The organism is Allonocardiopsis opalescens, from assembly GCF_003002095.1.
GTDB classification, from domain to species: Bacteria; Actinomycetota; Actinomycetes; order Streptosporangiales; family Streptosporangiaceae; genus Allonocardiopsis; species Allonocardiopsis opalescens.
Genome location: NZ_PVZC01000006.1, coordinates 171,372 through 539,263 on the forward strand (window position 1 = coordinate 171,372; position 367,892 = coordinate 539,263).

The 367,892-nt window shown below is 74.3% G+C and carries 303 protein-coding genes, 1 tRNA gene, 1 pseudogene and 2 riboswitches (1 of these 307 only partly in view); of the genes and pseudogenes, 138 read left to right on the forward strand and 167 right to left on the reverse strand.

The features are described from left to right. Together CLV72_RS33695 and CLV72_RS20405 are read left to right on the forward strand one after the other, a co-directional pair. Window positions 1-972 carry the 3' portion of a helix-turn-helix transcriptional regulator gene (locus tag CLV72_RS33695; RefSeq protein ID WP_106248877.1) on the forward strand. Its footprint begins 1,974 nt before the window's first position, so only the last 972 of its 2,946 coding nucleotides appear in the window; its start codon lies beyond the left edge, outside the window; the stop codon is at window positions 970-972. Between the two features lie 62 nt (window positions 973-1,034). Continuing rightward, window positions 1,035-1,415: a hypothetical protein gene (locus CLV72_RS20405; RefSeq protein WP_146159502.1), complete on the forward strand. Its 381-nt coding sequence runs from the start codon at window positions 1,035-1,037 to the stop codon at window positions 1,413-1,415. 94 nt (window positions 1,416-1,509) lie between these two features. Here CLV72_RS20405 and tuf read toward each other — a convergent pair whose 3' ends face one another. After that, window positions 1,510-2,679 (reverse strand): elongation factor Tu, encoded by a 1,170-nt coding sequence (gene tuf, locus CLV72_RS20410; RefSeq protein ID WP_106248881.1) that lies wholly within the window; start codon window positions 2,677-2,679, stop codon window positions 1,510-1,512. Window positions 2,680-2,994: 315 nt separating this feature from the next. Beyond that, the gene (galT, locus tag CLV72_RS20415; protein WP_106248884.1) at window positions 2,995-4,077 is read right to left on the reverse strand and encodes a galactose-1-phosphate uridylyltransferase; all 1,083 of its coding nucleotides are present in this window, start codon (window positions 4,075-4,077) and stop codon (window positions 2,995-2,997) included. A 432-nt stretch (window positions 4,078-4,509) separates the two neighbouring features. On the opposite strand from galT, the gene CLV72_RS20420 reads away from it, so the two are divergent. The 3 genes from CLV72_RS20420 to CLV72_RS20435 all read left to right on the forward strand — a co-directional run bounded on the left by CLV72_RS20420 (window position 4,510) and on the right by CLV72_RS20435 (window position 10,026). Then, the gene (locus CLV72_RS20420; RefSeq protein ID WP_106248886.1) at window positions 4,510-6,951 is read left to right on the forward strand and encodes a PQQ-dependent sugar dehydrogenase; all 2,442 of its coding nucleotides are present in this window, start codon (window positions 4,510-4,512) and stop codon (window positions 6,949-6,951) included. A 14-nt stretch (window positions 6,952-6,965) separates the two neighbouring features. Next, window positions 6,966-8,297: a ThuA domain-containing protein gene (locus CLV72_RS33825; protein WP_106248888.1), complete on the forward strand. Its 1,332-nt coding sequence runs from the start codon at window positions 6,966-6,968 to the stop codon at window positions 8,295-8,297. A gap of 487 nt (window positions 8,298-8,784) precedes the next feature. Continuing rightward, the gene (locus tag CLV72_RS20435; protein ID WP_106248890.1) at window positions 8,785-10,026 is read left to right on the forward strand and encodes an MFS transporter; all 1,242 of its coding nucleotides are present in this window, start codon (window positions 8,785-8,787) and stop codon (window positions 10,024-10,026) included. Here the strand turns inward: CLV72_RS20435 and CLV72_RS20440 are convergent. Then, window positions 9,986-11,347, reverse strand: a complete 1,362-nt coding sequence (locus tag CLV72_RS20440; protein ID WP_106248893.1) for a glutamine synthetase family protein — start codon at window positions 11,345-11,347, stop codon at window positions 9,986-9,988. The two genes, CLV72_RS20435 and CLV72_RS20440, sit on opposite strands and share 41 nt — an antisense overlap. Before the next feature lie 306 nt (window positions 11,348-11,653). Between CLV72_RS20440 and CLV72_RS20445 the strand changes: the two genes are divergently transcribed. The 12 genes from CLV72_RS20445 (at window position 11,654) to CLV72_RS31825 (ending at window position 26,839) form a co-directional block, all read left to right on the forward strand. Further along, window positions 11,654-12,874, forward strand: a complete 1,221-nt coding sequence (locus CLV72_RS20445; RefSeq protein ID WP_106248896.1) for a glycosyltransferase family protein — start codon at window positions 11,654-11,656, stop codon at window positions 12,872-12,874. Continuing rightward, window positions 12,861-14,174 (forward strand): glycosyltransferase, encoded by a 1,314-nt coding sequence (locus CLV72_RS20450; protein WP_106248899.1) that lies wholly within the window; start codon window positions 12,861-12,863, stop codon window positions 14,172-14,174. The genes CLV72_RS20445 and CLV72_RS20450 overlap by 14 nt, the downstream gene beginning before the upstream one ends. 86 nt (window positions 14,175-14,260) lie before the next feature. Continuing rightward, a complete protein-coding gene (locus tag CLV72_RS20455) occupies window positions 14,261-15,427 on the forward strand; it encodes a glycosyltransferase family 4 protein (RefSeq protein WP_106248902.1) in 1,167 nt (388 codons plus the stop codon). Between the two features lie 316 nt (window positions 15,428-15,743). After that, a complete protein-coding gene (locus CLV72_RS20460) occupies window positions 15,744-17,549 on the forward strand; it encodes an ABC transporter ATP-binding protein (protein ID WP_106248905.1) in 1,806 nt (601 codons plus the stop codon). Next, on the forward strand, window positions 17,533-18,783 hold the full coding sequence (locus CLV72_RS20465) for a phosphotransferase (protein WP_106248908.1): 1,251 nt from the start codon (window positions 17,533-17,535) through the stop codon (window positions 18,781-18,783). The genes CLV72_RS20460 and CLV72_RS20465 overlap by 17 nt, the downstream gene beginning before the upstream one ends. A 494-nt stretch (window positions 18,784-19,277) precedes the next feature. After that, complete coding sequence (locus CLV72_RS20470; protein ID WP_106248910.1) at window positions 19,278-20,393, forward strand: phosphotransferase; 1,116 nt, start codon at window positions 19,278-19,280, stop codon at window positions 20,391-20,393. Between the two features lie 126 nt (window positions 20,394-20,519). Beyond that, window positions 20,520-21,548: a class I SAM-dependent methyltransferase gene (locus CLV72_RS20475; protein ID WP_106248913.1), complete on the forward strand. Its 1,029-nt coding sequence runs from the start codon at window positions 20,520-20,522 to the stop codon at window positions 21,546-21,548. Between the two features lie 66 nt (window positions 21,549-21,614). Then, window positions 21,615-23,372, forward strand: a complete 1,758-nt coding sequence (locus tag CLV72_RS20480) for an NAD+ synthase (protein WP_106248916.1) — start codon at window positions 21,615-21,617, stop codon at window positions 23,370-23,372. A 324-nt stretch (window positions 23,373-23,696) separates the two neighbouring features. Next, window positions 23,697-24,614, forward strand: a complete 918-nt coding sequence (panB, locus tag CLV72_RS20485) for a 3-methyl-2-oxobutanoate hydroxymethyltransferase (protein WP_106248919.1) — start codon at window positions 23,697-23,699, stop codon at window positions 24,612-24,614. Between the two features lie 180 nt (window positions 24,615-24,794). Further along, window positions 24,795-25,829, forward strand: coding sequence for an LLM class F420-dependent oxidoreductase (locus CLV72_RS20490; protein WP_106248922.1), 1,035 nt, complete (start codon window positions 24,795-24,797; stop codon window positions 25,827-25,829). A 43-nt stretch (window positions 25,830-25,872) separates the two neighbouring features. After that, window positions 25,873-26,184, forward strand: coding sequence for a hypothetical protein (locus CLV72_RS20495; RefSeq protein ID WP_211302991.1), 312 nt, complete (start codon window positions 25,873-25,875; stop codon window positions 26,182-26,184). A 7-nt stretch (window positions 26,185-26,191) separates the two neighbouring features. After that, the gene (locus CLV72_RS31825; protein WP_146159503.1) at window positions 26,192-26,839 is read left to right on the forward strand and encodes a hypothetical protein; all 648 of its coding nucleotides are present in this window, start codon (window positions 26,192-26,194) and stop codon (window positions 26,837-26,839) included. Here CLV72_RS31825 and CLV72_RS20505 read toward each other — a convergent pair. Beyond that, window positions 26,836-27,585, reverse strand: a complete 750-nt coding sequence (locus CLV72_RS20505; RefSeq protein WP_211303021.1) for a helical backbone metal receptor — start codon at window positions 27,583-27,585, stop codon at window positions 26,836-26,838. The two genes, CLV72_RS31825 and CLV72_RS20505, sit on opposite strands and share 4 nt — an antisense overlap. Before the next feature lie 290 nt (window positions 27,586-27,875). Beyond that, a complete protein-coding gene (gene npdG, locus CLV72_RS20510; RefSeq protein WP_106248929.1) occupies window positions 27,876-28,562 on the reverse strand; it encodes an NADPH-dependent F420 reductase in 687 nt (228 codons plus the stop codon). Between the two features lie 357 nt (window positions 28,563-28,919). Between npdG and CLV72_RS20515 the strand changes: the two genes are divergently transcribed. After that, window positions 28,920-29,654 carry a Clp protease N-terminal domain-containing protein gene (locus CLV72_RS20515; RefSeq protein ID WP_106248931.1) on the forward strand — a complete coding sequence of 245 codons (735 nt, stop codon included), beginning with the start codon at window positions 28,920-28,922 and terminating at the stop codon, window positions 29,652-29,654. An 11-nt stretch (window positions 29,655-29,665) separates the two neighbouring features. Continuing rightward, on the forward strand, window positions 29,666-30,274 hold the full coding sequence (locus CLV72_RS20520) for a hypothetical protein (protein ID WP_106248933.1): 609 nt from the start codon (window positions 29,666-29,668) through the stop codon (window positions 30,272-30,274). 18 nt (window positions 30,275-30,292) lie between these two features. Here the strand turns inward: CLV72_RS20520 and CLV72_RS20525 are convergent, their stop codons facing one another. After that, window positions 30,293-30,499: a hypothetical protein gene (locus tag CLV72_RS20525; RefSeq protein ID WP_106248936.1), complete on the reverse strand. Its 207-nt coding sequence runs from the start codon at window positions 30,497-30,499 to the stop codon at window positions 30,293-30,295. 76 nt (window positions 30,500-30,575) lie between these two features. On the opposite strand from CLV72_RS20525, the gene map reads away from it, so the two are divergent. The 4 genes from map to CLV72_RS20545 all read left to right on the forward strand — a co-directional run bounded on the left by map (window position 30,576) and on the right by CLV72_RS20545 (window position 33,566). Next, a complete protein-coding gene (gene map / locus CLV72_RS20530; protein ID WP_106248939.1) occupies window positions 30,576-31,424 on the forward strand; it encodes a type I methionyl aminopeptidase in 849 nt (282 codons plus the stop codon). 137 nt (window positions 31,425-31,561) lie between these two features. Then, window positions 31,562-32,281 carry a metal-dependent hydrolase gene (locus tag CLV72_RS20535; RefSeq protein ID WP_342755678.1) on the forward strand — a complete coding sequence of 240 codons (720 nt, stop codon included), beginning with the start codon at window positions 31,562-31,564 and terminating at the stop codon, window positions 32,279-32,281. 27 nt (window positions 32,282-32,308) lie between these two features. Then, window positions 32,309-32,968 (forward strand): O-methyltransferase, encoded by a 660-nt coding sequence (locus CLV72_RS20540; protein WP_106248944.1) that lies wholly within the window; start codon window positions 32,309-32,311, stop codon window positions 32,966-32,968. A gap of 88 nt (window positions 32,969-33,056) precedes the next feature. Then, the gene (locus CLV72_RS20545) at window positions 33,057-33,566 is read left to right on the forward strand and encodes an SLOG cluster 4 domain-containing protein (RefSeq protein WP_106248947.1); all 510 of its coding nucleotides are present in this window, start codon (window positions 33,057-33,059) and stop codon (window positions 33,564-33,566) included. A 252-nt stretch (window positions 33,567-33,818) separates the two neighbouring features. Here CLV72_RS20545 and CLV72_RS20550 read toward each other — a convergent pair whose 3' ends face one another. Beyond that, on the reverse strand, window positions 33,819-34,145 hold the full coding sequence (locus tag CLV72_RS20550) for a DUF6247 family protein (protein ID WP_106248949.1): 327 nt from the start codon (window positions 34,143-34,145) through the stop codon (window positions 33,819-33,821). A 374-nt stretch (window positions 34,146-34,519) separates the two neighbouring features. Here CLV72_RS20550 and CLV72_RS20555 point away from each other — a divergent pair, with 374 nt between their 5' ends. The 3 genes from CLV72_RS20555 (at window position 34,520) to CLV72_RS20565 (ending at window position 39,003) form a co-directional block, all read left to right on the forward strand. Next, the gene (locus CLV72_RS20555) at window positions 34,520-34,744 is read left to right on the forward strand and encodes a hypothetical protein (protein WP_106248952.1); all 225 of its coding nucleotides are present in this window, start codon (window positions 34,520-34,522) and stop codon (window positions 34,742-34,744) included. A gap of 123 nt (window positions 34,745-34,867) precedes the next feature. Next, window positions 34,868-36,019, forward strand: a complete 1,152-nt coding sequence (locus CLV72_RS20560) for an exonuclease SbcCD subunit D (protein WP_106248954.1) — start codon at window positions 34,868-34,870, stop codon at window positions 36,017-36,019. Beyond that, a complete protein-coding gene (locus tag CLV72_RS20565) occupies window positions 36,019-39,003 on the forward strand; it encodes an AAA family ATPase (protein ID WP_106248956.1) in 2,985 nt (994 codons plus the stop codon). The genes CLV72_RS20560 and CLV72_RS20565 overlap by 1 nt, the downstream gene beginning before the upstream one ends. A 68-nt stretch (window positions 39,004-39,071) precedes the next feature. Here the strand turns inward: CLV72_RS20565 and CLV72_RS20570 are convergent, their stop codons facing one another. The 7 genes from CLV72_RS20570 to CLV72_RS20595 form a co-directional block, all read right to left on the reverse strand. Beyond that, window positions 39,072-39,830, reverse strand: coding sequence for an LPXTG cell wall anchor domain-containing protein (locus tag CLV72_RS20570; protein WP_211302992.1), 759 nt, complete (start codon window positions 39,828-39,830; stop codon window positions 39,072-39,074). Window positions 39,831-40,073: 243 nt separating this feature from the next. Continuing rightward, window positions 40,074-40,607, reverse strand: coding sequence for an LPXTG cell wall anchor domain-containing protein (locus CLV72_RS20575; protein ID WP_106248962.1), 534 nt, complete (start codon window positions 40,605-40,607; stop codon window positions 40,074-40,076). 190 nt (window positions 40,608-40,797) lie between these two features. Continuing rightward, complete coding sequence (locus CLV72_RS20580; RefSeq protein WP_425428091.1) at window positions 40,798-42,846, reverse strand: bifunctional copper resistance protein CopD/cytochrome c oxidase assembly protein; 2,049 nt, start codon at window positions 42,844-42,846, stop codon at window positions 40,798-40,800. Between the two features lies 1 nt (window position 42,847). Next, on the reverse strand, window positions 42,848-43,015 hold the full coding sequence (locus CLV72_RS32330; protein ID WP_170141052.1) for a hypothetical protein: 168 nt from the start codon (window positions 43,013-43,015) through the stop codon (window positions 42,848-42,850). 64 nt (window positions 43,016-43,079) lie between these two features. Further along, window positions 43,080-44,804, reverse strand: a complete 1,725-nt coding sequence (locus CLV72_RS20585; protein ID WP_106248964.1) for a glycosyltransferase family 2 protein — start codon at window positions 44,802-44,804, stop codon at window positions 43,080-43,082. A 54-nt stretch (window positions 44,805-44,858) separates the two neighbouring features. After that, window positions 44,859-46,805: a glycosyltransferase gene (locus CLV72_RS20590; protein WP_106248966.1), complete on the reverse strand. Its 1,947-nt coding sequence runs from the start codon at window positions 46,803-46,805 to the stop codon at window positions 44,859-44,861. Next, window positions 46,802-48,901, reverse strand: coding sequence for a glycosyltransferase (locus tag CLV72_RS20595; RefSeq protein ID WP_106248968.1), 2,100 nt, complete (start codon window positions 48,899-48,901; stop codon window positions 46,802-46,804). Before CLV72_RS20595 ends, CLV72_RS20590 begins: the two co-directional genes overlap by 4 nt. Before the next feature lie 369 nt (window positions 48,902-49,270). Here CLV72_RS20595 and CLV72_RS20600 point away from each other — a divergent pair, with 369 nt between their 5' ends. Together CLV72_RS20600 and ald are read left to right on the forward strand one after the other, a co-directional pair. Then, window positions 49,271-50,596: an amidohydrolase family protein gene (locus CLV72_RS20600; RefSeq protein WP_211302993.1), complete on the forward strand. Its 1,326-nt coding sequence runs from the start codon at window positions 49,271-49,273 to the stop codon at window positions 50,594-50,596. A gap of 171 nt (window positions 50,597-50,767) precedes the next feature. After that, window positions 50,768-51,883: an alanine dehydrogenase gene (gene ald, locus CLV72_RS20605; RefSeq protein ID WP_106248970.1), complete on the forward strand. Its 1,116-nt coding sequence runs from the start codon at window positions 50,768-50,770 to the stop codon at window positions 51,881-51,883. 10 nt (window positions 51,884-51,893) lie between these two features. On the opposite strand, the gene CLV72_RS20610 is transcribed toward ald, so the two are convergent. Continuing rightward, window positions 51,894-52,643 (reverse strand): DUF2310 family Zn-ribbon-containing protein, encoded by a 750-nt coding sequence (locus CLV72_RS20610; protein ID WP_170141053.1) that lies wholly within the window; start codon window positions 52,641-52,643, stop codon window positions 51,894-51,896. 149 nt (window positions 52,644-52,792) lie between these two features. Here CLV72_RS20610 and CLV72_RS20615 point away from each other — a divergent pair, with 149 nt between their 5' ends. Then, window positions 52,793-53,947 (forward strand): enolase C-terminal domain-like protein, encoded by a 1,155-nt coding sequence (locus tag CLV72_RS20615; RefSeq protein WP_245930331.1) that lies wholly within the window; start codon window positions 52,793-52,795, stop codon window positions 53,945-53,947. A 20-nt stretch (window positions 53,948-53,967) separates the two neighbouring features. On the opposite strand, the gene CLV72_RS20620 is transcribed toward CLV72_RS20615, so the two are convergent. After that, window positions 53,968-54,258: a hypothetical protein gene (locus CLV72_RS20620; protein WP_106248974.1), complete on the reverse strand. Its 291-nt coding sequence runs from the start codon at window positions 54,256-54,258 to the stop codon at window positions 53,968-53,970. Window positions 54,259-54,637: 379 nt separating this feature from the next. On the opposite strand from CLV72_RS20620, the gene CLV72_RS20625 reads away from it, so the two are divergent. Together CLV72_RS20625 and CLV72_RS20630 are read left to right on the forward strand one after the other, a co-directional pair. Then, window positions 54,638-58,126 (forward strand): phosphodiester glycosidase family protein, encoded by a 3,489-nt coding sequence (locus tag CLV72_RS20625; RefSeq protein ID WP_211302994.1) that lies wholly within the window; start codon window positions 54,638-54,640, stop codon window positions 58,124-58,126. 101 nt (window positions 58,127-58,227) lie between these two features. After that, on the forward strand, window positions 58,228-58,965 hold the full coding sequence (locus tag CLV72_RS20630; protein WP_106248976.1) for a phosphotransferase: 738 nt from the start codon (window positions 58,228-58,230) through the stop codon (window positions 58,963-58,965). A gap of 294 nt (window positions 58,966-59,259) precedes the next feature. Here CLV72_RS20630 and CLV72_RS20640 read toward each other — a convergent pair whose 3' ends face one another. The 3 genes from CLV72_RS20640 to CLV72_RS20650 form a co-directional block, all read right to left on the reverse strand. Beyond that, entirely contained in the window at window positions 59,260-60,108 is an 849-nt protein-coding gene (locus CLV72_RS20640) for a methionyl-tRNA formyltransferase (RefSeq protein ID WP_106248978.1), read from the reverse strand. 68 nt (window positions 60,109-60,176) lie between these two features. Further along, window positions 60,177-60,704 carry a DUF6879 family protein gene (locus CLV72_RS20645; RefSeq protein WP_106248981.1) on the reverse strand — a complete coding sequence of 176 codons (528 nt, stop codon included), beginning with the start codon at window positions 60,702-60,704 and terminating at the stop codon, window positions 60,177-60,179. Further along, window positions 60,691-60,906, reverse strand: a complete 216-nt coding sequence (locus CLV72_RS20650) for a hypothetical protein (RefSeq protein ID WP_245930332.1) — start codon at window positions 60,904-60,906, stop codon at window positions 60,691-60,693. Before CLV72_RS20650 ends, CLV72_RS20645 begins: the two co-directional genes overlap by 14 nt. Window positions 60,907-61,290: 384 nt before the next feature. Between CLV72_RS20650 and CLV72_RS20655 the strand changes: the two genes are divergently transcribed. From CLV72_RS20655 to CLV72_RS20665, 3 genes are read left to right on the forward strand one after another with little or no spacing between them, the layout of a single operon-like run. After that, entirely contained in the window at window positions 61,291-63,600 is a 2,310-nt protein-coding gene (locus CLV72_RS20655) for an ATP-binding protein (RefSeq protein ID WP_211302995.1), read from the forward strand. 35 nt (window positions 63,601-63,635) lie between these two features. Beyond that, complete coding sequence (locus CLV72_RS20660; protein ID WP_106248987.1) at window positions 63,636-63,815, forward strand: hypothetical protein; 180 nt, start codon at window positions 63,636-63,638, stop codon at window positions 63,813-63,815. Between the two features lie 10 nt (window positions 63,816-63,825). Next, the gene (locus tag CLV72_RS20665) at window positions 63,826-64,740 is read left to right on the forward strand and encodes a DUF1206 domain-containing protein (RefSeq protein ID WP_106248990.1); all 915 of its coding nucleotides are present in this window, start codon (window positions 63,826-63,828) and stop codon (window positions 64,738-64,740) included. Between the two features lie 78 nt (window positions 64,741-64,818). Here the strand turns inward: CLV72_RS20665 and CLV72_RS20670 are convergent, their stop codons facing one another. The 4 genes from CLV72_RS20670 to CLV72_RS20685 form a co-directional block, all read right to left on the reverse strand. Further along, complete coding sequence (locus CLV72_RS20670; protein ID WP_146159504.1) at window positions 64,819-65,670, reverse strand: tetratricopeptide repeat protein; 852 nt, start codon at window positions 65,668-65,670, stop codon at window positions 64,819-64,821. A 217-nt stretch (window positions 65,671-65,887) separates the two neighbouring features. Beyond that, window positions 65,888-68,827 (reverse strand): penicillin acylase family protein, encoded by a 2,940-nt coding sequence (locus tag CLV72_RS20675; protein ID WP_211302996.1) that lies wholly within the window; start codon window positions 68,825-68,827, stop codon window positions 65,888-65,890. Window positions 68,828-69,058: 231 nt separating this feature from the next. Continuing rightward, a complete protein-coding gene (locus CLV72_RS20680) occupies window positions 69,059-69,652 on the reverse strand; it encodes a hypothetical protein (protein WP_106248994.1) in 594 nt (197 codons plus the stop codon). Window positions 69,653-69,737: 85 nt separating this feature from the next. Next, on the reverse strand, window positions 69,738-70,922 hold the full coding sequence (locus tag CLV72_RS20685) for a hypothetical protein (RefSeq protein WP_106248997.1): 1,185 nt from the start codon (window positions 70,920-70,922) through the stop codon (window positions 69,738-69,740). 347 nt (window positions 70,923-71,269) lie between these two features. On the opposite strand from CLV72_RS20685, the gene CLV72_RS20690 reads away from it, so the two are divergent. Next, a complete protein-coding gene (locus tag CLV72_RS20690; RefSeq protein ID WP_106249000.1) occupies window positions 71,270-71,557 on the forward strand; it encodes a metal-sensitive transcriptional regulator in 288 nt (95 codons plus the stop codon). Here the strand turns inward: CLV72_RS20690 and CLV72_RS20695 are convergent. The 5 genes from CLV72_RS20695 to CLV72_RS20715 form a co-directional block, all read right to left on the reverse strand. Further along, window positions 71,547-71,993, reverse strand: a complete 447-nt coding sequence (locus tag CLV72_RS20695; RefSeq protein ID WP_146159506.1) for a hypothetical protein — start codon at window positions 71,991-71,993, stop codon at window positions 71,547-71,549. The genes CLV72_RS20690 and CLV72_RS20695 overlap by 11 nt on opposite strands. Before the next feature lie 62 nt (window positions 71,994-72,055). Continuing rightward, a complete protein-coding gene (locus tag CLV72_RS20700) occupies window positions 72,056-72,736 on the reverse strand; it encodes an NAD(P)H-dependent oxidoreductase (protein ID WP_106249005.1) in 681 nt (226 codons plus the stop codon). 30 nt (window positions 72,737-72,766) lie between these two features. Beyond that, entirely contained in the window at window positions 72,767-73,099 is a 333-nt protein-coding gene (locus tag CLV72_RS20705; RefSeq protein ID WP_245930333.1) for an ArsR/SmtB family transcription factor, read from the reverse strand. A 109-nt stretch (window positions 73,100-73,208) separates the two neighbouring features. Further along, complete coding sequence (locus CLV72_RS20710) at window positions 73,209-74,129, reverse strand: hypothetical protein (protein WP_106249008.1); 921 nt, start codon at window positions 74,127-74,129, stop codon at window positions 73,209-73,211. A gap of 120 nt (window positions 74,130-74,249) precedes the next feature. After that, the gene (locus CLV72_RS20715; protein ID WP_106249011.1) at window positions 74,250-74,837 is read right to left on the reverse strand and encodes an SACE_7040 family transcriptional regulator; all 588 of its coding nucleotides are present in this window, start codon (window positions 74,835-74,837) and stop codon (window positions 74,250-74,252) included. An 81-nt stretch (window positions 74,838-74,918) separates the two neighbouring features. On the opposite strand from CLV72_RS20715, the gene CLV72_RS20720 reads away from it, so the two are divergent. From CLV72_RS20720 to CLV72_RS20730, 3 genes are all read left to right on the forward strand, one after another. Continuing rightward, complete coding sequence (locus tag CLV72_RS20720; protein WP_106249014.1) at window positions 74,919-76,535, forward strand: carboxyl transferase domain-containing protein; 1,617 nt, start codon at window positions 74,919-74,921, stop codon at window positions 76,533-76,535. Between the two features lie 268 nt (window positions 76,536-76,803). After that, the gene (locus CLV72_RS20725; RefSeq protein ID WP_106249016.1) at window positions 76,804-78,867 is read left to right on the forward strand and encodes an acetyl/propionyl/methylcrotonyl-CoA carboxylase subunit alpha; all 2,064 of its coding nucleotides are present in this window, start codon (window positions 76,804-76,806) and stop codon (window positions 78,865-78,867) included. Between the two features lie 5 nt (window positions 78,868-78,872). After that, entirely contained in the window at window positions 78,873-80,057 is a 1,185-nt protein-coding gene (locus CLV72_RS20730) for an acyl-CoA dehydrogenase family protein (protein ID WP_106249596.1), read from the forward strand. Window positions 80,058-80,129: 72 nt separating this feature from the next. Here CLV72_RS20730 and CLV72_RS20735 read toward each other — a convergent pair whose 3' ends face one another. The 4 genes from CLV72_RS20735 to CLV72_RS20750 form a co-directional block, all read right to left on the reverse strand. Further along, window positions 80,130-80,687 (reverse strand): GTP-binding protein, encoded by a 558-nt coding sequence (locus CLV72_RS20735; RefSeq protein WP_106249018.1) that lies wholly within the window; start codon window positions 80,685-80,687, stop codon window positions 80,130-80,132. 28 nt (window positions 80,688-80,715) lie between these two features. Continuing rightward, complete coding sequence (locus CLV72_RS20740) at window positions 80,716-81,168, reverse strand: DUF742 domain-containing protein (protein ID WP_106249020.1); 453 nt, start codon at window positions 81,166-81,168, stop codon at window positions 80,716-80,718. A 176-nt stretch (window positions 81,169-81,344) separates the two neighbouring features. Beyond that, entirely contained in the window at window positions 81,345-81,731 is a 387-nt protein-coding gene (locus tag CLV72_RS20745) for a roadblock/LC7 domain-containing protein (RefSeq protein WP_106249023.1), read from the reverse strand. A gap of 129 nt (window positions 81,732-81,860) precedes the next feature. Then, a complete protein-coding gene (locus CLV72_RS20750) occupies window positions 81,861-85,193 on the reverse strand; it encodes a sensor histidine kinase (RefSeq protein WP_170141054.1) in 3,333 nt (1,110 codons plus the stop codon). Window positions 85,194-85,758: 565 nt separating this feature from the next. Here CLV72_RS20750 and CLV72_RS20755 point away from each other — a divergent pair. The 6 genes from CLV72_RS20755 to CLV72_RS20780 all read left to right on the forward strand — a co-directional run bounded on the left by CLV72_RS20755 (window position 85,759) and on the right by CLV72_RS20780 (window position 91,787). After that, window positions 85,759-86,532 carry an ABC transporter permease gene (locus CLV72_RS20755; protein WP_106249027.1) on the forward strand — a complete coding sequence of 258 codons (774 nt, stop codon included), beginning with the start codon at window positions 85,759-85,761 and terminating at the stop codon, window positions 86,530-86,532. Continuing rightward, entirely contained in the window at window positions 86,529-87,413 is an 885-nt protein-coding gene (locus CLV72_RS20760; protein WP_106249029.1) for an ABC transporter permease, read from the forward strand. The genes CLV72_RS20755 and CLV72_RS20760 overlap by 4 nt, the downstream gene beginning before the upstream one ends. A gap of 83 nt (window positions 87,414-87,496) precedes the next feature. Beyond that, window positions 87,497-88,264 carry an ABC transporter ATP-binding protein gene (locus tag CLV72_RS20765; RefSeq protein ID WP_106249031.1) on the forward strand — a complete coding sequence of 256 codons (768 nt, stop codon included), beginning with the start codon at window positions 87,497-87,499 and terminating at the stop codon, window positions 88,262-88,264. Window positions 88,265-88,430: 166 nt separating this feature from the next. Beyond that, the gene (locus CLV72_RS20770) at window positions 88,431-89,633 is read left to right on the forward strand and encodes a M15 family metallopeptidase (protein ID WP_245930334.1); all 1,203 of its coding nucleotides are present in this window, start codon (window positions 88,431-88,433) and stop codon (window positions 89,631-89,633) included. A 35-nt stretch (window positions 89,634-89,668) separates the two neighbouring features. Then, the gene (locus CLV72_RS20775; RefSeq protein ID WP_106249034.1) at window positions 89,669-90,448 is read left to right on the forward strand and encodes a fumarylacetoacetate hydrolase family protein; all 780 of its coding nucleotides are present in this window, start codon (window positions 89,669-89,671) and stop codon (window positions 90,446-90,448) included. A gap of 319 nt (window positions 90,449-90,767) precedes the next feature. Beyond that, window positions 90,768-91,787, forward strand: coding sequence for an ABC transporter substrate-binding protein (locus CLV72_RS20780; protein WP_170141055.1), 1,020 nt, complete (start codon window positions 90,768-90,770; stop codon window positions 91,785-91,787). 81 nt (window positions 91,788-91,868) lie between these two features. Here CLV72_RS20780 and CLV72_RS20785 read toward each other — a convergent pair whose 3' ends face one another. From CLV72_RS20785 to CLV72_RS20830, 10 genes are all read right to left on the reverse strand, one after another. Further along, window positions 91,869-92,888 carry a LacI family DNA-binding transcriptional regulator gene (locus tag CLV72_RS20785; protein ID WP_106249039.1) on the reverse strand — a complete coding sequence of 340 codons (1,020 nt, stop codon included), beginning with the start codon at window positions 92,886-92,888 and terminating at the stop codon, window positions 91,869-91,871. Window positions 92,889-92,986: 98 nt separating this feature from the next. Next, window positions 92,987-94,420: a glycoside hydrolase family 1 protein gene (locus CLV72_RS20790; protein ID WP_106249041.1), complete on the reverse strand. Its 1,434-nt coding sequence runs from the start codon at window positions 94,418-94,420 to the stop codon at window positions 92,987-92,989. 26 nt (window positions 94,421-94,446) lie between these two features. Beyond that, window positions 94,447-95,400: a carbohydrate ABC transporter permease gene (locus tag CLV72_RS20795; protein ID WP_425428093.1), complete on the reverse strand. Its 954-nt coding sequence runs from the start codon at window positions 95,398-95,400 to the stop codon at window positions 94,447-94,449. 13 nt (window positions 95,401-95,413) lie between these two features. Beyond that, a complete protein-coding gene (locus CLV72_RS20800) occupies window positions 95,414-96,289 on the reverse strand; it encodes a carbohydrate ABC transporter permease (RefSeq protein WP_245930335.1) in 876 nt (291 codons plus the stop codon). 240 nt (window positions 96,290-96,529) lie between these two features. Then, entirely contained in the window at window positions 96,530-97,840 is a 1,311-nt protein-coding gene (locus tag CLV72_RS20805) for an ABC transporter substrate-binding protein (RefSeq protein WP_106249603.1), read from the reverse strand. 148 nt (window positions 97,841-97,988) lie between these two features. Further along, on the reverse strand, window positions 97,989-99,830 hold the full coding sequence (locus CLV72_RS20810) for an ABC transporter ATP-binding protein (protein ID WP_106249048.1): 1,842 nt from the start codon (window positions 99,828-99,830) through the stop codon (window positions 97,989-97,991). After that, the gene (locus tag CLV72_RS20815; RefSeq protein ID WP_106249051.1) at window positions 99,827-101,542 is read right to left on the reverse strand and encodes an ABC transporter transmembrane domain-containing protein; all 1,716 of its coding nucleotides are present in this window, start codon (window positions 101,540-101,542) and stop codon (window positions 99,827-99,829) included. The genes CLV72_RS20810 and CLV72_RS20815 overlap by 4 nt, the downstream gene beginning before the upstream one ends. A 117-nt stretch (window positions 101,543-101,659) precedes the next feature. Continuing rightward, window positions 101,660-102,553, reverse strand: a complete 894-nt coding sequence (locus tag CLV72_RS33830) for a MetQ/NlpA family ABC transporter substrate-binding protein (protein ID WP_342755679.1) — start codon at window positions 102,551-102,553, stop codon at window positions 101,660-101,662. Window positions 102,554-102,621: 68 nt separating this feature from the next. Beyond that, entirely contained in the window at window positions 102,622-103,296 is a 675-nt protein-coding gene (locus CLV72_RS20825) for a methionine ABC transporter permease (RefSeq protein ID WP_106249054.1), read from the reverse strand. Continuing rightward, window positions 103,296-104,309 (reverse strand): methionine ABC transporter ATP-binding protein, encoded by a 1,014-nt coding sequence (locus CLV72_RS20830; protein WP_106249057.1) that lies wholly within the window; start codon window positions 104,307-104,309, stop codon window positions 103,296-103,298. Before CLV72_RS20830 ends, CLV72_RS20825 begins: the two co-directional genes overlap by 1 nt. Window positions 104,310-104,689: 380 nt before the next feature. Between CLV72_RS20830 and CLV72_RS20835 the strand changes: the two genes are divergently transcribed. Beyond that, window positions 104,690-106,081 (forward strand): alpha/beta hydrolase family protein, encoded by a 1,392-nt coding sequence (locus CLV72_RS20835; protein ID WP_211302997.1) that lies wholly within the window; start codon window positions 104,690-104,692, stop codon window positions 106,079-106,081. A gap of 74 nt (window positions 106,082-106,155) precedes the next feature. Here the strand turns inward: CLV72_RS20835 and CLV72_RS20840 are convergent, their stop codons facing one another. Beyond that, entirely contained in the window at window positions 106,156-107,523 is a 1,368-nt protein-coding gene (locus CLV72_RS20840) for a Bcr/CflA family multidrug efflux MFS transporter (RefSeq protein WP_106249061.1), read from the reverse strand. 512 nt (window positions 107,524-108,035) lie between these two features. Between CLV72_RS20840 and CLV72_RS20845 the strand changes: the two genes are divergently transcribed. Beyond that, the gene (locus tag CLV72_RS20845) at window positions 108,036-108,971 is read left to right on the forward strand and encodes a coiled-coil domain-containing protein (RefSeq protein WP_106249064.1); all 936 of its coding nucleotides are present in this window, start codon (window positions 108,036-108,038) and stop codon (window positions 108,969-108,971) included. Between the two features lie 2 nt (window positions 108,972-108,973). Here the strand turns inward: CLV72_RS20845 and CLV72_RS20850 are convergent, their stop codons facing one another. Further along, the gene (locus CLV72_RS20850; protein ID WP_211302998.1) at window positions 108,974-109,621 is read right to left on the reverse strand and encodes a winged helix-turn-helix transcriptional regulator; all 648 of its coding nucleotides are present in this window, start codon (window positions 109,619-109,621) and stop codon (window positions 108,974-108,976) included. Window positions 109,622-109,692: 71 nt separating this feature from the next. On the opposite strand from CLV72_RS20850, the gene CLV72_RS20855 reads away from it, so the two are divergent. Continuing rightward, window positions 109,693-110,496, forward strand: coding sequence for an alpha/beta fold hydrolase (locus CLV72_RS20855; RefSeq protein ID WP_106249067.1), 804 nt, complete (start codon window positions 109,693-109,695; stop codon window positions 110,494-110,496). A gap of 28 nt (window positions 110,497-110,524) precedes the next feature. On the opposite strand, the gene CLV72_RS20860 is transcribed toward CLV72_RS20855, so the two are convergent. The 3 genes from CLV72_RS20860 to CLV72_RS20870 form a co-directional block, all read right to left on the reverse strand. Beyond that, window positions 110,525-111,646, reverse strand: coding sequence for a quinone-dependent dihydroorotate dehydrogenase (locus CLV72_RS20860; RefSeq protein ID WP_211302999.1), 1,122 nt, complete (start codon window positions 111,644-111,646; stop codon window positions 110,525-110,527). Between the two features lie 166 nt (window positions 111,647-111,812). Beyond that, entirely contained in the window at window positions 111,813-114,905 is a 3,093-nt protein-coding gene (locus CLV72_RS20865; RefSeq protein WP_245930368.1) for a terpene synthase family protein, read from the reverse strand. Window positions 114,906-115,369: 464 nt separating this feature from the next. Next, on the reverse strand, window positions 115,370-117,148 hold the full coding sequence (locus CLV72_RS20870; protein ID WP_106249073.1) for an ABC-ATPase domain-containing protein: 1,779 nt from the start codon (window positions 117,146-117,148) through the stop codon (window positions 115,370-115,372). Between the two features lie 471 nt (window positions 117,149-117,619). On the opposite strand from CLV72_RS20870, the gene CLV72_RS31830 reads away from it, so the two are divergent. Then, entirely contained in the window at window positions 117,620-118,216 is a 597-nt protein-coding gene (locus CLV72_RS31830; protein WP_146159507.1) for a hypothetical protein, read from the forward strand. 4 nt (window positions 118,217-118,220) lie between these two features. On the opposite strand, the gene CLV72_RS20880 is transcribed toward CLV72_RS31830, so the two are convergent. Together CLV72_RS20880 and CLV72_RS20885 are read right to left on the reverse strand one after the other, a co-directional pair. Beyond that, window positions 118,221-118,709 carry a glutathione peroxidase gene (locus tag CLV72_RS20880; RefSeq protein WP_106249076.1) on the reverse strand — a complete coding sequence of 163 codons (489 nt, stop codon included), beginning with the start codon at window positions 118,707-118,709 and terminating at the stop codon, window positions 118,221-118,223. Window positions 118,710-118,774: 65 nt separating this feature from the next. Further along, window positions 118,775-119,380 carry a DUF4352 domain-containing protein gene (locus CLV72_RS20885; protein ID WP_106249079.1) on the reverse strand — a complete coding sequence of 202 codons (606 nt, stop codon included), beginning with the start codon at window positions 119,378-119,380 and terminating at the stop codon, window positions 118,775-118,777. A 378-nt stretch (window positions 119,381-119,758) separates the two neighbouring features. Here CLV72_RS20885 and CLV72_RS20890 point away from each other — a divergent pair, with 378 nt between their 5' ends. Then, window positions 119,759-120,754 carry a hypothetical protein gene (locus CLV72_RS20890; protein WP_106249081.1) on the forward strand — a complete coding sequence of 332 codons (996 nt, stop codon included), beginning with the start codon at window positions 119,759-119,761 and terminating at the stop codon, window positions 120,752-120,754. A 61-nt stretch (window positions 120,755-120,815) separates the two neighbouring features. On the opposite strand, the gene CLV72_RS20895 is transcribed toward CLV72_RS20890, so the two are convergent. Beyond that, complete coding sequence (locus CLV72_RS20895) at window positions 120,816-121,613, reverse strand: ion transporter (RefSeq protein ID WP_106249083.1); 798 nt, start codon at window positions 121,611-121,613, stop codon at window positions 120,816-120,818. Window positions 121,614-121,999: 386 nt separating this feature from the next. On the opposite strand from CLV72_RS20895, the gene CLV72_RS20900 reads away from it, so the two are divergent. Continuing rightward, window positions 122,000-123,052 carry a LacI family DNA-binding transcriptional regulator gene (locus CLV72_RS20900; RefSeq protein ID WP_106249607.1) on the forward strand — a complete coding sequence of 351 codons (1,053 nt, stop codon included), beginning with the start codon at window positions 122,000-122,002 and terminating at the stop codon, window positions 123,050-123,052. A gap of 64 nt (window positions 123,053-123,116) precedes the next feature. Here the strand turns inward: CLV72_RS20900 and CLV72_RS20905 are convergent, their stop codons facing one another. Continuing rightward, a complete protein-coding gene (locus CLV72_RS20905; RefSeq protein WP_106249086.1) occupies window positions 123,117-124,100 on the reverse strand; it encodes a glycoside hydrolase family 11 protein in 984 nt (327 codons plus the stop codon). 487 nt (window positions 124,101-124,587) lie between these two features. Here CLV72_RS20905 and CLV72_RS20910 point away from each other — a divergent pair, with 487 nt between their 5' ends. Then, window positions 124,588-125,616: a carbohydrate kinase family protein gene (locus CLV72_RS20910; protein WP_106249088.1), complete on the forward strand. Its 1,029-nt coding sequence runs from the start codon at window positions 124,588-124,590 to the stop codon at window positions 125,614-125,616. A gap of 73 nt (window positions 125,617-125,689) precedes the next feature. Here the strand turns inward: CLV72_RS20910 and CLV72_RS20915 are convergent, their stop codons facing one another. The 3 genes from CLV72_RS20915 to CLV72_RS20925 form a co-directional block, all read right to left on the reverse strand. After that, on the reverse strand, window positions 125,690-126,550 hold the full coding sequence (locus CLV72_RS20915) for a carbohydrate ABC transporter permease (RefSeq protein ID WP_106249090.1): 861 nt from the start codon (window positions 126,548-126,550) through the stop codon (window positions 125,690-125,692). Then, complete coding sequence (locus tag CLV72_RS20920) at window positions 126,547-127,437, reverse strand: carbohydrate ABC transporter permease (RefSeq protein ID WP_106249092.1); 891 nt, start codon at window positions 127,435-127,437, stop codon at window positions 126,547-126,549. The genes CLV72_RS20915 and CLV72_RS20920 overlap by 4 nt, the downstream gene beginning before the upstream one ends. Window positions 127,438-127,570: 133 nt before the next feature. Further along, window positions 127,571-128,827 carry an ABC transporter substrate-binding protein gene (locus tag CLV72_RS20925; RefSeq protein ID WP_106249095.1) on the reverse strand — a complete coding sequence of 419 codons (1,257 nt, stop codon included), beginning with the start codon at window positions 128,825-128,827 and terminating at the stop codon, window positions 127,571-127,573. Window positions 128,828-129,224: 397 nt separating this feature from the next. Here CLV72_RS20925 and CLV72_RS20930 point away from each other — a divergent pair, with 397 nt between their 5' ends. Beyond that, entirely contained in the window at window positions 129,225-130,151 is a 927-nt protein-coding gene (locus CLV72_RS20930) for a glycerophosphodiester phosphodiesterase (RefSeq protein WP_106249097.1), read from the forward strand. Between the two features lie 84 nt (window positions 130,152-130,235). Here the strand turns inward: CLV72_RS20930 and CLV72_RS20935 are convergent, their stop codons facing one another. After that, window positions 130,236-130,889 carry a DUF1707 SHOCT-like domain-containing protein gene (locus CLV72_RS20935; protein WP_106249099.1) on the reverse strand — a complete coding sequence of 218 codons (654 nt, stop codon included), beginning with the start codon at window positions 130,887-130,889 and terminating at the stop codon, window positions 130,236-130,238. Window positions 130,890-131,073: 184 nt separating this feature from the next. Here CLV72_RS20935 and CLV72_RS20940 point away from each other — a divergent pair, with 184 nt between their 5' ends. Next, a complete protein-coding gene (locus CLV72_RS20940; RefSeq protein ID WP_106249101.1) occupies window positions 131,074-131,790 on the forward strand; it encodes a carbonic anhydrase in 717 nt (238 codons plus the stop codon). Between the two features lie 72 nt (window positions 131,791-131,862). Here the strand turns inward: CLV72_RS20940 and CLV72_RS20945 are convergent, their stop codons facing one another. Next, a complete protein-coding gene (locus CLV72_RS20945) occupies window positions 131,863-132,774 on the reverse strand; it encodes a cation diffusion facilitator family transporter (protein WP_106249104.1) in 912 nt (303 codons plus the stop codon). A gap of 128 nt (window positions 132,775-132,902) precedes the next feature. Between CLV72_RS20945 and cmtR the strand changes: the two are divergent. Next, window positions 132,903-133,223, forward strand: a pseudogene (gene cmtR, locus CLV72_RS20950) (Cd(II)/Pb(II)-sensing metalloregulatory transcriptional regulator CmtR); the annotation flags it as partial. A 106-nt stretch (window positions 133,224-133,329) separates the two neighbouring features. On the opposite strand, the gene CLV72_RS20955 reads toward cmtR, so the two are convergent. After that, window positions 133,330-133,986: a PaaI family thioesterase gene (locus CLV72_RS20955; protein ID WP_106249109.1), complete on the reverse strand. Its 657-nt coding sequence runs from the start codon at window positions 133,984-133,986 to the stop codon at window positions 133,330-133,332. A gap of 132 nt (window positions 133,987-134,118) precedes the next feature. Then, on the reverse strand, window positions 134,119-135,039 hold the full coding sequence (locus CLV72_RS20960) for a proteasome assembly chaperone family protein (RefSeq protein WP_106249111.1): 921 nt from the start codon (window positions 135,037-135,039) through the stop codon (window positions 134,119-134,121). 146 nt (window positions 135,040-135,185) lie between these two features. Here CLV72_RS20960 and CLV72_RS20965 point away from each other — a divergent pair, with 146 nt between their 5' ends. The 3 genes from CLV72_RS20965 (at window position 135,186) to CLV72_RS20975 (ending at window position 139,260) form a co-directional block, all read left to right on the forward strand. Then, complete coding sequence (locus CLV72_RS20965; RefSeq protein ID WP_245930337.1) at window positions 135,186-135,911, forward strand: response regulator transcription factor; 726 nt, start codon at window positions 135,186-135,188, stop codon at window positions 135,909-135,911. After that, window positions 135,908-137,383 (forward strand): sensor histidine kinase, encoded by a 1,476-nt coding sequence (locus tag CLV72_RS20970; protein WP_106249115.1) that lies wholly within the window; start codon window positions 135,908-135,910, stop codon window positions 137,381-137,383. The genes CLV72_RS20965 and CLV72_RS20970 overlap by 4 nt, the downstream gene beginning before the upstream one ends. 182 nt (window positions 137,384-137,565) lie before the next feature. Beyond that, the gene (locus tag CLV72_RS20975; protein WP_106249118.1) at window positions 137,566-139,260 is read left to right on the forward strand and encodes a S1C family serine protease; all 1,695 of its coding nucleotides are present in this window, start codon (window positions 137,566-137,568) and stop codon (window positions 139,258-139,260) included. Between the two features lie 318 nt (window positions 139,261-139,578). Here CLV72_RS20975 and metE read toward each other — a convergent pair whose 3' ends face one another. Then, window positions 139,579-141,876: a 5-methyltetrahydropteroyltriglutamate--homocysteine S-methyltransferase gene (gene metE, locus CLV72_RS20980; RefSeq protein ID WP_106249121.1), complete on the reverse strand. Its 2,298-nt coding sequence runs from the start codon at window positions 141,874-141,876 to the stop codon at window positions 139,579-139,581. Window positions 141,877-142,022: 146 nt separating this feature from the next. Next, window positions 142,023-142,203: riboswitch (cobalamin riboswitch) on the reverse strand. Between the two features lie 201 nt (window positions 142,204-142,404). Here metE and lepB point away from each other — a divergent pair. Continuing rightward, window positions 142,405-143,373, forward strand: coding sequence for a signal peptidase I (gene lepB, locus CLV72_RS20985; protein ID WP_106249124.1), 969 nt, complete (start codon window positions 142,405-142,407; stop codon window positions 143,371-143,373). A gap of 58 nt (window positions 143,374-143,431) precedes the next feature. On the opposite strand, the gene CLV72_RS20990 is transcribed toward lepB, so the two are convergent. Continuing rightward, window positions 143,432-145,900 carry an alkaline phosphatase family protein gene (locus CLV72_RS20990; protein ID WP_146159508.1) on the reverse strand — a complete coding sequence of 823 codons (2,469 nt, stop codon included), beginning with the start codon at window positions 145,898-145,900 and terminating at the stop codon, window positions 143,432-143,434. A 275-nt stretch (window positions 145,901-146,175) separates the two neighbouring features. Next, complete coding sequence (locus tag CLV72_RS20995; RefSeq protein ID WP_106249609.1) at window positions 146,176-146,454, reverse strand: DUF6504 family protein; 279 nt, start codon at window positions 146,452-146,454, stop codon at window positions 146,176-146,178. 195 nt (window positions 146,455-146,649) lie between these two features. Here CLV72_RS20995 and CLV72_RS21000 point away from each other — a divergent pair, with 195 nt between their 5' ends. From CLV72_RS21000 to CLV72_RS21010, 3 genes are all read left to right on the forward strand, one after another. Beyond that, the gene (locus CLV72_RS21000; RefSeq protein WP_170141057.1) at window positions 146,650-147,351 is read left to right on the forward strand and encodes a TetR family transcriptional regulator; all 702 of its coding nucleotides are present in this window, start codon (window positions 146,650-146,652) and stop codon (window positions 147,349-147,351) included. A 44-nt stretch (window positions 147,352-147,395) separates the two neighbouring features. Continuing rightward, the gene (locus tag CLV72_RS21005) at window positions 147,396-149,396 is read left to right on the forward strand and encodes a serine/threonine-protein kinase (protein WP_245930338.1); all 2,001 of its coding nucleotides are present in this window, start codon (window positions 147,396-147,398) and stop codon (window positions 149,394-149,396) included. Between the two features lie 61 nt (window positions 149,397-149,457). Further along, on the forward strand, window positions 149,458-150,429 hold the full coding sequence (locus CLV72_RS21010) for a quinone oxidoreductase family protein (protein ID WP_106249131.1): 972 nt from the start codon (window positions 149,458-149,460) through the stop codon (window positions 150,427-150,429). Window positions 150,430-150,448: 19 nt separating this feature from the next. On the opposite strand, the gene CLV72_RS21015 is transcribed toward CLV72_RS21010, so the two are convergent. Together CLV72_RS21015 and CLV72_RS21020 are read right to left on the reverse strand one after the other, a co-directional pair. Next, window positions 150,449-151,609, reverse strand: coding sequence for an SPFH domain-containing protein (locus tag CLV72_RS21015; RefSeq protein ID WP_106249134.1), 1,161 nt, complete (start codon window positions 151,607-151,609; stop codon window positions 150,449-150,451). A 49-nt stretch (window positions 151,610-151,658) separates the two neighbouring features. Then, on the reverse strand, window positions 151,659-152,102 hold the full coding sequence (locus CLV72_RS21020) for an NfeD family protein (RefSeq protein WP_106249137.1): 444 nt from the start codon (window positions 152,100-152,102) through the stop codon (window positions 151,659-151,661). 225 nt (window positions 152,103-152,327) lie between these two features. On the opposite strand from CLV72_RS21020, the gene CLV72_RS21025 reads away from it, so the two are divergent. Beyond that, window positions 152,328-152,942 carry a hypothetical protein gene (locus CLV72_RS21025; RefSeq protein ID WP_106249140.1) on the forward strand — a complete coding sequence of 205 codons (615 nt, stop codon included), beginning with the start codon at window positions 152,328-152,330 and terminating at the stop codon, window positions 152,940-152,942. 32 nt (window positions 152,943-152,974) lie between these two features. Here the strand turns inward: CLV72_RS21025 and CLV72_RS21030 are convergent, their stop codons facing one another. Further along, complete coding sequence (locus tag CLV72_RS21030; protein ID WP_106249143.1) at window positions 152,975-153,385, reverse strand: hypothetical protein; 411 nt, start codon at window positions 153,383-153,385, stop codon at window positions 152,975-152,977. 202 nt (window positions 153,386-153,587) lie between these two features. Further along, a tRNA-Arg gene (locus tag CLV72_RS21035) sits at window positions 153,588-153,660 on the reverse strand. 643 nt (window positions 153,661-154,303) lie between these two features. Here CLV72_RS21035 and CLV72_RS33700 point away from each other — a divergent pair. Together CLV72_RS33700 and CLV72_RS21045 are read left to right on the forward strand one after the other, a co-directional pair. Beyond that, window positions 154,304-154,837, forward strand: coding sequence for a DUF4240 domain-containing protein (locus CLV72_RS33700; RefSeq protein ID WP_170141058.1), 534 nt, complete (start codon window positions 154,304-154,306; stop codon window positions 154,835-154,837). 591 nt (window positions 154,838-155,428) lie between these two features. Continuing rightward, window positions 155,429-157,009, forward strand: a complete 1,581-nt coding sequence (locus tag CLV72_RS21045) for an FAD-binding oxidoreductase (RefSeq protein WP_245930339.1) — start codon at window positions 155,429-155,431, stop codon at window positions 157,007-157,009. A gap of 48 nt (window positions 157,010-157,057) precedes the next feature. On the opposite strand, the gene CLV72_RS21050 is transcribed toward CLV72_RS21045, so the two are convergent. Then, window positions 157,058-158,155, reverse strand: a complete 1,098-nt coding sequence (locus tag CLV72_RS21050) for a tartrate dehydrogenase (RefSeq protein WP_106249148.1) — start codon at window positions 158,153-158,155, stop codon at window positions 157,058-157,060. Window positions 158,156-158,279: 124 nt separating this feature from the next. Next, entirely contained in the window at window positions 158,280-159,185 is a 906-nt protein-coding gene (locus CLV72_RS21055) for a LysR family transcriptional regulator (protein WP_106249151.1), read from the reverse strand. Between the two features lie 107 nt (window positions 159,186-159,292). Between CLV72_RS21055 and CLV72_RS21060 the strand changes: the two genes are divergently transcribed. Next, window positions 159,293-160,165: an SAM-dependent methyltransferase gene (locus CLV72_RS21060; protein WP_245930340.1), complete on the forward strand. Its 873-nt coding sequence runs from the start codon at window positions 159,293-159,295 to the stop codon at window positions 160,163-160,165. Between the two features lie 14 nt (window positions 160,166-160,179). Here CLV72_RS21060 and CLV72_RS21065 read toward each other — a convergent pair whose 3' ends face one another. After that, window positions 160,180-161,442, reverse strand: coding sequence for a YcaO-like family protein (locus CLV72_RS21065; protein WP_146159509.1), 1,263 nt, complete (start codon window positions 161,440-161,442; stop codon window positions 160,180-160,182). After that, complete coding sequence (locus CLV72_RS21070) at window positions 161,439-162,425, reverse strand: hypothetical protein (RefSeq protein ID WP_106249156.1); 987 nt, start codon at window positions 162,423-162,425, stop codon at window positions 161,439-161,441. The genes CLV72_RS21065 and CLV72_RS21070 overlap by 4 nt, the downstream gene beginning before the upstream one ends. Window positions 162,426-163,091: 666 nt before the next feature. Between CLV72_RS21070 and CLV72_RS21075 the strand changes: the two genes are divergently transcribed. After that, window positions 163,092-163,796 (forward strand): SOS response-associated peptidase, encoded by a 705-nt coding sequence (locus tag CLV72_RS21075; protein ID WP_106249158.1) that lies wholly within the window; start codon window positions 163,092-163,094, stop codon window positions 163,794-163,796. Window positions 163,797-163,830: 34 nt separating this feature from the next. Here the strand turns inward: CLV72_RS21075 and CLV72_RS21080 are convergent, their stop codons facing one another. Continuing rightward, window positions 163,831-164,286: a carboxymuconolactone decarboxylase family protein gene (locus tag CLV72_RS21080; RefSeq protein ID WP_106249161.1), complete on the reverse strand. Its 456-nt coding sequence runs from the start codon at window positions 164,284-164,286 to the stop codon at window positions 163,831-163,833. 164 nt (window positions 164,287-164,450) lie between these two features. On the opposite strand from CLV72_RS21080, the gene CLV72_RS21085 reads away from it, so the two are divergent. After that, window positions 164,451-165,737, forward strand: coding sequence for a hypothetical protein (locus tag CLV72_RS21085; protein ID WP_211303001.1), 1,287 nt, complete (start codon window positions 164,451-164,453; stop codon window positions 165,735-165,737). A 90-nt stretch (window positions 165,738-165,827) separates the two neighbouring features. Here CLV72_RS21085 and CLV72_RS21090 read toward each other — a convergent pair whose 3' ends face one another. The 3 genes from CLV72_RS21090 to tcuA all read right to left on the reverse strand — a co-directional run bounded on the left by CLV72_RS21090 (window position 165,828) and on the right by tcuA (window position 170,902). Beyond that, window positions 165,828-168,545, reverse strand: a complete 2,718-nt coding sequence (locus tag CLV72_RS21090; protein WP_106249167.1) for a sugar-binding protein — start codon at window positions 168,543-168,545, stop codon at window positions 165,828-165,830. Between the two features lie 109 nt (window positions 168,546-168,654). After that, window positions 168,655-169,332 (reverse strand): GntR family transcriptional regulator, encoded by a 678-nt coding sequence (locus CLV72_RS21095; protein WP_106249170.1) that lies wholly within the window; start codon window positions 169,330-169,332, stop codon window positions 168,655-168,657. Between the two features lie 61 nt (window positions 169,333-169,393). After that, a complete protein-coding gene (gene tcuA, locus CLV72_RS21100) occupies window positions 169,394-170,902 on the reverse strand; it encodes an FAD-dependent tricarballylate dehydrogenase TcuA (RefSeq protein WP_211303002.1) in 1,509 nt (502 codons plus the stop codon). 136 nt (window positions 170,903-171,038) lie between these two features. On the opposite strand from tcuA, the gene CLV72_RS21105 reads away from it, so the two are divergent. The 3 genes from CLV72_RS21105 (at window position 171,039) to CLV72_RS21115 (ending at window position 174,258) form a co-directional block, all read left to right on the forward strand. Continuing rightward, a complete protein-coding gene (locus tag CLV72_RS21105; protein ID WP_211303003.1) occupies window positions 171,039-172,085 on the forward strand; it encodes a tripartite tricarboxylate transporter substrate binding protein in 1,047 nt (348 codons plus the stop codon). Between the two features lie 63 nt (window positions 172,086-172,148). Next, a complete protein-coding gene (locus CLV72_RS21110) occupies window positions 172,149-172,709 on the forward strand; it encodes a tripartite tricarboxylate transporter TctB family protein (protein ID WP_170141059.1) in 561 nt (186 codons plus the stop codon). Window position 172,710: 1 nt separating this feature from the next. Further along, window positions 172,711-174,258, forward strand: coding sequence for a tripartite tricarboxylate transporter permease (locus tag CLV72_RS21115; RefSeq protein WP_106249175.1), 1,548 nt, complete (start codon window positions 172,711-172,713; stop codon window positions 174,256-174,258). A 44-nt stretch (window positions 174,259-174,302) separates the two neighbouring features. Here CLV72_RS21115 and CLV72_RS21120 read toward each other — a convergent pair whose 3' ends face one another. The 15 genes from CLV72_RS21120 to CLV72_RS21190 all read right to left on the reverse strand — a co-directional run bounded on the left by CLV72_RS21120 (window position 174,303) and on the right by CLV72_RS21190 (window position 189,065). Beyond that, a complete protein-coding gene (locus CLV72_RS21120; RefSeq protein WP_106249178.1) occupies window positions 174,303-174,995 on the reverse strand; it encodes an HAD family hydrolase in 693 nt (230 codons plus the stop codon). Between the two features lie 35 nt (window positions 174,996-175,030). Next, window positions 175,031-175,975 carry a phosphotriesterase family protein gene (locus CLV72_RS21125; protein ID WP_106249180.1) on the reverse strand — a complete coding sequence of 315 codons (945 nt, stop codon included), beginning with the start codon at window positions 175,973-175,975 and terminating at the stop codon, window positions 175,031-175,033. Further along, window positions 175,972-176,880, reverse strand: a complete 909-nt coding sequence (locus CLV72_RS21130) for a shikimate dehydrogenase family protein (protein ID WP_106249182.1) — start codon at window positions 176,878-176,880, stop codon at window positions 175,972-175,974. Before CLV72_RS21130 ends, CLV72_RS21125 begins: the two co-directional genes overlap by 4 nt. After that, entirely contained in the window at window positions 176,873-177,532 is a 660-nt protein-coding gene (locus CLV72_RS21135; RefSeq protein ID WP_106249185.1) for a bifunctional 4-hydroxy-2-oxoglutarate aldolase/2-dehydro-3-deoxy-phosphogluconate aldolase, read from the reverse strand. The genes CLV72_RS21130 and CLV72_RS21135 overlap by 8 nt, the downstream gene beginning before the upstream one ends. Further along, window positions 177,529-178,539, reverse strand: coding sequence for an NAD(P)-dependent oxidoreductase (locus tag CLV72_RS21140; RefSeq protein ID WP_106249187.1), 1,011 nt, complete (start codon window positions 178,537-178,539; stop codon window positions 177,529-177,531). The genes CLV72_RS21135 and CLV72_RS21140 overlap by 4 nt, the downstream gene beginning before the upstream one ends. Next, window positions 178,536-180,023 carry a xylulokinase gene (gene xylB / locus CLV72_RS21145; RefSeq protein WP_106249189.1) on the reverse strand — a complete coding sequence of 496 codons (1,488 nt, stop codon included), beginning with the start codon at window positions 180,021-180,023 and terminating at the stop codon, window positions 178,536-178,538. Before xylB ends, CLV72_RS21140 begins: the two co-directional genes overlap by 4 nt. A 22-nt stretch (window positions 180,024-180,045) precedes the next feature. Then, complete coding sequence (locus CLV72_RS21150) at window positions 180,046-180,630, reverse strand: glucose-6-phosphate isomerase family protein (RefSeq protein ID WP_106249192.1); 585 nt, start codon at window positions 180,628-180,630, stop codon at window positions 180,046-180,048. Between the two features lie 74 nt (window positions 180,631-180,704). Then, window positions 180,705-181,796, reverse strand: coding sequence for an ABC transporter permease (locus CLV72_RS21155; RefSeq protein ID WP_211303004.1), 1,092 nt, complete (start codon window positions 181,794-181,796; stop codon window positions 180,705-180,707). A gap of 2 nt (window positions 181,797-181,798) precedes the next feature. Continuing rightward, a complete protein-coding gene (locus CLV72_RS21160) occupies window positions 181,799-183,373 on the reverse strand; it encodes a sugar ABC transporter ATP-binding protein (RefSeq protein WP_211303005.1) in 1,575 nt (524 codons plus the stop codon). Continuing rightward, window positions 183,370-184,398 carry an ABC transporter substrate-binding protein gene (locus CLV72_RS21165; RefSeq protein ID WP_106249627.1) on the reverse strand — a complete coding sequence of 343 codons (1,029 nt, stop codon included), beginning with the start codon at window positions 184,396-184,398 and terminating at the stop codon, window positions 183,370-183,372. Before CLV72_RS21165 ends, CLV72_RS21160 begins: the two co-directional genes overlap by 4 nt. Window positions 184,399-184,708: 310 nt before the next feature. Next, window positions 184,709-185,488 carry a GntR family transcriptional regulator gene (locus CLV72_RS21170; RefSeq protein ID WP_106249194.1) on the reverse strand — a complete coding sequence of 260 codons (780 nt, stop codon included), beginning with the start codon at window positions 185,486-185,488 and terminating at the stop codon, window positions 184,709-184,711. A gap of 50 nt (window positions 185,489-185,538) precedes the next feature. Then, entirely contained in the window at window positions 185,539-185,880 is a 342-nt protein-coding gene (locus CLV72_RS21175; RefSeq protein ID WP_106249197.1) for a hypothetical protein, read from the reverse strand. Between the two features lie 7 nt (window positions 185,881-185,887). Beyond that, window positions 185,888-186,727 carry a hypothetical protein gene (locus CLV72_RS21180; protein WP_146159510.1) on the reverse strand — a complete coding sequence of 280 codons (840 nt, stop codon included), beginning with the start codon at window positions 186,725-186,727 and terminating at the stop codon, window positions 185,888-185,890. Window positions 186,728-186,912: 185 nt separating this feature from the next. Beyond that, window positions 186,913-187,941: an ABC transporter ATP-binding protein gene (locus tag CLV72_RS21185; protein WP_342755681.1), complete on the reverse strand. Its 1,029-nt coding sequence runs from the start codon at window positions 187,939-187,941 to the stop codon at window positions 186,913-186,915. A gap of 77 nt (window positions 187,942-188,018) precedes the next feature. Beyond that, the gene (locus CLV72_RS21190; RefSeq protein WP_245930341.1) at window positions 188,019-189,065 is read right to left on the reverse strand and encodes an ABC transporter ATP-binding protein; all 1,047 of its coding nucleotides are present in this window, start codon (window positions 189,063-189,065) and stop codon (window positions 188,019-188,021) included. Window positions 189,066-189,375: 310 nt separating this feature from the next. Here CLV72_RS21190 and CLV72_RS21195 point away from each other — a divergent pair, with 310 nt between their 5' ends. The 8 genes from CLV72_RS21195 to CLV72_RS21230 all read left to right on the forward strand — a co-directional run bounded on the left by CLV72_RS21195 (window position 189,376) and on the right by CLV72_RS21230 (window position 199,577). After that, window positions 189,376-190,584 (forward strand): dipeptidase, encoded by a 1,209-nt coding sequence (locus CLV72_RS21195; RefSeq protein ID WP_106249206.1) that lies wholly within the window; start codon window positions 189,376-189,378, stop codon window positions 190,582-190,584. Then, window positions 190,584-192,158, forward strand: coding sequence for an ABC transporter substrate-binding protein (locus CLV72_RS21200; RefSeq protein ID WP_211303007.1), 1,575 nt, complete (start codon window positions 190,584-190,586; stop codon window positions 192,156-192,158). The genes CLV72_RS21195 and CLV72_RS21200 overlap by 1 nt, the downstream gene beginning before the upstream one ends. A 216-nt stretch (window positions 192,159-192,374) precedes the next feature. After that, window positions 192,375-193,340, forward strand: coding sequence for an ABC transporter permease (locus CLV72_RS21205; RefSeq protein ID WP_245930342.1), 966 nt, complete (start codon window positions 192,375-192,377; stop codon window positions 193,338-193,340). Further along, complete coding sequence (locus CLV72_RS21210; RefSeq protein WP_106249208.1) at window positions 193,337-194,212, forward strand: ABC transporter permease; 876 nt, start codon at window positions 193,337-193,339, stop codon at window positions 194,210-194,212. Before CLV72_RS21205 ends, CLV72_RS21210 begins: the two co-directional genes overlap by 4 nt. 2 nt (window positions 194,213-194,214) lie before the next feature. Continuing rightward, a complete protein-coding gene (locus tag CLV72_RS21215) occupies window positions 194,215-195,414 on the forward strand; it encodes a M24 family metallopeptidase (RefSeq protein WP_106249210.1) in 1,200 nt (399 codons plus the stop codon). A 53-nt stretch (window positions 195,415-195,467) separates the two neighbouring features. Further along, window positions 195,468-196,322 (forward strand): alpha/beta fold hydrolase, encoded by an 855-nt coding sequence (locus CLV72_RS21220; protein ID WP_106249213.1) that lies wholly within the window; start codon window positions 195,468-195,470, stop codon window positions 196,320-196,322. 8 nt (window positions 196,323-196,330) lie between these two features. Beyond that, window positions 196,331-197,356, forward strand: a complete 1,026-nt coding sequence (locus CLV72_RS21225) for an Lrp/AsnC family transcriptional regulator (RefSeq protein WP_170141060.1) — start codon at window positions 196,331-196,333, stop codon at window positions 197,354-197,356. A gap of 226 nt (window positions 197,357-197,582) precedes the next feature. Continuing rightward, window positions 197,583-199,577, forward strand: coding sequence for an APC family permease (locus CLV72_RS21230; protein ID WP_106249218.1), 1,995 nt, complete (start codon window positions 197,583-197,585; stop codon window positions 199,575-199,577). Window positions 199,578-199,718: 141 nt separating this feature from the next. Here the strand turns inward: CLV72_RS21230 and CLV72_RS21235 are convergent, their stop codons facing one another. The 4 genes from CLV72_RS21235 to CLV72_RS21250 form a co-directional block, all read right to left on the reverse strand. Continuing rightward, window positions 199,719-202,382, reverse strand: coding sequence for a S8 family serine peptidase (locus CLV72_RS21235; RefSeq protein WP_106249221.1), 2,664 nt, complete (start codon window positions 202,380-202,382; stop codon window positions 199,719-199,721). A gap of 265 nt (window positions 202,383-202,647) precedes the next feature. Further along, window positions 202,648-204,057 carry a Si-specific NAD(P)(+) transhydrogenase gene (sthA, locus tag CLV72_RS21240; protein ID WP_106249637.1) on the reverse strand — a complete coding sequence of 470 codons (1,410 nt, stop codon included), beginning with the start codon at window positions 204,055-204,057 and terminating at the stop codon, window positions 202,648-202,650. Window positions 204,058-204,312: 255 nt separating this feature from the next. After that, window positions 204,313-207,252, reverse strand: coding sequence for an FAD-binding and (Fe-S)-binding domain-containing protein (locus CLV72_RS21245; protein ID WP_106249223.1), 2,940 nt, complete (start codon window positions 207,250-207,252; stop codon window positions 204,313-204,315). Between the two features lie 13 nt (window positions 207,253-207,265). Then, entirely contained in the window at window positions 207,266-208,432 is a 1,167-nt protein-coding gene (locus tag CLV72_RS21250) for a pyridoxal-phosphate-dependent aminotransferase family protein (RefSeq protein WP_106249226.1), read from the reverse strand. A 450-nt stretch (window positions 208,433-208,882) separates the two neighbouring features. On the opposite strand from CLV72_RS21250, the gene CLV72_RS21255 reads away from it, so the two are divergent. Continuing rightward, window positions 208,883-210,379, forward strand: a complete 1,497-nt coding sequence (locus CLV72_RS21255; protein ID WP_106249229.1) for an SLC13 family permease — start codon at window positions 208,883-208,885, stop codon at window positions 210,377-210,379. A gap of 68 nt (window positions 210,380-210,447) precedes the next feature. Here the strand turns inward: CLV72_RS21255 and CLV72_RS21260 are convergent, their stop codons facing one another. The 4 genes from CLV72_RS21260 to CLV72_RS21275 form a co-directional block, all read right to left on the reverse strand. Next, window positions 210,448-211,272 carry an enoyl-CoA hydratase/isomerase family protein gene (locus CLV72_RS21260; RefSeq protein WP_106249232.1) on the reverse strand — a complete coding sequence of 275 codons (825 nt, stop codon included), beginning with the start codon at window positions 211,270-211,272 and terminating at the stop codon, window positions 210,448-210,450. Beyond that, on the reverse strand, window positions 211,269-212,501 hold the full coding sequence (locus tag CLV72_RS21265; RefSeq protein ID WP_106249234.1) for a CaiB/BaiF CoA transferase family protein: 1,233 nt from the start codon (window positions 212,499-212,501) through the stop codon (window positions 211,269-211,271). Before CLV72_RS21265 ends, CLV72_RS21260 begins: the two co-directional genes overlap by 4 nt. Window positions 212,502-212,642: 141 nt before the next feature. Continuing rightward, window positions 212,643-213,521 (reverse strand): Fpg/Nei family DNA glycosylase, encoded by an 879-nt coding sequence (locus tag CLV72_RS21270; RefSeq protein WP_106249237.1) that lies wholly within the window; start codon window positions 213,519-213,521, stop codon window positions 212,643-212,645. A 232-nt stretch (window positions 213,522-213,753) separates the two neighbouring features. Next, a complete protein-coding gene (locus CLV72_RS21275) occupies window positions 213,754-214,008 on the reverse strand; it encodes a hypothetical protein (RefSeq protein ID WP_146159511.1) in 255 nt (84 codons plus the stop codon). Between the two features lie 292 nt (window positions 214,009-214,300). Between CLV72_RS21275 and CLV72_RS21280 the strand changes: the two genes are divergently transcribed. Next, complete coding sequence (locus CLV72_RS21280) at window positions 214,301-214,933, forward strand: hypothetical protein (RefSeq protein ID WP_106249243.1); 633 nt, start codon at window positions 214,301-214,303, stop codon at window positions 214,931-214,933. A 176-nt stretch (window positions 214,934-215,109) separates the two neighbouring features. Then, complete coding sequence (locus CLV72_RS21285) at window positions 215,110-217,722, forward strand: glycoside hydrolase family 9 protein (RefSeq protein WP_106249245.1); 2,613 nt, start codon at window positions 215,110-215,112, stop codon at window positions 217,720-217,722. A 96-nt stretch (window positions 217,723-217,818) separates the two neighbouring features. Here CLV72_RS21285 and CLV72_RS21290 read toward each other — a convergent pair whose 3' ends face one another. Beyond that, entirely contained in the window at window positions 217,819-218,268 is a 450-nt protein-coding gene (locus CLV72_RS21290; RefSeq protein WP_170141061.1) for an ANTAR domain-containing protein, read from the reverse strand. A 289-nt stretch (window positions 218,269-218,557) separates the two neighbouring features. On the opposite strand from CLV72_RS21290, the gene CLV72_RS21295 reads away from it, so the two are divergent. Beyond that, window positions 218,558-219,232, forward strand: a complete 675-nt coding sequence (locus CLV72_RS21295) for a TetR/AcrR family transcriptional regulator (RefSeq protein WP_170141062.1) — start codon at window positions 218,558-218,560, stop codon at window positions 219,230-219,232. 62 nt (window positions 219,233-219,294) lie between these two features. Next, window positions 219,295-220,506 carry a cytochrome P450 family protein gene (locus tag CLV72_RS21300; protein WP_106249254.1) on the forward strand — a complete coding sequence of 404 codons (1,212 nt, stop codon included), beginning with the start codon at window positions 219,295-219,297 and terminating at the stop codon, window positions 220,504-220,506. Between the two features lie 50 nt (window positions 220,507-220,556). On the opposite strand, the gene CLV72_RS21305 is transcribed toward CLV72_RS21300, so the two are convergent. Together CLV72_RS21305 and CLV72_RS21310 are read right to left on the reverse strand one after the other, a co-directional pair. Continuing rightward, window positions 220,557-222,392: a hypothetical protein gene (locus CLV72_RS21305; RefSeq protein WP_245930344.1), complete on the reverse strand. Its 1,836-nt coding sequence runs from the start codon at window positions 222,390-222,392 to the stop codon at window positions 220,557-220,559. Between the two features lie 202 nt (window positions 222,393-222,594). Beyond that, window positions 222,595-223,815, reverse strand: coding sequence for an FAD-dependent monooxygenase (locus CLV72_RS21310; RefSeq protein WP_106249260.1), 1,221 nt, complete (start codon window positions 223,813-223,815; stop codon window positions 222,595-222,597). A gap of 214 nt (window positions 223,816-224,029) precedes the next feature. Between CLV72_RS21310 and CLV72_RS21315 the strand changes: the two genes are divergently transcribed. Then, window positions 224,030-224,467: a MarR family winged helix-turn-helix transcriptional regulator gene (locus CLV72_RS21315; RefSeq protein ID WP_170141063.1), complete on the forward strand. Its 438-nt coding sequence runs from the start codon at window positions 224,030-224,032 to the stop codon at window positions 224,465-224,467. 100 nt (window positions 224,468-224,567) lie between these two features. On the opposite strand, the gene CLV72_RS21320 is transcribed toward CLV72_RS21315, so the two are convergent. Continuing rightward, a complete protein-coding gene (locus tag CLV72_RS21320; RefSeq protein WP_106249266.1) occupies window positions 224,568-225,326 on the reverse strand; it encodes an IclR family transcriptional regulator in 759 nt (252 codons plus the stop codon). A 108-nt stretch (window positions 225,327-225,434) separates the two neighbouring features. On the opposite strand from CLV72_RS21320, the gene CLV72_RS21325 reads away from it, so the two are divergent. The 6 genes from CLV72_RS21325 (at window position 225,435) to CLV72_RS21350 (ending at window position 230,946) form a co-directional block, all read left to right on the forward strand. Then, the gene (locus CLV72_RS21325; protein WP_245930345.1) at window positions 225,435-226,529 is read left to right on the forward strand and encodes a cupin domain-containing protein; all 1,095 of its coding nucleotides are present in this window, start codon (window positions 225,435-225,437) and stop codon (window positions 226,527-226,529) included. Next, entirely contained in the window at window positions 226,526-227,362 is an 837-nt protein-coding gene (locus CLV72_RS21330; RefSeq protein ID WP_106249269.1) for a fumarylacetoacetate hydrolase family protein, read from the forward strand. Before CLV72_RS21325 ends, CLV72_RS21330 begins: the two co-directional genes overlap by 4 nt. Further along, a complete protein-coding gene (locus tag CLV72_RS21335; RefSeq protein ID WP_170141064.1) occupies window positions 227,359-228,099 on the forward strand; it encodes a maleylpyruvate isomerase family mycothiol-dependent enzyme in 741 nt (246 codons plus the stop codon). Before CLV72_RS21330 ends, CLV72_RS21335 begins: the two co-directional genes overlap by 4 nt. A gap of 63 nt (window positions 228,100-228,162) precedes the next feature. After that, complete coding sequence (locus tag CLV72_RS21340; RefSeq protein ID WP_106249274.1) at window positions 228,163-229,896, forward strand: GMC oxidoreductase; 1,734 nt, start codon at window positions 228,163-228,165, stop codon at window positions 229,894-229,896. Window positions 229,897-230,054: 158 nt separating this feature from the next. Then, a complete protein-coding gene (locus CLV72_RS21345) occupies window positions 230,055-230,534 on the forward strand; it encodes a winged helix-turn-helix domain-containing protein (RefSeq protein WP_106249276.1) in 480 nt (159 codons plus the stop codon). Window positions 230,535-230,595: 61 nt separating this feature from the next. Further along, on the forward strand, window positions 230,596-230,946 hold the full coding sequence (locus tag CLV72_RS21350) for a glyoxalase superfamily protein (protein WP_245930346.1): 351 nt from the start codon (window positions 230,596-230,598) through the stop codon (window positions 230,944-230,946). Window positions 230,947-231,145: 199 nt separating this feature from the next. On the opposite strand, the gene CLV72_RS21355 is transcribed toward CLV72_RS21350, so the two are convergent. Continuing rightward, a complete protein-coding gene (locus tag CLV72_RS21355) occupies window positions 231,146-231,766 on the reverse strand; it encodes an SRPBCC family protein (protein WP_106249279.1) in 621 nt (206 codons plus the stop codon). A gap of 864 nt (window positions 231,767-232,630) precedes the next feature. Then, window positions 232,631-234,283, reverse strand: a complete 1,653-nt coding sequence (locus CLV72_RS32905) for a serine/threonine-protein kinase (RefSeq protein ID WP_211303009.1) — start codon at window positions 234,281-234,283, stop codon at window positions 232,631-232,633. Window positions 234,284-234,497: 214 nt separating this feature from the next. Here CLV72_RS32905 and CLV72_RS21365 point away from each other — a divergent pair, with 214 nt between their 5' ends. The 3 genes from CLV72_RS21365 (at window position 234,498) to CLV72_RS21375 (ending at window position 238,531) form a co-directional block, all read left to right on the forward strand. After that, entirely contained in the window at window positions 234,498-235,268 is a 771-nt protein-coding gene (locus CLV72_RS21365; RefSeq protein WP_106249282.1) for a MerR family transcriptional regulator, read from the forward strand. 882 nt (window positions 235,269-236,150) lie between these two features. After that, a complete protein-coding gene (locus CLV72_RS21370; protein ID WP_106249284.1) occupies window positions 236,151-237,629 on the forward strand; it encodes an acyl-CoA thioester hydrolase/BAAT C-terminal domain-containing protein in 1,479 nt (492 codons plus the stop codon). Next, the gene (locus CLV72_RS21375; RefSeq protein WP_106249286.1) at window positions 237,626-238,531 is read left to right on the forward strand and encodes a hypothetical protein; all 906 of its coding nucleotides are present in this window, start codon (window positions 237,626-237,628) and stop codon (window positions 238,529-238,531) included. The genes CLV72_RS21370 and CLV72_RS21375 overlap by 4 nt, the downstream gene beginning before the upstream one ends. Window positions 238,532-239,051: 520 nt before the next feature. On the opposite strand, the gene CLV72_RS21380 is transcribed toward CLV72_RS21375, so the two are convergent. The 3 genes from CLV72_RS21380 to CLV72_RS21390 are packed head-to-tail and all read right to left on the reverse strand — an operon-like array spanning window position 239,052 to window position 243,790. After that, a complete protein-coding gene (locus tag CLV72_RS21380) occupies window positions 239,052-239,555 on the reverse strand; it encodes a cytidine/deoxycytidylate deaminase family protein (RefSeq protein WP_106249289.1) in 504 nt (167 codons plus the stop codon). Next, on the reverse strand, window positions 239,509-240,198 hold the full coding sequence (locus CLV72_RS21385) for a RibD family protein (RefSeq protein ID WP_106249292.1): 690 nt from the start codon (window positions 240,196-240,198) through the stop codon (window positions 239,509-239,511). Before CLV72_RS21385 ends, CLV72_RS21380 begins: the two co-directional genes overlap by 47 nt. Continuing rightward, window positions 240,104-243,790: an AfsR/SARP family transcriptional regulator gene (locus tag CLV72_RS21390; RefSeq protein ID WP_106249294.1), complete on the reverse strand. Its 3,687-nt coding sequence runs from the start codon at window positions 243,788-243,790 to the stop codon at window positions 240,104-240,106. The genes CLV72_RS21385 and CLV72_RS21390 overlap by 95 nt, the downstream gene beginning before the upstream one ends. A gap of 521 nt (window positions 243,791-244,311) precedes the next feature. Here CLV72_RS21390 and CLV72_RS21395 point away from each other — a divergent pair. Together CLV72_RS21395 and ligD are read left to right on the forward strand one after the other, a co-directional pair. Then, complete coding sequence (locus CLV72_RS21395; protein WP_106249296.1) at window positions 244,312-244,515, forward strand: DUF2795 domain-containing protein; 204 nt, start codon at window positions 244,312-244,314, stop codon at window positions 244,513-244,515. A gap of 49 nt (window positions 244,516-244,564) precedes the next feature. Continuing rightward, on the forward strand, window positions 244,565-246,262 hold the full coding sequence (gene ligD / locus CLV72_RS32910; protein ID WP_211303010.1) for a non-homologous end-joining DNA ligase: 1,698 nt from the start codon (window positions 244,565-244,567) through the stop codon (window positions 246,260-246,262). A 61-nt stretch (window positions 246,263-246,323) separates the two neighbouring features. Here the strand turns inward: ligD and CLV72_RS21405 are convergent, their stop codons facing one another. Then, window positions 246,324-246,884: a hypothetical protein gene (locus CLV72_RS21405; protein WP_106249300.1), complete on the reverse strand. Its 561-nt coding sequence runs from the start codon at window positions 246,882-246,884 to the stop codon at window positions 246,324-246,326. A gap of 617 nt (window positions 246,885-247,501) precedes the next feature. On the opposite strand from CLV72_RS21405, the gene CLV72_RS21410 reads away from it, so the two are divergent. Beyond that, window positions 247,502-247,942, forward strand: a complete 441-nt coding sequence (locus CLV72_RS21410) for a DUF5709 domain-containing protein (protein WP_146159513.1) — start codon at window positions 247,502-247,504, stop codon at window positions 247,940-247,942. Window positions 247,943-248,008: 66 nt separating this feature from the next. Here CLV72_RS21410 and CLV72_RS21415 read toward each other — a convergent pair whose 3' ends face one another. Then, window positions 248,009-248,857 (reverse strand): SDR family oxidoreductase, encoded by an 849-nt coding sequence (locus tag CLV72_RS21415; RefSeq protein WP_106249306.1) that lies wholly within the window; start codon window positions 248,855-248,857, stop codon window positions 248,009-248,011. A gap of 373 nt (window positions 248,858-249,230) precedes the next feature. On the opposite strand from CLV72_RS21415, the gene CLV72_RS21420 reads away from it, so the two are divergent. Together CLV72_RS21420 and CLV72_RS21425 are read left to right on the forward strand one after the other, a co-directional pair. After that, window positions 249,231-251,552 carry a HelD family protein gene (locus CLV72_RS21420; protein WP_245930372.1) on the forward strand — a complete coding sequence of 774 codons (2,322 nt, stop codon included), beginning with the start codon at window positions 249,231-249,233 and terminating at the stop codon, window positions 251,550-251,552. Further along, complete coding sequence (locus tag CLV72_RS21425) at window positions 251,539-252,321, forward strand: SDR family oxidoreductase (RefSeq protein ID WP_245930348.1); 783 nt, start codon at window positions 251,539-251,541, stop codon at window positions 252,319-252,321. Before CLV72_RS21420 ends, CLV72_RS21425 begins: the two co-directional genes overlap by 14 nt. Window positions 252,322-252,375: 54 nt before the next feature. Here the strand turns inward: CLV72_RS21425 and CLV72_RS21430 are convergent, their stop codons facing one another. From CLV72_RS21430 to CLV72_RS21450, 5 genes are all read right to left on the reverse strand, one after another. Then, a complete protein-coding gene (locus CLV72_RS21430) occupies window positions 252,376-253,032 on the reverse strand; it encodes an MBL fold metallo-hydrolase (RefSeq protein ID WP_106249310.1) in 657 nt (218 codons plus the stop codon). Between the two features lie 83 nt (window positions 253,033-253,115). Then, window positions 253,116-253,967: a sulfurtransferase gene (locus tag CLV72_RS21435; RefSeq protein ID WP_106249312.1), complete on the reverse strand. Its 852-nt coding sequence runs from the start codon at window positions 253,965-253,967 to the stop codon at window positions 253,116-253,118. A gap of 59 nt (window positions 253,968-254,026) precedes the next feature. Then, window positions 254,027-254,494, reverse strand: coding sequence for a peroxiredoxin (locus tag CLV72_RS21440; RefSeq protein ID WP_106249314.1), 468 nt, complete (start codon window positions 254,492-254,494; stop codon window positions 254,027-254,029). A 47-nt stretch (window positions 254,495-254,541) separates the two neighbouring features. Further along, window positions 254,542-255,690 (reverse strand): alkaline phosphatase family protein, encoded by a 1,149-nt coding sequence (locus CLV72_RS21445; protein ID WP_106249316.1) that lies wholly within the window; start codon window positions 255,688-255,690, stop codon window positions 254,542-254,544. A gap of 40 nt (window positions 255,691-255,730) precedes the next feature. Next, window positions 255,731-256,309 (reverse strand): DUF5998 family protein, encoded by a 579-nt coding sequence (locus tag CLV72_RS21450; protein ID WP_106249319.1) that lies wholly within the window; start codon window positions 256,307-256,309, stop codon window positions 255,731-255,733. 169 nt (window positions 256,310-256,478) lie between these two features. Here CLV72_RS21450 and CLV72_RS21455 point away from each other — a divergent pair, with 169 nt between their 5' ends. Then, complete coding sequence (locus CLV72_RS21455) at window positions 256,479-256,700, forward strand: hypothetical protein (protein ID WP_106249321.1); 222 nt, start codon at window positions 256,479-256,481, stop codon at window positions 256,698-256,700. An 85-nt stretch (window positions 256,701-256,785) separates the two neighbouring features. On the opposite strand, the gene CLV72_RS21460 is transcribed toward CLV72_RS21455, so the two are convergent. Next, window positions 256,786-257,208 carry a VOC family protein gene (locus CLV72_RS21460; protein ID WP_106249323.1) on the reverse strand — a complete coding sequence of 141 codons (423 nt, stop codon included), beginning with the start codon at window positions 257,206-257,208 and terminating at the stop codon, window positions 256,786-256,788. Between the two features lie 87 nt (window positions 257,209-257,295). Between CLV72_RS21460 and CLV72_RS21465 the strand changes: the two genes are divergently transcribed. Continuing rightward, complete coding sequence (locus CLV72_RS21465; RefSeq protein ID WP_245930349.1) at window positions 257,296-257,871, forward strand: TetR/AcrR family transcriptional regulator; 576 nt, start codon at window positions 257,296-257,298, stop codon at window positions 257,869-257,871. An 18-nt stretch (window positions 257,872-257,889) separates the two neighbouring features. Here the strand turns inward: CLV72_RS21465 and CLV72_RS21470 are convergent, their stop codons facing one another. After that, complete coding sequence (locus tag CLV72_RS21470) at window positions 257,890-260,538, reverse strand: bifunctional acetate--CoA ligase family protein/GNAT family N-acetyltransferase (protein WP_106249326.1); 2,649 nt, start codon at window positions 260,536-260,538, stop codon at window positions 257,890-257,892. Window positions 260,539-260,747: 209 nt separating this feature from the next. Between CLV72_RS21470 and CLV72_RS21475 the strand changes: the two genes are divergently transcribed. Next, window positions 260,748-261,641, forward strand: coding sequence for a carbohydrate kinase family protein (locus tag CLV72_RS21475; protein ID WP_211303011.1), 894 nt, complete (start codon window positions 260,748-260,750; stop codon window positions 261,639-261,641). Window positions 261,642-261,677: 36 nt separating this feature from the next. Here the strand turns inward: CLV72_RS21475 and CLV72_RS21480 are convergent, their stop codons facing one another. The 9 genes from CLV72_RS21480 to mbhE form a co-directional block, all read right to left on the reverse strand. Next, entirely contained in the window at window positions 261,678-262,547 is an 870-nt protein-coding gene (locus CLV72_RS21480) for a PP2C family protein-serine/threonine phosphatase (protein ID WP_211303012.1), read from the reverse strand. Window positions 262,548-262,647: 100 nt separating this feature from the next. Beyond that, window positions 262,648-264,825: a RecQ family ATP-dependent DNA helicase gene (locus CLV72_RS21485; RefSeq protein WP_106249328.1), complete on the reverse strand. Its 2,178-nt coding sequence runs from the start codon at window positions 264,823-264,825 to the stop codon at window positions 262,648-262,650. A 71-nt stretch (window positions 264,826-264,896) separates the two neighbouring features. After that, window positions 264,897-265,283, reverse strand: a complete 387-nt coding sequence (gene mnhG, locus CLV72_RS21490) for a monovalent cation/H(+) antiporter subunit G (protein WP_106249330.1) — start codon at window positions 265,281-265,283, stop codon at window positions 264,897-264,899. Continuing rightward, on the reverse strand, window positions 265,270-265,542 hold the full coding sequence (locus tag CLV72_RS21495) for an MrpF/PhaF family protein (RefSeq protein WP_106249332.1): 273 nt from the start codon (window positions 265,540-265,542) through the stop codon (window positions 265,270-265,272). The genes mnhG and CLV72_RS21495 overlap by 14 nt, the downstream gene beginning before the upstream one ends. A gap of 2 nt (window positions 265,543-265,544) precedes the next feature. Beyond that, on the reverse strand, window positions 265,545-266,219 hold the full coding sequence (locus tag CLV72_RS21500) for a Na+/H+ antiporter subunit E (protein WP_245930350.1): 675 nt from the start codon (window positions 266,217-266,219) through the stop codon (window positions 265,545-265,547). After that, a complete protein-coding gene (locus CLV72_RS21505) occupies window positions 266,216-267,775 on the reverse strand; it encodes a Na+/H+ antiporter subunit D (protein WP_106249334.1) in 1,560 nt (519 codons plus the stop codon). Before CLV72_RS21505 ends, CLV72_RS21500 begins: the two co-directional genes overlap by 4 nt. 46 nt (window positions 267,776-267,821) lie before the next feature. Continuing rightward, window positions 267,822-268,199, reverse strand: coding sequence for an NADH-quinone oxidoreductase subunit K (locus CLV72_RS21510; protein ID WP_106249336.1), 378 nt, complete (start codon window positions 268,197-268,199; stop codon window positions 267,822-267,824). Continuing rightward, the gene (locus CLV72_RS21515; RefSeq protein ID WP_106249658.1) at window positions 268,196-268,765 is read right to left on the reverse strand and encodes an MnhB domain-containing protein; all 570 of its coding nucleotides are present in this window, start codon (window positions 268,763-268,765) and stop codon (window positions 268,196-268,198) included. The genes CLV72_RS21510 and CLV72_RS21515 overlap by 4 nt, the downstream gene beginning before the upstream one ends. Continuing rightward, window positions 268,752-271,199 carry a hydrogen gas-evolving membrane-bound hydrogenase subunit E gene (mbhE, locus tag CLV72_RS21520; RefSeq protein WP_245930351.1) on the reverse strand — a complete coding sequence of 816 codons (2,448 nt, stop codon included), beginning with the start codon at window positions 271,197-271,199 and terminating at the stop codon, window positions 268,752-268,754. The genes CLV72_RS21515 and mbhE overlap by 14 nt, the downstream gene beginning before the upstream one ends. A gap of 347 nt (window positions 271,200-271,546) precedes the next feature. Between mbhE and CLV72_RS21525 the strand changes: the two genes are divergently transcribed. The 5 genes from CLV72_RS21525 to CLV72_RS31835 all read left to right on the forward strand — a co-directional run bounded on the left by CLV72_RS21525 (window position 271,547) and on the right by CLV72_RS31835 (window position 277,306). Next, window positions 271,547-274,036 (forward strand): DNA gyrase/topoisomerase IV subunit A, encoded by a 2,490-nt coding sequence (locus tag CLV72_RS21525; protein WP_106249660.1) that lies wholly within the window; start codon window positions 271,547-271,549, stop codon window positions 274,034-274,036. Between the two features lie 108 nt (window positions 274,037-274,144). Then, a complete protein-coding gene (locus CLV72_RS21530) occupies window positions 274,145-274,471 on the forward strand; it encodes a tetratricopeptide repeat protein (protein ID WP_106249340.1) in 327 nt (108 codons plus the stop codon). Between the two features lie 183 nt (window positions 274,472-274,654). Continuing rightward, a complete protein-coding gene (locus CLV72_RS21535; protein WP_106249342.1) occupies window positions 274,655-275,497 on the forward strand; it encodes an SAM-dependent methyltransferase in 843 nt (280 codons plus the stop codon). Window positions 275,498-275,582: 85 nt separating this feature from the next. Continuing rightward, window positions 275,583-276,701, forward strand: a complete 1,119-nt coding sequence (cds1, locus tag CLV72_RS21540; RefSeq protein ID WP_106249345.1) for an L-cysteine desulfhydrase Cds1 — start codon at window positions 275,583-275,585, stop codon at window positions 276,699-276,701. A gap of 116 nt (window positions 276,702-276,817) precedes the next feature. After that, entirely contained in the window at window positions 276,818-277,306 is a 489-nt protein-coding gene (locus CLV72_RS31835) for a hypothetical protein (RefSeq protein ID WP_146159514.1), read from the forward strand. A 2-nt stretch (window positions 277,307-277,308) separates the two neighbouring features. On the opposite strand, the gene CLV72_RS21550 is transcribed toward CLV72_RS31835, so the two are convergent. After that, complete coding sequence (locus CLV72_RS21550; RefSeq protein ID WP_106249348.1) at window positions 277,309-279,402, reverse strand: DNA gyrase/topoisomerase IV subunit B; 2,094 nt, start codon at window positions 279,400-279,402, stop codon at window positions 277,309-277,311. Window positions 279,403-279,693: 291 nt separating this feature from the next. On the opposite strand from CLV72_RS21550, the gene CLV72_RS33405 reads away from it, so the two are divergent. After that, the gene (locus CLV72_RS33405; RefSeq protein WP_106249351.1) at window positions 279,694-279,924 is read left to right on the forward strand and encodes a DUF7455 domain-containing protein; all 231 of its coding nucleotides are present in this window, start codon (window positions 279,694-279,696) and stop codon (window positions 279,922-279,924) included. On the opposite strand, the gene CLV72_RS21560 is transcribed toward CLV72_RS33405, so the two are convergent. Next, window positions 279,921-280,715, reverse strand: coding sequence for a GNAT family N-acetyltransferase (locus CLV72_RS21560; RefSeq protein WP_106249354.1), 795 nt, complete (start codon window positions 280,713-280,715; stop codon window positions 279,921-279,923). The two genes, CLV72_RS33405 and CLV72_RS21560, sit on opposite strands and share 4 nt — an antisense overlap. A 67-nt stretch (window positions 280,716-280,782) precedes the next feature. On the opposite strand from CLV72_RS21560, the gene yaaA reads away from it, so the two are divergent. Beyond that, window positions 280,783-281,571, forward strand: a complete 789-nt coding sequence (gene yaaA / locus CLV72_RS21565; protein WP_106249356.1) for a peroxide stress protein YaaA — start codon at window positions 280,783-280,785, stop codon at window positions 281,569-281,571. A gap of 9 nt (window positions 281,572-281,580) precedes the next feature. On the opposite strand, the gene CLV72_RS21570 is transcribed toward yaaA, so the two are convergent. From CLV72_RS21570 to CLV72_RS21590, 5 genes are all read right to left on the reverse strand, one after another. After that, window positions 281,581-282,600, reverse strand: a complete 1,020-nt coding sequence (locus tag CLV72_RS21570; protein ID WP_106249358.1) for a hypothetical protein — start codon at window positions 282,598-282,600, stop codon at window positions 281,581-281,583. A gap of 108 nt (window positions 282,601-282,708) precedes the next feature. After that, window positions 282,709-283,209: a YfbM family protein gene (locus CLV72_RS21575; protein ID WP_106249361.1), complete on the reverse strand. Its 501-nt coding sequence runs from the start codon at window positions 283,207-283,209 to the stop codon at window positions 282,709-282,711. A 22-nt stretch (window positions 283,210-283,231) separates the two neighbouring features. Continuing rightward, window positions 283,232-284,215, reverse strand: coding sequence for a hypothetical protein (locus tag CLV72_RS21580; protein ID WP_146159515.1), 984 nt, complete (start codon window positions 284,213-284,215; stop codon window positions 283,232-283,234). Window positions 284,216-284,248: 33 nt separating this feature from the next. Beyond that, window positions 284,249-285,907, reverse strand: coding sequence for an RNA polymerase sigma factor (locus CLV72_RS21585; protein WP_245930373.1), 1,659 nt, complete (start codon window positions 285,905-285,907; stop codon window positions 284,249-284,251). Window positions 285,908-286,216: 309 nt separating this feature from the next. Next, on the reverse strand, window positions 286,217-288,298 hold the full coding sequence (locus tag CLV72_RS21590; protein ID WP_106249369.1) for a SpoIIE family protein phosphatase: 2,082 nt from the start codon (window positions 288,296-288,298) through the stop codon (window positions 286,217-286,219). Between the two features lie 729 nt (window positions 288,299-289,027). On the opposite strand from CLV72_RS21590, the gene CLV72_RS21595 reads away from it, so the two are divergent. Together CLV72_RS21595 and CLV72_RS21600 are read left to right on the forward strand one after the other, a co-directional pair. Continuing rightward, window positions 289,028-289,300 (forward strand): hypothetical protein, encoded by a 273-nt coding sequence (locus tag CLV72_RS21595; protein ID WP_245930352.1) that lies wholly within the window; start codon window positions 289,028-289,030, stop codon window positions 289,298-289,300. A 96-nt stretch (window positions 289,301-289,396) separates the two neighbouring features. Beyond that, complete coding sequence (locus tag CLV72_RS21600) at window positions 289,397-291,043, forward strand: hypothetical protein (protein WP_342755682.1); 1,647 nt, start codon at window positions 289,397-289,399, stop codon at window positions 291,041-291,043. A 19-nt stretch (window positions 291,044-291,062) separates the two neighbouring features. On the opposite strand, the gene CLV72_RS21605 is transcribed toward CLV72_RS21600, so the two are convergent. The 4 genes from CLV72_RS21605 to CLV72_RS21620 form a co-directional block, all read right to left on the reverse strand. Continuing rightward, on the reverse strand, window positions 291,063-292,073 hold the full coding sequence (locus CLV72_RS21605; RefSeq protein WP_170141066.1) for a helix-turn-helix transcriptional regulator: 1,011 nt from the start codon (window positions 292,071-292,073) through the stop codon (window positions 291,063-291,065). A 193-nt stretch (window positions 292,074-292,266) separates the two neighbouring features. After that, window positions 292,267-293,007 carry a nucleotidyltransferase family protein gene (locus tag CLV72_RS21610; protein WP_106249374.1) on the reverse strand — a complete coding sequence of 247 codons (741 nt, stop codon included), beginning with the start codon at window positions 293,005-293,007 and terminating at the stop codon, window positions 292,267-292,269. 73 nt (window positions 293,008-293,080) lie between these two features. Then, window positions 293,081-295,519, reverse strand: coding sequence for an AAA family ATPase (locus CLV72_RS21615; RefSeq protein ID WP_106249376.1), 2,439 nt, complete (start codon window positions 295,517-295,519; stop codon window positions 293,081-293,083). A gap of 144 nt (window positions 295,520-295,663) precedes the next feature. Beyond that, window positions 295,664-296,362, reverse strand: a complete 699-nt coding sequence (locus CLV72_RS21620; RefSeq protein WP_425428096.1) for a ribonuclease HII — start codon at window positions 296,360-296,362, stop codon at window positions 295,664-295,666. Window positions 296,363-296,478: 116 nt separating this feature from the next. Here CLV72_RS21620 and CLV72_RS21625 point away from each other — a divergent pair, with 116 nt between their 5' ends. From CLV72_RS21625 to CLV72_RS21635, 3 genes are read left to right on the forward strand one after another with little or no spacing between them, the layout of a single operon-like run. Further along, window positions 296,479-297,078, forward strand: coding sequence for a Maf family protein (locus CLV72_RS21625; protein ID WP_106249378.1), 600 nt, complete (start codon window positions 296,479-296,481; stop codon window positions 297,076-297,078). A 34-nt stretch (window positions 297,079-297,112) separates the two neighbouring features. Next, the gene (locus tag CLV72_RS21630) at window positions 297,113-298,267 is read left to right on the forward strand and encodes a magnesium and cobalt transport protein CorA (protein WP_211303013.1); all 1,155 of its coding nucleotides are present in this window, start codon (window positions 297,113-297,115) and stop codon (window positions 298,265-298,267) included. Next, window positions 298,264-301,236, forward strand: a complete 2,973-nt coding sequence (locus CLV72_RS21635; protein WP_245930353.1) for a DEAD/DEAH box helicase family protein — start codon at window positions 298,264-298,266, stop codon at window positions 301,234-301,236. The genes CLV72_RS21630 and CLV72_RS21635 overlap by 4 nt, the downstream gene beginning before the upstream one ends. A 28-nt stretch (window positions 301,237-301,264) precedes the next feature. Here the strand turns inward: CLV72_RS21635 and CLV72_RS21640 are convergent, their stop codons facing one another. The 6 genes from CLV72_RS21640 to CLV72_RS31840 form a co-directional block, all read right to left on the reverse strand. After that, window positions 301,265-301,666, reverse strand: coding sequence for a nuclear transport factor 2 family protein (locus CLV72_RS21640; protein WP_106249380.1), 402 nt, complete (start codon window positions 301,664-301,666; stop codon window positions 301,265-301,267). Between the two features lie 239 nt (window positions 301,667-301,905). Continuing rightward, window positions 301,906-302,343, reverse strand: coding sequence for a CBS domain-containing protein (locus CLV72_RS21645; protein WP_106249382.1), 438 nt, complete (start codon window positions 302,341-302,343; stop codon window positions 301,906-301,908). Between the two features lie 107 nt (window positions 302,344-302,450). After that, window positions 302,451-303,368: an RNA polymerase sigma-70 factor gene (locus CLV72_RS21650; RefSeq protein WP_106249384.1), complete on the reverse strand. Its 918-nt coding sequence runs from the start codon at window positions 303,366-303,368 to the stop codon at window positions 302,451-302,453. A gap of 101 nt (window positions 303,369-303,469) precedes the next feature. Next, window positions 303,470-306,346: a vitamin B12-dependent ribonucleotide reductase gene (locus CLV72_RS21655; RefSeq protein ID WP_106249387.1), complete on the reverse strand. Its 2,877-nt coding sequence runs from the start codon at window positions 306,344-306,346 to the stop codon at window positions 303,470-303,472. Between the two features lie 123 nt (window positions 306,347-306,469). Continuing rightward, window positions 306,470-306,937: a transcriptional regulator NrdR gene (gene nrdR, locus CLV72_RS21660; protein ID WP_106249389.1), complete on the reverse strand. Its 468-nt coding sequence runs from the start codon at window positions 306,935-306,937 to the stop codon at window positions 306,470-306,472. Between the two features lie 242 nt (window positions 306,938-307,179). Continuing rightward, a complete protein-coding gene (locus CLV72_RS31840) occupies window positions 307,180-307,650 on the reverse strand; it encodes a LysM peptidoglycan-binding domain-containing protein (protein ID WP_146159517.1) in 471 nt (156 codons plus the stop codon). Between the two features lie 426 nt (window positions 307,651-308,076). Between CLV72_RS31840 and lexA the strand changes: the two genes are divergently transcribed. Together lexA and CLV72_RS21675 are read left to right on the forward strand one after the other, a co-directional pair. Beyond that, on the forward strand, window positions 308,077-308,799 hold the full coding sequence (lexA, locus tag CLV72_RS21670; protein ID WP_245930374.1) for a transcriptional repressor LexA: 723 nt from the start codon (window positions 308,077-308,079) through the stop codon (window positions 308,797-308,799). 332 nt (window positions 308,800-309,131) lie between these two features. Further along, on the forward strand, window positions 309,132-311,789 hold the full coding sequence (locus CLV72_RS21675; protein ID WP_106249398.1) for a DUF4135 domain-containing protein: 2,658 nt from the start codon (window positions 309,132-309,134) through the stop codon (window positions 311,787-311,789). A 31-nt stretch (window positions 311,790-311,820) separates the two neighbouring features. On the opposite strand, the gene leuS is transcribed toward CLV72_RS21675, so the two are convergent. Further along, entirely contained in the window at window positions 311,821-314,322 is a 2,502-nt protein-coding gene (leuS, locus tag CLV72_RS21680; protein WP_106249400.1) for a leucine--tRNA ligase, read from the reverse strand. A gap of 371 nt (window positions 314,323-314,693) precedes the next feature. Between leuS and CLV72_RS21685 the strand changes: the two genes are divergently transcribed. The 3 genes from CLV72_RS21685 (at window position 314,694) to CLV72_RS21695 (ending at window position 317,768) form a co-directional block, all read left to right on the forward strand. Then, window positions 314,694-315,533, forward strand: coding sequence for a M23 family metallopeptidase (locus tag CLV72_RS21685; protein WP_106249402.1), 840 nt, complete (start codon window positions 314,694-314,696; stop codon window positions 315,531-315,533). A gap of 188 nt (window positions 315,534-315,721) precedes the next feature. Beyond that, window positions 315,722-316,144: a DUF6406 domain-containing protein gene (locus CLV72_RS21690; protein WP_106249404.1), complete on the forward strand. Its 423-nt coding sequence runs from the start codon at window positions 315,722-315,724 to the stop codon at window positions 316,142-316,144. A 76-nt stretch (window positions 316,145-316,220) separates the two neighbouring features. After that, window positions 316,221-317,768 (forward strand): long-chain-fatty-acid--CoA ligase, encoded by a 1,548-nt coding sequence (locus CLV72_RS21695; protein ID WP_106249406.1) that lies wholly within the window; start codon window positions 316,221-316,223, stop codon window positions 317,766-317,768. 71 nt (window positions 317,769-317,839) lie between these two features. Here the strand turns inward: CLV72_RS21695 and ggt are convergent, their stop codons facing one another. The 4 genes from ggt to CLV72_RS21715 form a co-directional block, all read right to left on the reverse strand. Continuing rightward, on the reverse strand, window positions 317,840-319,645 hold the full coding sequence (gene ggt / locus CLV72_RS21700) for a gamma-glutamyltransferase (protein WP_245930354.1): 1,806 nt from the start codon (window positions 319,643-319,645) through the stop codon (window positions 317,840-317,842). Between the two features lie 132 nt (window positions 319,646-319,777). Beyond that, window positions 319,778-320,299, reverse strand: a complete 522-nt coding sequence (locus CLV72_RS21705) for a hypothetical protein (RefSeq protein WP_106249409.1) — start codon at window positions 320,297-320,299, stop codon at window positions 319,778-319,780. 118 nt (window positions 320,300-320,417) lie between these two features. Next, window positions 320,418-321,692 carry an SAM-dependent methyltransferase gene (locus CLV72_RS21710; protein WP_106249678.1) on the reverse strand — a complete coding sequence of 425 codons (1,275 nt, stop codon included), beginning with the start codon at window positions 321,690-321,692 and terminating at the stop codon, window positions 320,418-320,420. Between the two features lie 91 nt (window positions 321,693-321,783). After that, entirely contained in the window at window positions 321,784-323,139 is a 1,356-nt protein-coding gene (locus CLV72_RS21715; RefSeq protein ID WP_211303029.1) for an FAD-binding oxidoreductase, read from the reverse strand. Between the two features lie 461 nt (window positions 323,140-323,600). On the opposite strand from CLV72_RS21715, the gene CLV72_RS21720 reads away from it, so the two are divergent. Further along, window positions 323,601-324,398 (forward strand): glutamate racemase, encoded by a 798-nt coding sequence (locus CLV72_RS21720; RefSeq protein ID WP_106249414.1) that lies wholly within the window; start codon window positions 323,601-323,603, stop codon window positions 324,396-324,398. Between the two features lie 19 nt (window positions 324,399-324,417). Here the strand turns inward: CLV72_RS21720 and CLV72_RS21725 are convergent, their stop codons facing one another. From CLV72_RS21725 to CLV72_RS21735, 3 genes are all read right to left on the reverse strand, one after another. Next, window positions 324,418-325,251 carry a hypothetical protein gene (locus tag CLV72_RS21725; RefSeq protein WP_106249417.1) on the reverse strand — a complete coding sequence of 278 codons (834 nt, stop codon included), beginning with the start codon at window positions 325,249-325,251 and terminating at the stop codon, window positions 324,418-324,420. 72 nt (window positions 325,252-325,323) lie between these two features. Continuing rightward, window positions 325,324-325,671 carry a peptidase inhibitor family I36 protein gene (locus CLV72_RS21730; RefSeq protein ID WP_106249420.1) on the reverse strand — a complete coding sequence of 116 codons (348 nt, stop codon included), beginning with the start codon at window positions 325,669-325,671 and terminating at the stop codon, window positions 325,324-325,326. A gap of 389 nt (window positions 325,672-326,060) precedes the next feature. Continuing rightward, window positions 326,061-327,362: an aminotransferase class V-fold PLP-dependent enzyme gene (locus CLV72_RS21735; protein WP_106249422.1), complete on the reverse strand. Its 1,302-nt coding sequence runs from the start codon at window positions 327,360-327,362 to the stop codon at window positions 326,061-326,063. A 49-nt stretch (window positions 327,363-327,411) separates the two neighbouring features. Beyond that, a riboswitch (SAM riboswitch) is annotated at window positions 327,412-327,536 on the reverse strand. 219 nt (window positions 327,537-327,755) lie between these two features. Between CLV72_RS21735 and CLV72_RS21740 the strand changes: the two genes are divergently transcribed. Then, the gene (locus tag CLV72_RS21740) at window positions 327,756-329,156 is read left to right on the forward strand and encodes a GntP family permease (protein WP_106249425.1); all 1,401 of its coding nucleotides are present in this window, start codon (window positions 327,756-327,758) and stop codon (window positions 329,154-329,156) included. Window positions 329,157-329,207: 51 nt separating this feature from the next. Here the strand turns inward: CLV72_RS21740 and CLV72_RS21745 are convergent, their stop codons facing one another. From CLV72_RS21745 to CLV72_RS21755, 3 genes are all read right to left on the reverse strand, one after another. After that, the gene (locus CLV72_RS21745; protein WP_106249427.1) at window positions 329,208-330,341 is read right to left on the reverse strand and encodes a zinc-binding dehydrogenase; all 1,134 of its coding nucleotides are present in this window, start codon (window positions 330,339-330,341) and stop codon (window positions 329,208-329,210) included. Then, complete coding sequence (locus tag CLV72_RS21750; protein ID WP_106249429.1) at window positions 330,338-330,763, reverse strand: acyl-CoA thioesterase; 426 nt, start codon at window positions 330,761-330,763, stop codon at window positions 330,338-330,340. Before CLV72_RS21750 ends, CLV72_RS21745 begins: the two co-directional genes overlap by 4 nt. A gap of 68 nt (window positions 330,764-330,831) precedes the next feature. Continuing rightward, complete coding sequence (locus CLV72_RS21755; protein WP_106249432.1) at window positions 330,832-331,608, reverse strand: FadR/GntR family transcriptional regulator; 777 nt, start codon at window positions 331,606-331,608, stop codon at window positions 330,832-330,834. A gap of 143 nt (window positions 331,609-331,751) precedes the next feature. Here CLV72_RS21755 and CLV72_RS21760 point away from each other — a divergent pair, with 143 nt between their 5' ends. Beyond that, window positions 331,752-332,297 (forward strand): gluconokinase, encoded by a 546-nt coding sequence (locus CLV72_RS21760; RefSeq protein ID WP_106249435.1) that lies wholly within the window; start codon window positions 331,752-331,754, stop codon window positions 332,295-332,297. Between the two features lie 27 nt (window positions 332,298-332,324). On the opposite strand, the gene CLV72_RS21765 is transcribed toward CLV72_RS21760, so the two are convergent. Then, window positions 332,325-333,290, reverse strand: a complete 966-nt coding sequence (locus tag CLV72_RS21765; protein ID WP_106249474.1) for an LLM class F420-dependent oxidoreductase — start codon at window positions 333,288-333,290, stop codon at window positions 332,325-332,327. A 137-nt stretch (window positions 333,291-333,427) separates the two neighbouring features. Between CLV72_RS21765 and CLV72_RS21770 the strand changes: the two genes are divergently transcribed. Then, on the forward strand, window positions 333,428-334,366 hold the full coding sequence (locus CLV72_RS21770) for an NADP-dependent oxidoreductase (protein WP_245930355.1): 939 nt from the start codon (window positions 333,428-333,430) through the stop codon (window positions 334,364-334,366). A 71-nt stretch (window positions 334,367-334,437) separates the two neighbouring features. On the opposite strand, the gene CLV72_RS21775 is transcribed toward CLV72_RS21770, so the two are convergent. Genes CLV72_RS21775 through CLV72_RS21795 form a run of 5 tightly spaced genes read right to left on the reverse strand, consistent with a single transcriptional unit; the run spans window position 334,438 to window position 340,332 of the window. Beyond that, window positions 334,438-335,967, reverse strand: coding sequence for a long-chain-fatty-acid--CoA ligase (locus CLV72_RS21775; protein WP_106249479.1), 1,530 nt, complete (start codon window positions 335,965-335,967; stop codon window positions 334,438-334,440). A 59-nt stretch (window positions 335,968-336,026) separates the two neighbouring features. Beyond that, window positions 336,027-337,196, reverse strand: coding sequence for an acyl-CoA dehydrogenase family protein (locus CLV72_RS21780; RefSeq protein WP_106249481.1), 1,170 nt, complete (start codon window positions 337,194-337,196; stop codon window positions 336,027-336,029). A 6-nt stretch (window positions 337,197-337,202) separates the two neighbouring features. Continuing rightward, a complete protein-coding gene (locus CLV72_RS21785; protein ID WP_106249483.1) occupies window positions 337,203-338,015 on the reverse strand; it encodes an SDR family oxidoreductase in 813 nt (270 codons plus the stop codon). After that, on the reverse strand, window positions 338,012-339,253 hold the full coding sequence (locus CLV72_RS21790) for an acyl-CoA dehydrogenase family protein (RefSeq protein WP_106249486.1): 1,242 nt from the start codon (window positions 339,251-339,253) through the stop codon (window positions 338,012-338,014). Before CLV72_RS21790 ends, CLV72_RS21785 begins: the two co-directional genes overlap by 4 nt. Before the next feature lie 35 nt (window positions 339,254-339,288). Further along, complete coding sequence (locus CLV72_RS21795) at window positions 339,289-340,332, reverse strand: phosphotransferase family protein (protein WP_106249681.1); 1,044 nt, start codon at window positions 340,330-340,332, stop codon at window positions 339,289-339,291. Between the two features lie 103 nt (window positions 340,333-340,435). Between CLV72_RS21795 and CLV72_RS21800 the strand changes: the two genes are divergently transcribed. From CLV72_RS21800 to CLV72_RS21840, 9 genes are all read left to right on the forward strand, one after another. Then, window positions 340,436-341,098, forward strand: a complete 663-nt coding sequence (locus tag CLV72_RS21800) for a TetR/AcrR family transcriptional regulator (protein ID WP_106249488.1) — start codon at window positions 340,436-340,438, stop codon at window positions 341,096-341,098. Window positions 341,099-341,343: 245 nt separating this feature from the next. Next, window positions 341,344-342,120 carry an ABC transporter ATP-binding protein gene (locus CLV72_RS21805; protein WP_106249490.1) on the forward strand — a complete coding sequence of 259 codons (777 nt, stop codon included), beginning with the start codon at window positions 341,344-341,346 and terminating at the stop codon, window positions 342,118-342,120. Beyond that, a complete protein-coding gene (locus CLV72_RS21810; RefSeq protein WP_106249492.1) occupies window positions 342,117-342,851 on the forward strand; it encodes an ABC transporter ATP-binding protein in 735 nt (244 codons plus the stop codon). Before CLV72_RS21805 ends, CLV72_RS21810 begins: the two co-directional genes overlap by 4 nt. 34 nt (window positions 342,852-342,885) lie before the next feature. After that, a complete protein-coding gene (locus CLV72_RS21815; protein ID WP_106249494.1) occupies window positions 342,886-343,737 on the forward strand; it encodes a branched-chain amino acid ABC transporter permease in 852 nt (283 codons plus the stop codon). 44 nt (window positions 343,738-343,781) lie between these two features. Next, window positions 343,782-344,852: a branched-chain amino acid ABC transporter permease gene (locus CLV72_RS21820; protein WP_245930356.1), complete on the forward strand. Its 1,071-nt coding sequence runs from the start codon at window positions 343,782-343,784 to the stop codon at window positions 344,850-344,852. An 82-nt stretch (window positions 344,853-344,934) separates the two neighbouring features. Beyond that, on the forward strand, window positions 344,935-346,248 hold the full coding sequence (locus CLV72_RS21825; protein WP_106249496.1) for an ABC transporter substrate-binding protein: 1,314 nt from the start codon (window positions 344,935-344,937) through the stop codon (window positions 346,246-346,248). Window positions 346,249-346,442: 194 nt separating this feature from the next. Beyond that, window positions 346,443-347,231, forward strand: a complete 789-nt coding sequence (locus CLV72_RS21830) for an SDR family oxidoreductase (protein ID WP_106249499.1) — start codon at window positions 346,443-346,445, stop codon at window positions 347,229-347,231. A 193-nt stretch (window positions 347,232-347,424) separates the two neighbouring features. After that, window positions 347,425-348,519: a hypothetical protein gene (locus CLV72_RS21835; RefSeq protein WP_106249501.1), complete on the forward strand. Its 1,095-nt coding sequence runs from the start codon at window positions 347,425-347,427 to the stop codon at window positions 348,517-348,519. Between the two features lie 26 nt (window positions 348,520-348,545). Further along, the gene (locus CLV72_RS21840) at window positions 348,546-349,256 is read left to right on the forward strand and encodes a hypothetical protein (protein WP_146159518.1); all 711 of its coding nucleotides are present in this window, start codon (window positions 348,546-348,548) and stop codon (window positions 349,254-349,256) included. 11 nt (window positions 349,257-349,267) lie between these two features. Here the strand turns inward: CLV72_RS21840 and CLV72_RS21845 are convergent, their stop codons facing one another. Then, entirely contained in the window at window positions 349,268-351,637 is a 2,370-nt protein-coding gene (locus tag CLV72_RS21845) for a hypothetical protein (RefSeq protein WP_106249506.1), read from the reverse strand. 247 nt (window positions 351,638-351,884) lie between these two features. Here CLV72_RS21845 and CLV72_RS21850 point away from each other — a divergent pair, with 247 nt between their 5' ends. The 3 genes from CLV72_RS21850 (at window position 351,885) to CLV72_RS21860 (ending at window position 354,253) form a co-directional block, all read left to right on the forward strand. Then, complete coding sequence (locus CLV72_RS21850; protein WP_106249508.1) at window positions 351,885-352,232, forward strand: hypothetical protein; 348 nt, start codon at window positions 351,885-351,887, stop codon at window positions 352,230-352,232. Further along, complete coding sequence (locus tag CLV72_RS21855; protein WP_342755683.1) at window positions 352,229-353,467, forward strand: AI-2E family transporter; 1,239 nt, start codon at window positions 352,229-352,231, stop codon at window positions 353,465-353,467. Before CLV72_RS21850 ends, CLV72_RS21855 begins: the two co-directional genes overlap by 4 nt. A 261-nt stretch (window positions 353,468-353,728) precedes the next feature. Beyond that, window positions 353,729-354,253: a DUF6315 family protein gene (locus CLV72_RS21860; protein ID WP_106249510.1), complete on the forward strand. Its 525-nt coding sequence runs from the start codon at window positions 353,729-353,731 to the stop codon at window positions 354,251-354,253. A gap of 4 nt (window positions 354,254-354,257) precedes the next feature. Here the strand turns inward: CLV72_RS21860 and CLV72_RS21865 are convergent, their stop codons facing one another. Both CLV72_RS21865 and CLV72_RS21870 read right to left on the reverse strand, forming a co-directional pair. Continuing rightward, window positions 354,258-354,647, reverse strand: a complete 390-nt coding sequence (locus CLV72_RS21865) for a RidA family protein (RefSeq protein WP_342755684.1) — start codon at window positions 354,645-354,647, stop codon at window positions 354,258-354,260. A 115-nt stretch (window positions 354,648-354,762) separates the two neighbouring features. Further along, window positions 354,763-356,814, reverse strand: coding sequence for an ATP-dependent DNA helicase (locus CLV72_RS21870; RefSeq protein WP_425428097.1), 2,052 nt, complete (start codon window positions 356,812-356,814; stop codon window positions 354,763-354,765). 179 nt (window positions 356,815-356,993) lie between these two features. On the opposite strand from CLV72_RS21870, the gene CLV72_RS21875 reads away from it, so the two are divergent. Continuing rightward, a complete protein-coding gene (locus tag CLV72_RS21875) occupies window positions 356,994-357,425 on the forward strand; it encodes an organic hydroperoxide resistance protein (RefSeq protein ID WP_106249515.1) in 432 nt (143 codons plus the stop codon). A gap of 82 nt (window positions 357,426-357,507) precedes the next feature. Here the strand turns inward: CLV72_RS21875 and CLV72_RS21880 are convergent, their stop codons facing one another. The 7 genes from CLV72_RS21880 to CLV72_RS21910 form a co-directional block, all read right to left on the reverse strand. Beyond that, complete coding sequence (locus CLV72_RS21880) at window positions 357,508-358,284, reverse strand: alpha/beta fold hydrolase (protein ID WP_170141067.1); 777 nt, start codon at window positions 358,282-358,284, stop codon at window positions 357,508-357,510. A 137-nt stretch (window positions 358,285-358,421) separates the two neighbouring features. After that, entirely contained in the window at window positions 358,422-359,432 is a 1,011-nt protein-coding gene (locus tag CLV72_RS21885) for a sugar phosphate isomerase/epimerase family protein (protein ID WP_106249519.1), read from the reverse strand. 99 nt (window positions 359,433-359,531) lie between these two features. Then, on the reverse strand, window positions 359,532-360,725 hold the full coding sequence (locus CLV72_RS21890) for a Gfo/Idh/MocA family protein (RefSeq protein ID WP_245930357.1): 1,194 nt from the start codon (window positions 360,723-360,725) through the stop codon (window positions 359,532-359,534). 71 nt (window positions 360,726-360,796) lie between these two features. Continuing rightward, the gene (locus CLV72_RS21895) at window positions 360,797-361,861 is read right to left on the reverse strand and encodes a substrate-binding domain-containing protein (protein ID WP_106249521.1); all 1,065 of its coding nucleotides are present in this window, start codon (window positions 361,859-361,861) and stop codon (window positions 360,797-360,799) included. Window positions 361,862-361,960: 99 nt separating this feature from the next. Continuing rightward, window positions 361,961-363,064, reverse strand: coding sequence for an ABC transporter permease (locus CLV72_RS21900; RefSeq protein WP_106249524.1), 1,104 nt, complete (start codon window positions 363,062-363,064; stop codon window positions 361,961-361,963). A gap of 24 nt (window positions 363,065-363,088) precedes the next feature. Next, on the reverse strand, window positions 363,089-364,636 hold the full coding sequence (locus CLV72_RS21905) for a sugar ABC transporter ATP-binding protein (RefSeq protein WP_245930358.1): 1,548 nt from the start codon (window positions 364,634-364,636) through the stop codon (window positions 363,089-363,091). 198 nt (window positions 364,637-364,834) lie between these two features. Further along, window positions 364,835-365,626 (reverse strand): DUF427 domain-containing protein, encoded by a 792-nt coding sequence (locus CLV72_RS21910; RefSeq protein WP_106249529.1) that lies wholly within the window; start codon window positions 365,624-365,626, stop codon window positions 364,835-364,837. A 332-nt stretch (window positions 365,627-365,958) separates the two neighbouring features. Here CLV72_RS21910 and CLV72_RS21915 point away from each other — a divergent pair, with 332 nt between their 5' ends. The 3 genes from CLV72_RS21915 to CLV72_RS31845 all read left to right on the forward strand — a co-directional run. Beyond that, window positions 365,959-367,242 carry a DUF418 domain-containing protein gene (locus tag CLV72_RS21915; RefSeq protein ID WP_106249531.1) on the forward strand — a complete coding sequence of 428 codons (1,284 nt, stop codon included), beginning with the start codon at window positions 365,959-365,961 and terminating at the stop codon, window positions 367,240-367,242. A gap of 95 nt (window positions 367,243-367,337) precedes the next feature. Then, complete coding sequence (locus CLV72_RS21920) at window positions 367,338-367,529, forward strand: hypothetical protein (protein ID WP_106249534.1); 192 nt, start codon at window positions 367,338-367,340, stop codon at window positions 367,527-367,529. A gap of 268 nt (window positions 367,530-367,797) precedes the next feature. Continuing rightward, window positions 367,798-367,892 (forward strand): Hsp70 family protein (locus CLV72_RS31845; RefSeq protein ID WP_146159520.1); only part of this gene is annotated, 95 nt, incomplete at its 3' end.

The window sequence follows — 367,892 nt, forward strand, 5'->3', positions numbered from 1 at the left end:
CTGCTGGGCCAGTACGACCGGTGCAGGACCGCGGTCGAGGAGACGCTGCGCTGGCAGCCCGCCCGCGCCACCCAGCTGCAGCTGCGCCTGTTCCGGGGCCGGGCCGCGCTGCTGCAGGGCGACACCGCCGCCGCCCGCGCCGACCTCGACGCCTACCTCGCCGCTCCGGGGCGGCGCGACACCTACAGCCAGGAGGAGGGCCCGGCCGCGGTCCTGGAGATCGGGGTGCTGCTCGCCGAGGGGCGGCCGGGCGAGGCCGTCGGCGCCGCGCTGGCCGCGCTGGGCGACGGCACGGCGCTGCGCTGCGACATCTACGGCTGGCAGCTGCTCGGCGCGACCGCCGTGCTGCTGACCGACCCGCGGGCCGCGGCCGAGGCCGGACCCGAGCGGATGGCGGCGCTGGCCGCCGCCGTGCGGGCCGCCGTCGCCGAGATGAACGACATCTACCCGGCGCAGCAGGCGCACCGCGCCGCCGTCGGCCAGCTGCTGCGCGAGTACGAGGGCGCCGCCTCCGCCGCCGCGGCCTGGTCGGCGGTCGCCGAGCGGTGGGCGGGCCTCGAACAGCCCTACGAGCGTGCCGAGGCGCTGCTGCGCGCGGCCGAGGCCGCGGCGGAGGCCGGCGAGCGCGCGGCGGCCGGCCGGCTGGTGCGCGCCGCGGCCGAGGCGGCCGCCCCGCTGCCCGCCCCGCCGCTGCGCGCCCGCGTGCAGGCCCTCGCCGCACGCATCGGCGAGCCGCTCGACACCGCCGCGCCCGTGCCGAGCGCCCCCGGGCTCACCCCGCGCGAGACCGAGGTGCTGCGGCTGCTGGCCCGCGGCCGCTCCAACCGCGAGATCGCCGGAGAGCTGTTCATCTCCGCCAAGACCGCCAGCGTCCACGTCTCCAACATCCTCGGCAAGCTGGGCGTCCCCAACCGGGGCGCGGCGGCGGCCGAGGCCTTCCGGCTGGGCCTGGTGGCGCCCGAGCGGGTCTGAGCCGGGGCCGGGTCGGGCCAGGAGCGGTCCGGAGCGTCTGGGGCCGTCGTACGGTGGCGAGCATGAGACGACGCCATCGGCTCCTGGCTCTGGCCGCCGCCGTCGCGCTGTGCGCGGGAGCGCTGTGGTGGGGGGACCGGGAGCTGGCACGGTGGGAGCAGGAACGGCCCCGCCGAGCGCAGGTCCGGACGGAGCCGCCGCAGCTGCGTGCCATGGTGGCGGAGCACAATCCCCGCAGTACCGATACCGATGCCGACTGGCGGCGGCACCGCAGCATCGTCATCGCCGACTGGTGCGATGAGCCGTACGGCGAGGAGCACCATTCGGCCCCTGACGATGCTTTCTGGGGCATCGGCACGGAGGACTGGATTGCAAACACCCGGCTCGTCATCGCCGTCTACTGCCCGGCGCGGCTGGACGAGTTCGACGCGCTGGCGGACTGACGGCCCGCGCGCATGCCGAGCGGGCGGCCGCCGGCGCCTGGAGCCGACCGGGCCCGTGGCCGCAAGCGACCACGGGCCCGGCGGCGCACCGCTTTCAGGCGGGCGCGGCCGTGACGGTGCCGGCGCCGACGGTGCGGCCGCCCTCGCGCACGGCGAAGCCGAGGCCCGGCTCCACCGCGATGGCGCGGCCCAGCTCGACGGTCACCTCGACCGTGTCGCCCGGCATCGCCAGTTCGCCGGGCAGCCGCATCCGCCCGGACACGCTGGTGGTGCGCAGGTAGAACTGCGGCTGGTAGCCCGAGGCGACCGGGGTGGCCCGGCCGCCCTCCTCGGCCGTGAGCAGGTACACCCGGGCGGTGAAGCGGTGGTGCGCCGTCTGGGTGCCGGGCGCGGCCAGCACCTGCCCGCGCCGCACCTGCTCGCGCCGGACGCCGCGCAGCAGCAGCGCGGCGTTGTCGCCCGCCTCGCCCCGCTCCATCGTCCGGCCGAAGGTCTCCACCCCGGTGACGACCGCGCTGAACCCGTCGTCGAAGCCGACGGCCTGCACGGTGTCGCCGACCGCGACCGTGCCCCGCTCGATCGCGCCGGTGACCACGGTGCCCCGCCCCGGCACGGTGAGCACGCTCTCCACCGGGAGGAGGAACGGCGCGCCGGTGTAGCGCTCGGGTACCGGCACGTGCTCGTCCACCGCGCGCAGCAGCCGCTCGACGGCGGCGGTCCACTCAGGGTCGCCCGCCAGCGCCCGCAGCCCGGAGACCCGGACGATGGGCGCGCCGGGGTAGCCGTGCTCGGCCAGCAGCTCGGCCGTCTCCAGCTCCACCAGCTCCAGCAGCTCGGGGTCGGCGCCGTCGGCCTTGTTCAGCGCGACCACCACGTGCGCGACGCCCACCCGGCGGGCCAGCAGCACGTGCTCGCGGGTCTGCGGCATGACGCCGTCGCGCGCCGACACGACCAGGATGGCGCCGTCGAGCTGCGCCGCTCCGGTGATCATGTTCCTCACGTAGTCGGCGTGGCCCGGCATGTCCACATGGGCGTAGTGGCGGGTGGCGGTCTCGTACTCGACGTGCGAGATGTTGATGGTGATCCCCCGCGACGCCTCCTCGGGAGTGCGGTCGATCCGCTCGAAGGGCACGTAGGACGCGCCGCCGTGCTCGCTGAGGACTTTGGTGATGGCGGCGGTCAGGGTCGTCTTCCCGTGGTCGACGTGTCCCATCGTGCCGATGTTGAGGTGCGGTTTGGTCCGCACGTAGGCCTGCTTGGCCATGGCTGTTCCCTGTTCCGGTGAGGGCCGTCTCCGGTGACCCGCGCGTGCTGCCGACCTCCGCCCGCCGGGTCACCTGGACGCACGGGGGGAGGTCAGCGCTCGACGCCGTCGAAGGGAGCGGCGGCACGCGGCGGCACGCCCGCGGGGGCGGGCGGTGTCGGGACGGCGTGCCGGAACATGCGGCCAATGATGGAGCGGCGGGCGGCGGCGGCGCAACGGATTTTCCGGGCGCCGCCGGCGGCCGGCCGCGCGCACAGCGCACGGCCTGCCGACGAGCGGCGATCGATCGATGTCGACCGGAACGGACCGGGCCCGCTAGCCCCCCGCCGCGCGCAGCCGCTCGGCGGCCCGCTCGGGGGCGACGTCGTTGATGAAGACGCCCGCGCCGGACTCGGTGGCGGCGAGGTACTTGAGCTTGTCGGGGGCGCGGCGCAGGGTGAAGACCTGGACGCGCAGGTGGGCGAGGTCGCGGTCCGCGCGCACCGGCGCCTGGAGGAAGCAGGCGATGTAGGGGGCGGGCGGCTCGCCGCCGAACAGGCGCTCGAAGCGGCCGAGCACGTCGGCGTACAGCTCCATCAGCACGGCCAGCTCGGCCTCGCCGAGGGCGGCGAGGTCGGGCAGGTGGCGGCGGGGCTGGATCACCACCTCGTAGGGCCAGCGGGCGGCGGTGGGGACGAAGGCGATGAAGTCGCCCGCCGCCGCGACGACGCGCTCGCCCGCCTTCTCCTCGGCCGCGCCCAGTTCGCAGAAGAGGCAGCCGCCGCTGCGGTGCCGGTGGCGGCGGGCCGACTCCAGCGCGCGGGCGATCCGCGGCGGCACGAAGGGGAAGGCGTAGATCTGACCGTGCGGGTGCGGCAGGGTCGCCCCGATCTCGCGGCCCCGGTTCTCGAAGCACAGCACGTACTCAACGCCCGGCTGCCGTCCCAGCTCCTCGGTGCGGTCCACCAGGGCGCGGCCGATGGTGGCGCGGCGGCGCGGCGCCAGGGTGGAGAAGGCGGCGTCGTGGTCGTCGGTGAAGCAGACGACCTCGCAGCGGCCGGTGCCGGGCCGCAGGCCGGCGGGGCCGTCCGGCGGCGCGGGCACCGGTGCGCCGACCAGCGAGGGGAAGCGGTTCTCGAAGGCGACGGCGTGGTACCCGGCGGCCGGGATCTCGGAGTCGGGGCCGCCCGGGCACAGCGGGCAGGCGTCGGCGGCGGGCAGGTTGGTGCGGCCCTGGCGGTGCGCGGCCACCACCACCCACTCGTCGAGCACCGGGTCGTAGCGCAGCTGCGAGGCGGTGCGGGCGGGCTCCAGCCGCCGGGGGTCGGGCCGGGACCGGTCCAGTCCCGGCAGGTCGTCGAAGTAGATGAGCTCGCGCCCGTCCGCCAGCCGGATGGCCGTGCGCCGCCCGTCCGCCACCGCGGCCCCCGTTTCTGTGTACGCGACAGAAGGTTCGATCGATTGCGATCATATGCGGTCCGTTCTGATCTGGTCACCACCGGGGCCGCTCCCGGCCGGACACGAGGGCGGGCGGCCGCCGGGAAGCTCCGACCACGGCGAACGCCCGCGGGCCCGGGCGGTCCGCGGCGGCCGGCCGCGCCCACCGCCGCGTGACGGCTCGGAAACAGAACCGCGATCCGGCCTTTACACGGACGGGCGGCACGGATAAGAATCCTTCACGTCAGTGCCGCTCCGCGCGTGCCCGGTGACGCTCCGTCCCGCGCCCGCCCGCCCCGGCACCCACAACTGAACACCGGAGCGCGTTTTCCTCTGCCGGCACATTGGGAGCGCAGCAGAAGATCAGTCTTGATCTGCACCGATTCCCTAGTCCCGCTCACGAAGGAAAAAGTGATGTCACGACGCGCACCCCGGGCCCGGCTCGGCCTGCTTGGGGCCGTGCTGCTCGCGCTGACGGCCGCCGCGGCGCCGAGCGCGTACGCCCACCCCGGGCACGACCACGGCGACGCAGCCGCCCCCCTCGCGCCCCCGGAGGACTTCCAGCAGGTCACCCTCGCCATCGGCGAGCCCGAGATGGGCGAGCCGATGGGGCTGGACATCCTCCCCGACGGCACCGCCGTGCACACCTCCCGCGACGGCACGGTCCGCCTCACCGACTCCGACGGCACCACCACGGTGGCCGGGGTGATCCCCGTCTACACCCACGACGAAGAGGGCCTGCAGGGCGTCGCCGTCGACCCCGACTTCGCCGCCAACCGGCACATCTTCCTGTACTACGCGCCCCCGCTGGACACCCCGCCCGGCGACGCGCCCGCCGGCGGCGGCGACTTCGCCGCCTGGGAGGGCGTGAACCGGCTCTCCCGGTTCACGCTCTCGGAGTCGGGCCGGCTGGACATGGGCAGCGAGGTCACGGTGCTGGAGGTCCCCGCCGACCGGGGCATCTGCTGCCACGCCGGCGGCGACATGGACTTCGACGCCGAGGGCAACCTCTACCTGTCCACCGGCGACGACACCAACCCGTTCGAGTCCGACGGGTACACCCCGATCGACGAGCGCGCCGACCGCAACCCCGCCTTCGACGCGCAGCGCACCTCGGGCAACACCAACGACCTGCGCGGCAAGATCCTGCGGATCACCGTCAACGACGACGGCTCGTACTCCATCCCCGAGGGCAACCTCTTCGCCCCCGGCACGGCGGACACCCGCCCGGAGATCTACGCGATGGGCTTCCGCAACCCCTTCCGCATCAGCGTCGACCAGGAGACCGGCGTGGTCTACGTCGGCGACTACGGCCCGGACGCGGGCGCGGCCAACCCTGACCGAGGGCCCGCCGGCCAGGTGGAGTTCGCCCGCGTGGACGCCCCCGGCAACTACGGCTGGCCGTACTGCACCGGCAGCAACACCGCGGAGGAGACCTACGTCGACTACGACTTCGCCACCCAGACCTCCGGCTCCCGCTTCGACTGCGCCGCCCCCGTCAACGACTCGCCGCGCAACACCGGCCTGACGCAGCTGCCCCCGGCCGAGCCGGCCTGGATCCCCTACAACGGCGGATCGGTGCCCGAGTTCGGCAACGGCAGCGAGTCGCCGATGGGCGGCCCCGTCTACCACTTCGACCCGGAGCTGGACTCGGCGGTGAAGTTCCCCGAGGAGTACGACGGCCAGGTCTTCCTCGCCGAGTACGGCCGCCGCTGGATCCGCAGCGTCACCGTGAACGGCGACGGCTCGGCCGGTACCATCGCCGAGTTCCCGTGGGCCGGCACCCAGCCGATGGACCTCGCCTTCGGGCCCGAGGGCGCCCTGTACGTGCTGGACTACGGCACCGGCTACTTCAACGGGGACCACAACTCGGCCCTGTACCGGATCGAGTACGCCCCCGACGGCCAGCGCCCGAACGCGGTCGCCTCGGCCGACGTGACCTCGGGCCAGGCGCCGCTGGAGGTCCGGTTCTCCTCCGAGGGCACCTCCGACCCCGACAGCACCGAACTGGCCTACGCCTGGGACTTCGGGGACGGCGGCACCTCCACCGAGCCGAACCCCAGCCACACCTACACCGCCGACGGCGACTACACCGCCACCCTGACCGTCACCGACGAGGCCGGACTCACCGGCACCGCCAGCGTGCCGATCACGGTCGGCAACACCGCGCCGCAGGTCGAGGTGGTGCTGCCCGCCGAGGGCCAGCTCTTCGAGTTCGGCGACGAGGTGGCCTTCGAGATCGAGGTGACCGACCCCGAGGACGGCGAGATCGACTGCTCCCAGGTGACGGTCAGCTACATCCTCGGCCACGACAGCCACGGCCACGGCCTCGCCGAGACCAGCGGCTGCTCCGGCACCATCCAGACGCCCGTCGACGGCGAGCACGACCCGAACGCCAACATCTTCGGGATCATCGACGCCGAGTACACCGACGCCGGCGGCCTGAGCGGCTCCGGGCAGAACATCCTGCAGCCCCGGCACCGCCAGGGCGAGCACTTCGGCGACGCCTCCGGGGTACAGGTCGTACAGCACACCAACGCCGAGGGCGCCGCGACCGTCGGCCACATCGAGAACGGCGACTGGATCGCCTTCGAGCCCTACCTGCTGGCCGACGCCGCGTCCTTCACCGCCCGGGTCGCCTCGGCGGGGACGGGCGGCACCATCGAGGTCCGCGCCGGGGCACCCGACGGCCCCCTGCTCGGCTCGGTGGAGGCGCCGGTCACCGGAGACTGGGAGACCTTCACCGAGGTCACCACATCCCTGAGCGGCGGGCCGGCCGAGACGACCAGCCTCTACCTGGTCTTCACCGGCGGCGCCGGCGCCCTGTTCGACGTCGACTCCTTCACCATCGAATAGAGAGGAGGTCCGCAATGCGCAGACAGACCCGGCCCGGCCTGCGGGCCGCGGTGGCGCTGGCCGCCTCGGCGGCGCTGATCGCCCCCGCGACCGCCGTCGCCGACGAGCCGGCCGACTTCGACGTGCTGGTGTTCTCCCGCACCACCGGATTCCGGCACGACTCCATCCCCACCGGCATCGCCACCCTCACCGAGCTCGGCGCGGCCAACGGCTTCACCGTCACCGCGACCGAGGACCCGACGGCCTTCAGCGCCGAGAACCTGGCCCAGTACGAGGCGGTGGTGTTCCTCAGCACCACCGGCGACGTGCTGGACGCGAACCAGCAGGACGTGTTCGAGGAGTACGTCCGGGCGGGCGGCGGGTACGTGGGCGTGCACGCCGCGGCCGACACCGAGTACGACTGGCCCTTCTACGGCGAGCTGGTCGGCGCGTACTTCGCCTCCCACCCCCACATCCAGCAGGCGACGGTGGACGTCGAGGACCAGGCGCACCCGTCGACCGCGCACCTGGACGCGGAGTGGGTGCGCACGGACGAGTGGTACGACTACCGCACCAACCCGCGCGGCAGCGTGCACGTGCTGGCCACGCTGGACGAGTCCACCTACCAGGGCGGCCGGATGGGCGATGACCACCCGATCGCCTGGTGCCAGCCGGTCGACGCCGGCCGGTCCTTCTACACCGGCGGCGGCCACACCACCGAGTCCTACGCCGAGCCCGACTTCCAGGCGCACCTGGTCGGCGGGATCCGGTGGGCGGCGGGCGCGGTGCCCGGCGACTGCGGGGAGGGCCCGCAGCAGCCGGGCGAGTACCGCTCCCTGTTCGACGGCAGCTCCACCGAGGGCTGGAGCCAGGCGGGCCCCGGCGAGTTCGTGCTGGCCGACGGCGTGCTGACCACGACCGGCGGCATGGGCATGCTCTGGTACGAGGCCCAGCAGTTCGGCTCCTACTCGCTGATGCTGGACTGGCGGGTGGCCGGGGACGACAACTCCGGCGTCTTCGTCGGCTTCCCGCCCAGCGACGACCCCTGGTCGGCGGTGAACAACGGCTACGAGATCCAGATCGACGCCACCGACGCCGACGACCGCACCACCGGGGCCGTCTACGGCTTCCAGTCGGCCGACCTGGCCGCCCGCGACGCGGCGCTGAACCCGCCCGGCGAGTGGAACACCTTCGAACTGCTGGTGGAGGGCGAGCGGCTGAGGATCTACCTCAACGACGTGCTCATCAACGACTTCACCAACACCGACCCCGCCCGCAGCCTGACCGACGGCCACATCGGCCTGCAGAACCACGGCGAGGGCGACGACGTCTCCTTCCGCGACATCAGGATCATGGAACTCGGCTAGCCGGGCGACCGATCCCTTCCCGAGCCCCCGCCGGCACGCGCCCCCGCCGGCGGGGGCTCACCCGTGCCCGCGGGCGCCGCCGCCCGGGCCGCCGGAAAGTCGATGGCCACAGCGGCACGAAACGGGCATCATGGGTGCCATGGAGCAGCCGGACGCCGACTGGGTCGCCATCGCCGACTACGAGAACCAGCCGGGCGCGCCCCGGCCGATGGCGATGGCGCGCGCTTGACTGCGCGACCGCGGCATCGACTGGACGCCCTTCGGCCCCGCCGACGTCCGGGCCGAGCTCAGCTGCGGCATCGACGCTGACAGCGGCCGCTGGCGCGGCCGCTGCACCCTCAGCGTCCGCGCCGGCGCGCTGCGCCGGCTCGGCCTCCACCCCGACCAGCCGCTCTCCCGGGTCCACGCGCCCTCGCCGCCCGAGTGGTGGCACGCCGCCGCCGAGCGCGCGGCCGCCGACCCCCGCCCCGACCCACGCTAGGCGCCCATGGACCCCGACCGACCCGCCGCCGCGACGGGTTCCGGCACACCGCCCGCACCGTCCGCCGCCGCCGCGGTGGCGGCCCTCGCCGCACTCGCGGTCTCCACCTTCTGCTACGTCACCAGCGAGAGCCTGCCCATCGGGCTGCTGGCCCCGATCGCCGCCGACCTCGAGGTGTCACTGCCGCAGGTCGGCCTGCTGGTGAGCGGGTACGGCCTGACCGTGGCGGTGGTGTCGGTGCCGCTGACCCAGGCCACCCGCCGGGTGCCGCGCCGGCTGCTGCTGTCGGGGGTGCTGGCGCTGTTCGCCGCCGCCACGCTGGTGTCGGCGCTGGCCGCCTCCTACCCGGTGCTGCTGGCGGCGCGGCTGGTCAGCGCGCTGACGCACGGGGTGTTCTGGTCGGTGGTCGCGGTGACCGCCGCCGGGCTGTTCGCGCCCCGGCTGCGCGGCCGGGTGGTCTCGGTGGTGTTCGCGGGCAGCTCGCTGGCGGGCGTGCTCGGCGTGCCGGCCGGGACCTGGCTGGGCCAGCAGGCCGGCTGGCGGGCGGCCTTCGTGGCGCTGAGCGTGCTGGTGGTGGCGATGCTGGCGGTCTTCGCCTCGACCATGCCCAGCGGCCCGGCGGGGGTGGGGCACGCCGCGCGCGGGCGGGCGCCGGACGTGCGCCGCTACGTGCTGCTGCTGGTGGCGACGGCGCTGATGATCACCGGCGTCTTCACCGCGTACACCTACACCACCGACTTCCTGACCTCGGTGCCCGGCTTCCCCGCCTCGGCCATCAGCGCGCTGCTGCTGGTCAACGGGGTGGCCGGTGTGGTGGGGGTGGCGGTCGCGGGGGCGGCCACCGAGCGCAGCCCCCGCTGGGCGCTGCTGGCGGCGGCCGGCACGATGGCGGCCGCGCAGCTCGGGCTGTACGCGTTGGGGGAGTCGCGCCCGGCCGCGGTGGCGCTGCTGGCGCTGTCGAGCTTCTCGATCGGCCTGCTCGCCGCCGCGCTGCAGGTGCGGGTGCTGGACGTGGCGCCCGGCAGCGCCGACCTGGCGTCGGCGGGCACGTCGTCGGCCTTCAACCTGGGGATCGGCCTGGGCGCGCTGCTCGGCGGGCTGCTGCTGCCCGCGCTCGGGGTGCGGAGCACGGCGCTGGTGGGCGGCCTGCTGGTGGCCGCCGCGCTGGCCGTGCTCCTCACCGAGCCGCTGCTGGCGCCGGCGCGCCCTACAGGACCGGCAGGTACCGGTTCAGCTCGTAGGGGGTGACCTGGCGCCGGTAGTCCTCCCACTCGGCGCGCTTGTTGCGCAGGAAGAACTCGTAGACGTGCTCGCCGAGGGTCTCGGCCACGAACTCGCTGCGCTCCATCGCCCGGATGGCCTCGTCGAGGCTCTGCGGCAGCGGGGCGATGCCCAGCGCGCGGCGCTCGGCGTCGGTGAGCGCCCAGACGTCGTCCTCGGCGCCGGGGGGCAGCTCGTAGCCGTCCTCGATGCCCTTGAGCCCGGCGGCCAGGATCACCGCGAAGGCCAGGTAGGGGTTGCAGGCGCTGTCGAGCGAGCGGAACTCGATCCGGCTGGAGTTGTCCTTGGTGGGCTTGTACATCGGCACCCGAACCAGCGCGGAGCGGTTGTTGTGGCCCCAGCAGATGTAGGCGGGCGCCTCGCCGCCCGCCCCGGCGGTGGCGGCGGCGGCGTCCCACAGCCGCTTGTAGGAGTTCACCCACTGGTTGCAGACCGCGGTGATCTCGGCGGCGTGGTGCAGCAGCCCGGCGATGAAGCTCCGGCCGACCTTGGAGAGCTGGAACTGCGAGCCCGCCTCGTAGAAGGCGTTGCGGTCGCCCTCGAACAGCGACATGTGGGTGTGCATACCGGAGCCGGGGTACTCGGTGAAGGGCTTGGGCATGAACGAGGCGTAGATGTCGTGCTCGAGCGCCACCTCCTTCATCACCAGCCGGAAGGTCATGATGTTGTCGGCGGTGGTGAGGGCGTCGGCGTAGCGGAGGTCGATCTCCTGCTGGCCGGGGGCGCCCTCGTGGTGGCTGAACTCCACCGAGATGCCCATGTTCTCCAGCATCATGATCGCGTCGCGCCGGAAGTCGTAGGAGGCGCTGTGCGGGGTGTGGTCGAAGTAGCCGCCGGAGTCGACGGGCTCGGGGAACTGCCCGTAGGCGGGCGGGTTCTTCATCAGGAAGAACTCCACCTCGGGGTGGGTGTAGAAGGTGAAGCCGAGGTCTGACGCCCTGCCCAGCACCCGCTTGAGCACGAAGCGGGGGTCGGCGTAGCTGGGGGTGCCGTCGGGCATCAGGATGTCGCAGAACATCCGCGCGGTGCCGGGCACCTGGCTGCGCCAGGGCAGCACCTGGAAGGTGGAGGGGTCGGGGCGGGCCAGCATGTCGGCCTCGTACACCCGGGCGAAGCCCTCGATGGCGGACCCGTCGAAGCCGATGCCCTCGCCGAACGCGCCCTCCAGCTCGGCCGGCGCGATGGCCACCGACTTGAGGTAGCCCAGTACGTCGGTGAACCACAGCCTTACGAACCGGATGTCACGTTCCTCCAGCGTGCGGAGCACGAACTCCTGCTGTCGGTCCACGCCTGGCCACCTCCTGGTCGATGTCACGTCGGACTACACCGTACGTGCTCCTTGACTGCCCTCATTGTGCCCGATCACCGTTTCCCCGGCGTGAACCCCGCGTGGCCCCGGGGACACCGGACCGCGCACGCGCCGTCGCGGGCCGGTCGCAGCCGGTGAATAGCGATGCCTTGGGCCGCTCTTAACGTCGCCTTAGGCCGGTCCGGGCGAGAGTTCTTCTCGCGACGGAGGCCCACTCCGGAGCGGACACCACGAGCACCGCGGACGCCCCCGCCCCGCGGCGGCACCTGCCCGGAGGAGACCCCGATGCCTGACACCACGGACCGCGCCCGGCCGCACCGGCCGAGGGTGGCCCTGTACTCCCACGACGCGCAGGGCCTCGGGCACACCCGGCGCAACCTGGCGCTGGCGGGGGCGCTGAGCCGGCTGTCCCCCCGGCCGGACACGCTGCTGCTGAGCGGGGCGCCCGAGGCGGCGGCCTTCCGCCGCCCGCCAGGCTGCGACCTGGTGAGCCTGCCGGGGCTGCTCAAGGACGTGCGGGGCGGCTACCAGGCGCGGGCGCTGTCGGCCAGCCTGGTCGAGCTGGTCGGACTGCGGGCCGCCATCCTTTGCTCCACCCTGCGCGCCTTCGCCCCCGACCTGCTGGTGGTGGACAAGCACCCCAGGGGCGTGTTCGGCGAGCTGGAGCCGGCCCTGCGCGAGCTGGCGGCCCAGGGGCGCACCCGGGTGGTGCTCGGCCTGCGCGACGTGCTCGACGACCCGTCCGTCGCCGCGGCCGAGTGGGCCGGCGAGCGCGGTTCGCAGGCGCTGCGCTGCTACTACGACGAGGTCTGGGCCTACGGCGACCCGGAGGTCAGCGACCCCGTCGCCGACCTCGGCCTCCCCGCCGACCTGGCCGCGATCAGCCGGCACACCGGCTACCTGTCGCACGGCCGCTTCGACGGCGGCGCCGCGCAGGGCGCCCCGCACCCGGCGCCGTACGTGCTCGGCCTGGCCGGGGGCGGCGGCGACGGGGTGCGGCTGGCGGAGTCCTTCGTCCGCGCCCCGCTGCCCGAGGGGATGCGGGCGGTGTTCGTAACCGGCCCGCAGATGCCGGCGGCGGACCGGGCCCGGCTGGCCGCCCACGCCGCCGAGCGGCCCGGCGTCACGGTGCGCGGCTTCGTCGACGACCCCGGCCGCTGGCTGTCGCACGCCTCGGCCGTGGTCGCCATGGGCGGCTACAACACCGTCTGCGAGGCGCTGGCCACCGCGGCGCCGCTGCTGGTGGTGCCCAGAGTGCGGCCGCGCGGCGAGCAGCTGCTGCGGGCCCGCCGGATGGCGGCCGCCGGACTGCTCGACCTGCTGCACCCTGACCGGCTGTCCCCCGCCCGGATCGGCCGCTGGCTGGCCGGTGCCGCGGTCCGCGAGCCGGCCCCGCGCACCGGGGTGGACCTGGACGGCCTGCACCGAATCCCCGGACTCGCCACCGACCTGATCACCGCGCCGCGGCGCCGTACCGCACCGGAGAGCCACCATGTCGCCGTCTGAGACCACCGCCGCCCGGGCCGGCTGGAGCGCCGCCGCCCCCGCCCGCCGGTCGCCCGCCGGCTCCGGGCACCGGATCGGCTACGTGCTCAAGATGTTCCCGCGCTTCTCCGAGACCTTCGTCGTGTCGGAGATCCTGGCCCGGCAGGCCCGGGGCACCGAGATCGAGGTCTTCTCGCTGCGGCTGCCCAACGACGGCCGCTTCCACGCCGAGCTGGCCGAGGTGACGGCGCCCGTCAGCTACCTGCCGCACCGCCGGGCCCGTCCCGAGGACTGCTGGCGGCTGCTGCGCGCGGCGCACGGCGCACTGCCCCGGCTCACCGGGACGCTGCCCGACCTGCTCGCCGCCGAGCCCGACGACGGCCTGCAGGCCGTCGAGCTGGCGCTGGCGGTGCGCGAGCGCGGCATCACCCACCTGCACGCGCACTTCGGCTCGGTGGCCACCACGGTGGCCCGGCTGGCCTCACTGCTCACGGGGGTGCCCTACTCGTTCACCGCGCACGCCAAGGACCTGTTCCACGAGTCGGTGGACCCCAAGGACCTGCGCGCCAAGCTGGCCGGCGCGCAGCACACGGTCGCCGTCAGCGACTACAACCGCGCCCACCTGGAGCGGAGCTTCGGCGCCGCCGCGAGCCGGGTGCACCGGGTCTACAACGGACTGCGGCTGGCCGACTTCGACTACACCGAGCCCACCGGCCGCCCGCCGCTGATCGCGGGGGTCGGGCGGCTGGTGGAGAAGAAGGGCTTCGAGGTGCTGGTGGACGCGTGCGCGCTGCTGGCCGCCGAGGGCGTGGAGTTCGACTGCGTGATCGCCGGGGCGGGGCCGCTGGAGGCGGCGCTGCGCGAGCGGATCGACGCACGCGGCCTCGGCGGCGCGGTCCGGCTGGCCGGGCCGCTGCCCGCCGACCGGGTGCGCGCGCTGATGCGGGGCGCCGCCGCGCTGGCCGCGCCGTGCGTGGTCGGCTCCGACGGCAATGCCGACGGGCTGCCCACCGTGCTGCTGGAGGCGATGGCGCTGGGCACCCCGTGCGTGTCCACCGACGTGACCGGCATCCCCGAGGCGGTCCGGCACGGCGAGACCGGGCTGTCGGTGCCCCAGCACGACCCGGCCGCGCTGGCCGCCGCGCTGCGCACCCTGCTGGCCGACCGGGCCGCCGCAGTGCGGCTGGCCCGCGCCGCCCGCGCGCACGTGGAGCGGAACTTCGACGGCGCCGCGCAGGCGCGCGCGCTCGACGCCCTGCTCCCGCCCGTCCCCGCCGCCGCACCGCCCGCCCCGGCCCTGGCGGCCGTGCCGGCCGGCTGACCGAAGCGAGACGGCGGGCCCGCGGACCCGTCCGACGGCACCCGCCCCACCACCGAAGCCGCCCCATCCACCTGCGAGGGATTCACATGCGCATCGCCTACGTCTGCACCGATCCCGGCGTCCCCGTCTTCGGCGCCAAGGGCGCGTCCGTCCACGTCCAGGAGGTGCTGCGCGTGCTCGTGGGGCGCGGCGCCGAGGTGGAGCTGTTCTGCGTCCGCACCGGCGGCGCCGGGCCCGGGGACCTGGCCGGGGTGCGGGTGCACGAGCTGCCGCTGGAGCCGTCCCGCGACCCGGTGACGCGCGAACTGGCCGCGATGCGGGCCGACGCCGCGCTCGCGCGGGCCGTGGCGGCCCGGGGCGGCTTCGACCTGGTGTACGAGCGCTACGCCCTGTGGGGCCGGTCGGCGATGCCGCTGGCGCGGGCGATGGGGGTGCCGGGCGTGCTGGAGGTGAACGCGCCGCTGGTGGAGGAGCAGGAGCGCTACCGGGGACTGGTGCACCGCAGCGCGGCGGTGGAGTCGGCGCGGACCGCGCTGGGCGCGGCCGCCGCCGTGGTCGCCGTTTCGGACCCGGTGGCGGCCTGGGCGCGCGGGCACGGCGCCCGGGCGGTCCACGTGGTGCCCAACGGCGTGGACGTGGCGCGGGTGCGCCCGGCGCCGGCCGAGCCCGCGGGGCCGTTCACCGTCGGCTTCGTCGGCACCGTGAAGCGCTGGCACGGCCTGGACACCCTGCTGGACGCCTTCCGGCTGCTGTGCGAGAGCGGCCCGGCGCGGCTGCTGATCGTCGGGGACGGCCCCGAGGCCGGGCGGCTGGCCGAGCGGGCGGCGGCGCTCGGGCTTGCGGCGCGCACGGAGCTGACCGGGGCGCTGCCGCCGTCGCAGGTGCCGGCGCTGCTGCACCGCATGCACGCGGCGGTGGCGCCGTACCCGCCGGCCGACTCGGCGCTGGGCAGCTACTTCTCGCCGCTGAAGATCTATGAGTACCTGGCCGCCGGCCTGCCGGTGGTGGCCACCGAGGTCGGCCAGGCCGCCCAGATCATCACGCACGGCACCGACGGCCTGCTCAGCCCGCCCGGCGACGCCGAGGCCCTGGCCGGCGCGCTGGCCCGGCTGCGGGCCGACGCGCCGCTGCGCGCCCGGCTGGGCGCCGCCGCCCGCCGCACCGCCGTACGGCGGCACGGCTGGGACCGCACCGTCGACCGCAGCCTCGCCGCCGCGGGCCTGCGGCTGGGCCGCCGGGTGCGCGCGGCATGAGCGGCGCCCACCCGGCCGGCCCGGCCGCGGGCCCGCGGCCGGGCCTCACCCCGCCGCCGCTCACCCCGCCTGCCACCGGCCCCGTCGTCCGAGGGCCCCAGCCCATACCCCCGCCCTCCCTGGGGGACACCCCTGCTTCCATCCTCGCGCCCTGGCTTGTGCGGCGTGAGGGGCGGACGGCGGTTGTGGACGGTCTGGCCGGATCGTGCCAGGGCTGTGGACGGCGAGGGGATCCCGACGGGATCCACCGGCCGACGAACCGATCCGACGCCCGGCCGACCCCCTCGGCCGGCCCCCGCACCCCAGGGAGCAGCTGATGGCCAAGAAGTCCGGCGCCTCGGCGCCCGAGCAGCTGCGCGAAGCGCTGCCCGGGCTGCGCCGCACCCTCGGATACCTCCGACCGCACATGCGCGACCAGCGGCTGCTGATCGGCGGCGGCTTCGTCGCCCTCTTCGCCGAGGTGGCCTTCCGGCTGCTGGAGCCCTGGCCGCTCAAGTTCGTCATCGACACGGTCGTCGCCCCCGCCGCCGCGGGGCAGCCCGGCGTCGTGCGCGTGCTGCTGCTGTGCGCGGGCGCGCTGATCGCCGTCGCCGCGCTGCGCGCCCTGTCCGCCTACCTGATGACGGTCGCCTTCGCGCTGGTCGGCAACCGGGTGATGACCCGGGTCCGCGCCCAGCTGTTCGGGCACCTCAACCGCCTCTCGCTGCGCTACCACCGCGGCTCGCGCCTCGGCGACCTGATCTCGCGGCTCACCGGCGACGTGGGCCGCCTCCAGGAGGTCGCCGTCACCGCCGCGCTGCCGCTGGTCGGCAACGTCGTCACCCTGGTCGGCATGAGCGTGGTCATGCTGGTGCTCGACTGGCGGCTCGCGGTCTTCACCTTCGTCGCCTTCCCCGTGTTCATCTGGTTCGGCTCCCGCGACTCCCGCCGGATCAACACCGCCGCGCGCCGCCAGCGCAAGCGCGAAGGCGAGCTGGCGGGCAGCGCCGCGGAGTCCCTGGGCGCGATCACGGTGGTGCAGGCGTACGGGCTGGAGCCGCTGCTGCAGCGGCGCTTCGACGCGAGCAACGACCAGACCCTCACCGAGGGCGTCCGCACCACCCGCCTCTCGGCGGGCCTGGAGCGCCGCACCGACCTGCTGGTGGGCGTCGCCACCGCCGTCGTCATCCTGGCCGGAGGCTACGCCGCGCTGCTCGGCCAGCTCACACCGGGCGAGCTGGTGGTGTTCGTCAGCTACCTCAAGGGCGCCTTCAAGCCGATGCGCGACATGGCCAAGTACACCGGGCGCATCGCCAAGGCGGCGGCCAGCGGCGAGCGGATCGTGGACGTGCTGCGCACCGAGCCCGACATCACCGACCGCCCCGGCGCCACGCCCGCGATGCCCTGGCAGGGCGACATCCGCTTCGAGAACGTCAGCGCGGGCCACACCGAGGACCGCCTCGCGCTGCGCGACGTCAACGTGCACATCCCGGCCCGGGCCCGCGTCGGCATCGTCGGCCCCTCCGGCTCGGGCAAGTCCACCCTGGCGGCGCTGCTGCCCCGGCTGATCGACCCGGCGCACGGCCGGGTGGTCGTCGACGGGCGCGACGTGCGCGACCTGACCCTGGACTCGGTGCGCTCCCAGATCGCGATCGTGCTGCAGGAGTCGGTGCTCTTCGCCACCTCGGTGCGCGACAACATCCGCTCCGGCCGCCCCGGCGCCACCGACGAGGAGGTCGAGTGGGCGGCCCGCGCCGCGAACGCGCACGACTTCATCCTCCGGCTGCCCGAGGGCTACGACACCGTCCTCGGCGAGCGCGGCGCCACCCTGTCCGGCGGCCAGCGGCAGCGGATCGCGATCGCGCGGGCCATCGTCCGCCAAGCGTCCATCGTGGTGCTGGACGAGGCGACGACCGGGCTGGACCCCACCACCGAGCGCGAGGTCACCGCCGCGCTGGCCGAGCTGACCCGCGACCGCACCACGCTGGTCATCTCGCACGACCTCGACGCGGTCGCCGACTGCGACATGGTGCTGAGCGTCTACGGCGGCCGGGTCAGGACGCTGACGCCCGCCGAACTGGCCGAGGCCACGGCCACCACCGCCGTGATCACCCGAGGGGGACTCCATGCTCACCGCAGCTGACGCCGAACTGGCCCGCCGCGAGACCCGCGTCACCGCCTTCGGGCTGGTGCTCGACCCCGCCGCGCTGCGCGACCGGCTGGCCGCGCGGCTGCCCGAGGCGCCGCGCGCGGTGCGGGTGGACTACCTGCGGTACAAGCCGGGCACCAGCGTGCTGGCCGGGCTGGTGCTGGACACCGGCGCCGGCCCGGTGCGCGCCTACGCCAAGGCGTTCACCCCCGAGGGGGCGCCCGAAAAGCTCGCCAAGCACCGCGGCCTCGCCGCGCGGGCGGCCGCCGGCGCGGGCGGCGGCGACGTGTCCGCCGACTGGCACAGCGTGGTGGATGAGCCCGCGCACCTGGTGGTGGGCACCGCCCGCGCGGACCGCCGGCTGCCGGGCGTCGGGCAGCTGGCGGAGCGGCCCGGGCGCGCCACCGGGCCGGACGCGAGCGTGCGCACGCTGCGGTACAAGCCCGAGCGGCGCTGGGTGGGGGTGCTGGGGCACGAGCGTCCGGCGCGGCTGCTCAAGGCGCACCCGCCGGCGCGGGCGGCGGCGGCGCTGGCCGGGCACCGGGCGCTGGCGGCGGCCGGGCTGCCGGTTCCGGCGGCCGAGCGGGTGCACCCGCAGCGCTGCCGGGGGCTGCTGTCGCTGGCGTGGGTGCACGGCACCGCGCTGGACGCCGCGCCCGCCGACGAGCGGGTGCTGGCCGAGGTGGGGGCGCTGCTGGCCCGGGTGCACGCCGTCGCCCCGGCGCTCGCGGCGGGCCGCGAGGCGGCCCCGGCCCGGCCCGGCCTCGACGCGGCGGCCGCCGCCGTCGGCGTGCTGCTGCCCGGTCTGGCGGCCGAGGCGCGGGCGGTGGCCAGGACCGCGGCGGCCCGGTTGGCGGACCGGCCCCGGACGGTGGTGCACGGCGACTTCTCCGCCGACCAGGTGATGGTGGCGGCCGACGGCGTCTGGCTCACCGACCTGGACCAGGTGCGCATCGACGACCCGCTCGCCGACCTCGGCGGCTACCTGGCCGCCGAGATCGCCGACGGCCGGGTGCCGCCCGGCACCGACCCGTATGACGCGCTCGCCCCGCTGCTGGCCGGATACCGCCCGTGCGGCGCCCGGCTCGACCGCCGCGCCCTGGCGGCCCACACCGCCGCCGCCCTCCTGCGCCGCACCGCCGAGCCCTTCCGCCACCGCCACCCCGACTGGCCCGTCCGCGCCGCCACCCTCCTGACGGCAGCCCGCGACCTGCTGGAACAGCCATGAAGCCGCGTCCGCCCGACGCACTCGCATCCCGCGGCCCTGCTCCCGGCGGCCCCGCTCCCACCCTGCCCTGCCAGGCCCCGACCCGATCCCCCTCCCGCCCGGGGGGCGACCCCACATCCACTATCCCGCGCCGGAGCGCCTCCGGGCGCGGGCTCGCTGCCGGCTGTGGACGACGGGGCGCGGGGACGGGCCCGCTGTGGATGAACGGGGGGTCCGCTTTGACAGCGGTCGCGCGGCCGTCCGCCCGGCGCCGCCGGGCACGGCGCCCGGACCGCGCGGCCGACCGGGGCACCTGGACGGGACCGCCGGGCAGGGCAGCCGGTGACCGGCCGCGCGGCGACCGTCCCACCGCCTGGCGCCGAACCCGCGCGATCACTCCTGCCGCCCATCGCGACGATTCCGCCCGAACACCCGGACTCCGACGATGGCTCCTGCCGGCCGTCGCGACGATTCCGCCCCGAACACCCCGCCCCCGCACCCGGAGGTCTGACACCATGACCCACCCACCGACCGACGCACCCGCCACCGCCCCGCCCCCCTGGACGGCCGCCGGGCCGCGGGCCGGGCTGCGGCTGGGGCGGGCCTGGCCGCGGTCGGAGCGGCATGTGCTGCTGGAGTGGCGGCGGCCGGACGGGGGGACCGTGGCGGGCCAGTGGTTCGCCGACCGCGCCGAACTGCTCGACGCGCTCGGCGCGACCGGCGGCGCGGCCAGCGCCGACACGAGCGCCGGGGTGCTGCTGCAGCCGGGGGGCGCGGACCGGCGGCTGCGGCGGCTGGCCGAGCTGGCGCGCACCGGTGAGCTGCTGGTGCACCGGCCCGAGCGGCGCGCGGTGCTGCGCACCGCCGGCGGGTACCTGAAGGCGGTGCGGCCGAGCCGCCTCGCCGACCTGCTGGCCCGCACGGAACGCGCCGCCGGCCACGCGGCCGGGTTCACCGTGCCCGTCCGCCTCGGCCACGACGAGCGGCTGGGCACCGCGCTGTTCTCGACCGTCCCCGGCCGCACCCTGTTCGCGCTGGGCGCCGACCCGGCCACCGCGCCCGGCGACCTGGCCCGCGCCTGGCTGCGGGCCGGCCGGGCGCTGGCCGCGCTGCACGCGGCGCCCGCCGAGGGGCTGCCCGCGCACACCGCGGCCGACGAGCACGCCGTCGCGCTGCGCTGGGCCGGGCACGCCTGGCGGTTCGGGCTGCTCCCCCGCCCCGACCCGGCGTCGCTGCCGGCCGCACCCGAGCCGGGCCCCGTCCGGCTGATCCACCGCGACCTGCACGACAAGCAGCTGCTCACCGGCGACGCCGCCGCGCCCGGCCTGGTCGACCTGGACACCCTGGCCGCCGGAGACCCCGCGCTGGACGTGGCCAACCTGCTGGTGCACCTGGAGCTGCGCGCCGCGCAGGGTCTGCTGACCGGCGGCCGCGCCGAACTCGCCCGCACCGCCTTCCTCGGCGGCCTGGCCCCCGACGAGGCCACCCTGGCCAGGGCCGGCGGCTACGCCGCCGCCACCCGGCTGAGGCTGGCGGCGGTGTACGCCTTCCGGCCGCGCTGGTGCGCGCTGGCCCGCCGCCTGCAGGCCGAGGCACTGCGGCCGATGGGCGGAGGCGGCGCACCGGCGTAGGATCGGAACACGCCGAATAGCGCCACCGGGGCGGGCCCTGCGCGTTAGGCTGCCGATCGGCCGTACAGCGGACATACCGCCCCGCCGGCCGCCCCCGCTCGTCCCGCCTCCCGCTTCGGAGTGGTCATGCTGGCACACCTGTCCCGCCGGGACGTCATCCTCATCGGCGCGCTGCTGGCGCTGGGCGCGGTAACGGCCGCGTGGGCGGCGTTCGGCGAGGGCAGTCCGGCGCTGGCGGCGGTGCTGCTGCTGCAGGGGGTGGTGCTGGCCGGGATCGTGCTGGTGCGCCGCGACGTGATCCGGGCCGTGAACGGCAACCGCGAGCTGGGCCGCTCCCTGGCCCGGCTCGACACCGCGCTGGCCTCGGTGGCCAAGCACGTCAAGGCCGACCGCGGCGCCGAGGAACGGCGGATGCTGCGCGAACTGGACACCGCGCAGCGCGAGGGCTTCGAGCGGATCGGCCAGGCCGTCGACACCCTCACCGTCCGGCACCGCACCGGCCTGAACCAGATCTCGGCCGACACCTGGTCGCTGCTGAACCTGCTGCGCGTGGTCGACGTGCACCACGAGATCCCGGCGCCCGGCGGCTGGGCCGCCACCCCGCAGACCCTGCTGGCGATCGTGTCGGAGGTGATGACCCGCCCCGGGGCGCCGCTGGTGGTGGAGTGCGGCAGCGGCACCTCCACCGTGTGGCTGGCCACCGCGCTGCGGCAGAAGGGCGCGGGCCGGGTGATCGCGCTCGACCACGACGAGCACTTCGCCGCGCAGACCCGCGAGCGGCTGCTGCGGGCCGGGCTGGCCGACTGGGCTGAGGTGCGCCACGCCCCGCTGCGCGAGCTGTCGCTGGAGGGCTCCACCGCGCCCTGGTACGACCCCGCCGCGCTGGAGGGCATCTCCGGCGTCGACGTGCTGTTCGTGGACGGCCCTCCGCAGGCGACCGGCGAGCAGGCCCGCTACCCCGCCTACGAGATGCTGGCCGAGGCGCTGAACGACGGCGCCACCGTGGTGCTCGACGACGTCGACCGCGCCGAGGAGAAGCGGGTGGCCGAGCGCTGGCAGAAGCTGCGCCCCGCCGGGCGCTCGCTGGAGCCGCTGCGCCGCCTCGACCGCGCCCAGCTCTTCGCCGTCCACCGCGCCGCCGCCCCCGCCCGCTAGCGGCCCGCCGCGCCGGGCGGCCCCTCGCCCGCCGGGCCGCTCAGCGGCTTTCGTAGAGTGATCCACGTGCCTCGCTTGCGAATCGCTCTCGCCCAGACCAACTCCTGCGTCGGCGACATCACCGGCAACGCGGACCTGATCGCGCAGTGGTCCCGCCGGGCCGCCGACGCGGGCGCCGACCTGGTCGCCTTCCCGGAGATGGCGCTCACCGGCTACCCCGTCGAGGACCTGGCGCTGCGCGAGTCCTTCGTGGACGCGTCCCTGGCGGCGCTGGAGTCCACCGCGTCCCGGCTGGCCACCGACGGCCTCGGCGGGCTGCCGGTCGTCGTGGGCTACCTGGACCGCGAGCCCGGTGCGGTGCCCCGGGTCGGCCGCCCGGCGGGCGCCCCGCAGGACGCCGTCGCGGTGCTGTACGGCGGCCGGGTCGCGGTCCGCTCGGCAAAGCACCACCTCCCCAACTACGGCGTGTTCGACGAGTTCCGCTACTTCGTTCCTGGCGACCGGTTGCCGGTGCTGCGGCTGCGCGGCGTCGACATCGCCGTCGCCGTCTGCGAGGACCTGTGGCAGGAGGGCGGCCCGGTGGCGGTCGCCCGCCAGGTGGGCGCCGGGCTGCTGCTCACCGTGAACGCCTCCCCGTACGAGCGCGACAAGGACGACGTCCGGCTCGAACTGTGCGCGCGCCGCGCCGTCGAGGCGGGCGCGGCGCTGGCCTACGTGAACATGGTCGGCGGCCAGGACGAACTCGTCTTCGACGGCGACTCCCTGGTGGTGGACGCCGCCGGGAAGCTGCTGGCGCGGGGGCCGCAGTTCACCGAGGACCTGCTGGTCACCGACGTGGAGCTGCCCGAGGCGGCGGCCGAGCCGCCCGGCCCCGGCCCCTACGACGCCGCCGACGGCACCCGCATCCGGGTGGAGCACGTCGTCCTGTCGCAGGACCCGGCACCCGAGCGGGCGCCGCTGCCCGCGCGGATCGCCGAGCCGATGGAGTCGGCGGCCGAGATCTACGCCGCGCTGGTCACCGGCACCCGCGACTACGTGCGCAAGAACGGCTTCCGCTCGGTGATCCTGAACCTGTCCGGCGGAATCGACTCCGCGCTGGTCGCCACGATCGCCTCCGACGCCGTCGGGCCCGAGCGGGTGTACACCCTGCTGCTGCCCAGCCGCTACTCCAGCGACCACTCCGTGCAGGACGCCGAGGAGCTGGTGAAGCGGCAGGGGCTGCACGCGCAGCTGATCCCGATCGCCGACATCGTCGGCGCCTTCGAGGACCGCATCGACATCGACGGCCTGGCCGCCGAGAACCTCCAGGCGCGCATCCGGGGCATGCTGGTGATGAGCCTGTCCAACCAGCACGGCCATCTGGTGCTCACCACCGGCAACAAGAGCGAGCTGGCCACCGGCTACTCCACCCTCTACGGCGACTCCGCGGGCGGCTTCGCCCCGATCAAGGACGTGCCCAAGACGGTGGTGTGGGAGCTGTCGCGGTGGCGCAACGCGCAGGCCGAGGCGCGCGGCGAGGTGCCGCCGATCCCGGAGAACTCCATCACCAAGCCGCCCAGCGCCGAGCTGCGGCCCGGCCAGGTCGACACCGACTCGCTGCCCGCCTACGACATCCTGGACGCGCTGCTGCACGACTACGTCGAGCGGGACCTCGGCCGCGACGCGCTCGTCGCGGCGGGGCACGACCCCGCCTTGGTCGACCGGGTGATCCGCCTGGTCGACCGGGCCGAGTACAAGCGGCGCCAGTACCCGCCCGGCCCCAAGGTGACCGGCCGCAACTTCGGCCGCGACCGGCGCCTCCCCATCACCAGCCGCTGGTCCTGACCGCGGCGCCGAGCCGCGGCGCCGGCCGGCCGGCGGCGAGCGGTGCCGGTTCGGCCGAGGCGCGTCCGGTCGCGGTGGGCGCCGGTACCCGCGCCCGGTGGGCCGCTGGTGCGCCGAGCGGCGCCACCCGCACCTCGCCGGGCGCGGACCGCCTTCGAGCGGCGGCTCGCGCCGCATGACCGCGACGCCCGCGCGCCGCCCGGCGCGGCGGAGCGGACCGAACCCCCCGCGCGCACGAACGCCGCTTTCGCATGCGATTATCCTGAATCACACGACCGTTTCCCCGGAGACGCCCGCGCGGCGCTTCGAGGCGAGGAGGTTCCCATGTCGGCTTCGACAGCCGTGTCCGCGAACGTGCCCGGGTCCGGACCCGCGGCCGCGTCCACCCCTTCCACCACCCCGTCCGGCGCGCAGCAGCCCGGCAGCCTGTACGGCGGCGGCAGCCGCCGACGGGTCACCGTGCGCGACATCGCCGCCGCCAAGGAGCGCGGCGAGCGCTGGCCGATGCTCACCGCCTATGACGCGCTGACCGCGCGGGTCTTCGACGACGCCGGCATCCCCGTGCTGCTGGTCGGCGACTCCGCCGCGATGGTCGTCTACGGCTATGACTCCACCCTGCCCGTCACCGTCGACGACCTGCTGCCGCTGACGGCGGCGGTGTCGCGCGCCACCACCCGCGCGATGGTGGTCGCCGACCTCCCCTTCGCCTCCTACCAGGAGGGGCCCGAGCAGGCGCTGCGCTCGGCCGCCCGGTTCATGAAGGAGGGCGGCGCGCACGCCGTCAAGCTGGAGGGCGGCCGCCGGGTCGCTCCGCAGGTCGAGGCGCTGGTCGCGGCGGGGGTTCCCGTCATGGGCCACGTCGGGCTGACCCCGCAGTCGGTGAACACCATCGGCGGCTACCGGGTGCAGGGCCGCGGCCACGAGGCGGGCGAGGCGCTGCTGGCCGACGCCAAGGAGCTGGAGCACGCCGGGGCCTTCTCGGTCGTGCTGGAGTGCGTGCCCTCCGAGGTGGGGCGGCGCGTCACCGAGGCGCTGGGCATCGCCACCATCGGCATCGGCGCCGGGCCCGACTGCGACGCCCAGGTGCTGGTCTGGCAGGACATGGCCGGGCTGAGCCCGCGCACCGCCAAGTTCGTCAAGCGGTACGCGGACCTGGCCGACACCCTCACCGGCGCCGCGCACGCCTTCGCCGCCGAGGTCGCGGGCGGCGCTTTCCCGGCCGCCGAGCACTCGTACTCGTGATGCCCCGTCCCTGACGGACGCGCGAGCGCCCGCCGCCCCCGCGGGGTGGCGGGCGCTCCGCCGTCTGGGGGCCGCCGCGTCGGCTCCGGATCCGGCGGTGCGGGCGGCACCGCGAAGTGACCGAGCGGTAACATCGGCGGGAGCGCGCCCGGCGCGACCCCCCGACGAACGGAGCGGCCGATGCGGCTGTCGATGCCCCTGCAGTACGCGGGCGAGCCCAAGAAGGCGGCGGAGCAGGTCATCACCCTGGAGAAGGCGGGCCTTGACACCGTCTGGGTGGCGGAGGCGTACAGCTACGACAGCCCCACCTTCATGGGCTACCTGGCCGCCAGGACCGAGCGGGTCCAGATCGGCTCGGCCATCCTGCCGATCTACAGCCGCACCCCCGCGCTGATCGCGCAGACCGCCGCGGGCCTGGACTACCTGTCCGACGGCCGCGCCATCCTCGGCCTGGGCGCCAGCGGTCCGCAGGTGATCGAGGGCTGGCACGGCGTGCCCTACGACCGCCCGCTGGCCCGCACCCGCGAGATCATCGGGATCTGCCGCCAGGTCTGGCGGCGCGAGGGACCGCTGACCAACGAGGGCATCTACCCGCTGCCGCTGCCGCCCGAGCGCGGCACCGGCCTCGGCAAGCCGCTCAAGCTGATCAATCACCCGGTCCGGCCCGACATCCCCGTCTTCGTCGCCGCGCTGGGCGCCAAGAACGTGGAGCTCACCGCCGAACTCGCCGACGGCTGGCTGCCGATCCTGTTCGCTCCGGAGAAGGCCGGCGGGGTGTGGGGCGAGCCGCTGCGCGCCGGAGCGGCCAAGCGGGACGCCGCGCTCGGCCCGCTGCAGATCTCGGCGGGCGGCCTGCTCGCCGTCGGCGAGGGCGAGGACACCAAGCGCCTGCTCGACTTCGCCCGCCCGTTCGTCGCCCTGTACGTGGGCGGCATGGGCGCCAAGGGCAAGAACTTCTACCACAGCCTGGCCTGCCGCTACGGCTACCAGCGCGAGGCCGACCTCATCCAGGAGCTCTACCTGTCGGGCCGCAAGGACGAGGCGGCCGCCGCCGTCCCCCTCGAACTCCTCGAACTCACCAACCTCGTCGGCCCCGAGTCCTACGTCCGCGAGCGCATCGCCGCCTACCGCGAGGCGGGCGTCACCACGCTCGATATCACCCCGGTCACCGACGACCCGGTCGGGCTGGTGGAGAAGGTGCGGGGGTGGCTGTGACGCGGCGTCCCGGCCGGGACCGGCGGGCATACTGAGAGACCTGGTGCCGCGCTCCCACGCCGAGAACCGCCCGTACGTCGTGCCGGGAAGCCTGCGGGAACTCACCGGCCCGGTCTCGGACGTCGAGCTGCCCAACCGCCTGGACCGGGCGCCGGACCTCCGATACGACCTCGCCGTCCCCGAGCAGCGCAATGCCATGTACGAGCGGGTAATCAGGGAGAGCGGAACGGTACGGGATCTGCGCAGGTACATCAATTCGGAAACTCTGGTGCGGATATGGCCCGAGCTGGTCCTCCCCCGGCAGGTACGCCGCCTTTGGGAGTTCCAGTTAGCAGAGCCGAGGGCCGTGGTCTGATCGCCAGATGCGCCCCCTGCACGAGCGCCTGATCGGAATCGGCCTCGCCAGTACCGCGGAGTTCGGCTTCGCCTTGGCGGGAGGATACGCCGTGCAGCGGCACGGCATCGTCGACCGCCCGAGCGCCGACGTCGACCTGTTCACCTCTCGCGACCGCCCGGACATATCGACGGCCGTCGACCGCGCGATCCTCGCCTTCCGCGCCGCCGGGCTCGGCGCGGTCAGCGGAGCGAGCATTTCGCCCGGGCCGAGATCACCGATCCGGCGGACGGTGAGCGGACAAAGGTCGGATTCGCACGCGACTTCCGCGTCCACCCACCGGTACTCCTCGAATTGTGTCCGGTCATCCATCCGGAGGATGCGGCGTCGGGCAAGATGGGCGCGCTGCGGGGGCGTGCGGAGGCCGCGCGACTTCATCGACGTGGCGGCGATCCTCGACCGCACCCAGCTCGCGGAGAGCGACCTGATCCGGCTCGTCACCGAGCGCGATCCGGGCTTCCACCTCGGCATCTTCGCGGAGATGCTGCACTCCATGTCGCGCCTGGAAGATGCCGACTTCACCCGCTACGGCCTCGCCGTCGGCGAGGTGACCGCCCTCCGGCGGCGCTTCGCCGACTGGCGGGCGGAGATCCTGAAAGGGCTGCCCGCCGCCTAGCGCGCCGCCGCCAGCTGTTCCGGCAACACCCGCCGCGCCTCCGTCAGCGACGGGCCGTACCAGGTGAGGTGCCGGCCGCTGAGGAGGGCGGACGGCAGGGCCGGAAAGGCGTCGGGGCCGTCGTCGGCGGAGAAGGCGTAGGGCTCGTCGGGGAGGACGACCAGGTCGGCGCCGACGGCGTTCAGCTCGGTGAGCGGCACCTTGGGGTAGCGGTCGGCCGCGTCGCCGTAGGCGTTGGCGATGCCGAGGCGGGCCAGCAGATCGCCGGCGAAGGTGTCGCGGCCCAGCACCATCCAGGGACGGCGCCAGATCGGCACCACCGCGCGCACGGTGGGGGGCGGCGCCGCGTCCAGCACGTCGGCCCAGGCGTCGCGGGCCTCGGCCAGCCAGGGCGGGGAGTCCAGGCCGCAGGCGGCCAGCATCCGGCGCAGGCCGGTGAGTGCCTGCGGCAGCGTGCGCACGGCGGTCACCCACACCGCGACGCCCGCCGCGCGCAGCGCGGCGAGGTCGGCTTCGCGGTTCTCCTCCTCATTGGCCAGCACCAGGTCGGGCCGGAGCGCGACCACCCGCGCCACGTCGGGGTTCTTGGTGCCGCGCACCCGCGCCAAGTCGAGCCCCGGCGGGTGCGAGCACCAGTCGGTCGCCCCGACGAGCAGGCCGGGCGCGGTCGCCGCCACGGCCTCGGTGAGCGACGGCACCAGCGACACCACCCGGCCGACCCGCCCGGCGTCGCCGGGCACCGGCAGGCCGAGGTCGTCGACGCGCTCCGCCGCACCACCCGAGGCGGACGGCGGCGGACCGGCGGCGCGACCGTCCTCCGGTGCACCTTCAGCGCCCCGAGCGCAAGCCCCGGCGCCATGGCTGTGCATGGACCGTCCCTCGACCAGACGGTTCTGCACAGATTCCCGGCCCGCCCTTCCCCGGGGTCTTGACAACCGCCAGGCTGACGGCGCGGCTTCACGCTTGTCGGGGTGGTTCGCCCCCTGGTCGGGCGGGGCCCCGGTGGGGGCTGGGACGGGGACGGGCGGTGCGGGGGTCACACGTCGGTGATGCGGAGGCCGGCGTGGGCCTTGTAGCGGCGGTTGACCGCGATCAGGTTGGCGGTGAGCGCCTCCACCTGGTGCGCGTTGCGCAGCCGGCCGCCGTAGACGCCGCGGAAGCCGGGGATGCGGCCGGCCAGGGCGCGCACGGTGTCGGTGGCCTCGCGGTCGTCGCCGAGGACGAGCACGTCCAGGTCGACGCGGTCGACCTCGGGGTCGAGCAGCAGCACCGAGGAGACGTGGTGGAAGGCGCCGACCACCCGGCTGTCGGGCAGCACGGCCGCGGCCTGCTGGGCGGCGCTGCCCTCGGGCACCGGCAGCGCGAAGGGGCCCTGCTTGTCGAAGCCGAGCGGGTTCACGCAGTCGATCACGATCTTGCCGGCCAGCGGGCCGGCCAGTGAGGCCAGCAGCTCGCGGTGGCCCTCCCAGGGCACCGCGACGACGACGACATCGGCCTCGGCCGCGACGGCCGCGTTCTCCATGCCGCGCACGGGGAGCCGGGAGCCGAGTTCGGCGGCCGCGGCGCGGGCGCGCTCGGCGTCGCGCGAGCCGATGAGGACCCAGTGCCCGGCGATCGCGAACCGGCGGGCGAGCCCGCGCCCCTGGTCGCCGGTGCCGCCCAGGATCCCGATGGACATCCCGGTCACGTCGGGCACGTCATGAGGTGACTTCTGCTCTGCCATGACCCGATCCTGCCAGTCCGGCGCGCGTCCGCGCAGCGGCACCCCGTACCGGCGCGTGTGCCGGTCGGCACACCGGCCCGCGCACGGCCCCGGCCGCGCCCGTCGGCACACCGACGGGCTGCCGCGTCATGCTGAGCGTTCCCTTCTCCGAGCACACGGACGAGCGGGTCGGAGCCGAACCCGTACGGCCGCCGTCGCGGTCGGCCGCACCGAGGCGGGCGGCGGCGCGCCCTTTCGCACGGACATGCGAGCACGGAACCGCAAACCACGGCCGCACAGACCGCCGCGAACGCGAGAGCCGGAACGAACGTCAACCCGGCGTTGACGCAAGCCATATCGTCAACATAAAGTTGACGCATGACGAAACCTCACCCCGTCCGCCTGGACGACCTCATCCGGTACGTCAAGACCGAGAACCCCGGCGACGACCCGCTTCAGCGGCTCTCCGGCGCCGTGCAGGTGTCGGCGCACGTCGGGGAGGTGGCCGACCACCTCATCGGGCACTTCGTCGACCAGGCGCGCCGGGCCGGCGCCTCGTGGACCGACATCGGCCGGCACATGGGCGTGTCCAAGCAGGCGGCGCAGCAGCGCTTCGTGCCGAAGCAGACCGAGGACCCGGTCACGAGCGGCAAGCGGTTCTCCCGGCTGACCTCCCGGGCGCGCACGGCGATCGCGCGGGCGCACGAGGAGGCGCGCCGCCACGGCCACGCCGTCGTGGACACCGGGCACGTCCTGCTCGCGCTGCTGGACGACCCCGAGTCCATCGCCTGCCTGGCGGTGGTCCGGCTCGGCGCCGACCTGGGCCGCGCCAGGGAGGCGGCGGCCGAGGTGCTCGGGCCGCCCGCCGAACCGGGTTCGCCGGAGCAGATCCCGCTCGGGTCGGCCGCCACCAAGGTGCTCGAACTGGCGGTGCGCGAGGCGCTGCGGCTCGGCCACGACCACGTCGGCAGCGAACACATCCTGCTCGGCCTGCTCCGCGACGAGCGGTCGGCCGGCGCCCGCGCGCTCGTCGGCCTCGGCATCACCCGCAAGCGCGCCGAGGAGGCGATCATGTCGCTGCTGTCGGCAGCCGACCGGCCGAAGCAGGGCTGACCGGCCCGTCGATGGGGCACCATGGTGGCGTGGAGATCAGTCAGGTCGAGTCGCTGCGCGCCGTCCTCGCCACCACCGGCTGGATCCAGCGCACCGAGGAGTTCGCCGACGCGCTGCGCACCACCCGCGAACCGGGCGGGCTGCTGCTCTTCGGCACCCCCGTCGAGGAGCCCTGGCACCTCGCCGCCCACCTGGACGACGAGAGCCGCTACGCCGGCCTCCCCCAGCTGCGGCCCACCCTGGTGCGGTGGCGGCCGCCTCCGGACGCTCCCCCGCACCTGAGCGTGGGGCTCGACCGGCTGGGCGAGGTCCGGCGGGGCGAGACCCTGTTCGTCGTGTCGCCCGAACCGGTCGCGCCGGTCCCGCTGCTCGAACGGGTGGACGACGCGCGGCGCTCGGGCGCCACCGTGCTCGCCCTGGACCAGGGCGACACCGAACTGCACTCGCTGGCCCACGAAGCGCTCGGCGTGGTGCCCGAGGCGGCGCCGGTCAGCTTCGACGCCGCCCAGCACCTCGTCAGCTACGCGGCCGGCGGGGAGCGGCCCAAGGGCCGGCGGGGGCTGCGCGACTACCTGTCGGCCTTCCTCGACGTGGTCAGCGGACCGCACGTCGCCCGCTGAGCGGCCCGGCGGCGACGCTCAGTCGGCCTGCTCGCGGCGCTCGGCGCGGTCCCACTCCTCATTGCGCTGGGCGGCGGTGTTCAGCGCGTTCGCCGCCTCCGCCTCGGTGGCGTAGGGGCCCATCCGCCACTTGTCCGCGCAGCCGGGGCCGCGCTCCACCCGCATGTGCTTCAGGCAGTACCACCAGTCGTAGTCGCCGCTGCGTACCCCGGGCGCCTCAGCCATCGGGCCTCCTCCGTCGCGTTCGGCGGGCCGCGCCCGCGCCCGGCCCGTTTCGGCATCATGCCCGTAAACTCGGACCATGACCACGACGCTTCGCCCCGGCCGGATCTCCCCACGGCGGACGGTGCCGGCCTCGATCCCGCGCCCTGAGTACGTCGGCAAGGAGCGGCCCACCCTGGGCGAGCCCGACGTCAAGACGCCTGAGCAGATCGAGCGGATGCGGGCGGCCGGGAAGCTGGCGGCGCAGGCGCTGCGCGAGGTGGGCGCGCACGTCGCCCCCGGCGTCACCACCGACGAACTCGACCGCGTCGGCCACGAGTTCCTGTGCGACCACGGCGCCTACCCGTCCACGCTCGGCTACCGGGGCTACCCCAAGTCGCTGTGCACCTCGCTGAACGAGGTCATCTGCCACGGCATCCCCGACGACACCGTCATCGCCGACGGCGACATCGTGAACATCGACATCACCGCCTACATCGGCGGCGTGCACGGCGACACCAACGCCACCTTCCTGGCCGGCGAGGTCCCCGAGGAGTCGCGGCAGCTGGTGGAGCGCACCCACGAGGCGATGATGCGCGGCATCCGCGCCGCCCGGCCCGGCCGCGCCATCAACGTGATCGGCCGGGTGATCGAGTCCTACGCCCGCCGCTTCGGCTACGGCGTCGTCCGCGACTTCACCGGCCACGGCATCGGCACCACCTTCCACTCGGGCCTGGTCATCCCGCACTACGACGACCCGCGCGCCACCACCGTGATCGAGCCGGGCATGACCTTCACGATCGAGCCGATGCTCACCCTGGGCGGTATCGACTACGACCTGTGGGACGACGGCTGGACGGCGGTCACCAAGGACCGCAGCCGCACCGCGCAGTGGGAGCACACCATCCTGGTCACCGACTCCGGCACCGAGATCCTGACCCTCCCCTGAGCCCGCCCCGGGCGGGAGCAAGCGGCCGCAAGCGCCCAACTCGACAAAAAGCCGCCAAGCGCTAGGGTTTCGCTCGTGCCGAACCCCTCAGCCGGCTGCTCCGCCGGTCATGCCGCCCTGTCCGGAGCCGCCCCGTGATGGGCTACGCGCACGCGCTGAGCGGCTGCGCGGCCTGGCTGGCCATGGGGCCCGCCTTCGCCGCCACCGGCCGTCCGCTGGGCCCCGGCGATGTGATCGCGGGTGCGCTGGTCTGCGCCGGGGCGGCGCTGGTGCCCGACCTCGACCACCCCAGCTCCACCATCGCCAAGACCTACGGCGTGGTCAGCCAGGCGATGTCGCGGGTCATCGAGAAGGCGGCGGGCGGGCACCGCCAGGGCACCCACTCGCTGCTGTTCGCGCTGCTGGTCGGGATCGGCTGCCAGCTGCTGCAGATCGCCTCGGAGCTGGCGCTCCAGGTCTTCCTCTTCCTGCTGCTGGGCATCGCGCTGCGCGGCATCGGCTTCCACGTGCCCAAGCACGGCATCATCTCCGGCGTGATGAACGCCGCCAGCACGGTGGTGGTGCTGGTGCTGCTGAACCTCGCCGTCACCGACTACAGCTGGGTGGGCGCGGCCGTCACACTGGGCATCCTGATGCACTTCCTCGGCGACGCCGTCACGCATATGGGCATCCCGCTGTTCTGGCCGCTGAAGACCCGCTCGGAGTTCCCGTTCGGCTTCAAGACCGACGGCAAGGTCGAGCGTTTCGTGGTCACCCCGCTGCTGATCGTGACCATCCTGGTCCTGGGCTACCTCCAGCTGCCGATCCTGCCCGACGTGCCCGGTCTGCCGTCCTCCGGCGAGGTGCAGCAGACCTGACCGGGGCGGGCTGGCTAGAGTGATCGCGTGACGAGATCCAGTGAGCAGCTCTCCGACGACTTGCAGCGCTACGTGGTCGCGCACAGCGTGCCCGAGGACGAGGTGCTGCGGGAGCTGGCGGCCGAGACCGCCGACCGCTTCCCCGAGTTCCAGGGCATGCAGATCGGCGCCGAGCAGGGCGTGTTCATGACCCAGCTGACCCGCGCCCTGGGCGCCGCCCGGGTGGTCGAGGTCGGCACCTTCACCGGTTACTCCTCGATCTGCCTGGCCCGCGGGCTGGCCGAGGGCGGCGGCCTGCTCTGCCTGGACATCAACGACGAGTGGACCGCCGTCGCCCGCCGCTACTGGGCGCGGGCCGGCCTGGCCGAGCAAATCACCCTCGAACTCGGCCCGGCGCTGGACTCCCTGCGCGCGCTGCCCGAGGAGACCGCCTTCGACCTCGCCTTCATCGACGCCGACAAGACCGGCTACATCGGCTACTGGGAGGAGCTGGTGCCCCGGGTCCGCAGCAACGGCGTCATCCTGGTCGACAACACCCTCTCGCACGGCCGGGTGGTCGACGACACCCAGCGCGGCGCGAACGTGCAGGCCATCCGCGACTTCAACGACCACGCCTCCGCCGACGAGCGCACCGAGGCGGTGCTGCTGCCGATCGGCGACGGCCTCACCTTCGCCCGCAAGAAGTAGCCTGTCCATCACCGTGCGTGTTCGCGGTCCGCGCCGCCGCTGATTCGATTACGGTTGGGATGCGGAGCGGTACAGGAGGTGGAGCGGTATGCCCATCCAAGTCGCCGTCTGCGGTCCCAGCGACGCCGGCGCCGAACTCTCCCGGCAGGCCCACGAGGTGGGGCGGCTGCTCGCCCAGCGCTCCGCGGTCGTCATCTGCGGCGGATACTCCGGAGTGATGGGCGCGGTCGCGGCCGGCGCCCGCTCGGCCGGCGGCATGGTGATCGGCGTGCTCTCCGGCGCCGACCGCTCGGGAGCCGCCCCCGGCCTGTCGGCGGTGCTCCCCACCGGCATGGGCCAGGCGCGCAACAACATCATCGTCAACGCCGCCGACGCGGTCATCGTGATCGGCTCGTCCTGGGGCAGCGTGTCGGAACTGGCCCTGGCCAAGCGGCGCGGCGGCATCCCGGTCGTCCAGCTCGGCGGCTGGCGCATCTACGACGCCGACGGCCGCCCCGTCGAGGGCATCGGCCACGCCGACGACCCCGAGGACGCCGTCCGCCAGGCCCTCGGCTCCCCCGTGCACCTGCCCGCCACCGGGCCCAACGGCCTCCGTTAGCCGGACCCAGAGCACGCGCGGCACCACCACCCTGGCCTGGTCCTCCAGGATCAGGTAGCCCGCCATGCCCTCGCGGTCGTCACCGAAGCCGTGCACGCGCATGCCAGTGTCCGGACGGCGTCGGTTGTAGGCGTCGCCGCTCCATGGCGCGAGTTCCAGGACGGTGATGAGCGAAGCGAAGGATTGCAGAGCCTTGCCCGGAAGCGCCGTGATCTCCTCGACCGCAAGATCTTCGAATTCTACGGAATACACTCAGGCGCCCAGCTGCGACCTGAGTTCGCTCCACGACCGCGTCGGCACGTGCTCCCCGCGCTGGAGGCGCTCGGCGGTGGCCGGCATGGCGCGGTGGCCCGCGGCGTCGGTGGATGAGGACCAGGCGACGCGCCACCAGCGTTCAACGAAGGCAGTGAGCGGTGTCAGGTCCAGCGACTCCGTGGCTTCGACCATGATCGCGCGGAACTCCTGGTCGAAGGCTCCGACCTCTTCAGGAAGGAGCGCGGCACGGATCGCTCGGAGATTACGCTCGGGCACACGCCGAGCGGCGCCTTCGTCATGAGTCTCGCGCGCGTGTGCGTTCATACGTCGGCCACTTCGTTCCACCGCTGCGTAGTCCGTGGCCCGAGTGTATTGCGGTCGTGGTGGTCCAGCGCTCCTTCAGGGCTGACGTTCTCGCATCCGCCGATCGCCGTGTCGATGCGTCGCCCCAGACAGAGGTTGGTCCCGGGGACCCGCCAGAACCCCCGGGACCGTCCGTCCCTCATCCTTGACCGCAAAGCTATCACCGAAAACGACTTCTTTAGCCGTAAAACGCTGTCCGCATCCGGACAGCGTGATTCCGCTCGGCTCGGGATGCCGTGCTGAATCCGGATGGGGACACTTCAACCGAGGCACTGCGGATGGCGGGTGGGCGGGCCGGCCGGAGGTAGCGCGGCCGTTCTTACCGTCCGCCGGACGTGGACTACGACAGCTATATCGATCCCATCCAGCCTGGTGAAGGCAGGGGCCAGGTCGTCTTCTTCCAGGAGGACCCCTGGCCCTGGAACATCTGGCCCTTCACGATCGGGGCCGAACGCTGCACCGACCATGACACCTGCATGTACGCGGTGACGGCGGACGGGCGGGAGTTCACCTACGGGCCGCCGCTGTGCGAGGACGAGACCTGGATGGTCTCCGACTGACGGAGGGCGGGAGCGGCCGACGGGCGCCCGCCGCGTCACACCGGTCCGGGAGGCCGCGCCGGGCCGCGGGTGTGCGCCCGGACACCACGCCGCGCGGGCGCCACTCCGGTAGCTTGGGACCTCATGCGCCTGCTGCACACCTCCGACTGGCATCTGGGCCGGTCGCTGCACCGCGAGGATCTGCTGTCCGCCCAGGGCGCCTTCGTCGACCACCTGGTGGAGACGGTGCGCGCCGAGCGCGTCGACCTGGTGGCGGTCTCCGGCGACCTCTACGACCGGGCCCTGCCGCCCGTCGACGCGGTGAGCCTGTGCGACGAGGCGCTGGCGCGGCTGCGCGACACCGGCGCGCGGGTGGTGGTGATCAGCGGCAACCACGACTCCGCGCGGCGGCTCGGCTTCGGCGCGGCGCTGATGGACGCCGCGGGCGTGCACCTGCGCACCGAGCCCGACGCCGTCGGCACCCCGGTGCTCGCCGAGGACGCCCACGGGCCGGTCGCCTGCTACGGCATCCCCTACCTGGAGCCCGAACTGCTCCGGCAGCCGTGGGAGCTGCCCGAGCGCGGCCACACCGCGGCGCTGACCGCCGCCATGGACCGCGTCCGCGCCGACCTCGCCCGCCGCCCGGCCGGCACCCGCTCGGTGGTGCTGGCGCACGCCTTCGTCAGCGGCGGCGAGCCCTCCGACAGCGAGCGCGACATCAGCGTGGGCGGGGCGTCCTCGGTCCCGGCCGGGGTCTTCGCCGGAGCCGACTACACCGCGCTGGGCCACCTGCACGGCCGCCAGCGGATGGCCGACGCGGTGCGCTACTCCGGCTCGCCGCTGGCCTACTCCTTCTCCGAGGTGGACCAGGTGAAGGGCTGCTGGCTGGTGGAGCTGGACGCTTCGGGCCTGGCGGGCGCCGAGTTCGTCCCCGCCCCGGTCCCCCGGCGGCTGGCCCGGCTGCGCGGCCGGCTGGCCGAGCTGCTCGCCGACCCGGCGCACGCCCCGCACGAGGCCCACTGGCTCCAGGTCACCCTCACCGACCCCGTCCGCCCGCGTGCGCCGATGGAGCGGCTGCGCGCCCGCTTCCCGCACACCCTGCTGCTGGACTTCGCCCCCGAGGGCGGCGGCCCGGCCGACGACCGCAGCTGGACCGACCGCGTGCGCGGCCGCTCCGAGACGGACCTGGCACTGGACTTCGTCGCCTGGGCCCGCGAGACCGAGGCTGACGACGCCGAGGCCGCGCTGGTCCGCACCGCCTTCGAGGACCTGCGCGCCAAGGAGGCGAACCGCTGATGCGGCTGCACCGGCTCACCGTCACGGCCTTCGGGCCCTTCGCCGGCACCGAGCAGGTCGACTTCGACGCGCTGTCGGACGCCGGGCTGTTCCTGATCCACGGCCAGACCGGCGCCGGGAAGACCTCCGTGCTGGACGCCGTCTGCTTCGCACTGTACGGGCGGGTGCCGGGGCTGCGCGACCAGGCCAAGACCCTGCGCAGCAACCACGCCCCGCCCGACCGCGCCCCCGAGGCGGTGCTGGAGGCGACGGTGCGCGGCCGGCGGCTGCGCGTCACCCGCTCCCCCGCCTGGGAGCGGCCCAAGCGGCGCGGCGAGGGCACCACCACCGAGCAGGCCCGGGTGGTGGTCGAGGAGAGGCTGCCCGGCGGCTGGAGCGCGCTGACCACCCGGCTGGACGAGGCCGGGCAGCTGATCGACCACCTGGTGGGCCTCTCCCTGGACCAGTTCTGCCAGGTGGCGCTGCTCCCGCAGGGCGAGTTCGCCCGCTTCCTGCGCTCGGGCGCCGAGGAGCGGCGCCGCGCGCTGGAGAAGATCTTCGCCACCCAGGTGTTCACCCGCGCCGAGGACTGGCTGGCCGAGCACGCCCGCGTCCGGCGCCGGGCGGTCGAGCGGGCCGAGGACGACGTGCGCTCCACCGTGCGCGCCGTCGCCGAGCAGGCCGCCGCCGACCATGCGAGCGCGCCCGAGGAGCTGGCGGAGCTGCACCCGTGGTCGCGCGGACTGGCCAAAGCCGTCCGGGAGGCGGCCCTGGACGCCGCGTCGGCGGCCGAGCGCGCCGATGCCGAGCGGACGCGGGCCCGCGCCGCGCTGGCCGAAGGGGAGCGGCTGCTCGGCCTGCGCAGCCGGCACGCCGAGGCCGCGCGGCGCCGGGCCGAACTGGCCGCCGACGACGGCCGCGCGCTGCTGGACGAGCGGCTGCGGGCGGCCGAGCGCGCCGCCGGGGTGGTGCCGCTGCTGCGGGCCGCCGACGACCGCGGCGCCCGGCTGGAGAAGTCGCGGCTGACCGCGCGGGACCGGCTCGACCTGGTGCGCGGCCTGCTCGCCGAGCCCCCGCCCGCCAACGCTCCCCCGTCCGAGGGAGCCCTGGCCGAGGCCGAGCGGGTCCGCCGCGACGAGGCGGCCCGGCTGGAGCAGCTGCGCGGCGAGGCCGAGCGGCTGGAGGAGGTCACCGCCGAGCTGTCCGGCCTGACCGCCGATATCACCGGCCGCGAGGCCGACCGCGGCGAGGCGCTGCGGCTGCTGGCCGAGCTGCCCGCCGAGCGCGACCGGCTCCGCGCCGAGCTGGCGGCCGCCCGCGCGGCGGCCGAGGCCGCCCCCGCCGCCCGGGCCGAGCACGACGCCGCCGAGCGGCGCCGGGCCGGCGCGGTGCGGGCCGAGCGGCTCGCCGCCGAGCTGGCCGAGGCCGAGACGGCGGAGCGTGCCGCCACCGACCGCGCGCAGGAGCTGCGCGACGCGCTCCTAGACGTCCGGCAGCGCCGCCTGGACGGGATGGCGGCCGAGCTGGCCGGCGCGCTCGCCGCCGGGGCGCCCTGCCCGGTCTGCGGCTCCGCCGAGCACCCCGCACCCGCCCGCCCCCGCGACGGCGCGCCCGACGCCGCCGCCGAGCGGGCGGCCACCGAGCGCTACGAGGCGGCCGACACCGAGCGCCGCCGGGCCGAGAACCGGACGGTGCGGCTGCGCGAGCAGCACGCCGCCGCCCGAGCCGAGGCCGAGGGGCGCGAGCCCGCGGCGGCCGCCGAGGAACTGCGCCTGCGGGTCGAGCAGCTGCGTGCGGCGGCGCGGGGCGCCGACGACGCGGCCCGGCTGGAACGGCGGCTGGCCGAGCTGGACGGCGAACTGGACGCGGCCCGCGAGGCCGACCGCGCGGCCGAGGCGGCCGCCACCCGGCTGCGCGCCCGCCATGCCCACCTGGCCGCCGAGGCGGAGCGGCTGCGTGCCCGGCTGGACGCCGCCAGGGGCGCCGACCCCACCCTGAGCGCCCGCGTCGACCGGCTCGGCCAGGAGGCCGAGCTGATCGCCGCGGCGCTGGCCGCCGTGCGCGACTGGGCGGCCGACGAGCGCGAGGCCGAGGGGGCGCTGGCCGCCGCCCGGGCCGGGGCCCGCGCCGCCGGCTTCGAGGACCTGCCGGCGGCGCGCGCCGCCGCCCTGTCCGACGCCGAGCGCGGCGAGCTGGGCCGGCGCGCCCGCGCGCACGACGACGAGCTGGCCGCCGTCACCGCCGAACTGGAGCTGCCCGAGCTGATCGCGGCCGCCGCGGCCGAACCGCCCGACCCGGCCGCGCTGCGGAGCGCCGCCGAAACGGCCGAGAGCGGCTACCGGCGAATCGACAGGGACGCGGTCCGGCTGGTCGCGAGCGCCGACCGGCTGGACGAGCTGGCCGACGAGCTGGCGGCCCGGCTGGACCGCTGGCGGCCGCTGGCCCGCGCGCACGCGGTGGCCGACGGGCTGGCCCGGCTGGCGGCCGGTACCTCGGGCGACAACCAGCGGCACATGCGGCTGTCGGCCTACGTGCTGGCCGCCCGGCTCGAACAGGTGGTCGCGGCGGCCAACGAGCGGCTGGGGCACATGTCGGGCGGCCGTTACGCCTTCCGGCACAGCCTGGGCCGCGCGGCCGGCGACCGCAGCCGCTCCGGCGGCGGGCTCGGCCTGCTGGTCTCCGACGCCTGGACCGGCCACGACCGCGACCCGGCCACCCTGTCGGGCGGGGAGACCTTCATCTGCTCGCTGGCGCTGGCGCTCGGGCTGGGCGATGTGGCGGCGGCCGAGGCGGGCGGCACCGAGATCGCCACCCTCTTCGTGGACGAGGGCTTCGGCAGCCTGGACGAGGCGACGCTGGACGAGGTGATGGACGTGCTCGACGGCCTGCGCGACGGCGGCCGGGCCGTCGGCATCGTCAGCCACGTGCCCGACCTGCGCGGCCGGATCACCACGCAGCTGCACATCCGCAAGGGCGCGCGGGGCTCCACCGTGCGCGCCGGCTGAGCGGGCGGCCCCGGACGCGGCAGGGCCCCGCCGCGGTGCGGCGGGGCCCTGCGCACGGCGCGGACCGATCAGGCCTCGGCCGATCCGTCGCCCAGGTCGACCTGGCGGCGGCGGGTGGACGCCAGCAGCGCCCCACCGGCCAGCGCGGCGGCGGTGCCCACGAGCGCGATCGTGCTCGCGGCGTCGCCGCCGGTGACCGGCAGCACCTCCGCGTCGTCGTCGCCGTCGTCGCCACCGGTGTCGTCGCCGTCGTCGTCGCCACCGTCGGCCGGGGGCTCACCGGGCTCCCGCGGCGGCACCGGGTCGTCGGGGTCGTCCGGGTCCTCGGGCTCCTCAGGCGGGTCCGTGGGGTCCGGGGCCGGCGGGTCGGTGGGGTCCGGCGGGTCGGTCGGGTCCGGCGGATCCGTGGGGTCCGGCGGATCGGTCGGGTCCGGCGGGTCGGTCGGGTCCGGCGGATCCGTGGGGTCCGGCGGGTCAGTCGGGTCCGGCGGGTCGGTCGGGTCCGGCGGATCCGTGGGATCCGGCGGGTCGGTCGGCTCCGGCCCCGGGTCGACGATGTCGTTCAGACCGTCGCTCACCCCGCCGACGACCTCACCGAGGCCGTCGGTGACACCGCCGACCACGTCGGTGATCGGGCCGCTCTGCGGCTGCGGCGCCGGCGCGGCGGCCGCGACCGGCTCCACCCGGGCGATCTGCTCGGAGACCGCGTTCACCTCGGCCTCGGACGCTTCCTCGTAGCCGGCGTCGGACACGGTGTCCGCCGAGGCCGCTCCCGCGGCGAACGGGGCGAGCCCGATCGCGAGCGCCGGAACGATCGGGAACAGCAAACGCCGCCTCATCGACCGCTTCCGGCCATCTTCGTTCTGCGCACCACTGTTCTGTTCAGGCATCCCCTCTACCGTTCTGCAGTTGCCGATGATGCCCGGCTCCAGCTGGATCGGTGACCGAGCACCGGGTGAAACGTCAATCCAGCGCGGGCTACTGATACCACAGCCGGTAAATGATCGCCACGCACGGAACAGGTGCGCGAACTTGACATATCGAGGCGTTATCAAGCCGTGTCGCGCCCGCTACCGGTGCGGGCGCCACCGGGACAGGAGCATCAGCCCGCCGCCCGCCACCACCGCGACCCCGACGGCGGCCAGCAGCCAGCCGAGCGACGCGCCCGTGCGCGGCAGCTCGCCCTCCGGTGGAGCGGGTCGCTCCGAGGGACCGCGCGAGGGCTCGGCCGGCGGCTCCGAAGGGGTCGGGGACGGCCCGCGCGAGGGCTCGGCCGGCGGGCTGGACGGCTCGGGCGTCGGCGTGCGCGAGGGCAGTTCGTAGGGGGGCGACGAGGGCCGCTCGTACGGCGGCTCCTCCGACGGCTTGTCCGGCTCGGTGGGCGGCCCGTAGGGCGGGACGTCCGGCTCGCTCTCCTCGGGCGCGGGCCTGTCGGGCTCCGACGGCAGCGGCCCCGAGGGCTCGCCGTACCCGGGCGGCGTGGCATAGGCCGGTCCGCCGTCGTAGCCGTAGTCGTCCGCCGCGAGGGGCGCGGCTCCCGCCCCGATGCCCATCGCCGCCAGGCCGATGGCGGCCGCCGCCACCGCCGCGGCGCGACGCGCCATGCGCTCCGGCGTCCGACGTCCGCGCTGTGTCCTGGTCCTGTCCACACCCACCGGAATTCCCCGTTCGCTGACGAGCGGACTCACCGTCCGCTCACTGTGTGAAGTCGATCAACTACTAAACGAGGTCAACGGTAGCAAGGTAACGGCCCGGAAGGGCCTGGGATCGCCGAGCCGGGCGGTGGACCTCCGGTTATTCGCGCCGCTGCCCGCCCTGCGCCCGGCGGTCGAGTTCGGCCAGGTAGGCGTTGTAGGCGTCCAGATCGGAGTCGCCGCCCGCGCCGCCGCGGGCGGCGTGGCGCTCCCGGCGCCGCTCGGTGCGCTCGTCGTCGCGGATCCACTGCACGAAGAGCGCGGCCAGCACGATCAGGTTCGGGACCTCGCCGAAGGACCAGGCGATGCCGCCGCCCGCGTTCTGGTCCTCCAGCACCGTGGGCCCCCACGGCCGTTCCACCAGCGCGTACCACTCCGGTGCGATCGGCCCGCTCAGGCTCATCAGCGCCATGCCGAAGAAGGCGTGGAAGGCCATCGTGACGAACAGCAGCAGGATGCGCAGCAGGTGCGGGATCGAGCGCGGCGCGGGGTCGACCCCGATGATCAGCCAGAAGAACAGCGCGCCCACCAGCAGGAAGTGCACGCTCATGTAGAGGTGCCCCAGGTGGTTGTTCATCAGGTAGCCGAACAGCGGGGTGAAGTACAGCGCGAAGGTGCTGCCGACGAACAGGGCGGTGGCCACCAGCGGATGGCTGAGCACCGCGAAGAAGCGGCTGTGCAGCGCCAGCACCAGCCACTCGCGCGGACCGCGGTCGCCGCGCCGCTCGGCCGGGCGCAGCGCGCGCAGCGCCAGGGTGACCGGGGCGCCCAGCACCAGGAAGATCGGGGTGACCATGTTCAGCGTCATGTGCTGCACCATGTGCACGCTGAACATGATCGGGGCGTAGCTGGCCACACCGGTGAGGTTCACCGCCACGACGGTGAGGAGCCCGATCGCCCAGGAGACGGTGCGGCCCAGCGGCCAGCGGTCGCCCCGGCGGCGCAGCCGCAGCAGTGCCGCCGCGTACAGGCCGCCGAGCACCGCCACGAGCAGGATGAAGAAGAGGTCGGGCCGCCACAGGGTGAGCAGCGTCTGCGCGCTGACCGGCGGCGGCATCGAGAAGCCCAGCACCTCGCGTACGGGGTCGACGGTGCCCTCGCGCGGCGGCGGCGGCGCGGTGCGCGCCAGCGCCACCGCGAGCCCGATGACGGCCGACATCAGCACCACCTCGCCGCCGGCCAGCCGCAGGAAGGCGTGCCTGCGGCCCTCGGCCAGCGCGGGCAGGGTGACCGTGCGGTGCCGCCAGCCCAGGTAGCCCAGCACGGCGAAGCCGATGGTCTTGGCCACCATGAGCAGCCCGTACGGGGTGGTGAACAGCTGCCCCACGTCGCTGAGCCGGGCCAGCGCGCTGGCCGCGCCGCTGACCGCGACCCCGATGTAGGCCCACAGCGCGACCCTGCTGTAGCGGTGGGCCGCCGTGGAGAGTTCGGCGCCGCCGCGCAGGGCGTACCAGACCACCGCGCACAGCCCGCCCGCCCACACCGAGATGGTCAGCACGTGCAGCGCCAGCCCGGTGGTGGCGAGTTCGTGGTTGCCGGCGGCCGCGGCGTGGCCGGTGAGCGGCGGCGGCAGCAGCGCGACCAGCGCCGTGGCGAGCAGCGCCAGCGCGGCGGGCGCGCCGGTGGCGGTGCGGCCGAACAGCGCGACGGCGGTGACCAGCAGGATGACCAGCATCAGCGCGACGCCCTGGTCGACCTGGCCCGCGTAGCTGGTGATCTGGTCGCCCACCAGTTCGGTGACGGGGTAGCCGAAGATCTCCGAGAGCTGGAAGACCAGGGTGGCGGCGGCGGCCACCCCCCACAGCAGCGCCGTCCACGACGCGGCCCGCACCAGGCCCTCGGCCTCGGTGCTCAGCCGGCCCTTGGCCGAGGGCAGCCCGACGGAGGCGAGCAGCAGCAGGCCGACCGTGAGCACGGCGGCCACGTCCATGACGTGCCGGCTGACCGGCAGCCCCCACCGGGTGAGCGCCCCCGCGTCGGGCAGGCCGGGGATGACGCGGGCGGTGACGCTGCCGCCCAGTACCAGGCCGAGCAGGAGCGCGACGGCACCCGCGGCCAGCGCGGCCGCCGCGATGAACGGCAGCGCGCCGGGGTCGCGGCCGCCGTCGGCGCGTCCCGGGGCGCTCTCCTTGCTCAGGCTGTCAGTCACGTCACTCCTCAGGGGGACCGGGCTCGCCGCGCGGCCCGGCCCAGCGGCGGATCACCAGCACCGCGGCGAGCACGCCCACGGCCATGCCGACGACCGCCCACAGCCAGGCGGGATCGACCTCGGGCAGCGGGACCGGCCAGGCGCCGGGGGACGGCGAGCGCGGTGTCACGCCCTAAGGGTAATGACGGTTCCGGGAACGGGGACACCGGTCCCGGCCGGGCGTCAGTGCGGACTCACCTCCGGGTGAGGGCCCGGAAGCGGCGGCGCAGCCCGCCGGGCACCATCGCCCTGCCCCACGACGGCGTGCGCCGCGCCAGGCCGAGCGCGATGCGGCGGCCATGCAGTACCCACTGGGCCCGCGTCCAGGCGCGCAGCCGGTCGGAGCGGGTGGGCGCGTAGCCCGCGCGGTAGTCCAGCCGCAGCTGGGCCTGGCGCGCGGCCAGGCGGTGCCGTTCGGCGACGCCGCGCCAGTGGGCGGCCTTGCCCTGCCAGTCGGTCAGCTCCTTCTTGCGGCCGGTGACCTCGGCGGCCGGCTGGAAGGCCCACTCGGTGCCGTCGAGCAGGAAGTCGTCGAACAGCTCGGCCACCACGTCGTCGAGGTCCTCGCCCTCATCGCGCACCCGCTCGGCGCGGGCGAAGGACATCGAGCGCTCGAAGCGGGCGGTGGCCGGCGGGCGGCCGTCGCCCGACGCCATGGACAGCTGCACCAGGCCGAGGTCGCGCTGGTCGGCCAGCCGGATCAGCCGCTGCAGCGCCCCCGAGGTGGGTACCCAGCCGGCCGGGACCACGAAGCGGTACGGCACGGCCCGGTCGCGGCCCGGGTCGGCTTCGACCAGGCGGACGCGCTGGTCGGTGCGGTAGTTCTCCCGCAGCAGCCGCAGGTCGAACTGGGGGTCCTGGAGCGGGTCGCCGCGGCGGTCCGACAGCTCCGACCACGGGCCCACCAGGCTGACCCGCACGTCGGTGACGGCGCCGCCCAGCAGGCCGTCGACGGTGGCGATGACGTCGGCGGCGTCCGCGCCCGCCGCGTGCACCACCGCGTCGATCCCGGGCACCTGCCACTGCCGGCCGGCCGCGCCGCGCCGCCAGCGCGGCTGCGGCACCCGCTGGTTCACCAGCGGCTCGCGGTAGCGCTTGCCGGTCTCCCTGTTCTGCTGCATCTGGGTGAGGCCGAGGTGCCAGCTGCTGGCCCGGGGGTCCAGTTCGGGGATGAACACCGCGCCGGTCTGCGCCAGCCGGTAGCCGAACTCGCTGTCGCCGCCCAGCAGCAGCGCGCGGTCCATGCCGCCGGCCTCGTGGTAGAGCTCGCGGCGCAGCGAGCCGGTGGCGCCGACGTAGACGTGGTAGGAGCGGTGCCCGGAGGTGCGCAGGGCGTCGGAGCGCTCGATGTGCTCGTCCACCCAGTGCGCCTGGCTCTCGGCGAGGTCGAACAGCGCGGCCGCGGCGCCGTCGGCGACCGCCTTGGCGGCCTCCTCGGGGGTGGGGCGGCCCTCGGTGTAGGGCACCATCCGCTTGTGGCCGAGCACCACCAGGTGGTCGGCGAGGTGGTGCCAGCGGGCCTGCGCCTCGACGTGCTCGCGGAAGACGAGCATGTCGGAGTCCAGCCGCAGCACGATGTCGCCCTCGGCGGCGAGCACGCCGCAGTGGAAGGCGTGCCCGGAGCCCCACTTGCCGTCGTCGCTGGTGATCAGCCGGGTGCGCTCGGGCTTGATCTCCGGCAGCCGCAGCGGGGGCTCGCTGTTGTCGTCGACGACGATCACGTCGAGCAGCTCGGCCGGGTAGCTCTGCGAGGCGAGCGAGGCGAGGGTCACGTCGAGTTTGTGCTGGGCGCCGTAGGCGGGGATCACCACGCTGACGCTGAGCGTGGGCGTCCACGCGCCCAGCTCGGCGGGCTGGAGCGACCCGTAGTCGTTGTGCCGGATGCGCGGCTGACGCCCGCCCTGACCGCTGCTGTCCACTGTCGTGTGTCCTTCGCTCCGTGTGCTCCGGTGTTCGGTGTGGTCGCGCGGGCCTCAGCGCGCCTGGGCGCGCCGGGCGGCCGGCGGGAGGTCGGCGGGGTCCGGCTCCAGCAGCGCGCTCGGCCGGAAGCCGCGCCACTGCCGGGTGCTGCCGCGCAGGAAGTGGGTGTCCTCCGCCGCCCAGGTGTGGCCGTCGGCCGAGCGCCGCAGCACGTAGCCGAGGCCGTGGGTGCGGTACTCGCGCCCGCCGGCCTGGCGGGTGCCGAGCAGGAACTGGCTGTCGACGGCGCGCGGCAGCGGCCGGAAGCCGCCGACGGCGCCGAAGACCTCACGGTCGAACAGCAGGGAGCCGCCCGCGACGTGGGCGTCGGGCCGCTCGGCGGCGTTGCGCCGCCAGACGGTGCGGTCCAGCTCCGTCAGGTAGACGAACTCGTTGCGGCAGCCGACCACCTCGGCGCCGGAGTACAGCCGGGCCAGCGCCATGTCGGCGAGGTGCTCGGGGCCGTACCAGTCGTCGTCGTCCATCTTGGCCAGCAGCGAGCCGCTCGCCCGGGCGGCGGCGGCGTTGAGGGCGGCGCCGTACACGGTGCCGGCGTCCTGCTCGACCACGGTGACCGGGGTGGGGTGCGCGGCGACCGCGGCGGCGACCTCGGGGAGGTCCGCGCCGAAGCCGTGCAGGCCGAGCACCACCTCGGCGTCGACGTGGCGCTGCCGGGCGATCTGGCGCAGCCCGAAGCCGACCATGTCGGGGCGGCGGGTGCACAGCAGCACCGACACCACCGGCGGCTTGGGCACCGGGACGCCCGCCTCGGCGGCCAGCTGCCGCCAGCGGGCGTGGCTGCCGTGCCGGCGCAGCGCGGCGCGGCGCAGCCGGACGCTGTGCTCGTCGCGGTGCAGCGCGTCGGCGAGGTCGACCTCGGTGACGGAGGTGAGCAGCGGGGTGAGCTCGGGGCCGAGCAGGGCGGCGGCCCAGCCGGGCACCGGGTCGGTGATCAGCGGCACCCCGGCGGCGGCCAGCGCGACGACGGTGCGGGCGTAGCCGGCCGAGGGCTCGTGCCAGCCGAGCCGGATGCCGCGCAGGTTGCGCAGCCGGGCGATGTCGGCCCCGGCGAGCTGCCCGGAGCTGGGGAGGCGGCCGACGTAGCGGTCGTTGCGCACCACCCGCCACTCGTTGCGCTCCACCCGCAGCTCGGCCATGCCCGCCTCGGGCACCGGGCCGAAGCCGATCGGGTTCACGGCGCGCTCGTCGATCGGCGCCAGCGCCTCGGGGCGGGCGGCCGACAGCGCGTCGGCCTCGCGGTCGAGCACCGGCACGGTGGGGTCGATCCACTCGGGGTGGCCGCCGTCGGAGACGCGCAGCGCGACGTCGGACTTGACGGTGACCCGGCGGATCGGCACCGGCCCCTCGGCGCGGACCTCGACCGCGCGGGTGTCGCCGGGCCGCCAGGCCGCTCCGGCCGAGCCGGCGAAGGCGGCCAGCGGCGGAGGGCTGAAGGTGCGCGGGCCGACGCCGGCCACCGAGCGCACCACGAAGCGCAGCACCTCGTTGGCGCGGATCAGCGCGTCGAAGTGGGCGGCGAGGAGCCAGCCGGAGCCGGGCAGCCGGGTGACCGACAGTTCGTGGAGGTCGCCCCACTCGTACATGCCGGGCGAGGAGGGCACCGGCGCGGCGGCGTCGGCGGGGTGCTCCACGACGCAGATGACCGTGCGCAGCGACTTGGGCAGCAGGGTGCCCAGCGGCGCGACGCGGCGCAGGTCGGTGGCGGTGCGGGCGAAGACCACCACGGTGCCGGTCTGGTTGGGGATGACGCGGCCGGGCGAGGCGAGCACCCGGTCCAGCGGCACCTTGTCCAGGTTCATCATGGTGACCGAGCGGCCGCCGGTCCTGGGGACCGAGGTGAAGCCGGTGTGCCCGACCCACACGCGCCCGGGTCCGGCCGCCCGGAGGGCGGCGCGCAGCGCGGGCTGGGTGCCGGGCTTGATCGGTGCGGGAGTGGTCATCGCGGTACCGCCGTCTTCGCGGGCGTGCCGTCGGGGGCGGGGTGGCCGCCCGGGACGGTGTCGGGGAGCGGGACCGTCACCGTGGGCACGGGACGGTCGGCCTCGGCGGGCTCCAGCAGCGTGCTGGGGTGGAAGCCCTGCCAGCGCCAGGTGTCGCCCTCCAGGAAGAAGGCGTTGTCCTCGGACCAGGTGTGGCCGTCGCCGCGGCGGCGCAGCACGTAGCCGAGGCCGTGGCTGCGGTAGATGCGGCCGCCGGTGTCCAGTACGCCCAGCAGCAGCTGGGTGTCGATGGAGCGCGGGATGGGGCGGAAGCCGCCGATGGTCTCCAGCACGCTGCGGTCCAGCATCATGGTGCCGCCCGCGATGTGCCGGCTCAGCTTCTCGTTGCCGCGCCGGCGCCAGACGGTGAGGTCGTGCTCCTCCAGGTAGACGAAGTCCTGGCCGCAGCCGACCACGTCGGCGCCGGAGTAGTCGCGGGCCATCGCCATGTCGGCGAGGTGCTCGGGGCCGTACCAGTCGTCGTCGTCCATCTTGGCGATCAGCGGGCCCGCGGCCCGGCGGACCGCGCCGTTGAGCGCCATGCCGAAGATGGTGGTGCTGTCCTCCTCGATGACGGTCAGCGGCCGCTCGAAGCCGCGCAGCGCGGCGGCGACCTCGGGGATGTCGGCGGTGAAGCCGTGCAGGGTGAGCACCAGTTCCAGTTCGATCTCGCGCTGCCGGGCGACCTGGCGCAGCGCGAAGCCGACCATGTCGGGGCGGCGCGTGCACAAGATGACCGAGACGGGCGGCGGCGCGGGCACCGGCACCCCCGCCAGCACGCCCAGCTGCCGCCAGCGGGCGCGGGTGCCGTGGGTGCGGACGGCGGCGCGGCGCAGCCGCACGCTGTGCTCCTCGCGGCGGAGGTCGTCGCGCAGGGTCTCGGCGGTGGCGGTCTCCAGCAGCTCGGCCAGGGCGGGGCCGAGCAGCCGGCGGGCGGCGGCCGGGACGGGCGCGGAGTACAGCGGGATGCCCGCGACGGCGAGGCCGGCCACCGCGCGCACCATCGCGACCGGCTCGGCGCCGGTCCAGCGGACCTCGACGGCGCGCACCAGCCGGAGCCTGGCGGTGTCGCGGTTGGTGACGGCGCCGGAGTCGCGCAGCCGCAGCGGCGGGCCGTCGGGCGGGGTGACCACGAGCCCGTTGGCGCCGGCGGCGAGGGTGGCGAACACGTCGCGCACGCCGAAGCGCCAGCCGAGGGCGTTCACGCTCAGCTCGTCCACGGGCGGCACCGACTCGGGCCCGGCCAGGTCGGCGTCGCCGGCGGTGCCGAGGCCGGCGCGGTCGGCCACGGGCACCGGCGTCTCGGCCGGTGCGGGGCCCTCGGCGCCCACGCGCAGCACGACGTCGGCGGCCGGGGTGACGCCCAGTACGGGCAGCGGCCCGGCCAGTGGCATCGGCACCGCGCCGGGGTCGCCGGGGCGCCACTCGGCGACCGAGCTGCCGGCCAGCGCGGCCAGCGGGCGCGGGGCGGGCGGCATCCGCCGCCAGGTGACCTGGCGGGCCGCGATCGCCAGCACCCGCCCGGCCGGGACGGGCTCGGCGAGCCAGACGTCGAGCACCCAGCCGCCCTCGGCGCGGCGCAGCTTCAGCTCGCTGAGGCGCGGCAGCTGGCCCAGCTCGGCCGAGAGGGCGATGCCGTGGGACTCCGGCGCGTCCTCGACGCAGACCAGGACGTGGACGGCGTCGGGCAGCAGCGCGCTCAGCGAGGCGGCGCGGCGCAGGTCGGTGGCGGTGCGCGCGATGATGAGCACGGAGTCGACGGTGCCGGGCGGGTCGGGCACGTCGGCCGGTTCGGCCGGCTCGGGGCCCTCGTCGGGCAGCAGGTCCTCCGGCGCCACGTCCACCCGCGGGCCGGATTCGGCGGGCTCCTCCTCGGCCGGGACGGCGCGCAGGGCGAGTTCGGCGTCGACGTCGACGGCGTCGAGGTCGACCACCCGCTCGAAGGCGGCGGGGTCGACGGCGGCGCCGAGGCCGGCCCACCCGTCCACTCCGGCGAACCCGAGCCAGCTGCGGCCGGACGGCGGTTCACGCAGGACGCGTGCGCTCAGCCCGCCCATGCCGTACCCATGCGGTCGAGCGTCACTGGCACCTCCAGCGGAATGCGGTGGAAAAGGGCGGAACCCGGCCGGGCCAGCGCTCAGGCTAATGCCGCCCATCGGCTCCCACGCAGGGATCGCCGCCACCAGAACTGAACATCAGGTTAACGCGGCGAATCCGGCGAGAGCGGGCGCGCACGGACTCCACAGTCGCGCTGCGGCGATCGTACGCCATGCCCCGACCCGTCCGGGCCCAACGGCCATCCCCGGCTGTTCCCGGCATCTGCGGCATAGGGCGCATTCCGGCGGTCGGCCGCGGCGGGCGGGGTGTGCGTGCGAGCATCGCGACCGGGGTGCGCCGCCGGGCGGACCCGTGGGGAGGCGGGCGCTGTGGACGGGTTCGAGCTGGTGCTGCGGGCGCGGCGGGTGGTGGTGGCCGACGAGGTGCGGCCGGCGGCGGTGGCGGTGCGGGACGGGCGGATCGCCGGGGTGTTCGCGCGGGACTCGGCGGTGCCGGTGGCGCCCGGCGGGAGGGACGTGGACCTCGGCGCGGTGGCGCTGCTGCCGGGCGCGGTCGACGCCGATGTGCGGCCGGGCGGCGCGGACGGCCTGGCGCGGGCCGCGGCCGCCGCCGCCGACGCCGGGGTGACGACGCTGCTGGCGCTGCCGGGGCCCGGCGGCGCGGCCGAGGCGGCCGAGCGGGCCCGCGGTGAGCTCCGGGTGGACGTCGGCTGGTGCGCGGCCGTCACCCCCGATGCGGCACGGGCGGACCGGCTAACCGAGTTGCGCGCGGCCGGGGCGGCCGGCTTCGTGGCGCACCTGGCCGATCTCGGCGACGGCGTGCCGCCGCTGGACGACCGCGCGCTGCGCGCCGCGCTCCGGGCCTGCGGCGCGCTCGCGGGGCCGGCGGGCCGGGGCGCGGCCGCGCCGCTGCTGGTGCACGCCGAGGAGCCCTCGGAGCTGGCCGCGCCCGACGGTCCGGGCTTCTCCGCCTACGCGCGCTCGCGCCCGCCGCGCGCCGAGCGGCGGGCGATCGAGCGGGTGGTCGCGGCGGTGCGCGGCTCGGGCGGGCGGGCGCACCTGCTGCGCGTGTCGGCCGCCGACTGCGCCGGCCTGCTGGCCGCCGCCGTCGCCGCGGGCGTGCGGATCAGCGCGCAGACCAGCGCGCACCACCTGTGCTTCCCGGCCGAGAACGTGCCCGAGCGCGCGACGGCCTTCGCGACCGCACCGCCGATCCGCCCCGACGCCGCCCGGCAGGCGCTGTGGCGGGCACTGTTCGACGGGGTGCTGACCGGCGTGTCGGCCGGGCACGCCCCGGCGCCGCCGGGTGCGCGCACCGACGACTTCCGCACGTCGTGGCGGGGGGTCGCCTCCCTCCCCTACCTGCTGCCCTCGGTGTGGACGGCGGCGCGGCGGCGCGGCGGCACGCTGCCCTCGCTGGCGCGGTGGCTGGCCGCCGAGCCCGCCGCCGCCCTGGGCCTGGCCGACCGGGGCCGCATCGCGGTGGGGCTCCGCGCCGACCTGGTCGCCTTCGACCCCGAGGCGCCCGCCCCGCCGGTGCCGGCGGGCGGCGATCCGTCGCCCTACGCGGGCCACCCGCTGATCGGCGCCGTCCTGGCCACCTGGCTGGCGGGCCACCGCGCCGACACCGCCTCCGGCGGCCCGCCGCGCGGCCGCCTGCTCACCGCCGACCGCGCGGCCGCCCCGGCACACTGACCGCCATACCGTCGATTCTGCGGCTGCGCCACTCGAAATGATCAGATCTTGCCGATTGTCGGCAAGGTCACCGGATCCCTTCCACGGGCCGACTGGCGCCGACCGGTTCCAGGACGCACAGTGGAGTCAGGGTGCGGCCGGAGTCCGGCCGCCGGCATCAAGGAGGATGCTGTGAAGGTCGGGGTACCTCGCGAGGTCAAGAACAACGAGTACCGGGTGGCGATCACACCGGCGGGCGTGCACGAACTCACCCGGCACGGCCACGAGGTGGTCGTGGAGCGCGAGGCGGGCACCGGCTCCGCCATCCCCGACGCCGACTTCGCCGCCGCCGGCGCCCGGGTGGCCGGCAGCGCCGACGAGGTGTGGGGCGAGGCCGAACTCGTCCTCAAGGTCAAGGAGCCGGTGGCCGAGGAGTTCCACCGGATGCGCCCGGGCCAGACCCTCTTCACCTACCTGCACCTCGCCGCCTCGCCGGAGTGCACCCGCGCGCTGCTGGAGCGGCGCGTCACCGGCATCGCGTACGAGACCGTGCAGCTGCCCGACGGCACCCTGCCGCTGCTGGCCCCCATGTCTGAGGTGGCCGGGCGGCTGGCCGCGCAGGTGGGCGCGCAGACCCTGATGAGCGTCAACGGCGGGCGCGGCGTGCTGATGGGCGGGGTGCCGGGCGTCTACCCGGCCAAGGTCACCGTGATCGGGGCGGGCGTGTCGGGCCTGAACGCGACCGAGATCGCGGTCGGGATGGGCGCCGACGTCACCCTGCTCGACCTCAGCGTCGCCAAGCTGCGCGCCGCCGACGCCCAGTACCACGGGCGGCTGAAGACCATCGTCTCCAACCGCTACGAACTGGAGCGCGCCGTCCTGGACGCCGACCTGGTGATCGGCGCCGTGCTGGTGCCGGGCGCCCGCGCGCCCAAGCTGGTCACCAACGACATGGTCGCCCGGATGAAGCCCGGCTCGGTGCTGGTGGACATCTCCATCGACCAGGGCGGCTGCTTCGAGGACTCCCGCCCCACCACCCACGCCGAGCCCACCTTCCGGGTGCACGGCTCCGTCTTCTACTGCGTGGCCAATATGCCCGGCGCCGTCCCGCACACCTCCACCTACGCCCTGACCAAGGACACGCTGGCCTACGCCATCGCCCTGGCCGACCGGGGCTGGCGCACCGCCCTCGCCGAGGACCACAGCCTCGCCCAGGGCCTCAACACCCACGACGGCGCCGTCGTCAACGCCGCCGTCGCCGACGCCCACGGCCTGCCGCACCAGAAGCTGGAGAACGTGCTGAGCTGAGCGGGGGCCGCTAGGCCGCCGCCAGCCCGCAGCCGTCGCAGCGGTGCCCGCACACGCCCCAGGGCAGATCGAGGCGCCACGGGCGGCCGCACGAGGGGCAGGCGTCGGGGGCGGCCGGCTCCTCGCCGCCGGGGCGGTGCAGGTAGTAGTAGACCGGGCGGCCCAGGTGCGGGGCGGCGGCCAGGGCGGCGCACAGCTCGCGGCCGGACGCGCTGAGGTCGCTGCCGGCCGCCACCAGTTCGTGCAGGGCGGCGGCTTCCAGCGCGCCGCTCTCGATCCACAGCCGGTCGCAGGCGCGGTACTGCTGCTGCCAGTCCAGCACGCGGGAGCGGATCAGGTCGCCGGGGCCGGCCGGTATCCGGTACAGCGGCACGGTGCCGGAGCAGTCGGCGCAGCGCAGCGGGCTGTCGCGGTCCACGAAGGTGGTGTACAGCAGGTAGGCCGACGGAGTCTCGCAGCCGCACTCCGGTTCGCCGTGCGGGTCGGCGCCCAGCAGGCGCACCCGGGGCGCGCCGTGGCCGGCGGCCGCCAGTTCGGCCAGGGCGGCGCGCACGTAGGGGCCGTGGTGCTCCGGGTCGAGCGCGTCGGCGGCGGGCAGGCTGAGGTAGGCGTGCAGGGCCTGCTCGTCGGCGACGACCGGTGGAGCGGAGTCCAGCACCTGGCCGTTCTGGTGCAGGGCGCCCAGCAGCCGGGGCAGCGCGTGGTCGGCTTCGGCGGTGGGCCGGTCGGGAAGGGCCAGGATCAGGCGGGCGGTGTGCACGCCTCCAGTGTCGCGCCCCGGCCCCGGTACCGCCATCGCGATCGCGGACCGGGCGTGCCGGGCCTCACGCACCGCGCCGAGCCGGTACCGGCCGGTACAGGGGATACAGTCGAGGGAGCCATCCGATCGCACTCTCCGACAGGAGCAGCGTGTCCCGAGCCCAGCCGCAGCCCGTCGCGACGCACCGGATCACCGGACTCGAAGCGTTCCGGCTCCGGCTGCCGCTCACCCGCCGGGCCGAGCGCGAGGGGCGGAGCCGGCCCTTCCTGGAGCACATCCTGGTGCGGGTCGAAGACGCCCTGGGCAGCGTCGGCTGGGGCGAGATCACCCCCGTCACCGACATCTCGCAGGGCGCCGACACGCTCGACACCTGCTGGCGGCAGCTGCGCGAGGTGCTGGCGCCCGCGCTGCTGGACCACGACTGGACGCGTCCCGAGGAGGCCGGCGCGGCCTGGGCGCGGGTCAAGGGCGGCCAGGTCGCGCGGGCCGGGCTGGACATGGCCTGCTGGGACCTCTGGAGCCGGGCCAGGGGCCGGCCGCTGTCGCACGCGCTCGGCGGCACCCGCACCGCCGTGGCCACCGGCGTCACCCTGGCCGCGCAGTCCTCGGTGGAGCAGCTGGTGGAGCTGGTGAACCGGCAGGTGTCGCGCGGCTACCGCAGCGTCACCCTCACGATCGGCCCGGGCCGCGACATCGAGCCGGTGCGCGCGGTGCGCTCCACCTACCCGCACCTGGCCGTGCAGGCCGACGCTCGCGGCGGCTACCCGGAGACGCCCGAGTCGCTTGCCGCGCTGCGCGCCCTGGACGACTACGGCCTCGAACAGCTGCGCCAGCCCTTCGCGCCCGGCGCGCTGGTCGCGCACGCCCGCCTCCAGCGGCGGCTGCGCACCCCCGTCGGCCTGGACCTGTCGGTCACCGGCACCGACCAGCTCGACACCGCCATCGAACTGGAGGCGGCCCGCGCCGTCACCCTGCGGGTGCCGCTGCTGGGCGGGCTGACCGCCGCCCGCCGCGCCCACGACCGCGCGGTGGACGCCGGCTGGCTGGTGTGGTGCGGCGGCGGCCGCGAGTTCGGCGTGGGGCGGGCCGCCAATGTCGCCCTGGCCGGGCTGCCCGGCGTCAGCCTGCTCAACGAGCCGGCCGGCGCCGACCGCAACGGCACCGGGGAGCACGGCGACATCGTCGAACCCCCGGTCCGCGCCGACGACGGCGTGGTCGCGGTGCCGCTGGCCCAGCCGGGCCTCGGCCACGAGGTGGACGAGGCCCGCGTCCGCGCCCTCGCCGGCGCCGTCTGGCGGGCGTAGCCGGGACCGGCCGCCGCGCCTCAGTCGATGCGGACGCTCGTGCCGAACTCGAAGACGCCGCTCTCGCCGGGCTCCACCACGCCCACCTGTTCACCGGTGCAGTCCGGGCCGGAGTAGACGACGGCCCGGGTATCGGCGTCGTTCTGGACGCTCATCGGCCACAAACTCGCCGTGTAGCAGCCACTGGGATTCTCGAAGCGCTGGAAGCCCACGGTGAGGGTCCCCTGGGCGGCCTGGGCGGGTGCGGCCGACGCCACCGGCAGGGCGGTGGCCAGGGCGAGGCAGCCGAGGGCGGTCGCGGTACGGCGCATGGGTGTGCTCCTTCACGGGGTCGGGTGGCGACGATTCGCCGACACTCACTGTTCCCGCTCAACTACTTTCCGTAAACAATGCTGGTGGAGTCGGTCGCGGACCAGGCGCCCCGTCGCGCCGCTCCAGCGGCCCGCGTGCGGCCGGGGCCGGGCGTCCCGCGGGTGCGGCGGCCCCGGCCGAGGTCCCGCCCCGGCCCCGCCATGCGCCGCGTCGCCGGATGACCACGAACGGTGACCCCGTGACCAGGGCGTACGTCGGCGGGGTTGGAATGGTGCCACGGTGTGGCCATGTCTTCGTCGCCGTCGGGACACATTGCGGACGGCGGCGGCGTGTTTGACTTCCGATGGTTTCCGTCCACACGATCTCCGGAGGTCAAGGGTGCCCGCCCTCGATTCGTCCCCAAGCCCGACACCACCGCCGCGCAGAGCCGGCGGCGCCCGCCGCGGCCGCGCCGCCTGGCGCGCGCTGGCCGCGCCGCTGAGCCTGGCCGTCGTACTCGGCCTGGCCGGCACCGGCTACGCGGACCCGGCGCCGTCCGCCGGCGCCGACCCGGTCGCCGCCTCGGCCCCGGCCGCGGCGGCCGCGTCGTCGGGCGGCCCGGCCGCCGTCCCTCTAACGGCCGGCGCCTCGGCGGCCGAGCGGATCGACACCCGCAGCTGGGAGCGCCCGGTGGCGCCCGGGGTGGAGCTGGCGCAGGCCGACAGCTACGACCCGCGCGGCTGGCAGCGCATCACCTCGCTCAGCCTCGACCTGGACGGCGGCGCGCGGGTGGAGTACCTCTCCCCCGGCAGCGTGGCCGAGACCGAGGTCATCTCGGCGCAGGCCGACCGGGTCGGCGCCGTCGCGGCGATCAACGGCGACTTCTTCGACATCAACAACTCCGGCGCCCCGCTGGGCGCCGCGGTGGCCGACGGCGAGATCATCAAGTCGCCCACCCCCGACTGGCCGCGCGCGGTCACGGTGGACGCCGAGGGCGTCGGCCGGGTGCAGGACATCCTGTTCGACGGCACCGTCACCCTCCCCGGCGGCGAGCTGGCGCTGGACCAGCTGAACAGCCCGCAGCTGCGCAGCGGCGGCGTCGCCGCCTTCACCTCGCTGTGGGGCGAGTACCCGCGCTCGCGCGCGGTGCAGGGCGCCGCCCAGGTCACCGAGGTGGTCGTGGTCGACGGCGTGGTCACCGAGGTGCGCGACGCGGCGGGCGAGGGCCCGATCGGCGCCGACACCACCGTGCTGGTCGGCCGGGAGGCCGGGGCGGCGCGGCTGGCCGAGCTGGCGCCCGGCGACCCCGTCGCGGTCGACTACGAGCTGGCCGGGCTGGAGGGCGCCGCGCTGGACACCGCGATCGGCGGCCGCCAGCTGCTGGTCGAGGACGGCCGGGTGCGCGAGGTCAACGACGTGACGCCTGAGCCGCGCACCGCCGTCGGCTTCTCCGAGGACGGCACGGACATGTACCTGGTCACCGCCGACGGGCGGCAGGCCAACAGCCGCGGCGCCACCCTGCGCGAGATGGGCGAGCGCCTGCGCGAACTGGGCGCGCACGTCGGCCTGGAACTGGACGGCGGCGGCTCCTCCACCCTGGCGGCGCGGCTGCCCGGCGGTGACAGCGTGCAGGTGGAGAACGACCCCGGCTCCGAGACGGAGCGGCCGGTCCCCAACGGCCTCGCGGTCTTCGCCGCCGAGGGCAGCGGCCGCCTGGACGGGGTCTGGGTGGACACCGCGATCGACGCGACCGCCGCCCCCGGCGCCGGCCCGGTGGCCGGCGGCCGCCCCGACCGGGTCTTCACCGGCCTGACCCGCTCCCTGGTGGCCACCGGCCACGACGAGGCGTACGGGCCGGTCGAGGGCGACCCGGCGATCCGCTGGAACGCACGCGGCTCCGGCTCGGTCCGCGACGGCGTGTTCCAGGGGCGCCGCCCGGGCGAGGCGACCGTCACGGCCCGCGCCGGGTCGGCGCAGGGCTCCATCGAGCTCGAGGTGCTGGGCGAGCCGGTCCGGGCCGCCGCCACCGAGTCGCACGTCGCCCTGTCGGGCGCCGGAGCCACCGGGTCCTTCGGCGTCGTGGGCTTCGACGAGCACGGCTACACCGCGCCGATCGAGCCCGCCGACGTGCGCCTGGACTTCGATCCCGCACTGGTGGACGTCCAGCCGGGTGCCGACGGCTCGTTCACGGTGAGCGCCGTCGCCGAGTCCGGCAGCGGCACGGTCACCGCCGAGGTCGCCGGGCTGAGCACCAGCCTCGCCGTCACGGTCGGCGTCGAGGAGCGCGTGCTGGCCGACTTCTCCGACGCCGCCGCGTGGACCGCGGGCTCGGCGCGCGGCACCGCCCAGGTCGCCCCGGCGCCGGGCCGCGAGGGCGGCGAGGGCCTGCGGCTGTCCTACGACTTCACCCAGTCCACCGCGACCCGCACCGCCTACGCCATCCCGCCCGCGCCGCTCGCCGTCGACGGCCAGGCGCGCGCGCTGAGCATCTGGGTGGACGGCCGCGGCCGGGGCGAGTGGACCGCGTTCACCGTCATCGACGCCACCGGCCGCTCGCACTCCCTGTACGGGCCCTACATCACCTGGCAGGGCTGGCAGGAGCTGACCATCCCGGTGCCCGACGCGCTGCCGCAGCCGATCCGCGTCAGCCGCTTCTACACGATCGAGCTGGGCGCCGACCGCCAGTACAGGGCCGAGGTCGCGCTGGACGACATCAGCGTGCAGGTCGCGCCGACCGCCCAGATTCCGCCGTCCACCCCGGTGGCCGACGACGTGATCATCACCGACGGCACGGTGGAGGGCGCCGAGTGGCGCTTCGCGGTGATGTCCGACGCCCAGTTCGTGGCGCGCAACCCCGACTCGGAGTTCGTGCAGCGGGCCAGGCGCACCCTCCAGGAGGTGCGGGCCGCCGATCCCGACTTCCTGATCATCAACGGCGACTTCGTGGACGAGGCGTCCGACGCCGACTTCCAGCTGGCCGCCCGGATCCTGGCCGAGGAGCTGGAGGGCGAACTCCCCTACCACTACGTGCCGGGCAACCACGAGGTCATGGGCGGCGACATCGCCAACTTCCGCCGCCACTTCGGTGAGACGACCAGCACCTTCGACCACGAGGGCACCCGCTTCATCACGCTCGACACCTCGCGCGGCACTCTGCTGGGCGGCGGCTTCGAGCAGATCCGGCTGCTGCGCGAGCAGCTGGACGCGGCCGCGCAGGACCCGTCGGTCGGCTCCGTCGTGCTGACCCAGCACCACCCGCCGCGCGACCCGAGCCCGGCCGCGGGCTCGCAGCTCGCCGACCGCCGGGAGGCGGCGATGATCGAGGCGTGGCTGGCGGAGTTCCAGGAGGAGACCGGCAAGGGCGCCCTGTTCGTCGGCGCCCACGTCGGCCGCTTCCACGCCGCCGGCGTCGACGGCGTCCCGTACGTCATCAACGGCAACTCGGGCAAGGCGCCGTCGGCCGACGCCGACAACGGCGGCTTCAGCGGCTGGTCCCTGGTCGGCGTCGACCCGGTCACCGCCGCCGAGGCCGAGGCGGCCCGCGCCGACGCCTACGACGGCGGCCCCGACTGGGTCGGCGTCGAGTTCCGCCCGCACGTGGAGGACCTCGTCCTCGACACCCCGGACACCCTGGCCGCCGGCGAGTCCGCCACCGCGGGCGCCTCGGTCGTCCAGGAGGGCCGCCACGTGCCCGTCCGGTACCCGGTCTCGGCCGACTGGACCGGCACGGGCCTGCACATCGGCACCCCCGGCGGGCACCGCCCGAGCCACATCGCGAGCTTCGACCCGGCCACCGGCACCCTCACGGCGCTGCGCCCGGGCACCGTCGAGATCGCGGTCACCGTCAACGGCGCCACCCGCACGGCGACGGTGGAGGTGGCGCAGTAGCGGGAACGGTGCGCGCCCCCGGCCGGTGGCCGGGGGCGCGTCCGTCCGCTCCATCCGCTGCGGTTTTTCCGGTCGCAGCGGCCATCGGGCAGAGTGGGACCGTGTCAGAGCCGAGCTTGCCCGGGGGTTTCGTCAGCACCGTCGTCCGCGTCGGCGACACGGTGCGCCGTCCCGCGACCGCGCGGACGGCGTTCGTGCGCGAACTGCTGGATCTGCTGGAAGCGGGCGGCTGGCACGGCGCCCCGCGGTTCCTCGGTATGGACGATCAGGGCCGCGAGGTCCTCGACTACCTCGACGGCCATGTGGCCTGGGAGGCGCAGCAGCCCGCCGCCGTCTCGTCGGACGAGAGCCTGGCGGCGGTCGCCCGCCTGGTGCGCGAGTTCCACGGGCTGACCGCCGGAACCCCGCTCGCCGGAGACCAAGAGGTCGTCTGCCACAACGACCTGTCGCCGAAGAACACCGTCTACCGCCCGCTCGGCGGCGAACTGCGCCCCGTCGCCTTCATCGACTGGGACACCGCCGCGCCGGGCGCACGCGTCCACGACATCGCCCACGTCTGCTGGCAGTACCTCGGCCTGGGCCCCTCGCTCCCCGACACCGCCGCCGCGGCCCGGCGCATCCGCCTGATCGCCGACGCCTACGGCCTCACCGACCGCCGAGCCCTCGTCCCCACGATCCTGTGGTGGCAGGACCGCTGCCACCGCGGCATCGACGCCGGCGCCGACGCGGGCGACCCCGCGATGGCCCGCCTCCGCGCCGCCGGCGTGGTCACGGAGGTGCGAAGCGCCTACCAGTGGGTCACCGACCACCGCGACACGCTGGAACACGCCTTGCGCTGAACGCGCGGCGACACCGCGCCGGGCGGCATGGACGTTTTCGCGCATCGCCCGGTGGCCCTGGGAGGCGCGGAGTAGCGTGATCGGCGTTCTGCCGCCGTCGCGAAGGTGCCGCTCGTATGGGTCGGATGGTGCGGACCGCCGAGACCGCGAGTCCCGCTGACTACTGGGATCGGTACGGCCGAGGGCTCGCTGAGGAGAGTCCGGAGGAAGCGCTCAAGGAGGCCTTCGCATGGTGTCGGTATCCAGGTCACGGGCCGGGCGATGAACTGCTCGGCGAGCCGGCTTCGGCGCCGGTCACAGTTGTTCGGACTCAACGATCCACAGCGGACGCCCGTCGCCGCAGACCACCTTCTGGCCGTGAGCGGGTGTCAGGCTCGTTCGGATCACGTGTACGCGGTCCTTGCCCACGTCGGCGACCGGATCCCGGGGCGAGCGCATGAAACGATGCGTCCTCACCTGGTTGTGGATCTCTTTCGCGCTATTGGACCAGTCGATCGTTGAGAAATCGTCGTCCATGAAGCCCGCATAGGTGGCGGCGCTGTGGTCCTGTGGCGTGCCGGGGTCGCGCACTGCCGCGAGTGCGAGGGACTCGCGCAGCAGACGGTAGACGATCGGCAATGCTACAGCGCAGTAGCCGTCCCAAGTGATGTCGTCTTCAAGGGGTATGCCGTCCTGCTGCGCGAGGATGTTCCCGGTGTCGAAGTCGTCGTCCATCCAGTGCACGGTCACGCCGCCGGTCGGGTCGCCATTGCGGATCGCCCACAGCAGCGGTGCCGGGCCGCGGTACTTCGGCAGCACCGAGACGTGGACGTTCATCGCGCCGAAGTTCGGGAGAAGCCGCACCGCTCGGGGAAGCTTCCACGGGAACCCGAAGACGATCAGCAGGTCGACGCGGTAGTTCTCGATGGCGGCGGCGAGACCTGCCATGCTTTCGGGAAGTATCAGGTCCATTCCCGGTGGAACGGCTTCGAGGATGGCTGCGGTCGTCTCACCTGCTTCGGTGAGGTTCGGGCCACCCGGCCGAAGCGAACGACCGTAGAAATACACCACCGGAGGATGGCCGGCGTCCGTGCATGCGGCCTGGATCGTGTCGAACTCTGCCGGGCCGGAAGAGATCACGCCGACCCTCATGCTGTCCGACATGTTCGGCCCTCGTTCAGCGCGGATGTCCTGCCTGCTGTCGTCCGCATCGGCAGTAGTGCGCACATGGCTCAGACCAGCGTGTACTCGCTATGAGGGACGGCCAGCGCCCAGACCGACTCGAACGCGTCGGCGCACAGCTTGGCCACTTCCGGATCGGTGGTCAGTTCGTTGCCGATCCAGCCACCGTCTCCGGTGAAGTGGTTGAACAGCACGGTCGCGCCATCGAAGATCCAGAAGTCGTTTCCGGGTAGGGCCAGTCCGGAAGCGCGGGTGCGGGGCAGCCAGCGGACGTCCTCCCCCGCAGCGATGTTCAGCGGCGTGCCCTCGTGCTCGAACCGGATGTAGTCGGTGACCGGTTCGGAGACGATGCGGGCCCGGCGCAAGCGCACCCCGCGAGTTGAGGTCTTCCTCATCAGGTCCAGCCAGCTCGCCCAGCTCTCTGCGGCCTCCGCAGGTCCCCACCGTCCAGCCCGCCACTCCTCGAAGTCGGCCGCCTCCTCCTGGACCGCGTAGGTGTCGCGCATCTCCAGATGGCAGGCCGACTCCCGGCAGGCGCCGAACAGCCGGGCCCACCCATTCGCGTCAAGCGACTCCATCAGCACCGGCTCCTGGCAGGTAGTCGAACAGGGACTCGGGGACCCGCACAACCGTCTCCCCCGCGGGAATATTCATCTGCGCCAGGTCGGCCGGTTCGCTGACCACATAGCCCTGCACGATGAAGTCGCCGCTCTCCTCGTCCCGGTACAAACGGGGCGATCCGCCCTGCGCCGTTGCACCACCGATGAACACAATCCTCATGACCATCCCTACTGAGTCCCAGTGGAACAACCCGACATTCCTTGAAAACAATGAACGAAGTACGTGCCGTCCCGCCAGTCGACGATCTTCGCAATCACCTGCTTATACAAGATCGTCATTGGCGATGACCATGCGACTCGCACGCCGCAGACCACGCCAGATTTCGGACAGGTTATGCTAGGCAATCCCTGAGTTCAAGACCCGTACGACAGTGGACCGGCTCAGCCGACCTTGATTATCACGCAGATGGGCAGGGTGAGGCATGTGAGAAATAGACCACATGGAGAGGAAAGCGATCCGGCGGCCGGATCTTATCAGTGGAGCCGATCCGATTTCTCAGGCTCAGCAGAAAACGTGGTCCAGGCCCGAGAGGTCCGCGGAGACGTGCACTTCCACGCGGCGACCGCTCCGGCACCGCGCCCGGCCCAACTTCCCGGGGACGTAGGAGGCTTCGTCAACCGGGCCAGAGAACTGCGAGAACTCGACGACGCCCTCGGAGTCGTCACCGCAGGTCCCGCCGCCGAGACCGCCGCACCGCCGGTGGCGGTCATCGTCGGCACGGCAGGAGTCGGCAAGACGGCTCTCGCTGTTCGGTGGGCGAACAGGATGAAGGAGCAATTTCCGGACGGACAGCTCTACGTAAATATGCATGGGTACGATCCTGGGACACCAGTTGCCGCCAAAGATGTGCTTGCCCGTTTCCTTCGCGCCCTTGATCTTCCAGTGGACCGAATCCCCGCCGGGGAAGAGGCGCGTGCGGAGCTGTTCCGTACGTTTGTGGCGCGACGACGTATTCTTGTGCTCCTGGACAACGCGGTGACGGCCGGACAGATCCGGCCGCTCCTGCCAGGATCGTCGAGTTGCCCGGTGATCATTACGAGTCGCACCAGGATGTCTGGTCTGGTCGCGCGTGAGGGAGCGTTTCGCGTGAGTGTAGGGACTCTTTCCGAAGCCGAGTCCGTCCATCTGCTCCGCACCGTCATGTCCGGGTATCGCAGCAGCGAGGACGATGAAGAACTGGCCGAGCTGGCGCGCCTGTGCGCTCGGCTTCCTCTAGCACTGCGGATCGTCGCCGAACGCGCCGTCGTCCGTCCGCGGATGCCGCTGCGCGCGCTCATCGCGGAGTTGCGCGACGAGTCCGGCCTCTGGGACGCCCTGTCCACTGAGGACGCGGAGGAAGCGGACGCGGTCCGAACCGTGTTCGCCTGGTCCTACCGTGCGCTCAGCCCGCAGGCGGCGCGTGTGTTCAGGCTCCTGGGACTGCACCCGGGGCCGGAGATCGGCGTTGAGGCGGCCGCAGCTCTCACCGCCATGGCCACGTCCGAGGCACGCCGCCAACTCGACACCTTGGCCGGAGCGCACCTGTTAGAGGAGTGCGGCCACGACCGTTACCAGTTCCACGATCTCCTGAGAGCCTATGCCGTCGACCAGAGCCGCAGCGAGGATTCGGAGGCGGAGCGCCGCACCGCCCGGAGTCGCGTCTTCGGCTGGTACCTGCACGGTGCGTCCGCGGCCGCTCGATCGGCGTCGAGCGGCTACACACCGCCGGTCGAACCGGAACCGCTGCCCGCCGGTGTGATGGCCGCGGCCTTCGAGGACAGAAAGGCCGCGATCGCCTGGTACGAGACCGAACGGGACAATCTGAGCTCCGTGACCCGAGCCGCGCATGCCGCGGGAATGGAGCGGATCGCCTGGCAGATCCCTGCGGTCCTCACCATGATCATTGCGGATCGGGAGCCGGCCGACGCCTGGCTGCCGACCCAGCGGACGGCTCTGGAAGCGGCACGCCGGGCCGGTGACCGATATGGCGAGGCCATCACGCACGACAACCTGGGTATCGCCTACCGGCATCTGTTCCGCCTCTTGCAGGCCGAAGAGCACTTCACCGCTGCACAGACCGCATTTCGTGAGCTGGGCGACACGTTCGGGGACGCCCGGGCGACCAACGGCCTGGGCGTCTGCCATATGTTCGCGCACCGTGTCGAACGGGCCGCGAGGTGTTTCGAAGAGGCTCTGGCTTTGGTGAAGGAGCTGGGCGACCAGGCGTACACCGGCTATTTCACCCGCAATCTGGGCTGGGCGCTGCTGGAAGCCGAGCGGCTCGATCGGGCCGAAGCCTTGTTGCGACAGGCCGCCGAACTGCTCCGTGCGGTGAACGAGCCCCTGGAAGTGGCCGAGGCGCTGACCCTGCTGGCGGCGGTCCTGTGGCGGTCCCGCCGTTTCGGGGAGGCACAGGAGACCGCCGAGCGCGCATTGGCGATCGCCGGTGATTTCGATGGCACTCTGTTCCAGGCGCTCGCGCTGCTCGAACTGGGACGCATCGCGCTCGCACGGGACGACGGCGCTGAGGCCCTGCCGCACCTACAGCAGGCCGCGATCCTATTTCAGCAGGTCGGACGCCCTGATCTGCAGGCCGCCGCCTGGGATACGACCGGTGAGGCGTACCTGCTGCTCGGACGCACCGGCGAAGCCGTCGAGTTCAGTCGGCAGGCGTCCACTGCGCATCGCGGCAGAGGGGATCAGTGGGCACTCGCGATCTCGCTGTCGAACCTCGCCAAAGCACTGGCTGGAACTGGAGACCTCCGCGAGGCACGCAACCAGCAGCGCGAGGCGGTGCGGCTGCTCGCCGATTTCCCCGATCCCTCGGCCATGAGACGGCGAGCCGAACTCCAGGAGGACTCCGGTGGCGACTGAGAGGCGGGGCGGCGTCCAGCCCAAGGGACCTCGGAGTGCCCGTCGAGGAACTGCCGGCGCGGCACGAGGCGGGCAAGACCTACTTCGGGATCTGCCGCGGTATGGGCGTGGACGACGGCTCGATCCGCAGCCGGGTGGTGGCGGCCCGAGCCCGCCGGGTCGCCGGACGTGACCGGGCGGAACCGGGCACCGTTTGCGAAAAGCCCCAGGGGTAGACACAAGGCCATGGCAGCGACGACGAGCGGTAGCAGCGCGGGCGACCGGCAGAGTACGGCCGAGCAGGCCAAGGACCAGGCCAAGGACGCCGGTCGGCAGGCCAAGGAGGCCGGGCGGGAGGCCAGGGAGGCTGGGCGGGAGGCGTCGCGCAGCCGGTACTTCGAGGTCGCGGCGCGGGTGGGGCTGGCCGGGCGGGGGCTGCTGTTCCTGATGGTCGGGCTGATCGCGGTGCAGATCGCGGCGGGCGGGGGGTCGGGGCAGGAGGCGGAGACGTCCGGGGCGCTGCGGGCGGTCGCGGCCACGCCCGGCGGGGTCGTCGCGCTGGCCGCGGTCGCGGTCGGGCTGCTCGCGCTGACGCTGTGGCAGCTGGCCGCCGTCGTCTTCGGCGACCGCGACGACGCGCACCGGACCACCCAGCGGATCGCCGCGGGCGGGCGGCTGGTCGTGTACGCGGCGCTGTGCGTGACGGTCGTGGGCTTCCTGCTGGGCTCGGGCGGCGGCTCGCAGGACCAGGGCTCCGAGGCGGCCACCGCCCAGCTGATGGCGCTGCCCTTCGGGCAGCTGCTGGTGGGCGCCGCGGGCCTGGCCCTGATCGGCACCGGGTTCTTCTTCGGCTACCAGGGCGTGCGCGCGACCTTCACCAAGGACCTGCGGACGGGCGCCATGTCGCCGCCGGTGCGCGCGGCCGTGGTGTGGCTGGGCCGGATCGGGCACTGCGCCAAGGGTGTGGTGGCCATCGCGGCCGGGGTCCTGGTCGTGCAGGCGGCGATCACCTTCGATCCCGAGCGCGCCGAGGGCGTGGACGGCTCCCTGCGCGCCCTCGCCGCCGCCCCGTTCGGCCCGTGGGTGCTGGGCGGCACCGCGGCCGGGCTGGCGGTCTTCGGCGTCTTCTGCTTCTGCGAGGCGTACTGGGCGCGGCGCTGAGCGGTCCGGCCGCGCCCGGGCCGGGTACGCCGACCGGAACCCGGGGCGTCCCGCACACGCCGGTGAGCGCACCCGGCCTCACGCCGGTCGCGCGTACCCCTTCTGCACCAGGTAGCCGCCCCACTCCGACGCCTCGTCCTGGCGGCCGGTCTCCAGCAGGAGCTGCATCAGCAGGGTCATCGCCTCGACGTCCTCGGCGCGGGCGGCCTCGCGCAGCCAGTGCTCGGCTTCGGGGAGGCGGCCGGTCTCCTTGAGGAGGCGGCCGAGGTTGCGCTTGGCGGCGTCGTTGCCGGCCTGGGCGGCGTGGCGGAGCAGGCGTTCGGCCTCGGGGTACTCGCGGCGGTCCAGCAGGTCGCGGGCGAGGGCGTTCATGGCGGGGACGTGGCCGGACTGGGCGGCGCGCTGGAGGTAGGGCCGGGCCTCCGGGTAGCGGTTCTGGCCGTTGAGGAGGACGGTGAGGTTCCAGGAGGCGCCGGTGTGGCCGGTGTCGGCGCTGCGGCGCAGCCACTGCTCGGCCGCGCCGGGGTCGCGCTCGGCGAGGTCGTTGCCGATGTTGAACATGGCGTCGGGGTGGCCGCGCTCGGCGGCCCAGTGGTACCACTGGCCGCCCTCGTCGGCCCGGCCGGTCTCGCGCAGCAGGCTGCCGAGGTTGAACATGGCCTCGACGTCGCCGTTCCCGGCGGCCGTGCGCAGCCACTGCTCGGCCTCCTGGTGGCGCTGGGCCATGGCCAGGAAGACGCCGTAGTGGGTCATCGCCTTGGGGTAGCCGGTGTTGGCGGCGTGGTGGTACCACTGCTCGGCCTCTGCCGCGCGCTGGGTCTGGCCCAGCAGGATGGCGACCTGGAGGGCGGCCTCGGGGTCGCCGGCCGCCGCGGCCTGCCGGAACCAGTGCTCCGCCTCGGCCAGCCGACCGGCCCGCTTGAGCTGCATCCCGGGACTGTCCACCGCAGGCGTCCGCCTTCCGCACCGTAGTCTCGTGGCCGAGTTGTGCCCCGTGGCGCTCATGGTCACGCGGGGCGGGCCTGCACAAGGATACGGGCGCCGCCGCACCGCTTGCGGCGCTTTGGCGCACCGGCGGAGGCGCACGGCGGCGGGGCGGGCGGCCCGTCCTGCACCGCCCGCCCCGCCGGGTGCCGCGCGTCCTTGCTCAGCCGCCCGGCGGCGGGTCGGTCCTGCGGGCGGGGAACTGGTGGACGGCCTGGTAGGTGGGCCGGTTCTGCCAGGCGATCCTCGGCTGGGTGATGCCGCCGAGGGTGGAGTGCACGATGCTGTCGGCGCACAGCTGGTCGCCCGAATCACACTCGGCGTCGCCCGGATAGGTCGTCTCCCAGGGCTCGGCCGCCGCCTGGGCCAGGGTCTCCAGCAGCACCGCGCGGCACTGCGCGAGCTCTCCGCCGCCGCAGTAGGCGGTGCCGAAGCCGCCCTGGACCTCCTCGCCGAGCACGGCGCGCAGGTCCTTGTCGACGTAGCCCCACCAGCCGTACTGGAAGGCCGAGCCGCGGTGCGGCTGCGACTGGTTGGGGCTGCCGCCCGAGCCGCCCCCGCCGTTCTGGCCGCCCGACGGCGTCTCGTTGATCTGCACCAGCCGGGTCAGCTGCTCGTAGAGCGGGGTGCCGAGCCCGGGTTCGAACTGGGCCCGCACCAGCAGCGGCCACCAGGCGTCCAGGGTGTGGATCGCCTCCGCGTGCACGTACTCGCCGGCGCCCAGCTCCGGCTCGCGGCGCAGCGAGCCGTCCTCGTGCCAGGCGCGCAGCTCCGCGACGGCGGCCGCCAGCTCGGGGTCGTCCACGGGCGCGCTGTCGATGACCCGCAGCAGCTCGGGCAGCACCTGCTCGGCGCGCAGGTCGGCCACGCCGGCCTCCATCATGGTCTGCACCAGGGAGGCGCGGGTGAACGCGTGGCCCTCGGCGATCAGCGCGCTGATGCGCCCGTCGAGCAGGTCGCCGCGGTGCACGGCGCCCATCCCCCAGCCCGAGGTGTAGCCCGCGGCCTGCCGGTTGTTCCAGTTGGAGATGTAGTCCTGGTTGACCACTTGGGGCCGCTCGGCGAAGGGGTGGTAGCGGGCGCCGTTGTCGGCCGGGTTCCAGTCCTGCCACTGGTAGGCGGGTTCGGACCAGATCGGCAGGTTGGGGTCGGTGCCCTGCGCCCGCACCGGGTTCGCGCCGGAGTTGAAGAAGGCGATGTCGTCGGTGTCGGTGTAGAACCAGTTGAAGGCGTAGCCGACGTCGAAGGCGGCCCGCTGGAAGTCGGCGGCCGAGGTGATGGCCGCGGGCTCGTTGAACTGCTGGAAGCCGATGATCGAGTCGACCTCGCGCAGGTAGGTGGAGCGGCGCGTCACGTAGGCGACGGGGGTGCCGTCGACGGTCGCGAAGCTCTCCACCAGCCCGTAGGGGGTGCGCAGCGACAGCAGCCGGTAGGAGCCGGCCGGGGTCTGGTCGGCCACGGTCGGCGTCCAGCTGTTGTCCACCGACAGCTCCTCGAACGGGACGCAGTCCTCGCCATCGAGGTAGTGCCGCGACTCGGTGGTGGGCGCGGAGCCGTCGGGCTCGCACAGCCGCAGCGCGAAGGTGTCGGTGATGTCCTGCGAGGCGCTGGTGGGGCTCCAGGCGTAGTCGGGGCCGCGGCCGATCTGCACGTAGAAGCTGAGCCCGGGGAAGGACGCGCCGCGCGCGCTGATACCGGGGCCCTGCAGCTCCTGCACCATCAGCAGCTGCGGCGAGAAGTAGCCGGTCTGCGGCCCGGCCACCATGATCGGGTCGCCGCTGGCGGTGTGCTCGCCGGCCACCAGCAGCGCGTTGGACATGCCGTCGGGGTCGCTGATCAGGTCGCCCGGCAGCACGCCGTCGTTGAACAGGCCGCGGACGTGCTCCAGATTCTCCTCGACCTCGCCGGGCGCGACCAGGTCCTCGGCGCCGCCGGGCGTCGCGGTGGGCGCGGGCTCGGTGGCGGTGCCCTCCGACTGCGGCACGGGCTCGGCCGACGCGCCGCTCGCGGCGGCGCCGGAGGCGTCGCGGACGAGTTCGTGCGGCACCACCGAGCCGGGGTCGGCGAGCGCGACGCCGACGGGGTCCTCGGGGCTCTGCGCGTACGGGAACTCGCCCTCGTGCACGGTGAGGACCGACTCGGGGTCGTTCTGGGCCCGCCACGCCTCGTATAGCCGCTCGCCCTCCTGGGCGCCGTAGCGCTCCTGGAAGGCCAGCAGCGCCAGCCCGGACGCGACCTCGCCGCCACCGCCGCCGCCGAACAGCAGGCCGACCACCGAGGCGATGCCGACGACGTCGGTCGGGGTGAAGTGCTCGATGGTGCCGCGCTGGGTGATGGCGTCCATGTGCCCGGTGAGCACGTACTCACCGGGGTAGTCGCGGTCGGCGCGCGCCTCGTCGATGTAGGCGTTCATGCCCGCGACGTAGTCCTCCACGTCGGCCAGGGCCTGGGCGCCGCGCGGCCCCGAGGCGGCGACGCGGTCGATCTGCGCCTGGAGGTCGGCCTCGGTGTAGGGGGCGCCCCGCCACAGGCTCTGCTCCAGCGCCTGGTTGGACGGGGCGCCGCCGGCGAAGCTGGTCAGTTCGCCGCGGCCGAGGCGGCGGAAGACGTCGATCAGGAAGAGGCGGTCGCCGGCCGCGGCGTAGCCGGCGCCGAACATGGTGCCCTCGCGGGTGGTGCCGGTGATGTGCGGCACCCCGGTGGCGCGGTCGCGGACGATCTCCACGTCCGCGCGCGGGCGGACCCGGCTCTCGACCTGGCCGGCGGGCACGCCGAAGGAGGCGTCGTTGAAGAAGTCGTCCAGCTGGGCGTCGGTCAGCCCGGTGTAGGAGTGCAGCAGCCGGTCGTAGGGCACCATCTGGTCGCCCGCGTGCCGGGGCATGGTGCCGAAGACCTGATGGGCCAGGATGTCGACCAGGGTGGCGTTGCCGTTCTGGCCGGGCGGCAGGATGTCGGCGCACTGGTCGCCGCAGTAGTCGACGGCGGCCTGGACGGGGGCGGGCGGCTCGGCGGCGGCCGGCGCGGCCGCCGAGGCCGCCGGCGGGAACGCGATCACCGGTACGGCGGCCAGCGCCGCCGCCCGGACACGGAGGGGACGGGTCACGGTGCACCTCTTCGCGGGAGGCGGGACCAAGCGGGTTACCGACACGTAAACAGACTCGGTTCGGTCGCGAAAGATCCTCACGTTGCCGGCCGGCCCCGCACCGTCGCCCTCTACGCACGGCGACGGTGCCGTCACCCTGGACCACCAGCGGCGGGACCGGCCGGCGGACGCCGTCAAGGGCGCCCGTCTGGCCGGACCCGGCCATCGTCGGGGCGCTCGGGTGCGGTGCGCTCAGGCGCGCAGGCCGAGCCTGCGCAGCTGGAGTTCTGCCAGCCGCCGGATCACCTCGGGGTCGCCGTCGCGCCAGGCGCCCGCCGGGTCGTCGCTGACCTTCCTGAGCTGGCGCAGCGGCCGCTCGGTGAGCGCGCGCAGCGCCAGCAGCTCCACGCCGTCGCGGCGCAGGCCGTGCGCGGCCGACGCCTTCCTGATCCACAGCACCCGCAGCGGCAGCCACACCGCGAGCACCAGCAGGATGGGCAGCAGCGCGGTGGTCAGCCCCAGCGCCAGCGCCACGTCCGCGACGGTGTCCTGGAACTGCCGCCCGGCCTCGGCGACCGAGCCGCCCGCCTCGCCCGCGCCGGTGAAGGGCGCGCTCAGGGACTCCCCCGCGAACGGGATCTCGGCCGCTCCGGCGGCGGCGTCGTTCATCATCGCGGAGAAGTCGCCGCCGGCCGCCTCCAGGGTGCGCCCGGGCTCGGCCAGGCGCAGCACGATCCGGTGCATCTCGGTCCCGGCCCAGGCCCAGGCGGCGATCCAGGCGACGGCGAGCGCGTCGGCGAGGAACTGGGCGGCGAAGCGGCCGCCGCTTTCGGCATAGAGCTTCATCGGGCCTCCGGGGGGTGAGGGTCGCTGACTCTTTGCCCCGGAACGCCCGCGCTCATCCCCGTGCGGACGGGTGGACCCCGGCCGCTCAGGGCACCGGTTCGGCCCCGGTCTCCTCGGCGCCGTCGGGCGCGGCGCGCCTCCGCGCCAGCACCATGGCGGTGGCCCCGCCGACGACCAGGGTGGCGGCCAGCGCGATCAGCCCGGCCACCTCCACCCCGGTGACCGAAAGCTCCCCGGCGGGCTCGGCGGGCGCGGCGGCGGGCGGCGGCGAGGAGGGCGGCGCGGGCTCCCGGCTGGACGGGGCCGGGCTCGGCGCGGGTACGGCGGGCTCGGGCGGGGCCGTGGTGGCGGGGGCGTCGGCGGCGGCCGGCGCCGGCTCGCCGCAGTCGACGGCGACCTCGCCCAGCACCAGCCGCAGGATCGGGGCGCTGCCCAGCAGCTCGCCCGCGCCGTCGTAGGCGCGCCCGGCGAGGGTGATGTCGATGAGCGCCCGCGCGGTGGCGCCGGCCGTCTCGCGCACCTCGCGCACCTGCGCCTCGAACTCCACCGTGGCGGTGGCGCGGCCCGCGCGGGGCAGCACCGGCACTTCGGCGGGCAGCTCCCAGTACGCGGTGTCGCCGACCTCGACCGCCTGCCCGAAGACGCTGATGTGCTCGGCGGAAACCTCCGCCTCGGCGGTGCGGACGCCGGGCAGCACGCCCTCCTGCCCGGGGGGCTCGCCGCCCCGGCACGCGGCCATGGACCGCAGGCCCTCCACCCGGATGCTGCGCGGTTCGGCGGGCACGGCGGTGTCGGTGCCGCCCGCGCCCACCAGGCCGCGCACCAGCTCCGACGGCGCCTCGGCCGCGGCGCCGAACACCTCGCCCAGCCGCAGTTCGAGGAGCTCGGCGCCGGTGCGCGCGGTGATGCGGGGCGGCTCGTCCTCGGGCCAGGAGATCGAGCCCTGCGCGGCGGTGGTGTCGGCGAAGCGGCCGATCGGCTCTGGGACGGAGGGGGCGGCGGCGCCGGGACCGCCCGCGGCGTGCTCGCCGGGGGCGGTGGCGGCCAGCTCGGCCAGGCTCGCGGTGCTCGGCGCGGTGGCGATGGCGCCCGCCGGGAACTCCAGGGTGACCGGGACGGCGCGGGCGGAGGGCTCGCCGGACGCGGGTGTGACCGCGGCGGCGAGCGGTGCCGGCAGCGCTGCCCCGGCGACCGCGAGCGCGACCGCGAGCGCGGCCCGCACGCCGCGTGAGCGGCGCGCGATGCGGTTCAGCGGGGAGAACGGCACCATCCACCTCGGGGTCGAACGGTCGGAGCGGCGGGACGGAGCCGTCCGGGAGGCGCCGGACCGCGAGCGCGGCAGCGGCGGTCGGTGTGACGGGTGGCCGCGTGACCCGTCGCCGTCGACGTGCCGGACGGCGCCGCGGGTCATCACGGAGGACGATCGGACCGTCACGCCACGTTGCGTGCGGCAGCCATAGTCTAACCGGACCGGTCCACGTCAAGCCCCGCACCGGCCAATAACGACCTGGTCGCGTTATCGCCGCTCGGAGGTGACGGCCATCCGTCCGACCGGTCCGGGAATATACCTGGTGGGGGTATTGTAGTGCGGAGGAGCCGGACCGAGGGAGCGAGCGAGTGGCGACGTACGGATACCACGACAACAAGCAGCAGCACCTCGCGCGGCTGCGGCGCGTCGAAGGCCAGATCCGCGGCCTGCAGCGCATGGTCGACGAGGACGCCTACTGCATCGACATCCTCACCCAGGTCTCCGCCGCCACCAAGGCCCTCCAGGCGGTCGCCCTCGGCCTGCTCGACGAGCACCTCAAGCACTGCGTCGCCGACGCCATGGCCGGCGGCGGCGCCGAGGCCGAGGCCAAGGTGCAGGAGGCGTCCGCCGCCATCGCCCGCCTGGTCAAATCCTGACGCCCGCGGTCCGGCGCGGCCCGGCCAGGGCCCAGGCCGCGCCCGCCAGCGCGCAGCCCGCCCCCGCCAGCTGCGCGTACAGGCCGGGTCCGAGGCGCCAGGCCGCGTAGGCCGGGGTGTACTCCAGGTCCGCCAGGTAGAGCAGTACGAGCAGCAGCACGAGCGCGCCCGGGACGAGCGCGTATCCGGTCAGCCTCGGGCGGCGCAGCGCCAGCGCCAGCACCGGGAAGGCCGCGAGCGCCGCCACCGCCGCCAACCCGGCGGCCCACTCCCCCGCCGACAGCGGCCACCCGCCGGCGGCCACCCACGCCATGCCCTCCGGCCGGTAGGCGTGCGCCTCGGCGTCGGCCAGCGGCAGGCCGGCCAGCGTCAGCACCGCCCCGGCCAGCACCAGGGCGGCACTCCCGCGCGCCCGCGACATCCCGTTCCGCACCACACGACACAGCCTAGGTGCCGCACATCCCGGGACGGCCGGAGGCGGGCTCATCGGCGCCGGGTTCAGCGAGCGGTGAGCTCCGGGTCCGCCGCGACGAGTGCGACGGCCCGCCTGACCGCGTCCAGCGCGCTCGCCCTCTCCGGAGCGGTCATCCGGGCCGGCCCATAGGTGACCACGGGGTCCAGGACCTGGTAGCCGACGAACTCCAGCATGCCGCGGTGGATGTGGAACAGGAACTCGGCCATCGGCCCGAAGGCGCCGCCGGGCCGGAACGACTCGCTGGACCCGCCGGTGGTGACCAGCAGCATCGCCCGCCTCCCGGCCAGCGCCGCCTCGTCGAACAGTCCGTGGTCCCCGCCGAAGACCCCACCCATCACGAAGACCCGGTCGACCCATCCCTTGAGGATGGCGGGCAGCGAGAACCACCACATCGGGAACGACAGCACGAGCAGGTCGGCGGCGAGCAGCCGATCGAGATGGGCTCTGACGGCCGCGTCGAGCGTCCCGTCCCCCGCCGCGCGGAGCTGCTCGGCCTGCGGCTTGAAGGGGCCGTCCAGCGGTCCGAACTCGTCGCGGTCGAGGACCGGGGCCCATCCCTCCGTGTAGAGGTCCAGCACGTCGACCCGGTACCCGGCGTCGCGCAGGGCCTGGGCGGCGGCGGCCATCTGGGCGGCGCTGAACGAGTGCGGCTCCAGGTGGGCGTGGACGATCAGAGCGGTGGGGGCGGTATCGGGGGTCGACATGGATCATATCGACATATCGCGATCCAACAATTAGAGAGTGGTGCCGATCACCTGCGCCACCTGCGCCAGCCGCTCTTCGTCGCGTCGGTAGTGGGTCCACTTGCCCACCCGGGTGGGGCGCACGAGGCCCGCCCGTTCGAGCGTGGCCAGGTAGCTGGAGACGGTCGACTGGGCGAGTCCGGACTTCGCCTGGATGTGGGTGACGCACACACCGACCGACTGCCGGTCCGCGATCGGCTCGTACGCGCCGAAGTGCGCGTCGGGGTCCTTCAGCCACCGCATGATCTGCAGACGGGCGGGGTTGCCGAGAGCCTTGAACACCTCGATCAGGTCATCCGGCCCCGGTGCTGCCGTCGCGGCCACCAGCCACCCCTCTCGCCAGGTTCCGACACATCACGATATCTCGATGCAGGGGCGGGGGGCCGCCGCGGCCGAGCGCCTCCGGCGTCGCATCCGCACCGCCCGGGACGGGTCAGCCCTTCCGGTGCCAGCGGCCGACGATGGCGGCGAGGACGCCGGTCAGCGGGCCGGCGACGGTGAACAGGGTGCCGGCGTAGGTGAGGGCCTGGCCCACGACCGTGCCGTCCGTGGCGCTGCCGTACCGCGCGCCGTACCAGCACAGCACGGCGGTGGCCAGCGCGAACGGGATCGCGGGCAGCACCAGCCACAGCCGGCGGCTCAGCGCCGCCAGCGCCGCCCAGAACACGGTGAGGGCGGACTGGGCCGACAGCAGGACCGGCTGGAGCGCGAGGAGCACGATGCCGCCCGCCGAGAGGTCGTCGGGCAGCGCCTCGGTGCTCGACACCGCCGCCGACGGCAGCAGCACGGAGGTCATCAGCAGCGCGGTGCCCAGGGCGGCCACCGCCGTGGCGACCACCGCGAGCAGCGCGGCCCAGGCACCGGGCGGCCGCCACCGGGGCGACCGGGGCGTCACGACCGCCGCGGCGGCTCCCAGCACGATGACCAGCGCGCCGAAGCCGTGCAGCACGAAGCCCGGGCCGAAGGCGGTGGTCTCGCCTCCGTTCACCACCTGGACCCACAGGAACGGGGCGTGGCCCAGCCACGGGAGGACGAGCAGCGGCAGCCCGCCGATCAGGGACCAGCCCGCGAAGCCGTCGCGGCGGGCGGTGTAGGCGAGCAGCGGACCGGTCAGGCAGAGCGCGAGCAGCGCCAGCACGGTGACGAGGTCGCCGCTGCCGCGCCCGAACGGCCCCCAGGCGGCCTGGTCCGGGTACTGCCCGCCCAGGTAGGGCAGGAACAGGCTCACCACCACCAGCACGACGCCGATCATCACCACGGCCGACCCGGGCGCGCGGAACACGCGGTGCGCCGCGGCGCCCGGCTGGGTGGGCACCGAGCCCGGCGGCACGCCGGTGGGCGGTCCGGGGTTCATGGCTCCTCCTCGCGTCGGCCGTCGCTGTGCTGATTCTTCCCGCAGCGGCGGAGCGCTCCGGCCCCGGGGGGCTGTCCGGCTGTGGCCGCGACGGCGCGCGGCGCCCGCCCGCCCGGCCGCTCACCCGGCCAGCAGGGCGGCCCTGGCCATCGCGGCGAGCATGGCGCGCATCTCCTCGCCGGGCAGGCCGCCGGCGCTGTGCGGGGTGGAGTTCAGCAGCCCGAGGGCGGCGTGGACGGCGGCGCGCAGCCGGGCCTCGCCGGCCTCGGGGCGCAGCCGGCTGAGCACGGCCACCCACTGCTCGACGTAGCGGCGCTGCAGCCGCCGGATCTGGCGGCGCTCGGGCTCGGGAACGTTGCCCAGCTCGCGGTCGTGCACCGTGATCAGGGCGGGGCGGCCGAGCGCGAAGGCGATGTGGCCGTCGATCAGCGCGGCGAGGGCCTGTTCCGGGCCCTCGGCGGCGGCCACCCGGCGCTCGCCCTCCGAGCGCAGCCGCTCGCTGATGTCCAGCAGCATCTGCGCCAGCACCGCCTCCTTGCCGCGGAAGTGGCGGTAGAGCGCGGGTCCGCTGACGCCGATGGCGCGGCCGATGTCGTCGATCGCCACGCCGTGGAAGCCGCGCTGGGCGAACAGGACGGCCGCCGCCTCCAGGATCTCGGTCCGCCGGCCGCGGCGCGCCGGCCCCTGGACCGGCACAGGGTCGCCCATGCGGGGATTGTAGACGAGCTGGTTAACAGGCACTAACATTCGCCTTGTTAGCGAGCGTTAACGAACGGGCAGGTCCACGCGATGAGCGCACCCACCCTCCCGCACCCTCCGCTCGACCCCGGGGGCGACCGGTTCGAGCGCAATGCCGAGTCGAACACCGCGCTCGCCGCCGAGCTGCGGGAGCGGCTGGCCGCGGCGGCGCTCGGCGGCCCCGAGCGGGCCAGGCGCCGCCACGTCGAGCGGGGCAAGCTGCTGCCCAGGCAGCGCGTCGACGCGCTGCTCGACCCCGGTTCGCCCTTCCTGGAGCTGTCGCCGCTGGCCGCGTACGGACTCTACGACGGCGAGGCGCCGGCCGCCGGGATCATCACGGGGGTCGGGCGGGTCGCCGGGCGCGAGTGCGTGGTGGTCGCCAACGACGCCACCGTGAAGGGCGGCACGTACTACCCGCTCACCGTCAAGAAGCACCTGCGGGCGCAGGAGGTGGCGCTGCACAACCGGCTGCCCTGCCTGTACCTGGTGGACTCCGGCGGCGCCTTCCTGCCCCGCCAGGACGAGGTCTTCCCCGACCGCGAGCACTTCGGCCGGATCTTCTACAACCAGGCGACGATGTCGGCGCGCGGCATCCCGCAGCTGTCGGCCGTGCTCGGCTCATGCACGGCCGGGGGCGCCTACGTGCCCGCGATGAGCGACGAGACCGTCATCGTGGCGAACCAGGGCACCATCTTCCTGGGCGGCCCGCCGCTGGTGAAGGCGGCGACGGGCGCCGTGGTCAGCCCCGAGGAGTTGGGCGGCGGCGCGCTGCACGCCCGCACCTCTGGGGTGGTCGACCACCTCGCCGACGACGACGCGCACGCGCTGCGCATCCTGCGCGAGATCGTGGCCACCCTCGGGCCGCGCCCGCAGGCGCCGTGGCCGGTGCGGGCGGCCGAGCCGCCGGCCGCCGACCCCGAGGAGCTGTACGGGATCGTGCCGGCCGACACCCGCACCCCCTACGACGTGCGCCAGGTGATCGCGCGGATCGTCGACGGCAGCCGCTTCACCGAGTTCAAGGCCGAGTACGGCGCCACCCTGGTCACCGGCTTCGCGCACGTCCACGGCCACCCGGTGGGGATCATCGCCAACAACGGCGTGCTGTTCGGGGAGTCGGCGCTCAAGGGCGCGCACTTCATCGAGCTGTGCGACCGCCGCTCGGTGCCGCTGGTCTTCCTGCAGAACATCTCCGGCTTCATGGTGGGCGCCGACTACGAGGCGGCCGGGATCGCCAAGCACGGCGCGAAGATGGTCACCGCAGTGGCCTGCGCGCGGGTGCCGAAGTTCACCGTGGTCATCGGCGGCTCCTTCGGCGCCGGGAACTACAGCATGTGCGGCCGGGCCTACTCCCCCCGCTTCCTGTGGATGTGGCCCAACGCCCGCATCTCGGTGATGGGCGGCGAGCAGGCGGCGTCGGTGCTGGCCACCGTGCGCCGCGACGGCGTCGAGGCGCGCGGCGAGGAGTGGTCGGCCGAGGACGAGGAGCGGTTCAAGGCGCCGATCCGGGAACAGTACGAGCAGCAGGGCAGCCCGTACTACTCCACCGCCCGGCTCTGGGACGACGGCGTCATCGACCCGCGCGACACCCGCACCGTGCTCGCCCTGGGCCTGGCCGCCGCCGCCAACGCCCCGCTCGACCCCGTCAACTACGGCGTCTTCCGGATGTGAGCCCCATGCCCGACACCCCATCCCCCTCCCGCCCAGGGGGGCGACCCCACATCCAGTATCCCGCGCCGAGGCGCGCCGGGGCGAGCCCCGATCGCGGGGCTGTGGACGGCGGCGCCGGCGCGCGCCGGCCTGTGGACGAATCGCGGGCGGGGGCGGCCGCGGCCCCGGTGCGGGTGTATGGTGCCCGGCCCGCCGTCGGCCGGCCGGGCGCGCCGGGGGCCGACGGGCCGCGCGCCGCCGCCCGCAGCGCTGGACGGGAGGTCCGGGCGTGAGCTCTTTCCCCTTCGACACGGTGCTGGTCGCCAACCGGGGCGAGATCGCGGTGCGAGTGATCCGCACCCTGCGCGCGCTGGGGCTGCGCTCCGTCGCCGTGTACAGCGCGGCCGACGCGCAGGCGCGCCATGTCCGCGAGGCGGACGCGGCCGTGGCGATCGGACCGGCCGCGGCGGCGCGCAGCTATCTGGACGCCGAGGCGATCCTGCGCGCGGCCGCCGCCTCGGGGGCGCAGGCGGTGCACCCGGGCTACGGCTTCCTGTCCGAGAACGCCGACTTCGCCCGCGCCTGCGCCAAGGACGGCCTGGTGTTCATCGGACCGCCGCCCGCCGCGATCGAGGCGATGGGCGACAAGGTGCGCGCCAAGCGCACCGCCGCCGGCGCCGGGGTGCCGGTGCTGCCCGGCTTCGCCGAGGAGCCGGGGCGGCCGCTGGACGGCGCCGCGCTGGCCGAGCGGGCCGCCGAGGTCGGCTACCCGCTGCTGGTGAAGCCCTCGGCCGGGGGCGGCGGCAAGGGCATGCAGGTCGTGCGCGGGCCCGGTGAGCTGGACGGGGCGGTCGCCACCGCCCGCCGCACCGCGCTGGCCGCCTTCGGCGACGCCACCCTGCTGGTCGAGCGGTACCTGGAGCGGCCCCGGCACATCGAGGTGCAGGTCTTCGCCGACGCGCACGGCGAGGTGGTGCACCTGGGCGAGCGGGAGTGCAGCCTCCAGCGGCGGCACCAGAAGATCATCGAGGAGGCGCCCTCACCGCTGCTGGACGCCGCCGCCCGCGCCGCGATGGGCGCGCACGCGGTGGCGGCCGCCCGCGCCTGCGGCTACGTCGGCGCGGGCACGGTGGAGTTCATCGTCCCCGGCGGCGGTGGCGCGGACGAGTACTTCTTCCTGGAGATGAACACCCGCCTCCAGGTCGAGCACCCCGTCACCGAGCTGGTCACCGGCCTGGACCTGGTCGAGCTGCAGCTGCGCGTCGCGGCCGGGGAGCCGCTGCCGCCCGGCCTGGCCGACCGCGCCCCGCACGGCCACGCCGTGGAGGCCCGCCTGTACGCCGAGGACCCCGACCGCGGCTTCCTGCCCTCGGGCGGTCCGGTGCTGCGCTGGCGCGAGCCGCACGCCCCGCACGTGCGCACCGACGCGGGCATCGACGAAGGCGCCCAGGTGACCAGCGACTACGACCCCATGCTGGCCAAGGTCGTCGCCTGGGGCTCCGACCGCGCCACCGCGCTGCGCCGGCTGGACGCCGCCCTGGCCGAGACGGTGCTGCTCGGCCTGGCCACCAACCTCGGCTTCCTGCGCTCCCTGCTGGCCGACCCCGACGTGCGCGCCGGCGCGCTCGACACCGGCCTGGTGGAGCGGCGGCTCGCCGGCACGCGGGCCCGCGGCCAGGACGCTGCCGCCGTGCCTGATGACGTGCTGCTGGCCGCCGCCCTCGAACGGCAGCTCGCGCTGGAGCCGCCGCCCGGCGCCGCCGACCGCTTCGCGGTCCCCGACGGCTGGCGCCTCGGCGCGCCGCACCCCACCCGGTGGCGCTTCCGGCTCGCCGACGGGCGGACCGCCGAGGTGGAGCTGACCGGCCGCGCCGCCGGCGCGAGCGCCGCCGTGCAGGGCGCCGGCCCGCGCCGCGCCGCCGCCCGCCACGAGGGTGACGAGCTGCTGGTCGAGGCCGACGGCGCCACCACCCGCTACGCCCGCGCCCACCACGGCTCCACCCTGTGGATCGGCCGCGACGGGCTGGCCTGGCCGCTGGCCGAGCAGGAGCCGCTGGAGCGCGCCGCCGGACCCGGCGCCGCCGCCGACGGCCGGCTGCGCAGCCCGATGCCCGGCACCGTGCTGGAGGTTCGCGCCCGGCCCGGCGAGCGCGTCGCCGCCGGGCAGGTCCTGGTCGTGGTGGAGGCGATGAAGATGGAGCACGCCGTCACCGCGCCGATCGGCGGCGTACTGGCCGAGGTGCACGCCGTGCCGGGGCGGCAGGTCGCCCTGGACGCCGTGCTGGCCCTGGTGGAGCCCGAGGAACCCGAGCCCGGACCGGCCGCGCCGGCCGGCCCAGCGGATCAGGAGTGAGCACCATGTCCGACGCACCCGGCTACGGCCTGGCCGACGAGCACGAGTCGCTGCGCCGCGCCGTGCGCGAGTTCGCCCGCGCCGAGGTGGCGCCGGTGATCGGCGACTACTACGAGCGCGCCGCCTTCCCCTACGACATCGTCGCCAAGATGGGCGCGATGGGCCTGTTCGGCCTGCCCTTCCCCGAGGAGTACGGCGGGATGGGCGGCGACTACTTCGCGCTCTGCCTGGCCCTGGAGGAGCTGGCGCGGGTCGACTCCTCGGTGGCGATCACCCTGGAGGCCGGGGTCTCGCTGGGCGCGATGCCGGTCTACCGCTTCGGCACCGAGGAGCAGCGCGGCCGCTGGCTGCCCGACCTGTGCGCCGGCACCCGGCTGGGGGCCTTCGGACTGACCGAGCCGGGCGGCGGCACCGACGCGGGCGCCACCCGCACCACGGCGCGGCTCGACGGCGGCCAGTGGGTGATCGACGGCACCAAGGTGTTCATCACCAACTCCGGCACCGACATCACTGCGCTGGTCACGGTGACCGCGGTGACCGGCCGCGGTCCCGAGGGCCGCCCGGAGATCTCGGCCATCGTGGTGCCCTCGGGCACCCCGGGCTTCACCGTCGGCCAGAAGTACTCCAAGGTCGGCTGGAGCGCCTCGGACACCAATGAACTGGTCTTCGCCGACTGCCGGGTGCCCGCGGACCACCTGCTCGGCGAGCGCGGCCGCGGCTACGCGCAGTTCCTGCGCACCCTGGACGAGGGCCGCGTCGCGATCGCCGCGCTGTCGGTGGGGCTGGCGCAGGGCTGCGTGGACGAGTGCCTGCGCTACTCCGCCGAGCGGACCGCCTTCGGCCGTGCCATCGGCGGCTACCAGGCCATCCAGTTCAAGATCGCCGATATGGAGGCGCGGGCGCACACCGCCCGGCTGGCCTACTACGACGCCGCCGCCCGGATGCTGGCCGGGCTGCCGTTCAAGAAGGAGGCGGCCATCGCCAAGCTGGTGGCCTCCAACGCGGCGATGGACAACGCCAGGGACGCCACCCAGGTCTTCGGCGGCTACGGCTTCATGAACGAGTTCCCGGTGGGGCGCTTCTACCGCGACGCCAAGATCCTGGAGATCGGCGAGGGAACCTCCGAGGTGCAGCGGATGCTGATCGCGCGGGAGCTGGGTGTGGGCCCCGAGGGCTCCCGCGCGTCCTGAGCGCTCCGTCGGCCGGGCCCGCCGGCGGGCGGGCCGCCGGACGGCGTCCGCCCGCCGCGGCGGGCGGACGGGTCAGCGCATCACGTGGGCGCTGCGGTTCACCGTCATGGCGTGCTGGACCAGGGTGATCAGCGCCGCCTTGGTGGACTCCCGGTTGCGGGCGTCGCACTGGATGATGGGGATGTGCTGGTCGAGGGTGAGCGCGTCCCTGACCTCGTCGACGGAGTGCGGGTACTGGTTGTCGAAGCCGTTCACCGCGATCACGAAGGGCAGCATGGCCTCTTCGAAGTAGTCGATCGCCGGGAAGCAGTCGGCCAGCCGGCGGGTGTCGACCAGCACCACCGCGCCGATCGCGCCCTTGACGAGGTCGTCCCACATGAACCAGAAGCGGTGCTGGCCGGGGGTGCCGAACAGGTAGAGGATCAGCTCGGCGTCGAGGGAGACCCGGCCGAAGTCCATCGCCACGGTGGTGGTGGTCTTGTCCGGGGTCTTGCCGAGGTCGTCCACGCCCGCGCTCGCGCTGGTCATCACGGCTTCGGTCGTCAGCGGCATGATCTCGGAGACCGACCCGACGAATGTGGTCTTGCCCACGCCGAAGCCGCCGGCAACGACGATCTTCACCGAAGTCATCGTGCCGCCCCCGGGATCGGGAGCATGGCTAGAGCTTGCGAAGTCCACTGAGCACCCTTTCGAGCAGGTTGAGGTCGGGGCGACCCTGGTCGAGCGCCGGCTGGCGGACCTGGACCAGGCGCCGGTCCGCCATGTCTCCGATGAGGACCCGGGCCACCCCCAGCGGGATGCGCAGCAGCGCCGAGACCTCGGCCACGGAGCGCCACTCACGGCACAGTTCGCTGATGGCGCGCCACTCGGGGGTCTGGGCCGGACCGGTCACCGGTGGTGCGTCCAAGGACGACACCAGGGTTTCCAGGGCGAGCTCCGAGGTGGGACGCGTCCGTCCGCCGGTGACGGCGTACGGGCGGACCAGCGAGCTCGGCGCCTCGCCCGCGTAGGGGTTCTCCTCGGGCCTGGCGCCGCGCTGCGACGCTCCGTCGCCCGGAGGCAGCGGGTCGAAGAGCGGATCATAGCCCGCGTTTCTGCCCTGCGTTGGCATGACGTACTCCTCGTCAAAGGCCCGGGTCGGGGAAGACGGTGAACCGTTCGCGTATGGGGGCGGGGGCGCCGACGGCTCGAAGGCCGCGGGCGGGAAGCGGGCAGAGTAACGGGACGGCCGTGAGTCTCCGCCGCTGCGCTGTGCCATCGGACGCCTCCTGGTGGGTGTGACCGTACCTAGCGTACGGAGGGCGTGAGCGCCCTGCCCGCACGATCGACCAGCAGGGTCATCTCGTAGGCCACCAGGCCCATGTCGCAGTCGGCCATGGCGAGGACGGCCAGGCACGAACCGTCGCTGATCGCCATGATCAGCAGCAGGCCGTGCTCCATCTCGACCACCGTCTGGTTGACGGCTCCGCCGTCGAAGACGCGGGCGGCGCCCTGGGTGAGGCTGGCCAGACCGGAGGCGATGGCGGCGAGCTGGTCGGCGCGGTCCTTGGGGAATCCGGTCGACGCCACCAGAGGAAGGCCGTCGGAGGAGACCACGATCGCGTGCGCGACACCGGGCACTCGCTCGGCGAAACTGGTGATCAGCCAGTTCAAGTCATTCAACGGCTGGCCCATCGCAGTACCTGTCCTTTGCGTCTCCGGCGGTCGAGCGGCTGCGACCACCAGGTGTCGGGATTTGTGACTCTATTCCGGTTCAATGTCTAAGGGTAGGGATACCGTTTGACGTTTCGTCGCGCCACCCCATCACTGAACCCTCTTGATGGGCGTGGTGATGTCGCCGTTGCCGGACTGCGGGCCGCGTCGGCCGCCACCGGGGCGCGGGCCCTCGCCCGGACCGCCCTGCTGGCCGGCCTCGGCGCGGCCCTGGCGCAGGCCCTGCTGGAAGCTGGCGATCCGGCTGCGGACGCGCTCGGCGGAGCGGGCGCTCAGCGAGGGCTGGACGGGCGCGACCGTGGGCGCGGCGCCGGGCACCAGGTTGGCCCGGGGCACCCGCTTGGGCAGGCCGGAGTCGGTGGTGCCGGAGCTGGTGGGCTTGGCGGCCACTCGCGCCTTCTCCCAGCCCTGGTCGGCAGGCGAGGGGCGCCAGGCCGGCGGGGGCTCCACCGGCTCCTGGGCCCGGGGACGGCGCTCGGGGCGGGCCGGCGGGGCGGCGGCGGGCGGCTCGGGGGCCGGTGCCTCCGGCCGCTCGGTCCGCTCGGGGCGGGTGAAGCCGCCGGTCTGCGGCCGGGAGAAGCCGCCCGTCTCGGTGGAGGCGGCCGGGTCGGCGGCCAGCGGCTGCCAGCCGCCGTCGGTGCTGTCGGCGGCCGGCTCGGGGCGCTGCGACATCACCGGCGGCTGCACGGTGCGGCGGCTGAACCAGTCGGACTCGATCGAGTCGAAGATCGGCAGCCGGTCGGAGCTGGAGTCGCGGGAGGACGGGGGCGGCGGCACGACGGTGGGGGGCGGCGCCTCCCACGCGTTGCGGCTGGGCTGGCGGGTGGAGCCGGCGGTGTGCCGGTACTCGGGGACCGCCGGGCGCTCGGGCTCGCGCAGAGGTTCGGGCTCGGGCTCGGGCCGCCAGGGCTCGGGGCTAGCGGCGGCCGGGGGCTCGACGGGCTCGGGCGGCTTGGGCGCCGCGAACTCGTCCTCCTCGGCGCGGCGCTGCGCGGCGGCCAGCTCCCAGGGCGCCGGGGTCTCCTGCTGCGCGCGCTCGTTCTCCATCCGGCGCAGCCAGGTGCCGGTGTCCTCGACCGGGGAGTCCCCGGTCTGCGGCTCGGCGGGCTGCGCGGCGTCGGGGCCGCCGAAGGCCGACGAGGGGCCGAAGGCGGAGAAGGGCTCGGCCGCGGGCTCGGCGGCCGGGGGCGGCGGGGTGTGGGCGGTGGGCAGGGCCGGGCGCTCGGCGCTGGGCAGCTCGCGCTCGGGCTGCCTGGCCGCCTGGCCGCCGTCGCGCCCGCGGGCGGTGGGGTCGGAGACGGGCGGGCTGGCGGCGAAGGCGGCGGTCGCCTCGGCGAAGGTGTCGGGGATGACCGAGGGCGGCTTGGAGCCGCTCTCGCGCTCCTGCACCAGCAGCTCTTCGGGGACCAGCACCAGCGCGCTGATGCCGCCGGTGGCGGAGCTGCGCAGCTGGACGTGGACGCGGTGGCGCTGGGCCAGGCGGCCGACCACGAACAGGCCCATGCGGCGGGAGACGGCGACGTCGATCTCGGGCGGGTTGGCCAGCCGCTCGTTGGCCTCCTCCAGCTCCTCGGCGGCCATGCCGATGCCCTCGTCGCTGACCTCCAGCATGCAGCCGCCGTTGGCGAGGGTGCGGCCGGACACCGCGACCCGGGTGTCGTGGGAGGAGAAGGCGGTGGCGTTCTCCACCAGCTCCGCGACCAGGTGCACGAGGTCGTTGACGACCCGGCCGGCCACGGCGAGGCCGGGCTGGGCGGTGACGTCGACGCGCTCGTACTGCTCGACCTCCGACAGCGAGGCGCGCAGCACGTCGATCAGCGAGATCGGGGTGTTCCAGCGGCGCGCGCTCTCGTGGCCGGACAAGACCAGCAGGTTCTCGTTGTTCCTGCGCATGCGGGTGGCGAGGTGGTCGAGCTTGAACAGGCTGCCCAGGCGGTCGGGGTCGTCCTCGCCCTGCTCCAGGCCGTCGATCAGCCGCAGCTGCCGCTCCACCAGGGTCTGGCTGCGGCGGGAGAGGTTCACGAACATCGCGTTGACGTTGCTGCGCAGCGCGGCCTCGTCGCCGGCCAGCCGGAGCGCCACCTGGTGGACCTCGTCGAAGGAGCGCGCCACCTCGCCGATCTCGTCGGTGGAGTGCACGTCGATCGGTTCGACGGAGGGGACCGAGGCGGCGTCGCCGCTGAGGCGCAGCTCCTGGATCTCGTCGGGCAGCCGCTTCTGGGCGACGTCGAGGGCGCCGGAGCGCAGCCGGCGCAGCGGGCGCACCATGGAGCGGGCCACGACGGTGGTGACGACCAGGACCAGGGCCAGCAGGCCGACGATGATCGCCGCCTCGACGGCCAGGCGGGCCTGCGCCTCGCCGCGCAGGGTCTGGGCGCGGTTGAAGATCTGGTCGCCCAGCTGGTCCTCGACGCTGTAGTACATGGCGCCGATCTCGGCCATGTCGGTGACCCACTGGCTGACGCCGGAGACGTCGGAGGCGCTGCGGAAGGGCTGGTCGTCGCGGACCAGGCCGAGGACGCGCTCGCGCACGGTGGCGGCGCGGTCCAGGGTGCCGCCGGTGACGGTGTCGTCGAACAGCTCGCGCTGGTCCAGGGAGGCGCTGGCGCGGAAGGCGACCAGCTCGCTGCCGTGCTGGGAGACCGCGTCGACGATCGAGTTGACCTCGTTGTTGCTCAGCTCGCCGGAGACGAGGCCGGCCAGCAGGATCGCGCCCTCGTGCCCCTGCTGCTCACGGGCGCGGGCCAGGGCGTTCAGCGCCCGGACGCTCTGCGCGATCTCGGAGTCGTTGGTGGTCTGCGCGATGTCCTCGGTGAGCGCCAGCACGCTGTCGATGACGTCGGAGTAGCGGTTGGTGGCCGGCAGCGCGGGCATCCGGGTGTCGACCGTGTAGGCGCGCAGCGCGGGCAGCTGGTTCAGCCAGCTGGTGACGGCCCGCATGTTCTGCCGGGTCAGCGCGGAGAACTCCGCGCCGTTGTCGGTCTCGGCGATCTGCACCTGGAGCTCGTTGGCCGCGGTCAGCACCTCGGTCTGCTGCGCGGTCAGCTCCTCGCGGACCCCGGCGTCGCGGTTCTGCGGGTTCGCTGAGGTGGAGACGTACTGGACGACCAGGTTGCGCTCCTGGGCCAGTTCGTCGGCGAGCCAGACCGAGGTGCGCCCGATCTCGGCGAGCTGCTGGACCCGGTCGTAGTTGTTGAAGTCGTTCAGCGAGGAGGACGCGCGAAGGCCCCCGAGCACGACCGCGACCAGGGTGGGGATGATGATCAGCGCCAGGAGTCTGGAGCGGACCCGCCAGTTCTGCAGCTTGAAACGCGACCAACCCGCCCGGTCCTGGGAGGAGGAGGCGGAGAAGCCCGGGAGCACGGCCGGGACGGGCGGCCGCTTGGCCGCCTCGTTCTGGCCGGTGGTCGATGGTGTGGGCACGGACCTTCGCAACCTCTCGTCTGAACGGGTCCGGAATCGCCAACGCTCTTCAAGCCACGGCCCGTGGGTCGCCGCGGTCTGATGTCGTTCGCTTCAGCACTCGATCGCTGCACGGTAGCGTAGCTCTCACAGCAGGGCGAAGCGTACCGAATCCGCCAAGCGGATCAAGGCGCGCGGAGTTTCCCAAATCACCCTACACACCATGGAGTGGCCAAACCCGCTGCGCTAGGCTTCCGTCGCCATCGGCAAAAGTCCTCGTCCGCAAGCGAATCGTCGCGGCGGACCCGACGGCGGCGGGCGATCCGGTGGCGTCGTGCGACACTTCGGACTCCGGTCGCCGCACCGGCCCGATCAGGTGCCGCCCGGCCGAAAAGCCGTATCGGGCCGTCCCCCCGGACGCTTCGGCCGGACCGCTCCGCTCCATCCAGCCGCATATCCCCTGACATCCCCCGAATTTCGTTTTTGAACGGGAGCGTTCGGTGAATCCCTACACCGTACCGATACCGATCGTCTCGATCCCGGCCGCGCGGTGCGCCGCCGTCCGCCGCGGCACCGGGGGGCGCGGATGAACCGGCGACTGGTCCGCGGGGCCTGCGGCGTGGCCGGCTTCCTGGTGCTCGCGGAGGTGGCGAGCCGGACCGGCCTGGTCGATCCCGACCACATCCCCCCGGTGAGCACCGTCCTGCTGCGCGCCGTGCAGCTCGCCGCCGACGTCGAGTTCCTGGGGCACGTCGGCACCACCCTCACCGCCTGGGCGCTCGGCCTGGCGGTGGCCATCGCGGTGGCGGTGCCGCTCGGCCTGCTGATCGGCTCGCTGCCGTGGGTGGACAAGGCCACGCAGCCGCTGGTGGAGTTCCTGCGGCCGATCCCCTCGGTCGCGCTGATCCCGCTGGCGATCATGCTGCTGCCCGACACCCTCCAGATGAAGACCTCGGTCATCGTCTACGCCTCGATGTGGCCGATCCTCATCAACACCGTCTACGCGCTGCGCGATGTGGACCCGGTGGCCAAGGAGACGCTGCGCAGCTTCGGCTTCAACCCCTTCGCGGTGCTGTGGCGGGTCTCGCTGCCGAGCGCGGCGCCGTTCATCGCCACCGGCGTGCGGGTGGCGGCGGCCACCGCGCTGGTGCTGACGGTGAGCGCGGAGATAATCGCCGGCCGCGGCGGCGGCATCGGCTTCTACACGATGCTGGTGCGCAGCGGCGGCATCAACACCGACCTGCTGCTCGGCGCGATCGTGTGGGCCGGGGTGATCGGAATTCTCATCAACTTCCTGCTGGTGCGGATGGAGCGACGTGTGTTCCGCTGGCACTCGGCACGCGCGGAGGTGGGCGCATGAGCACGAGTACGGCGACCCGGCCGGCGGCTCCGGCCGAGGACGGCGACCCGGCCGGGGGCGGCTCCCCCGGCGGGGCGGCCCGGGTGGGTCGCGCCGTCCTGGCGGTGCTGAGCCGGTCCTGGCTGGTGGTGCTGGTCCTGGTGGCGTGGGAGGCGGTGACGGTCGCCGTCGACGACCACTTCTTCCCGCCGCCGTCGCAGATCGCGGTCCGCATGTACGAGCTGTGGTTCTCCGGCCCGGCCTCGTCGGCCTTCCTCACCCAGGAGGCGCTGGACCACTTCGTGCCCGGAATCGGCAGGCTGCTGCTGGGCTGGGCGCTGGCCGCCGTGGTGGGGGTGGTGCTCGGCGTGGCGCTGGGCCGCAGCGAGCTGCTGCACGACCTGCTCGACCCGCTGCTCCAGTTCTTCCGGGCGATCCCGCCGCCCGCGCTGCTGCCGGTCTTCCTCATCCTGTTCAGCATCGGCCCGCGGATGCAGCTGGCCACGATCGTCTTCGGCATCATCTGGCCGATCCTGCTGAACACGATGGACGGCGCCAGGAGCGTGGACCGGCTGCACCTGGACACCGCGCGGGTCTTCGGCCTGTCGGCGCCGCGCCGCCTGGTCCGGATCATCCTGCCCTCGGCGGCGCCGAAGATCTTCGCCGGGCTGCGGATCAGCCTGGCGATGGCGCTCATCCTGATGGTCATCTCCGAGCTGGTCGGCGCCACCAACGGCATCGGCTACCTGATGCAGACCGCCCAGTTCGGCTTCGACTACCAGGCCGTCTGGGGCGCGGTCATCGTGCTGGGCGTGCTCGGCAACGTACTGAACCTCCTGTTCACGCTGGTCGAGCGGCAGGTGCTCGGCTGGCAGCACGGCGCCAGGCAGCTGAACTCCTGACGCGCCCGCGCGGGCCGGGGGGCGCCCCGGCCCGCACCTCCCCCGCTCCCCTGGCCCGCCCGCCCCTTCCCCGAAGGAACGCCATGCTGGAAATCGTCAAACTGGGACACGTCTACGGCACCGGCCCCACCGCCCACCAGGCCATCGCCGACATCAACCTGGAGGTCGCCCAGGGCGAGCTCGTCAGCCTGGTCGGCCCCTCGGGCTGCGGCAAGTCCACCCTGCTGCGCTGCGTCGCCGGGCTGATCCAGCCCACCGAGGGCGAGGTGCGGCTGGACGGCACCCCCATCAGCGGGGTGCCCGACAACCTCGCCGTGGTCTTCCAGGACTACAGCCGCTCGCTGTACCCGTGGCTGTCGGTGCGCGACAACGTCGCGCTGCCGCTGAGCCGCAAGGGCGCCGGCCGGGCCGAGGCGCGGGAGGCGTCGGAGCGCGCGCTGGGCGAGGTCGGGCTGGCCGGGGCGGGCGAGAAGTACCCCTGGCAGCTGTCGGGCGGTATGCAGCAGCGCGTCTCCATCGCGCGGGCGCTCGCCTACACCCCGTCGCTGCTGCTGCTGGACGAGCCCTTCGGCGCGCTGGACGCGCAGACCCGCGAGGACCTGGAGGACCTGGTCCTGCGGCTGCGCACCGAGCACACCATGACGATCCTGCTCATCACGCACGACATCGACGAGAGCGTTTACGTCGGCGACCGCGTCGTGGTGCTCGGCCGCAACCCCGGCCACATCGTCGCGGACCTTCCGGTGGTGCTGGAGGGCCCGCGGGAGCAGATCTCCACCCGCGCCACCCCGGAGTTCGTCGCGCTGCGGGCGCAGGTCGCCCAGTTGGTGCGGGAGCAGATCAACTCCTGATCTTGCCGGGCCCACCGTCCCCGACCGGCCGTTGTCACTTTCGGTAGACACGCGCGCCAATACCGTGACATTCGGTTACTGCGTGGCATCCTCGCAGGTGACGGCACGGTTACCGGGGGGTGCGCACGTGCGTGGGCGAAACCGTTGCGGAGGGCGGCAAAGGCGGGTGGGGCGGGCCGCGGCGGCCGTGCTGGTGGGCGGGGCGGTGCTGATGCCGGCCTACGCCTGGGCCGAGCCGCCCAGTGAGTCCGAGATCGCGCAGAGCCGGCGGGAGGCCCGCGAGCGGGCCGAGGACGTCGGGGCGGTGCGCGCGGAGCTGGCGCGGGTCAGGGCGCGCCTGGACCGGCTGCAGGAGGAGGCCCAGCAGGCCCTCGCCGCCTACGGCAGGGAGCGGACCGAGCTGGAGCGGGCCCAGCGCGAGCAGGAGTCGGCGCAGGAGCGGGCCGAGCAGGCCGCCCGGCGGCTGGAGGAGTCGCGCTCGGAGGTCGCCCGCTACGCCGTCGCCGCCTACAAGGGCGCCGATCTCGGCCTGGTGTCGGCCTTGGCCGGCGGCCCGCAGGCGGCGCTGGACCGCGCCGCGACCCTGGACCACCTGTCCGGGCGCCGCTCCGACCAGATGGACCGGCTCACCGCCGTCGACGTGGTGGCCGAGACGCTGCACGGCATGGCCGAGGACGCCCGCGAAGAGCAGGAGCGGGCCGCGGCCGAGGCCGGGCGCGCGGCCGAGGCGGCCGAGGACGCCGTGGCGCGCCAGGAGCACGAGGTCGGCGAGGTCGCCGCCGAGCAGACCAGGCTCGAAGCCCTGCTGGCCGACTCGCGGCGCGACACCGAGGAGCTGGAGCGTGAGCGCCAGGAGGCGCTGGCGCAGGCCGAGCAGGCCGCCCAGGCCGCCCACGCGGACGCGGCCGGGCCGGCGGAGCCGGCCGGGGACGGCGGCGGGCCGGTGGTGGCGGAGGGCTGCCACGACCGCCCCACCGGGCTCGGCGGCTACGCCAACGGCCAGATCCCCACCTCGGTGCTCTGCCCGCTGCCGCAGGCCGGGGAGTACCTGCGCGCCGACGCGGCCGCCGCCTTCATCCGGCTCGACGGCGCCTTCCGCGAGCGCTTCGGCCGCCCGATCTGCGTCACCGACTCCTACCGGCCCTACGCCGAGCAGCAGCACCTGTACGCCGTGATGCCGCCGGGCATGGCGGCGGCGCCGGGCACCAGCACGCACGGCCTGGGCGTCGCCGTGGACCTGTGCGGCGGGATCGAGCGGCTGGGCACGCCCGAGCACGCCTGGATGCTGGCCACCGCGCCGAGCTTCGGCTGGGACAACCCGCCGTGGGCGCGCGGCGGCTTCGAGCCGTGGCACTGGGAGTACGGCTGACCCGAACCGGCCCCGGGGCGCGCTAACGTCGGGCTATGCGCTGGGTCAGCTACCTCTCCCCGAGCGACGGCCGCACCCGGGCCGGTCTCCTCGGCGACGACGAGTACGTCTACGGCCTGGCCGAGCCGCGCCGGCTCACCGACCTGCTCGGCGACGACGGCGCGCTGATGCGCTCGGCGGCCCGCCGCGCCCAGGCCGAGCCCGCCGACCTCATCTTCGGCTTCGAGGCGCGGCTGCGCGCGCCGGTGCCCGACCCGCCGCGGATCCGCTGCGCCGCGCCGGAGGCGGCGCCGGGGGTCCCACCCGCCGTGCTGCGCCCCTCGGCGGTGCACGGCCCCGACGACGGCTACGCGCACGAACTGGAGCCGGGTGCGCACCCGCTGCCCGGGCTCGCGGTGGCGGCCGTGGTGGGCCGCGCCGCGCAGGACGTGACCGCCGAGGAGGCGGCGGCGGTCGTGGCCGGATACCTCATCATGCTGGTCTGGCGCGACCTCGCCCGCCCGGAGCGGGCGCCCACCGTCGTGCTGGGGCCCGCGCTGGTCACCCCCGACGAACTTGCCGGGGCCGCGGCGGGCGGCGAGATCGCGACGGTGAGCGTCAACGACGCCGAACTGGCGCGCTTCGGCGGCCCGCCGCCCTGGCTGCGGCTGCCCGCGCTGGTGGCCGCGGCCGCCGCCGACGGCGGCGTGCTCCCCGGCGAGGTGGTCGGCGATCCGCTACGCGGGGCGCCGGTGGACTGGCCCCGGCTGGCGCCGGGCGACGAGGTGCGCACGGACGTGGCCGGGCTCGGCGAGATCAGCGTGTCATTGCGCTGAAGCCGTTTTTTCGCGCTACCGAAATGTGATCGTGACCGAGCGTCCACCTGTACTCCACCCGCGTCCCGCACGAGTGTGCAACCGCGCTGAGCTGGGCAGACATCAGGGAACCAGACATTCGCCCCACACGGCCCACCCGGGCAGCAAAGCCGGATTTCATTGCTTCTCCCCGAAGGGATTGCGCTAGGCTGCCCGAATTGATGGCAGGTAACGTCACCGACGCACAACATCGCGCGCCTTCCCCCGCTCGGCGACAATCCCTGTCCATCCCCTGTTCATGGGTTCGGCCACTCAGCGTCTCAGTGCACCAAGGACATCAATGAAATCCCCTGGCTCCACTCAGCTCCGGCTGTTCGCCCTGCTCGCCACGGCATCCCTCGCCCTGACCGCCTGCGGGTCCGGAGAGACCCCCGCGGAAACCGGGTCCGGCGAACTCGAGGTCACCGAAATCGCGGTCGGCGCGATCCCCATCGTCGACGCCGGCGCCGTCCACGTCGCGGTGGCCAACGGCTACTTCGAGGAGGAAGGGCTCACGGTCACCGTCGAGCCCATCGAGGGCGGCGCCGCCGGCCTCCCCGCGCTGCTCAACGGCACCTACCAGGTGATCCACGGCAACAACGTCTCCAGCATCAACGCGATCACCTCCGGAGCGGGCGAGATCGTCTGGCTGGCCGAGATGTTCCAGGCCGGTCCCGACACCTTCCCGATCATGGTCGCCGAGGACTCCGAGATGGACGCCGTCGAGGACCTCGAAGGCGCCACCATCGCGGTGAACACCCTGGAGAACATCGGCACCCTGGCCGTCGAGGCGACCCTGCGCACCGCCGGCCTGACCGCCGAGGACGTCGAGTTCGTCGCGGTCCCGTTCCCGGAGATGCCCGCCGCGCTCGACAGCGGCGACGTCGACGCCGCCTGGATCACCGAGCCCTTCGTCACCCAGGCCCACGCCGAACTGGGCGCGCGCATCCTGGCCGACTCCATGTCCGGCCCCACCGCCGACTTCCCGATCGCCGGCTGGATGGCCACCCAGGAGTGGGTGGAGGAGAACCCCAACTCCGCCGCCGCCTTCCAGCGCGCCATCCTGCGCGGCCAGCAGGCCGCGGCCGAGGACCGCAACGCGGTCGAGTCGCTGCTCCCCGAGTACGCGGGCATCGAGCCCGAGACCGCCGCGGCCATCACCTTCGGCACCTTCCCGACCACCATGGAGGCCGAGCGCATCCAGCGGGTCGCCGACCTGATGTTCGAACTCGGTTACCTGGAGGAGGAGTTCGTGGTCGACCCCTACCTGCTGGCCCCGCCCGAGGGCGCCGAGCCCTCCGCCTCGGCCAGCCCCGAGTAGCGGACCCGGTCGCCGGATGAGACGGCGGTGCCCGGGACGCCTGAGGCGTCCCGGGCACCGCCGTCCGGCTTTCGCACCGCCTCAGGCCGAGGCCCGCACCACCAGGTGGGTGTCGAGCAGCACCTCGATCTTCTCCCGCTCGCCGTGCACCCGGTCGACCAGCAGCCGGGCCATCTCCGAGCCCATCAGCTCGATCGGCTGGTGCACGGTCGTCAGCGGCGGCTCGGCGTGCAGGGCGAGGTCGGAGTCGTCGAAGCCGACCACCGCCACGTCGTCGGGCACCCTGCGGCCCCGGTCGCGCAGCACCCGGATCGCCGCCATCGCCATCGGGTCGGAGGCGGCGAAGACGGCGTCCAGCTCCGGTTCGGTCTCCAGCAGCTGGCGCATGCCGTCCAGCGCGCTGGCGTAGCTGTAGTCGCCGGTGGCCACCAGGTCCGCCGGGAGGTCGGCCTCCTCCAGCACCGCCTGGTAGCCGCGCAGCCGCTCCAGGCCGCTGAGCATGTCGAGCGCACCGGTGATCGTGGCGATCCGGCGCCGGCCGGTGCCGATCAGGTGCTGCACGGCCGAGCGCGCCCCGCCGTTGTTGTCGACGTCGACCTGGCTGAGCGTGCCGGGCTCGATGTCGATCAGCTGGCCGCCGAGCACGCACGGCACCCCGGCCGCCTCCAGCCGCTGCGGCAGCCGGTCGCTGCGGTGCAGCGACAGCAGCATCGCCCCGGCGACGTGCTGGGCGGTCAGGTAGTTCTCCATCCGGGCCAGCTCCGCCGAGGAGGAGGCCAGCATCAGCAGCAGCTGGAGGTCGGCGGCGGCCAGCGTGGCCGAGATGCCCCGCACGATGCCGGCGTAGAAGGGCTCCGCGAACAGCCGCTCGCCCGACTGCGACACCACCAGCGCCACGGTGTCGGACTGGCGGGTGACCAGGGTCCGCGCGGCCCTGTTCGGTACATAGCCGAGGTCATCGATCGCCTTCAGCACCGCGGTGCGCGCCCGCTCGCTGACCCGAGGCGACCCGTTGATGACCCGGGACACGGTGCCGCGGCCCACCCCTGCGCGTACCGCGACCTCTTCCAGGGTCGGCGGCCGCCCTTGCCGCGTCGTCATGTCGGTCCGTCCTTCCGTTCCAGGGCACGGGTCCGTGCCCGGCGCGCGTGCGCCGCCGCGGGTAGCGGACCGCGGCGGCGCACACCTTCGTCGGCTTGCTATCGAGCGGGAACCTCACCGCTGCGCGCCACCGAGCCGTACCAGCGTCCGCTGTCCTTGACGATTCTCTCCTGAGTGCCGTAGTCGACGTAGACGATGCCGAAGCGCTGCGAGTAACCCCACGCCCACTCGTAGTTGTCAAGCAGCGACCAGGCGAAGTACCCCTTGAGCGGTACCCCGTCCTCGATCGCCCGATGCGCCGCGAGCAGGTGGCTGCGGATGTAGTCGAGCCGTTCGGGGTCGTGCACCTCCCCGTCGGGGGTCACCGTGTCCGCGTAGGCCGCGCCGTTCTCCGTAACGTACAGCTCCACACCGGGGTAGTCCGCCGCGAGCCGGGTCAGCAGCGCGTACAGCCCGTTGGCGTCGACCTCCCAGCCCATCCGGGTGCGCGGGTAGCCGCTGCGCACGAAGGACACGTGCTCGCTGCCCACCCAGGAGGTCGCCGTCGCGCCGGGCACGCCCGGCTCGCTGAAGGTGCCCGGCTCCAGGCCCTCGGTGCTGCCGGCGACCCGGTCGTGGTTGTAGAAGTTCACCCCGAGCAGGTCCAGCGGCGCGGAGATCGCGGCGAGGTCGCCCTCGTGCACGAAGCCGAAGTCGGTCACCTGGGCCAGGTCCTCGCGGACGTCCTCAGGGTAGGCGCCGCGGAACAGCGGGTCGAGGAAGATGCGGTTGCGCAGGCCGTCGATGCGCCGCGCGGCGTCCACATCGGCCTCGCGGTCGCTGTAGGGCCGGATGTCGGACGGGTTCAGCACGATGCCCATCAGCTGCTCGCCGCCGTGCTGGGCCTGCTGCTCGCGCATGGCGGCGATGGCCAGGCCGTGGCCGAGCAGCAGGTGGTGCACGGCGGCGATCGAGGCGGCCGGCTCGGTGCGGCCCGGGGCGTGCTGCCCCTCGGCGTAGCCGAGGAAGGCCGAGCACCACGGCTCGTTCAGGGTGTTCCAGTGCCGCACCCGGTCACCGAGGGCGCCGTGCACCACCGCCGCGTACTCGGCGAAGCGGTAGGCGGTGTCGCGGTTGGGCCAGCCTCCGTCGTCCTCGAGCGGCTGGGGCAGGTCCCAGTGGTAGAGCGTCGGCCACGGGGTGATCCCCGCCTCAAGCAGCTCGTCCACCAGCCGCCGGTAGAAGTCCAGGCCGACGGGGTTGATGCGGCCCTTGCCGTCGGGCTGCACCCGGGGCCAGGCGACGGAGAAGCGGTACGCGCCGATGCCCAGCTCCTTCATCAGCGCGATGTCGTCGCGGTAGAGGTGGTAGTGGTCGGTGGCCGGTTCGCCGGAGTCGCCGTTGAGGACGCGCCCCGGGGTGGCGGCGAAGGTGTCCCAGATGCACGGGCCGCGGCCGTCCTCCTTCGTCGCCCCCTCGATCTGGTAGGACGCGGTGGCGGCGCCCCACACGAAGTCCGCGGGGAAGGAGACGGCGTCGACCGCGGACGCCATGGTCTGAGACTGTGGCACTTGGGCTGTCACGCTTTGATCGCACCTTCCATGATGCCGCCGATGAGCTGGCGGCCGAAAATGATGAAGACGATGATCAGCGGCACGGTCGCGAAGGTGGCGCCGGTGAACATCAGGGCGTAGTCGTTGAAGTAGGCGTTGGCGAGCTGCCGGATGGACATCTGGACCGTGGGGTTCTCCGCGGTGAGCACCGCCAGCGGCCAGATGAAGTCGTTCCAGCTCTGCATGAAGCTGAGCAGGGCCAGCACCACCATCGCCGGGCGCAGCGCGGGCAGCACTACGCTCCAGTAGATGCGGAAGGTGGAGCAGCCGTCGACGCGCGCCGCCTCGATCAGCTCGTCCGGGATGGCCTGCAGGGCGTACTGGCGCATCATGAAGACGCCGAAGCCGGTCACCATGAACGGCACGATGATGGCCTGGAGCTGGTTCACCCAGCCGAGCTGGTTCATCACGATGTACATCGGGATGAGGCCCATCTGCACCGGCACCGACATGGTCAGGATGATCAGCACCAGCACCGCGTTGCGGCCGCGGAACGGCAGCTTGGCCAGCGCGAAGCCGGCCAGCGAGCAGAACAGGATCATGCTGAAGGCCACCACGGTGGCCGCGACCAGCGAGTTGATCAGCCCCAGGGTGAAGTTGGCCTCCGGGTTGGCGAAGAGCCGCCCGGTGTTCTCCACGAAGTTCGCGCCCGGGAAGATGGGCGGCGGCCGCATCGCGATCACGTCGTTGCCGCGGGTGGCGACCACGAACATCCAGTAGATCGGGAAGGCCGACAGCAGGGCGGTGAAGATCAGCGCGAAGTAGGTCAGCGGTGTCGCGTCGCGCATCGTGCTGAGCCGGCGTGCGGCGCGGCCCATCGGGCCGCGGCGCCGCCGGTCGCGCTGCGAGCGGCGGGGTGCGCCCGGCCGGTCCGGCCGCGGGCGCGCGGTGGTTCCGGGTACGCCCGGAATGGTCGCCATGGGTCTCCCTCCCTCACACGGCCGAGCGGATGCGCTGGACGAACAGGACGTTGATCAGCGAGAACAGGATGATCACCACGAAGATGATCCAGGCGACGGCCGAGCCGTAGCCGTAGTCCTGCCTGCCGAAGGCCTCGGAGAACATGTACATCGCGATGGTCTGGAACTCCGCCTGGCTGCCGCCGTCGTAGTCGCCGCCGCCGAACATGACGGGCTCGGTGAACAGCTGCATGCCGCCGATGGTCGAGATGATCACCGTGAAGAGGATGGTCGGCTGGAGCATCGGGATGGTGATCTGCCAGAACTGGCGCATCCGCGACGCGCCGTCGATGGCCGCCGCCTCGTACAGGTCCTTCGGGATCGCCTGCATCGCCGCCAGGTAGATCAGCGTGTTGTAGCCGATCCAGCGCCAGTCGACCATGATCGACACCGCGGACCAGGAGGCCAGCCGGCCCGACTGCCAGTTCACCGGCGGCAGCCCGACCAGTTCGATGACGTAGTTGATCAGGCCGTAGTCCCGGCCGAACAGCTGCCCGAAGACCAGCGCGGTGGCGGCGACGGAGGTGACGTAGGGGAAGATCACGCTCACCCGGAAGAAGCCGCGGAACCGGATGCGCCGGTTCAGCAGGTCGGCCAGCAGCAGCGCGATCAGCAGCTGGGGCACGGTGGCCAGCACGAACATGCCGAGCGTGTTGAACAGCGCGTTGTAGAAGCGCGTGTCCTCGAACAGCAGGTAGGCGTAGTTGTCCAGGCCGACGAAGGCCTCCTGGCCGCCGAGCAGCGTCCAGTCGTGCAGGGAGATCCACAGCGTGTAGATCACCGGGAACAGGCCGAAGATCGCGAACAGCACGAAGAACGGCGCGACGTACAGGTACGGCGAGTAGCGCATGTCGGCTTTGGTGAGCCGCACGCGCCAGCCCGCGGACCCGTCGCGCGCCTTGGAGCTCGTCCTGGTGCGATGTGAGGGGCGTGGCCGCTCGTGGGTCTCGCCCGGTGTCGGGGGACCGGTCGTTCTCATGCGGTAACTCCGTTGTGTGGACGGTGGAATGCGGGCGGACGGACGCCCCGATCACGCACTGCCGCGCAGTGCCGTGATCGGGGCGCCGTTACCGGAGGGGGCCGACGGGCCTCAGCGGGCTTCCGCCTCTGCCTCGGCGACGGCCTGCTCCCAGGCCTCGTCGGGAGTCAGGTCCCCGTTCTCCACCGCCCGCAGCTGGTTCTGGATCGCGGTCCGGACCGGGACCTCCAGGGTGCCCAGGTAGACGGGCTCGAGCTCCAGCGCGGTGGTCCCGTAGATCTCACCGACCGGCGCGTCGCTGAAGTACTCGTTGGTGTACTCCAGCACCTCGGGGCTCTGCAGCGCCTCAGGCGAGGTCGGCAGCGTGTTGGCCTCCTGGAAGGCCGAGATGTGCCCCTCGGGGCTGGTCAGGAACTGCGCCAGCGCGGCCGCCTCTTCGGGGTGCTCGCTCTGCGCGGGCACGCCGAGCCACGAGCCGCCCCAGTTGCCGCCGCCGCCGGGCACGGTCGCGGCCACGTCCCACGAGCCGGCCAGGTCCTCGCCGGCGCCGTCCTGGATCTGGCCGAGCATCCACGCCGGGCAGGTGGTGACGGCGAAGGCGCTCTGCTGGAGGCCGGCCGTCCAGTCCTCGGTGAACTCCTCCAGGTTCGCGGAGATGCCCGCCTCGCCGATCGCGACGGCCTGGTCGAAGGCCTGCCGGATGACCGGGTTGGTCTCGACGACCAGCTCGCCGCTGGGGTCGAAGTGGGTGTAGCCGCCCTGCTGGCCGCCCAGCTGGTTCACGATGGTGGAGTACGGGATCGTGGTGTTGTCCACGAAGGCCGCGTCGGAGTTCTCCACGAACTCCTCGCCCATCGCGATGAAGTCGTCCCAGGTCGCCCACTGCTCGCCGACCTCTTCGCGGTCGGTCGGCAGGCCGGCCGCCTCGAACAGGTCCGCCCGGTAGCACATCGCCAGGCCGCCCATGTCGGTGCCCAGGCCCACCAGGTAGTCGCCCTCCTGGGTGAGCGCGCGCTCCCACTTCCAGGACAGGAAGTTGCCCTGGAGCTCGCCCGCGCCGTGGTCGAGGAGGTTCACGAACTGCTCGTTCGCGGCCATGATCTGCTCGATCTGGCCCTCCTCGATCGCGACCACGTCGCCGGCGCCCGATCCGGCGGCGAGGTTCTGCAGCAGCTGGGGACCGTAGTCCTCAAGGCGCTGGGTGTTGCGCTCCTCGACCGTGATTCCCGGGTTCTCCTCCATGTACTGCTGAATGAGCGCGTCGTACCCGAAGTTGCCGAATGTCTCGACGACGAGGGTGATCTCGCCGCTCTCGCCTTCTTCGCCCGCGCCACCGCCGCACGCGGTAACCGCAGCCAGCACGCCGGCCAGCCCCGCCGCGAGCGCTATGGTGCGCGCGCGACGGCGTCCAATGGTCGCCATCATCAGATTCGATCCCTCTCATGACCATGTCGCTGAAGCCGCGTCCCCGACCCCGATTCATGGGAGCGCTCCCACCATCGTGGCGCCGCTCACAGGTCCGCGTCAATCCCCGGTCATGGCGGCGAAATCCAACCGTTACCGCCGGGACTCAGTCCCGACCGTGCCATGACCTCCACAAAGCGGCATAGGAGCCGTCGCGGGCGACAAGTTCTTCGTGGCCGCCCAATTCGGTGATCCGGCCCCCTTCGACCACCGCGACGCGGTCGGCGTCGTGCGCGGTGTGCAGCCGGTGCGCGATCGCGATCACGGTTCGGCCGCGCAGCACGGCGGCGAGCGAGCGCTCCAACTGCCGGGCGGCGCGCGGGTCGAGCAGCGAGGTCGCCTCGTCCAGGATGAGGGTGTGCGGGTCGGCCAGCACCAGCCGGGCCAGCGCCAGCTGCTGCGCCTGCGCCGGGCTGAGCGAGCGGCCGCCCGAGCCGACCGCGGTGTCCAGCCCCTCAGGCAGCTCGCGCACCCAGCCGGCCGCCTCCACCGCCTCCAGCGCGGCCCAGACCGCGGCGTCGTCGGCGTCGCCCGCGCGGACCATGGCGACGTTGTCGCGGAGGCTGGTGCGGAAGACGTGGTGCTCCTGGCTGACCAGCGCGATCCGCGAGCGCAGCTCCTCGGGCGGCCAGGAGCCCAGCTCGCGGCCGTCCAGGGTGATGGCGCCCTCGCGCGGGGTGTGGATGCCGGCCAGCAGCCGGCCCAGGGTGGACTTGCCCGCGCCGCTGGGCCCGACGACCGCCAGCCGCTCGCCCGGACGCACGTCCAGGTCGATGCCGTGCAGCACGTCGGCGCCGGCCCGGTAGCCGAAGCGCAGCCCGCGCACGCGCAGCTCGCCGCCCCGGGCGGCGGCGTCGGCCGGGGCGGCCTCGGCGCTTTCGGCGGCCGGGGCGGCGGGGGCGTCGTCGACGGCGGCCACGCCCAGCAGCCGGCGCAGCGCGGCGGCGCCGACCTGGAGGGTGTCGATCTGGGAGACGAAGCGGTCCAGCGGCTCGATCACCTGCTGGAAGTACAGCGTGGCGGCCACGGCCTGCCCGAGGGTGAGCACGTCGGCGAAGTACAGCCAGCCGCCGCCGAGCAGCGCGGCCACGGTCGGGATGACGTAGCCGATCTCCAGCGCCGGGAACCACAGGCTGCGCAGCCACAGGGTGTAGCGCTCGGCGGTGTAGGAGCCGGCGATGTCGGCGTCGGTGCGCTCGCGGCGCAGCCGGACGCGGCCGAGCGCGACCACCGTCCTGGCCCCCTCGACCGTGTCGGCCAGGCCCTGGGTGAGGGTGGAGTAGGCGGCCATCTCGCGCTGGTAGCCGGTGCCGGCCCGCCGCAGGTACCAGCGGGTCGACAGCACCAGCAGCGGCGCCGCGGGCAGCACGGCCAGCAGCAGCACCGGGTGCACCAGCGCGATGGCGCCGAGGGTGAACACGAGCGTGACACCGGCGATCACCGTGTCGGGCGCGGCGAAGCGCACGGCGCGGGCGAGCTGGTCGAGGTCGCGGGAGGTGCGCGAGACGAGGTCGCCGGTGCCGGCCCGCTCCACCACGGCCAGCGGCAGCCGCAGCACCCGGGAGACGAAGTCCTCGCGCAGTTCGGCGAGCACCCGCTCCCCCAGCCGCGCGGAGGCGGCCACCGCGGCGTAGGTGATGGCGGCGTGCAGCACGACGGCGCCGGCCACCAGCGCGACCAGCAGGTCGGCCCGGGCCGGCGCCATTCCGCCGGCCAGGCCGTCGACCACCAGCCCGACCAGGTACGGCACGCAGAGTCCCGCCACGGTGGCGGCGCCGTGCACCGAGACGACGCGGGCCAGCCGCGCCCGGTGCCGGCGCACGATGCGGCGCGTCTCGGCCAGCATCCGGGCGCGGTCGGCGACCGGCAGCGCCCGCGCGGGCGCGGCGGGCGCCGACGGTGCCGGGGCGGGATCGTCGGCCCGCTCGGCGACGGAGAGGTCGGTCATGACGGCTCGGCTCCACGGGTGACGGTGCGGGCGTACTCGGGTTCGGTGCGCAGCAGCTCGCCGTGGCGGCCGCTCGCGCGGGCGCGGCCGCCGGAGACGAAGACGACCCGGTCGGCGCGGGCGAGCAGCAGCGGGCTGGTGGTGAGCACCACGGTGGTGCGCCCGGCGCGGGCGCGGCCCAGCCGCTCGGCCACCGCCGCCTCGGTGTGCGCGTCGACGGCCGAGGCGGGCTCCACCAGCACCAGCACCTCGGGGTCGGCCAGCAGCGCCCGGGCCAGCCGCAGCCGCTGCTGCTGGCCGCCGGAGAACTCGCGGCCGCGGTCGGTGACGGCGCCGTCCAGGCCGGCCGGTAGGGCGGCCACGATGTCGTCGGCGCAGGCGGCGTGCACGGCGGCGCGCACCCGGGCCTCCCCCTCGGGGCCGGCGGCGCCGGGGTCCAGCTCGGTGCGCAGGGTGCCGGGGAAGAGCCAGGCGTCGTTGTCGGCGACCAGGATGCGGCGGCGCAGCTCGGCCTCTGACAGCTCGGCGAGGTCGGTGCCGCCGTAGTCGACGCGGCCGGGCTCGTAGCCGCCCAGCCGCTCGGCCAGCCTGAGCATGTCGTCGGGGTCGGTGCCGGCCACCGCGGTGACCACGCCGGGCTCGATCCGGACGCCGCTGCCGGCGTCGTACAGCGCGGCCGGGCCGCTCGGCCCGGGTGCGGGCCGCCGCGGCTCGGTCCGGTCGGGCGGCAGCGCCAGGATGCGCACCACCCGTCCGGCCGCGACCCGGGCCGCGACGTAGCGGCGGACCATGTCGGTGAGGAAGTGCACCGGGATGGCGAGATAGCCGGCGTAGCCGTAGAAGGCGACCAGCTGCCCGGGGGTGATCTCGCCGGCCAGCGCCAGCCGGGCGCCGAGCCAGATGACGGCGACGGTCAGCAGCCCCGGCAGCAGGGTGCCCACCGCCTGGAGCAGCGCCTCGGACCGGCCCACCCGCTCCCCGGCCGCGCGCACGGCCTGGGACTCCTCGCGGTAGCGGGCGCCGAACAGCGACTCGCCGCCGACGCCGCGCAGCACCCGCAGGCCCGACACGATGTCGACGGCGCGGGAGCTGAGCTTGGACTGGAGTTCGCGCTGGCCGTGCTGGCGGCGCTGGAGCGGGCGCATCAGCGGCCCGATGCCGAGCATCATCAGCGGCACGCCGATGACCACCAGCAGCCCGAAGGGCGGCGACACGTACAGCAGCCAGCCGCCGACGGCCGCCACGACCACGGCGGAGGAGACGGCGTAGCCGGTGTGCTCGGCCAGTTCGCCGATCTCGTCGATGTCGTGCGCGCCCACCGCGACGACCTCGCCCGAGGGGATGCGGCGGGTGAGGGCGGCGCCGAGCCGGGCGGCGCGGTCGGCCACCACCTGCGCGGAGCGGTAGGTGGCGGCGCACCAGTTGAAGACGGAGGCGCGGTGCGCGACCACGCCGAGCACGGCCTGGACGCAGCCGACCGCCATCAGCAGGCCGGCCCAGCCGGCCAGCGCGGGCGGCTCGCCGCGGGTGAGCCCGGCGTCGACGGCGGCGCCGACCACGGCGGGCAGCACCGCCTGCGCCCCCTGCCACAGGGTCATCGCCACGGTGGCGAAAGCGATCGAGCCCGCCTGGGTGCCCAGCACCCACCGCAGGTACCCGGCGGGTCCGCGGTGGTCAGGGGTTCCGGGGTCGGTCACCGGCAAGTCGCGCACAAGTCCTGGACACTAACCGGACGTAGCCGGCCGGACCACCGATTTTTCCGGTGGGCGCGGACGTGCGGCCGCCCCCGGCGCGGTTGCCGCGGCCGGGGGCGGCGGGGTTCCGCGAGCTCAGCCGCCGTACACGTACAGGCCGAGCGGTTCGACGTGCACGTCGGTCAGGTACTGGAAGTCCTCGCCCTCGCCCTGCCCGGCCAGGAACTCCGCCAGGTAGGGGCGGTGCTGGAAGAAGTTGGCGTCCAGTTCGCCGTCGGCCAGCTGGAGGTTGGGCTGCACGTAGTCGCTGAACTCGATGATCTCCAGGTCGAGTCCGGCGTCGGCGGCCAGCTCCGAGTCGACGTAGCCGAGGATCTCGCCGTGCGGCACCGGGCTCACGCCGACCCGCAGCGGCTCGCCCGGGTCGTCCAGCGGCTGCACGTCGGCGGCCGGCCCCGTCGGGGTGAACGCGGGCACCACCGAGCCGTTGGTGTAGGTCTCGGCGATGAAGTCGTGCACCTCCTGGGTGTTGAGCAGGGCGCCCAGCTGCTCCACCCGCGGGTCGTCGGCGTTCTCGCCCTGGGCCACCAGGCCGTTGGCGTAGGGGTTGTCCTCGCCGGACTCCAGCACGATGGCGTCCTCGGCCGGGTTGAGGCCGGCCTCGATGGCGTAGTTGCCGTTGACGATCGCGGCGTCGAAGTCCTGCAGCGAGCGGGGCAGCTGGGCCGCCTCCAGCGGGACGAACTGGATGCCGCGCGGGTTCTCGGCGATGTCCTGCTCGGTGACGCTGCCCTCGACCTCGGGGTCGAGGGTGATCAGCCCCTCCCCGGCCAGCAGCTGCAGCGAGCGGCCCAGGTTGGCGGGGTCGTTGGGCACGCCGATCTGGGCGCCGTCGGGCAGCTCGTCCACGCTGGTGACCGGGCCGGCCGACTCGCCGCCGCCGTCCACGGGATCGCCCGGGGCGCCGCAGGCCGCGAGCAGGGCGAGCACGGCGATTCCCCCGGTCACGGCGCCTGGATACGTACGCACGGTGTTCTCCTTGTCTCGATGGTGTCGCCCGGGCGGGGTCGCCGCCCGGACCGTGGTGTCCGGCCGCCTCAGCGGTGGGAGAGCCGGCGCGCCGCCAGGTCGCCGAGCGACTGCAGCAGCTGGACGACGACGACCAGCAGCACGACGCACAGCAGCAGCACGAGTTCGTCGAAGCGCTGGTAGCCGAAGCGGATCGCGACGTCGCCGAGGCCGCCGCCGCCGATGGCCCCGGCCATGGCCGAGTACGACACCAGCGCGACGACGGTGACGGTCAGCCCGGCGATCAGCCCGGGCAGCGCCTCGGGCAGCAGCACCTTGGCCACGATCGTGCCGCGCCCGGCGCCCATGGCCTCGGCCGCCTCGATGACGTCGCGGCCGACCTCGCGCAGCGAGGTCTCGACCAGCCGGGCGTAGAACGGGATGGCGCCCAGGGTGAGCGGCACGATGGCGGCGGTGGGGCCGATGGTGGTGCCGGTGATGAAGCGGGTGAAGGTCAGCACCGCCACCATCAGCACGATGAACGGCACCGAGCGGCCGATGTTGACGATCGCGCCGAGCACCGCCCGCAGCCAGGGCGCCGGCAGCAGCCGGCCGCGCTCGGTGGCGTAGAGCAGCACGCCGAGCGGCAGCCCGAACAGCGCGGTGAACAGGGTGGACCAGCCGACCATGTACAGGGTGGCGTAGGTGCCGTCGAAGAGCAGCGGGCCGAGCTCGTCCCAGCGTTCGGCCAGTTCGGTGAGCATCAGGCACCCTCTCCGGTGGGCTCGGCGCCGTCGGCGGCGAGCGGGTCGCCGGCGGTCCGCACGGCCAGGCCGCGGGCGCGCAGGTACTCCAGCGCCTCGGCGGTGCGCTCGCCGGTGAGCTGTACCTTCAGCCGCCCGTACGGCGCGCCGGCCACGGTCTCGACCGTACCGGCCAGGATGTTGACGTCCACGTCGAACTCGCGGGTGAGCGCCGACAAGACCGGTTCGGTGGCGCGTTCGGCGTAGCTCAGGGTGACCACCCCGGGCAGGTCGACGGTGGGCAGCGGGAAGAGCGCGTCGGCGAGCCGGGAGTCGGGGGCGGCCAGCAGCTCGGGCAGCGGCCCGGACTCCAGGAAGCGGCCGTCGTGCATGACGGCGGCGGAGTCGCAGACCCGCTTGATCACGCCCATCTCGTGGGTGATCAGCAGGACGGTGAGGCCCAGTTCGCGGTTGAGCCGGCGCAGCAGGTCGAGGATGGACCCGGTGGTCTCGGGGTCCAGCGCGGAGGTCGCCTCGTCAGAGAGCAGCACCTTGGGGCCGGCGGCCAGCGCGCGGGCGATGCCCACCCGCTGCTTCTGCCCGCCGGACAGCTGCGCCGGGTAGGAGCCGCCGCGGTCGCCCAGCCCCACCACGTCGAGCAGTTCGGCCACCCTGCGGGCGCGCTGCGCGCGGGGGGTGCCCATGACCTCCAGCGGGAAGGCGACATTGCCCGCCACCGTGCGCGAGGACAGCAGCGCGAAGTGCTGGTGGATCATGCCGATGCCGCGCCGGGCCCGGCGCAGCGCGGCGCCGCGCAGGGCCGTCATGTCCTGGCCGTCGACGCGCACCGAGCCGGAGGTGGGGCGCTCCAGCAGGTTGACGCAGCGCAGCAGGGTGCTCTTGCCGGCGCCGCTGCGGCCGAGGATGCCGAAGACCTGCCCCTGCGGCACGTGCAGGTCGACGCCGTCGAGGGCCTGGACGGTCCGGCCGCGGCCCAGGTCGTAGACCTTGGTCAGGTTCTGGACGTCGATCAAGGGCTCCCTTTCGCGGACGTGCCGCGCCACCGGCGGCAGGTATGGGTCCACGCGTGCAACGGCGCGCCGCCGCACGATATTGCCGCGGCCGGTGAGATGTCGACCACCCGGCGTCGCGCACCGCCGCCGCGCCGCCCCGCCCCTCTGCGCACTCCCGACATTCCCTACTTTTCCGATATTCCTTGCTGAGAACTCGGCCATCTTAGCGCGGTGGCGAGGGCTTCCGGCCCGCGCGGCGCACCGTTACCGGACGGGCCTTGGGCGGCGGCCCGGCGGCCGGTAGCGTGGCGGTCCACCACGGTGACGAACGGAGTACCCGCATGCCCGAAGCGCTACGAAGATCCTCTGGCACCGGACCGGCGGGGAGGCTCCGCCGCGCGGTGCTCCCCGCCGCCGTGGCCCTCGGCCTGCTGGCCGGGGCCGCCCCCGCCGCAGCCGAGCCCGAGCCCGACCCGGTGGACGAGCTGGCCGCCGCCTTCGAGGCGCTCCCCGGCCTCACCGTGGTCTCGGCCGAGCCGGCGCCCGGCGGAGCGCACATCTTCCTGACGCTGAGCTTCACCCAGCGGGTCGACCACACCGACCCCTCGGCGGGCACCTTCGAACAGCGCCTCACCGTGCTGCACCGCGGCTTCGACCGGCCCACCGTGCTGCACACCACCGGGTACGGGCTGGTGGAGCGGCCGTTCCGCGACGAGCCGACCGTCATGCTCGACGGCAACCAGGTGCACACCGAGCAGCGCTTCTTCAGCCCCTCGCGCCCCGACCCGGCCGACTGGTCCGATCTGGACATCTGGCAGGCCGCCACCGACCACCACCGCATCGTGGCCGCGATCGACGACCTGTACGAGGGCGCGTGGATCTCCACCGGCGCCTCCAAGGGCGGCATGACCTCGGTCTACCACCGCCGCTTCTACCCCGGCGACGTCGACGGCACGGTCGCCTATGTGGCGCCCAACGACGTGCACGACCGGCACGACGCCGCCTACCTGGACTTCTTCGAGACCGTCGGCACCGATCCCGCCTGCCAGGAGTCGCTGGCGGCGCTGCAGCACGAGGCGCTGGAGCGCCGCGGCGAGCTGCTGGAGCGCTACGAGGCGGCGGCCGCGGCCGAGGGCTGGACCTTCACCCAGACCCTGGGCAGCGCCGACCGGGCGCTGGAGATGCTGATCCTGGACACGCCGTGGGCCTTCTGGCAGTACCAGGAGGAGTCGGCCTGCGCCGCGGTGCCGGCCGCGGACGCGTCCACCGACGAGATCTACGCCTTCCTGGACGAGATCTCCGGCTTCGCCTTCTACACCGACCAGGGCACGATCCCCTACATCCCGTACTACTACCAGGCGGGCACCCAGCTGGGTTCGCCGTCGGTGCCGACCGGGCACGTCGAGGAGCTGCTGCGCTACCCCGGGCTGTTCGGCCCGCGCTCCTACGTGCCGCGCGAGATCCCGATGCGCTTCGACCACCGGGCCATGCCCGACATCGACCGCTGGGTGCGCACCCAGGGCAGTGAGCTGCTCTTCGTCAACGGCGAGTTCGACCCCTGGGCCGCGGAGCCGTTCCGGCTCGGCCACCGCACCCGCGACTCGCTCAGCCTGGAGGTGCCCCGCGGCAACCACGGCGCCGACATCGCGCAGCTGCCCGCCGCCGACCGCGAGCGCGCCGGCGAGGCGCTGCTGCGCTGGGCCGGACTCGACGGCGTGGCGGCGCTGAGCACTCCGGCGCCGGCCATTCCCGAGCTGGACGAGGTCGAGATCGACCGGGGGCCGACCCGCTGACCCCGCCCGCACGGCGAAAGGACGCCGGCGCCCCCCTTGGGGCGCCGGCGTCCTCGTGTGTCCGTGCGGCGGCGTCAGCGCGCGGTCGGCTCGGCCGCCACCGCCTGCGCGACCTCCAGCTCGGGCTCGGCGACGGGGGCCACCGCGGCGGCCGTGTCGGCGACCTTCGCGGTGCGCTTGGCCGAGCCCAGCATGAAGGCGGTCACCGCGGCGACCGTGCCGAGGGCCATCACCGCGCTCATGCTGACCATGGTCGGCGTGCCCTGGGCGCTGAACACGCCACCCAGCGCGCCGATCGTGCCGCCCAGGCCGAACTGGAGCGAGCCCATCAGCGCCGAGGCGCTGCCCGCGACGCTGGGCCGCTGGCTGGTGATGGCCAGCGTGGTCGCGTTGGTGAACACGAAGCCCTGCGCGAAGACCGAGACGAACAGCAGCGCGATGGCCAGCCACAGCGGCGGGGTGCCGAACAGGCTGGCCAGCAGCAGCCCGCCGGTGCCGGCCACCGCCACGACCAGGCCGAACATCAGCAGCCGCTCGGTGGAGACCCGGCCGATCAGGAAGCCGTTGATCTGGGTGGCCGCCACCAGGCCGATGGAGTTCAGCCCGAACAGCAGGCTGAAGGTCTGCGGGCTGACCCCGTAGACGGCGTCGGAGATGAACGGGAAGGACGAGATGTAGGCGAACATCACCGAGAAGCCGAGGCTCAGCGCCAGCGTAAAGCCCATGAAGCGCCGGTCGCGCAGCAGGCCGCCGAAGTTGCGCGCCAGGGTGCCGGCCCGCGCCGGGCTGCGCTGCTCGGCCGGCAGGCTCTCCGGCATGCCGAACAGGATGGCGGCGAAGCTCACCGCGCCCGCCGCGCCGAGCACGACGAAGCTCAGGTGCCAGGAGCCGACCAGCAGCAGCTGGCCGCCGAGCACCGGGGCGAGGATCGGGGCGAGGCCGACCACCAGCATCAGCCGGGAGAAGAACCGGGCCGCGTCGTCGCCCTCGAAGAGGTCGCGCACGATCGCCCGCGAGATGACCGCGCCGGCCGCGCCGGCCAGGCCCTGGACGAAGCGCAGCGCGATGAAGGCCTCCACCGTCGGCACGATGACGATCAGGAAGGAGGTGAGGGTGAACGCGGCCACCCCGATGAGCAGCGGCCGGCGGCGCCCCCAGGCGTCGCTCATCGGGCCGATGATGATCTGCCCGACCGCGAGCCCGATCATGATCGCGGTGAGGGTCAGCTGGATCTGCGACTCCGGCGCGCCGAGGTCGGCGGCGATCTGCGGGAACGCGGGGAGGTAGAGGTCGACGGAGAGCGGGCCGGTGGCGGCCAGCGCTCCCAGTACCAGGACGAGCAGCAGAACCGACTTCTTCGGGCGCCGAGCCGCGGTGGTCTCGGCAGGTCTGGAAGGTTCTTCTGGCACGCTCGACTCCTTGATGATCGTTCTGGACACCATGACTCCAACGCGGGCGCCGCCGTTGGTAATCCTGTCATCCGACCTATTTTTCGGCCGTTCACTCCGGCGTCCACCGGGCTCCTGAGGCACATATCCGCCCTCCCGACCTGGCCGGACCACGCCGGGCACAGCTCACCGCGGCACGGATCGCCAGGTTCCGCCGATGTCGGTCAAGGGGCTGCGCTACTCTGAGCGGCCAGCGGCGTGACTGCCGGTGGGGCCGTGCCCGGACCCGGCCGGGCGCCCCCGTGACCGGGGCCGCCAGGGCCGGCCGCCGTGGCCGCCGCTCCCCGCCGCCGTCGCGCCGCCCGCCGTGCGGGCCATCAGGTCGGGCACCAGCCTACTGAGCGGCCCTGTCGGCTGTACAACGGTTTTGCCGCGGCCGCCGGTACTGCGTGAGGACGAGGACCCGGCGGCGGCCGATTGGCAATGCCCGGCCCGGTCTCCTAGAGTGCACGAGGTTTCGAGTGCCCCCATCCGAATCCGACCAGCCGCCGAGGAGTACGACGAGAGTGGATTCGTCCACGCCGGACCCCGGCTCCCCCGCCCCGCGCCGCCGCACCCGCCGCGTCAGCGCCCTGGCCGCCGTCGTCGCCGCCGGGCTCGTGCTCCCCTCGGCCACCGCGGGCCACGCGGATCCGGAGTCCACCGACGACATGCTGGCCGATATCGAGGAGCTGGAGGAGCAGTACGACGGCGAGCTGTACGAGCTGCGCACGCTCCGCGACAACGCCGAGGCGGCCCAGGAGCGCGCCGATGAGGCGCAGCAGGAGCTGGAGACCGCCCGCGAGGAGGTCACCCAGCTGGCCGTCTCCAGCTACCAGGACGGCTCGCTCGACCCCGTCGCGACCCTGTTCCTGGAGGACGACCCCCAGGACATCCTGGACCGCGCCTCGATCGTGAACTACCTCACCGAGACGAACGCCGCGCAGCTGGACGAGCTGGAGCTGCTGGCCGAGCGGGCGGCGGAGTCGGAGGAGGCGGCGGCGGCCGAGGTCGAGGCGATGCAGGCGGAGGTCGACGAGCTGGAGGAGAACCTCGGCGCCGTCCAGGCCCGCGTCGCCGAGCTCAGCGACCACACCATGCGCCCGCCCGACAACATCACCCTGCGCATGGAGATGGTGCGCGACGCCATCACCGAGGAGTTCGGCACCGGCAACGGCGTCGGCTGCTACCGGCCCAACGGCGGCTGGGTGGTGGGCGAGCACCCGCTGGGCCGCGCCTGCGACTGGATGGTCAGCTCCGGCTACCCCAGCGCCGAGCAGCAGGCCCGCGGCGACGCCATCGCCCAGTGGGCCATCGACAACGCCGACCGCCTCGGCATCATGTACATCATCTGGCGGCAGCGCATCTGGGACACCCGCACCGGCGGCGGCTGGTCCATGATGTCCGACCGCGGCAGCATCACCGAGAACCACTACGACCACGTGCACGTGTCGGTGTTCTGAGCTCAGGCGCCGCGGCGGTCGTCGAAGGCCGCGAGGAAGCGCCGCAGCAGCGCGGTGTCGCCTTCGGCCGACGCGTCCCCCGAGCGGACCGCGTCATCGAGTCCGCGCCCGTCGAACACCAGGTCCTGGACCACGCGCACGGTGGTGGTGAGGACCGCGTCGGCGGCGGCCTCGCGCCGCTCGGCGGCGAGCCCGCCGCCGTCCACGGCGAGCCGGAAGGCGTCACCGGGCAGGCGGAGCTGAACGGCTGCGCGCAGGCCGGCCGCCGCGGACGGGTCGAAGGTGGTGCGCAGGGCGACGATCAGGGCGTCCGGGCTGAGTTCGGCGGCCGAGTCCGGACCGGGCGGCAGCGGGCTCCCCCAGCGCCCGAGCGCCAGCAGGACCGGTTCGAGGGCGCGGCCCCGGTCCGTCAGCCGGTAGACCAGCCCGGCCGCCGGCGGCAGCGTGCGGCGCCGGGTCAGCACACCGGACTCCTCCAGCTCGCGCAGCCGCTGGGTCAGCACGTTCTGGCTCATACCGGGCAGTCCGCGATGCAGGTCGGCGAAGCGCTTCGGACCGAACAGCAGCTCCCGCACGACCAGCAGGGCCCACCGCTCCCCGACCACGTCGAGGGCGCGGGCGATACCGCACAGATCCCGGTAGCTCCTCATGGCCCGATGGTACTTCTCCACTGACACTGGTTACTCCTACATTAGGAGAACCATTAGTCAGGGAGACTCCTATGCCCCATGTGACCTCGGCCGACGGCACGCCCATCGGCTACGACCGGCTCAGCGGCGACGGCCCCGCCCTGGTGCTCGTCAGCGGCGGACTGGACGACGGCACCGAGAACATCCCACTGGGCGAACAGCTGGCCGGCGACTTCGCCGTCGTCACCTACCGGCGCCGCGGCAGGGGCGACAGCGGCGACACCGCCCCCTACGCCGTGCGGCGGGAGATCGAGGACCTCGCCGCGGTCATCGACGCCGCCGGCGGCCGGGCGCACCTGTTCGGCGCCTCCTCCGGCGGCGCGCTCGCCCTGGAGGCGGCCGCCGCCGGACTTCCCGTCGACCGGATCGCCGTCCACGAGGTCCCGTACCTGCTCGGGGACGAGATGCTCGCCGCCTGGCGCGCCTACCGGGCCGAACTGGACGCCGCGCTCGACGCCGGCGACCGCGACCGGGCGCTGCGCCTGTTCATGCGGCTGGCCGGCTCGTCCGACGACGACATCGCCGCCGCCGAGACCGCCCCGGTCTGGCCGGCCCTGCGGGCCCTCGCGCCGACGCTGCGCTACGACGCCGCCTGCCTCGGCGACGGGCCGCCCCCCGCGGACCGGCTGGCCGCGGTGCGCCGGCCGGTGCTGCTGACCACCGGGGTGACCATCGATCCGCACTCCGCCGGCCTCCCCGTCGACTTCTTCGGCGCCGCCGCCGACGCGGCCGCCGCCCAGCTGCCCGACGGCCGGCGGAGCACCGTCGAAGTGCCGGGCCACGTCCCCGACCCGGCCCGGCTCGGCCCCGTCCTGACCGCCTTCTACACCGGCTGAACGCCTCAGCGACCGCCGCCGGGGCCGGTCAGCGGTCCTCGGTGCCGCCCGGTGCCGCCTCGCCGACCACACCGGCCAGGGTGGCGTGGCCGCTGCCGCGGAGCAGGGCGCGCAGGCCGCGGTTCATCCGGTGCGGCCACAGCGGGCCGCCGTAGACGAAGGCGGTGTACGCCTGCACCAGGGTGGCACCGGCGCGGATGCGCTCCCAGGCGTCCTGCGGGGTCTCGATGCCGCCCGCGGCGACCAGCACCAGCCGGTCGCCGGCCCGGGCCCGCAGCCGCCGCAGCACCTCCAGCGCGCGCTCGCGCACCGGGGGCCCGGACAGCCCGCCCGCGCCCGCCCGCGCCACCTCGTCATCCGGGGTGGCGAGGCCGTCGCGGGCGATGGTGGTGTTGGTGGCGATGACGCCGTCCAGGCCGAGTTCGACGGCGAGGTCGGCGACGGCGTCGATGTCGTCGTCGGCGAGGTCCGGGGCGATCTTCACCAGCAGCGGCAGGCGCGGCCGCCCGGTCGCCTCGCACGCCTCGGCGGCGGCGTCGCGCACGGCGGTGAGCAGCGGGCGCAGCCGCCGCACCGACTGGAGGTCGCGCAGGCCGGGGGTGTTGGGCGAGCTGACGTTCACCACCAGGTAGTCGGCGACCGGGGCCAGCATGCGCGCACTGGCGACGTAGTCGGCGACCGCCTCGCCGTCGGTGGCGAGCTTCGTCTTGCCGATATTGGCGCCGACCACCGGCCACTGCGCGGTCCGCGCCCGCAGCCGGGCGGCGGCCGCCCGCGAACCCCGGTTGTTGAAGCCCATCCGGTTCACCAGCGCGCGGTCGGCCGCCAGCCGGAACAGCCGCGGCCGCGGGTTGCCCGGCTGGGCGTGCGCGGTGACCGTGCCGATCTCGACATGGCCGAAGCCGAGGGCGCCCAGCGCGTCCGGGCCCTCCGCGTCCTTGTCGAAGCCGGCCGCCAGGCCGAGCGGGCTGGGGAAGGTGCGGCCGAGCGCCCGCACCCGCAGCACCGGGCTGGGCCCGAGCCAGAACCGCAGCACCCGCCGGAAGCCGGGCACCAGGGCCGGCAGCCGCAGCGCGGCGAAGGCGGCACGGTGGGCGGCCTCGGCGGGCACACGCCGCAGCACATGGCGGAAGAGCAGCCGGTACATCACATCCCGTCACGCTAGCAGCCCGCTGACCGGGAGCGGAGCCCGGCCGGTCACCGCCCCCGGCACCACGGCCCGGCGCCCCGGCGGCGCCGGTCGGCCCCGCACCTGGCCGATCCGGCGCCGCCGCCGAAGGGGGCGCCGTCCTGTCGGGTCTTCGCGTTCCGCGCGCCTAGCCGGCGCGCCTCCCCAGGTCGGCCAGGGCCGCCGCGCCCGTGCCCAGGCCGAGGGGCCGCCCGGAGAAGGCGGCGGGCGCGGCCGCCCCCGTGGTCTGGGCGGGCACCGGCACCCCGCCCGGGTCCGGCGCGCTCACCGGGACCGCGGGCACGGCCGGGCCGGGCGGCTCGGCAGCGGCGGCGGGCACCGACGGGACCGCCGGACCGGGGGGCGCCGCGACCGCCACGGGGACGGAGGGCACCGGCGGCCCGGGCGGCGCCGGAGCGGCCGGCGGCGGCGCCGACGCGAGCTCCGCCCCGGCCGGACCGGAGGCCGCCCGGGCGCCGGGCAGCGCCGACGCCCCGGCGCGCACCTCGAAGGGCCGCCGCGCCAGGACGGCGGGCGGTGCCGCTGCCGCCGTCTCGGCGGGCACCGGAGTGCCGCCCGGGTCCGGCGCCGCGGCCGGAACCGAGGGTACGGGCGGCGCCGCGGGCGCGGAAGCGGCCGGGGCCGCTCCCTTCCGCTCACCACGCGTCCGCTCCGCGGAGGTCTCGGCGGGCACCGGCACCCCGCCCGGGTCGGGCACGCTCACCGGGACCGCGGGCACGGCCGGGCCGGGCGGCTCGGCAGCGGCGGCGGGCACCGACGGGACCGGCGGGCCGGCGGGCGCGGGCACCGCGGCCGGAACCGAGGGCACCGGCGGGCCGGGCGGCTCGGCCGGACCGGACGCCGAGGGAGCCGGGTCGGCGGACCGGGCCGGTACCCGGGCGCCGGGCAGTGCGGAGGCGGTGGGCGCCGACAGGGTGGCGGCCGCCGGCAGGACCGCCGTCAGTACCGGGGCGGACTTGTCCGAGGCGGACTCGTCCGGGACGGCCCGCGTGGCGGCGGGAGCGGCGCCGGGAAGCGCGGCGGGGGTGCCGGGTTGCCGCCAGGGCACCGTGGGGATCGCCGGCACCAGGAAGGTCCGGGCGCGGTCGCGCTGCTCGGGCTCGGTGTAGCGGCTGACGGCGCGGTGCCACTGGAGGATGCCGGACATCCAGTCCTTGAGCTCGTCGGCATGGCGGCTCAGCGCGCCGCGGGCCGCGGGGTCGAGGTCCAGGTCCTCGAAGAGATCGGGGAGGCCGTTGGCGAGGATGTGCTCGAACTGCCGCATCCGGGCGGCCATCAGGTCGGCGACCACGTCGGCGGCGGCCCGGCGGTCGACGCCCAGGTAGTTCTCCACGACAAGGACCATGTTGTGGAGCTCGCCCTCGAACTGCACCTCCTTCTGGTAAGAGAACAGGTCGTTGGTGAAGATGGCGTAGTCCTGGGCCGAGCTCTCCAGTTCGCGGACGACCCGGTTGCCGAAGACCTCCTCGGGCACCTCGTTGGCGCGCGCCAGCTTGGCCAGGCTCATCGTCATGTCGGAGCCGAAGGTCTTGCGCCGCATCTCGATGTAGTCGACGGGGTCGGGCACCCGGTGCATGGCCTGGTTGTCCAGCTCCCACAGCCAGCTCGCGGTCATGTCCTCCACGGCCAGCCGGAAGCGGGCGCGGTCGCGCCGGTTCATCGGGCCCGCGGTGCGCCGCCAGAGGTCGGCCAGGCCGCGCTCGATCGGCCCGTACGGCTCGGGCGCGGGCTCGCCGTCCAGCGGCATGAACAGCGACAGCCGCCGGTTGCAGGCGCGGGCGGCGGCGAGGTCGCGCCGCGCGCCGTAGACGATCGGGAAGTAGTCGTCGCCGTAGGTTCCCCAGGCCAGCCAGTCGGCCGAGAGCTTCAGCTCCTCCGGCCCGGCGTCGGGGTGGATCATCGCCCCGCAGTAGGCGACGTCGTTGGCGCGGAAGCGGTCCTCGTTCCAGACGCCGCCGAACTCCACGCCCGGGATGGAGTCGAACATGCCCATCTCGCGGGCCCAGCCGACGGCGTAGCGGCGCACGGCGTCCAGGTGCGGGCTGGTGCGCACCGGGAAGGGCATGTACAGCTCGGGCAGTTCGAGCGGCCCGGTCTGCCGGTACAGCGGCTGGATGCGCTGCCTGGTGCGGCGGCGCAGGCCCGGGCCGAAGGACAGCCCGGCGGTGCCGAGCCCCGTCGGGCCGCCGAGAGCGGACGCGCCCGGCCCGCCGCGTACAGCGTTGTCGTTCATGTACCGGTTGGACCTGGCGTGCCACTCGTGCCCGCCGGCCTGCCAGTCCTGGAGGCCCTTGATGTAGGCGGCCACGCCGAGCTGCCGGTCGGGCGGCACCCCGTGCTCGGCGAAGAGCTCCGCCACCTCCAGCAGGGCGGTGTCCTCGAACTGGAGCAGCCGCGAGGTGAGGAGGTCGTTCACCATGTCGGCCGCCTCCTGCACCGAGCAGCCGAAGAAGCGCTCGAAGACCAGGACGGCATTGGAGTTCTCGCCCTCCTGCTGCACCTCGCGCTGGTAGGAGAAGAGGTCGTTGCGGAGGTGGACGGCGTCGGCGAAGGTGTCGGAGAGCACCCGCATCGGCCGGGTGGCCGCGATGGCGTCGGGCACCTCGGCGCCCACCGCGCACTCCACCAGGTTGGCCGACCACGGCGCCCCGCCCACCATGCGGCGCATCTGGATGTACTCGATCGGGTTGGCCACCCGCTCGCGGTCGATGTTGTCAAGCTCCCACATGGACTCGACCATCAGGTTGTAGGTGCTGGTGGTGAAGCGTCCGCGCCAGCCGTCCGACATCATCGGCACGGTGCGCCGCCAGAGGTCGTCGAGCCCGCGCTCGGCCGGGTTGCGGGGCTCGGGCGCCTCCCGGTCCCCGGCCGTCATGAACAGCTCCAGCCGGTCCAGGTACTCCCGCGCGCCCCGGTGGTCGCGGGTGTACTTGAAGCTCTCCAGGAAGTCGTCGTCGAAGAAGAACACCCACACGTACCAGTCGGTGATCAGGTCGAGCATGGGGCCGTCGCAGTCGGGATGGGTGTAGGCGCACATCAGCGCGTAGTCCATTCCCGCCAGCGCCGCCTCGTCCCAGACCGTGCCGCCGCCGTGCTTGGGCGCGTCGAGCATGCCCATCTCCCTGGCCCACTCCATGCTGTGCGCGCGGGCGCGGTCCAGGTTGGGATTGAGCCGGGCCGGATACGGCAGATAGAAATCGGGCAGGGTGAACGCGTCCACGGGCATGCCTACTCTCGTCGGCCGACCGAAAGCTGAGTACATTCGGCATGCTAACCATCACCAGCGGTCACATGACAGCCCTTTGCGCAATTCTGCGGAATCGTAGTCGGAATGGCCGACATCCCGGCGTTCCGGTGGTCTGCGCCCAATAGCGTCGACACTCCGGCGAGCGCCCGCCCGCGACGCGCCGCCGCAGCGTCCGATCCAGGTCAGCGCGCCACGGCGCACCGCGCGAACCGGCATTGCGCCGGACCGGGCCCGCGGCCGAATTCCGCGGATCCGCTGCCGCGGAATTCGGCCGGAACGACTTCGGACGAAAAGTCCACTCCATCCGGCAGTCCCGGCCGATCGACGGACTTACCCTCCTTGTCGGCACACAGGACGATTGCCCGGAAAAGGCGGGAATTCCGGAACGGGCGCGAGGACGCGAAAGTCCGGAAACGCCTGGAAATGGCCGGCGGCGCTCAGCGCGACTGCCGCGCCACCCGCAGGGTGCGCAGCCGGTTCAGGGCGGCCGCGGTGTCGTGCCGGCGGGGCGGCGCGAAGTCGCCCAGGTAGCCGTCGTCCAGCGCGTCGGGCCCCTCGGCGAGTTCGGCGTCGAGCAGGTCGAGGGCGGCGGCCAGGGTGCGGTGGCCGTCGAGGTGGCCGCGGCGCACCAGCGCGGTGAGCGCCAGGCCGAGTCCGGGCACCTGGCTGGGGTCGACCAGCTGTTCGAGCGCGCGCAGGTCGATCTCGGTCTCGCCGAAGACGAGCGCGTCGGTGCCGCGCCCCTTGATCCGGCGGCGCCCGCGCGCCTGGGCCGATATCGATCCGGGGTCGGGGGCGCGGTGGGCGACGGCGGGGAAGGGCGCGTCGTCGCGCGGCGCGGCCAGCGCGCGGGCGGCGGCGGTGACGTCGTGGGGGCGGTAGGCGTCGAGCAGCACCACCTGGTCGGCGACGTCGAAGTAGTCGCCGCTGGCGCCCATGACCAGCACGCAGGACACGCCGTGGGAGCGGCGCAGCGGCCGGACCAGGTCGACGAACGGGGTCAGCGGCTCGCGGTCGGGGGCGACCAGCGCCTGCATGCGGGCGTCGCGGATCATCAGGTTGGTGGCGGTGGTGTCCTCGTCCACCAGCAGCACCCGGGCCCCGGCCTCGACCGCCTCCACGATCGCGGCGGCCTGGGAGGTGGAGCCCGAGGCGTTGTCGGTGCGGAAGTCGCGGGTGTCGGCGCCGCTGGGCAGCTCGCCGACGAAGGCCGAGATGTCGGTCCGCTCCACCCGCCGCCCCTCCTCGGCGCGGATCTTCACCGCGTCGGCGCGGGTGACCACCAGCTCGCGGCCGTCGCCGGGGACGTGGTCGTAGACGCCGCGCTCCAGGGCGTGCAGCAGGGTGGACTTGCCGTGGAATCCGCCGCCGACGATCAGGGTGATGCCCTCGGGCACCCCCATGCCGGCGACCCGGCCCCGGTGCGGAAGCTCGAGTTCGACCCGCAGCGGCTCCGGCGCCGCGAAGGGCACCGCTCCCGGGCCGGTCAGCGGGAGGTCGCTGACGCCGCTGCGGCGCGGCAGCACCGAGCCGTCGGCCACGAAGGCGACCAGCCCGCGCTCGGCCAGCTGCTCGCGGGCGGCCACGCTGTCGGAGACGGTGTCGGCGAAGGCCCGCACCTCCTCGGCGGGCAGCGCCTGCGCGCGCAGCGAGGACGCGACCGCGGCCGGCAGCAGCTCGCACAGCTGGCGGGCGGCCTCGCGCCCGGCGATCCGGCGGCCGTGGCCGGGCAGCTCCACCGCGAACCGCAGCCGTACCGCGCCCTCGCGCACCGCGCACGCGCTGCGCGCCAGCACCTCCTGGCCGCCGGCGTCCACCCGGAAGCGGCTGCCGGCCAGCGCCTCGGCCGCGCGGCGGGCCAGCAGGTCGGCCAGCGCCCTGGCCCGCACCGGATCGCGCCACAGCCCGGCGTCGAAGCCGGCGACGGAGGCCGGCACCTCGAGGCTGAGGCGGCTCGGCGGGGCGTAGGGGTCGGCCTGGACGTGCTCGACCGCCAGCTCGAAGCCGTCGAAGCGCCACCGCCCGGTGAGCGAGCGGTACCGGCCGTAGCCGCTGCCGTCCATGCCCAGCAGCGCGGCGCGCAGCCGCTCGGCGTCACCGCCGCCCTGCGCCCGGCCGGACGCCGAGGGCGCACCGAGGTCCTCGCCGCGCTCCACCGGCCCTCCGCTCCACCGCCTGGGCCCGCCGCGCCCGTACCCGCCGCGCTCCCCCCGCATCACGTGCCCCCCTCCCGCAGACCCGCACCGCCTCGATGCCGGCGCGTCAAACGCTAGTGCGCCACACGGTGCGCCCCGACCACACCCAAGCGAACCCACCACAACCCCAGCCGCACAAAACAAAAAAATCCCGGAAAAAACCACCCGCGCCGCAGGCGCGTCTGCAGGACTCGCCGCGCCGAAGGGCGCCTCCCGCGCCCGAAGGGCGACAGAGCAGGGGTCTACGCGTCTGCAGGACTCGCCGCGCCGAAGGGCGCCTCCCGCGCCCGAAGGGCGACAGAGCAGGGGTCTACGCGTCTGCAGGACTCGCCGCGCCGAAGGGCGCCTCCCGCGCCCGAAGGGCGACAGAGCAGGGGTCTACGCGTCTGCAGGACTCGCCGCGCCGAAGGGCGCCTCCCGCGCCCGAAGGGCGGCAGAGCAGGGGTCTACGCGCCCGGAAGGGCGGTAGAGCGGGTGTCTACCATCGACGCCATGACCGCGAATCCCGATCCGGCCGGCGCCCCGGGCTCCGGTGAGGTGCCCGAGGACGTGCGGCGGCTGCTGCTGCGCGTGGTGAAGAACTCCGACGCGCGCCTGGAGGACGAGGTGCGGGCCTGGGCCGAGGAGGTCGGTCCCGAGCAGGCGGCCGACCGGCTGGCCGCCTTCGTGGAGCTGGCGGACCTCAGCCCGATCCGGCAGCTGGCCTTCCAGGCGCTCACCTTCGTCGGCGAGCCGGGGGGGGCGGCCGTCCAGCGGCTGCGGGAGCACCCGTTCACCGGGCCGTTCGCCACGGCCTGGCTGATCCAGCACGGCCACCTCCCCGACGACGCGCTCGGCCCCTCCGACGAACTGCTGGCGATCGCGGAGAGCCTGGCCGCCATGGCCGCGATCGACGCGGCGAACGTGGTGGCCGGGCTGCGCACCACCGGCGACGGCGGCCGCCAGCACGAGGTGGTGGCGCAGCTGTGGCGGGTGCCGCACCCGGGCGTGGCCGACGTGCTCGACGCGGTGTCGCGGGCGCACCCGGACAAGGGGCTCGCCAAGGAGGCGCGCCGGTCCCTGCACAAGCTGCGCTCCAGCCGGGGCTGAGCCGCTACTCCACCAGCGCCTGCTCGATCGCGTCGATCAGGTCGGGGTCGTCGGGTTCGACACGGGGCCGGAAGCGGGCGAAGGGGCGGCCGTCCGGGCCGACCAGGAACTTCTCGAAGTTCCACTGCACATCGCCGGCCTGGCCGTCGGCGTCTGGGGTGGTGGTGAGCGCCTCGAAGACGGGGTGCCGGCCGGGCCCGTTGACGTCGAGCTTCTCCAGCAGCGGGAAGGTGACGTCGTAGCGGGTCGAGCAGAACTCCTGGATCTCCTCGGCCGTGCCCGGTTCCTGGCCCATGAACTGGTTGCAGGGCGCGCCGACGACGGTGAGGCCCTGCTCGCGGTAGCGGCGGTGCAGCTTCTCCAGTCCTTCGTACTGCGGGGTGAGGCCGCAGCGGGAGGCGACGTTGACGATCAGCAGCAGCGGGCCGCCCAGCCCGCCGAGGGTGGTGGGGGTTCCGGCCAGGGTGCGGACCGGGATGGAGAGCATGCTCATGGGGGTCCTTCGCGCGCTGCGCCGGCCGGCCTCCGGCGCCCGCGCCGCGGCGCTGTCCGACAGGGTCAGTGCGCGAGCCGCACCTGGACGCCTGGAGTGTCCGCCGACGCCCGCAGCTCGATCGACCGGGCGTTGACATCGTAGGCAATCTCGAAGACCAACACGCCGTCGCGGCTCTCCCCCGGCGGCACGGCGTCGAACAGGCCGCCGTGGTCGGCCGCCAGGGACAGCCGGGTGTCGCCTGGGTGGCGTCCGCCGCCGGCGGCCACCAGCGTCTGGAACTCGGCCACGGGCCGGTAGGCCCGCGTCCCGGTGTTGGCGATCTCCAGGTAGACGAGCACGCACGTGCCCTCGATGTCGTCGATGACGGGGTCCAGCGGCCCGCAGCCGTACTCCACCCCGGTGACGGTGGCCACCAGCGGTCCGGTCCGCACCGCCTCGCCGAATCCGGGCGCGGAGGCCCGTCCGGCGCCTCCGCCCGCGCGGTCGGCGCCGTCGCCGTCCTGGCGGGCGTGGGCGTGCGGCCGCTCCGTCCCGCCGGGCGAGGCGGACGCCGCCGCCACCGCGGCGGCTCCGGCGCGCGCCAGGTCGCCGTAGACGTAGCCCACGCAGCCGGCCGCGAGGACGCCCACGGCGGACAGCGCGAGCAGGAAGACCGTCCAGGACAGCACGCCGTGCCGCCTCGGGTACCGCGGCTCGCCGCGGACGCGCTCGACCCGGTCGCCGGCCGGTTCCCCACCGCCCCCATCCCCCACAGCACCCATTGAGACCCGGGCGCGGGGGCGGGAACAGTCGTGAAAGCGCCAGAAAGACCTAACCTGGCCATCAATGCAGTGAGATGGTCCCCTGTGCCGGCCGTGCGCGCTGTAGTTTTCCTTCCGTTATCTACGTCGTGCAGCATGGCTGCGTAGAGCGAGCAGGCTTGCGAGCGTGCCGCCGCACCGACCCCGGCCCGTCCCCTTGGCCCCGTCGGGCGCACGGCCGCTTACCGCCGGATCCGGCCGTGCACCCGCGTTGGTCCGCACGGCCGGGGTGATGCGAGGGGAACCATGGCGAACAATGGTCCATACGGGGATCACTCCGGCTACCCGCCCGGGGGCGACGGCGGTCAGCCGCCGTACCCCGGCCACGGCTCCAGCGGCCCGCAGCCGCCCTACGGGGGCGGACCCGGCCCCTACGGCAGCGGCCCCCAGCCGACCCACCCCCACCACGGCGGGCCGGAGTTCTACCAGCCGGGCGCGCCCGGCGGCCCCGGCTTCGGCGGCCCGCCGCCGCCCGGCTCGGGCTACCCGTCGGAGAGCGTCGGCTACCCGGCGCCGCAGCGCAGCAACACCGGCCTGTTCATCGGGCTCGGCGTCGGCGGCCTCGTGCTGGCGCTGGTGGTCATCTTCACGGCGGTGGTGCTGTTCCGCGGCGGCGAGCCGGCGCCCGCGCCCGTCGGCGGGGAGACCCAGGCGCAGCCGGGCCCCGAGACCCCCGAGGCGCCCCAGCCCTCCGGCGAGACCGGCGGCGAGCAGCCGGAGGGCACCCCCAACGAGCTGCCCTCCGAGCCCTGCGAGGGGGTGAGCGAGGCCACGCGGGAGGCCAACAACCTGGCCGGGGCCTCGCAGACACAGAACATCTCCGACAGCCAGTCGTACTGCACCTTCTCCTCCTACGAGGGCGGCATCTACACGCTGGACATCACCTACCAGCTGCCGTACTCCATCTCCAACGACGCCGAGGCGGCGGCCCAGGACCTCTTCACCACCACCCGCCAGTCCGAGACCCGCGCCGACAGCATCGACAACCGCGAGATCGCCACCGACGAGGACCTGTCCGGGCTGGGCGACCAGGCGGCCTACATCGCCTACTCGACCCCCGACTACATCCTCACCCAGGGCGTCGGCGTGGTCATCGTCCGCCAGGGCACCATCGTGATGACGATCGAGTACGCGGGCGCCGTCGACGTCGGCGAGTACGGCTACGAGCAGGAGCCCATCGACCTCGCCGAGGTCGAGGTGGTCCAGGACATGGCCGAAGAGGCGATCCAGCTCATCTCCTGAGCTCCCGGCCGCTCGTGCGGGGCGCCGCGCGGCGCCCCGCCGGCCGCGCGGGCGGTGCGCGTCACACCCGGTGCCGCTCCGCGCGCAGCGCGGCGACCTCGGCGCGCAGTTCGCGCAGCTCGGCCAGGACGGCCTGCTCGGCGGGGGCGCCCGGCGACGGGCGCCCGGGCTGCTCCTCGTCGCCCTCGTGCTCCAGCGCGTTGACGGCGACGGCGATGAACAGGTTCAGCGCGACGAAGGTCGAGACGAGGATGTAGCCGACGAAGAAGGTCCAGGCCAGCGGCTGCCGCTCCATGATCGGCCTGGCGATCTCGCCCCAGCCGTCGCCCGTCATGATCTGGAAGAGGGTGAACAGCGAGCTCCACAGATCGCCGAAGTACTCGGGCGAGGTGCGGTGGAACAGCCGGGTGGCCATCACCCCGGCCACGTACAGCAGCAGGCTCAGCAGCAGCGCGATCGAGGCCATGCCGGGCAGCGCGGCCAGCAGGCCGGACACGACCTTGCGCAGCGACGGGATGACCGACAGCAGCCGGAGCACGCGCAGCACCCGCAGCACCCGGAAGACCGCGAACGGGCCGGAGCTGGGCAGCAGCGCGATGCCGACGATCACGATGTCGAACCAGGACCACGGGTCGCGGAAGAAGCGCCGGCCGTGGGCGTAGATCCGCAGTGCGATCTCGATCACGAACACCGTCAGCAGCAGCATGTCGAAGGCGTGCAGCACCCCGCCGTGCCGCGCCATGATCTCGGGCGAGGTCTCCAGGCCGAGGATGACGGCGTTCAGCAGGATGAGCGTGATGACCGCCTGCTGGAACCGCGGGCCGTCCGTGACCGCCCTGACTCGTTCCCGAAGCGTCACTGCGAAGCCCTTCCAGGGTCGGCGGCGGTGTGCGTCACGATGGCGCCGGCCGGGGCGCGACCCGGGCGGAGCCGCGCCCGAGTCGGGCGATTCCGCAGCTTAGCGGCGTGTTAAGGACCGATCACGCGAATCGCCGCAAGATCGGCAGACCACGTCCGGCCGCACCGGGGAGCGTTCGCGCCGCCGGCGCGCCGACCCCGGGGATCTTGCGTCCATTTCCGGACAAGGCAGCAGGAAACCCGCTCCCATGTGGGCAGACGCGCTGCGGCGGCATTGTCGCGGGGCCGGGGCGCCGTCATGATGGCCTCGGACGTGTCCTTGCCAGGAAGGTGCCGCGCGCAGTGATCGAATCCCCGCCCGCCGGTCGCGGAACCGCGCGCCCGACCATGAAGGACGTGGCCCGCGCGGCAGGGGTCGGGCTCAAGACGGTGTCGCGCGTGGTCAACGGCGAGCCGGGCGTGAACGAGCCGACGGCCCGCCGGGTGCGGTCGGCCATCGAGCAGCTGGGCTACCGCCGCAACGACAGCGCCCGGCTGCTGCGCAGCGGGCAGACCGCGAGCATCGGGCTGGTGATCGAGGACGTCGCCGACCCGTTCTACTCGGTGGTCACCCGCGCGGTGGAGGAGGTGGCCGCCCGCAACGACCTGCTGGTCTTCACCGGCTCCTCCGACGAGCGGCCCGAACGCGAGCGCCGGCTCGGCATGGCCTTCTGCGCGCGGCGGGTCGAGGGGCTGATCATCGTCCCGGCGGCCGGCGCCCGGCACGAGTACCTGGCGCCGGAGCTGGCGGCCGGGGTGGCGGCCGTGTTCCTGGACCGCCCGGCCGTGGGGCTGGCCGCCGACACGGTGCTGTCGGCCAACCGCGAGGGGGCGCGCACGGGTGTCGCGCACCTGATCGCGCACGGCCACCGCAGGATCGCCTGCCTGGGCGACGTGGCGGAGATCCACACCGCCGAGCAGCGGCGGCAGGGGTACCGCGACGCGCTGGCCGCCGCCGGGATCGGCCACGACCCGGCGCTGGAGGTGATGCAGGCGCCGCGGATCGAGGCGCTGGCCGCCGCGCTGCGGCGGCTGGCGGCGCTGCCCGAACCGCCCACGGCCCTGTTCACCGGCAACAACGTCACCACCGCGCACGCCCTGCGGGCCCTGGCCGCCGACGCCCCCGGCCACCCGCTCGCGCTGGTCGGCTTCGACGACTTCCCCTTCGCCGACCTGCTCACCCCGGCCGTCACCGTCGTCGCCCAGGACCCCGCCCGGCTCGGCCGCACCGCCGCCGAGCTGCTGCTGCGCCGCCTGGGCCGGGCCGACGGCGTCGACCCGGCCCAGGCCGACCCGCTCATCGCGGCCGAGCTGGGCGCGGACCCGGTCCGCGTCGAGCTGCCCACCCGGCTGGTCCCGCGGGGATCGGGCGAGATCCCGCCGCCGCCCGGCACCCGGTAGCGGCGGCCGAGGCGGCGCGGCGGGCCGCCGCGCCGCCGGTTGCGGTGGCCGCGCCGGAGCCGGGTCAGCCCGCGCTGCAGGAGACGGTGGGCCAGGTCGAGTTGCCGTTGCGCTGGATCGTCACGCCCCAGTTGTTGCCGTTGCCGTTGGGCCGGGCGGTCAGCACCTGGGAGCTGGGATAGCTGGCGCTGATGTTCCACGACGCCATGATCCGCGAGGGCGAGGGCACGTTCATCGTCACGGTCCAGTTGCTCGAACCGCTGACCGCGACGTTGAGGTTGTACCGGTCGCTCCACTGCTCGCCCGCGGACAGCGTCGCGGTGCAGCCGCCGCCGGTGGGCGGCGGGGTGGTGCCGCCGGAGCCCACGGTGATGTTGGAGCTGCCGCTGCTCTGGTAGCCCTCGGTCGCCATGATCATGTAGTCGTGGCTGCCCAGGTTCATCCCGCGGCTCGCCCAGGCGTCGAAGTGGTTGCCCGAGGTGATGGTGCCGCCGGTCCGCCTGGACTGCCGGACGCTCCAGTACTGGTCGAAGGTCCGGGTGCCCTCGATGGACGGGGCGTTGTAGCGCGTCGTCCGGTAGATGTCGTAGGTGCCGCCGTCGCTGGTGACCGTGCCCATGAAGGTGCCGGTGGGCCGGTAGGTGCCCCAGTTGTCGACGATGTAGTACTCCACGAGCGGGTTCCTGGTCCACCCGTAGAGCGTCAGGTAGGAGTTGCCGGACGGGTTGAAGCTGCCGGAGTAGGTGACGGTCCTGCGCCCGCCGGTGCTCCAGCCCTTGCCGGCGACGAAGTTGCCGGTGTTGCGCCACGAGGTGCTGTAGCTGCCGCCGGAGCCCAGCTCCATGGAGACCGTGCCCTGGCTGTCGGTCCAGAACGAGTAGAAGTAGCCGTTGTTGGTGCCGGTCTGGTTGGTGGTGACGGCCGCGTTGGCGGTGCCGTGCGGCGCCGTCATGGCCGCGACCATCACCAGGACCGCGCAGGCGCGGGCGATGATCAGGCGGGTGCGGCCGCGGCCGCGCCCGCCGGGGCGTCGGGATGCGTCGTTCATGGGCGTGCTGCCTCCTTGTGAAGGCCGACGGGGTTCCGGACGGCGTCGGGCGGGCCGGCGCGGACCGCCGGCGGCCTGGGGGAAGGCCGCCGCGCGCCGGCGTCGCTCGACGCGGCGGAGTACGGACGGCCGCCGTGCGGGCGGCGGCCGGGGACCGGGTCGTGCGGTCGACCCGGATCGGCGGTGGCGAGATCCGCCGATGCCGTTAGTTTTGGTCGACCCCTGCCACTTGTCAATACTTTTCCGGAAAAGCTACGGAAACCGCAGACTTGCCCCGATTCGCCGGAAAAGATGTTGATGCTGATCAATGCCGTACCGCGCTCGGCGACCCCACGACCGAAGCGCACCGCGCCGCCCGGAATGATCGATTGGCGACTCGCCATTACCGAAAACTTTCGGACCACTTCCGGATCTCCGGCGCCCGCGCGGCCGGCGACGCGCCGCGCCCGGGCTGGCGCGGACGGCGCCGGGCCGGGACCATGGGGGCGTGATCGTGGTTGTCGGAGAGGCGCTGATCGACCTCATCGGATCGGCACCGGCGGACGCCGGTGCGCCCCGCTCCGGCCGCGGGGCGGCCCCGCCCGACCCCGTGTACCGGGCCGTGTGCGGCGGAGCGCCCGCGAACACGGCGGTGGCGCTGGCCCGGCTGGGGGTGCCCGCCGCCCTGCTCGGCCGGATCGGCGCCGACACCTTCGGGCAGCGGTTGCGGGCGCACCTGGAGCGCAACGGCGTGCGGCCCGAGCTCCTGGTCGCCGCCGCCGAGCCGACCACCCTGGCGATCGCCACCCTCGACGACGCCGGCCGCGCCCGCTACGACTTCCGGGTCGACGGCACCGCCGACTGGCAGTGGACGCCCGCCGAGCTGCCCGACCCGCTGCCCGAGGGCACCGCCGCGCTGCACGTCGGCTCGCTGGCCATGGCCGTGCCGCCGGGCGCGCGGGTGCTGGAGGAGTGGCTGCACCGGGTTCGGGCGCACTCCGCGGCCACCGTCAGCTACGACCCCAATGTGCGCCCCGCCCTGGCGGGCGAGCCCGCCGAGGCGGTCGCCCGGGTCGAGCGCCAGCTGGCGCTGGCCGACATCGTCAAGGCCAGCGACGAGGACATCGACCATCTCTACCCCGGCCGCGACCCGCTCGACGCGGCCCGCGACTGGCTGGCCCGCGGCCCCGCGCTGGTGGTCGTCACCCGCGGCGCCGCGGGCGCCTTCGCGCTGGCCGGGCCGGGCGAGCCGCTGCACGCGCCCTTCGTGCCCGTGGACACGGCCGACACGGTCGGCGCGGGCGACGCCTTCGCGGCCGGTCTGCTCGACGCCCTTGGCACGCTCGGCGCACTGGCCGACCGCGCCGCGCTGCGCCGGCTGTGCGCCGCCCCGGACCCCGCGAACCGGCTCGGGCCCGTCCTCGCGCACGCCCAGGCCGTGGCCGCGCTCAGCTGCACCCGGCCCGGCGCCGACCCGCCCTACCGCGACGAGCTGCCGGCCGGGGCCGGCGCGGCCGAGCGCGCCGCCTCCGCCTGACCGCCGTCCGCCCCGGCCGGGGTCGCGCACGCCTGCGGGCGCGCGGCGCCCGGCCGGGGCGGACGCATGGGCCTCAGCCCTTCAGCGCCCCGGCCATCAGCCCGCGCATGAAGAAGCGGCCGAGGAACACGTACACCAGCAGCGTCGGCAGCGACGCGAGCAGCGCGGCCGCCATCTGCTGGTTGTAGGGCATCACCATCGACCCGGTCAGGTTGTTCAGCGCCACGGTCACCGGCCAGTCGCTCGGTCCGGTCAGGAAGACGGCGAACAGGAAGTCGTTCCAGGCCGAGGTGAACTGCCAGATCAGGGTGACGGCGAAGGCCGGCGCCGAGTTCGGCAGGATGATCGACCAGTACGTCCGCAGCATGCCGGCCCCGTCGACGCGGGACGCCTCGATCAGCTGGTCCGGCAGGGTGGCGTAGTAGTTGCGGAAGATCAGCGTGCAGATCGGGATGCCGAACACGACGTGCGCGATCACCAGCGGGGTGATGGTGCCCATCAGGTCCGCCGCCTGCATCATCTGCACCAGCGGGATCATCACCGCCTGGTACGGGATGAACATCCCGAACAGGAAGAGGGTGAAGACCACGTCGGAGTGCGGGAAGCGCCACTTGGCCATCACGTAGCCGTTGAGCGAGCCCAGCACGGAGGAGATGATCGAGGCGGGGATCACCATCCGCAGGCTGTTGGCCAGGCTCGGCGCCAGTTCCTGCCAGGCGAAGACCCAGCCCTCCACGGTCCACACCGTGGGCAGCTGCCAGGCCCGCGCCGCCGTCGCCTCGGCCAGCGGCTTGAAGCTGGTCACCAGCAGCACGTACATCGGGATCAGCACGATCAGCGCGAAGACCAGCAGCACGCCGAACTTCAGCCACCGCCCGGCCGCCCCGGCCCGCGCCCTCGGCCGCACCGCCGTGCGGGCCACCGCCGCCGTCATGACGCCTTCCTCTCCGACCGCAGCGTCCACACCAGGTACGGCACGATGACGACGGCGACGGCGAGCAGCAGGTAGCTCGCGGCCGTCGCGCCCATCGCCGGGTCGCGCACCTCGTAGACCTGGTCCCACATGTAGATGGCGGGCACGTCGGCCGCCAGCTGGCGGCCGGCCACCGCCACGATCAGGTCGAACACCTTCAGCGACATGTGGCCGATGATGATCACCGCGACCAGGGTGACCGGCCGCAGCTGCGGCAGCACGACGTGCCAGTAGACCTGCCGCTCCGAGCAGCCGTCCACCCGCGCCGCCTCGCGCAGGTCCTCGGAGACGCCCCGGAAGCCGGCCAGGAAGAGCGCCATCACGTAGCCCGACAGCTGCCAGATGGCGGGCAGCGCCATCGCGGCCATGCCCCACCGATCGGTCAGCCACCACTCGTTGGCCAGGAAGCCGAGGCCGATGTCCTGGAAGAGCGCGTTCAGCCCGACGGCGCGGTCGGGCGGCGCCGGGTTCATCAGCCACCGCCACACGATCCCGGTCGCGATGAAGGAGACCGCCATCGGGAACAGGAACACGGTCCGGAAGCCGGCCTCCCCGCGCACGCCCTTGTCCAGCAGCAGCGCGAGCAGCCAGCCGAGCAGCAGGGCCGTCAGCACGAACACGACGGTGAAGACGAGCGCGTTCCACACGGCGCCCGGCCAGCGCGCCTCGCTCCAGATGGCGATGAAGTTGTCCAGGCCGACGAACTCCCCGTCGGCGATGTTGGTGTGCTTGTCGGACGTGGCCAGCTGGAAGTTCCAGCCGATCAGCCCGTAGACGAAGACGCCGATCAGGATGATCGACGGTGAGACCAGCAGCAGGCCCGGCAGCCAGTCGCGTTTCGCGCGCATGCGCCGCCGCCCCCTTTCTGTACCGCGTTGCTTGCCGCGCCCGCGCATGCCGAGGACCCCGCGCGGGCGGCCGAGCCCAGGGCTGGGCCGACCGCGAGGGTCCTCGGCGTGCAGGCGGGATGGACGGGGTGCCTCAGCCGGCCTCGCCGGCCGCGGTGACCAGGGCCTCCTGGAGCGCGGCCACGTCCCCGTCGCGGATGTAGACGCCCACGGCGTCGTTGATGCCGGACTTCTGCCGGTTGTTGGCGGCGGCACCGTGCTGGTAGGAGGGGGCCATCGTGCTCTCCTGCCAGTCGGTGAGGGCGTCGGCCAGGTAGCCCTCGTACAGCGAGGCGTCGGCGTCGGTCCGCGCCGGGATCGAGCCCTTGAGCGGGTTGAAGATGTCCTGGCCCTCCTGGCTGGAGACCAGTTCCAGCCAGGCCTGGGCGCCCTCGGGGTTGGGGGCGTTGACGGGCAGGGTGAAGCTGTCGCTCAGCCACAGGTAGGTGCCGTCGGTGCCGGGGGTCGGCACGTAGCCGTAGTCCTCGCCCTCGACCGCGCCGACCTCCTGGAAGAGGCTCAGCGCCCAGTCGCCCATGATGTTGAAGGCGGCGTCGCCGTCCACGACGGCCTGCGACGCCTCCTGCCAGTCGGCGGCGCCGGCGTCGGTGTTGGTGTAGGCGTAGATCCGGTCGAAGGTCTCCAGCGCCTCCGTCACCTCGGGGGTGCTCCAGTCGGCGCCCGGCTGCCACAGCGCGTTGTAGCCCTCGGTCCCCAGCGAGGCCAGCAGGATGCTCTCCAGCAGGTGGTCGGCGGTCCACTGCGCGCCCAGCGAGAGCGGGATCGCGTCGGTCTCCTCCTCCACGGTGGCGAGCGCGTCCTCGAACTCCGCCAGCGTGGTGGGCGGCTCGACCCCCGCCTCCTCCAGCACGCCGGGGTTGTACCAGAGCACGTTGGAGCGGTGGATGTTCACCGGGACGGAGTAGATCTCGCCGTCCAGGGTGATCTGCTCCAGCAGTTCGGGCGGGAAGACCTCGTTGAGGCCCTGCTCGGCGTAGAACTCGGTGAGCGGTTCCAAGTAGCCCGCCTCGATGTAGTCCATCAGCTCGGCGCCGGCGTGCCCCTGGAAGGAGTCCGGCGGCTCGTTGGCCTGCAGGCGCGACTCCAGCACGCCCTGGGCGTTGGTGCCCGAGCCGCCGGCCACGGCGGCGTTGTTGAAGGCGATGCCGGCGTTGTCGGCCTCGAAGCGCTCGATCAGCGCGTCGAGCCCGGCCGCCTCACCGCCCCCGGTCCACCAGGAGAAGACCTCCACCGAGCCTTCGGCGTCCTCACCGCCCGACCCTCCGCAGGCGGTCGCGGTCAGCACCCCGGCCAGCGAGATCGCGAGCGCCGCGGTCCATCCTCGTCGCATCCTTGCTGCTCCTTTTCAACGGGACCTCGTGTCCTGCGCTCCGCGCCACCCCGCGGCGCACGGGAACCCCTGACAACGTTGTCAGCTCCAGCCATACAGGCAGGTGGCCGGGCCCCAGTCAAGGTGTGCACACATAACGTCTCCGCATACCGGCTAGTGGGGGCGCGCGGCCGCAGCGGCGGCCGCCGAGCCGAATCCCGGGATATATCCGTTTCGTCCTGTATGCCGGAGTGTGATCACCTCCTCACCTCACGGTCGGACGAATTTCATAATTTGAGCCGTTTAACGTCAAAAATAGAAGCCGAAATGCCATCCGGTCGCAAAATCGTACCTTCCGGTTGGCGTGCATTCAGTTCGGCGAGCGGAGAAATACACTTTCGCAGCTTATTTTGCGATCATGACCACTTCTCGTGCGATCGCCTTCGCCTCGCTGTTCGCGCTCACCGCCGCGCTGGTCCCGGCCGTCGCGACGGCCGAGACCGCCGGCACCGCACCGGCCGCGCCGGCGCCCGTGGCCGTCCGGACCGAGCCGGCGCCGGCGCCGGTCGCCGAGGCCGCCGAGCCGGCCGCGGCCCTGGCGCCCGCCCAGGTGGTGGCGCACCGCGGCTACTCGGGCCTGGCTCCCGAGAACACGCTCGTCGCGATCGAGGCGGCCCGGCACAGCGGCGCCGACTACATCGAGATCGACATCGACTTCACCGCCGACGGCGTGCCGGTGGTCATCCACGACGACACCGTCGACCGCACCACCGACGGCACCGGCGCCATCCGCGAGATGGACTACTCCGAGGTGCGCGGGCTCGACGCGGGCTCGTGGTTCGCGCCGGCCTACGCCGACGAGCCGATGCCCTCCCTGGAGCAGGCGCTGGACTCCTTCGCCGACCAGGGCGGCCGGCTGCTGCTGGAGTACAAGGGCGGCTGGTCGGCGAACGCGGTCGCCGAGACCGCCGACATGATCCGCGACCGGGGCCTGGCCGACAGCGTCATGGTGCAGAGCTTCGACGTGGAGACCGTGCGCAACCTGCGCGCCGAGGCGCCCGAACTGCCGGCCGGGCTGCTGCGCAGCAGGCTGGACGGCGACCCGGTGGCGATCGCCGAGGAGCTGGGCGTGGACGCCTACAACCCCAACGCCGAGCGGCTGCTGGAGCGGCCCGAGGTGGTCGACGAGCTCCAGGCGGCCGGGATCGAGGTCATGGCCTACACCGTCAACGAGGCGGCGGGCTGGCAGCGGCTGACCGAGCTGGGCGTCGACGCGATCATCACCGACCACCCGGCCCAGCTGGCGGGCTGGAACCGGCAGTTCGCCGCGAGCGGCGCCGCCTGACGCCCTTCCGCCGAGTGAGCGGGCCCGGACCGGTCGACCGGTCCGGGCCCGCTGCGATGCGGCGCCGGCGCGGGGCGCGCCCGGCTACTCCTCGATGCCGGGCCGCCCGGACCGGTCGAGTTCGCCGGGCCGCTGCTGCCTTGGCTTGCGGGTGACCGACACGCCCCCCATCAGCGCGAAGCCCTTGACGACGATGGTGGGGCCGGTACCGGTGCCGGAGCCGGCCGCGCTGCCGAAGCCGCCCATGACGCCGATGCCGCGCATGTCGACCTCGACGTCCTCGGGGACGATGATGTGGATACCGGCCTGGAAGGCGTAGGCGCTGATGGCGACCGTCTCGGCGGCGAAGTCGGCCTCGCGCAGGTCGATCTCGACACCGCCCCAGAAGGCGCCGGAGGTGAAGCGCTCGCCGATGGTCCACCGTCCCTTGCGGGCGGCGCCGCTCATGATGGCGAAGGCGGAGCTGGAGGTGGCCCGGCCGCCGATGCGGCGGGCGGGCGCGGGGTGCGCGGCCGGCCGCGCCGCGGCGGCGCGGCTTTGGGCCGGGAGGTCGCGGGTGATCGGTTCGAGTTCGGCGTAGGTCCTGGCCCGGTAGAGCGCGTCGATGCGCTCGTCCAGTTCGGCGAGGTCCAGCCGCCCCTCGGCGGCGGCCTCGCGCAGCACCTCGGCCACCTTGTCCCGGTCGGCGTCCGACGCGCGCATCTGCCGACGGTCGGCCGGCTCGGGAGGCTCGCTCATGGCTCGGAATCCTAGTCCCGGTCCGGCCGGTCCGGCGCCACCGGCTCCCCGGAAATGGCCGCCCTTTTGCCGACATCGATTGCCTGACATGTCTATGTCGCTGATTGTGACCAAAAGCGGTCAGAAAGCCGACCATCACCGCCCAGCGCGATGAAAGAGCCGTGAACGGGTGCAAAATCCGGATATGAACAACCCCTCCCGTCCGACACGGCGCCGGGCTCTCGGCACCGCGCTGTTCGCCGGCTCATCCGCCTTGCTCGTCACCTCACTCGCCTCCACCTCCGCCCACGCGTCCGGCGGCGACGACACCGAGAACCTGACGCCCGACCAGGCGCTGGCGCTGCTGCACGAGGGCAACCGCCGCTACCGCCGCGACCGCTCCCGCCAGCCCCATCTCAGCCAGGCCAGGCGCGAGGAGACCGCCGGCGCCCAGCACCCGTTCGCACTGGTGCTCGGCTGCCTGGACTCCCGCGTGCCGGTCGAGCACGTCTTCGACCGGGGCATCGGCGACCTCGCCGTGGTCCGCACCGGCGGGCAGGTGCTCGACGCCTCCGTGACGGCCAGCGTCACCTACGGCGGCGCCCACCTGCACGTGCCGCTGATCATGGTGCTGGGCCACAGCTCCTGCGGCGCGGTGACGGCCGCGGTGCAGTACGTGGAGTCGGGCGAGACGCCGCCCGCCGACATCGAGCCCTTCGTCACCGGCATCCGCCCGGCCGTCGAGGAGGCCATGACGCTGCCCGGCGACGACCTGGTGGCCAAGACGATCGACGTCAACGCCCGCCAGATCGCCGAGCGGCTGCGCGGCAACGAGTTCCTGGCGCCCTACATCGCCGAGGGCGCGCTTCGGGTGGTGAGCGCCCGCTACGACCTTGCCAGCGGCAGGGTCCACGACCTGTAGCGGCTCCCCCGCGACGCGAGGCGCCCGGGGTCCGGCCCGCTCACGCGGGTCCGGGCGCCGGGCGCCAGTGCGTCAGGGGTGCTGCTCGCTCTCGTGGCGGCTGTGGTCGGCCGGCTCCAGTTGCAGGGTGGAGTGCTCCACGTCGAAGTCGGTGGCCAGGCAGTCGCGCAGCCGGTCCAGCATGTGGGTGCAGTGGCCGAGCCGGTCGTCGTCGACCACGACGTGCGCCGAGAGCACCGGCACGCCCGAGGTGATGGTCCAGGCGTGCAGGTCGTGCACGTCGATCACGCCGGGCTGGGCGAGCAGCCGGGCCCGCACGTCGGTGATGTCCACGCCCTTGGGCACCGCCTCCAGCAGCACGTCCAGCGCCTCGCGGAGCAGGCCCCAGGCGCGCGGCACGATGAACAGCGCGATCGCCATGGACACGATCGCGTCGGCCCGGGTCCAGCCGGTGAACCAGATGATCACGGCGGCGGTGATCGCGGCCAGCGAGCCGAGGGCGTCGCTGAGGACTTCGAGGTAGGCGCCGCGCAGATTGAGGCTGTCGCGCTGGCCCCGGTACAGCAGCAGCAGGCCGGCGGCGTTGGCGAGCAGGCCGATGACGGCGATGGCCAGCATCAGGCCGCTGGAGACCTCGTGCGGCTCGGCGAGCCGCAGCACGCCCTGGTAGAGGATGTAGGCGGCCAGCGCGAACAGGACGAGCGCGTTCAGGGCGGCGGCCAGGATCTCGGCGCGCTGGTAGCCGTAGGTGCGCTTGGCGGTGGCCGGGCGGCCGGCGATCCACACGGCGACCAGCGCCAGCAGCAGGCCGCCCGCGTCGGCGCCCATGTGGGCGCCGTCGGCGAGCAGCGCGAGGCTGCCGGAGAGCACCGCGCCGACGATCTCGACCGCCATCACGGAGACGGTCAGCACCAGCACCGTGACGAGCCGCCCGCGGTGCGCGGACGCCGCCGTCGCGTGGCCGTGTCCGTGGCCGGCTCCCATCGCCGCCTCCCCCGTGTCGCGCAGCACGAGCAGCCCTAGGGGTCACGCTGCCCAGACGGACGGCCGAACGACTGTTCAGCCGTCACTGTTTATACAGCAACGGCTGTCTATACACCAAACCTTGTACAATGATTCTCATGCTCACCGCCGACGCCCGACTCGCCTCGATCCGCCGCCTCGGCCGCGCCCTGGCCGACCCCACCCGCTGCCGGCTGCTGCTCGCGCTCGCCGAGGGACCCGCCTACCCCGCGCAGCTGGCCCGGTCCCTCGATCTGACCAGGCAGAACGTCTCCAACCACCTGTCGTGCCTGCGGGGCTGCGGCCTGGTGCGGGCCCGCCCGGAGGGGCGCCAGACCCGGTATGAGCTGATCGACCCCGCGCTCGCGCACGCCCTGGACGACGTGCTGCGCATCGTGTCGGTGGTGGAGGAGCACAGCAGCCCCGACGACGCCGAGGTGCGCGCCGACGGCGGGCGGCCGGCCGCCATCGGGCCCGACCTGGACCGCGCCCGGATGCACCCGGCGCACACCGCCGCCGCGGACGCGGCGGCCGGGCTCAGCGGAGCGGCAGGATCCGCACCATGACGGCGGTGCCCTCGGCGGTCAGCTCCCCGTCGACGCGCACCTCGCCGGCCACGAAGACCTTGCGCCGCTCGGTGCCCGTCACCCGGCCGGTCACCTCGACCGGGCGGCCCAGCGGCGTGGGCCTGCGGTAGTCGACGCTCAGGTTCGCGGTCAGCCCCGGCATGCCGAGCACCACCGCGGCATGGCCCATCGCCTGGTCGAGCAGGGCGGCGATCCAGCCGCCGTGCACCAGGCCGGGCGGCCCTTGATAGGCGCCGCCCAGCACCACCTCGCCCCGCACGCCCTCGGCCGCGCCGGCCAGCCGCAGCGGCGGCGCCGCCGGGTTCAGCTCGGCGCCCACGGCGTTGGTGAGGGTGGTGTACTCGTCGCGGCCGTCGACCCGCCGGTGCAGCATCGCGCCGGTCTCGCGCCGGGCGCCTTCCAGCAGCGCGCTGATCCGGTCGACCTCCTCGGCCGCCTCGGCCAGCACGGCCGGGTCGGCGGTGCTGTGCGCGGTCGCGTCGACCAGCCGCCGGACCCGCTCCGCCAGCGCGGCGTGCTCGGCGGGCAGCCCCGACTCCGCGACCACCGTGAAGCCGTAGTCGGCCGGGTCGGGCAGCGGCGCGGGCGCGGTCATGTCGACGGTCATCGGCGGATCCCCCCGGATCGGCGGGCCTGGATGCGCCCGAACCGAATCCGATTCTAGGGAAGGGGCCGCCGCTGCGGCGGGCGGCCCCGCTGTGAGCTGGGACTCAGCGGGCCGCCCCGTCCGCGGCGGTGCTCAGGCGGGGCCGTCGCCGCCGTCGCGCTCGGCCAGGAAGCGCTCGAACTCCGCGCCGAGTTCGTCGGCGGTGGGGATGGCGCCGAGGTCGGGCGCGAGCAGGTTGCCGCCCTTGGCCTGGGCCTCCACATAGAGGTCGTACTGGCGCTCCAGGGCGCTGACCACGGACGCGGCGTCCTCGGAGGCGTCGACCTGCTGCTGGATCTCCTGCCGGGTGCGCTCCGCGGTCTCGACCAGCTCCTCCTCGGGCAGCGACAGGCCCGTGGAGCGCGCCACCGCGCGCAGCGCCGCCACCGTGGCGTCGGGATAGCCGAGCTGGGCCAGGTAGTGCGGGACGTGCACGGCGAAGCCGAGGGCGTCGCGGCCCTGCTCGCCCAGCCGGAACTCCAGCAGCGCGGCGACGCTGCCGGGCACCTCGACCTTGTTGAAGAACGAGGTGTGCTCGGCGATCAGCTCCTTGCGGGTGGCGTGGGCGGTCATCCCGACCGGTCGGGTGTGCGGCACCGCCATCGGGATGCCGTGCGCGGTGACGGTCAGCCGGACGCCGAAGCGCTCGATCAGCCCGGTGAGCGCCGCCACGAAGCGGTTCCACTGCTGGTCGGGCTCGGGGCCCGTCAGCAGCAGGAAGGGCTCGCCGGCGGCGTCGGTGACCTCGCGCACCACCAGCTCGGGCAGCTTCGCGTCGGCCCAGTGGTCCTCGTCGAAGACCATCTGCGGGCGGCGCGAGCGGTAGTCCAGGAGCTGGTCGACGTCGAAGGTGGCCACCACGCGGTGCTCCATCCGCTCGATGAGGTGGCCGCCGAGCAGCTTGCCGGCCTTGCCCGCGTCGAGGAATCCGTCGAACAGCGCCAGCAGCACCGGCGCTTCGGCCTCCGGCGGCCGGGCGTCCAGCTCGTACAGCTCACGGGGGTCCAGTGGCACGACTCCACCTTCCACGAAAAGAGTGCGGGCGACATGTTCACGTTAGACAACCGCGCGACGCGTCCCGGCAATCCCCGGATCTCGACCGGGTCACACCCGGCGCGCCGCACCGGGCCGGGACGGACCGGCCGCCGCCCTCGCGCACAATGGCAGGTATGCGGATTCTGGTGGCTGACGACGACGCCGCGGTGCGCGCCTCGCTCACACGGGCGCTGCGCTTCAACGGCTACGAGGTCGACACCGCGGCCGACGGCCAGGAGGCGCTGGACCGGATCGCCGCCGACCGCCCCGACGCGCTGGTCCTGGACATCATGATGCCGCGCCTGGACGGCCTGGGCGCCTGCCGCCGGCTGCGCGCGGGCGGCGACGACCTGCCCGTGCTGATGCTCACCGCCCGCGACGCGCTCGGCGACCGGGTGGCCGGCCTGGACGCCGGCGCCGACGACTACCTGCCCAAGCCCTTCGAGCTGGACGAGCTGCTGGCCCGGCTGCGCGCGCTGCTGCGGCGGGCCCGCGGCTTCGGCCGCACCGAGCGGCGCGAGGTGCTGGAGTTCGCCGACCTCGCCCTGGACGTGGCCGCCCGCGAGGTCACCCGCGCGGGCCGCCCGCTCCAGCTCACCCGCACCGAGTTCGACCTGCTGGAGTTCATGATGCGCCACCCGCGCCAGGTGCTGTCGAAGTCGCAGCTGCTGGAGGAGGTGTGGGGCTACGACTTCGGCCAGGCGTCCAACTCCCTGGAGGTCTACATCGGCTACCTGCGCCGCAAGACCGAGGAGGGCGGCCTGCCCCGGCTGATCCACACCGTCCGCGGCGTCGGCTACGCGCTGCGGCGGCCCGACCCCTCCGCGGCGGGCGGCGGGCGGCGGACGTGAGCCCGCACCCGCCCGCGCCGCCGACCGGACCGGTCCGGCGCGACGCGGGCTGGACCGAGCTCTCCGGCCGCTACCTGGGCCGGCTGTCGCTGCGGGCCCGGGTCTCGCTGCTGGCCGCCCTCGCGGTGATCATCACCGTCGCGGTCTCCGGCGTCTTCACCTACCAGCTGGTCCGCACCCAGCTGCGCGAGACCACCGACCAGAGCCTGGCACTCCAGGCCCAGCAGTTCTCCAACAGCACCTTCGCCCAGGACTCCACCTTCTTCCGGCAGGCCGTCGGCGCCTACCAGGCCCTGGGCGTGAACATGGCCTACGCCGTACGGGGCGAGCTGCCGATCACCATCGCCGAGATGTCCCCGGCCGTCCCGCTGGACGACCCCGGCGTCCAGTCCGACGTGCGGCTCGCGCAGGCCGGCGTGAACGGCGTGCTGCTGCGCGACGCCTACTCCGAGGGCGTGCACGTGCGCGTCGCCACCGTCTCGGGGACCCCGGGCGTCGCCCTGGTGCTGATCCAGCCGCTGACCAGCGTGGACGCCTCACTGGCCCGGCTGGGCTGGCTGATGGTCGGCATCGGCCTGGTCGCGCTGGTCTTCGCGGTCACCGGCGGCTGGGCGATCGCCCGGGCCGGGCTGGCGCCCGTACGGCGGCTGTCGGAGGCGGCCGGCACCATCGCCCGCACCCAGGAGCTGAGCACCCGCCCCATCGAGGCCGAGGGCGACGACGAGATCGCCCAGCTGGCGGCGAGCTTCAACGCGATGGTGAGCGCGCTGGAGCAGTCGCGCCGGCGCCAGCGCCAGCTGGTAGCCGACGCCAGCCACGAACTGCGCACCCCGCTGACCAGCCTGCGCACCAACATCAGCCTGCTGCTCCAGTCGCGGCGCGCCCCCGACCGCGAACTCGACCCGGCCGACCTCGACGCGCTGCTGTGCGATGTCGACGCGCAGCTGGCCGAGCTGTCCCAGCTCATCAACGACCTGGTCGCGCTGGCCAGGGACGAGGAGCAGCCCAGGGAGATGGCGCCGGTGGACTTCGACGCCGTGGTGGCGGCCGCCGTGGAGCGGGTGCGCAGGCGCGACCCCTCGCGCGTCTTCAAGGTCGACCTGCGGCCGTGGCGGCTGACCGGCTCGGCGGCCGAACTGGAGCGCGCCGTGGTGAACCTGCTCGACAACGCGGTGAAGTTCAGCCCGAGCGCGCCCGCCGACCCCTCCGGGGAGGCGAACGCCGTCGAGGTGGAGCTGCGGGCCGGCCGGCTCACCGTCTCCGACCGCGGCCCCGGCATCCCCGAGCACGACCTCCCGCACATCTTCGACCGCTTCTACCGGTCGGCCGAGGCCCGCTCCCACGCCGGCTCGGGGCTCGGCCTGGCCATCGTCCGGCAGGCCGCCCTCAACCACGGCGGCGACGTGCGGGCCGAGAACCGCCCCGGCGGCGGCACCCGGATGTGGATGTACGTGCCCGGCCGGCCCGGCTGAGCCCTTCCGCCGACCACCGCACCTCGCCTGCCTGCCCTTTCGCATATCCGCGCTCCGGCACGGCACCGCGGGCCGCGAGGAGGTTCTTCGCGGCATTTCATGGCGCTCTTACCCATTTCTTAGACCCGCCGGGGAAGCTTGAGGGTGTCAGCAGGACGACCTGAGGTGAAGAGGCCAGGGCCATGAACGACTCCACTAATCGCGGTGAGGCACCCGACGCGGCGGCTGAGGGTAACGGCGCGGCGAACGCACGGCCCGAGCCCCAGCCCACCGACCGCGCGGAGGAGACCGCCCGCATCGACCGGCCCGAGCAGCGGCCCGCGACCGAGTCGCCGGACGCCGCGCAGGGCCGGCCGGCCGAGCAGGACCGGCAGAGCCACCAGGGCGAGCCGTCCGCCGGTCCGCGGGTCACCGGCGACGGTCCGCACCACACCGGCGCGCACGTCCGCCCCGACCAGACCCTGGTCGACCGGCCGGCGCCCGCGCACGGCGAGGCCCAGCACGGCTCCCCCGGCCGGCCGCCCGGCGGCCCGGCCTACCACGGCCAGGGCGGCGCGCCGCAGCACACCCCGGGTTACGGCCCGCCGACGCACACACCGGTCGGCGGTCCGCCGCCGACCGACCCGGTGGGCTGGTTCCACCACTCCGGAAACGTTCCCCCTGGCGGCACCGGCCTGCCCCCGTCTGGCGAGAGCGCGGGCAGTCCTGGATATCCGCCGCCCGGCGCGGGCCCGGTTGCGCAGCCGGCGCAACCGCGGTCCCGCCGTCGGCAGACCATCCTGCTGGTCGGCGCCACCGCGCTGGTGACCAGCCTGATCGTCGGCCCCACCGCCGCCTACGTCACGACGGAGCTGTCCGGCGACGGCGCGGTCAGCTCGCTCGACCAGCAGCCCGGCGGGGGCGGCGCCCCGGCCGGCGACGTCAGCGAGGTCGCCGACTCGGTGCTGCCCAGCGTCGTGTCGATCTTCGCCGGGGAGTCCGGCGGCAGCGGTGTGATCATCAGCTCCGACGGCCAGATCATGACCAACAACCACGTGGTGGCCAACGCCCGCGACGGCGAGATCACCGTCCAGTTCAACGACGGCAGCACCGCGACCGCGCGGGTGCTGGGCACCGATCCCACCTCCGACCTGGCCGTGATCCAGGCCGACGGGGTCAGCGAACTCACCCCGGCGCGCCTGGGCGACTCCTCGCAGCTCCAGGTCGGCGACGAGGTGGTGGCGATCGGCTCGCCGCTCGGCCTGAGCGGCACCGTCACCACCGGCATCGTCAGCGCGGTGAACCGGCCGGTGAACACCACCGCCTCGCAGCAGGAGCAGCAGCAGCCCGAGGACTTCCCGTTCGACCTGCCGCAACAGGACGAGGAGCCGCAGACGATCACCCCGACGGTGATCGACGCCATCCAGACCGACGCGCCGATCAACCCGGGCAACTCCGGCGGCGCCCTGGTGAACATGAGCGGCGAGGTGATCGGGATCAACTCCGTCATCATGTCGGGCGCCCAGGCCGGGTCCATCGGCCTCGGCTTCGCCATCCCGGTGAACGCGGCGCGGCCCATCGCCGAGCAGCTGATCGACACCGGCACGGCCACCTACACCGTCCTCGGCGTGTCCATCAACGACGCCATCGGCGAGAACGGCCTCGGCGAGGGGGCCCAGGTCGCGCAGGTGCAGTCGGGCGGCCCCGCCGACGGGGGCGGCCTGCGCGAGGGCGACGTGATCACCCAGGTGAACGACCGAAGAGTGGCCAACGGCGACGACCTCATCGCGGCGGTGCGCTCGCACCGGCCCGACGACACCGTGACCATCACCTACCAGCGCGGCGGGCACGAGCGCACCGCCGAGGTGACCCTGGCCGGCGAGACGGTCCCGTCCTAAGGAACGGACCGTCTCGGCCGACCAGGCCGCAGACGCCGGGCAGGCCGGTGAGGGCCGGCCGCACAGGGCCCGGCGAAGCCCCGGGAGTGGGCCCCTCCTCTCCCACCCCGGGGATCGGGGGGATGAGAACGGGGGCGGCCCGCACGGGCCGCCCCCGGCTTCTCCCCCGCCGCCGCGGCAAGCACCGCGGCGGCGGGGGACGCGAGCGGCCCGTCCCGGCACATCGCCTGCCGGACGGGCGCGGAGGTGTCCGGCGGGTGACACCGGGGCACCGACCCCGGTGAACGGGCCACCCGCCGGACACCCGGCCCTCCCCGCTCAGGAGCCCAGCGACTCCCGCACCCGGCGCGCCGCGCTCACCAGGTTGCGCAGGGCCGGCTCGACCTCGGCGTAGCCGCGGGTCTTGAGCCCGCAGTCGGGGTTCACCCACAGCCGGTCCGGCTCGACCGCGGCCAGCGCCCGGCGCAGCGCCGCCTCGATCTCCTCCTCCGACGGCACCCGCGGCGAGTGGATGTCGTACACGCCGGGGCCGATCTCCCTGCGGTAGCCGACATCGCGCAGGTCGGCGACCAGCTCCATCCGCGAGCGGGCCGCCTCGACGCTGGTGACGTCGGCGTCCAGCTCGCCGATGGCGCCGATGACCTCGCCGAACTCCGAGTAGCACATGTGGGTGTGCACGGTGGTGGTGTCGGCCACCCCCGAGGTGGCCAGCCTGAAGGCCTCGGCCGCCCAGGCCAGGTAGGCCGGCTGCTCGTCCCGGCGCAGCGGCAGCAGCTCGCGCAGCGCCGGCTCGTCGACCTGGATGTGCCGGATGCCGGCCGCCTCCAGGTCGCGCACCTCGTCGCGCAGCGCCAGCGCCACCTGCCGGGCGGTCTCCGCGAGCGGCTGGTCGTCGCGGACGAAGGACCAGGCCAGCATGGTGACCGGCCCGGTCAGCATGCCCTTGACCGGCTTGGCGGTGCGCGACTGGGCGTAGCGCGCCCACTCCACGGTCATCGGCGCGGGCCGCGACACGTCGCCGAACAGGATCGGCGGCCGCACGTAGCGGGAGCCGTAGGACTGCACCCAGCCGTGCTCGGTGGCGGCGTAGCCGGCCAGCTGCTCGGCGAAGTACTGCACCATGTCGTTGCGCTCGGGCTCGCCGTGCACCAGCACGTCGAGGCCGATGTCCTCCTGGAGCGCGATGACGCGGTCGATCTCCGCGCGCATCAGCCGCTCGTACTCCTCCCGTGGCAGCCGCCCGGCCCGCAGCCCGGCGCGGGCCGCCCGCACCTCGGCCGTCTGCGGGAAGGAGCCGATCGTGGTGGTGGCGAGCGGCGGCAGCGCGCCCGCGCCGCCCTGGCGCTGGGCGCGGACCCGCACGGCGTAGTCGGCGCGGGGACGGCCGGCGCCAAGCGCGTCCAGCCGGGCGCGCACCTGGTGGTCGGTGAACGCGCCGCCGGCCGGGCGGCCGGCCGCCAGCCGGTCGCCGAGCGCCTCGGTGCCCTCGGCCAGGCCGAGCGCGATCAGCGCCAGCTCGTCCAGCTTCTGTCGGGCGAAGGCCAGCCGCTCCCGCAGCCGGGGGTCCAGCCCGGTCTCGGCCGCCAGGTCGAGCGGGACGTGCTGGAGCGAGCAGGAGGTGGACACGGTCAGGCCGCCGGCCAGGCCGAGCAGCGAGGCGGCCATGGCCAGCGCGCCGCCCAGGTCGGTCCGCCAGACATTGCGGCCGTCGACCAGCCCGGCCTCAAGCACCTTGCCGCCCAGGCCGCCGGCGGCGGCCAGCGCGTCCCGGTTGGCCGGGCCGGCGACGAAGTCAAGGCCGACGCCCTCCACCGGGGCGGCGGCCAGCACCGGCAGCGCCGCGCCGATCGCGCCGAAGTAGGTGGAGACCGTGATGGCGGGGCGGGCCTCCCGTTCGCCGAGGTACCGGTAGGCGCGGCGCAGCGCGGCCAGCTCCTCGGGAGTGCGGTCGGCGGCCAGCGCCGGCTCGTCCAGGCGCACGGCCGCGGCCCCGGCCCGGTGCAGCCGCTCCAGCAGCTCGCCGTAGCAGGGCAGCAGCTCGTCCAGGCGGTCGAGCGGGGCGAAGCCCTCCGGCGCGGACGCGTCGGGCTTGGACAGCAGCAGGAAGGTGAGCGGGCCGATCAGGACCGGCCGGGTCTCCACCCCCTGCGCACGCGCCTCCTCGAACTCCTCGACCGGCTTGGCGCCCGACAGCCGCAGCGGCGTCGCCGGCCCGATCTCGGGGACGAGGTAGTGGTAGTTGGTGTCGAACCACTTCGTCATCTCCAGCGGCGGGGCGGCGTCGGAGCCCCGGGCCATGGCGAAGTAGGCGTCGAGTTCGCCCGCGCGGTCGCTCGCGGCGGCCGCGGCGGCGCGGAAGCGCTCGGGCACGGCGCCGAACAGCAGCGCCGTGTCGAGCATCTGGTCGTAGTAGGTGAAGGTGTTGGACGGTACGGCGGCGATGCCGGCCGCGGCCATCGCGGCGACGGCGTCGCGGCGCAGGGCGGCCGCGGCGGCGTCCAGTTCGGCCGCGGTGGTGCGGCCGGCCCAGTAGCCCTCGACGGCGCGCTTGAGCTCGCGGCGCGGGCCGATGTGCGGGTATCCGTGCACCGATGTGGCGGGTACGGGCGTGTTCACGGCGTCCTCTCCCTCGTGGACGGCTCCGAAAGGTCCACGGCGGGGGCAGGACGCGGCGGGCGGCCGAGCGTGCGGCCGCCGAGACGCCCTGGCCGTCCCGAGCGGCCGCGGACCTGCCGCGCGCCGGCGGCGCGCGGGCGGCGGGCAGGTCTTCGGACTCGCGGGCGCGCGCCGCACGCGCCCCGGCCGCCCTGACGGGCGCCGAGACCGCGTGCGCGCTCCTACTGGCCGTCGCTTCCCAGAGGCCGATGGCGCCTCAAGTGCTGATGACGGCGGTCGTTCCCGCTCACCGCTGCGGGGCAGTTCCGGACTCGCACCGGATTCCCTCTACCGGCCCCCACGGCGCGGCGCGCGAAGCGCCGCGGACGTCGGGACCGCTTGGGCGCCCGGCCGGCCGGGGCCGGCCGGGCGAACCCGTCGCGCAGGCGAGTATACGGGCCGCCTCCCGGCGGGCGAGGCGCGCCGGAACACGTCCGGAATCCGCCGCGGCAGGGCGGCGCGGGCGGCGGTCGGATAGGCTCCAAGACGATGAGCGACGACAGCGACAGCGAGACCCGGGGCGGTTCCGGCACACCCGGCGCACCCGGCGTTTCCGGCGACAACGACGGTTCCGGCACACCTGGACGATCCGCCGCCACGGCCGACGCCGACCCCCCCGGCGGAGCCTCGGCCGACGACGCCGACGGCGGCACCGACGACACCGCGGAGCCCACCCGGCGCACCCGGAAGAAGGGGTCCGGCTCCTTCTGGAAGGAGCTGCCGATCCTGATCGCGATCGCGCTCGTGCTGTCGTTCGCGATCCAGACCTGGGTGGTGCGGCCCTACTACGTTCCGTCCGGCTCGATGGAGAACACCCTCCAGATCGACGACCGCGTGTTCGTGAACAAGTTCATCTACCGGTTCACCGACATCCAGCGCGGCGACGTGATCGTGTTCAACGGCGGCGACTCCTGGGACGAGGACACCGTCGTGCTCCCCGAGGAGCCGCTGAACCCGATCGCGGGCTTCTTCAACTCCGTGAGCCAGGCGCTGGGCATGGCGCCCACCGGCCGCGACTACGTCAAGCGCGTCATCGGGCTGCCCGGCGACACCGTCGAGTGCTGCGACGTGGAGAACCGGGTGCTGGTGAACGGCGTGCCGCTGGACGAGCCGTACCTGTACCCGGGCAGCCTGGAGACCCACGAGGAGTTCGGCCCGGTCACCGTCCCCGAGGGGCGGCTGTGGGTGCTGGGCGACCACCGCGCGGTCTCCTACGACTCCCGGGGCCACTCCTCCGACGAGTCCAGCGACGGCACCATCTCCGAGGCCTCGGTGCTGGGCCAGGCGTTCATGATCCACTGGCCGCTCGACCGGATCAGCATGCTGGAGCGGCCGGCCACCTTCGACGTGCTGGGGCCGAGCGCGTCCCCGGCCGCTGCCGCGCCGCTGGTGCTGGGCCTCGCGCTGGCCGTCCCGATCCACCTGGCCGGCCGCCGGCTGTGGCGGCGCGGGGACTGAACGCCCGCTCCGCCGTCGCTCACCATCCCGACCCCCGTCCGCCCGCCGGCGGCGGGGGTCAGCGCGGTCCGGCGGGACCGGTGGCGGTGAGCACCGCCAGCTCGCCCTCGCCGTCGTCATCGTCGTCCGCGGGCGGCACCGCCTCCGGCGCCGCCGCGCTCGCCACCCGGATGCCGGTGTAGAGCACGAAGGCGGCGGCCAGCGTGAGCGAGAAGGCGGGCAGCGCGATACCGGAGTCCTTGGTGGCCAGGCCGACCGCGCCGGTGGTCAGGCAGCCGACCACGGCGGCGCGCACCAGCGGGGCGTGACCGTACACCCGCCGCAGCACCGCGCCGTGGGCCGGGCGGGCCGCGATCGCGAACAGCGCGACCAGCGCGCAGACCGTGAGCAGGGTCAGCGGCCAGTTGCTGAGGGTGCCCACCATCGCGGCCAGCTTCCGCACCACCACCGTGACGGCCTCGCCGTCGAGGATCTGCCCGAAGAAGGCGCCGAAGTGGCTGCGCTCGCTGGCGGGCCGCAGGTAGTCCAGGAAGGCGAAGGACAGCACCAGCACCAGCCCCGCGCCGCCGGCCAGCGCGAAGCGCAGCACGGTGACGCGCCAGCCGGCCAGCATCATCACGGTGACCCCGATCGCGGGCACCAGCACGATGACGCCGCCGAAGCTGGTGCCCAGCCCCGGCCAGCCCACCACCACGATGGTGACCGCGCCGACCAGCGCGGCGGGCGCGGCCAGCCAGGCGCGCGAGCGGTGCGGCGCGCGGGTGCGCAGCACCTGGGTGAGGCAGCTCAGCGCGATCAGCAGCGAGGCGGTGAGCGCGGCCAGCGGGAGGTTGCCGGTGCCGTAGAAGCGGCCCGCCACGATCGGCGAGTAGCCGGTCAGGTTGTTCATCTGCAGGCTCGCCCCGGTGGCGATGTCGACGCCCATGACCAGCGCGGTGAACGCGGCCACGAAGGCGCCCGGCCCCAGCGGCGAGCGCCGCCACGGGCCCGCCGCGGCCAGCGCGGTGATCAGCGCGGTGATCGCGGCCACCGTGCCGACCAGGGCGGGCGGCGCGGGCTCGACCCGCCACCACGGCACCAGATTGGCCAGGTAGACCGCGACGGGCAGCGCCATCGCGGCCAGCAGGGCGGGGCCGGCCAGCGCCCGGACCGGGCCGGCCGCCGCGGCCAGCCGGGCCGCGGCCGAGGCGGGCAGCGCCAGCGGGCCGAGCCGCAGGGGGACGTCGGCGGTGCGGCGGCCGCTCCCCCACACCGCCAGCACGCCCAGGCCGAGCGCGGCCACCAGCGCGGCCACCAGGAAGGTGAAGAACGGCGCCTTGACCCGGTCGACCACCATGGCGGTGTCGTTCACGTCGCGCAGCCGGTGCAGGGCGTCGGCGGTGTCCTCGGGGCCGTCGGCGGGCCGCCACAGCCGCCCGATCATCCCGGTGGCCGGCTCGGCGCCCAGGGTGCGCAGCACGGCGGTGGGGATGTCGGTGAGCGTGACCAGGCCGGGGTGGCGGGTGGAGTCCGAACTCAGGTACGGGGGGCGGTACTCGCCGCCGGTGGGGGCCGGGCCGCGGGCCAGCAGGACGTTCAGCTCCGAGCCGCCGCCGGTGCCCGAGGTGCCCGCGACCAGCACGGCGGCGTCGCCGGGGGCGGCGTCCAGTACCGCGGCCACCGCGTCGTCGACACGTTCGAGCAGTTCGGGGCGCTCGGGGACCGGCTCGGCCTCCGGCTCCTCCGGCTCCTCGCCCTCCTCGGTCTCCGGCCACAGCGGCAGGTAGGCGCGGGCGAGGTCGTCGATGTCGACCACGGCGAGGGTGGCGGCCGACCACTGGGCGTCGGTGACGCGGCCCACGCCGCTCGCGTAGAGGTCGACGGCGCCGGTGCGGTCGGCGGCGCCGAGCACCGCGCCGGGGCCCACCGCGAGGGTGCGGCCGCCGGCGTCGCGCACCGCCTGGCCGAGCGAGCCGACCCGGGCGCCGTAGTGCGAGCCCGCGTTGGCGGCGGCGATCGTGTCGAATTCCGGCACGGTCGCGCCCGAGCCGCCCGGGCCGTCGTCGGTGGCGGTGGGCAGCACGCAGCCGGGGCTGTCGGGCGGCCGCCAGGTGGCCCGCTGGCCCGCGGAGATGGTGAGCCAGCCGTCCATCGGGCAGGTGCGCGGGGTCACGGTGCGGATGGAGAGGTTGGCGGCGGCGCCCCGCTCGGCGGTCCGCCACAGGGTGGGCGTGCCCTCGGGGGTGATGTCCTCCCAGGTGAGGCCGGGGACACCGATCAGGACGACGTGGTCGGTGGCGGCTTCGACGCCTTCGGCCGTGCCGGCCGGCTCAGCCGGTTCGTCCGGATCGGCCCGGTCCGGCTCCGCCTCGTCGGCGGCGGTGTCGGCGGCCCCGGCGGTGCCGTCCGCCTCGGCGGTGGCGTCCGCTCCGGCCGTGTCGGCCGCCGCCGGCTGGGTCCACACCGCCACGGCGAGTAGTGCGGCCAGGGCGGCCAGCAACCGTTCCCGGATCCGGGGTGCCCGAATAGACCTGCTGCCGTACTCCACGCCTGTACTCTCCGACCGCGATCGCCAGGCCGGCTCACTCGACGGAGCGCCGGCGCCAGCCGGTGGCCCGTGTGGCTCGGGAAAGCGCGTCGCGCGCCGGCAGCCCGCGCCCGCTGGCGCTCCGGCGACACGGCCCCGCCGGCTGCGGCGTCGCCCCTGGGGCTCACCCGGGGCCGCGCCCCTAGCGTAATGGATGTGCCGTACGGCGACCGCCTAACCGACCGGCGCGCCACGTGACGAGCCGGACACGATCCGCTCCCGGCGCCGCGGCGCGCTCACTCCCACGGCCGGGAGAGCAGCCACTGGTCGATCAGGGTGTCGTAGCACAGCTCGAAGCGGCCCGCGCCGGGCTCCGGCCCCGCGTCGATCCGCCAGAAGCGCTGCTCGGAGACGTGCGGGCCCGGCCGGCCCGGGCCGCCGCCGGACCGGCGGATGCGGACCCAGTGGTCGAGCACCCGGCGGACGGTGTGGACGCGCCCCTGCCAGGCGAAGCGCTCGGGACGGCCGTCGCCGCCGGTCCAGACCTGGACGGGCTCCCCGAACACCCGGCTCACCGCGCTCCCCTCGGCCGTGGCGCGCACGCGCCGGCGCCCCGGAGGGGCCGCCGGACCGGCCGGCGCCAGTCCATCGAACATGCGTTCGATACCGTCGATGGTAGCGCAGATCGGCCACGTTCGGGGGCGGCGCGAGCACGGTCCGGTATGGCACACTCGTGGCTCTGCCTGGACCGGCACCCGCGGGAGGTCGCCATGACGGTACGGACACAGCGGCACAGAGGGGTCCCCGGAGTCCGCGCCTACAAGAAGCGGCGCACCCGGCTGGCGCTGATCGACGCCGCCCTCGACCTCTTCCTCGAACACGGCTACGAGACGACGACCGTCGACGCCGTCGCGGCCGCGGTCGGCGTCTCGCAGCGCACCTTCTTCCGCTACTTCCCGAACAAGGACGAAGTGGTGCTGACCCCGTTCGGGGAGCTGGGCGCGGCCATCACCGAGGCGCTGCGCGCCCGCCCGGCGCAGGAGCCGCCGCTGGCCGCGCTGCACGCCGCGGCGCGGACGGCGCTGACCGCCCACTGCGGGACCGGCGGGCCCGCCAGTGTGGAGCGCTTCGCGAAGGTGCAGTGGGTGCTGCGCGACAACCCGGCGCTGGCGGCCCGCCAGCTGTTCCGCGCCGCCGGCGTCGACCGCGCGCTGGTCGCCGGGGTGCTCGACCGCCGGGCGGAGGACCCGGAGGCGCCGCTGCGCGCCGAGCTGACAGCGCGGGTGTTCGCCGCCGCGTTCCGGGTGGCGCTCCAGACGTGGGCGGACCGGCCGCCGGCCACCCTTGAGGGCCTGCTGTCCGACCTGGACCGCACGATGGCGCTCGTGGCGGTGCGCGAGCCCTCCGACCAGGGCACGGCGTCCGCTTCCGGCGCCGGGGACCCGCGCGCCATTACGGGTGAATCCCCCTAAGCTAAGCGCGACGGCCTCCCCCTTCCTCCAAGGATCGAGCAACGGTGGCGAACGGCACCCCCCGCGGCAACCCGCTGCGTCCGAACGACCCCAGGGCGCTGGGCCCCTACCGGATCACCGCCCGGCTCGGACGCGGCGGCATGGGCACCGTGTACCTGGCGGACGACCCGCAGGGCCACCCGGTCGCCGTCAAGATCATCAACACCGAACTGGCCGACGACGCCGCCTTCCGGGCGCGATTCCAGCGCGAGGTGCGCTCCGCGCAGCGGGTGGCCCGCTTCTGCACCGCCCCGGTGATCGACGCCCGGCTCGACGGCGAGCCCCTGTTCGTGGTCACCGAGTTCGTGGACGGCCCGAACCTCGCCGAGGCCGTGCAGCGCGACGGCGTGATGCGCGGCGCCACCCTGGAGGGGCTGGCCGTGGGCGTCGCCTCCGCGCTGGTCGCCATCCACAACGCCGGCGTCATCCACCGCGACCTCAAGCCGGCCAATGTGCTGCTGTCCACCGTCGGGCCGCGGGTGATCGACTTCGGCATCGCCCGCGCGCTGGACACCGTCGGCGACGCCACCAAGACCGGCCAGCTGCTCGGCACCCCCGCCTACCTCGCCCCCGAGCTGATCGCCGGCGGCGAGCCCTCGCCGGCCTCCGACATCTTCTCCTGGGGCTGCCTGGTCGCCTACGCCGGGGAGGGCAGCGCGCCCTTCGACGCCCCCACCGTCCCGGCCGTGCTCTACAACGTCGCGCACAGCGAGCCCAATCTCGGCCGGCTCGACCCCGCGCTGCGCGGCCTGGTGGAGCGGGCGCTGAGCAAGGACCCGCTGCAGCGGCCCAGCGCGCAGGACGTGCTGAACCACCTCGTCGGCGACACCAGCCCCGACACCATCAACCGCACCCTGGCGGCCGGCTTCGCCGCCCCCGGCCCGGCGCAGCGTCCGCCGGCCACCGGCACCGCCTGGACGGCGCCGGCCGGCACCGCGCCGCAGGGCCGGCCCGCCCCCGTGTCCGAGCAGCCGGGCACCACCGAGGTGGTGCACGCCAGCGCGCCGGAGCCGGCCGGGCGGTTCGCCGAGCCGCCCGCACAGGCGGTCCTTCCGCCCACCCATCCGATGCCGGGTCCGCAGCAGTCCTGGCAGGGTCCGTCCGGCGGGCAGCCGACCGAAGCGTGGGGCCCGCGGCCGCCGGAGGCGGGCCCGTCCGGCCCGAACCCGGCCCTGGGCGGGCCCTCGGGTCCGCAGCCGCCCCTGCCGGGGCCGGCCGCGGGCGGGCGGCCGCCCGGGCGGGGCGGGGCCTCCCGGCGGACGCTGCTGATCGGCGGCGGGGCCGTCGCCCTGGTGCTCGTACTGGTGGCCGCCGCCGTCCTGGTGATGAACCCGTGGGGCCCCAGCGGCCCGCCGCAGAACCGGCAGAGCTTCTACGCCGACGTCTTCGAGGACACCGACAGCGACTGGCCCGGCTCCTCCGGCTACGAGGCCGGGAGCGCCGCCAGCTACTACGGCTACCTCGACGGGCGCTACTACATCCGGGAGGAGGTCGACGGCGGCGTCCAGCACGTCCTGAGCCCCGGGGGCGGCCTCTTCCCCAAGAACCTCTACATGGAGGTCGACGCCCACGTCGAGGCGGGCCCCGACTACGCCGAGTACGGCATGTCCTGCTTCACCATGGACAGCGACGACGCCGAACTGGAGACCCGCTACGAGTTCCTGGTCCGCGTCGACGGCCAGGGCGCGCTGATCCGCCGGGTCTCGGCCGCCGAGGGCACCACAGAGCTGGCCACCGCCACCGGCGTGCCCGGGCTCGACACCACCCTGGAGGCGAGCAACCTGCTCCAGGCCGCCTGCGAGACGGTCGACAGCTCGGTGCGGCTGCGGCTGTGGGTCAACGACGAGCCGGTGCTGGAGGCCGTCGACTCCGAGCCGCTGCCCGGGGCCACGGATCCCGAGGGCGGCGGCACCGGACTGCTCGTCACCCGGTCCAGCGGCAGCGGCGACGACACCATCGTCGCCTTCGACAACTACCTGCTCTGCACCATCGAAGCGGCCGAGTGACGCGGCGGCCGGCGGGGTCCTCCGCCGGCGCGCCGCCCTGACGGGGAGGAACGGCGAGATCATGCGCGCAGTCGTGGTGGAGGAGCCCGGCGGCCCCGAGGTGCTGCGGGTGCGGGAGACCGCCGACCCGGTGCCGGGGCCCGGCGAGATCGCGGTCGACGTCGCCGCCAGCGGGGTGAACTTCATCGACGTCTACCACCGCAGCGGCCTGTACCCGCTGCCGGCGCCCTTCACCCCGGGCATGGAGGGGGCCGGCACGGTCAGCGCGCTCGGCGCCGGGGTGTCCGGGCTCGCGGTGGGCGACCGCGTCGGCTGGGTGATGCTGCCCGGCAGCTACGCCGAGCGCGCGGTGATCCCGGCCGACCGCGCCGTACCGCTGCCCGACGGCGTCTCCACCGAGCTGGCCGCGGCCGCGCTGCTGCAGGGCATGACCGCCCACTTCCTGACCCGCACCGCCCACACCGTCCGCGAGGGCGACGACGTACTGGTGCACGCCGCCGCGGGCGGCATGGGGCTGCTGCTGACCCAGCTGGTCAAACTGCACGGCGGCCGCGTCATCGGCACCGTGTCCACCGCCGAGAAGGAGGCGGTGGCGCGGGCGGCCGGAGCCGACGAGGTGATCCGGTACACCGAGGAGCCCGTCGACACCGCCGTGCGGAAGCTGACCGGCGGCGCGGGGGTGGCCGTGGTCTACGACGGCGTGGGGGCGGCGACCTTCGACGCGAGCCTGGCCTCGCTGCGCCCGCGCGGGCTGCTCGCCGTCTTCGGCCAGGCCAGCGGGGTGGTACCGCCGGTGGAGCTGCAGCGGCTGAACGCGGCGGGCTCGGTCTTTTTGACCCGCCCCACCCTCGCGCACTACATCGCCGACCGCGCGGAGCTGCTGACCCGCAGCCGCGAGCTGTTCGAGTGGATCCGGGCGGGGCGGCTCGACGTGCGGGTGAACGCGCGCTACCCGCTGGCCGACGCCGGCCGGGCCCACGAGGACCTGACCGGGCGCCGGACCACCGGCAAGAGCATCCTGCTCGTCCGCTGAGCCGCTCGGGCCGGGCGCGCTAGCGGGCCGGGCCGCGGCCGTCGCCGGCGGGTTCGTCGGGCGGCTGCTGCGCGCCGGCGGGCATCTGCGGCTCGGCCGGGGCGGCGCCGCCACCGGTGCGGCCCTGGGCGGCCGCGGCCGCCTCGGCCTTGGCCACCTCCACCGCCTCGGCGGCCTCAGCCGCCGCGTCCGAGGTGCCGGCGGGCAGCTGGCCCGGGCCGCGGCCGAGCTGCCCGGCCTCGCGGCGCCGCCGCTGCTCCTCCTGGTAGGCGGCGCTCAGCCGCGCCACCCGCTCGTCGGACTCGGCGGTGTCGCCGGTGAAGGCCTTGCTGACGGCCTGCACCGCGCTGGTGAACTCGCCGGGGATCACGAAGAAGGTGGTGTTCTCGCCCTCGGCGAGCGCCGGCAGGGTGCGCAGGTACTGGTAGGCGAGCAGCTTGGGGTCGGCGTCATTGGCGTGGATGGACTGGAAGACGCGCTCGATGGCCTGCGACTCGCCGTCGGCCCGCAGGATGGCGGCCTGCTTCTCGCCCTCGGCGGTCAGGATCGCGCTGGCCTTCTCGCCCTCGGCGGTCAGGATCTTCGACGCCCGGGAGCCCTCGGCGGTGAGGATCGCGGCGCGCTTGTCGCGCTCGGCGCGCATCTGCTTCTCCATCGCCTCCTTGATGGAGGGCGGCGGGTCGATGGCCTTGATCTCCACCCGGTTCACCCGGATGCCCCACTTGCCCGTCGCCTCGTCCAGCACCCCGCGCAGCCGGTTGTTGATCTCGTCGCGCGAGGTGAGGGTGCGCTCCAGGTCCATGCCGCCGATGACGTTGCGCAGGGTGGTGACGGTGAGCTGGTCGATGGCCTGCAGGTAGCTGGCCACCTCGTAGGTGGCGGCCCGCGGGTCGGTGACCTGGTAGTACAGCACCGTGTCGATGTTCACCACCAGGTTGTCCTCGGTGATCACCGGCTGCGGGCGGGAGGAGTACACCTGCTCGCGCATGTCGATCAGCGGGCGGTGCACCCGGTCGACGATCGGGATGACGAAGTTCAGCCCCGGTTCGAGGGTGCGGCTGTAGCGGCCGAGACGCTCCACGATCCCGGCGCGCGCCTGCGGCACGATGCGCACCGTGCGGACCACGAAGGCCACCGCGAGCACCGCGATGACGACCCCGACGATTTCCCAGAAGAACATTGGGTCCAGTCCCTTCAGTGCCCGGTTCGGCGACCGGCCGGGCGCGCGGTCACGATGGCAGCGGCTCGCGCGGGTAGACGACGGCGGTGGCGCCGTCGATCTCCATCACGTCCACGGTGGCGCCCGCCGGGATGACCAGGGTCTCGTCGTAGGCGCGGGCGCTCCAGTCCTCGCCGGCCAGCCGGACGCGGCCGCTGGAGCCGGTGACCTCCTCGGTGACCTCCGCCGAGCGGCCGACCAGGGCGGCGACTCCGGTGCGCAGCACCGGCGGCTCCTTGATGTGGCGCTTGGCTATCGGCCTGACCACCAGCAGGCCGGCGGCCGCGGCGATGACGAAGGCGACGACCTGCCCGGCGAAGCCCACGCCCACGGCGCCGACGATGCCCGCGACGAGGGCGGCGATGGCGATGAGTCCGAGGGCGAGCGTGAGGGTGAACATCTCCGCGATGCCGAGCAGGCCCGCGGCGATGAGCCAGATGACCCAGTAGGGCATTTCGGACCCCCTTGCACCCGCGTCTCGCGACGCCGTCGAGGACCGCGCGGTGGCCCGGCGAGCCGGACGCGCCGTTTCTTCGGCGTCCGCTGCTTGAAGCCTATCCACCTTCGCACCTCTCTGGCCAACCTCGCGCCGGGTTCCCCGCCGGAGCCGGGGCCGCCGTCTGCTTCCGGCCAGCGGACCCGCTTGGGAGCCGGGCGGAGTTCTGCGAGACTCGTCAGGGTGAGCCATTACCCCGATCAGCCGGGCGAGGGCGACCACCGCTACCAGGACCCGGCGGGATACCCCTACGGCCATCCGGGCCCGCTCCCCGGGGGCCCGCCGCCGGACGGCCACTACTGGACGAACGCCCCCGGCAGCCCCTACACCGCCGATTCCGCCGACTTCGCCGACCCCGCGTACCTGGAGCGCCTCGCCGCCGGGCAGGGCGATCCCACCGACCACCCCACCGATCCGGAGATGCCGGCCTTCACGGCCGCCGCCTGGCCCGAGCCTCCGCTGCTGCGGATCGGCGACATCTCGGTGTCGCGCGAGTACGTCGCCACCCCGGCCGGGACCGTGCCGCTGGCGGGCACCAACTGGATCGTCAACGACCTCACCTTCACCCGCTACCGGGTGTCGGCGGCCGGCATCGTGCTCAGCGTCGCGATGGTCTTCGTCATCTCGGTCTTCAGCCTGCTCTTCCTGCTCATGCGCGAACAGGTCGTGCGCGGCCACATCCAGGTGACCGTGCACGGAAACGGCCTGTACCACACCACGGCCGTCCCCATCACCGCCGCCCACGAGATCGGCTACGTCCTGGGCCAGGTGAACCAGGCCCGCACCATGGCGGGCTGAGCCGGGGCCCGCGGGCGGCCCCGCATCGGAGCTCAGATCCGCATCCCGGTCAGCATGAGGAACCACCCCTTGCAGGTGGCCGGGTAGTCGCGGCCGGGGCCCTGGAGCAGTCCGGCCTTCCGGTCGGCGTAGACGACGAGGCTGATCTGGGCCCGGTTGTCGGGCTCGGAGGTGACCGTCCACTGGAACCCGACCGTGAACTGCCGCTGCACCTGGACGTCGGACTCCGGGTCCCGCGCTCCCCGTTCGACATAACTCCACAGGAAGATGTCGCGCATGGTGACCTGGAACTCGGTGGGCTCCCGCTTCGGCTGGGCGAGCCGGTAGCGCCGCTCGCCCATCGCCGCCAGCACCGGCACGGTCAGCCGGATCGCCGGCCTCAGCTCCAGCCGCTTCTCCTTCAGGATCCGCGTCGCCAGGGCATAGTCCCAGTCCGTCCGCACCGCGCACCTCCGCTCCCGCGCAATCTAACGGCAGCGCTCCGCACACCGACCCCCGGGCTGATCGCCGAGCGCGCCCCCAGGCCACCGGGCGCGGCGCAGCCGCGCAGCCGGGGGGCTCCGGGGGGTCGTCCCCCCGGGAGAATGACAGAACCGACCCGGCGAGCACGCGCAGCGTGCGAGCAGGGTCGGCCAGAGGTTCGGGCGCCCCCGGCAGGAATCGAACCTGCGACCAACGGATTAGAAGTCCGCCGCTCTGTCCTCTGAGCTACGAGGGCCCGTTTCAATTGTGCAGGCCAGGCTTGGCCCTATTGCATGCGTGACCTGCGCATTTGACTGTTAGGCAGGTCACCTGGGCGCTGTGCCGCACCGCGCTGGACGGCGGGCGGCCGCGGGTGCATACCCGGGGCGGGCGGCTCCGGGTGTGCGGGTCTCATCCGCACCATGAGACTGCCGCAAGCTTAGCGAAGAGTCCCCCGGTTTTTCACGGTTAGACCGATAGTGACCCGTTATGTCGGGTCCGCCGAGCACGGCACCGCGGCGCCACTCTAGAGGCCCGGTCGGCCCGGCGTGGAACCAGATGCCGGGTATGCGCGCTCGCCGCGCGGGTCCGCGGGCCCCGCTCCGGCCGCCGTCCGCGCCTGCGGCGCCCCTGGACGGCGCCTCGATGCGCGGCCGCTGCGGGTGCCGGTTGCGGACAGTGACCTCACTGCTGATAACGCTTATATATATCCAGTTATGGCCCATGCTCAAGTAGGTTTCGGCCGTCCGTTCCAAGGTGTCCTGACCTGGCCGACTCCGGCCGCCCCGGCGTGGCGCCGCGGGCCGCGCAGCGGGGCGAATCGGCGCCCGCGCCCGCCGCGCCGCCGCCGGCACCCGTAGGGTGGAAGCGCGAGGTCGTCGACGTGCGAAGGAGTGGCAGTGGACACGGAGGAGTTCTGGGACCTCGTCAACCACACCTATGTCTCGGCCGAGGGCCAGATCGAGCGGCAGACCGACCTGCTGGCCGACCTGCTGGTGGCGCTGGACGACCCCGAGCGCATCGTCGCCTTCCAATCGGTCTTCGACTCCTATCTCGACAGCGCGCTCACCGGTGAGCTGTGGGGCGCCGCCGCCCTGATCGAGGGCGGCTACAGCGCGGAGGGCTTCCGCGACTTCCGCTGCTGGCTGATCTCGCGGGGCCGCGTCGTGTACGAACTGGTCGTCGCCGACCCCGAGAGCCTGGCCGACCTGGACGAGCTGGACCCCTGGGGCGGCGACACCTTCGGCTCCGCCGCCCGCTACGCCTACGAGCGGGCGACCGGTTCACAGCTGCCCGAGCCGGCGGCCGCCGACACCCCCGCCCCCTACCGGACCCCGTTCGAGGACCTGGCCCGGCGCTACCCCAGACTCGCGGCCCGGGTGGCCCCCGGCGCCGACGAACTGGCCGACGCCTCCCTGGACTCCTTCGACTGAGCGGCCGCGCCGGCCCGCCGCGGGCCGCACCCGGGGCCGGGGGGGCGCCCGCGCCGGGCCGGTGCGCGGAGGCGTCCCGGCCGCCCTCGGCCCGGGCCGGTACCGGCAGGGCGGGCAGAAGACCCGGGTTGCGGACGGCGCGGCCCACTCGGCGATTTCGGCCTGGTAGCCGCTGGTTCGTGGCCGGTGGTCCGGATCGGACTGCGCCAGATCGCGGCTTTTCCGCCGTCGCCGCCGCGTTCCGGAGCACCGCAATGCTGACCGATACGGCGGCGCGGGATTTTCGGCTCGCAGCCGAGGAATACATCAATCACCCAGCGTGACCAACCGCGGAGTCGGGGCGCCACTTCCCCGACGCCTCGACGCGTGGCACGGGCGCGCTGGTCCCGATGCCCGACCTTCGCCCACGACCGGCCCTCGCCCCAACACCCCCTCCCGAGCGGGACGGCATCGTCCCGCGCCCGGAAGACCCCGCCGCCGGTCCCCCGCCGGCGGCGGGCCGCGCAGACCGCCACCGCCCCATCCGCCGGTCCACCGGGCCGACCCGCCCCGGTGCCCGGGCGGCGGGGCGAATCCACGAGGAGGAATCACTTGTCCGTCGACCCGCCCGCCCCCGACCCCGCCGGCATCAGGATCCTGCCGGACGATACGCGCTACCCCTCGGTCAGCCGGGGCTTCAACCCCCGCTGGCACGCGCGCCCCGAGTACGTCCGGCTGGTCGCGACCCCCCAGGAGGCGGCGGCCGCACTGCAGGAGGCCGTTCAGGAGTCCCCGCGGCACCCCGGCAAGGACAGGATCACCGTCCGCTCGGGCGGCCACTGCTACGAGAACTTCGTCTGCGCCCCCGACGTGCGCATGATCATCGACGTCTCGCTGATGAACGGGATCTACCCCGACGAGGAGATGGGCGCCGTCTGCATCGAGGCCGGGGCGACCAACGGCGACCTGCGCAAGCGCCTCTTCCTCACCACCGGCAAGGTGCTGCCCGGCGGCTCGTGCCCCTCCGTCGGCGCGGGCGGCCACGTGCCGGCCGGCGGCTTCGGCCTGCTCTCGCGCCAGTACGGGCTCACCGTAGACTACCTGTACGCGGTTGAGGTGGCGGTCGTGCGCGACGGCCGGGTCGAGCTGGTCCGCGCGTCCAGCGACACCGACGACATCGCCCTCAACGACCTGTGGTGGGCGCACACCGGGGGCGGCGGCGGCAACTTCGGCGTGCTCACCCGGATGTGGTTCAGGGGCCTGCCGACCGCGCCCGAGCACGTGATCCTGAGCGCGGGCGGCTGGAAGTGGAGCGGCATCGACAAGCCGTCCTTCACCCGGATCGTGCAGAACTTCGGCGACTTCTTCGAGCGGCACAGCGAGCCCGACGACCCCTTCGGCGCCCTGTTCGCGATCCTGCTGCTCAACCACGCCACCCAGGACAAGATCGGCCTCATCGCGCAGATCGATGCGAGCGTCCCCGACGCCGACCGGCTCATGACGGAGTTCCACGACGCGATGACCGACGGACCGCACGCCGAACTCGCGCTGGAGCCGCTGACGGAGGGCTACGGCGAGTACCCGGCCTTCAGCGGCCTGCACACGCCCACGCCGCTGCCGTGGGACACCGTGGAGAAGCTGCTCGGCCCGGTCGACAACAACCGCTGCGGCAAGCACAAGTCGGCCTACATGCAGCGGCCGCTGCCCGACCACCACATCGACGCGATGTGGGACGCCCTCACCGAGGACCTGGGGCCGGGCGTCAAGCGCGACGCCGTCGTGCAGATCGACTCCTACGGCTCCCAGGTCAACGTACCGGCCCCCGACGCGACGGCCGTCGACCAGCGCAGCTCCATCATCAAGCTCCAGCACCAGGTCTACTGGCCCGCGCCGGGCGCCGGCGAGGCCGAGCTGGCCTGGATCCGCCGGTTGTACAAGACGATGTACAGCGACACCGGCGGCGTTCCGGTCAGGCAGGGCCCGGAGCGGAAGGTGTCGGCGACGGACGGCTGCTACATCGGCTACCCCGACGTCGACCTGAACGACCCGGAGTGGAACGAGTCCGGCCAGGACTGCTACCGGCTGTACTACGGCGACAACTACCAGCGCCTCCAGCGCGCCAAGGCGTACTGGGACCCCGACAACGTCTTCCGCAGCGCCCAGTCGGTCCGCCTGCCGGGCGCGGAGCGGTAGGCGCGGCGGGTCCGGGCGGACGCCCGCCGCCCGGACCCGCCCGACGCCTCAGTCCGCCAGCGCGTCGATGATCGCCGCCGTCACCTCGGCCGTGGACGCCCTGCCACCGAGGTCGCGCGGCAGCACCCCGGCGGCCGTGGTGGCGGCGATGGCCCGGTTCAGCCGCCCGGCCTGCTCGGACAGGCCGAAGTGGTCCAGCATCATCGCCGCGCTGCCCACCGCTCCGATCGGGTTGGCCACGCCCTGCCCGGCGATGTCGGGGGCGGAGCCGTGCACCGGCTCGAACATGCTCGGCCAGGCCCGCTCCGGATTGAGGTTGGCGCTGGCGGCCAGGCCCAGGCTGCCGGCCAGCGCGCTGCCGAGGTCGGACAGGATGTCGGCGTTGAGGTTGGAGGCGACCACCACGGACAGCTCCTCGGGCCGCAGCACGAACTTCGCCGCCATCGCGTCCACCAGCACGCTCTCGGTCTCCACGTCGGGGTAGTCGGCGGCCACCCGGCGGAACACCTCGTCCCACAGCACCATGCCGTACTGCTGGGCGTTGCTCTTGGTGACGCTGGAGACCTTGCGGCGCTCCCGAGTGCGGGCCAGGTCGAAGGCGAAGCGGATGATCCGCTCGCAGCCCGTCTCGGTGAAGACCGAGCTCTGCACCGCGACCTCGCCGCCCGCGCCGCGCCCGGCGAAGTTGCGGCCGCCGAAGCCGGCGTACTCGCCCTCGCTGTTCTCCCGGACCACCACCCAGTCCAGCTCGGCGCGGTCGGCGGCGCGCAGCGGGCTGAGCACACCGGGCAGAAAGCGCACCGGGCGGACATTGGCCCACTGGTCGAAGCCCTGGCAGACGCGCAGCCGCAGCCCCCACAGGCTGATGTGGTCGGGCACGGTGGGCCAGCCGACGGCGCCGAAGTAGATCGCGTCGAACTCCTTGAGCCGGTCCAGGCCGTCGTCGGCCATCATGGCGCCGGTCTCGGCGTAGTACCGCGAGCCCCAGGGGAACTCCGTCCAGTCGAAGGAGAAGGCGCCGCCGGAGCCGGCGGCCAGCGCGTCGAGCACGGAGCGCCCGGCGGCGACCACCTCGGCGCCCACGCCGTCGGCGGGGATGGCGGCGATGCGGTAGCGGGCCGGGGTCGGGGACGGATCGGCGGTCACGGGCTGGCCCTCCCGGGGTCGGCGGTACGGACGGCGCCGGCGGAGCGGCGCCGCGGCTTCCGAGTCAAGCGGCCGCGGCGCCGCGCGTCCAAGACCGGTTGCCGATGGGCGCGATAGGCGCCGCCTATCCGCGCACCTCCGGCAGCCGCTCGGCGGCCAGCCGGCGCGCGGTGCCCAGGAAGGCGCGGGCGGCGGGGGTGAGGTGGCCGCGCCTGCTGACCAGCGCGACCCGCAGCCGGGCGCCGTGCTCGACCGGCGCGGCCACCGCGCCGCAGCGCCGTGCCAGCGCGGTCCAGGCGTCCGGCAGCACGGCCGCGCCGACGCCGGCCAGCACCAGCGGCAGGATCGAGGTGCGGTGGCCGACCTCAGCGGCGATCCGCAGGTCGGCGCCCTCGGCGATCATCCCGTCGACCACGCCGCGCATCGTGCTGCCGCGGCCGGCCACGATCAGCCGCAGCCCGGCCAGGCCGGCCGCCGCCACCGGCACGCCGTCGCGCACCGGCCCGCCGGGGGCGGCCACCACGACGAAGGGCTGCTCCTCGATGTCCAGCACGTCCAGCCCCGGCGCGGCCACCCGGCCGGCGGCGCCGAGCAGCCCCAGCTCGCAGGCGCCGTCGCGGACCAGCTCGACCGTCTCGCCGGGGGTGAAGGCCGCCGTGGCGCTGATCGTGACCTCCGGGCTGCGCCGGGCGAAGCGCCGCACCAGCGCGCCGAAGGGCTCGATGCCGGGCGAGGGCATGGCGGCCAGGTCCAGGGTGCCCTGCCGCAGCCCGGTCAGCGCGGCCGAGGCGTCGCGCACCGCGGCCAGGTCACGCAGCACCTGGCGGCTGGGCCCCAGCAGCCGCCGTCCGGCGCGGCTGAGGGTGACGCCGCGCCCGGTGCGGTGGAACAGCGGCACGCCCAGCTCGGCCTCCAGATTCGCGATCGCCTGCGACAGCGAGGGCTGCGCGATGTGCAGCGCGGCGGCCGCGCGGCTGAAGCCGCCGTGCTCGGCGATCGCCACGAAGTACTCCAGTTGCCTGGCGTCCACGTCACCTCCCCGGTCCGGCGGTGCGCCGGCCCCACTCCTACCGAATCGTGCCAATTGCGGGTATGCGGCCGTGACTTCCGCGAAAATGGGAGATCTTCACCCCTTCGATGGAAGAGATGGCCGCCGCCATGACCGACTCCACCGCTCCCGATACCGGGGACGCCATCGCCCGCGAGACCTTCGACGAGTCGTGGCTGGCCACCCCGATCGACACCAGCACCGCCTCGATCGCCCGCGTCTACGACTACGTGCTCGGCGGCAAGGACAACTTCGCCGTCGACCGCGTCCCCGGCGACGCCTTCCTGTCGATCGAGGGCGCCGCCTCGATGCCCTTCGACAACCGCTTCTTCATCAAGCGCGTGGTGCGCTTCCTGGTCGCCGAGGCGGGGATCGACCAGATCATCGACATTGGCTCCGGCCTGCCGACCAGCAGCAATGTGCACGAGTTCGCCCGGGAGGCGAACCCGGGCGCCAGGGTCGTCTACGTCGACAACGACCCCATCGTGCTGGCGCACGGCCGCGCGCTGCTGGACGACAGCGGCGCGACCACCGTCATCACCGCCGACCTCCTCGAACCCGAGGGCATCTTCACCAATCCCGACACCCTCCGGCTGATCGACTTCGAGCGCCCGGTCGGCGTGCTCATCGCCAGTGTGCTGCACCACCTGCACGACCACCAGAACCCGGTGGCGGTGGCCGCGGCGATCCGCGACCGGGTCCCGTCCGGCTCCTACCTGGCCATCGCCAACTTCCACGACAGCGGCGACCCCCGCGCGCGCGAGATCGAGAAGGCCCTGCTGGACAAGGGCCTGGGCACCGGCCGCTTCCGCACCTGGCCGGACCAGCGCCGCTACTTCCACGGACTCGAACTGGTCGATCCCGGGCTGGTGCCGGTCAACGAGTGGCGCCCCGACGACGAGACACCGGCCGACAGCCCCGTGCACCACCTCTACATCGGCGGCGTCGGCCGCAAGCCCTGAGCCTGGCGGCGCACTCAGCCGAAGGGGTGCGGGGGCGCGGCCGCGGGGTCGGCGGCCGGCAGCGGCTCGGCGGCCGGCGGCAGCCGCGCGCCGGGGGCGACCGCGCGCACGACCACCGTGCCGGTCGGGCCGACCCCGGGCGCGGTGGTGTCGACGCGGACGACGTCGCGGCCGGTGCGGTCGGCCAGGGCGCGGGCCAGCCCCCGGGCCGAGCCGGCGGCGGAGGCGCCGCCGGGGCCGGGCCAGGGCGCGCTGCCGGCGCCCCTGGCCAAGTGGTCGAGCGCGTGCCTGGCGCGGAAGGCGTGCAGGGCGTGTTCCAGGGGGCCGTGCAGGCGGGAGCCCCGCCCGGCCCTGAGTCGGTCGGCGACGGCGCGGGCCGCCGGGCTGTCCAGGCTCCACCGCACCAGCAGCGCCTCGTAGACCGCCGAGCGCGCCGCCTCGGCGGCGGTCGGGGCCGCGCCGGGGTCGCCGAGGGCGCGGGCGCCGAAGGTCTGCCAGCGGCCGTCGGGGTCGTGCAGGCAGCACAGCAGGCACGCGGTGCGCCGGGCTCCGGGCAGCAGCAGGAAGGTGGTGGCCAGGCCGGCCGCGGCCAGCCCGGCCCGCAGCGGCTCGGGCAGGGGGTCGGGGCCGGTGAGCAGGACGCGCGGGGCGCCGCCGTACCAGGCGCGGGCGAGGAGGTCGTGCTCCAGCAGTTCCAGCACGGCGTGCCGGGCCGCCGCGTTCTGGCCGGTGTGCGCGCCGAGTCCGCTGATGCCGGGAAGCGGCCACGGCGGCTCGCCGGGGGCGGGCGAGGTCCGCAGGTGCACCGCCCAGGCGGGCACCAGGACCGGGCCGAGGCCGGTCAGCGACTCCCCCGGCAGCCACAGCGTCTCGGCCGAGCGCGCTTCGGGGTGCCCGGCCAGCTCGGGCCAGTCGAGCGGGTCGAGCGCGGGGCGGCCGGCCGCGCGCAGCCGGTCGAAGCGGCCGAGGACCGAGCCGGGCGGTCCGCCGGCCGCGGCGCGGCGGCCGGCGACGGCGGCGTGCACCCGCTCCAGCAGCCCGGCCCTGGCGCGCAGGGTCACCGAGACGACGTTCTCGCCCGCCGCCGCGCCGACCAGCACCCGGCGGCCGCCCGCGGCGCCGTTGGGGGCCAGGCCGGGGGCGTGGGCGGTGGCCCGCCCGACGACCAGGCGGTCGAGCCGCGCGAACGGGCGGAAGACGTGCACCGGCCAGCGGCCGGCGGCCAGCCCGATGCGACCGGGCGGCGCCGCCTCGCGGGTGCGCAGCGCGCCGGTCATCCGGACCACTCCAGCAGCTTCGACGCCTCCTCGGCGAGCTCGCGGCCGCGCGGGCTGAGCGCGCCGGCGCTCACGCGCAGGGCGGCGGAGTCGCGGGCGCCGCGCTCGGCGAGCGCGGCCCGGCGCCGCGGCGCGCCGGCGCCCCCGGCCCCGGCGCGCAGGCTCCGGTCGTAGAGCTCGACCGTGCGGGCCGCCACCACGACCCGCTGCAGCAGCGCGGTCGGCGGTCTGGAGTCGGCGCGCAGCGGGCCGCGCACCGGCGGGCCGCCGGAGGCGCCGGGCTCCTCGGGCAGCAGGAAGGGCTCGATGACGGCGGCGGCGTCGCACCGGGTGCGGGTGGCCTCGCGCACCAGCGCCTCGGCGCAGCCCAGCGGACCGGGCAGGCCGTCCGGGTGGGCGCGCAGCCGCTCGGCGCCGATGAAGACGGCGCCGTGCGCGGCGAAGTCGGTGAGGCCGTCGAGGCCCGGCCCGTCCAGGAGGGCGACCTCGCGGACCACGGCCGCGAGCTCGCCGAGCATGGCGGGCCACACGTCGCCGAGCAGCCGGGCGGCGTCGCGCAGCGCGGCCCGGCGCGCGCCGTCCCACTCGGCCACCGCGACCGGCTCGGAGCGGCCGTCGAGGCCGGGCAGCAGGGAGGCGCGGCCGGTGGCGCGGCGCAGGCTGAGGCTGAGGTGGCGGCGGGGGCCGGGCAGCCCGACCGTCCACCGCTCGTGCACGCGCTCGACGCCGCGGTCGGTGCGGACCCGTTCGGCCACGGCGGCCAGTTCGGCGGAGAGGCGGACCCGGACGGCGAGGTCGGCGGCGCCGCGCCCGGTCGCGCGCTGCGCGGCGTGCGCGAGGGTGTGGAAGGCCGGGTTCCGCAGCGCGGCCGGCGGCGGCACCACGGCGTGGCCGCCGAGGAACGCGGTGAGGCGGCCGTGCACCAGTTCGGTGAGGTGCCGCTCGTCGCGGTCCGCGGCGTCCGCGTCGGGTTCGACGCGCATGTGCTCCCCCTTCGGCGGAGTGGGTGCGATCGGGTGCGGCGCGGCGGGGTGGGATAAGGCGGGGAGGCGGAAAGCCCCCCGCCCCACCCGTCCGCCCCGAAAGGAGCGCCCCTGAGCGGGCGCCGGCCGTCGGGGCGGCCCCGGCACGTGCGTGGTGGTGCGCCGTATCGGCGGCGACGCCGACACTTCACGGCGAGGCCGATGCCGTGGATGCCGGAGTCGGCCACCACCCCTCCTGGAATGGCGCTCACGCACCGCTCGGCCGCTTTTCCGGGCGCCGCGTCGATGGTGGCACGCGGAGAACACACCTGTCTAGAGTTGACCGGCGCCGATCAATTGATCGATTCGGCGCCGCATCGGAAAGGGTGGCATTTCACGCGGTCAAGGGCGCGGGCGCGCGGCCGGGACGAGTATGGTGACATTTTCGTCACTCCATTCGCGCACTCTGTTCGCAAACTCTGTTCGCATGCTGTTCGGCGCGGAGTGACGATGGGGACGCGGAGCGGAACGGCGGCGGCAATCGAGGCCATATGCAATTCGCATCTGCGTATCGAATTCAGCCGTCGCGCAATTACCCGGCCGGCATGCCGTCCGGTCCGCGGACCGTCCGGGCGCCGGCCCGCCCCCGGGGTCCGGCCGGGACCGGCGCGGCGGCAGACTGGGGGCATGTGCGGACGCTATGTGAGTTCGACGAACGACCAGGCGCTGTTCGACCTCTTCGAGGTCCGCGAGCGGATCGGCGAGCCCGCCCCGCCGTCGTGGAACGTCGCCCCCACCGACCCCGTCCGGGTGATCCTCGACGATCCCCGCGCCGAGGGGCCCGCCGTGCGGGTGCTGCGCGAGGTGCGCTGGGGCCTGGTCCCCTCCTGGGCCAAGGACGTCAAGGTCGGCGCCCGGATGATCAACGCGCGGGTCGAGAGCGTCACCGAGAAGCCGTCCTTCCGCTCGGCGGCGGCCAGGCGGCGCTGCGTGGTCCCAGCCGACGGCTACTACGAGTGGCAGCGCGACGGCGGCGGCAAGGTGCCCTACTACCTGCACGCCCCGGACGAGTCGCCGCTGGCCTTCGCCGGGCTCTACGAGCGCTGGCGCGACCCCGCGATCCCCGACGACGACCCCGCCCGCTGGGTCTGGACCTGCACGATCATCACCACCCGTGCCGCCGACACCGTCGGCCACATCCACGACCGGACCCCGCTGATCCTGCCCCGCTCGATGGTCGACGACTGGCTCGACCCGGGCACCACCGCCAAGGCCGAGGTCCAGCGGCTGCTGGACGCGGTCCCCGAGCCGCACCTGGTGCCGCGCCGGGTGGGCGCCGCGGTGGGCTCGGTGCGCAATGACGGGCCCCAGCTGGTGGCGCCGGCCGGCTGACCGGGACGGGCCGCGCCCGTCCCGGCCGCCCGGGCTACCTGCGGTGCGAGCCGGCGGCCAGCCGGGTGGCGACCCCGATGCGGTTCCAGGCGTTGATCTGCGCGATCGCCACCACCAGCGCGGCCAGCACCGGCTCGTCGTAGTGGCGCGCCGCCTCGTCCCACACCGCGTCGGGGACCGCGTCGCCCCGGTCGGCCAGCCGGGTCGCCGCCTCGGTCAGCGCCAGCGCGGCGCGCTCGGCGTCGGTGTAGTACGGCGCCTCGCGCCAGGCCGCCAGCGCGAACAGCCGCTCGTCGGTCTCGCCCGCCTTCTTGGCATCGTGGCTGTGCATGTCCACGCAGAAGCCACAGCCGTTGATCTGGCTGGCACGCAGCTTCACCAGTTCCAGCGTGGGGCCGGGCAGCCCGCTGGAGTGCAGGTAGCGCTCCACGCCGAGCATGGCCTGGTAGGCGTCGGGTGCGATCTCCGCCAGTTTGATCCGCGGCTTCATCCGTCCTCCTCGGTCGTCCTTCCGGCATCCTCGCCCAGGTGGACCGCGCGGCTCGCCGTCTTGTGACGGATCCGCGCCGCCTCCCCGGAAAAAAACCGGAACGCGGGCGGCGGCCGGTGCGCCAGACTCTCCGCCACCCCACGTGCATGCGAAAGGACCCGCCGATGACGGCAGAGCTGGACGAGGCGCGCGCGCTTCTCGACGCCCAGGACACCCAGGGGCTGCTGCGCCACCTGCGTCAGCACGCCGGCGGCTTCGCGGCCGCGGACCTGGCCGCCCTGGTGGGCGGGGCGGCGCGGCTGGCCGGCTTCGACGACCTGGCCGCCGCGGCCGACCGGCTCGCCCGGGAGCCGGCCGAACCCCAGGCCCGCTACGACTTCGGCTACGCCTGCGTCGAGCGCGGCGCCTCGTTCCTGGCCGTCGGCGTCCTCACCGAGCTGCTGCGCGAGTACCCCGACGCGTCGGGCGTGCTCACCGAGCTGGTCTCGGCGCTGGAGGACGAGGAGCGGCACGCCGAGGCGGTCGCCGTGCTCGCCGAGCGCGAGGCCCGGCTGCGCGACTGGCCCGACCGCTACCTGCTGGCCTACAACGCGCTGATGGCGGGCGACCTGCCCCGCGCCGAGGCGGTGGCCGCGCGGCTGCCGGCGCCCGAGGACGAGTCGTGGCATCCGGCGCACGCCCGGATCGGGCGGATGCTCGACCGCGCCGCCGCGGCGCGCAGGGTGTCGGCCCTGGACGGCCGCGACCTGCGCGGCTGGCAGTTCGCGCTGGCCGGCACCGTGCTGGGCATCGTGTCGCCGCACGGCTACGACGACGGCATGAACGGCCGGCACGCCTACCTCCAGGACGACTACCAGGAGTGCCGGCGCGGCCTGGAGCGGCTGCGCCTGGTGCTGGACGCGGCCGGGCGCCGCCCGCGAGCGGTCGGCCTGCTGCCCGACCGCTCCAGCCAGGCCCTCGGCCTGGCCGCCGCCCGGCTGCTCGGCCTGCCCGCCGAGCGCTTCGATCCGCGGGCGCCCGAGGCCCTGGTGGTCGCCTACGACCTCAACGAGCTGGGCGAGTCCGCGGCGGAGCTGGTCCCGGCGCTGTACGAGCGCGCGCCCGGCCAGATCCTGGTGGAGCACGCCTCCTGCTGGACCTCGCCGCCGCCGGTGTCCGCCGACTACGCCGTCCTGCTGCACCAGGTGAACGTGCCGCCGTGGGGCCCGCGGCTGCGGCTGGGTGAGGACGGCGGGGCCGTGCGCGACCCGGCCGACGAGCGGCCCGCCGGCGAGCTGGCCGAGGAGGTGCTGCGGGCGGCGCTGGAGCCCGCCGGGCCCGGCGGCACCGCCCCCGGCGACTCCGACCGGGAGCTGGCCGCCTTCACCGCCGCGGTGGCGGGGCGCTGGCTGACCGGTCCGCGCGAGCGGGTCCGCTCGGCCGGGCCGGTGCGCAGCTCCCGCTTCGCCTGAGAGCGGCGCGCGTGCCGGCCCTCTTGGCCCGGCACGCGCCGGGGGCGGCGGCGCACCGTGCGCCGCCGCCCCCGTCCGTGCGGTGCGGGCTCAGCCCACCGGCCGCGACAGCGCCAGGCTCGCGCCGTCGGCGGTGTAGGCCACCAGCACCTCCAGCTCACCGGAGCCGCCGGTGACCGGCACCTCCAGGGTGCTCGCGCCGCGCGGCAGCTCGGCGTCGAGCCGCCCGACGACCTCGGTGCCGTCCCAGACGAACACGTCGGCCCGCCCGGCGACGCCGGCCCGCAGGCCGACCCGCACCGTGTCGCCCTCCGCCTGCGCCGAGCGCAGCCGCAGCGCGCTGCCGGGCAGCCCCGGGCCGCCGCCGAGCGGCACCCCGTCGGCGGCCGACTGGGCGATGCTCTGCGGGGAGTCGGTGCTGCTCGCCGCCTCGTCGGGCAGGGTCGGCTCGACCGGCGCGGGCTCGGCCGCCGCCAGGCCGGGCAGGGTGGCCAGGCCCCAGCGGAAGGGGTCGGCCTGCACGCCGCTGTAGGTGGCCCAGCCGATCCGGGTCTGGCCGGTGCGGTCGTCGGTGTCGGAGTCGTAGACCAGCACGTTCAGGCCCATCCGCTCCGGGTCGACCGTGTCAGGCAGCGCGTCGAAGGGAATCATCGCCTCGATCGCGTAGCCGTCGTAGTCCTCGCGGTCGATCACCGAGGCGACCTCCATGCCGGGGGCGGTCTCCTCGCCGGGACCCTGGTTGTTGTCGGCGTCGCGCTGGAAGCAGGGCGGGTCGCCGGCCGCGGGGTCGTCGGTGATCGGGAAGATACCGGTCTTGAAGGTGGTGGCGGTGTTGGCGGAGCTGCCGCGCGGGTCGATGGTGATCTCCACCGAGTCGGTCCGCCAGTGCCGGCGGCAGTCCTCGGGCGCCAGCACGGTGCCGAGCGTGTCGTCGGCGACCTCGACGTGCAGGTACAGGGCGTCGTCGGTGAAGCTGACCCTGGTGGCGGCGGAGGCGTCCTCGGGCGCCGCCTCCTCGCCCTCCCACCGGGTGGAGCTGTCCAGGACCTCGCCGGGGTACTCGCCCTCGGCCGCCGTGCCGTCGACCTCGGGCGCGGCCTCCAGGCGCGGCACCTCGGTGGTGGGCACCAGTTCCAGCACGCCCGCCCTGGTGTCGGTGCCCGACGGGGAGGTGGTGACGACCTCCAGCGGGTAGCCGCCGTCCGGGGCGCGGTTGGAGGTGGGCAGCGAGGTGTCGTCGTTGGTGACGGCGAAGGTGACCGTGGCCGTCTCGCCGGGGGCCAGGCCGGTGTAGGTCCGCTCGGCGGGCTCGGCGCTGAAGCCGTCGGCCAGGTCGAGCCGCACGGTCCCGCCGGCCGGCTCGGTGCCGTCGTTGACGACCTCGACCGCCACCTCCTGGGTCCGGCCGGTGCCGACGGAGGCGAGCGGGGTGATCAGGTCGCGCAGCTTGGGTAGGCCCTGCTCGGCGGTCCAGTCCTCGAAGACGGCGACCTCGGGCCGGGGCGCGAGCCCGCCGCGCACCGCGTTGGCCACCTGGACGGAGGTCTCGTTGCGCCCCGAGGCGCCGCGGGCGGTCAGTTCGGCGGCGAGCACCGCGCGCTCGCCCGCGGCGGCGCCGGCGGGCGGGGTGACGGTCAGCTCGACGGTGGCCGAGCCGCCGGGGCGGATGGTGCCCAGGGTGTCGCCGGACTGCTCCACCTGCCAGCCCTCGGGCGCGGTGACGGCCAGTTCGGGATGGACCAGCGGCCGCCGGTCCGGCGCCTGGACGTGCACGGTGGCGTCGAAGGGCTCGCCGGCGAGTACGTCGTAGCGGCCGGCCTCGATCTCCAGCCGGGTGCCCAGCGGCAGCCCGCCCTCGGCGGGCAGCGCGGCGCCCTGGATCGCGGCGGTGGGGCCGCTCGCCGGGTCGGGGTAGGGGGTGCGGCTGTCGATCAGGGTGAACCAGTCGCAGGCGATCTGGTCGGGGTCGGTGGGGGCGGGCGGGAAGGCGGCCCAGCCCTGGCTCACGTACTCCCACTGGGCGCGCCGCTCCAGCGCCGCCCAGGTCTCGCCGGCCGCCTCCGACATCCGCCCGGCCCAGGCGCCGAAGACGCGGTCGGTGGGGTCGGTGGGCCGGTACGGGGTGGTGGCGCACTGGGCGCCGGGCTCGCCCTGGCCGCTGGCGCCGCTGCGCAGCACCCGCCCGGCGGCCCAGGGCTCCATGCCCTCGTCGGTGATCTGCGCGGCGAAGGCGGCGGGGTCGGCGGCGGCGTAGTAGCCCTCGACCGCGAGGCGGGCCGCCTCTTGGTGGTTGCCGTGGTTGCCCGGGGTGGGCGAGGGGTTCATCGTGATGATGACCTCGGGCCGGGTGGCGCGGATGACGCGGACCACCCGCTCCAGCGCGTCCTCGCCGTCCCATGCCTGCGCGGTCAGCGGCGAGCTGGCGGTGTAGAAGAAGTCGACCTTGTCGAGGTTGTAGACGTGCTCGATGCCGGCGTGGCCGACCGCGCGGCGCTCCTCGGCCTCGCGCAGGATGCCGAGTTCGGGCCCCTCCTCCAGGCCGACGGCGTTCCCGCCGCCCTCACCGCGGGTCACCGTGATGACGCCGGCGGAGATCCCGTCGAACTCGTTCCACTGGCCGAGCGCGGCCAGCGTGCCGGCCTCGTCGTCGGGGTGGGCGCCGATGAACAGCACGTCCAGGTCGACGGCGGCCTCTCCTCCGGGCGGCGCCGAGCCGCCGCCGGGATCGGCGAGGGCGGGCGGGACGAGCGCCGCGCCGAGCGTGAGGATGGTTGCCGCCACCACGGCGGCCCGACTACGTGAGCGCATGCCACGCCCCTCCTGACCCTATGACCCGATGATCATGGCCCTGACTTTGTCATGACATATACGGGAATCGCTGTGCCCTGGGTCACAATAGGACATACCGGCAGCGCTGTTATCCGCCGCGCAGCGCCGAACTCTCCTCGCGCACCATCGCCAGCCGGATGTCCCTGGCCCGGCTCATGTGGGCGCGGGCCCGCTCCCGGGCGGCCGCGACCTCGCCGTCGGCGATGGCGGCCAGGATGCCGGCGTGCTCCTCCAGCGCCTCGGTCCAGCGCCCGGGGCTGGACAGGGTGGAGTGCTGGGTGCGCACGGTGTGCACGGTCAGCCGGTCCAGCAGGTCCAGCAGCACGGCGTTGTGCGCGGCGCGCCAGACCGCCTCGTGGAACTCGATGTTGGTGGCGGCGCGCACGGCGTCGTCGGGCTCCGACAGGGCGCGGTCGCGGGCGAGCAGGCCGTCGAGGCGGGCCAGGTCGATGCGGCTGCGCGCGGTGGCGGCCTGCCCGGCCGCCTCGGCCTCCAGCAGGATGCGCGCGTCGTAGACCTGGAGCACCTCCTCCGGGGTGGGCACCCGCACGTGCAGGCCGCGCTCGCCCGCCGCCAGCAGCCGGTCGTGCTGGAGGCGGCGCAGCGCCTCGCGGACGGGGGTGCGCGAGACGCCGAAGCGCTCGGCGAGGGCGACCTCGCGCAGCGGGGTGCCGGGCGGGAGCGCGCCTTCGGAGATCTCGGCACGCAGCCGCTGGTAGATGCCTGCCGCGCCGACTCGCTGCGGCCGGTCGGGTCGTGGCGTCATCGCGCGTCCCACTCGGTTGTCGTCCCGGCTCCGCCCGGCGGTGCGCCGGATCGGCCGGCCGTCAGGCGAGGGATCCGGCCCGGCGGCCGAACACCGTGCCCGACGTCAGGCCGGTGCCCCCAGGGTAGTTGCCGGAGAACAGGCCGCCGAGCATCTCCCCGCAGACGAACAGCCCCGGGATCGCGGCCCCGCCGGCGTCCAGCACCCGGCCGCGGTCGTCGGCGCGCAGGCCGCCGAAGGTGAAGGTGATGCCGCAGGTGACCGGGAAGGCGTAGTACGGCGGCCGCTCCAGCGGCATCGCCCAGTTGCTCTTGGGCGGGTCCACGGCCGCGGCGCGGCCGTCCTTGACCGCGGGGTCGAAGGGCACCTCGCGGCGGACGGCGGCGTTGAAGCCGCTGACGGTGGCCGCCAGCGCCGCCGGGTCCACCCCCATCGCCTCGGCCAGCTCCGGCACGCTGCCGGCCGTCAGCACGGTCGCGCCCGGGCTGTCGTACTCCTCGGTGCGCAGCAGCGGGCGGGTGGCCGCGTCGAAGAGCTGGAAGGCGCGACCGCCGGGCTGGCGCAGGATGGCGGCGCCGTACTTGGCGTAGGTGTAGTTCCGGTAGTCCGCCCCCTCGTCGACGAAGCGGCGGCCCTCGGTGTTGACCACGATGCCCAGCGGGTAGCTCTGCCGGGTCAGCCGGTTGGTCAGCTCGCGGTTCCCGCCCTCGTCGCCCGCCTCGGCGTCCCAGGCGACGCTGTGGCACGAGGACCAGTCGCCCCCCTTGGCCGCGCCGATCTCCAGCGCGGCCGTCAGCATGTCGCCGGTGTTCAGCGGGGTGCCGCGCACCTTGGCGCGCTCCCAGCCGGGGCCGAGGTGGGTGCGGCGCAGCTCGGCGTCGGCCTCGAAGCCGCCCGCGGCCAGCACCACCGACTCGGCCCGCACGGTGCCCTCGGCGCCGGAGCGGTCCCGCCAGCGCACCCCGGTGACGCGTCCGCCGGCCGTGACGAGCCCGGTGGCGGCGGTGCCGTAGCGCACCTCGATCCCGGCGGCGGCCGCGGCGGCGGTGTGCTGCTCGATCAGGCCCTGCCCGCCGCCGACGCTGCCCACGGCCAGATTGCCCCAGAAGACGTGCCTGCCGGTCTCGTCGGGGTAGGACTGCCGCTCGTACATCAGCCGGAAGCGCAGGCCCAGGCCGCGCAGCCAGCGCAGCGCGTCCTGGCCGTCGGCGACCAGGGCGGCGGTCAGCGCCGGGTCGCAGCGGCCCTCGGTGACGCGCTCCATGTCGGCGGTGAAGGACCCGGCCGGGTAGGGCGGCAGCTCCGCGCTCGCGTCGCGCTCGTCGGCCTCGATCAGCCCGGCCAGGTCGGCCAGGCCGCCGTGCGCGATCCGGAAGGCGCCGGCCGTGTAGAAGCTGTTGCCGCCGGCCTCCTCGGGGGCGCCCTTCTCGATCAGCAGCACCCGGCGGCCGCGGCCCGCGGCGGCCTGCGCGGCGCTGAACCCGGCGTTGCCGCCGCCGACCACGACCACGTCGGCGCGGTCCGGCACCGGGGCGGCCGCCGGGCCGGTGAGGGGGGAGGCGTCGGGCATGGTGCTCCTTCCGTCCACACTTGAACTCGACTGCATGCAACTGTATACATTGACCACCGCGGATGTAGCGGTACGGTCACCTGAGGTTGAAGGACATACGTCACACGGCGAGCCAGTAGTGAGTGAGGCGGTCACGATGGACTCCACCGGCCGGGACATGGACGAACCCGGCGCCGCGGCGCGGCCCGGCCCCGGGCGGCTGGTCCGCTCGCTGGCCCCCTTCGTCACGGCGGCGCTGGCCACCGTCGGCCTCTTCGCGGTACAGACCGACGGCGAGCGCGCCCAGGCGCAGGAGCTGCTGGACGGCCGCCAGCTGCGGCTGATGGCCCCGGCCGAGCCCGGCGGCGGCTGGGACCAGACCGCCCGCGAACTCCAGGCGGCGCTGCGCGACCGGGTGGGCCGGGCCGAGGTGTACAACGTCGGCGGCGCGGGCGGCACGATCGGGCTGAGCCAGTACGTGCGGCTGCCGCCGGAGCCCACCGAGCTGATGGTCACCGGCCTGATCATGGTCGGCGCGATCGAGAGCAACGACTCGCCGGTCACCCTGGAGCAGACCACCCCGCTGGTACGGCTGACCACCGACTACGAGGTCATCGTGGTGCCGGCCGACTCCCCCGTCCAGACCACCGCCGACCTGGTCGAGCTGATGCGCGAGGACATCGGCGCGGTCTCCATCGCGGGCGGCTCGGCCGGCGGCGTGGAGCAGATCACCGCCGGGCTGATCGCCGCCGACATCGGCGCCGACCCCGCCGAGGTGAACTACATCGCGCACTCCGGCGGCGGTGAGGCGCTGACCACCCTGCTGTCGGGCCGCGCCACGGCCGGGGTCTCCGGCGTCTCGGAGATCCAGGCCCAGATCGACGCCGGCCAGGTGCGCGCGCTCGCCGTCTCCAGCGCCGAGCGGCTGCCCGGCCTGCCCGAGGTGCCGACCCTGCTGGAGGAGGGCGTCGACGTCGAACTCGCGAACTGGCGCGGCGTGGTGGCGCCCGCCGGGATCAGCGACGAGGACGAGCAGGCCCTGGAGGACCTGCTGATGGAGATGGCGGACAGCCCCCAGTGGCAGGAGACCCTCCAGCGCCGCGGCTGGGGCGACGCCGCCCTCGCCGGCCCTGAGTTCGAGGCCTTCCTCGCCGAGGAGACGGCGCGGGTCGGCCAGGTCCTCGACGACATCGGCCTCGGGTGAGCCCGTGCGCCCCTCCCACCCGCCCGCATCCGCTCCCCCGGCCAGAAACGCGGTGATGACCCCGTGAGCTCCCCCGACCCCGATCCCGCGACCGGGCCCCGCCCCGGAGAGGAACCCGGCGGCGCCCCGGCCGCCGTCGCGGCCGACCCGCCCGAGGACCGCCGGACGGTGCTGGGCGGCGGCGCGCTCGGCCTGCTGCTGCTCGTCGGCGCGGTCCTGGTGCTCGCCGAGGCGGCGGCGCTGCACGCCGCGACCGACGCCACGCCGCTGGGCCCCGCCGTCTTCCCCGCGCTCGTCGGCGCCCTGATGGCCGTCGTCGGCGTCGCGCTGGTGGTGCGCGCCGCGCGTCGGCTCGGCGCCGCGCCGTCCAGCGAGCCGATCCCGCTGTCGCGGGTGCTGCGGCTGGCCGGGCTGCTGGTGCTGCTGGTCGGCTTCGCGGTCGCGCTGCCGCTGGCCGGCTACGTCGTCTCCTCCACCGCCCTGTTCACCGGGGCGGCCCTGCTGCTTGGCGCGCCGCGCCCCTGGCACACCCTCGCCTACGGCTGGACCCTGGTCGCCGTCGTGTACCTGGTGTTCGACCGGCTCATCGGCCTGACCCTGCCCGCCGGACCCTGGGGGTTCTGACATGGACCAGCTCGGCGCCCTCATGCAGGGCTTCGCGGACGCCGTCACCCTGGGCAACCTGGTGTGGGCGCTGGTGGGCGTCACCATCGGCACCGTGGTCGGCGTGCTGCCCGGCATCGGCCCGGCGCTGACGGTGGCGATGCTGCTGCCGCTCACCTTCCGGCTCGACCCCGCCAGCTCGCTGATCATGTTCGCCGGCATCTACTACGGCGGCATGTACGGCGGCTCCACCACCTCCATCCTGCTCAACACCCCGGGCGAGAGCGCGTCGATGGTCTCGGCGCTGGAGGGCAACAAGATGGCGCGGGCCGGGCGCGGCGCCGCCGCGCTGGCCACCGCCGCCATCGGCAGCTTCGTGGCCGGCACCATCGGCACCATCGGGCTGACCTTCCTGGCCCCGGCCGTCGCCGAACTCGCGGTGGGCTTCGGCCCGCCGGAGTACGTCGCGCTGATGGCGCTGTCCTTCGTCACGGTCAGCGCGCTGCTGGGTCGCAGCCTGGTCAAGGGCGCGGCCAGCCTGCTGATCGGGCTGGCGATCGGCCTGGTCGGCATCGACGCCCAGAGCGGCCAGGCGCGGCTGGACTTCGGCGTGCCCGCGCTGCTGGACGGGATCGACGTCGTGGTGGTCGTGGTGGCGCTGTTCGCGCTGGGCGAGACCTTCGAGCGGCTGCTGCGCGGCACCGGCCGCGAGACGGTCGAGCCGGTGCGCGGCCGCGCCGTGCTCTCCCGCGAGGACTGGCGGCGGTCGTGGCCAGCCTGGCTGCGCGGCACGGCGCTCGGCTTCCCCATCGGCGGCCTGCCGGCCGGCGGCGCCGACGTGCCGACCTTCCTCAGCTACAGCCTGGAGCGGCGGCTGTCCAAGCACCGCTCCCAGTTCGGCAAGGGCGCCATCGAGGGCGTGGCCGGGCCGGAGGCGGCCAACAACGCGGCCGCCGCCGGCGTGCTGGTGCCGCTGCTCACCATCGGCCTGCCCACCTCGGCGACGGCCGCGGTCATCCTGACCGCCTTCCAGTCCTACGGCCTCCAGCCGGGCCCGCAGCTGTTCACCGAGTCGGGCCCGCTGCTGTGGACGCTGATCGCCAGCCTCTACATCGGCAATGTGATGCTGCTGGTGCTCAACCTGCCGCTGGTGCGGCTGTGGGCCCGGCTGCTGACCATCCCCGCGTACGGCATCTACGCGGCGGTGCTGGTCTTCAGCACCCTGGGCACCTTCGCCTCCGGCGGCACCTTCGACGACCTGATCGTGCTGTACGCGCTCGGCCTGGTCGCGCTGGTGCTGCGGCTGGCCGACGCGCCGGTGGCCCCGGCCGTCGTCGGCGTCATCCTCGGCCCGCTGGCCGAGACCCAGCTGCGCCGGGCGCTGGCCCTGTCGCAGGGCGATCCGGCCGTGCTGGTGTCCAGCCCGCTGACGGTCACCCTGTGGGTGCTGATCGTGCTGGCGCTGCTGGCCCCGCTGGCCTGGCGGCTCACCCGCGGTGTCCGCGAGCGGCGCCGCACCGCGCCGCCGGTGCCCGTCACGGCGGTGGAGTCGCAGGCCGACCAGGACTGAGTTCACCGCTCGCCGCCGGGGCGCCACCGCCCCGGCGGCGCGGCTCAGCCGGCCGGCAGCAGCTCGGCCAGCTCGGTCAGCGCGGCCAGCGGGCGGCGGCCCTCGGTGCGGGCGGCCGGGACGGCGTCGGGCACCAGGAAGACCCTGCACCCGGCCCGCTGGGCCGACTCGGCGCCGCTGGGCGAGTCCTCCACCGCCCAGCACCGGTCCGGCGCCACCCCGAGCAGCTCGGCGGCGAGCAGGTAGGGCGCGGGGTCGGGCTTGCGCCGCTCCACGTCGGCCGCGGTGACGACCGCGTCGAACAGCTCCCGGCCCAGCCGCTCCAGCACGGTGGCGGTGACGGATGCGGGCGAGGAGGTCACCACCGCCATCGGCACCCCGGCCCCGCGCAGCGCCCGCAGGGTGGGCGGCGCGTCCGGATGCACCGGGACGGCGGTGCGCAGCATGTCCACCACCCGCGCCACGATCCGGTCGTGCAGCGCGTCCAGCTCGGCCTCGCCGATGGACGCGCCGGTGTACTCGACCAGCATCCGCATGGTGGTGCGGTCGTCGGTGCCGGTCATCCGCTCGTGGACCGCCGCGGTGAGCGGGCGGCCCAGTTCGGCGGCGGCCTCGTCCAGCGCCTCGGCCCACAGCGGCTCGGAGTCCACCAGGGTGCCGTCCATGTCCCACAGCACCGCGCTCGGCCACGGGAACGCGCCCGCCGGGTCCGCCGCCGCTCTCACCGTCTCCGCCATACGTGCCGTGACCGTCCTTCGTCCGTCGTGCGCGGCTATGCCGCGCTCCGCCAGGTCAGCCAGGCGGCCGGGTTGGCCGCCAGCAGGGTGTCCACCAGCTCGGCGCCGCCCTCGGCGGCCAGCCGGGGCAGGAACCTCCTGGGCAGGTAGTCCAGGCCCGGCATCCCGCCGTAGGCCCGGTAGCGGGTGCGGCGGGCGACGTCGCCGCCCAGCAGCAGCCGGTGCGGTCCGGCCCGCTCCACCGTGGCCAGCAGGCAGGCGATCAGCTCGGAGTCGGGCCGCTCGCGGTGCCTGGCCATGCCGTCGTAGCCCAGGTAGGCACCAGCCTCGCACAGCTCCGCGTGCAGCCCGGGGTCGGGGTTGCGGTCCATGTGCGCCAGCGCCACGGCGGACGCGGGCACACCGCCCTCGGCCAGCACCGCCAGCAGCTCGAAGGCGGCGCTGCCGTGTTCGAGGTGGACCATCACCGGCGCGCCGGTCGCCCGGTGCGCCGCCGCGACGGCGTCCAGCACCCGCCGTTCGAAGGGGCTGACGGACCAGTAACCGGCGCCCGCCTTGAGCAGCCCGGCCCGCACCGCCCCGGCCCCGCCGGGCGAGCCGGGGCGGGCGTCGACGGTGAGGTCGGCGGTGAAGCGGGCGGCCAGCGCGGCCGCGTCCTCGGCCGGCAGCGGATCGCCGGGCCGGTAGTGGGCCTCGCGGTGCGCGCCGGTGGTGGCGACGATGTTCAGCCCGGTGGCGGCGGCGATGCGGGCGATCGCGGCCACGTCACGGCCCAGGCCGGTGGGGGTGGCCTCCACCATCGCGTCGATGCCCGCGGCGCGCAGGCTCGCCGCCTCGGCGCCGCTGCGCTCCTCGTCGTCCAGCTCGTCGCCGGGCAGCAGCGGGCTGACCTGCGTCAGGTGCTCGTGGTAGTCGGTGCGGCCCAGCTCCCCCGGCTCGATGTCGGCCAGGACCGTGCGCACGCGCCCGGTGGGGTTCACCGCACCGCCTCGGCGCTGGCCGACAGCCGCGCCATGTCGGCGTCGGTCAGGCTGAGGCCGAAGACCTCGGCCACCACCTGCGACCAGCCGTGCACGAAGTAGCGCCAGCCGTCCACCACCCGCACCCCGGCCGCCCTCGCCTGGTGCAGGAAGGCCAGCTCGCCGCGGTAGTTCAGCTCCCAGGCGATGGCGTCCGGCGGGTAGGGCGCCGCGTCGCCCAGCGGCGAGCCGGGGCGGTCCTTGCCCATGCCGGTGGCGTTGACGACGAGGCTTCCCGGGGGCATCGCGGCCAGCAGCCCATCGGCCGGGCCGTCGGCGACGGCCGTCTCCACCAGGCCGGGGGCGGCGCCGCCGGCGGCCAGCACCGCGCGCACATGGCCGGTGTCGGCGGCGCCCAGCCCGGTGCAGAGGATCCGGCCGGGCCGGTCGGGGCGCTTGGCGAGGTAGTAGGCGATGGCGGTGCCGGCGCCGCCGGAGCCGAGGATCAGCGCCTGCCCGCCGGTGCGGGCGAAGTGGTCGTCGTCCAGGAACTCCTCCAGGGCCAGCCCGGCGGTGAACGGGTCCTTGGCCTGGCCGGCCAGCCGCCCGCCGCGCTTGGAGATGGACGAGATCTCCCCGCACAGCTCGGCGAAGGGGTCGATGGAGTCGAACAGGTCGGCGGCGGCCCGGTAGAGGCTGATCTTGTGCGTGGTGATCAGGGCGCCCGCGTAGGCGTCGTCGTCGCGGATCAGCCGGACCACCGCGCGGTAGTCCTCGGCCGAGGCGTCCAGCGGCAGGTCGTGGCCTGCCAGCCGCATCCCGGACAGGCCCAGGTCTTCGGCCCAGGCCGGGAAGACGCGCTGGATGGAGGAGCCCGCGGTGCTCACGCCGACGAAGCCGAGCACCCGGCCGGCCGGCTCAGCCATCCGCGCGCTCCCCCGCCGCCGCGGCCAGCGCCCGCGCCCGCTCCGTCACGGCCGCCCAGCGGCCCTCGCGCATGTCGGCGGTGCCGCACAGCTCGCTGCCCGCGCCGACGGCGGCGGCGCCCGCCGCGATCCAGTCGGCCGCGTTGCCCGCGTGCACCCCGCCCGTGGGGATGAAGGCGACGTCGGGGAACGGGCCTCGCAGGCTCTTGACCAGGGCGGGGCCGTGCAGCGAGGCCGGGAAGAGCTTCACCGCGTGCGCCCCGGCGGCCAGCGCGTCCATCACCTCGGTGGGGGTGAGCGCGCCGGAGGCGACCGGCAGCCCGGTGGCGGCCATCGCCGCCACCACCGCCTGCCGCGAGCCGGGGCTGACCAGGAACTGCGCGCCCGCGGCGGCGGCCCGGGCGGCCTCGTCCTCGGTGCGCACCGTGCCGGCGCCGGTGAGGGCGCCGGGGTGCCGCCCGCGCAGCTCGGTGATGACGGCGGGGGCGTCGGGGGTGGAGTAGGTGATCTCCAGCGCGGTGACGCCGCCCGCCACCAGGGCGTCGGCCGCTCGGACGGCGGCGTCGGGGCTCGGCGCGCGCAGCACCGCGATCACCCGCCGCGCCAGCAGCGGGCCGATGGGCGAGCCGTCGTGCGGGCCGGTGCCGGTCATCGCCGGCCTCCTTCCAAGGGTTCGGTTTCCACGGGCGGGACCAGGTCGGCGGGGGCGCGCCCGGCGAGCACGTCCAGCACGTTGCGCACGGCGCCCGCGCCCATGCGGTCCACCGCCTCCACCGTCTGCGCTCCGAGGTGCGGGGTGACCACGACCCGGTCGGCGAGGTCGGCGGCGAGGAGCGGGGAGGCCGTCGCGGCGCCGGGCGACGCCTCGTGCGCCAGGGTATCGGCGGCGTAGCCGCCGAGCACGCCCGAGCGCAGCGCGGCCGCGACGGCCTCCTCGTCGACGATGTCGGCGCGTGCGGTGTTCACCAGCACCGCGCCGGGGCGGGCCGCGGCCAGCCAGTCGGCGTCCACCACCCGGGTGCCGCCGGGCAGGTGCAGGCTGACCGCGTCGGCGCGGGCGGGCAGGTCGGCCGCGCCGACCGGCTCGGCGCCGAGGGCGCGGACCTCGGCGCCGGGCACGGCCGGGTCGTGGGCGAGGACCCGGCAGCCGAAGCCGCGGGCCCGGGCGGCCACCGCGCGGCCGACGCGGCCGAAGCCGGCGAGGCCGAGGGTGAGAGCACCCAGCTCGCGGCCCCGCCGCGCGGTCCACGCGCCGGAGCGCACATCGCGATCGCCCGCCGCGACGTGCCGCAGCGCGGCCAGCAGCAAGGCGACGGCCAGGTCCGCGACGGCGTCGGCATTGGCGGCCGGGGTGTTGGTGACGGCGACGCCCCGCCGCGCGGCGGCGGCGCGGTCGACGGCGTCCACCCCGACCCCGTAGCGGGCCACCACCCGCAGCCGGGGCGCGGCGGCCAGGTGCGCCTCGGTGACCGGGGCGGTGCCGGCGATCCAGGCGGCGGCCTCGGCCAGCAGCGGGCGCAGCTCGGCCAGGTCGTGGCTGGCCGGGCCGCGCACCACCCGCAGCCCGGCCCGCCGCAGCTCCTCCTCGACGGGTGCGGCGCCCCGGCCGAAGGAGCGCGGGGTGACCAGCACGGTCGCGCCCGCGCGGCCCCCGGTCATCGGGCGCCCTCCTCGTAGAAGGGCTCCAGCCGCCGGTAGGCGTCCTGGAAGGCGCGGTGCCGCTCGGCGTAGCGGGCGTGCCGGGCGGGGTCGGGCTCGAACTCGGCGGTGGTCTCCGACAGGCCGCGCGCCACCGCGAAGCCGTCGACCAGGCCGGCGCCGACGGCGGCCGTCACGGCGGCGCCCAGGCTGTTGGCGCCCTCCACGATGCCGCGGCGGCGCACCGGCACCCCCCACACGTCGGCGAGGACGCGCAGCCACACGTCGCTGGTGGCGCCGCCGCCGATGGCGTCCACCCGGCGCACCTCGCGCCCGGCCTCGGCGAAGGCGTCCAGGCAGCCGGCCAGGTTGAAGGCGACGCCCTCCAGCACCGCCTTGGTGAGGTGGGCGGGGCCGTGGTGGCGGGCGAGGCCGACGAAGGCGCCGCGCGCCCTGGGGTTCCAGTACGGGGAGCGCTCGCCCATCAGATGCGGCAGGAAGTACAGGCCGCCCGTGTCGGCGCCGTCGGCCGCCGCCACCAGCCGGTCGAAGCGCCCGGCCTCGCCGGGGCGCAGCAGTTCGGCGATCCAGTCCAGCGCGGCGCCGCCGGCCTGCATGGTGGCGGTGGGCACGTAGCGGCCCGGCACGACGTGGTCGAAGGTCATCGTGCGGGCGAGCGGGTCGTGCAGCGGCCGGTCGGCGGACATGGAGATCCACGACGAGGAGCCCAGGTAGGTGTAGGCGCCGTCCCCGGGTTCGACGATCCCGGCGCCCAGCGCGGCCAGCGGGCCGTCGCCGCCGCCCACGACGACCTTGGTCCCCGGGGCGAGCCCGGTCGCCTCGGCGGCCGCGGGGGTGACGGTGCCGGCCACCGTGGTCGACGGCACGATCTCGGGGAACAGCCCTGGGTCGACGCCGGCGGCGGCCAGCACCTCGGCCGACCAGGCGCCTTCGCGCTGGTCGTAGGCGTTGGTGCTGGAGGCGTCCGACGGGTCGGTGACCAGCGTTCCGGTCAGCCGGTGCACGACGTAGTCCTTGGCGAGGCAGACGTGCGCGGTGCGCGCGTAGGCGTCCGGCTCCTCGTCACGCAGCCACAGCAGCTTGGCCAGCGTGTAGGTCGGGTCCAGCCGGTGGCCGAGGATGCGGTAGGCCCGCTCGGCGCCCACCGCGCCGCGCAGCCGGTCGGCCTGGGCGGTGCTGCGGTGGTCGGCCCAGATGAGGGCCGGGCGCACCGGGCGGTGGGCGGCGTCCAGGACGACGGCGCCCATCATCTGGCCGCTGAAGCCGACGGCCGTCACCTCGGCGGCGGCGGTGCCGGTGCGCGCCAGCAGCGCGCGGGTGGCGGCGCCGACGGCGCGCCACCAGTCGTCGGGGTCCTGCTCGGCCACGCCGCCGTCGGCGTACCTGGTGGGGTAGGTCTCGGTGGCCGAGGCGACCGGCCGGCCGTCGTCGTGGTGCAGCGACGCCTTGTCCCCGGTCGTGCCGAGGTCGTGCGCGATGATCATGGCTCTCCTCCGGCCGGCCAGGTCAGCCGGCGTACGGGGCGAGGCGGTAGCCGGACCCGCCGGCGGCGCGCCGGACGCGGTGGCCCATGCCGTGTTGCAGCACCCAGCCGTAGTCGTGGCCGGCGTCGCCCGGGTAGACCGCGAGGAAGCGGTACGGCTCGGTGCCGGTGTTGACGCTGCGGTGCGCCCAGTTCGGCGGGATGTAGGCGATGACGCCCTCGGCCATCTCGATGAACTCGGCGCGCTCGCCGTCGAACATCAGCACCCCGCCCTGGCCGGACAGCCCCAGGTAGATCTCGCCCTGGGGGACGGGGTGCATATGGCCCTTGGTCATGTGGAACTCGCCGCCCACCGCCCCGGGCTGGATGGTGGTGACGGACTGCGGCAGGTCGGTCGGCCGCTCCGGCACCGGCGAGCAGGCGACCTGGTAGACCACCGGGTCGCCGTCGGCGACGGCCGCCGTCCAGGCGCCGCCGTCGGCGAACAGCCCGTCCAGGTCCGACATCCGGCGGGTCAGCAGCGGGCCCTGCGGCTCCAGCACCGATCGGTCCGCGCCGCCGAAGGTGATCCGCATCGGGCGCACCGGCTGCGTGGCGTACTCGGGCATGGTCGAACTCTCCTTCCGGCCCGCCCCGGGGGTGGTCCGGGGGCGGGGGTGGGTCGTGGTGTCTCGCCGGGCGCCTACCGCGCGGCCGCCTCCGCCCCCGGCGGGTCCGCGCCAGGGCCCTGCTCGGGATCGGGATCGGGCCGGTTGCGGGCGCGGATGGCCTGGAGCTGGTCCATCGCGACGGCCACCAGGATCAGCGCGCCGATCGCGATCTGCAGGTAGAAGGGGTCGATGCCCAGCAGCGTGCCGCCGTTGTTGAGGATGCCGACGATGAGCGCGCCCAGGAAGGCGCCGAGCGCGGTGCCGCGCGCGCCGAACAGGCTGGCGCCGCCGATCACGCAGGCCGCGATGGCGTCCAGCTCGTAGCTGGTGCCCGCCGTCGGCACTCCGTTGGACAGCCGCGAGGCCAGCAGGACGCCCGCGACGCCGGCGAGCAGGCCCGACAGGGTGAACACGCTGATCTGGACCGCGTTCACCGGCACGCCGGCCAGCCGGGCGGACTCGGGGCTGGAGCCCACCGCGTAGACGTAGCGGCCCCAGACCGTGCGGTGCAGCGCGAAGCTGAGCACCACCAGGACCACCAGGGTGACCCAGAACAGGTTGGTGATGCCCAGGATCGAGCCGTTGGCGATGGCCGAGAACTCCTCGGGCAGCGGCTGGACGGTGCGGCCGCCCGACAGCAGCAGGGTCAGGCCGCGGGCGATGCCCATGAAGCCGAGCGTGACGATGAAGGGCGGCATCTTCAGCACCGCCACCAGCAGCCCGTTGACGGCGCCGACGGCCGCGCTGACCAGCAGCGCCAGCACCACCGCCCAGACCACGGGCAGCCCGCCGGAGGTCTCGAAGACGGTGATGGCCGCGATCACCCCGGACAGGCCGACCACCGAGCCGACCGACAGGTCGATGCCCCGGGTCAGGATGACCAGCAGCTGCCCCATGGCGATGATCGCGTAGATCGACATCTGCCGGGCGAGGTTGTCGAGGTTGTTCAGCGTCAGGAAGCTGTCGGTGGCCAGCGAGAGCGCGACGACCAGGACGATGAGCACCGGGATGCCGTTGAGGCCGCGTCCGAGCAGGTCGCGCGCTGTCAGGATCTCGTCCGGGCCCGGTTCCCTCTTCTCCGTGGCCGGCTGGGCGCCGGGGCCGGTGCCGGTTTCGGCGGCCATGATCACTCCTTGCCGTCCGGGGACGGGTGCGTCCCTGGGTCCGCGCCGCCGTCCAGGCTGGCGTGTCGGGCGATCTCCGCTTCGGACGTGCCGGCGGCGCTGAGGTCGGCGACGATGCGGCCGTGCCGCAGCACCGCGATGCGGTCGCAGAGTCCGAGCAGTTCGGGGAGGTAGGAGGAGACGACGACCACGGCCTTCCCCGAGGCGGCCAGGTCGGCGATGATGCGGTAGATGTCGGCTTTGGCGCCGACGTCCACGCCCTTGGTCGGCTCGTCCAGCAGCAGCACCCTGGCGTCCAGCGCCAGCCAGCGGGCCAGCAGCATCTTCTGCTGGTTGCCGCCGGACAGCGCGCTCGCCGGGTCGGCGAGGTCGCGGTACTTCAGGCCCAGTCCTTCGATGGCGCCGGCGGCGTGCCGGCGCGTCCGCGCGGGCGACAGCAGCCGGCCCCGGCCGCCCCGCGCGTAGCCGGCGATGGCGATGTTCTCCTGGATGGAGAGTTCGGGCAGCAGCCCGGCCTCCTTGCGGTCCTCCGTCAGCAGGCCGAGGCCGCGGGCGGCGGCGGCGCGCGGCGAGTTCGGCGGGACGGGCACCCCGCCGACCCGCACGGTGCCGCCGGTGACGCGGTCGGCGCCGAAGACGGCCCGCACCAGCTCCGAGCGGCCCGAGCCCATCAGCCCGGCCAGACCGACGATCTCCCCGGCCGCGACCGAGAAGTCGACCGGCTCGGGGAAGGCCGGGGCGCGCAGGCCGGTGACCTCCAGCAGCGGAGCGGCGTCGGGGCGGCGCCGTCCGCTGTCGGGGTAGAGCCGGTCGATCGGGCGGCCCACCATCGACTCGACCAGGCTGTCGGGGGTGAACTCCCCGATGGGGCGGCAGGCGGCCCGCTCCCCGTCGCGCAGCACGGTGACCCGGTGGCCGATCGCGAACATCTCCTCGATCCGGTGAGTCACGTACAGCACCGCGATGCCGCGCCCGGCCAGCTCGCGGATCCGCTCCAGCAGCCGCTCCGTCTCGTGCTCGGCCAGGGCCGTGGTCGGCTCGTCGAAGACGATGACCCGCGCGTCCTGGTCGAGCACGCGTGCGATCTCCACCAGCTGCCGGGTGGCGGTGGGCAGCTCCTCCACGGGGGTGTCCGGGTCGACGCCGTCCAGGCCGACCCGGCGCAGCGCCGCGCGGGCCAGTTCGGCCTGGCGGCGGGGCCGGAGCAGGCCGCGCACATTGGGCAGCCGCCCCATCAGCAGGTTGTCGGCGACCGACAGGTGCGGCAGCAGGCTCAGCTCCTGGTACACGACACCGACGCCCGACCGCCGTGCCCGCGCCGGGCCGGCCGCCTCGGGCACCGGGCGGCCGGCCACGGTGTAGGTGCCGCCGTCGCGCTGCTCGGCGCCGGCCAGGATCCTGATCAGCGTGGACTTGCCGGCGCCGTTCTCCCCGGCCAGGCAGTGCACCTCGCCGGGCAGCAGCCGCAGGTCGACCCGGCGCAGCGCCGCGACGGGCCCGTAGCTCTTGGAGACCCCGGTCAGTTCGGCCGCGGGTCCGGGGGTGTGCGCCGCCGCCGCGGCCGCCGCCGCGCTCACTCCGACGCCAGCGGGGGGTCGAGCAGCGACTGAAGCTCGGGGTCGTCCACATTGCCGGAGTCGACGATGACCGCGCCCGGGTCGAGGCGGCCCGGCGGCTGCCGCCCCTGCACGACCATGGCGGCCTCGACGACCCCCTGGTAGCCGAAGAACACCGGGTTCTGCACCATGATCGCGTCGATGTCGCCGCTGCGGACGGCGTCGACCTCGGCCGGGTCGGAGTCGAAGGCGACCACGGCCAACTCGTCGGCGCGGCCGGACTCGGCGACGGCCTGGGCCGCGCCGGTGCCCGAGGTGTTGTTGTCGGCGAAGACCCCGGCGATGTCGCGGTTGGCGTTGAGCGCGCCCGCGACGTCGGTCACCGCGGTGTTGATGTCGTTCTCGTTGACGAGGGTCTGCACGACCTCGGCGTCGGGGCAGGCGGTGGTGAGCCCGGCCTCGAAGCCCTCGAAGCGGTCGATCAGCACCTGCTGGCCGGAGGCGCCGGACTCGTGCAGCACCTGGCCGTCCTCGTCGCCCTGCTCGGTGAGCAGTTCGCACATCCGCTCGCCGGCCTGCTCGCCCGCCCTGATGTTGTCGGTGCCGATGAAGCCGTCGTGATCGGTCTCCACCGCGTTGTCCGCGATGATCACCGGGATGCCGGCCTCGCGGGCGCGGTCGATGGTGCCGTCCAGCGCGGTCGAGGAGTTGGGTGCCAGCACGATCGCGTCGACGCCGCGGGTGATGGAGTCCTCCAGCAGGCTGACCTGCTCCTCGATGTCGGCCTCCGAGGTGGGCCCGGTGAGATGCACGTCGGCGCCCAGGTCGGCGCCGGCCTGCTCGGCCCCGGCCAGCATCGACTGCCAGAAGTCGGAGTCCGTCGCCTTGACGATGACGTCGATGCGCAGCCCGGCCGTCTCGGCCTCGCGCGCCTCCCCGGCGGCCTCGCCGCCGAACACCAGCCGCCCGCCGATCATGCCGACGGCCAGCGCCGCCAGCGCGATGAGGCCCGCCAGCCCCATCGACACGTACTTGAGTCGCCGCATGGTCACTCCCATCAGCCCGCGCTGCCCGCACCGCCGGCACCGCCGAACGGCCGGAGCGGGCAGAGCCGGTAGCCGGCCTTGTGGGTGCCCGCCCGCGCCCGCGGGGAGCGCTCAGGTCTCCCCTCGATGACGCCGAGGTTTCCGCGAGTGTAGTCCTGTCATGACAAGTGGGCAATGGGTGCGGCCGATCGCATTCCGCCCGGTCCGCGCCGGTCAGGGGTGGGCATCGGCGGCAGCCGGCCGGGGTGTCGCGTCCCGGCCCTCGCCCCCGCCCGCCGCACGGCGCCGAGGCGGGGCCGCGCCCCGCGCCTCAGTCGGTGACGACCATCAGCGGGCTGCGGGACGCCCGGCGCGGGCTGCGGGTGAGGTCGACCTCCATCCGGCTGCGGTCGCCGCGGTGGAAGGCGACGAAGTGCTCGACCGGGCGCCCGTCGCCGTCGACGCAGACGCTGCGCAGCACCAGCACCGGGTCCCCGACCCGGATGTCCAGGTTGCGCGCCAGCTCGGCATTGGCCACCGCCGCCTCGATCGTGCGGCGGGCGCGGGCCAGCACCACCCCGTACCTGCGCTCCAGCAGGTGGTACAGCGACGCCTCGGTGAAGTCCTCCGCCAGCAGCCCCGGCGCCAGCTCGGCCGGGACGTAGGTGAAGGTGTGCGCCCAGGGCACGTCGTCGATGAACCGCAGCCGCTCCAGGAAGACCACCGGATGCCCCGGCGCCACCCCCAGGTCGTGCGCCACCTGGATCTCGGCCGGCCGCTCCTCCAGCGCCCGCACCTCGCTGCGCAGGTGCGAGCCGCGCGCCGCCGCGTCCTCGAACAGCCCCGTCAGCGACTGCGCCAGCCCCTCGGTCACCTTCGGCCGCGCCACGAAGGTGCCCCGCCCCTTCACCCGCTCGACGACCCCCGCGAACTCCAGCTCCGCCAGCGCCTGCCGCACCACCGTCCGCGACACCCCGTAGGTCAGGCACAGTTCGTGATCGCCCGGGATCCGGTCCCCCGGCCGCAGCCCCTTCCGCTCGATCTCCGCCAGCAGCAGCTCTTTGAGCTGGTGGTAGAAGGGCATCGGCGACGAGCGGTCAATTGTCGTCATGTCAGCAGAGGATAATGAGCAATCCCCTCCCCTGCTCACGCGCGGACGCGTCACCCGTCCGACGGCAGCGGGCGCCCCGGATAGATGTCACGCCACACGCGTTCGAGGAAGGCGGCGTCGTCAGGCTCCTCGTCGTAGTAGGTGGCCTTGCACAACTGCCCGTCCGGAAGCCGCCCGGGGTCGCTCAGGGCGGTACGCAGCTCCGCCAGGAACCTCGGGACATCGTGGTGGGCGCTGGTGAATCCCTCGCTCTCGACCCGATGTACCAGGCGGCTCAGCGCTTCCGGGCCGTTGGCCTCGTTGAGTTCGGGGTGGTAGAAGGTCTCCAGCACCGCGAGCAGTTCGGCGAAGGGCGCGTCGGGATCGTCGCGCCAGTAGTCCAAGGTCGCCATTTCACTCCTACTGTCTGGGATTGACGAACATGGTCGCCAGCTGATTACGCCGGCCATCGACCGTGGGCTTGAAGGCGATGCTCACTGTTCCGCCTTCGAAACCGCCGATCGGGCTCGCCGTCGGCGCGGTGGTCGCCTGCGGCGCACCGGCTCGTGCGACCACCCACTGCCGTCGGAGCCTGATGGCGTCGGCGACCGATCCGTTCACCGGATCAATGGCGTATCCCTCGCAGAACCGGTGACCGTCGGGTCCCAGTAGATCGCTGATCGGCAGTTTGATCGGCCGGGCAGGATCGCTCGGGTCATAGGTCCCGTCGAGGACGCCGCGTGTCTTCGGATGTCCGACGGCCCGCACGACCGCCGTCGCGAACACGTCGGGTCCGACGAAGCGGGTCGCGTACGGCCCACAGCCGTGACGGCGGCCCGTGTACGCGTCGACGGCACGAGCACGAGCGGCCGCGTCCAACTGCGCCGGATCCTCCAGCCGCGTCACGCGGCGGATGAGCTGGTCGGCGGTGAGCCAGCCCTCGTGGCGCTCGGTGGGATGGCCGGCGCCGCCGTCGAGGGCGGCGAACACGTACTGGATGGCGGGATGGGAGTCCTTGGCGGAGAGCAGCCACGGGCGGTCCGCCGGGGCGCTCGCGATGTAGCCGGGGGCGTCGCCCGCCGGGACCGGCGGGAGGTTGGCGTCCGCCGCGCGGAAGGCCGCGAGTTCGTCCCACGGTGTGGTGTCGTCGCCCCCGTCCAGGGCGGGCAGCGGTGCGGCGAGGTCGAATCCGGTGCCGTCGCCCCGGTAGGCGTCCCGGGCCGCCTGGGCCTCCCGCCAGGCCGCCGCGGCTTCGTCCATCCGCTGCCCGGCCCTGGCCGTCCGATCGACCGGGCTCGGGCTGTCGGGGCGGGACTCGCCCGTCCCGCCGGGTCGCTCGAACCGCATGCCGCCTCCACCGCTCGCGCCGCGCGGCTCCATCCTCGCCGGAGGCGGGCGGCGGCGCGGCGGGATCGCGAAATCCGTCCCGCCGGCGCCCGCGGCCGCTACGGCCGGTCGAAGGAGAAGTGGCAGGCGGAGCGGTGGGGGCCGGCGGGGTCGGGCTTGGGGCCGGCGAGGGGTGGGACGGTGGTGGTGCAGACGTCCTGGGCGAGGTGGCAGCGGGTGTGGAAGGGGCAGCCGGACGGGGGGTTCAGCGGGCTGGGCGGGTCGCCCTTCAGCTCGATGCGCTCGCGGTCGCGGGCCGCGGGCTCGGGGACGGGGGCGGCGGCGAGCAGGGCCTGGGTGTAGGGGTGGGCGGGCTCGGTGTAGACGCGGTCGGCCGGGCCGACCTCGGCGATGCGCCCCAGGTACATGACGGCGACGCGGTGCGACACGTGGCGGACGACGGCGAGGTCGTGCGCGATGAACACCAGGGAGACGCCGAGGCGGCGCTGGAGGTCGGCGAAGAGGTTCACCACCTGGGCCTGCACGGACATGTCGAGCGCGGAGACGGGTTCGTCGCAGACGAGCACGTCGGGCTCGGTGGCCAGCGCGCGGGCGATGCCGATGCGCTGCCGCTGGCCGCCGGAGAACTCGTGCGGGAAGCGCTGCGCCATGTCGGCTGCCAGGCCGACGAGCCCGAGCAGCTCCTCCACCCGGGCTCTGCGCGCGGCGCGCCCGGAGGCGAGTCCGTGCACGTCCAGGGGCTCGGCGATGATGTCCAGGACGGTCATGCGCGGGTTCAGCGAGGTCAGCGGGTCCTGGAACACCATCTGCACGCTGCGGCGCGTGGCCCGGCCGGCCGCGCCGCGCCCCTGCGCGACGGGGCGGCCGCGGAAGAGCACACTGCCGGAGTCGGGGCGCTCCAGGCCGACGAGCATCCGGGCGAGGGTGGACTTGCCGCTGCCGGACTCCCCCACGATGCCCAGCGTCTCGCCGGGCGCCAGCTCCAGGCTCACGCCGTCGACGGCCCGCACCCGGGCGCTGGACAGCAGCCCGGCGCGGTAGCTCTTGTGCACGTCGGTGACGCTCAGGACCGGTCCCGCCGGCCCGTTGGGCGCCGGGACCGGCTGCGTCTCAACGGACGGCGGCACGGCGGACCTCCTCGGTGTGATCGCGACCGGCGGCAGGGACCGGTCCTCGGACGTACTCCCGCGAGGGCGGCGCCCCCTCAGCCGACGGCGGCACGGAGCACCTCCTCGGTGTGGTGGCAGGCGGCGGTGCGGGTGCGCTCGGCCGGTCCGGCGAGGGCCGCCGGGACGGGGAGCAGCAGCGGGCGCTCGGCGCGGCAGATGTCGGTGGCGTAGCGGCAGCGCGGGTTGAAGGAGCAGCCCGGGGGCAGGCGGGCGGGGTTGGGCGGGCTGCCCTCGATGGCGGCCAGCGCCTCGCGCGGGCCGTCCAGCCGCGGGATGGAGCCCAGCAGCGCCTGGGTGTAGGGGTGGGCGGGGGCGGCGAAGAGCCGGCCGACCGGCGCCTCCTCCACGATCCGGCCCGCGTACATGACGGCGACGTCGTCGGCGACCTCGGCGGCGACGCCGAGGTCGTGGGTGATCAGCAGCACCGCCATCCCCAGCTCGCGGCGGAGCCGGTCGAGCAGCCGCAGGATCTGGGCCTGCACGGTGACGTCGAGCGCGGTCGTCGGCTCGTCGGCGATCAGCAGCTCGGGCTCCAGCGCGACGGCCATCGCGACCAGGATGCGCTGCCGCATACCGCCGGAGAACTGGTGCGGGTAGTCGCGCACCCGCCGCTCGGGCGCCGGGATGCCGACCAGGTCGAGCAGTTCGACCGCGCGGGCCCGCGCGGCCCGCCGCGAGGCGCCGCGGTGCACCCGGAACAGCTCGCCGAGCTGGTCGCCGATGCTGAGCACCGGGTTCAGCGCGGACAGCGCGTCCTGGAACACCAGGGTCATCGCGTCGCCGCGCAGCCGCCGCCGCTCGGCGGCGCGCATGGCGGTCAGCTCGCGGCCCGCGACGTCGATCGCCGCGGCGCTGACGTGTACGTTGGGCTGGTCGAGCAGGCCCATCACCGCGCGAGCCGTGACGGACTTGCCCGAGCCCGACTCGCCGAGCAGTGCGAGCAGCTGCCCGCGCCGCACGGTCAGGTCGACGCCGCGCACCGCCGGGATCTCACCGCGCTCGGTGGTGAACCTGACGTTCAGGTCGCGCACGCGGAGCGCCGGCGTATCGCTCGGCGCCGGACCGTTCACCGGCTCGTTCACGGCGCCTCCTTCCGTTTCCGCTGGTCATTGACTGGTTCGGCCATCAGGGGAGCAGCCGGTGGGCCCGATCGGCGCCGATTCCACCCACCCCGCAAAGCTCCCAAGCCGAATTCTACCGTTGATCTTGACAGCCATGACCGTATCCTTCAATACTTGACTTTAGTCTGCCGGAGATCAACGCGCATCCCACTCCGGACGCCGGTTCTTCCCGTCCGGAAACCTTGGGAAAGCATCGCCGAAACACATGTGTCACACAGCCATGAGTGATGTTACGTTCCGTGAATCACGGAGCTGGGAAGGGGAACGGGTCGTGCTCGAACCCGCCAAGAGCTACACCGGCTACCGGTCCTACGAGTACCTGGAGGCCGGCGCCGACTACCGCGTATTCGCGCTCGCGCCCGAGTTCGACCGCGTCCCCGCCTACCAGGGGCTGCAACTCAGCGACGAGCAGGCCGCCCGGGTCCGGCGTCTGCTCGACGACAACATCGTCGTCTCTCTGCACGACCACCCCACCGTCTTCCCGGAGAACATCGGCGAGACCGTCGACTACAACCGCACCGCCCGGCACCACACCGGCTACGCCGGACTCTCCAGATCCGGCATCACCATCCTGTTCGACAACATGATGGACGGTACCTGCTGCGTCACCAGCCAGATGGGCTGGAAGTGGACCGACGTCATCGCCGACATCGGGATGCGCCGCTCCGACCTGGCCCACCAGGACTACATCACCGTCATCGACCGCTACGCCGACATCGCCCGCGCCAAGGCCGACGGCCGGCTCGGCCTGGTGATCTCGATGGAGGCGGCCACGCCGATCGAGAACGAGCTGGACCGGATCGACATCCTCTACGGCTTCGGCGTGCGGCAGATGGGCATCGCCTACAGCGAGGCCAACACCCTCGGCAGCGGCCTGAAGGAGGACGGCGACGGCGGCCTCACCCTGTTCGGCCGGCGCGCGGTGCGCCGGATGAACAAGCTGGGCATCGCCATCGACGTCTCGCACTCCGGCGACCAGACCTCGCTGGACACCATCGCGCACTCCGAGCGGCCGATCCTGATCACCCACGCGGGCGCCCGCTCGGTCTGGCCGACCAAGCGGATGAAGCCGGACTCGGTGATCAAGGCGGCGGCCGAGCGCGGCGGTGTGATCGGCCTGGAGGCCGCCCCGCACACGACTTTGAGCCCGGACCACCCCCGGCATTCGCTTGAATCAGTCATGGACCATTTCAAGTACTGCGTCGACCTGGTCGGCATCGACCATGTCGCCTTCGGGCCGGACACGCTCTACGGCGACCACGTGGGACTGCACGACACCTTCGCCGAGCACCTCTCCCTGAACGAGGCGCACGGCGAGACCTCCTACCCCAGGGTCCCCTACGTGGACGGGCTGGAGAACCCCACCGAGGAGTTCTGGAACATCACCGGCTGGCTGGTGAGCCACGGCTACTCGGACGACGAGATCGGAAAGGTGCTCGGCGGCAATGTGCTCCGGGTGCTAGAGGAAGTGTGGTACTGATGCGCCGTTCCCTGTCCGCCGCGCTGGCCGCGGGGGCACTCGCCGCGCTGACCCTGTCGGCGTGCGTCCCGTCGACGCCGGAGGCCGGCGGTGGCGGCGACGCCGAGCGGCTGACCATCGCCACCACCACCGACGTGGTGAACTTCAACCCGCTGGTCGGCAACAGCCGCACCGACTCGTGGGTCACCAACCTGATGTACCCGCACCTCACCCAGATCGACGCCGAGGGCCAGCGCATCCCGTACCTGGCCACCGAGTGGGGCTACAACGAGGACGGCACCGAGGCGACGGTGACCATCCGCGACGACATGACCTGGACCGACGGCGAGCCGGTGACCGCCGACGACGTGGTGTTCACCATCAACGCCGTCGCCGAGGAGCAGTTCGGCGTCGTGGCGGGCCTGATCACCGCCCTGGAGTCGGCCGAGGCCGTCTCCGACACCGAGGTGCGCTTCAACCTGTCCCGCCCCGACGGCACCTTCCTGGACAGCGTCGGCTTCTGGATGCCCATCGTGCCCGAGCACGTCTTCTCGCAGGCCGAGAGCGTGCAGGAGTTCGCCAACGACTCCGACTGGGTCAGCGCCGGCCCCTACGTGCTCACCGAGGCCGACCGCGGCCAGCGCTACGTGATGGAGCGGGTGGAGAACTTCCCGCTGGCGCCCGAGGGCACCCCGGCCGTCGACGAGGTGGTCTTCCAGATCTACCCCGACGTCAACACCGAGGTGCTGGCGCTGCGCAACGGCGAGGTCGACGTGATCGGCAACGTGCTGCCGCCCTCCACGGCGGTCAGCCTGCAGGACGCCGAGGGCATCGAACTGGCCCAGGTGCCCTCGCTCGGCTGGGCGCACCTGCAGTACAACATGGAGCGCGAGCCGCTGGACGACGTCCGCGTCCGTCGGGCGCTGGCGCACTCCGTCGACTACGAGGCCATCCGCGAGGTGGCGCTCCAGGGCTTCGCCGAGTCCACCGGCGGCAGCACGCTCACCCCGACGCTGACCGAGTGGTACGACGACAGCATCCAGGAGTACCCCTACGACCCCGCCGAGGCGCGGCGGCTGCTGGAGGAGGCGGGCGTCACCGACCTCAGCCTGGACATGATCTACGACCAGGCCGACGCCAACATCTCCCGGTGGGCGCCGCTGGTGCGCGACTCCGCCGCCGAGGCGGGCATCACCATCAACCTCCAGGGGCTGGAGCGCAACACCTACATCTCCCACGCCGACGAGCGCGACTTCGACATCTACGCCGGGTCGTGGGCGGTGATGGACAACCCTCCGGCCAACTTCGCGCTGGCCTTCGGGACGGACGGCTTCATCAACTACGCCAACGTGTCCGACCCGGAGCTCGACGCGCTGATCCAGGAGGCCAACGAGGCGCTGACCGTCGAGGAGGCGCTGGAGCCCACCCAGGAGGCGGCCAGGATCATCCACGACCAGGTCTACGACAACGTCCTGTACGTGGAGACCTTCAACATCGCCTACTCCTCGGACTGGACCGGGTTCCAGCCGGTGCCCAGCGAACTGCTCGGCATCGTCCACCCGCTGTCGCTCTCGCAGGTGCGGCCGGCCGGCTGAGCCCGCGGCCGCCGGGCGGACCCTCCACCCTCCCCGCCCGGCGGCCGCGCACCGCCACCGCACCGGCCGCCCCCGAACCGCATCTGGACACGACAGCCGAACCATGACCGATACCGCCCCCACCGGTGGTGCGCCTCGTCCCCCGTGCGAGGCGCACCACCGCCCGTCCGCCCCGCCCCGCCGGGCCGCCGCCGCGGCCGGCCGCCAGGAGGTGCCGTGATCGCCGGCCTGCGCTTCATCGGGCTGCGCGTGCTGCGCGGCCTGCTCACCATCTGGTTCGCGGTCACCGTGACCTTCTTCCTGCTCCGGCTGCTGCCGGGCGACCCGGTGCTCGCCGTCGCCGACCCGACGATGACCGAGGCGCTGCGCCAGAAGCTGCTCGCCGACTTCGGCCTCGACCAGCCGCTCTCGGTGCAGTACGTCGGCTACCTGGGCCAGCTCCTCCAGGGCAACATGGGCGTGTCCTTCCGCCAGTCGCTGCCGGTCACCGAGGTGCTGATGCAGCGGCTGCCCTGGACGCTCATCCTCACCGGCGCCGCGATCCTGGTGACGGTCGTGCTGGGCGTGCCGCTGGGCGTGTACGCCGCCACCCGCGCCAAGGGCTTCGCCGACCGCGCCATCCAGATCGGCGGCATCACCGCCCAGTCGCTGTTCGTGCCCAGCGTCGGCATCCTGCTGCTGTACGTCTTCGGCGTGGTCTTCGGCTGGTTCCCGATCGGCGGCGCCGTGGACCCCGACGCCACCGGCTTCGCCGCCACGCTGAGCATGCTGCACCACCTGGTGCTGCCGTGCCTGTCGCTGGTCTTCATCCAGCTCGGCTCCTACGTGCTCGCGATGCGCTCCTCGCTGATCGAGGTGCTGGGCGAGGACTACGTGGCGCTGGCCAAGGCGAAGGGTGTCTCGCCCCGCGCGGTGGTGTGGAAGCACGCTCTGCGCAACGCCTTGCTGCCGACCACCACACTCGTCGGCCTGCAGCTTGGCACACTTGTCGGTGGCGCGGTGCTCACCGAGACCATCTACGCCTATCCCGGCATCGGCCGGGCGGTGTACGAGTCGGTGGGCCAGCTCGACTTCCCGGTCCTCCAGGGCGCCTTCGTGCTCCTCGCGGTGGCCGTGGTGGTCGCCAACCTCATCACCGACATCGTCTACGGACTCCTCGACCCACGGGTGCGGACATCATGAACCCCTCTCCCGCAGCGGAGGTCGCCACCGCGGCCGACGAGCTGACCTCGTCCAGCCGCACCTGGCGCGCCTTCCGGCGCAACCCGCTGGGCATGGGCTCGGCCGTACTCCTGCTCGCGCTGATCCTGGTGGCGCTGGCCGCCCCGCTGATCGCCGAGTACCCGCGCGGCTACGGCCACGAGATCCTCAGCCCGCCGAGCGCCGCGCACTGGTTCGGCACCGACGACGTCGGCCAGGACGTCTTCGCGCAGGTGGTGTGGGGCACCCGGATCAGCATGACCATCGGGCTGGCGGCCGCGCTGCTGGCCATCGTGATCGGGCTGCTGGTCGGCGTGCTGGCCGCCTACTTCCGCGCCCTGGACACCCTGCTGGGCATCGTGATCGACCTGTTCCTGTCGCTGCCGGTGCTGCCGCTGATGATCCTGATCGCCGCGCTGGCCGGGCCGAGCGTCACCACCCTGGTGGTGGTCATCGCGATCTTCAGCTGGCCCGAGGTGGCCCGGCTGGTCCGCTCGGCCGCGATGGCCATCGTGCCGCTGCCCTACGTGTCGGCCGCGAAGGTGATCGGCGGCTCGCCGTGGTGGATCATGCGGCGGCACGTGCTGCCCGGAGTGGCGCCGGTGGTGGCGATCTCCGTCGTGCTGACCACCTCGCGCGCGGTCCTGTCGGAGGCCGGGCTGTCCTTCCTGGGGCTGGGCGACCCCAACACCTGGTCGTGGGGGACGATCCTCCACCGCGCCCAGCAGTCCGGATCGCTGGCGACGGCCTGGTGGTCCACCCTGTTCCCCTCTTTGGCGATCCTGCTGCTCGTGGTGGCCACCACGCTCGTCTCGGTCGCCTACAACGACGCCCGCAATCCACGTACGAGGTGACAATGACGTCAACGGCCTTCTCCCAGCGGCTGCCGGCCGCCTTCTACGACCAGGTGGGGTCCCGCGTGCGCGCGGCCATGGCCGACGCCGGTCTGGAGGCGCTGGTGCTGGACGACCCTCTGGACGTGGCGTACCTGACCGGCTTCACCCACTTCCCCAACGAGCGGCCGGTCGCCTGCTACCTGCCGCTCGACGGCGACCCGCTGCTGCTGCTGCTGCCCGAGCTGGACCGCGAGTACGCGCAGGCGCAGGCGGTCGCGGTCCAGCTGGTGAGCTACTTCGAGTACCCGGGCACCACCTCGCCCTTCGCGGTGCTGGCCGAGGCCGTGCTGGCCGAGCAGAGCCTGCCGCGCACCGCCGGGTACGCGCCGTCCACCCGCGCCGAGCGGGTGGTCGCGCTCAACACCGCCTTCTCCACCACCCGGTGGGAGATGAGCGACATCGTCGGCCGGGAGCGGCAGGTCAAGACCGCCGAGGAGCTGGCGCTGCACGCCGAGGCGGCCAGGATCGCCGACGAGATGCTGCGCGCCGGGGTGGCGGCCGTCCGCGAGGCGCTGGCCTCCGGGGGCGCGCTGCCCACCGAGGCGGAGCTGGCCGGGCACGTCATCGAGCACGGCAGCCGGCTGATGTACGCCGAGCACACCGACGTGGTGGTGGTCCCGATGCTCACCGGCGGCCTGGTGTACGGCGGCGCGAACTCCGCGCAGCCGCACCGGCTGCCCGGCGGCGACCGGCTGCGCCGCGGCGAGTCCTTCATGCTCTCGCTGGGCGCCGCCGTCGGCGGGCGCTTCGTGGAGAGCGAGCGCACCTTCTTCATCGGCGAGCCCGACGAGCGGCAGCGGCGCCTGTACGAGGTGGTCAGGGAGGCGCAGGAGACCGGAACCAAGGCGCTTTGCGCCGGCACGCCCGCCGCCGAGGCCAACGCCCGCTGCCTGGACGTCATCCGCGCCGCCGGGCTCGGCGAGTACCTGCGCCACCGCCAGGGCCACGGCATCGGGCTCGGCTTCCACGAGCCGCCGTGGATCGAGGACGGCGACCGCACCGAGCTGCGGCCCGGGATGGTGCTGTCCAGCGAGCCGGGCGTCTACGTTCCCGGGCACGCCGGCTACCGCATCTCCGACACCGTCGTCGTCACCGAGGAGGGCCCGCGCCGGCTCACCGCCTACCCGCGCGCCCTCGACGACGTCGTCATCGCCGCCTGAGCGGGGTCCCCGCCCCCGGACCCCCGCGGCCCCCCGAAACGGAGAGGATCACCATGTTCGTGCAGATCAACGGCAACAGGCTCAATGTCGAGGTGCTGGGCGCCGAGGACGCCCCGGTGCTGATCGCGCACCACGGCGCGCCCGGTTTGGGCTCGCTGGCCGAACCCAGGGCGTCCTTCGGGCCGCTGGCCGACCGCTACCGCGTGGTCGTCTTCGACGCCCGCGGCTCGGGCGCCAGCGGCGGCGAGGAGCCCTACACCCACGAGCAGTGGGCCGCCGACGTCGACGGGCTGCGCCAGTGGCTCGGCGTCGACCAGGTGGTGATGGCCGGCGGCTCCTACGGCGGCTTCATCGCGATGGAGTACGCCATCCGCTACCCGGAGCGGGTGCGGGCGCTGGTGCTGCGCGACACCGCGGCCGACAACGCCAACCAGGACCTGGCGATCAAGAACGCGCTGGCCTCCTCGCGGGTGGACATCGACCGCGAGAAGCTGGACCGGATCATGGCGGGCCGGGTCCGCGACGACGACGACCTGCGCGACTGCTGGCGGGAGATCCTGCCGCTGTACGACCACGACTACGATCCCGCGGTCGTACAGCAGCGGGTGGACGCGACTCCGTACCGGTACCGCACCCACAACTTCGCCTTCGCGGTGAACCAGCCGAACTACGACATCAAGGACAAGCTGCCGGGCATCACCGCCCCCACGCTGGTCACCGTCGGCCGGCACGACTGGATCACCCCGGTGTCGTGCAGCGAGACCATCGCGGGCCTCATCCCCGGCGCGCGCCTGGTGGTCTTCGAGAAGTCCGGGCACTCGCCGCAGATCGAGGAGGCGCCGCTGTTCCAGCGGACGGTCAGGGACTTCCTCGCCGCGGCTGCGCCCGGCGCCCCGGGCACGGCATGATGCTGCCCGTGAATGCTCTGGACCACCTCGACCAGCAGATCATCGCTGCGCTGCAGGCCGACGGGCGTGCCAGCTGGACCGAGATCGCGGCCACGGTCGGCAGCTCTACCACCACGGTGGCGCGGCGGGCCCAGCAGCTGTTCGGCGATGGGATCGTCAGGGTCGCCTGTGTACCGCACGAGGAGCTGTACGGGCCGGTCAGCCTGTTCCTGGTGCGGTTGCACTGCACGCCGGGCACCCAGCTGCGCGCCGCGGCCCAGCTGGCCAAGGCGGCCGAGGTGCGCTTCGTGGCCGTCGTGTCCGGCGGCTGCGACCTGGTCGCCGAGCTGGTGATCCCGAAGTCCACCCCGGTGCACCAGGTCATCGTGAACCTGCACAATGACGTCGATGGCATCCTGCGCAGCCAGGCCGACCTGGTACTGCGCATCTTCAAGACCAGCCAGGACTGGAGTGCCCGGCTGCTCGACGAGAACACCGAGCCGGTCGTGCGCCCCACGCCGCCGCCGGACGCGGCCCTGGACGCGATCGACCGGGGCATCATCGACGTACTCAGCGAGGACGGTCGGGCCAGCTTCCAGTCCATCGCGGCCCGATTCGGGGTCAGCGAGCGGACCGTGCGGCGCCGATTCGAGACGCTGCGTGGCCAGGGCATGGTCACCATGATCACGCTGGTCCCCGCGGCCGCGATGGGCTTCGACACCGAGGTGCTGTTCTGGCTGGAGGTCGAGCCCGCCCAGATGCGCCGGGTCGCCACCCGGCTGGCCGACGACCGCCGGGTCCGCTACGTCGCCGCCACCCTCGGCGAGTCCTCGCTGATGTGCGAGGTCGTGGTCCCCGACAACGCCGACATCTACCGGTTCACCACCGAGACGCTCGCCGAGATCCCGGGAGTGCGGGCCTGGAGCGCCAATGTGCAGCTGCTGATGGTCAAACGCGGCTTCGTCACCCTGCCGTGGGCGCACGAGCAGATCACGGCGGAGGATGCCCTTGAGCGCCGAATCTCCGCTCTACCGCCTTCGGCACGGGACGCCTGACGGCGAGAGCGGCTCCTGTGGGCGCTGTGGTGGCCGGTGCGCCCCCGCGGGGCCGTGGGGTCCGGCCGCTAAGAACATGCTAACGACCTGCCCGGACTCGCCTCCCGGACGCTAAGAAAGCGCCAAGACCGGCGCTTTGGGCTGGTGATCGCCTTCTCGCGGCGTTTGCATGCACGGGGCTTCCTGCCCATCGGCAGGGAGCGCACCCGGCGAGGAGCGAGGACACATGGCGACGGACACCGACGGCGCGCCCAGCGGGCACGTCCGTCAGCGCGACACGGTCGGCCCGGCCGGCACCGCCGGGCCGCGCCGGCCCGGCAGGGCCGCCGGCTGGCTGCTGGCGCACCGGGTGGACTCCGTCTCCGGCCCCGGCGCCACCGGTACGGCCGAGCGGCACCCGTGGTGGAAGGTGATGTGCCTGACGGGCGTGGACTACTTCTCCACGCTCGGATACCTGCCCGCGATCGCCGCGCTGGCGGCCGGGGCGCTCTCCCCGATCGCCACCCTGCTGATCGTCGCGCTCACTCTGGCCGGGATGCTGCCGATGTACCGCAGGGTGGTGGCGGAGAGCCCGCACGGCCAGGGCTCGGTGGCCATGCTGGAGCACCTGCTGCCGAAGTGGTGGGGCAAGTTCTTCGTGCTCTGCCTGCTCGGCTTCGTCACCACCTCCTGGGTCATCACCATCACCCTGTCGGCGGCCGACGCCACCGCGCACATCGTGGAGAACCCGATCGTGCCCGAGGCGCTGCGCCACCAGCACGTGCCGATCACGATCGTGCTGCTGCTGGTGCTGGGCGCCGTGTTCCTGGCCGGCTTCAGCGAGGCGGTGAGCATCGCGATCCCGCTGGTCGCGGTCTTCCTGCTGTTGAACGCGGTGGTCGTCGGCGCGGCCCTGGTGCACGTGGCGGCCGATCCGGTGGTGCTGGGCGGCTGGTGGGAGGCGGTCACCCAGGTGGGTGGCCCGTCGGCCGTGGCGGGCACCGCGCTGCTGGCCTTCCCACTGCTGGTGCTCGGCCTGTCCGGCTTCGAGACGGGCGCCAGCATGATGCCGCTGGTGCGTTCGACGGGGCGCACCGAGGCCGAGCGGCTGCGCGACCGGGTGGTGCGCGGCCGCCGGATGCTGACCACCGCCGCCGTGATCATGAGCGGCTACCTGCTGGCCACGACCTTCGTCACCGCGGTGCTGATCCCGGCGGAGGAGTTCGCCCCGGGCGGCGCAGCGGAGGGCCGGGCGCTCGCCTATCTGGCCCACGGCTACCTGGGCACCGGCTTCGGCACCCTCTACGACATCAGCACCATCCTGATCCTGTGGTTCGCCGGCGCCTCCGCGCTGGCCGGGCTGATCAACATCGTCCCCCGCTACCTGCCCAGGTACGGCATGGCGCCGGCCTGGGGGCAGGCGGTCCGGCCGGTGGTGCTGGTCTACACCGCGGTCACCATCATGATCACGATCGCCTTCGACGCCGACGTCACCGCCCAGTCCGGCGCCTACGCCACCGGGATCCTGGCGATGATGGTCTCGGCCGCGCTCGCCGTCACCCTGGCCGCGCACCGCCGGCGGCGGCACCGGGCGAGGGCCGGATTCGGCGTCGTCACACTGGTCTTCGGCTACGCGCTGGTCGCCAACGTGGTGGCCAAGCCCGACGGGATCCTCATCTCGCTGGCCTTCGTCGCCGCCATCGTGGTGATCTCGCTGGTCTCCCGGGTGATGCGCAGCACCGAGCTGCGCGCCGAGCGGATCGAGTTCGACGCCGCGGCGCGGCGGTTCATCGCCGAGGCGCGCTGCCGGGACGGCCTGCACATCATCGCCAACAAGCGGCAGGCCGGCGACGCAGCCGAGTACCACGCCAAGGAGAAGGAGCAGCGCGGCATCCAGCCGATCCCCGGCGACGCCCAGGTGCTGTTCGTGGAGATCACCGTGAGCGATCCCTCGGAGTTCAGCAGCGAGCTGCGGGTGAGCGGCCACGAGATCGGCGGCCACCGGGTGCTGCGCGCGCACAGCCCGGTGGTGCCCAACGCGCTCGCCGCGATCGTGCTGGCGCTGCGCGACCGCACCGGCTGCACACCGCACTGCTACTTCGGCTGGACCGAGATGCACCCGCTGCTCAACGCCGGCCGCTACGTCCTCTTCGGCGAGGGCGACACCGCGCCGGTCACCCGCGAGGTGCTGCGCGAGGCCGAACCGGACCCGATCCGGCGGCCGCACATCCATGTGGGGTGACCCCAGCTCTACCGCCCTACGGGCGCGGGAGGCGCCCTTCGGCGCGACCCCGTTCTGCCGTCCTGAAAAGAGTCCAGGAAGGTAGAACGGCCGGCGGCCGGTCCCCTCGAAGGGGGCCCGGCCGCCGGCCGTGCCGCCGGGTCAGGGACGGGCGATGGTGATCTCCGGGGAGGTCCAGGTCTCCCAGTGGGCGGGGTCGTCCTCGTCGCCGAGCGCCTTGAGGGCGCGTGCCGACAGGATGTAGCGGCCGTCGGGGACCTGCCCGCCGGGCTCGCCGTCCGCGCCGAGCAGGGTGCCGTCCCAGGCGTAGGCGAAGAACTCCGTGGGCGTGCCGCTGCGCTCGACGTAGGACAGGTCCACGGCCAGGCTGTCCTCGCCGTTCACCGGTTCGCCGGTCTCCGCGTCGAGCACGGTGAGTTCCAGCCGTTCGACCTGGTGGTCGAAGTGCATGGTCACGTACGGGATGTCGGGCAGCCCGCCGACCGTCTCCAGGGTGTAGCTCGCGCCGTCGGGCTGGTTGGCGAAGCGGCCGCCGGAGACGCACTCGTCGCCGATGAAGGCGTCGCAGGCGGTGATGCGGGTCAGCCAGGGCATGTCGAGCACCTGGCCGCCGCCCAGGTCGATCGGGGCGATGGCGTCGATCTCCTGGTAGTCGCCGACGTAGCCCGCGTAGGGCACCCGCACCGTCTCGCCGCCCTCGTCGGTCACCGTGAGGTAGCCGCCGTACTGCATCTGGGCGAAGTCCTGCGCGGGGGCGGTGATGGTGGCCCGCACCGTGATCGAGCGGCCGGCCGGCACGGTGACTCGCGCGGGGCGGATCACCGCCTCCGCGAACGAGGCGTTGGCGCCGGGCGCGTAGGTGTCGCCGTGGGTGCCGAGCGCCGGTTCGTGGCCGAGGGTGTAGCGGACCGGGGCGCCGGTGTTGTTGGTGATGCGCAGCCGCTGGGTGCTGGGGCCGGACTGGCTCTCGCCGAGCGACAGGGCGCTCGGGCTGACGGTGGTGCCGCCCTGCACGGCGCCGGGGACGTCGAGCATGCCGGCGCCCTGGCGGTGCACCTGGTCCAGGTAGCCGAGGCTGGGGTCGCCCCACCACGGCTGCGGGTCGGCGGTGTTGCGCAGCCGGTCGCGCACCTGCGCCGGGCTGAGGTCCGGCTCGGTCTCCAGCAGCAGCGCGACGCCGCCCGCGACGTGCGGGGACGACATCGAGGTGCCGCTGATGGCGGCGTAGCCGCCCAGCTCCAGCGGGTAGGTCGAGCGGATCAGGCCGCCCGGGGCGCCGATGTCGGGCTTGAGGGTGAGGTCGGGGGCCAGGCCGTAGGAGCTGAACGAGCTGATCAGGCCGCCCGTGGGATTGGGCGCGCTGGCCTGCTCGTCGGTCCAGGTGAGGGTGACCGGGCCCTGCTCCAGCTGCTCCAGCAGGTGCGCGCCGTCGACGTCGGAGACGCCGACGCCGAATGCGCCGCGGTCGACGATGCCGCCGCCGGAGAACAGGCCGGGACCGTTGTTGTAGATCACCACGCCGACGGCGCCGGCGTTCACCGCCTCATCGTACTTCTCGGCGAAGGTGCAGTCACCGCGCACCAGCAGGGCGACCCGGCCGGTGAGGTCCTCGGGATAGGTGTCGCCGAGCGAGGGGCAGCCCCGGCCGCCGTTGGCGAGTTCGGCGGTGGTGCCCTCGGTCGGCGGGTCCTGGGTGGCAGCCAGCGGCAGGTACGGCACCTGGCGGCCGCTGGAGTCGACCTGGAAGCTCAGCGCGCTGATGTGGGTGTTGTCGAAGGAGGCGACGCCGATGACGTCGCGGCCCAGGCCGGGCGCGCCGGCCGAGTAGGCGCCGGTGTCGCCGTCGTTGCCGATGGAGGCGACCACGACCACCCCGCGGGCGACCAGGTTGTCGCTGGCGACGGCGGTGGGGTACTGCGGCCAGCTGAACCCGGAGCCGATGCTCATGTTCAGCACGTCCATGTCGTCGGCGTAGGCGCGCTCCATGGCCTGCACCATGATGTCGGAGGTGGTGCTGCCGGTGCAGCCGAACACCTTGTAGGCGCCGAAGACCACTCCGGGCGCCACCCCGGTGACCTCGCCCTCGGCGCCGACGATGCCGGCGACGTGGGTGCCGTGGCCGTTGCAGTCCATCGGGTCGCCGTCGGGCACCGGGGTGAGGTTGGCGGGGTCGCCGGCGTTGTAGGCGTCGCCGACGAAGTCGTGGCCGGCCACCACCCTGCCGGTGGGCATCGGCCCGGGCCCGCCGAGGTCGGGGTGCTGGTAGTCGATGCCGGTGTCCATCACGGCGACGCGCACGCCCTCGCCGCTCAGGCCCAGCTCCGACTGGGCGATGTCGGCGCCGGTCATGCCGAGCGCGGTGGCGAGGTCGGGCTCGGCGGTGGCGGTCTCGGGGACCGGCACGCTCACCACCGGGAAGACCGCCTCGACGCCGGGGGTGCCGCGCAGCCGGGTCAGCTCCTCGGCGTCGCCCAGCTCCACCGAGAGGCCGTTCCACAGCGTCTCGAAGGTCATCCGCTCGGTGTAGTCGACGCCGCGGGCGTCGGCCGCGGCCCGGAACTCGGCCCGGTCGTCGCGCAGCGCCGCCCGGGCGCCGCCCTCGACCACCGGCGGGCTCTCCAGCTGGACGAACCACAGGCCCGAGGCGCGGGCCATCGGGGTGCCGTCGTCGGCGACCGGCGCCGGATGGACGGGGGCCAGCTCGTCCGTCGCACTCGCCGGCACGGCCAGCGAGGCCGTGACCAGGGAGAACGATGCCAGTGGCAGCAATAGGCCCAGCGCAAGGCGACGTGGTGCCGCTCTCATTGACGCCCTTTCCTCACGTGCGCCAATGAGGCCGTGCGTGTGCCCGTCCGGAAACGTGCGCACGCCGAAATCACCGTCGCACGCACTCTCGACGTAATCGGTTCCGGCCCCCCGCAAGGGTCAGGCTAGAACGGAACAACTCCGCCGAGAAGGCCCATTGTTGGCATTTTTCTCTTATGTCAGTCCGGTAACTTTTTCCGCTCGGATTCCTCTCGGTGGACCGCCTCCGGGCCGGGGCGGCGCGCCGGAGCCGGCGCGCCCGCCGTCAGGAGAACCGCTCCAGGTCGCGGATCTTGTTGGTGGCGTCCAGGGCGGCGACCTTGTACGCCTCCGACAGGGTCGGATAGTTGAAGACGGTGTCCACCAGGTAGTCGACGGTGCCGCCGGTGCCCATCACGGCCTGGCCGATGTGGACCAGGTCGGTGGCGCCGGTGCCGAAGACGTGCACGCCCAGCAGTTTGCGGTCGGTGGTGGAGACCAGCAGTTTGAGCATGCCGTAGGTGTCGCCGGCGATCTGGCCGCGCGCCAGCTCGCGGTAGCGGGAGATGCCGACCTCGTAGGGCACCGAGGTGGCGGTCAGCTCGGCCTCGGTGGCGCCGCAGTAGGAGATCTCCGGGACGGTGTAGATCCCGATGGGCTGCAGCCCGGCCAGCTCCCTGGCCGGCTCGCCGAAGGCGTGGTAGGCGGCGATCCTGCCCTGGTCGGTGGAGGTGGCGGCCAGCGCGGGGAAGCCGATCACGTCGCCGACGGCGTAGATGTTCTCCACCGCGGTGCGGTAGTCGCCGTCCACGGCCAGCCGGCCGCGGTCGTCGGCGCTCAGCCCGGCGCGCTCCAGGTCCAGGGCGTCGGTCATGCCCTGGCGGCCGGCGGAGTACAGCACCGCGTCGGCCAGGATCCGCTTGCCGCTGACCAGGGTGGTGACGGTGGCGCGGTCGGAGACGGCGACGTCGACCACCTTCTCGCCGAAGCGGAAGGTGACCGCGAGGTCGCGCATGTGGAACTTGAGCGACTCCACCACCTCGGGGTCGCAGAAGCCGAGCATCTGCTCGCGCTGCTCGACCACGGTCACCCGGGTGCCCAGCGCGGCGAACATGGAGGCGTACTCGATGCCGATCACGCCCGCGCCCACCACGACCAGCGAGGACGGGATGTGGTCCAGGTTCAAGACCTCGTCGGAGTCGAGCACCCGCTCCTTGTCGAAGTCGATCTCGGCGGGGCGCGCGGGGCGGCTGCCGGTGGCGATCACCACGAAGGCGCCGGTGATGGAGGTGCGGTCGCCGCGGTGCGCGCCCTCGACGCACACGGTGTGCGGGTCCAGGAAGCGGCCGAGGCCGGGCACCAGCTCCACGTGGTTGCGCAGCAGCTGCGCCTTGACCACCTGCACCTCGCGGTCGACCACATGGCGGGTCCGCGACATCAGGTCGCCGATGGTGATCTCCTGCTTGACGCGGTAGCTGGCGCCGTACAGCTCGCGCTGCGACATGCCGGTCAGGTACAGCACCGCCTCGCGCAGGGTCTTGGACGGGATGGTGCCGGTGTTCACGCACACCCCGCCGATCATGTCGGGGCGGTCGACCACCGCGACGCGCTTGCCCAGTTTGGCGGCGGCCACGGCCGCCTTCTGGCCGCCCGGACCCGAGCCGAGGACGATGAGGTCGAAGTCGTAGTCGCTCACCCCCACAGCCTGCGGTCCGCCCGACCAACACGCAAGGCTCTGCTTATCGGCCGCGCCTTCGGCGCGGCGGTTCGGCGCGCTTAGACCCGGTGCCCGGGGTCCGGGGTGTCCCCGGGGAGCACCGCCCTCCTCCGGCGCATCGCGACTTCGTCGCGATGCGCCTCCGTCAGTCCAGACACCGGCGCGCGCCGAACATGGCGTGCCGCTCACTGCGGCGATCGTGTCCCGGCCCCATGCTCTCCGCCCGTTCCCCGGCTACTCCTCGACCGCCTCGCGCAGCAGCCGCACCGGGTGCCACGCGGTGCGCTCGGCGCCGTGGGCGATCTGCTGGCGGCACGACACGCCGGTGGCGGCCACCACGGTGGCCGCGGGCTCGGCCCGGACGGCGGGGAACAGCCGGTCGGCGCCGACCTGCATGGACAGCGCGTAGTGCTCGTCCTCGAAACCGAAGGAGCCGGCCATCCCGCAGCAGCCGGCGTCCAACTCCTCGACGGTGACGCCAGGCAGCCGCCGCAGCAGCCCCACCGTCGCGGCCGTGCCGACCTCGGCCTTCTGGTGGCAGTGCCCGTGGAAGAGGATCCGGCGCCCGGCGAGCCAGGAGTCGGCGCGCAGCCGCAGCCGCCCGTCGTCGACCGCCTCGGCCAGCAGCTCCTCGACCTGGCGCACCCGGCCCGACACCTCGCGCACCCGCGGGGTGTCCGGCAGCAGCGTGCGGTACTCGTCCTTGAGGGTGAGCACGCACGAGGGCTCGCAGCCGACGATCGGCGAGTCCGGCCCGCCGGAGGCGGCCAGCCGGTTGACCAGGTCGCGGGCCTTGCTCCTGGCGTCGTCCACCAGGCCCTTGGACAGGCTGGACCGGCCGCAGCAGCCCGAGGAGGCCAGCACCACCCGCCACCCCGCCAGCTCCAGCAGCTCGATGGCGGCCCGGCCCACCTCGGGCTCGGTGTAGGTGGTGAAGGAGTCGGCCAGGAAGGTGACGGTGCCGACCGGCGCCGGGCGCGCCGCCGGACGGCGGCGGCGGAACCAGCCCACCAGGGTGCGCCGGGCGAAGGCCGGCAGCGGGCGGGCGTCGGTGATCCCGGCCAGCCGCCGCATCAGCCGCCGCACCGGCCCCAGCCGCAGCGGGACGTTGGACAGCGGCGCGGCGGCGGCGCCGAGCCGGTTGAGGGTGCGGATGGAGCCGAAGATCCGGGAGCGCAGCGGTACGCCGCGCACGTCGTGCCGGCGGGCCAGCGCCTCGGTCTTCAGCGCCGCCATGTCCACGCCCAGCGGGCACTCGCTCTTGCATGCCTTGCACATCAGGCACAGGTCCAGCACCTCGTGCAGCCGGTCGTCGGCCAGCGCGGTGGCGGGGTCGGGCTCGCTCAAGGCTTTGACCAGCGCGTTCGCCCGGCCGCGGGTGGAGTCCTCCTCGTTGCGGGTGGCGATGTAGGACGGGCACATCGCGCCGCTGGTGTGCTTGCGGCACAGGCCGATGTTCATGCAGCGGTCGGCGGCGCCGCGCATCCCGCCGACGACCTCGAAGTCCAGCCGGGTCACCAGCGGCGGCGCGGGCGGCAGCGCGGCGTCGCGCAGGTGCTCGGTCATCGCGGGGGCGTCCACGATCTTGCCGGGGTTAAGCCCGTTGCCGGGGTCGAAGACGCGCTTGACCCGGCGCATCGCCTCGTACAGCCGCTCGCCGTAGATCTCGCGGTTGAACTCGCTGCGGGCCAGGCCGTCGCCGTGCTCGCTGGAGTTCACCCCGCCGAACTCGGCGACCAGCGCGGTGATCTCCCCGGCGACGGCGCGCATGGTGCGCACCTCCTCGGGGTCGGTGAGGTCGACGAAGGGGCGGATGTGCAGGCAGCCCACGGAGCAGTGGCCGTAGAAGCCGGCGGTGAGGCCGTGCCGGTCCAGCACCTGGCGGAACCGGTCGGTGTATTCGGCCAGCCGGGAGGGGTCGACGGCGGTGTCCTCGATGAACGCGGCCGGCCTGCGGGTGCCGACGCTGGAGGCCATCAGCAGGCCGAGGCCGGACTTGCGCACCTTCAGCAGCGCGCTCTGCTGCTCGGCGGTCTCGGCGAGCAGGGTGTGGTAGCCATGGCCGTGCGCGCTCCAGGCGTCGTCCAGCCGGCGCAGCCGCCCGCGCAGCTCCTCCTCGTCGTCGCCGGTGAAGGAGACGAACAGCAGCGCGTCGGGGTCGCCGACCAGGATGGAGCCGAGCGTGGCGTACTCCAGCTTGCTGCGCGACAGCTCCAGGATGGTGCGGTCCATCATCTCCACGGCCGAGGGCTCGCAGGCCAGCGCGTCCTCGGTGGCGGCGATGGCGGCGGCCGTGGAGGTGAAGTGGCCGACGGCGATGACCGTGCGCTTGGGCTTGGGCACCAGGCCGACCAGGGCGCGGGTGGCGACCACCAGGGTGCCCTCGGAGCCCACCACGAACTTCGCCAGGTCGAAGGGCTCCCCGGCCGCCGAAGCGGCCAGCCGGTCGAGCCGGTAGCCGCCGGACCGCCGCCAGAACGGCGGGTAGTCGGCGGCGATGGCCTCGGCGTCGGCGCGCAGGATCTCCGGCAGCTCACGGTAGATCCGGCCCTCCAGGGTGGCCGAGCGCGCCCGGCGGGCCCGTTCGGCCTCGTCCACGGGGGCCAGATGGGCCCGGCTGCCGTCGGACAGCACGACGTCCAGCTCGCGGACGTGGTCGATGGTCATGCCGTAGCGCACCGAGCCGCTGCCCGCCGAGTTGTTGCCGATCATCCCGCCGATGGTGGCGCGGTTGCTGGTGGAGGTGTCGGGGCCGAACATCAGGCCGTGCTCGGCGGCGGCCGCGTTCAGCTGGTCCTGCACCACCCCGGGCTCGACCAGGGCGGTGCGGGCCTCGGGGTCGATGGACAGGATGCGGTTCATGTGCCTGGACAGGTCCAGCACCAGGCCGGGGCCGACGGTCTGCCCGGCCAGGCTGGTGCCGCCGCCGCGCGGCACCACCGGCACGCCCAGCTCGCGGGCGGCCGCGACCGCGGCGGCCACGTCGTCGGCGCTCCTGGGGAAGGCGACGCCCAGCGGCCGGATCGCGTACATGCTGGCGTCGCGGGAGAACAGGTGCCGGGTGTAGTCGTCGAAGGCGACCTCGCCGGCGATTCCGGCGCGCAGCCGGCGCTCCAGCTCGCCCGCCCGAGCCGACTCGTCCCCGCGGGTGGTGCCGTCCTGGGTCACGGTCATCTGCGGCTGCTCCTCAGCACGACTGCAGGTGGTCGAGCGCCGCGTTGATCCCGTTCGGGTCGACGCGCACTCCGGCGAGGGCCAGCCCCATCTGCACGCCCGCGAGCGTGCCGGCCAGCGTCAGATCGTTGAAGTGCCCGAGGTGGCCGATCCGGAACACCCGTCCGGCCAGCCGGCCGAGGCCGGTGCCCAGCGACATGTCGAAGCGGTCCAGGATCAGCGCCCGCACCTTGTCGGCGTCGTGCCCCTCCGGCACCAGCACCGCGGTGAGCGAGCCGGAGTGCTCGCGCTCGTCGGCGCACAGCACCTCCAGGCCCCAGCCGCGCACGGCGGCGCGGGTGGCGGCGGCGTGCCGGGCGTGGCGGGCGTAGACCTTCGGCAGGCCCTCCTCGCGCAGCATCCGCAGCGCCTCGCGCAGGCCGTAGAGCAGGTTGGTGGCGGGGGTGTAGGGGAAGAAGCCGGCCTTGTTCGCGGCCAGCACGGGCCGCCAGTCGAAGTAGGAGCGGGGCAGCGCCGCCGTCTCGGCCGCGCGCAGCGCCTTGGCGCTGACGGCGTTGAAGCCCAGGCCGGGCGGGAGCATCAGCCCCTTCTGCGAGCCGGCCACGGTGACGTCCACCCCCCACTCGTCGTGGCGGTAGTCGATGGAGCCGAGCGAGGAGATGGTGTCGACCAGCAGCAGGGCGGGATGGCCGGCCTCGTCCATGGCGCGGCGGATCTCGGCGATCCGGCTGGTGACGCCGGTGGAGGTCTCGTTGTGCACCACGCACACGGCCTTGATCGCGCGGGCGCCGTCGGCGGCCAGCCGCTCGCGGACCGTGTCGGGGTCGGCGCCGTGCCGCCAGTCGCCGGGCACGAAGTCGACCTCCAGCCCGAGGCCGGTGGCGATGTCGCGCCACAGGGTGGCGAAGTGGCCGGTCTCGAAGGCGAGCACCCGGTCGCCGGGGCTGAGGGTGTTCACCAGCGCCGCCTCCCAGGCGCCGGTGCCCGAGGACGGGAAGATCACCACCGGCTCCGCCGTGCCGAAGACCGCCCTGACGTCCTGGAGCAGTTCGAGCGCCATCCGGGCGAACTCGGGTCCGCGGTGGTCGATGACGGGCGCCGCCATGGCGCGCAGTACCTGGTCGGGCACGTTGGTGGGGCCCGGGATCTGCAGGAAGTGGCGCCCGGTGGCATGTGTCATCGCGTTCCCTCCGCCGTCGGCTCGGCACTCCCGACCTTCGGAGCACTATTCCGACATACGGAAAATGTCTCCCGGATCGCGGAGTCGAGGTCCATGCTCCGATCATCGGATCTTCAGCGCAAGCCCTGGGCGGAGCGGGTTCCGCGCCGGCCCGATCAGGCGGCGGGCAGGGCCCTGCCTGGCCTTACCAGAAGTGAGACCGTGATCACGAGGGGGTATTGACCTCGAATGTAACCAAGACCATACTCTTCGAAACCCAGCAGCAACCCGGCCGATATTCCGGATAGCGGAAAGTCCTTTCCGCCATCGAACGTGACAGGTCCCCGACCCGTCCAGCGCCGCGCGGGTCGCGCCGCCCCCCGAGTTCCGCCCGAGCCCGCTCCTGCCGCCGCGGCCGCCCCGGCACCGCCGGGCCGACCCCCTGCGCGTCCCCGAACCGAGGGAGCCCGTGTGTCCGCAGAGGTCATCTCGATCCTGGTCCTCATCGCCGTCTTCCTGATCGCCACCCTGCTGCCCGTGCACATGGGCGCGCTCGCGCTGGTCGCCGCCTTCCTGGTCGGCACCCTGGTGGTCGGGGAGTCCGCGGACGAGATCTTCGCCGGCTTCCCCGGCGACCTGTTCGTCATCCTCGTCGGCGTCACCTACCTGTTCGCCATCGCCAAGGACAACGGCACGGTGGACTGGCTGGTGCGCAAGGCGGTGTGGGCGGTGCGCGGCCGCATCGCGCTGATCCCCTGGGTCATGTTCGCGGTCACCTCCGCGCTGACCGCCGTGGGCGCCGTGGTGCCCGCCGCCGTGGCGATCATCGCGCCGATGGGCATGGGCTTCGCCGCCCGGTACCGGATCAACCCGGTGCTGATGGGCCTGTTCATCATCAACGGCGCCAGTGCGGGCGGCTTCTCCCCGATCAGCATCTTCGGCGGCATCACCAACGGCGTGGTGGAGCGCAACGGCCTGCCGGGCGACCCCGGACTGCTCTTCGCCGCCTCCTACGTGTTCAACGTCGTGCTGAGCGTGGTGGTGTTCTTCCTGTTCGGCGGGCACAGGCTGCTCGGCCGGCGCGAACTGGGCGAGCACGAGGCGGCCGAGGAGCCGGGCCGCACCCTGGTGGCCGAGCGCACCGTGGCGGCGGTCGGCGCCGACGCCGGCACGGCCGCGACGGAGTCCGGCGGCTCCGGCGGGCCCGCCCGGCCCGCGGCCGGCGGCGGCGCGGGCGGCCCCGGGGGCGCGGAGCCGGGCACCGGCCCGGACGCCCCCGGACCCTCCGCGTCCCAGGGCGCCGCCGTGCCGGCCCAGCGCTCCCCCGAGCCGGCCGGCGAGCGGGCCGGCGCGGACGGCGGCGAGCCCCGGCTCAACCCGATCCGCGGCCTCACCCTGGCCGGCATCCTGGCCCTCGCGGTCGGCGCCCTGTTCTTCGGTATCGACGTCGGCTTCATGGCGATCACGGTCGCCGTGGTGCTGGCGCTCGTCTCGCCGAAGTCCACCAAGGGCGCGGTCAGCGGCGTCGCCTGGCCGACCGTGCTGCTGATCTGCGGCATCGTCACCTACGTCAGCCTGATGGAGCGGATGGGCACCGTCACCTTCCTCGGCGACAGCGTCGCCTCCATCGGCGCTCCGCTGCTGGCCGCGCTGATCATCTGCGTGATCGGCGGCGCGGTGTCGGCCTTCGCCTCGACCACCGGCATCCTCGGCGCGCTGATCCCGCTGGCCGTGCCGTTCCTGCTCGGCGGCGACATCGGCGCCGTCGGCCTGATCACCGCGCTGGCGCTGTCGTCGTCGGTGGTGGACTCCTCGCCCTTCTCCACCAGCGGCGCGCTGGTGGTGGCCAATGCCGGCGACGCCGAGCGCGAGCAGGTGTTCAAGCGGCTGATGGCCTGGGGCTTCAGCATGATCGCGATCGCGCCGCTGGTCACCTGGCTGGTGCTGGTCGTGCCCGGCTGGCTGTAGCTGTGCCCGGGGGCGGGTGGCGTGCGGGGGCCGCGCCCGGCGGCGGTCCCCGCACGGCCCGCCCGGCCTCAGCGGCCGGTCCACTCCGGGCGCTCCTTGGCGACGAAGGCGCGCACGCCGGCCCGGAAGTCGTCGCTGCCGAAGGCCCGCGCCACGATGTCGTCGCCGTCGGGCAGCGAGGCCAGCCGCAGCCTGCGGTTGGCCTCCTTCGCCGCCCACATGGTCAGCGGCGCGTGGCGCAGCAGCCGGCCCACCGTCTCCTCCACCCGGCGGTCCAGTTCGGCGGGCGAGCACACCTCGGCGGCGAAGCCGGCCGCCCGCGCCTCCTCCGCGTCGAACATCCGGGCCCGCAGCAGCATGTCGAGGGCGCGGGCCGGGCCGAGGTGGTGGACCAGCAGCGAGTAGGTGTTCGTCGACAGGCAGTTGCCCAGCGTACGGGCGATGGGCACCCCGAACTGGGCGGTGGTGTCGGCGATGCGCAGGTCGCAGGCGGCCGCGACGGCCAGCCCGCCGCCCACGCAGTAGCCGCGCACCGCGGCGACCGTGGGCACCCGCACCGCCTCCAGCCGGTTGATCACCTCCGAGATGCGCTTCTCGTAGGCGACGCCGTCGGCGCCGGTGGTGAAGTCGGCGAACTGGGCGATGTCGGTACCGGCGATGAAGGCGCGGTCCCCCGCGCCGCGCAGCACCATCACCCGCACGCCGCCGGGCCCACCGCCGTCCCCGCCGGACGGTACCGCCTCGGCGTCGGCCCGCTCGCAGGCGGCGTACAGGCCGTCGTACATCGCGAAGCTCATCGCGTTGTGGGCGGCGGGCCGGTTGAAGGTGACCGTCAGCACCTGACCGTCCCGCTCGACCAGCAGCTCGCCGCCGTCCGCACCGTTCCCGCTCATCCGCCGCCCTCCGTCGTTTCGGGTCCCGCCACCACACCGCGCGCCAGCAGCTCGGCCACCTCGGCCCCGTCCAGTCCCAGCCCGGCCAGCAGCTCCGCCGTGTGCTCGCCCAGCCCGGGCCCGGCCGCACCGCGCCGCGCCGGGGTGGCCGAGAGCCGCACCGGCGAGCCGATCTGGCGCACCGCGCCCAGCTCCGGGTGCTCGGCGTCCCAGAAGAAGCCGCGTCCCGACAGGTGCGGATCGGTGAAGACCTGCGCGGTGGTGTTGATCGGCGCGCACGGCACCCCCGCCGCGTCCAGCGCGGCCACCAGGTCCTCGGTGCCGCGCCCGCGCGTGACGCACTCGATCGCCGGGATCAGCTCCGCGCGCAGTCCGTGGCGCTCGTGGGCCGTGCCGTAGCGCTCGTCGGCCAGCAGCCCCGGCAGGCCGAGCGCCTCGCACAGCCCGCGCCAGGTGTTGGGGGTGATCGCGCCGACGGTGAGCCAGCCGTCGGCGGTGCGCAGCGCCTGGTAGGGCGCTGAACTCTGGTGCGCGCTGCCCTGCGGGGTGCCGGACTCGCCGGTCACCCAGTACCGCGCCGCCTCCCAGATCGCCAGCGAGGTACCCGCCTCCAGCAGCGAGACGTCCACGTGCTGGCCGCGGCCGGTCCGCTCGCGGGCCCGCAGCGCGGCCAGCACGCCCAGCGCCACGTACAGGCCGCAGACCAGGTCGCACACTGGCACGCCGACCTTGGCGGGCTCGCCGCCGGGCGGGCCGGTGATGCTCATCAGCCCTGAGCGGGCCTGCGCCATGATGTCCAGGCCGGGCAGCGGCGCCAGCGGGCCGTCCTGCCCCCAGCCCGAGGCCGAGGCGTACACCAGGTGCGGATGGCTGGCGGCGAGGTCGTCGTAGCCCAGGCCGAGGCGGGCCATCGCCCCGGGCCGCAGGTTCTCCACCAGCACGTCGGCGCCGTCCAGCAGCCGCCGCAGCAGCCGCGCGCCGCCGGGCGCCTTCAGGTCCAGCGCCAGCGAGCGCTTGTTCCGGTTCAGCCGCAGGTAGGGCGAGCTGTGCCCCTCCAGGAACGGGCCGACGGCGCGCACCGGGTCGGGGCCCTTGGGGTTCTCCACCTTGACCACGTCGGCGCCGAGGTCGGCCAGCTGCATGGTGGCGAACGGCGCCGCCATGAAGGCGCCGACCTCCACCACGCGCACGCCCCGCAGCGGCGGCGTGTCGGGTCGCTCCGCCGGCATGGCCACCTCCCCCGCCCGTGCCGGGCCCGGCGCGGGCGGTCCGGCGCGAGTGATCAGCTGTGTCTACAGCCGACAATAGACCGGGTCACCGGCACCCTGGGTCACCGGCTCCCCACTCCGGGCAGCGGCGGGGGCGGCCCCCTACTTGAGCAGGCGCGACATCCGCCGGTCGGCCAGGACCGCGCCGCCGGTCTGGCAGGTGGGGCAGTACTGGAGCGCGGAGTCGGCGTAGACGACCTCGCGCACGGTGTCGCCGCAGACCGGGCAGGGCTGCCCGGCCCGGCCGTGCACCCGCATCCCGGCCCGCTTCTCCCGCTTCAGCCCGCCCGCGTCGGCGGCCAGCGCGCGGCGCACCGCCTCGCCCAGCGTCTCGCGCATCGCCCGGTACAGCTCCCCGACCCGCCGCTCGTCCAGCGTCGCGGCCACGGCGAAGGGCGAGATCCGGGCGGCGTGCAGCACCTCGTCGGAGTAGGCGTTGCCGATCCCGGCGATGGTGTGCTGGTCGCGCAGCAGCCGCTTGATCCGGGAGCGCCTGCCGCGCAGGATCGCGGCCAGCACCTGCTCGGTGAAGTCCTCGGCGAGAGGGTCGGGGCCGAGCCCGGCGACGCCCGGCACCTCCTCGGGTGCGCGCACCACGTAGAGGGCCAGCCGCTTGACGGAGCCCGTCTCGGTCAGGTCGAACCCGGGCGCCCGGCCGTCGTCCCCGGGCGCGAAGCGGACCCGGGCCGCCGGCGGCCCCTTGCCGGGGCGCGGCGGGCGGGCGTCGGAGAGGTCGTCGCGCCAGCGCAGCCAGCCGCCCTTCGCCAGGTGCACCACCAGGTGGAGGCCGTCGCACTCCAGGTCCAGGAACTTGCCATGGCGCCCCGCGCCGGTGACGGCCAGCCCGCCCAGGGCGCCCACCGGCGGGTCGACGGTCTTCAGCGCCGGGAAGGCGGCCACGTCGACGCCCGCCACGGTCCGACCGACGGCCCTGCGGCGCAGCAGTTCGGCGAGCGCTTCGACTTCTGGCAGCTCAGGCACTGTTTCAGCCTAACTCCGCGGCGGGCGCGAGCCCGGGAACACGGCGGCCGCCCGGGGCGGTGCGCCCCGGACGGCTGCGTGCGGCGGGCCCCGCCCGGCTCGGGCGGGGCCCCTTCGGATGACGGCACCCTTCGACATCACCGGCACCCGGTGCTGCTATCGCTCGGCGGCTCCCCCGGCCTCGCGCCGGGGCCCCGCCATCAGCCGGTCAGGCCCGGCCGGCCACGGGTACTCAGTAGATGGCGTTGAAGTCGTTGTGGAAGCCAGCGCTCTCGCTGGTCGCCCACTCGGTGGACTGGAAGTAGAACGCAACTCCGTCTTCGGCATTGCCGTACGACACAATCGTCTGGTTCACCGCGTACTCGGGGCCCACCACGCCGAGCTCATGCGCGTGCAGAGCATCGGCCGACGCCATGCCCTGCGCGGCGAACACGAGGGCGGGCGTGGCGGCGGCCGTGATCGCGAACCGGCGCAGCATCGACTTCATCATCTTCTGCTTCCCCCTTGGCTGTACCGCTCGTAGGCGGTTGCGGGCGACCCGGACCGTGCTGGTCACGGCCCCGTCGGCCACCGAGCGGGCCATTACCCGAGATCTCTCATCACTCTCCGTAAATGAATAATTACGCAGTCCACCTTGTGGTCATGAGAAGCGGTCCGGCTCACGCCCGCGCCGTCGCCGCGCCCGTCGTCCGGTTCAGGCCGCTTTGGCCGCGCGGCGCACGGGCGGCCCGCCGCGCGGCTAAGGTGATCGCCGCAGCCGACCACCGGGGAGCCAGGCCGTGGAGTTCCGCAAGAAGACCAGCACGATCATGTTCGGCGGCCTGGGCCTGGCCCTGCTCGGCGCGCTCGGCACCGCCCTGCTCATCGGCTGGCTGGTGCAGGGCGGCACACTGCCGATCATCCTGTTCGGCGCGCCGCTGGTCCTGCTGGCCGGCCTGGGCGTGGCCGCCTATGGGCTGATCCCGTTCCGGCTCCGCATCGACCAGCACGGCGTGACCACCCGGCACGCGCCTGAGGGCCTGAACACCTTCGTGCCGTGGACCGGCATCGCCGCGATCACCATCGAGCGCAAGCCGGGCGACGCCGAGAGCCTGGCCCCCTATGTGGTGCTGTGGCCGCACCCGGGCACCCACCTGGGCGCCGAGCCCTCCTTCCACCGCGACGGACGCCCGGCCTACCTGCTCGGCCAGCTCGACGAGATCAAGGAGTCCGAGCAGCAGGTCCGGCAGGCGCTCGCCCACTTCGGCGCCCAGCGTCCGCACGGCTACCCGCCCGCGCAGCCGCCCCACCACGCCCCGCCGAGGCAGCCCCACCCCGGCACCCCCGCCCCCTCCGCGCACGGGCCCCGGCCGTACCCGGGCGGGCCGTATCCGCCGCAGCAGCCGTACGGCCGCCCCGGCCCGGGACGCTAGCGCGGCGGCACGAGCGCCGCCGGTGGAGCGGCTCGGCACGTCCGTCCGGCCGGGACGGAACCCATTGACAGACCAGAAACGCACTGTCAACATCCCGTACATGTGGGAGCGCTCCCACATAGCGAGCCCCTTCACTCCGCGGCGCCCCCACGCCGCGTTCCCCCGGAAGGACTCCCGTGACCCGACCAACCCGCACCAGGGCGACGGCCGTCGGCGCGACCGGAATCGCCGCGGCGCTCACCCTCGCCGGCCTGGGCGCGCTGCCCGCGCTGGCCGACGAGGCACCCGAACAGATCGTCAACGGCGGCTTCGACAGCGGCACCGCGCCGTGGTGGTGGACCCCCACCACCGAGGGCGCGGTCGTCGACGGCCGCCTGTGCGCCGACGTGCCCGCCGGCACCCTCAACGCCTGGGACGTCATCATCGGCCAGGACGACGTGCCGCTGGTGGCCGGCGAGTCGTACACCTTCGGCTTCACCGCCTCGGCCACCACCGACGTCGCCGTACGCGCGCTGATCCAGGAGCCGGTGGAGCCCTGGGCCACCCAGATCGACGAGAGGCCGCAGCTCACCGCGGAGGCGACGGCCTTCGAGTACGTCTTCACCGCCAGTGCCGACATGGAGGACGCGCAGGTCGCCTTCCAGATCGGCGGCGCCGAGGAGGCGTGGACCTTCTGCCTGGACGACGTCACCCTCCAGGGCGGCGCCGAGCCGCCGCCCCCGTACGAGCCCGACACGGGCCCGCGGGTGCGGGTCAACCAGGTGGGCTACCTGCCCGACGGCCCCAAGGGCGCGACCGTGGTCACCGAGGCGACCGAGGCGCTGCCGTGGGAGCTGGCCGACGCCTCGGGCGCGGTCGTGGCCGAGGGCCAGACCGTGCCGCAGGGCGTGGACCCCAGCTCGGCGCAGAACGTGCACACCATCGACTTCAGCGCCTACACCACGCCCGGCGAGGGCTACACGCTGACGGCCGACGGGGAGACGAGCCACCCCTTCGACCTGTCCGGCGAGGCCTACCAGGACCTGCGGGTCGACTCGCTGTCCTTCTACTACCCGCAGCGCAGCGGCATCGAGATCGACGACGCCATCGCGCCGGGCTACGGCCGCCCGGCCGGCCACGTCGGCGTGGCGCCCAACCAGGGCGACACCGAGGTGCCGTGCGCACCGGGCTCGGGCTGCGACTACTCCCTGGACGTCTCCGGCGGCTGGTACGACGCGGGCGACCACGGCAAGTACGTGGTCAACGGCGGCATCTCGGCGGCGCAGCTGATGGGCATCTACGAGCGCAGCACCCACGCGCCGACGGCAGACGAGGGCGCGCTGGACGACGGCACGCTGCGGCTGCCCGAGACCGGCAACGACGTGCCCGACGTGCTGGACGAGGCGCGCTGGGAGATGGAGTTCCTGCTCAGCATGCAGGTGCCCGACGGCGAGCCGCTGGCCGGCATGGCCCACCACAAGATGCACGACGCCGAGTGGACCGGCCTGCCGCTGCTGCCGCACGAGGACCCGCAGCCGCGCTACCTGCAGCCCCCGTCCACGGCCGCGACGCTGAACCTGGCCGCGGCGGGCGCGCAGTGCGCGCGGGTCTTCGAGCCCTTCGACGCCGGATTCGCCGCCGAGTGCCTGTCGGCGGCCGAGGAGGCGTGGGCGGCGGCCGTCGCCAACCCCGACGTCATCGCGCCCAACACCGGCGTGGGCGGCGGCGCCTACAGCGACCCCAATGTCGAGGACGAGTTCTACTGGGCGGCGGCGGAGCTGTTCCTGGCCACCGGCGCGCAGGAGTACCAGGACGCGGTGACGGACTCGCCGCTGCACACCGACCCGGACATCTTCCGCCCCGAGGGCTTCGACTGGGGCTGGACCGCCCCGCTCGGCCGGCTCGACCTGGCCACGGTCGACAGCGAGCTGCCCGGCCGTGACCAGGTGCGCGCCTCGGTGCTCGCCGCGGCGGACGACTACCTGGCCACCGTGGCGGCGCACCCCTACGGCTCGCCGTACGCGCCGAGCGACGGCGTGTACGCCTGGGGCTCCAACAACCTGCTGCTGAACAACCTCGTGGTGGTGGCCACCGCCTTCGACATCAGCGGCGAGGAGGAGTACCGGGACGGCGTGCTGGCGGGCGTGGACTACGTGTTCGGCCGCAACGCGCTCAACCAGTCCTATGTGACCGGCTACGGCGAGAACGCCGCGGAGAACCAGCACAGCCGCTGGTACGCCAACCAGCTGGACGCCTCGCTGCCCAACCCGCCGGCCGGCACCCTGTCGGGCGGCCCGAACTCCCAGACCGGAACCTGGGACCCGGTGGCCCAGGAGAACCTGGCCGGCTGCGCGCCCCAGTTCTGCTACATCGACGACATCGGCTCCTGGGCGACCAACGAGCTGACGATCAACTGGAACGCGCCGCTGGCCTGGGTCACCTCCTTCGTCGCCGACCAGGTCGACGAGGACGGCGGCCCGGTCGACCCGCCGACGGGCGCCTGCACCGTCGCCTACGCGGCGCAGACCTGGCCGGGCGGCTTCACCGCCCAGGTGCGGGTGGAGAACACCGGTGACGAGCCCGTCGACGGCTGGACCGTCGGCTGGACCTGGCCGGGCACCCAGCGCTTCGGCCACGGCTGGAACGCGCGGTTCACCCACGACGGCGCGAGCGTCACGGCGTCCAACCTGGACTGGAACCGCAGGATCGCGCCGGGCGGGTCGATCTCCTTCGGCCTGAACGGCACGGCGACCGGCACCGCGCATCCGGTACCGGAGTCCTTCACCCTCAACGGGGTGCGGTGCGAGTAGTCCGGGTGCCGGGCGGCGGCCGCGCCGCCGCCCGGCCCTCGTGAGCCGGGGCCGGGGCGGTGTACGGGCACCGCCCCGGCCCCTTCGCGCGGGCGCTCAGCGCTCGGTGCGGGCCGGCGGAGCCGTGCGGGGGCCTCCGCCGGACGCCGAGCCGGCCGCGGCCGGCTCGCGCCGCGGCGCGGGCGCGGCGTCGCGGCGGGTGGTCCACAGCTCGCGCAGCACGGCGTGCCGGGTGCGGCTGGGCACGGTGCCGGGCGAGGCGCGGGTGATCACGTCGATGATGTGGCCGGCGATGTCGCGGGCCTTGGTGTTGGTGGCCTGCGAGGACCGGACGATGGTCTGCCAGGCGGCCTCGGCGTCGCAGCCGCAGGCCAGCATGACCATCCCCTTGGCCCGCTCGATGACGCCCTGCGACGCCAGCGCCGCGGTGGCGTGGTCGAGTTCGGCGCGCAGCCGGGCGACCTCGGCCGACAGGCTCTCCACGGCGTGTGCGGTGTCCTCCAGGCCGGCGCGGCCGGTGCGACCCTCTCCTCCGTTCGCCCACATGCGTCCCCCCACAGGTGGTGGCGGATCCGGCGGCCGGCCGGCGGCGTCCGGGTCCGCGGTTCGAGTGATGCTGCCACAGCGGCGGGCGCCCAGGGCCGCGGTGCGGGCCGACGATCCCAGGTCCCGCCGAACGCCTGGTGAAAGGCTGGCATTGGGCCCCCTTTCACCAAGTTCCGGTCGGCGCCGGGTCATGGCGCGGTAAGGCCGCGGCGCGGCGTTCCGGGTGGCGGCGCAGGTCGGCGGGGTGCGACGGCTGGACCGGTGGGCACCGGTGCCGCATGATGCGGGGGTGGACGCGAACGATCACAGCAGCTCCGGCACTCCCGGGCCCGGCCGCGGCGGCTCGCTGGTCCGCCCGCCGCGCCAGGAGCGCAGCCGCCAGTCGCTGCTGCGGCTGGTGCGCGCGGCCGAGCGCGTGCTGGACGAGTACGGCGTGGAGGGCCTGACCATGGCGTCGGTCGCCGCCGCCGCCGGGGTCTCCGTCGGCGGGATCTACCGCCGGTTCGCCGACAAGCGGGAGTTGCTGCGCGCGGTCCAGGACGACCGGCTGTGCACCCTGGAGGAGGAGCTGGTCGCCTCGATGCGCGCGGCCGAGCCGAGGCTCGAGGCCGTGGTGGCGGCGCTGGTGCGCCCGGCCGGCGACTGGCTGCGGCGGCACGCGGGCTCCGTCGGCTCCTTCTACCAGGCCGACCTGGCCGACCCCGACATGCGCCGCCGCACCGAGGAGAGCTACGCGCGGCTGCGCGGCGCCTTCCGGGACGGCCTGCTGGCCGACCGCGGGCGGATCGCGCACTCCGATCCGGAGCAGGCCGTCAGGATCGCCTTCGCGCTGGCCGCGAGCGCGCTGGTGCAGCGCTCCAAGGTCGGGGCGCTGCCGGCGCCCGACGACTCCTTGGACTGGGACCGGCTCTGCGAGGGGGTGGCGCACGCCTGCGTCAGCTACCTGCTCACCCCGCCCCCTTGACGGCGCGGAGCGGCGGGCGCATGCTGGATGCGAATCTATATTCGCATCTTAGGAGCCCTCCGATGACGTCGTCACAGGACACCGTCGACCTGTTCGACGCGGCATTCATCCGCGATCCCTACTCCGCGTTCCGCAAGGTCAAGGGCGAGGGATCGGTCTTTCCGTCCCGGATGGAGGGCGTCGGCACGGTCTGGGTGGTGGCCGGGTACGCCGAGGCGCGCGCCGCGCTCACCGATCCGCGCCTGGCCAAGGACGCCCGGCACGCCCGGGGCTCCTTTCGGGACTTGGAGGACCCCGCCGGCCAGGAGGACCCCGAGTTCGTGATGGGCCGGCACATGCTCAGCACCGACCCGCCCGACCACACCCGGCTGCGCAAGATCGTCAGCACCGCCTTCACCCCGCGCAGAGTCGAGGCGCTGCGGCCCAGGATCGAGCAGATCAGCCGCGAGCTGCTGGACGCCCTCGACGGCCGCGACACCGCCGACCTGCTCGGCGCCTACGCCTTCCCGCTGCCCATCACGGTGATCTGCGAGCTGCTCGGCGTGCCCGACGGCGAGCGCGACTCCTTCCGCACCTGGTCCAACGACATCGTCTCCGACGCCGACTTCGAGCGCTCCCGCGCGTCGGTGCGGGCCATCCTCGACTACTTCGGGGACCTGGTGGCGGTCAAGCGGAAGCGGCCGGGCGACGACCTGATCAGCGCGCTGATCACGGCGACGGACGAGGGCGACCGGCTCAGCGAGCGCGAGCTGCTGTCCACGCTCTTCCTGCTGCTGATCGCCGGGCACGAGACGACGGTGAACCTGATCGGCAACGGCATGCTGGCCCTGCTCGGCCACCCCGACCAGCTGGCCGCGCTCCGCGCCGACCTGGAGCTGGTGCCGCAGGCCGTGGAGGAGTTCCTGCGCTTCGACGGGCCGGTGAACCTGGCGACGGCGCGCTTCACCACCGAGGAGGTCGAGCTGGCCGGCGCGCGGATCCCGGCCAACACGATGGTGCTGGTGGCGCTCTCGGCCGCCGACCACGACGACCGGCAGTTCGACGACGCCGGCCGCCTCGACATCACCCGCAGGCCCGGCGGCCACCTCGCCTTCGGCCACGGCATCCACTACTGCCTGGGCGCGCCGCTGGCCCGGCTGGAGGGACAGATCGCGATCCGCGACCTGCTGACCCGCTTCCCCGGACTCGCCCTCGACGCCTCGCACGCCGACCTGGAGTGGCAGTTCAGCACCCTGATCCGCGGCCTGAAGCGGCTGCCGGTGCGGCTGCGCTGAGCCCGCCCGCCGCGGCCCGGCGCGCCCTACGGGGCGGCCGGGCCGCGCCGTCACTTGCTCAGCAGGTCGCGGACGTTCACCACCAGCAGCAGCACCACGGCGAGGAAGAGCGGGATCAGCAGCGCGACCCGCCAGTTCAGCATGAACGCGAAGACCACCCCGGCCAGCACCCCGGCGATGACGGCGAGGGTGGCCAGCGCGGTGAGGAAGCCGAGCAGCTTGCCGCGGGCGATCGCCTCGATGGCGGCGAAGGCCAGCACCACCCCGGCCAGGGTGGCCAGCGGCGTCGGCCCCGGCACCGCCAGGATGACCGCGAAGGCGAGGATGAGCAGCGGGGTGCTGAGCGCGGCCCAGATCCGCAGGAAGCGGGTGTAGCGCTGGTGGCCGACGGCATAGGGGACGTGCGGCGCCTTCAGGTGCGCCTGGGGCTCGCCGGCCGGCACGCCGCCGGGCACCGCCTCCAGCGCGGCGAGGTGCACGGCGCGCTCCTCGGCCAGGCCGGCGCGGTGCTCGTAGACGGCGGCCAGCGCCCGCTCGGCCGCGTCGACCTCGGCGCGCAGCTCGCGGCCGCGCTCGCGGGTGTGCGGATAGCGCTCCAGCGAGGCGGCCAGCGCCGACAGCCGGCGCACCTCCTCGCGCTTGCCGGCGATCTCCTTGTCGGCCTCGGCGACCTCCTGCTCCAGCCGCTCGACCTGGTTGGCCAGCGTGCGGCGGTCGGCGGCGGGGTCGGGCGCCACCTTCTGCAGCCCGGTCCAGCCCAGCGGGTCGCGCCAGGCGAAGCGGACCCGGCCGTCGCGCTCGTAGCGCGGCCCGGTGGGCGCCCGCTCACCGTCGAGCCAGTCGCGGGTGTCGCGGCCCCACAGGCCGCGGAAGCCCACCACCCACGGGGTGCTGTCGTCGATGACCACCGGGTGCCACGGGCGGTCGCCGCCGGGGCCGACGCGGCGGCCGTCGCCGCGCGCGTAGTCGACGAACGGGATGCCGATGCCGCGCCGCCCCGCGCCGGCGCGGCGGGTCCACGGGAACAGTCTCTCCTTGAGCCGCCGGCTGAAGGCGATCGCGCCGCGCAGCGAGGCGGGGTCGACCGCGATCAGGTAGTCGCCGGGCAGCACCTGCCCGGAGTGGGAGCCGGCGCCGACGAAGACCACGGGGTGCTCGCCCTCGCGGTGCAGATCGGGATCGTCCCAGCGGCGGCGGAGGTCGTCGCCGGTGTACTCGTGGGAGGAGATGCCCACCCACGCGGGCCGCGGCTCGCCGTCCTCGGCGGTGGCCAGGTAGACGGTGACCATCTCCCAGTCGGCCTCGTGGTCGTTGACCCCGCCGAAGGTGGAGCGCCAGTCGTTCATCGCGTAGAAGAACCAGTACTGGAGGACCACGTAGCCGCCGTCGCGGCTCACCCGGCCGTAGTAGGTGCAGTGCCCCTCGTCGAGCCGTTCGCGGTAGCGGGTGGCGGCGGCCGCGGCCAGGCCCACCGGCACCTTGCCGCGCACCAGCAGCGAGATGCGCATCAGCACGTCGAGCACGCGGGTCATCAGGCCCACCGCGGCCAGCCGCCCGGTGCGGGCGATCATCGAGGTGGCCCGCCACTGCTGGGCCTCCTCGCGCAGTGTCGCCTTCTGCACGAAGCGCAGGTGCAGCCGGGTGCCGGGCCACTCGCCGCGTGCGCCGGCCAGCCGGTCGAGGGTGAGCTGTCCGGCCGGGACGACCTCTTCCTCGCCGCGGCCCGCGGTGTCGCGCCACAGGCTGCACTGCCGCACGTAGCCGTCGACGTCGGTGGGGAAGAAGCGCTCGCCCCTGGTGTAGGCGAGCACCGGCTCGAAGCGGCGGAGCAGCCACAGCTCCTCGCTCTCGGCCTCGGCCACCTCTGCCGACTGTCCCGGCCACACGGGAGTCGCCTTCCGGTAACCCACGGTGACGTCCGATTCCGACACGTGCTCCCCCGGTCTCGCTGATCCACGCCGGCCGGGCACCAGCCTAGATCAGCACCCGCGCCGGAACGGATCCGAGCGTATCGGTGCGCAACGGGCGCCGGGGACGCGTCGCGCCCGACCGGCGGCCGGGCGGCTCGGCCGGCCGCCGCGGCGGGGGTCAGCCGACTCCGGCGACCGCCGCGATCGGGGCCGGCATCGGCGGGCCGGCCTCGTGCGGCTCGGTGCCGTAGAGCCATTCGACGTAGCGGTGGTCGTGGACGTCGCGGGAGCGGAAGAGTTCGTCGCGCATCAGCATGGAGACGCCGTCGACGTGCCACATGTCGCCCCACAGCCGCGCGGTGCGCTGCAGCCGCGCGGTGCGCGGGGCGCGGACGTCCTGGTAGGCGCGGAGCGCGGCCGGGATGCCGTCGTCGCCGCCGCGGAGCGCGCCGGCCAGGCAGACGGCGTCCTCCAGTGCCTGGCACGCGCCCTGCGCGAGATACTGGAGCATCGGGTGGGCGGCGTCGCCGAGCAGGGCGATGCGGCCGTCGGTCCAGGTGCTGATGGGCTCGCGGTCCTCCATCGCCCAGCGGCGGTCGCGCCACAGGGTGGTCAGGCCCTCGCGGATGTGCGGAACGGCGGAGGCGAACGCGGCGTCGAGTTCCTCGGGGGTGCCCCACTCCGCCTCGCCGGCGGCGTAGCCCGGGCTGCGGAAGACCGCGACCTGGTTGTAGAGGGTGCCGGAGCGCAGCGGATAGTGCACGTAGTGGATGCCGGGGCCGATCCACAGCACGACGTCGGTGGGGTGGAGGTGGTCGTGGGCCTGCTCGGCCGGGATGGTGCCCCGGTAGGCGACGTAGCCGGAGCCGACGGGCTCATCGGCGCTGAACCGGCGCCGGATCTGCGAGCGCACGCCGTCGGCGGCGACCACGGCGGCGCCGCGGCGGGTGGAGCCGTCGGCGAGGGTGACCTGGCCGGCCTCGTCGAGATTGTCGACGCCGGTGACGTGGGCGCTGGTGTGCAGTTCGACGCCGGCCCGGCGGCAGGCTTCCAGCAGGATGCCGAGGAGGTCGCCGCGGTGCACGACCACGTAGGGTCCGCCGTAGCGCTTCTCGAAGTCGGCGTCCAGCGGCAGCGAGGTCAGCTCCTCGCCGCTGACGGCGCTCCGGAACACGAGTCTTCGCGGCTGCACGCCGGCGGATATGACCTCGTCCAGGACGCCGAGGTGTTCGAGCAGGCGGGTGGCGTTGGGCGCCAGCTGCAGCCCGGCGCCGATCTCGCCGAACTCCGCGGCCCGCTCCAGCACGCGTGCGCGCCGTCCGGTCCTGGTCAGCGCCAGGGCGGTGGCGAGCCCCCCGATCCCGCCGCCTACGATCAGGATCTCGTCAGCCGAGGTCATAACGCCGTCCCCTTCCGATATGGGCGGGAGGCCCGATTTGAGACAGAGATCCACTTTGTATACGTAAGATCCCTGAGGTGAGGATGCTACGAGAGTGACACCTGACCGTCAACCGGTCCAGACGGGGCAATAGGGACAGAAGTGTCACCGGGTACGGCTAGTGTTCGGCCCGGGACAGAAAGGCTGGCGTGCAGTGATGCGTGACGTACCGACCATGACCGAGCGAGACGAGTGGCTCGACCTCGACAACGCCCCCGGGCACCTGATCCGGCGGGTGCAGCAGCTCCACAACCTGCTCTGGAGCCTGCACGTCTCCAGTACCCACACTCCTGTGCAGTTCGCCACACTCAACGCGCTGTCGAGATCGGGCCCGATGGACCAGGTCACCCTGGCGGCCCGCGTGCACACCGACCCCTCGACCACCACCGAGCTGGTCAACCGCATGTACGTCCAGGGCCTGATCGAGCGCACCCGCAGCACCACCGACGGCCGCCGCAAGGTGCTCTCGCTCACCGAGCAGGGCCGCGAGATCCTGCGCGAGCTGCTGCCCAAGGTGCGCCGGCTCCAGCCCCTGCTGGAGCGCTCCCTGTCCGCCGACGAGAGCGAGCAGCTGCACGGCCTGCTGCGCAAGCTGCTCGAAGGGCGCGCCTGAGCCCTCCGCCCCGTCCCCTCCCTCGCCCATGCCGGTCGGCGCCCCCCGCCGCCGACCGGTGCCGCCCCCGCCCTCCCCGTCCCGCCCCGGGCGCGCGCCGTCAGGAAGCCGGCGGCTCCGCCCGCAGCGGGCCCAGTGCCGCCAGCAGCCGCTCGGCCAGCTCGCCGCCCCGTCCCCGCGGGCAGCGCACCGTCGGCGCCGCCACGGCGACGGCCGCCACCGGGCGGCCGCCCGGATCGCGCAGGCAGGCCCCCACCGCGGTGACCCCGCGCTCGCTCTCGCCGGTGTTGACGGCGTAGCCGCGGCGGCGCACCCGGGCCAGTTCGGCGGTCAGCCGCGACAGGTCCACCGAGGGGGCGGTGAAGCCGCCGCCCTGCGGATACAGGGCCCGCAGCTGCTCGGTGGTCCGCTCGGCCAGCAGCGCCTTGCCGCCCGAGGTGATGTGCGCGGGCAGCACCATCCCCACCCGCGAGCCCACCCGCAGCACGTGCCCGGCCTCCACGCAGTCGATGAAGCGGACGCCGTTGCCCTCCAGCCGCATCAGGTGCACCGTCTCGCCGGTCTCGCGCCCCAGTTCGGCCAGGGCCGGCCGCACCAGCGCGCGCAGGTCGGGCCGGGACGGGGCCGCGGCGCCCGGCCCGCTCAGCGCCGGGCCCGGCCGGTAGGCGCGGTCGACGTCCTGGCCGGCGAAGCCCTGCTCGCGCAGGGTGGCGAGCAGGCGGTGCGCGGTGGAGCGCGCCACCCCCAGCTCACGCGCGGCCTCGGCCACCCGCAGCCGGCCGCGCTCGCGCAGCAGCACCAGCAGCCGCAGCGCGTTCTCGACCGAGCCGAGCCGCCCGGCGCCCGCCGTGTCCCTCATAGCGGAATCCTACGCCGCCCCCTTCACCCGGCACCGCGCCATGGACCAGGCTCGGAGGCGGTCCCGCCCCCCGAGGACCAACGACGCCTGACGCGAGGAGGCACGACCGTGGCGAGCGGCGAAGCGCCCCAGCCCGTGGACGACCCGGAGCTGGAGCGGCTGTACAAGGACTTCGACACCGCCGGACTGCTGCCGCTGTGGACGCAGCGGGCGGACCTGATGCCGACCGTCCCGGCGCCGCGCGCGCTGCCGCACGTGTGGCACTGGCGCGACATCCACCCGCTGGCCGTGCGCTCGGGTGAGCTGGTGCCGGTCGGCCGCGGCGGCGAGCGGCGGGCCATCGCGCTCGCCAACCCCGGCCTGCCCGGCCTGCCCTACACCACCCCGACGCTGTGGACCGCGGTGCAGTACCTCGGCCCCAGGGAGGTCGCGCCCGCGCACCGCCACGCCCAGGGCGCGTTCCGGTTCATCCTGGAGGGCGAGGGCGTGTGGACGCTGGTCAACGGCGACCCGGTGGCGATGCACCGCGGTGACCTGCTGCTCACCCCCGGCTATGCCTGGCACGAGCACCACAACACCGCCGACGCGCCGATGGTGTGGCTGGACGGCCTCGACATCCCGCTGGTGGCCCAGCTCGACGCCGGGTTCTTCGAGTTCGGCCCGGACGAGATCAGCGACCGGTCCACTCCCGAGCGCTCCCGCGCCGAGCGGCTCTGGGGCCACCCCGGGCTGCGCCCGCTGGCGGCCACCGGGCGGCAGGACCCGCCCAACTCCCCGCTGGCCGCCTACCGCTGGGCGCACACCGACGCCGCGCTCACCGCGCAGTTGGAGCTGGAGGACGAGGGCCACGCCGCCACCGTCGAGCCCGGCCACGCCGGGATCCGGTTCACCAACCCCGCGACCGGCCGCGACGCGCTGCCCACTCTGCGCACCGAGATGCACCGGCTGCGCCCCGGCGCCGCCACCGCCCGGCGCCGCACCGTCGGCTCGCAGGTCTGGCAGGTGTTCACCGGCACCGGCTCCGTCGAGCTGGCCGACCGGCGCTTCGAGGTCGGCCCCGGCGACCTCGTGGCGGTGCCGTCGTGGTGCCCGCTACGCTGGCACGCCGACACCGGCCTCGACCTGTTCACCTTCAACGACGCGCAGGTCTACGAGGGCCTGAACCTGGCCCGTACCGCCACCGACGAGGAGGGCACCGCGTGAGGCTCGCCACCATCCGAACCCCGGACGGCACCAGCGCGGCGCGCGTCTCGGCCGACGGCTCGACCCTGGTCGAGCTGCCCGCCGCCGACGTCGGCGCCGTGCTGGCCCGGCCGGACTGGCCCGCGTGGGCCGCCGCCCAGGGCGGGCGCGAGCACGACGCGGCCACCGCCGACCACGCCCCGCTGGTGCCCAGGCCCGAGAAGATCATCTGCGTCGGGCTGAACTACCGGGCGCACATCCTGGAGATGGGCCGGGAGCTGCCTGACTTCCCGACCCTGTTCGCCAAGTACGCCCCGGCCCTGATCGGCGCCGAGGACGACATCGAGCTGCCCGCGGTGTCGGAGGCGGTCGACTGGGAGGCCGAGCTGGCGGTCGTGGTCGGCCGGCCGGTGGAGCGGGCCGACCCCGCGGCCGCCGCGGCGGCGATCGGCGGCTACACCGTGCTGAACGACGTCACCGCACGCGACTGGCAGTACCGCACCAAGCAGTGGCTCCAGGGCAAGACCTTCGCCCGCACCACCCCGCTCGGCCCCTACCTGGTCACCCCCGACGACCCCGCGGTCGACCCGGCCGGCCACACCATCACCAGCGAGGTGAACGGCGTCGAGAAGCAGCGGTCGACAACCGGCGACCTGCTGTTCGACCCGGTGCGCCTGGTGTCCTACATCTCGGCGATCCTGCCGCTGTCGCCCGGCGACGTGATCGCCACCGGCACGCCCGGCGGCGTCGGCCACGCCCGCAGCCCCCGCGAGTACCTGGCCGACGGCGACACCCTGGTCACCCGGATCGAGGGCATCGGCGAGTGCCGCAACCCGTGCCGGGCCGCGAAGTGAGCGCGCCCGGGCCCGAGGCGGTGGCCGACTGGCTGCACCGCGGCACCCTGCTGTTCCGGCGGCTCACCGACACCGTCCCGGCGCACGCCCTGGCCGAGCCCTCGCTGCTGCCCGGCTGGACCCGCGCCCACGTCGTCGCGCACGTCGCCCGCAATGCCGACGCGCTGGTGAACCTGCTGACCTGGGCGCGCACCGGGGTGGAGACCCTTATGTACCCCAGCAGGGAGCGGCGCGACGCCGATATCGAGGCGGGCGCCGCCTGGCCGGCCGACCGGCTGCGGCCCGACCTGCACGCCGCCTGCGAGCGCTTCGCCGAGGCGGTGCGCACGATGCCCGCCGACCGCTGGTCCTACACAGTCACCAGCGCGCAGGGCCGGCCCATCCCGGCGCGCGAGGCGCCGTGGATGCGGGTGCGTGAGCTGTGGATCCACGCCGTCGACCTCGACAGCGGCATCGGCTTCGCCGAGCTGCCCGCCGACCTGGTCGACGCACTGCTCACCGACGTCGCGGCCAAGCTGGGCTCGGCGCCCGGCGCCGTGCCGGTGCGGCTGGCCGCCACGGACCGCGAGGGCGTGTGGTCGCTGGGCCCTGATGCCGGTGCCGCCGCCGTCCCCGCCGTGCACGGCTCGGCCGCCGAGCTGCTGGGCTGGCTGGCCGGCCGGACCCAGGGCAAGGAGCTGCTGGTCCTGGGCGACGGTGGCGCGGGCTCGCTGCCGCCGCTGCCCCGCTGGCTGTAGCCCGGGGCGGCGGATTCCGGCGGACGGCTGGCGCGGCGGTGCGCAGGGCGGCACCATCGGGTCATGGGCGCCGCATCCACTCCCCCAGCCCCCGACCGCTTCGACTACGACGTGCTGGTGATCGGCTCGGGCTTCGGCGGCTCGGTGTCGGCGCTGCGGCTGACCGAGAAGGGCTACCGGGTCGGCGTGCTGGAGGCCGGGCGGCGCTTCACCCCCGACGAGCTGCCGAAGACCTCCTGGCGGCTGGCGCGCTTCCTGTGGGCGCCGGCGCTGGGCCTGTTCGGCATCCAGCGGGTGCACCTGCTGCGCAATGTGGTGGTGCTGGCGGGCGCGGGCGTCGGCGGCGGCTCGCTGAACTACGCCAACACGCTGTACGAACCGCTCGACCCCTTCTTCGCCGACCCCCAGTGGCGGCACATCACCGACTGGAAGGCGGAGCTGGCGCCCTACTACGACCAGGCCAAGCGGATGCTCGGCGTCACGCTGAACCCGTCCACCACCCCCGCCGACGTGCAGATGCGCCGGGTCGCCGAGGAGATGGGGGTGGGCGGGAGCTTCCACCTCGCGCCCGTCGGCGTCTACTTCGGCGAGCCGGGCCGCGAGGTGCCCGACCCCTACTTCGGCGGTGCCGGGCCGCGGCGCAGCGGCTGCCTGGAGTGCGGGGAGTGCATGACGGGCTGCCGGCACGGCGCCAAGAACGCGCTGACCGAGAACTACCTGTACCTGGCCGAGCGCGCGGGCGCCCGGGTGCACCCGATGACCACGGCCGTGCGGGTGCAGCCGCGCCGCGGCGGCGGCTACCTGGTGCGCACCGCGCGCACCGGCTCGGGGCGGCGGCGCACCTTCGCCGCCCGCCAGGTGGTGTTCGCGGCCGGCACGATGGGCACGCAGCGGCTGCTGCACCGGATGGCCGGCGAGCGGCGGCTGCCCCGGCTCTCCCGTCGGCTCGGCCACCTGACCAGGACGAACTCCGAGGCGCTGCTGGGCGCGATGGCGACGCGCTTTCCCGGCGAGTACGACTTCACCCGGGGCGTGGCCATCACCTCGTCCTTCCACCCCGACCCCGTCACCCACGTCGAGCCGGTCCGCTACGGCAAGGGCTCGAACCTGATGGGCCTGGTCAAGACCCTGCTGGTCGACGGCGGCGGCCGGGTGCCGCGCTGGGCGCTGCTGCTGCGCGAACTGGCCCGCGAGTGGCGCCGGCTGCCGACGCTGCTGTCGGTGCGCCGCTTCTCGGAGCGCTCGGTGATCGCCCTGGTCATGCAGGCCCGCGACAACTCGATCACGGTGTTCCGCAAGCGGGGCCTCTTCGGGTACCGCCTCAGCTCCCGGCAGGGCCACGGCGAGCCGAATCCGTCGTGGATTCCGGCCGGGAACGAGGCGGTGCGGCGGCTGGCCCGCAATATCGGCGGTGTCGCGGGCGGCAACTGGGGCGAGGTGTTCGGCATGCCGATGACCGCGCACTTCCTCGGCGGCTGCGTCATCGGCGACTCCCCGGAGACGGGCGTGGTCGACCCCTACCACCGGGTGTACGGCCACCCGGGCCTGCACGTGGTCGACGGGTCCGCGGTCTCGGCCAACCTCGGGGTGAACCCCTCGCTGACGATCACCGCGCAGGCCGAGCGCGCGATGGCCCTGTGGCCCAACCGCGGCGAGCCCGACCCGCGCCCGCCCCTGGGCGAGCCGTACCGGCGGCTGCCGCCGGTACCACCGGCCGCCCCGGCCGTCCCAGAGCATGCGCCCGGGGCGCTGCGCCTGCCCGTCATCCCGGTCCCGCCGGTGCCGCCGCGGCCGTGACCTGCGCCGGCGCGGGGGCGGGCGCGGTCGGGCCGGGTGTGCCGGGGCAGCTCGGGCGGAGTGGCCTGAGCCATATAACCAACTAATTTAGTTAATTTAATAGGAAATGCAGGTCATGATGGCTGAGAGCACTGTCCCCCACCCCTCAGGAGGCCGAGATGCCATCGCGCGCGACCGCCGCACCGCTCGCCGTACCCGGCCTCACCGAGCCCCTGGTCGGCGTCATCCCGATCGATGACGGCGACCGCCTGATGGTGGTGGTGGGCCGCATCGTGGAGCGCACCGGCCGCCGGGCTCCGGCCGAGCCGCGACACCCGCGGCCGCACGACCCCCTGGTCGTCGACCGCGACTCCCACCGCGCCTGGCTCGACGGCGACCTGCTCGACCTCACGCACCGCGAGTTCGAACTCCTCGCCCACCTGCACGAGACCCAGGGCCGCGCCTGGAGCCGCCGCCAACTCATCGCGCGGCTGTGGGGCGGCGACCCCGCCGCGGGGAGCCGCACCGTCGACGTGCACGTCCACCGGCTCCGCCGCAAGCTGCGCCACCACGCCGCCCGGCTGGTCACGGTCCGCGGCGTCGGCTACCGCTTCGAGCCCGGGCCTCCCGCGCCGCCGTCGCCCGAGCCGCCCGCCTAGCGGCGCCCGCCGCCGCGTGCCGACGGCAGCGCTGTCGCCCGTGGCTGCGATGCTGGCCGGCATGGACGACACCGAGGACATGCGCGAAGAGGCCATCCCGATCCTGCGGGTGGCGGACGCCGCCGCCGCGACCGCCTGGTACGCGCGCCTGGGCTTCACCAAGCAGTGGGAGCACCGCTTCGAACCCGCGCTGCCCGCCTTCGTCGAGGTGGCCCGCGGTCCGGTGCGGCTCTTCCTGTCCGAGCACACCGGCGACGCCCGCCCCGACACCCTGGTCTACCTGCGCGTCCGCGATGTCGACACCATCGCCGCCGACTTCGGCGCCGAGGTGTCCGAGGCACCGTGGGCCCGCGAGATCGAACTCCGCGACCCTGACGGCAACCGGTTGCGCATCGGCACCCCGACCGAGTGAGCCTTGGCCGGTCCGGCGGATCGGACCGGTGCGCGGCTGAGCGCGCACGCGGTGGCCCGGTGCTCGCGGCGGCTCCGGCCGCGCGCCCCTGGCGGCATCCGGCTGAACTGCCGAGCCGGAGCGGAGGCACCGTCTCCGACCCGTCTGAACGCGCACTGCCGCAGCCCTTTGGGCGCCACGGCGGGAAGGCGGCACCGGATCAGCCCTGTTCGGCTCCGGTGTAGAAGGCGGCCGTGTGCTCCGAGACGCGGCGCGCCGCCTCCGGATCCGCCCCGGACGCGATGTGCGCCTCGGCCCATGCCGCGGCGGTGCGGCGGATGAACTCGGTGCCGTCCGGCGTCGCGTTGACCTCCTCCATCCCGGCGGGCGTGCCGCGCGGATCGTCGGCCAGGTGCAGCGCGAGCGCCAGCAGGGAGCCGTCCCAGCCGACCCCGGTGGCGCTGGGCCCGTAGGTGCGCCAGTGCTCGTTGTCGGGCACCAGGTGCTCCAGCCTGAGCACCGCCCGGCCGCCCTCCTCGCTCAGGGTCAGCTCGACGCGGCTGGTGTCGCCGCCGTACTCCCAGGTGATCCGGAGCAGATTCGGGGCCGCGCAGCGCTCGATGGTGCCGCTGGTGGCACTGGCGTCCAACCGGTACCGCCCGCCCTCGCGCAGCTCGCCGCTCACCGCGTCGAACCAGCGCGGCAGCCGCTCGGCGTTGGTGCAGGCGTCCCAGAGGTCCTCGACGCTCGTGTCGTAGGTCCGGGTCAGGATCACCGCCTTCGACGCGCCGCCGTCCACCACCTCGCGGCGGGCCCGCCCGATCTGGTCGAGGATGTCCATCGCCGTACCTCCGTCGTGGTCCTGCGCTCCCGCTCGCGGCGCGAGCGGTCCTCGGCAGGTGCGGCGGACGCACCGCCTCCGAACGCGCACACGGCACTGTATTCGTCCACACTTATATTAGTCAATGCACATCAGCCCAGGTAAAGTACTTAGAGGCCCGCTGCACGCCGCAGCAGGACGGCGATTCCGCGCCTTCCCCGGGCCATCGAAGCGGCGCCCCACCGCGCGAGCCGCGCCAGGACGGCCAAGGTCTGCGATGCGGACGTAACGACGGCCGCCCGATACCGCACGAGCCGCACAGGGCCGGCGAGTCGCCACCGGTATCCGGACGCGCCGTACCGGCTACCCGCAGCGCACCGGTGAAAGCCCATGATCCGCAAGCGCCATCGGCCGCCCCGATCCGTCAGACCGCCCGCCGCCCGCCATCAGCCGCCGGCGGCGCACCCCGGCGAACCGGAACGCGAACCGACTCCCCCCACCCCGCCGCGCAGCCCCACGCCGAACGCCGCCCGCCCCCGCCACACCCAAACCCCACCCACCCACACCCCCGCCCTCCCTGGGGGGACGACCCCGAAACCAGCATCTCGCGGTTCACGCCGCCCTGACCAGGGGCTACCGCCGGTTGTGGATAACTTCGACCGACCGCCCGCGCCTGTGGACAGCGCGAAGCCGCCGACCGCCGACCCGCGTTACCGTCCCGGCATGGACACCACCAGCTCTACCACCGGCGTCCGCCCGCGGGCGGGCTCGCCGACCGCTCCGGGCGCCGATCACGGGCGGCACGCGTTCACCGCCGCCGCGCGCGTGCGATCGGACCGATGCCGGCCCGGCGTGCTCGGGCGCCGGGCCGGACGGCGCGAGCCGTCAGCCGGACGCCTGCGGGTCGGTGTCGTCGCCCTGGTCGGGCGGGTCGTCGGGCGGGTCGACCGGCTCGGTGCCCGGGTCGGTGGGCGTCTCGGTGGTCTGCTCGCCGTCGTCGGGCTCGCTGGTCTCGTCGTCGGGCTCATCGGTGTCGGCGGGCTGCGACGGGGCGCCGCTGCTCTGCCAGCCCGGCGACTGGCCGGTCCAGCCGGAGTCGGTGGGCCCCGGTTCGACCCAGCCCTGCCCGGGTTCCGACTCGGTGTCGGTCGGGTCGGTCTCCGGCTCCGGGGTGCCGACGGACTGCTCGACGGGGTCGGGCGTCTCGTTGGCCACCCGGTCGCCGCGCGCCTCGCCGCCGAACAGGCCGGGCAGGATGAGCCAGCCCGCGATGCCCAGCACCGCCAGCACCGCGACGACGCCCGCGATCGGCACGGCCGGGTGCAGCCCGTGCGTCCATTTCGGCAGCCACGGCCGCTGCGGCCCGCCAGGGCCGCCCGGGCCACCGGGCCCGCTGGGGCCGGACCGGTCCGGGCCACCGGGACCGCCCGCGCCGGCGGCGCCCGCAACGGCCGGCGGGCCCACCGCCGTGGCCGGGGCGCCCGGGGCGGTGACGTCCGTGCCCGCGATCCTGGCGGCCTTCATCGTGGCGGCGTCGGGGGCGGCCTGCGCGGCCGTCTCGTCGAGGCCGGGGGCGGCTGCGCCGACCGCGCCCACCGGCAGGGTCGGCGGCGCGTCGGAGGCGTCCGCACGCGTGTGCGCGGGCGGCACCACGAAGGGGGCCAGCACGGTGGAGGCGTCGGCCACCCGGGAGGATGCGTCGGCCAGTGTCTCGTCCACCGGGCGGCCGGCCACCGCAGGGTCGTTTCCGAGCAGCATCGACAGCAGTTCGCCGCTGGTGGGCCGCTTGTCGGGATCCTTGTTCAGGGAGGCCGCCACGATCTCGCGCAGCGGCCCTTCCAGGCCGTCCAGCCGCGGCGGTTCGTGCAGCACCTGCTGGATGACCGTGACGATCGTCTCGCCGGGGAACGGAGCGGTGCCGGTGGCGGCGAAGGCCATCACGCCGCCCCAGGCGAAGACGTCGACCGCGGTGCCGACCACGGCGCCCCTGATCTGCTCCGGCGCCATGTAGGCGGGGGTGCCGAGCACGGAGCCGGTCTGAGTGGCGGTCTCCTCCAGCGAGCGGGCGATGCCGAAGTCGATGACGCGGGGCCCGTCGGGGCCCAGCAGCACGTTGGCGGGCTTGAAGTCGCGGTGCACCACCCCGGCCTGGTGGATGGCGACCAGCGCCGTCGCGGTGGCGACCGCGAGGCGGTCCAGCGCGGCTCCGGTGCGCGGCCCCTCGGTGAGCACCGCCTCGCGCAGTGACGGACCGGGCACGTACTCGCTGACCACGTAGGGCGGTACCGCGTCGAGGTCGGCGTCGAGGACGGCTGCCGTGCAGAACGGCGCCACCTTGCGGGCGGCGTCGACCTCCTTCTCGAAGCGGCGCAGCAGCCGCTGGTCGGTGGCGAGGCCCGCCCCTAGCACCTTGACGGCGGCCTGCCCGCCGCCGGGCCGCTCGGCGAGGTAGACGACCCCCTGGGCGCCATGGCCCAATCGGCCGACCAGCCGGTACGCGCCGACCTCGGTCGGGTCGTTCGGCAACAGGTCCTGCATCGCCCCCTCCTCGCGGGTCCGTGCGCACGGGCTCCGCGATGATTATCGCGCGGCCGGTACCCGACAAGATATGCGCGCCGACGCGGGCGCCGCTGCGCCCAGGCTTCCCGAGCCGGTCCCGCCTAACCGGCTTGACCCTGACGTAAGGTCAGGCCGCACCCTGGACCAGCGACAACAGGGGCCCGAACGGTCGGGTGCCGGCGGCGGGAGAGCCATGGATCACTCGGTCGGCGAGGTCGCCGCGTTCGCGGGGGTGACCGTGCGGACGCTGCACCACTACGACCGGATCGGCCTGCTGAGGCCGACCGGGCGCAGCGGCGCCGGCTACCGGCGGTACGGCGAGTGCGACCTCGAACGGCTGCAGCAGATCCTCTTCTACCGCGAGCTGGGCTTCTCCCTGGACGACATCGGCACCATCCTCGACGACCCGTCGACCGACTCCGCGGCGCATCTGCGCCGCCAGCACCGGCTGCTGAACGAGCGGATCGGCCGCCTGCGGGGCATGGTCGCCGCGGTGGAACGCGCTTTGGAGGCGATGACCATGGGAAACGCGCTCACTCCCCAGGAGCGTTTCGAGCTGTTCGGCGACTACCTCGCCGACGACTACGCCAAGGAGGCCGAGGAGCGGTGGGGCGGCACCGCCGAGTGGGACGAGTCCCAGCGCAAGACGGCCGCGTACACCAAGGACGACTGGCGGCGGCTCAAGGCCGAGGGCGCCGACGTGGAACGGCGGCTGGCCGAGGCCATGCGGGACGGCGCCGAACCGAGCAGCACCCGGGCGATGGACCTGGCCGAAGAGCATCGCTCGCACATCACCCGCTGGTTCTACACCTGCGACACAGCCATCCACCGGGGCCTGACGGCGATGTACGCCGAGGACCCGAGGTTCCGCGCCTACTACGACGGGGCCGCGCCCGGCCTCGCGGAGTACGTGCGCGACGCGGCGGCCGCCAACGCCGACCGCGTCGAGGCGGCCGAGGGCTGAGGGTCCTGAAGGGTTCGGCCGTCAGACCGGAGGCTCGGCACAGGCAAGGCGCCCGCCGGGGACGGGACCGCGCAGGCGCGCGGTGGCCGACTCACACCGCAGGACGGCACGGACGGCGGTCGCCCGGCACCCGAGCCGCCCATGGCGGAGCCGCCGGTACCGGACCCGGGTTCCGACGCACGACAGGGCCGGCGGCGGCCGCCACCTACGGCCATGCACGACCGGGCTGACAGTGCCCGTGGCAGCATCCGCCGGCCGGCTCAGGTGCCCTCCGACCAGGCTCGGCACGGCACCGCCCGACAGGCGGCCCGCACCGGGCGCGGAGTGAGTCGTCGGAACAGCCGAGCCGGAGTAGTCGGATTCGACCTCTAGCCCGGTGGCCGCTTCCTCTCTCTCCTGACCGGTTTCCCTTCCTTTCGGCCAGGGGCCCTTGCACGTGGAAATGGTAGACGTTTCACATAATTCCCCCGTAGACATTCCCCCGCCCTCCCTGGGGGGCTCCCCGAGAACAATTCTGCTGCTTCAGCGTGCGCCGGGCGAGGTGCGGACGGGGGTTGTGGATAAGTCGCCGGGGCGGCCCCGGGCTGTGGACGGCGGGCTTGACGGGGGCGGCCCGTTGCGGTGGTCTGCGGAGGCGGCCTCGCGCGAAGCTGCCATCGGCCTCGGGCGGACTCGGCGTCGGCCCCGTGCGGGCTCGGGGTCGACTTCGTACGGAGTCGGCGTCGGGCCTGCATGGGCTCGCCGTCGACTCCATGCGGACTCGGCGTCGGCCCGGCACGGCTCGCCCTCGGCCCCACGCAGACTTGCCCTCGGCACCGTGCTGCCGTACGAACATGAAGGTGCCCGCGCGCGCCGCGGGTGCGGAAAGGCAAGGTGATCCCCATGTCCGCGCCAGCGGCGCTCGGCCGTTCCGGGCCGGTCGGCCGGGCGGCGGCGCCGGGTGTGCTCGCGGTGCTCGCCGTGCTGGCGGTGCTCGCGGGGCTGGCCGGCTGCTCCTCGGCGCCGGTCGGCGTCGGGCGGCCGGTCATCGAGCTGGGGCCCGACCGGCGCCTGATCGACGAGCCCGCCGCCATCAGCGTGTCCGGCCTGCGGCCCGGCGCGGAGGTGACGCTCTGGGCCCGGCTGACCGACGGCGGCGGCCGGGCGTGGACCTCGTGGGGCACCTTCACCGCCGACGGGGGCGGTCGCGTCGACCCGGCCGCCCAGGCCCCCGCCTCCGGCTCCTACTCGGGCGTCGACCCCACCGGGCTGCTCTGGTCGATGCGGCTGGGCGACGGTGTCTCGGCCGACCCGCCGCAGGTACGGGTGGCCGCCGCCGAGCTGCCGATGACGATCGGCGTCGACAGCGGCGGCTCCACGCTGGCCACCGCCGAGCTGACCCGGCTCCAGTACGACCCCGGCGTCCGGGTCCAGCCCGTCGACGGCACCGCGGGCGGCCTGGTCGGCGACCTCTACCTGCCGCCGGGCGACGGCCCGCACCCGGGTGTGCTGCTGCTCGGCGGCTCGGAGGGCGGCCGCCCGCAGCCCGGCGTCGGCCGCCTGCTGGCCAGCCACGGCTACGCCGTGCTCGGCCTCGCCTACTTCGGCCAGGGCGGGCTGCCCGCCTCGCTGTCGGAGGTGCCGCTCGAGTACGGCCTGGGCGCGGTCGACTGGCTGCTGGACCGGCCCGAGGTGTCCGGCGACCGGATCGGCGTGATCGGCGCATCCAAGGGCGGCGAGCACGCCCTGCTGCTCGGCGCCCACTCCCCCGAGGTCGGCGCCGTGGTCTCCGTCGTCGGCTCCGGCGTCGCCTGGCCGGGCATCCCCGGCTTCGCGCCGAGCCAGAACACCGCCCAGACGCCCGCCGAGTCGGCCTCCTGGACCCTGGACGGCGCCGACGTGCCGTACCTGACCGGCGGCTTCGCCGGTTACGGCGCCGCCGAGACCGCCGCGGCGCTGCGCGGCCGCCCGATCGACCTGCACGGCACCTACCAGGGCACCCTCGACGGGGCCGACGCCGCCGCCATCGACGCCGCCGCCATCCCGGTCGAGCGGGTCGACGGCCCCGTGCTGCTGCTCTCGGCCACCGGCGACGCCGTCTGGCCGTCGGAGCGGCTGCACGACATCGCCATGGACCGGCTGACCGAGGCGGGCAACCCGCACGGCGCCCGGCACGAGGTCTACGAGGACGCCGGCCACTACATCAGTGGGGTGCCGAACCTGCCGACCACCTACTACGGCGCGCTTCCCTTCGTGCCCGGCGTCGCCTGGCTGGCCACCGGCGGCGAGCCCGGTGCCACGGCGGCGGCCACCTCAGCCGCCTTCACCAGCGCCCTCGAGCTGTTCGACGCCGAACTGCGGCCGGACGGGACACCCGCATGACGGCCGGGAACGGCGCCCCGGCACCTGCCGGGCGGCCCGGCGGCGGCCGCGGGACCTCCGGACGGATACTGGCGCTCGCCGCCGCCTGGGGGATCGCCGGCGCGGCGATCGTCGGCCTGGACCTGCTGGTCGTCGGGTACCCGCCCCCGGTCGACGCGGCCGAGTGGATCGCGGTGGCCGTCAACGGCACCGGGCTGGCCGTCGCCTCCGGCCTCGCGGTGCTGTGCTGGCTGGGCCACCGGCTGTGGCTGGCCGCACTGGTCCCGGCCGCGGTGCTGCTGGCGGCCACCATCGCCGAGCTGGCCGAGCCGCGCACCCGGGTGGTCATCCACGGCGAGCGGCTGACGATCGGCGACCCGTGGCTGGGGGCGGTCGCGGCGAGCTGGCCGGTCCTGCTGCTGGCCACCACCCTGACCGCGCTGTACCAGGCGCGGCTGGCCCGCCGCCCGCTGCCGCCGCTGTACGGATCAGGCGCCGCGCCGCCACCGGAGCGGCCCCGCTGGAGACGGGCCCTGGTACTGGCGGCGGCCGGCGGGGCCGCCGCGGGGGTGCTGGTGCCGCTCGCACTGCCGCTGGCACGGGTCCCGGCCGCCGTCGTGGTGTGGGGCGCCGTCGGCTACGCGGCAGCCTTCGCGATCGCCGTCCTGCTCGCGGTGCGCCCCGCGCTAGCGGCGCCCTCGGCGGTCCTCCTGGGCGCCGCCCTGCTCGCCTCGATGGACGCCCGCGCCCTCACCCTCGGCGAGCCCGCCACCGTCTTCCTGGCGCTGTGGCCCGCCTACCTGGCCCTGGCCCTGCTCACCGCCCTGGCCGAGTGGGCGGTGCGCGCCATCGTCCGCGCCGTCCGCCGCAGGCGCCCGCCCGCCCCGCCCACCGAGACGGGCGACCGTGAACATGTGGTGTGAACATGTGGAAGGCGGTCACACAGAGGTGTGACCGCCTTCCCGACGCACCCCAGGGAGACCAATCCAGGGGTTGCTTACCGTATCCCAATGGGTACGTTATGTAAATATCCGCAGTTCAGAGGGGGTGGCCACCATTAGGCGGCCACCCCGACAGCTCAGACGACGTCGACCCACCTCTGCAGCGCGGCCGAGTCCTGCACATCGCCTCCCGCCAAGGCGACTACGGCGAATGCCGCCACCACCATCACGCCGGCCAGGACGAGGTGAGCCGATGAATCAAGAACGATTTTCATCGATGCCTTGAATCCAAACTGTGAGCAAGGTTTCCAGAATGTCCGGAAACGGTCAGCACTTCAGGACGCGACGAACAATATCACCCACGCGGCGAGATCGCGAATGTGCCGATTGCCCGAATTTTTGAACGGACAAAGTATGACAATGTTCAAGCAGCTCAGCGCGGTATGACCATAAATGATCAGAACGACACGGAGATGTACGATCCACGTCGCATTCAATCCGTTCAGAACAGATGCGCGTTGACACTCCGCACAGCAGCGGCGAATTCCGGCATTTCGACGACCTCGACCCCGGCCGCCCGCAGCTCTTCCACCCCGTGGCAGTCGACGAACAGCTCCGGCTCCCGCCAGGCGATCACCACCCTGGGCGCTCCGGCCCGCAGGATCAGCCGCGTACAGGTCACCGGCCGCGACGCACGCCGGCTGCACGGCTCCAGCGTGCTGTACACGGTCGCGGTGGCCAGCGCCGGATCACCGGCCCGCACCCGGCGCAGCGCGACCTCCTCGGCGTGGTCGTGCGGCTCCTCCTCGCGCGAGTACCCGCGCGCCAGTTCGGTGCCGTCGTCGGCCACGACCACGGCGCCCACGGAGAAGGCCGTCTCCGACCGCGGGCACTCCCCGGCCAGCGCGACCGCGAGAGCGAGCCAGTGGGCGTCCGCGCCCGGGGAACCCGGGCGGCGCTCAGCCACCGGTGCCCCCGCCGAGCCGGTAGACCAGCAGCACCACATCACCGATCCGGCGCACCTCGGCCAGCTCCATCCGGTGGTCGCCGCCGTGCGGGAAGGCACCGGGGTGCACGAACCTGGGCGCGTCGGCCGCCCCGACGAACAGCGGGGCCACCACCAGGTGCAGCTCGTCCACCAGTCCGGCGGTGAGGAACTGGGTGTGCACCCGGCCGCCGCCCTCGACCATGAGCCGGCGCACCCCGCGCCGGGCCAGGTCGGCCAGCAGCTCCGGCAGCGCCACGGCAGGGCCGAGGTCCACCACGGAGGCGCGCCCGGCCAGCGCCGAGCGCAGCCCGGAAGCCGCCCGTGACGCGGTGTAGACGAGCTTGACGCCCTCACCGGCGGTGAAGAACCTGCTGCCGGGGTCGAGACCGCCCCGGGAGGTGAGGGTCACCTTGGCGGGCTGCGCCGGTTCGCCCCGCTCCACGCGCCGCCGCACCCTCTCGGCCGAGCGCACCAGCAGGCGCGGGTCGTCCCGCCGGACGGTGGCGGCGCCGACCAGGATGGCGTCGCTGCCGGCGCGTACTTCGTCGACGCGGTCGAGGTCGGCCTCATTGGACAGGATCAGCCGGCGGTCGGCGCAGTCGTCGATATATCCGTCGACTGAGACCGCGGAGCTGAGCAGTACGTGAGGGCGCCGGCTCATGCGCGCCGCCCCCGGCACTGAGCAGCCGCTCCAGGACCGCGACCAGCGAGTCGCCGTCCTCGCAGGCCGCCAGGGCGGTGAACTCGGCGTCCGGCATCCACGAGCGCAAGCCTACGTCGACGCCCATCCGCCGGTGGACGGCGCGTGCCACCCCGCCGCTCGCGGGGACCGGAATCACCCGCTTGCCGAGGGCGAGCGCGGTGTCGACCTCCTGCTGGGTTCCGACGCCGCCGCCGAGGACGACGACGTAGTCGGCGTCGCGGACCACGTCGGCGTGGCCGAGGGTGCCCAGGCCGCCGCGCCGCTGCGCGCGCGTCGCGGCCTCGCCCATGTGCGCCACGATCTCCAGCGCGATCCCGACAGGGCCGTGGACGAGGTGGACGGCGCGGCCGGCCAGGTGGCCGCCGAGCGCCCGCGCGCAGGAGTCCAGCATCGCGTCATCGCTGCCGGTGACCCTGCTGCCGCAGATCGCCAGGGTGACCATGCGCGGAACGTCCGACCGCACCGCCGCCCCGGCCGGCAGCACGCTGTCGAGCATGATCCGCACCGGCTCGGCGTCGGGCACGCCCAGCCGCATCAGGATGGTCAGCGCCCGCTGCCAGGTGTCGGCCGCCTCCGCGCCGCGGTCCATCAGCAGCAGCACGTGGCCGAGTCCGCTCAGCGCGTTGCCCTGGTCGAGCAGGGCGTGGGCCCGCCGCGCCTCCCCTGCCGCCCGCCGGTAGTGGATCTCGCTCTCGCGGTACTCCCCCCGGGCCCGGTGCACCTCGGCGATGCCGATCGCCGCCTTTGCCCGGTCCGCCGGGCGGCCCGACCGGCGGCTCATCTCCTCGGCCTCGCGCATCAGGCTCATCGCGATGTCGGGGGCGTCCAGCCGCAGGTGGCTGCGCCCGATGTCGGCCAGGATCTCCGCGGTCGGGGACTGGCCCAGCCCGTTCAGCACGGTGAGGCCGCGCTGGTAGAGCTCCAGCGCCCTGCGGTGCCGCTGCTTGTACGCCTCGATCAGGCCCAGGTCGTGCAGGGCCGCCGCTTGGATCAGCGGCAGCTCGTTCTCCTGCGCCAGCCTCAGCGCTTCCTCGCAGAGGTCGCCGGCCTGCCGGTGCATGCCGAACAGGAAGTACGCGCCCGCGTGCCCGAGCATCGACGAGCCCTTCCGGAACGGCGTGCGCAGCGTCCGGGAGATGGCGTGCGCCTCCTCGAACTGCGAGATGGCGCCCCGGTAGTCGTCCATGCAGCGCAGGCTGAGCGCGCTGTGTGCCAGGGCGTCGGCCATGCCGAGCCGGTAATCGGTCTCGCGGGCGGCGGAGAGCGCCTGCTGCGAACTGACCAGCGCGTCGGGATAGCGGGCCGCCCTGAAGTGGACCAGCCCGATCTCGTCGTGGGCGTCGGCTTCACAGCGCAGATCACCCTGCATCCGTGCCAACTCCAGCCCCATCTCGGCGTTGAGCAGCGCGTCGTCCAGCCGCCCGGCACGGCGGTGCGCCCTGGCCAGGTCCACCACCGCACCGGCCAGGCCGCTGTCGTCGCCCAACTCGTCGCAGGCGGTGGCGGCCGACTCGAACATGTGCGCCGCCACGTCGGGCTGGCCGTAGACGTAGAGCAGGTACGACAGCAGGGCGGGCAGCCGTGCCAGGTGCCGCGGCCGCTCCCACTCGTCCGCGCACTCCATGGACGCGACCAGCGCGCCCTGCTCGGCCTCGAACCAGCGCCGCACCGCGTGCGGGCCGTCGAATCCGGGCACCTCGGTGCTCGGGCGTGCCGGTTCGGCCCCCTCCCAGGCGTCCGGATTGATCACCCGGTCGGCCGCCTCGGCCGCCTCGCGGTAGTGCGCGAGCATCCGGTCGACGGCGGCGTCGCGGTCCGGTGCGGCCAGATCGCTCAGCGCCAGGGCGCGGGCGTGCTGGCCGACCAGGTCGTGGAAGCGGTAGCGCCGCTGCCCGGCCTCCTCCAGCAGGTGCTCGTCGAGCAGCCGCTCCAGCAGCCGCTCGGTGTCGGACACGGGGCGGCCGACCAGGGCGGCGCCCGCGTACAGGCCGAACTCGGCCGAGGGGTGCAGACCGAGCCGGACGAAGGCGTCGCGGGCGGGGGTGGGCAGCGCGCGCAGCGACATGTCGAAGGCGGCCGCCAGCGACTGGTCGCCGTCGTGGATCTCGGCGAGCCGGTTGCGGGTGGCGGCCAGCCGCCTGGCCAGGTCGGCGGCGGTCCAGCCCTGGCGGTTGCGGAGTCGGTGCGCCATCATCCGCACGGCGAACGGAAGCCGGCTGAGTAATCGCACCACCTCGCCGACGCCCTCCTCGGACGGCGACAGTTCGGCGATCTGCGCGAAGAGCGCGGCCGCCTCCTCGGGCGGTGGATCGTCCAGCTTCAGCGAGCGGGCGCCGTCCACCCCGAACAGCCGGTTGCGGCTGGTGACCAGTACGGCGCAGCCGTTGCCGGTCGGCAGCAGTCGGCGCACCTGCTCGGCGCCCGCCACGTCGTCCAGGACCAGCAGCAGCCGCCGGTCGGCGACCCGCTCGCGCCAGGCCGCCGCGCGGGCGTCGAGTCCCGAGGGGATGCCCTGCGCCGGCATCCCGGTCATGCGCAGCAGCTCACCGAGCGCCGTCTGCGCGTCCAGCGCCGGCCGGCCCTGGTTGTAGGCGCGCAGGTCGAGGTAGAGCCGCAGGTCGGGGAAGTGCTCGGCGGCGGCGTGGGCGGCCTGGAGCGCCAGCGCGCTCTTGCCGATGCCGCTCATGCCGTGCACGGTCCAGATCACCGTGGGCTCGCTCGCGGTGCGCGGCAGCACGCCGAGCAGCGCCGCCAGTTCGCGGGCGCGGCCGGTGAAGTCGCGGACGGCCGGTGGCAGGGTGCTGATCGCCGCCGCGTCCGCGGCGACGCGGCTCAAGCCGTCGGGCGAGGCCTGCGGCACGGCGATGTCGTGCCGCAGCATGCGCTCGTACAGCTCCCGGGTCTGCCGCTGCGGATCGACGCCGCGCGTGTCGCGCAGGCGCAGCCGCAGCCCGTGGTAGAGGTCGAGCGCCTCGCTGGTGCGGCCGCAGTTGTACAGCACGAGCATGCAGACCCGCACCACGTCCTCGTCGTCGGGCTTCTCCTGCTCCAGTTCGCGCACCTCGCCGAGCACCTCGGCGGACCGGCCGAGCCGGATCGCCGCCTCGGCCCGGCGGAGCACCGCGTGCGCGTGCTCGTCGCGCAGGGTGACGCGGGTGGCGCTGGCCCACTCCCCCGCCACCCCGGCCAGCGGCTCGCCGCCCCACAGCGCCAGCGCCTCGGTCCACAGCGCGACCGCGCCCTCGTCGTCGCCGTTCCGCGCCGCGGCCTGCGCCCGGCCGCACAGCCGGCGGAAGCGCAGCACGTCCACCGACTCCTGGTCGACGGCCAGGGAGTAGCTGCCGTCGATCTCGCGCAGGTCCAGGCGGCCGGCGGAGAAGTCGCGCATGCGGTTGCGGATCCGGGAGACCTCCGACCACACGGTGCCCCGCTTCGGCGGATTGTCCGATCCCCATACGCGGTCGATCAGCGTCTCCCGCGGCACGGCGCGCCCGCCGGCGAGGACGAGCGCCGCGATGACGCCCTTCCCCGCACGCCGCTCGACGCGCATCGTGCGGCCGTCAGAGTGGACCGCGACCCGCCCAAGCAAAGTGATATACACGGCGCCCTCCACCGCGATTTGTCATCGCCTGCGGGTCTTCCCGCAGGAAGGCGGGAAAACCCGGGCGCGGGTGGAAGTTTTCACGGCCGGGGCGTGTATTCGTGTTATCTTTTCCGCGATCATCGCATTGGCACTGCGGTGAACTGGGAAGATGAGAAAGCTTCCTGGTGGGGGCGCACGGGCGGGGCACGTGGCCGGAATGTGTCAGCCTCGGCGGCGGTGACGGCGCGGATTCGATCGTGCACACGCACATGATCCTTAACGCGCATTTGCGCGTGCAATTCACTTCGGACTCACCGGCCCCGTTTCTCTCGAATGTGCACGCGGCCGGTCGAATTCCATTTGCGGTTCGCAGGTACGGTTCGCGTCCGGCTCGCGGGCGGCCGCGGCGCCCGCGGGTGCGGGCATGGCGGCCGCGGCGCCGGGTACTGGCAGGGCGTACATGACCGCGAGTCGTTAGGGGATTCCCCATGTCCGCCGTCGAGGACCTGCGGGTCGCCAAGGCGCTTGACGGGGTCGGCTACCCCGCCAGCAAGGACGAACTGATCGCCTACGCCGAACGCAACGGTGCCGACGAGCGCGCGCTCGACGCGCTGCGCGCGGTGCCCGAGGGCAGCTATCCCAGCGGCGGCGCCGTGGTGGACGCGGTGCCCCCGGAGCCCGGCGCCGGGTAGCGCCGCGATGGCGGGCCGCCGGCGGCGGCCCGGGAGGAGGCGGGCCGGTATGGCCGAGGAACGGCGCGGCAGCGGCGGCGAGGGGAAGCTGCGGACCTACCACGGCAAGCGCGACTTCGCGCGCACCAGCGAGCCCAGGGGTGGCCGGCGGCGGCGCCGCGGCGCGGAGCCGAGGTTCGTGATCCAGCACCACGCCGCCCGGGCCGACCACTACGACGTGCGCCTGGAGGTCGACGGCGTGCTGAAGTCGTGGGCGGTGCCCAAGGGGCCCTCCACCGACCCCCGCGTCAAGCGGCTGGCCGTGCCCACCGAGGACCACCCGATGGAGTACCTGGACTTCGAGGGCACCATCCCCCAGGGCGAGTACGGCGGCGGGACCGTGCTGGTCTGGGACACCGGCACCTACCGCAACCAGACCCGCAAGCGCGGCCGCGACATCCCGGTCGAGGACGCGCTGGCCCACGGCCACGTGTCGGTCTGGCTGGAGGGCGAGAAGCTGCGCGGCGGCTACGCCTTCACCCGCTTCCGCGGCGGCTCGGCCGGCCGGGGCCGGGACGAGGCCTGGCTGCTGGTCAAGGAGGACGACGACGAGGCCGACGCGCGCCGCCGCCCGGTCAGCAGCCGCCCCGAGTCGGTGCTCACCGGGCGCGGGATGCGCGCCGTGGCGGCGGACGAGGACGGAGGCGGGGCCGGGCGCCCCGGCCACCGGAGCGCGGCCGAGCACCGCGAGGGCCGGAAGGACCGGCGGTCCGAAGCGGGCCGGGCGACGCGCGGCGGCCGGGACCGGCGCCGCGGACAGGGAGGCGAATCCGACGTGACCGCGACCCGTGAGGCGGTGCGGGCGGGCAGGCGCTCCGTCCCGCTCGGCCACCCCGACAAGGTGCTGATCGAGGAGGGCCGGCTGACCAAGCGCGGCCTGGCCGAGCACTTCCTGCGCGCGTCCGAGCCGATGCTGGCCGAGATCGGCGGCCACCCGCTGGCGCTGCAGCGCTTCCCCGACGGCACCGCGGGCCAGAGCTTCTACCAGAAGCGGCTGCCCGACCACGCCCCCGACTGGCTGTCCTCGGTGGAGGTGCGGCGGCACGAGGACGACACGATGACGATGCTGGTCTGCGAGGACGCCGCGAGCCTGGTCTGGCTCGCCGACCAGGCGGTGCTCACTCCGCACCCCTGGCTCAGCCGGGCCGACGCCCCCGACCTGCCGGACCGGATGATCTTCGACCTGGACCCGCCGGACGCCGACCGGCCCGATTTCGACCTGGTGCGCCGCACGGCCTGGCGGCTGCGCGCGCTGCTGGACGAGCTCGACGTGCCCGGCTACCTGATGACAACCGGCTCGCGCGGCCTGCACGTGGTGGTGCCGCTGCGCCGGGAGGAGCCCTTCGACGAGGTCAAGCACGTCGCGCGCCAGATCGCCGAGCTGCTGGTCGCACGCGACCCCGGGCACCTGACCACCGAGGTGCGCAAGAAGCAGCGGCACGGCCGCCTCTTCGTGGACGTGCTGCGCAACGCCTACGCGCAGCTCGCCGTCGCGCCCTACGCCGTGCGCCCGCTGCCGCAGGCGCCGGTGGCCGCGCCGGTCGCCTGGGACGAGCTGGACGGCCTGGAGTCGGCGCGGCAGTGGACCGTGCGCACGATCGAGGCGCGGCTGGCGGAGGGCGTGGACCCGTGGCGGGGCATGCACCGGCGCGGCCGCTCGCTGGCCCGCATCGGCGAACGGGTGCGCAGGCTCAGCGACGGGGGCTGAGGCCGGGCGCCTACGGCCGCGTCCCCCGGGCGGGCGGCCCGGGGGACGCGGCCGGGCCGGCTCAGGGCACCGCGATCCGCTCGTACAGGACGTCGAACTCGGCGGTGTGCTCCTCGCCCCTGTGCCGGAAGTCCACGAAGAGGCGGTGCTCGCCGGGCTCGGGCGGGGAGGCGTGGAAGGCGATCGAGGGGCCGGTCTCGGTGGTGCCGACCCCCGAGGCGACGTCCATCATGTGGATGTTGAGTCCGTCGAGCCCTTCGGGGTCGGTGCCGCGCGCGTCGGCGGCGACCGGGCCGGTGACCCCCTCGTAGCTCTCCAGGTCGGTGACGGGCTCGCCGTCGCGGGTGATGGTGGCGACCAGCAGGGTCGCCCCGCCCAGCACGGGGTCGCCCGCCAGCGAGACCGTGTAGCCGTCGACCTCGACGGTGTCCAGGTGCGGCAGCTCGGCTGCGGGGGCGGCGTGGCCGGCGTGGCCGGGCGGCGGGCTGGCCTGGACGGGGGAGGCGGCGGCGTCGGTGTCGGGTCCGAGCATCGGGCCCACCAGGCGGCCGGCCAGCAGCGCGGCGGCGAAGACGGCGACGCCCGCCAGCACGAAGAGGGTGATCTGGACGGGGCGGGTCACGGCCGCCGCCCGGGGCGGCGGAAGGGGCGGGCGGTGACGTTCATGGTCGTCCTCCAGGCATGCGAGCCGTCACGAACGCGCCATCGAGTACGTGCCATGCGCCCCTAGGGCAGATTAACGGCTGAACGTGTCCTGGAACACACCCTGCGTACCGGGATCGCGAATAAAGCGCGGTCCTCGGGTAGCTAAAGGGTGAGCCAGCGCCGTCCCCCGACGGCGACCCAACCGCACGGAGGTGCAGAGGGATGGGCTACGCACGCAAGCCCTATGTGCGTCGACCGTACAGCAGCGGACCCACGCTGCTCGGCCGGGCACGCAGGGCGCTCCGCAACGCGCTCGGCAGTCGGCACTCGCGGCCGGCGGCCCGCGGCGGCGGACGCCCCTTCCAGCGGCCGGCCTCCCGGCCGACCGCCCGGCCGACTTCGGTCGCCGGCAGGATCCGGCGGGCGTTCAACCGGCTGTAGACCCGGCTCGCACGACGCGAAGGGGCGCGCTCCCGCACCGGGGGCGCGCCCCTCGCCATGCGCGCGGGGCCGTGCCGCATCGGGCATGAGGCATCGGGCGCCGGGTAGCGGCGCGGCCGAACGCGCATGATCCGCACCGGCTGGAGGAACGAGATGACCGAGCGAAAGCCCGACCGCGACCCCCGGTCCGCGTTCGAGGACGAGGGAATCCCGGACCTGCAGGACGGCACCCCCCAGCAGCAGTGGGCCAGCGATCCCGAGGAGGCGCCGCTGCCCGGCGACGAGCCGCAGGCCGTCGAGGACTACGGCACGACCGCCGAGGAGGAGCGGGAGGGCGAGCCGCTGGACGGCAGGCTCAGCCGGGAGGAGCCGGACGTCAACGCCGACCTGGACCTGGAGGAGGGCGCCGACCCCGAGGGCTCCACCCGCGACTCCTATCTGGAGGAGGGGCCGGTCGGCCGGATGGTCGCCTCCGACGAGGGCTCCCGCCCCGACCGGGAGAAGGACTCCGTCGCACGCGACGTGGGCGAGGACACCGGCGGGGCCACCGCCGAGGAGGACGCGATGCGGACGGTGCCCGACGAGGAGGCCTGAGCGCGGCGTGAACCGGCCCGGGCCCCCCGTTCGGAGCGGCCCGGGCCGGTCCGCGTCGCGGCGGCCTCAGCCCGCCTGGATCTCGCCGCCGGTGGGGGCCAGTACTTCGCCGGTGTAGTACGACGACAGGCGGTTGCTGGCGAAGAAGACGTAGGAGGGCGCGATCTCGTCGGGCTCGGCCGCCCGCCCCATCGGCGCCTGTTCGCCGAAGCCCTCGACGGCGTCGGTGCCCAGGGTGGCGGGGATCAGCGGCGTCCAGACCGGCCCCGGAGCCACGCAGTTCACCCGGATCTCGCGGTCCATCAGGTGCTGGGCGAGGGAGAGCGTCAGGTTCATCGCCGCGGACTTGCTGGCGGCGTAGTCGATCAGGGTCTTGTTGCCGCGCAGCCCGTTGATCGAGCCGGTGATGACGATGGAGCCGCCCTTGGGCATGTGCGGCAGCGCGGCGCGCACCAGCCAGAACACGCTGAAGACGTTGACCTGGAAGGTGCGGGTCAGCTGCTCGGTGTCGAGCCGGGCGAAGTCGGTGACCGGCCGCTGGGTGGCGGCGTGCGGCACGAGCACGTCGATGCGGTCGAACTCCGCTATGGTGCGCGCCACCACGTCGTTGCAGTGCTGCTCGTCGGCGAGGTCGCCGCGCATCAGCAGGCAGCGGCGCCCCTCGGCGCGGACCAGTTCGGCGGTGCGCTCGGCGTCTGCGTCCTCGCTCAGGTACGCGATCGCCACGTCGGCGCCCTGCTTGGCGAAGGCGACGGCCACCGCGCGGCCGATGCCGGAGTCCCCGCCGGTGATCAGGGCGCGTCTGCCGGCCAGCAGGCCGCTGCCGGTGTAGTCGGCCATCTCGTCGCGGGGCCGGGGCGTCATCTGGTCGGTGGCGCCGGGGTACGGCTGGCTCTGCGCTGGCTTGTGCGTCATGTGCGGTCGCCAATCGGCTGGGGTGCGGATGGACGTCCGCGCCGCTACCCGCGGTGCCGCAGCGCATTCGGGGCCGAACGGGGGAGGGACCGGCTCGGAGCGGCATCGGCGCGCGGACGGCGCGGCGCCCCGGCGCGTGATACGCTGGCGGTCCAAATAATCAAATAGGTCAGAAAAACTCTGACGTTGAGATCGTACCAAGGTTATGAGGATGCGTCAAGTGGCGAGTACTGGCCGGAGCGAGCAGAGCGGGGATGGCGGACTGAACGGCGACACGGACACCAGCGGATCCAACGGCGCGGCGGCACCCGGTGCCGCCCGCGGCGGCGCGGACGGGGCGCGCGCGGCGGCGCTCCGCGAGGAGCAGCGGTACATCACCCGCCTCTACGACCGGCTCGACGTGGTCCGCGAGCGGACCGCGGCGGAGCTGCGCGAGGTGCACGCACGCGGGGGCGCCGGCACCCGGCAGGCGCTCGTCGAGCGCGAGGTGCGCTCCGGCGAGGCGTCGCGGCACCTCGCCCAGCTCTCCGCGGTGGAGCGCGGCCTGTGCTTCGGCCGGATCGACCACCGCGCCGAGGGCGCCGAGCCGGGCGACACCTACTACATCGGCCGGATCGGGCTGCGCGACGACGACCACGAGCGGCTGCTGATCGACTGGCGGGCGCCGGCCGCCCGCCCCTTCTACGCCGCCACCCCCGGCTCGGCCGGCACCCTGGTGCGCCGCCGCCACCTGCACACCCGCGAGCGCACCGTCGTCGGCATCGACGACGAGGTGTTCGACCTCGACGGGCTCAGCGAGCAGCACCGCGGCACCCTGGTGGGCGAGGCCGCGCTGCTGTCGTCGCTGCGGCAGGCCCGCACCGGGCGGATGAGCGACGTGGTGGCCACCATCCAGAACGAGCAGGACCGGGTGATCCGCTCCGGGCTGTCGGGGGTGCTGGTGGTGCAGGGCGGCCCCGGCACCGGCAAGACCGTGGCCGCGCTGCACCGCGCCGCCTACCTGCTCTACACCCACCGCGACACCCTCCAGCGGCGCGGTGTGCTGGTGGTGGGGCCCAACAGCACCTTCCTGCGCTACATCGGCCAGGTGCTGCCCTCGCTGGGCGAGACCGACGTGGTGCTGAGCACGGTCGGCGAGCTGTTCCCCGGCGTGCGCGCGCAGGCCGTCGAGGCACCGGCGGCCGCGGTGGTCAAGGGCGACCTGCGCATGGTCGAGCTGGTGCGGGCGGCCGTCCGCGACCGCCAGCGGGTGCCCGGCGGCGACCTCGTCGTCGAGGCCGACGGCATGGAGCTGACCGCCGAGCGCGCCGCCTGCCGCCGGGCCCGCGACCGCGCCCGCGCCACCCGCAGGCCGCACAACTCCGCCCGCCGCCGCTTCGTGCACGACGTGCTGGCCGCGCTCGCGCTCGACCAGGCCCGGCGGCTCGGCCGCACGATGGACGAAGAGGACCTTCAGGCGGCCAAGGCGGCGCTGTGGGACGAGGCACCGGTGCGCGCCGCGATCGACGCCCTCTGGCCGCCGCTCAGCCCGCAGGGGCTGCTCACCGGCCTGTTCGCCGACGCCGGCGCGCTCGCCCGGGCCGCCTCGGCCGCCAAGCTCTCCGACGACGAGCGCGATCTGCTCGCCCGCCCGCCCGGCGCCGAGTGGACCACCGCGGACGCGCCGCTGCTGGCCGAGGCGGCCGAACTGCTGGGCACCGACGACGCGTCCGCGCGGGCCGCGGAGCGGGCGCGGGCCCGGCGCCGCCGGGAGGAGGAGCGCTACGCCGAGGGCGTACTGGAGCTGACCGGCGAGATCGACGAGGACGCGCCCGAGCTGATGCGGCGCGCCGACGGCCTGGTCACCGCCGAGGTCCTGGCCGCACGGCACCGCGACGAGGGCGGGCCCCGGCCCACCACCGCCGAGCGGGCCGAGGCCGACGTCGCCTGGGCCTACGGCCATGTGATCGTGGACGAGGCCCAGGAGCTGTCGGCGATGGCCTGGCGCGCGGTGATGCGGCGGGTGCCGACCCGCTCGCTCACCGTGGTGGGCGACATCGCGCAGACCGGCAGCGCCGCCGGGGCGCGCTCGTGGGGCGAGATGCTCGACCCCTACGTGCGGGGGCGCTGGCGCGAGGAGCGGCTGCTGGTGAACTACCGGACCCCGGCGGAGATCATGCGGCCGGCCGCCGACGTGCTGCGCGCGGTCGATCCCGCGCAGCAGCCGCCCGAGGCCGTCCGCGACGGCGAGGCCGAGCCGGTCGCGGTGCACATCCCGCCCGGCGAGCTGGCCGAGCGGCTGCCCGCGCTGGTCGCCGCGGAGCTCGGCGCGGTGGGCGGGGGCCGGCTCGCCGTCATCACCTCGGCCGCGCTGCGCCCGGCCGCCGCCGCGGCGCTGCCCGGCGCCGCCGCGGGCGCGGGTCCGGACGCGCTGGACGCCCCGGTCGCCCTGCTGACCACGGTGGAGGCCAAGGGCCTGGAGTTCGACGCGGTGGTGGTGCTCGACCCGGCCGGCATCCTGGCCGAGTCGCCCAAGGGCGGCCAGGACCTCTACGTGGCGATCACCCGGGCGATGCGGCGGCTCACCGTCGTGCACCCGGGCGAGCTGCCCGCCGTCCTCGGCCGGCTCGCCGGACGCCCTCCCGCCGCGGCGGGCGCGCCGGTTACGGTGGCGGTGGACGCGACGGCACCGGGAGGTGGCGATGGAGCCGGATGAGACGAACCCGCTCGTCGGCATGATGGGGGCGCGGCTGGCGGGCAGGCGCGCGATCGTGACAGGGGGCTCGCGGGGCATCGGCCGGGCCGTGGTGCGGCGGCTGGCCGCCGACGGCGCGGCGGTGGTGTTCAGCTACCTCAGCGACGCCAAGGCGGCCCAGGAGACGATCGAGCAGGTGGAGTCCGACGGCGGCACCGCGCACGCCGTCCAGGCCGACCAGGGCGACCTCGCCGATCTGGAGGTCCTGTTCGCCGAGGCCGACCGGCTGCTCGGCGGCCTGGACATCCTGGTCGTCAATGCCGGGAAGAACACCCCCGGCCCCATCGACGGGGTCACCGAGGCCGAGTACGACCGGGCGATGGCGGTGAACGCCAAGGGCGCCTTCTTCGCCATCCAGCACGCCGCCCGGCGGCTGTCCGACCACGGCAGGATCGTGGCGCTGTCCACCCTCAACACGGTCGTCCCGGTGCCCGGGTCGTCGGTGTACATCGGCGCCAAGTCGGCGCTGGAGGGCTTCGTCGCGGCGGCCGCCCGCGAGCTGGGCGGGCGCGGCATCACCGTGAACACCGTCTCGCCGGGCGCCACCGACACCGAGCTGCTGCGCGCCACCAACCCGCCGGAGGCGCTGGAGCAGACGGCGGGCTTCACCGCGCTCGGCCGGCTCGGGCAGCCCGCCGACGTGGCCGACGTGGTCGCCTTCCTGGCCGGCCCCGACGGCCGGTGGATCACCGGGCAGAACCTGCGGGCGACCGGCGGCATGATCGTCTGAACCCGCGCCGCCGGTGCCCGCGCCGCTCCCGCGGCCGGGCACCGGCGGCGCGGCTCACCAGCCGCGCTCGCGCCACTCCCCCAGGTGCGGGCGCTCGGCGCGCAAGGTGGTGTCCCTGCCGTGGCCGGGGTAGACCCAGGCGTCGTCGCCGAAGGCGCCGAAGATCCGCTCCGTCACGTCGTCCAGCAGCGAGGCGAAGCGCTCGGCGTCGCCCCGGGTGTTGCCGACGCCGCCGGGGAACAGGGAGTCGCCGGTGAACAGGTGCGCCGCGCCCGCGGGATCGCGGTAGACGAGTGCGATCGAGCCGGGCGTGTGGCCGCGCAGGTGCACCACCTCCAGCTCGGCGGCGCCGACGGGCACCCGGTCGCCGTGCTCGACCGGGTCGGTGACCGGCACCGGCAGCGGCCCGGCGTCCAGCGGGTGCGCGATCGTGCGGGCGCCGGTGCGCTCGACCACCTCGGCCAGCGCCCGCCAGTGGTCGCCGTGCTGGTGGGTGGTCGCCACGGCGGCGATGCCGCCGGGGCCGACCAGTCCGAGCAGGCGGTCCGGCTCGTCGGCCGCGTCGATCAGCAGGCCCTCGCCGGTGCGGCGGCAGCGCAGCAGGTAGGCGTTGTTGTCCATCGGGCCGACGGACAGCTTCGCGATGCTCAGCTCCGGCAGCTCGCGCACGTCGGCGGGGCCGCCGGGGGCGACGTCCCCGGTGTAGCTCACAGTGCCGTCACGGTGCTCGACCGCTCCCTTCCGTGCCCGCGCCCACGGCGGGCCCGTCTCAGCGCATACGGTATGCGCGCACCCTACGCGTCTCCGGTCGCCACAGCGCGCCGGGGGTCGGTGATCCAGTCCGACCACGAGCCGACGTACAGGGCGGCGTCCACCCCGGCCAGCCGCAGCGCCAGCACCTCGTGCGCGGCGGTCACCCCCGAGCCGCAGTAGGCGCCGACCGGCGCGCCCGGCACCGCGCCCAGCGCGGCGAAGCGCTCGCGCAGCTCGGCGGCGGGCCGGAAGCGCCCGTCGGCGGCCACATTGGCGGCGGTGGGCGCGCTGACGGCACCGGGGACGTGCCCGGCGACCGGGTCGACCGGCTCGGTCTCGCCCCGGTAGCGCTCGGCCGCGCGGGCGTCCAGCAGCACGCCCTCGCCAGCCAGCCGGGCGGCGGCCTCGGCGTCCAGCACCGGCAGCGCGCCGGGCCGGGCGGTGAAGCCGCCGGGCTCGGGTTCGGCCGCACCGGTCTCGGCCGGCAGCCCGGCATCCGTCCAGGCGCGGTAGCCGCCGTCGAGGACCCGAACGTCGGGATGGCCGTGGTAGGTGAGCAGCCACCAGGCGCGCGCGGCCGCGGTGGAGTCGGCGCCGTCGTAGACCACGACGGCGCGGTCGCCGTCGACGCCCGCGGCGCGCATCGCGGCCTGGAAGGCGGCGGTGTCGGGCATGGGATGCCGCCCGCCGGGGCCCGGCGGCGCGGCGAGGTCGCGGTCGAGGTCGACGAAGGCGGCGCCGGGGATGTGCCCGGCCCGGTAGTCGTCGGCGCCGGGCGGCCCGCCGAGCCGCCACCGGACGTCCAGCAGCGCGGGCGGCCGGGCGGAGCGGAGCAGCCGGGCGAGTCCGGCGGCGCCGATCAGGGGCTCGGCGGGGCGGTCGGGGGTCACCATGCCGCCATTGTGCCGCGCCGAAGCCGTGCACGCCCGGCCCGCGCGCGGTGCGCCGCGCCTCAGCCCGCCGGGTCGGCGGCCTGCCGCCGCAGCGCCGCGAGCGCGCGGTCGGCGTGCACGTTCATCCGGATCTCGCTCTTGACCACCTCGATGATCCGGCGGTCGGCGCCGATCACGAAGGTCTGCCGCCGGGTCGGCGCGAAGGCGACGCCGCGCGCCACACCGTAGGCGGCGGTGACCTTCGCGTCCGGGTCCGACAGCAGCGGGTAGTCGAAGGCGTTGCGCTCGGCGAACTCGCGCTGTTTCGCCACGCTGTCGGTGCTGACGCCGACCCGCGAGGCGCCCAGCTCGGCGAACTCCGCCGCAAGGTCGCGGAAGCGGCAGCTCTGCGCCGTGCACCCGGCGGTCATCGCCGCCGGGTAGAAGAACAGCGCCACCGGGCCCTCGCGCAGCAGCCCGGTCAGGCTCACGGGCCGCCCGTCCTGGTCGGGCAGCTCGAAGTCGGGTGCAGGCTCGCCTCGCTCCATGCCGCAACTCTAGCGGCGGCGCCGGCGCGCCCCCGGGCGGACCGGGCTCAGCCGGCGGCGCTGAGCAGCGGGACGGCCAGCTCCTCCTCGGTGAGCGAGCCGTGCATGCCCACCAGTGCGGACTCCGCGGCCTCGGCGCGCGGCGCGACCAGCGCGGAGTCGCCGTAGGCGGCCGCGACGACGTCGCCGATCCGGGGCGCCAGCTCCTCCTCGACCGGGCCGAACCAGCCGGCCGCCACCGCCTCCTCGCGGCCGAGCACGTGGGCGCGCCCCGCCAGCCGGGCGCGCCAGGCGGCCAGCACGTCGGCGGCGGCGCCGGGCTCGGCGTAGACGTGGCGGGCCCGGGGCTCGCCGGCGAGCACGCGTACGCCCGCCGTCAGCTCGGGCTCGGACTCGATGTCCAGCCGGCCCTCGCCGGAGACGTCGACCATCCCGTGGTCGCCGGTGACGTACAGCGCGGAGTCGGGCGGCAGCGCGCCGGCCAGCTGCTCGACCAGCCGGTCGACATGGCCGAGGTGGTAGCGCCAGTTGGGCGAGCGGGAGCCGAAGAGGTGGCCGGTGGCGTCGAGGTCGGGGTGGTAGACGAACACGTAGCCGCGGTCGGCGGCGCGCAGCGCCTCCTCGGCGCGCACCACCAGCTCGCTCATGTCGTTGGCCTGCCGGTAGCGGCCGCCGCGCGCCGACGCGCGGGTGAGGCCGCTCCCCTCGAACAGGCCGGAGGCGACGTAGGCGGTGGTGACGCCGGCCGCCTCGGCCCGCTGGAAGGCGGTGGGGTGCGGCTGCCAGCGCTCCGGGTCGACGTCGGCGTTCCAGCGCAGCTGGTTGAACGGGCGGTGCGAGCCGGGCAGCGCGACCTGGTAGCCGAAGACGCCGTGGCCGCCGGGCGGGCGGCCGGTGCCGAGCGAGGTGAGGCTGGTGGCGGTGGTGGTCGGGAAGCCGGCGGTGATGCGGCGCCCGTCGGCCAGCAGCGCGGTGAGGAACGGGGCGTCGGCCGGGTGGGAGCGCAGCAGCTCCCAACCCAGGCCGTCGACCAGCAGCACGCAGGCGCGGCGCACCGGCGGGAGTCCGAGCCGGTTCTCCTCCCCGGCGACGCCGAGGGCGGCCAGCACGGAGGGGGCCAGGTCGGCCAGCGAGCCGGAGCCGTAGCGGGGCACGGCCGGCGCGGGGGCGCCCGCGCCGGGGCTGTCGTCGGTCACGCGTTGCACCCTTCGGTGGGCTCGGGGCGCCGGCGCCGGGTCAGCCGATGGCGCCGGACAGGGCGTCGGCGAACGCGATGGCGTCGCGCACGGCGTCCGGTCCGTCGGCCGCCGCGCTGAACCGCACCGAGAAGTCGTCGGAGCGGATCGCGCCGGTGTAGCCGTGGTCGGCCTCGCAGGACTCGTCGCCGCAGGACGCCGGTTCGAGATCGACATTGGCCACGGCACCGTACCCCAGGGTGAGGACCACCTCGCTCGGCGGGGTGCCGGGGCGGTAGCTCTCGGGGTCGGGGACGACGCGGACCAGCATCACCGAGGTGACCTTGCTGAGGCGGACGGTCTCGGTGGTGGTGGAGGCGTGGGACTTCGGCTCCTCCTCGGTGGGGGGGTGCTCGTCGGTGTGGGAGACGATCAGCCGGGTCGGGGTGAGCAGCAGCACCGTGACGTGGCGGTGGACCTCCATGGCGGGGTCGAAGACCGTCTCGTGGTGCACCAGGGACGCGACGGCGGGCTCCTCGCCCAGCGAATCGGCGACGGCGTCGGTGACGAGTGCCGGATAGTAGCCGCTGCGCTCGATGGCGGCGCGCCAGTCCTGGGGGTTGGCTCGGGTTTCCCTCATGGCTCCATCCTGCCCTGTGTCCGGCCCGGAATTCACCGGCGGGGCCCGGCGGCTCCGGCCGTCCGGCGGGTTAACGGGTCCCGGTCGGGTAGGGACTGGCCGTGACCGGTCACCAACGACGAACCCGATTCCATGGCGGACAGCAGCGCGCCAGGGAGGGAGCACAGCGGTGAGCGAGCAGATGACGATCCCGGACCCCAACCGGCCGGGCTATCCCGACCCGGTGCCGCCGGTGCCCACGCCCGATCCGGTGCCGCAGCCGCCGGTCCCCGGCCCGCCGGGGCCGATCCCGGACCCCGAGCCGCCGGGGCCGATGCCCAGCCCGGAACCGCCCGGCCCCGGGCCGCTCCCGGAGCCGCCGGGACCCGAGCCGGCTCCCGAGCCGGTCTGAGGCCGGAGGCCGACCATGCCGGAGGCCGGGGCGCGCACACTGCGCGCCCCGGCCTCCGGCATGCGGGCGACTTTCGGGACGCGCCTCAGGCCAGGCCGTTGGCGGCCATCCACTCCGCCGAGGGTTCGACCAGCTGGAGCACCTCGACCACGGCGCCGCCGGGGCCGGCGACCTGGAAGCGCCGCTGCCCCCACGGCTCGGTGACCAGCGGCATGATCACGTCCAGGCCCGCGGCGCGCAGCCGTTTCTCCTCGGCGTCGACGTCGTCGACCAGCAGGCCGAGGAAGAGCCCCCGGGTGGAGCGGTCCGCCCCGCGCAGGCTCGCGGGCAGCGACTCGTGGTCGGCCGCCATGAAGTCGACGCTGAGACCGGGCAGGTCGGGGTGCTGCGTGTTGACGTACCAGCCGAGGTCCACCTGCACCGTGAAGCCGAAGTGCTCGGCGAGCCAGCTCGCGCTCTCCCGGGGGTCCTCGGTGATGTTCACGGCGCCGGCCAGCTTGATTCGCATGCGGTGTCTCCTTACGATCTCCCATACCACTGCAAGCACAGTACTACATTCATAGTGATACGGGTGTAGTGGTCAACGGAGATGAGCATGGTGAGACAGAACACGCAGCGGCGCACGGCGCTGCTCGACGCGGCCGTCGACGTACTCGCCCGCGAGGGCGCGCGCGGACTGACCTACCGGGCGCTGGACGGCGCGGCCGGCGTGCCGGCCGGCACCGCCTCCAACTACTTCGCCAACCGCACCGAGCTGCTGGCCCAGGCCGCCGCGCACGTGTACGTCAGGCTGGCGCCCAGCGACGCCGTCATGGCCGAGATGGCGGCCCAGGAGCCCTCGCGCGAGGTGGTGCGGCGGGCGATGCACGAGCTGTACGAGCGGATCACCGCGGACGGCGCCGGCTACCTCGCCCTGCTCGAACTGCGGCTGGAGGCCACCCGCAGGCCAGAGGTGCGGGCCGCCGTCGCCGAGCGCATCGGCCGCGACATCCACGCCAACATCGGCTTCCACGTGGAGGGCGGCTACCCCGGCGGGCGCGGCGCCGTGGTCGCGCTCTACCTGGCCATGACGGGCCTGATGGTGGAGCGGCTGACGCTGCCCGAGGCCTGGGAGTGGACCGGTTTCCCGGCGCTGATCGACGAACTGGTGGGGATCATCCTGCCGGAGTGAGCCGCACCCGGCCGGAGGTCAGTACGGGGCGCGCAGCCGCCGGGGGCCGTGGTCGGGGCGCGGCCCCACCGGGCGGGCCAGCCGCAGCCGGGCGCCCAGCACGGCGGCGCCCGCCGGCGCCGCCAGCACCGGATCAAGCTCCAGTTCGGCCACCTCGGGCAGGTCGTCGGCGATCCGCGACACCCGCGCCAGCAGCTCCTCCAGTGCGGCCACGTCGACCGGCTCGGCGCCGCGGTGGCCGAAGAGCAGCGGCGCGGCGCGCACCGAGCGGACCAGGTCGGCGGCGTCGGCGTCGGTGAGCGGGGCCAGCCGGTAGGCGCGGTCCTCCAGCAGCTCGGCCGTCACGTCGGCCAGCCCGAAGGAGACCACGCCGCCGAAGGATGCGTCCTGCCCGGCCCGGACCGAGGTGGCGGCCCCGGGACGCGCCATCCGCTGCACCGCCAGCCCGGCGCCCGGTCCCAGCCGGGCCGCCATCGCGGTGAAGGCGCCGCGCACGCCCTCGGCGGTGTGCAGGTCGGCGCGCACGCCGCTGCCGCCGAAGCGCAGCCACGGGCCCTCGCCGACCGCCTTGACCACCACCGGGTAGCCCAGCTCCCCGGCGGCGGCCGCCGCCTCCTCGGCCGAGGCGGCGGCCCGCTGCGGCCACAGCTCCACCCCGTAGCAGGCCAGCAGCCGGCGCACCTCGGCCTCGCCGGGCCGCTCGACGCCCTCGTCCAGCGCGGCCGCCACCAGCTCGCGGGCGGCGTCGGCGTCGATGCCGTCCAGCTCGGGCAGCCGCCCCTCGGGGCGCCGCCGCCAGGCGGCGTAGCGGGTGGCGTGCGCCAGGGCGCGGGCGGCGTCCTCGGGCGCCGGGTAGGACGGCACGCTGCCGCGCCCGGCGGAGCCGCCGGGCCCCGGCACGCGCAGCTCCGGCGGCAGCCCCTGGTGGCCCAGGTAGCTGGCCAGCACCGGCTTGTCCGCCCCGGCGGCCAGCCGGCGCACCGCCTCGGCCACGTCGGCGCCGGGCGGCGCCAGCGCCGGGACGAAGACGGTGATCACGGAGTCGACGGCGTCGTCGGCCAGCAGCGCCCCGAGCGCGCGCTCGAACTCCGCCGCGCCGGCCTCCGGCCCGAGATCGACCGGTTCGCGCGGGGCGAGGCCCACGCGCAGGCAGGCGTCCTTGGCCAGCAGCCCCAGGGAGTCGGAGTTGCCGACGACGCCGACGGACGAGCCCTTCGGCAGCGGCTGGTAGGCCAGCAGCTGGGCGACGTCGAACAGCTGGGTGATGTCGTCCACCCGCACCACGCCCGCCTGCTGGAACAGCGAGGTGACGGCCGCGTCGGGCAGCGACAGCGCCTGGGCGGCGTGCCCGATCGGCACGCCCTGGCTGCTGCCGCCGCTGCGGACCGCGACCAGCGGCTTGCGGCGGGCCAGGCGCCGGGCCAGCCGGGCGAACTTGCGCGGATTGCCCAGCGACTCCAGGTACTGGAGCACCACCTCGGTGGCCGGGTCCTCCTCCCAGTACTGGAGCAGGTCGTTGCCTGACACGTCGGCCCGGTTGCCCGCCGACACGAAGGTGGACAGCCCGATGCCGCGCAGCCCCACCCGCTGCATGATCGCGCGGCCCAGCGCGCCCGACTGGGAGAAGAAGCCGATCGGGCCGCGCGGCGGGAAGTCGGGGGCGAGGGTGGCGTTGAGCCGCACGGCCGGGTCGGTGTTGGCCACGCCCAGGCAGTTGGGGCCGACGACCCGCATACCGCCGGCCCGGGCCAGCCGGACCAGCTCCTCCTGGCGCTCCCGCCCCCGCGGCCCCGCCTCCCCGAAGCCGGAGCTGACCACGACCAGTCCGTGCACGCCCTTGGCCGCGCACTGCTCGACCACCTCCGCGACCGCGTCGGCGCGCACCGCGAGGACCGCCAGGTCGACCGGGTCGGGGATGTCCAGCACCGACGGGAAGGCACGCACGCCCGCCACGGCCGCGGCCTGCGGGTGCACCGGGTAGACGGGCCCGGCGAAGTCGCCGGCCAGCAGGTGCCGCAGCACGGCCCGGCCGACGCTGTGCTCGGAGCGGCTCGCGCCGACCACCGCCACCGAGCCGGGGAAGAGCAGCCGGGCGATCGAGCGGGCCTCGGCACGGTGCTCGCGGTCGCGCATCACGCCCTCGGTGGTCGCGGTGGGCGCCAGGTCGAGCGTCAGCCGGATCACCCCGTCGTCGAAGCTCTGCTGCGCGGTGTACCCGGCGGCCACGAAGACGCCGATCATCCGCCGGTTCTCCGGCAGCACGTCGGCGACGAAGCGGTCCACCCCGCGCTCCCTGGCCGCGGCGCCGATGTGCTCCAGCAGGGCCGAGCCGAGCCCGCGGCCCTGGTGGGCGTCGGCCACCACGAAGGCGACCTCGGCCTCGCCCGGCGTGACCCGGTCGTAGCGCACCACCGCCACCAGCTCGCCGCCGATCGTGGCCACCAGGGCGACGCGGTCGTCGTAGTCGACCGTGGTGAAACGCGCCACGTCGCGGGCCGACAGCTTCGGGTACGGGGCGAAGAACCGGTAGTAGATCGTCTCCGGCGACAGCCGGGAGTGGAACGCCCGCAGCAGCTCGGCGTCGTCGGGCGTGATCGGCCGCAGATGGGCCGTACCGCCGTCGGCCAGCACGATGTCGGCTTCCCAGTGGTCCGGATAGGGATGCACGCCCCGAGCGTATGCCCTGCCCGCCCGGCCCCGCACTCCCCCGCCGCACCCTCCGCGCCGCCCCCAGGGGCGGGAATCCGACTCAGCGGAGCGAGGCCGGGCAAACACAGCTAGCGATATCGTTACCCCAGTGCCTCCCTGGACCTGTTACCGTCGTCAGGCACTCATTCGGCGATCTGGCTCTGCGGCGCCATCAGGGTGGTGGAAGCATGACGCGCGTGGTCGTGGTGGGCGATCTCATGACCGACGCCGTGGCTCGGGCCAAGTATCCGCTGGCCCGCGGCAGCGACACTCCGGCCGCTGTGACGATGCACGGCGGCGGTTCCGGCGCCAACATCGCGTCCTGGCTGGCCATCGAGGGGATCGACGTCGCCTTCGTCGGCCGCCGGGGGGCCGACATCACCGGCCGCACCCGCGACATGGAGCTGATGGGCTACGGCGTGGACGCCCGGATGGTGATGGACCCCGAGCGCCCCACCGGCACCTGCGTCATCCTGGTCACCCACAAGGGCGAGCGCACCATGCTCACCGACCCCGGCGCGAACGCGGCGCTGTCCCCCGAGGACATCCCGCCCGACCTCTTCAGCCCGGACGCCCACCTGCACGTCTCCGGGTACACCCTGCTCAGCGACACCGCGCGGGCGGGCGCCCAGACCGCGATCCAGTACGCCGAGCAGACCCGCATGTCCATCTCGGTCGACGCCGGCTCGCGGGCGCCGCTGGACCGCGCGGGCGCGGAGTCGTTCCTGGAGTGGAGCGCCGGGGCGAAGCTGCTGTTCGCCAATATCGAGCAGGCCACCGTGCTCACCGGCCGCGAGGAGCCCGAGCAGGCCGCCAAGGTCCTCACCGCGTTCTACCCGCAGGTCGTGATCAAGCTCGGCGCCGAGGGCGCGCTGTGGTACTCCAACGGCCGCCCGGAGCCGGTGCACGCCCCGGCCGAGCCGGTCGAGGCCATCAAGGGCGGCCTGGGGGCCGGCGACGCCTTCACCGCCGGCTTCCTGCCGTCCTGGCTGGCCAGCAAGCACCCCGGCGACGCCCTGGCCGCCGGCAACCGGCTGGCCGCGCGGTCCCTGGTCGAACTGGGCGCCCGGCCGCACCTGTAGCCCCGCGGCCCGGCCGCGCTCGGCGCGGCCGGGAGTTCAGGACTCCAGCCGGACCAGCGCGACGGTGACGTTGTCGGGGGCGCCCGCGGCGAAGGCCAGGCGGCGCAGCTCGGTGACGGCCTGCCGGTCGTCGGGCTCGCGGCAGGCCTCGGCCAGCTCCTCGGCGGGGACGAAGTTGTGCAGGCCGTCGCTGCACACCAGGTAGCGGTCGCCGCCGTGCCAGGCGAGGCGGGCGGTGTGCGGCACGATGGGCTCGCGGCTGTAGCCGCCCAGCACCTGCGTGACGACCGAGAGCGCCGCCTCGCCGGGGCGGTCGTCCTCCGAGAGCAGCTCCAGGCCGTCCGCGCCGACCTGGTAGACGCGGCTGTCGCCGACGTTGAAGACGGTCAGGCCGGCGTGGTCGACGGCGATGCCGGCCACGGTGGTGGCCATGCCGTACACGTCGGGCTGCGATTCCATCAGCTCGAACAGGCCGGCCGAGGCGGCGATCAGCGCTTCGGCGACCCGGTCGGGCTCGGCCCAGTCGACCGCCGCGTCCAGCAGCTCGTGCACCACCACCTCGCTGGCGATCTCGCCCGCGGGATGGCCGCCCAGGCCGTCGGCGACCAGCACCAGCGCGGCCGGGCCGGCCAGCGGGGCCGACAGGACGACGGGGCGGTCGTGCTCGGTGCGGGCCAGCCAGCCCAGGGTGCCCAGGCTGTCCTGGTTCACGGTGCGGGACAGGCCGGTGTGGGTGAAGGCGGTGACCGTGATCGTGGCCGGGGGCAGCGCGTCGGGGAGTTCGGCGACGGCGGCTTCGGCGGGCTCGGCGTCGGTGCGGTCGCCGCCGGGCGGCGCCAGCGGCACCGTCTCGGCCTGGCCGACGTCGCGCGGACCCGCCTGAGGCTCCGGCACTGGCTCGGTCATCGTGCTCCTCGTCGTCCAGGGGGGCGCGCCCGGCCGACGGCCGGCGCACTCCCATCATGGTGCTCGCGGGCGGGCGGCGCCAACCGCGCCGGGCCGCGGCTCAGCGCACGACCCCGAGGGGCAGCGGCAGCACCGCGGCCGCGCCCGCGCGCCGCAGCAGCCGGGCCGCCACGGTCAGCGTCCAGCCGGTGTCGGCGAGGTCGTCGACGAGCAGGACGGGGCCGGGGTGGGCGCGCAGCCCGGCGGCCAGTTCGGGGCCGACCTCGAAGGCGTCCCAGAGCCCCGCCAGCCGCTGCGCGCTGTTGTGGCGGCGCGGTCCGGCGCCGTCGGGGCGGGTGTGGCCGAGGGTGCCGAGCAGCGGCAGCCGGCCGATCTCGGCGATGCGCGCCGCCAGGCTGCCGACCAGGACGGGGCGGCGGCCGGCCGGCATCGCGACGACGCCGCCGGGCCGGCGGTCCCAGCCCCAGCCGGCCAGCACCGCGACGACCCCCTGCACGACCTCGTCGGGGACGGCGGTGTCGGGGGCGTCCTCGGCGAGCAGCCGCCGCAGAGTGCCGCCCCAGCCGATGTCGGTGAGCCGGGCCAGCGCCCGCCCTTCGGCGGCCCGCTCGTCGTCGGGGATCTTCCCGCTCAGCGGCACGCCGAGCTCGGCCATGCCGCTGGGCCACTGGCGGCGCGGGGCGACGGAGACACCGGGCCTGGAGATGTGCCGGGCGGCGGCGCCGCGGTGCTCCTCGGCGACCTCGGTGGTCCAGGAGGTGCCGGTGCAGTTGTCGCAGCGGCCGCAGGGCTCGGCGGCGGGGTCGTCGAGCTGGCGGCGCAGGTACTCCATCCGGCAGCCGCCGGTGGCGAGGTAGTCGACCATCGCCTGCTGCTCGGCGCGGCGGGCGGCGGCCACCCCGGCGTAGCGCTCGGCGTCGTAGTCCCACGGCCGCCCGGTGGCGGTCCAGCCGCCCCGCTCCCTGCGCACGGCGCCGTCGACGTCGAGCACCTTGAGCATCGTCTCCAGCCGGGTCCGGCCGAGGTCGACCTGGGTCTCCAGCCGGGCCAGCGACAGCGGCCGGCCGGCGGCCGACAGCACCTGGAGGGTCTGGCGCACGGTCGCCTCGGCCGGGAAGGCCAGGCCGGCGAAGTAGGACCAGATGTCGCGGTCCTCGCGGCCGGGCAGCAGCACCGCCTCGGCGCGCTCCAGCGCGCGCCCGGCCCGGCCGACCTGCTGGTAGTAGGCGATCGGCGAGGGAGGGGCGCCCAGGTGCACCACGAAGCCGAGGTCGCCTTTGTCGAAGCCCATGCCGAGCGCGCTGGTGGCCACCAGCGCCTTGACCCGGTTGGCCAGCAGGTCGTCCTCGGCGCGCAGCCGCTCCTCGGGGTCGGTCTGGCCGGTGTAGGGGGCGACGGCGTGGCCGCGGGCGGCCAGGAACTCGGCGGTCTCGGTGGCGGCGGCGACGGTGAGCGTGTAGATGATGCCGGAGCCGGGCAGCTCGTCGAGCCGGTCGGCCAGCCAGCCCAGCCGCGCCGGGTTGTCGGGCAGCCGCACCACCGACAGCCGCAGCCCGGCGCGGTCGAGGTCGCCGCGGAGCACCACGGTGGGCTCGCGGTCGCCCACCTCCAGCTGCTCGGCGACGTCGCGGGTGACGCGGGCGTTCGCGGTGGCGGTGGTGGCCAGCACCGGGACCCCGTCGGGCAGCTCGCGCAGCAGGGTGCGGATGCGCCGGTAGTCGGGCCGGAAGTCGTGGCCCCAGTCGGAGACGCAGTGCGCCTCGTCGATCACCACCAGGCCGGCGCCGCCGGCCAGCTCGGGCAGGACGCGGTCGCGGAAGTCGGGGTTGTTCAGCCGCTCCGGGCTGACCAGGAGCACGTCGACCGCGCCGGCGGCGACGTCGGCGTAGGTGCGCTCCCAGTCGGCGGTGTTGGCGCTGTTGATGGTGCGGGCCCGGATTCCGGCCCGCTCGGCGGCGGCGATCTGGTTGCGCATCAGCGCCAGCAGCGGCGAGATGATCACGGTGGGGCCGGCGCCCCTGGCGCGCTGCAGGGCGGTGGCGACGAAGTAGACCGCCGACTTGCCCCAGCCGGTGCGCTGCACCACCAGGGCGCGGCGCCGCTCGGAGACCAGCGCCCGGATGGCGCGCCACTGGTCCTCGCGCAGCCGCGCGGCGGGCCCGGCCAGCTCGCTCAGCCGCGCCTGCGCCTCCTCGCGCAGCGCCTCCTCAGTCGGCGCCCCCTCGCCTTGGGCCGCCGTGGGTGCCGAGGATGCCGGTGCGGCCGCAGTCTCACGCATGGTTACCTTGCTATCAGGTCCGCCGGCGGTTCCCGACCCGGGCGGGCCGGCCGGCGGTGCCCCGCCCCGGCTCAGCGGCGTCCGGCTTCGGCGCCGTCGTCGGACTCCTCGTCCCTCGCCGCCACCTCCCGCAGGTCCTCGGCGAGTTCGTCCACGATCATGTTGGACGCGTCGACCTCGCCCCTGCCGTAGGCGACGCGGCCGAGGGTGGCCGCCACCACCGGCATGGTCATCAGCTGGAACATCGCCACCAGCAGCATCGCCACCATGGCGCCGGGGCTGCGCAGCTGCGGGGCGGCGCCGATCAGGATGAAGATCAGGCCGACCGTGTCGGGCTTGGTGGCGGCGTGCAGCCGGCCGTAGAGGTCGGGGAACCTGAGCAGGCCGACGCAGCCGATCAGCGAGAAGGCGGCGCCGAGCGGGAGGAAGACCGCCGTGATGATGTCACCTGCGCTCACGGGCCGCCCTCCGCTCCGCGAACCTGGCGGCGGTGAGCGCCCCCAGGAAGCCGATCAGCGCGACGCTCACCATCACCGCGACGAAGACACTGCCGCCGCGCATCGCCCCCTCGACCGCCACCGCGCTGACCAGCACGATCGACATGGCGTTCAGGGCGACGATGCGGTCCAGCACCGAGGGCCCGCGCACCATCCGGACCAGGGCGGCCAGCCCGGCCAGCGCCAGCATCGCCAGGGTCGCCGCGTACACCACGGACATGCTCAGCCCTCCCCTCCGTCGGCCCCGCGCCCGCCGGGCGCCGGAACGCGCTCCGGTGTGCCGCCGTTGAGCCCGGCGATGTCGGCGGCGGTACCGAAGGCGCGCACGAACAGCTCCTCTGTCCTGCGCACGTCGCGGCGCAGCTTCTCCACCGACCGCTCGTCGTGCAGCGGGAAGCCGTGCACGTAGAGCACGCCCTCGTCGCGGTTGAGCCCTACCACCATGCTGCCGGGCACCATGGTGAGCCCGCCGGCCGTCATCGCCATCAGTAGGTCGGACTCGGTCTGGAGGGGCACGGCCACCACCGCGCCGCGGGCCCGGCCCGGGCGGTGCAGCACGTGCCAGGCCATGTGCACGCTGGAGACCAGCAGGTCGTAGGCAAGGACCACGACCACCCGCACGATCCCGAGCGGGCGCAGCCGCACCCCGATGGGCATCCGGGGCAGCTTGGCCGCCGCGTAGCAGCCCGTCGCGACGATCGCCCCGGCCACCGTCGCGCCCAGGGTGACATCGCCCCACAGGATCAGCCACATGACGGTCAGCCAGGCCACCATCGGCATCCGGACGCCGATCCTGAGCACCCAGCGGCGCATCGGCCGCGGCAGCCGGTCGACCAGCCGCGCCAGCCGCTCCCTGACGCCGGAGTCGCGCGGCGCCCGCGGGTGCGGGGCGGTCACGGCGCCACCACCGAGTCGGACATGACCGCCGTCCGGTAGGCCTCGCCGGAGATCAGCTCGCGGGCGGCCACCGTGCCGATCTCGGTGAGCGGCCCGGCCAGCAGGGCGACGGCGATCCCGGTGGCGACCATCAGGCCGGTCGTCGCCGTCATCCAGCGGATGCCGAAGCGGCCGGTGCCGCTGCTGAGCGCGGACTGCGCCGCGACGATGGCCTGGCTGGGGGTGCCCCAGAAGCCGCGCACCCAGATCCGGAAGATCGCGATCAGGGTGAGGACGCTGGTCGCGACGCCGGCCGCCACGCCCGCGTAGGCGAGCGGGCCGCCCTGCTCCAGGCCCGCCTGGAAGAGCGCGAGCTTGGCCACGAAGCCCGACATCGGCGGCAGCCCGGCCAGGCTCATGGCGGGCAGGAAGAAGAACAGCGCCAGCGCGGGCGAGACCGAGGCCAGGCCCCGGATGGAGCGCAGCGAGGTGTTGCCGACGTACTGCCGGATCAGCCCGGCCACCAGGAACAGGGTGGCCTGCACCACGATGTGGTGCACCAGGTAGACGATCACCCCGGTCAGGCCCGCCACCCCGGCGTCGTCGTGCCCCCCGGGCACGCCCACCAGGCCGAGGCCGAAGATCATGTAGCCGATGTGGCTGACCAGGGCGAAGGACAGCACCCGGTTCACGTCGTCCTGCACCAGGGCGCCGAGGATGCCCACCAGCATGGTCACGATCGCGAAGACCAGCAGTACGTCGGTGATGTCGTCGCGGGAGAACAGCAGCGTCTGGGTGCGGATGATCGCGTAGACGGCGACCTTGGTGAGCAGCGCCGCGAAGATCGCCGAGATGCGGGTGATGGCGATCGGGTAGCTGTCGGGCAGCCAGAAGTGCATCGGCACCACCGCCGCCTTGATGCCGAACACCACCAGGAAGAACAGGCCCAGCACATTGCGCAGGTCGCCGGGGACGGTGGCCAGCCGGTCGGCGATGTCGGCCATGTTGACGGTGCCGGTCGCGGCGTAGACCAGCGCGATGCCGGTCAGGAACAGGATCGAGGAGATCAGGCTGACGACCGTGTAGATCATCGACGCCCGGGTCCGCTCCCGGGTCGGGGCCTGGGTGATGAGCGCGTAGCTCGCGGTCAGGGTGACCTCGAAGCCCACGAACAGGTTGAACAGGTCGCCGGCCACGAAGCTGAGCCCGACCCCGGCCGTCAGCACCAGGTAGACGGGGTGGAACACGTCGGGGTTGCCGCGGCTCAGCCCGCCGACGTCCTGCCCGATCGCGTACAGCAGCACGATCAGCAGCACCACCGACGACACCAGCACCAGCAGCGCCGACAGCGGGTCGGCGACCAGGGTGATGCCCAGCGGCGCGGGCCAGCCGCCGGCCTGGCTGGAGATGACGGTGCCGTCGGCGGTCTCGGCCAGCAGCAGGCCGGCGTTGGCGGTGACGGCGGCCAGCGTCAGCAGGCTCGCCGCCCGCTGCACCCGCGGCCAGCGGCTGATCAGCAGGGTGACGGCCGCGCCGAGCAGCGGCAGCAGGAACGGGAGCGCGACCAGGACCGTCATCGGCCACCGCCCGGCGGGCCGGTGCGGCGGGCGCGCGTGCCGGCGGTCATGCGGAGTCCTCCGGTTCGGCCAGGGCGCCGATGCGGCGGTCCTCGATGTCGTCGGGCACCTCGTCGTTCTCGTCGCCGAGCCAGACGCGGTAGGCCAGCGCCAGCAGGAAGGTGGTGACGCCGAAGGTGATGACGATGGCGGTCAGGATCATCGCGTGCGGCAGCGGGTCGGCGATCCGGCCCTCGCCCGCGTCGCCGAGCAGCGGCGGCAGCGCCGCCCCGCCGTCAGTGAGCAGCAGCGCCAGGTTGGAGCCGTGGCCCAGCAGCAGGATGCCGAGCACCACCCGCATCAGCGAGCGCTGCACCAGCAGGTAGAAGCCGGTCCCGTACAGGACGCCGACCGTGATCACCAGGACCAGGGCGGGCGTGTTCATCGCACCTCCCCCTCGCCCCAGGCGCGCGTCTCCTCTTCCTCGGCCTCCATCCGCGCTCCCAGCGCGGCCACCACCGACAGCACCAGGCCGACGACGATGAGGTAGACGCCGATCTCGAAGAAGAGCGCGCTCAGCAGGTGCACCTCGCCGAAGACCGGAAGCTCGAAGTGCCAGGTGTGGGTGCGCAGGATCGGCTCGCCGAAGAGCAGCGGCGCGCCGGCGGTGCCGCCGGACAGCAGCAGGCCGAGCGCCAGGATCACCGGCGGCCGGGCCGGGATGCCGGCGGCAAGTTCGTAGCGGCCGCCGGCGACGTAGCGCAGCACGAAGGCCATCGAGGCGACCAGGCCGCCCGCGAAGCCGCCGCCGGGGCGGTTGTGCCCGGCCACCAGCAGGTAGACCGAGAAGACGAGGATGGCCGGGATCAGCATCCTGGCGACGACCTCCAGCAGCATCGAGCGGGGGCCGAAGGCGGGCCGCACCACCGTGCTGAGCCAGCGCTCGCGCGGCGCCTCCCAGTCGTCGGGCGGTCCGGGGACCGCCGGTACGCGCTCGTCATCCTGAGCCATGCCCACCTCCCGTCGACGTCTCGTGCCCCTCCCGGCCGATGACGGGCTCGTTGCGCGCCATGACCGGCTTGGCGGCCCCGTTCCCCTCGTCGCCGCCGTTCTCGCCGCCGGTCCTGCGGTTGGCCACCACCAGCGAGGCCACCGCGACGGCGGCGGTGACCAGGACGGTGATCTCGCCGATGGTGTCCATCGCGCGGAAGTCGGCGAGGATCAGGTTCACCAGGTTCGCGCTGCCGGCGTGCTCGGCCTCCTCCCAGTAGCCCACCGAGGCGGGCGGGAGGCTGCGGGCGTAGGTGCTCGCGGCCAGCACCCCCGCCACGAAGATCCCGGCCAGCGCGCAGACGACGGCGGTGAGCCGCCGCGGCCAGCCCACCCGCCGGGCGCCCGACGCGAAGCGGGCGGGCAGCCGGCGGAGCACGAAGATCAGGATGATCATGGTCAGCGTCTCGACCAGGATGAGGGTCAGCGCCAGGTCGGGGGCGCCGTGCACCACGAAGATCCCGCACATGCCGAAGCCGGTGGCGCCCAGCAGCAGCAGCGCGGGGAAGCGGCGCTCCTCGCGCACGGCGGCGATGGCGCTGACGCCGACCACCAGTGCCAGCACCAGCTGGACCGGGGTGTCCCACAGCCGCCAGTCGCCGCCGCTCATCGGGACGTGCAGGCCGGACGAGGCCAGCGACCACACGAACCAACCGCCCGGGACCACCAGCAGGGTGCCGAGGATGACGGTCAGGTACAGCGGCAGCGAACCGGTCTGCAGCCGCCGGGTCACCCCCAGGGCGGTGGAGTACACGGCGTGCACGAACAGGTGGTAGGCGACCTCGGCGTCGGGCCAGCGCGGCGCGGCGCTCTGCAGCCGGTAGAAGCGCTCGCGGTTGGCGAACAGCACCAGCCCGGCCGCGGTGACGGCCACCGACAGCAGCAGCGGCAGGCTGAAGCCGTGCCACAGCGCCAGGTGGTAATCGGGTGCGGCGGCGTGCGGCATGGTGGCGGCATGCGCCTGGGCGAGCGGGTCCACCAGCGACGGCGCCAGGCCCGGCAGCAGGCAGGCCGCGGCGAGCAGTACGACGGGGGCGAGGAAGGCCGGGCCGGCGCTCGGGTATCGGCGCTCGGCCACCTCGGCCTTGGTGGTGAACGAGCCCCACCACAGCCGGGCGCTGTAGCCGAAGGTGAGCACGGAGCCCAGCGCGAGCACGAGCAGCACCGCACTCGATCCGGCGACGCTCAGCGCGGGGTGGTGGCCGGGGAGGTAGACCTCGAAGTCGGCCTCCTTGGCGACGAAGCCCAGCAGCGGCGGGAGCCCGGCCATGGAGCCGGCGGCCACCGCCGCGGCGGTGGCCAGCACCGGCATCCGGCGGCCGACCCCCGACAGCCGACTCATGGTCCGGGTGCCGACCTGGTGGTCGATGACGCCGACGGCGAGGAAGAGCGTGGACTTGAAGAAACCGTGCGCCAGCAGCATCGCCACCACCGCGATGCCGGAGATGGGCGTGCCGGCGCCGGCCAGCACGGTCAGGAAGCCCAGCTGGCTCACGGTGCCGTAGGCCAGCAGCAGCTTGCCGTCGTCCTGCCGCATCGCCCGCCAGGCGCCCACCACCATGGTGGCCAGCCCGAAGGACAGCACCAGCGGCAGCCACGGCCCGGTGTCGGCGAAGCCGGGGGCGAGCCGGGCCACCAGGTAGACGCCGCCCTTGACCATCGTGGCGGCGTGCAGGTACGCGCTGACGGGGGTGGGCGCGACCATCGCGGCCGGCAGCCAGTAGTGCAGCGGCACCTGCGCCGACTTGGCGAAGGCGCCGGCCAGCACCAGCACCACCGCCAGCGGGACCAGCGGGCCGGTGGGCGGGTCGGCCACCAGTTCCGAGATCCGGTAGGTGCCGGCCGCCTGGCCCAGCAGCAGGAAGCCGATCAGCATCAGCAGCCCGAAGCCCGCGGTGGTGATCAGGGCCTGGATGGCGGCCCGGCGGCTGTTCTCGCGGTGGTCGGAGTGGCCGATCAGCACGAAGGAGCAGACGGTGGTCAGCTCCCAGAACACGTACAGCGCGAGCAGGTTGTCGGTGACGACGACGCCGAGCATGGAGGCGGAGAACAGCACCATCATCGCGGCCAGCCGGCCCAGGGCGCGCTCGCTCGCGGAGAAGTACCAGGCGGCGTAGACGAAGATCAGCGAGCCGATCCCGGAGATCAGCGCGACCATGGTGAGCGCGAGCGCGTCGAGCCGGAAGTCCAGCACGAGCCCGAGTTCGGGGGCCCAGGGGACGGAGGCGGTGGCCGGCCGCCCGTCCAGGATGCCGGGCAGCTGGAGCAGCGCCCACCCGGCGGTGGCCAGCAGCGGCACGGCCGCCACCAGGAAGACGCGGGGTCCCAGGCGGACGGCCAGCGGCGGCAGCACGACGGCCACCGCGACATGCAGGGCGATCAGGGCAGGCAGCATCAGTCCGTGACGTTATCGGTGGGTCGGTCCGGCCAGGCGCAGGACACCCCGCACAAGCCGAGTCGGGTCTTATTAACGAATTTTTAGCACTCCTTATCGAATCACAGGTTTTCGGCCCCCTGTCACTGAAGAGACGGCTCTCGCCGCCATCCTCCGCCCGCGAGGGCCGCACCCGCAGGGCGACGCTCCGTAGTACATCCCGGTTCCGCCTGCTCACAGCGGTGCGGCCGACCGCTTGCGACCGCTTATTCCGAATCGGCCGGTGGTTGTTCTCACCGTCGCCCGCCCCGCCGTACCCGGCACCCGCCGTGGTGCGAGTGACGTCGGCAGGCGCCACAATGGCGGGCATGGCCCGAACGACGCCCCCACCCGAGGATCTCGACGAGAAGATCATCGACATCGACGTCTCCGAGGAGATGCGCGGCAGCTTCCTGGAGTACGCCTACTCGGTCATCTACCAGCGCGCCCTGCCCGACGCCCGCGACGGCATGAAGCCGGTGCAGCGCCGCATCCTCTACCAGATGAGCGAGATGGGCCTGCGTCCCGACCGCGCGCACGTCAAGTGCGCCCGCGTGGTCGGCGAGGTGATGGGCAAGCTGCACCCCCACGGCGACGGCGCCATCTACGACGCCCTCGTCCGCATCGCCCAGCCCTTCGCGATGCGGCTGCCGCTGGTCGACGGCCACGGCAACTTCGGCTCGCTCGGCGGCGACGACGCCCCCGCCGCCATGCGCTACACCGAGTCCCGGCTGGCGCCCGCCGCGATGCTGATGGTGAACTCCATCGACGAGGACGTCGTCGACTTCCGGCCCAACTACGACGGCCAGGAGCTCGAACCCGAGGTGCTGCCGGCCGCGTACCCGAACCTGCTGGTGAACGGCGCCTCGGGCATCGCGGTCGGGATGGCCACCAACATGGCGCCGCACAACCTGGGCGAGGTGATCGCGGCCGCCCGGTACCTGATCGACCACCCCGGCGCCTCGCTCGAGAAGCTGATGGACTTCGTGCCCGGGCCCGACCTCCCCACCGGCGGCCGGATCGTCGGCCTCGACGGCGTCCGCGACGCCTACCGGACCGGCCGGGGCACCTTCCGCACCCGCGCCACCGTGTCGGTGGAGAAGGTCAGCGCCCGCCGCACCGGCATCGTCGTCACCCAGCTGCCCTACAACGTCGGCCCGGAGAAGGTCGTCGCCCGGATCAAGGAGCTGGTGCAGGCCAAGAAGCTCCAGGGCATCTCCGACCTGCGCGACCTCACCGACCGCACCAACGGCCTGCGGCTGGTGGTGGAGCTGAAGAACGGCTTCAACCCCGAGGCGGTGCTGGAGGACCTCTACCGGCTCACCCCGATGGAGGAGACCTTCGGCATCAACAACGTCGCGCTGGTCGACGGCCAGCCGCAGACCCTCGGCCTCAAGGAGCTGCTCCAGGTCTACGTCGACCACCGCGTCGAGGTGGTCAGGCGGCGCTCCACCTACCGCAGGAAGCGCAGGCAGGACCGGCTGCACCTGGTCGACGGCCTGCTGGTGGCGCTGCTCAACATCGACGAGGTCATCCAGGTCATCCGGGAGAGCGACGACTCCGCGTCGGCCCGGCAGCGGCTGATGACCATCTTCGACCTCTCCGACATCCAGGCCAACTACATCCTGGACACCCCGCTGCGCCGCCTCACCCGCTACGACCGGCTGGAGCTGGAGAGCGAGCGCGACCGCCTGCGCGCCGAGATCGCCGAACTGACCGCGATCCTGGACTCCCCCGAGCGGCTGCGCGGCGTGGTCTCCGCCGAGCTGGCCGAGGTCGCCAAGGAGTACGGCACCCGGCGCCGCACCGAGCTGCTGGAGAGCTCCGGCGAGAAGCGCACCGCCGCCGTCCCGCTCGAACTGCCCGACGACCCCTGTCACGTCCTGCTCTCCTCCACCGGCCTGCTGGCCAGGACCGCCACCGGCGCGGCGCCGTCCGGTGAGGGCTCGCGCGCCAAGCACGACGCGGTGGTGTCCTCGGTGCCGGCCACCGCGCGCGGCGAGGTCGCGGTCGTCACCGACCTCGGCCGGATGGTGCGGCTGTCCGTCCTCGAACTGCCCGTCCTGCCCGAGGGCGGCGGCGCCCCGAACCTCCAGGGCGGCGCCCCCGTGGCGGAGTTCGTGGAGCTGGACCCAGAGGAGCGGGTGGTCGCGCTGGCCGCCCTCGACGGCGTCGGCCCCGGGCTGGTGCTGGGCACCCGCACCGGCGTGGTCAAGCGGGTCACCCCCGACTACCCCGCCAACAAGGACGAGTTCGACGTCATCGCGCTCAAGCCCGGCGACCGGGTGATCGGCGCCGCCCAGCTCACCGGCGGCGCCGAGGACCTGGTGTTCATCACCTCCGACGCCCAGCTGCTGCGCTTCGCCGTCGACGGCGTGCGCCCGCAGGGCCGTCCGGCGGGCGGTGTGACCGGGGTGCGGCTGGCCGACGGCGCCCACGCCGTGTGGTTCGGCGCGGTGCCGGCCGACCCCGACGAGTTCGACGCCGTGGTCGTCACGGTCGCGGGCTCTTCCGCCGCCCTGCCGGGCACCCAGACGGGCACCGCCAAGGTCACCCCGTTCTCGCTCTTCCCGTCGAAGGGCCGCGCCACCGGCGGGGTGCGCTGCCACCGCTTCCTCAAGGGCGAGGACGTCCTGCTGTTCGGCTGGGCCGGCGCCGCCCCCGCCAGGGCCGCGCGTGCCGACGGCGGCCCGATCCGGCTGCCCGACCTCAACGACCGCCGCGACGGCTCCGGCGACCTGCTGCCCCGGCCGCTGGCCGCCGTCGGCGGCACCGTGGTGGGCCGGGCCGAGCCCGACGACGAGGCGGCGGACGCCTGATCCGCGGGCGCGAAGGGGAGTGGGCACTCCGGTCCGCTCCCCTCGTGTCACGTCCGCACCACGGGGAATGCTAGGCGTGGAGGCCGTTATGGCCCTGAGGGAGGTCACATGCCCGAGACGTCCTACGACGCCTTCACCCGGGGCCGGCGCCGGTTCGCCCAGGGCGACCCCATCGGCGCGGCCCGCGTGCTCGAGCCGGTCGCCGAGGCCGAGCCCAACAACCGCACCGTGCTGGAGCTGCTGGGACGCGCCTACTTCCACTCCGCGCAGCTGCGCAAGGCCGAGGCGACCTTCCGGACGCTCGTCGAGCTGGACCCCTGCGACTCCTGGGCCTGCATCGCGCTGGCGCGCACCCTGGAACGGCAGAGCCGCACCAGCGAGGCGTCCCGGTACCGCAGGCTGCACGCGGCGATGAGCGGCGGCAGCCTGGACTGACCCAAACCGGCGAATCCGCCGAGAACGCCCCTGGAACCCCGCTCCTGCGGGATAAGGTGCCAGCAGGACGGGTACCGCTCGGACGGGTCGGCGCCCCCGCGCCGCTCCCCCGAACCGCCCGCCGGGTCCCCCTGCGCGCCGTGCCGGCCGCCCCGCTCGCGCAAGCTGAGAGAGCCCAACGCCATGACCGACTACGGAACCCTCGACCCCGACGAGTCCTTCGCCCCGGACGCCCGGCCCCCCAGCGGCATCGACACCTCCACGGCCAGCGTCGCGCGCCTCTACGACTACTTCCTCGGCGGCAAGGACAACTACGCCGTCGACCGGGCCGCCGCGGCCAAGGTGCGCGAGGTCGCGCCCGAGGTGCCGGCGATGGCGCGCGCCATGCGGGCCTGGCTGGTGCGGGTGGTGCGCTTCCTGTCCCAGGAGGCCGGCATCCGGCAGTACCTCGACCTCGGCGCCGGGCTGCCCACCCAGGACAATGTGCACCAGGTGGCCAAGCGGCACCAGCCCGACGCCCGGGTGGTGTACGTCGACAACGACCCCATCGTGCTGGCGCACGGCCGCGCGCTGCTGGAGGACGACGAGAGCACCACCGTCATCCAGGCCGACATGATGGAGCCCGAGACGATCCTCGGCCACCCCGAGACCCGGCGGCTGCTGGACTTCGAGGAGCCGATGGCGCTGCTGCTGTCGGGGGTGCTGCACTTCATCCCGGACGAGCTCGAACCCGACCGCTTCGTGGCCGAGCTGCGCGAGCGGCTGGCGCCCGGCAGCTACCTGGCCATCGCCTCCGTCGTCGGCGACACCGACCCCGACGCCGCCGACCGGCTGCTGGCCGTCTACCGCTCGCAGACCGGCACCGGCGCGCACCGGCGCAGCGGCGAACTCGAGCGCTTCTTCGGCGACTTCAAGCTGGTCGACCCCGGCCTGACCTTCGTGAACGCCTGGCGCCCCGAGCGCCCCGAGGACGCCATCGGGGCCGAGCGCTTCTGGGTGGCCGGCGGGGTCGCCCTCAAGGGCTGAGCCGTCCCGCGCCGGACGCGGCGGCGGGCGCCCCGCCGCGTCCGGCGCGGCGCCCGCTGTCCGCCGCCCCCGCTAGCCTGCCGGTATGGACGACCCATCCCCGGCCGCCGGCTGCCACGACCGCTACGACGCCAAGGCTCGCGCCTGGGTCGACGAGGCGATCCGCCGGGTCGAGGCCGACGCCAACCGCTCGGCAGACACCCACCTGCACGTCTTCCCGCTGCCGGCCGAGTGGGGCATCGACCTCTACCTCAAGGACGAGTCCGTCCACCCCACCGGCAGCCTCAAGCACCGGCTGGCGCGCTCCTTGTTCCTCTACGGGCTGGCCAACGGCTGGATCACCGAGGGCACCACCATCGTGGAGGCCAGCTCCGGCTCCACCGCCGTGTCCGAGGCGTACTTCGCCCGGCTGCTGGACCTCCCGTTCGTCACGGTGCTGCCCAGGCGCACCAGCCCGGAGAAGATCGCGCTGATCGAGCGGTACGGCGGCCGCTGCCACTTCGTCGACGTGCCCGCCGCGATGTACACCGAGGCCGAGCGGCTGGCCGCCGAGGCGCGCGGCCACTACATGGACCAGTTCACCTATGCCGAGCGGGCGACCGACTGGCGCGGCAACAACAACATCGCCGAGTCGATCTTCGGGCAGCTGGCCCTGGAGCGGCACCCCGTGCCGGAGTGGATCGTGGTGGGCGCGGGCACCGGCGGCACCTCGGCCACCATCGGCCGCTACCTGCGCTACCGCAGGCACGCCACCCGGCTGGCCGTGGTCGACCCGGAGAACTCCGCCTTCTTCCCCGGCTGGGCCACCGACACCCCCGACTACGGCACCGGCATGCCCTCGCGGATCGAGGGCATCGGCCGCCCCCGGATGGAGCCCAGCTTCGTCGGCTCCGTCATCGACCTGATGATCCCGGTGCCCGACGCCGCCAGCCTGGCCGCCATGCGCCACCTGCGCGCCGCCACCGGCATCGCGGCCGGCGGCTCCACCGGCACGAACCTGTGGGGCGCCTTCCTGCTCATCGACCGGATGCGGCGCGCAGGAGTGCGCGGCAGCGTCGTCACCCTCATCTGCGACGGCGGCGAGCGCTACCGCAAGACCTACTACGACGACGGCTGGCTGGCCGAGCGCGGCCTCGACCTCGCCCCGCACACCGCCGTCCTGGAGCGCTTCCTCACCGAGGGGGTGTGGGAGCCGGGCCGGTGAAAGGTGGTGCCCGCACCAGGGGCGTAGGAGTGCCCGCGTCCCTGCGGCCGAGGGCCGCCGCGGGCAGAGTCATGGGTGCACGAGCACGCCTCCGCACCGCGAGAGAACGGAATCCCATGACCGCGCACAGCACCGCCGCCTCCGCTCCGTCCGCACCGACCGTGCGGCCCGCCCCGCCCGACGCCGTACGCGGCGCGGCCGCCGCCTGGTTCTTCGCCGTCGGCGCCGGCGTCGCCGAGGCGGCGGTCTTCGCCACGGACGCGCTCGCCGCCGGCGCGCCGGCCGCCGGCCTCGCGATGGGCGCGGGTGTGCGGGCGGTCGTCTACGCCGCGGTCATCGCGCTCGTGCTCGCCATGCGGGCCGGCCGGAACCCGGCCAGGATCGCGCTCGCCCTGCTGCTCGGGACGGTGGGCACCCTGTCTTTGGTGCTCGAGCCGATCGGCTGGCTGGCCGCCGGCAACTCCGTGCCGGAGCTGCTCGCGAGCGCCGACGCCGTCTTCTACCTCTCGGCCGCGCTGCGCACCGCGCACATCCTGGCGGTGCCGGTCGGGCTCGCCCTCATGTTCACCCCGGCCGCCAACGCGTACTTCCGCCGGCCCCGCTAGCCTCAGGCGTCGATGCGGGAGAGGTCGAGTTCGGCGGCGCCGCCGACGATGAACTCGCGGCGGGGGGCGACCTCGTTGCCCATCAGCAGGTTGAAGACCTCGGCCGCGCCCTCGGCGTCCTCGACGCGGATGCGGCGCAGGGTGCGGTAGCGGGGGTCCATGGTGGTCTCGGCCAGCTGGTCGGCGTCCATCTCGCCGAGGCCCTTGTAGCGCTGCACCGGGTCCTTCCAGCGCAGGCCCGCCGCGGTCAGCTCGGTCAGCCTGCGGTGCAGCTCGGCGTCGCTGTAGGTGTAGATGAACTTGTCCTGGCGCTTCTTCGGATTGGTGATCTCGATGCGGTGCAGCGGCGGCACCGCGGCGAAGACCCGGCCCGCCTCCAGCATCGGCCGCATGTAGCGGTAGAACAGGGTGAGCAGCAGGCAGCGGATGTGCGCGCCGTCGACGTCGGCGTCGGCCATCAGGATGACCCGCTGGTAGCGGGCCGCGTCGATCTCGAAGCTGCGCCCGGAGCCCGCCCCCAGCACCTGGATGATGGCGGCGCACTCGGCGTTCTTGAGCATGTCGGCCAGTGACGCCTTCTGCACGTTGAGGATCTTGCCCCGGATCGGCAGCAGCGCCTGGAACTCGGAGTCGCGCGCCAGCTTGGCGGTGCCGAGCGCGGAGTCGCCCTCCACGATGAACAGCTCGCTGCGGTCGGTGCCCTCATTGCGGCAGTCGACCAGCTTGGCGGGGAGCGCGGAGTTCTCCAGGGCGGTCTTGCGGCGCTGGTTCTCGCGGTGCTGGCGGGCGGCCAGCCGCGCCTTGGCGGCGCCGGCCACCTTCTCCAGCACGGTGCGGGCCTGCTGCTTGGGCACCCGCTTGGTGGAGGTGAGGAAGGCGCGCAGCTCCCGGCCGACCACCTGGGAGACGATCTTGCTGGCCGCGGCGGTGCCCAGGATCTCCTTGGTCTGCCCCTCGAACTGCGGTTCGGGCAGCCGCACGGTGACCACCGCGGTGAGCCCTTCGAGGGCGTCCTCCTTGGTGATCGGCTCGTCGCTGGCCTTGAGGATCTTGGTGGTGCGCAGCAGGTCGTTGAGGGTGCGCACCAGCGCCCGCTCGAAGCCGGCCACGTGGGTGCCGCCCTTGGGGGTGGCGATGACGTTCACGAACGAGCGCGTGACGGTGTCGTAGCCGGCGCCCCAGCGCAGCGCGATGTCGACGATCAGCTCCCGCTCGACCTCGGCCGGGGTGAGGTGGCCCTGGTCGTCCAGGACCGGCACCGTCTCGGTGAAGCTGCCGGCGCCCTGCATCCGCAGCACGTCGCAGACCGGCTGGTCGGGCGCCAGGTGCTCGCAGAACTCGCCGATGCCGCCGTCGAAGCGGAACTCCTCCTCGTAGGGGCCGTCGTCGGAGGGGCGCTCGTCGCGGATGGAGAGGGTGAGGCCCGGCACCAGGAAGGCGGTCTGCCGCGCCCGGTCGAGCAGGGCGCCGCGCGCGATGGCGGCCTCGGCCAGGAAGATCTGGCGGTCGGGCCAGAACCGGACGCGGGTGCCGGTGACGCGCTTGGCCACCCGCTTGCCCTTGGCCAGGCCGGAGCCGGCGGTGAACTGGGCGTCGGGGCCGATGCCGGCGAAGCGGCCGGGGATGCCGCGCCGGAAGCTCATCTCGTGGGTGGCGCCGTCGCGGTCGACCTCGACGTCGAGCCGGGCCGACAGCGCGTTCACCACCGAGGCGCCCACGCCGTGCAGGCCGCCGGAGGCGGTGTAGGAGCCGCCGCCGAACTTGCCGCCGGCGTGCAGCTTGGTCATGACCAGTTCGACGCCGGACAGGCCCGAGCGCGGCTCGACGTCGATGGGGATGCCCCGGCCGTTGTCGCGGACCTCCACCGAGCCGTCGGCGCGCAGCAGCACCTCGACCCGGTCGCAGTGGCCGCCCAGGGCCTCGTCCACGGAGTTGTCGACGATCTCCCACAGGCAGTGGGTGAGGCCCCGGCTGTCGGTGGAGCCGATGTACATGCCGGGCCGCTTGCGGACCGCCTCCAGGCCCTCCAGCACGGAGAGGTGACGCGCGGTGTAGTCGCCGGAGTCGCCGGTGAGCACGTTGGTGAGTGCGGTCACGGTGTGCGGTCTCCTGTCGTGCGGAGGGTCTGCTGCGGCGGGCGCGCATTCGAACGTCCCTTCGGAAGGGTAGCGTCCGCGGCCGACGGAGCGAACCGGGCCGCCGGGCGCGCCGCCCGCCGGGACAGAACGCCGCAATGAGCTAGATCACAGCCCAGTCGGGCGATTCCGCTATCGGCGTACACCCTCCCAGGTTGGGAACGCGCAGGTGGGGTCATATGTTGTTCTAAGTGCTCGCCCCCGGCACTGCGGGGTGAGCATGAACCTGACGCCGAGCCCGAGGAAGGCGAAGTGACTGGAGCTCTTGCCCCTACCAAGCCGCTCACGGCCGCTGATCGCTGCGACCGCTGTGGGGCCCAGGCTTACGTACGCGTGCGGCTCAGCGCCGGTGGAGAGCTGCTGTTCTGCGGCCATCACATGCGCCAGCACGGCGACTCCCTGCGTAAGCTCGCTGTTGAAGTCCAGGACGAGACGGCGCGACTCCGGGAGACCCCCGCCGTCGCCTCCAACGACGAGCGTTAGACGGAAGGCTTCGGACGGCGGCCGCCCCGCGGGGCGGCCGCCGTCTGCGCTCCCGCTCCCCCGGCCGGCCCGACCCGGTAGTGGTAGCGGCCGCGCGGCTCGAACCCGGCCGAGCGGTACAGCCGGATCGCCGCGGAATTGCTCTCGGTGACCATCAGATAGGCCTCACGGCACCCGTGCGCCGCGCCCCGGTCGAGCGCGGCCGCCAGCAACTCCCGCGCGTACCCGCGGCCGCGCCGCTCGGGCGCGACCGCGAGGCAGTAGATCCCGAGCCGGTCCGCCTGCGGCACCGCCCGGACCACGGCCGCCTCGTCCAGAGCGCCGTACCAGGCCGGGCACCCGGTGAGGATCGCCCGCGCCGCCGCGCGCTGAGCGGGCGCGCCGCGGCCGTCGACGGCCCACCACAGCTCGAACCAGTCCGGACCCGGCCGTGCGCCGAAGGCGGCGCCGCCGCCGCTCGGCGGCGCGGCGGGCAGCCCGGCCGACATCGCCACCGTGGCGCGCTCCGCCCGGTAGCCGCGCGCGGCCAGCGCGGCGTCCAGCTCGGGCTGCGCCTCCGGGAAGATCTGGAAGCGGGGCGCGGCGCCGTGGCGGGCGTAGAAGTCCTCGGCCGCCGCGATGGCGGCGCCCGGGTCGGCGGGCTCGCCGCGCGGCCACACGGAGTTCGCCCGGGACGAGAAGCCGTCGGCGTGGCGCAGCAGCCAGCCGTGGCGCTCCTCGACCCGCACGGCGGGCCAGGCCGCGTCCAGCAGCCGCGCCCAGGTCTCGTGTCCTGCCTCCGGTTCAGCCATCGGTCGGCGAAAATACCAGCCGCGGCGGTGTCCGACCGGCGCCGCCCCACCCGTACCGAGGAGACCCATGCTGATCCTGCTGCCGCCGTCCGAGAGCAAGGCCGAGGGCGGCGGCGGAGCGCCCGCCGACCCGGCGGCGCTCGGCCTGCCCGAGCTGGCGGAGGCCCGCGCCCGGGTGGCGGCCGCGCTGGGCGAGCTGTGCTCCGGGGACGCCGAGGCGGCCCGCGCGGCCCTGGGCCTGTCGGTGGGCCAGGCGGCGGAGCTGCCCAGGAACACCCGGCTGCGCACCGCCGCCGCGCTGCCGGCGGCCGAGCTGTACACCGGGGTGCTCTACGACGCCCTGCGGCTGCCCGCGCTGCTGGCCGGGCCGCACGCCGGCACCGTACGCGACTCCGTGCTGATCGCCTCGGCGCTGTGGGGCGCGCTGCGCCCGGCCGACCGGGTGCCGCCCTACCGGCTGTCGATGGCGGCGTCCCTGCCGCCGCTGGGGCCGCTGGCCGCGTTCTGGCGGCCCCTACTGGCCGGGCCGCTCACCGCGCTGGCCGAGGGGCGGCTGGTCGTGGACGCCAGGTCCGGCACCTACGCGGCGGCCTGGCGCCCGCGCGGGCGCACCGCCGAGCACACCGTGGGGCTGCGGGTGCTGCGCGAGGACGCCGCGGGCGGGCGCACCGTGGTGAGCCACATGGCCAAGGCCACCCGGGGCGAGGTGGCGCACGCCCTGCTCGCCGCGGGCGCCCGCCCGCAGACCCCCAAGGAGCTGGCCGTCGCCGTCGAGGACCTGGGCCACCGCGCCGAGCTGCGCGCACCCACGGGCCCGGGCCGGCCGTGGGTGCTCGACATCGTGCTGTCCGGCTGACGGGCGCCTTCAGCGGGCGCCCACCCGGCGGGCGGTCTTGAGGAACTGCTTGACCGGGTCGTTGCCCCGGTAGCCCCATGGGAGGCCGTGAACGCGGTCGCCGATCCGGCCGAGGTGCCAGCGCGCCGCCTCCCGGTCGCCGGCGGAGGCGAGCGCGGCGCCGAACAGGTGGTGCGCCTCGATCGCACGCGGGTGCGGCGGCGGTTCCGCCGCGCACCACCGGTCCGAGGCGCCGCGCAGCTCGCTGCGGACCGCCTCGGTGTAGTACGTGGCGAGGAACTTCACCGTCGCCACCGCGCCGCCGCCCTCGTCGGCGATCGCGCCCTTGCGGCGGAGCACGTACTCCTCGTGCGCCAGCGGCAGCATCGCGGTGACGGGGTGGCCCGACGGCGCCGACCGCACGGTCTCGCGGGCGAAGGCGAACATCTCGTCGTGGGAGCCGTGCCACTTCTCCGCGAGGATCTGGAGTCTGACCCAGTGCGCGGGGTACAGGTGCGGCGACCGCCGGGTGATCTCCTGCCACACCAGGTCGAACTGCTCGCGCGGCACCCCCAGTCCCATGGCCATGGTCTGGAGCGCGGCCCAGGGCGCCGGGTCGTCGGGACGCAGCTCGGTGGCGGCGAGCAGCGGCTGGTGGGCCTTGTGCAGGGTGGTGTGGAACAGCTTGAAGCGCTCCGCGCCGACGGTGGAGGCGTAGCCGCTGCCGCGGATGCTCCACGCCTCGGAGATCAGGGTCCGGCCCAGCCACAGCAGCAGATCGGCGACCTCGTCGTCGGGCAGGTGCTCGCTGATCAGGGCGGCGATCCGCTCGCTGCCGCCGACGGCCGCGTCCGCCAGCGCCTCGGTGCGCAGTACGCGGAGTTCGGGATCCGCGCGGGTCTCGCGGAGCAGTGCGACGCCGGCGGCGAGGTGCCCCTCGGCGACGGCGTCGACCCCGGCGTCCAGGGCCGGGTCCTGCCAGGTGCGGTCGACGATCAGCGCCGCGATATCGGGATCGGGTGGAGCGGCCTTGCGCCGGAAAAGTCCCATAATGCGGGGAACTCTAGCGAAGCCGGGACGGCGTTAGGCCGGATTCGGACGGTTTTGTATCTGAGATCGTTTCGCCGGTCGATCCCGTGCGGCGGGCGGAGCGTCCGCTCAGTCCACCCAGAGCAGCACCGCGTCGCCGGCGCCCGCGGCGCCGGCGAACAGGGTGGTGACCGCCTGGTAGTTGGGCCGCAGGTACCCGTCCTGGTCGCCCTCGTGCCAGCTGCGCGGGTAGATGCCCTCGGCGTTGAGGTCGTCGGCGTCGAAGTGCTCGGCGAGCCGGGCGAAGGGCAGCCCGGCCAGCGTCGCGGCCGCCTCCGCCGTCGACGCCGGGCTCAGGAAGCGGGCCGGGCCCTGGCCCCAGTCCAAATCGCCGAGGACCTCGCCGCCGAGGAAGGGGTTGGCCGGGGTCTCGCCGGCCGCGCGGTCGAGCAGGACGCCCAGCGCCCACCAGGACTTGTCGATGTCCAGGTACCAGGGCTCGCCGCCCGCGCCGACCGCCCCTTCTCCCTCGGCCAGCCGGTAGGCGTGCTCCAGCGCCCACACGGGCTCGCCCAGCGCGCGGTCCAGCTGGGTGGGCGTCACCCGCGCGTACTTGCCGATCATGCCCATCGGGGGTGGTCCTCCGTCGGTGTCAGCCGAAGCCGGGGGCGTTGAGCACCGCGTCGCGTGCGACGGCGTAGTGCGCCGCCGGATCGCCCTCGTAGCCCCACGGCACCGTCGCCGCCCGCTCCCCCGGCCACCGCATGTGCCAGCGCGCGGCGTGGATGTTGCCGGCGCGGATGAAGGCCCAGGCGAAGAGGTGGTGCGCCTCCAGGTAGCGGGGGTGCGGCCGCGCGTTCAGCCGCCACTTGCGGTCGGCCGTCTCCAGCTCGCGGATCATCCTGGCGTTGAAGTAGGTGGAGGCGAAGCGCTGCGCCCGCCGGGCCTTGCCCGCCGCGAGCAGCGCCGCGCGCTGGCTGAGCAGGTGGTCGGCGTGCGCGAGCGGGAGCACCGCGGGCAGGGGGTCGCCCTCGGGCGCCTGCTGCACGGTCTCCCAGGCGAAGGCGAACATCCGCTCGGGCGAGCCGCCGTACCGCGGGCTCAGGGAGTGCAGCCGCGCGACGTGCCCGGCGTACAGCGAGGGGGCGCGCCGCTGGACCTCCGCCCACAGTTCGTCGCGCACGGAGTCGTCGGCGCCGCTGCCCAGCGCCCACCACAGCAGGCCGACCCACGGCACCGGGTCGTCGGGCAGCAGCCGCGCGGCGGTGCGCAGCGGCTCCTCGGCCTTGGTCAGCGCATCGCCCAGCTTCGCGAGGTCAAGCGGGGTGCCGCCCCGCTCGGCATCGAGCGTGCCGTGCCAGGCCGCCGCGATCCGGATCCAGCCCAGCCACAGCAGCAGGTCGGCCCGCTCGGTGTCGTCGTCGGTGTCGACGGCGAGCGCGGTGACCTCGGTGGCCAGCTCGCGCCCGGCCCGGCCGAGCCCCTCGGCGCGCAGCGCGCGGCGCTCGTGGTCGTCGCGGCCGGCCGCCAGCAGCACCGCGCCGGCGGCCGGATGGCCGTCGGACACGGTGTCGCAGGCGGCGTCGAGCTCCTGGTCGTACCAGGTGCGGTCGAGGACCAGCCCCCGTGTGGACACGGGCTCGGGTCCGCTGAACCAGGCCACGGTCCGTCAGTCGAGGTAGTCGCGCAGGACCTGGGAGCGCGAGGGGTGGCGCAGCTTCGACATCGTCTTGCTCTCGATCTGCCGGATGCGCTCCCGGGTGACCCCGTAGACCTTGCCGATCTCGTCGAGGGTCTTGGGCTGGCCGTCGGTCAGCCCGAAGCGCATCGAGACCACGCCGGCCTCGCGCTCGGACAGGGTGTCGAGCACGGAGTGCAGCTGCTCCTGGAGCAGGGTGAAGCTGACGGCCTCGCCCGGCTGGATCGCCTCGGAGTCCTCGATGAGGTCGCCGAACTCGCTGTCGCCGTCCTCACCGAGCGGGGTGTGCAGCGAGATCGGCTCGCGGCCGTACTTCTGCACCTCCACGACCTTCTCCGGCGACATGTCGAGCTCCTTGGCGAGCTCTTCCGGAGTGGGCTCCCGGCCGAGGTCCTGCAGCATCTGCCGCTGGACGCGGGCCAGCTTGTTGATGACCTCCACCATGTGCACCGGGATGCGGATGGTGCGCGCCTGGTCGGCCATGGCGCGGGTGATGGCCTGCCGGATCCACCAGGTGGCGTAGGTGGAGAACTTGTAGCCCTTGGTGTAGTCGAACTTCTCCACCGCGCGGATCAGGCCGAGGTTGCCCTCCTGGATCAGGTCCAGGAAGAGCATGCCGCGCCCGGTGTAGCGCTTGGCCAGCGAGACCACCAGACGCAGGTTCGCCTCGAGCAGGTGGTTCTTGGCCCGGCGGCCGTCGGCGGCGATCCAGTCGAGCTCGTCGCGGAACTCGAAGGCGAGGGTGGTGTACTCCTCGGCCAGCTTCTCCTCGGCGAACAGGCCCGCCTCGATCCGCTTGGCCAGTTCGACCTCCTGCTCGGCGTTGAGCAGCGGGACCTTGCCGATCTGCTTGAGGTAGTCCTTCACCGGGTCGGCGGTGGCGCCGGCGGCGGCGATCTGCGCGGCCGGGGCGTCGTCGTCGTCCTCGATGACGACGAAGGTCTCGTCCTCGCCCTGCGCGCCCGGCTTGCCCTGGGCGGGCACCGCCGCGCCCGGCTTGGCCGCCGCGGCGGCCCCCTGCGGGGCCTCGGCCTCAGTGTCGTCGGTGTCGTCGTCGGCGGTGTCGGCCTCGGCGTCCACGACGGTGTCGGTGTCGATCTCGGCCGGGTCGTCGGCGTCGACGTCGTCGGTCAGCTCGATGTCGGCCTCAAGCTCGATGTCGGCGTCGAGTTCGAGATCGGTGTCCAGCTCGTCGGCGTCTGCGGCCGCCTCGGCGGGTACCGGGGCGGCGGGCTCCTTGGCCGCCTTCTGGCCCCGCTTGCGGGGTGCGGCCGTGCCGTTGGCGGTGGATGCCGCCGCGGTGCTCGACTTCGTCCGTGGCTGGGTCACGGTCGCCTCCTGGCCGACCGCCGGGCGGGACGTGGTCTCGGCCGCTCGCTTGCGCTTCTTGGCGGGGGCGCTGGCCGGGGCCGCGGTGGCGTCCACTACGGCGGTCACGGTTTCCGGCTGTTCCTTCGCCGCGGCTGCCGTCTTGGCCCGCGGTGCTGCCTTGCGCCGGTTGAGCCGGCGCTTGGCGGGAGCGGAGTCGGCGGCGCCCACGGCGACCGTCACGCCCTCCTTGCTCAGACTGCGCAGGACTGCCTGGGCCTTCGACATGGGGATCTCGGCCTCCTCGAAGGCTCGGCGCACGTCCTCGGGCTCAAGGTACCCCTGGGACCGTCCACGCTCGATCAGCTGCTGGATGACAGGCTCAGGCAGCTCGGACTGCTTTGAGCGGGTCGAACTGGCAGGCGACACAAACACCTCTCGAACGGACGTGTGGCGAGATTGTGGACCCGGCGGCCCTCGCGGGCGCGAGCCCGCAGCAACGTGCAGGCGATGACATGCAATTTTGACACGGCACCGCGGGGACGACACGCCCCCCGTGGCGCGAGGGTCGGCTCGACCCGCAGGTCGCTGCTCTCCACCATAGGCGGCTGAGATGAGTTCTTCGTACGGTCAGTTGTCCCGGATCGGGATGTGGACGGCGAGCAGTGTGACGTCGTCATCCTGCTCATAACCTGCGAGCATGCGCTCCACGAGATATTCGATCAAGCGATCGGGGTCGCCGGCCTGATCGGCGGGCGCGGCGGCGCCGACCGTCACAAGTGTGTCAAGACCCGTCCCCACCCCTCGCTTGCGATTCTCCACCAGGCCGTCGGAGTACAGCACCAGCGTGCTGCCCGGCGGCATCGTGAACCCCCGGCCCTCGTACGGCTCCCCGCCGTTCGGCACGCCCAGCGGAGTGCCCGCCTCCTCGGCGAACAGCTCCGCCGCGCCGCCCCCGCCCAGCAGCAGCGGCGGCGGATGGCCCGCACTGGCGTACACCCCCTCGCCCGTGGCGGGGTCGAGCACGAAGTACGCCAGCGTCGCGACCTGGTCCTCCCGCTCGGTGGCGGTGAAGACCCGGTCCAGGCCGCTCAGCACGGCGCCCGGGTCCGGGTCGGCGTACGCCAGCGCGCGAAGCGCGTTGCGCACCCGGCTCATTCCGGCCGCCGCCTTCAGACCCTTCCCCATCACGTCGCCCACCACACCGGCCAGCCTGCCGTCGGGCAGCACGAACGCGTCGTACCAGTCGCCGCCGACCTGCACATGCTGGGTGCCCGAGCGGTACATGCGCCCGAAGCGCAGCCCGGCCACATCCGGCAGCGTGTCGGGCAGCAGGCTCAGCTGGAGGGTCTCGGCGGCGCTGTGCTCGCGCTCGTACATCTGCGCGCGCTCCACCGCGAGCGCGCACTGCCCGGCCAGCGCCTCCAGGAACACCCGCTCCTCGTCGGAGATCCGCCGGGTGTGGCCGAAGGAGAACCGCAGCGCCCCGAGCACCGAGCCCGCGGCCAGTAGCGGCAGCCCGACCCACGCCCGCTCGTCGGTGTGCGCCAGGAAGTCCTCGGCGTCCGGCGAGGACTCCAGCAGCCGCCGAAGCTGCTCGGGATCCTCCACGATCACCGGGCGCCGCTCGTTCACCGCGATCGTCATCACGCTGGGCACGTCCAGCGCCTGGACGGGCGCCGGGGCGCCCGGCACGTCGGGGACGCCCTCGGGGTTGACCAGCCGCAGCCGCAGCCGCTCCCGGTCGAGCAGCGCCACCGCGGCGCGGTCGACGCCGACCGAGGCGACGCCGACCTCGCCGATGACGCGCACCACCTCGCTGACGGTGAGCGCCTCGGCCAGCTGTGAGGTGGCCTGCTGGAGGCGCGCCGTGCGCAGCGCCGCCTCGCTCAGCTGCTGGGTGAGGCGCTGGCGCATCTCGTCGGCCTCGCGCTGCTGGGTGACGTCGGTGTTGGCGCCGACCCACTCCACCACCTCGCCGCCGCGGATGATCGGCACGGCGTGCGACTCGAAGCTGCGGTAGCCGCCGTTGCGGGTGCGCACGCGGAAGCGGGTGTCGACGCTGGTCCGCGTCGCGACCGCCTGGCGCCACTGGGAGCGGACGCGGTCCAGGTCGTCGGGGTGCAGGGTCTCCATCCAGCCGTCGCCCAGGTACTCGGGCAGGTCCTGGCCGGTGATGGCCCGCCACTCCGGGGAGTCCTCGCGGATCTGGCCGTCGGGCGCGGCCACCCAGATCACCTGGGTGCTGGCCTGCACCAGCGAGCGGTACCGCTCCTCGCTGCGGCGGACGTCCTCCTCGGCGGCCCGCTGGTCGGTGACGTCGATGGCGATCATCGCGATGCCGTCGATGACGCCGTCGTCGTCATGGGAGGGGAACCACGACAGCGACCAGTGCTGGACCGGCTCGCCCGGGGTGCGGTGGCTGCCGTTGGCGGCGCTCTCGCCGTCCAGGACGCGGCGCAGCGCCGCCTCGTGGGCGGCGCCGGCGCCCGCCGGCAGCACCTCGGAGGGGCGGCGGCCGAGGCAGTCGGCCTCCTCCAGGCCGTAGACCTGGGCGAGGGTGGCGTTCACGCGCTGGAAGGAGAGGTCGGGAGCGAAGAAGGCGAAACCGACCGGCGCGCGCTTGAGCAGCGCGGACAGCAGATTGGTGTCGGCGGCTCCCAGCTTGGCCAGGCCGTTGCGCTGCGAGGGGACGGACGTCTCGGTGCTCATGGTGGACACCTCCGTCACGCGCCGCTCACTACCACCGATTGGCCTTCCATCACCGCCGGTGACAGGCTAGCGCTCTGCTTCCCGACACGACACCTCGCGGGTGTCCGGCGATGTCCGAATACCTGCCGCCGCCCTCGTCCGGGCGCCGACCGCGTCGGCTCCGCGGCCAGGGGGGCGGCGGTGCCGGCACGGTGCGGATCCGCCGCCGCACCGGCCGGACTCCCTGGTCGGGGGGACGAGGGGGTGCGGCCGCGCGTCGGCGCCGGAGGCTCCGGCCTGTACATGGTATGCGTTCATGCCCTTCCGCGGCGGCGTGAACGGTTCCGTGCCGGTTGTTTACTCCGGTTTGGCGGCCGTTCGCTCCCGCGGCGGGCGCGGCGGCGGCCCGAAGGCGCGTGGCGGGGCGAAGGCGGCGCCGGGAGCGTATCGGGCGCGACCGGGCCAACCGACAATGCTGCCACGGCCGGGCCCCGCGGCGACAGGTATCGGCCGCAGCGATTGCGCTGAGTTGACGAAACGATGACCGCACCCCTTGACGCCTCACGAGAGACGGCCCGGCTCTCTTGACACCCGGCTCACAGCGGGTGGAATGGGATTGCGAGCCGGCCCGTGACATTACCGTGATCACCGGCCCGGTTCGCCCAATCGCGAGGTCGGCGCCGACACCACGACGGTGGTGGTCGTCGTGCGGTCGGCGGCAGCGCACATCCGGTCGAGGGGGGCTGGCCCATGACGGTGGACATGCTCGGAGTGTCGGACTACGAACGGGTGACGGCGGAGCTCTCATGCGAGTTCAGCGGCCTCCCCGAGACGGCGGTGCACCGCTGCGTGTCGAACGCGCGGGCGTGCGCGCGGCACCTGGGCATCGCGGTGACCCCTGACCTGGTGGCGGGGATCGCCCGCGAGCACCTCCAGGGCATCGCCAAGTCGCAACCCCCCTCGGGCCCGCCCACCATCGTGGGGCCCGGCCGGCCGAGCGAGTCGGCCGGCGACGTCGGCTAGCGGACCCGATCGCCTTTTTGGGCGGACCGGTCGGTCCGAACACCGATAATGTGCGCAGCGCCCCTGCCCACATGGATATCGGGAGGACCGTCCGCCGTGAGTCCCAGCCACCGCCGCCAGCCTGATGAGGACTCCTGGCGCCCGGACGGCTCGGGCGCGGGCGGCTCCGGTCCGGGCGGCGGCTCGGGCCCGCACCCCGCCGGCACCGCGACCGACCCGGTGGCGCCGCCGCCGGACGAACTCTTCGCCGAGATGCTGCGCGCCGCCCGCAGCCTGCTGGCGATCCGCTCCCCGCTCGAAGCCGAACTGGTGGTCAGCAAGCTGCTCGGTTCGTGGTGGGGCAACCGTCTGATCAGCGGCGACGCCGAGCAGCTGTTCGGTGAGGGCCTGGTGGGCCACGCCGCCCGTGCCGGCACCCCGGCGGCGCTGGCCCTGCTCACCGGCATCGCCTCGCTCGGCACGGTGCGCCAGTCGGCCGCCGCCGAGCACGCCGCGCTCCGGCTGATCCGCGACGGCGTGCCCCGGCCCGGCTGGGCCGAGAGCCTGGGCGCGGTCGAGGCGCACGAGTGCCACGTCTCGCGCACCCTGTACGGCGACTCCGACGAGCTGATCTGCACCTTCAGCTACCGGGGCGAGGCGGCGCACGCGCTGATCGCCGTGATCGACTACAACTCCGGCGGGATGCTGCGCGACGCCTGGGTCACCTCCAAGCTGGACCGCCTGTTCGCACACGTCCGCGCGCAGGCGGCCAGCGACCCCATGGCGCGCTTCGAGCCGATGGACCCGGTGCGGGCGCGCGGCCTGCTGGAGGAGGCGCTGGCCGAGACCAACGCCGCCGCGGTGCCGAAGGTGAGCGAGGGCTTCGCCGGGTACCACGCCCTGGTGCGCTCGCGGATCCGGGCGCTGCCGCCCAACCGGCGGCGCCGTCCGCTGCACCCGGTGTACGGCCGCGACCGGCGGGCCACCCTGGCGGCGCGGTTCCTCGCCTCGGCGGAGGCGGCCGAGCTCTCCGACAGCTACACCGCCGGGCGCTGCGTCGACCAGATCATCGACTACGGCTGCGACGCCGACTTCGGCCGCCCGCTGCGGATCAGCCCGGTCAAGACGGAGCTGTTCCTGCTCACCTGGCTGCCGCGCAAGGTCATCCTGACCCCGGCCGAGCAGGAGGCGATGCCGCACGTCCTGGCGGCGTGGACCCGGTGGGCCGGGCGGGTGGGCGAGCTGCCGGCCGAGGCGATCCGGGCGGTGCTGGACACCCTGTGGGAGTCCACCGAGCCCTTCAGCGCCGCCTACCGCGACCCGGCGTCCTACGGGGTCGACTGGTCGGTGCTGCCGCGGCTGCTGCCCGACGGCGATCTTGAGGCGCTGCCGCGCCGGATGTTCGCCTTCCCGCTGCTCACCGGCGTGCACGGCGATCTCGACCTGGACGAGCTCGACCCGTGCGAGCCCGCCGACCGCCGCCGGCTGCTCCGCCTGGACCACATGGACCTGCCCGAGCCGCCGGCTCCGGGCGCGGACGCGGCGGCTGAGGGCGCCGCGGCCGAGGCCGAGCGGCACCTCGACCGCCACGACGAACTGGCCACCCGGCTGTGGGACGGCGATCCGCCGCAGCTGTGGGAGGCGGCCGAGCGGCTGCTCGACCAGGGCGAGCAGCGGCTCGACGTGCTGCACCGGCTGATCGACGCCCTCACCGCCGCGGCCGGCGACGACGCCGCCCTGGTGCGGGCGCTCGACGAGCTCTAGGCCGGGCGCGCCGCCCCGCTCATCGGCCCGGCACGGCCTCGGCCGCGGCGCCCAGCGCGGATCTGCGGTAGGCGCTCGGCGCCATGCCGTAGGCGTCGCGGAACAGGCGGCTGAAGGCGGCGGCGTGCGCGAAGCCCCAGCTCGCGGCGATGCGGTGCACCGCCGTCCCCGACAGGGCCGGGTCGGCGAGGTCGCGGCGGGCCCGTTCGAGCCGCCGGCCGCGGATCCAGCTGGAGACGGTGGTGCCCTGCGCCTGGAACAGACGGTGCAGGTAGCTGAGCGAGATGTGGTGGGCGGCCGCGATCGCGGCCGGGGCGAGGTCGGGTTCGCGCAGGTGCCGCAGGATGAACGCCTGGATGCGCAGGGTCAGCGAGCGGGTATGGGCCTCGGGTTCGAGTGCGCCCTCGGCCTCGAGTTCGTGGGCGAAGACGCTGCTCACGAGGTCGAGCACGATGGAGCCCAGCCGCCGGGCGTCGGCGGGGCTGTAGTTGTCGGCCTCGCCGCGGGTCACCAGCCGGGTGGCGAGGCCGGCCAGCAGGCCGCCGACACCGTCGCTCGCCGGTATCCGCCGCCCGAGCAGCCGCCGGAGCTGCCGCTCCGGCAGCGGCAGCAGCTCCTGGGGGACGGCGACGGCGCACATCTGGACGGAGCGCCGCCCGCCGGGCGCGGCGAGCACGGCGCTGTCCACCTGTTCCAGGGCGTGGATCTGGAGTTCGCCCACGCCCACGGCGCTCTCGCGGCCGGCCCAGGCGGTGTGGAAGCTCCCTTGCAGCGGCATGACGACCTGGTACACGCGCGCCCACTCGGGCGGTGGGGGCGCCGTCCGGCGCAGCCGCAGCGGCGGCAGCGACTTCCAGCCCGCGTGCACGGCGCCGAGCCGCAGATCGCGCTCGTAGGCGGTGAAGCCGGACGCGCGGGAGGGGTCGTCGGGGAACTCCGCCCGGAACGGGGTGTCGCGCAGCCGCGCCCGCCAGCGGCCCAGCCGCTCGGGTTCGGGCAGGTCGTCGGTTTCGAAGACGGTCTCGATCACCCTGGCCCCCGTTTCCGTACGCCGAACGCGGGCGCGCGGCTCACGGCACCCGGTTGGAAGGACGAACCGGTCCGCCGGAATCATTCCGGCGCGGACGGCCGGAACCGGCCGCAGGGGGCGAGAGAGCGGGCGCGCCGCGCCTCCGCCGGGACCGCCGCCGCGCCCGCGGACGAAGGGCGCGGCGGCGGACGCCTCAGCGCGGGGCGGGCACCGGCGGCTCGGCGGCGAGCAGCGCGGGCACCTGCTCGCTGGCCTCCTTCACGTCCTTGACCGTGTCGACACCGCGCCAGAAGCCGTTGATGCGGTACCCGGCCAGCTCGCGGCGGGCGGCGAGCTCGGGGAAGGTGGTGGACTCGTGGTCGCCCTTGTCGGGCAGCAGCGGGGTGACGTGCGGCTCGAACAGGTAGACGCCGGCGTTGATCCAGAACGGCAGCAGCGGGCTCTGGGTGAAGCCCTCGATGACGCCGTCGTCGTCGACGTCGACGATGCCCCAGCTGGTGCGGTACTGGGCCAGCGCGAGGGTGACCGCGCCGCCGCGGGCGAGGTGGAAGTCGGTGAACTCCTCCAGCGGGAACCAGGTCAGGATGTCGCCGTTGAGGGCGAAGTAGCGGTCGTCTCGGTCGGGCAGCCCGGAGGCGGCGTACTTGAGCGCGCCGCCCCGGCCCAGCGGCTCGTCCTCCACCAGCAGGGTGATCCCGAGCCCGCGCTCGCGGTCGCCCAGGTACTCGCGCAGCACCTCGGCCTTGTAGCCGCAGGAGATGACGACCTGCTCCACACCGTGGCGCTCCAGCCAGTCCAGCTGGTAGTCGATGATCGGCCGGTCGGCCACCTCGACCATCGCCTTGGGCCGGGTGTCGGTGTAGGGACGCAGCCGCGTCGCCTGGCCGCCCGCGAGGATCACAGCCTGCTTTACCTGGGTGGATGAACCGCTCATGAGCGGGACACTAGCAAGACCGGCCCCCTGCCGGATCGGGGTTCACCCTGATTTCATCCCCGGCGGGGCGGGCTCAGTTCCGGGTGATCTCGCGGTAGGCGTCGCGGAGGTCCTCGCCGGTGACGGTGGTGAGGTCGTCGGCCGTCGCCGCCTCGCCGAGTTCGTTGGTGACGCGCAGGTCGCGGAAGGAGCACGCCTTCTCGAACAGCGAGCGCGCGAAGCGCCCGTTGCCGAGTTCGTCGATCCAGCCCTCGGCGCAGACGTAGCCGAAGATCTGGTCGAGGTCCTCGGCCGCCGCCTCATCGAAGCGGTCGCCCGCGGCGGCGGCCAGGTGCTCGGCGATGGCGCGCAGCTCGCGCGGCGAGTAGCTGGGGAAGGTCACCCGCACGTTGAAGCGCGAGGCCAGCCCGGCATTGCTGGCCAGGAAGCGGTCCATCTCGCTCGAGTAGCCGGCCAGCACGATCACCAGCCGGGAGCGGTCGTCCTCGGCCCGCTTGAGCAGGGTCTGGATGGCTTCGGAGCCGAAGGCGTCGCCGCCGCTGTAGCCGGGGTTGGCCAGCGCGTAGGCCTCGTCCACGAAGAGCACGCCGCCCATCGCGGAGTCGATCAGCTTGTTGGTCTTCACCGCCGTGGAGCCAAGGTGCTCGCCGACCAGGTCGGCGCGCTGCGCCTCCACCACCTCCGGCCGGGAGAGCAGGCCGAGTGCGGCGAAGACCCGCCCCAGGATGCGGGCCACGGTGGTCTTGCCGGTGCCGGGCGGACCGGTGAACACGAAGTGCCGCATCGGCGGGTGGGAGCGCAGGCCCTGGGCCTGGCGGAGCCGGGCCGCCTGCAGCTGGGCGACGATCGACCTGACCTGCTGCTTGACCGGGTCGAGCCCGATCATGCCGTCCAGCTCGGCCAGCGCCTCCTCCACCGACGGGGTCTCGGCGTAGCCGCGGAAGCGGGCGGTGAGCTGCGCGTAGGCGGCGTCGACGTCCTCGCCCCTGATGGTGACCAGCTGCTCGGGCGTCGGCGCGCCGCCGGCCCCCACCACCCGCACGTCGCGCGCCTGGGCGGCCTGGGCCACCAGCGAGCGGACGAAGCGGCCGTTGCCCAGCTCGTCCACGATGCCGCGCTCGACGGCCTCCTCCAGGCGCCGCCACAGCACCGGGCGGGCGTCGGGGTCGAGCTGGTCGCCGCGGGCCTCGGTGCGCGACTCCGCGATCTGCAGCAGCTCGGCCGGGCTGTAGCTGGGGAAGTGCACCCGGGTGCCGAAGCGCGAGCTGAGGCCGGGGTTGGAGCCGAGGAAGGACTCCATCTCCTTCTCGTAGCCCGCCAGCACGATGACGAGGTTGTCGCGGTCGTCCTCGGCCCGCTTGAGCAGGGTCTGCACCGCCTCGTTGCCGAAGCGGTCGGGCTGGCCGTCGCCGGCGTTCACCAGGGAGTACGCCTCGTCGATGAACAGCACCCCGCCCAGGGCGCGGTCGACCGCCTCGTTGGTCTTCAGCGCGGTGGCGCCCAGGAACTCCCCGACCAGGTCGGCGCGCTGCGCCTCGACCACGTAGGGGGTGGGCAGCAGCTCGAAGGAGTAGAAGATGTTGGCGATGATGCGGGCCACGCTGGTCTTGCCGGTACCGGGCGGGCCGACGAAGACGAAGTGGCGCAGCGGCTTCTCGGTGCTGTAGCCGGCCTCGGCCCGCATCCTGGCCGCCTCGATGGAGGCGGCGATGGACCGGATCTGCTGCTTGACCGGCTCCAGGCCGATCATGTTCTCCAGCTCGGCCAGCGCCTCCTGCACCGACATCCGCGGCGGCGGCGCGTCGTGCCCAGCGCCCGAGGGAGCCGGCAGGTAGGGCGCCGCGCCGGCCGGCGCCTGCTGGCGCTGCTGGACGGGCTGTCCCTGCGTCTGCTGCGGGCCGCCCGGCGCCGCGGCGGCCGGGCGGCCGCCGGGCCGCTGCGGCTGCTGCCTGCGGGCGGCCTGGCGGGCGGCCGAGGCGCGGACCAGCAGCACGGCCGCGGCCGCCACCGCCGCGGCGACGGCGCCGGCCACCGCGCCGAGGAACATGTGGGTGGCGGCGAGCACCGCGGTGCCGAGCACCAGGGCGGCGCCGAGGCTGAGCCCGGTGGTCTGCCAGGCGGGGAAGGCGCGCAGCCGGGACGCGACCAGCGCGACCGGCAGCGGGAGCAGCATCAGCAGCACGACGGAGATGTCGGCCCGGTTGGCGGCCGAGAGTCCGAACAGGCCGAACACCTGGAAGGCGGCCGCCGACCAGACCGCGCAGATGAGCAGGGTGGCGGCGGCATCGGCCGAGCGCATCAGCGCCACCACCAGCAGTACCGCCACGAGCGCGAGCGGGAAGATCAGCCCGATGTCGGTGAGCGCCCCCGCCACCAGGGCGGCCAGCAGCACGGCGCCGCCGGCGATCAGCCGGGTGCGCAGCGGCACCGCGCGGTAGGCGGCACGGACGCGTTCGAGCAGAGGAGTCCCCGAGGCCCCACCCGCCGGCCGGGGTCTGTCGTTGTACCGCATCGCGCCTCTCCGCCCGTGTCCGTCGCCCCCAACCTAGGGCGCCCGCCGCGCTCGCGCGAGCCTCACCCGAGGTGTCGGCCACCCTACGGGGCGTCGGCGACGGCCGTCGATGATCTCCGCGGCACGGGACGGCGCCGCCGGGCGTCACAGGAGTTCGAGCTGGTTCCCTCCGGCGGCGCCCTCCTGCCCGGGCCGCCGCACCCGCAGGTGGCGCCACCTGGGGAGGTCGTCCAGGTAGGCCCAGCTCATCCGGTGGTGCGGGGTGGGTCCGTGCAGGTCGAGGGCTGCCCGGTGCACCGGCGAGGGGTAGCCCACGGCGGTGTCGAAGGCGTACTCGGGGTGGTCGGCGGCCAGCGCCGCCATCAGGCCGTCCCTGCGCACCTTGGCCAGCACGGAGGCGGCGGCCACCGAGACGCTGGTGAGGTCGGCCTTGATCTGGGTGCGCACCCGCCAGGGGCGGCCGAGGTAGTCGTGCTTGCCGTCCAGGATGACCGCGTCCGGCCGCACCGGCAGCAGCCGCAGCGCCCGCTGGGCGGCGGTGCGCAGGGCCGCGGTCATGCCCAGTTCGTCGATCTCGGCGGGGCTGGCCGAGCCGTAGGCGTGCGCGCTGACCCAGCCCTCCAGCAGCCCGGCCAGCTCGGTGCGGCGCTTGGGCGCCAGCAGCTTGGAGTCGGTGAGGCCCTCGGGCGGCGGCGAGAGGTCGGTGACGGCGGCGCACACCATGACGGGCCCCGCCCAGGCGCCGCGCCCCACCTCGTCGACGCCCGCGACGACCCGGGCGCCGGCCCGGCGCAGCTCGGTCTCGATCGCGTAGTCGGGCGGTTCCACGGCCATGCCCCCCATTGTGCCGGTCTCCGGCCGGCCCCGGGCCCGGAACGGGCGTCCGGGGCGCTCGCGGCGGGGCGGCGGCGCCGGGCGGTCGGTGCCGCGGCGGCCGCGGCCCGCTAACCTCTGGTGCCGTGACCCGCCTGATCCTCGCCTCCGCGTCCCCTACCCGGCTCAGTGTGCTGCGCGCCGCGGGCCTGGACCCGGAAGTGCTGGTCAGCGGGGTGGACGAGTCCGCCGTGCGGGCCGACTCCCCCGCGCACCTGTGCCTGGCGCTGGCCACTGCCAAGGCCGAGGCGGCCGCGGAGCGCGCGGGCGCGGGCGACGCGGTGCTGCTGGGCTGCGACTCCGTGCTGGAACTTGACGGAGTCGCCTACGGCAAGCCCGCCTCCGCTGAGGAGGCGGTGCGGCGCTGGGAGGCGATGGCGGGCCGCACCGGCGTGCTGCGCACCGGCCACCAGGTCATCCACCTCGGCACCGGCGCCCGGGCGGGCGCGGTGGGCTCCACCTCGGTGCGCTTCGGCCGGCCGGGTGCGGCCGACATCCGCCGCTACGCCGCCAGCGGCGAGCCCGAGCGGGTGGCCGGCGCGTTCACCCTCGACGGGCTCGGCGGCTGGTTCGTGGACGGCATCGACGGCGACCACGGCAATGTGCTCGGCGTCTCGCTGCCGCTGCTGCGCCGGCTGCTGGCCGACGTGGGCGTCAACGTCACCGCGCTGTGGCGGGCGCCCTGAGCCTGCCGGGAGCCGTCAACTGGAGGTGGGGCCGATGTCGGAGACGCGCGGCGGCTGGGTCAGACGCGGGGTGCGCCGGGCGCGGGACGCGTCCGGGCGCGGGCGCCCGCCGTCGGATCCCGAGCCGTCGATGGCCGAGCGGCCGCTGCCCGACGAGGTGACACCCGAGGACAGCGTCGTGGACGCGGCCATCTACCGCGACGGCGAGCGGGTGGAGTCCCCGCCCACACTGGCCGACACCTACCGGCGGATGCGCGAGGCGCCCGACACCCTGGCGTGGATCGGGCTGTTCCAGCCCGGCGAGGCGCGGCTGCACGCGGTGGCGCAGGAGTTCGACCTGCATCCGCTGGCCGTCGAGGACGCGGTGGTGGCGCACCAGCGGCCCAAGCTGGAGCGCTACGGCGACACCCTCTTCGTGGTGCTGCGCGCCGCCCGCTACCTCGACGACGCCGAGGAGGTCGAGTTCGGCGAGCTGCACCTGTTCGTGGGCCCCCGCTTCGTGCTTACCGTGCGGCACGGCCGCGCCCCCGACCTGGGCGCGGTGCGGCGCCGGATGGAGGAGAACCCCGAGCTGCTGCGGCTGGGCCCCGAGGCGGTGCTGTACGCGGTGGTGGACTGGGTGGTCGACGGGTACGCGCCGGTGGTCGCCGGGCTGCAGAACGACATCGACGAGATCGAGACCGAGGTCTTCGGCGGCGACCCCAACGTGTCGCGGCGCATCTACGAGCTGTCGCGCGAGGTGATCGAGTTCCAGCGCGCCACCCGTCCGCTGCTGGACATGCTGGCCGGGCTCGCGGCCGGCTTCGACAAGTACGGCACCGACTCCGAGCTCCAGCGCTACCTGCGCGACGTCGCCGACCACGCCACCACGGTGGCCGAGCGGGTCGACGGCTTCCGGATGATGCTGTCCGACATCCTCACCGTCAACGCCACCCTGGTCGCGCAGGCGCAGAACGAGGAGATCAAGCACCTCACCGAGGCGAGCTTCACCCAGAGCGAGGAGGTCAAGAAGATCTCCTCCTGGGCGGCCATCCTGTTCGCGCCGACCCTCATCGGCACGGTGTACGGCATGAACTTCACCCATATGCCCGAGACGGAGTGGCCGCTGGGGTACCCCTTCGCGGTCCTGCTGATGCTGCTGGTCTGCCTGAGCCTGTACGTCGTCTTCAAACGGCGCGACTGGCTGTGAGCGCGTCCGGGGCCGCCGGGGGCTTCGCCGGGTGCGCCTGGCCGGGCGAGCTGCGCGACTACCAGGCGGCGGCCCTCGACCGGCTGGCCGAGCGCTGGGCCGGCGGGCACCGGCGGGCCTGGATCGTGCTGCCGCCGGGCGCGGGCAAGACCCTGGTCGGGCTGGAGGCGGCCAGGCGGCTGGGCCGGCGCACGGTGGTGCTGGTGCCCAACACCGCCATCCAGGGCCAGTGGCTGCGGCAGTGGGGCGCGTTCACCCCGGCGACGGTGCGGGCCGGCACCTCGCGCGAGCTGGACGCCGAGGTGACCGTGCTGACCTACCAGGCCCTGGCCGTGTTCGAGCCCGAGGAGGAGGTCTCGGAGGAAGGGGCCGAGGACGGCCCGGTCCGGCCGGCGCGGCGCAGCGGGCTGCTGCACCGGCTGCACCCCAACGGCGCCGAGTTGGTCGCCGCGCTGCGCGGCGCCGGGCCGATCACCCTGCTGCTGGACGAGTGCCACCACCTGCTCCAGGTGTGGGGGCGGCTGGTCAGCGAGGTGGTGCGCGGGCTGCCCGACGCGCACGTGGTGGGCCTGACCGGCACGCCGCCGCCCAGCCTCAGCACCGAGCAGGCCGCGCTGGTGCGCTCGCTGTTCGGCACGCCGATCGTGGGCGCGTCCATCCCGGCGCTGGTCCGCGACGGCCATCTGGCGCCCTTCGCGGAGCTGGCCTGGCTGGCGAGCCCCACCCCGGTCGAGCGCGACTACATCGCGGCCGAGGCCACCCGCTTCGCCGAGCTGCGCACCGACCTGATGCGCCCCGACTTCGCCACCACCCCGTTCCCGCAGTGGCTGGACCGCCGCTTCGTGGACCGGCCCGTCGGGTCCGGCGACGACGACGGCTCCGGCGGCCGGCGGCTGGACTGGGACCGCTTCGCGCACGCCGAACCCGAGCTGAGCGACGCGGCGCTGCGGCTGCACCACGCCGGGCTGCTGGCGCTGCCGCCGGGCGCGCGCCTGCGCGAGCAGCACCGACACCCGCCCGACGCGGCCGACTGGGTGCGGCTGCTGGACGACTACGTGCGCCACGCGCTGCGCCCCAGCGGCGAGCCGCGCGACGAGGAGGCGCTGGCGGCGATCCGGCGGGCGCTGCCCTCCATCGGCCACAACCTCACCCGGCGCGGCGTGCGGCCCGGCCCCAGCCCGGTGGACCGGGTGCTGGCGCGCAGCGCGTCCAAGGCGCACGGCGCGGTCGAGATCGCGGCCGCCGAGTCGGCGGCGCTGGGCGACCGGCTGCGCTGCCTGGTGCTGTGCGACCACGAGCGGGCGACGGCGCGGCTGCCGGCCCGGCTGGACGGCGTGCTGGCGCAGGAGGCGGGCTCGGCCTGGCTGCTGCTGGAGACGCTGGCCGAGGACGCCCGCACCGCCGACCTGGACCCGGTGCTGGTCACCGGGCGCAGCGTCGCGGCCGCCACCGCGGCGGCGGAGCGCTTCACCGCCTGGCTGGCCGAGCGCCGCCCCGAGCTGCGCCTGGCGGTGGAGCCGGCCGAGCGGCCCGGGCTGGCGCGGGTGGAGGGCGCCTGGTCGTCGCGCACCTGGGTGCGGCTGGTCACCGAGTACTTCGAGCAGGGCGGCACCCGGCTGCTGGTGGGCACCCGCGGGCTGCTCGGCGAGGGCTGGGACGCGGCCCGGGTGAACACCCTGGTCGACCTGACCACGGTCACCACCCTGACCTCGGTGGTGCAGACCCGGGGCCGGGCGCTGCGGCTGGATCCGGAGTGGCCGGAGAAGTCGGCGAACGTCTGGACGGTGGTGTGCGTCACCGACGAGCACCCCAAGGGCGCAGCCGACTGGGACCGCTTCGTACGCAAGCACGACGGCTACTTCGCGCCGGGCCCCGACGGAACCGTCGCGGCCGGGGTGGCGCACGTCGACGCGGCGCTGTCGCCCTTCGCGCCGCCGCTGCCGGCCGGCTTCGACGCCTTCAACGCGCGGATGCTGGTCCGGGCCGGCGACCGCGACGCGGTCCGCGAGCAGTGGCGGATCGGCACCGGCTACGCCGACGAGCCGGTGCGCACGCTGCGGATCAGGGTCCGCCGCGCCGCGCCCGCGGCGCCGGCCGTGCCGGCCGTGCGCGCCGGGGCGCCGGCCCTGCCCGCGGCGGTGCTGACGCCGCACGGCGTGCGGGTGGGGCCGGCCCTGTTCGACCCGCGCCGCCCGGCCGCCATCGAGCACTACCGGCACACCCCGGTGCCGCCGCCGATGATGCTGCCGTGGCTGCTCGCCATGGCGGCCATCGCCGCCGTGCTGGCCGGGGTGGCCGGCGGCAGCGCCGTGCTCGCGCCGGCGCTGGGGGCGCCGCTGGCGGCGGGCGCCTGCGCCTGGCAGCTGGACCAGCGACGGCGGTACCGGGCGCGGGTGCGCCGGGTCGACGAACTGCGCCGGCGGGCCCGCGCCGAGCGGCGGGCGCGGGCCGCCGAACTGCTCGACCTGGCCGCCGAACCGGGGCTGGCCCGCTTCGCCTACGCCGTCGCCGACGCGCTCAAGGCCGCCGGGCACTCCTCGGCCGGCGCCGAGGGCGTGCGGCTGCGGCTGGACGCCGACGGCACCTACCAGCTGTCGCTGGCGGGCGCGGGGCCGGAGTCCTCGCAGGTCTTCGCCGAGGCGCTCGACGAGGTGGTCTCGCCGATGGCGGCACCGCGCTATGTGATGCCCCGCCATGTGCTGACCGGCACGGACGAGGCGCGCCGGGCGGCGCTGGCCGCCTGGCTGGCCGGGCGGCCGCTGCCGGTCGGCGTCGTGTACCACGCGGTGCCGACGGTGCTGGGCCGCAACCGCGCGGGCGCCGGCGCCTTCGCCGACGCCTGGCGGCGCTGGGTCTCCGACGGCGAGCCGCTGTACACCGGCTCGCCCGAGGGCGAGGGCGTGCTGGTCACCCACCGGGGCGAGGACCCCCTCCAAGCGGAGACCATGCTCCGCCTGTCGTGGTCGTGACGGCGGCGGGAGGGGCCCGGGACCGGGCTCAGACCTTGGTGGCGCCCATCAGGGCGGCGGAGAGGTCGCCGTAGCGGTAGACGCCGGTGATGCGGCCGTCGCGCAGGGTGAAGAGGGTGGCGGTCTCCTCGGGCTCGCCGAGCGCGCCGCCGTCCTCGACCGGCACCCGCGCCGTCTGCTCGGCGATGATCTTGTCGCCGAACTGGAAGACCTGCTCGGCGTGGAGCTGGATCCCCGAGGCGCCCACCCAGTCGCGCAGCAGGGCGCGGCCGCCGCCGGCGGCGGCCTGCGGGCCGGCCACCGCGACGTCCTCGACGGCGAGGGCGGCGGCCCGGTCGGGATCGGCGGCGTTCACGGCGGCCTCGAACTCGGCCACCAGTTCGCGCGCCTCCATGGTGCGTACCGGCTGGTCTGTCGGTGCGTCGGCCATCGGCTTTCCCTTCCCCTCGCGGTTGCGCTCGGCATCGCTCCGGCGGCGTCCTGCCGCGGCGGAGGCGTCGAGCGGCACCCCGAACCGTCCCGCACTCACGTACGGGGACCGCGACCTTACCGTCCGCACAGCCGATACGACGAATTCCATCACACCGAGTGATCGTACGCGCGCATGGAGCGACGGTGTGTGCACACGCGTCGGAGAGTCGGGGCCTGCGGCCCGCCGGGCGCCGCTGCTCAGCCCCCGGTGATGTACGCCTCGAGCTGCTGGTGGTCGTGTTCGAGCTGGCTGATCCGGCTCTTGACCACGTCGCCGATGCTGACGATCCCGACCAGCCGCCCGCCGTCGAGGACGGGCAGGTGCCGGAAGCGCCCCTCGGTCATCGTGATGGTCAGGCTGTCGACGGTGTCGTCGGGGCCGCAGGTGACGACCGAGGTCGTCATGATCTCCGAGACCGGCCGGTCCAGCAGGCCGGCGCCCTGCTCGTGCAGCCGCCTGACCACGTCCCGCTCCGAGACGATCCCGGCCGGCGGCGCCTCGGTGCCCTCCTCGACCACGACGACGGCGCCGATGTTGTGCTCGGCCAGCCGGGCCAGCAGCTGCCGCACCGTCGTCTCCGGGGCCACCGTGGCCACCGCCGATCCCTTGCTCCGCAACACGTCCGCGATGCGCATGGTGGTGCCTCCGATCCGCGCGTGCCACCCGCATTCCCAGCGGCCCCGCCGGCAAACCGTCCGAAGCGGACCTTCCGGGCACCGGGCCGGACGGCCGCGGCTCCCGGCTACGGCCAGGCCAGGTCGCGCGGGGTCACGCCGCCGAGCCGCCGGGCCAGGTGCTCCAGCTTGTCGGGGTTGGCCACCAGCCGCAGATCGCTGACCGCGGTGCCGTCGTCGGTCAGGTCGGGGACGAGGACCATGCGCAGCTCGTCACCGGTCCAGAACAGCAGCGCGGACCCGCCGTTGATCTCGGCGCGCTCCACGCGCATCCGGACGAAGTGCCGGGCGACGCCCTCCAGCAGGCGGAGCACCTTGTCGCGGCCGGTGATCGGGCGGCGCGCCGCGGAGACCTTGCCGCCGCCGTCGGACCAGATGGTGACGTCGGCGGCGAGCAGCTCCTCCAGGCCGCGCAGCTCGCCGTCCTGGGCCGCGTCGAGGAAGCGTTCGACCAGCTCGCGGCGCTTGCCGTCGTCGGCGCCGAAGCGGGCGCGCCCCTCGCGCACCCGCTCCCCGGCCCGGTGGTAGAGCTGGCGGCAGTTGGGCTCGGACAGGTCCAGGGTCCGCGCGATGTCGCCGTAGCCGTAGCCGAAGGCCTCGCGCAGCACGAACACGGCGCGCTCGGCGGGGGTGAGCCGTTCCAGCAGCACCAGCAGCGCGAAGGAGACGGAGTCGCGCCGCTCCACCGTGTCGAGCGGGCCGAGCGCGTCGCCGGAGGTCTCCACCGGCTCGGGCAGCCACGGCCCGACGTAGCGCTCGCGCCGCGCCCGCGCGGAGGTGAGCGCGGTGAGGCAGAGATTGGTGACGACCTTGGTCAGCCAGGCCGGCGGTGAGGCGATCTGCTCCTGGTCCGCCCCGTTCCAGCGCAGGAAGGCCTCCTGCACCGCGTCCTCGGCCTCCGCGGCCGAGCCGAGCAGCCGGTACGCGAGCCCGAACAGCCGTCCGCGCTGCCCTTCGAAGGTCTCGACGGCATCCGTGGTGGTCACGTTCCCAGTCTGCCAGCGAGCCTCAGCGAGGCGGAGTCGGGGCCGCGGCAAGCGCCGCGGCCCCGACCCGGACCCGACCCGGCCTCAGCGGCCGGATCCGGTCAGCTGCACCCGCTGGTGGAGCCGCAGCCCTCGCAGGCGTAGCAGCTGCCGGCCGGGCGCATCTTGGTGCCGCAGGTGACGCAGAGCGGGGCGTCCGCGGTCTGGCCGAGCTTGAGTTCGAGCAGCTCGGTGGAGGTGTGCGCGTCGGCGGGAGCCTCGCGGACTCCGGCCGCCTCGGCCGGGGCGGAGCCGGCGGCCGAGGCGGTCGGGGTGGACTGGCGGTAGCCCTCCACCTCGGCGGCCAGGGCGCTGGGGTCCTCATCGTTGAGCTTGGCGGTGCGCTCGTCGGCGGACAGGATGCCCAGCGCCGCGCGCTCCTCGTACGGCAGGTAGTCCAGCGCCAGCCGGCGGAAGACGTAGTCGATCACCGACTGGGCCATGCGGATGTCGGGGTCGTCGGTGAGACCGGCCGGCTCGAAGCGCATGTTGGTGAACTTCTCGACGTACTTGTCCAGCGGCACCCCGTACTGCAGCGCGATGGAGATGGCCATCGAGAACGCGTCCATCACGCCGGCCAGGGTGGACCCCTGCTTGCCCAGCTTCAGGAAGACCTCGCCCAGGCCGTCGTCGGGGTAGGAGCCCGCGGTGAGGTAGCCCTCGGCGCCGCCGACGGCGAAGGACACCGTCTGGCTGGGCCGCTTCTTGGGCAGCCGCCGCCGCACCGGGCGGTTCACCTCGATGACCTTCGGCTCGGGCGCCGCCTCGGCCTTCTCCTCGCCCTTGCCGCTGGACAGCGGCTGGCCCACCTTGCAGTTGTCGCGGTAGACCGCGAGCGCCTTGAGGCCGAGCTTCCAGCCCTCGAAGTAGATGCGCTCGAAGTCCTCGACGGTCGCCGTCTCGGGCACGTTCACCGTCTTGCTGATCGCGCCGGACAGGAAGGGCTGCACCGCGGCCATCATCCGGACGTGGCCCATCGGCTCGATGAAGCGCCGCCCCATGGCGGTGTCGAAGACCTCGTAGTGCTCCGGCCGCAGCCCCGGCGCGTCCACGACATGGCCGTTCTCGGCGATGTACTCCACGATCGCCTCGGCCTGCTCCTGCTGGTACCCGAGGTTCTTCAGCGCCCGCGGGACGGTGCGGTTCACGATCTGCATCGAGCCGCCGCCGACCAGCTTCTTGAACTTGACCAGCGAGAAGTCCGGCTCGATACCGGTGGTGTCGCAGTCCATCATGAAGCCGATGGTGCCGGTGGGCGCCAGCAGGCTGGCCTGCGCGTTGCGCCAGCCGCTCTTCTCGCCGATCGAGAGCCCGGCGGACCACTCCTTGGCGGCCGCCTCGCCGATGCGGCGGTCGAGGGTGGCGACCGGGCGCAGGTTGTCGTTGGCGGCGGCGTGCTTGCGCATCACCCGCTTGTGCGCGTCGGCGTTCTTGGCGTAGCCGTCGTAGGCGCCGACGACGCCGGCCAGTTCGGCGGAGCGGCGGTAGGCGGTGCCGGTCATCAGCGAGGTGATGGCGGCGGCCAGCGAGCGGCCGCCCTCGGAGTCGTAGGCGTGGCCGAGGGCCATCAGCAGCGCGCCGAGGTTGGCGTAGCCGATGCCGAGCTGCCGGAAGGCGCGGGTGGTCTCGCCGATCTTCTCGGTCGGGAAGTCGGCGAAGGTGATCGAGATGTCCATCGCGGTGATGACGAACTCCACCAGCCGGGTGAACCGGTCGATGTCGAAGCTGTCGTCCTCGCGCAGGAACTTGAGCAGGTTGATCGAGGCCAGGTTGCAGGAGGAGTTGTCCAGGTGGACGTACTCCGAGCAGGGGTTGCTGGCGCTGATCCGCCCGCTCTCGGGGGTGGTGTGCCAGTCCTGGATGGTGTCGTCGTACTGCACGCCGGGGTCGGCGCACTCCCAGGCGGCCTGCGCCATCCGGCGGAACAGCTTCTTGGCGTCGACGCGCTCGATGACCTCGCCGGTCATCCGGGCGCGCAGGCCGAAGTCCTTGCCGTCCTCGACGGCGCGCATGAACTCGTCGGAGACGCGGACGGAATTGTTGGCATTCTGGTACTGGACGCTGGCGATATCCCGTCCGCCCAGGTCCATGTCGAAGCCGGCGTCGCGCAGGGCGCGGATCTTGTCCTCCTCGCGCGCCTTGGTTTGGATGAACTCCTCGATGTCGGGGTGGTCGACGTCGAGGACGACCATCTTGGCCGCGCGGCGGGTGGCGCCGCCGGACTTGATGGTGCCGGCCGAGGCGTCGGCGCCGCGCATGAAGGAGACGGGGCCGCTGGCGGTGCCGCCGGAGGACAGCAGCTCCTTGCTGGAGCGGATCCGGGAGAGGTTCACGCCCGAGCCGGAGCCGCCCTTGAAGATCAGCCCCTCCTCCTTGTACCAGTCCAGGATGGACTCCATCGCGTCGTCGACCGCGAGGATGAAACAGGCCGAGACCTGCTGCTTGGAGGAGGTGCCGACGTTGAACCACACCGGCGAGTTGAAGCTGAACAGCTGGTTGGCGAGGGCGTACTTCAGCTCGTGGTCGAAGATCTCGGCGTCGTCCTCGGTGGCGAAGTAGCCGTACTCCAGGCCGGTGGCGGTGTAGCGGCCGACCACGCGGTCGATCAGCTGCTTGAGGCTCCATTCCCGCTGGGGGGTGCCCACGGCGCCGCGGAAGTACTTGGAGGCGACGATGTTGGAGGCGTTGATCGACCAGGAGGCGGGGAACTCCACGCCGCGCTGCTCGAAGTTGACGGTGCCGTCGCGCCAGTTCGTCATGACGACGTCGCGGCGCTCCCACTCCAGCTCGTCGTAGGGGTGCGTGCCCGGGGTGGTGAACACCCGGCGCATGGTGAGCCCCTTGCCCCTGGCCCGGCGGCCGCCCGCGCCCTCGGCCTCGGGCGCCGCCTTGCCCTGCTTGCCCCTGCGGGCGGTCGGGCCGCTCACCGTCTCGGTCATGTGGTCCCCCTAGTCGTACGGACGATCGACGCCGCGGGCGCGCGCCGGCACGGCGCGCTCCGCGTGATTGCTTTGTGCCGCGAGGGCGGGGTCGGGCCGGCCGGGACGGGCCGACCCTGGGGCTCAGGGGCCGGCGTCCTGCGGTTCCCGGCCGGCCCGCAGTACCTGGATCTCGTTCTCGAAGTCGGCCAGGGACTCGAAGCCCCGGTAGACCGACGCGAACATCAGGTACGCGACCTCGTCCAGCTCGCGCAGCGGCCCCAGGATGGCGAGGCCGATGTCGTGGGCGGGGATCTCGGCGCTGCCGCGCGAGCGGAGGTCGGCCTCGACCCGCTGGCCGAGCATGGCGAGGTCGTCCTCGCCGACCGGCCGCCCCTGGCAGGCCCGGCGCACGCCGGCGATGATCTTGTCCCGGGAGAACGGCTCGGTGACCCCGCTCCGCTTGGCCACCATCATCAGCACCGTCTCCTGGGTGGAGAACCGCCGGCCGCACGCCTGGCACTGGCGCCGCCGCCGGATCGCGGTTCCGTCGTCGGAGGCGCGGCTGTCGATCACCCGGCTGTCGGGGTGCCGGCAGAACGGGCAGTGCATGCGCCGCGCCTCCTCAGTTGGTCCCTAGCCCCGTACGGGATCTCGGCGCCCGGCGCAGCGCGCGCGCCGAAAAACACCGGAGCCCCCCGCCCGGATCACAATCTGTAGGCTCTCAACACGAATAAGTCTACTAGATGTTGTGGTCCCAACCTATGACGGTCACCAGTGATCGCGCAAGTCGGCCGCGCCCGGCGCGGCGGGCGCGCGGTGCCGCGAACGGGCCCGGCGGCGAGGGCCGCGGCTCAGCGGGGGCAGTCGGCCGCGGGGCCGCCGACCGGCACCTCCAGCTGCTGCCCGGCCCGCAGGAAAGAGGTGGAGAGCCCGTTGAGCGCCATGATGCAGCGGATCACCGGAGCGGGGTCGGCGCCGGGCGCGGCCTCGGCGGCGATCCACCATAGTGTGTCGCCGTCGCCGACCACGACGGTCCGGCTCGGCGGGTCGGCCGACGGTGCGGCGGCGGTTCCCCCGCCGGCGCTGGCCGCTCCCGCGCCGAGGGCGACGACCAGCAGGGCGCAGGCCATGAGCAGCAGCACCACCCGCCCCCTGCGGGTGAGCCTGAGATCGCCCCGGCGCGGCGCCCCGGCGCCGGCCGACCGCTTGTGGCCGGTGGGGCGCCACTCGGGGACATCGCGGGCCCAGTCGTAGAGGTCCCACGGATGCGATCGCGGCGCGGCGGCGGGCGGACAGGACGCGGTGTCGTCAGTTCTTCGCACGACGGCCCCCTTCGAACGGGAGTTCGATTCGAACGTCTGTACGATTAGTACCGCATCCGGACCCGGATTCCGGCGCGACACTCCCGGAATTTTCGAACATCTGTTTGATCTCTATAGCGCCAGCCGCTAGTGTCGAATTCGGCGTGCACGGACCGCAAAGGCCGCGCCCGCTGGGCGTATGGCGTGCAGAGAGGTCCGCTCGCATGTCGGCGGCCGGCCGGGCCGGACCGAGCGGCGGTGTGAGCCGAGCGACAGTGTGAGCCGACAGACAACAGTGAGCCGACGAAGGCCGTACGAACCCGGTGCCGGCGCCCCGCGCGGGGCGCCCCCGGAGCCGCTGCGCGCCGATTCCGAGCGAGGAGGCCGGCCGTGCCGGACGAGAGCAGGGCAGCCCACCGGACGAGCCGCACCCCGGCGGCCTCACGGGTGACCCGCCCGGCGGCCTCAGCCCAGGTGCGCGAGGCGGGAGACGACAACTCCGGCCTCACCGAGCGCCAGCGCCGCGTGCTGGAGGTCATCCGCGAGTCCGTGGAGCGGCGCGGGTACCCGCCCTCGATGCGCGAGATCGGCGAGGCCGTCGGCCTGACCAGCACCTCCAGCGTGTCCCACCAGCTCACCACGCTCCAGCGCAAGGGCTTCCTGCGCCGCGACCCCAACCGCCCGCGTGCGGTGGAGGTGCGGCTGCCGGGCGACTCCGCCGTCACCGGCACCCTGCCGGCCGGCCGCGGCGCCGAGGAGGTGGCTGCCGATGCCGAGGACGGGAGCGCGGCCGAGCACGCCGCCCAGGTGCCCATCCTGGGCCGGATCGCGGCCGGTGGGCCGATCCTGGCCGAGGAGGCCGTCGAGGACGTACTGACCCTGCCCAAGCAGATCGTGGGCGAGGGCACCCTGTTCATGCTCAAGGTGGTCGGCGACTCCATGATCGACGCCGCCATCGCCGATGGCGACCTGGTCGTGGTCCGGCAGCAGCCCGACGCCGAGAACGGCGACATCGTGGCCGCGATGATCGACGGCGAGGCCACGGTCAAGGCGCTCAAGCGCGAGCCCGACCACGTCTGGCTACTGCCGCGCAATGACGCCTACTCCCCCATCCCGGGCGACGAGGCGACCATCCTGGGCCGGGTGGTGGCGGTGCTGCGGCGGGTGTGACGCGCGGCGCGCAGGACCCGCTGGAACTGGGCAGCCGGCTCCGTCCTTGACAGCTCTTCGGAAGTGGCGGAATCTCCGTAGGAGTACGGAATGGGTCAGACGCCCTCTGGAGCTGCGCGCCGATGGACCACTACACGGCAGATATCGAGACAATCGGTAATTGGCTTGATCTCAACCTGGAGGGCGACGACTGTATTTCCGCAGACGAACTGACCCCCTCGGAGACCGACCGGGTCACCCCCAACGACTCCGTCGATTCCCGATGCGGCTGCTGAGCCCTGGGAACATCGCCTGCGGAGAGCCGACCCGCTGCTGAACCCTGGGCCAGGGTCATGGACCGCAGAGCCGAGACCCTGGCCCAGGAGATAGTTCGGCTCTCCCCCACAACACTTGCACGCCTGTGCGAACCGCGACTGCTCGAACGAGAACTGACGGGCATCATCGCAAGGGATCTCACCTTCCTTTTCGGCAGTGCATTCAGAGCGACATGGCAGGCGCTCGTGGAGACCACGGTCCCTCACGACGCATCGGCAAGCCGGATACGTCGCTTCGGAGACGAGTTCACCGCACGCGAATCGAGCGACGACACGTCCGCCACGATGCAGCTCTTCGCGATCGGACCGTTCCTGAGGAATCGAGCCGGAAGGCTCAGGTCTTTCTACGGAAGATTCCTCAGAGAACTGGACGCGGCATCGCTGGCGGACCCGCTTCCGGAGTACACCTGGACGTCGGTCGCGGGGCTCAGCGGAGGGCTGTCCGATTCCCACCGTGGTGGACGCCAGGTACTGATCGTGTCGTTCACGGACGGCACGCGCCTGGTGTACAAGCCGCGTTCACTCGCGCCTGAGGCCTTCTGGCAACGCTGGTGCCGGGCCGTCAATGCGAAGGCGGACCGGCCCCTGCTCGGATCCGCCCGTGTCTGGGACCGCGGCTCCCATGGCTGGATGGAGTATGTACCTGACCGTTTCGATGTCCTGCCGCCGTTGGCGCTGGCCGCACAGACCGGCTGCCTGCTCGCCGCCGCCCACCGCCTGGGGGCCACGGACGTGCACCGAGAGAACGTCCGCTTCTCCGCGCACGGCCCACTGCTCATCGACTGCGAGACGGTCCTGTCCCCCGGACTCGACGCGACACGCCCTCGGCAGTGCGCTTCTTTCGTCCCTTGGTGGAATGAGGTCGCCGACACCGTTCTCTCGACTTCCGCGGTGACCGGCTACGTACTCAAGACCGATGGGGCTTGGCGCTCCATCGGAGTCGTCAGCGCCCTCCTGGGCCACGCAGGTCCAGGCGAACGCGCTTCGCTGCTGACAGCGCTCAGAGGCGGGTACATCGAATGCCATACCGCCATCGACCGGTATGTGAGGTCGAACGGACTCGCGAGGGACCTGAACTGCATAACAGAACTTCGTTTCCTCGCCCGCCGGACGAACGCGTACGCGCGACTGCTTTCAGAATCGGTCGCAGCAGCCTCCCTTCGCCGAGAAGGAGACCGCAGGCGATCGATCAGCAAGCTACAGGAATGGCCGAGGCGAAGCGGGTCTGCCCTGCACAAGAAGATGGCCGACGCCGAAGCCTTTGATATCTCATCGGGAGACATCCCGTACTTCACCATTAACGCGAGAAGCAATGAACTGCGCTCGTCGTCCGGCGAAAACCTGGGAACGGCCCCTGGCGAGAGCGCTGTCGCACGAGCCGGCAGGAAGAGTGGAGAGTTCGGCGCCGGTGCGGCCGAGAAGCAACTCGCAATAATAGAGATGGCGGTCAATCCGCCCGTTGCGGCCACAACAGACGTGGGATCCGTCCTACTCCAACCGCGGCATCAGGGCCGGTTCGACGAAGAGGTGATCGCACTCGCAGGAAGATACATCGACGATTGCCTTTCTCGGCACATCGTTCACGATGGACGAACGGTCGGATTGCTAGGAGCGTCCTTCGCCCCGCACAACGACCTTGTGACCGTGGCCCCCTTGAGCCAGGGCCTGTACTCCGGCCTCTCCGGGCTGGCGCTCTGCTACGCCTCCCACTGGAAGCTCACCGGCGACGAGCGTCTTTTCCGAGCCACGTCCGACATCGCGCGAGCCATATCCCACATGTACAACGCCGATACGACGGACTTGTGGAACGGGTTCACCGGCGGGGTCTCCGACCTGTACGCACTGTGGGTCGCGTACCAGTACGTCCCCTCGCCGAACGTGGAGGAGGCTCTGTCCCTTGTCGACCGGTACGTGTCCCAGGCCCGCTTCGAACCCGAGAGCCTTGGTGCCGACGTCGTCGGAGGTGCCGCGGGAATGGCACTCACCCTCACCGCACTACGCGGATCTGGGCTTTCCGCTGCTGACGACGGCTTGCTGGCACGCGTGCTACGTCGTCTCGAAGGAGGAATCCTCGGCGGGAGCGGGGCGGAGACACTGTCCGAGATGGGCATGGCCCACGGACGGTTGGGTCTGGTCTTCTCGGCGACGCGGGTCGCTCATGCCCTTGGCGCACCTCAAGCCGCATGGCATCAGCGCATGCTGGAAACCGGTGAGAAGCTCTTCGAGCTCTGTGTGAAAGCCCGGTCCTTCGCGGCCGTCAGTTGGTGCCGGGGACTGGTCGGCGCGGCCGCGGCCCTGCTCGATACCGAGCGGTCCACTGGGGAGCGCTGCCCCTTCGCCGACGAGGTGGTCGCCTGGATCCTCGATCACCAGGACCTGGTCCAGGGCCGCTCCCTGTGCTGCGGGCAAGCAGCCGTCGCCGACGTGTTGGCGAGCCTGCGCGACAGACCGGGCTCAGGACCTCAAGAGCCTGAGCCTGATCTGCCGCCAGCGGGTGCCGCGCTCACCCGACTCCTCTCACAGCCGCAGAACCCGCGTCTGCCTTCTGCGGTCGCCTACCCCGGGATGATGCAGGGAAGTGCCGGCGTCGCATACACGCTTCTCCGTTCGACGTACGCGGGCCGCGGCCTTCCTTCCTTGCTTTCCTGCAGCCCACCCGTTTCCGAAGGACCCTGAACGAGCGCACCCGCCAAGGACAGGAGGAGCGTCAGCCCGGCACGATGTTGACCAGCTTGGGCGCGCGTACGATCACCTTGCGCGGCGGTACGCCGCCCAGATGCGCGCTCACCTTGGCCGAGGCCAGGGCCAGCCGCTCCAGTTCGGCCGCTGAGATCTCCGGGCCGACCTCCAGGCGGTCGCGCACCTTCCCGGCGACCTGCACCACGGCCGTCACGGTCTCCTGCACCAGGAGTGCGGGATCGGCGGCGCGCCAGTTGCCGATGGCCACCGACGGGGCGTGGCCCAGCCGCTCCCAGCCCTCTTCAGCAACATAGGGAGCGAACAGCGACAAGGTGACGGCGATGGTCTCGGCCGCTTCGCGCACCGCTGGATCCGCCGCACCAGGACCGGAGTCGATCACGCGGCGGGCAGCGGTCACCAGTTCCATAATGCGGGCGATCGCGACATTGAACCGGTTGACCTCGAGCAGCTGGGTGATCTGGTGGATGGTGCGGTGCGTGACCTTGCGCAGTTCCAGATCGCCGGTGCCGGGGTCCGTACCGGGAGCGCTGGCCGCGCCCGCCTCGGTCATGACCCGAAGCGCCCTGTTGAGGAAACGCACCGAGGCGGCAGGAGAGACGTCGGCCCAGTCGATGTCGTCCTCGGGCGGCCCGGCGAACAGCATGCACAGCCGCACGGCGTCCACCCCGTAGTCGTCGATCTCGGCACCGAGGTCGACGAGGTTGCCGGTGCTCTTGGACATGGCCGAGCCGTTCAGGATGACCTGGCCCTGGTTCAGCAGCCGCTTGAAGGGCTCGGTGAAGTCCACCAGGCCCATGTCGTACAGCACCTTGGTGAAGAACCGGCTGTACAGGAGGTGGCCGGTGGCGTGCTCCTTGCCACCGACGTACTGGTCGACCGGCCCCCAGCGGCGGACCGCCTCGACGTCGAAGGGGCCGTCGTCGTAGCGAGGCGAGCAGTACCGCAGGAAGTACCAGGAGGAGTCGACGAAGGTGTCCATCGTGTCGGTGTCGCGCAGCGCGGGACCGCCGCAGCGCGGGCAGCTGGTGTTCACCCAGTCGGTGGCGGCGGCCAGCGGTGAGATCCCCTTGGGAGCCAGGTCGGCACCGCGCAGGTCGGGCAGGGTGACGGGCAGCTGGTCGTCGGGCACCGGCACCTCGCCGCAGCCCTCGCAGTGCACGATGGGGATCGGGGTGCCCCAGAAGCGCTGCCGGGACAGCAGCCAGTCGCGCAGCCGGTAGTTCACCGCGCCGCTGCCGGTGCCGCGCTCGGCCAGCACCTGGATGATCCGCTCGATCGCCTCGGCCTTGGCCAGGCCGTCCAGCGGGCCGGAGTTCACCAGCACGCCGTCGCCCGAGGTGGCGGTGCCGGTCTCGGCGGGGTCGGGCTGCCCGGTGTCGACCACGACCCGCACCGGCAGGTCGAAGGTGCGGGCGAAGTCCAGGTCGCGCTGGTCGTGGGCGGGGACGGCCATGATGGCGCCGTGCCCGTAGTCGGCCAGCACGTAGTCGGCCGCCCACACCGGGATGCGCTCGCCGTTCACCGGGTTCACGGCGTAGCGGCCCAGGAAGACGCCGGTCTTCTCCCGCTCGGTGGACTGCCGCTCGATGTCGGACAGCCGCGCCACCTGGGCCCGGTAGGCGTCGAAGGCGTCGCGGCACTCGGGGGCGCACAGCTCGTCGGCCAGCGGGGCGTCGGCGGCGACCACGAAGAAGGTGGCGCCGTACAGGGTGTCGGGCCGGGTGGTGAAGACGGTGACGGGCTCCTCGCGGCCCTCGACGGCGAAGTGGACGTCGGCGCCCTGCGAGCGGCCGATCCAGTTGCGCTGCATCAGCAGGATCTCTTCCGGCCACCCTCCCTCCAGCTGCGCCATGTCGTCCAGCAGCCGGTCGGCGTACTCGGTGATCCGGTAGTACCACTGGGTCAGCGAGCGGCGCACCACCTCGGAGCCGCAGCGCTCGCACCGGCCCGCCACGACCTGCTCGTTGGCCAGCACGGTCTGGTCGGTGGGGCACCAGTTGACCAGGCCTCCGCCGCGGTAGGCCAGACCGCGCTCGAAGAAGCGCAGGAACAGCCATTGGTTCCAGCGGAAGTAGTCCGGATCGGAGGTGTGCAGGCGTCGGGACCAGTCGAACGAGATGCCGTACCGCTTGAAGGACGCCGCCTGGGTGTCGATATTGGCGTAGGTCCAGTCGGCGGGGTGGGCGTCGCGCTTGATCGCGGCGTTCTCGGCCGGCAGGCCGAAGGAGTCCCAGCCGATGGGGTGCAGCACGTTGTCGCCGCGCTGGAAGCGGTAGCGCGCGATGACGTCGCCGATGGCGAAGGCCTCGGCGTGGCCCATGTGCAGATCACCGGAGGGATAGGGGAACATGTCCACGACGTAGCGGCGGGGACGGTCGTCGTCCCCGCCGGCGTCGGCGGCCCGGAAGGTGTCGTGCTTGTCCCAGTACGCCTGCCACTTCTCCTGTACGGCGGCGGTGTCGTCGGTGTCGGCGGCCGGTGCCGCTCCGCTCCGGTCAACGGCGGTCATCGCTGGTCCTCATCGCTTAGCTGGGCAGGGGGTCGGCTGGCCCGGGGGCACAAAAAAGCCCCTCAGGCAGTGAGGGGTGGCCGCGTCGGGATCTCAGTTCACCGGCGCGGCTGGCTAAGGAGCAGCCGATTCCGCATACACGAAGAGTACCGCACGGGGGAAGGGCGCGTGCGGATTCGCACCGGAGGGCGGACGTACCCGGTCGACCGCGGGGATCGCGTGGTCGTGCGTACGCGTGGCGTTATCAGCGCACTATCGGCGCCTATGTCGCTAAATGTACATATGTCATTACACATGGACACCGGTGGATCGGGGAATGAGCGGGCCGTGCCGGCGAGCTGCGCCGGCCGTCCCCCGTTAAGGAGTCCCCCATGCCCCATCGGCTCGGTCGCCTGCTCAGACCCGGTCGTCACGCACTCCTGGCCGCCGCGGCGGCCGCCGCCCTGGTCGTCGGACCGCTCGCCCTGGCCGCCCCCGCCACGGCGACGACCGCCACCGCGACGGCCTCGGCCACCGCCCTGGCCCGCCCCAACTTCCAGACCCCGCTCGCCTGCGGCGAGACGTGGAACGCCAACACCCGCACCAACCACAACCCGCAGAACTCGGTGGACTTCCAGCGCTCCGGCGCCCTGGGCCGCGCCACCCTCGCCAGCGCCTCGGGCACGGTCACCACCGTGCGCGACCTGGGCGGCACCAGCTACGGCCGGTACATCGTCATCGACCACGGCGACGGCTGGACCTCCCTGTACGCGCACCTCGCCTCCTTCAACGTGAGCGTCGGGCAGCGGGTCACCGTCGGGCAGCGGATCGGCAGCGTCGGCAGCACCGGCGGGTCCACCGGGCCCCACCTGCACTACGAGCAGCGGTCGGGCGGGAGCGCGGTGCGGGTCATCGTCAACGGCCTCGCGATCCGCTACTTCGGGAACACCACCGTGACCAGCAGCAACGGCTGCGGAGGCGGCGGCGAGGCGACGGGCACGGTGCGCACCGCGGGCCCGGCGCTGACCGTGCGCGCCCAGCCGACCACCGCCTCGGCCGCCGTCGGCTCCCGCGCCAACGGCTCGACGGTGACCATCCAGTGCCAGGTCCGCGGCCAGTCGGTCACCGGCACCTACGGCACCAGCGACCTGTGGGACTACATCGGCAGCGGCTACATCGCCGACGCCTACGTCTACACCGGCTCCGACGGCCAGGTCGCCCCGACCTGCTGACCGAAGCCGCTCGCACACGGCGTGCCGGGAGGCGGAAGCGCGCCTCCCGGCACGCCCGGGGTCGGGGACGGCCGCAAGCCCTGCGGCCGCGGGGCGATCGCGCGGCAGACGGCGGGGACGGCAACGGGCACCCCGCCAAGATGCAACAATCTGGTCGCGAGACTGTCAGCGACGCCATCGGGGGGACCATGCACAGCAAGCACGCGAAGCGCACGCGCCTCGGCCTCGGGTCCGCCGGCCGGCCGTTCACCCTGGCCGCCGCGGCCGCCGTTTGCGCCGCCGGCCTGGCGGGCTGCGGCACGCCGCCCGAGGACGTGGACGAGAGCAGCGCGCAGGTGGAGCCGGTGCCGCGGATGAGCGACGACGGCTTCATCCGGCTCGACTCCGAGCTGCCCCACACCCTCGACGGCGGCGGCACTGTGGAGATCACCGGTGCCTCGGGCGGCTCCGAGGCCGAGATCGAGGTCACCGAGAACGGCTCGACCACCGAGCACACCCTCGCCTTCGGCGACACCGTCGAGATCGGCGGCGCGCAGTGGCGGGTCTCCGAGCTGGCCATCGACGAGTCCGAGCCGCCGGTCGTCTCGATCGTCCTCACCCCGGCGGGCTGATCGCGGGCAGCGTGACGTACGTCTCCCGATGGAGTAGAAACGGGGCAAGTACCCGTCGGTAACTCCAGGAGGCGCGATGACCAACCTCGCCGTCGTTCTCGAAGACAGCGCCCGGCAGGAACCCGACCGCGAGGCGGTGGTCTTCGGCGAACTCCGCCTCAGCTACGCGCTGGTGGACGCGCTCGCCAACCAGGTGGCGAACCTGCTGGTCTCCCGGGGCGTCCGGCGCGGCGACAAGGTGGCGCTGGCCTGCCCGAACCTGCCCTACTTCCCCTTCGTCTACTTCGGCGCGCTGAAGATCGGCGCCACGGTGGTGCCGCTGAACGTGCTGCTCACCGCCAGGGAGATCGCCTACCATCTGGACGACTCCGACGCGGTCGCGCTGTTCTGCTTCGAGGGCACCCCCGAGCTGCCGCTGGGGCAGCGCGGCTGGGAGGGCTTCCAGCAGGCCGAGCGGTGCGAGCACTTCATCGCGCTGCCCGCGTCGGCGGGCGCAAGGGAGTCGGCGATCGAGGGCGCGGAGAGCCTGTGGGCGGCGCTGGACGGCCAGAGCCCGGTCTTCGCGACCGTCGAGACGGAGCCGCAGGACACCGCGGTGATCCTGTACACCAGCGGCACCACCGGCAGACCCAAGGGCGCGGAGCTGTCGCACCTGAACATGCTGATGAACGCCATGGTCTCCGACACCATGTTCGAGCGGAAGACCGACGGCGGCCAGGACGTCTACCTCGCGGTGCTGCCGCTGTTCCACTCCTTCGGCCAGACCGTGGTGCTCAACGCCGGCTTCCTGCGGCGCGGGCGGCTGGTGCTGCTGCCGCGCTTCGACGCCTCGGCCGCGCTGGACCTGATGGAGCGCGAGGGCGTCACCCTCTTCGCCGGCGTGCCGACGATGTTCTGGGGGCTGCTCAACGCCGCCGAGGGGCGCGACGCGGCGGCGGCCGCCAAGGAGCTGGCCACCGCGGTGTCCGGCGGCTCGCCGATGCCGCTGGAGGTGCTGCGCGCCTTCGAGGCGGCCTTCGGCGTGACCGTCCTGGAGGGCTACGGCCTCTCGGAGACCAGCCCGGTCGCCTCGTTCAACCAGTACACCCGCCCCACCAAGCCCGGCACGATCGGCTTCCCGATCTGGGGTGTCCAGATGAAGCTGGTCGGGCCCGACGGCGAGGAGGTCACCGAGGGGCCGGGCGAGATCGCGGTGCGCGGCCACAACGTGATGAAGGGCTACTACAAGCGCCCCGAGGCGACCGCCGAGGTGCTGCGGGACGGCTGGCTGCGCACCGGCGACATCGCCACCCGCGACGCCGACGGCTACTACACGATCGTGGACCGCGCCAAGGACCTGATCATCCGCGGCGGCTTCAACGTGTACCCGCGCGAGGTCGAGGAGGTGCTGATGACCCACCCCGGGGTCAGCCTCGCCGCCGTCGTCGGCGTACCGCACGAACAGCACGGCGAGGAGGTCAAGGCCTTCGTGATCCGCACCGCGGACTCCGGCCTCACCGAGGAGGAGCTGATCGCCTGGGCCAGGGAGAACATGGCCGCCTTCAAGTACCCGCGCACGGTGGAGTTCCGCGACGCGCTGCCGATGACGGCGACCGGCAAGATCCTCAAGCGCGAGCTGCGCTGAGGATCCGCGCGTCCGCCGGGCGCCGCCGCGGGCCTGCCCCCGCGGCGGCGCCCGGCGGACGGACGCGGCCGCTAGCTGCGCGGGCTGGGCACCCGCACGGCGGCGTGGCCGCCGCCGCGCCGCTCCGGCTCGGCCACCGCCCGCACCCGGTGCCGGGAGAGGAACTCCAGCGCGGCTGCGGCGCCGATCTCGGCGGTGGGGTTGAAGCTGTGGCCGAGTCCGGCGAGCCGCTGGCCGGCCGGGCTCGCCACGAAGGCGGGCTCGGCGTCGGTGCGGGCGCCGTTGCGCTGGGAGGCGCGCGGCGCGGCGACCGCCTCGGGCAGCGAGTGGCCGAGGTCCACCCGGTTGACCAGGGTCTGCGCCACGGTGGTGATGATGGTGGCGCCGCCGGGGCTGCCCAGGGCCAGCCAGGGGCGCCCGTCGTCGACCACGATGGTCGGCGCCATGCTGGAGCGCGGCCGCTTGCCCGGGGCGGGCAGGTTGGGGTCGCCGGCCACGGCCGGGGCGAAGTTGAAGTCGGTCAGCTCGTTGTTGAGCAGGAAGCCGCGGCCCGGCACGGTGATGCCCGAGCCGCCGGTCTGCTCGATGGTGAAGGTGTAGGAGACGACATTGCCCCACACGTCGCTGGTCACCAGGTGCGTGGTGGAGGTGCCCTCGGCGCCCTCGGGCGCGATGGCGCCGGCCGGCTCGGGGCAGCCGCCGCCGGCGCCGGCGGGGTCGCCGGCCGGGACGGGGGCGGGCAGCGGCGCGGCCGGGTCGATCAGGCAGGCGCGCTCGGCGGCGAACTCGTCGGACAGCAGCCCCTGCACCGGCACGTCGACGTAGGCGGGGTCGCCCACGTACGCGTTGCGGTCGGCGAAGGCCAGCTTGGTCGCCTCCAGGTAGCGGTGCAGGGCGTCGGCGTCGGACAGCTCGCCGAGCTCGAAGGTCTCCAGGATGTTCAGCGTCTCGGCGACGGCGATGCCGCCCGAGGACGGCGGCGCCATGCCGTACACGTCCAGCCCCCGGTACTCGCTGTGCACCGGCTCGCGGTCGACGGCCTCGTACCCGGCCAGGTCCTCGGTGGTCAGCAGGCCCGGGCGGGCGTTGCGGTCGGAGGCGGGGTCCAGCGGCGGCTCCTGGACGGTGGCGGCGATGTCCTCGGCGATGGGGCCGGAGTAGACCGCCTCGGCGCCGTGCCGGGCGAAGGCGCGGTAGGTGTCGGCCAGGTCGGGGTTGCGCAGCACCGTACCGGGCTCGGGCGGCGCGCCCTCGGGCATGAACAGCTCGCGGGTGGCCGGGAAGTCGGCGAAGCGCTCGGCGTTGGCGGCGGTCTGCTGCTGGAAGGTGGCGTCGACGGTGAAGCCCTCCTCGGCCAGCCGGATGGCCGGGCGCATCACCTCGTCCAGGTCCGAGCGGCCCCAGCGCTCGACGGCGCGCTCCCAGGTGTCGGGGGTGCCGGGCGCGCCGACGCTGAGGCCGGAGGTGACGGCCTCGGCGAAGGGGATCGGGGTGCCGTCCTCCAGGAAGGCGTCCTCCTCCATGGCGGCCGGGGCGGTCTCGCGGCCGTCGATGGTGTGCACCTCGCCGCTGCGGGCGTCGTAGTAGACGAAGAAGCCGCCGCCGCCGATCCCGCCGGAGTAGGGCTCGGTCACCCCGAGAGCGGCCGCCGCCGCGACCGCGGCGTCCACCGCGTTCCCGCCGCGGCGCAGCAGCTCGATGCCGGCCCGGGTGGCGTCGGGGTCCACGGTCGCGACCGCCCCGCCGTAGCCGGTGGCCACCGGCGCCCGGTCCGGCGGCGCCGGCGCGGGATCGGCCGCGGCGCCGGGCGCCGTGCCGACCGCCGAGAGCAGTAGGGTGCCGACCGCCAGGGCGGCGAGCCGTCTTGATGCGCGCACTGCGACCTCCCGTCGAAGAGCGCCGTCCGCGGGTGCGGAGTCTCGCGCTCGGATAGATCCTCTGATGCGGCGGGAGACTACTCAAGCTCGCGCGGCGGCGGGCTTCGCGGCGCCGGGGCGCCCGTGGCCGGGCTACTCCCGGTCCGCGTCCGGCGGCTCGTCGACGATGCCGGTGGCGATGCGCAGTGTGGCGAGCAGCTCGGCCGGGCGGTACACCTCCCCGCCCAGGCCGGCCGCGTAGGCGGCCAGCATGTGCAGCAGGATGGTGTCGTCGCCGTTGGTCAGCTTCGTCGCCTCCTCGACGTCGCCGTCGGCGAAGGCCGCCATCGACGCCACCACGGCGAACTCGTGCTCGGGCTCCAGGATGCCGGCGATGGTGGAGCCCACCGCGGTGCGCGCGTCCTCCGGGCCCCAGACCACCCCGGCCTCGCGGGCCCGCAGGGTCAGGAAGGACGCCAGGATCTTCAGCTCCGAGCCCACCCCCGGGGACGCGGTGGGCTCGATCCGGCCGACCACCGCGCGCACCGCGCCGGGGTCGCGGCTGGTGTAGGCGGCGATCAGCTCGATCGCGAGCCGCTTGTCGGCCTCCTTGCCGTCGGCGTGCGCGCCGCCGGTGTTCCGTCCCGCGTCGCCGCTTCCGCTGCCCTCTGCCATGCCCTGCCTCCTCCGGTGCCGCCCGTGCGGATGCCGCCGGCGCGCGGGCCGCCGGGTGCGCGCCCCGGGCGCACCCGGCGCCGCGCACACCGGCAATGTTCCCACGCGGAGCGGACGATCACCCGCCGGTGTCCGGCTCGAAGCGCGGCCGCAGCTCGAAGCCGGACGCGGCCCGCTCGCCGAGCTTCACGCCCAGGATCTGGTGCAGCTGCACGACGTTGCGCTCGAAGCCCAGCCGGCTGCCCGCCATGTACAGCCGCCACACCCGGGCGGTGCCCCGGCCGACCTCGGCGACCGCGTCGTCCCAGCGCTCGTCCAGGTTCGCGCACCAGTGGGTGAGGGTCTTGGCGTAGTGCTCGCGCAGGTTCTCCAGGTGGCGCACCTCGAAGCCCGCGTCGGTCATCCGGCTGACCAGGTAGCCGGGCGCCTCCAGCTCGCCGTCGGGGAAGACGTAGCGGTTGATGACGCCGTCGGCGTTCATGCTGGGTTCGTCGTCGCGGGCGCGGGTGATGCAGTGGTTGAGCAGCCGCCCGCCCGGGCGCAGCTTGGCGTAGAGCGAGGAGAAGTAGGCGGGCAGGTTGGCCTTGCCGATGTGCTCGGTGAGCCCGATGGAGCTGACGGCGTCGAAGTTCCCCTCCGGCACGTCGCGGTAGTCCAGGTGGCGCACCTCGGCGAGTTCGCCCAGCCCGCGCTCGGCGATGGTCTTCTGCGCCCACTCGGCCTGCTGCTTGGACAGGGTGACGCCGATCGCGCGCACGCCGTAGTGCTCGGCCGCGTGCATCACCATGCCGCCCCAGCCGCAGCCCACGTCCAGCAGGCGCATGCCCTCGGTGAGCCCGAGCTTCCTGGCCACCAGGTCGTGCTTGTGGAACTGCGCCTGCTCCAGGGTGGCGTCCTCGGCCGGGTAGGCGGCGCAGGTGTAGGCCATGGACGGGCCCAGCACCATCTCGTAGAAGGCGTTGGAGACGTCGTAGTGGTGGGAGATGGCCTCGGCGTCGCGCCCCTTGGTGTGGCGGCGCAGCCCGCGGCCGAGCAGCCGGGTCCTGCGCATCTCCTGGGGCGGCGGCGGGACGCGGTTCACCAGCTTCACCCAGCCGACCGCGCGCAGCATTTTCAGCCGCTGCGACAGCGGGATCTCGTCGGACGACGCCATGTCCCACATGGACGCCAGCGCCGTGTACATGTCGCCCTCGAGGTCGAGGTGGCCGGACACGTAGGCCCGCGCCAGGCCGAGGGCGCCCGGCGCCTGCGCCAGGTAGTTCACCGCGACCGGCGTGCGCACCACCATCGTGATCTCGGCGTCGGGCCTGCCCGCGCTACTGCCGTCGTAGGCGCGGAACCGGACCGGCGCCTCCGATCCGGCTACCTGTTCGAATACATCAGCGAGTCGCACCATCGTTCCTTTCCCGTCGGCCCGCGCCCGGCGCCCCCACGCCGGGTGCCGGCCCGCGCCCCCTCGCGGGGCACGGGCCGGGGCGGCGCGGCTACCGGTCCTGCACGCACTTGGCGTAGAGGTCCAGCAGCCGTTCGTCCGGGTCATAAGCGCGCTTGAGCCGCCAGTAGGCGTCTCCGTTGTAGAGGCGCCAGAATTCCTCGGCGTCGTAGAACGCCTCGGAGTACAGGGACTTGTGCCCGCCCAGCCTGCTCACCTCGGCCTCGACCAGGCGGTTGTGGTGGCCCTCCGGCCGGTCGGGGCGGCTCGGCACCCCGCCCCAGAAGCCGAAGTTCACGTACAGCCGGTCGTACTCCAGCGGGTAGAGCGGCCACGGTTCGGGCTCGCGCAGCCGCAGCGGGCACATCCAGATCGGGGCCATCCCGATCTCGCGGTGGAAGAAGTCCAGGAACTCGGCGCCGCGGTCGGCCGTCACCTCGATGTCCTGGATGACGGGCTCGGGCGGCGCCTGACCGCGCAGCCGCGCCACCCGGGCGCTCAGGCCGTACCTGCGGTCGAGGGCGACCGCCTTGCGGTAGACGTCGCTGCGCAGGTAGCGGCGCGGCACCACTGAGCGCACCAGCGGGTTCTGCACGCCCAGCGCCTTGGAGCACCAGAACCAGTCGGTGTCCCAGCGCCACAGGTAGTCGTGCACGGTGAGGTAGTCGTCGGCCGCGGCGGCGCCGTTGTTGGCGATGGAGCGGTAGTAGATGCGGCGGCCGGTGTAGTCGCTGGTCCAGGGCGCCTCGTCGGTGAACGCGGCCAGGGTGATGTACAGCTCGCCGGGGGCGAAGACCGTGCCGTCGATGAAGTCGACGGGCTCGCCGTCGTACCGGCGGTCGGCGCAGATCCGCTCGAAGGCGGCCATGGCCTCGTCGGCGCCGGTGAACCGCAGGTGGCGCAGGTGCACGTAGGGCTTGACCGGCTCCAGGTCGATGGTGAGCCGCACGGCGTAGCCGAGGGTGCCGTAGGAGTTGGGAAAGCCGCGGAACAGCTCGCGGTGCTCATTGTCCGGGCGGGCGGTGACGACCTCGCCGGCGCCGGTGAGAACGTCGATCTCGCGGACGGACTCGTGCGGGAGGCCGTTGCGGAAGGAGCTGGACTCGATGCCCAGGCCGGTGACGGCGCCGCCGAGGGTGATGGTCTTCAGCTGCGGCACCACCAGCGGCATCAGGCCGTGCGGCAGGGTGGCCGCGACCAGGTCCTCATAGGTGGTCATGCCCTGGACCTCGGCGGTGCGGGCGTCCGGGTCGACGCCGAGCACGCGGTTCAGGGCGCCGACGTCGAGGCCGGCCGGGCGCCTGGCTCGGTCGCGCGCGCCGGCGTCGCGGAAGCGGAACAGGTTGGAGGTGCGCTTGGCGAGCCGCACGGGGGCACCCGGCGGGATCGCGGCGTAGGAGGCCAGCAGGGTGTCGACGGCGCGGCGGTGCGCGGCCGCCGACGGCGGTGGGGCCGCTCCTCCGGTGCTGGTCGCCGGCTCTCCGTTCGTGGCTCGATCGACCACCGTGCCCGCCTCCGCTCGCCCGGCCCGCCAGGATCTGCTGCGCTCCAGCCCGAATCAGCTGTCACCGTATCGCCGGTAATGACCGAAATCCAGCTGCTTTTCGGGCGGACTGCCTGCGGACTATACGCTCCGCCGCACCCTCCTTACCCACGGCGCGCCGTCCAGGCACCCGTCCGCCGAGTGGGGCGCGTCACCTGGTCAGAGCCCTGATCCGCCCGCGGCGGCACCTGTGCGGGCGGCGCCGGCGGGGGCGCGCCCGCCGCGCCGGGCGGCGCGTACCCCGTCAACTCGCCGCACCGGCGGCCCGGACCCTGCGGGCGCGCCGGAATCCGCGGCGGCGGGCGGCGAAGGTGCACAATGGTCCGGTGCGCATCGCTCTGATCGACTCGGGACTCGGCCTGCTGTCGACCGCCGCCGCGCTGCGGCGGGCCCGGCCCGACGCCGACCTGGTGCTGTCGATGGACCCCGACCACATGCCCTGGGGGCCGCGCACCCCGGCCGACGTCGCCGAGCGGGCCCTCGCCGGCGCCCGCGCCGCGCTGCCGTACCGGCCCGACGCGCTCGTGGTGGCCTGCAACACCGCGTCGGTGCACGCGCTGGACCGGCTGCGGGCGGAGTTCGAGCCCGGCGTCCCGGTGATCGGCACGGTGCCGGCCGTCAAGCCGGCCGCCGCCACCGGCGGGCCGGTCGCCGTCTGGGCCACCCCGGCCACCACCGGCAGCGCCTACCAGCGCGAGCTGATCGAGCGCTTCGCCGCCGGCGTGCCGGTGGCCGCCGTCGCCTGCCCGGGGCTGGCCGAGGCGGTGGAGTCGGCCGACTCCGAGCGGATCGACGCGGCCGTGGCCGACGCGGCGGGGCGCAGCCCGGCCGACACCGCCGTGGTCGTGCTCGGCTGCACCCACTACGACCTGGTCCAGGACCGCATCGTCTCCGCCTTCGCCCGGCCGGTGGCGCTGATGACGGCGGCGGGCGCCGTGGCCGCCCAGACCCTGCGCCGCCTCGGCGCGCGGCCCGAGCCCGACGCCGCGCCGACCGGCGCCCTCACCGTCCTGGCCAGCGGCCGGGCCGCCGGCTTCCCCGAGCGGGCCGCCGGCTACCCGGCCGCCTGCGCGCTCACCACCGCCCAGCCGCTGAGCCGGTCCGCCGCCCGCCCGTCGCACTGAGACACGCGTGCCATGGCGTTCACATGAGCTCGTCGATCACCCTGCGGGCGGCGTCGAGTTCGGCGTTGTTGACGTCCAGGAAGTGCTCGAAGTCCTCGGGGTGAGCGGCGATGAGCGCGCGCTGGATCCGCGCCTCCGCCGCGGACCACACCGTGACCAGGCCGGTCTCGTGCTTGCAGCTCACGTCGGCCTGGGCGACGGCGATCTCCTGCGGCGACGGTCGAGGCCCCTCCGCCCAGGCGGGGTCGTCCGATGCGTCGAACGGATGCGAGTAGCGGAAGCCGGCGTCCCGCATGCAGGCGCTCCAGTCCGCGAAGACCTCCACGACGGCGGGGGCACGCTCGGACTCGTCGAACGTGGCGCTGGAGTAGTCGTTCATGTCCGGTCCGCCGGCCGGCTCGGGCACATCCTCGCGAAGCCGTTCGTATGCCTGGTCGAGACAGCCGTTGTTGTCGTGCTCAGTGCCCAGGGCCGCGCGCCGCTCGGCGGCCGGGAGCCGCTCGCGGCGCTCCCACACCTCGTCACGGGCGACCAGCTCCGGCGGCCGCACGAAGACGTAGCCGTGGCTGGCGGCGAGCCGCGGTTCGAAGAGTCCGTAGCGGCGGTGGTTGAGCGGGGCGACATCCTCATCCGGGAGCGGCGGCAGCAGCTCCCAGTCGAAGCCGAGATCACGCATGCACTCGGCGGCGAGGAGGTCCGCGGCGTACTCGATCGTGTGGTGGTCGAGCCGAGAGAGCTCGTAATCGTCGAAGGGCAGGGACGGGACTTCGGTGAGCTGAGCGGGCGGTGCGCAGCCCACGACGCCCACGACACAGGCCACCGAGAGCAGCTTCAGGGAACGTGACAGCGACACGGCCGGCGATCCTCCACGAACTGAGCGGCCGGTGGGCGACGCCGACGAGTTCGGCGCCGCCCGTTCAATCCGCTATGAGAAATCGATGGAACTGGCGATGTTGTCGAAACCATTGTTGGTCAGGTCATCGTCTTCGGAGTTGGGCCGCGCGTAGTAGTCATCGCCTGCATAGTTGGCGTGCTCGTACATCGTGACCCCGCGGTTCTCGTTGTTCCTCATCGAGCTGATGTTGTCGTTAACGTTGCCTCCGGAGTCGTTCCAGACGTTGTTGAACAGGTTCGAATCGTCGCCGGTGAAGTTTTCGCTCCTGCCGCCCTGGTCGTCGTGTTCATAGACCCAGAAGTCGGCGGACGCGGGGCCGACCAGCCCGGCGAAGCCCAGCGCCACGACTCCGACGACCACACTCAACCTGCGCCACATACGAGCAGCTCCCTCCGTGGGCAAGGGGTCCGGCCGCCTCGAGACCGAGGCGACTTCACGGGCCCCCACAGCATCAAGAAAAGCGCGATAACACGCCAGAAAATGATCAACCAATATGATCACGGACGCGCCGGCAATCATGCCCGACCGCCCAAGTAGACATTAGGGCAATCATTCTCGGAATACAGCCCTTGACTTCTCTTGCCCACTATGGTGCCGGAACCCCGGACGCCGCCCCCCGGGTCTGCGAAGAATGATCAATTCCGGGATTTCGATCAGTTCATTTGGGCCGGATCGACATATTTACGAAAAACCGCATTCGACCCATGGCCACCAGCCGGCCACCTCGTGGCTTCCGGACGCGTCCTACCAGCGCGCGGCGGCGCGGCCTAGCGGCCCACCGGGGCCGGACGGCCGCTGTCGTCGGGCGCGTAGGTCCAGGCGGGGCCGTCGGCGGCCAGGGTGCGGACGGCGGCCACCAGGCGGTCGACGTGCTCGGCGGTGGTGCCCAGGCCGATGCTGGCGCGCACGGCGGTGGCGGCGCCGGGCGGCAGCAGGCGGCGGGTGAGCGGGTGGGCGCAGAACAGGCCGTCGCGCACGCCGATGCCGTGCTCGGCCGAGAGGGCGGCGGCGAGCAGGTCGGCGGGCAGGCCGTCGACGCTGAAGGCGGCGATGCCGACCCGGTCGCGCTCAGGCGCCCACAGGCTCAGTTCCGTTACCCCGGGCACCGCGGCCAGGCCGCGCCGCAGCCGGTCGAGCAGCTCGCGCTCACGGGCGGCGATCCGCTCGCGGCCGGTGCGCACCAGGGCGGCGCAGGCGGCGGCGAGGGCGTGCGCGCCGATGACGTTGGGGCTGCCGGCCTCGTGCCGCTCGGGGCCCTCGTGCCACTCGGTGCGCGCCCCGACGGAGCGGGTGGCCCCGCCGCCGCGCAGGTACGGCGGTGCGGCGCGCAGCCAGTCGGCCCGGCCCGCCAGCACGCCCGCGCCGAAGGGCGCGTACAGCTTGTGCCCGGACAGAGCGACGTAGTCGACGCCCAGCGCCTGGATGTCGACGGGGCGGTGCGGCGCGAGCTGCGCGGCGTCGAGCACGGTGCGCGCCCCCTCGGCACGCGCGGCGGCGGCCAGCTCGGCGACCGGCCACAGCTCGCCGGTGACATTGGAGGCGCCGGTGACGCACAGCAGCCGGGGGCCGGGGGCGGCCGTGCGCAGCGCGGCCCTGGCGGCGCGCACCGCCTCGCCGGGGCCGGCCGGGGCGGGCAGCCGCCGCACCGCGGCGGCCGTGCCCTCCCAGGGCAGCAGCGCGGCGTGGTGCTCGGTCTCGAAGACCACCACGGTGCAGCCCGCGGGCAGGGCGTGCGCCAGCAGGTTGAGCGCGTCGGTGGTGTTGCGGACGAACACGACCTGGTCGTCGGCGCGGGCGCCGACGAAGCCGGCCAGCGCGGCCCTGGCCGCCTCGTAGCGCCCGGTGCTGATCCGCGAGGCGTACCCGGCGCCCCGGTGCACGCTGGCGTAGGTGGTCAGGGCGTCGTCGACGGCGGCCTTCACCTCGGCCAGACAGGGGGCGCTGGCGGCGTAGTCCAGATTGGCGTACTCGGCCTCGCCGCCGGTGGCCAGCGGCACCCGCAGTCCCGCGCCGACCACGGCGGGCGGCCGGAAGGCCGGAGCGGGGCGCGATTCGAGGGTGACGGACATGGGGGCACCTCCACGGAGTCGGGGACTCCGGGAGCACCGCGCCGCCGGGAGTCCGCGCTTGCCTGACGCCCGCCTCGGCGGCGGCGTCTCGACCTGGTCCTCACCCGGGGCACCCCGCCGCGGACGGAGGGTTGCCGGCCAGCGAGCCGGGGCTTGGCGCTGGCACTCATGACCTGCCGCCGAGTATAAGCATGCGCCGGGCGCACGACGACCCGCCGCCGTGCGTCCCGCGTCCTACGCGGCCGCGCGTAACCGCACGGCAACAATCGGGCACCGCCCTCTTGTTTTGGTATCACCATTTGTGCAGAGTGGGCAGACGCCAATCGGAGCCAGGCCGTCGCCGTCCCCCACACCCCGTTGGCACGGCCTCCTCCCTCCGTCCGAGGAGTCCGCGTGGAAGAGACCGTCGAGCCCGCTCTGGGCACCGTTCCGCTGCTGGCCATCGCGGCCGGTGCCATCGTCCTGCTGCTGTTCCTGATCATCCGGCTGCGCCTGCACGCCTTCGTCGCACTGGTGCTGGTCAGCCTGCTGACCGCGATCGCCACCCTGATCCCGCCCGCCGAGATCGTGCCCACCCTGCTCGACGGCTTCGGCGGAACACTGGCCAGCGTCGCCCTGCTCGTCGGGCTCGGCGCGATGATCGGCCGGCTGCTGGAGGTCACCGGCGGCGCCGAGGTGCTGGCCAATACGCTGATCAACCGCTTCGGCGAGCGCCGCGCCCCGCTGGCGCTCGGCATCGCCTCGCTGCTGTTCGGCTTCCCGATCTTCTTCGACGCCGGCCTGGTGGTGATGCTGCCGATCATCTTCAGCGTCGCCAGGCGCTTCGGCGGCTCCGTGCTGACCTACGCGCTGCCCGCGGCGGGCGCCTTCGCGGTGATGCACGCCTTCGTCCCGCCCCACCCGGGCCCGGTCGGCGCGGCCGAACTGCTGCAGGCCGACATCGGCCTGGTCGTCATCGTCGGCACGCTGATCGCGATCCCCACCTGGTACCTGGGCTCCTACCTGTTCGGCCTCGCCACCGGCAGGCGGTTCGTGCTGCCGGTGCCGCCGGTCAGCGCCTCGGCCGGCTCCGACACCGGGGACGGCGAGGCCGAGGGCGCGCGCCGGCTGCCCTCGTTCGGCACCGTGCTGTTCATCCTGCTGCTGCCGATGCTGCTGATCTTCCTCAACACCGGCCTGAACGCGCTGTCGGTCGCCGGGGTGGTCGACGGCGAGCGGTTCTGGGTGCAGGCGCTGCGGGCCGTGGGCGAGACGCCGGTCGCGCTGCTGATCACCACGCTGGTCAGCCTGGTGCTGCTCGGCACCGGCCGGCGCAGCCTGGCCCAGCTGGAGGAGATCCTCAACAGCGCGCTCCCGCCCGTGTGCGCGATCATCCTGATCACCGGGGCGGGCGGCATGTTCGGCGGTGTGCTGCGGGCCAGCGGGATCGGCGCCGCCCTGGCGTCCAGCCTGGAGGCGACCGGCCTGCCGGTCATCGTGGCGGCCTTCGTGATCGCCACCTGCCTGCGGGTGGCGCAGGGCTCGGCCACGGTGGCGCTGACCACTACGGCCGGCCTGATCGCGCCCACCGTGGAGGCCACCGGCGGGCTGACCGGCTTCGACCTGGCGCTGATCGTGATCGCCATCGCCTGCGGCGCCACGGTGCTCTCGCACGTCAACGACTCGGGCTTCTGGCTGGTCGGCCGCTTCCTCGGCATGGACACCGCCACCACCCTGAAGACCTGGACCGTGATGGAGACCCTGCTCGGCACGATCGGCTTCGCCATCGCCTTCGTGCTCAGCCTGCTGCTGTAGCGCCGCGCTCCGCGCCGGTCCGGTCAGGGAGGCCGGGCCGGCGCGTGCGCGTCAGAGCACCACGACCTGGCGCACGGCCGCGCCGCCGGCCAGCCGGTCGAAGCCGGTGTTGAGCTCGTCCAGCCCGATCCGGCCGGAGATCAGCTCCGGCACCGGCAGCAGGCCCGCCCGGTACATGGCGACGAAGCGCGGCACATCGCGGCGCGGCACGCAGGAGCCCAGGTAGCTGCCGCGCAGGGTGCGCTCCTCGGCCACCAGGCCCAGCGCCGGGATGCTCAGCATCCGGTCGGCCGGCGGCAGCCCGACGGTCACCGTGGTGCCGCCCGGCCGGGTCGCCTGGTAGGCCTGCGCGAGCACGTGCTCGCTGCCGGTGGTGTCGATCACCTTGTCCGCGCCGCCGGAGGTCAGCTCGCGCACCGCCGCCACCGCGTCCTCGCCGCCGGGCACCTCGTGGGTGGCGCCCAGGCGCAGCGCGGTGGCGCGCTTGGCGTCGACCAGGTCGACGGCGACCAGGACGGCCGCGCCGGCCGCCCGCGCCGCCATCAGCGCGGCCAGCCCGACCCCGCCGAGCCCGAAGACCGCCACCCTCTCCCCCGGCTCCACCCGCGCGCTGTGCAGCACGGCGCCCGCCCCGGTGAGCACGGCACAGCCGAACAGGGCGGCGACGTCGAATGGGAGGTCGGCGTCGACCTTCACCGCCGAGCGCGCCGAGACCACGATGTGCTCGGCGAAGGCCGACACGCCGAGGTGGTGCGCGGGCCGCTCCCCGTCCGCACCCCGCCAGCGCCGCCCGCCGCCCAGCAGGGCCCCGGCGCCGTTGGCGCGCGCCCCCGGCTCGCACAGCGCGGGCCGCCCCGCCAGGCAGGGCGGGCAGCCGCCGCAGGCGGGCACGAAGGACAGCACGACGCGGTCGCCGGCGGCGAACTCGCGCTCGGCGCCGGGCCCGGTCTCGACCACCTCGCCGGCCGCCTCGTGGCCCAGCACCATCGGCACCGGCCGCGGCCGGCGGCCCTCGATCACCGAGAGGTCGGAGTGGCACAGCCCGGCCGCGCCCACCCGGACCAGCAGCTCGCCGGGGCCGGGCGGGTCCAGGTCGAGTTCGGCCGTGCGCAGTGGGCGGGAGTCCGCGTAGGGGGCGGGCAGCCCCATGGTGTCGAGCACGCTCGCGCGCACACCGCGGATCATCGGACCACCAGCTCCTCGAGGGCGCCGCGCAGCGGCCCGGTGACCGGCACCGGGCGCCGGGTGGCGCGGTCGACGAACACGTGCACGAACCAGCCGTCGGCGAGCGGTGTGCCGTCGCGGCGCAGCGCCAGCTCGTAGCGGACGCTGGAGCGGCCCAGGTGCCCCACGCGCAGCCCCACCCGCAGCGTCTCGGGGTAGGCGGCGGGCGCGTGGTAGGCGCAGTGCGACTCCACGCACAGGCCGATGGCGGCGCCGGCGTGGATGTCCAGACCCCCGCGCGCGATCAGCCAGTCGTTGATCACGGAGTCCATGTAGGCGTAGTAGACGGCGTTGTTGACATGGCCGTAGACGTCGTTGTCCGACCAGCGGGTGGGTACGTCGCGCCAGTGCGCGTAGGCGGCTGCTGCGGTCGCGTCATCCACGACGCGACGGTACCCCGCCGCCCGATCCCCCGCCCAGCCGGCCTCCGCGCCCGGCGCCGCGGCGGCGCTCAGCCCGGCCGGCGGTCGAAGGGCCCCGGCTCGCCGGGGGCGATCCGCTCGATCTGCACGCCCACCTCGGCGACGATCTCGCGCATCGCCGCCTCCGCCACGCCCGGCAGCCCCGAGTGCACCGCCGACGCGACCAGGGCGTGCAGCCGCAGCGCCTCGGCGCGGGGGTGCTCGGGCATCAGGTGGTAGGCGGTGCGCCCGGTCAGCACCTCGGCGACCAGCCCGGACAGCCCGGCGAACATCTCGTTGCCCGACTCGCGCAGCAGGATGGCGTGGAACTCGATGTCGTGGCCGAGGAAGGTGTCCAGGTCGCCCGCGTGGCCGGAGGCGGTCATCAGCTCGCCCAGCGCCAGCAGTCGCTCGCGGGCGGCGGGCGAGGCGCGGCGGGCGGCGGCCGCGGCGGCGGGCGGCTCCACGGCGGCGCGCAGCTCGGTGAGCGAGCGCAGCTGGGCCGGGCGGCCCGCCCCGGCCAGCCGCCAGCGGATGAGCTGGGGGTCGAACACGTTCCAGGCCGCGACGGGCCGCACCGTCACCCCGGTGCGCGGGCGGCTGACCACCAGCCGCATCGACTCCAGCACCCGCACCGCCTCGCGGACCACCGTCCGCGACACCTGGAAGCGCCGCTCCAGGCCGTCGAGGGTGAAGGCGTGGCCGGGCGCGTACTCGCCCGCCGCGATGGACGGCCCCAGCTCGGCCAGCACCCGGTTGTGCAGGGTGCGGTGCGGGCCCCGCGCCGCACCGGGCGGCGCGTCGGCGGTCTCCTCGGCTGCGGCCATGCGGTCCCCTCACTCACGGCACCCGGTGCGATGGCGCGGGCACCGCCTCAGCTGCGAGGCTGTCGCGGGTACCGCATCGAATGGTAATACTAATGATGGAGTCCCGGGCACCCCCGACCGGGACCACCAGGAGGTGCGCCCCCATGCCCAGCAGGCACCGGCCCCCGGAAGCCGGCCCCTCGGAGCGGCCGCGGCCCGTCCACCTCATCGTGATGGGCGTGTCCGGCGCGGGCAAGACCACCGTCGGCGAGCTGCTGGCCGAACGGCTCGGCTACCGCTACGCCGAGGCCGACGAGTTCCACCCGCCCGCCAACATCGCCAAGATGGAGCACGGCACACCCCTCGGCGACGCCGACCGGCTGCCCTGGCTGGAGGCGCTGGCCGAGTGGACCGGCCGCCGCGACGCCGAGGGCGTCAGCACGGTGCTGGCCTGCTCGGCGCTCAAGCGCCGCTACCGCGACATCCTGCGCCGCGGCGCCCCCGGCGTCCGCTTCGTGCACCTGGGCGGCAGCCCCGAACTGATCCGGCAGCGCATCACCGCCCGCAAGGGCCACTTCATGCCGGCCGGGCTGCTCGACTCCCAGCTGCGCGACCTCGAACCGCTCGGCGCGGACGAGGACGGCGTCACGGTCGACGTCGGCCCCGGGCCGGAGGAGATCACCGACAAGGTGATCGCGAAACTGCGCTAGCCCCGGCCGCCCGGCGGCGCGGTCCGGTCAGCCGGCCGACGGGGCGAGCCCGCTGATCGCGGCGACGGGGTCGCCGCCCACCGGCAGCAGGGCGAGCACCGGGGTGGTGACGCCGGCCTCGGTGTAGCGGCGCACGTGCTCGCGGCAGCGGGCCGGGGCGCCGTGCACCACGAGGGCGTCCACCACCTCGTCCGGCACGGCCGCCGCGGCGCCCTTGCGGTCGCCCGCCTCCCAGGCCCGCCACATCGGCGCCAGCGCCTCGCCGCGGCCCAGCCACTCGTGGAAGGCCCGGTACACCGGCACGTTGAGGTAGCTCGCGATGACGCGGCGGCCGACGGCGCGGGCCAGCCCGGCGTCCGCGGTGGGGGCGACGAAGATCCGCGCCACCACCTCCTTGCCGGGCCCGCCCGCGTGCACCCGGGCGGCGAGGCCGGGCACGTCCTCGGCGGCCAGCCAGTTCAGCACGGCGCCGTCGCCCTCCCGCCCGGCCAGCCCGAGCATCCCGGCGCGCAGCGCCGCCACCACGATCGGCGGCGGCTCCGGCGGCACCAGGCCCAGGCGGAAGCCGTCGACGGCGAAGGTCTCGTACGCGCGGCCGACCCGCTCGCCCGCCAGCGCCGCGCGCAGGAAGCGCACGGTGTCCCGGACGCGCTGGTAGGGCCGGGTGAACTCCATCCCGTTCCAGCGCTCCACGATGACGTCGGAGGAGGTCCCCACGCCCAGGACGAAGCGGCCGGGCGCCGCCGAGGCCAGCGCGGCGGCCGACTGGGCGATGGTGGCCGCGCCCCGGGTGAACACCGGCACGATGGCCGTGCCGAGCCGCAGCGCGGGCGCCCACGCGGCGGCCAGCGCGAGCGGGGTGAAGGCGTCGGCGCCGCCGGCCTCGGCCGACCACACGTCGGTGTACCCCAGGTCGGGCAGCCGCTCCAGCACCGAGCGCTGCTCGTGCAGCTGCATCCCGTCCAGCGGGATGGTCAGTCCGTACCGTTCCATGGCTCGACCTCTTCTCAATCGGAGTCCGCGGCCGCCCGGGCGGCGCGCGCCCGTGCCTGCGCGCGGCCGGGCGGGCGCGGGGATAGCGTCGGATGGGACCGGCGACCGCCGGTCCGCGAGGAGTGACACCGAGGAGCGTGACGCCCCCGATGCGTGCCGTCGTCTACTACCGCTACGGAGGCCCCGAGGTACTGGAGCCGGCCGAGCTGGCCGAACCCAAGCTCGGACCGGATTCCGTGCTGGTGCGCACCCGGGCGGCCGGGGTGAACCCGGTCGACTGGAAGCTGCGCAGCGGCTACCTGGACACCCTGATCGAGACCCACTTCCCCGTGGTACCCGGCTGGGACCTGGCCGGGGTGGTGGAGCGGGTCGGCCCGGACGTCACCGAGTACGCGCCCGGCGACGAGGTGATCGGCTACGTCCGCGAGGACCACGTGCAGCGCGGCACCCACGCCGAGCTGGTCGCCGCCCCGGTGCGCACGCTGGCCCGCAAGCCGGCCGGCTGCTCGTGGGCGCAGGCGGCGGGCCTCCCGCTGGCCGGGCTCACCGCCTACCAGGCGCTCGGCCGCGGCCTCGGCCTGGCCGAGGGCGAGACCCTGCTGGTGCACGCGGCGGCCGGCGGGGTGGGCTCGCTGGCGGTGCAGATCGCCCGCGCCCGCGGCGCCCGGGTGATCGGCACGGCCGGCCCGGCCAACCACGACTTCCTGCGCGGCCTGGGCGCCGAGCCGGTCGCCTACGGCGAGGGCCTGGCCGAGCGGGTGCGCGAGCTGGCGCCCGGCGGCGTGGACGCCGTACTGGACTCCGTCGGCGGCGAGACCCTGGAGGACTCCGCCGGGCTGCTGGCGGCGAGCGGGCGGCTGGTGTCCATCGCCGACCCCGGCGTCAACGGGATGGGCGGCCGCTACGTGTTCGTCCGGCCCGACACCGCGGACCTGACCGCGCTGGGCGCGCTGGTCGACGAGGGGAAGCTCACCGTCGAGGTGGCCGCGACCTTCCCGCTGGAGCGCACCGCGGACGCCCAGGCGCTCAGCGCCGAGGGGCACACCCGCGGCAAGATCGTGGTCGAGCTCGGCTGAGCCGCGCCCGGCGGTCCGGACGGCGGGGGCCCGCGCCGCCGCCGTCCGGGGCGCCGCCGCGCCCGGACGCCTCACCGCAGCTCGCGCTTGAGGATCTTGCCGGTCGCGGTGAGCGGGAGCGTGTCGCGGAACTCCACCGTGCGCGGGTACTTGTACGCGGCCATCCGCGCCGCCGCCCAGTCGACCAGCTCCTGCTCGGTCAGCTCCGCGCCCGGGGCGCGCACCGCGATGGCCTTGATCTCCTCGCCGTGCCGCTCGTCGGGGACGCCGACCACGGCCACCAGGCTGATGCCGGGGTGGGTCATCAGCACCTCCTCGACCTCGCGCGGGTACACGTTGAGGCCGTTGCGGATGATCATCTCCTTGGCGCGATCGACGATGTAGTAGTAGCCGTCGGCGTCGCGCCTGGCGATGTCGCCGGTGCGCAGCCAGCCGTCCCGCATCACCTCGGCGGTCGCCTCGGGCCGCTTGTAGTAGCCCTTCATCACGGCGTGGCCGCGCACCGCCAGCTCGCCGGGCCCTTCCCCGGTGATCTCGTTCCAGTCCGGGTCGATCAGCCTGGCCTCGATGCCCCACACCGGCTTGCCGATGGAGCCGGGCCGGTACGGGATCTTCTCGGAGTTGGAAATGGTGGTGGGGCTGGTCTCCGACATCCCGTAGCCCTCGTGCAGGTGGATGCCGAAGCGCTCGCGGAAGGCGGCGTGCAGCTCGGCGGGGATGCCCGAGCCGCCCGAGATGGCCACCCGCACGCTGTCGCCCAGCCCGAGCGCGGCGTCGGGGTGGTTGAGCATCGCCCAGAACATCGTGGGCACCCCGGCGATCACGGTGGCGCGCTCGGCGCGGATGGCGCCCATCATCTGCCCGGCGTCGAACCTGGGCAGCAGCACGAGCGTCGCCTGCCTGCCGAAGCCGGAGGTCAGATGGGTGGACTCGGCGAACACGTGGAACAGCGGCAGCGCCACCAGGTGCACGTCGTCGTCGTGCAGGGTGAACATCCGCGCGCCCAGCTGGGAGTTCTGCACCATGTTGGCGTGCGTCAGCTCCGCGCCCTTGGGACGGCCGGTGGTGCCGCTGGTGTAGAGGATGACGGCGGTGTCGTCGGCGCGGGTCGGGGCGGTGTCGGCCGGGTCGGCACCGGCCAGCGCCGCCCATAGCGTCTCGGTGCCGGGCACCGGCGAGGGGTCATCGGGGCGGGGCGTGATCACCAGGAACTCGGTGCAGCCGGGGGTGGCGTCGAAGGCGGCCCGGCCCTCGGCGCCGGTCTCGACCCCGGGGGCGCCGCCAAAGCAGCAGAGCATCCGGGCGTCGCTGTCGGCCAGGTGGTAGGCCAGCTCGTCCCGCTTGAGCAGCGGGTTGAGCGGGACCACCACGCAGCCGGCCTTGAGGATGCCGAAGTAGGCGATCGGGAAGAGCGGCAGGTTCGGGCAGACCAGCGCGACCTTGTCGCCGGGCACCAGGCCGCGCGCCCGCAGCAGCCCGGCCATCCTGCGGGCGGCCGCCTCCACCTCGGCATAGCTCAGCCGGGCGTCGCCGCAGACGATCGCGGTGCGGCCGGGGGCGGTGCGTGCGCTGTCCTCCAGCACCACCGACAGATTCAGCATGGGGGTCTCCTCTCGCGGGCGTGGGGGCGCGCCGGGGGACGCGAGGGCGTCGGGGCGGGTCAGGCCAGGTGGCCGCCGATGCGGTACCGGCCGTTGAGCAGCTGGCGGGCGATGGTCCGGCGCTGGATCTCGTCGCTGCCCTCGTAGATGCGGAGCAGCCGCAGGTCGCGCGCCCACAGCTGCACCGGGAGCTCCTGGGTGTAGCCCATGCCGCCGTGGATCTGCAGCACCCGGTCCACGATCTGGTTGGCCCAGGTGCCGGCGCCGAGCTTGGCCATGGACGAGGAGGTGATCGGGTCGGCGCCCTGGTCGACCTGCCAGGCGGCCAGCAGGGTCAGGTACCTGACCGCCTCCAGTTCGGTGGCGGAGTCCGCGATCATCCACTGGATGGCCTGGTGCTCGGCGATGGGCCTGCCGAAGGTGGTGCGCACCTTGGCGTAGTCGAGGGCCATCTGCAGCAGCCGCTCGGCCGAGCCGACGGCGCGGGCGGGCAGCAGGTAGCGGCCGCGGCCGATCCACTCCATGGCCAGCCGGAAGCCGTCGCCGATCTCGCCGAGGACGTTGCCGGCCGGCACCCGCACGTCGTCCAGGTGCACCGAGGCGGGCCTGGCCTGGCCCATGGTGGGGATGGGCGAGGTGGTGACGCCCATGCCGCGCTCCACCAGGAAGGCGGTGAAGCCGCCCCGGTGCCGCTTCTCGGCGTCGGTGACGGCGATGACGATGAACAGGTCGGCGTCCTCGCCGCCGGTGATGAAGGTCTTCTCCCCGCGCAGCACCCAGTCGTCGCCGTCGCGGCGGGCGGTGGTGGAGATGTTGGTGGCGTCGGAGCCGGCGTCGGGCTCGGTGATGGCGAAGCAGGACCGCAGCTCCCCGGCGATGGCGGGCTCCAGGTAGCGCTTGCGCTGCTCGTCGTCGGCGTAGAAGAGGATGTTGTCGGTCTCGCCGCCGAACTGGAACGGCACCAGCGTGCGGCCGTTCTCGGTGGCCAGCAGCGCCTGGGTCACCGCGTCCAGGCCCATCCCGCCGTGGCTTTCGGGGGTGCCCGGGCCCCAGAAGCCGAACTCCTTCGCCTTGAGCTGCAGCTCCCGGAGTTCGTCACGGGTGATCCCGGTGCCCGAGTCGCGCTGGCGGCGCAGCAGTTCGGCCTCCAGCGGGATCACCTCGCGGGCGATGAAGGCCCGGGCGGTGTCGCGGATGGCGCGCTGCTCGTCGGTGAGGCCGAAGTCCACGTACGGTCATCCTTTCTGGGGCCCGGCGGGCGCTTGGCCGCCGAGTCGTTCGGTCTTGCCTTGGATCCGGTTCATCGCGGCCAGCCAGGCGTCGGTGTCGGCGGCCCGGCCCGCGTACATCCGCGCCACCTCGGGGTGCGGCAGGATCAGGAAGCGGCGGTCGGCCACCGCGTCGGCGACCGTGTCGGCCACCTGTTCGGGGGTGATCGCGTCGCGCTCCAGCACGAAGCGCCCGCCCTCGCCGGTGCCGTGCAGCATCCGGGTGCGCACGCCGAGCGGGCAGAGCGCCTGCACGGTGATGCCGCGGTGCGCGTAGGTGGCGGCCAGCCACTCCGCGAAGGCGACGGCGGCGTGCTTGGTGACGGCGTAGGGGGCGGCGCCGACCATGGTGAGCAGCCCGGCGGCCGAGGCGGTGATGACCAGGTGGCCGGCGCCGCGCTTCAGCCACGGCCCCATCAGCAGCCGGGCCGCGCGCACGTGGCCCATCACGTTCACGTCCCAGGCGTGCGCCCAGTCCTCCTCCGCCGACTGCTCGGAGCCGGGGACGGCGACGCCGGCGTTGGCGGCGTACAGGTCGATCTCGCCGAGGACGGCGCGGGCCTCGGCCACCAGGCGCTCCACCCCCTCGGCACTCGCCGCGTCGCCGGGGACGGCCGCCGCGTCCAGTTCGGCGGCGACGGCGCGCACGGCGCCGGCGTCGAGGTCGGCCAGGACCAGCCGGGCGCCCTCGGCCGCGAAGCGGCGGGCCATCGCCGCGCCGATGCCGCGGCCCGCGCCGGTGACGACCACTCCGGCGCCGCGCAGCGGGTGGCCGGTCACGGCCGCCGCCCCGTCCCGGCGCGGCGCAGCTCGCGGCGGGCCAGCGAGCGCCGGTGCACCTCGTCGGGGCCGTCGGCCAGCCGCAGGGTGCGGGCCGAGGTCCAGAGCGCGGCCAGCGGGGAGTCCTGGGAGAGCCCGGCGGCGCCGTACGCCTGGATCGCCTTGTCCAGCACCCACTCGGCCATCGCCGGGGTGGCGATCTTAATGGCCTGGATCTCGGTGTGGGCGCCCTTGTTGCCGACGGTGTCCATCAGCCAGGCGGTCTTGAGCACCAGCAGCCGCGCCATCTCGATCCGGACCCGCGCCTCGGCGATCCACTCCTGGATCACGCCCTGCTCGGCCAGTGGCGCGCCGAAGGCGGTGCGGCCGCTCACCCGCTCGCACATCAGGTCCAGGCCGCGCTCGGCCATGCCGACCAGCCGCATGCAGTGGTGGATGCGGCCGGGGCCGAGCCGGGCCTGCGCGATGGCGAAGCCGTCGCCCGGCTTGCCGATCAGGCCGGCGGCGGGCACCCGCACGTCGGTGAAGGACACCTCGGCGTGCCCGCCGTGCGGGGCGTCGGTGTAGCCGAAGACGCGCATCCCGCGCCGCACCTGCACGCCCGGGGTGCCGCGCGGCACGATGACCATGCTCTGCCTGCGGTGCCGCTCGGCGTCCGGGTCGGTCACCCCCATCACGATCAGCAGCTCGCAGTCGGGGTTCATCGCGCCGGTGGACCACCACTTGCGCCCGTTGACGACGTAGGAGTCGCCGTCGCGCTCGATGCGGGTGCGGATGTTGGTGGCGTCGGAGGAGGCGACGTCGGGCTCGGTCATGCAGAAGGCGGAGCGGATCGCGCCGTCCAGCAGCGGGGTGAGCCAGCGCTCGCGCTGCTCGGGGCTGCCGAACTCCGCCAGCAGCTCCATGTTGCCGGTGTCGGGCGCGGCGCAGTTCAGCGCCTCGGGCGCCAGTGCGGGGCTGCGGCCGGTGATCTCGGCCAGCGGCGCGTACTGGAGGTTGGTGAGCCCGGCTCCGGGCGGGCCGCCCGGCAGGAACAGGTTCCACAGGCCCAGGGCGCGCGCCCGCTCCCGCAGCTCGGCGATGACCGGGGGCCGCCGCCAGCGCTCGTCCTCGGCGGCTTGCTCGGCCCGCTCCGCCTGTTCGGCGAAGACGGGCTCGGCCGGGTAGACGTGCTCGGCCATGAAGGCGAGCAGCCGCTCGCGCAGGTCCTCGGTGGTGGCGTCGTATGCGAAGTCCATTGGTCTGCCCGCCTCCCGGCGTCTCCACGTGCCTGTCAGCGCCCGGCGCCGTCCGGCCGGTGTCCCAGCGTGGCCAGCCCCGCGGCCAGCAGCGGCTCGACCCCGGCGCCGATGCGGTCGAAGCCCTCCCCCACGGTCTGGCCGTGGATGTGCCTGAAATGGATGCCCTCGCTGATCACGGCCAGCTTGAAGTGGCCGAAGGCCACGTACCAGGGCAGCGGGGCGAGGTCGAGCCCGCTGCTCGCGGCGTACCACTCCACCAGCCGCTCCGAGGAGGGGAAGGGGGAGCCGGGCGTGACGGCGGTGTCGAGCGGGAGCACGGGGAGCGCGCCGACGCGGTCCCAGTAGACGCACAGCAGGCCCAGGTCGGCCAGCGGGTCGCCGAGCGTCGACATCTCCCAGTCCAGTACGGCGGCCACCGTGTCGTCGGGCCCGACGACGCAGTTGTCCAGCCGGAAGTCCCCGTGCACGACGGCGGCGCGCTGCGCTTGCGGCACGGCGCCGGCCAGCAGCCCGGCCAGCTCGTCGGCCCCGGCCAGCGGCCGGCTCCGGGAGGCGTCCAGCTGCTTGCGCCAGCGGGCCAGCTGGCGGTGCAGGTAGCCGTCGGGGCGGCCGAAGTCGGCCAGCCCCACCTCGGCGGGCGGCACGGAGTGCAGGGCGGCGAGCACGTCGCTCAGGTCGCGGGCGATGTGCTCGGCGCGGGCGCGGCCCAGCGGGACCGCCTGCTCGGGGGTGCGCAGCACGGCGCCCTCCACCAGCTCCATCACGTAGAAGGGCGCGCCGATCACCTCGGGGTCGGGGCAGTGCAGGTGGACGCGGGGCACCGGGACCGGGCTGCCGGCCAGCGCGCCCATGACCCGGTACTCGCGGCCCATGTCGTGCGCGGTGGCGAGCACGTGGCCCAGCGGCGGGCGGCGCAGCACCCAGCGGCCGCGTCCGTCGGTGACCGTGTAGGTGAGGTTGGAGCGCCCGCCGGCGATGACCTCGGCGCGCAGCGGGCCGTCGGCGAAGCCGGGGTGCTCGCGGTCCAGGTAGGCCCGCAGCCGACCGGTGTCGAGGCCGGGCGGGTCATCGCTCATGGCGGACACCATACCTACTAGTCGGTATGTTGGCCAGATCCGGTTTTTCCGGCATCCTGCGGCCGGTGGCGCCGCCGCCGGTCCAGCGCATCAGGGAGACGACATGGCACGAATCGCGCGCGGCGGAACGCCCGCGGGCCGCAGGGCGGGCGGCAGCACCGTGCCCGACCGGCTGCTGGCCGCGGCCAGCCGGCTGTTCGCGCAGCGCGGCTTCGAGAGCACCTCGGTGCAGGACGTGGTGGAGGCGGCGGGCGTCACCAAGGGCGCCATGTACCACTACTTCCGGTCCAAGGACGACCTGCTGCACGAGATCTACCGGCGGCTGCTGACGATGCAGACGCAGCGGCTGGCCGACTTCGCCGCCGCCGAGGGGCCGCTGCCGGAGCGGCTGTTCGCCGCCGCCTCCGACGTGGTGCAGACCAGCATCGCCAACCTCGACGACTCGGTGATCTTCTTCCGGTCGATGCACCTGCTCACCAACGAGCACCAGACCCGAGTACGGGCCGAGCGGCGCCGCTACCACGAACTGTTCCGCTCGCTGATCGAGGAGGGGCAGCGCTCCGGTGCCTTCCGCGACGACATCCCGGCCGGCATCGTCACGATCCACTACTTCGGCTCCGTCCACCAGCTCGGCACCTGGTACCGCCCGGACGGGAAGATGACCCCCCGCGAGCTCGGCGAGTACTACGCCACGCTGCTGCTCGCCGGCCTGCGGCCGGAGCCGGGGGCGGCCGGCACCGCGGGGCGGGAGTCCGACGGGGCCTGAGCCGCCCTCCCGAGGGGACGCGCGACGCGGCCGTCCCCGCGCTTTTCGCGGCTGCGGGACCGCCGCGCCCGCAGTCGATCCCGGTCCGCGCGAGCACCTTGACAGCGGGCCGGAGCACACATAGCTTCTCACAGACCAACTAGTCGGTATGTGACTCCGATCACCGTGAGTCCAGGGCCGTCGGCTCGGTGCCGCCGCTCTGGACGTGCGGTCCGAGGCCGCGGAAGGACGGGTGCACGGGCGTCATGACCAGCACGGAAGGCACCGGCGGACTCCTCGTCGAGGACGTGTCGGTCCGCTTCGGCGGCGTCGTCGCCCTGCGGGACGTCTCCCTCACCGCCGCGCCGAACACGGTCACCGGGATCATCGGCCCCAACGGCGCGGGCAAGACCACCCTCTACAACGCGCTGTGCGGACTGGTGCGCGCCGACAGCGGCCGGATCAGCTGGCGCGGCACCCCGCTGCTGGGCCGCCGCCCCGACGAACTGGCCGGCCTGGGCGTCGCCCGCACCCTGCAGGGCATGAACCTGTTCCCGCTGATGACCGTGGCCGAGAACGTGATGGTCGGCGCCGACCGGCTGGCGCGCGGCGGCACCCTGGCCGCGCTCACCGGCCTCGGCCGCGTCGGCCGCGACGAGCGGCGGCTGCGCGCCCGCGCCCTCGACGCGCTGGCCGAGTTCGGCGTGGCCCACCTCGCCGAAGCGCTGCCGCCGTCGCTGCCCTTCGGCCTGCGCAAGCGGGTGGCGCTGGCCCGGGCGCTGGCCGCCGACCCCGACCTGCTGCTGCTGGACGAGCCGGCCGGCGGGCTGTCCGCCGAGGAGATCGCGGAGCTGGCCGAGCGGATCAGGGGCTTCCGCGAGCGGATGACCGTGCTGCTGGTCGAGCACCACATGGACATGGTCATGGACGTGTGCGACCACATCGCGGTGCTCAACTTCGGCCGCGTGATCGCCGCCGGACCGCCCGAGGCGATCCGCGCCGACGCGGCCGTGACCGAGGCGTACCTGGGGGACGCCGCATGAGCGCCCCGGCCCCCGCGCCGCCCGCCCTGGAGGTGCACGACCTGGTCAGCGCCTACGGCGCCGTGCGCGCCGTCGACGGGGTGAGCCTGACCGTGCCCGCCGGGTCGATCACCGCCGTGCTCGGGGCCAACGGCGCCGGCAAGACCACGCTGCTGCGCACCGTCAGCGGCGCCAAGGCCGCGCAGTCCGGCCGGGTGCTGGCGGACGGCGTCGAGCTGACCCGGCTGCCCGCCGACCGGGTGGTGCGGCACGGCGTGGCGCACGTGCCCGAGGGCGGCGGCGTCATCACCCAGCTCACCGTCGAGGAGAACCTGCGCCTGGGCGGCCTGTGGCGGGCCGACCGCGCCGACCGGGTCCGGGCGCGCGAGGAGATGTACCAGCTGTTCCCGGTGCTCGCCGAGCGGCGGCGGCAGCCGGCCGGCGCCCTGTCGGGCGGCGAGCGGCAGATGCTGGCGATCGGGCGGGCGCTGATGGCCCGCCCCCGGGTGCTGCTGCTGGACGAGCCCTCGCTCGGGCTGGCGCCGATGGTCACCCGGCGGCTGCTCCGGCTGCTGCGGGAGCTGCGCGACGGCACCGGGCTGACCGTCGTCCTGGTGGAGCAGAACGCACGCGGGGCGCTGTCGGTCGCCGACCACGGCTTCGTGCTCTCCCTCGGCCGGGTGGCCGCCTCGGGCGACGCCGACCGGCTGCTCGCCGACGACCGCACCCGCCACGCCTACCTGGGGTTCTGACCCCCCACCACCGCCCGCAGCCGGGAGGAGCCCGATGGAGCAGCTGGCCGAACTGGTACTCAACGGCGTCTCCAGCGGCGCCGTCTACGCGGCGCTGGCCCTCTCGCTGATGATCATCTACCAGGCGACGCGGGTGGTGAACTTCGCCCAGCCGGGCCTGGCGCTGATCGCGGCCTACACGGCCTTCTCCGTCACCCGGGCCACCGGCAGCTACTGGCTCGGCTTCGTGCTCGCGCTGGTGGTGGGCGGGGCGCTGGGGGTGCTGGCCGAGCGGCTGCTGATCCGGCCGGTGCAGCGCCGCTCGGAGCTGAGCGCGATCATCGTGACGCTCGGGCTGCTGATGCTGCTGCAGGGCGTCGCGGGCATGGTGTGGAGCAACGAGCCGCACTCCTTCCCGTACCCGCTGGACTTCCGCGGCCGCTTCTCGGCCACCGACGCCTTCGCCGTCGCCGCGGTGGGCGTCACCGCGCTGGGCCTGCTGCTGCTGTTCCGGTACACGCCGCTGGGCCTGCGGATGCGGGCCGCGGCCTTCCGGCCCGAGGTGGCCAGGATGGTGGGGGTGCGCGTCGGGCTGATGCTCACGGTCGGCTGGGGCATCGCCTCGGTGATCGGCGCGCTCGCCGGGATGCTCGCCGTGCCGCCGTTCATCTTCCCCAACGTGCTCGACGGCGTGTTCGTCTACGGCATCACCGCCGCCGTGATCGGCGGCCTCGACAACCCGTTCGGCGCGGTGCTCGGCGGCTTCACCCTCGGCATCGGCCTCTCACTGGTCTCGGGCTACCTGGGGCCCGAGCTGGTGACGCTGGCCGCGCTGGTGATCGTGGTGGTGGTGCTCAGCCTGCGGCCCGACGGCCTGTTCACCCGCCCCCGCGCCCGGCAGGTGTGACCGTGGCGCGCCCGACGACCCGCCCGGACCTGCGGAGGGACCCCGTGACCGACGACACCGCCAGGACCGGCCGTGCGGCCGTGCTCGACCGCTGGCGCCGCTCGCCGATGCTGCTCAGGCACCTTGCCGCAGCGCTCGCCGCCTTCCTCGGCATCGTGCTGCTCACCTCGGTGACCGACCCGTTCACCAATCTGCGCATCGCCACCATCGGCTACCACCTGGTGGCCGTGGCCGGGCTGGCGCTGCTCATCGGGGTGAGCGGCCAGATCTCCCTCGGCCACGGCGCCTTCATGTTCATCGGCGCCTACACGATGGCGCTGCTGGTCATCCACGTGCCCGGCTCGCCGCTGTGGGCCAACCTGCTGCTCGCCATCGCGGCGAGCTGCGCCGCGGGCGTCGCGGTGGGGGCGGCCACCGCCCGGCTGCACGGCCCCTACCTGGCCGGCGCCACCCTCATCCTCGCCGTCGGCCTGCCCGCCGTGGCGCTGCGCTACCCGGAGGCGCTGGGCGGCAGCAACGGGCTCACCTTCTCGGTCGCCGGCACGCCCCCGGCCCTGTCGGACACCGTCCCCGACCCGCGCTGGCAGTCCTGGGTGGTGTGGCTGGCCGTGCTGCTCGCGCTGGTCGTGGTGGCCAACGTCAGCCGGGGCCGGCTCGGCCGGCGGCTGCGCGCGGTGCGCGACGACGAGGCGGCGGCCGCGCTGTCAGGGCTGCGCCCCGGCCGGCTGCGCACCGTCGCCTTCGTCATCAGCGCCGGCTGCGGCGGGCTGGCCGGCGCCCTCCAGGCGTACCTGCTGGGCACGGCCACCCCCAGTTCGTTCGGCCTCGCCCTCTCGCTCAGCCTGCTGGCCGCCGTCGTCCTGGGCGGCCTCGGCAGCCTGTGGGGCGCGCTGTGGGGAGCGCTGGCGCTGGTGTACGTCGAGGTCTGGGGGCACGACGCCGCCGAGGCGCTCGGCCTGAGCGACCACGTGGCCAACAATCTGCCCATCGCGCTGTTCGGCGCCGCCCTCATCGCGATCGTGCTGCTGTGGCCCTCCGGCGTGCAGGGCGGCCTGGCCCGGCTGGGCGCGGCGGTGCGCACCCGCCGGATCGGCCCCGGCGGCCGGCCCGACTGAGTCCCCGCGCCCGGACCGCGCCTCTCCCCACCCCCACGACCCCGCCGTATCCGCCCCCGCACTCGCACACCCTGGAGGAGAAATGCGCAAAGCCCCGCCCCTGGTGGCCGTGCTGGCCGCCGCCGCCCTGCTCACCGCGTCCTGTACCGGTGCGGGCGAGGTCGCCGAGGGCGACGCCGCGTCGCTGGACGTGTCCACCGGCGTCACCGACGACAGCGTGCGGCTGGGCACGCACATGCCGCTGACCGGCCCGGCCGCGCCCGGCTACAGCCAGATCTCCGTCGGCGCGCGGGCCGTGTTCGACTACGTGAACGCGCAGGGCGGCGTGCACGGGCGGCAGATCGAGTACCTGGTCGAGGACGACGGCTACGACCCCGTGCGCACCGTCGAGGTGGTGAACGAGCTCGTCCTCCAGGACGAGATCTTCGCGATGGTCGGCGGGCTCGGCACCCCCACCCACGCACGCGTGATCGACTTCCTGAACGAGCAGGGCGTGCCCGACCTGTTCGTCTCCTCCGGCGCGCTGATGTGGAACCAGCCCGACACCCACCCGCTGACCTTCGGCTACCAGGTCGACTACACCCGCGAGGCCAAGATCCAGGGCCAGTACGTGGCCGAGAACTTCCCGGATGCCAGCGTCGGCGTCTTCTTCCAGAACGACGACGTGGGCACCGACACCCAGGCGGGCCTGGAGCAGTACCTGGGCGAGCAGATCGTCGTCCGCGAGCCGTACGAGTCGGGCAACACCGATATCGGGCCGCAGGTCAGCGCCCTGGAGGAGGCCGGGGCCGAGGTGGTGATCTGCGAGTGCATCCCCACCTACATGGCGCTGCTCATCCTGGAGTCGCAGGCCATCGGCTACGAGCCGCAGTTCGTGGCCAGCAGCATCGGCGCGGACACCGTCACCCTCAACGGCCTGCTGCAGGAGTTCGCCGACGCCGACGGCGGCACCGCCGACGACATGCTCGACGGCCTGATCGCCACCGGCTACCTGCCGCAGGCCACCGCCGCCGACGACCCCTGGCTCGAGCTGTACACGCAGATCTACGAGGAGTACGTGCCCGAGGAGCAGCCCTTCACCAACACCCTGCTCTACGGCATGGTCCAGGCCACCCAGACCTCGATGGCCCTGATGGCCGCCGGACCCGACCTCACCCGGCAGAGCCTCGTCGACGCCCTGCACTCCGGCGAGTTCAACGGCCCCGGCCTGGTCCCGTTCTCCACCGCCGAGGGCGAGCACTCCGGCTTCCAGGGCGCCTACGTCACGCAGTACCACGCGGGAGGCCGCTCCGAGATCCTGCAGGAGCCGCGCGTCACCGACCGCGAGACCGGCCCCATCGAGGAGTTCGACTTCAGCCGCCCGACCCCCGACGAGGTCGTCTTCTACGGCGGGTGACCCACCCGCCCGGACCGGGGCGGGATCCCCGGTCCGGGCGGGGGCGGCCGGCCCCGGGCGCGTGATCCGCCACCGGTACCGGCGAACCGCGGCCACCGAGCGGCCGCCGAGCGCCGTGCCCGGCGGTCCCGTCGGGCACGGCCCGCGCCGAAATCCCGTTGCCCGGTCCCGGCGGTCTGCGCGAAGCTCGGAGCATGATCGATACCGGACTCTCCGGCCGCGTCGTGCTGGTCACCGGGGCGGGCGGCGGCATCGGCTCGGCGATCGCCCGCGCCTTCGGGGCGCAGGGGGCGCGGGTCGCCGTCCACTACCTCGACCGCTCCCCCGACGCGCCCGCCGGTGCGCGCTGGGAGCACATGGTCCCCCCGGCCGAGGCGGCCGAGCGGCTGGCGGCCGAACTGCCGGACGCGGCCGCGATCCCGGCCGACCTGGCGGCCCCCGGGGCGCCCGCTCGGCTGCTGGACGAGGTGGCGGACCGGCTCGGCCCCGTCGGCGTCCTCGTCAACAACGCCGCGCACTGCGAGAGCCCCGACTCCATCGACACCCTCACCGCCGACGCTCTGGACCGCCACTACCGCGTCAACGCGATCGCGCCGGCCCTGCTCACCGCCGAACTGGCCCGCCGGCACCCCGGCGGCACGGCCACCGCACCGCCCTGCGTGGTCAACATCTCCACCGACGCTGCCCGCGCCTTCACCGGCCAGATCGGCTACGGCAGCTCCAAGGCCGCCCTGGAGGCCATCACCCGCGCCACCGCCCTCGACCTGGCCGGGCGCGGCATCCGGGTCAACGCCGTCGCCCCCGGCCCCGTGCAGACCGGCTGGATGACCGACGACATCCTGCGCCACGCCGAGTCCATCGTCCCGATGGGCCGGGTCGGCACCCCGGCCGACATCGCCGACGCCGTCGTCTTCCTCGCCTCCCAGCAGGCTCGCTGGATCACCGGCCAGGTCCTCCAGGTCGCGGGCGGCCACGCCTTGTGACATCCCGCCGCGACCGACCCGATCCGGTGACGGAACGTGCCCGGGATCACTCCGCCCCGCCGCCTCCTGTCCGATTCCGGTGATCGGAAAGCCCTGACACCACGGCCTTTCCGCCGCCTGGCCTGATGCGGCCAGTCCGTATCTCCCGTCCGTCCAGGGGCTACGTTCGGTCACGAACCGAACAGGGGGTGCGATGGCCGCGATGGACGGACCGCCGGGCGGCGACCGCCCGCGCCGGCCCGAGAGCCCTCCCGCCCGGCCCGCCCCCGAGGGCGCCACCCCCTTCGAGCGCGCCATGGCCGAACTGCGCGCCGCCGCCGAGCAGCGCGACCCGCACACCGGCCTCACCCGGCTCGAACAGCTGGAACGGGACCTGCCGGAGTCCTCAGACGAGATCGACTCCGCCGCTGAGGGCGAGGACCGTCCGCCGGGTCCCGGCGAGGAGGTCGCCGAGCGGCGCCTGGACGAGTGGATCCGGTCCGCCGCCGATCCGCCGCCGGCCACCGCCCTGGCCCGGGCGGCCGACCTGGGCCTGAGCGAGCGCGTCGCCCGGATTCTGGACCGGGGCGATCCGCTCCTGGCCCGGGCGTTCGCGGACCTCGACACCGTGATGCACTCGGGACGCATCGCCGGGACGCCTCGCCGCCACGACGACATCTACCGCGAGCACCTGCGCAAACTCACGGGCGCCGACCCCAACAACGCCCTGGGCGCCGCCGCCGAACTGCGCCACGCCGCCACCCTCCTCGGCAGCGGCGAACTCGCCCCGAACAGCAGAATGGCCATCAGCGCCACGGCACGCGAGAAGCTGGACCTGGGCCACGGCATCGAAGTACGGGCTTATCCCGTCGCCGAAGCCGACGTCATCTACGCGGGCAACGACGGCCGAATTCACCTGTACGAGATCAAGAACACCGCCCAGGCCTTGGCGAACAAGATCCGAAAGAGCACTGACCAACTCAGGAGAATGGTCCAGTGGCGGGACGCGGACCCGGACGGCCGCCGCGTCGCCGTCCATATCGGCACCGACCAGGGCTGGACCGGGCTACTCAGTCTGATGAAGCGTGAGGACGATCGCAGCTACATCGTCAATGAGCTGATCGAGCGGGAGATCCCATTGTTACTCGGCTCCCATCAGTTGGACCCGGAACGGTTGGAACGTTTGAAAGAGGCGGCGGTCGACCTTCTCAGCAGCCGCGATGATCAGAGCCGGAACCTGCGGGACTGGTTCAGTGCCAACCTGCCCGATCTTGACGCTGCCCGCGAACGCTTGAGGCCCTGGAGTTGACCGCTGTGCCCCTGTCCCCTGAACTCGTGCCCGCGCGGCTCGCCCGCCTTCCCCATCCGTGGAATCTGAACGACCTCGCCGCCCGACGGGCAGCGGTCAAGGCGTGGAAGGTTACGCAGGAGCGGCGGGAGGAGGCGTTCGGCGCCTTGGAGATCTGCCTGTCCTACCTCGCCGGACACCCGCCGCGCCCCGCGGACGCCCCCGACGTGCTCGGAGACCGGTTCCATGACGGCTTCTTCGGACTCACACGGCGGTTCGCCGCGGACTTCCCCACCATCCAGGACATGTCCTTCGAACGAATCCGCCAGTGGATGCGCGACAACACCGACCTCGATGTTCTCTTCGGGCCGGGAGTCACGGACCCTCCCGCCGAGGCCGTCGAGGTGTTCGGACGCGGCTGGCTACGCGGAACGGTACGCGGCGCCACGCGTCTGGTCACCGAGTGGCTGATCGACGCGGTCGGCCGCCCGCGCGGACACGACGTGACCACCAGCCAGGACGGACTCCGCCTGAAAGAGATGCTCAAGTCCGCCGTCCCCCGCCTGCACGAGGACGACGCCGCCGACCCGATCGGCGCGATCTGGACCCTCGACAGGTCCGGCCAACTCGACTACTTCACCCGGCTGGAGAACGACCCCGCCCTCCCCGAGCAGACCCGCGAAACGGCCAAGGGATACCGGGAATCCACTGAAATCGAACGGGAGATCAGGAACGGCACGCTCTCCGACCAGTCCTAGCCTCCCCGCCCCTACAACCCGTACCCCAGCACCGCCTGCTCGTGGGCGGTGAGGTCGGCGCCGATCTCGCGGGCGAGGTCGAGCCAGGTGAGGGGGTGGGGCCAGGGGTCGGTGAGTTCGTGCAGGAGGCGGTCGAGGGCGGCGGGGTCGCCGTCGGTGGGGACGGCGACCCGGCCGGCCAGGACGGGGAGGCGCTCGCCGTCCGGGGAGACGGCGGTGCGGGCGCGGGGGCCGGTGGACTCGCCGGTGGCGGTGTCCCAGGTGGGGTAGCCGGCCTTGGCGAGGCGGGCACGGGCCTGGGTCCAGATGTCCTTGCCGGGCCAGACGCCCTTGTAGGAGTAGGTCCAGTAGCCGCCGGTCTCCAGAGTGGTGACGTGGCGGTAGAGGGGGGCGTAGCGGCGGCGGGCCTCCTCGTCGGGGGGCGGCGGCTCCAGCGGGGTGGGGTCGAAGACCACGACGTCGTTGACGTTGCACGCGGCGCCGTTGGGGAGGACCTGGACGATGCGGGCGGTGGCGGGTCCGGTGCGCCTGCCGTAGGCCTGGCGGGGTGAGCCGTCCTCGTCGGTGAAGCGGATGCGCACGGCGTGGCCGCGCTGGTCGATGGGGCCGGTGCCGGGCGGCACCTCCAGGCCGAGCTGGCCGGCGAGGGCGCGCACGGTGGTCCAGTCGCGGGCGGCGGTGGCGGCCACCACCAGGGCCCAGCGGTCGGCGGGGCGAGGCTCGGGGCTGAGCATGAGCACTTCGCTGCGTAGCCGCTGCGCCGTGGGCCAGTCGGCGAGGCGGGCGGCGACGTCGGCGCCGAGGCGCCGGGCGCCGAGGCCGGCGGGGTCCAGTTCGACCAGGCGGGCGCACTCGCGGGCGCAGGCCCCGAGGTCGCCGGCGAGCAGGGCCGCGCGGGCCAGCGCCCAGTGCCGGATCTTCGGGTTGGCGGTCTCGGTGGCGCGGGCCAGCCGCGCCATGCCGGCGGCGTCCTCGGCGCGGTGCAGGGAGTCGAGCAGCACCAGGCCGGCCCGCTCGTCGGAGGGGTCGGCCGCCACCCGGGGCCACTGCGCCTCGGCGGCGGCGTCGGGCTGGCGCAGCGCGCCGCCGAGCTGGCCGAGGGCGGCCAGCAGGCTGAGGTCGTCCTCGCGGACGGCCAGCGCCGCCACCACCAGGTCGGCGCGGGTCTCGACGTCGGCGGCGGCCGCCGCGGGATCGTCGGCGGCCGGGGCGGCGCCGGGACGCTCGTTGAGGTGCGCGAGCAGCTGCTCGGGCGGCACCGGCAGCTCGACGGGCGCCAGCGCGGCCGCGTCGGCGCGCGCCTCGGCCAGGTCCGCGGCGAGGTCGTCGGCGCGCCGCACCCGGCGCAGCGCCCGCTCGGCGCGTGCGCGGGCGGCCCCGCCCACCCAGCGGGCGCCGCGGCGGGCGGCGAGGCGCGCGGCGATCAGCGACATCTCCAGGGCGCGGCGGTGCGCTCCGACCCGTTCGCAGTAGCGAGACCAGCCGGTGAGGACGGCGCCGAGCTGCCAGTTGTTGCGCACCCGCCCCAGCTCCACCAGGTTCTCCACCGCCTCGGCCCAGGCCGCGCGCAGGTCGGGGTGGGCCTCGGCCTCGCTGACGCCCGGCAGCGCCTCCATGGCGGTCTCCACGGGTACCGAACCGGTCCTGGCCTGCCAGGCCAGCAGCCGGGCCCGCTCGAAGCGCACCCGGCGCTGCACGTCGTCGCGGCCGGGCATCCGGGCGGGCAGCGCGCCGAGGGTCGTCTCCTCCAGGTGGTCGAGCGCGCGCAGCGCGTCGTCGTGCCGGTCGAGCTGGCGGAGCGCCCGGACGTAGGCCAGACCGTAGTAGGGGCCGGTCTGCTCGCCGGCGGCCCGGACACGGCCGGCCTGCCGGTCGAGGTAGGTGATCGCCTCCTCGGGGCGGTCGTCGTCGATCAGGATCTCGGCGTAGCCCTGGGAGAGCGCGGCGAAGCTGGGCCAGTCGGGCGAGAGCTGGTCGATCTGCTGGCTCACCTGGGCGCTGCGCTCGACGACGTGGCCGGGGCCGTCCATATTGCTCAGCGCCAGCAGCACGAGTTCGGCCGGGCAGACGATCTCGGGGCACATCGGCCCCTCGCCGGTGCGCACCTCGGTGTGCATGGTGTTGATGTCGGCCAGTGCGATGGCGCCGTGCTGGCGGTTGCCCACCCGGCTGCGCAGCGCCCAGAACCGCAGGTACGCGCCGGCCCAGGGCAGCACGGCCGTCTCGGCGGACTCCGAGGCCGGCGCCAGCAGCCCCTCGATGCGCTGGGTCTGGCCGCGAGCGGCCAGCTCCGGCGCCTGCACCAGCGCCACGGCCAGCCGGTTGTGACCGGCCGCGCGCAGCGGCGCCACCTGCCGGGCGACCCATCTCCAGATGTCCATAACCGCCCCGTCCCCGTCCCTACCGCGCCGCCGGCGCACTTCTGTGCCGACGGTAGCAGCGGCCGGAGGACGGCGCGGGCGGATCCACCGTCTCCGACGTGCGGGCACCACGCGGCGTCATGATCCGGCCACGCAGGGTTCGTCCACCGGATGTCCGCGGCACCGGATAATCTGCGTAGGAGCCGCCGCGCCCCAGCGGTTCCAGGGGTCCGGCGCGGCTACGGACGGCCGAGAGGGAGCGGAGCGTATGGGATGGCGTGACCGGTTCGGCCTCCGTCGGTCCAAGAAGCAGGGCAGGATCAACCGCTTCGACCGCGAGGCCGAGGACTCCGACGTCGCGGCGCTGGTCCAGTTCGCCAAGAGCCGGGTCGGCGTGGAGTTCTACGTGGAGCCCGAGACCTTCGCCACCGACACCACCGCCGTGGCGGTGGCCACCAACGGCGAGTGGATCCGGCGCCGGGTCGGCGCGCCCTCGGTGATCCGCAAGGTCGCCCACGACCTCGCCCTGCCCGTATACGACGTCCAGATCGTCGGGTACCCGCAGCGGATGCGCGACTGGACCCAGCGCAACAAGCGCGGCCTCCAGTCCGAATGAGCCGGCCCCGCGACGACGGCCGGCCGGTCGCGGGCGACGCGGACGGCGCGGCCGAGCAGGCGTCCATCTGGCCGAAGCTGGCCGGTAGCTCCGGTATGCCGCCGTGGGTACCGCGGGCCCTGGTGCTCGCCATGGCCACGGTGGCCGCCTTCGGGGCCGGCTGGTGGCTGCTGGTGCGGCTGGAGGGCCTGCTCACCCTGGTACTGGTCTCGCTCTTCCTGGCGCTGGCCATCGAGCCGGCCGTGAACTGGCTGGCCGCGCAGGGCTGGCCGCGCGCCGCCGCCACCGGCGTGGTCTTCGTGGTCCTGCTGGTGCTGCTCGGCACCTTCTTCACGGTGCTCGGCTCCATGCTGGTCGCGCAGATCGTCAACCTCGCCGCCGACGTGCCGCAGCGGGTCGGCGCCACCATCGAGTGGCTGAACGACTCCTTCGACCTGGGCTGGTCGTCGGCGACCCTCGTCGACCAGCTGCGGGTGGCCAGCACCCGGGTGCAGGACTACGCCACCTCGCTGGCGGGCGGGGTGTGGGGCGCGAGCACCACCGTGCTCGGGCTGGTCTTCCAGGGCCTGACGGTCATGCTGTTCACCTTCTACCTCGCCGCCGACGGCCCCCGCTTCCGCCGCGCGGTCTGCTCGGTGCTCACCCCGCAGACGCAGCGGGAGGTGCTGCGGGCCTGGGAGATCGCGATCACCAAGACGGGCGGGTACATCTACTCGCGCGGGCTGCTCGCGCTCATCTGCGGCCTCGCGCACTACGTCTTCTTCACCCTGATCGACCTGCCGTTCGCCTTCGCGCTCGCGGTCTGGGTGGGCGTGCTGTCGCAGTTCATCCCGACGGTGGGCACCTACCTGGGCGGCCTGATGCCGATCCTGATCGGGCTGCTGGACGACCCCTGGTCGGCGCTGTGGGTGCTGCTGTTCATCGTCGCCTACCAGCAGGTGGAGAACTACTGGCTCCAGCCGAAGATCACCGCGCGCACGCTCGACATGCACCCCGCCGTCGCCTTCGCCGCGGTCATCGCCGGCGCCGCCATCCTGGGCCCGCACGGCGCGCTGCTGGCGCTGCCGGCCGGGGCGAGCCTGCAGGCCTTCCTGTCCAACTACATCCGCCGCTACAAGGTCGAGGAGCACCCGCTCGTGGCGCCGCAGGACCGGGGCGACGCGTCCCCGGCCGCGCCGGCCCGCGATCCGTCCGCCGCCTCCCGCGGCGGCTCCCCCGGCGGCACAGTCGCCTGACCGTCCGGTAAGGATTTCGTCAACGCCGGGCGACCCGGCCGTTGATCTGCGTCACTCCGCCGCGCACCGGCACGGAGCGCCACGGCGGCCTCACCCGTCGGCCCAGCAGCGCTTTCGGGGCCGCGGCGCCCGCCGGCCCGGGGTTGGGACCGGGCTGCGGCAGGGCAGGGGCACGCAGTAAGGTCCAGTCGAACCACATCCCCGATGGGGTACCGGTGGGCCGCACCAGCACGCATACTCACCTTGGAGGGGGGACGATCGATGACGCAGACTCTCACCGCGCTGTGCTGCCAGTGCGGCAACACCCGGGCCGTGAGCACCCACCGGCATGTCGGGGAGGCCCAGTCGGCCTACGGCTTCGCCCGCTGCGTGGTGTGGCGCAAGTGCGCCGTCTGCGGTGAGCAGACCACCCATGCCTACCTCCGCGACGACCCCGAGCGCGACGAGCTGGAAGACGCCCTCAACCTCGACGACGCCCTCGCCGCCGAAGCCCTGGACGAAGAGGTCGACCAGCTGCGGCAGTGCGGTGTGGAGGTGGGCCACGCCCCCGTGCCGGCCGTCTGGGACGGCCAGCCCGTCGGCATGCTGACCCGCCGCCTGGACGACCACGCCTACGCGATCGTGCTGGACCCCGGCTCCTCCGTGGTGGCCCGGCTCAAGCTGATCGACCTGCTGTGGAACGAGCTGATGACCGGCGGCGCGGAAGGCCACTGGTACATCCAGCCGGGTGAGGGCCGCCGCCCCGGGTACGCGGTGCGGCTCTTCGGCTACCGGGTGCCGCGCTGAGCCCTCAGCCGGCCACGGCGACGGCGGTGATCTCCACCAGCTGCCCGCTGTAGCCCAGGACCGGCACCCCCAGCAGGGTGGATGTGTGCGGCCCGGCGGCCAGCGGCGAGGCGCGCACGATCTCCCACACCCGGCTCAGCTCCTCGGGCTCCGACGCCACCACGTACACGGTGCTGTTGACGACCTTCGCCAGTTCGCTGCCCGCCTCGCGCAGGGCTTCGTCCAGATTGGCCAGCACCTGGCGGGTCTGCGCCTCCAAGCCCTCGACCACGGCGCCGGAGGGGTCGAGCGGTACGGAGCCCGCGGTGAAGACGAGGCGCTCGCCGGCCTCGACCACGGCGGCGTGGGCGTAGTCGGGCGGCGCGAAGAGGCCGGGGGCGGTGAAGCGCTGCACCAAGGGGGTCTCCTGGGTTCGGCGGCAGGCCGCGCGGACGCGCGGTGCCCGGCGAGTATCCCAGCGCGGCCTGCCGCAGTCACCCGGTTTTCCAGCCGCCGACCTGCGGCTGCGGCTAGCGGGCCGCCTCCGGCACCCGTTCGGCCGCGGCGTCCAGGCGGCGCAGCGCGGCCCGCGCCACCTCGGGGTCGGTGGTGGCCCAGAACGGCGGCAGGGTGGCGCGCAGGAAGCCGCCGTAGCGGGCGGTGGCCAGCCTCGGGTCGAGCACCGCGACCACGCCCCGGTCGGAGGTGGTGCGCAGCAGCCGCCCGGCGCCCTGGGCCAGCAGCAGCGCGGCGTGCGAGGCGGCCACGCTCATGAAGCCGTTGCCGCCCCTGGCCGCCACGGCGCGCTGCCGGGCCGAGGCCAGGGGGTCGTCGGGGCGCGGGAACGGGATGCGGTCGACGATCACCAGCTGCAGCGCGGGCCCGGGGACGTCGACGCCCTGCCACAGCGACAGAGTGCCGAACAGGCAGGTGCGCTCGTCGGCGGCGAACTCGCGCACCAGCTGGCCGGTGGAGTCGTCGCCCTGGCACAGCAGCGGGTGCTCGATGCGCTCGCGCAGCGCCTCGGCGGCCTGCTTGGCGGCGCGCATGGACGAGAACAGCGCGAGGGTGCGGCCGCCGGCCGCCTGGATCAGCTCGGTGATCTCGGTCAGGTAGGCGTCGGCGAGGCCGTCGCGGCCGGGCGGCGGCAGGTGGCGGGCGACGTAGAGGATGCCGCTGCGCGGGTAGTCGAAGGGCGATCCGACGTCCAGGCCCCGCCAGACCGGCTCGGCCGAGGCCGGCGCGGACTCGCCGTCGGCGACGGCCTCGGGGCGGTCGCGCGGGTCGGGGTGGCCGGTCTGGCCGGGGTGGTCCTTGCGGTGGACCGGCAGGCCCCACTGGCGGGCGAGGTGGTCGAAGGCGCCGCCGAGGGTGAGGGTGGCGGAGGTGAGGACCACTGTGCGGTCGCCGAACAGCCGCTCCCGCAGCAGCCCGCCGACCTCCATCGGCGCGACGTGCAGCGACGGCGCCTGGCTGGGCGGGGAGGACAGCCACACCACCTCGCGCCGCTCGGCGATCGGCGGCTGCACGGCCGCCAGCATCCGCACGGCGTCGTCGTGCACCTCGCCGAGCGCGGCCAGGGCGAGCTTGCGGACGTTGGAGGCGTCGGCGTCGTCCTTGCGGTCGGGGCCGATGGCGGTGACGCAGGCGTGCGCGGCGTCGCGGACCGCGGTGACGGCGCCCTCCAGCGCCTCGGAGAGGTGGTCGAGCCGGGCGGGCTCGGTGTCGGCCATGATCAGGCCGAGCCCCTCCCCCGCCTCGGCGAGCCGGTCGGCGACCTCCTGGTCGCAGGCGCGCCCGGCCCGGCGCGCGGCGGCGGCCACCAGCGCCTCCGACAGCTGGCCGGTGGCGACGGAGGTGACCCGGTCGACGAGGTCGTGGGCCTCGTCGACCACGATGACGTCGTGCTCGGGCAGCAGCGGGAAGCTCTCCATGGCGTCGATGGCGAGCAGGGCGTGGTTGGTGACCACCACGTCGACGTGGCCGGCGTCCTCCCTGGCCTGCTCGGCGAAGCACTCGCCGCCCGAGGGGCAGCGGCCCGCCCCCAGGCACTCGCGCGCCGACACCGAGACCTGCCGCCAGGCGAGTTCGCTGACGCCCGGCACCAGCTCGTCGCGGTCGCCGGTGGTGGTCTCCTCGGCCCATTCGTGCAGCCGCGCCACCTGGCGGCCCAGCGAGGAGACGGAGCGGGGGTCGAACAGGGCGGGCTCGTCGTCGTCGCTCGCGCCGGTGGTGAGCTTGTAGCGGCACAGGTAGTTGCGGCGGCCCTTGAGGATGGCGAAGGTCGGCGCGCGGCCGAGCGGGCCGGTCAGCGCCTCGGCCAGCCGGGGGAGGTCGCGGTCGACCAGCTGGCGCTGGAGGGCGATGGTGGCCGTGGACACCACCACGGTGGTCTCCGCGGCGACCGCGTGGCGGATGGCCGGGACCAGGTAGGCCAGCGACTTGCCGGTGCCGGTGCCGGCCTGCACGGCGACGTGCTCGTCGGTCTCGATGGCCTCGCGCACCGCCTCGGCCATGCGCGCCTGGCCGGGCCGCTCGGAGCCGCCGAGCGCGGCGACCGCGACGGCGAGCAGCTCGGACACGGAGGGAAGAGAAGAGTCCGCCACAAGGCTAGAACCTACCGGCGCCCCCGGACAGCCGGAGCCGTTCGGGATGCGCGAGCATGTACGCGGGGCGGCGGGCCGGCCGAGCCCTCGGGCCCGGTCGCGGCGCGCCGCGACCGCAGCAGCACGGCAAGCGAAGTGAAGACGAAGGGACGACCATGACCGTACAGCTCACCAAGGACCTCTACACCGCCGAGGTCTCCGTCCAGGGCGGCCGGCAGAACGGCCACGCCGTCTCGGCCGACAAGACCTTCGACGTGCGGATCACCCCGCCCACCGACATGGGCGGCTCCGGTGAGGGCACCAACCCCGAGGAGCTGTTCGCGGCCGGCTACGCCGCCTGCTTCCAGGGTGCCCTCGGCGTGGTGGCCCGCCGCCAGAAGGTGGACACCGGCGAGTCGACCGTGACCGCCAAGGTCACCCTCGGCAGCATCGACGGCGGCGGCTTCGGCCTCAAGGTCGCCCTCGAAGTGGCGATCCCGGGTGTGGACTCCGACACCGTCCAGCAGCTGATCGAGGCCGCCCACCAGGTGTGCCCGTACAGCAACGCCACCCGCGGCAACATCGAGGTCGACCTGCGCGCGGTGTGACCGACGCCGTCGCGCCGACGGCCGCCGCACCGCCGCCGTGCACGCGGGGAGAGTCCCGCGCGCACGGCGTGCGCGGGCGGGCTCACACCGGCAGCAGCTCCTCCGGCAGCGGCGCGCCGGCGATCCTGGCCCGCACGAGTCCGGTGAACAGCTCGGGCCGCTCGCCGTTCCAGGCGTGGCCCACCCCCGGCACCAGCCGGGCCTCGCCCGACGGGAACGCGGCCGCGATCTCCGGCAGCGAGCGGCGAACCGACTCGACCTCGTTCCCCCCGGCCACGGCCAGCACCGGGCAGGCCACCGAGCCGGCCCCGTCGGGGATCCGGAAGGCCAGCGCCTCCTCGGTCACCCTGCGGACGGCGCCCTTGTCCATCTGCAGCGCCGAGGCGCGGTACCCGGCGTACTCCGCCTCGGACACCTTGAGGGTGCGCGCATTGGCCCGCAGCACCGGTTCCCACCGCATCATCGGCGTCATCATCCGGCCGAGCAGCCGGATCCACGCCGCATTGGCGAAGGGCAGCACGTTGATGCCGCTGACCGTGAGTCCGGCCACCCGTTCGGGGTGCTCGACGGCCAGGTGCATCCCCACATAGCCCCCCAGCGACAGCCCGACGACCTGCGCCCGCCCGCCGGGCACCCGCTCGGCGAGCAGCCCGGCCACCAGGGCCGCGGTGTCGGCGAAGGACACCCAGGGGCGGCCGTTGCTGCGCCCGTGCCCGGGCAGGTCGGGCACCAGCACGCGGAAGTCCGCCGCGAGCCCGGCCACCTGCCGCTCCCATATCCACCCGCTGGTACCGGCCCCGTGCAGCAGCACCACGGCCGGCGCGCCCTCGGGGCCGGCCTCGCTCACCTCGATCGTCATGGCTCCATCCTGGCGGTCGGCGCCGTGCCCGCGGCACGGCGCCGCCGGTGCCATCGGGCCCCGCGGGCGCGGATCCGGCGGCGGGCGCACGCCGCCCACCCCCGGATCGGCCGTGAGGTGGGCGGGTACGCGGGCGGCTAGTCCCCGCTGCTGAAGGCCGCGTCGAAGGACTCGGCGGAGGGCTCGATCTTGGCGAGGTTCCGGACGAACTCCAGGGCCTCGGGGGCGCCGATGAGGCGGTCCATGCCGGCGTCCTCCCACTCGATGGAGATGGGGCCGTCGTAGCCGATGGCGTTGAGGGCGCGGAAGGAGTCCTCCCAGGGCACGTCGCCGTGGCCGGTGGAGACGAAGTCCCAGCCGCGGCGCATGTCGGCCCAGGGCAGGTGCGAGCCGAGGCGGCCGCGGCGGCCGTCGCCGGTGCGGACCTTGGCGTCCTTGCAGTCGACGTGGTAGATCCGGTCGGCGAAGTCGAAGATGAAGTTCACCGGGTCGGTCTCCTGCCACACGAAGTGGCTGGGGTCCCAGTTCAGGCCGAAGGCCGGGCGGTGCCCGATCGCCTCCAGCGCCGCCTTGGTGGTGTAGTAGTCGTAGGCGATCTCGCTGGGGTGCACCTCGTGGGCGAAGCGCACTCCCACCTCGTCGAAGACGTCGAGGATAGGGTTCCAGCGCTCGGCGAAGTCGGCGTAGCCGCGCTCGATGATGGACTGGCTGACGGGCGGGAACATCGCCACGGTGTGCCAGATCGAGGAGCCGGTGAAGCCGACCACGGTGTCGACGCCGAGCTTGGCGGCGGCCCGCGCGGTCTTCTTGATCTCCTCGGCGGCGCGCTGCCGCACGCCTTCGGGCTCGCCGTCGCCCCACACCCGCGACGGCAGGATGTCCTGGTGCCGCTCGTCGATGGGGTGGTCGCACACGGCCTGGCCCACCAGGTGGTTGGAGATGGCCCAGACGTTCAGGTTGTACTTGGCGAGCGTCTCCTTCTTGCGCTCGACGTAGCCGTCCTCGCTGAGCGCCTTGTCCACGTCGAAGTGGTCGCCCCAGCAGGCGATCTCCAGGCCGTCGTAGCCCCACTCCGAGGTGAGCCGGCACACCTCCTCGAACGGCAGGTCCGCCCACTGTCCGGTGAACAGGGTGATCGGTCGCGGCATCGTCTAGTCCCCTTCTCCTCGGTTCGGATGGCTCTGCGGTGCGGGCGGGGGCGGCGGTGCCCGGCGGCCGGCACCACCGGGCACCGCCGCCCCCGCCGGCTAGGGAATCGGGGTCCAGGCGCTGCCGGCGGCGGCGCTGTCCTCGACGGCGGCCAGTACGCGCTGGACCTGGAGGCCGTCGGCGAACGACGGCGTGGGGTCGGTGCCCTCGGCGACGGCCAGCAGGAAGTCCCTCACCTCGTGGGTGAAGGTGTGCTCGTAGCCGAGCAGGTGGCCGGCGGGCCACCAGGCCCCCAGGTAGGGGTGCTCGGGCTCGGTCACCAGGATGCGGCGGAAGCCGGCGGTGCCGCCGTCCTCCTCAGCGTCGTAGAACGACAGCTCGTTCATCGACTCGAAGTCGAAGGCGAGGCTGCCCCGCGAGCCGTTGATCTCCACCCGCAGCGCGTTCTTGCGGCCGGTGGCGAAGCGGGTGGCCTCGAAGGAGCCGAGGGCTCCGCCGGCGAAGCGCGCGGTGAAGATCGCGGCGTCGTCCACGGTGACGGGCCCGGTGGCGACGGCGCCGCCCGCCTGGGCGGACAGCCCGGCCGAGGCGTCGGCCAGCGGCCGCTCCTTGACGAAGGTCTCGGTGACCGCGGAGACGCCGGTGATGCGCTCGCCGCAGACGAACTGGGTGATGTCGACGATGTGCGCGCCGATGTCGCCCAGCGCGCCCGACCCGGCCTTGTCCCGCTGCAGCCGCCACACCAGCGGGAACTCGGGGTCGGTGATCCAGTCCTGGAGGTACTGGGCGCGGACGTGCCGGATGGTGCCGAGCCGCCCGTCGGCGACGAGCTGCCGGGCCAGCGCGAGCGCGGGCACCCGCCGGTAGTTGAACGCGACCATGCTGCGCACGCCGCGCTCGGCGGCCGCCGCGGCCGCCTCGGCCATCGCCTCGGCCTCGGCGACGGTGTTGGCCAGCGGCTTCTCCACGATGACGTGCTTTCCGGCGCCGAGGGCCGCGATGGCGATCTCGGCGTGGGAGTCTCCCGGCGTGCAGATGTCCACGACCTGGATGTCGTCGCGCTTGAGGAGCTGTCGCCAGTCGGTCTCCGCCGCCGCCCAGCCGAGCTGGGCGGCGGCGGCGCGCACCGCGTCGGGGGACCTGCCGACCAGCGCCGCCATCACAGGGGTGACGGGCAGGTCGAAGAAGGCGCCGACCGTCCGCCACGCCTGAGAGTGGGTGCGCCCCATGAAGGCGTATCCCACCTGTCCGACGCCGAAGGTGGGCCGGTCTGCCAGATTTCCTGAGCTCACGAATTACTCCCCGATGATGCGGTGCCCGGTCGGACCCGTGCCGTTGGTGGTGACTGTGCCGTGCGCCGGGGTCAGGACTCGAAACCGAGGTCCTGGTACTCCTCGACGTTGTCGGCGGTGATCGTCTCCGACGCCAGCACGATGTTCTGCGGCACCGCGTGCTCCACCAGGTCGCTCATGCCCCTGCCCTGCGCGATCAGGCGGGCCAGGCGGATGGCCGAGGAGGCCATCGACGGGTTGTAGGTGACCGTCGCCTCGACGACGCTGTCCGGGTTGGCGATCTGCGCCATCATGTCCGAGGAGCCGGCGCCGCCGACGAGGAAGAACTCGTTGCGGCCGGCCTGCTCGATGGCGGCGAGGACGCCGATGCCCTGGTCGTCGTCGTGGTTCCACACGGCGTGGATCTCGTCGCGGGCCTGCAGGATGTTGCTCATGACCTCCTGCCCGGATTCGACGGTGAACTGCGCGCCCTGGCTGATGTCGACCTCGAAGCCGTAGGTCTCCAGGGCGGCGCGGAAGCCGTCGCTGCGCTGCTGGGTCAGCGGCAGGGTCTCGATGCCCGCCACCTCGGCGATGATCGGGTTCTCGACGCCCTCCTCCTGGAGGCGGCGGCCGATGTAGTGGCCGGCGGCCACGCCCATGCCGTAGTTGTCGCCGCCGATGTAGGTGCGGAAGGACAGCGGGTCGGGGAAGATCCGGTCCAGGTTGACCACCGGGATGCCGGCGTCCATGGCCTGGCGGGCCACCGCGTTCAGCTGCTCGCCGTCGTTGGGCAGCACGACGATCGCGTTCACGCCGTCGTTGATCAGCGACTCCACCGCGGCGATCTGCTGCTGGATGTCGTTGGTCGGCTCCACCGCGCGGAAGTCGATGTCGGAGTACTGCTCGGCCTGCGCCTGGGCGTTGCGGCTGATGGCCGCGATCCAGCCGTGGTCGGCCGCCGGGGCGGAGAAGCCGATGATGACGGTCTCGCCGGGGGCGTCGTTGTCGGTGCCGGCGTTGCTGACGGCGGGGTTCTCGCCGCCGCCGTCGGCCGGCTCGTTGCCGGTGCAGGACGCGGCGAGGGCGCCGGCGCCGACCAGGGCGCCGCCGAGCAGGAACCGGCGGCGGGCGACCGAGGTGAGGATCTCTGGCATTGTTTCGAAGCCCTTTCTACGGGCGGCACGGGATGGCGGGTTGACGGGTGCGGGCGCGGTCGGCCGGGCGGCGGGCGGGGGCGCCGCGTCCGGCCGTGCTCAGCTCGGGGCCCGTCCCCGGCCCAGGAACAGCGAGCTGAGGTTGCGGCGCTGCAGCAGCACGGCGCCGACGATGATCGCGCCCTTGGCGATGTTCTGGACGTCGGTGGGCAGGTTGTTCAGGATGAACAGGTTGGTGATGGTGGTGAACACGAGCACACCGAGGATCGACCCGATGAGCGTGCCGCGGCCGCCGGTCAGCAGGGTGCCGCCGATGATGACGGCGGCGATGGCGTCCAGTTCGTAGAGGTCGCCGTGGGTGCTGGATCCGGTGGTGGTCCGAGCGGTGATCATGATGGCGGCGATGCCGCAGCACAGCCCGGAGATCGCGTAGAGCGCCACGGTGTGCCGCTGCACGTTGATGCCGGACAGGCGGGCCGCCTCGGGGTTGCCGCCGACGGCGAAGGTGCGCCGGCCGAAGGTGGTGCGGTTGAGCACCAGCCAGCCGATCGCCACCACCACGGCGAAGAGGTAGACCATCAGCGGGATGCCGAGGATGCGCTCGGTGGCCAGCGCGTTGATCGCGCCGTTGTCCAGGTCGACGGTCTGGGTCTGCCGGTTGGAGATGAGCTGGGCGAGGCCGCGGGCCGCCACCAGCATCGCCAGGGTGACGATGAACGGCACCAGCCGCCCGTAGGACACCAGCAGTCCGTTGATCAGCCCGGTCGCGGTGCCGACCAGCACGGCGCAGACGACCATGATCCCGGGCCCGAAGGACTGGGTGGCCACGGTGGTGCACCAGACCGAGGCGAGCGCCATGATCGCGCCGACGGACAGGTCGATGCCGCCGCCGATGATCACGAAGGTCATCCCGACGGTGATCACGCCGATGACCGCGGCGAGCATCAGGATGTTCACGAAGTTGGTGGCCGAGGCGAAGTTGTCCGAGGTGAGCATGCCCACCACGACCAGGATGCCCAGCACCGCCACCAGTCCGAGGTGGCGCAGCTCCCCGTGGCGGCCGAAGCCGCCCAGGAAGCCGGGGCGGGCGGGTCGCTGGTGTGCGCCGGCCTCCTCGGCCAGCGCCTCCACCCGGCCGCTCTCGTCCGCGGGCGGCGCGGGATCGGTGACGCTGGACGCCCCCGGCGTCCGCTCGTCGCTCATGTCCGTTCCTTTCGGGCTGTGCGGTCAGGCGGCGGGCCGGCCGGCCGGCTCCGCGGAGTCCGCACCGTCGGTCGGGGCCATCACGAGGTCGAGTACCTGCGCTTCGTCGAGTTCGGTGGCGGCCGCCTCGTGCACCAGGCGGCCCTCGCGCACCACCAGGACGCGGTCGGAGAGGCCGAGCACCTCGGGGACCTCTGAGGAGACCAGCAGCACGCCGAGCCCCTGCTCGGCGAGCCGGCGGATCAGGGCGTACAGCTCGGTGCGCGCTCCGACGTCGACGCCCCGGGTGGGTTCGTCCAGCAGCAGCAGCCTGCGCCGCTGCACCAGCCAGCGCGCCAGCACCGCCTTCTGCTGGTTGCCGCCGGACAGGGTGCGCACCTCGCGTTCGGGGTCGTGCGGGCGCAGGTCCAGTGCCGCGACCTGCTCGGCGGCGGCGCGGGCCGCCTTGCGGCGGTCCAGCCAGCCGAAGGTGGCGAAGTCGTCCATGGCGGCCAGCAGGATGTTCTCGGCGACGGAGTCGTGCAGCAGCAGCGCCTGGCTCTTGCGCTCTTCGGGCGCCAGCCCCATGCCGGCCGCCACGGCCGCCGGGGTGGAGCCGCGCCGCACCGGCTTGCCGTCGATGAGCACCTGGCCCGCCGAGGCGCGGCGGGCGCCGTAGATGGTCTCCAGGATCTCCGAGCGGCCGGAGCCGACCAGCCCGGCCAGCCCGACGATCTCGCCGGCCCGCACCGAGAAGCTGATGTCGGCGAAGACGCCGGGGAGGCTCAGCCCGCGCACGTCGAGCACCGCGGCGGCGTCGGGCGCGGGCGCCGGGCGCTCGGGGAAGGTGTTGGCGAGGTCGCGGCCGACCATCAGCGAGACGATCTGCGGGGTGGGGGTGTCCTTGGCGGCCAGTCCGACGGCGACGGTGCGGCCGTCCTTCAGGACGGTGACCCGGTCGCCGATCTCGCGGATCTCGGCGAGGCGGTGGGAGATGTAGACGACGGCGACGCCGGCGGCGCGCAGGTCGCGGATGATGCGGAAGAGGTTGCCGACCTCGTCGTGGGCGAGCGCGGCCGAGGGCTCGTCCATGATGATCAGCTTGGCCTCGTGGGAGAGGGCGCGGGCCATGCTGACGATCTGCTTGTGCGCGGCGGGGAGCCGGCCCAGCTCGGTCCTGGGTGAGATCTCGCCGTGGCCGAGGCGGTGCAGCAGTTCCTGGGTCCGGCGGTTCATCTCCGACCGGTGGATGAAGCCGGCCGTCGTCTGCTCGTGGCCGAGGAAGACGTTCTCGGCCACCGAGAGGCCGTCGACGAGGTCGAGCTCCTGGTAGATGGTGGCGACCCCCAGCCGCATCGCGGCGGTCGGGGAGTTCAGCCGGACGGGCTCGCCCTGCCAGCTGATGGTGCCTTCGTCGGGCTGGTGCGCCCCGGACAGCACCTTGATCAGAGTGGACTTGCCCGCGCCGTTCTGACCGAGTAGGCAGTGGACCTCACCGGGGCGCACCACCAGGTCGACCCCGTCGAGGGCGCGCACGCCGGGGAACTCCTTGACGATGCCGATCATTTCCAGCAGCGGTTCGGACTCGGGCACCAGATTCCCCCGGCTGTCGCGACCGGCCGGACGGGAAACCGCCCGGCAACCGGTCGGAAATAGACCGGCTGCCGGTGAATCTACGTACTTTGGCCAGCCTTGTGAAGACCTTCAGGCGAAAGTCGACGCACTTGTGACGTGGCTTGGACTAAGTTTCGGCGGATGCGCTACCCGGCGCCACCGCGGCCGCACGGCGCGCTAGCCCGGCATGCTGGTCACGGTGAGGTCGTCGTGCAGGAAGCAGAGGTAGCCGGCCACGTCCAGGGCCTCGGCGAGCGGCGCCGGGTAGGACCACGCCGCGTCGTCGAGCCGCCTGTCGCCGACCCGCAGCGACCAGTACGAGGCGTTCCCCTTGTAGGGGCAGACCGAGGTGGTCTCGCTGGGCTGGAGGAGGTCGCGCCGGACGTCCTCGGGCGGCAGGTACAGCCGGTTGGGCAGCCCGGTCTCCGACAGCAGGCGCGGCCGGTCGGACTCGGCGATGACCTCGTCGCCCAGGGTGACCCGCACCCGGCGGCTGCTGCGGCGTACGTCGACGCGGTGGTAGGGGTCGCGCAGGTGGCCCTGGACGTGCTCGTCCTCGTCCAGCCAGCCGTCGGCCGCCTCCCAGTACATCGAGGCCAGGCCGCGCAGCCAGGAGGACTCGGGGTTCGGCTCGGGGTAGGACCACACGGCGTTGTCCACCGTGCGGTCGCCGACCCGCAGGTGCCAGTAGCGCGCGTCGCCCTTGAACGGGCAGTGGGTGGTGTGGTCCGACGGCGTCAGCACCTCGTCGCGGATGTCGTCGAGCGGCACGTAGAGCACCGGCAGCAGGCCGGTCTCGTGCAGCAGCCGCCCCCGTTCGGTGTCCAGCACGGTCACCTCCCCGACCACCGCGCGGATCCGGCGCGGGAACGGGTGCAGCAGCAGGCGGTGCTGCGGCCCGTCGAGCCGGTAGTTGACGGTCTCGGGAACGCGGCGCGACAGCGGCCCGTAACCGAAGGTCAGCGACATCGAGGTCAGCTCCTCGGGGATGTGTCGGCGGCGGCTCGGCGAGCCGCCCGGTCGTAGGGTCGATTCTGGTGGACGGGACCGAGCGAGGACGGGACCTGAACGCATCCGGCCGGTCGGCCGGGTCCGGGCGGACGGGCGGACCACGTCCCGGCCGGGAGCGGTGGCCTGATCCGGCCGCTCGGTGGGCTACCTTCCCCGGCCGCCGCCGGCTCATGTCCGCCCGCCGCGGCCGGAGCGCGTGAGAGGATCGGCGCCGACAAAAGGCGCGCATCGCGCGCCCCGCCCCGTGTCCGCCCGATCCGGGCACCCCGAACAGGGAATCCCGCGCAGCCATGGCCGCATCCCCCTCGCCCTCCGCCGGCGCGCCGTTCCGCGGCCCGGCCACCATCACCGAGCGCTCGCTGGCGCCCGACCTCATCAGGGGCAGCGCCCTGCTGCTGATCGCGGTGGCCAACTCCGTCCTGCACCTGTGGGGCCACCCGCTGGGCCTGCGCAGCCGGCCCGAACCCGGCACCGCGCTCGACCAGGCCTTCTCCTTCGGCAGCCTGCTGCTGGTCGACGGCCGGGCCTATCCCCTGTTCGCGGCGCTCTTCGGCTACGGCGCCGCGCAGATCGTCACCCGCCAGGCCGAGGCCGGCACCTCCGTCGGGCAGATCCGCCGTCTGCTGGGCCGGCGGGGCGGCGCGCTGCTGCTGTTCGGCTTCGTGCACGCCGTGCTGCTGTGGTCGGGCGACGTGCTGGGCCTGTACGGGCTGCTCGGGCTGGCGCTGGTCGCCTTCGTCCGGCTCCGCGACCGGTGGCTGCTGATCTGGTTCGGGCTGATGCTGATCCCGTTCGTCCTGTCCAACGCGCTGCTGGGCGTGGAGTTCGCCGACGGCACCGCCGCCTCGGTCGACTCCGGCTCCGAGGCCGACTTCGCCGCCGCGATGACCCTGCGCCTGTCGGAGTGGCTGGCGCAGCTGGTCCTCGGCCCGGTGCTGGGCATGGTGGGCATCCTGGCCCCGATGCTGATGGGCTACCTGGCCGGTCGGCATCGCGTGCTGTCCGAGCCCGACCGGCATCGGCGCACGCTGCTGCGCACGGCCCTGGTGGGCGTCCCCGCCGGGGTGCTGGCCGGCCTGCCGCTGGCCCTGGCGGGCGCCGGCTACCTCGCCGTGCCCGCCGAGTCGCTGCCGCTGCTGGCAGCCCTGCACGGCATCGGCGGCCTCGCGGTGGCGCTCGGCTACGGCGCGGCCCTCGGACTGGCCGCGGGCGCGGTCGAGCGGCGCGTCGCGAGCGCGGCCGGCGGCGCGGCCGGGTACGGCAGGACGGTGGCGGCGCTGGCCGCGACCGGCCGCAACTCCCTGAGCGCGTACCTGCTCCAGTCGGTCGTCTTCGTGGCGCTGCTGGCGCCGTGGTCGCTGGGGCTGGGGGACGACATCAGCGTCGCGGCGGCGATGGGGCTCGGCGCGGCCGTCTGGCTCGTGTCGGTGCTCGCGGCCGCCGGGTACGGCGACCGCCGCGGTCCCGCCGAGTCGGTACTGCGCAGGATCGTCTACGGCGACCGCGGCCGCGCGGTCGCGGCCCCGTCCGGGGCGGCACCGGACGCGTCGCCCGGCGATTCCCGGACCACGTGACACCCGGCACACTGGCAAACCGGCCGACCTGACGACGCGTCCTATGAGCGATACCGGACGAGCGGTCTGACGGAGCACGAACATGGACAACGGCAATGCGCGAACGGCGTGAGCTGCGGTCCTCGCTACTGCTGAATGTCGAGCGCGGCGCCTTCTGGGCGCTGTACGTGGTGGCGCTGGCCGCCGCCGTCCTCTACTGGAACCGCGGCGAGACCGATGCCGCCGCGATCGTGGCCGCCTGCGCCGCGGTGGCCGCCGCCCAACTGATGCGCCTTCCGCGCACCTGAGGCCGTCGGCGCGTGCGGACGTCCGCACGCGCCGACGGCGCTCCCGCTGAGTCCGGGCGCCTTTCCCCTGCCTCTCCCCCGGCCCATCGGCGGCCCCGCACGGCGGTCGCCGCCGGCCGCGGGGCCGTTTCGCCGTATGCCCAGACCACACGAGGAATCGATCAGCTGGCAACTAAGTTGAGTCAAGTAGGCTCATCCGATTTGACCGAGACGAGCACGGACAGCATTATTGCGTTGATCGGACTCAATACACGGGGAGGAGCACACGGTGGCGCGTGCGGTTGGTATTGATCTTGGTACGACGAATTCGGTGGTGGCGGTGCTGGAGGGTGGGGAGCCCACGGTGATCGCTAATGCGGAGGG

Excerpts from the sequence above, each read along its gene's own strand:
- CLV72_RS20405 (WP_146159502.1), top strand. The coding sequence starts at position 1,035 with ATGAGACGACGCCATCGGCTCCTGGCTCTGGCCGCCGCCGTCGCGCTG.
- tuf (WP_106248881.1), bottom strand. The coding sequence starts at position 2,679 with ATGGCCAAGCAGGCCTACGTGCGGACCAAACCGCACCTCAACATCGGC.
- CLV72_RS20420 (WP_106248886.1), top strand. The coding sequence starts at position 4,510 with ATGTCACGACGCGCACCCCGGGCCCGGCTCGGCCTGCTTGGGGCCGTG.
- CLV72_RS33825 (WP_106248888.1), top strand. The coding sequence starts at position 6,966 with ATGCGCAGACAGACCCGGCCCGGCCTGCGGGCCGCGGTGGCGCTGGCC.
- CLV72_RS20435 (WP_106248890.1), top strand. The coding sequence starts at position 8,785 with ATGGACCCCGACCGACCCGCCGCCGCGACGGGTTCCGGCACACCGCCC.
- CLV72_RS20445 (WP_106248896.1), top strand. The coding sequence starts at position 11,654 with ATGCCTGACACCACGGACCGCGCCCGGCCGCACCGGCCGAGGGTGGCC.
- CLV72_RS20450 (WP_106248899.1), top strand. The coding sequence starts at position 12,861 with ATGTCGCCGTCTGAGACCACCGCCGCCCGGGCCGGCTGGAGCGCCGCC.
- CLV72_RS20455 (WP_106248902.1), top strand. The coding sequence starts at position 14,261 with ATGCGCATCGCCTACGTCTGCACCGATCCCGGCGTCCCCGTCTTCGGC.
- CLV72_RS20460 (WP_106248905.1), top strand. The coding sequence starts at position 15,744 with ATGGCCAAGAAGTCCGGCGCCTCGGCGCCCGAGCAGCTGCGCGAAGCG.
- CLV72_RS20465 (WP_106248908.1), top strand. The coding sequence starts at position 17,533 with ATGCTCACCGCAGCTGACGCCGAACTGGCCCGCCGCGAGACCCGCGTC.
- CLV72_RS20470 (WP_106248910.1), top strand. The coding sequence starts at position 19,278 with ATGACCCACCCACCGACCGACGCACCCGCCACCGCCCCGCCCCCCTGG.
- CLV72_RS20475 (WP_106248913.1), top strand. The coding sequence starts at position 20,520 with ATGCTGGCACACCTGTCCCGCCGGGACGTCATCCTCATCGGCGCGCTG.
- panB (WP_106248919.1), top strand. The coding sequence starts at position 23,697 with ATGTCGGCTTCGACAGCCGTGTCCGCGAACGTGCCCGGGTCCGGACCC.
- CLV72_RS20490 (WP_106248922.1), top strand. The coding sequence starts at position 24,795 with ATGCGGCTGTCGATGCCCCTGCAGTACGCGGGCGAGCCCAAGAAGGCG.
- CLV72_RS31825 (WP_146159503.1), top strand. The coding sequence starts at position 26,192 with ATGCGCCCCCTGCACGAGCGCCTGATCGGAATCGGCCTCGCCAGTACC.
- npdG (WP_106248929.1), bottom strand. The coding sequence starts at position 28,562 with ATGGCAGAGCAGAAGTCACCTCATGACGTGCCCGACGTGACCGGGATG.
- CLV72_RS20515 (WP_106248931.1), top strand. The coding sequence starts at position 28,920 with ATGACGAAACCTCACCCCGTCCGCCTGGACGACCTCATCCGGTACGTC.
- CLV72_RS20520 (WP_106248933.1), top strand. The coding sequence starts at position 29,666 with ATGGGGCACCATGGTGGCGTGGAGATCAGTCAGGTCGAGTCGCTGCGC.
- CLV72_RS20525 (WP_106248936.1), bottom strand. The coding sequence starts at position 30,499 with ATGGCTGAGGCGCCCGGGGTACGCAGCGGCGACTACGACTGGTGGTAC.
- map (WP_106248939.1), top strand. The coding sequence starts at position 30,576 with ATGACCACGACGCTTCGCCCCGGCCGGATCTCCCCACGGCGGACGGTG.
- CLV72_RS20535 (WP_342755678.1), top strand. The coding sequence starts at position 31,562 with ATGGGCTACGCGCACGCGCTGAGCGGCTGCGCGGCCTGGCTGGCCATG.
- CLV72_RS20545 (WP_106248947.1), top strand. The coding sequence starts at position 33,057 with ATGCCCATCCAAGTCGCCGTCTGCGGTCCCAGCGACGCCGGCGCCGAA.
- CLV72_RS20550 (WP_106248949.1), bottom strand. The coding sequence starts at position 34,145 with ATGAACGCACACGCGCGCGAGACTCATGACGAAGGCGCCGCTCGGCGT.
- CLV72_RS20560 (WP_106248954.1), top strand. The coding sequence starts at position 34,868 with ATGCGCCTGCTGCACACCTCCGACTGGCATCTGGGCCGGTCGCTGCAC.
- CLV72_RS20565 (WP_106248956.1), top strand. The coding sequence starts at position 36,019 with ATGCGGCTGCACCGGCTCACCGTCACGGCCTTCGGGCCCTTCGCCGGC.
- CLV72_RS20575 (WP_106248962.1), bottom strand. The coding sequence starts at position 40,607 with ATGGCGCGTCGCGCCGCGGCGGTGGCGGCGGCCGCCATCGGCCTGGCG.
- CLV72_RS20590 (WP_106248966.1), bottom strand. The coding sequence starts at position 46,805 with ATGACCACTCCCGCACCGATCAAGCCCGGCACCCAGCCCGCGCTGCGC.
- CLV72_RS20595 (WP_106248968.1), bottom strand. The coding sequence starts at position 48,901 with ATGGGCGGGCTGAGCGCACGCGTCCTGCGTGAACCGCCGTCCGGCCGC.
- CLV72_RS20620 (WP_106248974.1), bottom strand. The coding sequence starts at position 54,258 with ATGCGCCGTACCGCGACCGCCCTCGGCTGCCTCGCCCTGGCCACCGCC.
- CLV72_RS20640 (WP_106248978.1), bottom strand. The coding sequence starts at position 60,108 with ATGTCGGACAGCATGAGGGTCGGCGTGATCTCTTCCGGCCCGGCAGAG.
- CLV72_RS20645 (WP_106248981.1), bottom strand. The coding sequence starts at position 60,704 with ATGGAGTCGCTTGACGCGAATGGGTGGGCCCGGCTGTTCGGCGCCTGC.
- CLV72_RS20650 (WP_245930332.1), bottom strand. The coding sequence starts at position 60,906 with ATGAGGATTGTGTTCATCGGTGGTGCAACGGCGCAGGGCGGATCGCCC.
- CLV72_RS20665 (WP_106248990.1), top strand. The coding sequence starts at position 63,826 with ATGGCAGCGACGACGAGCGGTAGCAGCGCGGGCGACCGGCAGAGTACG.
- CLV72_RS20670 (WP_146159504.1), bottom strand. The coding sequence starts at position 65,670 with ATGCAGCTCAAGCGGGCCGGTCGGCTGGCCGAGGCGGAGCACTGGTTC.
- CLV72_RS20680 (WP_106248994.1), bottom strand. The coding sequence starts at position 69,652 with ATGAAGCTCTATGCCGAAAGCGGCGGCCGCTTCGCCGCCCAGTTCCTC.
- CLV72_RS20685 (WP_106248997.1), bottom strand. The coding sequence starts at position 70,922 with ATGGTGCCGTTCTCCCCGCTGAACCGCATCGCGCGCCGCTCACGCGGC.
- CLV72_RS20700 (WP_106249005.1), bottom strand. The coding sequence starts at position 72,736 with ATGTCGACCCCCGATACCGCCCCCACCGCTCTGATCGTCCACGCCCAC.
- CLV72_RS20710 (WP_106249008.1), bottom strand. The coding sequence starts at position 74,129 with ATGAACCCCGGACCGCCCACCGGCGTGCCGCCGGGCTCGGTGCCCACC.
- CLV72_RS20715 (WP_106249011.1), bottom strand. The coding sequence starts at position 74,837 with ATGGGCGACCCTGTGCCGGTCCAGGGGCCGGCGCGCCGCGGCCGGCGG.
- CLV72_RS20720 (WP_106249014.1), top strand. The coding sequence starts at position 74,919 with ATGAGCGCACCCACCCTCCCGCACCCTCCGCTCGACCCCGGGGGCGAC.
- CLV72_RS20730 (WP_106249596.1), top strand. The coding sequence starts at position 78,873 with ATGTCCGACGCACCCGGCTACGGCCTGGCCGACGAGCACGAGTCGCTG.
- CLV72_RS20735 (WP_106249018.1), bottom strand. The coding sequence starts at position 80,687 with ATGACTTCGGTGAAGATCGTCGTTGCCGGCGGCTTCGGCGTGGGCAAG.
- CLV72_RS20740 (WP_106249020.1), bottom strand. The coding sequence starts at position 81,168 with ATGCCAACGCAGGGCAGAAACGCGGGCTATGATCCGCTCTTCGACCCG.
- CLV72_RS20745 (WP_106249023.1), bottom strand. The coding sequence starts at position 81,731 with ATGGGCCAGCCGTTGAATGACTTGAACTGGCTGATCACCAGTTTCGCC.
- CLV72_RS20755 (WP_106249027.1), top strand. The coding sequence starts at position 85,759 with ATGAACCGGCGACTGGTCCGCGGGGCCTGCGGCGTGGCCGGCTTCCTG.
- CLV72_RS20760 (WP_106249029.1), top strand. The coding sequence starts at position 86,529 with ATGAGCACGAGTACGGCGACCCGGCCGGCGGCTCCGGCCGAGGACGGC.
- CLV72_RS20765 (WP_106249031.1), top strand. The coding sequence starts at position 87,497 with ATGCTGGAAATCGTCAAACTGGGACACGTCTACGGCACCGGCCCCACC.
- CLV72_RS20775 (WP_106249034.1), top strand. The coding sequence starts at position 89,669 with ATGCGCTGGGTCAGCTACCTCTCCCCGAGCGACGGCCGCACCCGGGCC.
- CLV72_RS20780 (WP_170141055.1), top strand. The coding sequence starts at position 90,768 with ATGAAATCCCCTGGCTCCACTCAGCTCCGGCTGTTCGCCCTGCTCGCC.
- CLV72_RS20785 (WP_106249039.1), bottom strand. The coding sequence starts at position 92,888 with ATGACGACGCGGCAAGGGCGGCCGCCGACCCTGGAAGAGGTCGCGGTA.
- CLV72_RS20790 (WP_106249041.1), bottom strand. The coding sequence starts at position 94,420 with ATGGCGTCCGCGGTCGACGCCGTCTCCTTCCCCGCGGACTTCGTGTGG.
- CLV72_RS20795 (WP_425428093.1), bottom strand. The coding sequence starts at position 95,400 with ATGGCGACCATTCCGGGCGTACCCGGAACCACCGCGCGCCCGCGGCCG.
- CLV72_RS20800 (WP_245930335.1), bottom strand. The coding sequence starts at position 96,289 with ATGCGCTACTCGCCGTACCTGTACGTCGCGCCGTTCTTCGTGCTGTTC.
- CLV72_RS20805 (WP_106249603.1), bottom strand. The coding sequence starts at position 97,840 with ATGGCGACCATTGGACGCCGTCGCGCGCGCACCATAGCGCTCGCGGCG.
- CLV72_RS20810 (WP_106249048.1), bottom strand. The coding sequence starts at position 99,830 with ATGACCGACCTCTCCGTCGCCGAGCGGGCCGACGATCCCGCCCCGGCA.
- CLV72_RS20825 (WP_106249054.1), bottom strand. The coding sequence starts at position 103,296 with ATGCTCACCGAACTGGCCGAACGCTGGGACGAGCTCGGCCCGCTGCTC.
- CLV72_RS20840 (WP_106249061.1), bottom strand. The coding sequence starts at position 107,523 with ATGGTGTCCAGAACGATCATCAAGGAGTCGAGCGTGCCAGAAGAACCT.
- CLV72_RS20850 (WP_211302998.1), bottom strand. The coding sequence starts at position 109,621 with ATGAGGAGCTACCGGGATCTGTGCGGTATCGCCCGCGCCCTCGACGTG.
- CLV72_RS20855 (WP_106249067.1), top strand. The coding sequence starts at position 109,693 with ATGCCCCATGTGACCTCGGCCGACGGCACGCCCATCGGCTACGACCGG.
- CLV72_RS20870 (WP_106249073.1), bottom strand. The coding sequence starts at position 117,148 with ATGCGGGGGGAGCGCGGCGGGTACGGGCGCGGCGGGCCCAGGCGGTGG.
- CLV72_RS31830 (WP_146159507.1), top strand. The coding sequence starts at position 117,620 with ATGACCGCGAATCCCGATCCGGCCGGCGCCCCGGGCTCCGGTGAGGTG.
- CLV72_RS20880 (WP_106249076.1), bottom strand. The coding sequence starts at position 118,709 with ATGAGCATGCTCTCCATCCCGGTCCGCACCCTGGCCGGAACCCCCACC.
- CLV72_RS20890 (WP_106249081.1), top strand. The coding sequence starts at position 119,759 with ATGGCGAACAATGGTCCATACGGGGATCACTCCGGCTACCCGCCCGGG.
- CLV72_RS20900 (WP_106249607.1), top strand. The coding sequence starts at position 122,000 with ATGAAGGACGTGGCCCGCGCGGCAGGGGTCGGGCTCAAGACGGTGTCG.
- CLV72_RS20905 (WP_106249086.1), bottom strand. The coding sequence starts at position 124,100 with ATGAACGACGCATCCCGACGCCCCGGCGGGCGCGGCCGCGGCCGCACC.
- CLV72_RS20915 (WP_106249090.1), bottom strand. The coding sequence starts at position 126,550 with ATGACGGCGGCGGTGGCCCGCACGGCGGTGCGGCCGAGGGCGCGGGCC.
- CLV72_RS20920 (WP_106249092.1), bottom strand. The coding sequence starts at position 127,437 with ATGCGCGCGAAACGCGACTGGCTGCCGGGCCTGCTGCTGGTCTCACCG.
- CLV72_RS20925 (WP_106249095.1), bottom strand. The coding sequence starts at position 128,827 with ATGCGACGAGGATGGACCGCGGCGCTCGCGATCTCGCTGGCCGGGGTG.
- CLV72_RS20930 (WP_106249097.1), top strand. The coding sequence starts at position 129,225 with ATGACCACTTCTCGTGCGATCGCCTTCGCCTCGCTGTTCGCGCTCACC.
- CLV72_RS20935 (WP_106249099.1), bottom strand. The coding sequence starts at position 130,889 with ATGAGCGAGCCTCCCGAGCCGGCCGACCGTCGGCAGATGCGCGCGTCG.
- CLV72_RS20940 (WP_106249101.1), top strand. The coding sequence starts at position 131,074 with ATGAACAACCCCTCCCGTCCGACACGGCGCCGGGCTCTCGGCACCGCG.
- CLV72_RS20945 (WP_106249104.1), bottom strand. The coding sequence starts at position 132,774 with ATGGGAGCCGGCCACGGACACGGCCACGCGACGGCGGCGTCCGCGCAC.
- CLV72_RS20955 (WP_106249109.1), bottom strand. The coding sequence starts at position 133,986 with ATGACCGTCGACATGACCGCGCCCGCGCCGCTGCCCGACCCGGCCGAC.
- CLV72_RS20965 (WP_245930337.1), top strand. The coding sequence starts at position 135,186 with ATGGCAGGTATGCGGATTCTGGTGGCTGACGACGACGCCGCGGTGCGC.
- CLV72_RS20975 (WP_106249118.1), top strand. The coding sequence starts at position 137,566 with ATGAACGACTCCACTAATCGCGGTGAGGCACCCGACGCGGCGGCTGAG.
- lepB (WP_106249124.1), top strand. The coding sequence starts at position 142,405 with ATGAGCGACGACAGCGACAGCGAGACCCGGGGCGGTTCCGGCACACCC.
- CLV72_RS21000 (WP_170141057.1), top strand. The coding sequence starts at position 146,650 with ATGACGGTACGGACACAGCGGCACAGAGGGGTCCCCGGAGTCCGCGCC.
- CLV72_RS21010 (WP_106249131.1), top strand. The coding sequence starts at position 149,458 with ATGCGCGCAGTCGTGGTGGAGGAGCCCGGCGGCCCCGAGGTGCTGCGG.
- CLV72_RS21015 (WP_106249134.1), bottom strand. The coding sequence starts at position 151,609 with ATGTTCTTCTGGGAAATCGTCGGGGTCGTCATCGCGGTGCTCGCGGTG.
- CLV72_RS21020 (WP_106249137.1), bottom strand. The coding sequence starts at position 152,102 with ATGCCCTACTGGGTCATCTGGCTCATCGCCGCGGGCCTGCTCGGCATC.
- CLV72_RS21060 (WP_245930340.1), top strand. The coding sequence starts at position 159,293 with ATGGAAGAGATGGCCGCCGCCATGACCGACTCCACCGCTCCCGATACC.
- CLV72_RS21065 (WP_146159509.1), bottom strand. The coding sequence starts at position 161,442 with ATGACCGGCGCGCTGCGCACCCGCGAGGCGGCGCCGCCCGGTCGCATC.
- CLV72_RS21070 (WP_106249156.1), bottom strand. The coding sequence starts at position 162,425 with ATGCGCGTCGAACCCGACGCGGACGCCGCGGACCGCGACGAGCGGCAC.
- CLV72_RS21075 (WP_106249158.1), top strand. The coding sequence starts at position 163,092 with ATGTGCGGACGCTATGTGAGTTCGACGAACGACCAGGCGCTGTTCGAC.
- CLV72_RS21080 (WP_106249161.1), bottom strand. The coding sequence starts at position 164,286 with ATGAAGCCGCGGATCAAACTGGCGGAGATCGCACCCGACGCCTACCAG.
- CLV72_RS21085 (WP_211303001.1), top strand. The coding sequence starts at position 164,451 with ATGACGGCAGAGCTGGACGAGGCGCGCGCGCTTCTCGACGCCCAGGAC.
- CLV72_RS21090 (WP_106249167.1), bottom strand. The coding sequence starts at position 168,545 with ATGCGCTCACGTAGTCGGGCCGCCGTGGTGGCGGCAACCATCCTCACG.
- CLV72_RS21095 (WP_106249170.1), bottom strand. The coding sequence starts at position 169,332 with ATGACGCCACGACCCGACCGGCCGCAGCGAGTCGGCGCGGCAGGCATC.
- tcuA (WP_211303002.1), bottom strand. The coding sequence starts at position 170,902 with ATGCCCGACGCCTCCCCCCTCACCGGCCCGGCGGCCGCCCCGGTGCCG.
- CLV72_RS21105 (WP_211303003.1), top strand. The coding sequence starts at position 171,039 with ATGGACTCCACCGGCCGGGACATGGACGAACCCGGCGCCGCGGCGCGG.
- CLV72_RS21115 (WP_106249175.1), top strand. The coding sequence starts at position 172,711 with ATGGACCAGCTCGGCGCCCTCATGCAGGGCTTCGCGGACGCCGTCACC.
- CLV72_RS21120 (WP_106249178.1), bottom strand. The coding sequence starts at position 174,995 with ATGGCGGAGACGGTGAGAGCGGCGGCGGACCCGGCGGGCGCGTTCCCG.
- CLV72_RS21130 (WP_106249182.1), bottom strand. The coding sequence starts at position 176,880 with ATGGCTGAGCCGGCCGGCCGGGTGCTCGGCTTCGTCGGCGTGAGCACC.
- CLV72_RS21135 (WP_106249185.1), bottom strand. The coding sequence starts at position 177,532 with ATGACCGGCACCGGCCCGCACGACGGCTCGCCCATCGGCCCGCTGCTG.
- CLV72_RS21140 (WP_106249187.1), bottom strand. The coding sequence starts at position 178,539 with ATGACCGGGGGCCGCGCGGGCGCGACCGTGCTGGTCACCCCGCGCTCC.
- xylB (WP_106249189.1), bottom strand. The coding sequence starts at position 180,023 with ATGATCATCGCGCACGACCTCGGCACGACCGGGGACAAGGCGTCGCTG.
- CLV72_RS21150 (WP_106249192.1), bottom strand. The coding sequence starts at position 180,630 with ATGCCCGAGTACGCCACGCAGCCGGTGCGCCCGATGCGGATCACCTTC.
- CLV72_RS21155 (WP_211303004.1), bottom strand. The coding sequence starts at position 181,796 with ATGGCCGCCGAAACCGGCACCGGCCCCGGCGCCCAGCCGGCCACGGAG.
- CLV72_RS21165 (WP_106249627.1), bottom strand. The coding sequence starts at position 184,398 with ATGCGGCGACTCAAGTACGTGTCGATGGGGCTGGCGGGCCTCATCGCG.
- CLV72_RS21170 (WP_106249194.1), bottom strand. The coding sequence starts at position 185,488 with ATGACGACAATTGACCGCTCGTCGCCGATGCCCTTCTACCACCAGCTC.
- CLV72_RS21175 (WP_106249197.1), bottom strand. The coding sequence starts at position 185,880 with ATGGCGACCTTGGACTACTGGCGCGACGATCCCGACGCGCCCTTCGCC.
- CLV72_RS21180 (WP_146159510.1), bottom strand. The coding sequence starts at position 186,727 with ATGGACGAAGCCGCGGCGGCCTGGCGGGAGGCCCAGGCGGCCCGGGAC.
- CLV72_RS21200 (WP_211303007.1), top strand. The coding sequence starts at position 190,584 with ATGCGCCGTTCCCTGTCCGCCGCGCTGGCCGCGGGGGCACTCGCCGCG.
- CLV72_RS21210 (WP_106249208.1), top strand. The coding sequence starts at position 193,337 with ATGAACCCCTCTCCCGCAGCGGAGGTCGCCACCGCGGCCGACGAGCTG.
- CLV72_RS21215 (WP_106249210.1), top strand. The coding sequence starts at position 194,215 with ATGACGTCAACGGCCTTCTCCCAGCGGCTGCCGGCCGCCTTCTACGAC.
- CLV72_RS21220 (WP_106249213.1), top strand. The coding sequence starts at position 195,468 with ATGTTCGTGCAGATCAACGGCAACAGGCTCAATGTCGAGGTGCTGGGC.
- CLV72_RS21230 (WP_106249218.1), top strand. The coding sequence starts at position 197,583 with ATGGCGACGGACACCGACGGCGCGCCCAGCGGGCACGTCCGTCAGCGC.
- CLV72_RS21235 (WP_106249221.1), bottom strand. The coding sequence starts at position 202,382 with ATGAGAGCGGCACCACGTCGCCTTGCGCTGGGCCTATTGCTGCCACTG.
- CLV72_RS21245 (WP_106249223.1), bottom strand. The coding sequence starts at position 207,252 with ATGACCGTGACCCAGGACGGCACCACCCGCGGGGACGAGTCGGCTCGG.
- CLV72_RS21250 (WP_106249226.1), bottom strand. The coding sequence starts at position 208,432 with ATGACACATGCCACCGGGCGCCACTTCCTGCAGATCCCGGGCCCCACC.
- CLV72_RS21260 (WP_106249232.1), bottom strand. The coding sequence starts at position 211,272 with ATGAGCGGGAACGGTGCGGACGGCGGCGAGCTGCTGGTCGAGCGGGAC.
- CLV72_RS21265 (WP_106249234.1), bottom strand. The coding sequence starts at position 212,501 with ATGCCGGCGGAGCGACCCGACACGCCGCCGCTGCGGGGCGTGCGCGTG.
- CLV72_RS21275 (WP_146159511.1), bottom strand. The coding sequence starts at position 214,008 with ATGAAGTCGATGCTGCGCCGGTTCGCGATCACGGCCGCCGCCACGCCC.
- CLV72_RS21290 (WP_170141061.1), bottom strand. The coding sequence starts at position 218,268 with ATGTGGGCGAACGGAGGAGAGGGTCGCACCGGCCGCGCCGGCCTGGAG.
- CLV72_RS21300 (WP_106249254.1), top strand. The coding sequence starts at position 219,295 with ATGACGTCGTCACAGGACACCGTCGACCTGTTCGACGCGGCATTCATC.
- CLV72_RS21310 (WP_106249260.1), bottom strand. The coding sequence starts at position 223,815 with ATGACCTCGGCTGACGAGATCCTGATCGTAGGCGGCGGGATCGGGGGG.
- CLV72_RS21315 (WP_170141063.1), top strand. The coding sequence starts at position 224,030 with ATGACCGAGCGAGACGAGTGGCTCGACCTCGACAACGCCCCCGGGCAC.
- CLV72_RS21320 (WP_106249266.1), bottom strand. The coding sequence starts at position 225,326 with ATGAGGGACACGGCGGGCGCCGGGCGGCTCGGCTCGGTCGAGAACGCG.
- CLV72_RS21340 (WP_106249274.1), top strand. The coding sequence starts at position 228,163 with ATGGGCGCCGCATCCACTCCCCCAGCCCCCGACCGCTTCGACTACGAC.
- CLV72_RS21345 (WP_106249276.1), top strand. The coding sequence starts at position 230,055 with ATGCCATCGCGCGCGACCGCCGCACCGCTCGCCGTACCCGGCCTCACC.
- CLV72_RS21350 (WP_245930346.1), top strand. The coding sequence starts at position 230,596 with ATGGACGACACCGAGGACATGCGCGAAGAGGCCATCCCGATCCTGCGG.
- CLV72_RS21355 (WP_106249279.1), bottom strand. The coding sequence starts at position 231,766 with ATGGACATCCTCGACCAGATCGGGCGGGCCCGCCGCGAGGTGGTGGAC.
- CLV72_RS32905 (WP_211303009.1), bottom strand. The coding sequence starts at position 234,283 with ATGCAGGACCTGTTGCCGAACGACCCGACCGAGGTCGGCGCGTACCGG.
- CLV72_RS21365 (WP_106249282.1), top strand. The coding sequence starts at position 234,498 with ATGGATCACTCGGTCGGCGAGGTCGCCGCGTTCGCGGGGGTGACCGTG.
- CLV72_RS21370 (WP_106249284.1), top strand. The coding sequence starts at position 236,151 with ATGTCCGCGCCAGCGGCGCTCGGCCGTTCCGGGCCGGTCGGCCGGGCG.
- CLV72_RS21375 (WP_106249286.1), top strand. The coding sequence starts at position 237,626 with ATGACGGCCGGGAACGGCGCCCCGGCACCTGCCGGGCGGCCCGGCGGC.
- CLV72_RS21380 (WP_106249289.1), bottom strand. The coding sequence starts at position 239,555 with ATGTGGTGCTGCTGGTCTACCGGCTCGGCGGGGGCACCGGTGGCTGAG.
- CLV72_RS21385 (WP_106249292.1), bottom strand. The coding sequence starts at position 240,198 with ATGAGCCGGCGCCCTCACGTACTGCTCAGCTCCGCGGTCTCAGTCGAC.
- CLV72_RS21390 (WP_106249294.1), bottom strand. The coding sequence starts at position 243,790 with ATGCGCGTCGAGCGGCGTGCGGGGAAGGGCGTCATCGCGGCGCTCGTC.
- CLV72_RS21395 (WP_106249296.1), top strand. The coding sequence starts at position 244,312 with ATGTCCGCCGTCGAGGACCTGCGGGTCGCCAAGGCGCTTGACGGGGTC.
- ligD (WP_211303010.1), top strand. The coding sequence starts at position 244,565 with ATGGCCGAGGAACGGCGCGGCAGCGGCGGCGAGGGGAAGCTGCGGACC.
- CLV72_RS21410 (WP_146159513.1), top strand. The coding sequence starts at position 247,502 with ATGACCGAGCGAAAGCCCGACCGCGACCCCCGGTCCGCGTTCGAGGAC.
- CLV72_RS21415 (WP_106249306.1), bottom strand. The coding sequence starts at position 248,857 with ATGACGCACAAGCCAGCGCAGAGCCAGCCGTACCCCGGCGCCACCGAC.
- CLV72_RS21425 (WP_245930348.1), top strand. The coding sequence starts at position 251,539 with ATGGAGCCGGATGAGACGAACCCGCTCGTCGGCATGATGGGGGCGCGG.
- CLV72_RS21435 (WP_106249312.1), bottom strand. The coding sequence starts at position 253,967 with ATGGTGACCCCCGACCGCCCCGCCGAGCCCCTGATCGGCGCCGCCGGA.
- CLV72_RS21440 (WP_106249314.1), bottom strand. The coding sequence starts at position 254,494 with ATGGAGCGAGGCGAGCCTGCACCCGACTTCGAGCTGCCCGACCAGGAC.
- CLV72_RS21450 (WP_106249319.1), bottom strand. The coding sequence starts at position 256,309 with ATGAGGGAAACCCGAGCCAACCCCCAGGACTGGCGCGCCGCCATCGAG.
- CLV72_RS21460 (WP_106249323.1), bottom strand. The coding sequence starts at position 257,208 with ATGCGAATCAAGCTGGCCGGCGCCGTGAACATCACCGAGGACCCCCGG.
- CLV72_RS21465 (WP_245930349.1), top strand. The coding sequence starts at position 257,296 with ATGGTGAGACAGAACACGCAGCGGCGCACGGCGCTGCTCGACGCGGCC.
- CLV72_RS21475 (WP_211303011.1), top strand. The coding sequence starts at position 260,748 with ATGACGCGCGTGGTCGTGGTGGGCGATCTCATGACCGACGCCGTGGCT.
- CLV72_RS21480 (WP_211303012.1), bottom strand. The coding sequence starts at position 262,547 with ATGACCGAGCCAGTGCCGGAGCCTCAGGCGGGTCCGCGCGACGTCGGC.
- CLV72_RS21485 (WP_106249328.1), bottom strand. The coding sequence starts at position 264,825 with ATGCGTGAGACTGCGGCCGCACCGGCATCCTCGGCACCCACGGCGGCC.
- CLV72_RS21495 (WP_106249332.1), bottom strand. The coding sequence starts at position 265,542 with ATGTCCGTGGTGTACGCGGCGACCCTGGCGATGCTGGCGCTGGCCGGG.
- CLV72_RS21505 (WP_106249334.1), bottom strand. The coding sequence starts at position 267,775 with ATGACGGTCCTGGTCGCGCTCCCGTTCCTGCTGCCGCTGCTCGGCGCG.
- CLV72_RS21510 (WP_106249336.1), bottom strand. The coding sequence starts at position 268,199 with ATGAACACGCCCGCCCTGGTCCTGGTGATCACGGTCGGCGTCCTGTAC.
- CLV72_RS21515 (WP_106249658.1), bottom strand. The coding sequence starts at position 268,765 with ATGGCTCAGGATGACGAGCGCGTACCGGCGGTCCCCGGACCGCCCGAC.
- mbhE (WP_245930351.1), bottom strand. The coding sequence starts at position 271,199 with ATGCTGCCTGCCCTGATCGCCCTGCATGTCGCGGTGGCCGTCGTGCTG.
- CLV72_RS21525 (WP_106249660.1), top strand. The coding sequence starts at position 271,547 with ATGGCCCGAACGACGCCCCCACCCGAGGATCTCGACGAGAAGATCATC.
- CLV72_RS21530 (WP_106249340.1), top strand. The coding sequence starts at position 274,145 with ATGCCCGAGACGTCCTACGACGCCTTCACCCGGGGCCGGCGCCGGTTC.
- CLV72_RS21535 (WP_106249342.1), top strand. The coding sequence starts at position 274,655 with ATGACCGACTACGGAACCCTCGACCCCGACGAGTCCTTCGCCCCGGAC.
- cds1 (WP_106249345.1), top strand. The coding sequence starts at position 275,583 with ATGGACGACCCATCCCCGGCCGCCGGCTGCCACGACCGCTACGACGCC.
- CLV72_RS31835 (WP_146159514.1), top strand. The coding sequence starts at position 276,818 with ATGACCGCGCACAGCACCGCCGCCTCCGCTCCGTCCGCACCGACCGTG.
- CLV72_RS21560 (WP_106249354.1), bottom strand. The coding sequence starts at position 280,715 with ATGGCTGAACCGGAGGCAGGACACGAGACCTGGGCGCGGCTGCTGGAC.
- yaaA (WP_106249356.1), top strand. The coding sequence starts at position 280,783 with ATGCTGATCCTGCTGCCGCCGTCCGAGAGCAAGGCCGAGGGCGGCGGC.
- CLV72_RS21570 (WP_106249358.1), bottom strand. The coding sequence starts at position 282,600 with ATGGGACTTTTCCGGCGCAAGGCCGCTCCACCCGATCCCGATATCGCG.
- CLV72_RS21575 (WP_106249361.1), bottom strand. The coding sequence starts at position 283,209 with ATGGGCATGATCGGCAAGTACGCGCGGGTGACGCCCACCCAGCTGGAC.
- CLV72_RS21590 (WP_106249369.1), bottom strand. The coding sequence starts at position 288,298 with ATGAGCACCGAGACGTCCGTCCCCTCGCAGCGCAACGGCCTGGCCAAG.
- CLV72_RS21595 (WP_245930352.1), top strand. The coding sequence starts at position 289,028 with ATGACGGTGGACATGCTCGGAGTGTCGGACTACGAACGGGTGACGGCG.
- CLV72_RS21610 (WP_106249374.1), bottom strand. The coding sequence starts at position 293,007 with ATGAGCGGTTCATCCACCCAGGTAAAGCAGGCTGTGATCCTCGCGGGC.
- CLV72_RS21615 (WP_106249376.1), bottom strand. The coding sequence starts at position 295,519 with ATGCGGTACAACGACAGACCCCGGCCGGCGGGTGGGGCCTCGGGGACT.
- CLV72_RS21620 (WP_425428096.1), bottom strand. The coding sequence starts at position 296,362 with ATGGGGGGCATGGCCGTGGAACCGCCCGACTACGCGATCGAGACCGAG.
- CLV72_RS21630 (WP_211303013.1), top strand. The coding sequence starts at position 297,113 with ATGTCGGAGACGCGCGGCGGCTGGGTCAGACGCGGGGTGCGCCGGGCG.
- CLV72_RS21640 (WP_106249380.1), bottom strand. The coding sequence starts at position 301,666 with ATGGCCGACGCACCGACAGACCAGCCGGTACGCACCATGGAGGCGCGC.
- CLV72_RS21645 (WP_106249382.1), bottom strand. The coding sequence starts at position 302,343 with ATGCGCATCGCGGACGTGTTGCGGAGCAAGGGATCGGCGGTGGCCACG.
- CLV72_RS21655 (WP_106249387.1), bottom strand. The coding sequence starts at position 306,346 with ATGACCGAGACGGTGAGCGGCCCGACCGCCCGCAGGGGCAAGCAGGGC.
- nrdR (WP_106249389.1), bottom strand. The coding sequence starts at position 306,937 with ATGCACTGCCCGTTCTGCCGGCACCCCGACAGCCGGGTGATCGACAGC.
- CLV72_RS21675 (WP_106249398.1), top strand. The coding sequence starts at position 309,132 with ATGGACCGCAGAGCCGAGACCCTGGCCCAGGAGATAGTTCGGCTCTCC.
- leuS (WP_106249400.1), bottom strand. The coding sequence starts at position 314,322 with ATGACCGCCGTTGACCGGAGCGGAGCGGCACCGGCCGCCGACACCGAC.
- CLV72_RS21685 (WP_106249402.1), top strand. The coding sequence starts at position 314,694 with ATGCCCCATCGGCTCGGTCGCCTGCTCAGACCCGGTCGTCACGCACTC.
- CLV72_RS21690 (WP_106249404.1), top strand. The coding sequence starts at position 315,722 with ATGCACAGCAAGCACGCGAAGCGCACGCGCCTCGGCCTCGGGTCCGCC.
- CLV72_RS21695 (WP_106249406.1), top strand. The coding sequence starts at position 316,221 with ATGACCAACCTCGCCGTCGTTCTCGAAGACAGCGCCCGGCAGGAACCC.
- CLV72_RS21705 (WP_106249409.1), bottom strand. The coding sequence starts at position 320,299 with ATGGCAGAGGGCAGCGGAAGCGGCGACGCGGGACGGAACACCGGCGGC.
- CLV72_RS21730 (WP_106249420.1), bottom strand. The coding sequence starts at position 325,671 with ATGTGGCGCAGGTTGAGTGTGGTCGTCGGAGTCGTGGCGCTGGGCTTC.
- CLV72_RS21735 (WP_106249422.1), bottom strand. The coding sequence starts at position 327,362 with ATGTCCGTCACCCTCGAATCGCGCCCCGCTCCGGCCTTCCGGCCGCCC.
- CLV72_RS21745 (WP_106249427.1), bottom strand. The coding sequence starts at position 330,341 with ATGATCCGCGGTGTGCGCGCGAGCGTGCTCGACACCATGGGGCTGCCC.
- CLV72_RS21755 (WP_106249432.1), bottom strand. The coding sequence starts at position 331,608 with ATGGCCGCAGCCGAGGAGACCGCCGACGCGCCGCCCGGTGCGGCGCGG.
- CLV72_RS21760 (WP_106249435.1), top strand. The coding sequence starts at position 331,752 with ATGCCCAGCAGGCACCGGCCCCCGGAAGCCGGCCCCTCGGAGCGGCCG.
- CLV72_RS21765 (WP_106249474.1), bottom strand. The coding sequence starts at position 333,290 with ATGGAACGGTACGGACTGACCATCCCGCTGGACGGGATGCAGCTGCAC.
- CLV72_RS21775 (WP_106249479.1), bottom strand. The coding sequence starts at position 335,967 with ATGCTGAATCTGTCGGTGGTGCTGGAGGACAGCGCACGCACCGCCCCC.
- CLV72_RS21790 (WP_106249486.1), bottom strand. The coding sequence starts at position 339,253 with ATGGACTTCGCATACGACGCCACCACCGAGGACCTGCGCGAGCGGCTG.
- CLV72_RS21795 (WP_106249681.1), bottom strand. The coding sequence starts at position 340,332 with ATGAGCGATGACCCGCCCGGCCTCGACACCGGTCGGCTGCGGGCCTAC.
- CLV72_RS21800 (WP_106249488.1), top strand. The coding sequence starts at position 340,436 with ATGGCACGAATCGCGCGCGGCGGAACGCCCGCGGGCCGCAGGGCGGGC.
- CLV72_RS21805 (WP_106249490.1), top strand. The coding sequence starts at position 341,344 with ATGACCAGCACGGAAGGCACCGGCGGACTCCTCGTCGAGGACGTGTCG.
- CLV72_RS21810 (WP_106249492.1), top strand. The coding sequence starts at position 342,117 with ATGAGCGCCCCGGCCCCCGCGCCGCCCGCCCTGGAGGTGCACGACCTG.
- CLV72_RS21815 (WP_106249494.1), top strand. The coding sequence starts at position 342,886 with ATGGAGCAGCTGGCCGAACTGGTACTCAACGGCGTCTCCAGCGGCGCC.
- CLV72_RS21825 (WP_106249496.1), top strand. The coding sequence starts at position 344,935 with ATGCGCAAAGCCCCGCCCCTGGTGGCCGTGCTGGCCGCCGCCGCCCTG.
- CLV72_RS21830 (WP_106249499.1), top strand. The coding sequence starts at position 346,443 with ATGATCGATACCGGACTCTCCGGCCGCGTCGTGCTGGTCACCGGGGCG.
- CLV72_RS21835 (WP_106249501.1), top strand. The coding sequence starts at position 347,425 with ATGGCCGCGATGGACGGACCGCCGGGCGGCGACCGCCCGCGCCGGCCC.
- CLV72_RS21845 (WP_106249506.1), bottom strand. The coding sequence starts at position 351,637 with ATGGACATCTGGAGATGGGTCGCCCGGCAGGTGGCGCCGCTGCGCGCG.
- CLV72_RS21850 (WP_106249508.1), top strand. The coding sequence starts at position 351,885 with ATGGGATGGCGTGACCGGTTCGGCCTCCGTCGGTCCAAGAAGCAGGGC.
- CLV72_RS21855 (WP_342755683.1), top strand. The coding sequence starts at position 352,229 with ATGAGCCGGCCCCGCGACGACGGCCGGCCGGTCGCGGGCGACGCGGAC.
- CLV72_RS21860 (WP_106249510.1), top strand. The coding sequence starts at position 353,729 with ATGACGCAGACTCTCACCGCGCTGTGCTGCCAGTGCGGCAACACCCGG.
- CLV72_RS21875 (WP_106249515.1), top strand. The coding sequence starts at position 356,994 with ATGACCGTACAGCTCACCAAGGACCTCTACACCGCCGAGGTCTCCGTC.
- CLV72_RS21880 (WP_170141067.1), bottom strand. The coding sequence starts at position 358,284 with ATGACGATCGAGGTGAGCGAGGCCGGCCCCGAGGGCGCGCCGGCCGTG.
- CLV72_RS21885 (WP_106249519.1), bottom strand. The coding sequence starts at position 359,432 with ATGCCGCGACCGATCACCCTGTTCACCGGACAGTGGGCGGACCTGCCG.
- CLV72_RS21895 (WP_106249521.1), bottom strand. The coding sequence starts at position 361,861 with ATGCCAGAGATCCTCACCTCGGTCGCCCGCCGCCGGTTCCTGCTCGGC.
- CLV72_RS21900 (WP_106249524.1), bottom strand. The coding sequence starts at position 363,064 with ATGAGCGACGAGCGGACGCCGGGGGCGTCCAGCGTCACCGATCCCGCG.
- CLV72_RS21910 (WP_106249529.1), bottom strand. The coding sequence starts at position 365,626 with ATGTCGCTGACCTTCGGTTACGGGCCGCTGTCGCGCCGCGTTCCCGAG.
- CLV72_RS21915 (WP_106249531.1), top strand. The coding sequence starts at position 365,959 with ATGGCCGCATCCCCCTCGCCCTCCGCCGGCGCGCCGTTCCGCGGCCCG.
- CLV72_RS21920 (WP_106249534.1), top strand. The coding sequence starts at position 367,338 with ATGCGCGAACGGCGTGAGCTGCGGTCCTCGCTACTGCTGAATGTCGAG.